This is a genomic window from Corynebacterium suicordis DSM 45110, from assembly GCF_015351405.1.
GTDB classification, from domain to species: Bacteria; Actinomycetota; Actinomycetes; order Mycobacteriales; family Mycobacteriaceae; genus Corynebacterium; species Corynebacterium suicordis.
Genome location: NZ_JADKMY010000001.1, coordinates 1 through 461,373, shown reverse-complemented (window position 1 = coordinate 461,373; position 461,373 = coordinate 1). Strand labels below are relative to the sequence as shown.

The window sequence follows — 461,373 nt, the reverse complement described above, 5'->3', positions numbered from 1 at the left end:
TCGTCATCGGCATGCTGCTCGCCGGCCCGCTGGTGGAAGCACTGGTGAAGAAACTGGGCCACGCCAAGGCCTCTGCGGTGGCTATCCTGGCCATCCTGCTCAGCCTGGGCTTGTGGGTCATCGCTCTGCACACGGGCTACTTGGCAGCCGCACTCGGAATGTTGCTCATGACCATGGGTAACCGCCTGATCATGACCACCGGCGCGGTGGCGCTGATCAGTGCACTGCCCGAGGATCAAACCTCCATTGGCTCCGCGCTCAATGACACGGTGCAGGAGCTGGGTAACGCGGTGGGCGTGGCGATTGTCGGAACCATCATCGCAGTGGTGGTCGGCTCCCAGCTCCCCCAAGGCGCATGGGACGCGCACACCATCAGTCAGTTCGTGGATTCCCAGACCATCGCGTTTTCCATCTTGGCCGCAGCCCTAGTGATGCTCGGAATCATGGGAGTGCGCACTCTGAGCAACTCCACTGAGGTGGATGAGCACTAGTCTTCCATCAGCTCCTGCGCGGGAGTCTTCTTGGACTTGCGCCAGTTAATCAGCGCAGAAATCACCACGGGAGCTACGGAAACAGCCACGATAATGATCGCGATCATATCGATCCGATCCGCAATACCCGGGATATCTCCCAGCAGCACGCCAATTCCCACCATGCTGATAATCCACAACACGGCACCGGCCACATTCCAACCCACGAAATTCTTATAAGGCATTGCCGCGGTGCCCGCGGCTACCGGAATATAGGTACGAACAATAGGAATGAAGCGTCCCAATACCAGCGCCAAGGGCCCGTATTTCAGGAAAAAGGCCTCGGCTCGCTCGAGGTGATCGGTTTTGAGGATTTTGGCGTCGGGCTTAAATAAACGCCGGCCAAAGCGGTGGCCGAGCCAGAAGCCCACCTGGTCGCCCAAGAACGCGGCGATGATGGCCACACCCACCAAGGTGGGGACGTTGATGCCCAGTTGATCACGCAGGATCGCTGCGGTGACCAGCATGGAATCGCCTGGCAGGAATGGGAAGAGCACGCCCGATTCGATGAAGATGATCAGCGCAATGCCGCCGAGTGCCCATCCGCCGAAGTTCTGCAGCAGGGTGGTGGCGTCCAGGAGGTCGCTTAAGTGCATCGTGGGGTGTCCCTTCTAGGAAATACAAAGCTCGTTTATTTCTACCCCACAAAGAGGCATTTTCTATAAGCGGGGCAGGGCATTGCTGGATATTCACATGCAACCGGCAGGAAATAGAAAAAACCCGCTTCCTCAGTGAAGAGAAAGCGGGCTATTCCCACCAACCAGGTGAATTACTACCTGGCGCTAAGCTGCCAATTACTTGGCGAGCTCAAGAATTACTTTTCAGAATTCTGCTTGGACTTGAAAGGGAAACCGAGCTCGCGGAGCAGGGCGCGTCCTTCTTCGTCGTTGGTAGCGGTGGTCACAACGGTGATGTTCATACCGCGTGGGCGGTCGATCTTGTCCACGTCGATTTCGTAGAACATGGACTGCTCGTTGAGACCGAAGGTGTAGTTACCGTGGCCATCGAACTGCTGATCGGAGAGGCCGCGGAAGTCGCGGATACGAGGCAGTGCAACGGTCAGGGTGCGGTCCAGGAACTCCCACATGCGGTCGCCGCGCAGGGTAACGCGAGCACCGATGGGCATTCCTTCACGCAGCTTGAAGTTAGCGATAGCCTTCTTCGCAACGCGGATCTGTGGCTTCTGACCGGTGATCAGGGTGAGATCCTCGATTGCGCCGTTGATCAGCTTGGAGTCACGTGCAGCATCGCCAACACCCATGTTGACGACAACCTTGGTGACGCCTGGGATCTGCATGATGTTGTCGAAGTTGAACTCTTTGCTCAGGGCTTCGCGGATCTCAGTGCGGTAACGCGTCTTGAGCCGTGGGGTGTAGTTTTCGCTCATCGTTAGATGTCCTTCCCGGTGCGCTTGGAGACGCGGATCTTCTTGCCGTTCTCATCGAAGCGGTAGCCGACACGGGTTGGGGTGCCATCAGCATCCACGACCATCACGTTGGAGACCTGAATCGGTGCTTCCTGGGTGACGATGCCACCGGACTCAGCACCGCGCTCTGGAGCGGAGTTGGCAACGTGCTTCTTGATGCGGTTAACGCCCTCGACGAGGACCTTATCCTGAGTTGGGTAAGCCTCGATGACCTTACCCTTTGCGCCCTTATCTGGGCCGGAGATCACGACGACAGTATCGCCCTTACGGATCTTCATTTACAGCACCTCCGGAGCGAGAGAAACGATCTTCATGAACTTCTTTTCGCGAAGCTCACGAGCCACTGGGCCGAAGATACGGGTACCGCGTGGATCATTGTCATTTGCCTTGATGATCACAGCAGCGTTCTCATCAAACTTGATGTAAGAGCCGTCTACGCGACGGGTTTCCTTCTTTGCGCGTACGACAACGGCCTTGACGACCTCGCCAGCCTTCACGGTGCCACCTGGGGTAGCTTCCTTGACGGTTGCGACGACGACATCACCGATGCCAGCGGAGCGTCGCTTGGAACCACCGAGAACGCGGATGACCAGGATTTCCCGGGCACCGGTGTTATCGGCAACTCGCAGACGCGATTCTTGCTGAAGCACTTGAGTCTCCTCATAGACCTAGATTGTTTGCTGTGCGTGGGATTACCGACCCTCGCGCACGTGGTCTGTGCCTTGTTCCTTATTTTTTTCGACGCCACCCTGGACACAACGAGGTTTCCCCCTGGTGTCCCGGGTACGTATCGGAACAGGCAACCCGCAAATTATTCCATGAATGCACGGGGAAACCAAAATCCCTCTATAGCACCTTGCGTATGGGTTGGCGCAGTGGCCGCTCCTGGGCGCGTCACCTGCGGGTGTCACCTATCAAGAGCGCATGCAGTACGCCTTGATGTGGGCACCCGGCTTGAGAGCAAGGGGTGCTCGGGCTGAAGATCTTAAATTATTTTTGGCAATGAAACATAAGCGCTACTTATGTATCCGCATCGCGATGGCGCGAGCGAGTCTCTATTAACCGGGCTCGAACGCTGGGTGTTACATGTTTTTTAGTGAGTTGCGTCACAAAAACGGAGCCTGGTCTAGCAAAGCTCCCCTAACTCGCCTAAATTTAGCCGTGCAGGATCAATGAACGCAGAAGCAAATCGCTGATGTGTTGCCGCGTTTTTATACGCGGAACCTATCAATCTTTTAAACTTTAGGAGATCACCATGAAGCTCAACAAGTCCCTCGTATCCCTTTCCGCCGCAACCGCAGTCGCTTTGGCTGGCGCTCCAGTAGCAATGGCTCAGGATGCACCTGCTGCTCCAGCCGGCTCCGTTGCCACCGAGGCTCCAGCTAACGGTTCTTCTTCCGAAGAGACCGATACCGAAGGCACCGAGACCGACCAGCCACTGGCTTCTGAGGACAACCCAGAGCTCAAGCAGTCCGTTGACGGCTCCTTCGGCTGGGACGCAGAGACCACCGGTATTGAGAAGTTCCTCGACGTCGTCAAGCTGATCGCCAAGGTTGTCGGCTTCATCCCCGGCGTTCCTTCCTCTTCCGCACTGAGCTCTTAATCAGCTCCGCGGGTCTTAACCGGCCCCAAGGAAAAGGCGCCTCCAGAATTTCCATTGGTGGAGGCGCCTTTTTTGCTGCGAATCTGCTTTTCACTTTACCCGCATTGTGATTCTCATCACTAATTAGCGGGCGCGAATTCTAATAATTGAATAATAATTGCAGTTCTCTGCGAAGTATTATTCATAAAACTAATAATATCTTGCCATTACCTGTGCTTTTACCCACTGCACGCTGTGAAATCGCATGATAAATTAATCCCGAACCGGAAGTCGCTAGCACCATTGTTTTGCCTAGCCTTTCACACAACACAACACTAGGAGAATTAACTCATGAAGCTCAAGAAGTCCCTTTTGGCCCTGACCACCGCTACCGCAGTCGCAATGTCCGGCACCGCCGTTGCTGGCGCTGACACCGACACCGACAACCCAGCTGCAGGATCCACTGCTTTCGGTAGCAGCAACAATGATGCCGATCTGCCTGCTGACGTGACCGCTGACGAAAAAGACGAAGCAACCGACGAGCCTTCCGGCTCCGACGACTTCTTCGGCTGGGATGAGGAAACCACCGATTTCGATAAGCTCAAGGAAGCTTTCGGCATCATCACCGTCATCGGTTCCGCAATCGGCGCAATCGTTGCTCTGGCTTCCAACATCGACAAGCTGATCAAGCTGTTCCCAGCTCAGTAATTTTGCTGAACGTTTGAACCGCTAGCCATCATCACCACCGGCTAGCTCGCGTTTTCCAGAACCTGCCCGCTTCACCCAACACCTTGGGTCGGAGCGGGCGGGTTCTTTTGTGCGTTTTACGGGTTAGGTTAGACTAAGTCACATAATGACCTCACCCGCGCATCCCCTTTTCACCCGCACCCCGGAAGAGTTCGCGGACCACCGCCTGCACTTCCCGCCGGTGGCCACCAACCACTCGCTCATCAGAGCCCATGTGCACAGCGCGCGCTACCTCACCCCGACGCTGCTGAGGATCGTGCTGCAAGCCCCTGAGTTCCATGAACTCTCGCTCACCGGCCCGGATGAGTTCTTCGGGTTGCTCATGCCGCAGGCCAATCAACCCTTCACCTCTCCTGAGGATTACACGGGCCAGAAGATCGAAGGCCTCAACATCCGCGCGGCGGTGGCGGACATGCCGGAGGACGTCCGCCCTGATCTGCGCTGGTACACGGTCCGCCACCTGGATCGCGCTCAAGGCCTGCTCACCTTTGATGTGGCCACCCACGGGGTCACCGCGGAAACCATCACCGCCACCACTGGCCCAGGGTTGGCTTGGTGCCTGCGCACTGCCCCGGGTGATCCCGCTGGCATCTGGACCTGTCAGGGTCTGTGGCACCGCGGGAAATCCCGCCAGGTGCTCATCGCCGATCCTTCAGCGCTGCCCTCGGTGCGGGCAATCCTGGAATTCACCGCGGCTTTCGCCCCGGAGCAGCTATCTCAGCTGCACGTGGTGTCCCTCACCAGCAGTCCAGAGGATTCCGAACCCGAGCTCATGCAACAGTGGAGCCAGCAGGTAGCGAGCATCACCGAGCTGAATGCCCCAGCAAATTCCTTCGCTGCAGCCGCCAAGGCTCACATGGAGACCCAGCGCTATGACGTTGACTATCTCTGGGTGGCCGGCGAAGGGGATCTCTGCAAAGTGGTCCGCTCCCATGCCATCAAACAATGGGGAATGCCCAAAGAAACCGTGCAGTGGTGCCCCTATTGGTTCATCGGCAAAGCCCGGCCTTAAGCCACCAGCAACTCCCCCGCGCTATCCAGCCTTAACCAGTGGTGCCACGCGGCACGATCACCGGTGAGTTACCCCGCGGGTCTTCCCACACCTCGGCGTCTAAACCGTAGGCCTCGCGCAACACCTCGGCGGTCAAAGCTTCGCTCGGCTCCCCCGCTACGATCTGCCGCCCGTCCTTGAGCACCACCAAGCGATCCGAATACTGCCCGGCCAGCATGAGGTCATGCAAGACCATGATCACGGTCTTGCCATCGGCCGCCAAACCCCGCGCGAGCTCCAGAACCTCGATGGCGTGAGCTGGATCCAGGAACGTGGTCGGCTCATCCAGCAATACCACCGGGGTATCTTGCGCCAGAACCATGGCCATCCACACCCGCTGCCGCTGTCCGCCGGAGAGCTCAGAGACGTCCCGCCCAGCTAATTCGGCAGTGTTGGTGCGGGAGAGGGCGTCGGAAATAATCTTTTTGTCTTCGGCAGCGCTCACGGACCACCAGTACTTGCGGTGTGGATGCCGACCCCGCTCCACCAACTCCCCCACCGTCAATCCCTCGGGGCACATGGGATGCTGCGGTAGAAGAGCCACCTTCTGCGCGGCTTTCCGGGCATTGAGCTGGTGCACGGGTGTGCCATCGATCTCCACTGTGCCCTCGCTGGGCGTGAGTAGACGCGAAAGGGCCTTGAGCAGCGTGGATTTACCGCAACCATTGGGCCCCAGCAGGGTGGTTACTTGGCCGGGTTCGGCATCGAGGGTGACGTTGTGCACCACCATCGGCCCATCGCCATACCTGATGCTCACGTTCTTGGCGTTCAGCTTCAACTGCTGGTTCCTTTCCAGTCACTCTGCTTTCGGGCAGTACTCCACACCAGCCAGACCAACACCGGCCCGCCGATCACCGCGGTGACCAGCCCCACCGGAGCATTAAACGGCAGCGCTCCGGCGATCACCGCGCAGGCGGTCAGAAGCGCAGCACCCGCGGCCGCTCCCCCAAGGGCAGATGGCACGGGAGTGCGCGCCACCAGCTTGGCCATTTGCGGGGCCACCAAAGCAATGAACGCTACCGGCCCCACCAGGGAGACCGTCACCGCCACCAACCCGGTGGCCGCGATGAGGATCACCGCGCGCACCCGGCGAACATCCACCCCGAGAGTCGCGATGGTGGCATCATCGTGAGCCAGCAGGGGAACATGCCGCGCGACGGTGAGGCCCAGCACGATGAACGGCAACAACCCGAGGACCAGCGGCAGCAAGGCCTCGGAGCGCACAAATCCCGTGGATCCCGCCAGCCACGTTTGCGCTTCGGCAGCCCGCTCAATCGAGGCTTTTTGCATGAGGAAGAGCACCAGCGCCTGGCAGAGGAAACTCAGCGCCAGCCCAACGATGACCACCTGCTGCGAGGTTCCAAACCCGCCCAGCATCAGCAACACCACCACGATGATCCCCGCGCCCACCAGCGCCAACAGCGCGCGCCACCAATAGGTGGGGATCACCTCGCTCCACTCCGGACGAACCAGCACCGTTCCTGCTACCACCAGCACCGCGGCTCCCCCGGAAACTCCGAGGAAATCTGGGCTGGCCAGCGGATTCCGCGCCATCGTTTGAGTCCATGCCCCGGCCATGCCCAGCACCGCGCCGATAATCACCGTGGCAATCGCCACCGGCAGCCGCAGATCCCACACCACATTGATGGCCTGGCGAGTACCACCGCCGGAGAGCACCTCCACCACCTGCAGCGGGCTGAGTTTATACGCGCCCTGCCCCAGCAGCACGCAATAACCCACCGCGGTGATGCCCAGGAAAAGCGCCACGCTCAGCAGCAGCCGAATCTTCCGCTGGCGTTTGTGGCTCTCCAGCACAGTCAATGGGTTCATGCCGCTACCTCATCGCTGTTCTTTTTTCGACGCCACACTCGTCCCCGCTTGCGCTCTCGCACCGTGGCAATCATGATCGGCGCACCCACGATTGCCACCAAAATGGACATTTCTACTTCATTGGGCTGCGCCAGGAACCTGCCCGCGATATCCGCGGCCAAGAGGGCGCACGCACCGATGAGCGCGCTGGCAGGAAGCAAGCGGGTGAGAGCCGGTCCGGTGAATCGGCGGATCACGTGCGGTACCGCGAAGCCGAGGAAGGTCACCAATCCAACGGTGGCCGTGGCCGTGCCGGCCAGGATGACGATCACCGCGCCCGCCGCCAGGCGCACCTTGCCTGGGGATACGCCCAGTGCAGAGGCCGCATCTTGTCCCATGGCCAAAAGATCCAAGGGCTTGGCCACTAGGAACGCCACCACAGCACCCACCACTAGCCCGATCAGCGCCACCGTGGCATCATCCATTCCCCTACCGGCAGTGGAGCCCACGCTCCATCGGCGCAACCCATCCAGGGTGTCCGAGGAGTACAAACTCATGAGGTTGGAGGCAGCCTGCAGGCCAAAGGTCACGCCCACTCCGACCAGCACCAATGTCAGTGGATCTTGGGACACCCGCGAGACGACAAGCACGATGGCCACAGCACACGCAGCCCCGATCATGCCGAATATTGCTCGCTCGCCGATGGTCTGTGCCCAGCCAAAGGTCAGGGCGATCGCCACCGCGAAACCTGCTCCGGCGTTCACACCGATCAATCCGGGATCAGCCAGTGGATTGCGGGTCCACGCCTGCGCGATCGCTCCTGCCATCGCCAGGGAAGCTCCCACCGTCAGCGCCAGCACTGTCCGGGGAAGGCGCAAATCCCAAATGATGCCGTACTCCTCAGAGGCAACCCCCGCGGGCAGAGATTCACGGTCAGCTCCCGGACCCACGGAGAGAATGTTCCAGGCGTCGGAAAGAGAAATACCGCGGGAGCCGAGGAGTACAGAGGCCACCGCGAGAACCAACACGGCCAGCGCCGCGATGACCAGGAAAGGTACCGAGGAACGACGAGACACCACAGCCTCCGCGTTAGATGCGCGGGTGGCTGTGGTGTGAGTGTCGGTGGGAGTCTGCACGCAGTCGGCGATTACTTGAGTGCTTCGCCGAACTTATTGATCGCCCAAGGAATGGTGACTGGGTTTGGCATGCTCATGGCATTTCCCACGTCTTCCTGCATGAAGACAACCTTCTTTTCCTTCATGATGGGCAGGTTCTTGAAAGTGACATCGTCCTTCAGCACATCGGCAGCGCCGTGGTAATCGAGGACGAAGAGGTAATCAACCTGGTTGAGGTCACCGAAGTTCTCTGGCGCGATATCGCGGTAGAACTCTCCGGAATCGCCCTCCAGGGCCTGTGGGATTTCAAAGCCCATGGACTCGATGAACTGACCGCGGCCGTCACCGGAGGTGTAGAGGCCAAGCTTGCCGTCGTATGGCATCACGATGGCAGCCTTCTTGCCCTTGAGCTCAGGGTGCTCGGACTTAAAATCTTCGAAGGCCTTCTCGGTCTCCTTGATCAGCTCTTCGCCCTTGTCCTTCTTGTCCACGGCATCGGCGATGGTGGTGACCTGATCGCGCCAAGGAACCAGCCAGTTCTCGGTACCTTCCGGCTTCAGCGTGGTGGGAGCGATGTCCTCCAGCGCGGTCTTCGCCTGCTGATCCACCGCCTGGTTCACGGCGATGATCTGGGATGGGTCGTTGGCGCTGATCTTCTCCAGCACCTCAGAGGTGAAGCCGGTTGCGGTGTCGTAGACCACGTCTGGCTTGGCATCGCCAATGAGTTCCTGTGACCATGGGCCCACGCCGTTCGCGGGGACATCGCCCTGCGCGCCCCATGGGCTCACCAGGCTTGGGGTGACACCGAGTGCCAGCAGGGTATCGGCATCGCCCAGGCCAACTGCGGCCACGCGGGCATCCTTGTTCTCAGCGCCGCCACTGGCTTCTTCGTTGGAATCGCCCCGGGAGCAACCCGCGAGAACCAGAGAAGAGGCAGTGACCACGGCGGCCATTTTCATGGCGCTGCGACGGGTGAAGTGGATAGACAATTCGGCTCCTTTAAATTCCAGCTGTGGACAATCCACGCGCTGCATCAAGTAGCACCACTCTAGCAAGGCTAGGCTAACCCAACAAAAACCCGTTCATTTCTCGACGCTGACCTCAGCGCGCGAGGCAAGTGTCAGGCACCCAGCGAGGGTGGCCAGGAAACCGATGGCCGCCACTAATCCCATGCCGGGGCGAATGCTATCGCCGAGGAACATCAACCCGATGGCAGAGGGCACAATTGTCTCCACCGAGAACGTGATCGCAGCTACTGACGTGGCACTGCCACTATCCAAGGCCATGCCGTAGGCCACCACGGCGATGATTCCCCCGAAAATCAGCGACCACGCCATGGGGTCCGCAATCATCCGCCACACCTCATGCTGGGGAATATCCACCAGCCGGGAAGCCAGCCCGACTACCGCAAAGGCCAGGCCGGAGACCAGCGAGAGCATGCGGGATGTGCGCCCCACGAGCAACAACAGACCAAACCCGAGGCAGGCCAACAGCAGCGCCCACCCAACCCATTCGGGAACCTTGAGGGCTGGTCCGGATTCTGCGGACAGGGAGAGCATGACCAGCCCGGCAACCACCACCCCCAGGGCAACAATCTCCCGGGGGCGAAGCCTCTGTTTGAGGATCACCACGGCCAATACCGCGGTCACCGCTACTGAAGAGGCAGTGGCAGATTCCACGAGGAACAGCGGGAGCTCGCGCAAGGCCGCGAAGGATGCCAGATAACCCAGCCCGTCAAAGACCAGACCAAGGCCGAAGAGCCATCCAGCCCGGGCTTTGCGGAGCACTCCCCCGCTCGCGGCGGACGCCCGCTGCACGCCAATCGCTTGGGCGATCGTGGCTACTCCATACGCAATGGCAGCTATGAAAGCGCCGATGAGACCCATGAGTGCTCATTCTAGCCAGGCGTGCAGGATCAACGGCACTTGCAGGACTGGACAGAGGTGGCGTCGGAAAAAAGAAAAACCCCGGCTCCATTGCTGGAACTGGGGGTTTAAGACGCTTGTCTGTGAAGAAGGACTAGCGTGCCTTCTCGACAACATCCAAGAGACGGAAGTGCTTGTCCTTGGACAGCGGGCGGGTCTCCTCGATGCGGACGCGGTCGCCGATGCCGGCGGTCTCGTTCTCATCGTGAGCCTTCACGCGGGAGTTACGGCGCATGATCTTGCCGTACAGCGCGTGCTGCTTGCGGTCTTCGAGCTCAACCACGATGGTCTTGCTCATCTTGTCGGATACTACTACTCCGGAGCGAACTTTACGTTGGCCCTTTTCAGTGTTAGTCACGTTTGCCTCACTCATGCGGCGTCACCACCAGGATTGGTAGACAGACCGAGCTCGCGCTCGCGCAGGACGGTGTAGATGCGGGCGATGTCGCGCTTGACAACACCCAGACGACGGTTGTTTGACAGCTGGCCAGTAGCCATCTGGAAACGAAGGTTGAACAGTTCTTCCTTCGCCTCGCGCAGACGGGTGCTCAGCTCTTCGTTATTGAGCTCGCGGAGCTCGTGGGCCGGGGTTCCGGTAGCCATTAGAACTGATCCTCCTTCTTGACGATGCGAACCTTACAAGGAAGCTTGTTGCCTGCACGACGAAGTGCTTCCAGAGCAACTTCCTCATTCGGGTAAGAAACCTCGAACAGGATGCGGCCTGGCTTGATGTTGGCAACCCACTTCTCAACAGGACCCTTACCGGAACCCATACGCACGCCGAGAGGCTTCTGCGTCAATGGACGGTCTGGGAAGATGTTGATCCATACCTTGCCGCCACGCTTGAGGTGACGGTTGATAGCGATACGGGAAGACTCGATCTGACGGTTGGTGATGTAGCAAGGCTCCAGTGCCTGGAGACCGTAATCACCGAAGTTGATCCGGTTACCACCCTTGGATACACCGGTGCGGTGTGGGCGGTGCTGGCGACGGAACTTAACGCGCTTCGGGATAAGCATGTGTCTTAGCCCTCCTGATTCTGCTCTGCGCGCTGACGACGTGCGCCACCGCGACGTGGACGCTCACGGCGAGCTCCGCCACGGGCTGCACGCTCGTCACGAGCGTTGATCAGGCTTTCGCGACGGCCGCCAACGACGTCACCCTTGTAGATCCACACCTTGACGCCAATGCGTCCGAAAGTGGTGTGAGCCTCGTAGGTGCCGTAGTCGATCTCGGCGCGGAGGGTGTGCAGAGGAACGCGACCTTCGTGGTAGCGCTCGGTGCGTCCCATTTCCGCGCCGCCGAGACGACCGGAACAAACAACCTTGATGCCCTTGACCTGTGGCTGGCGCATTGCGCCCTGGATCGCCTTGCGCATTGCACGACGGAAAGCCACACGGCTGGAAAGCTGCTCAGCGATGGACTGTGCCACCAGCTGTGCGTTTGCATCGATGTTCTTGACTTCGAGGATGTTCAGCTGAACCTGCTTGCCGGTGAGCTTCTCCAGCTGGCCGCGGATGCGGTCAGCCTCGGAACCACGACGACCAATCACGATGCCCGGACGGGCGGTGTGAATGTCCACGCGAACGCGGTCGTGGGTGCGCTCGATGACAACGTCGGCGATGCCGGCGCGGTCAAGACCCTTGGAGAGGAACTCACGGATCTTGATGTCTTCAGCGAGGTAATCGGAGTACTGCTTGTCGGCGTACCAGCGAGAGCGCCACTCGGAAGTGATACCCAGGCGGAGGCCGTGAGGATGGATCTTCTGGCCCACTACTGAGCACTTCCCTTCTGGCTCTCGACAACCACGGTGATGTGGCTGGAGCGCTTACGGACGTGGAATGCACGTCCCTGCGCACGAGGACGGAATCGACGCATGGTTGGTCCCTCATCGGCGAATGCCTCAGAGATGACCAGGGTGCGACGGTCCAGACCATGGTTGTTTTCTGCGTTTGCTGCTGCGGACGCAACGAGCTTTGCTACGGGCTCAGAAGCTGCCTGTGGGGCGTACTTCAGGAGAGCCAAGGCATCATCCACAGACTTGCCACGGATCGTATCGATCACGCGACGAGCCTTCATTGGGGTGATGCGCACGTAGCGCGCGGTTGCGCGTGCGGAGTTAATCGTCTCAGTCATGACTATCGACGACCCTTCTTGTCATCCTTGATGTGGCCCTTGAAAGTCTTCGTTGGAGCGAATTCTCCCAGCTTGTGACCGACCATCGAGTCATCGATGAACACTGGCACATGCTTGCGACCATCGTGGACAGCAAAGGTGTGTCCAATGAAGTCGGGCAGGATTGTGGAACGACGGGACCAGGTCTTGATGACCTGCTTGGAGCCCTTTCCGTTCTGAACGTCCACCTTCGCAAGGAGGTGTTCGTCGACGAATGGGCCCTTCTTTAGGCTGCGTGGCATTCTCTACTACCTCCTCTTAGCGCTTCTTGTTCTTGTTAGAGCGGCGACGGCGAACGATCATCTTGTCGCTCGGACGGTTTGGCTTACGAGTGCGTCCCTCAGCCTGGCCCCATGGGCTCACTGGGTGACGACCACCGGAAGTCTTACCTTCACCACCACCATGTGGGTGGTCCACTGGGTTCATGACCACACCACGCACGGTTGGGCGAACGCCCTTCCAGCGCATACGGCCGGCCTTGCCCCAGCGGATGTTGATCTGGTCGACGTTGCCGACCTGACCAACGGTTGCACGACAACGGATGTCCACGCGACGGATCTCGGAAGATGGCATACGCAGGATTGCGTACTTGCCTTCCTTACCCAGCAGCTGCACGGAAGAACCTGCGGAGCGGGCCATCTTGGCACCGCCGCCTGGCTTCAGTTCAACAGCGTGGATAGTGGTACCCGTTGGGATGTTGCGCAGAGGCAGATTGTTACCAATCTTGATGTCGGCGGTAGCGCCGGACTCCAGCAACGTGCCCTGCTTGAGGTTACGAGGGGCGAGGATGTAACGCTTTTCGCCGTCCCGGTAGTGCAGCAGTGCGATGTTGGCGGTGCGGTTCGGGTCGTACTCGATGTGAGCAACCTTTGCCAGCACGCCGTCCTTGTCGTTACGACGGAAGTCGATAACGCGGTAGCGGCGCTTGTGTCCGCCACCCTTGTGACGAGTGGTGATGTGGCCGTGAACGTTACGGCCGCCGGTCTTCGACAGCGGGCGCAGCAGGCTCTTCTCCGGAGTTGAACGAGTGATTTCCTCGAACTGGGAGACGGAGCTCTGACGGCGACCCGGCGTAGTCGGCTTGTACTTACGAATAGCCATACTTTTGCTTCCTCTTTACCTTTCGGTTGTGCCCGGCCTTAAGCCTGGCCACCAAAGATGTCGATCGGATCGCTGCCGGCGACCAGGGTCACCATGGCGCGCTTGGTTGCCTTGCGCTGGCCGTAACCGGTGCGGGTGCGCTTGCGCTTGCCCTCACGGTTAGCGGTGTTCACGCTGGACACCTTCACGCCGAAAATCTGCTCGACGGCAATCTTGATTTGGGTCTTGTTGGATTCTGGATTCACCAGGAACGTGTAAACGTTCTGCTCCATCAGTGCGTAAGACTTCTCAGATACGACTGGAGCGATGATGATATCGCGAGGATCGGCAATAGTGCTCATTACTTAGCCTCCTCCTTGGTCGTCTGAGCTGGCTGTGCAGCTGCGATGAATGCGTTAAGTGCCTCGACAGAGAACACCACGTCATCGGCGTTCAGTACGTCGTAGGTGTTCAGCTGGTCGTTGACCAGGATGTGAACGCCAGGCAGGTTACGTGCGGACTTCTGTGCAGTCACGTCTTCGCGGGTCAGTACCAGGAGTACGGACTTGCGGCCGGACAGGCGCTGCAAGAAGGACAGAGCGGACTTGGTAGACGGAGTCTGACCAGGAACCAGCTCTTCCACAACGTGGATGCGATCGTGACGCACGCGGTCGGTGAGGGCACCGCGCAGTGCGGCAGCCTTCATCTTCTTAGGAGTGCGCTGGGAGTAGTCGCGTGGCTGTGGGCCGTGAACCGTGCCACCACCGGTGAAGTGGGGAGCGCGGATGGAGCCCTGGCGTGCGCGGCCAGTTCCCTTCTGACGGAAAGGCTTACGACCACCACCGCGGACAACACCGCGGGTCTTGGTGGCGTGAGTGCCCTGGCGCCTAGCGGCTAGCTGAGCGGTAACGACCTGGTGCATCAGAGCGACGCTTGCCTCTGCATCAAAGATGGAGGCAGGCAGCTCTACGGTGCCGTTGGTCTTACCCTCAGCGGTGTGGACATCAAGCGTTAGATTGCTCATGCGTGTGCACCGCCCTTCACTGCGGTCTTAACAACGACAAATGCGCCGTTGATACCCGGTACTGCACCCTTGATGAGGAGCAGGTTGGACTCGGTATCGACCTTGGCAACCTTCAAGTTCTGCATGGTCACCTGATCGTTACCCATGCGGCCAGCCATACGCTTGCCCTTGAAGACGCGACCTGGGGTCGCAGCCTGGCCGATGGAACCAACGCGGCGGTGAGCCGCCTGGTTACCGTGGGAAGCACCCTGGCCCTTGAAACCGTGGCGCTTCATGCCGCCGGCAAAGCCCTTGCCCTTGCTGGTGCCGGTGACGTCGACGAACTTCACGTCGTTGAACAACTCAACGGTGATGTCCTGGCCGACCTCGTAGCTGGAGGAATCCGCAACGCGGATCTCAGCTACGTGGCGACGTGGCGTGACGCCAGCCTTCTTGAAATGGCCTGCTTCTGGCTGGTTGACCTTGCGTGGGTCAATCTCGCCATAAGCGATCTGGACGGCTTCGTAGCCGTCAATTTCCTTGGTGCGAACCTGGGTGACGACGCATGGCCCAGCTTCAACGACGGTGACCGGAACAACCCGGTTATCCTCGTCGAAGATCTGAGTCATGCCGAGCTTCTTGCCCAGGATGCCCTTGATCTCGTTTTCACTCATAATTTCTCTTCCGCTGCCTAAAGTTCAGTTGACTCTTGAGGAACTTGGTTCCGGACTACTGAATGTTGACGTCGACGCTTGCCGGAAGATCGATGCGCATGAGAGCGTCAACGGTCTTCGGGGTGGGGTCGAGAATGTCGATCAGACGCTTGTGAGTACGCATCTCGAAGTGCTCGCGCGAGTCCTTGTACTTGTGCGGCGAACGGATGACACAGTAAACGTTCTTCTCGGTTGGCAATGGCACAGGACCAACTACACGAGCACCAGTGCTGGTGACGCGCTCAACGATCTTCTTGGCAGAAGCGTCAATTGCCTCGTGATCGTAGGCCTTGAGCCTGATACGGATCTTTTGTCCCGCCACGCTTGTCCTCTTCCTCAGCTAATCCACTCCCAGGGAATATTCCCTGCAAAGCTTCACGCCTCTTATCTAGTCTTAACGCTGTCCGGCTTTGGGCCTGGTCCAGTCGCCAGTTAGCTTTATGTATTTACAAAAACTTTTCCGTGCCGCATTGGGGATACACCGCAAATGAACGGTTCACGGGCAAGTTGTAAAAACCGGAAGGGGACGAGCACCCCCACGATGATTCGTGGCGAGGTATCCGTGCCTTCGCTTACTGCCGCTGTTCATTTACCATGCCCCACTCCGGCACCCGCTGTCGGGCGTGTCGTCCACGCTGACAGCGTATACCGCACAGCAAAGTTTCCCTCACCATGATGATGACGGTCTTTTACTGACGATGGATCATGCTCACTTCACCATCGATGCCTTCTTGAATCTTCTCGCCAGGCAGTTCCTTGTGGGCTTACCTGAACCGTGTGGTTCTCATGCATCGTGTTAAAGCAACGTTGAGTAGTAAACCATAGATCTGCGCCGAGAGCAAAAATATTTTCTACCCCGCGCTCTCTACACCACTTCCCCGCTGGATTTTCCCGCGACTGGCGGCTTTTTCCAACCCACATTCCCACTAGTATGGAGCGGGTGAACGTACCGAGGAATGATCCGAACTACATCGCCGCACGTCGCCGCATCATCCGTGAGCACCACCCGGATGCCGGAGGCACCGATGCGCAACTTATCCGCGCCCTGAAAGAGCTCGATGAGCAATGGGACCGCAAGGCCAAGCTGCGCGCTGGATTCACCCGTAATCTCCCCAGCTTCATTCCCGAGCAGACCGCCGGGCAGGCCTTTGATTCGGCAGAGCGGATCGTGGAGCGGATTCGCGTTTCGGCTGAAGAGTTGCGTCGACAAACAAGCCACCTCCAGGAGGAAAACCCTGTTGCCCGACGCCTAGGCCGCACCGCCGGGGCCGTCCGCAAACGCATTGCGGAAGAAATAGACAAGCGGGGCAAATAGCGCTCGCTTCGGCTGCGCTCCCCCAACACTCGAACTGTCCCGCGCACTGCGGTGTCGCACACCGCGTGGACGAACCGTGCTGCGGACAGCAGAAGACCCCTGCTAGGTAAGCGAACTTACCCGGCAGGGGTCTTCTTGGGGCAGAACCCAAGTATTGCCCACTCCCCTCACGAGGAGTGGACAGCGAAATTACTTGGTGATCTTGGTAACGCGACCGGCGCCAACGGTACGGCCACCTTCGCGGATAGCGAAGCGCAGGCCTTCATCCATTGCGACAGGCTGGATCAGGGTGACAGACATGTCAACGTTGTCTCCTGGCATAACCATGTCGGTGCCTTCAGGCAACTTCACAACACCGGTAACGTCGGTGGTGCGGAAGTAGAACTGAGGACGGTAGTTGTCGAAGAATGGGGTGTGGCGGCCACCCTCGTCCTTGGACAGGATGTAGACAGAGCCCTCGAACTCGGTGTGAGGGGTGTAAGCGCCTGGCTTAGCGATAATCTGACCACGCTCAACATCTTCGCGCTTCAGGCCACGGAGCAGCAGTGCGGCGTTGTCGCCAGCCTCAGCGGAGTCCAGCAGCTTGTTGAACATCTCGATGGAGGTAACGGTGGTCTTGGAAGACTTCTCGCGGATACCCAGGATCTCAACTTCATCGTTGAGGTTCAGGGAGCCACGCTCCACACGACCGGTAACCACGGTGCCGCGGCCGGTAATGGTGAAGATGTCCTCGACAGGCATCAGGAATGGCTTGTCGGTTTCGCGCTCTGGGTCTGGAACGGAATCGTCACAAGCCTGCATGAGCTCGATGATCTTCTCGGTCCACTCAGCATCGCCCTCGAGAGCCTTCAGTGCGGAGATGTGAACAACAGGAGCCTCTTCGTCGTACTCCTGCTCGCCCAGCAACTCGCGAACTTCCATCTCGACGAGCTCGAGGAGCTCTTCGTCATCAACCATGTCGCACTTGTTCAGTGCAACGAGGATGTAAGGAACGCCAACCTGGCGAGCCAGAAGAACGTGCTCACGGGTCTGTGGCATTGGGCCGTCAGTAGCAGCCACAACCAAGATTGCGCCGTCCATCTGGGCAGCACCGGTGATCATGTTCTTGATGTAGTCGGCGTGACCTGGAGCATCCACGTGTGCGTAGTGGCGCTTCTCGGTCTCGTACTCCACGTGGGAGATGTTGATCGTGATGCCACGCTCCTTCTCCTCCGGCGCCTTGTCAATGGCGTCGAAAGCGAAAGACTTGTTGATCTCGGGGTACGCGTCCGCCAGCACCTTGGTGATTGCAGCAGTTGTGGTGGTCTTGCCGTGGTCGACGTGACCGATGGTGCCGATATTAACGTGCGGCTTCGTACGCTCGAACTTAGCCTTCGCCACTGTGTGTCCTCCTGGACTTCTCGGTGGCTACGAATTTCGCAGCCACATATTTTTCTTCGTTTCCGACACTCCGCCGGCCACCGGGTGGTGGCGTAATTCTGGAGCAATCGGGTTTGATCTTGCCATTGTCACGAACGCACATGCTGCCAACCCCGCCCGGTAGGCGGGAAAATAAGTGGCAGTAGCTGTGCCCGTTCATGGGGCAACGGCCAGCACACCGCATACTACGCGATATCACCCGATCTGGAAAACCTGGCCGATTTCCCAGCGCATTTCGGGGTGTTTCCTCGTACTATGCACCGTGCTGGCCCCTGCCCCGCGCCGCAGTTCTTCGAGGGGTACTCGGGTTACTGCAGCGCGGGATAGTGAGTAGTTATTCGCCGTGAGGCGGGAAACTACTTGGAACCACCGGTGCGCTCTTCGATGATCTCGGTAGACACGTTCGCAGGAACTTCTGCGTAGGAGTCGAAGATCATGGAGAAGTTTGCGCGGCCCGCGGTGCGGGAACGCAGGTCACCGATGTAACCGAACATCTGGGACAGTGGAACCTTTGCCTTGACGATCTTGGCTCCGGAGCGATCATCCATGGAGGAGATCTGTCCACGGCGGGAGTTGATGTCACCGATGACATCGCCCATGTACTCCTCAGGAGTGATGACCTCAACGGCCATCATTGGCTCCAGGAGAACTGGCTTTGCCTTGGCAACAGCTTCCTTCAGTGCCTGGGAACCAGCCATCTTGAAGGCCATTTCGGAGGAGTCAACGTCGTGGTAAGCGCCGTCCAGCAGGGTGGCCTTGATGTTGACCAGCGGGAAGCCAGCCAGGTAGCCGTACTGCATTGCGTCCTTGATGCCGGCATCCACGGAAGGAATGTACTCACGTGGGATGCGGCCACCGGTGACGGCGTTCTCGAAGACGTAGTTCTCCTCGGAGCCCTCTTCTGGCTCGTAAGGCTCGATAGCCACGATCACGCGAGCGAACTGGCCGGAACCACCGGTCTGCTTCTTGTGGGTGTACTCGAGCTTCTCCACTGGCTTGCGGATGGTCTCGCGGTAAGCAACCTGTGGCGCGCCCACGTTTGCTTCCACCTTGAACTCGCGACGCATACGGTCAACAAGCACGTCCAGGTGAAGCTCGCCCATTCCGCCGATGACGGTCTGGCCGGTTTCATCATCCAGCTTCACGGTGAAGGTTGGGTCCTCTTCCGCGAGCTTCTGGATAGCCGTTCCCAGCTTCTCCTGGTCAGACTTGGTCTTAGGCTCGATGGCCACCTCGATCACTGGATCCGGGAAGTCCATGGACTCCAGGATCACTGGGTTCTGCTGGTCACACAGGGTGTCACCAGTGGTGGTTTCCTTCAGGCCGATGAAGGCGTAGATGTGACCAGCGGAAGCCTTCTCCACTGGCTGCTCCTTGTTGGAGTGCATCTGGAAGAGCTTGCCGACGCGCTCCTTCTTGCCCTTGGTGGAGTTAAGCACCTGAGCGCCGGACTCCACGGTGCCGGAGTACACGCGAACGTAGGTCAGCTTGCCGAAGAATGGGTGCACGGCAACCTTGAAGGCGAGCGCGGAGAATGGCTCGTCCTTGGCTGGCTGACGGGTCAGTTCCTTCTCAGGATCGTTGACGTCAACGCCCTTGATGGAACCGACGTCCATTGGGTTAGGCAGGAAGTCGAGAACTGCGTCCAGCATTGGCTGGATGCCCTTGTTCTTGTAGGCGGAGCCACAGTAAACAGGGTAGATCTCGGAGTTCACGGTGAGCTTGCGGATCTGGGTCTTCAGCTCGTCCAGGGTGATCTCTTCACCGGAGAAGTAACGCTCCATGAGCTCTTCGTTGGACTCTGCAACGGTCTCGATGAGCTTCTCGCGGTACTCGTCAGCCTTTTCCTTGAGATCTTCTGGGATCTCTTCGATGGTGGCTTCGGTTCCGATCTCGGTCACGCCACGCCAGGTCAGAGCCTTCATGGTGAGGAGGTCGACGACGCCGTCGAAGTCATCCTCAGCGCCAATTGGCAGCTCCATGATCAATGGCTTTGCGCCCAGACGCTCGACGATGGTGTCTACGGTGAAGTAGAAGTCAGCGCCCAGCTTGTCCATCTTGTTGATGAAACAGATGCGTGGAACGTCGTACTTGTCAGCCTGGCGCCAAACCTGCTCAGACTGTGGTTCCACGCCTTCCTTGGCGTCGAACACTGCGACAGCGCCGTCCAGGACACGGAGGGAACGCTCCACCTCAACGGTGAAGTCCACGTGACCTGGGGTGTCGATGATGTTGATCTGGTTTTCTTTCCAGAAACAGGTGGTAGCTGCGGAAGTAATCGTGATTCCGCGCTCCTTTTCCTGCTCCATCCAGTCCATCGTGGACGCACCGTCGTGAGTCTCACCAACCTTGCGGTTGATGCCGGTGTAGAAAAGGATGCGCTCGGTGGTGGTGGTCTTACCGGCATCGATGTGAGCCATGATGCCGATGTTGCGGACCTTGTTCAGGTCAGTCAACGCTTCAAGTGCCACTGGGGAACCCCGCTCTTATCTTTGTTGATTGCGGCTCCGAGTCTCAATGGTTCCCACCGTAGAAACTACGTGGTGAACCTGGAGACCTCTCAAGCCGCGGGCTTTAATAGGTACTCGATCTATTGTGCCAGTTTGTTGCTTATCTTTCGACGCAACTGTCTGGGCTACTTACACCCAAGGGAAGTGATCGTGTCTTTACTTGGGTAAAGCCCCAACCGCCATGTGCGGTGGGGCTTTTAAGTTGTCACTACCAGCGGTAGTGGGCGAAGGCGCGGTTGGCCTCTGCCATCTTGTGGGTGTCTTCGCGACGCTTCACGGAAGCGCCCAGACCGTTGGATGCATCCAAGATCTCGTTAGCGAGACGATCAGTCATCGTGTTCTCACGACGCTGACGGGTGAACGTCACCAACCAACGCAGGGAAAGCGTGGTGGCGCGGCTCGGACGAACCTCGATGGGCACCTGGTAGGTAGCGCCACCGACACGGCGGGAGCGAACCTCGAGGGCTGGCTTGACGTTGTCAAGAGCCTTCTTCAGGGTCAGAACTGGGTCAGTTCCGGTCTTTTCGCGGCACTGCTCGAGTGCGCCGTAGACGATACGCTCAGCGGTGGACTTCTTGCCGTCGAGAAGAACCTTGTTTACGAGCTGGGAGACGATGACGTCGCCGTAAACTGGATCCTTGGGCAACGGACGTGCTGGTGCTGGACCTTTACGTGGCATTGTTTACTTCTCCTTCTTGGCGCCGTAGCGGGAACGAGCCTGCTTACGGTCCTTAACGCCCTGAGTATCCAGGGAGCCGCGGACGATCTTGTAACGAACACCTGGGAGGTCCTTCACACGACCACCGCGAACGAGCACCATGGAGTGCTCCTGCAGGTTGTGGCCCTCACCTGGGATGTAAGCAGAAACCTCAATGCCGGAGGTCAGGCGCACACGGGCGACCTTACGCAGTGCAGAGTTAGGCTTCTTTGGAGTGGTGGTGTACACGCGGGTGCACACGCCACGACGCTGAGGGGAGCCCTTCAGCGCGGCGGTAGCCACCTTCGTCTTCTTGTCATGACGGCCCTTACGGACCAGCTGCTGAATAGTTGGCATGAACCGACTTTCTGGCTTGATTATCGATGTGCAGTGCTTTTGTTACTGTGCGGAACTTATCCTTCACCGGCGCGTTTTTATGTGCGCATAGCAAAAATAAGGGGCTCTTTTCCGGGGCCGCTTCCGCATGTATCACCCCACCAATAGTGGGGATCCTTGTATGTTCTTTGCTTCGGTGATGTTCTTCTTCTCGACGCCAGCTCACCGGCCATCAAGACTGAGATATTCACGTTACGAAAAACTACAAGCTACGTTGGCACACACTATCGGAGTTTGGGCCCCAGACCAAATCTGTCTGCAGAGCCCAGGCGCCCTGGGTGTTTACTGAGCGCTTCACACGCTGAGGGAGCCTGTTACCACTGCTTACGGTGGCTGAGCCCCCGGATGCCCGTGCGCGTGGTGGTGACGATCTTCCCTGCTGCGTTGCGCGTCAACCGCACCGGACCAAGCTTGAGAGATGAGCTCACCCCGGTCTTGGAGACGGAGAAATTGAAGGGGCCAAATTTCTTAGAACGGCGGAATCCGAAAGGCATGGTTCACAGCCTACTGCTCGGGGGCTGGAGCAAAGCCAACTTGTACATAGACAGGAAAAACGGGCAACGCTAAACCAGGGAACGCTAGACCAAGGAACGCACGCTGAATCCGAGCGCGCCTGCGTGCGGTTCACAGCGGATTGCGGAATCCGGCACGGTAAGCGGATCCAAAGCGTTACGAACGTAATCGATTGCTCGTACCGAGTATGGCATCGAAACGTGGCTAGATTTATCCTGATCGCAGCCGTCTTGGAGGGTGACATTCTTCACGGTAGCGCCCGGCCCAGCAGTGAGGAAGGTTCGCTCATAGGGGGTGGCGAGATTATCAAACTCTGTTGCGATCATCGTGTAATCGACACCCGGCCGAGTCTCTCCTTCCTCATCAAGCTTGGCCATGAGGTCAGAACCCGTGACTTGTTGCGCAACCGCCCATCCGATAATCCATTTTTTGAGTTCTACTCGCTGAGTCTCCGTAATACCTGCGAGATCGTTGACCCAGTTAAGAGGGTCTTCCAGACTTCCGGAGGTGGATCCAATGGTCCCGCCGTTTTCATCCGCGAGAGACCCTTCAACATCCACGCCATCTGCTCCAAGATCACCCCATCCGGAAAGCGTAGTTCCACCGTTCGGCGCGCCGAGACCAATTATCTTTCCCACTCGGTTTCGCGAAGGATCTGCAGTGTCCGTTCCGCCAAGGAATTGCGCGTAATACCGCGCCATGATCCCGCCCTGGGAATGACCCACCAAATCAACCTGTGAAGCATCGGTGGCTTCCAACACTTCATCGACAAATTTGCTGATCTGCTCTGCGGATCGCTGTACTTGACCCAGCCCGTTCGTGTTCGGAACGAGGGGCGTTACTCCTCCTTGAGCCAGAAATCCCACACGTCCAACATTGGGCGCGAACACGCAATAGCCATCGCGCTTTAACGCTGGTGCCATCGCAGCCCAGTTGTCGTACGCATTTTCAAAAGTTCCGTGAATCAACACCACGGGGTTGGGATGCTCCGCCGATGGCTGACATTCCCAATCATTACTCCCGACTGGCGCCAAGCGCGGCTGCGCCAGTGTTTCGAAAAATGGCGCGATGAAGTTGTCATGCTCCTTGCCCGTGCCAATGGTGCTTTTGCGGGCATCGAACGGCACTTCAGAAGAGGAATACTGCCCCTCGTCACTAGTTTGGGCGCTGGTTGTCGAATTTTCAGAACCGGTGCGAGAAAGCGGCGCATCTTGTGCAAACGCTAGCGAGGCCGGAGAGGCCATTGCGAAAGAGGCGGAGATTGCCACGAGAAGAACGGTGAGCCGACGTTGCACGATAGACATGAAAATAAAGATACGTAGATTCACATAGTTTCTTGAGCAAACGGAAATAAAAACTCGCGAAGTGTTTATCTTCGTGACTATTTTCGTTGTGCTGACCCAATTGGCCCGAGCACACGCATCGCACGAGCCGCGATCAATGCTTTGCGTGGCTGGCTGACCCGCACTCTGCACTCTTGGATTTCCGCGACGCTGAACTGTTCTAGCTTGTCCGTGAGTTCACTGAAAATCCCCAGGGCCGTGAGCACTCCAGCCTGAGCATTCTTCGGTAGCAGCTCAATCGTTTGGGTGGCTACCTGCAGTTCGGAGCGGATTTCTCCAATGATCTGATCTTTGGACTCCGCATCCAAATGTGTGTTCCCACTGGGAAAATACACCCGGCCCAGCTCTTGGGAATCCTGGGCGAAATCGCGCAAGAAGTTGATCTTCTGGAACGCCGAACCCAATGCTCTGGCTCCCGTGTGGATGCGCTCTTCAATCTCTGGGCTCATCGGTTTTCCCGCATTGAAGACGGAAACGCACAACAACCCAATCACCTCTGCCGAGCCCTCAATGTACTGGGCGTAACTGCGGTGATCGTGTGTATCGCGCTGCAGGTCCATCCGCATGGAATGGAAGAATTTTTGGACGTGTTCTGCGGAAAATTCGCACTCCCGGGCAGTGCGCCCGTACGCATGCAGGATTGGATCGGTATGGAACCGCTGGTGTGGAGCCGCCAACACCGCGCTCTCATAGGCATCGAGTGTGCGCAGGATTTCCGCCTTCTGCTCCCCCGCTTGAGCAGCCGCACCATCCACCAACTCATCCACCACTCGAACCATCGCGTAGAGATTGCGGATGTGCCCGCGGTACTCCCGATCCAGCATCATCGTCGCTAAGGAAAAACTGGTGGAATACACCCCGATGACTTGCTGCGCGGCTTTGTCAGCCATGGTGTCAAAGCGCCTGAGTGCCGAAGAATCTTCCTGATCAGTGCACTTCCCGCGCCGAGCGGATCCAAACAACATGTGTCTAATGTACCGAGGACGCGGGAGGGTGGAGAGGTGGCGTCGGGAAAAAGAACCTCACCGCAGTGGAGCCTAGAAGAACTCTGTGTAAACGCCCTTCCCATCCTCGCGGTATTCCTTGGTGTTAGACATGATCCGACAGAAGGAAACGAGGATCCAGATTGCCAGCACCATCATGGTATATGTGCCCAAGCTGGATTCGGTCCTACTGAATGCCAAGACCAGCATTGCGATGTGAATGATGCCCTTGAAAGGCCGGCGGAAATAGAAATGGTGCATTCCCAGCATCGGCAGGGGTGTGAGAGGCACAGCCAGGAGCAATCCGACGAGGCGCTTACGCGGTTTCAGGTGCTCGGTGTTCGCCGCCCCTGAGCTCGTAGAAGAGCGGGAAGCCGGGGTGTTCACGGGAGACTGCTCCGGGGTCCAGTGCGCGGAGGTGCCTACCTCGCTGGAGATCTTGGCTGGATCAGGGAACATGTGGCCGATCCCGGTTGCCGGGCTGGCGTGAGGCGTGGACGTTGGAGGAAGGAAGGGATTGCGCGCGCTGGAGCTGCTGTTTTCGCGCTGCTTCTCCGCTTCCGGCTGAACGTAAGGATTGCTCTGCGGGGTGGACTTTTTGGGAGCAGACTTCTTGGGCGCTGCCTGCTTCGGAACTGGCTGTGCAGTGACGCGCTGAGCTCGTGGCTCTTCACGAGCGGTGTCTGCTTCGGAACTGGCTGTGCAGTGACGCGCTGAGCTCGTGGCTCTTCACGAGCGGTGTCTGCGCGAGCAGTGTCCTCGTGAGCCGCCTCTTCAGAAACCCGTGGCACGGGCGCTGGTTCAGCTGCCTTTTGCGCCTGAGCTGCGCGCTCCCGAGCCTTCGCGCGAATCTCCGCAGCTCGCTTTTCCGCGAGCTCCCTGGTGGCGCGATTGTGCTCGTTGGCTGCGGTCAAATCAGCATTATTCTGGCCACCTTCACCATTGCCAAGGTCACCATTGCTGGGATCGTGCGGGTTTCTGTGCGTCATGGCTGCTCTCAGTCCTTGTTCTATCAATTCCCGGCTCAGTGAAAATCAAGCCCGGTTGGCGTTCGGCTCCGCACGGCACTGACAATGCAGTGCCGATGCAGGCGTCTACGCGCCCTGCATGCCTTCGAAGGAAATACCGAACAGGTAAATCAGAATGAAGGTGGCGATAACAGCGCACAACAGTGCGATCGAAACGTACTTCACCATCCGTGAACGGCGAGACTTCCTCTCTGCCGTCCGCTCATGCATCTTATAGGAGCGATAATCCGCCTCATCGGTGCTCATATTCTGCTGAGCTTCCTGCTGTTCCCCCACGGAGAAAATGGAGGTATCGCGGAAAGCGCTGGCCGTATTCTGGCCGCCCTGGCCGAAGGAATCGTTCTGTCCGAATCCTCCTCCCTGGCCGAATGAATCATCGTGCCCGAAAGAGTTGCCTTGGCCGAACGAAGGGCCGTCGTTGCGCCCGTTGGGGTTGCCGTACGTCATCTGAATGTCCTTAACGTGTGAATTTAGATTGTCGAGTTCTTTGCAGAGCCGCCCCAACTGGCATCATCCCAGTTGGGGCTAGGCGAAGATGCCGGCGCGGTGTCTAAACGTCCAGCCCTGGCTATTTCTTGGTCCATCCAGTGGGTTGACGACGCCACCTTCTCTCCACTACCCATCGCCTGCAACCTGCGCATTTCCCAATCCAACCACTCACGGCTCATCTGTACTCGGCTATCGCTCATGATCAGTGGGTATTCGGGAAGATCTTGTAGGTGTGCAGCAGAATCCGTATGGGATCAAGACAGCGGAATGGCGCGATGCCGGAGCTGCTGACCTGGTCACTCGTCGGTGGCTCACCCAAGGCGGACACTGCGAAGCACTTGTAGATGTACGCGCGCCTGCCGAACATGGGCTGGTTGAGGGTGTTGATCATCTCCACGGCCTGCAAGCTGCGGAGCATGCTCAGCACTTCTTGGTGCAGGAGGGATCCATCATCCATGTCATAGACATCCTGGAACGCGGAACCCTCGCGGCAAAACGCAGCACCCTTATTTCGCATCACTCGCTGCCAGTTCACCCCGCCATCAATCGCGGAAACGCCACTGAGCTGATCCACCTTTTCGAGGTGCTGCATGGTGTCGAACTTGGATAGCGTGAGCGCAATAGCTGGGCGGTGGTCCTCACCCAAGACGCGCAGGACATTCTTCAGAATATCGGTGGGGTTATCTGCCGCGACCTCATTGGCCGATACCGTTCCCGCCAGCAGATCCCTGATCCTTGGTACGGCCATCGGGTCGTACAAGAAGATGATTGATTGTGCATGGCGGAAGAACTCCAGCTGCGGAACGCGTTGTCCAAAGCCCTCTTGCTTGAGATCCTCACCTGCCACGTCGCGGAAGACCACGAAGATCTTCTGCATCTGACCTTCCGCCCCGCGCGCGTAGTAACCGATATCGAAAATCAGTGGTTCGCGCTGGTGGGCATCCGGGTTGGCAGAAGGTGGGGTAGGTGGCAGAAGTCCCATGTTCTCGAACAGGGGTTCTTCGTACTTCTCCCGGTACGTCTGCTCGGTGTAATCGTTGGCCGCGCGGAACGTTCCGCCGTTGGCCACCACCAGCTCCCGGAGCTGCTTCACCACCACGGCGATGTACAAGCTCTTCCCCGAGGAACGGGCACCGGCCATTGCGAAAGTGATGGTTCCCGAATGCGCCCAGCCCTCCGGCAATTCTTGGGGCTGTCCTTGGGCATCCTTGGCAAATGGGCTGTAACCCATGCTCTGATCAGGGAGGATCTTGAATGAGTAAGGACAGCGGGTGGGCAGCCGCGGCGGCAGGGTTGGCTGTGGGGCGGAATTGAAATTGCCCTGCTGAGCGTTTGGAAAATTGTTGTGCATTAGCTTCTCACTCCTCGCAATGCCCGGTCCATCTTCTCGATTTCGGAAGCGAACCTCGCGGATTCATTTCTCTGCACGGCCCGCAGCATGGACTCATCAAACACCGTGACGCTCGCGCGGGTGGGAGAAATGGGTGCATGCGCGCAGATGACATGGATTGGTCCGGAATAGGATTCCACCCAGGCTGGCACGCTGTCGGAGATGATCAGCAGAGCTTGGTCATGCAGCATAGAGCGATAATCTCTGGTCCATCCCACCTCGTTGACCGCACCTGTGCGGGTCAGCAACGCGCTGAGCTCGGATCCAGAATTAATGGGATTGAAAGAATCAACGTGCGAGCTGGTGCCGAAATTCAGAGTCCAGTGCGAGCTGCCAAACAGTCCCGTGAGAAGCGTGCCGATGGCCTCCAGGGAGTCCTTCTCAAACGCTTGCTGGGAAGAAATGGAAACGTCCCGCAGGATCACCACTTCTGAATCCGAATGACTGCGCCCGTGACCGGATTCCGTTTGCCCCAGAATTCCACTGACTGCCTCAATCACGTCATTGCCGGACCGGTCAGCGCTCACGGCAGAAGCTGAATGGGCAGCGGTGATCATGGTTTGCTCACCACGAGTTTCCAAACCCAGGGCGTCGAAACGAGAACGCCCGCCGACGTTGAAGTCCGGCAATTCCACCCGGTATTGCACTCCGCTCACGGTGGTCAGCACGAGCGTGACGAAGATCTTGAAGCTTGGGCCGAAGACATCAGAAAGGTGTGCCCGCTCGGTTCGCGATGCGTCAGCCGAGTTTCCCCGCACCAACGGGGTGAAGATCAATTCTGCGCGCCCTTGGTAGCCACGGCACAGCAATTTATTTCCTCGACGCCGGGACTCGCTAAACCCATTGAATTCACATTGGTATTCGCTGGTCTCGGTCGCATCGATTTCCACTTGTGCTGTGTCAACGATGCCGGAGATGTTCAGTGATTCTCCGGAAGATAATCTCAATTCATGCATGTCAGAAGGTCCTTATACCGTTGAGTTGTGGGTTTGGCGGCGGGGTTTGGTTGGCATGCGCATCCACGATTCCGTTCAGCAGATCAATGGCGATCACCACGTGGCCATCTGTCGCAGCCGCATTGTTCTGCACTGCGGTTCGAGCTTCCTGCAAGGAGTTCATCCACGCATGCAGGTTGTGCACCGCGCGGTTAATCAAAGCTGGGTCAACCGAAGCGGGAGCGATGTGGAGGTTGTAGATCTCCCTTCCCAGTTCGCTAGGCGCGCCGATGACTTCTTCGCGCTTCTCTTCCTGCAGATCCAGGATCAGCCCCAGCACGTGGAGTGCGGCTGACCTGAACTCCAGGGATGCATAGGGATTCGCTGGGGTCATGCTCTGCGGTGCAGAAGCATTGCCCTGTGGTGCTCCCCCGAAAAAGCCCTCTAGGGTGATCAAAACCTTGAGCAGTCGTAGCAGGCTCTGCAGATCGAAATCCCGTGTTTTGGTGGAGCTCCAGAAACGCAGATCTTCAGGACCGTGCGGCCCACGACACCGGCGCAGGCTGAGAGTCATGAGCTCCGCAATATCCTCCGGGTCGCGCAAACTGGTGATGAATGCCCAGCGCTCGGCAACACCCTGCAGGTCCGGCTCGTTCACCTGGGCGGCGGGAACTGGAGACGGCGCGAGATTCATTGGCTGCCCGGAAACAGGCTGTTGCTGCTTAGCCCAATCCCGGAATTGATCTGCTGGGTTAGTCGCTGCTGGTGGCACCACAGCTAGTGCCTCAGTGAGGTAATCCAGCTTCCTTTCCTCATTGATGACGCGCAGCACATTGGCCAGTTCCCGGCCCAGATCTACCGGTTGCTGCACATAGTTTGGACGCGATTCCAGCGCACGATCGTATTCGTGCAAAGCATCCGCGGTGCTCTTGGCGTGCTCGATGGAGTCATACGCTTTGGCGGTGATTTGCGACCACAGACTGCCCGGCGCGTAGTCCGAAGGAACCGTCTTCGGATCAATGATGGAAATCCGCGGATCCTTGAGCAGGGCCTCATCTGCCTTCGGAACCATCACCACGGCGGCCGGCACGGAAAGCCATTTATCCACGCTGAGCGATTGGGCCCGTTCATAGGTGCTGAAGCTCAAGACTTCCCGGCACACCCGCGGAGGCAGCGTGGAGGACAAAGCCGTGAGCAACAGGTGGCCTGACTTCAACTTGTCTGTGACCAGCACAGTCAGCGTTTCTCTTTTCGCAATCGAATCCTGCAATGCGTACAGCACGTGCCGTTGGACTCGACCCACGATCATCCACGCGTTATCAACCATCCCAGAGGGGTTTGGCCGAGGCTCGTTCAACGCGGGATCCAGCTTCACCGCATTAACTTGGCTGCTGCGAAATGGAGTGGGGAAATCCGGGGAGTCATAACGCTCAATGGGATTGCCCACGCTCAAGGGCTGCGCGGTGTTTCGGTCAATCGTGCCGACGCTAAACACGTTTCCCGGCCTACCGGTTGAGTCCTTACCTGCTGGTACCGACTGCACGTAGATGGCTGAGCCATTGGCGGCTTCACCCGGGAGGTACGCGAAACGATGAGGGAGGGCTTCGATGCCCTTAGAACTCATGAACTCGTCAACCACCTCCAGAGTGTCCAACTGTGTGGGGGCAAGAGATACGAAGGCTTGCTCTTCTTCCGGCTTTAGCCCAAGCGATGCCCCTACTTTCCAACCGCCACTGCCCCGCTCATTGCTGAACGAGGCGTAGGTTGCCCACGCGAATCGCTGTTCCATCAGGGGTTCCCCCGCATCAACTGGGAAAGATCCAGCTTTCTCAGAGGCGGATCCAGCAGGACGTATTCGGGGCTGTCCGGCAACGACTCATTACGGAAGAACAGGCGGATGAACCCGCTTCCGCGGTGGAGAATGGCCGGGTCAATTTCCCAGAAGATTCCTTCAGAATTGCTCGGGTCAAGAGTTCCATAGGAACACACATCAGAGAAGCTACCCTGATAGTTGTCATTCCCAGGGCGACTCAACAGCACCTCAATACCATCGCCATGCTCAAGTGGGAGCCGGTCCGGCAGGTAACGCAGCGTGAACTGGAAGTCATCACGCATTGGCTTTTCCGCGATCACCGAAAACGCAGCGCGACCACCATCGGGATGCAGTTCGACGTTGTAGCGGAACTCCCGCAGACCTCGGTAAGGAACTACGGACTTCGGGCCCCAGATCAGCTGACCCCGGTAGGTGCGTACCGGAACCAGGACCAGATCAATGCTTTCCTGCATCGCCAGGCGCATTCCGCCATTGTCCTTGTATTCGCCAGAGGCAATGCTGGCAATCGGGGTGTGCCCTTGCGATGGCTGGAAGAATTCGCCTTCGCCAGCGGTGGTGGCGAAGGCATAGACATCCTGGGCCTCTTCTGGCCAACCGAAGCTCACCAGCTGAGAGGAAACGCGCTCCAAGAGCTCCACGTTTTCCAGCTCACCGACTCGCACGAATGCCTCGGATTCACCTACCTGACACTCATTGCCCACCACGTGCACGGGAGTGATGAACAGCGAATACCAACCTTCAGGCCATTCCACGGCGCAGCGCAATCCGCCACTGTCGTAGTTGTGCCAGTTGCTCTTCGGTAACCCCAGTGGATCCAGCTGCTCCAGCTCGACAGTCCGGTTCTGAATACCTTCGGTCGGCGCGGAGCGGGTGGTGTAGATGCGCACCTCTCCGGAGGATGGCTTGTCCCAGGTCACGTTGAAGACCTGACGCTCACTCTCGGGGCGCTGCACGTTGATACGAATGTTTTCCACTTCGGCCGGGACCATGATCTCAGCCACTGCGGACTCAGCCGAGCGCTCCCGATAAGGCCGGAGCTCTTTGCCATCTGGGTCGGAGTAAGAGATTTCCCGAACCGCACAGACCTTGTAGCGCTGTCCCTTTTCTAGAGGCACATAGCGGAAACCGCGCTCGTTTCGCTTGTCCGTTTCCTGCTGGTACTTCGAACGAACAAAGTTGCGTTCATCAATCTTGGCCACGTAGACCAACACCTTATCGGTGCCTTCTGCCAGTTCCCACTGGCCGCGGATTTCGTGACCGTCGTAGGTCAGCTCTATGGCATCGATGGGCCTGACGTGCACACCTTCACCCACCAGCCGAGGCTGATTTTTCAGGGCACTGGTTTCTGAGTCACCTTGGTGCACCCACACTTGGTAAAAGCGGCTGACGCCCACAATCTCGTCTTCATCCACCCATTGCGTACCCACGGTAACGATGCGCTGCTCGCCCTCACCCGGGTTTTTTGTGAACGCAGCTTCTTCGCTGATCACGCGGTAGAGGGACACTGGTGCGGATTCCTGCTCGGGAATATCCCACTTCAGACGGATCCCATCCCCGAGGTCAGTCACTCGGAATTCGGCGCCGGGAACCTTTTCCACATCAGGCCAGTCATCGAAGAAGAACTCCCGAGATGCGTAGTCCCGGTAATCCTCCTCAGATGAGCGCTGGCCAGTGAAATTTTGCCCAGCCGCTCCATGCCCAGCGCCCGGCTGTCCTGCACCCGGCTGCCCGGCATAAGCCTGCCCAGCATGCGCCCCGGAAGTCTCGGACTGACGCCCGTGCTGAGAACCATCATTGGAACGCTCGCCCCGGGTGAAAGCGCCAACCTTACCGAGCGCAGCTGCGGATTGCGCGGCCACATTCTCCCAACGGGATGGCTTTTCCTCGCGAGGGGCCCGCGCATCCTGTTGCGATGGTCCTGGCGCTGCTTGGTACACCGGCTGGGATGGGGCAGCACTCTCAGTAGGAGGCAGCACCAGCCCCAGCTCCATCGCGCGTTTCAGCACGTCCAGATCCGGCTGAAACAGCAGGTCCGGATCGGGATCATCCAGCACCTCAATATTGTCCGTGTCCTGCAGCAGCACCACGTACTGCAGCGCAGATTCCCACACCTGAATCAGCGCTGGCTGCTCGCCGAAATCTTTCCTCGGGTCCTCCGAAAACTGCAGGAGCTCTTCATCGGAAGGCAGCGGATACTTCACGCCGGCTTCTTCAGCCTTGAGCTTCCAGTGGAACAAGCTAGTGAGATAATCCATTAAATTTCATCCTCACCGGGGAAAATAGGAGTTGAGGAGTGCTGGTTCCGACGCTGCTGTTCTGCCACTCGAGACCAGTTGCTCTCGTAGTTCTCGCTCATTACGTCTTCATCGCCAGGGAGAACAATCTCGGGTGCTTCTGCGACCGCGGAAGTGTTCACTCCGGCGTCGCGCCAATCTCTCTGCCCACCGGACTTGCCCACCTGCACCAGGATTTCGCTGGATCCCACCGCATCCACCTCGGAGGTGGAGCGAACGAATGAACACAGCTCCGGTTCCAATCCCAGGAACCCGCTGATCCGGCCCTCGCTGGACGCGCTTTCACCGAGGAAGGAACCTTCGGTGGTCGAGCCCTCCAAGGAGTTCTGCAGCAACCCCACGGCTCGCGAGGAGCCATAGCGGGAGTCGTGTTGCACGTGGTCGTCTGTTTCTCGACGCAACCTCTCCGCCACCACGCCCCACTGATCCGTGGACCTGTCCTGCTTCTGGAAGTCCGGGCTGTTCATCCAGGCGGAGAGCGTAGTCAGTGCGTTGTTACCATCGCCGCGAAGTCCGAACAGACCCTCGCGGAGGATTCGCTCATTGTGCGCCTCATCCAGGGAATGCTGAGCCCGGGCGAATCCCAGTTCGACCTGGTCGTCCATCCAGCCCTGCCCGTACAGTTCACGGGATAGTCGACGCACGGTGCTATCCACCTGCGCGTTGTGCGGGTCGATCTCCTCAAACACCAAGTTTGAATTGAGCTTGTTTCCCGGCACAGCGGACTTGGCAGCACTGTGATTGACCTGCCCGAATGGGCGCTCGATCAGGGCGCCAATAATTCCCGAAATGGTGACGAACTGCTGGTAACCCACATCCAGACGGTCCAGCGAAAGCTGGCATTGGAACTCGTCTTCTTGCAGTGCCTCGAGCTTCCGGGTGATGGAACCGCGGTTATTCTCATCTCGGATTTCCGCATTTGTTTCCTGGAACTTCTGCACCAGCAGGAGTATCAGCCAGAGCAGGAGCCAAATCAGCAAGATGTAGATCTTGGTGGAACCTGCCATGCCATCCCAGTTATCGGCGAAAGCCTTCCACGTGCCAGTGCGTTCCTGAGGTTCGCTATTGGCCTGGGTTAGGTACTTGGCGCCGAAGAAGAAAATGAAGGTCAGGAACGTGATCCACCCCAACATACGAGCGAACAGCCCGGGGTTGTCATCGTTGCTCATCTCTGGCTGGTTTGGCAGGTTGCGCAGCTGTTGTTGAATCTGCTCCAGCCTTTGCGCGACATCTCGCCGCTGCTGCACCAACTGCTGACCAAAGCTCGCGGAGAAGCTGGTGTTATTGCGGTTTTTCCACGAAGAGAAATCTGACATGACCCGGCCGATATCCCGGCGTTGTCCAGCTTCAGAAAGACGACGCTGGTAATTGTCCACGCCGTGAATGTCATAAGGCGCCACTCGCAGGTCGCCCATCGCGCCCTGCAATTCCGGGGAGAGCTTATCGCCGAAATGGCTGGAAGGACCGGGGACAACATCCTCTGAGCGCTGCGCGACCCGCATCAAACCCGACGTGCCTCCGGATACCGAAGTTGGCAGCGCCTGGGTTGGTTGGTTCGCCACGATGGAGCGAGGGTTGGCGTCGATCAAAGAAAAAGCCGTGTTGGCGTAAGCCTCCCAAAAAGGCTCCAGCTGACGAGCCACCGTGGTGGGATCAGGACGCTGCCCGCGGCGCTGCCGCTCGGTCTTTTCACCCATCGCATAGGTTCCCACCTGCAGGCGGGAATCCTGGCCCAGGATGTTCTGCACGCGGTCTTCCGAGTACTCGCGAGCTGTGAGACTCAACTCTTTGAAGAATCGCTGCGGGGTGCGCAAAACGTTCATGCAGAACTTGCTGAACTGCACCTGGCGCACGGTCTTCACGTCCGCGTTCTTGAACTTGCGCTCCACCGTGGGGGTGGCCGAAGTGACGAAGATTCCCTCGTGGTTGGCCCAGAATTCCCGCGCCGCATTGTCCGCGAATCTCCGGGGATCATCCGTGTGCTCAGCCTCGGTGGACTGGCCATTGTTGGCATCGATGCGCGGACGGGGATTCACCGAAGTATCGAACAACGAGGTGCGGATGCGATCCTGAGCCTGCTGTCCATCAATGCGTCGGAAATAAGCCCGCACCAAACGGAAGGACGTGCCACCCGGGCTGGCCGCGATCTTGTCGATCGGCACGTCCGCAGCACCCTCCCACAGACCAAAAGCGCTGGCCATGGTGGTGGCGGCCAAGGACTCCAGCTCACCCTGGCGATGGCCGAAGATCACGGGAACAGAGGATGCCTGCGGCGAAGAACTATCTTCCGGAGCAACCATGAGGTTGAGGAAGCCATCCAGCATCGGCAACGCAGCCGATTCACCCTCGGCCGCGGGAACCATGAAGTTGACGTACTTGGTCTCCACATTCCGGTTAACGTTATCCAGCGTGGTCTGCAGCTGAGAGACGTGCCGCGAGTGCACGGTGCCGGCCTCTGAACCCGCCACGTTGACGATGCACAGGTTGTAGCGCCGCACGCTCACCCGAGACAGGGCATGGCTCAGGCTGGTGACCTCAGAATGGGCCTCGCTGCTCTTCGCACGCGTTGCCACGAACACGGGAGTGGAGCTTCCCTGGAAAGAATCCAGGTCTACCCAGAGGAAGTTATCCAGGAGGTTCAGCGCTGCGAGGTCCTCCAGCACCTCAAAGATGCCTCGGGAAATCGCGCCGCGACCGGCAAAAATACTAAAAGATTGGTGTGCGGCACTCATTAGAACTCTCCATCACCTGGAAGTTGGAAACTGGAATCAGAAGGCTTCACAGATTGCGGAATCTGCGCCTGGTCGAGAGACGGATCGCCTGATTGATACGCGCTCTCCAGCATGTCGATGAGCTTGCCGAGCATCACATAAACATCCGGTGCGATATCCGCGTACACGGGGACCTTCGCGGCCAAATCCCGGTCCCGAATGTCTGCGAACGGACGGGCATGGCTGGTTTGCAAGTGACCCTTCTGCAGCACATCGGTGGGCACGTAGTTCTCCGTGAAGTTGCGCTGCTTTTCCAGCCACGCGATTGCCGCATCCTTGCGCTGCTCCACATCCACACCCTTTTCCGTTCCCGGAATCTGGTTGATGTTGTCCGCAGGCCGCTCACCCGAGAACAGCCATTCGCGCAGTACCCGCTCGCCTTCCAGCTTGCGGGCTCCCTTTGAGGGGCTGTTTGCTGAGTCGTAGAGGCGTCGCAATTCCACATAAGGACGCACCGATTCAAACAGGTTCCCCTCTCCCACTGCGGTCCACGCCAGCGAGGAGGATTCCAGCAACGAAGGCAACCAATCCAGGCCGTGACGCAGCTGCGATGGCGGGGTCAGCATGGGAGCTTCGAACTCAGTCCACGACTTGCGCTCGCTATCGAAAATCTGCACCGAATGGTCATCATCCACGTCCAAAGTGGCGGGGAAGATCACGCGGCCGGTGAGACGACCCACGTACCAACCGGCGATCATGGCCTGGCGCTCTGCCTCAGACATCGGCAAGGCTGCGGGCAGTGGACGAGCACGACGAGACTTCCAGAATCCCACCCGGCTGCCGGCTGTCTTCTGCCACTGCTGGCGGATCGGAGGCAGCAGCGAGCTAAAGACGATCGGTGCGTAGTTGGGGTATGAGCCGAAGATATCGATGGCTCGTTCTTCACCCTGGTTGGACAGTGCAGCGCCCAAAGGCTTGCTGTCTTCAGCCGGGCGGAAGTTGGGGAAACGACGCACCGCGGCCTGCAGTTCTTCAGCCAGTGCATCGCCCTCAAACGGGATCTTGGAGAAGTTGAACTTGTAGTTCACCTCAGAGTTGTACAGCTTGCGCACCAGGTCGCGGTTCACCTGCGCCAGCGGCAGGGCGTTCTTCATCGCCAGTTCAAACTTGTTAATGAGGTTTCGACGCCGCATCGCCCGCTCATGATCCGTCAGCCCGGGGTTGATGACATAGTCCCGCAAAGACGCAGTGATGAAGTGGTGGAAGGAGAAACCGCGGCGAGCGATGTACGCGCGGGAACGGCTCAGCACATCTGCCGACTTGATGCGGAATTCCAACCGAGCTGGGCGGGGCTCGCGCAGCACGTTGTGGTTGTGTGGATCGCGCACCAGGTGCTTGGAAACCCAAGGCTCGGTGATGGTGAGCAGGTCGCGTGGTGCTGGCTCCACATCCGCCAGACTCTTCCAATCGCCATCAATGACGTTCTGGGAAGCAGTGCGCAGGGCGGTGGAGTAATCCACGATGTCATGCTCTCCGGAAACGGCCTGGATCATGTCCGACTGGAACTGCTCTGGGAAATCCTTCACCTCGGTGAGGAAGACCTCATTGGCCGCCTGGCTGAAGCGATCAGGGACGAAGGGGGATTCTTCCGGCCAGAGGTTTGGCACATCAGTCTTCAGCTGGGCAATGCCCAGGCCGGAGTCATGCTGCAACTCCGCAGACTTCACCAGGTTGGTGGTTTGCTTGCTCATCTCCAGCTGCAATGGCTCGAGGAAATGCGGCACGAAATCTTCCAGGACCAGTGCCATGTTGCGGGCGATCGCGCTGCCCGCCACGTGCTTCAGGGTGCCGTGCGCAGAGCTCACAATTTCCTGAGCCAGGCTGCTGGTCTCCGTGACCTTGTTCTTTCCCAGCTGATCAACCGTGGAAGGCACGGTGACCGGCGAAGGAGCAGAACCCAGTTCGCGCAGCTTATGGAGCAGGTCATCCTTGACGTAATGGCGAATCCGTTCCAGGACAGCAGCACCATAAGGAGCGCCGTAGCGAGCCACCTCTTCGCGGATGGTCTGCACCAATCCTTCTTGCAGTTCCGTCACGTTAGCCCAGTCAAACACTGCGCTGTCCAAGGCGGATCGGTCTGCGTTGCGCACCTGACCGTTGAATGCTCCGATTACCTGATGCACCTGAGCAGCCCACTCGCTGCCGCGGAGGTTGTTACCCGGTGGGAGCTGGCCCTGCAGGCTGGTGGCCATCCGGCTGGCCCAATCACTCACTGGTGAATTGAAGTAGGAGAGAATCCACATGCCCACGTGCTCTCCCGGGGCGGGCAGAACCTTGCTGAGGTTGCTGTAGAACAACGGCTGGTTGTTGTCCAGCAAACGCTTGATCTGCACGTCTCCGGAGCTGGGGTCGCTGGGGTCCAGGTGACCTTCCAGTAGTTTGCCCACAGCAAAGCGGGCCAGGCGCTGCGCTGCGTATTCCGCGTAGCGATCGCGGCCCATGGACAGCTGAGCATAGCCATAGGAACCCCACGGGACGTTCTTCGGGTCAGTGGCACCCCAGCCATAGTTGGTGGAATCCATTTCCAGGGATCCCTTGTTGCCCAGTGTGAAGGCCACGAAGTCCTGCATCGCGCCATCGTCGATCATCAACGCTGCCAGGCCGCGGCCCAGCGCACGGTAGACCGTGGATGCCTCGCCGTCGCCCAGCTGGGTGCCCTGCTCGCCGGAGCGCACGCCGACCGGGAAAACACGACCAACGGGAATGGTCTCCTTGGCGATCTGAATGCCCAAAGCCTCGAAGATGCGGCGATCAGATTCTGTAGCCGCGCCGAACTGCGCAGCAACCAGCTCACTGAACATGGCCAACGCATTCGGATTGGCGCCCGGGACCTGGTCTGCGGAGATCTTGTGGAAGATATCTGGGGTCACCATGAACAGGGAGTTCAGGGAAACGCTGTTGCCTTCAAGGCTGTTGAGCATGCGGCATACGTCGATGGCCATTGATGCGCCCGCACCACCTGCCATGGAGGACACCACGAAGACCAGTGGCACGTCCTTGGATGTATCAGCATTGTGCTGGGCATTACCGGAGAGCTCGGCAGCGAGGTCATTGAGCTCGCGATCAGTCTCCGCGTTGAAGAGCGTCTGCCAAGACTGCGCTAGCTCCTTTTGCACGTCGCGCAGCTTGCTCAGCAAAAGCATGCGACCGATACCGCGATACTGCCCCGCACCTGCGGAAATCGGGGTGGTTTCTTCTTCTGGATTGGCGAGCGCCCACGAAGCAATAGAACCGAGTTCACCGCGGGCACCCAGAGAGTTGGACACCGCGTTATCGATGGCAGCGTAGCGTCCCGAAGAACCACAAGAGATGTACCGACCGCCGGCCTCGGCAACGTTGGCGAGGTTCTTGCCCGCCTTCTCTGGGGCGGTAGGCACGTCAATGGAGACGAACTGCCATGCGGCAGGCAGCTTCACGTCCCGCGGAGAGGCGTACTTCTCCGGCAGGCGCTCTGCGAGCATGGTCTTGAGCTGGTCCATCATGAACGCCAGGGTCTTGGCTCCTGAGCCGCCACAGCCGATGATCAGTACTTTCTTCATTTTATTCTTGCCAATCCGTTGCCAGTAGTGAGGATGATTCTGTGTGTTGCATAGCGCTGTGTTGCGTAGCGCTGTGTTGCGTAGCGCTGCCCGCGCCAGGTGGTGAAGTTAGCCACGACCCCATGGGTCATTGTTGGGACCTTGGTTACCAAAGCCGCCGTTATTTCCTGGGTTTCCAAAGCCACCGGAGTTCCCGGGAGGATTCTGCTGACCCGCGTTCCCAAAGCCGCCAGAGTTTCCAAAGCCACCGAACGAGCCATTATCAGTGTCCTGGTTACCCCAAGGGTTTGCTGCGTTCTGCGCACCACCTGTTCCTTGAGCGCCACTAGCACCAGGCTCACCTCCACCCCACGCACTGTCCTGTGGGGTGTTTTCGTTGTCCTGAGTCTGTGGCAGCTGCTCCTGCAAAGTATCGAAGAGCTGCGGGAGCTTATCTTCAATGTCCTGCTCCATGCGCTGCTTATCCTCTTGCGTGAGAGGCAGACGTGGCAGCACCACGAGGTCAATGCCGTTGCCCCGCGGGTTGTGCGTCAAGAACCATTGACCCTGGACAGACAGTGGCAGTTGCGCGTGGTTCTTCGCCGCTTGCTTACCTGTGGAGGCAATGGATGGAGCTTCTTCCACCAGCACAGGAGTTTCGGAGAACGGGTTCCACGAGAAGGACTTGACCCGCAGGTGGGATCCCGCCGCGTGGAATTCTCGGCCGTTGTGGTTGATTCGGTTTTCGTTCACCCGATCGACATCGATGACCGGGGTATTGCGGCCGTCGAACGTATACAGGGTGCCATTGCTCTCCACGTTGAAGCGTTGCGCACCGAATTGCTGTTGCTTATCGATCCGCGAGGTGAACCAGCGGATTGCGTAGAGCAGCAGCAGCGGAATGAGGATCGCAGCCAGCAGTGCCGCAATCACAGCTCCGGTGAACTTGGCGGTATTCAGTGGAATGGTCGTGGTGCCGTTGACTGGCACATCCACTGCCGCCGCATCGGTGTTTTCCAAAGAAGAGATCTGCAGTGGGATGTTGCCGGAAATGGTTCCGTCCCTCAGCTGATCAGTGGAGACTGTAGCGTTCAGCACCGCACTCTCACCGTCCTGCAGTTCCAATGCATTGTCCTGAGAGTTCTTCTCGGAGGAGATCGTGGCAGAACTCACGCCATCAGGAAGCACGCTAGCTGCGATCTCACTGCCCTCAGCGATCCACACCTTGCCCGGACCCTTGACGGGAATCTCGATTTCGGTGTCCTGGGATTCAGACTTGAACGTGACTTCACCCGGCAACTGCGGCAGGTTATTCGGGGTGATGGACAGCGCCACACCATTAACGATCGGCGAAAGCTGCGTGCCCGGATTCCCCTCCGGACCACGGGTGGTAACGGCCGTTTGTACTTCGACCCTGCCCACTGCGGGAAGCTCTGGAAGCCCATTCATCGGGACCGACGCCGTGCCCGCCGCGAGATCTACGTCTCTAGCCAGCTCGATGGGTTCGCCTCCCTTGTTGGGAAGGAACACCACGTTAGCTTTGGCTTGGCCCTGAACTGGGTGCGTTTCGGAATCGCGATCCACGAGTCGGAGATTCAGCTGCTCGTTATCCCGCAGTTGGATCTGCCCGTTGCCTTCCTGAGTGTTCCCGTTCGGGCCCTCGATGGCCACAGAAAGATCGGGTTGCATCTGCACCACGTTGAAGATCTGCGCCTGCTTATCTTCCTCGGAAATGCCCTCGAGATACATGGACCATTCTCCGGCCCACGATGCATTCTCGCCCTTCTTTAGAGAGCCACTCGAACGCAGGATGGGCTCCCTGTGGGACTTCCATTCCACGTCGCTCCCGGCCAGCGAACCTTGTCCCTGCTCCTTGAGCTGAATGGTTTCTCCCTGTGGCGAGCGCAGGGTGACCACCGCGTTGTCAGAGAGTTCATCCTTGGCCACCAGGGCGAAGCGCACGTTCTCGATGGAATCATCGAGCCAGAACTTGAAAGGTTCAGCAGCGCGGTTTTGTGCTGAGAATTCTCCACCGGTGCTCAGCGCGCTCTGGAAGGCGGCAAACAGGTCGCCCACGTTTTGTGCTTCAAAGAATGCACCGTTGGGGGGAACTTCTCCACAATCCCCGCCGCCAGCGGTGATGTCTCGGAAGAGAGCGAAATCTTCACTGGATTCCCGGGCCTTCAGGCCAATGCCCACGTGAGTGATGCCAGCTGCGCGCAATCTATCGGTCACCCCGCCTGGGCGGCACAATGCCTGCGTGGCGGTGTCTTCTGATTCTTGCGCGGTCAGAGCCCCGTCAGTGAAGGTGACCAGCATCTTACAAGGGTCTTTGCCCTCGGCTGAGCGCAAGAGATCCTCACCAGCGCCCTGCATGCCGTTGGCATAGTTGGTGTATCCCTCTTGCGTGCGGTCCTTGAACTTCTCAATTTCCTGCTTGATGGAATCCGCAGAACCATCGTTGACCTCGAACCAATCGCTGTACTGGTCCGGCGCAGAGTTACTGGACTTGTAGTCCTGCCCAAATCCGGCCAAACGAACCCGGGTGTCCATGCCCAAGTCTGATTGCTTCGCCACGAGCTCATCGATCAATGCCTGAGCCGCGGGAATGCGATGCCCGGGCACATCTGATCCTGGCCGGCCGGTCTCCTCGCCATTTGGCCCGTATTCCTTGACCAAACTGCCGGTTTCATCCATCAACAGGATCACATCGAGCGCATGCTTTTCCGCAATACAGGTACCCAGCTTGTTCAAGCCAGAGTTTTGTGCTGGTGGTGGTTCCTGGGCCATCGCGAGCGGCGAGGCGAAAAGTCCGGCAAGGCCGATAGACACAATGGCAGCGCCGGTGCGCTGCAGGCTTTTAAGTAATTTCATTAGTGCTTACCTGCCCAAATGCCGATATGAATAGCGGACCAAATAATCCCCACAAATAATGCGATTATAGTGACCCAATAAAGGGTCTGTTTCCAGCTAATGATTTGGTACACACCCGTGGTGCGCTGGCGATTGTCCTGGGAAAAGTACTGACCCAACAGGACAATTCCGAAGATTCCGGCGAGCAGCCATGCCACTGCGGCCACGATGGGATACTGACTATCCGTGGAAGAAGCTCCGCTGAATTGCAGGTAGGCGCACAGCAGCACTGCCAGCACCCCGCAGATCAAGCTCGGAATGATCCGAGTATGGGGAGCTGAGGTGAATTTGATGGGAGTAGCCGCAGCGGGTGTCTCCACTGCAGAGGCGGACCGTGGTCCGCCAAACCCTCCGCCGGAGTTCATACCTGGCCCAAACCCATTCTGCGCTTCATTTTCGAAGCCACCTGTATTTCCCCATCCAGAACTGGGGTTGGTGGATCCCCAGCCCTGTGGCGAAGAGCCACCAAAGCCATCGTGGTTGGAATTCATTCTCGACCTTTCTACCGACACCGGGATTCACGCTGCTGTCACACGGATTTCCATCGGTGAACGTCGCCAAATCAAACTATGGATTTATGCTAGTTCATCGTGCAGGAACTTTCCGGCTTTATGAGGGACACCTACTACCCCTAACCTGCAATATTTCCAGAATCCACAGTGCTTTATTAGGTGCGGTTTATTGGGCGCCCGGGAAATGAAAAAGCGCGAGGGCTCACAATGAGTCCTCGCGCTTTACCCTCCACCATGAATCAAGGGAAGAAAATAATTCTCACTTACTAAACCAGCGAACGCACGCTGAATCCCAGTGCTCCCTTATGCGGTGCACAACGGATAGCGGATTCCGGCACGATCTCTGGATCTAGGGCGTTACGCACGTAATCGATGGCGCGCGGAGAATAAGACATGGAGATGTGGCTGGACTGATCCTGCACACATCCTTCCTGCAGGGTGATGTTCTTTACGGTGGCGTCTGGCCCCGCCGTGAGGAAAGTCTTGGTGTACGGGGTGGAGATATTGTCATACTCAGTGCCGATCACCGTATAAGCAATGCCCGGGCGAGTATCTCCGCCTTCGTTGAGCTTGGCCAGCAGGTCAGACCCCATGGCCTGCTGTGCGCCAGCCCAGCCGACCAGCCACTTCTTCAGCTCGATACGCTGAGCGTCGGTGAGACCGGTTGCCGTGTTCACCCAATTGAGCGGTTCCTCCACACTTCCGGAGGTAGAACCGATGGTGTCCCCATTCTCAGTGGCCAGCGAGCCTTCGATATCGGCGCGTTCCTGGCCGATATCAGCCCAGCCGGTCAGGGTGGTGCCGTGGTTGGTCGCACCCAGTGTCACGATCTTGCCCACGCGGTTTTCTCAGGGTTTTCCGCGTTGGTTCCTCCGAGGAACTGCGCGTAGTACCTAGCCACGATGCCACCCTGAGAGTGGCCAACCAGGTCAACTTGGGAGGCGCCGGTGGTCTTGAGGACTTCGTTGACAACCTTCCCCAGCTGCTCAGAGGTGATTTCCACTTGACCCAGGCCATAAGTGTTGTTGGCGATCGCCGCGAAGCCACCCGGGGCAAGCAGACCAGCCCGGCCCAGGTTTGGCGCGAACACGCAGTAGCCATCGCGCTTAAGAATTGGGGCCATGGCGGCCCAGTTGTTGTAAGCGTTCTCGATGGTGCCGTGAACCAGAATCACTGGGTTCGGGTGCTCGTCAGATGGCTTACAGTTCCAATCGTTTGCCCCGGCTGGTGCCAGACGTGGCTGGAGAATGGTCTGGAAGAACGGGCTGAGGAAGTTGTTCTGCTCAGTTCCGGTTCCCACTGTGCTGTTGCGCACGTCGAAAGGCATCTCGGAAGAGGCGTACTGACCGTCGCCGCTACCTTGCGCGCTGGTCGAAGAGTTGGCGGAGGAAGGATCTGACAAGGGAGCGTCTTGCGCGAAGGCCGGAGCAGCGTGCAAGGCAGAGACGAGGGAGGCGGACACACCAATGAGAAGAGCGCCCGTGCGACGCAACAAGTTTGACGTACAAAATAACATACGCATATTCGCATAATTTTCTGCAGAAACGCGAAACAAAAAAGCCACGAGAAGCGTAATGCCCTCGCGGCTGTTCTGATCAGGCCATTCACCCGCAGTGGGATGAAAAGCCTCTCCCCTCATTCAGAGGGGGTACTGCTGTTAGAGCTCCATGTCATCCAGTGGCACGGCTGCTCCGGTGAATTCACCGTAGCTGTCATCACCGTAGAAGCCATCACCGAAGGAAGACGGGATGGAGTAGGCGGCTGCGCGAGCAGCCTCCGTTGGCTCCACCGAGATATTGCGGTAACGAGCAATACCGGTACCGGCTGGGATCAACTTACCGATGATCACGTTTTCCTTCAGGCCGATGAGCTTATCGGAGCGCTTGTTGATGGCGGCATCCGTAAGCACACGGGTGGTCTCCTGGAAGGACGCGGCAGAGAGCCAGGATTCGGTAGCCAAGGAAGCCTTGGTGATACCCATGATCTCTGCGCGAACCTCCACCGGACGTCCACCAGTCTTGACAGCTTCCTTGGAAGCGGCCACGGCATCAGCGTGCTCCACCAGGGAACCTGGGAGGAACTCGGTGGAACCGGAATCGATGACGGTCACGCGACGCAGCATCTGGCGCACGATGATCTCGATGTGCTTGTCGTGGATAGCCACGCCCTGGTCACGGTAGACCTTCTGCACTTCGTTGATCAGGTGCTGCTGCACGCCACGACGGCCGAGCACGCGGAGAACCTCGTGAGGATCGGAAGCGCCCTTGAGCAGCTTCTGTCCCATCTTCACCTGGTCGCCATCGCGCAGTGGTCGTTCCACTCCACCGGTGCCCAAGGTCGCGAGGCCCTGACGCTTGGAGAGCTTCTCGTAGACCACGTCTTCGGAACCATCGTTCGGGATAACCGTGACGGTGTAGAACGTCTCGTCATCCTCGATCTTGATCTTGCCGTCGACGGAGGCAATTGGGGACTTCGCCTTGGGAACACGAGCCTCGAAGAGCTCCTGCACACGTGGCAAACCACCCGTAATGTCGCCGCCCACACCACCGAGGTGGAAGGTACGCATGGTCAGCTGTGTGCCTGGCTCACCAATGGACTGTGCAGCCACGATGCCCACGGCCTCACCGATCTCCACCTTCTTGCCGGTCGCCATAGAGCGGCCGTAACAAGTGGAGCAGAGTCCGGTTGCGGTGGCACAGGTCATCACGGAGCGAACCTTGATGCTCTCGATTCCAGCGTTGACCAGGCGGTCGACGTCGGATTCGTTCACAACTTCGCCGGTAGGAATGAGGACATTGCCCTCGGCATCCTTGGCGTCGGCTGCAAGGTAACGACCAACGATCGACGTCTCCAGGAAGTCGGCCCGGTCGAAGTTGCCGGTTGGCTTGCCTTCGCCGTCCAACATTGGAACCGCAACGTCCAGGTTGACGCCCTGGGAGGTGCCACAGTCGTCTTCACGAACGATGACATCCTGGGAAACGTCCACCAGACGACGAGTCAGGTAACCGGAGTCTGCGGTACGCAGAGCGGTATCGGCCAGACCCTTACGAGAACCGTGAGAGTTGTTGAAGTACTCCAGCACGGACAGGCCTTCGCGGAAGGACGTCTTCACTGGGCGAGTGATGTACTCACCACGGGAGTTCGTCACCATGCCCTTCATGCCAGCCAAGGTCCAAATCTGACGCATGTTACCGGCAGCACCGGACTTCACGATCATTGGAATTGGGTTGTCATCTGGGTAGAGAGCCTCGACGGATTCACCAACGAAGTCGGTAGCTTCCTTCCACAGGTCAACGAGGGACTGGTAACGCTCAGCCTCGTTGATCTTGCCGCGTGCCATCTTCTTCTCGATAACCTGGGCCTTGGCCTCGTAGTTATCCAGAACTTCCTGCTTGTTAGGCAGAACCAGCACGTCGTGCATGGTGATGGTCACGCCGGAGCGGGTAGCCCAGTGGAAGCCAGCATCCTTGAGCTTGTCCACCGTCTGCGCGACGGTGATCATTGGGTACTTCGCAGCGAGGTCGTTAATGACCACTGCCTGTGGCTTCTTTGCCATGACGCCTTCGACGTATGGGTAGTTCCACGGAAGCAGCTCATTGAACAGCACGCGACCCAGGGTGGTCTCAGCCAACCAGGTCTGGCCGCGCTGCCAGCCATCAGGGAAACGCTCAGCTTCGATTTCCGCCGTTGGGCGCAAGTGGCTGATGCGTACCTTGATGGGAGCCTGCAGGCCGAGTACACCCAGGTCGTAGGCCATGATGGCCTCCGCCAGAGAGGAGTACACGCCCTTTTCCGGGCTGTCCTTGGTGGCGGCCTGGTAAGCACCCTGGCCACCGAACTCATCCTCACCCTTGAGCAGGGTCAGGTAGTAGAGGCCGGTCACCATGTCCAGACGTGGCATAGCCAGTGGCTTACCGGAGGCTGGGGACAGGATGTTGTTGGAAGCCAGCATCAGGATGCGAGCTTCCGCCTGTGCCTCGGCGGACAGCGGCAGGTGAACTGCCATCTGGTCACCGTCGAAGTCGGCGTTGAACGCTTCACAGGCCAGTGGGTGCAGCTGGATAGCCTTACCCTCGACCAGGATTGGCTCGAACGCCTGGATGCCCAGGCGGTGCAGGGTTGGTGCACGGTTCAGCATCACTGGGTGCTCAGAGATGGCCTCTTCCAGCACGTCCCACACCTCGGGACGCTGACGCTCCACCATGCGCTTAGCGGACTTGATGTTCTGCGCGTAGCTCTTCTCCACCAGACGCTTCATCACGAATGGCTTGAACAGCTCCAGTGCCATCAGCTTGGGCAGACCACACTGGTGCAGCTTCAGCTGAGGACCCACGATAATCACGGAACGACCGGAGTAGTCCACGCGCTTACCCAGCAGGTTCTGACGGAAACGGCCCTGCTTGCCCTTGAGCAAGTCGGACAGAGACTTCAGTGGGCGGTTGCCCGGTCCGGTGACCGGACGTCCACGACGACCGTTGTCGAACAGCGCGTCAACGGACTCCTGCAGCATGCGCTTTTCGTTGTTCACGATGATCTCGGGTGCGCCGAGATCCAGCATGCGCTTGAGGCGGTTGTTGCGGTTGATCACACGACGGTAGAGGTCGTTGAGGTCGGAGGTCGCGAAGCGGCCGCCGTCCAGCTGCACCATTGGGCGCAGCTCAGGTGGGATCACTGGAACACAGTCCAGGATCATCGCTGCGGGATCATTGCCGGAACGCAGGAACGCGGCAACAACCTTGAGGCGCTTGAGCGCGCGCAGTTTCTTCTGACCCTTGCCGTCACGGATGACGTCGCGCAGAATTTCCGCTTCTGCTTCCAGGTCAAAGTTGCGGATCAGGGTCTGGATAGCTTCCGCGCCCATGCCGCCGGTGAAGTAATCCTCGTAGCGGTCCATCAACTCGTTGTAGATGTTCTCATCCACAATCATCTGCTGAGGAGCCAGCTTGACGAAGGTGTTCCAGATCTCGTCGAGACGATCAACTTCGCGCTCAGCACGCTCACGGATGTGGCGCATTTCGCGCTCCGCGGCAGTCTGAACCTTCTTCTTGGCATCGTTCTTGGCGCCAGCTGCTTCCAGCTCCGCCAGGTCATCCTCGAGCTTCTTGGCGCGGTCTGCCAACTCGCTGTCGCGGTCGACCTCCACTTCCTTCTTCTCGAGCATCATCTCAGCTTCCAGGGTGGACTGGTCGTTGTGACGACCCTCCTCATCCACGGAAGTGATGATGTTGGCGGCGAAGTAGATGATCTTTTCCAGATCCTTCGGAGCCAAGTCCAGCAGATAGCCCAAACGGGAAGGCACACCCTTGAAGTACCAAATGTGGGTGACGGGAGCAGCCAGCTCGATGTGGCCTAGACGCTCACGGCGCACCTTGGACTTGGTGACTTCCACACCACAGCGCTCACAGATGATGCCCTTGTAACGGACTCGCTTGTACTTGCCACAGGCACATTCCCAGTCACGGGTTGGGCCGAAAATACGCTCGCAGAACAGACCGTCCTTCTCAGGCTTGAGAGTTCGGTAGTTAATCGTTTCGGGCTTCTTGACCTCGCCACGTGACCAACGACGGATGTCGTCTGCAGTAGCGAGCCCAATGCGAAGCTCGTCGAAGAAGTTAACGTCCAGCACGTGAACTTCCTTTCCCCTCCTATTGCGGAGGGCCTTGGTGGTGATACTAAAGGTCAGTTTTTGAGTTCAGGCAGCGCGTTAGCTGACGTCGAGGTCAGCGTCCGGGCGCTCATCGCGAGACAAGTTGATGCCGAGAGATGCGTTAGCGTTCTCCAGCTCGTCGTCATCGTCGGATGTCAACTCCATTGGGGTGCCATCTGCCGCAAGTACTTCCACGTTGAGGCACAGGGACTGCAGCTCCTTGAGGAGCACCTTGAAGGACTCTGGGATACCCGGATCAGGGATATTCTCGCCCTTCACGATGGCCTCGTAGACCTTCACGCGGCCAACCACGTCATCGGACTTGATGGTCAGCAGCTCCTGCAGGGTGTAGGCAGCGCCATAAGCCTGCATTGCCCACACCTCCATCTCACCGAAGCGCTGGCCACCGAACTGGGCCTTACCACCCAGTGGCTGCTGGGTAATCATGGAGTAAGGACCGGTGGAACGAGCGTGAATCTTCTCGTCGACCAGGTGGTGCAGCTTAAGCATGTACATGTAGCCCACGGACACTGGGTATGGGTATGGCTCGCCGGAGCGGCCATCCATCAAAGCGGCCTTACCGAAGTCATCAACCAGGCGGATTCCATCTCGGTTGGAGTTGGAGGAACGCAGCAGGCCGGAGAGCTCAGCGTTAGACGCACCGTCGAATACCGGGGTGGCGGTCAGGGAGTCTGCCGGAACCTCGTAGAGGTCGGAAGGCAGGGTCTCCAGCATCTTCTGGATCTTTGGATCCTCAGAGTTGGTGTCCACGGTCCAGCCGGCCTTAGCCAACCAGCCCAGGTGAACTTCCAAAACCTGGCCGATGTTCATACGACGAGGCACACCGTGGGTGTTCAGGATGATGTCGATTGGCGTGCCATCCGGGAGGAATGGCATGTCTTCCTGAGGCAGGATCTTGCCCACGACGCCCTTGTTGCCGTGACGGCCGGCGAGCTTATCGCCGTCCTGGATCTTGCGCTTCTGAGCCACGTAGACGCGAACCATTTCGTTCACGCCTGGAGCCAGGTCATCATCATCTTCGCGGGAGAATACGCGCACGCCGATGACCTTGCCGGTCTCGCCGTGAGGAACCTTCATGGAGGTATCGCGCACTTCGCGAGCCTTTTCGCCGAAGATGGCGCGCAGCAGGCGCTCTTCAGGAGTCAGCTCAGTTTCACCCTTAGGGGTGACCTTGCCCACCAGGACATCACCGTCACGCACGTCGGCGCCGATGCGCACGATTCCGCGCTCATCCAGGTCAGCCAGAACGTCTTCACCCACGTTAGGAATATCGCGGGTGATTTCCTCTGGGCCCAGCTTGGTATCGCGGGCGTCGATCTCATGCTCTTCGATGTGGATAGAGGTCAGTACGTCCTCTTCCACCATGCGCTGGTTGAGGATGATCGCATCCTCGTAGTTGTGGCCTTCCCACGGCATGAAGGCGACCAGCAAGTTCTTGCCCAGTGCCATTTCGCCGTTGTCGGTGCCGGGGCCGTCAGCGATAACCTGACCGGCCTCAACGCGCTGACCTTCGTCAACCAAAGGCTTCTGGTTGTAAGAGGTGCCCTGGTTGGTGCGCTCGAACTTGCGCAGCATGAAGGTATCGCGGATGCCTTCATCGTCCATGATCGTGACGTAGTCAGCGGAGACGAACTCCACCACGCCGGACTTTGGAGCGATGATCATATCGCCGGCATCATAAGCTGCACGCAGCTCCATACCGGTGCCCACGAATGGAGCTTCGGCACGCAGCAGAGGCACAGCCTGACGCTGCATGTTGGCGCCCATCAGCGCACGGTTTGCATCGTCGTGCTCGAGGAATGGAATCATGGCGGTTGCCACGGAAACCATCTGTCGTGGCGAAACGTCCATGTAGTCCACCTCGGAGGCGGGAACCACTTCTACATCTCCGCCGCGCAGGCGCACCTCAATGCGCTCTTCCACGAAGCGGTTGTTCTCGTCGAATGGGGTGTTCGCCTGTGCAACCACGTGGCGATCTTCCTCATCGGCGGTGAAGTAGTGCACCTCGTCCGTGATCTGGCCATCGATCACGCGGCGGTAAGGGGTCTCGATGAAGCCGAATGGGTTCACGCGAGCGAAGGAGGACAAAGAGCCGATCAGGCCAATGTTTGGACCTTCGGGAGTCTCAATTGGGCACATGCGGCCGTAGTGAGAAGGGTGCACGTCGCGGACTTCCAGTCCAGCGCGGTCACGGGTCAGACCACCTGGGCCCAGTGCGGACAGACGACGCTTGTGCGTCAATCCGGACAGGGAGTTGTTCTGATCCAGGAACTGCGAGAGCTGGGAGGTTCCGAAGAACTCACGGATCGCAGCAGAAACTGGGCGCACGTTGATCAGGGAGGTAGGAGTGATGGACTCCGCATCCTGCGTGGTCATGCGCTCACGAACCACGCGCTCCATGCGGGACAGACCCACACGAACCTGGTTCTGGATGAGCTCGCCCACGGTACGCAGACGGCGGTTACCGAAGTGGTCGATGTCATCGGTACCGATGGGGATCTCGATGCCCTCTGGGGAAGTCATGGACTTCTCACCAGCGTGCAGACGCACCAGGTACTCAATGGTGGTCAAGATGTCTTCTTCGGTCAGCGTCATGGTGCCATCGGTGTCTCCACCGAGGCCCAGCTTGCGGTTGACCTTGTAGCGGCCCACCTTTGCCAGGTCATAGCGCTTCGCCTTGAAGAAGGAGTTCTCCATGAGAGCCTGTGCGGAGTCGCGGGTTGGCGACTCGCCTGGGCGCTGCTTGCGGTAGATCTCCAGCAGTGCTTCATCGGTGTTGGCCACGCCGTCTTTTTCCAGCGTGGACATCATGATCTCGGAGAAGCCGAAGCGAGCAGTAATTTCTTCGGTGGTCAGGCCCAGGGCCTTCAGCAGCACGGTAACCGGCTGACGACGCTTGCGGTCGATGCGGACACCAACGGTATCGCGCTTATCGACGTCGAACTCCAACCAAGCACCGCGAGAAGGAATAACCTTCACGGAGTGCAGGATGCGCTCGGTAGAGGCATCCATGGAAGCATCGAAGTACACACCTGGGGAGCGCACCAACTGGGAAACAACGACACGCTCGGTGCCGTTGATGATGAAGGTGCCCTTGTTGGTCATCATCGGGAAATCGCCGATGAAGACGGTCTGGGACTTGATTTCACCGGACATTGCGTTGGTGAATTCCGCGGTCACATAAAGTGGCGCGGCGTAGTTGATGTCCTTGTCCTTGGCCTCATCGATGGTGGACTTCACGTCTTCGAAACGTGGCTCGGAGAGAGTCAGGGACATGTTCTCCGAGTAGTCCTCAATGGGGGAAAGCTCATCGAGGATGTCCTCGAGTCCACTGGTAATGCGGACGCCTTCCCCGGCCTCAGCTTGGGCGTTAGCGCGCCATTCAGGCGTGCCAACGAGCCAATCAAAGGAATCTCGTTGGAGGTCAAGAAGGCCAGGAACCTCAATCGGAGCGTCGATCTTAGCGAAAGAGTATCGCTGCGAAGCTCCGGGGATTCCGGCCACTGAACTTGTCTGGCGGGAGACTGCCAAGATGGGTCCTTCCAGCACCTCATGCACCGTGTCCCGCTGGGCGGATCTGCGGGAAACTAAGTTGCATATATTTGAGCGTACGGTCGTGTGATGGTCGTTTATGTGGATTAACTATCCATTGTGTAACCGGCTCCAAGAAACAGCTAATAGACCTTGTCAAATCACACATTCTCGGGTTGTTACCCGCGCTGTGCATTTGGCAAAGCCTGTAGTCAATACGGATTTCTCCGTAATTCTGCCTGCTTGTGCAAGATACCCGGACAATAATCCAGCGCAAAGAAGTACCTTATATGCTGGCGCGCGTTCTGTCCAGCTCAGGTACGATCCTGCGCTATCCGCTCCCCCACAACTCCGGCTCCCCAGTCCGTGTTGCCCACCATCTTCCTCACAATAGCCCGAAGATGTCAATTTGTCGCCTGCACCTGGGCTGCACATTTGTTGTGGTTTTGCCCGCTCAGCCTAGAATAATCAGGGTGGATATCACCTATTTGGACAACCTGGATTTAACGGCTCCGGTGGAGGAATTCCCCGTCACGCCCGCGCCCCAGTTCGCGCCGGATCCGTCTACCGAGGTGACCCCTGGCTTCAATCACCGCAACCATCTCAGCAGCCTTTTTGCCCAGGGATCTTCGGCCTGGTTGGGCGTGGCGCTGCAGCATCCTGCGGTCCCAGAACTTGCGCCGGAGCGCGTCGCGGAGCTTTTCTCCCAGCTCCTTCACCGCCATGATGCCCTGCGGTGGGCCGTGTTCCTGCCCTCTTCGCAGCAGCCTCCTTTTTTCTCGACGCCAACCTATACCGTTCATGCCCTCCCCCCAGAGGCGGTGCATATCCAGCCGGGAGAGAACTGCCCGGTTGAGCAGCTGGAAAGCCTCATCTCCCAGCGTTGTAGCCCGCTGGGTTCCCCGGGCGCTTTTTGCGCCCGCAGTGGAGACTTCCTCCTGCTGTGCTTTGATCACCTGCACGTGGACATGATCAGCATGGACATCCTGGCACGCGAATTGTATTCGCTCCTGGAGGGTGACGATCTTTCCGCGCTTTCCACTACGCCGCCTGCCGCCTATTCCTACGCGGAGGCGCTGCAGAACCGGGATGCGGTGGAACAGGATTCCTGGGATGCCAAACTGGCGGAAAAGGTATGGGGAGAGTTTTTCCGCGAAACCTCCGGCACTATCCCTGGCTTTCCAGCTGATCTTGGCGTCGAAAAGAAGGAAACACTCCCCGCGGCCCACGAAACCTTCGTTCTGGTTCCGGAAAGCGATCTACGGGAGGAAATCGCGGGCAAGCCATTTCCGCACATTCTCACGGCGATGGCGCGGGTGCTGGGAAAGCGCGTACCGCTGTTGATCCCCATGCACACTCGGGGAAAGGCGGGTTCACCTGCGCAGAACACGGTGGGTTGGCTGGTGGGAAATGCGCCGATCGTGGCGGTGCCGGAACCCACCCCGGTGGCTACTCGCGCTGGTTTGCGGAACGCGGTGGCGGCTCAGGGGCTCAGTCTGGAGACGGTTCTGAGCCACTATGCGCCCGAATTCCCGCATGCCACGATCTTCTCTGCGTCTTTCATCGACTTCACCAAGCGCGGCGGATCCGTACCCGGCGCGCACTATGTGTCCTCCCGCAGCGCCGTGGATTCCGCCATCTTGTGGTTCTCGCGCACGGAGCGCGGAATTGCTGTGCGTGCTTGCTACCCGGACACTCCGCAGGCGCGCAGCTTCATGAAGGGTTTCTTCGCTCAACTATCCACGGAGTTGGGCGCGGAGTAGATCCGCTTGCCCTGCAGACCCCAGGCGGCGAGCTCTGCCTGGAAGGCCCCGGCGACGGTGAGCTCCTCGGTACTGTGCGGATCTTCCTGGGTTGTCAGCGGTTCAGGGGCGACCAGCGAGACCACCAGGGAATCCCCCACCACGCACGCCCACGCATTGGTGCTCGCGGGATCAGCGGCGGTCAAGGCGGGAGCGTTCTCCACCAAGGTGGTGCGAGCAGAGAGGAATGACTTGGGGGTTGGGCCCTCGGTGAGCTCATCCAAACCCAAGCACGCAATGTCCGCTGGCACCTTACCCAAGTTTGAGGCCAGTGCCCGCGGTGCGGAATCTGCCTTATTCAGGCGCTTGACCAGCCAATCGGGCAGTCCCTGCGCTACTTCGAACAGCAAGTCCGCCGCACCTGGCTTGCCTGCGGCCTTCGCATAAGCCTGCTTCATCTGCCCGCGCACCCCGGAAAGGTCCGCGTAGATGCTTGTCGAAAGATCCAGCTGCGCGGTGGCCCCTTGGGTGAGATTGGACTGCAGTTCCGCTGGGCTCTTCCGCTTGGACATCGGCACTGCGAGTGGCTGCACGCCAGTGGTAGACGGCAGTGTTCCCAGTCTTTGCGCCACCCGCCCAACCACGGCCGCGAACAGACTATTGGCGGTGCCAGCGGATTGGCGGGCACGCTGCTCAAACTGCGCATAGTCAACGGCGAACGTCACGGCAACGAGCTGCCTGGAGCCTTCCGAGCGTGGCACATCCGCCTGCGCAGCGGCCCCCGCCGTAGTGGCTTCCTCGGCTGCCTCGGCGCCTTCGGCAGCATCAGACTCGGCACCAGCCGCAGCGTCTGCACCAGCACCAGCCTTCCCCCCGCGCAGCAGCTCACGGGTAGCTCCCATCATCTGCTGGAGCAACGTTCCCTGATCCCGCTGGTTATCCAGCAGGCTCGCCGGCCGGGTCGCAGGCAGCGGCTTGGGTGTTCCCGCGCACGCCTCTTGCAGTGCCAGAATCATCGCTGATCCATCTCCCGCGGCATGCGAGCACACGAAGAGAACCACAGTGGTACCAGCTGCGGTGGGTGCGGCCGCGAAAATCCACGACTTCCCTCCGTGGACATTGACCGGGGTATCCCGCAAAATCTCCTGGGCCCATTGATCAGCGCCGCTCAGCACAAGCTCATCCAGGCGGGCAATGCTCACGTGTCCGGCATTCTCATCCTGCACCCAGTGATCCCGTCCCAGCCGCGTACGCACCAGCGAGCGAGAAATGCGCCCGTGCTTGAGAGATTCCCCGATTTTCTGGAAGTGCTTGGCGTCGAAAACACAATCAATTTCCCACAAGAATTGATTGCACACCGGGGTGCCCAGCACGCAATCCATGACCACAAAAATGTTGTCATTGTGGTTGAGCCTACAACTGGCGGGAAACACTATTTCCCCGCCTTCGCCAGGGAAAAGTCGCCCTGTTGGACAACGGTTTTCAGGATGCTCTCGTATTCCTTAACGAACTCTTCCAGAGAGCGCTTTGCTTCATCATTGGAGGGGAATCGCATGGAGATATTCACGCCATTATGATTGCGCAGGATCCAGAAATATACCTCGTCGGTGCTCACATTAGGGCTGCGCAATGCGCGTTCATGCTCGGTCCATTTATCCGCACCGGGGACAAAGCGGGTATCCACATAAGACACCACGAATTTCGGCACGCTATCCCCCTGCAAATGTGGCTGCAGAGAATTGAAAGGCGCGCTCACTGCACCCTTATGCCGCTTCACCGCCACCGCGGTATCCGCCACGGCATGGCTGAACATCTGCGCCTCACCCATGGGATCCTCCACCGGCATCAACCCCACAAACCAACCGGCGGCCAGCGCCAGTTCCGCCCGGGAGCGCGTGTGCATCGGCATCACATAACGCGTGGTCTCGTGCCCCGCGAGCTTGTTCACAGCCACCTTGATGGCGGCCAGGAAACCATTGGACTGCGATCCGCCCAGCTCCTTCTTGCAGCGCGAGCTGAATGTCTCTGCCTCATCCGCGTTCAGCAACCAATGAGACAAGGTGTGCTGCTCTTGCGGCTCCGCATCCCTGACAGCATGTGGCAACGGGAACCGCGGAGCAGCCTGCTCACCCTCGGGGTGGTCATCGGACGCGCGTGCGATGAACTCCTGCCATGCCCTCACGGAATCATCTTCGCTGTTGATGCGGCTGGCCAGCTCTGATTCTTCCTCGCTGAAATCCACATAGGATCCGCATTCAGGCAAGGCTGGCAGGCGTTGCTCCAAGTGCGCGTTGTAGATCTCGGCGAGCTCCTGGATGGCGAAGAGCTGGGTGTAGGCATCCATCACGCCGTGGTCTGCGGCGAAGATGACCGTGAACCAGTTCGCGGCATTGTTGTGCCCGCCTTCCGCGAGCACCTCCGCGGTGGGCTCGATGGTGGCGAACGTGAGGTGCGGCCAGGTCAGAGCAGACAGGGTGTTCGCAAAGTACTTGCTCAGGTGAGCGTTGACGATGTGTGCGCCCAGCTCACCCTCCACGGGGTTTTCGCGCATAGAGATGGTCTCCGGGCGGAGGGTCTTGCGCTCGATTTCCTTGTCATCCCGGAAAGTAACGGTGGTGTGCAGTGCCTCGTGCCTGCGCAGCCAATGAGTCACGGCCTGGGAAAAAGCCTCTTTGTTGTATTCCCCGTCAATGCGGAATACCGTACCGATCCAATTGTGCTCAGGGTCTTCCCCGCCATTAACCACTGATTCCAGGTGAGCCAGGTGATTGGGTGAAAGCCGGCGCTCATCGGATTGCCAACCACCCAGTTCCGCGGTGGGGATCCATTCGGTCAAACGGCCGGTGTGCAGGGGGTAATCGGAAAGCTCTGAATATTCCATCGTGGAGGCTCCTTTGTTTTCACTACGTAGTAATCACTGCTTTGTGTGCATTGTCGGTGGTGGATGTGGTGAGAAAATTGAAGGAACTGAGTGCTTATGCGGGAATTTCTGCGACGGTTTCGTGCACTATCTGAGCAGCAGTGGCGAAGTATTCGGCCACGGAACGCCCGGCGACGGGATTATCGGGAGCTTGGCTGCCGATAATCAGCCCTTCGGGATTTCGCGCCAGCCAGAAATTGGCATTCTTCGTCTGGGCGATTCCTCCGAAGAGTCGCAAGTCTGCACCCGCTGGCTCTTCGAACCAGCTGAGGTCGAGATACGTCACCATCTGCGGGCTTTGAAAAACCTCCTGCCCGATGAATCCCTCTTGAATCAGCTGCATCAGGCTGGCGTGTACGGGCTCGTTCAGCGTGGCCTTCATGCGCCGTTGCGCGTGGGCAACCGCGTCCAGAATCTCTGTCACCGTGTCCCCCTCCACGGGGAAGAACAGCGGGTTGAAGTTGCAGAACCAGCCCTGGGACAGGCCGTACGTGCTGCCGCGGGTACTGGAGACCGTCACGGTGGCGTACTTTTCCGATCCGCTCATCCGCTTGTGTGCCAGAGCCAGCACCGCGTAGATCACGGTGCTGAAGCTGTAACCGCGGGATTTCGCCAGCCCGCGCAGCGCGTTCACCTGAGCCGGGTCAGCGATGGGTCCTTCGCTTTCCATGACCTTGACGTCCTGGGATTGCCCTTCTTCGACGCCAATGTCGATCCCCAACTTGGGCATTCCCCCAACAAATTGGATGCACTCTTTCCAGAGTTGGGTTCCCGGGGACTCGGGTGTCACTTGAGCGGCCGCGGCGTGCTCGTTGTGCACATACTCCAGGAAGCTGGGGTGCTGCGGGGTGGTGAGCGGGGAATCCGCTTCGAAGTAACGTTGCGCGATCTCGAGAACGCTGAGGACCTGGGACAGGCCATCACCGACCGCGTGATCCAGCGCCAGGACTAGCTCCGCCTTTTCTGCGGCCTCATCCTCGATGAGTCCGACTGCGAGAGCCGGCATGTGGTCAGAAACAGCGGTGCGGGAAAAGTACCCGCTTAACCATTCCGCAGCATCCTGGGTGGCCTCTGCAGAATCACTCGCTGAGGCATCGACCGCTTGCGGCTGAAGATCCACCTCCTCGGGCGAAAGGAGGGTACGGGTGATGTTGGGGCTCGGCCCATCAGTGGGCGCGTCCACGTTGATGGAGCATCGCAGTCCCTCGTGGGCGCCGAGGAAAGCGTTCACGCTTCCCGTCAGCCGTGCTTTGTCCACGGGCCACGGCAGGTACATGGCTGAGGCCGTGTACGCCTGGTGTGCAGCTCCGGTGGCCCGGCGAGCCACCACGGAGCGCACATGGTCTGCTTGGAGGAATGACAGTGGTTGTTCGGTGTTCTGCTTGCTCTGCAGGGTGTCCAGCATCTCGGCCGTGGGTTCCCAGACGGTGATTTGCCCCGTGGGATGCCACTCAGAAGGATCCATTAATCGCATGCACATCTCCTTCACTACTCATCACAAGGGACAGCTCAATCTGTCATCGTTTTATGCCCGATGCAATTGAACCGAATTAACAAAGAGAACTCTACTACTCGTGTGTTAATCGCGCGATGGATGCAAAAATGCGCACGGCATGTAAATTAATTTCTAATTTGTTTAGTATTAATGAAAAATATGAAAAAGATAGCCAACGCAACTACCGGGCTAAGGAACAAATAGACAGGGAGCAAAGCATCGTTATATATCCCCTCTACCAGCACCTTCATGGGTTCTGACATTCCCTTCACGCTTTCCGGAGAAACGCTTTCAATATCAATCTCTGAGAAATCCTTAGCGGAAGAATTAACCAACCTGGCGGTGAACAATCCACCTGCTAAGGAAATTCCGATTGTCCCACCTAACTCACGGAATAGATTAGTGGCGGCCGTCACAGTACCCAAAAGAGAATCGGGGCTACTATTCTGCGCCAACAGCACAGACATTTGTACGCTAAACCCTAATCCGATGCCCATGAGCACCAGTACCAGCACCAAATACCAGAGCGGTTGCTCCACGGTTTTGAGGCCCAGGAGAACCATTGACGCTGTGACCAGAACCCCGCCCACCATGAGCACCGCGCGATAACTTTGGGTTCGGCTGATGATGAATCCCGCGCCCGTGGAGCAGAGGAAAACCGCAATCATCATGGGCAAGAGCACAAACCCGGCCATAGCAGCATCCACTCCCTCCACGATCTGAATGTAGGTGGGGAGATAGGTGGTCACCGCAAACATCGCCATGGAGAGCACTGCGCTGATGACAGAGGCCACCACAAAATTTCTCTGGGAAAATAACCCAAGTGGCAACACTGGGTCTTCGGCCCGAGCTTCCACCGCAATAAACAGCCCTAATGCAACCAAGCCAGCCGCAGAGATGCCGAGAATGGGGAGGCTGAGCCAAGGATAGGTTCTGCCTCCCCAGGACATCACGAGGACTGCTGCCGTGATGCTCACAGTCAGCAGGACCAGGCCTGCGATATCGATCTTCGGCGTCGCTTTCTCTCCCGCCAGGGTTGCGCGCGCTCCGTGTGGCTCGCTGGCGACCTCGCCGATGCCACTCAGTTGCCCATTGTCCGGGGCAGATTCCTCCGCTGGGGTGCGGAGGAACACCATGCACAGAGCCAAGGAGAGCAGACCCAATGGGATGTTCACCCCAAAGCACCAGCGCCATCCCCACGCGTGGGTTATCACGCCGCCAATAACCGGCCCGAGAACCGTGGAGAGCACAAACACTGCCCCCAGCAGTCCCATGTATTTGCCACGTTCCTTGGGCTGGATGTGCAGGGCCAGCAGGGTCTGAGACAGCACCACCAAACCGGCCCCACCCAGGCCCTGGATGAACCGCACCACGATGAGCCATTCCATGGAGGTGATGAGGAACCCGGCCACACACGCGCCGAGGAAAATCCCGCTGGCGACGTTGAATAACCGGTGCGCACCGAACCTATCTCCTAGCTTCCCGTACACCGGAAGCATGGAGGTGGCGGCCAGCATGTAGGACGTGGCAACCCAGTGGATCTGATCAGCTCCGCCCAGTTCACCAACAATCGTGGGCAATGCCACGCTCAGCATGGCCTGGTTCAGGGAGAAGACGAACATGGCCAAAGCCAGCCCGGTGAACAGCAACCACTTCTGGCGCGCACCCTGCGAATAATGTGAGGGCTCTTCGGTTTCTAGGGACGGTGCAGCATTCATGATCTTCCCTCTCTAGATTCCAAGCGGATAGGGCTTCGCCCTATTTCGGGATGCCTCTAATTCTCAGCCTCTCCCCGCCGGGCATTCTTTGCGCCCCGGGAATTGCTCCTGCGAAACACTAACACTAGTGAAATAACGATGACTAGCGCTCCTGCAGCCAAGAGAATAGTGCGCCAAGTGGAGATGTTCTTATCCGTACCAACCGACTGTGCCTGTTGCAGCATTTGCAGCTCGTCTTCTGCATAGGTTCGCCCATGGAAGGCCAGCAAGGTTTGAATTTCCTTGCCGTCTAGTTGATAGGTATCCCGGATGTCTTCTTCCACGCCCACGATCAGACCGCTTTTCGGCTCCACGGTGATTTCCCGCCATCCCCCATGCATGAGCTGCGCGGTTTCCCCGGATTCGGGATCCGTGATTTCATTGCGAATCCCCTGGTACTGCTCGCGAACGCTGCGGGGCTCGATCTCTTGGCGATAAACATAGACGGGCATATCGGTGCCATCAGATGCGGTGCGAGTCTCTTCGCGGTTAAATTCCGCAGGTAAAGCGGTGCGGAGCGTGACGTCGAAATAATCATAAGTAGTCCGCTCGGCAGTGGCGGGCAGCTTTGCCCAATAACCCTCCATAGCCACTTCGGAGGAAGGGACCACTGGAGTATCTGCCACCTTGCCCGCGCCATCCACGGCCTGGCCGCTGATTCGGTCTACCCGGAAGCTGAATACCTGCGCGTCCAGCAGCGATTTCAGATCATCCTCGGTGTCCTCGCGATAGGTGCTTACGCCTACCCGAGCGCTGGCCTGATCCTCGGTGGCCGGCTCGCCCAAGCTGATATTGAACTGCCGCGCAACTGGTGCGGTGATATCCCCTTCTTCCCCAGCGCGGTAGTTCGGACCCACCGTGGCCTGCGGATCCTGCAAGCGCAACGTAGTGGCTTTGAGCTCCAGGGGAACCACATGCTCAGAAGAGACCAGTTTCGGCAGAAGGATTCCTGCTATGACCAGCGCTACCCCGACCATGAGTGCGAGTAAGGCCAAGATACGGGTGCGTGACAACATGCGCTTAACTGTAGCGTTCCCGCTCGTGGTGCTGAAACTGGATAGAGACAAAGAAACACCCGCGCAGTGCCACCTGCATATTGCAGATGACCCTCGCGGGTGTCAGGCATTCAGGGCTACCGTGAGGTAACCCGAGTGCGATTTTCCTCTTACTTGAGGGAAACCTTAGCGCCAGCTTCTTCAAGCTTGGTCTTTGCAGCCTCAGCGTCATCCTTGGATGCAGCTTCGAGGATAGCCTTAGGAGCAGCCTCAACGAGCTCCTTAGCTTCCTTCAGGCCCAGGCCGGAAACGATCTCGCGAACAACCTTGATCACGCCGATCTTCTTAGCGCCAGCGTCTTCGAGAACGACGTCAAACTCGTCCTTCTCTTCTTCAGCTGGAGCAGCAGCGCCTGGAGCTGCAGCAGCAGCAACTGGAGCAGCAGCGGTGACGTCAAAGGTCTCCTCGAAGAGCTTCACGAACTCAGAGAGCTCGATCAGGGTCATCTCCTTGAAGCCTTCGATCAGTTCGTCATTGGTGAACTTAGCCATGGTGGCATCCTTTCGATCTTTGTGTGCCGGTCAGCTGTCATTAGTTTGTGTAGCTGACCCGCGGAAAAATTACGGTAAATCTTTGTGCTGGGCCTCCGCTTTGTCGCCCAGCGGTGAGGAACTAGTCCTTCTTCTCCTGCAAAGCGACTGCCAAACGGGCAACCTGAGATGCGGGAGCGTTGAAGAGACCAGCAGCCTTTGCCAAGGAACCCTGCATAGCTCCGGCCAGCTTGGCCAGAGTGGTTTCGCGGTTGTCCAGCTCAGCGATAGCTTCGACCTGAGCAGCAGACAGCGCGGCACCGTCCATGTAGCCACCCTTGATCACGAAGTTCTGGTGATCCTTGCCGAAGTCCTTCATTGCCTTTGCAACATCCACGGCTTCGCCCTGGATGAATGCAATTGCGGTAGGACCGGTCAGCAGGGAATCATCGAACTCCACGCCAGCTTCTTTTGCAGCCAGCTTGATCATGGTGTTCTTGGCGACGGAGTAAGTGACGTCCGCACCCAGTGCGCGGCGCAGCGTGGTGGTCTCAGCAACGGTGAGTCCGCGGTACTCGGTAAGTACTGCAGAATCAGCCTGCTCGAAACGTGCCTTCAGCTCTGCCAACGAAGCGGTGTTCTTCGGATTAGACATACTCTCGCCTCCTTCCAATGTCTTGCGGTGTACTAGTTGTACGTGCACCGGCAGTCATGTTCTACGGGATAAAAAGGCAACACTACAAAACAACAAACGCCCCGTGCCCGCAGGGGGCACAGGGCGATTGCGACTCAATCAACCAGTTTTACAACTGGGATCAGAGCACAAAACGTCTCGTGTTACCTGCGTGGGCCGTCATCTTTAAGTGATGAACCTTCAATCTCGCACCCTCTTCACAACTCGAAAGTTGTTTTGACGGTGTGGGATGACCGACGGTCTTCGGTGAAACTTTGAACGTATTCAAACTTCCTCGTAGAACTCTACCCTGCACTAGCGGAAATACCCAAACCGCTGGCCAGGTGCCCAAAATGCCGGCGCTGTGGGATATTGGAAGCCATTGCGTCTCGAGTATTTTCCACCCCGGATCAGGTGCGCAAAGCACAGCACCCACAGCGCGGCACTCCACGAAATGAACAAAGGAGCTCACGATGAATCCTCAACCGGATCTGCTCAGCACGGCGTTGCTTGGCACCCGCGTGCTTCTGCCCATCGACCGGAAATCCGAGGCAATGGCAGATTCGCTATCTCGCCACGGAGCCGAGGTGACAATTGCCCCGCCGTTACGCATCACCGCAGCAACCGATGACCCCTCCCTCCACGCTGCATGCCGCAAGCTAGCCACGGAAACCATCGATTTCACCGTTGTCACCACGGGAGTCGGTTTCCGTGCCCTCACTGAGCTCGCCCGCCAGGAGGAGCACCGCACCGCGTGGGGCGAAGCTTTGCTGGCTCAGCTCAGCGAATCGAAGCTGCTCAGCCGCGGACCCAAGCCCAAGGGCGCCATCGTGGAGGCCGGTTTCGCTCCCGCTTGGACCGCTGATTCCGAGACATCCGCGAAGATCCTGGAATACCTGTTGGCCAAGGATCTGCACGGCGCGCACATCGTGGTGCAGCATCACGGCGCGGGAGACTCTGAATTTGAGCAGTCCCTCCGCGCCGCTGGGGCCCGCGTCACAGGGCTGACAACGTATCGCTGGGAGGATCCACTCGATCCCGCCAAGGTCCAAGAATCTGTCCAGAACGCGGCACGTGGGCACTTCGACGTGATTGCGTTCACCTCCGCCCCGGCCGCAGAGCGCTGGCTAGAGATCGCCCGCGCGGAGAACTGCCTAGAAGAGATCCTCGCCCTGCACAATCCAGCCACCACAGAACCACCCACCGAACAATTATCCAGACTGATGATCGCCGCCGTGGGCCCCGTGACCGCCCAGCCACTGATCGATGCCGGCTTTGCCCCACAATCCCCCGAGCGCTTCCGCATGGGCGCACTCATCAAGTTGATCGTCCAACACGGAGGCCGGGAAGCCCCGAAGCCCTAAAGCGCACTCACTTCAGGAATACGAGCCGCAGCATTCCCCGACTGCACTAAGCTCGACAAGCATGAAAGTGAACGCCAACCCCACCACATTTCTCCCAGCTTTCTTCCGCTCACTACATCAGCCGGACGCGCTCCCCGTGGGTGTCAACAAGTGGGATGAGCCCCTTGACGGCCGTGTGCCGATCGTTCTAGTTCATGGCACGTGGCTCAACGTCTACAACACCTTCGGCATGATCGCCCCTGCCTTAAGCGAGGCAGGCCACGCCGTATTCACCCAAAACTATGGCCATGACTCCTCCAGTTTCACCGGCCGCCCTTCTGGAGTTTTCGGCACCGCCCCCATGTTGGAAGCGCAGAAGGAGGTCGCCTCTTTTATCGACGCCGTGCTCGAGCGCACCGGAGCCTCCCAAGTGGATCTCATTGGTCACTCCCAGGGGGTTGCGCAGACTCGTCTCTACCTCACGGAATCCGGCGGCGCGGATCCGGACAATCCCGCGAACAACAAGGTGCGGCAAGTCATTGGTATTGCCGGGAGTAACCACGGAACTACGCTTAGTGGCGTCGGGTCTCTAACCAAGTGGCTGGATAAGAACGGTCGCTTCGATAATTTCGGCAGGCGCGTGCTGGGCCAGGCCGCCTTGGATCAGCGGCTGGGTTCTGAGGCCGTGAAGCGGCTCAACGAGCATGGCGATACCGTTCCGGGCGTGAAATACACCATGATCTGCTCGCGGTTCGATCAGATCGTCACCCCGTGGCGCAGCCAGATCCTGCATTCAGAGGATGAGTCGCAGGTGAAGAACATTCTGGTGCAGACGGGCAACATCAAGGATTACTCTGATCACCTGGCGATTCTCTACTCGCCAAAGGTGATCGATCTGATCCTCGAAGCGGTGCACCCAGGTCCGGATGATTATCGCGATACCCATCCCGAGGTGACTGGGTGGGTGATCCCTGGCTTCGGACGCGCTCCACGGGTGGCCTCACGCCTGCCGTTCCGTTCCCACAAGTCTTCCGCCCGCAAGCGCGGATAAGTCGGCTCAGAAAAACAAAAAAAGAGGCGCTGCAGGGAATTCCCCGCGGCGCCTCATTCGTGCAACCACCCGCAGCTCTAGCTAACGGGTGATGAGGTGAAAATTACTCACCTGCGTAGTTCTTCTGCACGTTCTCATCAACCAGAACGGAAGGACCGTTGGTGGAGGAGAGGGAGATCTTCTTCAGGTACTTGCCCTTGGAAGATGCAGGCTTCAGACGCAGCAGTTCGTCCAGCAGAGCGCCGTAGTTCTCGGCCAGCTTCTGCTCGTCGAAGGATGCCTTGCCGATGATGGCGTGCAGGTTGGATGCCTTGTCAACGCGGAAGGAGATCTTTCCGCCCTTGATCTCGGACACGGCCTTGGCCACATCGGTGGTCACGGTGCCGGTCTTAGGGTTTGGCATCAGACCACGTGGGCCCAGGACGCGGGCCACGCGGCCAACCTTGGCCATCTGGTCTGGGGTAGCGATAGCTGCATCGAAGTCGGTCCAACCGCCCTGGATCTTCTCGATCAGTTCGGCGGTGCCCACTGCATCAGCGCCAGCTTCTTCAGCGGCGGTGGCGTTAGGGCCCTCAGCGAATACGATCACGCGCACGTTCTTGCCGGTGCCGTTAGGCAGGGAAACAGTGCCGCGAACCAGCTGGTCAGCCTTGCGTGGGTCGACACCCAGGCGCAGGGCCACGTCAACGGTGGCGTCGTAGTTAGAGGAGGAGGTTTCCTTGACCAGCTTCACTGCTTCCAGTGGGCTGTAGGACTTGGACTTGTCGATCTTCTCCGCAGCAGCGCGGTAAGCCTTTGAAGTCTTGCTCATGGTATCTACCAATCTTTCGAAATTGAGTTTGGAAGTTGTGGTCAGCGAGCCAGCAAGGGGCTCTGCCACATGCCTTTTCTTTTTCCCGACGCCATGCTGGTGCCGGGATCAGAGAAGGACTTGATTTAAGAACTTAAGCCTTAGCTGGCTCGTCCTTGACAACGATGCCCATGGAACGAGCGGTACCAGCGATGATGCGGGCGCCGTTCTCCAGGTCGTTGGCGTTCATGTCTGCCTTCTTGGTCTCAGCGATCTCGCGGCACTGCTCCCAAGTCACAGAACCGACCTTGTCGGTGTGAGGAACGCCAGAGCCCTTCTGCAGGCCAGCGGCCTTGAGCAGAAGACGAGCAGCTGGAGGGGTCTTCAGCTTGAAGTCGAACGTGCGGTCTTCGTAGACCGTGATTTCCACGGGCACGATGTTTCCACGCTGAGCTTCGGTAGCTGCGTTGTAGGCCTTGGTGAACTCCATGATGTTGACACCATGGGCACCCAGTGCAGGACCAACAGGAGGGGCAGGGGTTGCCTGGCCGGCCTGGATCTGCAGCTTGATGAGGCCAGTGACCTTCTTCTTCTTTGCCATCTTTTCCTACTTTCAGTTATCGGACATGCCCGTGCGATGGCTAGAAACAAAGGTTAATAACGCAGTGGGCATGCCCTACCGGATGCCGGGATTTCACCGGCCACCGGAAGTGTGTGCAATGCATAAAAAGTGCTCTGCAATTTTTTGCAGAACGGAACTACCCTAGTCCAGCTTCTCTACCTGATCAAATTCCAGCTCAACCGGGGTCTCGCGGCCAAAGATGGAAACCATGGCCTTGAGGCGGTTAGAAGTTGGGTCGATCTCAGAGATGGTGGCGGAGACGGAAGCGAAAGGTCCGGAAAGGATGGTCACGGACTCGCCAACCTCGTAGCCCACCACGATGGATTCGGAGGCAGGCTTTGGAGGAGTTGCCACACCGGTTGCGGAAACGTCCACACCGGTTGCCACATCGCCCTCTTCTCCACCTTCTGCGGAAGCAGTGGCGGTCTCTGGAGGCAGCAGGAACTTGGCGACTTCGCGCACCTGCACCGGGGTGGGCTTGCCCTCGTTGCCCACGAAGCTGGTGACACCCGGGGTATCGCGAACCACGGACCAGGAAGCATCTTCCAGGTTCATGCGCACCAGGACATAGCCTGGCAGCAGCTTGCGCTTGACGTTCTTGCGCTTGCCATCACGGAGCTCGGTGACTTCTTCGATGGGGACCACAACTTCGTGGATCTGGTCATCCACGCCCAGGGTCTGGGAACGCATCTCCAGGTTGGTCTTCACCTTGTTCTCGTAACCGGAGTAGCACTGGATGATGTACCACTGGCCGGGCAGCTTCTTCAGCTCGCGCATGAAGCTGCGCAGGCGCGCCTTGTAGGCAGCCATCGCGGCATCTTCTGGGGTCTGGTCTTCGCCCTCCCCTTCAGCCGCTTCGCCTTCAGCGGTGGCCTCAGCGTGAGCTTCGGCAGCGGCCTTCTGCACATCTTCCTGTGCGGTGGCAGCAAGGGACTCAGCGCTGATTTCCTGGCTTGCTTCCTGGCTGTCTGCCTGGCTTTCGTCCTGCGCCTGAGACTCTTCGGCGGCGGCCGTGTTTTCCAGGTTGTCTGGGTTCTCGGTCTGATCACTCATGGGATCTACCCTCCACTCGGTTCTAAGGAATTAAAAATCCGCCTGGCCGAAGAGGCGAGGCGGTTATTTTCTACACGCAAGTGTAGCACGCGGGAGGGCTAGACTCCGAAGACTGCGCGAACTCCCATGGAGGTGAGGTAATCCACGCCAGCGACCAGCCCGATCATGATGATCAGGAAGGCAAGCACGATCAGGGTGTAGGTGAAGAGTTCCCGACCAGTGGGCCAGATGACCTTGGAGATCTCGCTGATCACACCGCGGATGTAATCAACCACGGCCGCGAAAGGATTCTTGCGTGTCTTCACTACTTCAGGAGAACGAGCAGCAGAGGCCCCCTGTGCACGTGCGGAGGAAGCGGTGCCAGCTACCTGGCGCTTGCCCTCCGGGCGAGGAGCAGCCCCGCTTCCAGCTAGATCAGCTGCAGGCTTTGCGGGCTTCTTGAAGCTCTCATCGCTCACGTGGAAACTCCTAACAAAAAGTGGATGACACTATCTTCACGCTAACTTCATTCTTTCTCTCAGGCTTTGAAAGCCGGGAGGAAGTTATCCAGATAGACGTTAGCGTAAAAGTGTACTGCAGGGGCGACAGGACTTGAACCTGCAACCTGCGGTTTTGGAGACCGCTGCTCTACCAATTGAGCCACGCCCCTTTGTGCGCATGCTGCACCATCGCCATAGAGAAGCAATCTCTCTAGCCACAGTGTTGTGCAACATCGGTGAATCTTACCCGCAACCTTGAGCGGACACCAAACTTCGGCGCTGCCTGCTGTTTCTTAGGGCGCCAGGGGTGGCGTCGGGAAAAAGGAAGGGAACACAACAGAGGAGGGCGAGCATGAAAAAAGACCCCAACTCCTTGCGGAGGCTGGGGCCTTTCAACGTGGTAGCGGTGGGGGGACTCGATCCCCCGACCTCACGATTATGAGTCGTGCGCTCTAACCAGCTGAGCTACACCGCCACGGTCTTTGTCACTTCCGCCGACCGGCCAGCGGTCTGCGGTTCTCACCTGACATGGCGGCCAAGAAAATGACTGAGCCCCCTAACGGAATCGAACCGTTGACCTTTTCCTTACCATGGAAACGCTCTACCGACTGAGCTAAGGGGGCGTGGATACTGGTTACCCGCCACACATACGTGTGCCGTGTGCCTGAAGCCTGCGTTAGATTAACCAGTTGGGGTGGGTTTACACAAATCGGCATGTCAGGGGGGTCATTGCTGGCCTTTTAGTGGGCCTCGCGGGAGCACTCACTGGCGGGCGAGCGAGCGGGCGCACAATGGGCCGGGCTGTGAAGGGCAAAGCAAAACCCCCGAGGATTCACATGGAGTAAATCACTCGGGGGTTTTCGCTGTGGTGCCAGATGATGGATTCGAACCAACGTAGGCATAGCCGACGGATTTACAATCCGCTCCCTTTGGCCGCTCGGGCAATCTGGCGTGCGCCATCTCTGGTGCGCACGTTACTTTACTATGAGCACCGCACCTTTAGGCAAATCAGCAGGTCGCCTGCACATTCGGTGCTCACTGGGCAGGGCGGTTAACCCAGGCGCTGGAGCGCGAAATTCATCAATTCCCGCAGCGCAGAAGTGGTCTCACCCTCTGGGAGCTTGTTCAGCTCCTCCTCTGCCCGCTGGCGGTAGGATTCCACGTCTTCCAACGCGCGCTCGCGACCGGTGGACTGGTGAATCAAGCCCAGGGCTTCCTCCACCAAAGCGTCATCGGTGACGGGGCCGGTGAGGATCTCTCGCAAGCGAGCTCCCACTTCATCCTCCTGACCCATTGCGTAAAGCACAGGCAGGGTGAACACGCCCTCGCGCAGGTCGGTGCCGGGGGTCTTGCCGGACTCTTCCGGGTTGGACCAGATATCGATGATGTCATCCACGATCTGGAACACCTGGCCCATGTGCCGGCCAAACGCGCGCAAGGCATCAATGTGCTCGCGGGCAGCACCTGCGTGCAGCGCACCCAGGTAACCGGCGGAGGCAATCAGCACGCCCGTCTTTTCCTGGATCACGGTCATGTAGTGCTCGATGGGATCGGCCCCTTCCGGAACACCCACCGTCTCGCGCATCTGGCCGGTCACCAGCTCCTGGAAGGCCTCCGCGAAGTGCGCCACGGTCTCCATGCCCAGCTGAGCCATGATCTTCGAGGCAACTGCAAACAGGTAATCACCGGCCAAAATGGCGATGGAATTGTTCCAGCGCGCATTGGCGGATTCCGCACCGCGGCGGCGATCAGCTTCATCCATCACGTCATCGTGATAGAGCGTGGCCAAGTGGGTGAGCTCCACAACCACGGCAGCACGAATCACGTCATCAGACATCGGCCGTGGGCCATAGTGGCTGGCGAGCAAAGCGAACACCACGCGGAATCGCTTCCCGCCGGCCTCAGCGAGGTGGCTGACCTTATCGGTCAGGAAGGATTCTCCTTGCCGCAGTTCATCCAGCAGCATGTTTTCCGCGCGCTGCAAACCATCGGTGAGCGCTGCATTCAGCGCTGGACTATTCAAGTCAGGAGCCACTGGTGTGGACTTCGCCTCTGCACGTGGGGTGCTTGACATATCAGTGGTCAGCCTCGTCACAATCGTCTACCGTCACAACCATTTTCTATTGGGGTGCAGGTTTGCGTCGCCACAAAACACACCTCATCATCGGATACTTTAGCCGAGTCCTCGAGGGACGTGTGTATCCGGCTCAACTCGCCGGATTTGCGCGTGCGACAATGTTGACTGTGACTCCCACCCCCTCCTCCCCCAGCGTTGGCACCCATCGAGCCGAAAGCCTGCTCACGGCAGATGTGGTGATCGTGGGCGCGGGTCCGGCTGGAGCTGCGGCTGGTTATTGGGCGGCCAAGGCCGGCATGGATGCGCTGATCGTGGACATGGCCGAGCTGCCCGGCCTGCAGCCCGATTCGACCGCCCCCGCCCGCGGACGAGATAAGACCTGCGGTGATGGCCTGACTCCCCGCGCTATCAAGGCGCTGGCGGAAATGGACGCGCTGCACATTCTGGAGGGACGTCCGGAGATTGATGGCCTGAAGCTCCACGGCTTCGGCGGCTCGATCACCGCCCCCTGGCCGGAGGGTTCTTTCCCCACTCGTGGCTCGGCAATCCCCCGGTCTGAACTGGACGTGGCACTCCTCCACCACGCCGTGCGTGCGGGTGCCCGGGCCGTGGGTTCGGTGAAGTTGCTCGACGCCACCCTGGACACCCCCCACTCAATCTCCCAGCTCAGCGGAGTAAATGGCCAAGGTGAGCCGGTGGTGGTGCGGGGCAAGCACTATCTGCTGGCCGAGGGTGTGCGTGGCGGGATTAGCCGACAGGTTGGTGTGCGTTGGTTGCGCGAGATGGTGCATGGGGTGGCGGCCCGGAGCTATGTGGACACTCCGCGCGGCACGGAACCGTGGATCCATTCCCACTTGGAGCTGCGGGATGAGAATGGGGTGGCGCAGCCCGGTTATGGATGGGTGTTTCCGCTGGGTGAAGGCGCTGCGGGTGATGGGGTTGGCCCCCGAGCCAACCTGGGCTGTGGCGCGCTTACCACCAGTGCGCGACCAGCAAAGGTCAACACGAAAAAGCTGCTGCACCATTACGCCAACCAGATCCGCGATGAATGGCAGTGCGGACAACCGCAGGCGGTGACCAGCGCCTTGCTGCCCATGGGTGGTGCGGTAACCCGCGTGGCGGGCGTGAACTGGGCAACGCTGGGAGATACTGCTGCACTAATCAACCCCTTGAATGGTGAGGGGATTGATTACGCGCTGGAATCCGCGCAGCTGGTGGTTGGCTTACTGGTAGATGCTGCGCGGAATGCTGATGGCCTGCGCTTCGTGTGGCCGAATGTCCTGCGCGAGCACTACGGGGCCGCGTTTAGTTTGGCGCGACGCCTGGCCATCGGGCTGACCATGCCCGGGTTGATGAGCGCCATCGGGCCGCTGGGTATGCGCGGGCCACTCTCGCCTTACTTGATGGGCAGCGCCGCGCGCCTCATGGGGAACTTGGTCACGCCGGAAGATGCGGATCTCACCGCCCGCGTGTGGCGCAGCGTGGGTGGGCTCTCCCGCGGGGCAGATCGGCTGCTAGCAGCCGATTCTCGTCCGCTGTTTGGCACCGAGATGCGCTGAGCTGGCCCAATGCAGATTTGGCTCAACGCAGATCTGGCTCAGGGTTGAATTAGCCCGGCGTATTAATCCAGCGGCTTGGTGGCCGCGTGTAGCGCAACGATGCCGCCGGTGAGGTTCTGCCAGCCGGCATTCTCCCAGCCGTTGGCGTTGATCTCCGCGGCCAGTTCTTCCTGGTTTGGCCAGGCGCGGATGGATTCCGCGAGGTAGACATATGCTTCCGGGTTGGAGCTGACTACACGGGCCACGCTGGGCAGCGCGCGCATCAGGTATTCCTTGTAGACCGTGGAAAACAGTGGCACCACGGGAGTGGAGAATTCACCGATCACGATCGTTCCACCGGGCTTGGTCACTCGGGCCATTTCGCGCAATCCCGCGCGATAATCCACGATGTTTCGCAATCCATAGTTGATCGTGACGGCATCGAAAGTGTTATCCGCGAAGGGCAGCTGAGTGCCATCGCCGCAGATCATGGGCAGTCCACGGGAGAGACCAGCCTGCAGCATTCCTCGGGAAAAATCGCAGGCCACGCAATATGCACCGGACTTGGCGAATTCTTCGGTGGATACGCCAGTTCCAGCAGCGAGATCCAGCACCACGTCTCCAGGCTTGAGGTCAAGCCTGCGGCGGGTGCGCTTTCGCCAGTACCTGTCTTGGCCAAAGCTTAAGACGGTATTGGTGATGTCGTAGTTCTTCCCCACTTGGTCGAACATCTTCGCAACATCGTGCGGTTTCTTTTCCAGGCTGGCGCGTGACACGGTTACTCATTCTATCCCAGCGGGTGCCCAGCACTCATCCGCATCGCGACAAGCTCGCAACTCAGGCGAGCTCCGCGGTGCGGACCCCGCGTTTCTAGAGGCCGAAGGCCCCACCACTGACGAGGATCGCGATACCCAGCACGATCAAAACAACTGGGAACACCACACTTTCGCTTCTTTCCAATACTTCGGCGATCACTGGTCGCGTAGCAATAGATCCGGCGAGCGCCACCAAGGCAGCCACGAGAATCAAGAACACAATGCAGTAAAGGACAATCGTGCCCGTGCCAACGCTCAAGAACACCGGGACATAAACCCCGATATTGTCTCCGCCGTTCGCGAAAGTGACTGCAGCCACGGTAAACACCCCGACCTTCTTCCCATCAGGTTGGTCATCGTCATCATCTCCGCGCCAACTTTCCCACGCTGCCCACAGTCCTAATCCAAGAGGTATGAGACCAAAATAGGGAATCACACTGGCAGGCAGAAAAGCCCCTGCACCCAGCGCAAAGAGGATTGCTGTGGCGAGAATCGCGCCGAACCCTAAGTATTGACCAGCGAAGATCTTCGCTGTTGTTCCCCGCTGCCCTGCCCCTCGTGCAAAAAATAGTGACAACACGATGATGTCATCGATATTCGTCACAATGAAGAGACCGGCGGCGGCAAGTATGGAGCTAAGCATTCCGTGGCTCCGATACTTGTCCGCATCCTGGAATGGCGCACTCGTCATCAATGCAGCGAGCATCTTCATCAACGGCAAGCGTGGTGTCGAGCAAGGCTTGCAAACTGTGTGCCAAGTGGGCATCCGCGATCTCATAGCGGGTTTTGCGACCCTCGGGTTCGGCCACGATGATCCCGCAGTCTCGCAGACATGTGAGGTGGTTGGACACGTTTGACCGTGTTAGTCCCAGTTCTTCTGCGAGCGACGCCGGATAAATGGGGCCATCAAGAAGTTCTAGCAGGATCCGGGAACGGTTGGGATCCGCCATAGCCCGACCTAGTCGGTTCATGACATCAAGACGAGAAGAAGCAGTGAGCATTCATCGGACTATACAGCGCTCACTGAACAGTTGCAAACCCGCTTAGCCAGCAAGCATGCAGGTTAGGCAACGGCGGAGTTCGAACCAGCTCCGGACATGGAGCGGGTTGGAGACACGGACCCGGCCTGGTTGGGAGCCGTATTCGCTGCAGCTGGGGCAGCTGCTGGCTGGGAGGCCTCGCGAGGTGAGTTTGCGCGCTGGGAGCCCACACGCTGCGAGTGATCGCGCGGTGCTCGCTGGCTGTGCCCGATGGTGAGCTCTCGCTGAGCTGGCTTGGCCACGCGAATCACTGCGCCGAATCCGCGCGGGGCATTCTTTTCCATGGCAGCCAGGTAGTAACCCATGAGTTGCTCGCATAGCCCGTTCCAAGACTTTCCCTGCACCGTGTTGAACGCCTGCGCCTTCATGGTGGCCAGACCCACGGCGAGGATGTCATCAATTGCCCCTGGCAGGTCCTGCTCGAAAGTATTCACTTCCAACAGGTATCCGTTCACACCCGGGTTAATCAGATCCACGGGACCGCCTGCAGCTGGCGCGATGGCTGGCACTCCGGAGGCGTGGGCTTCCTGCACTGCCTGGCAGAAGGTCTCAAACTGCCCGGTGTGCACGAACACATCCAAGCTGGCGAAGGCGCGGGGAAGATCATCGCCGTACATGCCACCGGTGAATACGGCGGTGGGCATGATTTCCTTCAATGGTTCCAGCTCTGGGCCGTCTCCTACGATCACCAGCTGCACATCATCGCGGGAGTTCAGCGCCGCCATGCGCTCCACGGACTTCTCTGCTGCCAAGCGTCCCACGAAGCCCACTACGCGGCGCTCCATGATGGGCGTCTGCGAATCCTGGCCGATCTCGCGACGCAAGCGCTGGCCCTCTCGCAGCCAATCCTCACGCAGCTTCTCGCTGCGGCGGGATGGGTGGAAGCGCTGGGTATCCACACCACGGCCCCAATGGTGGATATTGCGCACTCCGTGCTCTTCCAGTTCGGAGATGCTCACGGAGCTGGGGGCCAGGGTCATCGCGCACTGGTTATGAAACGCGCGCGTCCACTGCCACACCGCAGCAGCCAGAGCCTTGAACTTGTAGTTGTTGGCGAAGCCCGCCACGTCTGTCTGGTAGATCGCCACGCAGGGGACGTTCAGAGTCTTGGCTGCGAAAGCACCGGCTGCACCGAGCACGAATGGGCTGGCGAGGTGCACCACATCTGGGCGGAAACGGCTCAGCTCGGTGAGCACGGTTGGCAGTGGCACTCCGATTGGCAGGGAGTTAATTCCCGGAACTTCCACGGTGGGCACGCGCACGATGCGGAAGCCTTCATAAGTGAAGATTTCCTCTTGGCGATCCCGCGCTCCCGGGGCGATAACCACTGCTTCGTGGCCCTCTCTCCGCAAATATTCCAGTACTCGGAGGACGGAATTCACCACTCCGTTGACATTCGGAAGAAAACTTTCAGCCACGATCGCAACACGCATAGGCGCTAGTCTCTCCTTTCAACAACACCGAGGGGTGGCCACAACATGAAAAAACGGGCAATTCATTCTTAATTTTAGGTGACTTTCCGCTTCTCCATCACCCTAATCAGCCCGAAGAGCAGCCCAGAAACGAGCAATCCCAGCAACATGGAGGACCCAGCCGGCATCAGGGACAACAGCCACGTGCGCCCCTCCACCTTCACCTTGGTGGGGTCCTTGGCGCTGTATTCCACCCGCACGTTGTCCCCCGCTTCCAACCCGGTGGGATACTTCAGCCCAGCGCTGGGTTGGTGGTACGTGCCATCTTCATCGCGGAATCGCACGGAAGTACGCATCATCCCGGTGTCCGTCACCTCAGCCACCGCGGTCCGCCGATCCTTCGAGATCGTGTAATCATCGATCACCGCAGTCACCACCATGCCCGCACACACCAGCAGGATGAACACGGTTAACCCCAGCACGACCTGCTTGGCCCTCCGGAATGGCCGTGGCTGGCCGCTCATGTGGGGGACACCGCCCGGTTGATTTCCTCTTCCATTTCTCGACGCCACCCTCGATCAACCCGGGCCTCCACCACCGTGATTCCCACGGGTGGCTCTTCCGCGTGATCCTGGATGGCCTCGAATAGCTCGGCTGCGGACTCTGCCTTGCGGTAATCCACGGAGTAGGCATCGCACAACGCGCTAATGTCCGGATCCACGGGTGTGGCGAAAACCCGCTCGAAAGCAGACGTGCCGTCCCCGAAGGAACGCAGGTTCTCCGCACCGGGTTCCAGCACCTCGAAGATGGCACCACCAGCATCGTTAACCACCACGATGAGGAGATTTTCTGGGCGTCGTTCCATCGGGCCGATGTTCAGCGCGCCCACGTCATGGAGGAAGGTGAGATCTCCCACCAGGGCCACGGTGCGAGGAGCACGGATGGCGGAGGGATCCTGCGCGGCATGCGCCATGGCCACGCCAATGGCGGTAGAGAGGGTGCCATCGATTCCCGCTGCTCCACGACTGCTCAAGGTGCGCACACCGGGGAAAGGCAGCCCGGCGCGGGAGACATCGCGGATGGCGGAGGATGCACCCACCACGAAGGCATCGCCATCTCGCAAGCAATCGGCAACCACTGCGGCGGCATGCAGGCCGGTGAAGTGCTCTTCGGTGGAGCTGGTGATGGCATCGCGCACGGCATCCGCACCCAAATCGCTGATGGCCTGGCATACCTTGGTCCACCCAGCGGGGTGTTCTCCCGTGACCTTCAGCGTACTGCCCACTTGCTTCACGTTGTTGGCCAGCCGGAGAACGCTGTTGGTCTCAGAGAGGACGGTGACCTCGATCTGCGGATCCTGGATCAGCGCGAGCACCGGTCGGTGCAGGGTTGGCCGTCCGATGACGATCACCTGCTCCGGGCGGATCTGTGCGGAGTATTCGCCGTGAGAGACGGACTCGGTGCTGAACATTCCCGCGGCAGCCGTGTGCACGGGGAATTCAGGCGCGGGTGCGGTGGGCTCGGCAATGGTGGGGACATGCGCCAACTGCTCCGTCAGCTCGCGAGCCCAGATTTCATCAGCCACGCTCCCTGCCACCACGAGGGTGCGGCGGCTGATGTCCACGTGAGCTTCACCGTGAGGCAGCTCGCGGGTGGGCTCTGACTGCTGGGTTGGCTGTTGCGGCTGGGATTCCTCAGCGATCTGCTGGGCGTACAGGCTGAGCAGGTCCGCGGATTCCGGAACCAGCGGTTCCTCCATGGGTACGTCTAGCTGGACTCCACCCCCAGCGGCTCGATCAGTGGCTGCTGTTACCGCCTGTGTCACCGTGGAACGAACGGATTGTTCATCTGCACTGCGAGCGTCTTCTCCCGTGCTGAACACTCCCACCGCGTGTGTACCGAAGATCCCCACTTGGTCAATGGTTTGGTTGGCACCCGTGCCAATCATGCGCAAAGGGCGATTGGCGGAGATCACCATCAATGGCACGTGGCTCAGCGTGGCTTCCACCATCGCTGGCAGGCAGTTGGCCACGGCAGAACCCGAGGTGGTGAAAATGGGCACTGCCCGGCGAGTGGCCTTCGCCAGTCCCAGGGCCAGAAATGCACCGGTGCGCTCATCGGTGCGCACATGCAGGCGGAGGCGACCCATGCGCTCTGCTTCCGCGCAGGCCAGAGCCAGCGCTGCGGAACGCGACCCGGGGCAGACCACGGCATCCTGCACACCGCTGCGTATCAGCTGATCCACCAGCACCACGGCGTTCGCCACCGAGGGAGACACAACCGGGGTCTCGGTTGGATGAGCGGAGTCAAAATCCTGGCCTGCTGGGTTCTGGCTGCTGGGGGTGTTCGCGTTCGGATCCATCACAGTATTCAATCTACTTCAGGGTCGGGACAATACTTTCAATTCTCGCACCTGCATTGCTCAGAGCAGTGCATATGAATCCCGCAGACGCTGTATCCACCATTGCTTACGCTCCCCGGTCAGCGCATACTTTTCCAACACCTCGGGATCCGGAACCACGTCCTCCACCTTCATGCATCCATCCACGATCCGCCTGCTGGCCACGTCCACCGCGAAGAGCCCGCCGGTAGCAAGCCCTGCGGCCTGTGGGGTGGCGATCATTCCGTCATCATCCACGTGTTCTGGCAGACAAGCTGCAGCATAGATTCCCGCGCCCATGCCCACGCCCGTGTCCAGCGCGGAACTGATGGTGATGGCCACACCCAACTGGGCCACATCCTTGGCGATGCTCAGCACGTTATCCACTCCCTGCAAGGGCGGGACTTTGAGCACTGCTACATCACACGCCCCGGCCTCTGCCACTTCCCGGACAGCAGCGTGGGGATCCGCGGATTTCCGGATGGCCTCGTCAGCCGCGATGCGCACAAACAACCCCCGGCTCTGCACGGTGTGGCGCACTTCCGCCAGTTCCGCGATGCTCGCGCACGGTTGTTCCACGTAATCCAGCGGACCATCCGCCGCAAGAGCGGTGATCGCCGTGATCGCTTCCTCCACGGACCAGCCACCATTGGCATCCACGCGGATAGTAGCGTGCTCCCCGCCGTTTCCGCCGTGCCCTACCCGGGCAAACCAGTCGCGCACTGCACGCACACGAGCCACATCATCTGCCAGCTCCTGGCCTTTTTGCGCCACCTTGATCTTCACCGTGGTGCACCCTGGGTAGCGACGCATCAGCGCATCAATCATCCCCGGCCCATCTTGGCGCACATCAACCGCCGGAATGGTGGCGTTCACCTCCACGGAATCTCGCACGGGCCGTGCCTGGACATCCCCGAAACCAAAATCCACCGCGTGGCGCAGCCACCGGGCTGCCTCCGCGGGTTCATATTCCAGGAAGGGAGACCACTCTGACCAGCGAGAGGTGGCGTCGAATAAAAGGGCCTCACGCACCTGCACCCCACGAAACGGCACCTGCAACGGCAGGCCGACGGGGCGGGCGCGGTCGATGAGATCAGCGAGAGGGATCATGCCCACTAAACTGCCACACATGACTGAGAATCCATTCAATCCCTCCCATTGGCGCGAGGTGCCCGGCTTTGATTTCACGGACATCACCTACCACCGGCACGTGGGCGAGACGCGTGCGGATGGGATCGTCCGTATTGCTTTTGACCGCCCCGAGGTGCGCAATGCCTTCCGCCCCCACAGCGTTGATGAGCTGTACCGGGCGCTGGATCATGCGCGTCGAAGCCCTGATGTGGGCACGATCCTGCTCACCGGCAACGGACCGAGCTCCAAGGATGGTGGATGGGCGTTCTGTTCCGGTGGCGATCAGCGTATCCGCGGGCGTTCCGGCTACCAGTACGCCACTGAGCACAACGATGACGTGACGGGCTCCGGTGCGGAGACCGTGGATGAGGCACGCGTGAAGGCCGAGGGTGGCCGCCTGCACATCCTGGAGGTGCAGCGTTTAATCCGCACCATGCCCAAGGTGGTTATTTGTTTGGTGAACGGTTGGGCTGCGGGTGGCGGGCACTCCCTGCATGCCGTGTGCGACCTCACCCTGGCCAGCCGGGAGCACGCCCGTTTCAAGCAGACGGATGCGGACGTGGGATCTTTCGACGCCGGCTATGGCTCCGCCTACCTGGCAAAACAGGTGGGGCAGAAGTTTGCCCGGGAGATCTTCTTCTTGGGTGAAAGCTACGACGCAGAGACGATGCACCGCATGGGTGCCGTGAACCGCGTGGTGGATCACGCGGAGCTGGAGGACGTGGCCATCGAGTGGGCGCGCAAGATCAACACCAAGTCCCCCACTGCGCAGCGCATGCTGAAGTTTGCGTTCAACCTGACGGATGACGGGATGATGGGCCAGCAGGTATTTGCCGGAGAGGTCACGCGTTTGGCGTACATGACTGATGAGGCCAACGAGGGCAAGAACGCGTTTCTAGAAAAGCGGGAGCCAAACTGGGATAGCTTCCCTTATTACTACTGATGTCTTGACGCGCTGCAGACGCGGCAGTAAAACACTGACGGACCCAGAAGGGCTCCACGGAAGGAAATTCCGAGGGGTCCTTTCGGCATTTTGGTGGGATGGAATCTACCATTGAATCAATAAATGCTTGACTTTTCCCACTATTTGCGTAGACTGACCATTATTAGTTGGCAGTCTTCGTTCTACTGTCGTTCACATTGCAGTTCCGCGCAAAAAGGTGCCGAGTTACTATCCTCATCATCCAGCGCCTGCACCAAAACCTTGAGAGAGGAGCACACCCCATGTTCACGTTGATGAATTACCTGGCAGATCGCGTTTTTCACCGCAAGGAGCCACAGGAGCACCTGCGGGTGCACGCCCCTCTCAACCGTCGCGTGATCAACCGTGAGCCCTCCCCAGTCGCTGCAACCTCGCGCATCGAACTGCCCGATGGCTCCTGGCTCCCCGCTTCCCAGCACGAGCTGGCTCGGTACATCCGTACGGAAGCTGATTTGGCCACGCCATCGCTCAATGCGCTGGATCGTCGCAGCCCTTCCTACCTGGATATCGTGAGCTTCCTCATCGACACCGGCCGCACACCCGCCAGCATGATGGATATCCAGGAGGCCTTCGTGGCCATCCATCAGCGCGTACCCGGCCCCATTGAGCTGGAAACCATGCGCGACCAAGTGGACGCATTCGGAATGCTGGCAGAGTAACCAGCATCGCTCCCCAGCGCTGAAGAAGCTCGGAATGCGAGCGGACTAGACTCTGCAACCATGAGCATTCCCTTGGAGGCAGTGACCGCCGATCCGCGCGATATCGCTGAATTCCTCGCCGCCCTTCAAGCCATGATGGACGGACAGCGCTCCCTCCTCCCCCTGCCGGTGGCGCACACTCCCGCGCAGGAACGCGCCAACGCGGAACTCGCCCAGAGCATGCGGGTGGGCCAAGACATCGATCCTGGCACCTTGATTGCCTGCACCTCCGGCTCCACCGGCACCCCCAAGGGAGCCATGCTCTCTGCGGAAAATCTTCGAGCTTCGGCCGCCGCGACTGCTCAGCATGTGCGCGATACCTTTGGCGAGGACTCCGTGCCCGGGCCGTGGCTGTTAGCACTTCCTCCCCATCACATCGCCGGGTTGCAGGTAATCCTGCGCAGCCTGGCCGCGGGATTTACTCCCACCGTGGCCACTCACCTGCAAAGAAATGTGCCCTTCACTGCCACCGATTTCGCTGCCGACACCCAGCGACTGCGCGCCGCCCACCTCAATGAGTGCCTCCACACCTCCCTAGTCCCCACGCAGTTAGAGCGCTTGATTGCCGATCCCGCTGGTCTGAATGCGCTCAACGAATACGCCGCGATCCTGGTGGGCGGTGCCGCCGCGAACCCCGAAACGCTGCGAAAAGTGCGGGAATCCGGTGCCCGCGTACTCACCACCTATGGCTCCAGTGAAACCTCCGGCGGCGTGGCCTATGACGGCATCCCTCTGCCCGGCGCGCGCATCATCATCAACTCCGACCACTCCCCCGGACCCGTGCACATCAGCGGGCCGATGGTGGCTCGCGGCTATCGCAATGTGGATTCCACGCAGGCATTCCCCGAACCCGGCACGTTCGCCACCACCGACCTCGGATCCGTGACCAATGGCATCCTCCGCATCCACGGCCGCGCAGATGGCGCCATCAATTCCGGCGGCTACAAGATCCTCCCCGAGGACGTGGAGAGAACCATCGCCCAGCACATCACCGAGGTGGAAACCGCTACTGGCCAACTCCTCACTCTCCAGGGATCGGCTTGTGCGGTGGGAGTAGATCACCCTGAATTCGGCCAGGCCATCGCCGTGGCTGTGGCCAGTGATAACGCGCCGGCCGCGATGGACGTCACCGAGAGCGTGCGGAAGCAACTGCGCCCGCACGTGGATCGTTTCCTTCTTCCGACGCACACCCTCGCCCTTCCGCACCTCCCTCTGACTCATTCGGGAAAGGTAGATCGGCAGGCCGTGGCTGAGCTACTGCGGGAGCAGCCCTGAGCGCAGACTAAAGTGAGTACCCTGAATTACTTGCCTTCGTACACCTCACCCAAACGCGGGAGACTTCACTTTTTATGACTGACCACCAACCCGAGTCCGCATCCGCTGTCCGGCCTTACCCCGGCGCGTCCGCTAGCCAGTGGCTCGAGGGCGCCCGCCCGCACACCTGGGCCAATGCCTTTGCTCCTGTCTTGGCAGGCACGGCGGCTGCTCAGCTGGATTCCGGGGCCTCTTTTCTCCGCGCACTCTTGGCGGCGATTGTGGCCTTGGCACTGATCATCGGTGTGAACTACGCCAATGATTATTCCGATGGAATCCGCGGCACTGATGACGAGCGTTCCGGCCCTCTGCGCCTCACAGGCAGCGGTTTGGTGCAGCCGAAAAAGGTGAAATACGCAGCGTTTATCTGCTTTGCGTTGGCGGGTATCGCTGGTATTGCGCTGAGCCTGTTGAGCGCGTGGTGGCTGATCATTGCGGGTGCTGTGTGCATCCTGGCCGCGTGGTTCTATACCGGGGGCAAGAACCCCTACGGCTATCGCGGGTTGGGCGAAGTGGCCGTATTCGTGTTCTTCGGCCTGGTCGCAGTGCTGGGAACCCAATTCACCCAGACGGACAGCATCTCTTGGGCAGGACTCGCGATGGCAGTGACCGTGGGCGCGCTCTCCAGCTCGGTGAACCTGGTGAACAACTTGCGAGACATCCCCACCGATAGCGCCACCGGTAAGATCACCCTGGCCGTGCGCCTGGGTGATGCCCGCACCCGTCAGCTGTGGATCGGTCTCATCATCACGGCCATCGTGCTCACCGCAGCACTTGCAGCCGTGCACGCCCCCTTCGCGCTGGCTCTGCTCGCGGCCATTTTTTGGTACAACGCCAGCAGGTTCATCAGGGCCGGAGTCAAAGGCCGCGGGCTCATCCCCGTACTTGGTATCACTGGTCGCGGAATGTTGATTTGGTCCATCATCATGCTGGGCGCATCATTCCTCGGCTAGGCATTACCTGCTAGATCGAGCTGCCGGATTTGGCCACTAACCCAAACGATCCTCAAGCTGGCGTCGCATCTGCATCTTGTGCGCGCGCCGACCCGCGTCCCACTCAGCCAACTGCTCGGTAGTGCGAATGCGCAGCTTCTTGAACAGGAACATGGACAGAGGGAAGGCGATGATCAGGGCGAGCATCGCGCTGATCAGCAGCGGGAAGAAGCTACCCATGCCCAGCAGAATCACGATCGAGTGGATAACGAACGTCAGCACTAGAAAGAGCAGCACGCGCAGGAAGCCGTAGAGGGCAATGTCCTTGATCGCCTTGGCTCCGAGCTTCGGCTTGGGGATCGGCTCGGCCGTGGATGCAGCTGCGGACTCCTGGATGGGCTCGGCATTCGGGGTACCCGCGGTGTCCTGGGGCTCCGCAGATTCCTTGAACTCGGCAGTTTCGCGCTGGTTTTCTTTACTCACGCTCCCCAGCGTAGTTTCGCGATCTGCGCATAGCGAATCTCCCCCAGCTGCAGATATCCCCTAACATGAAATGAAGCTCTCCTCATCGAAAGGAATCATCTGCCGTGGGTCGCTTGGTTATTCTGCTCCTCATCATCGTCACGATTGTCATGCTGTGGAAAGCGTTCGGCCCCGGATCTGGCACACGATTGCCAAAACCAAACGGCGCAGGTGGAGCCAAGATTTTCCGCAATCGGAACCCGCGGCAGGTGGAAGCGAAGCCGGCAGGCCCAGATGATGATTCTGATTTCCTGTGGAACATCGAGAAAGAGCGCTTCAAGAAGCGCCGCGAGGCAGAGCGCGCGGAAGAGCAAAGGATAGAGGCGGAGCGACTGCGACGGCAGAGGGAAGAAAAGCTCAAGCGGCCAGAGGACCCAGAAGATCCCTCTGCACCTCCTACCCCACCTGCTGGCTAGAACCCCAGGTCTCGACCCCGACCAGCAGGCTAAGAACTTTGTCCCGCTGAGCTAATTTCCTGCTTTACTTCCCCCTGCGCAGCAATCCGTGCAGGTATTCCCCATAACCACTCTTGGCCAGGCGATCAGCAGCACTACTCAGCTGCTCATCGGAGATATAACCCATCCGCCAAGCCACCTCTTCCGGGCAGCTCACCTTCAAACCCTGGCGCTTTTCAATGGCCCGCACAAAATCTCCCGCAGCAGCCAGATCATCCACCGTTCCGGTATCCAGCCAGGCAGTTCCGCGTGGCAGAACCTCCACGTGCAGGTCTCCGCGCTCTAGGTAGCGTCGATTCACGTCGGTGATTTCCAGCTCACCTCGCGCGCTGGGCTCCAAGCTTTTGGCAATATCCACCACGTCGTTTGAATAGAAATACAGCCCCGGCACTGCATAGTTGGAGCGCGGGTTTTCCGGCTTTTCTTCGATGCTCAGCGCGTGCCCGTCTTGGTCAAAGTCCACCACTCCGTACGCCTGCGGCTCGGCCACCCAGTAGGCGAAAATCGTGCCGCCCTCGGGCTCGGCGAACCGGCGCAACTGCGTGCCCAACCCGGCGCCGTAGAAGATGTTGTCTCCCAGCACCAGCGCCACGGAGTCATCGCCGATGAAATCCTCGCCCACCAAAAACGCTTCAGCCAGGCCATTCGGCGCATCCTGCACGGCGTATTCCAAGCTCACCCCAAACTGCGAGCCATCGCCCAGCAAGCGCTGGAACTGTTGCGCATCCTCACCGCGGGTGATCACCAGAATCTCCCGAATTCCCGCCAGCATCAGCGTGGTGAGCGGGTAATAGATCATCGGCTTGTCATACACCGGCACCAGCTGCTTGGAGAGCGTTTGGGTGATGGGCCAGAGTCGCGAGCCGGTACCGCCCGCCAGGATTATGCCTTTCACGGTATTTAGTCCTCGCCCTCCGCGATTTCCCACTCCTCAGCAGCGGTCATGGCCTCAGCCCATGAATCCCGCAGTTCCTTCTCCCAGCCGCGTACTTCATTCCAGCTGGCCAAACGCCCGTTGACTTCCTCGAGCGAAGGCGCCTGGCTGTCCTTCTCGGAGACAACGGCCTGCTCGCGGTCAATTCCCCAGTCGATGTCCAGGCTGGCGTCGAAAGGATTAATTTCAAATTCACGCTCGGGGTCATAGGCCTCGGTGACCAGGTAGTTCAGGGTGGCGCGCTCCGAGGTGGCGGTGAATCCATGACCGACGCCAAGGGGGATGAACACGCCCGCGTTATTCTCCTCGCTCAGCTCAATCACCACATGCTTTCCAAAGGTGGGAGAACCCTTGCGCAGATCAACGAGGACATCGCGCACGGAACCGGCCACGCAGGTCACGAACTTGGCCTGTCCCGGTGGCACCTCGGCCACGTGCACACCGCGGATGACTCCCTGGGTGGAGCGGGAGAGATTGGCCTGGGCTACGTCGAATGGGTAGCCCATGTGATCCGTGAACTGCTCCGTGCGGAACCACTCGTGGAAGCTGCCACGCTCATCCTCGAAGACACGCGGGGTGAACAGCCACGCGCCCTTCAGCGGCAACGGGGTGATGCTGCCGGGTTCGCTGTCGGCTGCGGAAAAGTCCAATGCGGTGCTGGATGTCATGCGCTCTACTCTAACGTCCTGCCACCCGAAAGCGATGCCCACGCGCTAGTGATAACACGCGAGCGGGCCGTTGGGGCCGTCCAAAACGGTCACTGGAGTATCGAAGATGTCGGTGAGGGTTTTATCGTTCATGATCTGCGCTACTTCACCGAATTCCACAATCTCCCCGTCCTTGACCGCGCAGATGTAATCCGCATAGCGGGCGGCGAAGTTGATGTCATGCAGAACCACCAGGATGGTGCGTCCGAACTCCTTGGCAGCACGGGCCAGGTGAGCCATCATCTGCACGGAATGGGCGATATCCAGGTTGTTGAGTGGCTCATCCAGCAGCACATAATCGGTTTCCTGACACAGCACCATGGCCACGTACGCGCGCTGGCGCTGCCCACCGGAAAGCTGGTCCAGGTAGCGGTTTTCCAGCTGCTCCAACCCCAGGAAATCGATGTAGCGGGAGATGATCTCCTCATCCTGCTTCTTCAACCGGCCCTGTGTGTAGGGGAAGCGGCCGAAGCTGACCAACTGCCGGACCGTGAGCTTGGTGATGAAGTGATTTTCTTGACGCAAGATCGAGACCACCTTGGCCAAATCCTTGGATTTGGTGGAGGAGACATCCAACCCGGCGACCTCGATTGCGCCCTCATCGATATCCAGCAGGCGCCCGATCATGGTGAGCAGGGTGGACTTGCCAGCGCCATTGGGACCGACGAAAGCCGTGATCCCGCCAGCGGGAATCTGCAGGTCTACCGGTCCGATTCCCACTTCATCGTTGTAGTTCTTGCGGACTTGACTCAGAGAAATCACAAGCGACCCTTTCGCAGCAGGACAAACAGGAAAACCGCGCCACCCACCAGCTCGATGATGATGGACACCGCGCCCTGCGCATCAAAGATGTGGTTCATACAGAAGTACGCTCCCGTGAGCACCACGATGCCCAGCAGGAATGACATGGGGAACAGGTAGCGGTGATCATGGGTATCCGCCAGCTGATAGGCCAGCGTGGCCACCAGAAATCCCAGGAAACTCATGGGCCCAACAAGTGCCGTGGACACCGCGATAAGCACCGTGACCAGCACCAAGATGTAGATGGAAAAGTATTTGTGGTTCAGGCCCACGTTCATCGACGCATCCCGCCCCAGCGCGAGAACATTGAGCTTGCGGGAGGCCAGAACCAGCAGCACGCCCGCGATAGCCACCAAAGGCAGTGCCACGGGATAGTATTCCGGATCCGCGTTATTCACGGAACCGAACAAGCGGGCGGTGAGCACATCGAATTCGCTGGGCGTGAGGATGCGCTGCATAAACGTGGATACCGAACCCAGCCCGCCACCGATCACCACTCCGATGAGCAACATGGCGTGCATATTGGAATTCTTGCCCGTGAGCAGCCACGAGTACAGCACCAGAGACAGCGCCACCATCAGCACCATCTGGAAACTGAAAGCTCCCAGCGAGCGCGCCGCCAACAACCCGGAAGTGCCACCAATGAACACGGTGGTGGTGTGGATGGCCACGTAAAGGGACTCAAAGCCCATGATGGACGGGGTGATGATGCGGTTATTCGTGACCGTCTGAAAAGCCACCGTGGCCAGGGAATGGCACAAAGCCACCACCACCATGGCAAACAATGCCTCAGTTCGCCGCTCCGCGAGCAGCCAGAACTGGGGCGTACCCACGGGCATGGGATTGCCATAGGCCAACAAACCGAAGGAGAACAGCAGCGCGAGGGCAAGCAGAATCCCCATCACCACCCAGTATTTGCGACGCGCCTTCGCAGAACTGAATGCACCCGACGAGCGTCGGCTTCTGGTGGATGGGTTGGAGGGGGCAGGGGTGGCGTCGAGAAGAAGAGGAGAAGAATCAGCCATGGTTAGCCTGCCTCACGATCAGCACCACAAACACCACCGCGCCCACAATGCCCAGCACCACCGAGACGGGAATCTCGAAAGGGGCAATGACCACGCGGGCGATAATATCGCAGGCCGTGACCACCGCGATGCCGGTCAGGCACACCCACGGGAGGTTGGAGCGGAGGTCATCGCCGCGAAGCATGGAGACGATGTTGGGGACGATGAGACCCAAGAACGGGAGGTTGCCCACCACCACGGTCACCACTCCCACGGCGATGGCCACCAAGCCGGTGCCGTAGAACACGATCTTTTGGTAGTTCAGGCCCACGTTGGTGGCGATGTCTTCACCGAGGCCAGCCACCGTCAGGCGATCCGCCATGATGAACACCGAAACCACCACGATGAGCACCAACCAGAGGAATTCGTACTGACCCTTGTATACCGAGGTGAAGCTGCCGGCGAACCAGATTGACAGTGCCTGGAGCATATCCGTCTGCAGGGCGAAAAATGTGGAAACGGCGCTGACCACCGCGCCCATCATGATGCCGACGATGGGAACTACCAGCGAAGAACGCAAAGAAATGCGGCGCAGGAAGAGGAAGAAGATCATCGCGCCGATGAAGGAGGCGAGGATAGCCCCGAGCATCTTGGCCAGGATCGGGGCGGTGGGGAAGACAACCATCACCGTGAGCAGACCCAACCCTGCCCACTCCGTGGTGCCCGTGGTGGTGGGCGAGACGAAGCGGTTCTGCGTGAGCATCTGCATCACCAAGCCGCACATGGCCATTGCCGCGCCGGAAAGCACCAGGGCGATGGTGCGCGGGATGCGCGTGATGCCGAACATTTCCCAGCCGAATTCGCCGCTGAAAATGTCGTACTCGCCGATCAGCAAGGATGCCCCCAGCAGGGCTAATACGCCCAGGATGCCGAGGGTCAGCTTCCAATCAAACAGCGAAGCACCGCGCGTTTGGCGAGGAATCTCGCGACGCGCGGTGCTGGTGGCAGAAACTGGTGTCATAGAGCTTTCGGAGAGTTACTTGCTGTGGGAGCTGCGGAAGCTGCGGAAGCTGCGGAAGCTGTGGAAGCTGCGGGAGCTACTTCTTGCCGGCTTCGAAGGAATCAGCGATCGAGTTCAGGATCTCCGTGTAGGTGATGATGTTCTCATTGACGTAGCTGTCCTCTGGAGCAAAGACTGTGTGCTTGTCCTTGATGGCGGGCACGTTCTTCAGCGCATCGTTCTTGTCGATGATGTTCTTGGCAGCCTCGTACTCTGGCTTATCTGCATCGCTGGTGGCGGCATCGCGATCCAGGACCAGCATCCACGCCGGGTTGGAATCGGCAATGGCCTCCACGGAAATGTCATCACCGGTGTGGCTGTTGCTGGACTCTGGCACCTCGAGGGCTGGCTTGAGGTTCAGCCAATCGAAGATTGGTCCCCAGAAACGGCCCTTAGATGGGGCCACGTAGCCGATGTTTCCTCCGGAAACGTTGACCGCCATGACCTTGGAATCGCCGTCATAAGCCTTCTTGGCGCGCTCCAGAGCCTTATCGAAATCTGCGATGAGCGCGTCTGCTTCGGCATCCTTACCGAAGATCTCCCCGAGGGCCTCGGTCTGGCGACGCAGCTCTTCATCCAATGGCTTGTCCTCGCGCGGGGTGAAGTCCACCACTGCGGCATCCGGGTTGAGCTTCTTGATGTCCTCATAGTGGGATTCGAAGCGCTGGCCGTTGATGATCAGATCCGGCTGCGCAGCAACCAATTCCTCCAAGTTGGGCTCGCGGTGCGTGCCCATATCCTTGATGTCTTTATTATCGCGGTACTCCGGGACGGAGCGAGGAACCAGTGGAAGCGGGGCAGCAACCAGGTCCACTCCCCAATCGCGCAGGATTTCAAAGCTGCGGTTGTCAGTAGAGGCCACTGCCTTTGGATCCTGCGGAACCTCTACGACGCCGTGGTTATCTTCCACCTCCACCGTGGTGCCGGAAGATGCGGTGGTGTTTTCTTCTTCAGCAGTGGAGCATCCAGCCAAAACCAAGCTGGAGGCAGCCAATGAGGCGAGAAGTGCGGAACGCAGAGTGATCTTGGTTGCCATGGGTGAGGTTCATCCTTAGGAATATTTGTTGAAACGTTGAAGCGGTTTTAGCGATAGAGCACTTGAGTACAGACCAAAAGTGGTTACCGCCACGATGCGCTGAACCCTAGCTAGGTAAAGCTAAGTTAGTCAATGCTCACCTTACATACTCCTTCTCAGTTGCCCACATTTGCCCGCCCTCTACCTGCAAAATCAGGGGAGACGCGCACGTGTGAAACTAAACATCTACTGAGAAGTTCCTAAATATAACGATTTTGTATCGGAACTGATAGATTCATTCACCATGTCTTCTCCCGCCTCCCCCTCCTCCGCTCAGCGAAACCCCTCCGTACAGGGTCAAAGCCGCGAAGAGCGCAAGATCCTGGGTGCCACTCTGGTGGGCACCACGATCGAATGGTACGACTTCTTCATCTACGCCCAAGCCGCTGGCTTGGTGTTCGCCACGCAATTTTTCGGCCCGGCTTCCTCTGACAATGCGACGCTGGCACAGATCATTTCCTGGGCCACCCTGGGCATCAGCTTCTTGTTCCGCCCCTTGGGTGCAATCGTCGCTGGACACGTGGGTGACCAGTATGGCCGCAAGGTGGTGCTCTCCGGCACGTTGATCCTCATGGGCCTATCCACCGCGCTCATCGGTCTATTGCCCACGCACCAGAGCATCGGTATCGCCGCACCCATCTTGCTCATCATCCTGCGCATCGTCCAGGGCTTTTCCGCCGGTGGCGAGTGGGGCGGCGCGGCGTTGCTGGCCGTGGAGCACGCTCCCAAGGGCAAGCGTGGCCTGTACGGTTCCTACCCTCAGATCGGCGTGCCAGCTGGCCTGACCGCCGCCACCGTGGTGCTTTTGCTGCTCACCACCATTTTCGGCAAGGAAGCCTACGTGGAATGGGCATGGCGCATTCCTTTCCTCATCTCCGTGGTGTTGGTGGTCATCGGCGCTATCATCCGCTTCCGAGTCTCCGAATCCCCTGTATATGAGGAGATCCGCGAGCGCGCAGATGAATCCTCCGCTCCCCTGGGTGAAATGATGCGCGATCACTTCGGCACCGTAGTCACCGCTGCGTTCATCTTCGCTGCAAACAACGCATGTGGCTACATGATCATCGCGTTCATGGGCGCCTATGCCACGAAGACCCTGGGCCTGCCCCAGACTCAGGTTTTCTCCGCGGTCATCGTGGCCGCGCTGCTCTGGGCAGTGCTGACCCTGTGGTCAGGATCGCTGTCCGACAAGATCGGCCGCGTCCGCACATTCTCCATCGGCTATGTGATCCTCTTCATCTGCGTGCTTCCCGTGTGGATGCTGATTGATCAAGCCAACATCTGGATGTTCGCCGCAGCTCTGATCATTTTCGTCCCCGGCCTGGCATTGAGCTACGGCCCGCAGTCTGCGCTCTACGCCGAGATGTTCCCCCGCTCCGTGCGCTTCTCCGGTGTATCCGTGGGTTACGCCCTGGGCGCGATCCTCGGTGGCGCGTTTGCTCCGATGATCGCCGAGCTGTTGATGGACACCTTCGGCGGTACCTGGGCAATCGGCGTGTACCTCATGATCCTGTGTGCCATCTCCCTGGTCGCCTTGGCAGTCACCCCTCGCGACCTGGAAAAGCAAGAGCTCTAGGCTTCGCGGGGAACTTCCCGCTCGTTGGCTCGGTATTTTTCTTCCGACGCCACCCGCGACTCTTCCCACCAGTCTCGATTGTTTTCATACCACGCAACCGTGTCCGCGAGTCCGGCAGAGAATTCGTTGAAGACAGGCCGCCAGCCCAGCGCGTGGATGCTGGCGGGATCAATGGCATAGCGGCGATCATGCCCAGGGCGGTCCGTGACGTGCACAAAGTCATCTTCCGGCTTACCGAAGATGCGCAGTAAATCCTGCACCACGTCCATGTTGGTGCGCTCGCCATTCGCACCGATCAAATAGGTCTGCCCGATTTCTCCACGCTCCAAGATCGCCCACACGGCATCGTTGTGATCATCCACGTGAATCCAGTCCCGTACGTTCTGGCCAGCACCATACAAACGGGGCGTGCCACCCGATAAGAGGGCGGTGATCTGCCGGGGAATGAACTTCTCCGGGTGCTGGCGCGGCCCGTAGTTGTTGGAACAGTTGGAGATGGTGGCTCGCAGGTTCAGCGAGCGCGAGAAGGCGCGGATGAAGTGATCCGCCGCAGCTTTCGAGGCCGAATAAGGTGAAGAAGGCGCATAAGCGGTCTCGGTGGTGAAGCGCTGTGAATCATCCAGTGCCAGATCCCCGAATACTTCATCGGTGGAGATGTGGTGCAGGTGCACCCCGTGCTTGGCTGCGGAGTTGGCCAGGATTACTGTCCCCTCCACATTGCTGCGCACAAAGATTCCCGGATCCCGCAGGGAATTATCGTTGTGGCTCTCCGCAGCAAAGTGAACGATGGCCGCGTGATCGGCACCGCCCGCTTCGCTCGCCAGATCCCCCACCAGCTGATCCACCAGATCAGCATCCGCAACATCGCCGTGTGTGAACGCGAATCGCCCCGGATACGCCTGCTCCAGCGGCGTGCCCTCTTCGGTGCACAGATTCCGCGGGTTGGCAGCGTACGTCATGGCGTCCAACACATGGACGCGCACCTCGGGCCGCCGCTCTAATGCCCGATGAACGAAGTTGGCACCAATGAACCCGGCTCCCCCGGTGACCAACAAGTGGGAGAAAGTGCGGGGGCGGGATTCACTACTCATGCTGGGATGCTCTCCATCTCTCGTTCACGGCTCTCGTACAGCCCGAATTACGGCTCTAGTTCAGGCCAGCGTAGGAGTGCAGACCGGAGATCACCATGTTGATGAAGAACAGGTTGAACACCATGGTGGCAAAGGCGATCACGTTGATCCATGCGGCCTTACGTCCTCGCCAGCCTGGGGTGGCACGCGCGTGGAGGTACACGGCGTACAGCAGCCACGTCATGAAAGACACGGTCTCCTTGGGGTCCCAACCCCAGAAGCGGCCCCATGCGGCGTCGGCCCAAATGGCACCAAACACCACACCCAAACCGAAGATAGGCAAAGCCCACACCGCAGTGCGGTAGGCCAAGGTATCCAGCTTGGTGGCATCCGGGAGAGGCCCGGCGATCTTGCCCAGGATTCCCTTTTCCTGACCCTTGGGTTGGTAAGAACGCAAGAGGTACATCAGGGAGGAAATGCCGGAGATCAGGCCAAAACCTGCGCCGATGGACACCGTGGAAACGTGGATGGGGAACCAGCCGGACTGCAGCGAAGGAACCACGGGTGCGGTCTCCGCGTACAGGTTGGTGCCCGCGTAGAACAGCAAAGCCACCACTGGGGTGAGCAGCCACGGCCACATCACGCGCACGGACTTCCGTTGAATAACCACAGCGGCGATCACCATGGAGAACAGAGTCACCACGGTGACGTATTCGAAGAGATTGCCCCAGGGGAAGCGACCGGCGGACAGACCGCGCAAGATTACCTGCGCTGCGTGCAGCACCAGACCCAGCCACACCAATGCCTGGGTGATTCCGCCGAGCTTATCCGCGCGCCGCACTCGGCTAACGATGTAATCCGCCTGCAAATGCTTGGGAAGGGTTGGATCCATCGAGGTAGCGGAATCCACGTCTGAAATATCAGAGCCTCCGGCACCAACCTTGACCGTGCTGCGTTCAGCGGCGCGATCAGAAGCCGCCAACTGCAGAGCTTCTGCGCGTTCCCGTCGGTTCTGGTTGGACATCTGAACCAAGGAGTAATAACCCAGCGAAACCGCCAGCGCCAACAGGTAGATGGTCACCGCGGCCCAGAACGTATTGTCCGAAAGGTTCGCTAGATTTTGGTCAATATCGTTGTGTCCCATAATCCTTAAATTCCCACGCAATCGCGGTGGCGATTCCTCGCCAAGGTTGCACGTGTAGTCCTTGTGTCTCCACTAAAGTTAGCCCCCATGGTGGGAGCAAACAAGCCTGCTGCCAGCGGGAAATGCTTGCCCGCCAGCCACCGCAGGCTCCGGGTGCTAATCGCGCTCGCCACGAGCCCGGTTGATGGCCTCATCCAGCCCATCGTCGTAACTGGATTCCCAATCCATGGAATCCTGGTCTAGCTCATCATCCAGGTCTTCATCTTCCAGACCCAGAATCTTCTCTGACCTGCGGTTGAACTCCTTGCCCCAGCCGGCCGTATCGGTGCGGGAAAGCCCGGCGATCTCCACGTGGGTTCCGCCGTTGGCTCCAGGGGTCAGGCGCACCCAGAAGCGGCGGCGCTTGATCAGCAGCGAGCCCACCAAGCTGACCAGCATCAGGATGGCAAAGCCCAGCACCCACAAAACAGTTGGGTCGCGGGATACCTGGAGGTTCACGAATTCCTGGGCACCATCGAAGGTGATCTTGGTGCCATCTTCCAGATCCACGGACTCACCTGCGCGCAGGTTCACCCGATCCAGCTTCTGCATCGCTCCACTGTGGAGCTGTTCGGAATCCAGCGAGAAGATGTTCTGGCTGCGTCCACCATCCAAACCGGTATCGCCGCGGTAAACATCGATTGCCACAGCCGGATCATTCATCGCGGGGAAGCTGGAACTCAACAACGCACCCTTTTCTCCGGTGAATTCCGCAGTGGGCGCAAACAAACCTTGGATAGAGATTTGGTTTTGGCGTCGTTCCAAAAGATCTTCATACATGCCCGCCGGAGGGTCCCAACGCACCGCTCCCGAGGAGAGGAAATTGGTGAGGTCATCCGGGCGGAACTGGATGGTCTCGGTGTACTTCTCACCGTTCGGCCAGGTCACGGTGAACGTGGGCGCATAGCCGTGGCCCTGGAGGTAAACTCGGTCGCCCTCGATGCGCAGAGGGTGGTTCACGCGCAGCTTCTGATGCTCCCATTCTTCCTTAGGCAGCATGGCGGTCTGGGCATCCGCGTAATCAATATTGGACTCAAAGTGCACGGCCTGGCCGGATTCCAGGTACTCGGCGGAAAAGTCCTTGACGTTCACGCAATACGGGGTCAGGCCGGTGCCATCGAAAATGGGGCCGTGGCGGAAGGAGTCAAAGTTGGAGACAGCCGAGTTACAGAACTCAGAACGCTCAGTGCCCGCCACCACGATGACCTGGCCTTCATAAAACATCAATCGACCAGTAGCCACCGCGATCAAAATGCCCACCAGGGACAGGTGGAAAACCAGGTTGGCGAACTCGCGCAGGTAACCCTTTTCCGCAGACATGGACCAGGCACCCGCGCGGTCATCCTTGGCGTCAGTTTCGCTGTGGTACCAGCCCTTGAACTGCACGCGCAGGGATTCCTGCACCGCGTCCATCGATTGCGGTACCTCCCCCTCCACGTGATTGGGCAGGCGGCTCAGAACCTTCGGCGCGCGCGGTGGCTTGGAGCGCAGGGCGCGGTAGTGATCCAAGGAACGCGGCAGAATACAACCCACCAGGGAGATGAACAGCAGGGCATAAATGGCCGCGAACCAGGTGGAGCTGAAGACATCAAAGAGCTGCAGCTTGTCGAAGATCTCCGCCGTCTTGCCGTTGGCCGCGATGTAATTTGCCACGTTGTCTTTGTTCAGCGAACGCTGCGGCAACAGGGCACCGGGAACCGCCGCGAGGGCGAGCAGCACCATCAGCACCAGGGCGGTGCGCATCTTGGTGAGCCATTGCCAGGCGGCTTTGGGGAGGGCCAGGAGTTTTTTCATGGGGTTTGGGTTCTTCGATTTCTTCTCAGCAATTTTCGTGGCCATCATGTTCCTTTTTCCCGACGCCAACCTAGATCGGCAGAGTCGTGTCAGTGATGAACGCGACGCGAATCCATTCCACGAGCATCGCCCATTGACCGGTGAGTAGCAAAATACCCACGATGATCAGCAGGGCTCCTCCCAGCATTTGGATGGTGCGAGAGTGGCGGCGCAGCCAATCCACTCCGCGCAGGGCCCGCGCGGATCCCAGCGCGACCAGTACGAACGGGATGCCCAGGCCCAGGCAGTACGCGATGATGAGCAGCACTCCGCGCAGGGCGGTGATGCCTTCGGTGCCGGCGGAGACAGAAATGATGGAGGCCAGTGTGGGGCCGAGGCACGGGGTCCATCCCAGTGCGAATACGCCACCCAAGAGCGGGGCTCCGGCCAGGGTAGTCCAGCGCTTCGGCGCCATCCGGGTGTCCCGTTGGAGGGGGCGGAAGAAGCCCATGAAGACGATGCCCATGAGGATGGTCACCACGCCACCGATGCGCATCAGCATTTCCTGATTGATCATCAGCGCGCTGATGACTCCGAACACCGTGACCGTGGCCAGCACAAACACCACGGTGAAACCGGCGACGAAGAGCAGCGCAGCACTGGCCACGCGGGCCTTCTTGTTGTTTACCACCGTGCCCTCGGCGGTGTACTCGGTCTCCGCGCCCACTACCCCGGCCAGGTAGGAGACGTAACCCGGTACCAAAGGGATCACGCATGGAGAGGCAAAAGAAACCAGACCAGCCACTGCCGCTGCCAACAGAGCCAGGACAATGGGCCCGGCGGAAACCGTCTCCGAGAAGGTTTGGCCGATGCTCTCGGCCAGTACTAGGGTGTCAATCTGGCTGGCCACTGCCCTACTTTCCTCCATTGTCAGTGGCTGGAGATTCCTCGTGGGTCAATGGTTCCACCACGTCCCACAGCTGCTCCTCGGTGACTTCCTGCAGGAAGATATGCGCCGGGCGGTGCTGCTTATCCAGCACGATAGTGGTGGGGATTACCGACGCGGGCACGCCACCCATGGCGAGGGCAGATTTGAACGGCGGATCATAGAGGGAGGGATACGTGATCCGGTTATCCTTCACGAAGTTCTGCGCCTTTTCCCGCACAGGATCCTTCACGTTGATGCCCAGCAAGGTGCCCTGCTTATCCTTCTGCAATTTCTCGTGCACGGCTTGCAGATCATCGGATTCGCTGCGGCACGGTCCACACCACTGACCCCATGCATTCAGCACCACGATCTGCCCTTCGAAATCCTCCAGGGACACCTTGGAATCATCCAGCAGATCCACGCCCTGGATGTTGCCGATTTCCTTGCGCTCATCCTCCGGGTAAGAGATCGATGTTTGCCCGCCTGGGGAGACGAACTCGAAAGACCCGCCGATGGCTACCGCATCGGTGCCGGCGGTGGAGTTTTCCCCACAAGCTGCGAGGGTTCCCATGGTGGCAAGCACTGCCATCACTGCGGCGAACTTCTTCACGTGCAACATACGTTCAGTCCTCTGCCCGGCCATGAGTGGCAGAAAGTGCAGCCGCCGAGCGTGGTTATGTCTAGCTGAGAGTGTTTTAGATTTCTTGCGCTGGTTCGCTGTAGTACACATCGGTGAGGTCTGCGCCGTCGAACACCAGAGAGGTGACGGAGGCCAGTTCACACTGTCGCGCAGCCGGGTTGTGTGCCAGGGAAAGACCCTGGACATCACGCTGGATCATCACGATGGGTAGCTGATGAGACACCAACACCGCCTCGTGTCCGCGGGCTTGGTTACGGGCATCTTCGATGACATCCCACATGCGCTCGCAGATCTCCGTGTATGGCTCACCCCAGCTGGGCAGGGAAGGATTTTTCAACATTGGCCAGTACTTGGGGTTCCACAGCGCACTGCGCACGCCCTTGATGTGCAGGCCTTCGAATTGATTTCCGGCCTCCAGCAAACGCTCGTCAGTGTGGATCTCCAACCCCAGCTTCTCCGCGAAGGGTTGCGCGGTTTCCTGCGCGCGCTGCATCGGGGAGACACCGAGGTAGGTGACGTCATGATCTGCCAAATCGCTGGCGGTAGCGTGCGCCATATTGCGGCCACGCTCGGAAAGCTGATAGCCCTCCAGGCGCCCGTAGAGGATTTTCGCTGGATTATGGACCTCGCCGTGGCGGACAAGGTGAACAATCGTTGTCATGGGTATTGACCCTACCCGTGCGCGCGTCCAGAGCCTAAGAACGCGGGAGCCTCAAGCCGATGATTGAGAGCCCCGGTTTTAGGCTTCAGCGCGCGCGGCTGCCTGAGCTGCCACCTTGGCTGCCTTCTCGATGGTCTCGAAGTCCGCATCCGTCAACGCGGTGGAGACAAACCAGGTTTCGTACACGCTTGGTGGAGCGAAGACTCCGTGGTCCAGCAACGCATGGAAGAAAGCCGGGAAGCGGAAGGTATCCGCTGCCTGCATATCCTCGAAGTTCTTGCCCTCGCCCTCGGCGAAGCGGAAGGAGAACATGTTCCCGGCGCACTGTACGTGGTGGGCTACGGATTCCGCGCTGAGCGCATCAGAGATCAAGCTGCTGACCCGCTCGGCATTCTTATCCAGCGTCTTATAAGTCTGCTCGGTGGCCAGGCGCAGGGAGGTCAGGCCAGAGGCCACAGCCACTGGGTTTCCGGAGAGCGTTCCAGCCTGGTAAACGGATCCCGCCGGAGCCAGGTGATCCATGATGTCTGCCCGTCCGCCGAAAGCAGCAGCGGGCAATCCCCCGGAAACCACCTTGCCAAACGTCGTCAAATCTCCTGCCACCTGATCTTTGCCGAACCAACCCTGGTAGCCCACGCGGAATCCGGTCATTACTTCATCCACGATCAGCAGAGCCCCATTGGCGTGCGCGATCTCCTTGAGCTGCGCGTTGAAGGAAACCCCCGCAGAATCCACCGCGGACACGGTACCCATGTTGCCGGGTGTGCCCTCCACGATGATGGCCGCGATCTCACCTGGGTTTTCCGCGAATGCCTGCTTCACGGCCTCCACATCCCAGTAAGGCACCACCAGCGTGTCTGCCGCGGCACCCCGGGTAATGCCGGGTGAATCCGGCAGACCGAAGGTGGCCACCCCGGAACCTGCCGCGACCAGCAACGAGTCCACGTGACCGTGGTAGCAACCCGCGAATTTGAGGATTTTATCCCGCCCGGTGAATCCGCGAGCCAAACGCGTGGCGGACATGGTTGCCTCAGTACCGGAGTTCACCAAACGCACCTTCTCCACGGAGGTGCGGGCCACGATTTCCTCGGCCAGGTCAACCTCTGCGCTGGTGGGGGCGCCGAAGCTCAATCCCTTAGCCGCTGCCTGCTGCACTGCCTCCACGATCTCCGGGTGGGCGTGCCCATGGATCATCGGCCCCCAGGAGCAGAAGAGATCCACATACGTGTTCCCATCTTCATCATGCAGCTGGGATCCCTTCGCGCTGGTGATGAAAGGCGCGGTGCCTCCCACGGATCCAAAGGCGCGCACCGGCGAGTTCACACCACCGGGGATGAGCGTTTGAGCTCGCTGCATGGATTGCGCACTGGTGCTGTGGTTGAACTGGCCAGATTGAGGCTCTGTGGATTGAGACACGGGAAAATTCCCTCCTAAATATTTAAAGCTTGGGGTCTTTTCCCAGTGTAACTATTTACTTTTTTTCGACGCCCTGCGCCGTCATCGACGCCGCCACCTACGCCCCGACTGGGGAATCTGCGTAGTCCGAGCTTCCGCTGGTGGATTCCTCGCGCGTGTATTCCTGCGCGGCCTCACGCTGCTCGCGGCGCTTCTTCAACTTGCGCAGGGCGCGGGCTCTGTCCGCCCTTCCCTGCCAGGTGTGGGTGTGGCGCATCAGGGAAGCATCGAAGTTCCGGCGCACCACTCCGGCACAGCGCCACTCGATCAGCGCGGAACTGGCCAGCATGGCCACGGGAGCCAGCAACGGGTTGAGCAATCCGGTGACCCCCAGGATGATGGCCAGGCCGTTGTAACCCCATGTCAGCCAGATGTTCCAGTCCACGGTGTTGCGCACGTGGCGGGTCAGGTTGATGACTTCCGGCAGTGCCATCACGTCATCACGCATGATCACCACATCCGCGATGCTCACGGATACCGGATCCATGTGGTCTTTGCCCGCCATGAGCACGCCCACGTCTGCGGCGCGCAGGGCCATGGAGCTATCCCGGTCGCCGACCATCGCCACGTTATTTCCCCGGGCGTGCAATCCACGGACGGTGGCTTCCTTACGGTTGGGCACGATGCCTGCCAATACGGTGGAAATGCCCAGGTTGTTGGCGGTTTTGCGTGCTACTGGGTAGGTGTCCCGAGAGAGCATGAACGTTTCAATGTCCATTTCCTCCAGCTTGTCCACGGCATCGGGAGCATCGTCCTTGATGGAGTCCGAGATGAGGATTACTCCCCTGTCCTTGCCCTTCCAACGCACGAAGATGGGGCTACCACCGGACACGGCTGCACTGGTCAAGCGGTTATCTTTCACCTCACCCAAATCCCGGGGCCGCCACAGGCGTGCCTGGACGTGGCGCATCTGCCCGTCCATGGGGATATCCACCATGCCGCGGAAGGATCCGTCTTCACTCACGGCCACTTCTCCGGCTTCGAGCCAGTGCGGAATGGCATCTCCACCGGCATTCGCATCGCGGGCCTCGCGGTCCGCGCGCACGATGGCCTGGGAGACCACGTGCTCGGATTCCATGGTCAGCGCTGCTGCCACGCGCAGCACCAGATCCGCGTTTTCCCCCTTGGCGGGGACAACCCCGATCACCTGCATGGGTCCGGTTGTCAGCGTTCCCACGCGGTTGAACACCACGGAGTTCACCAAGGCCAGTTGGTGAATGGTGCCGGTGGCACGCAACAGCACCCCGTGGGAGGCAGCGCGAGCCAGACCCAAACGCAGGGCCAGGGGTGCAGAAAGAGCCAAAGTAACCGGGGCTACGGCCACCAAGATGGACAAGCTGCTGGACATCGCGGCTTCCACCGAACCGGCAAAAACCAGCCACGCCAGGAAGTTCACCGCAGCAATAGCCAGCGCCCACGGCACCAGCAGGCTGGCCGAACGGTTGGCGATCTGCGTGAAGCGGTTCTCATCGTGGACAGCGTGGCGCAACCAGCGCTCCATCGCAGCCAAGCGCGTCTTGGAACCGGTCTGCTGCACGCGCAGTTTCAGCGTGGGCCCCTGGTTACGCGCACCGGCATACACGCGGTCGCCCACGGACACCTCCGCCTTGCGGTGCGCTCCTCCCACTGGCCCCATGTCCACGGGGGATTTACCGGAGACCACTTCACAGTCACTCGGCACCCATGCCCCGCGAGGAATGATGATGTCATCTCCCCTGCGCAGTTCCGTGGGCGCCACCTGTGTCTTGGTGATCTGACCCTTCTTGGACTTGCGAACCACCAGAACATTCGTCTCGAAGACCTTGGTGGGCACATGCAGGATGGCCCGGGAACGCAGATGGTTGCGTCGGGAAAGAAGACGGCCGAACAACAAGAAGATGGTGACTCCGCAGGCCACGTCCAGGAACAACGAGCTATGCCGGTTTGCATCCGTCCACTGCTGGGAAATGAACACCAGGTGGGAGGTCCAACCGATCTCCCCGACCTCCGTGAACACCAGCGCCCAAATGGAATACAGGTAGGCGATGACGATAGCCGAGGAACTGGCACCATCCAGGGCGGAGAGGCTGCGGCGGAATCCGCCCAGCACGGCGCGGTGGAAAGGCCACGCGCACCACGTCACCACCGGGGTGGTGAGCGCCAGGGATACCCACTGCCAGCCATCGAATTGCCACTGTTGGAACAGATCCATGCCCACCACTGGCACGCCCAGCACCACTGCCACGAACAGGCGCAGCTTGGTGATGAGCTCGCGGGCAGTGTGTAGAACTTCAGTGCCATCGAAAGGGCTGCGGTGTCGCTTGCTGGCCAGAGATGGTTCGGCGCCACGGGTGCGGGAGCTGGCCAACAGGCGGGAAGGATCCTTGGCATGGGAGTGCCTGCGCATCCGGCGCTGTGACTCGTTGATATCCAAGCGATCCGAACGTCGGCGCAGGGTGGAGGCTGTCATCCACGCCTCAACACCCATGTTCCGCATGTGTTCCAGCAGCTCAGAGGGGTTAACGTACTCCTCAGCGGAGATCCACGCCATCCGGGAGGCGTAAACCACCACGGCCTCCACGCCGCGCATCGCATTGAGATCCACCTCCAAAGCGGTGGCATCCACGGCGGATTCCAGACCCTCCAAGCGGAACGCGAAACTGGAGAGCCCGCGGGCGCGGCGGAAACCTTCGCGCTCCTGGGAAGACAGATCCGCGGCTTTATCCATATCGAACCCGGCAGCCTTCGCGGCCGCACGTGCCTCATGGATGGCGCGCTCCACGGAATCGACAGTTCCCGTCTTCTGCGGGGTATCCGCAGAACCATCGACAACCCGCGGTGCACCGGGAACTCCCTGCGCACGCGCATGCCCGGTACTGTATTCAGCCACTGGCTCATGCCTTTCTACAACACGATCTTGCCCATCATTGGACGATCAGGATGATTCTAGGTGCAGGGAACCGAGATGACTATTTTTCCAGTTTTTCCGCGCCAGAAACCACGTCAGAAATCTGGCATTTGGAAAAACTAGGGGCGCAGCTCATCCCCGTGCAGAGTGCCGTCTCCCTCGACGGGTGCTTCGAGGCGATGTCCGGCGTCGAAGAAAGGATCCGCCGCTGGCCTAAACGCCATCAGGCACGCGATGGCCAGACCCAAAGCCAGCACGGCTTGGCCAAGCCCGGTGAAACCGAACACCCAGCCGAGCAGCATGAACAGGATGGCCAGGCAGGAAACCCACAGCAGCACGCGGCGGCGATTGCGGTGTCCCAGGCGCAAGGTCAAGCTCAACCCGGTGATGATGAGCCCCAGGACCACGTTGATTCCGCCGAGGATCCGCACGTTGTCGCGCAGGAATTCCAGCCGCTCGGCCTCATCTGCGTTCATGGCCTGCCCGTCCACATCCACGGTGAACATCACAACTCCGGAGAGCACCATGAGCACGCCGAGGATCACGAACAACACGGAGGCAATGAGCACGACGCGCGGGGTGGGGTCACCTGGTTGCCAGGCTTTGGTCCTGCGGTTGCGGTCATCCGCGTTAGGGGCCATTGAGGGGAACATGGAAGGCATGGGAATCTTCTCCGTGGTGAGTGTGGTTAACGGCGGTAAGGGTTGCTGGGCGAGTGAGGTGGCTCGCCGTTCTGGCCATGATTATGACCATGATTTTGGCCATTGGGATTTCGGCCATTGGGCGCAGCAGGCGAATCCTGATCCCGTGCTTCCTGTTCTTTCTTTTCCCGCTCCTGAGCCTGCTTCTTGGCTTGTTTCGCGTCTTTTTCTTCTTTTCGACGCCGCTGCACAGCCGCCGCGTACTTCTCCACCTCGGCTACGTCTGGAATACCCAGCCACGTGTGGTTTTCCGGGCGGGACATGAACCACATTCCCAACACGGCTGTCACGCCGGAGAGGATGCTCAGGATGCCCAGAATCAGCACGAAAGCCACCGGCATGGTGGAGTTGGTGGTTCCGAACAGCAGCAAAGCCGCCTGCAGCGCGAGGTAGAGAGAACCCACGTTGAGGAACATGCGCGAATGCGGGCCGCCTCGCCCGGCGCGCCAGGTGAGGTAAGCGCAGACGGCAATGATGACCAGCATCCACACCAGCATGGACACGTTGAAGGTGGACGCGGACGTGGCTGAATCCTGCTCCGCAACGGATTCTCCGAAACCACCAAAGCCGCCGAGGGTCTCGGACTGAGCCTTCACCTGGGCGCGCAGGACGCTGGGGTCCACGATGTTCGCCACAAACTGGACGATGGCGTACAGAGCCTGCATGCTGCAGACGCTCCACCACATCAACACACCCATGCGCACATCTTCGGGCGCACCCTTAAGGTTCTTTGCCAATCCGTCCGGGCGCCCAACCTTGGGCGGTTTCAGATCTTCCTGATTTATTTCGCTGCTCATACGGCTTTCCACCTTACTGGTTGCGCAGACAACCTGCCCTATTTCCCCTAGACAACCCACGAGTTCCCTGCGGCGATTATTCTTATTTCTCGTGAGTGCCCAACCGCCACCGCCACCGCGGTTTCCCCGCTATCCCTACGCGAGCAGCCCGCCGCCAGAGGCGCGCAATCTTCATGCTCCTTATGTTCCGTACGTTCCTAACGCTCCCTATGCGCCATATCCGCATGGGGCGTACCCATATGCGGTCAAGCGGAAAAGGTATTCCAACTCTTTCCTGCTCGTGGTGGGAATCGTGGCCATCGCGCTCTTCTTCCTCCTGGGAATCAGCAACTGGAACCAGTCCAACAACCGCCCGGATGTCGCAGATGGGGAATACGTCTCCCCTGATAATGCGGCCATTCAAGTCTCTCTCAATGACCTGGCTCAGCGGGATCTCCACACCCCGCCGCCGGCGTACACCAAACCCAACCAGGGAACCAGTGCTTTCCTGCTTTCCTATTCCGATAGCGGTTACCAGCGCCAGGAAACAACCGCCGCGAAAAGTTTTGGCCCTTTTCTCTCCAGCCCGTGGGTCAAACACATTTCTGATTGGGAGTCCTATCCAGTGCCTGGGCCCGGGATGACTCTGGATATTGATGAGGAATCCGTATGCACCATGGCTTTTGTGGGCCATTACGCGGATGAATCGGACCCGGCAGCGTTGACAGCTGGGCACTGCATGGCCGGCGATACCGATAGCGAAATGGGGTGGCCCGACCCCACTCATGACTATGCGAGCGAACCCCTCGGCACGTGGGACGTGATGCAATCCTTCGATGAGGAAGAAGTGAGAGCGGACGAGGAAAGCCAGCGGTTTTCTTCCAGCTCTCCCCGTCCCCATGAACTGCCCCAACTCATCGGCGAGCCGGGAGATAGCGATTACTCCATCATCGCCCTAGACAAGCACACCGCTATCAATCCCCTGATCGATGAGCGTTTTACAGTCACCACGGTCGCCGGAGCTGCTGACCTGCACCAGGGAATGATCGTGTGCAAGTTCGGTTTTCGCTCGGGCGAAACCTGCGGCCCCATCGTGGCGTGGAACGAGTACATGGTGCGGGCCAACATCTACAGCCAGAATGGTGATTCTGGCTCGCCCCTCTACATCAGGCTCGGAGGAAATCGCGTGGCCGCGCTGGGCATCCTCTCCTCTTCCCCGGTCAACGAGAACGAAGAGCCCAATGATTATGTGACGGACTTCGCGCTGGTCCAGCCGGTGCTGGACGCCACGGACATGGAGCTGGGGCTACCCAACTAACCGGGACGTCAACCAGCGCCAGCGCGGGTTAACCCTGGCGAAGCCCTAGCCTTGGCGGAGGAGCTTGGCCGCGGTGGTTGCCCAATACGTGAGCACGATATCCGCACCCGCGCGGTGGAAACCAGTGAGGGATTCCATGATCGCGGGCTCCAGGTCAATCCAGCCCTTCTCTGCCGCTGCGCTGATCATCGCGTATTCACCGGACACTTGGTAGGCAGCCACGGGCACGGGAGACATCTCCGCCACCTGTCGCAATACATCCAGGTAAGGCATTCCGGGCTTGACCATCACGATGTCCGCGCCTTCATCAATATCCAGCTGCGTCTCCAAGAGAGACTCGCGGACATTGCGCGCATCCTGCTGGTACTGGCGCCGATCACCCTGCAGGGAAGATCCCACGGCCTCGCGGAATGGGCCATAAAAGGCAGAGGCGTACTTGGCGGAATAGGCCATGATGGACACATTCTGATGTCCGGCCGCATCCAGGGTTTCGCGGATCCGACGAACCTGGCCATCCATCATTCCGGAAGGGCTGACCATGTGCGCCCCGGCATCTGCCTGGGCCAGGGCCATGGCGGCGTAGGCCTCCAGTGTGGCGTCGTTATCAATGATGGCCTCACCCAACGGATCGGTTCCCAACACACCACAGTGACCATGGTCGGTGAACTCATCCAGGCAGGTATCGGCCATCACCAGGATCTCGTTGCCAAACTCGCGGCGCACGGTGGCGATTGCCCGATTAAGCACTCCACCTGCATCGATACCCGCGCTACCGGTGGCATCCTTGTCCTCTTCCTTGGGCACGCCGAACAGGTCGATAGCGCCCACCCCGGCCTCCATCGCCTCTTCGACGGCGCGGAGCATGGTGGATTCCGTGTGCTGCACCACCCCGGGCAGACTGGAAATCGGCTGCGCCCCGGCTGCATCCGGCCGGTCAGCGATGAACATCGGCAGCACGAAACGGTTGGGGTTGAGATCCGTCTCCGCGGTGAAATTGCGCATTACGGGGTTGGTCCGCAAGCGACGCGGACGGCGGAAAGGGATAAAAGCATCAGAACTAGGCATAATGCCCTCCGATGTTAGTCCTCTTCGTTCGCCGCGTCGGTGGCAGGTTGATCCTCGAGCTCCATGGGGTTGGTGCTCGGGTTCTTTCGCCGACGCCGCCTCTTCCGAGGTGGTGGCAACTGCCCTGCTGCACGCAGTTCCGCAACATGTTCTGCCAGCGCGTCCACGATGTCTTCCACCCCAGCGTGCTCGGGCATCACATCGACGCGAAGTCCGTGATCCTTGGCGGTCTGGGCGGCCATCGGGCCGATGCAGGCGATGATGGTGCGCGCGTGTGGCTTGCCCGCGATGCCCACCAGGTTCTTCACGGTTGAAGAGGAGGTGAAGCACACGGCATCGAAGCCACCGGTTTTGATCATGTCGCGGATCTCCGGGCTTGGCGGAGCGGCGCGGACGGTGCGGTAGGCCACCACGTCATCCACTTCCCAACCCAGCTCGATCAAGCCTTCTACCAGCACTTCCGTGGCGATATCAGCGCGCGGCAAGAGAACGCGATCCACGGGATCCAGGTCCTCATCATGGGCTGGGAAGAACTCGAGGATGCCAGAGGCGTTCCGGGCGTTTGCGCGGGGCAGCAGCTCTGGGGTGATGCCGAGGTCACGCACGGCTTGGGCAGTCTTTGGACCCACGGCAGCCACGCGCACGCCGGCTAGGGCGCGCGCATCCAGGCCGAACTCCGCCAGCTTCTCCCACGTTGCCTTCACGGCATTCACGCTGGTGAAGACGATCCAGTGATAGCGACCGTCCACCAATCCCTTGATGGCGCGTTCCATCTGCGCTGGGCTTCGAGGTGGCTCCACCGCAATGGTGGGAACCTCCACGGGAATCGCGCCGTGGCGTGCCAAGCGGGTGCTCATGGGGCCCGCCTGGTTCTTGGCGCGGGGAACCAGCACGGTCCATCCGTACAGAGCGCGGTTCTCCCACCAGGAGTACTTGGAGCGCAGCGCGGGATCAGCCTGCGCACCGATGGTCACCAGCAGTTCTTCCGGGATTTCCCCGTCCTTGGCGGCAGGGCCAGAGGCTGCGGTCACGGACTTGAGGGTGTCCAGGGTGACGTCATAGCTGCGCTGGCGACGGGTGGTGGCGTGCGCCGTCACGGTGGCTGGAGTGTTGCCCGGGATGTCCCGCTGCTTCAGCTCTTGGGCGATCCCCACCAAGTTCTCTGGGCTGGCGGTGAGGATCAGGGGCAGACCCGCGTGGGCCAGCTGATCCCAGTCCGCGCTCTCCCGCACATCAGCGGTGGTCACATCTGGACCCACGCCGATTCCGGTGAAGGCGGGAACAGCCGAAGCGCCCGTCATGCCGGGGATCACCTGGAACTCCACATTCAGGGGCTCTGCCAAAGTGGCAACTTCCTGCAGCTCCGCCATAACCGATTCATTGCTCAGCGGGTTTCCGGTAACCAAGCGCACCACGTCATCACCCTCTTGGGCGCGCTGCACCATTTGGGCAGCGGTGATCTTGTGCTGATCGGCGAGCATGGAAGGCTCAGCATCCACTACCTCTGCTGCGGTGGGTGGCTCAGGCCGTGGTGGCTTGCGTCGAGCTCCTGCCTCCTTGGCAGCCTTGAGCTTGCTCTCCCACTCAGCCTCCGCGGCTTCCAACTTCTCTTCTGGAACCGCCACGTGGGCGGCGATCAGCCTGCGGATGCCAGCGGTCACGGCTGGGTCTACCCAGGCATACGCGGTATTTTCCAGCACTTCGCGGGCCCGGACAGTCAAGAGATCCGGGTTACCCGGCCCCGCACCCACAAAGAGGATGCGACCGGTGCTCAACGTGGCATTTCCGGAATCAGTCATTAGTTGGCTTTCCATGTACTTGGGTTTTCCCCTGGCGGCCTGGGCCGCTTGGCATGCGCATCGCTGCGCGCTGTGCAAGTGGCATTCTCGAACGAATGGCACCTCGGGAAGAAGTGAATGTTGTGGATCTCAGCAAAATTTTTCTCTGCAGCCGGGGTGTGCTCCGGCCGCGTTCATACAGGGGGCTTGTCAACGATGAATAGCCATGAGTCTTTCCGCGCCATCTGCCAGAAGTGCCTCGCCCACCTGCGTGCCTAAGCGTTTAGCCTGCGCAGCGGTCTCCGACCATGTGGCATCAAGCAGCGTGCGGGTGGAGCCGAAAGGGATCTCCGCGGAGGCATCGCGCACCAGAGTGTCCGAACCATCGAGAGCAAATGCTCCGCCGTATACGCGCAGCGTGGCGGTGGTTTCTCCACTTGCGCCAGCAGGATGCATCTCCAGGGTGGAATACGCTCCCACGGGTGCGGAGCATCCCGCCTCAAGTGTGGAGAGCACTGCTCGTTCCGCAATGGCCTGGGCATGGCTCAAGGAATCATCCAGTGCCGCCACGGCGGCAAACGCCTCTTCATCATCCGCGCGCACTTCCACGCTCAGCGCACCCTGGGCTGGGGCGGGCATAACCAGCTGTGGGTCGATGGATTCTGCCGCGTTGTCCAGCATGTCCACGCGCTCTAATCCTGCGCGCGCCAGCACCACGGCATCCAGGTCTTGGCCAACCCGGCTCATGCGGGTGGTGATGTTTCCGCGCAGCGGAACCAGTTCCAGGTCCGGGCGCACCGCGAGGATCTGCGACACCCGGCGGGGCGCGCCGGTGCCCACCTTGGCACCGGGCGCGAGCTCCATGAGGGGCTTGTTATCCACACTGATCAGCACCTCACGGGGATCAACCCTGGTGGGCACCACGGTGCGGAAACGCGGATCTGCCGCGGTGGGCAGATCCTTGAAGGAGTGCACGGCAATATCGCATTCGTGCGAATCCAGCGCGTTGCGCAGGGTCTCGGTGAAGACACCGATGCCGATCTGCGCCACCGGAGTCTGCGCAGCCTGCGATGCATCGCCCGGGGTGTGCACCAGGTGCAGTTCAGCCTGCAGTCCCTGGGACGTGATTGCCTCGCGCACGTGCCCGGACTGGGTGGTGGCGAGCAAAGAGCCACGGGTGCCAATGAGGAACGTTCGTTTGCTGGTCATGACTGTTTCCTCTCGGTGGATCGGGCTGGATTGTTTTCGGAGACCGGTTTGGTTTCAGAGACTGAGCGTGCGGCCCCGATGGGCAGTTGGAACAGGGCTGCGAGCGCATCTGGGTAGCTCACTGGTGTACCGGCGCCGGAAAGCTTTTTGGCCTGCACGGTGGGCGTGTGCAGGAGTTTGTCCAGAAACCTGCGCATGGCCTTTTCCACTGCTTGGCGATCCGCGGCGGACATCTCCGGGGTTTGCCGTTCCAACAGCAGCATCTCATCGGCCATGAGATCCACGCCCTTCTTGCGCAGCGCCTTGACCGTGGGGATCACCGTCTGGAGGCGTTGTTCCTCGAGGAACAACTCCAGCTCTTCACCCACGATGCGACGCGCCGGATCCTCGTCTTCCACACCTTCACCTGCGAGCTCCGTGAGCTCCTCGATGTTGAGCAGGTGCACGTGGGGAATCTCCGCCGTGGTCTGTTCGATATCCCGGGGCATGGAGAGATCCACCAGCGCCAGCGGCCGCTCCCCCGCGCCGTGCTCATCGCGGGAGGCGCGCACATGCTCCGCCAGCACCACATGCCCGGCAGCACCCGTAGCGGACACGATGATGTCCACCGAACCGATCAGCTGCGGCATCTCAGTCAGCGATACAGCGTCCGCATTCACGCCTGCCTCGCGGGCGTGCGTGGCAAGGTTTTCCGCGCGAGTAAGCGTGCGGTTTGCCACGGTGACGTGCTCAATCCCCAGTTTCCCGAGGTACGTGGAAGCCAGCGAGGCCATCGCTCCCGCGCCCACAATCAGTGCCCGGCGGCCACTCATCGGGTTTTCTGTTTTCTTATCGACGCCCAATCGATCCAAAGCTTTATCCACGGAGAAAGACACCATGGATGCTCCAGCGGTATCGATGTTCGTCTCCGAGTGCACCCGCTTTCCCGTGTGCAGAGCGCGCTGCGTGAGGTCGTGCAGAGTCCTGCCCACCGAGCCGATGTCATTGGACTGCTGGTAGGCACTGCGCAATTGCCCGATGATCTGCTGTTCGCCCACCACCATGGAATCCAGGCCGGAAGCCACGTTCAGCATGTGCTCGGCTGCGGAATCGGAATAGTGCACGTAGAGGTGGGGTTCCAGATCCTCCGCGGGCAACTCGGCGAAGCGCGCGATGGTCTCCACCACGTGATCCAACCCGGAGTGGAACGCATTGGCCACGGTGTAGAACTCCATGCGGTTGCACGTGGAGAGCACCAGGGCCTCAGAAATTGCGTCGCTTTCCAGCAAAGCCATCTGCAGCTTGGGGAGTTCGGAATCTGCCAGCGAGACCTTTTCCAGAACCGGAACGGGTGCGGAGCGGAAGGACAAACCCACCAGCAACACTGCTGCGGTGCCTGTCGCTGCGCTAACGTTCATACCTGTTCCAGGCCTCCTGCATGCGTGTTTCCCCGTGGAAGGCCACACGATCGCGGGCGCTTAAGCCACCTTTTTCTGCAAGGCGACCCTCGGGCATTTATGAACCCCTACGCTATCGTTAACCCACCCCAATGACAAAACGGTGCATCCAAGTGTTATAGAGCGACTCGGGTGACAGAAGGCCGGCAGCAGACCTACAGAGCGGCTGCAAGTTCCTCATTGTCCACTTCCCAGCAGGCGAACTCTTCCCCGTTCACCAACACCACGGGCACGCGATCGCCGAATTCCTGCTCCAGCTCCAGAATCTCCGCATTGCCCGCAGCCTGCGGCCCATCCAACTGCACCACCGTGAGTTGCGCGCCCGCATCCTGGATCACGGGCTGAATCTGCTGCTCGACCCGCGCACACGAGCCACACGTAGAGCGCACCAGGAGGGTGACATCGGCGGGAGTTCTCTTCATCCCCACGATGCTAGCTGACCGCTATCCCCTCAGCGAGCGAGCTAGTAACTTAGAAACAGTGAGTACGCAATCCACTATCCGCAGCCGGGTGAGGGCCTTTCTTTCCCGGCGAGTGTTTCCCACCCGCGGTGAATCCGCACAGGTACAGGCAGGCGAGGCCGCCGTGCAGCACGCGTTGCAATCCCTCGGCGGGTCGAATTACTCGGCGGGGGTCGCCGAGGTGGCGTCGGAAACACAATCAACCCAGTGGCAAGCACTGAACCCGGACGCTCCCAACGACCCGAACCGGGAGGCGATCAACCAGCTGGCGCGGAAACTCGATGTGCCCGATGCGGCCCTGCGCGATGGATTGAGGAATCTGCACGGTGCCAGCCAGGCCGCCGGTGGGGTGAATAAGCTCAATGACCCGGATCCCTCGATACCGCAGGACGTGGGTGCGGCGGCGTTTTTCGACGTCGACAACACGCTGATCAAAGGTGCCTCCATCCTGCTTTTCGCTCGCGGGCTGGTGAAGCGGAAATTCTTCGGCGTGGGTGAAGTGCTCGGATTTGTGTGGAAGCAGCTGCGCTTCCGGCTCTCCGGGGAGAACCAGGGAGACATCGATCAGGGGCGCGAGCAGGCTTTGGCGCTGGTGAAGGGGCACAAGGTCTCGGAACTGGTGTCCATGGCGGAGGAAATTTGGGCGGCGAGCATCTCCGAACGCATCTTCCCCGGCACCAAGGAATTGGCGGATATGCACCTGCAAGCGGGGCATCAGGTGTGGTTGGTGACTGCGGCGCCTGTGCAGTTGGCGCAGATCATCGCCCGGGAACTGGGATTCACCGGCGCGCTGGGAACCGTTGCCGAGGTGGAGGATGGCACGTTCACCGGCCGGATGGTGGGCGATATGCTGCACGGCCCGGGCAAACAGCACGCGGTAGTGGCCCTGAGCGCCTACGAGGGGCTGGATCTGGCGCGATGCACGGCCTACTCCGATTCCATCAATGACATCCCCATGCTCTCCAAGGTGGGCACTGCCGTGGCCGTGAATCCGGACACTCAGCTGCGCAAGGCGGCACAGCGTAATGGATGGGAGATCCGGGATTACCGGAGGAGCCGGAAAGTGGTGCGCGCTGGTGGCACGGCGGCTGCTGCGGGGGCTGCGGCTGCTGGCGGGTACTGGATCCTGCGCAAGTAGGCGCAGACATAAAAAATCCGCCTCTCAGTGTGTTGCACACCAAGGGCGGATTTTTTCGGCCCAAGCCGCAAGGAATCTGCGGAAAGCTTGTGGCCAGAAGGCTTACTTGCCCAATTTCCGTCGCTGAACGCGAGTACGGCGAAGCATCTTGCGGTGCTTCTTCTTGGACATACGCTTGCGGCGCTTCTTGATCACTGAACCCATGGTGGGAACCTCGCTTCATCAGTTGGTCGATCAAAACAGTTATCAACCCGCCTAACCGTGGGGAGCGGCGAGCACTTTCGCGTTGTGAGCGCGGGTGCGCCAACCATAATCTCGGCTGGTAAATCGCTGCTCCGCCTTAGCGGGCGGAAACTGTGCCGGGGACGGCCGACACGAATGGTGGTTAGTCTACCGCTCTACCGGCACCTAAAACAAAAAACCCCTTGCCTCCCCCGGCTTTCGCCGAGGGTGACAAGCAGTGAGTACCTGAAAAGATGCTTTAACCGGCTTGGTCGGTTGCCTTGTACACGCTGGAGCCGAGGTACTTCTCGACTGCCTGCTCGTGAACTCGGAAAGAGCGACCAACCTGCACAGCTGGCAGGTCTCCAGAGTGAACCAAGCGATACACCGTCATCTTCGAGACGCGCATCAGCTCCGCCACCTCAGCGACAGTGAGGTAGATTCCGTTCTCATTGTTAGCCATTAATCATCACTTTCTAGGATTTCTCGCGTGCTGCAGGCTTCCCCTCCTGCAAGACGTCACACAAGAATCGCTTTAGCCATCATAACGTGAAGCGTGTGGCAGATGTATAACACGGGGGAGAAAGCAACGATTGTTACTAGTTGTTGCGTAGCGGGACGCAGTGAATCTGCAGAGCCAGAACTATTCTGGCGTGGCAAAAGTTATGAATAAAGCCCAAAGATGCCCCGTGGGAACCCAGGAGTCACAAGACCCCCACCGGTTACCCCCGGGGCATTTCTGTAACGCTCTCGAGCGCCACGCAACTGCACCGCGCCACTGGCCGCGAAGCCTTAGTCGCTCTTACCCAATTCCACCGAGCGGTCCTTACAAGCTTGCATGGCCTTGTAGAACGCGCGGCGCAAGCCCTCTTCATCCAAGGTGCGGGTAGCAGCAGCAGTGGTGCCGCCTGGGGAAGAAACCTTGGCGCGCAGTGCGGCGGGATCATCGCCGTCCTCTTCCGCCTGGTTCTTCGCCATCATCGTGGCCGCGCCCTCAACCGTGGCAACTGCCAACTCTTGCGCCAAGGGGCGGGGCAGGCCGAGGTTCACTCCTGCATCGATCATCGCCTCAGCGACCATGAAGATGTATGCGGGGCCAGAACCGGAGACGGCAGTCACCGCGTCCAGATCCTTCTCCTTGACGATCACCGCAGTGCCCGTGGCGGACAGGAGCTCTTGGACTGCCTCCACGTGGCTCTGCTCGGCATAGCGTCCGCCTGCCAGCCCGGACGCTCCCTTGCCCACCAGCATCGGGGTGTTGGGCATCACGCGCACCACAGGGGTGCCCGCGGAGAGTGCTCCTTCAATCGTGGAGATGGTGACACCCGCTGCCACGGAGACCACCACGGTGTCTCCATTGGAATTCAGCGCTTCGGAGATGTCATCCAGCACGGTGGGAACCACGTCTGGCTTCACGCAGATAAAGAGGTAGTCCGCGCCATCTGCGGCCTCGGAGCTGTCCTCGGTGGTGACCACTCCGTATTGCTCTTGAAGTTGCTCCAAACGCTTCGGTGTGGGGTCTGCCACGATGATGCTCTTGGGGTCGGTGCCGTCTCCGATGATTCCGGAGAACAGCGCCTCGCCAATGTTTCCTCCGCCAATAATTCCAATTCGAGTCATACGTTCAACTGTGCCAGCGTTCCTGCACTCCTGCCATGATCCCACCCCTATGCCTGGGGGATAAAACTGCCCCGAGCAGCACAAAACCCTCCAGGAAGATTCCTGAAGGGCTGCACGCATTCACTCTTTGCAGATCAAATTCCGATGACCAACCGCGGGCCGAAAGTGAGGATCAGACCCACCACGAACGCTAGGAGCATCAGCAACTTATCGTTGTGACGCAGCAGCGCGTGCACCAGTCCGACCAGCAGGAGGGTGACAGCCAGGGCCAGCACCAGCACCACGATCGAAGGCAGGTTGGACCACAGCAGGCTGAATCCGAAGAAGATGCCTACGCCGGCAGCAATCGCGAGCAGCGCCTGCCCGATCATTGCTGGCCAGGAGATGGTGTTGTCCTCGTAATCGATGACCTCATCTTCATCCAAAGCCGCCTCTAGCGCGGCGAACTCATCATCCTTCTTCGCCGGCACTGGGGTGCGCTCGGTGCGGGTGGCAGCCGGGTCCTTTTTAAGATTCGACGCCACCTCCTTCTCCTTCACGGGAGTCGGCGCGCCCTTTGCGGAGGTTGCAGCTGCAGCGGATGCAGGCACGGCAGCAGCAGCCTTGGCGAAAGGCTTATTGGCTGCTGGCTTCTCGTCGGCAGGCTTGAACGCAGAAGGCTTCTCAACGTTTGGCTTTGCCGCGGTGTTGCTGGTGGCAGTGGTAGCGGCGGTGTTGTCTCCACCGATCAGCTGAGCTTCGGCCTTGCGCGCATCCTCGTGGGATACGGGCTGGGCAGGAGTGCGGGACTTATCCGCCGCAGGCTTATTCTCAACTGGCTTGTTAGCAACAGGCTTGGTCTCTGCTGGCTTAGCATCCACAGGCTTGGTGCCTGAAGAAGCAGTCGTCGCACGCTTGAAGCCGGTGCTCTTAGTCTCAGCATTTCGAGTCTCAGCAGCCACCGGTGGCTTCTGCGCCGCAGCGGGGGCATCCTTCACCGGGGTCATCTGGGTGGTGACTTCGCCTGGCTTTTCCGCAGCGCGCCTGGAGACTCGCGGGGCAGGCTTACGCTCGGCAGGTGCTTGAGCAGCGGCATCAGCGGCCTTCTGCTCATCCACGTCCTTTTGGGTAACGACAGGAATGGAGCCTGTCAGCTCCGCAACAGATACGCCACCTGATTCCAGGTTGCGACGCCTACGCCGCCGCGAACTTTCATCCGCACCGTCGGCAGACTTCCGGCCATTGCGGGCCATCAGTTCCGCGACTGTCAGCTTCTCACTCATCAATCGTTCCCATCAAGATCGAACGCGCTCTGATCCAATTACATACATTAAGCCTTCACCATACAGTCAGAAATGCCGTTTAACGCATCTCAACAAGGCGAAGGAAAGAATTACTTCAGCAAAACCTGATCGGTCTGCCTGAAAATTACGCCCTCGCGAAGTGCCCATGGGCAAATATGGAGAGTATCGATGCCCAATTTACGCATCGATGCCTCTGCCACCAAAGCTCCGGCCACCACCTGGTGGGAGCGATCCGCGCTCACGCCTTCCAGTTCCGCCCGGTCTGCCGCGGTCATTCGTGAAATGAACGAGATGAGCTGGCGCAAACCAGCTTGGGTCAGCACGCGCTTCACGCGCGGTCCGGCTGAGCTCGGGGCAGCACCGGTGAGGCGGGCCAGCATGCGGAACGTCTTGGAGGTACCCACTGCCAAGTCCAATGGTCCGGATTCCAACAATTGGGTGACGGGATCTTCCAGAGTGGAATCGATGTATTCCCGCAGCTCGGCGATGGTCTTCTTCTCCGGAGGGTCGGTCACGAACCACTCCTTGGTCAACCGCGCCGCACCCAGGTTCACCGAACACGCTACATCGGGGTTCTCGTTGGTGCCCAGGGACATCTCCAATGAACCACCGCCGATGTCCAGGTCGCAGATGCGACCAGCGGACCAGCCATACCAGCGTCGAACAGCCAAGAAGGTCAGCCGAGCTTCTTCCTCACCGGAGAGAATCCGCAGGCGAACGCCCGTTTCCTTCTCCAGGCTTTCCAGCACCTGCTCGGAGTTTGTGGCAGAGCGAATCGCCGAGGTAGCAAAGGGGAGCATCTCATCGCAACGGAATTGCTCTGACATCTCCTTGGCCAGCGCTACGCCGTTGAACAGACGCTCTTGACCCTTCTTGTTGATGGCACCCTTGTCATCCAGGTACTCCACCAACCGCATCGGGGTCTTCCAATTGCTCATCGGAGTAGGCGGCCCGCCCTGCTGGGCATCGACCACCACTAAATGAACCGTGTTACTTCCTACATCTAGGACACCTAATCGCACGGCACCTAGCCTAACCCGTCTACGGTGAATGCTGTGAACCAATCGCCTCAACACCTCTCCGCAGCCTCCGGTTATCCGGAGGGAACGGCGGCGGATCTTTCCGTCCGCGAGGGTCGCGAATTGCCCGCGGATTACCCCAGAGAATGGCTGGAGTTCTTAGACCCTGCGGATTCCGAGCACATCATCCAAGTGGATCTCACGTGGCTTTTGTCCACGTACCGTTGCCGTTTTGGCACCGAGGCGTGTTTGGGGATCGACGCCAGCAATCCCGACGTCGGCTGCTGCTCCCACGGGGCTTTTCTCACCGATGCTGATGACCGGGCGCGAGTGGCCAAAGTAGCCGCGACATTAACCGAGGATGAGTGGCAGTTCCGCCCCGCAGAACAAATGGAGGCGTGGGAGAAGTCGCTGGCGGCGTCGGGAAAAAAGGGGAATGAGGGCGGGGAAGAAGAAACCCAAGGGACTCAAGAAAACAATGGCTACGGTGCCACGATGGGGGAATTGGAGCCGTGGTTGGAGTGGGATGAGCTGGAGAACGACGAGGGCGGGATGGAGCCCGCGCTGAAAACCATCACCACGTCCGGGGCGTGTATTTTCGCCAATCGCGCGGGGTTTGTGGGCGGTCAGGGGTGCGCGCTGCATGCGTGGGCGCTGCGCAACGGGGAGAATGTCCTGGAGTCCAAGCCTGAGGTGTGCTGGCAGCTGCCGTTGCGCCGGCTGGAGGAATGGGAGACTCGGCCCGATGGGGCTGAGCAGCTGCGCACCACCATCACGGAGTACACCCGGCGGGGTTGGGGAAATGGTGGCGAGGACTTCGATTGGTACTGCACCACGGATCCGAATTGCCACGCCGGAACCGAGGCGCTGTGGCGCACACATGAGGAAGAGCTGACCGAGCTCATCGGCAGCGAGGCCTACGCGGTGGTGGCCGAGCATTGCGAGGCGCGGGAACAACTAGCTGCCGTGGCACCCAGCGGATTCCCGCTGCTCTCGATTCACCCAGCTACTGCGCAGGCGCGCGAGATGGGGATCTAGGCCTCGAACTTGTAACCCAGCCCGCGCACGGTGACCAGGATCTCCGGGCGGGAAGGATTGCGCTCGATCTTGGAGCGCAGGCGCTTGATGTGCACGTCGAGGGTCTTGGTATCGCCCACGTAATCGGCACCCCACACGCGATCGATCAACTGGCCGCGGGTGAGCACGCGACCGGAGTTGCGCATCAGGTATTCCAGCAGGTCAAACTCTTTGAGAGGCATGGGCACCTTGCTGCCATCCACGGTGACGATGTGACGCTCCACGTCCATCATCACGCGGTTGTCGCGCAGGACCATGCCGTCATCAGCGATGTCCTCACCCTGGGGAACGTTCTCCCCTCCCCTGCGCAGCACGGCGCGGATGCGGGCAATGAGCTCGCGGGCAAAGTAAGGCTTGGTCACGTAATCATCCGCGCCGAGCTCCAGGCCCACTACCTTGTCGATCTCACTATCGCGCGCAGTCACCATGATCACGGGAACGGCGGAAGTCTGGCGCAGCTGACGGCACACCTCGGTGCCGGACATTCCGGGGAGCATCAGATCCAGCAGGACAATATCCACCTTTTCGGCGGCGAAGACCTCGAGAGCAGTGGGGCCATCACCAGCCAAGAAGACTTCAAAGCCCTCTTTCTTGAGCAGGAACGCCAATGGCTCTGCCAAGGATTCCTCGTCTTCGACAATGAGAACGCTGGTCACGTTTACTCGCGCCCCTCTCTGTTGCTGGTTGGTACTTGGTGCTGCTGGTCGTGCTCTGTGCTCTCAGGGTTTCTTCGAGTGCCACTGTAGCCCGGATCACTCTGGGCACGGCCATCTATCTCCTCTTCGGGGAAGTCGGCCAGTTGATCGTTCGGGAAAATCTCTTCCAGCACATCCATATTAGTGCCGGTCAAGGAATTCTCGCTGGGCACCACGGGGGTTTCGCCCGCAGGCAGCCCGGTTTCGCTCGGGGTGAATCGCGGCAACTCCAGCGTGAAGGTGGAGCCGGTGCCCGGACGGGACCACACGGACACTCGCCCACCGTGGTTCATCATCACGTGCTTGACGATGGCCAGCCCCAAGCCCGTACCTCCCGTGTTGCGGGAGCGAGCCTTATCCACGCGGAAAAAGCGCTCAAACAGGCGCTTTTGATCCTCCGGCGCAATGCCGATCCCGCGGTCCGTCACCTTGACCCGCACGAGGTCGTCATGGATTTCCCGGGACACGGACACGGGCGTGCCTGCTGGTGAGTAGTTGATGGCGTTAGTCATCAGGTTGGACACCGAGGTAACCAGCAGCGACTTGTCACCCATCACCAGCGCCCCGCTACGCCCATCCTTCACCAGCTCAATATTGGCGGTTTCCGCGGCCAGCTTGCAACGATCAAACGCTTCCTCCACCACGGAGTCAATGCTGATCATCTGCGGATCCGGCAGAGATTCGGCACCCTGCAGCTTGGACAGGGAGATCAGTTCGGTGATCATCTGCCCCATCCGGCGGGTCTCCCCCACCAGTTTGCCGCCGAAGTACTCCACGGATTCGGGATCCTCGCGGACCTCCATGAGGGTTTCCACCAGCAGGGAAATTGCCCCCACCGGGGTTTTCAACTCGTGAGAAACGTTGGCCACGAAGTCTCGCCTAGCGGATTCCATGCGCAGGTGCTCGGAATCATCCGTGGCATAAATAACCGCGTAACGATCATCCTGCAGCGTGAGCAGCTGCACCTGCCCAGCCACCGCGATCACGGGTCGGCTGCCCTTGCGCCGCGGCGGGGTGAAGGTGATCTCGCGGCTCTCGTGATCCATGAACACGCGCTGCACTGTCTTCCACACTGTTTCGTTCACAGCGCGCTCGTGCACCAGGGAGAGCTCATGCGCACGTGGGTTGGACATCACCACGTTGCGGCGCTTATCCACCACCACTACGGCACTGGGCGCGGATTGAATGGCGAAATGCAGCACCTGAGCCACCGTGGAAACGCGGTTTCCCTGCAGCTCAGAGGCGGTGCGGTTGTTGCGCTGACGCTTCACGCGCACGCGGTAGAACTGCAGCGCGAGCACGCCGAGAAGCACACCGATGAGGAGGCCTATCAGCAGTCCGAGAAGCAGGCTGTTCACAAGGAGACACGCTAGCAGCTATTGGCCAGCGTGACTGCGTTTAGTTTTATCTGGCTTACTTTGCTTCACCCTGGGCTGCCACTGCTGCGGCTCCCGCGGCGGCTGCCTCTGGGTCGAGGTACTCGCCACCTGGGTTGAGAACGGTGCCGTCGGTACCCACGCGATAGACCAGTGGAATGCCGGTGGGGATGTTGAGTCCGGCGATATCGGCGTCGGAAATATTGTCCAAGTACTTCACCAGGGCGCGCAAGGAGTTGCCGTGAGCTGCCACCAGGACAGTCTCACCGCGGGCAATGCGGGGGGCGATTTCCTCTTCGTAATAAGGGATGAAGCGCTTGACCACGTCCAGCAGGCACTCGGTGCGGGGAACTTCGGGCAGGTCAGCGTAGCGCGCCTCGTTGGTCTGGGCGTACTGGTTGTCCACCTCGATCTCTGGTGGTGGGGTGTCATAAGAACGACGCCAGGACATGAACTGATCCTCGCCGTACTTCTCCTTGGTCTCCGCCTTGTTCAGACCCTGTAGTGCGCCATAGTGACGCTCGTTGAGGCGCCAATCGCGAATCACTGGGATCCAGTGCAGATCAGCCTCATCCAGCGCGATATTCGCGGTGGTAATCGCGCGACGCAGCAGCGAGGTGTACAAAATGCTCGGCTGCAGACCCGCATCCTTGATCATCTTGCCGCCGCGCTTGGCCTCTTCGCGGCCCTGCTCCGTGAGGTGCACATCCACCCAGCCGGTGAACTGGTTGGAGGCGTTCCATTCGCTCTGGCCGTGGCGCAGAAGGATCAGGGTTCCGTGGTTCTGTTCTTTATCGCTCATGCTTTCCATAGTGCCATGTTTGGGGGTATTCCCTGTGCACGCTCGGGGTGCTGGGCCTTCATTTCCCCCGGTTTGTGGTGGATTTTGTGTACTTTTCCTTTTTCGACGCCACCCCTGCATCCCCTCACCCCAGCAATTGTGGAACTTTAGACTCTGTGCACTCAGCCTCAGCTCCGCTTCTTTCTGGACAGTCCGCCCCCACTGGGGTGATCTCTAGCTTCCGCTTCGCATTCTCCTCTCTGCCCCGGCTGCGGACAGAAATTCTGGGCGGGTTGGTGGTGGCGCTGGCATTGATCCCAGAGGCCATTAGTTTCTCCGTGCTGGCTGGCGTGGACCCGCGGGTGGGCTTGTTCGCCTCTGTCACCATGGCCATCACGATTGCTTTTACGGGTGGTCGCCCCGCGATGATTTCCGCGGCCACCGGTGCCGTGGCTGTGGTGATCGCGCCGCTGGTAGCCAGTCATGGCCTGGATTATCTGTTGGCGTGCGTGATCCTGGCTGGGGTTTTTCAGATTGTGTTGGCAGTGCTTGGGGTGGCGAAGCTGATGCGCTTCATCCCCCGTTCGGTGATGGTGGGGTTCATTAATTCTCTGGCGATCATCGTGTTCAGCGGGCAGATTCCGCACCTGGTCGGGGTGCCGTGGCTGGTGTATCCGCTGGTGGCTGTGAGTATCGCGATCGTAGTGTTCTTCCCGCGGTTGACCAGTGCTATTCCTGCACCGCTGATTGCGATTCTGGTGCTGACCCCGTTGGTGATCGCTACCGGATGGAATGTGCCGAATGTCTCAGATCAAGGTGAGCTGCCCTCCAGCCTGCCTTCGCTGATTTTCCCCAACGTGCCTTTCACGCTGGAAACGTTGGAGATCATCGCTCCGTACGCACTGGGCATGGCCTTGGTGGGGTTGCTGGAATCCCTGCTGACCGCAAAGTTGGTGGATGACATCACCGATGTCCACTCCGATAAGACCCGCGAAAGCTGGGGCCAGGGAATCGCGAACATCGTCACCGGAGTGTTCGGGGGCATGGGCGGATGCGCGATGATCGGCCAGACGCTGATTAACACCCGTGCTTCCGGTGCACGCACTCGCTTGTCCACGCTGCTGGCGGGAGTGTTTTTGCTAGTGCTGGTAGTTAGTTTGGGTGACATCGTGGGGCTGATCCCCATGGCCGCGCTGACCGGCATCATGATCATGGTGGCGGTTGGCTCTTTCAACTGGCATTCCGTGAAACCCTCCACGCTGCGGAATATGCCGCTGAGCGAAACCACGGTCATGCTGGTCACAGTGTTTTCCACCCTGCTCAGCCACAACCTGGCCATCGGCGTGGCGATGGGTGTGCTCACCGCCATGGTGTTGTTCTCCCGGCGCGTGGCGCACATGGTGGGGATCACCGCGCACTCGGTTGATGAACTCCCCGCAGAGCAAGGGTTGAAAGTGCGAGCGGCGATGGGTGGCGTCGAAAAAGAAGGTGACGAAGAGGTCGCTGACGCGCGCATTTACACCGTGACCGGGCAGCTATTCTTCGCGTCTTCCAACGATCTCGTCTATCAATTCGAATACGCCACAGACCCAGCGCGGGTGATCGTGGACATGAGCCAGGCGGTGATCTGGGATGCGTCCACGGTGGCCACGCTTGATGCCGTGATTCAGAAGTACGCGGACAAGGGGAAAACCGTGGAGATTATCGGGTTGGATGCGGCCAGCGAGAACCGGTTGCGGAGGCTATCCGGAAAGCTGGGCTAGCGCTCTTCGCCGAAGTATCACTTTTCCCAGGGGGACAGGAAATCATTCCCAGGCAATCCTTCAACCGCGAGCATCAGCTCACCGGCTTTCGCCCCATCGATCTGCTCCCGAATGATGTCCGCGTGGCCTGCATGTCGAGCGAACTCTTCCACGTGATGAACGTAGAGATAGCGCAGTTTGGCTTCTCGCGGCTCATTCATGTTGAACCATGGCATCGGCCCGACGGGAAGAGTTGATTCCAGATCGCCTTGACGGCACATCGTCATATATTCAGCGCGGACGGAATCAAACGTGGCCAAGAGCTTCTCCAAGGTTTCCTCATCGGAGGGCGTGAAGCTCTTGTTAAACGCGTCCTCCGGTTGATCGTGCTCGTGGTGCCCGGCACCGGAGAGAGAACCCTTCATGCAAAAGATGATGTGCTTGATGATTCCGCTGATACTGAGCGCGCTTCGCAGTGGTGTTTGCCGAGCTTGAGTATCTTCGAGGCCATATGCACTGGCACGAATCCCGTCCAATTGTGCTTCCAGGTAGTTGCAGAGAGTGTCTCGTGCATTATCAATCTGCGGGAGGTACATTGCGCTTCCTAACTCTGGGTTCTGACGCTGGGTCTTTGACGGCTTTTTGCCGCTAAACGCACACTAGAACGGCTTGCGGACAGATCCGGTCCGCAAGTTCAGAAATAATGAACTCATGGCCGAAACAACGCAACGTGTCTTAAAGCTTCTCGGGCTCCTTGAGGCCAGGACAACATGGCGAGCCATCGAGCTGTCCGAAAAACTCGGTGTTACACACCGCACCGTGCGCCGAGATATCTCCAGGCTGCGTGACCTCGGTTATCCCATTGACTCCGAACCTGGGATTGACGGTGGATATCGACTCGGATCTGGGCGCCAACTTCCACCGCTCTTGTTGGACGATGACGAAGCGGTCGCTCTGGTCGCTTGCCTGCGCATGGCCGCGCTATCGGGCGCGGACGATGTAGGAGAAGCCGGCCTGCGAGCACTCAATAAGATCGACCGCGTCCTTCCACCCAAGCTCCGTAGCATTGCAGCGGCGATCAACACAGCCACTTATGCGATCCCTCGGAATCGCTCTGCAATCAATCTAGACACTTTGCAACAACTTGCGACCGCTCAACGTGACCACGTCATAGTCCGTTTTAACTACTGCAAACCGGATGGGGAAACGAGTTCACGGGAAGTGGAACCCGCGCGATTGATGACCCAAGGTGAACATTGGTACTTACAGGCATTCGATCTGATTCGTGAAGACTGGCGGGTCTTCCGACTTGATCGCATGAGCGATGTGAAGACATCAACGTGGACATTTTCACCACGAGATGCGCCATCCCCTGGGTTTCAGCGCGATCTGGCCAGTCGCTACCCCTGTGTCTTGCCCATTGAAATTGAAGCCACTGTCGAGCAAGTTGTGGCGAGAGTTCCCTCTGCACATCGTGACCAGCTAGAACCGACGGCAACCGGATCTCGGCTACTAGTGGGAGGCCCAAATTGGGATGAACTCGCTTGGCACATGCTCTGGGTCAGTCGTGATCTGGATGCGGCGCTGACTCTTCCGAACGGGCCTGAAGCAACTCAATTCCGAGAGGCACTCGCTCGCATCTCAAAACACGCGCACATGATCAGCGCTCTTTGAAAACCAGTGAGCGTGCAAGGCGCTTGTGGAATTATGAGTTGTCGGACTCAGCGTCTGTCTCATTCTCAGGCTTGGCCTCTGGCTCGTCCTGAGAAACCACGGAATCCGGGGTGTGGACTTCTTCAGCCAAGTGGGAATCAGGCGGTGGAGCCAAGGTGGCCACTTCCTCATCAGAAGGGCGCAGGCGAGCGAAGGCCTTGAGGTTCATCGTTGGCTCACCGCGAGAGAGTCGCCAAGCCCATTCGTGGCGGATGGAGGAGGCGAAGCCGCGCTCCAGAATGCGATTGAAATCGCGGTCGGCGCGCTCCAGGATCTGGCCCAGCACGCGCTGGATATCCTCGGGCGTGGTGGTGTCTGAGAACTGACCCACCAGGTAGATGTCATCGTTGCTGTCCAGTGTGTAGTGCACACCGAAGTTCCGTCGGTTTTCGTGAAGCAGCAGCTTGTAGACCTCCTCCTGGGCTTCCTCCACATGACGGCACACGAATGCCTCGATGCGGAACATGCCATCCTGTGGAATAAACAGGCAGTTGGTCTTCAATTTCTTTTCGCCGGGGAGTACTACTACGACGTTGTCGCCAGCTTCGACGTACTCAACCTCGGCGCTGTCCAAGAGGGTGCAAATTGCCGCGCGATCCATGAAAATCAGCCTACACGCGGGAGGGGTGAACGAAACTGGCTTAGCCAAACCCCTTAGCCGAAGGGATTGCGCTCGATCGGCCTGCCCGCTGGTGGTAGTTCCGAGTAGATCTCGCGCAAGCATTGCCCTGCTTTCTCCCAGGAAAATTCACGCGCATGGATGGGGGCATATTCGGACATTTCGATGCGCTTGGCGTCGTTTAACAACAGCTCGCCCAAAGCATCCGCCCACGCCTCGGGGTCATGCCCATCCACCAGCAATCCAGACTTGCCATCCTCCACCGCGATGGGCAGGCCACCCACGTTCGCCGCCACCACCGGGGTGCCGCACGCCTGCGCCTCCACGGCTACCAAGCCAAAGCTCTCGTTATGGCTGGGCACGCAGATCAGGTCCGCGGCCTGGTACACGCTCACCAGTTCCTCGGATGGGCGTGGCGCCAGGAAACGAACAATCCGGGAGATACCCAGCTCCTCCGCCAGCTTTTGCATCTCCTCCAAAGCATTACGCCCAGAGCCGGAAGAACCACCGCAAATCACCACCGAAAGCATCAATTCCGGGTGCCGCTCCACCAAGATCGCCGCGGCTCGCAGCAGCACATCGGGAGCCTTGAGCCGCTGCAAACGACCCACAAAACCAACCACCTTGGCCAGGAAAGGAATGCCCAGCTCACGGCGCGTACGTTCCGTGGCACGGCCGGAACCAGGGGTGAACTTATCCACGTCCGCACCTGGGTGAACTACGCGGATGAGGCAATCGTTGGCGTCGTACCCCTCAACCAGATCCCGCACTTCGGCTTCCGTGTTCACGATCAACAGATCAGCGTTATCCACGATCTGCTGCTCGCAGATCCGGCGGCTCACGGGCTCCGGGGAATCGCCACTGGCCAGGAGAGAATTCTTCACCGCGGCCAAGGTATGCGCGGTATGCACCCACGGGATGTGCCACAGATCTCGCAACAGCCACGCCACCTGGCCGGATTGCCAGTAGTGGGAATGGATGATGTCATACGGTTCCTGCTCGGCCTTGCGCACATACGCCAGCACGCTGCCGGTGAAGGCCGCGATCTGGGTGGGCAGCTCTTCCTTGGGCAGACCCTCGAACGGGCCGGCCACGCAGTTGATCACGCGCATGTTCGGAGCCACGTGCACCACTTCGCCCTGCAGCGGACGGGTGGCTCGGGTGAAGATATCCACCTCCACGCCCTGCTTGGAGAGCTGCAGCGCGGTGTTCTTGATGTAGACGTTCATCCCGCCGGCATCTCCGGAACCGGGTTGCTCCATCGGAGAGGTGTGGAAGGAGATGATCGCGACTCGCATAACCCCAAACTCTAACCCGCCCGCGCTAATTTATCTTTTTTAGTTATTTTCCCTTATAGATATGTTTCCCTAGCTAAAGTAGAGCGTTATACCCAGCTACTGCCCCGCGCCCGCTTTCTATTCCAGTTTTCGGGTCTTGCTGCACGTAGCGAACACGCACCAAAAGAGAGAGAGTGCTCACGATGACGAACGTCAACAATCCCGAAGCGTCCGCCACCGAAACCGGCTCTGCGCCCCGCAGCGACGCGCCGGAAGGTACCGCATGGAAAGAAAAGCCCTACCTGAAGTACTACGCGGAATGGACGCCTCACTCTCTGGACTATCCCGCGGATTCCAACATGGTCTCCATGCTGGAAAAGTCCGTGCGGGAAAACTCCAAGCGGGACATCCTCGACTTCTTCGGCCAGACCACCAGCTACCCAGACTTCGCTGAGCAGGTGAACTCGGTGGCCGCCAGCCTGCAGCACATGGGAGTCAAGCGTGGCGAGCGCGTTGCACTGATCATGCCGAACTGCCCGCAGCACCTTATTTCCTTCTTCGCTGTGCTCAAGCTCGGTGCTGTCGTGGTGGAGCACAACCCGCTGTACACCGCACGCGAGCTCGAAGGTCCATTCAAGGACCACGAGGCGAAAATCGTTATCGCTTGGGACAACGTCTACGACGTGTGCGAGAAACTGCTGCACACCACGCAGCTGGAAACCATCGTTTCCGTCAACATGATCGAAGCGATGCCGTTGGTCAAGCGTCTCGCGCTGAAGCTGCCCGTCCCTTCACTGAAGGAAAAGCGCAACCAGCTGCACGGCGATGCGCCAGGAAGCGTACCGTTCTCCAAGCTGCTCACCAAGAAGTTCGGTGGCGACGGCAAGAACATCAAAACCCCGTCCGACCTCAGCGGAGATGACCCAGCGGTAATCCTGTTCACCTCCGGAACCACCGGCAAGCCCAAGGGCGCAGAGCTGACCCACGGCAACATCATGGCCAACGTTGTTCAGGGCTTGGCATGGGTGAAGAACCTGGGCGAAGGCGCGCAGGAAAAGTACCTCGCCGCACTGCCACTGTTCCACGTGTACGGCCTGACCTTGACTGCAGCCCTCGGCGTGGCCACCGGCGGCAAGCTCGCTCTGCTGCCTAAGCCGGAAATCCCGTTGATCGTTGATCAGCTCAAGAAGGAACTGCCCACCTACATGCCAGGTGTGCCAACTCTGTACACCAAGATTCTCGAGGCAGCAGAGAAAAACAACCTCGATCTTTCCGGCATCAACAATGCTCTGTCCGGCGCTGCACCTCTTCCCACCAAGACCACCGAAGAGTGGGAGAAGAAGACCGGCGGCAAGATCGTGGAGGGCTACGGCCTGACCGAGACCGCCCCAATCATCGTGGCCAACCCCATCACCCCGGATCGTCGCGCTGGCTACATCGGCATCCCATTCCCAGACACCGAGCTACGCGTGGCTGATCCCGATGACCTCTCCCGCACCATGCCGGACGGCGAAGCCGGCGAGCTGCTGGTTCGTGGCCCGCAGGTGTTCAAGGGATACATCAACGTCGCGGACGATGAGCAGCCATTCCACGAGGATTGGTTCGACACCGGAGACATGGCCGTCATGGAAACGGACGGCTTCATCAAGATCGTCTCCCGCACCAAGGAAATGATCATCACCGGCGGATTCAATGTTTACCCCGCTGAGGTGGAAGAAGTCCTCGCCGATCACCCACAGATCTCCAAGGCCGGCGTGGTTGGCCTGGAGCAGGAGGACGGCTCCGAAGAGGTCGTTGCTGCGGTGGTCTTGGAGGAAGGCGTTTCTGAATCTGATTTCGACGCCGAGAAGGCTCGCGAATGGGCCCGCGAAAGCCTGACCCGCTACAAGGTTCCACGCAAGTTCTTCGTGGTCGATGAGCTGCCTGCGGACATGATCGGCAAGATCCGCCGCCGCGAGGTCAAGGATCTTGTTGAGTCCATGATCGAGGACAAGAAGTAGCTATCTGGGCTGCAGCTTTCTGAGCTGTTGCTCTCTGGGCTGCGGCTCTAAAAGATGGCGGGTGAACTTCGGTTCTCCCGCCGTTTTTCTGCTTTCGTGCGGTTTTTTACAGGCCAGAGTCCTGTTCGACGCCAGCAATGTCGCATTCACCCCGTTTTTTGCATTCTAAATTTCTCCAACCTGGGGTTTCTCCGAGGGCTATGACAAAAAACGGGGTGAATGCGACATTACCGAGGTGTAACTGCTTGGACTGCAGCTCCGCACGATGCTCAGTGCTACTGACGTCACGCCGTGACCACACGATCACCACACCAGTTATGTACAAACGTCCCGCTTACTGGCATCTCACTTTTCCCGACCTGGGGTTTTGCGAGGCAGTGCGCCAGCAATTCGGACGATTGTTTTTTCTTGGCGGAATCTTGGGCAGCGCGCGCTGACCCCAGCATGACGAGGCTAACGATTAAGTCGCTAGTCCAGCCGGGCGCCGATCCACACGGGTTCCGGTTCGAGGGTGACACCGAAGGCGTCGTGCACGCCATTGCGCACTGAACGGGCCAGCGCGATGATATCCGCGCTGGTCGCACTCCCCCGGTTTGTCAGCGCCAAGGTGTGCTTGGAGGAAAGCGCGGCTGATTCATGGCCTGGCACTGCATAGCCCTTGGAGAAGCCAGCGTTATCGATGAGCCACGCAGCGGAAAACTTGAAACGCTCCACGCCCGCGTTGGCGGGCTCACTATCCACATTCGCGCTCTTCACGGCTGGGTTCTCCGCTGCGCGGTTCTTCACGGCATCGTCTTCTGCAGCACCGCCACGGCCCGCGGAGAACACCGGAATGCTGTTGGCCTTTTCTTCGCCGCATTTCTCGCGCACAGCTGCGATAACAGCATTGCGGACCTCCTCGCCTTCCACGATGGGGTTGGTGAAGAAGGAGCCAGCGGACCAGGTGTCGTGATCATCTGGGTTCAACACCATGCCCTTGCCAGCGCGCAGTTCCAGCACCGCTTCGCGTACTTGGGCTACGGGTCGGCGGGCATCAGCGTTCCCGGCGCGCGCGTCCTCTTCAGCCACGCCCAATTTCCTGGCCAGCTCGCCGAAGCGCAAGGGCACGGAGAGCCCGTCCGTGCCCAGCTGGAATTCCACAGCAGTCACCACGGCACGCTGCGTGAACTTCAGGTTGGAATAGCGGTAGGAAAGATCCAGGGATTCGGGGCTGACCCACTGCAGATCCGCAGCAGCACCCGAGCCAGCATCACCAGCTCCAGCACCCACAGCACCCCGCTCAAACAACTGCACGCGCCGCAGCACCTGCGAAACCTCCGCGCCATACGCCCCCACGTTTTGCACCGGCGTAGCCCCAACGGAACCAGGGATGCCGCTCAGGCACTCCAAGCCGCTCAGCCCAGCCTCCACGGTGGCAGCCACCAGCTGATCAAAATTCACACCAGCAAAGGCCCGCACCACCCCGGTCTCTGCATCGATAGAGATCTCCGAGGCAGAATCCACAGCCCAGACAACCACCAGCTCCGATACTTCATCACCTTCGCCAATCACCAAGTTGGAGCCTCCGCCGAGAACGAGGAGGGGAATGGAGTTGGCGTCGAGAAGAGAAACAACGCTAGCCAAAGAAGAAGGCTCAGAACACGCCACCACGGCAGCCGGTGCGCCACCGATCCTCAGGGTGGTGAGTTCCGCAAACGTCCGCTCCACAACGCGGGCGCCGGGAATGAAGGCGGGATCGCGCAGCTTTTCGAGTAACTCGGGCAGGTTTTGTGCATTGGTTTCTGAATCGCTCACCCTACTAAAGGTAGTCTGTTGACATGACTACACATACTGAGAACACGGCAACCATCAACTACCCAATCGAAAAGGTTTACGAGGCGCTGTCTTCCCAGGAGTACTGGGAGTACGAAGCACAGACCATCAACGATGAGCCTGGCACGGTGGAGTCCTTCACCAAGGAGCCAGTCAACGTAGTGCTTTTCGAGCTGCTGCCAAAGTCCGCTCTCCCCGAGGCTGTGCGTGGCATGGTTTCCCAGGATCTGAAGCTCAAGCGCGTGGTTGAGTTCGGCCCAGTGGCAGACAACATCTCCACCGGTAACGTCAACGCCGAGGTTAAGGGTGCTCCAGTGAAGTTCGCTGCGGATGCCAAGCTGACCGGCAAGGGTGACACCACCGATCTGTTCGCTGACATCTCCGTTGAGGTGGCCATCCCCATGATGGGCGCTGTGTTGGAGCCTAAGGTTGCATCTTTCGTGGAGGATTTCCTCACTCGCGAGGCAACTCTGATTGAGAAGTTCATCTCTGACAACCTGCAGTAAGCGTGGCTGATCACGCTCATAATCTCCGGGCTCGTTCGTGGAATGCGGACGGGCCCGTTGGTGTACCTACCCGCGGTACCACTGGTTTTAATCGCCTGCGGAAATCGGATCGCTGGCTGGTGGCGCAGCCACAGGTGCAGCATCTGTTGCGCTCGGCCGCGCGTGCAGGCAGGCCTCCGGTGGCGGTTGATGTGGGTTATGGGGCTTCGCACACCACCACGGTGGAGTGGGCGCGACATTTGCGTTCGGTGGAGCCTTCTGTGCAGGTCACTGGGTTGGAGATTGAGCCCAGCCGGGTGTTGCTACCGCGCGATGGGGTGAACTTCGCGCTCGGTGGTTTTGAGTTGGCGGACATGCGGGCGGATGTGGTCCGGGCGTTTAATGTGTTGCGTCAATACGACGCCGACCAAGTCCGCGATGCCTGGGCCACCATGCAGGAACGCCTGCACCCGGGAGGCGTGCTGATCGAGGGCACCTGTTGCGAGCTGGGCCGGCGCTCCACGTGGGTGCTGTTGGATCACTCTGGCCCGCAGACCCTCACCATGGCGTGGACTCCCGGGTGCGTGGACAAGCCCTCCGATATCGCCGAGCGGCTCCCCAAGGCGCTCATCCACCAGAACACGCCCGGTCACGCGATCCATGAGGTCCTCTGCGAGATGGACGCCGCCTGGAACCTGGCCGCTCCCCTGGCCGTTTTTGGCCCGCGCGTGCGGTGGCGGGCCGCCCTGGATCACTTTCATGTGGCCACGGGGTTGCCTCGCCTTTCTTCTCGACGCCGCCTCTCCGACAGCTCACTGACCGTCCCGTGGTCTGCGGTGGACGATTCCGCTCCCACTGGGAGTTTCCTTCCAAGGCGCTGACCGCACTAGCGCTGAGTGTCTTGTTCAGGAACACTGGGTGCGTGAGCAATTCCTATAACCAAACGTCTGAATACAATTTCCCTCCGCAGAATGCGCAGCAGCAAGCGCCGCAGCAAGCCTGGGGAAGCGCACCGCAGCAGCCGAAGAAAAAGGGTGGCTGGTGGAAGGTTCTCCTGGCAGTTCTGCTGGTGTTTGTGCTGCTCATTGCGCTGGCGGAGTTCGGAATGCGCGCTTATATGAAGAACCAGATTGTCTCTGGTTTGGAGGAGAACGCGGCATCCCAGAACGTGGAGATGGCCGGCGACCCGCAGGTGTCCTTCGGGGCTTCACCTGTGCTGGCCGCTTTGTTCACCAAGACCTTGGGCGAGCTGGATATGACCATCCCCTCCTCACTCGATATTTCCTATGAGGACAACGATGAATCCCGCCCGGTAGTCAAGGGCAACCCGGAGATCCACTTCTTGGGTAAGGACACCGAGATCCAGGAACAGGGCAAGCAGATGATCGTGGGAGATCTGACCGCGACCACCAGTATCCCTGCGGAGTTCATGCTGGCTCAGGTGAAGAAGTCCATGAACGAAAAGCAGGCGCAGGATTCCGGAAATTTCCTGCAGAACCTGATCACCATCACGGATATCAAGCCTTCTCCTGATAATCAGACGCTCGATGTGGAGATCACCCAGGGTCTGGCCACCATGTCCATGAAGCCCACCATTGAAAACGGGCAGTTGAAGCTGGATGTGGATGGCGCGAAGATCGCCGGGATGGACATGCCGGAATCTATCGTCAACACGCTCCGCGAGTCCCTCGCTGATCAATCCATGGCTGGGGATCTTTCCGGCCTTGAATTCGAGAGCGTTGAAGTGACGGATAGCGGAATGAATGTGAAGCTCAAGGGCCAGAACGTGGACATGAGCCAGATGGCCCAGAGCATTGAAGATTCCCCCGGTGATAGCAGCTCGAACGGAAACGGCACGGGCTCCGGCTCCAGCTCCGAAAGTGGCAACGGTTCGGGCAGCTCAGATTCCCTGCAGGAATCCGGCGAAGCCCCTGCCGGAGGTCCCGTTGGCTCCTCCGGTGATGGCTACGCGGCCTAGTTAGTGCGCTGGTCGCTAAGCGGGACTAGCCAAGCCGGGCTAGCTCAACCGAGCTATGTCGAGCTAGCTAAACGTCAAAACTAGGCCGGGGTCAACTAGGCGGGAGCGCCGTCCAGGATGGCCTGCGGGGAAGAAACTCCCAAACGGGTTGTACCCGCAGCGATCATCTGCAGCGCTGCTTCCCAAGTGCGGATCCCGCCCGAGGCCTTGATACCCAAGGCTCCCACGTTGCGACGCAGATCCTCGCTCATCCCAAAAGTGGCCAGCTTGTCCTGCTTGCGCAGCTCATCGGCCATGATCTCTACCGCCTCCACTGAGGCTCCACCCGCGGGGTGGAACCCGGTGGAGGTTTTCACGTAGTCAGCGCCGATTGCCGCACACGCACGCACACACGCGCGGATGGCGGGCTCATCAAGCAACGCGGTTTCTAGGATCACTTTGAGGATCACTGGTTGAGGCACGGCCTCGCGAATGGTCATCAACTCGCTGATCAGGGAGTTGGCATCACCGACGATGGCCTTGGCGATATCCACCACCACGTCCACTTCCACCGCACCGTGTTCCACTGCGAAGCGCGCTTCAGTGGCCTTCACCAAGGTGGCGTGCTTTCCGCTGGGAAAACCCACCACGGTTGCTACGGCTGGGGTGGAAGTGGAATTGGTGGCGTCGGAAAAATCAACGCGAGTTACGGGCAACATGGAGGGCGAAACACACACCGCACCGCACCCCAGCTGGGCGGCCTCCGCAACCAGTTTGTCCACGTCAGCGTGGGTTGCTTCGGGCTTCAACAAGGTGGCGTCCATCACGGCTGCCACCTGCGCGCGAGTCAGATTTTGTGTATCAGTCATTGGTAGATCACCAGCTTCCGCTGGAGTTATCCAGCACGTCGCGAATGGCGGGGCGAACATCCTGCCAGTAAATGCCGACGATGACCGCCGCGATGATCCACAGCATCATCACAGTGGGAACAAAGAGGCTCAACAGCGCGGCAGCCGTGGCACCGCCGGTGAGCATCAACCAATTCTGCTTTTGCCGATCGATCACAGTGAAGGCATCGTCGCGGGTGCCGGCCACGGTAATTAGGCCGAAAATTCCCAGACCCAGCACGATTATGGATGCCAAGAGGTTCATCCAGAAAAATGCCAGTGGTAGTGCGCTCAGAATGATGTGCATGGGCTTTATGCTACCGCGAAGATCAATTCGGCCAGGGAATAGATGGCCAGCCCGGCGAGCGCACCGACAATCGTTCCATTCATGCGGATGAACTGCAGATCCTTACCCACCATGAGTTCAATGTTGTCCGACGCCTCCTGCGCATCCCATCGCTCCACCGTCTCACCGATGATGCTGGTGATCTCTCCGGCGTAGTTCTCAGCGAGGTAGCTGGCTGCGCTGACCACTCGATTTTCCAGCTTCTCGCGCAGCTCGGGCTCGTCCTGCACGCGGCGGCCAAAGCCTCGCACCCAGTCCGTGATCCGGCGGCGGAGCAGAGATTCTGGGTCTCGGGCCATGGTGCTCAAGGTGCTGCGCGCGGATTCCCAGAGCGCGCCGGGCACTGCGCGCACTGGGGTGGAGGTCATGATGTCTTCCTTGAACTTCTCCACGCGCTCGATCATCTTCTCATCGTGCTGCAGGTCATGCGCCAGCTGATCGAGGAACTTGCGGAGCTCCCGGCGCGCGTCATGATCCGGGTTGTAGCGCACGTCGGCGGTGAATTTCACCAGTTCTGAATACACCTTTGAGCCCACGAGGTTGCGGATGAAACTCGGCGCCCAAGTGGGAGTACGTTCGTCGATGAGGCGGGTGACAAACTCCTCGCTGCTCTGGGCTTTGTCATCCATCCACACCACGATTGCCTCGATGGCGGGTTCCGTGCGGCCTTCCTCAATGAGCTGTTCCAACCCGCGGCCCAGTGGCGGGCCCCAGGTAGGCTCCTGGAGTTTGTCCAAGACCAGGACTTCCAGGACCTGCTCGGCTTCCTCCGCGTTCACGCCGTTGACCACCAGATCCACGAGCCGCCCGGTTTCCTGGGATACACGCTCGGCACCTCCCTCGGCCACGGCCCAATCGGCGGCGCGCTGCGGAATGTGCGCGCTACGCAGCTTCTCTGCGATCAACGGAGCGTTGAGGAAGTTCTCCCCCACGAACTCGGAGAGCTGGTGCCCCACCTGGTCCTTCTTGCGCTTGATGATGGCGGTGTGCGGGATGGGGATGCCCAGCGGGTGGCGGAACAGTGCGGTCACGGCGAACCAGTCCGCCAGCGCACCCACCATTCCGGCTTCAGAAGCGGCGCGTACATAACCGATCCACCCGCCGGGATTGCCCTGGTATTCCAACCAGCGCATTGCCACGTAGACCACGGCAGCCACGATGAGCATGCCCGTGGCGATGTTCTTGTGCTTGCGCAGGTCTGCGCGCCGCTGAGCTTCCGTCATCGGGTCTGGGCCCGGCGCGGTGAGACCCTGCGCGGTGAGGTTTGCTGGGGTCGCACTGGATGCGTTCGCAGTAGTGGTGCCCGCCTGAATATCGCGGGATGGTGTTGCTGGTGAGTTCACCTTGTCATTATGGCACTGTCCCCCGCTTCTCCTAGAAAATTCTGCTGGGAGGTGGCTGTGCGCAGGTTCGCCCGCTCCGTCATTTTAACGATCGTTAGAATGTCTCTAGGATGGATGCGTGACTTCAGTCCGCGCCTCGCAGCCGCAGCATTCTTCTCGTGCGCATTCCCACGCGCCCTCACGAGCGCGATTTCTGGTGTGGTTTTCTGTGTTGCTACTGGTGGCTTTCGCCAGCTTCATCGCGGGTATTTGCCTGGGCCCCACCAGCGTGAACGCCCCGGACACATTGAGCATCCTCGGCCACCACCTCGCCCAGATTCTCCCCGGCACAGATCCCGCAGCCACCACACCATGGCCGCAGGATCCGCAGAAAGATGCCATTGTCTGGCAACTCCGCACCCCCCGAGTGATTCTCGCCGCCATCGTCGGTTCTGCACTGGCCCTGACCGGAATGGTGCTGCAAGCCGTGGTGAGAAACCTGCTGGCAGACCCCTATATCCTCGGCATCCACTCAGGTGCCAGCTGTGGAGCCGCCGCCGCGATCGTGTTGGGCATCGGCGCGCAATTCGGCGATTACGCCCTCCAAGGCTCGGCTTTCCTCGGCGCGCTGGCCGCCACCGCGGTGGTCTTTGGCGTGGCGCTCTCCTCCGGAAAGCTCACCTCCCTGCGCGTGCTGCTCACCGGAGTGGCCATCGGTTACGCGCTCTCCGCGGCCACCAGCTTCCTCATCTTCGCCTCCGACTCCCCCGAAGCCAGCCGCTCCATCATGTTCTGGCTCCTCGGCTCCCTGGGCCTGGCCAATTTCAACGGCGTGCTCCTGGTCACCCTCATCACCACCGCAGTGGTGGCGGTGGCCTTCATCCTCTTGGCTCCGCGCATCGATGCTCTTTCTTCTGGCGACGCCACCTCTCTCGCCGTAGGCATCAACCCCACCACCTTGCGGGCTGTCTTGCTGGGGCTGAGCAGTCTATTGATTGGCGTGGTGGTGGCCATGTCCGGGGCCATTGGCTTCATCGGGCTGATCATCCCGCACATCGCGCGGCGGCTGGTGGGTTCCAAACATCGATGGGCATTGCCCATTTCCGCTGTTCTTGGGGCAATTTTGCTGATCTGGGCGGACATTCTTTCCCGCGTGGTGTTGGCTCCGCAGGAAATCCCGGTGGGTATCGTCACGGCACTGCTCGGTGCCCCTTTCATCATTCCTCTCATCAAGCGGGCGTATCCCGCGTCCTCGAATTAAGGAGGCCACGCTATGTCACACGTGTCTAATCATCTGCACATTACTTCCCACCGGATTGGCCGCGGGACTCTCGCGGCGGTAACAGCCGCTGGGTTGGTGCTGCTTGCTGGTTGTTCGGGGGCGGCGTCGGATAAAGAAGAAGGGCAACAGACCACGGTGAGCAATTGTGGTCATCAGGTCACCGTGGATTCGCCGCCGGAGCGGGTGATGACGATGGGCGCGGAGTCGATGAACACGCTGGCGCACCTGGGGCAGCTGGACAGGGTGGTGAGCCGGGCGGGTGTGTATCCGGGCGAGTATTTCGATGCGCAGACGAGGGGGCAGATCGACCAGATTCCTTCGCTCACCGATCGCCTTGATGCCAGCGGGCACCTGCAGATCTCCGCCGAGGAAGTGCTGGCGCAGAACCCGGATCTGGTGATTGGAGCCTCGGAGACGGTGAATTATCAGACGTTGAATCCGCGCGGAGTGCCGGTGATTGATGAACCTGCCTATTGCGGTGGTATCGATGGGCCCACGACCTGGCAGAACGCGTGGGATCAGGTGGATCTGTACGGGCAGGTTTTTGCGGCTGAGGATAAGGCGCACGAGTACATCAGCCAGTTGCAGCAGCGCGTTGAGCAGGTAAAAAAGCAGGCCGAGGGGCAGGGCAAGACAGTGGCGGTGGTGTATCCGGAGCTCGGCGGCGGGGTGCTGTACGCGTATGGTTCGCGGTCCATGTCCAACCCGATGGTGGAGGACGCGGGGTTGAAGAATGTGTTTGGTTCCACGGATGATCGGGTGTTTGAGGTGAACCCGGAGGAGGTGGTTGCTCGGAATCCGGATGTGATTGTCGCACTGCACACCACTGGTTCGGCGGAGGATGTGGTGCGGGACGTGAGCAAACGCCCGGGCTTGGGCAATGTGGCTGCCATCAAGGACAAGCAGGTGATGCCGATGCTGCTGAACTTTGCCGAACCAGCTACCCCGCTGGCCGTGGATGGGGTGGAGAAAATTGATGCCTACCTGCGGGATCATCGATGAGTTCTGCACCGGATGGCATCGCCGTTAAGGATCTGAGCGTGCGCCGCGGGAAGAAGCTGGCCCTGCAATCCGTGAGCGCGCAGCTCACGCGCGGTGAGGGCATGACCGGGATCGTGGGACCCAACGGTTCCGGTAAATCCACACTGATTTCTGCTGCTTATGGCGCGTTGAAGCCGCAGTCCGGGAACGTGACGGTGGACGGCTCTGACTTGCGGAACATCTCCACCAAACACATCGCCCGCACGATTGGTGTGGTGGCACAGATGGCCCCTGCCGAGATCCCCGTGAGCGTGTGGGATTACGTGAGCCTGGGCCGCCTGCCGCACCAAAACTGGGCAGGGATGAGCAGCTCGGAGGATGCGGAGTGGATCGAGAAATCCCTGGCTAACGTGGGCATGCTGGACCACGCGCGCTCCTCCCTCATGGAGCTCTCCGGTGGCGAGACGCAGCGCGTGAACATCGCCCGCGCCCTGGCCCAGAACCCTCGCTACCTGCTGCTGGATGAGCCCACCAACCACCTCGACGTCCATTATCAGCACTCGATCCTGCAGTTGGTGCGAGATCACGGCATCCCCAGCGTGGTGGTCCTGCATGACCTGAACTTGGCCGCGCGTTATTGCGAAAACATTCTTTTATTCGACGCCGGCACCCTCGCCCATGCCGGAACCGCAGCGGAGGTGCTGACTCCGGAGAAGATTGAGCCGATCTACCGGATGAAGGTGCGCCGGATTGAAGATTCTGGGCGGCCACACCTGGTGTTTTCTCCTGGGGATGCGGATGCTTCTCCGGGAAATGGCCCGGCTGACTACACTCTTCGGTCATGAGTCATTCTCACTCCGCGCCGCTGTCCTTGGACGGGGCTTTAAACCTCGCCGATTCCTGGCATCTGCTGTTCAAACTGCTAGGTGATCGAACCCGGTTGCGCTTGTTAGTGGCGCTACATCACGGTGGCCCCTCCCAGCGCACGGTGCAAGAACTGGCCGATGTGACGGAGACTCGCGTGGTCACAGCTAGCGCAGCGCTGAACTTGATGGCGAACGCAGGACTGATTCAGGCGGAGCGGCACGGCCGAGAGATGCGCTACTCGCTGGTAGATCCGCAGGTTCACCAGGTTCTGCACGATATTGGCGCGCTGCACGGGCACTAGCTTCGACGCCCGCAATGTCCCTTACTGGTTTAGCTACTAAACCAGTAAGAAACGGTCATAGGTTACCGGGATAAGCCTTAAACCAGTAAGCTAAGCCCATAGTTGACCGGTTTAAGGAGTATCCATGCATCGCTGGGAGGAACGCCACTGGGTTCCCGAGGGTGGCAGCGGGATTTCTCGTGCAGACAAGCAGGGCGGAAAGTATCGCGCCTATGTTCCCGGAAAACTCGCGGACCAGACCATCGCTATCCCCTCTGAATTATCCCAGCGGGCAGCTCAGATCGAACGGCGGATAATCGAGCTCGCCAACTTTGAAGGCGCGGGCCAGCTAGAAAGCATCGCCCGCTTATTGATGCGTTCCGAGGCGATCTCTTCTTCTCGAATCGAAGGCATTGCCCCGAACGTTGACAAGGTTGTGCTGGCAGAATTAGCCGCCGAAGAAGATATCCGTGGTTTCAAGGAAAGCGCAGAAGCCGTGGCCCGAAACCTTCAGGTCCTTCGCTCGGTTGAACAGGACTTTGCTGAAACACCCACTCTCACGCCGGAAATGCTTGAGGAATTCCAACGCGAACTCATCGGTTCACGTGGACGTATCCCGCTGGGTCTGCGCGAAATCCAGAACTGGATCGGCGGGGCGTCTCGGACCCCCATCGGCGCAGAATTCATTCCGCCACCTCCTGAATTGGTCCGCAAATTAGTGGAGGATCTGTGCGACTACTTGAACGGCGCCACGCATGGCGCGCTCATTCAAGCTGCTATTGGCCATGCCCAATTTGAGACTATTCACCCGTTCACCGATGGCAATGGGCGCGTTGGGCGCGCGTTGATTCATGGTGTTCTGCTGCGCCGTGGACTTACCCGCCAGACGCTGCTGCCCATCAGCTTGGTGCTCGGCACATGGTCTCACCGATACATCGCGGGGCTCACTGCCTTTCGCGCTGATGAACCCGAGAAGTGGATAGAGATTTTTCTCGACGCCACCGATCAAGCCATCACTCAAGCTCAAATCATCACGGGAGATTTGCTAGCTATCCAGGCCGATTGGGAAGAGCGATTCGAGTCTTTCCGCAAAAGCCAAGGCATGGTCAGAGCCCTACGCCGGAATTCTCTGGAGGCAACTCTGCTTAGCGAGTTACCAGGGCATCCCATTGTCACGATCGCCAGCTTGCAACGGCTTTATGGTGTGGGTCGAACTGTCGCACAAAACGCAGTGGATAATCTCACCAGTGCGGGCATCCTGCGCACCAAAACAATCGGCGCTCACGGACAAAAGGGCTACTACGCGGATGATGCGCTCGAACTCATCACCTTTGCAGATCGTAAGCTCGCGAGCAGCCAGTTCGACACAACGATAGCCCCTCCCAATAAAGGGAGAGGCGTGCCCGGCCTCAAAAATTAGCCAGGCAATTTCCAAGACTGCAGCCTAGTTCGGCGGCAACACGTGCTCACCGGACTTATCCAAAGTTAGCGCCAGCGAAGAGACATACTGCTTCTCACCATTCGGCCCCGGCACAGCAGAAGCGATCATGTCTGGGCGTTCCACCATCTCCCCGGTCAGGGCACATTCGAGGAGATCATCGGAAGGGTTGCCGTGCTCATCAAACATGGGCAGGTCAATGCCATCATCTTGGCGTCGAAGATAATAGGCACCCTGGGTCATGATGGCCATCAGAGGCGTGACCACCACGGCGATGAGAGCGGCGAACAAGGGGCTGAATGGGGCGATCGTCTCGCCAAAGGCGCCGAAGAACATGGCCACGGAAATGCCACCGGAGAGCAACAGCGAGGTGAGACCCACCGGGTTGGCGTTCCACAGCATGCCGCGGCGGAACTCCGGGTTCTTCGGGGAGAGCTTGAGCAGGTACTTGTTGAACACAATGTCCGCGGCCACGGTGAAGATCCACGCGATGGCCAGGTTGGAGTAGAAGGACAGCACAAAGCCGAGCACCTGGAACATGTTGAATTCCATCAGGGCCAGGGAAATACCCACGTTGAACAGCACGAACACAATGCGACCGGGGTAGCGGTTGAAGCTGCGGGAGTAGATGTTTGTCCAAGCCAAGGAACCACAATAAGCGTTGGTGGTGTTGATCTTGATCTGGCTGACAACCACCAGGAACACGGCGAGGACCAGGGCAATCCAGTCCGGCATCATCTCTTCGTAAAGGCTGAGGAACTGGTTGACGGGTTCGATGGCCAAATCCGTGCCCTGCCCCAGCTTGGCGATGATGTACACTGCCAGGAATGCGCCCACGATCTGCTTGGCAGCTCCGAGGAACACCCAGCCTGGGCCACCCATGATCACGGCGGTCCACCAGCTGCGGGAGTTTTCTGGGGTCTTGGGAGGCATGAAGCGCAGGTAATCAATGTTTTCCGCGATCTGCGCAGTCAGAGACAAGCACACTCCAGCGGCCAACATCATGGAGGCGAAGTTCACGCCCTCGCCGTGATCACCGGCGTAGTTCAGAAAGGTGCTCACGGATTCAGGCTCAGTGACCAGCAGGTATGCCATGGGCAGGATCATCATCACTAACCACAGCGGGTTGGTCCACGATTGCAGCTTGGCCAGGATCTTCATGCCGTAGATCACCAGCGGGATGATCATCAGGGAGCTCACCGCGTAACCGGCCCACAGGGGAAGGCCGAAGCCCACCTTCAGACCCTGCGCCATGATCGCGCCCTCCGTGGCGAAGAGGATGAACGTGAAGGAGACGAAAATCAGGTTGGTGAGGATGGAACCCAGGTAACCAAAGCCCGCGCCGCGGGTGATCAGGTCCAAATCCAGGTTGTACCGAGCCGCGTAATACGCCAGCGGGAAGGAGCTGATAAAGATCAACAGCGCGGCAATCAAAATGCCGCCGATGGCATTGCCCGTTCCGTGAGTCACGCCGATGGTGGCGCCGATGGAGAAGTCCGCGAGATACGCGATGCCACCCAGCGCAGAGGAAGCCACCACCAACGGGGTCCACTTGCGATAGTGCCGCGGGGCGAAGCGAAGGCTGAAATCCTCGCCGCCGTTGTTGGTTTCGGCGGTCTCGTGTGTTTCGACGCCACGACGTGTAGAAGCAATCGGGCGGGCAACCACCCGCGGTTCATCTAGTTTGGTTTCTGGGCTCATGCTGATTGAGCTTAGAAAGCGCAAGTTTCAACCGATGAGCAGTTACGTCAACGGTTTGTTTCTAGAAGTATGCGTTTGTTTCCGGACCGTTTCACATCGTCCGCAGATCAAACGCTGGGGACCCCATGACCGCCCGGCGCGCTGCATCATGAGCGGCATTCATCGTTGCACGCACGGTGATGGAAGAGTTCCCGGCGATGCGCACCATCGCTCCAGATCTATTCATCAACGTGCTCACTCCAGTAGTCACCTTGCCTTCCTGAACTGCAGGTACTGCCAATAGAGCTTCGTGACACATGTCGCTGAGTGCAAAGCCTTGCGTCGGGGAAAAATCCTCCGGGACCACAATCACCAACGTGCCCCACACCGGTGCGTCCCCCCATAACATCAGATCCGTGCCGTTGCCCGCACCCACCATGACCACGTGATCTTTGAGTAGCGGCATGCCATTGCGGGTCACGCGCATGCCCAAACAGACAGCGTCAAAGGTGTGGTTCTCACCACGGGCCAGACGGCCCGCCAGGGTGATCTCGCCGGCAATCAACGCAGCTTGTGGAGCTACCTCGAACTCTGTGAACTGCACCAGTCGCGAACCCGCATACAGCGTGGTGTGGCCGGGCAAATACTCCAGACGCGCACGGTCTGCCACGGAGAAGGTAGACCATTGCGTAGCCAATCCCGTATTCATTCGATGAACGTTTGTAGCAGCCTGAGTGGTGACCGTGGCTTGAGCGCGTTCTCCCACCAGTATTTTTTGTCGGATGCGGTCGTTTTCTGCCAATCCGCCCCCCGTCGTTCGCACGTACAACACGGCATGTGAAGGGTCAGAAGGATCCACATATAGCGGTCTCGTGAGACTCATCGGCGCTTTCACAAAACGCTTCGCAAGCCCCGTCCTTCCCGAAGCCTGATCTACCTTGAACGTAGCTTCCAGTACTCCGACCTTTCCGGGCTTGCCCACACCTAGCACTCCGGACCTTTGGCTAACCGCCCCATCTGTACGCGCCAAGAACTCGCGTACTTCACGGGGAATCCACGGTGTGATCAGAGATGCATCGAGCCGGTCACCCATCAATGGGCTCACGATAGCTCTCCAACGCAGCCACTAGCTCGTCGATTCCTTGCCCTTCAAGCGAATTCGTCAGGATCACCGTCTTGTTGTCGCGTACGTCATTTGCGTCAGAATGCATCCGGTCAATGTCACACCGCACGTATTTTGCGATGTCTACCTTGTTGATCACCAAAATGTCGGATTCAGTGATGCCAGGTCCGCGCTTACGTGGCATTTTGTCGCCCTCAGCCGTATCAAGCACAAAAACAAACACGTCCACTAGTGCCGGCGAGAACGTCAGCGTCAAATTGTCTCCACCTGATTCAAAAAAGATTGTGTCCAGCTCCGGGTGTTCGTCCAGCATGTCGGCCGCAGCCATGAGGTTCATAGTCGGGTCATCGCGCACTGCCGTGTGCGGGCAGCTACCCGTTTCAACTCCCACAATCTTGGATCCGTCAATCACACCGTCCAGCACGCGCCGAATGTGCTGCGCATCTTCCTGTGTGTAAATGTCGTTGGTGATCACACCTACTTCATGTCCTGCCTGCGCAAACTTAGGTACCAGTGCTTCGATCAGCGCTGTCTTGCCAGACCCCACAGGCCCACCAATTCCAATACGCAGTGGTGATCCATTACCGATTACTGGGTTGTTCATTTCTCGTGTCCTTTGTTGTTTATGATCTTTTTTCGACGCCAGCCCCGCTCACACCAGCATCATCGCCCGTTCAACTCATGAATAGGCGGGCCGGTGCACGCTCGTGCGCTGCACTTGCCATATCCAGCCCAGGGCTCGCGCGGCCAAGGTGCTGCACCTCCTCGGACTCGCACAATTCATCAGCTTCAGCCACTGCCCATTCGGCTAATTCTGTGATTAACGGGATGGCGCGATTAATCATCACTTGGCCACTAATGTGATCGCACTGTCGCAAGCGCAGCGCTGCCGAGGACCACCCGATAACCAATCCAATCAGTTCGACTCCTACGGCTTCCAGAGCATCCAGTCCGCGCGACTGATGGATTAGACCCAATGCAATGGCTTGATTTCCCGGCGTAAGGCGCTGTGTAGTGGCGTTAGAAAAAGATTCCAACAACCCCGAAACTGGGGTGACCTCGCCGTGAACCTGAAGCGTCTGTCGCCCCACCCGAGTGGAGGATTTGCGCAATTCCTCAGTGATTTTCGTGGCGGTCAGTTCATGATCCACACGCACTAGGAAATCTTGCGCATTCTTCAGCGACCGCACATTCTCTGCCACGGCGTCAGCCTGCAGCACGGCAATAGCCGTGGCCACCCCGTCACCCGGCACTGCCGTATGACGAAGGTGTCCCTCCAGCGCAGCCCCGGCCTCGTCCGCACCGTGAACTTTGCCCGATTGCACCAATCCCTCCAGCCCATGCGACAGTGTGTAGCGGCCGGAAGGGTAGGCCGAATCACCGTAGGTTACGGCGTGAAGTAACGCAGAAAGTTGATTCATCAGTTCAGCACTCAGAACAGATAAAATAATTGCGCCAATGGCAAGCGCTCCGCCGGATCAATCGTGACGATTTCCCCATCCACCCGTACTTCATAGGTGTCCGGATCCACCTGAATATCTGCCAGCCGGTTGTTGCGAACCATGTCCCGCTTACGCAAATGCCGCGCTCCCCTCACGGGCAGAACCAATGAATCCAGGCCCAACTGCACCGGAACGCCTGCGTCGATGCCCGCCTGAGACATGAAGGTCACGCGTGTAGCCGGCAGGGCCTTGCCGTAGTTGGCGAACTGCGAGCGGTAGTAAATCGGCTGCGGGGTAGAAATGGACGCGTTGGGATCTCCCATTGCGGCCCAGGCAATGCGTCCGTGGCGGATCACCAGGTGGGGCTTGGCAGCGAAAGAATCCACCGGCCACAGAACCAGGTCCGCGATCTTGCCTTTCTCAATTGAGCCGACGTGCTCAGAAATGCCCTGAGCAATGGCCGGATTGGTGGTCAACTTGGCTAGGAATCGCAACACGCGATTGTTGTCCGCCCCATCGTCTCCCTCCAACTCCCCCAATTGCTCGCGGCAGTGGTGGGCGGTCTGGAATGCCCTGGTCCACGATTCACCCACGCGACCCATCGCCTGGGAATCCGAGCTGAAAATGCTGATCAAGCCCATATCGTGCATGACCGTTTCCGCGGCGATGGTCTCGGCACGCACGCGGGAATCAGCGAAGGAGACATCCTCCGGGATGTCGTGGGAGAGGTGGTGGCACACCATCACCATGTCCAGCAGTTCCTCCGAGGAGTTCACCGTGTACGGCAAGGTGGGGTTGGTGGAGGAAGGCAGCACGTTCTCCATCCCCGTCACCCGCAGGATATCCGGGGCGTGCCCGCCACCGGCTCCTTCGGAGTGGAAAGTATGGATGGTCCGGTTACCCATGGCTCGCGCAGTGGACTGGAAGAAACCGGACTCGTTCAGCGTGTCCGTGTGGATGGCCAGCTGCACATCCATTTCCTCGCACACGTCCAAGGCATTGGAGATCACAGCCGGGGTGGCACCCCAGTCCTCGTGCACCTTCAAACCGGCAGCACCGCCAGCTACCTGAGTACGCAGCGCATCCGGCAAGCTACCCGAGCCCTTCCCCAAGAACCCGGTATTCACTGGCAGCCCCTCGGCCGCGCGCAGCATGAACTTCAAGGCATCGGGGCCCGGGGTACAGGTGGTGCCCAAAGTGCCCTCGGCAGGCCCCGTTCCACCACCAAAGAAAGTGGTGATTCCGTTGGATAACCCTTCCTCAGCCTGCTGTGGGGTGATGAAGTGAATGTGCGTATCAATTCCACCCGCGGTGAGAATACGGTGCGCACCGGCAATCACCTCCGTGCCGGGTCCAATCACCAGGTCATCATCCACGCCATCCTGCGTGTTCGGGTTACCCGCCTTGCCGATGCCCACGATGCGACCATCTTTAATTCCGACGTCACCCTTGACCACCCCGAGTATGGCGTCGAGAACAATGGCACCCAAAATGACAGTATCCAACGCGTCAACCGCGCCTGGGTCCATACCCATGCCATCACGGACGGCCTTGCCACCGCCGTAGACGGATTCATCGCCATACGCGACCGCCGAATAGTCCTTCTCAATCCGCACGGTGAGGTTGGTATCTGCCAACTTCACGCGGTCGCCTTCAGTGGGACCATAAATTTCTACATAACGAGAACGATCAATGCTGCTCATGGCTCTATTCCGCCTTATTTTCTTCTGCTACCGGCTGGTCGTCTTCTGACACTTCTGAATTGGATTCCAAGAATTCTGGCAACAGTGCCATCGATGCGGCCCTCACTTCGGGATCATCCAAGCTCCCGTTGACCAACCCGGCGAAGCCGTACAAAATCCGGCGGCCGCGGAACGCAGTGAGTTCTACGTCTTTTTCGTCACCGGGTTCAAAACGAATGGCCAGGCCGGCCGGGATGGAAAGGTGCATTCCCCAGGCTTCTTCACGCGGAAACTCCAAGTCTGGGTTGACCTCAAAGAAGTGATAGTGGCTACCCACCTGGATGGCTCTATCTCCCTTGTTTCGCACCTTGATCTGGGCACGAGTGCTACCCACATTGAGCTCTATTTTTCCTGGCTGCACGATATACGGGCCGGGTCCGCTAGACATGGTGAACCTGTTTTTCTAGTGAGTGTGGGAGTGGGTATGCGGGTGAGAATGAGCGTGGCCGTGCACATGCGTGTGACCGTGAGAATGCGAATGCTCGTCTTCATCCCCATGGGAGTGAGCAAATCCAGCCGCGTGATCGGCCAGCAAACCCGCAGCTAGTCCATCATCGCCGTGGGACGCTGCGTGTTGCGCATTATGAGCGGAGAGTTGGATGGCAGTGCGCATTCCGCGCGAGCCGCAAAGATCAAACTTCTGCACGTCATCCACCCACAGTCCCAAGTCCGCGCGTACCAGCGCGATGCTCTCGGCACCGAGCTTCTTCAGCCTGCCCAAAGCTGTCTCCGCAGTGGGAAAAACATCAGCCTTGGTGGGGAGGGTGGCGTCGAAACACAAAGAGACCTGGATCTTTTCGGAGTACTGTTCGGCCAACCGAACGCGCCGGAACAATTCCGCATTAGCAAAGGGATCCACGGCTTGAGCCACAAAGAGAATCGCGTCATTACCGCGATCTGCGGCCTGGCGAATCTGCTTACGCAAATACGCAATGGTGTAGGTGTCATTGAACATCGGCGCGCTCAACACCAGCTCAGGCACCACTTTCTTTGACTTCAACCATGTCAAAGTCTGCGCCAATTGAGTGACTGCGGTGAGATCCCGGCCGGTGCTCGCGGGCACGAAGACAATTTGCTCCGCCTCCGAGCTTTCAATCAGCTCCGCGGTTTCGCGGGCGCCACTGACAACTTTGTATCCGCACAGTTCAGCGAGTTTCCGCCGCTGCGGTGCCTCTGCCGTGGCGTACACAATGACTTGATTACCCGCTGCTGCGTTCTCCACCATGGTTCTCACACACCGATCGGATCGTGCACGCTGATCAGCTTGGTCCCATCCGGGAAGGTTGCTTCCACCTGAAGCAGGCTCAGGCGTTCCCGTACTCCGTCCATCACGTCATCGGGACCCAGCACCTGGGAGCCAAGCTCCATAACATCTGCCACGGATTTTCCATCGCGAGCTGCCTCGATGCATGCCTCGGAGATTAGCGCTGTGGATTCCGGAACGTTGAGCTTGAGGCCACGGTCTTTCCGCCGTCGGCTCACCTCTGCCATCGTGAATATGTATAGCTTGTCCAGCTCACGAGGGGTTAGAGACATGGGAACCTCCAAGGTTCAACAAAGAACTATTAGACATTCAGTGTATGCCTGCCCGCCGCCAACCCGTGTTACCGGCATGTGAACTTTCTCTTTAGAAAGTACTAACCCCTTCCTCCGGGGTTGGACCAGCCACCTCTGCACCTTCGGGAGCAACCAGGCTTCCATCCCCGAACGCAGGCAGCGCTGGGGGAACCACCTTCACCGGGCGCCCATCACCCTTGGCTGCCAGCACCTTGCGCGTCAGGTCAGGGAGGCGGATCTGCTCCGACCCCGCGATGACCCGGTGACCTGGAGTAACTGCTACCTCGGCCAACACCCGGGCCACTTCTTCGGCGGCCACTGGCTGGATCAACCAGTCCTGAACGCGCACTTCATCATCGGTTTCTTCCACCGCGGCTGGGTTCAGGGCAAATTCCATCCACTGCGCGGAGTGCACCACAGAGGTGGGCACGGAGCTCTCCCGCAGCGTCTCTTCCTGGGAAACCTTGGCTTGGTAGTACTCGAATTCCGCCACCCGCGGGTTGTCCAAGTTGGTGATGGAGAGGAATACCACGCGCTCCACACCCTCGGCTTCCACCGCAGCCAGCAGACGCTCACTAGCGGCCACGGAGGCCTTGACCAGGTCTTCACCCTCGGCTGGCATCGGCATAGATACATCCACGCACACATCCGCCCCGGCCAGCCCATCGCGCAGCCCTTCGCCGGTGGTGAGGTCCACCCCGGTGGATCGGGAGAGCTCGGCCACGTCATGCCCAGCTTCCCGCAGCTGCTTGACCAGTGGTTTTCCTACCGTGCCCGTGGCGCCGATGACAGCAATCTTCATGGTTTCCCGCAACTTTCTCATCGTGATGGATAACCTGCGGTCGCCGAGTTTACTCTCCGCTACATCCAGCGGTTGTACTTGAACAACAGACGCAATCCCACCCCACACATCGCCATCAGGCACAGTGCCATGGGGTAACCCAGCACCCAATGCAGCTCCGGCATCACGTCAAAGTTCATGCCGTAAATGGCCGCCACCAGCGTAGGCGCGAAGAGGATCGCCGCCCACCCGGAGATTTTCTTCATGTCCTCGTTCTGCCGCTCGGTCACCAGCGTGGCGTTCACGTCCAGGATCTGCGACATCGCTGCCCGAAACTCCAGCACCTGATTATTCGCGAATGTGAGGTGGTCAGTCGCATCGTCCAGGTATGCCTTGAGCTGGGAGGACATCCCCCGCCGCTCCATTTCCCGACGCAACGCCTCCATCACCTCCATGGCAGGCGTGGTGGCGTGCTGCATGTCGATGATCTCCTGGCTCAACCGGTAGATCCTTCGCGCCACGGCCTGATCACCGGAAAAGACTTGCCGCTCAATCTGTTCCTTATCCACCGCGATGCCCCGCAACACCGGCAGGTAAGAGTCAACGATGGCGTCGAGAAAACGATAAACAATCACCCCGGGCCGCAGGTCGAGGGCATCGTTGTGGCCCAGGAGCACCGCCTCCCATTCCTCTTCGTTGGAAAGCCGGCCATTCTTATCGACGCCACCCCGGCCGTCAATCCACCTGTCATCCTGGCAGAAGATATCCACCGACTGCGGAGTGAGCACCACGTGAAACTCGGAGAACTCCACCTCCTCGGAGGCATCCAAATAGCGCGTTGAGCGCAGAACCAGGAAGACCACGTCATCATAGATTTCCAGCTTCGGGCGCTGCTCACCCTGTAAGAGATCCTCCACCAGCAGCGGGTGGAGCCCACGGGCCTGTCCCAGCTGCTCAATATCGGAGGCGGTGGGGGTCGGGTACACGTTCAACAGCGTGTGCTGGGGGTTCTCGCGCATGAACTGTGCATCCTCTGCCAAGGAGGGTGCGGAGTTAGCATCCGGGGATTTCACCGGGTGGCCGCAATCGAGGTAGCGAGTGAAACGAACCGTGGGTTGAGACGCTGCGTTCATGGAATCCTTCACGAGGGGGTGTTCTAGGAATGGAAAAACCACCGCCCCCGCGGCAATGCGGAAGGCGGTGGAAATCTCAGTGATGCTTAGATGTAGCGGCCGGTGCGCGCTTTGTAATCACGGTAGTTCTTGCGTCCCACGTGAACCAAGATGAAACCGGTGAAGAGCAGACCGAATCCGAGGATGGCACCACCAATGGCGAATGCAGCTGCATCCGCACGGGCATCATGAACATAGGAGGACAATCCCCAGGTCATGGTGCCAAACCCGGCCATGGAGGCCAGAATGCAGCCCATGGCGATCCAGGTGAGGCTGCGCTGCAGAGAAGAGTGCGGCGCATCGTAGCTGGACGGGATGTATCCCTCGCGGTAGAGGTGGTCTACCTGGAGTTCCTTGGGGATAGGCATGAAGTTCTCCTACTTTCTTTCAGCGTCTACTTCAACACTTTAGTCATCCTTGCCGCGGAAAGCGGCACGGGTGCGTTCCTTTGTGATTGCAGCCACAGCGGTCAGCGGGATTCCAGCAGGACACACATCAGCACACTCACCAAACAGGGAACATGGGCCGAAGTTTTCCTCGAGCTCATCCACCATCTTGGTAGCACGACGGCTGCGTTCTTCCCGGCCCAGTGGGGACAGGGTCAGGTGAACCAGCTTCGCGCCGGTGAACAGGTGTGCAGCGCCGTTAGGGCACGCTGCCACACATGCGCCACAGCCGATGCAGGCTGCGTGATCCAGTGCCTTCTCGGCATCAGCGTGGTTCACCAACAGGGAGTCCGCATCAGGTGCGGTGCCTGCTGCAACGGTGATGAAGCCACCCTTTTCCATCACGCGGTCCAGAGCGGAACGGTCCACGACCATGTCCCGGATCACTGGGTAGGCAGCGGAACGCATTGGCTCCAGCTTCAGGGTGTCGCCATCCTTGAAGGAGAGCAGACGCTGCTGACACGCAGGCTTGTTCTTGTCTGGGCCGTGGGGACGGTCGTTGACCATCAGGCCACAGGTGCCACAGATGCCTTCGCGGCAGTCAGAAGCGAAAGCGAACGCTTCCTTGCCAGCCTCGATGTTGCGGTTGTTGACGTGATCCAGCAGTTCCAGGATGGACATCTGTGGTTCTGCGTCGTCAACGTCAATGGACTCAAAGTGGCCTTCGGCGTGTGGTCCCGCCTGACGCCAGATTTCAAGATGCAGTTTCATTACTTGTAATTCCTTGTCATGAGCGGGATCTTGTCGAAGTACAGGGGCTCAGCGTGGCGGATGAACTTGTTCTCGCCGGCTGGCTCCCATGCGGAGACGAAGCACCAGTTGTCATCATCGCGCTCAGCTTCGCCATCTTCAGAGAGGTGGTCATCGCGGTAGTGGGCACCACAGGACTCATCGCGGTCCAGTGCATCCACGCACATCAGCTCGCCCAGGTCCAGGTAGTCAGCCACGCGGGTGGCGTACTCCAGGGTCTGGTTCATGTAGTCGGCATCACCTGGGATCTGGACGTTGTTCCAGAAGTCCTCGCGCAGGGCGCGGATCTTATCGATGCCCTCCTGCATGTCCTTGACATTGCGGGACACACCACAGGAGAAGTACAGGATCTCGCCGAGCTGGCGGTGGTAGTACTCGGGACCGTGTGGGTCGGTTCCCTTGATGTTCATGATGCGATCGAAACGGGACTTCGCACGAGCCAGGGCTTCCTGAGCTGCTGGGGAATCCACATCCGCGATCTTGTCACCCAGCATTGGAGCCAGGTAGTTCGGGATGGTGAAGGGCAGGGTGAACCAGCCTTCCACGGAGGAGGACAGCAGGGAGTTAGCACCCAGGCGGTTTGCACCGTGGTACATCCAGGAGGACTCGCCGGAGCAGAACAGACCCTGAATAGAGGTCATCTCGTTGAAGTCGGTCCACAGGCCGCCCATGGTGTAGTGGCACGTTGGTGCAATACGCATGGGGGTTTCGTACGCAGACTCACCAATTGCCTCTTCGTACATCTGAATGAGGTTGGAGTAGCGCTCGCGGATGGTGTCCTTGCCCAGGCGGTTGATTGCATCGCCCAAGTCCAGGTACACGGAGTTCTTCATTGGGCCCACGCCGTAGCCAGCGTTGATCTGCTGAGCGTTGGCACGGGAAGCGATATCGCGAGGCACCAAGTTACCGAAGGCTGGGTAGCGACGCTCCAAGAAGTAGTCGCGCTCCTCTTCCGGAATGGTGTTGGGATCGCGCTGATCGTCCTTCTGCTTCGGAGTCCAGATACGTCCATCGTTACGCAGAGACTCAGACATCAGAATGGTCTTGGACTGCCAGGTGGAGTTCACCGGAAGACCGGTGGGGTGGAACTGCACGAAAGAAGGAGATGCCATGAAGGCGCCCAGCTCGTATGCACGCATGATGGCGGATGCATTGGAGTTCTTGGCCAGCGTGGACATGTGGTACACGTTGCCGTAACCGCCGGTGGCCAGCACGGTGGCGTGGCCGGTGTGAACGGTGAGTTCACCGGTGATCAGGTTGCGGGTGACGATGCCCTCACAGCGACCCTCGGTTACCACCAGATCCACGAGATCAGAGTGGGTGAAGATCTCCACATTGCCTGCACCGATCTGACGGTACAGAGCAGAGGTCGTGGCCAGCTGCAGCTGCTGACCGGTTTGTCCACGGGTGTAGTAGGTACGGGATACCTGCACACCACCGAAGGAACGGGTTGCCAGGGTTCCGCCGTACTCACGGGAGAATGGTGCGCCCACAGCGTTCATGTGGTCGATCACCTTGGCGGACTCCATGGCCAGACGCCAGCAGTCGTTCTCGCGGCAGCGGTAGTCGCCACCCTTGACGGTGTCCTTCGCGTGCAGGTAAGTGGAGTCGTTATCCAGCTTCTTGCCACGGGAAGAGTTCACGCCACCCTGAGCAGCGATTGAGTGCGCGCGACGAGGGGAATCATGGTAGGTGAAGACCTTGACGTCGTAACCCAACTCACCCAAAGCCGCAGCTGCAGCGCCGCCGGCCAAGCCGGTGCCCACGATGAGGATGGTGAACTTGGAACGGTTCAGCGGGGACACCATGCCAAAGTGCTCTTTGGCATACTGCCACTGCTTGTCCTGGGAAACCTCGTGTGGGGCGTTGTCCTTGAGGACGGTGCCCACGGATACTCCGGAGACGCTGGACTGTGGTGCGGAAAACGCAGCCACGGCATCGTCGTAGTTGAAGTCCGCGGTCTGATTGTGCGGATGGTTATTAATAACGCTCATATTTATTCTCCTTCAGACTCGCGGATTAGTGGCCTGCGCCAGGGTTGAACGGCACTTGATCAATCCAGCCGAGCATGACGGCCAATGGGATAGAGATGTTGCCGATCATGATGATGGCTGGCAGGAGGTACGAGATCCAGAGAACGACCTGACGGGTCCGGTGACCGGTGATACCGAGGTCAGAGGAAGCCAGCCAGATGCCGTGGGACAGGTGCATGAACAGAATGACCATGGCCAGGATGTAGAAGATTGCTACAACTGGGCGGGAGAAGGACTCCACCAGGTTCTGGTATGCAGCGTGATTGCCATCCACTACGCCTTGGAAGTTTTCCGACGCCGCTGGGCTCACACCGAGGGTGAGATCCAGGATGTGGAAGATAATGAACAGCAGCAGCACAACGCCGGTGACGATCATCGTGCGAGCAGTAAAGGTGTTCCAGCTGCTCACCATATTCTTGCGCTTGAAGCGTCCGCGGGACTGGTGAGAGCGGCCCACCAGGGAGATTCCGCACGACACGTGCAGAACCAGGCAGATCAGCAGCACGATGCGCGCGATCCACAGGAAGCTCTCGTGTGGCAGCAGTGGGTAGCCGAATTCGCGGAGGAAATCGGCGTAAGTATTAAAGGATTCTGCGCCGGCATAGATCTTCAAGTTGCCGAGCATATGTACGAGAACGTAGAGGCCGAAGATGATGCCAGTCACAGCCATCGTCAGCTTCATTGCCCAAGTTGGGAAGCCGGGCTTCTTGCGCAGCGGCTTAGTACGAATCATTCCGTGAGAAATTGCCTCACGGTCGTCAAATTTAACAGTCATGGCACCTCCAGTGTCTCCGTTACTTTAAGTGCTGGACACCGTGCCCCACTAGTTCACCCGGGTGAACTTTGCGCGTGCACACCCCGATAAGGGGGAGTTTTGGCGCAATGGCTGCAATTTGTACGTTTTCACACTTGACATGGCCTATTTCCGCAATATGCACGTTGCGTAATAGAGGCGCTTTCGCGCGGGCCGGCTGGTGGGTGTTTGTGAGACGGCCGCGGGGTGCGAACTAGTCGGGCGACTAATCAAACAACGCAGAATAAGAGCGGGTGTCTTCCGCGATTGCCCGATCATGCGCCCGGGTGGAATCCGCAGAGTCGTCGGTGAGCAATGTATCGCCCTCCACGAAGACCGGCTCTCGACCCACGGTGACGCTGTGGCCCATCACCCAGATCGGGCCAACTTCACCCTCGCCATCGGTCACCTTTAATTCGACGCCGTCCGGCCGCACCTTCACATTCAACCGAGCGCCACGAATAGTCAGGTTGTATTCCAGACCTTCCCACTCCTCCGGCAAACGAGGGCTGATGGAGAAATGGCCGTTGTAATCGCGGAAACCGCCGAAGCCACACGTCAATGCGGACCACACGCCACCGCAGGACGCGATGTGCACGCCATCCTTGGCGTTACCGTGCAAGTTAGCCAGGTCCACGAACAGCCCGCGGTAGAAGAAGCTCTCCGCCTTCTCGCGATAACCCAGCTCAGCTGCCATGATGGCCTGCACTACTGCGGACAACGTGGAGTCTCCCGTGGTGAGGCGGTCATAGTAGTCATAATCGGCACGCTTGTGCTCTGTGCTGAACGCTTGACCCTGCAGGAAGAGCGCCAAGACCACATCGGCCTGCTTCACCACCTGGTACCGGTAGATGGTCAGCGGGTGGTAGTGCAGGAGCAGGGGGCGCTTCGGATCGGAATCCGGATCATCCAAGTTCCATACCTCGCGCTGCAGGAACTGATCATCCTGCGGGTTCATCCCCAGCTCTTCGTTGAGCGGAATGTACATGCACTTGGCTGCGGTCAACCACAGTTCCAGCTCGCGCTCGGTGATCTCTGATTCACGGAGAAGTTCCTCATATACCTCCGGGCGGTCTACCTGCATCTGCTGGACGACCCGCGCGGCCACGCGCAGGTTGTACTGCGCCATGACATTGGTAAACAGGTTGTTGTTCACCACCGTGGTGTACTCATCTGGCCCGGTGACGGAGTGGATTTCGAACCGATCCCCGGCCTTGTTGAAGAACCCGAGGGACATCCAGAACCGGGCCGTACCCACCAGAATGTGGATGCCCTGGTCCAGGAGGAAATCGGTGTCACCCGTCGCGTGGACGTACTTCATCAGGGCAAAGGCGATGTCTGCATCGATGTGATACTGGGCAGTACCCGCCGCATAGTAGGCGCTGGATTCCTGCCCATTGATGGTGCGCCACGGGAACAGCACACCATCGTGGGAAAGCTCCAGAGCTCGCTGCTTGGCAGCCGGCAGCATGTCGTAACGGAAACGCAGCGCGTTACGCGCAAACACGGGATTGGTGTAACTCAGGAACGGCAGTACGTAGACTTCCGTGTCCCAGAAGTAATGCCCGCCATAACCCGCTCCGGTCATGCCCTTGGCGGGAATGCCGCTGGTCTCCGCGCGGGCGGAGGCCTGAATCAGCTGGAAGAGATTCCAGCGCACGGCTTGTTGGACTTGTGGCTGGCCGGTGATTTTGACGTCGGACCGCTCCCAAAAGCGCGCCAGCCATTCCGCCTGGTTAACCAACAAATTGTGGAAGCCCACCGACTTGGCGCGGTTGAGGGTGCGGGCACAGCGGAACGCCAATTCCTGCGGGGCCACGTGGCGGGAAGAGTGGTAGCTCACGAACTTCTCTAGTCGCAGCTTGAGGCCCTTTTTTCCGTTGACATGGTAGGTCACGCTGGCCACGTCTTCTTCCACATGAGTGGAGACTTCCAGGCCCACGTCCTCGGCCGATTGCGCGTTGGAGATATCCAGCACGTGATCCATGGAGGCTGCCACGGTGATCCCGGAGTGGTTGATCTGGAAGCCCAGGGTGGCACGCTCTGGCTCGGGCTGGGATTGGTACTTCGGGATGAATACCCGCTCCACGAACTCCTCGCCGCGGCGGGGATCAAAGGCCTCTTCGTTGGCTTCCCGCGCATTGTTGTCCGGGAATTCTCCCTCGCCATCTTCGCGGTTGAGCAGCTGGGAGCTGATGACCACGGCGGCATCATCATCTAGCAGTTCCACCTCCAGGCTCATGATGGCCAGGTGGCGTTCCTGGAAGCTGACCATGCGCTCGGAGGTGACACGCACGCGCTTGCCCGCCGGGGTGCGCCAGATCATTGAACGGCGCAGCACTCCCTCGCGGAAATCGAGGCTGCGCCTGTAATCCTCAACCTCGGCATTACCCAGACGCAAAGGCTCGTCATCGATGTACAGGCGCATGGCCTTGGCATCAGGAACGCTGACGATCCCCTGCCCGGCGCGGGCCAGGCCATAGGCGTCCTCGGCGTGCTCGATATCCCAGGTTTCATGCACCCCGTTGATGAACGTGCCATGAGCTGAGGAATCCCGGCCTTCCTCCGGGTTGCCACGCAGGCCCATGTAGCCATTGGACAGGGCGAACAGAGTCTCCGAAACACCCAGGTGCATGCGGTTGGGGCGGGTTTCCACCAGCGCCCACTCATCCACCGGGTTGTTCTGCCGGTCAATCATGGCGAAAGGATCCACATGGTGGTGCTTGCGGTCAGCGCGGAAATCTTCATCCGCCAGGTTGCCGCCGTTGATGGGGCGGTACGGCCCATGAATTTTGCCTTCGCGACGCTTCTTGAGAAACGCCTCCAGCTGGGACCGTGAACCATCTGTCAATGACATTGCCGTGTTCCTTCAACGAGGTAGAAAATGGGAAAAGCAGTACAGCTTGAACAACAGCACTGGCGGTTAAGTTAGGTCCTCAATGAGCTCGTCCAATTCGGACACCACTATATCCGCACCCGCTTCTTCCAAAGCCTTCACACCGGTGCCACGATCCACACCCACCACCAGCCCGAAGTTTCCGGCGCGTCCGCTGGCCACTCCGCTGGTGGCATCTTCCAGCACCACGGCATCTGCAGCGCTCACGCCCAACTGTTCTGCGGCGTAAAGGTAGGTATCCGGCGCGGGCTTTCCGGGCAGGTCCAGCTCATGGGCCACCAGCCCATCCACCACCAGCTCAAAGCGATCCAGCAACCCGGCAGCCTCAAGGACTGGCTTGGCGTTCTTTGAGGAACTCACGATAGCCATCCGTGGCACCTCTTCCCCCGCAGCCTGCAATTCCTGCCACTTATCCAGCAACTTCACGGAAGCGGGATAGGCCACCACGCCTTCTTCCACGAGCTGCAGGAAATCCTGGTTCTTGCGCGCACCCAGACCGTGCACGGTATCCAGCTCCGCGGTGTCCTCCGTGGTACCTGGCTCCAAGGTGATGTTGCGGCTGGCGAGGAGTGCTGCCACGCCCTCATCCCGGCGGCGTCCATCGAGGTAATCGAAATAATCCTGCTCCGTGTAGGGCGCAGCCTGGTGCGCTTCCAAGAACGCGGTGAACATCCTACTCCAGGCCTCGCGGTGGAGTTTGGCGGTGGGGGTGATCACCCCATCGAGATCGAACAAGAGCGCGCGGTAGCTAAACAATGCCTTCTCAAGCTGAGCCATGATCCTTGGATTCCTTCCCACGGAGGGGTTCGTTTCATATTCGCCTGTACTACCCATAAATCAACCGGGTTCTATGTTAACGGCGCGCGCGTTTTCCGGCCGGGCAGCACTACTTGGGGTGCGCGCGGGCTACTTGGAATGTCTGATGGGAAAAGCCACCAGGAATGACAAAAGGCACGTCCCCCACCACTGCGGGGAACGTGCCTTTATCTCTAGAAACGGCCTCTAGAAACTGTCTCCAGAAACTAGAACCTCAAGAAGTCAGCAGCGCTTAGGCGATGCCGTTCTTTTCCTTGAACTCGCGACGACGCGCGTGCAGGATCGGCTCGGTGTAACCGGATGGCTGCTCCTGGCCCTTCAGGATCAAGTCCTTGGCAGCCTGGAAAGCCACGGACTCATCGAAGTTTGGCGCCATGTTGCGGTACGCAGCATCGCCTTCGTTCTGTCCGTCAACCTTGGCGGCCATGCGCTGCAGGGACTCGAGGATCTGCTCCTCGGTCACCACACCGTGCTTGAGCCAGTTGGTGAGCAGCTGGGAGGAAATGCGCAGCGTAGCGCGGTCTTCCATGAGGTCGATATCGTGGATATCCGGCACCTTGGAACAACCCACGCCCTGCTCAACCCAGCGGACCACGTAACCCAAGATGGACTGGCAGTTGTTGTCCACTTCTTCCTTGATCTCTTCAGCAGACCAGGTGGCGTTGCCCTCGCCGTTAGCGGGGCCGGCCACTGGCACGGTGAGGATCTTGCCGAGGGTATCGCGGCGGCCTTCGGTGCGCAGCTTCTCCTGCTCCGCGAACACATCTACTTCGTGGTAGTGCGTGGCGTGCAGGGAAGCACCGGTTGGGGAAGGAACCCATGCAGTGGATGCGCCCTGCTTAGGCTGACCGATCTTCTCTTCCAGCATTTCCGCCATGAGCTCGGTCTTTGCCCACATTCCCTTACCGATCTGCGCCTTACCGGGCAGACCGTGAGCCAGTCCGGCATCCACGTTCTGATCTTCGTAACCCAGCATCCAAGGAGCGGTCTTCATCTCGCCCTTGCGGATCATTGGGCCGGCAACCATGGAGGTGTGGATCTCGTCGCCGGTGCGGTCGAGGAAGCCGGTGTTGATGAACGCCAGGCGGTCCTTCACGGCAGCGATGCAGGCATCCAGGTTGGCGGAGGTGCGGCGCTCTTCGTCCATCACACCCACCTTCAGGGTGAAGCGTGGCAGCTCCAGCAGGTCTTCGATAGCGGCGAAGAGGTCGTTGGTGAACGCCACTTCTTCCGGTCCGTGCTGCTTTGGCTTCACGATGTAGATGGAGCCCTTGCGAGAGTTGCGCAGGGAGTTGTTCTCATCCAGGCCAGGGATAGCGGCAGCAGCGGTGATCACACCGTCCAGGATGCCCTCGAAGATTTCCTCACCCTGCTGATCCAGGATCGCTGGGTTCTGCATGAGGTGACCCACGTTGCGCACGAACAACAGGGAGCGGCCGTGCAGGCGGATCTCGGAGCCATCACGACCGGTGAAGGTGCGGTCCGCGTTCAGGGTACGGGTGAAGGTCTTGTCACCCTTCTGCACCTCTTCGGACAGCTCGCCGGTGTTCAGGCCCAGCCAGTTGGTGTAGCCCAGGGTCTTGTCGGTGGCGTCCACTGCGGCCACGGAGTCTTCGAAGTCCATGATGGTGGAGATGGCGGACTCCAGCTCGATGTCCTTCACGCCAGCCATGTCGGTGCTGCCCACTGGAGATTCAGGATCAATCTGAATGTTCAGGTGCATGCCGTTCTTGCGCAGCAGGATGCCCTCTGGCTTGTCCTTGTTACCGGAGAAGCCAACGTATGCCTCTGGCTCCTGCAGGCGAACTTCGTTGCCATCGATCGTGGCGGTGAACTGGCCGGAAGCGATGGAGTACTCGGTCACGTCCTTGTGGGAGCCGGATTCCAGTGGCACGGAGCGGTCGAGGAACTCGCGTCCCCATTCGATGACCTTGTCGCCACGGACCTTGTTGTATCCCTTGCCCTTTTCCGCTCCGTTTTCTTCGGAGATGGCGTTGGTGCCGTAGAGGGCGTCGTACAAAGAACCCCAGCGAGCGTTGGCCGCGTTGAGGGCAAAGCGGGCGTTAAGGATGGGAACCACCAGCTGCGGGCCGGCGGTGGTGGAGATCTCGGAGTCAATGTTCTCCGTGTTGATCTCGAAGTCACCTGGGTTTTCCACCAGGTAACCGATCTCCTTCAGGAACGCGGTGTACTCCTCGGGGTTCTGCTCACCCTTGTGGGTGGAGTACCACTCGTCCAGCTTGGACTGCAGCTCATCGCGCTTGGCCAGCAGTTCGCGGTTGCGGGGAGTAAATTCCTCAACAATTTTGCCGAAGCCGTCCCAGAAAGCCTTCTGCTTGTCTTCGCTTTCGCGACCGATGCGGGTCAGCACTTCGTTATTCACGAAGTTATATAGGGTCTCGGAGACCTGCAGGCCACCAGCATCGATGCGCTTCTGTGCTTGATTTTCAGTCATGACTACACCTCTATCTCTTGGAAGAGTACTTATATCCCCACATTAGGTGACGAGGGTCACGCTGTGCACCATTCTTTGCAGCCCCAAAATTTCTCACCCCCGACTTGGGGACATAACCCAACCTTCTCCCCACACCCGGCAATCTTTTCTTATTTTTCGACGCCAACCTTAGGCTGTGCAACTTTCACAAAATGCCCTGCAAGATCACTGAAAGAGCGGGCTTATGCACATGAACAGCAACGATGCTGCCACCAGCGAACTTTGCAAACTTTGCAAAATAATGGGTCACCCCCGCACAGAATTTGAATATTTAACAGGATTGACGAGGGAAATTAGGCAGGTATCTTGGTAGATAGCGACATAGAGCACACTTATCATCGGCACATTGTCTCGCTCACGTCTTAAGCACGAAGCAGTTGGGCATCCGATGATCACGGTGGCTGCTGGTCGTGCACGTACAGTGCATCACGCACTGAACTGATAGGCACAAATTCTTCTTTAAGGAAGTGAATTTCCAGATGAGTAACACTGGCAAGGTACGTACAGCTGCAGAAATCCAAAAGGATTGGGACGAAAACCCACGTTGGGCAAACGTCACCCGCGATTACACCGCAGCACAGGTTGAGGAGCTGCAGGGCACCGTTCTCGAAGAGAACACCCTGGCTCGTCGTGGCGCTGAAATCCTCTGGGAAGGTGTCACCAAGGGCGATGATTCTTACATCAACGCACTGGGCGCACTGACCGGTAACCAGGCTGTGCAGCAGGTCCGCGCTGGCCTGAAGGCTGTCTACCTGTCCGGTTGGCAGGTTGCTGGTGATGCAAACCTCTCCGGTCACACCTACCCAGACCAGTCCCTGTACCCAGCAAACTCCGTTCCTAACGTTGTGCAGCGCATCAACAACGCTCTGATGCGTGCTGATGAGATCGCTCGCGTTGAGGGCGACACCTCCGTGGACAACTGGGTTGTTCCAATCGTGGCCGACGGCGAAGCCGGCTTCGGTGGCGCACTGAACGTCTACGAACTGCAGAAGGCCATGATCAAGGCCGGCGCCGCTGGCTCCCACTGGGAAGATCAGCTCGCTTCCGAGAAGAAGTGTGGACACCTTGGTGGCAAGGTTCTGATCCCAACCCAGCAGCACGTTCGTACCCTGAACTCTGCTCGCCTGGCTGCTGACGTTGCCAACACCCCAACCCTGGTTATCGCTCGTACCGATGCCGAGGCTGCAACCCTGCTGACCTCCGACGTTGACGATCGCGACAAGCCATTCCTGACCGGCGGCCGTACCGCTGAGGGCTTCTACAACGTGCAGAACGGCATCGAGCCTTGTATTGCACGTGCGAAGGCTTACGCTCCTTACGCCGACCTCATCTGGATGGAGACCGGAACCCCTGACCTCGAGCTCGCCAAGAAGTTCGCTGAGTCCGTTCGCTCCGAGTTCCCAGACCAGCTGCTGGCCTACAACTGCTCCCCTTCCTTCAACTGGTCTGCACACCTGGACGATGACACCATCGCCAAGTTCCAGAACGAGTTGGGCGCAATGGGCTTCAAGTTCCAGTTCATCACCCTGGCTGGCTTCCACTCCCTCAACTACGGCATGTTCGACCTGGCTTACGGCTACGCCCGCAACCAGATGTCTGCATTCGTGGACCTGCAGAACCGCGAGTTCAAGGCTGCCGACGAGCGCGGCTTCACCGCTGTGAAGCACCAGCGCGAGGTTGGCGCCGGTTACTTCGACCGCGTTGCTACCACCGTGGATCCAAACTCCTCCACCACCGCTCTGCGCGGCTCCACCGAGGAGGGCCAGTTCCACTAAGCCGCTGCTTATCTCGGCTCACTCTTCACCGCTCTTCGCAGCATGAAGACAACAGCCGGATAACAGCAGGTTCCTAGCGGATACTGCCCAAACAGTAGGACGGGCTTTCGGGCTCGTCCTACTTTTTTGTGTTTATAGGTGATATGCCACCTAGTTAGCCGGTCGGTAGTGGATGAGTGGCTAGAATGAGCTGATGAGCAATACCGATACCGACCCGGCGGAAATGTTGTGCCAGAGCGCAGGCTGCGCCGATGCGGAAAGCGCTGGCCAAGACTACGTTCCCGTGGAGATCATCACCGCCCGCGAGGTGCCCCTGGGCGGACCGCGCGCCATGAATGTGCGCCGCACCCTTCCACAGCGCAAGCGCTCGCTCATCGGTGCGTGGTGCTTCGCGGATCACTACGGCCCCGACGATGTCTCCCGCACCGGTGGCATGGACGTGGCCCCGCACCCGCACACCGGATTGCAGACCGTGAGCTGGCTTTTCTCCGGTCAGATCCAACACATCGATTCCGGTGGAAACCGCGGGATTGTCCGCCCGGGTGAGGTCAACCTCATGACCGCCGGCACCGGCATCTGCCATTCGGAAACCTCCACCGCGGAGACCACCGAGCTCCACGGCCTGCAGCTCTGGGCTGCCCTCCCGGATTCCACCCGCTCCTCGGCCCCACGAAACTTCGAGCACTACGTTCCTCCCGTCACGGAATTGGAGGGCGGCTCTGCGTTGGTCTTCCTCGGGACGCTCGCGGGCGCGACCAGCGAAGTCACCACATTCACCCCGCTGTTGGGTGCGGAAATTCGCCTGGATCCCGGGGCGGAGATCGAACTTCCCGTCGATCCCTCCTTTGAGCATGGCTTGCTGCTCGACACCGGCTCCATTCACCTCGAAGGCGTGCCCCTTCCCCGCGCGGGAATCGGCTACACGGGGGTGGGCGCAGAGGTTCTCCACCTGCGCAATGATTCGGACCAGCCTGCCCGAGCCGTGCTCCTCGGTGGTGAGCCCTTCGGCGAGGAGATCGTGATCTGGTGGAATTTCGTGGGTCGAACCAGCGAGGAGATCGCCGAGTTCCGCGAGCAGTGGCAGGAACGCACGGAGCAGTTCGGCACCGTCGAGGGTTATGTGGGCCATGGTGGCCCGGATAAGAATGCGGATGGCATGAGTTGGCTGCCCGCGCCCACGCTCCCCAACGGGATCATTAAGGCCCGCAAGAACCCTGATCCCCAAGCGCGCCCCGAATAGTAGATAGTCTGTAACCCATGAATTCCGAGCCAGCCACCAACGAGCGCACTTTCGTGGGTTCTCGCTTGCGCCAATTGCGCAAGGAGCGGGATATTTCGCAGGCTCAGCTGGCCCAGACCTTGCAGCTTTCCGCGAGCTATGTCAATCAGATCGAGCACGATGTTCGCCCCCTGACCGTCAAGGTTTTGGAGCGGATCACCGAGGCTTTCGGAGTGGACGCCACCTTCTTTGCCGCCGGAGATTCCACCCGCTTGCTGGCCGAACTGCAGGATGTGGTGATGGACCGGGAGATTTGCCCCTCTCCACTGGACGTGGTGGAATTGGCCTCCCTGGTGCGCAATCACCCCGCGGTGGCCCGCGCGATGGTGGACATGCACTCGCGCTACCGCAACGTCTCGGACAAACTCACCCTGGCCACCGAGGAGCGCATCCAGGGCTCGGCGGTGCTCTCGATCACGCCCCGCGGTGAGCTCTTCGGCCGAGCTTCTGGCCCGGAAGTCTTCAGCATGCCGCATGAAGAGGTGCGCGATTACTTCTACTCCCGCCAGAATTACGTTGACGTGCTGGATAAGCAGGCCGAGCAGCTGGCACACGCCCTGCAGCTGGGCAACCAGCAGATCCGCCACACCGAGGAAATCATCGCGGAACGCTTGCGCAGCCAACACGGCATCGCCGTAAACTATTCACCGGAAATGGGTGACACCCAACATAAGTTCGACGCCGCCACCCAGCAGATATTCGTCTCCTCCAAAATGCGCCCGGGCCAGATTGCCTTCCGCCTGGCCACGGAGCTGGCCTATCTGGAGGCCGGAGATACCATCTCCTCCTTGGTAGAACTGGGGCATTTCACCTCGGAGAGCTCCCAGGCGCTGGCATCCCGCGGACTGGCCACGTACTGGGCCGCAGCCCTCCTGCTCCCCTACGCGTTGTTCCACGCCTCGGCCGAAGAATCACGCTATGACCTTGAGTTTCTCATGCGCGATTACGGGGTGGGCTATGAAACCGTCTGTCACCGCCTCTCCACCCTCCAGCGGCCGAGCCTGCGCGGAATCCCGTTCACCTTCGTGCGCGTGGATCGCGCGGGCAACATGTCCAAGCGGCAATCCGCCTCCGGCCTGCACCTCTCCAATTCCGGCGGCACCTGCCCGCTGTGGAACGTGTATGAGACCTTCTCCTACCCGGGCAAGATCATGCGCCAGATGGCACAGATGCCCGATGGCCGCACCTACCTGTGGATCGCCCGCACCGTCAATCACCATCGCTCCCAGTGGGGTCAGCCCGGCAAGATGTTCGCCATTGGCCTGGGCTGCGAACTGCGCCATGCTTCCCGCACCGTGTACTCGGACGGCTTGGATCTCTCCGATCCTCGCGCCGCCACCCCAATCGGCTCGGGCTGCCGGATGTGCCCCAGGGATAGCTGTCCGCAGCGCGCATTCCCACCGATCCACCGCCCGCTCACCGTGGATGCCCACAGCTCCACCATTTCGCCATACTGAGGAGGCTGGAGAGGTGGGCGTCGAAAAATAAAAAAGGCCGCCCTGCACGAAGCAGGACGACCCGGGAAAAGTGAAGGCTACAGGTTGATCATGTGGCCTTCGATGCCTTCGGCGGCTTCCTTCATCGCCTCGGACAACGTTGGGTGGGTGTGCACGTTGCGACCGATCTCACCAGCGGTGAGGTCGAAGCGCTGCGCCAAAGTCAGCTCTGGCAGCAGCTCAGAAACATCTGGACCAACCAGGTGTCCGCCGATGAGCTCGCCGTACTCCGCATCAGCAATGAGCTTCACGAAGCCCACTGCGTGACCCAGGCCGGCAGCCTTGCCGTTGGCGCTGAATGGGAAGGTGGAGACCTTGATCTCGCGACTCTGCTCCTCAGCGCGCTTCTTGGCCTGCTCCTCGGTGTAACCGAAGGAAGCAACCTGTGGGGAGCAGAAAGTGGCGCGCGGCATGTTGTTGTAATCGCCGAGCAGCTGGGTCTCTTCGCCAGCCATGACCTCAGCGGCAACCACGCCCTGCGCCTCAGCCACGTGAGCCAGCTGGAGCTTCGCGGTCACATCGCCGATGGCGTAGATGCCATCAACGTTGGTGCGCATGTGGTCATCGATATCGATGGCACCGCGCTCGGTGAGCTTCACGCCGGTGTTCTCCAGGCCAAAGCCCTCCACGCGAGGGGCGAAGCCGATGGAGACCATCACGCGATCAGCCTTGATGGTTTCGGTCTTGGAGCCATCGGAGGACTCGATGTCCACCTCAACGCCCTTGCCCTCGCCATTGTCACGGACCTCGGTGGTCTTGTAACCGGTCTTGAGCTTCACACCAAGCTTCTTGTAGTGCTTGGTGATCTCCTTGGACACGTCCTTGTCCTCATTGGGAAGAACGCGGTCCATGAACTCGACGATGGTGATGTCCACGCCGAAGTTCGCCAGAACGTAGGCGAACTCCATGCCGATGGCACCAGCACCGATGATGACCATGGAGTTTGGCTTGTCCACGTTGAGGATCTGCTCCTCGTAGGAGACGATGTTGCCGCCCAGCTCCACGCCAGGAATGGAACGAACCACGGAACCGGTAGCGATGATGCAGTTATCGAAGGTGATGGTCTTGCCTTCATCATCACCCTCGGAAACCTCAATGGTCTTGGCATCCTTGAAGGATCCCTTGCCGTTGATCTCCGTGATCTTGTTCTTCTTCATCAAGTAATGGACACCCTTGACGATGCCCTCAGAGACCTTGCGGGAGCGCTGGTGAGCCACCCCGAAGTCCATGGAAATGTTGTCACCCGTGATGCCGAATGTCTTGGCCTCGCGAGTGATGGTGTGCGAAAGTTCCGCATTTCGGATCAGTGCCTTAGAGGGGATACAACCAACGTTGAGGCACACACCACCCCAGTACTGCTTCTCGATAACGGCGGTCTTGAGGCCCAGCTGGGATGCGCGGATTGCTGCCACGTATCCACCGGGACCTGCACCGAGTACTACTAGATCATAATGTTCAGCCACGGTGTCCAAGGATACGCCTTAGACCCGTGGCTGTCTTGCCTCCGGTGTACCCATCCGCACATTTACGCGTCTCTCCCCTAGAGAACGCGCAGCTGCGCAGTTCGCAGTGTGGGGCGCGACCTGCCGGAAAACCGTGCGAAGAGCGGAGGGCTAGCTAGCTAAAGATTTTTAGCTGGTGAAGGCACTGGCAAGGACGATTGCATCCATAACCACGTCGCCGACCACCAGGTAGGCATCGCGAAAGATGTCCTGTGGGGACAGGGTAGAAATGGTGAAGTTGTCCTGGAGGAAGGAATTGTAGGTTTCTTGCACTGCAGCGTTCATGGGGAGTGTCTCACTATCTAAGAAAAAGCACGGATTGCTTGGTCAAGCGGATTAATAATCCCAGAACCCCGGGTGTTTCGCACCCCCAGGAGCGTATAATTTTATGAACTTGCTCACAGTCAGCTGAACCCCGGCTGAGTGGCGAATGAGCGATGCGCCTGCAGCGAAGGTGAAGCCCCTGAGGGTGGGACGGTGCGAAACCGTGGAGTTGGCTGCCAAGAGGTTGATAATTGGCACTACTTTTTCTGCGTTGAGCCTGTAGTGTTCCAGAGGTAACTAAAGCATTGGTTCAAAGAAGAATCGTGCCGGAACCGAATTTCTTGAAGGTCAGCCACACATGAAGCGCACCGTATTCCGCGTCACCGCTGCAGCACTTGCAGTTGTCGCCCCTCTTGCCATCACCACCGTGGCAAACCCCGTCGCATTCGCCCAGCCTGCTGCCACCGCAGCACCGGCCGTTGCCCCGGCTGAGGTGCAGCTCAACACGGCGACCCCTCACCAGGATCTGGAAAAGACCAAGTGGCGCACCATCGTCGCGAACTACCAGAAGGCTGGATACGCGGTAGAAGAGGTTTCCACCTACTCCCCTTCCATGAACCGCCTGATCCCAGTGGTGCTCATCCGCCCAGTGGATCCAGCAAAGCGCGATAACGCGCCTACCCTCTACCTGCTCAACGGTGCAGATGGTGGAGAAGGCCGCGCAAACTGGCTGGCTCAGACCGACGTGATTGAGTACTACGGCGGCAATGAAGGCAAGCGCGATGACCAGAAGAAGGCTCGCGGCCAGATGACCTCCCCAGGCATTGGCGCCAACATCGTCATCCCTATGGCTGGCGCTTACTCCTACTACACCGATTGGGAGCAGAACGTTCCACAGCTGGAAGGCGTGGATAAGGAAGGCAACCCAGCAGGTCAGAAGCAGAAATGGGAAACCTACCTCACCCAGGAACTGCCTCAGGGCCTCGAGCCAGCCATCAAGGCTAATGGCAACCGCGCACTGGCCGGCATGTCCATGACCGGCACCACCTCCCTGCTCTACGCTCAGCACAACCCAGGCTTCTACTCCGCCATCGGTTCTTTCTCCGGTTGTGCCTCCACCACCAACCCCATCACCTCCAGCTTCATCAACCTGACTCTGGGCCGCGGTGGCGCGAACTTCGGTCAGATGTGGGGAGCGCTGAACTCTCCAACTGCGCTGCACAATGATGCGCTCCTCAATGCAGAGAAGCTGCGCGGCCAGTCCAACATCTACGTATCCAACGGCTCCGGAATCGTGGGTCGCCACGACCTGCTGAACTCCCCTCGCGTCAACGGCGACGTTGTCGGTTCCGCCAAGGTGACCGTGGAGGGTGGCGCAATTGAGGCCGCCACTAACCTCTGCACCCTGGATCTGGCTGGCCGGACCAACGCTGCGGGCATCCCAGTGAACTACAACTTCCGCCCACAGGGCACCCACCAGTGGGGCTATTGGCAGGATGACACCCGCGATTTCTGGGCCACTTTGGTCAAGGGCCTGAACACCGGTGCTCAGCAGCCAGGCCCAGCGCAGGATCTGCACCACGCAGCCAACGGTGGCACCGGTTCTGCCGCAGACATCGCCGACTTCTTCCCCCTGAGCAACTGAACGGAGCAATTAATCAGGGCAACTAGCCAACACCCCGCCTCACCCGGCGGGAAAACCAGGGAATAACCGCCAAATGGCTGGTTATTCTCTTTTTTTATACCCAACGAGTAGGGTGCTTGTGTGACTACCTCTAGGCCTTTACGCGTTAGCCCAATCGATGGAGCCCGCGACCCGTACACGGGCGTGGATTACAACTTGGGATTCCACATCCATTCTTATTTCCTGGATATGGATTACAACGCGGGGCCTAATTTTCTGAACGCCACGGCCACGCTGACGGTGGAGAACTACCGGGAGCTCAAGACCCTCACCCTGGATCTGGCCCACACCCTGCGCGTGGCTTCCGTGAAACTCACCGGCCACGGCTTGTCCGCCGCGCAGCCAGAACTCCTCGAGTTGCGCCGCTATGCCCAGAGCAACAACAAGCTGCGCCTCACCTTCGCCAATGAGCTGCCCGCGGATCTTTCCTTCGAGATCGCCATCCGCTATTCCGGCAAGCCTCATCCTCTGCGCTCCCCGTGGGGATCCGTGGGTTGGGAGGAGACCAACGAAGGTGCTCTCGTGGCTGGTCAGCCCAATGGCGCTCCCAGCTGGTTCCCCTGCGACGACACCCCTGATGAGAAAGCCACCTATCGCATCCGCGTGTCCACGCACCGGGATATTGTCGCGGTGGCAACCGGTGACCTCGTTGAGGAGACCTCTGCCCGGGCCAAGACCACTCGCGAGTATGTGGTGGATTACCCCATGTCCACCTACCTGGCCGCGATGTACGTGGGCCCGTTCCGCCATGAGGTTCTGCGCCCGGCGAAGGTGGGCAAAAAGAAAGTCCCCGTGGGCGCGTGGCTGCCCAATGGCACGCCTCAGGCCCGCCAGGTGCGGGAGCGCTTCCATCAGGATTTCCACAATCAGACTGAGATGGTGGAGATCTACAGCCAGATGTTCGGGCCTTATCCCTTCCCCAGCTACGAGGTGGTGATCGCCCCCGAGAGGCTGGAGATCCCCCTTGAAGCCCAGGCCAAGAGCATGTTTGGCTGCAACCATTGCGATGGCAAGGGCACGTGGGAGCGGTTGATCGCCCATGAGCTTTCCCATCAGTGGTTCGGCAATTCGGTCGGCCTGGTGGAGTGGCGCGATATCTGGCTCAACGAGGGCTTTGCCTGTTACGCGGAGTGGCTCTGGTTCGAGCATTCCCGCGAAATCCCGGCCGCCCACCACGCGTGGGTGCACTACCGCAAGTTGCTGCAAAAGCCGCAGGACATGCTGCTTGCAGAGCCAGGAGCTGCGAAGATGTTCGATGATCGCGTGTACAAGCGCGGCGCCCTGACGGTCCATGCCCTGCGCATGTGGCTGGGTGATGTGGCCTTCTTCCCCATGCTGGAAAAGTGGACCACCTCCCACAAGATGGGCCTGGTGGAAACCAGCGACCTGGAAAACTTGGTGGCCGCGACCCTCGTGGAGCACCGTTTCTGCCTTGATTCAACGGAAGCTGCGCGCGAGGTTTCTTCCTTTTTCGACGCCTGGCTCCGTTCACCCGAGCTCCCCGAATTTCCTCTGCCCTTCCCGGGCCGGGAAACCAACGGTTCTGCCGATTCGGCACCCGTCTACCTCACCGATGCGGACTGCGCGGCTTTGCCTGCGGGTACTAGCGTCGAGGATGAATAGGTAGTTCTCTGATCCATGCGCGCGCTTTCCTTGGCCACCATTGCGGTGGCGATCGCTGGATACGCAGTGATCCTCGTGGCAGCGCGGGGGCTCAGCGCCTCGGCCTACGAAGACTTCATGGTCTATTGGGGCCTGTTCTTCGCTCTGGCCGGATTGCTGGATGGCCTCTTGCAGGAGACTGCCCGGGCGGTCACAGCGCGCCGCTCTGGCGCGGGGTTCCTCGAATCTGCTCCTGACGCCCCCGTTAAGCCAGCTGCCCCTTTCCGCCTCACCTCGGGTTTTGCCGTGGTCTCCGGGCTCTTGGCTGCGGCGACCGCCCCGTGGTGGGCGCCGGTGGTCAGCCCGGATCTGCAGATCTGGGGCTCGGTGCTCATGGTGGTGGGATTGGTGGCCTATGCCTTTCAGGCCACGGTGTGCGGGCTCATCTCTGCTGCCAGCCAGTGGACCATCTTCGCCTGGCTCATCGCGTTCGATTCGCTGATCCGCCTGGCCTTGGCGGTGTGGGCCTGGCTGATGGGATGGCAGCTGCTGGCGTTCCTGCTGGTCACGGTCATTGGCGCGGCCACCTGGTTGCTCTTCCTGCTGATTTCTCCCGGCACCCGCGCGCTGCTCTCCGAGAAGGCTGATGTGGGTTCTGCAGCGTTCGTGAATCGCTGCCTGAAGGCGATGGTGGCCAGCGGTGCGAACGCGATGATCATCACCGGTTTCCCCGTGTTGCTGCGCTTCACCTCGGATGCAGACGTGGCCGCCGGCGCCCTGGCGGCCACCATCACCGCAGTGACCTTGACCCGCGCGCCCATCCTGGTACCCATGCAGCGCTTTCAGCCTGCGCTGATCGTTCACTTCACGAAGCACCGCGACAACGTATTGCGCGCCTGCCTGGTGCCGATGCTCGCGGTCATCGCGGTGGCCGCATTCGGTGGCGCTGCCGCCTACTTCCTCGGACAGACGCTCATGGGATTGTTCTTCGCAGAAGAGCTGGTGGTTTCTGCTTCTGCGCTGGCGGTACTCACCGTGGCCTCTGGCTCCACCGCGCTGCTCATGATCACGGGATCTGCAGCACTGGCTGCGGATAGGCACACGCTCTACGTGGCCGGATGGATCGTGGCCACCATCGCCTGCATTGCGCTGCTGCTGGTGGATACCTCAGCAGAGATGCGCTCCGCGCTGAGCCTGGGGATTGGCCCGCTGGTGGGCGTAGCCCTGCAGGTCGCGGTGCTGGCCCGAGGTGGGCGTCGAGAAAAAATCTAGACTTCGGCGGGCAGGAAACGGCGGGAGAAAATGGTCACCACAATCAGCGCCAACACGGCCATGACCGCGCCGAAGCCCAGCATCATTGGGTAAGTGAACCACTCGTGGAGGCGGGTGAGGATCATGGGGAAGAAGAAGCCCACGTAGGTGAGCACGTAGTACGCGGCGGTGAGTCCACCCAGGTCAGAAGGTGGGGCCATGCGCTGGACCTCGCTGAGGCAGGACACCATGAGCATGCCGTAGCCCACGCCCAAAACGAAGGACGCGAGGACGACTTCCCAGAGGCCCACATCGATCGCGGACCAGGCTGCCAGGGCCATGCCCACGGCGGTGATGCTCAAACCCACCTGCTGACCCTTGGCGCTAAATGGGCTGTCCAACTTATCGCTGAACTGCTGGATGGCGAATCCCAGCATCAGGGCGATGGCCGTGATCACTGCGGAAAAGGCAATGGGGTGATCCACCTCGTGCTGGATCAAGCTGGGCATCACGGCGTAGGAGACACCCGCGGCGCCGAAGACCCATGGAGCGGCCGGGACCACGGCCAACAGGAAGCGGGGATGCTTGATGGTGGGGGTGCGCAAGTCGGCCCAGAACGAGGCGCGGTCATTGGGATGGGCAGGAAAGCGGGTCTCCGGAGCTCGGGAAAGACCCCAGATCACGGTGAGGGAGACCAGCACGTGAATGAGGTACGGCAGCTTGCCGGGCATCGGACCCCATTCCGCCAGCAAACCTGCCACCAGGGAACCCAGCGCAAAACCGCCGGTCAGGGACATGGCAGCACGTCGCGCACCTGAACCTTCGTTAGCGTTAGGGTCATACTCAGGCGTGGAAAGCTCCTTGATCCAGGAACCGCCCGCGGTCATGGCCATGCCGATGGAGATGCCGGAGAGCACGCGACCGGCGAAGATCAGCGGCTCGTTGGACTCGCCCAGGGCGATGAGCAAGCTACCCACCAGCGCCACAATCGGCGCGGGCAGCATCACCACCTTGCGCCCCAGGCGGTCAGACAATGGACCGGCAATCAGCAAGGACAGCGAGATGCCCGTGGCATAAGAAGCCAGGAGCGAATCCACGAAGACAGGACTAAAGGTTTCCTGACCGCGATAAAAGACCATCATGGGAGTGAATTCGTTGCCACCCCAGGCCACCGTCACCACTGCGAGGGCAACCATAATCCATGCATTTTTTACTCTTGGCATGCAGGTCATAGTAGCGCCCACGCACCTCAGACCGATGGGCAAGGTGCGCTTTCTGCGCAAATCCCGTGCTTAAGGTATCCCCAATCATTACGATGGGAACCATGTCACAAGAAAACTCCGAAGTAACCAAGAACACTCAAGCTGCGGCCGGTCGCGGTGAAGCTCCAGCAACTCTGCAGGCTCAGGTCGATGAGTTCCTGGCAAAATCCGTTGCCGACGATTTGCAGTCCGTCCTCGACGGCGAATTCCCGGAAACCCGCCAAGCAGTCCGCGAACTGCTCAACGAGGTTGACATGCTGCCTTCCATCGGTCTGCCACTGGAGGAGAGCCGCGAGGCAATCACCGGCAAGCTGCAGCAGGTGCTGGAGCTGGGCCTGCCCCGCGGTGTGTTCAAGGAAGCCCAGGGCGGAACCGGTGACACCGGCCAATCCCTGACCGCTATCGAGATGCTCGGCCACGTTGACCTCTCCCTCATGGTGAAGGTGGGCGTGCAGTGGGGTCTGTTCGGCGGTGCTGTGGGCAACCTCGGTACCGAGCGCCACCACCAGATGGTGACCGACCTGATGAACCTCAAGGCTCTCGGTTGCTTCGCGATGACCGAGCGCGGCCACGGTTCCGACGTGCAGTCTTTGGAGACCACCGCGCACTTCGACCCAGAGACCAAGGAGTTCATCCTGAACTCCCCCACCGCCTCCTCCGAGAAGTTCTACATCGGTAACGCTGCCCGCGATGGCCGCTGGGCTGCAGTGTTCTGCCAGCTCTACACCCCTGATTCCGAGGAATCCAAGGGCGTGCACTGCATCCTGGCTCGCATCCGCGAGGATGATGGTTCCGCCATCGAGGGCGTGCGCATCGGCGATCACGGCTACAAGGGTGGCCTGGCCGGTGTGGACAACGGCACCATGATGTTCGATAACTACCGCGTTCCTTACGAGGCCCTGCTCAACCGCTTCGCCGATGTGGATGAGAACGGCAACTACACCTCCCCCATTAAGAGCTCCAACGCGCGATTCTTCACCATGCTCGGCGCTCTGGTTCGCGGTCGCGTGACGGTGGGTGCCGCCTCCGGTGCTGCCACCCGGACCGCGCTGGATATCGCCACCACGTACGCCAATTTGCGACGCCAATTCGCCTCCGATGATTCTCTGCCAGAGAAGAAGCTGATTGAGCACCGCAAGCACCGCCTGCGCCTGATCCCAGCGATCGCGCGTTCTTATGGCCTGCAGTTTGCGACCAACAAGCTGACCTCCCGCGTGCACGAGTTGGATCACCGCGGAATTGATCCGACCAACATGAATGACAAGGAGCAGGCTGACCAGCGCGAGCTCGAGGCTCACGCTGCAGCCCTGAAGGCTGCGAACACCCGCCACGCCACCGACACCATTCAGGACATGCGCGAAGCCTGTGGCGGTGCCGGCTACATGGCGGAGAACTACCTGACCACGCTGAAGGCAGACTCTGACATCTTCACCACTTTCGAGGGTGACAACGTGGTGATGAAGCAGCTGGCCGGCAAGGAGCTCATGACCGGCTTCGCTCGCGAGCTCGGTGGTCTCAAGCCCATGGAAATGGTGCGCTTCGGCCTGGATAGCTTCAGCTCCCTGTTGCGTCGCCGCACCGCTGCGGACCGCATCATCCAGAACCTGCAGGACACCTTCACCAACTCCGAAGAGACCTCCCTCTTCGATCCTGCGTTCCAGGTCAAGCTGCTCTCCGAGCGTGAGGATCGCCTGATGATGTCCCTGGCACGTCGCCTGCGCCCAGCCCGCGAACTCTCCGTGTCGGAAGCTGCGACTGTGGTGGATAAGGCCCAGGATCATCTGCTGGCTGTCACCGATGCTCACGTGGATCGCATTGTCTTCGAGGCCTTCCTCGAGGCAGAGTCCGAGCTCAACACCGAGCAGGGCAAGAAGGTCTTCGAGCAGGTGCGCCACGTCTACTTCCTCTCCACGCTGCTGGACAACGCTGCGTGGTACTTGGAGCAGAACATGCTCTCCGGCACCCGTACCAAGGCTGCCCGCGCTGCTCTGAATGACCTGGTGGACTCCCTGGGTCCTTGGTCTCAGACTCTGGTGGATGCCTTCGGCGTTCCATCCCAGATGCGCGACACCATGCTGCTGGAAAACTACGATGAGATGATCCCGCTGTGCGAGCGCACTCCTGCCGCTGGCCAGAAGGCGGCTCAGGAAAAGGAAGCTCAGCAGTAGGAAAACCAGCAGTAAGCAGCGTTAACCTGCAGAAAAGCACCCTGGAGTAAGCCTCAGAGCTGGCCCCCAGGGTAAACCCTGAAAAAGCCCCTGAGATTGGCTTTTCAGGGTTTTTTCTCTGCGGAGTTTCTCTAGGCTGGGAAGTAGAACATCACCCCCACCCCCAGCTAGGAGCCCCGTAATGTCCTACCAACAGCAGCCTTCAGTCCCCCAACCTCGCCACAAGCTGCGCCGTAATATGAGCCGGCGATGGATCGCCGGAGTGTGCGCGGGCCTGGCCGATTTCACCGGCTTGTCCGCCACCGTGGTCCGGATCCTTTTCCTGGTGTCGCTCCTGCTCCCCGGCCCACAGCTGATCTTCTACTTCATTGCGTGGATCGCGGTGCCCAAGGAGCAGTACGGCAGCTTTTAGCGCTACTTCTAGCCCATCACCTTTTCCGTGAGCTGCTTCTGCAGCTTCAGGTGCCATGGCAATTCCTCGGGCTGTGGAGCCCCATCCTGTGGCTCCAGCGCGGCCACTGCCTCGGTGGCCTGGCGGATAGCGCGCTTGGCGTCCAGCTCGGCTGCGACATCCGCGCCGCCCACGATGTGCGCCTTGATCCCGGCGGCCTGCACGGCATCGAACAAGGTGCGCACGGACTCTTGACCGGTGCACAGCACCACTGAATCCACATCTACTACCTTGGTTTCGCCCTGGTGGGTGATGTGGATTCCGGCGTCGTCGATCTTGTCGTACGTCACACCAGTCCACATGTTCACGCCTTTGGCGGTGATGGACGCACGGTGCACCCATCCGGTGGTCTTATTCAAACCGCGGCCAATCTTGGAGGTTTTGCGCTGCATGAGGTGGATTTCCCGGCGTGATGGCTCCACCTCCGGCTTGGTCACACCGCCGCGGTTATTGCCATCCACGCCCCACTCGCGCTGCCATTCTTCCAGGTCCAGCGTGGGGGATTTCTCGTAGGCCAGGAACTCGGACACATCCACGCCGATTCCTCCCGCGCCCACCACAGCCACCTTCTGGCCAGCGGTTTTCTCACCTGCCAGCAGCTGGGCATACGTCATGACCTTGGGGTGATCCACGCCCTCGATCTCCGGCACGCGCGGTGAGACACCCGTGGAGATGATGACCTCCTCGAACCCACGCAGCGAATCCACATCCGCGCGCGTGTTCAGCTGCAACTTGATCCCCAGCTCAGCGATGCGCGTGGTGAAGTAGCGGATGGTCTCCCGGAACTCTTCCTTGCCCGGAACCTCCATGGCCAGCGCGAACTGGCCACCAATGTGGTCCTGAGACTCAAACAGGGTCACATCAAAGTTGCGCTCGGCGGCGGAGACAGCCGCAGCCAGTCCTGCGGGACCAGCTCCGACCACCGCGACGCGGCGTCGGGTAGGAGAAGGAAGCAGAACCAAAGAACGCTCATGGCAGGCGCGTGGGTTGACCAGGCACGACGCACGCTTGTTCTCAAAAGTGTGGTCAAGGCAGGCCTGGTTGCAGGCGATACACGTGTTGATGGCGGCAGCGCGACCCTCGGCGGCCTTGGTCACGAAATCAGGGTCCGCGAGGAAGGGCCGGGCCATGGAGATCAGGTCGGCCTTCTCGTTGGCCAGGAGGTTTTCCGCGGTCTCCGGGTCGTTGATCCTATTCGACGCCACCACGGGAATATCCACGCTCTTACGCACCTCAGCGGTGAATTCGGAGAACGCTGCGCGGGGCACGGAGGTGACGATGGTGGGGATGCGAGCCTCGTGCCAGCCGATACCGGAGTTGATGATGGTGGCGCCTGCATCCTGGATCTCGCGGGCCAGAGCCAGGATTTCCTCGGGGGTCTGGCCCTCTGGCACGAGGTCGATCATGGAGAGGCGGAAAACAATGATGAAGTTCTCGCCGACCGCTGCGCGCACGGCCTTGACCACCTCGCGGGCGAAGCGGCGGCGGTTGTCCGGGGTGCCGCCCCACTTGTCCGAACGCTTGTTGGTGCGGGGAGCCAGGAACTGGTTGATGAGGTAGCCCTCGGAGCCCATGATCTCCACGCCGTCATAACCAGCCTCTTCGGCGAGCTTGGCGGACTTGGCGTAATTCTGGATCTCCTTCTCCACTGCCTTTTCCGACATCTCCCGTGGGCTAAAAGGCGTGATGGGAGACTTGATTGCAGAAGGAGCAACACTCCACGGAGCGTACGCATAACGGCCCGTGTGGAGGAGCTGCAGGGCAATCTTGCCGCCCTTTTCGTGCACTGCATCCGTGATGCGACGGTGCGCGCGAGCCTGGCGCTTGGAGGTCATGGTGGAGCCGAACGGCTTGACCACTCCGGACTGAGAAGGGGCATAACCACCGGTGATCATCAGGCCGGCGGAGGCGCGGGCAGCGAAGAACGCTGCCTGATCCTCAACATAATGGAGGCTGTCTTCCAGGCCGGTGTGCATGGAACCCATGATCACGCGGTTCTTCAGAGTGGTGAAGCCGAGGTCAAGCGGCTCGAGCAGATGTGGGTAGTCAACCATTCACCCAGAATATCGCACCCGAGTGAATCCATGGTTTGAATGCGGGGAATGCGGAGCGCGGCTGCCTGCTCCTATAAACCTGCTCATATATAAGGGTGGACAGCGAAGAAGCCCCTCACCAACAATCTGGTGAGGGGCTTTTTCTAGCCTAACTTCCGGTTACCCGGAAGCGAGCGGATAAATCTTAGAGACTAGCGACGATCGCGATCGATGTCAGCGTCGGTCTCGATGCGCTCCTTGGCGAGGGTCTCGGTAACGCGCTCGGTCTCGGTGACCTGCTCCTTAGCGAGGTTGACCTTCTCCACAGGAACGGTCTTCTTGGTGACGTCAACGCGCTCTTCGTTCAGCACGACAGAAGCTTCGTCTTCGCCGATTTCGCCGCGGAAGTTCGCAGCGTCAGCCTCGGAGATTGGGGTGCGCTCAACGCGAACCTCTTCGCGAGTGACTGGAACCTCAACGGTCTCGGTGTCTTCGACGACGTACTTGCGCAGACGTGCCTTGCCGGACTGCACCTGCTCCTTGTGAACATCGAGCTGCTCTTCGGAACGGATGATGGAGTTGTCGCCTGCAACGTTGTCGCGATCAGCAACGCGGTCACGGTCAGCAACGTCGCGGTCTGCAACGCGGTCGCGGTCTGCAACGTCGGTGCGGTTCTCGTCGCGGTGGGTAGCAGCGCCACCCACAACACCAGCGCGGTCATCGCGACGGTTGTCTGCAACGTAGTCGGTCTGATCCTGAGCGGATCCAACACCGTAGTGCTCGAAGATGCGGTTCTGCTCTTCAGGGGTCAGGCCCTGGTCAGCGTCAACATTAGGAGCATCCTTGATGCGATCCTTGTCGAATGCCAGCTGAAGGTCGTCGCCCTGCAGGCGGTGACCCTTCAGTGGAACCAGGCTGGAGGACATTCCGAACAGACCGTGCTTAACCTCTACGAAGGTTGGCTTGCCGGAGTGATCGTCAACGAACACTTCCTGAACTTCGCCGAGCTTGTCACCATTGTTGTCGAAAGCAGTGGTGTTGAAGAGGTCGCGAATGTTGTTCTGAGCAGTCATGCTAATCCCCTTTCTACGGGAGTATCAGTTTGTTGGCCATCGCCATCATGTTCTGGACTCCCTCAAGGAATCCATCTCGACGACGGCGCTGTGTTCCCGAGACTAAAAGCACATTCACGGGATTGCATTAAATATGTATTTCTTTTTCATCTTTGTTATCCTCCCGTTAGGATTCTTCTTCTCGACGCCAACTTCTCCCGTTTCGGCCTTTCATCTGCAATTTTTCACAGAGTGCAGCCGTGAAGCTTTACAAATTCGCGTCCCACCCGTGACCGTTTCTGTATGGATTGTTAACTTTAATTAAACTTTTAGTTCACCTAAAGTTCATTTCAAACTTGCGTGGATTTCTGTCAAGAACGCGAAAAGGCGTCACTTTTCCTGCCCGTCCTGTCGGATCGTTGTAGTGCCTTCGCTCAGGTTTCCGTGCTCCTTTTCAGGCACTACTTCCCGCGTCTCTTCCCCCGCGCTTCCTCTCCCACACGCAAGTAGGCCCCCTCCTGCGCGGAGGGGGCCTTCTCTTCTTACTTCTTGATGCTGCGGTGTTGGGCCTGGTGTGGCTAACCCTGCTGTGGAGCCGCTTGCGAGAATCGAACTCGCGACCTTTTCATTACGAGTGAATATCGCTCTTGTGTTCGACCAGCGCATGAAACAGCTATCGCCTGTCAGAACTTCACTTGTTGACTGTTTCGTTATTACTTGTTCACGGTTACCTTAGGTCGCTGGTGTCCTGTTTGTGCACTTTCACCCCAGGCTAGCGGCATCCACGTTGGTCAATATTCCTCGCACTTAAAAAATAGGCCAAACGTTCGAGAATAGGCGCGCTGTAAGCCTGTCTAAGGCGTTGGGCGTGCCCGTGTGGTGTCCTAGTCCGCCGTAATGGCTCTATCGCTGTGTAGCCTGTCCATCATTTCCGGTGTCAGCTCCATGAACTTGGTGGGGATCGCCCTGGCTGCGACGAGTACTGCGACGGCTTGATCCTCGTCAATATCGCTGTGCGCTGCACGCGCTTGCCTACGGCGATCCGCTTCATGGGCTTTGCTCCACTGTTCGCTGCTCATCCCACGGGCTATCCGCCGTGCCTGGTCGAGCTGGCTTACTGCCATTGCGTAGTTGATGCCCTCTCGCTTTAGCGCTTGCCCTAACGCGCCCTTACGCGCCCGTGTGGACTTCGCAGTGGTTGCATGGTGGGGATAACCCTTGTCGAGGTTTTCTGACCACAGGGTGATGAGGTGGGCGAATTGCAGCGGGTCGGTGTGGCCGTTGGTTTCAGCCCACAACGTGAGCCGTTGCCACGCTGGTGACATGAGTGTGTAGGGGCGGGTGATGCGGCGGATCACTTCGTCCTGTACCCACTGTGGGTGCTGATGGATCTTCTGCAGCTGTGTTGCTAGGCGTTCCTCGCGGCGTTCTGTGGTCTCGGATAGGACGGTGGGGCTGAATAGGGCGTTGCGGGCTTTGATGGCCTTAGCGTGGGCGTGGGATGCAGCGCGTTCGAAGTTGGGTATCGCGGCCTTGGCGATGTTGGCGCGGTGTGGGGTGGGGAGTGCTTCGAGTTTGGCGATGGTGTCGAAGTAGTCGATGGTTACGCGGGGCATGGTTGGGGTGTCCTGTCACGAGGAAAACCCCCAGCGTGTGGCGATGCCGGGGGTTGGTGTTGCTGGTGGTGGCGAGTCTAGTTGCGGATGCCGAACTGGCTGGTGGGCATGTCCCAATAGGTGGTGGGGGTCTCCACGTCGTAGGCGGTGCTGGCACCGGGGATCTTGTTCATGTCGATGTCATGCCAGACTGTGCTGCCTGGTTCTTCGTGTCCGTTGGCGATAGCCGAGTTAAGGGCGTTGAGCTGGTTGGTGAATGTGGCGTGCGCTGTCTGTGACGTTTCCGCCGTGCTCTTGGCTTCGCGGTATTCCTCGCAGGTATTGAGGAGGTTGGCTTCTATGGTGTCTGCGGAAATCACACCACGGGCTTGGAGTTCTTCGATGAGTAGCGTGCGAGTTGGTGATGGCTCCATGTCGAAGAACTGTTGTGCGTGTTCGCTGCTGATCTTTCCGCGTCCGAGGATGCGTGCCATCTGCATTTCTGCGTGGAGTGCGGCGGTGGTGCCGGGTTCTGCAGTGGGAAATTGGTTACCGCGGATGGTGCGGGTCTTTTGGGTGGCGGCGTCCTTCCACTGGGTGGCGGTGGTGGAGAGTTCCTGGATGCGTTCACGGAGTGGGGCGGTGCGCTGTTCGCGGAGCTTTTCTAGCCCGGCTGGGGTGTAGTCACCCTTGGTTTCGTTGAGGCGGTTGTTGTGATGGGTGATGTCCGTGCGGAGTTTCTGTGCTTGGTCTGCGAGCAAGGGCATATTCCATGCTGTGGTCTTGGTGGTGTTTGCGGGCTTGTTCATGCCGGGTGTCCTTTCGGGACTGTTGGTTAGGTTGTCGTGCAAGTTGGTTAGGCCTGTTTGGGGAAAAGGGTGGTTGGTGGTGGGTGGGTGAACAGGTCGGCTTGTTCTAGGGCTTCGGTGAAATCGACTCGTTCGGACAGGGAGGCTTCCTTGTCGATGGCTATGGCGGCCATAATCACGCCCTGCTTGCGTTCTGACGGGGGGAAGTGGTCATTCAGCGCTATGTGTAGCCCGGCGTGGGCTACGTCCCTTAGGCGGGCTGTGAGCGCTGCTCGTTCGGTGTTGGCTTGTTCCCGCCGGGCTTTGATGGCCGCTTCGGTCATGGTGCCGTCGAAGATCACCCCGGCTTCCCGTGCGGCTTTGTCGACGCGGTAGGTGGTGGTGTGCAGGGCGCGGGCGATTTCGTTGCGGCCTTTGCCTTGGGCGTGGAGGTCTGCCACCACTTCGGGTGCCACTGGTTTTTGTGGGTCTGTTGGCATAGCTGCTAGTCCTCCGTGGGGTTGAATTCGTCACGGACGAAAGTGGCGAGGTGGTCGAAGTCTTGGATGAGATACCAGAGCATGGCGTGTGCTTGGGGTGTGGTGGTGTTGAGGATGGCGTGGAGGTAGTGCTCGGGGTTGGTGTGGTGTAGTCCGATGAGTTGGGTGCGGGCTTGTTCGTAGTCGTCGTAGGTGAGGTGCTGCTGGGTCATACTGATTGCTCTTTTCCGTTGAATTCTTAGGGAGCTGGTTGCGGTGTCGATGTGTGCGAGTGTGGAGGGCGGTGGAGGTTCAAGACGGGTAATGGAGGTTCCTTACGGTTTGTTCCACACCTGTGTCACAGTGCTGGACACCTGTGTCACAGTGGTGCGACACCCATGTCACAGTGCTGGACACCTGTGTCACAGTGGTCATGCCGCTTTGATAGGTGTGACACCTGTGTCACAGTCGGGTGGTTTGTCCACTACTTGGACTGGCTCCGGGCGGTATTCGCCTTGTTTGAAGCCAGGCACCTGGGCGAAGTTCCAATCGATACCTTTGGACGTCGTAAAGATGAATGGGATGTCCACCGTGGGCAAGAGCGGGCGCTTACGGCACATCTGATAGTTCAGGTGCCAGATCACCGTTGAGCCTTGCCGTCCCTTTTTCCAGCCGGAACGATGGATCCAGCCGCCATCTTCGAGATAGTCCAATGCTCGCTGAACCAGTCGGAGAGCTGCACGATATTTTCTTTCCTGTGCTTTGTCTCCGCTGTCGAAAGTAACCCGCTCATCACCACGCAATCGTTCTGCAATGGTTTGAGCGGACGGATACGCCCTGTCCCCGAACTTGTCCGCGAACCCCGCGAGGATTGAGAGCACGGCGAACTCGGTCGTTCCGTCCGGGCTGGGCGCAATGCACTCAACCCATTCGCGGGCTTCAATGCTCATTCAGTGCTTCTCCTGCTGTTGTGGGGGGTCGGGGATGGTTAGCGGGCTGGTTGTGGTTCGTTGACCGCGTCGAGTTCATCGGTGCGGTACAACATGCGCCGGTGGTCGTGGGCGCTGCGATGTCCTTGGAGGATTCCGCGCCGGATGAGCTTGGAGAACACCACGTCGCTGATTCCGAGGTATTCCATTGCTTCGTGCCGGTAGAGATACCGGGGTTTATCTGCGGCTGAACCGCTGTTGTAAGTCATGCCCCTATCGTGAGGGCAGGCGGTAGTTGTTCAGGTGGGGTTACTACACGCCTCGTGTTGAGGTGAGTTGATACCGGCCATTCTTGCGGTGGTAGAAACCTATGGTGAACTGCGGTTTCCGCTCGGATATGGGGACGAGGTTTGCCCACCTGTCCCACAAGTCAGCGGCCTGGTCTGCGGTGAGCCACGGCTGGACGATCCATAGGAAGTCGTTAACGAGGAAGTAGGCATCACACTGGTCTTGAAGGTGGACGTGGAAGTCTGGTGTCTGGCTCATGCTGCTACCTCCATGACTGGGAGGGTGAGCACCATTGCGGGTGCTGGTGGGGTGGGGTTGTCCTGCGGGTTTGTGCGGTGTGCGCGGTATTCCGCGAGGTCGATAACCGGCGCGAGTTTGTCGAACGTGTGTGCTATCATGGGTGGTGCTTCTTCCTTTTGTGAATTGGGAATTGGATGGTTAGGCGCTCTCACTGTTGCTCGCAGTGAGGGCGCTTTTTTAGCTGTGGTCAGCCATACGCTCGAAGTGGTTGAGCGTGGCTGCGGGGTCGCTGGTGAGCGTCGACTGCGGCTGTTCACCGATGGCTTCGTCGTAGGTATCCAGCAGCGTTTCCAGGGCGCAGACGGCACCGGCGCGGGTGGCGATGGCCACATCGTTGTCCTGGGCTTTGATGGCGTCGCTTAGGCCACGGCGTGCGCGCTGTAGCTGTGCGTGGGCTTCGTGGCGGAAGATCCGTAGGTCGAGGGGTGCGGGGTTGCGGTCGAGTGCGATGGTGCTCATTGTGGTGCTCCTAGGTGCAGGGTGGGGTCATTCGGAGTTTTACGGGAATCCGCGTAAAAGGTTGCTCGGTCGCGGGGTGAGACTTAGGCGGCGCCGGTCATGGTCTGAATATTCGAGTTGATCCACTCTTCAATGTCTTCGCGGCGATAAAAGACGCGCTTACCCAACTTCACGAACTTCGCCCCTTTTCCGCTGTAACGGAGTTGAGCTAACGAAGCTGGGGTGAATCCGGGCGCAATCTCGCAGACCATCTCGGGGGTCAGCAGTTCTGGGAATGTGTCGGGCTTGTGTGTGGCGGTCGCCATCGTTGGACTCCTCTCGTAGTTCCAAATTGAATATAACTCATCATAATGATGAAAGCAAGATCAAAATGATGTATTCTGATTCTGCGGTTACTTAACCACCATCAATCGCGTCTAACATCGTTAAACATGAGCGAAAGGAAGCGTGTGGGTTTCTACGGCCAGGTGGTGGCCACGAACATCAAACGTCTGCGAGAAGAAAAGAACCTGACCAAACCTGACCTAGCGCGGCTTGTAGCCGGGCTTGAACAGGTGAAAGAAGTCGGCGAATGGGAACTATCCCCGTCGAAGATCAACGCACTGGCTATTACCCGGATCGAAGACGGTAGCCGGCGCGTGGATGCGGATGATCTAGTCCTATTTGCCGTTGCCTTGGGTGTCACACCTGCCACGCTCTTACAGCCCTATGTAGCGAAAGTAGCCAAGGTTCCATCACCGATTGGAAAGGTAATGAACCTCTACTTTTGGAGCTGGCTCACCAACCGTCGTCCTCTAACTCCCCTCTCCAAGATGGAAGTTTCTTACCCCCCAGACGACGTGAAAAAGGCTAGGCAGTTCTTTCTAGATTCGATTCCCCCTGCACACCACGACATGGATAGGTTGCCAGAGGTGAATAGCGGACAGATCGAACTAAAGGATCTTTACTCCATTGAGACCCCACACGAATAGCGACAATGGCTTCTATCGAGAAGTACAGGACAACTAAAGGACAGATACGTTACGCAGTGCGGTTTCGCGGCCTAGACAGACGGCAACATAAGAAGTCTGGGTTCCCTACGAAGAAGCGAGCAGAGCAGTGGCTAGTTGGTGTCGAGCATGACAAGCTCACCAACAACTTCGTTGCTCCGTCTCGTGGGCGAATCACAGTTACAGAGGTGTACGAAGAATGGCTAACCACACTCACCATTGCCCCTAACACTTTGAAGACACGTAAAAGCATCTGGAAGAACCACGTAGAACCGCGCTGGGGTAGCCACCACATCGGGGATATACGAAGAGACGCTGTGCGGGCATGGCCGAGCCAGATGGAATCCGCTGGCGTGGGTTCCGCAACGATCCACCAAGCAACCACAATTCTGCGCATGATCTGTGAATACGCCCTAGACAGCCGGCGTATCGCGAGCAACCCGGTTCACAAGTTGAAGCTGCGTAAGCCGCAAGCAAACAGGCACAAGTATCTCACTGCTCAACAGGTGGCCGCACTTGTTTCCGAGGTGGAGACAGGGAGCACGATGGTGAGATTCCTAGCGTTCACTGGCCTTAGGTTCGGGGAAATGGCCGCGCTGCGGCTTTGTGATGTTGACCTGTTTAGGCGGGAGGTGCATGTTACGAAGTCGAAGACTCGGACAACGCGGGATGTTCCTATCCCCCGGTTCTTGGTTGAAGATCTGTCAGTGTTGATGATCGGGAAGTCTCACGAGGATCTTGTGTTCACGAACGCTGCAGGCGGGGCGGTGGACAACGATAACTATCGCAAGCGTGTGTTCTCCCCCGCTGTGCGCCGGCTGGCAGCGTGTGATCCGTCTTTCCCTAGCGGGCTTACGCTCCATGACCTACGGCACACTGCGGCGTCGCTGGCTATCAGCACGGGCGCTAACGTTCTAGCCGTTCAACGGATGCTGGGGCATGAAAGCGCTTCAATGACCTTGGATGTTTACGCAGCTTTGTTCGATAAGGATGTGCACGCGGTGGCGGATGCTTTCGATGCGCTGGTTCAGAAAGACGGTTCGTGATGAGTGTGTACTTTCTGTGCCCTTGCGCCATTTTGGGCACACAATGAAAAATAGGTCACCATCCGTTTCGCGCAGGTGGTGACCTATTCTCTGTTTGAGCCGCTTAGGGGAATCGAACCCCTGACCTTTTCATTACGAGTGAAACGCTCTACCGACTGAGCTAAAGCGGCGCGCACCTCAGCCTGAGGCACAAGCCGATACATTACTCGACCTGCCCGCCCACTCACAAAACAGATCCCTACCCCATTCTGCGGTCTTCTCCGCATGGTCCGGGCCGGTCTACTGACCGGCTGTCGCACTCACGCCATTTTTTGTCATGGTCGCCTGCGTTTCCGCAGGTCAGGATATCCCGGAATGCAAAAAGTGGCGTGAATGCGACAATCCGCACACAAACGCAGGTCCAGGACTCGCAACCATTCGCGATCCACTAACCCGGAAACCCCGCCGGCTCACACCACGGCGCAGCATTCCCGCAGCCGCCCGGCCATGGCATCGAGCGCCACCTCCGGGCGCACGTTCAGCTTCAGAGTCTCCCTGCATTCCGCCACCGCATCGATGCAGCGCACCATCGCCTCGGGGGAATTTCGCCGGGCCAGCTCTTTCGATGTCGCAGCCATGTCCGGGTGCTGGAAACCTCCCACCGGCGCACCTTCCTCATCAACCGCACCAGCAGCCAGCATCATCGCGTCGCGGTACAACCCAGCCACGTCGATCAGCGCCAGATCCAGGCTGTCCCGCATCATGCGCTTGCGCCGCGCACCCTGCTCTTTCTCCAAAGCATTGATCTGACCTGCCGAGCCGCGCTGCGCCTTGGCCACGCCTTTGCCCTTCGAGCCCATGCCCAGGGAAGCCTCCAGCTCTGCCATCTCGCGCTCGTCACGGGCCTCCAATGAGGAGGCCGCTTCAGCCGTGGCCTGTGTCACCAGCTCAGCGGTGAACCGGTAGACCGCGCCCGGTTCATAGACCAGCTGCGGCAGCTTCAGGGCGGTGGCGCGCTTCTTCCGGGAGGTCTCATCCTGGGCTAACCTGCGCGCGCGCCCAATATGCCCACCGGAAACGCCAGCAGCCCAGGAGGCTTGTTCGGCGGAAAGGTTGAGGCTGGCGTCGGAAAGAAGAACCTGTTCAACCTCCTGCCGGGAGGGCGTGGGGACGTAAATGTGGCGGCAACGGGAGCGCAGGGTGATGGCGATATCCGTGGGGTCCGTGGATGGGGTACACAGGAGGAAAACGGTGTGGCTGGGCGGCTCCTCAACGGACTTGAGCAGGGCGTTTGCGCCGGATTCGTTGAGCCGGTCCGCGTCCTCCACGACCACCACACGCCAATCGGACACTCCTGGCAACTTGGCGGCCTCCAGGACCACCTCGCGCACTTCCTGCACGGGAATCACAGAACCCGTGGTGGAGACCCACAAAATATCCGGGTGGGATCCGGCCGCTGCACTCCTACAGCTATCGCACGCGCCACAACCACCATTCGGGCACACCAGAGCTGTGGCAAAAATCTTTGCGGCCACCGAACGCCCGGACCCGGGAGGGCCGGTGAACAGCCACGAGTGAGTCATCGCCGTGGGATCTTGTACGGCAGCCAGCAGCGCCGCCCGCACGGATTCCGCGGTGATCTCGGCGAAAATCGGCGGGGCAGCAGGCGCTTGTTCACTCACAGGTTCGCTCACAACGCTCTAGTCTATATACCTGCCGCGCAGCCCTCAGTTAGGCTGTTCTTCATGACACAGTTCCTTCGCTATATTGCCTGGGCCAGCAAGACAGCTTGGCCTTTGTATGCGGCGTCGGTTCTGGTGACCAACGTGGTGGGCGCCTTGGGCGTGGCCACGTTCCTGAGGTTCCTCATCCCACTCGATGAAGCCCAGGCTCTCACCAATCCCAACACCACCACCGCGGCGCTGTACCTGGGTTATTTCTTGTTCGCGATCATCGCGGGTGTCACCATGACCCTGATTTTTTTCGCGCCGGTACTGCGCTGGCAGCGCTCGCCGGATGCCTATGACCCGAACATGGTGCGCGATCTGGTGATGCGCATTCCCACCCTGCAGACGGTGACGGGTGCCGTGCTGTGGATCATCGGCGTGCTGGTGTTTACGCTGGTGGCGCTGCAATATTCCACCCGTTGGGGAGTCACGGTGGGAGTGACTGCCCTGCTGGGTGGCCTGATGGTGTGCCTGATGACGTACATGGAGGCCGAGCGGCTGGTCCGCCCCGTGGCCGCCCGCGCGCTGCACCGTGGCGCGCCCGAGCACTCGCACCTCACCCCCATGTCCCGCCGCTTGATGGTCACGTGGGGCCTGACCTCTGCCGTTCCCGTGGTGGGCATCCTGTTGTTGCTGCTTGCGGAATCGGCCGACCTTTTTCCTGGCGACGCCAACTCTCTCACCCCAGCGCTAGCCGCCCTAGCCGTCACGATGTTGCTGACCGGGTATGCAGGAACGCGCCTGTTCTCGATGGCAGTGGTGGATCCCATCCGGGAGCTGCAATATGCCATCAACCGGGTGCGGCGCGGGGAAACAGACACCACGGTGCGCATCTACGATTCCTCCGAGATCGGTGTGCTGCAGGCTGGATTCAACGAAATGATGCGTGGCCTGCGGGAACGCCAGCGGGTTTCGGAACTGTTCGGGCGTTTCGTGGGCGCGGATGTGGCCCGACGAGCGCTGGAGGAAAAGCCCGAGCTGGGCGGGGAATCCCGCTACGTGGCGGTGTTGTTCGTGGACGTGATCGGCTCCACCGGGTTTGCCACCGAGCGCGATCCGGAATACGTGGTCAAGGCCTTGAACGAATTCTTCAACCGCGTGGTGGAGGGCGTACACCGCAACAAGGGCATCATCAACAAGTTCGAAGGCGATGCCGCCCTGGCCGTATTCGGCGCGCCCCTGCCCCTGGAGGACGTGGCCGGGCACGCGCTTGCCGCTGCCCGCGAGCTGCGCGAAGAGCTTTCTGATCTGGAGTTCGAGGCGGGCATTGGCGTGGCCGCTGGCTCCGTGGTCGCCGGTCACATCGGCGCCAAGGATCGTTTTGAGTACACCGTGATTGGCGACGCCGTGAACCAAGCCGCTCGTCTCACGGACCTGGCGAAGAACACCCCGGGCCGCGTGTTGACCAGTGCTGCGACCGTCAAGGAAGCCAACGAAGCTGAGCAGGCTCGATGGGCTCTGCTGAAGTCCGTGGAGCTGCGCGGTCGCCGCCAGATGACGCAGATTGCCCGCCCCGTCCGCAAGACCCTGGCCGAGGCAGAGGGCTCCTAAGCCCTTTTACGTGTTGCTAGATTAATGCCCATGCCCCCATCCCGCCGCCGATCCTGGTCCCGCACGCGGACCGAAGCCTGGGATCACCTACGCAATATCGCCGGCCCGGAGCGCACGCCAGAAAACAACCGTGATCTCGCAGTCGGGCTGGCCTTCACCGCGGGCATCCTCAACTCGGTGGGTTTCCTCGCGGTGGCCATGTATTCCTCGCACATGACCGGCCTGACCGCCACCCTCGCGGATCAGCTGGTGCTGGGGAATTTCCGCATCGCCCTGCTGGCCGCGATGGGCATTGCCTCCTTCATGATCGGTGCCGCGATGTGCGCGATCATCTTCAACTGGGGGCGCCGCCGCGATCTGCCCAGCCGCTTCGCCATCATCCTGGTGATCGAGGCGCTGGCCATACTGCTGGTGGGATTGATGGCGCAGAAGATAACCGATTGGGGCCTGGGATGGTCCGTGCTGGCGGTGCTCTGCTGGACCATGGGCTTGCAGAATGCCGTGATCACCAAGATCACCGGATCGCAGATCCGCACCACGCACGTCACCGGAATGGTCACTGACCTGGGCATTGAGATGGGCAAATGGCTCTACCGCAACAAACCCGGCGACGCGGATCCGGTGCTCCCCGATAAACCCCAGATGCGACTACACAGTGTGATCGTGCTGGGCTTTTTCCTCGGCGGAGTCTGCGGAATGGCCACAGCTTTGGTGATCGGTTACTACACCGTGATCCCCGCTGCGGCCATCCTGCTGGTGCTCGCGTCCTTCCCCATCATCGAGGACGTTCGCGAGCACCTGCACCGCAAACGTTAGGAGCGCTTGGTTGCCTTCACCGTGCGCTTGGTGAGGTTGCGGCTGCTGGCCTTCTTTGAGGCTTTCTTCGTAGCCTTCTTGGTGGCCTTCTTCGCAGTCGTCTTCTTGGCAGTTGCCTTCTTTGCCGGTGCCTTGGTGGCCTTCCGGTTCGACTTCGCCGGCGCATCCCCATCTGCAGCTTCCTTCGCCCGGCGCTCAGAGAGCAGCTCGTTGGCACGGGAATCAGTCAGCGTCTCCGGAGTATCACCCTTGCGCAGAGAAGCATTGGTGGTGCCATCGGTGACGTACGCGCCGAAGCGACCATCCTTCACGCTCATGGGCTTGCCGGAAACGTCATTATCGCCCAGCTGCTTCAACGGTGGCTTGGCAGCAGCCCGGCCACGGCGCTTTGGCTCCGCGTAGATGCGTCGGGCTTCATCCAAAGTGATATCGAAGATCTGATCCTCGCTGTTCAGCGAGCGGGAATCATTGCCCTTCTTCAGGTACGGACCATAACGGCCGTTTTGTGCGGTGATCAACTCACCATCAGCGGGATCGGTGCCCACCTCACGAGGCAGGCTCATGAGCTTCAGCGCTTCCTCGAGGGTCACGCTGGCGGGCTCCATGGTGGAGAACAGGCTGGCGGTGTTTGGCTTGAGCGTTTCCTCCACGATCTCCTTGACGCGCTTTGCCTTCTGGCTCTGCGCGGTCTTGGTCTCGCGGGACAGCGGCTTCTTGCCTTCCTTGGCGCGCTCAGCATCCTCCGCATCGCGCTCGGATTCCCACATGGCCTCGGCCTTGGTGGCCACGGTGGCTTCTTCGTCCTCACCCAAGCGCTCGGTGACATACGGGCCGAAGCGGCCTTCACGGGCCACAATCTTGCGCCCGGTCTCCGGGTTCACTCCCAGCTCACGGCCAGATTGAGGGGTGGCGAAGAGCTTCTCCGCTGCCTCGAGGGTCAGCTCATCCGGCGTGAGGGATTCCGGCAGGTTTGCCCGCTGGATCTCTGGTTCGGCGTCTGGCTTGGCGTCGGAAGGAAGGGGAAGGATGCGCTCCAAATAAGGACCATAACGACCCACGCGGACCACGATGGGCACGCCGTTTTCATCGTCGAAGAGGTGGAGGGAGTTCACGCGGCGGGCGTCGATCTGCTCCAGGTTCTGTCCCACCAGGTTCTTCAAACCGCCGAGACGGTGCAGCGCCTTGCCGGCACCTTCGGCAGAACCGGCTTCCGCATCACCGAAGTAGAAGCCCTTCAACCAATCGATGCGGCTTTCGCGACCTGCGGCGATGGCATCCAGTTCGTCTTCCATGGCGGAGGTGAAGTCATAATCCACCAGCGAACCGAAGTTGCTCTCCAGCAGGCCAACCACGGCGAACGCGACCCAGGAAGGCACCAGCGCATTGCCGCGGGCGTAGACATAACCGCGGTCCTGAATGGTGCGGATAATCGCGGCATAAGTGGACGGGCGACCGATGCCCAACTCTTCCATGCGCTTGACCAGGCTGGCCTCGTTGTAGCGGGCAGGAGGGTTGGTGGAGTGGCCATCGGCATCCACGCTGATGGCGGAAAGTTCATCGCCCTCGGTGAGGACGGGCAGGCGGGTTTCCTTATTGTCTGCCTCGGACTTGCCCTCAGCGTTGTTGGACACCTCCACATAAGCCTTGAGGAAGCCCTGGAACGTGACCGTGCGACCGGTAGCCGTGAAATCACAGGACTCCCCGGAGGAGGCCTTTCCGGTGACCGTGAGCTTCATGGATGTTCCGCGCGCATCCGCCATCTGGGAGGCCACGGTGCGCTGCCAGATCAGTTCGTAGAGCTTGAACTCCTCGGCATCCAGCTGGTTGGACAGCTGGCCCGGGGTGGAGAATTCCTCACCCGCGGGACGGATGGCCTCGTGAGCCTCCTGCGAGTTCTTCACCTTGCGGGTGTACTGTCGCGGGCCATCAGCCACGAACTGTGCGCCGTAAAGCTCCTTTGCCTGGGCACGAGCCGCCTTGATGCCGGAATCCGACAACGTGGTGGAATCCGTACGCATATAAGTAATGTGTCCGTTTTCATACAGACGCTGTGCGATGCGCATGGTGCGCTCAGAGGTGAAGCGCAGCTTGCGGCCGGCCTCCTGCTGCAGGGTGGACGTCATAAACGGTGGGTACGGGCGGCGGGTGTAAGGCTTTTCTTCGACGCCAGTAACCCGCATTGAGGTTCCCACCAGGCCATCTGCCAAGTGTTCTGCCCGGGCTTTGTCCAACACGATCGCGCTGCCCTTGAGCTGGCCCGCATCATCGAAATCGCGGCCCTGGGCCACCTTTTTCCCATCGATGGCGGAGAGCTTGGTGCCGAAACGATCCGGCTGGCCATCCGGCGCGTACATTTCCGCTGCCAGATCCCAGTACTCGGCGGAGACGAACGCCATGCGCTCGCGCTCGCGCTCCACAATCACGCGGGTGGCCACAGACTGCACGCGTCCAGCGGACAGGCGCGGCATGACCTTCTTCCACAGCACGGGAGAAACCTCATAGCCATAGAGACGATCCAGCACGCGGCGGGCTTCCTGAGCATCCACGAGGTCATAGTCCAGCTCGCGGGTATCTTCCGCAGCAGCCAGGATGGCGGGCTTGGTGATCTCGTGGAACACCATGCGGCGCACCGGCACCTTGGGCTTGAGCACTTCCAGCAAGTGCCAGGCGATGGCCTCACCCTCGCGGTCGGGGTCTGTTGCGAGGTAGAGCTCATCTACTTCTTTGAGCTTGGCCTTGAGATCCGCGACCTTCTTCTTCTTGTCCGGGCTGACCACGTACAGCGGTGCGAAACTTTCATCCACGTTCACGCCAAGACGAGCCCATGGCTCCTTCTTGTACTTGGCCGGCACGTCCGCAGCCCCCCGCGGCAGGTCCCGAATATGGCCCACAGAAGCTTCAACGATGTAATCAGAACCCAAATAAGGAGCGATCTTTCGCGCTTTTGTCGCAGACTCTACGATCACTAAACGCTTGACGCCACTTTTTGCCATTTGAGCAGATCACTCTTTCTTCTTCGTGTCTTCCATACTTGCTCGCGCCTTCCACCTTGGGGAAGTCTTGCGAGCAACATTCGACAATCTGGTTTATATCACCAGTTTGTGCAGACTCTACATAAATCCATGTAATCCGCACTCTCGTACTGGCTTCTCCGGTGCCCCCGTGCACAGATGGGGTTGCCTGCACGCATGCAAAAATCGCCATGAATAGCGCCAAATCAGGCGCCGTTCACGGCGATTAATGAAACGTGGTGGGTAGCGGTTAAACCGCCACCCTCACATCAACGACTCTTTACAGAGCGTGGACGTTCTGAGCCTGCAAGCCCTTATCGGACTCGCCGATTTCGAACTCAACCTTCTGGTTCTCCTCGAGGGAACGGAAACCGTTGCCCTTGATCTCGGAGTAGTGAACGAAAACATCGTTGGATCCATCATCTGGAGCAATGAAACCAAAGCCCTTTTCAGCGTTGAACCACTTCACAGTTCCCTGTGCCATATCTTTACTTCCTTAAATCTTGGTTCGTGTAGCGACTTGTTCACCACACTACTGGTGTATTTCAAAAGAGGTCCCCGTAATGGCGAAGCCTCCACCAGCTAAACGAAATAAAGCAAGTGGGCCCGACTGGAAACGCACGTTGGAAATTGCGACCAAGTCCCATTGTGCCATGAATGACCACCATTAGTCGATACCAGTGGCAAATTTTTTTGCACTTTCTTTGCACTCGGCAATATTTCGCCCTCCGAGTATGCTCCAATAATTGCGATGGAAAACCCCTCTGAACACCCCGATGATCCCGCTGCTGACGTGGGCGGTTTGGCCGGCGCTGGGGGTTTGGATAATCCAGGGGGTGCTGCCGGTTCAGAGGGCTTGTCTGGTTCAGGGGGTGCCGCGGCGAGGCCAAGTTTCGGCGAGGAGTTGGTAGCCGACCTCGCTGCCACCATGCCCCGAAGCCAACTCACCCACCTGCGCAATGAGCCACCCCGGCAATCCCAACGCGCACCGTGGCCCGAGTGGATCCACCCCGATCTGGTGGCGTTCTTCGCAGGTCAAGGCATCGATTCCCTGTGGTCACACCAGGTGGAAACCGCCGAGCATGCCCACGCGGGAAGGGATGTGATCGTTTCCACCGGCACCGCGTCCGGAAAGAGTCTGGGATACCAGCTGCCCATCCTCTCGGACATGGCTAATGGCAGCACCACCTCCACCGCCCTGTACCTCTCTCCCACCAAAGCATTGGCTCAAGACCAGCGCACTTCACTGGCACGGATGTGCGCAGGCACCCCGGCCCTCAACAACGTCATGGTGGCAACCTACGACGGCGATACCCCCGCCGAAGCCCGGCGCGTGATTCGCGAGCAAGCGCGGATCATCGTGACCAACCCAGATATGTTGCATGCCTCGATTTTGGGCAACCAGAAATCCTGGACGCGTCTGCTGCGCACCCTGAAATACGTGGTTATCGACGAATGCCACGTATATCGCGGAGTCTTCGGCGCGCATGTGGCACTGGTGCTCCGCCGACTCCTCCGCCTGGTGGAAAACCCGCCCGTGGTGATCCTCGCTTCCGCCACCAGCGTGGATCCCTCTGCCCATGCGCACAGATTGACCGGGCGTTCCGAGGTGGCCGCGGTCACCGAGGATGGCTCCCCCATGGGCCAGCGAACCATTGCTCTCTGGGAACCCGGTTTTCTGGACGACATGACAGGTGAGCACGGCGCACCCGTTCGCCGCGCGGCCACCACGGAAGCCGCGGAAGTCATGGGGCGCATCATCTCCACCGGCGCGCGTACCCTCACGTTCGCCAGATCCCGGCGCGGTGCGGAAACCGTGGCGATGGGTGCTGCCGAGCAGCTCAGCGCCATGGGCCGACCTTTGGATGCGCAGCGCATCGCCGCTTATCGTGCGGGCTATACCCCGGAGGATCGCCGCGCTTTGGAACGACAGCTCGACGAAGGCGAATTGTTGGGCATGGCCAGCACCAACGCCCTGGAACTGGGCATCGACGTAGGCGGCCTGGACGCGGTGGTGGTCAGCGGCTTCCCCGGTACCATCGCCAGCTTCCGCCAACAAGCGGGGCGGGCTGGCCGCCGAGGCCAGGGCGCCCTGGTGGTGCTGGTCGGCGCAGATGATCCTATGGACACCTACCTGATCCGTCACCCCGAAGCTTTGCTGGATCAACCAGTGGAAAACACAGTGTTCGACCCAGCCAACCCCTACATCCTCGCCGATCATCTGGTCTGCGCAGCTTCGGAAAAACCTTTATCCGACGCCACCCTGGACTCCTGGGGCGCACGTCACGTGGCCGAGTATCTGCTGCGGCAGGGAGCCCTGAAACGGCGACCCCGCGGAATATTTGCGGATCTGACAATCGCTGCAGAGGTTCATGCGCGGGTCAGTATCCGGGGCGGGGCAGCAGCGCAGGTGGCGATCACGGACCGGAGCGATGGACGCCTACTCGGGACCGTGGACTCCTCCCGGGCAATCAGCGACGTGCACACCGGAGCCGTCTACGTTCACCAAGGCGAAACGTATGTTGTGGATGAGTTGGATCTCAGCGAATCCGTGGCATGGGTGCACGCAGAAACTCCTGTGTATACGACACGGGTGCGTCGAGATACTGACATCACCGTGAGACGAACTCGATCTACCCACAAAGTGGCGGACGGGGTGTGGCTAGCGGATGTGGACGTGGAAGTTTCCCACACCGTGGAGTCCTATACGAAGCGGCTTCCCGGCGGTGAAATCCTGGAGACAGTACCGCTGGATTACCCTCCTGAGCAGCTGCGCACCCGCGCCGTGGCCTACACCATGGAGCCGGATGTGCTGCTGGATTTGGGATTGCCGGAGCCCACCTGGCCGGGTGCCCTGCATGCGGCTGAACACGCGGCCATTGGTCTCTTGCCACTGATTGCGACGTGTGACCGCTGGGATATCGGCGGGGTATCCACGGTGCTGCACCAGGACACCGGCCTGCCCACCGTCTTTGTCTATGACGGATACACGGGTGGCGCGGGTTTCGCAGAGCAGGGTTTCCATAAGTTCGGACGCTGGATGCAGGCCACCGCCGAGACGGTGGAGCAATGCGAATGCGAAGCCGGATGTCCCTCCTGCATCCAATCGCCAAAGTGCGGAAACGGCAACGATCCGCTCTTCAAGACGGGTGCGATCCTCATTCTGCGAGCCCTGGCCGAGGCCGCCGGGGCGACAAGCAACGACTGAGTATCGAAGACTGGGTATCGAGAGAATATTCCCATTCGCCCACAGCATTCGGCACCGAGTCCATAAACTTTCCCCTAGGAAACTTTATGGAGGCACCCATGCACTCATCCGAACTCACCGCCAACCACTCACCATCCCCGGCTCCTCGTCGCTCACTCCGTCGCAGTGTCTTTGCCTCACTCTGCGCTTCTTCGCTCTTCCGCACCGGCATCACCGTGGGTGGCGTACCCGCGGCATCCGCGCAGTCTTCGCAAGCACTCGGTTCCCTCGCAGATATCACTCCACCCGCAGCCATGCAGTTGGGCAAAGCTCCCCAGCCGCTGCCTCCTCATGCCAACCCGGTCATCGATAGTGGCCTTGTCGTCAATGAGCCCACTCCCGAACAGTTGGCCCCCGGAACTGTGCATTCAACTGTGCCGTTGGATCCCTCCCTTGGCCTGACCTCAGCAGCTCAACAGCAGCGTTTCGCCTATACGACAATCAACCAACACGGTCAGCCCGCCACCTCCACCGCGGCCATTTTCCTGCCCAAAGGGCCCGCTCCGGAGGGCGGATTTCCGGTTTTGGCATGGGCACATGGAACCACCGGTCTAGGCACTCAATGTGCGCCGAGCATTAATCCCCGATCAGACCGCGATTCCCAGTACGTCAATCATTGGCTGGATCAGGGATACGCTATCGTCGCTTCGGACTACGTCGGATTGGGTTCCCCTGGCCTGCACAGTTACCTCAACGGCAAGGTCACGGGTGCCAACGTCATCGATTCGGTCATTGCTGCACAGAACCTGAAGGAGGGCGCTCAGCTCTCCAAGCAATGGTCGGTGATTGGACAGTCTCAGGGAGGCGGCGCAGCACTGCATGTTGCTCTGCAAGCCACCCAAAGAAGCCAGTCCGCTGGCCTGGATTTCCGCGGCACCGTAGCTACGGGAGCGCCCGCTTATATTGAAGAAATCGTGCTGGCAGGCGGCCCCACGTTCCCTCCCGTGCCTCTGCCCGAGGGCCTCACCGTGTACGCCCTCTACATCCTGGGAGCATTTAGAGAGGCCCGCCCGGATATTGAAATAAATTCCGCGTTGACCGACGAGGGCAAGCAGATGATCGCCGCTGCCGAAAAGTCCTGCTACGGACAGCTCGCAGAGGCCATGGACGGCGTGAACTTGGCGCGCGCCTTCAAGAAACCTCTGCGCAGCCTTCCCGGCATCGACCAGGCATTGCGCGACTACATGCAAACCCCAACCCGTGGATACGACCGTCCAGTTTTCCTCGGCCACGGCTTACGGGATATCGACGTCCCCAGCCCCATTGGCGTGATCCTCAACTCGGAAATGTGGCTCAACCAGTTTGTCGGCGATAACCGCAACAACCGCGTCGAAGTCCACTGGTACCCCACTGATCACAGCGGCACAGTCATGCTTTCGACCGCAGATTCCACGCCGTTCATGCACTCCTTGTTCGCTTAACCCCCTGTCACATAACCTCTTGTCGCATCCAGGTTGATATCGATTTTCTATCCTGGTGCGGCATCGGTCGGACCGGCGGTTGCCGTGGCTGACCTCCCAAATTTTTCGACGACCACCATCAGAGTCTCCGCGTCATTCGCGCAGCTAGAGACAACAGCTCCATTGGCCTGGGCGAAGGTTTCTGCCACTGCACAGGGCTCTCCATTACCGCTGACTCCTGCGAGCGCTCCGGAGAGCGCCGCGAGATCCGCTGCATTCTGAACTTCCTGCTTGGTCAGCAGCGCTTCCGTACCTAATAAGACGATTCCTGCAGTCGCGATCACCGACAAGATGCACGACACTCCCAGCACAGTGCTCATCTCTTACTCCTTATCGCTCTCTTTCCGAACGGTGATCAGTAATCAGTGGGTTCAACGGCAATGCTTGCGTGGCCCGTGACGTCGAAAAGCGCCGCGGGCACCTCAACGGACACGATGACCGCCTCCTGCCCACCAATCGATGTACGTTGCACATCCACCTGCGCCCCGGAATGCCTTGCCTGCGCGAAGGCCGGGCCGTCACCTCCCATCGCTTCGACGCGGGCGGCATCTCTAGCCAAAGATTCAGCCACCGTGCGGGAAGCCACGGTGCTGAAACCGGCCACCAGCAGCCCAACTGTGATTGCCAATGACGTGAACACCATGGCTCCCTCGACGGTGTTCATGAGTTAACGCTCGTTCAAAGCACGCTCGAAGATGCTGGTGAGCGCTTGTTCCACGGTGTCAGAGGTGACGATCGTGTAGAGCAGCGCACCGAATGCTGCGGCGGCAACCGTGCCGAGCGCGTACTCCACGGTGCTCATGCCGCGCTCATCGCGGTAGTGCTCCTGCAGTGCGTGAACGATCCGATTCACAAATCGCTGCACCGCGTTTTGCGAGGTGTGGATCATCACCGTGGCATGACTGATCGGACTGATAGTGGTGGTGTGGTGTTCTGTGGACATGGTTAATCCCCCTCCTAGTTGGGAAAACTGACATTCTTAGATCCCCGCTAGCCCGATGACCAGCGGAATGAGACCGACCAGAATGAAGGCCGGAAGGAAGCACAACGTCAGTGGCGCAGCAATGATCACCAGAATTCGCTCCGCATTCGCCACAGCCTGATCCTTGGCAATGCGCCGCAGTCTGCGAGCGTGTTTGAGCGATCCTTGAGATAACGCTGTTCCAGCTCTGGATTGTTGTGCCGCCTGGCGTGCGACAGGACCGTACATTGAGTGTTTTTCCAAGGTTTTCCACGCGCGCTCCCCCGCCCCCAGTGCAAGCAACGCGGTCACCAACGTGGTTTCGGGCGACCCTTCCCTACTGGCCACAGCCCACGCTTGATTCGTGGGCAAACCAGAGTTCAGAGCTGCGGCAAACACATCGAGTAGACAAGCGACATCCAGCGGATCTTCCGCCGGACCGGCCCTGCCGCCCACTCCTCCCAATGCAGTCACTGACAAGGATTCCGTCCACCACACTCCAGCGCAGGCCAGGAAAACCCCGATCAACAACAGCACCGAGCCAAACGGATCAAAGAGGAGAAAGCGCGCACTATTCATTCCCATGGACTGCCCAATAGCCACGGCCCCAGCGGGAAGAACCAGCAACACCAGCGCCGTGAATCGAGCTCCGGCCATCGCGCTATGGGCGGTTGCTCGATGAGAAACTCGCGATTCCAAATCCTCCACGAGGAAGGCACTCAACTCCCCGAAACTGAGCCCATAATGCTGCGCCAAGTGCCAGGAGTTAAACAGCCGAGCCATCATCGAATGTTGTGGCGCGGCTTGCTTAACGGGGATGCCTAGTTCCACCTGCGCGATCGAAAAGCGAAGTTGCTCCCGCAGGGTATTGTGCTCCACCGTCTGCATGGCGTGTTTCGCGGCGGTGATTTCTCTTGCCCCAGCCATCACCTCGCTGGACATGGCATCGGCAAAATCTTTGCTCTGCATCAGCACGCGCAGGTCTTGCTCCGAAGAGAGAATCCTCCGGATCACGAGCTGCACCGTGAAACCCACCAGCAACGTCACCGCAATCCATACCGCCACCGTGATCATGCCGCTGTCATCCGTCCAGGAGCTGGCCCGCGCTCCCATAGAAACCGCACTTCAAGCCCCTTGGCACACGGATGAAAATAACCGATCTGCGCGAGTTCCCGCTTGCCGTTCTTCCGCTCGAGGTGCAGTAAGAGATCAATCCCATCCAGCACTTGGCGGATTGTCGCCTCCGCAGGAATCCCCGCCATAGCCCCCAAGGCCAGGAGCCTGCCCGGCACTGCTTGAGCGCTATTCGCGTGAATCGTCCCGGCACTCCCCGCATGGCCAGTGTTGAAGGCCACCAATAGATCGGCGATCTCCGCCCCTCGCACTTCTCCCACCACGATGCGATCCGGACGCATTCGCAAACACTGCTTGACCAGCATCTGCATGCCAATCCCACCGCACCCGTCGGCGTTTTCCTTCCGCGTGACCAACTTGACCAGATTGCGATGAGTGGGCATCAACTCCGGGGTATCTTCCACCATCACGATGCGCTGATCAGGGGCCACCACGCTGATGAGACAAGCCAGGAGCGTGGTCTTGCCAGTTCCCGTGCCTCCACTTACTAGAAAATTCTTCCGCTGCGCAATGGCTTCCTCCACCATTTCCCCCACCTCGGCAGACATGAGCCCGCTCTCCACGAGGGAATGGAGTGTCCACTGGCTCTGTTTGAGCACGCGGAGGCTGATGCTGGCTCCATCGGCGGCAGGTGGAGAAAGCACGGCATGCACGCGGATCGCATCGCACTGCACACCGCAAGGCAGATCCGTGAGGACACCATCCGCAAAGGGGTAAGCATCATCCAGGCGAACCCCGCAGCGAGAGGCCAAGTTCACCGCGATATCCCTGATTTCCTGCGGATTGACCCGCACATCCGCGTGCAGCTCCATGCCTTGACCTCGATCTCGCCACACGTCACCGTTGGGATTGAGCACCACATCTGTCACCTGGGGATCCGCCAAGGCCTGCGCCAGTGGCCCCAAACCGGACAAGTCGTGCTCCACCCGGCGCGCGGCCTCCACGATGTGGGAGCAGTCATAATCGGGCATCTCGCTGAGCACATCCACGATCGCGTCCATGCTGGGCGCGGTGATGCCGCGCTTGGCCAGCTCCCATTGCACGCGATGGGTGGGATCAGTTCCGTGCAGTGCCAGCGAATCTTCCGCCAATTCCCCCACCGAATCCCCCGAGGATCGTTTCCTGCGCCACTGCGCTAACCGGGAATTCATCGCCGTACCTGCACACTCAACTGCGCTGTCCCATTCAGCTGCGCCGCATCACCAAGCTGCGCTGCGCCATCCATCCGGCAGGCAATGATCTCCACGGCGATCTTCCGCGCTGCTTTAGCTAGGGGTGAGGACGTTACGTTGAGCGCGCCGCGATCGAGGTCGTAAACCAAATTCGGATCATGTGTCCAGCTCGCATCAGGTTCGCGACCCAGCAAAGCCAACACCATTCCGTAGCTGCACCCACCGTCGCGAAGCTTCCTCATTACAGACAACCCAGGAAAAACGCCCTGATCAGCACAGAGATCCAGCACATCCTTTGCTGCCACAATTCCGGATACGTTTTGCGCACTCACCACGATCACCGCATCCGGCGCACAGTCCTCCCACTGTTGTTCCCATTCCTCGCCATGTGGCAGAGTCCTCCCGCAATCCACCACCAGATGGGTGCGCGGGAGCATTCGGGAAAGCCCGGCGATGGAAAGCTCATCGTTCGGATCCCATGGGCCATACAACCGGGCTCTCGCAGTACGGCTCAACACGCTGACATTGCCCAGCACCGCGCAGTTCTGCAGTAATCGCTCTTCGCTCGTCTCCGCATTGGGATCCGTGCTCACCCAGCTCGGCTGGTTTTCCACGCCCAGCACAGTGGCCAAGCCTTGGGAATGCGGATCTCTGTCCACCACCAGCACGTCTTCTTCCAAGATGCTCTCGATAGCAGCGGCCAAGCCGGCTGAGAATACGGAACTTCCCGCCCCTCCATGAGCTCCCACCACCGCGATGCGCAGTGGATCCTGGCTGCCCACCCGCTCCACTAATTCCAAGGTGGCATCGCTGGGGCAATCCCGCATGATTTCATCCACCCGCACCACTGTCAGCCGCGGGATGGATTCCGCGTGCGGCAAGGCCTTATCAGTCAGCAGGATCACCCCATTGCTGCCCCACCTGGGGTTATCCACCAAATCTGTGAGATCATCCTCCACCGGCGCATGTGAGCGCCCAGTGGCCACCGCCACCAGTTTGGCTTCCTCCATCCACTGCGGCTCATCCACGTTGATAGCGATGGGTCGCAGACTCAAATCTCTGACCCTCGGCTCCGAATTCCGAACCTTCACTTCTCATCCCCCTTGCACAATCCAATAACCGCACAACCCAACATTCGCTGAACCCATGCACTCACTCTGGCAAACCTGAATGGGCACCAGTAGAGGTCAGGAAGGATCTGTGGATAAGTGCGAAGTTGGCGTCGAGAAAAAGAGAAGATTTGTGGATAACCCCTAAAAGTTGTGACAAATGTGACGGATGGGGCGTAAATTGGAGGCGTGACCACAGGCAATGGGCAAGGTCGGATCCTCGCGATATTCGATCTCGACAAGACGATCATCGATACCAGCGCATCAATGGCCTACGGTCGGCCACTGGCAGAGCGAGGGCTCATCGGTACCCCAGACGTGCTGCGCATGATGGCGCTCCTGGGCAATTACATGCTCACCACGCACACCGAGCAAAACATGAATGCCACCAAAGATGCCCTGCTGGGAATGATTCGGGATCGCGAGGAATCCGCTCTGCGCGACGTAGCCCAAGACGCGCTGCAGGATGTCATCACGCCTTATATTTACGCCGAGGCTCGCGCGCTCATCGAGGAGCATCAGCAACAGGGTCACCACGTGGCGATCGTGACCGCCTCCCCCTCGGTGATCGTGGAGCCTATCGCCAGGGAATTGGGGGCTGACCTGCTGGTTGCCACCGAACTGGAAGTGGCGGATGGCCTGTTCACCGGCGGGGTGGCGCATTTCAACAAGGGCCAGGCCAAGGTGGACAAGCTCAAGGTTCTGGCGCTGGAAAACGGCTACGACCTGGATAAATCCTATGCCTATTCGGATTCCTTCACGGATCTCCCGATGCTCCACCTGGTGGGAAATCCGCATGCCGTGAATCCCGACCGCCCGCTGCGCAAATACGCCACGGAGCAGGGATGGCCGATCCAAAGATTCGTTAAGCCAGAACCGCTTTTCGCCCAAGGTGCAGTGCTGGCCGGCGCGGGCGCGACGTTGGCCCTGTTGAGTGCGGTAGCCGCCGGCCTGGCCATGTGGTTCCGTTTTCGGGAAGACGACGCCTAAAAGACCGCGCCACACCAGCCCTACTTGGAATCGGCGATGGACTTGGCCTCCAACGAGCCTTCCGAAAGCCCCTCCGCGTGGAAGATGATCCACTGCGCCACCCCTTCCGGGGTACCCGAAGCGAAACCCTCGGCACGCTGGCGATACAGCTCCCGCTTACGATTCCACCACACTTCCGGGACCCCCAAGCCACGCGGATCCAGCCCCCCAGAGATCGTGGCCAGCCGGGAACATGCCCGCGCAGTCACGCCATTGGCATCGGCGAAGGGCTCCAGCGTGAGCAGCTCTCCGTGAATAATCGCGGACAGCACCACAGAGTTGACCTTGGTGCCACCACTGATCAGCTTCCCCAGCAGCTGCAAACGCCCATCAGTAGCCCGCTTTGGCCTGCCCGGCACCAAGAATTCCGCTGAGCGCGCAGCCTTCGCCCGGAAGGCTTCATCGGACATCTGCGGGCTGGCCACTGAGTTGATCCTCGCGATGACCTGCAGCGGAGCTCGGCGCCAGGTGACCTGGGTGTCGGTAATTCCATCCGGGGCCAAAAGCTCGGCTGCCCGCAAGGAACCGGCCAGCACGGGATCCTCCACCTGGCCGTCTTCGGGTAACCACGGTGATCCCCCATCCAGTTGTGCAGATGCCCGCGCGCCTCGCAGGACGGACTCGGCACCGGTGATGTCCCAGCCGCGAAGGTTAGCGGGGTGGCGGTGGACTCGCGCCACATAGTCGTTTGCCTGGGCCACCGCGTCCGCCACACCGGGGAGATGGGTCAGCGGTTCCAGCGGGTCAGTGCTCATGTGCGGGTCAGACATGCCACAACGATAATTCACCCTTTCGCGCATTCTCTCGAACGGTCTGGCAAACTAGGGAGAGTCAATCTGCTAAGCAACTCAAAAATTACTGGAGTTTTTCCGTGAGCAAGAATCAAGGTGAAGGTCTCTACACCGACCGCGATAGCTTTAACCCTGAGGTCACTGCTATCCCTCTGTCTGATGTAGACGCCCACGCACAAGGTCAGGGCAGCATCGGCGATCTGGTTAAGGATGCTTCCGCACAGATCTCTTCACTGGTGCGCTCTGAGGTCGAACTCGCTAAGACCGAGGTTGCTGCCTCCGCCAAGAAGGCCGGCATCGCTGGTGGACTGTTCGCTGCAGCTGCAGTTATCTTGGCGTACAGCTCTTTCTTCCTCTTCTTCACCATTGCTGAGGCGCTGGACACCTTCCTGCCTCGCTGGCTCGCTTTCTTGATCGTCTTCATCATCATGCTGCTGCTGGTCGCTGGCCTCGCGCTGGTTGGTCTGAAGCAGGTCAAGGGCGTGAAGAAGCCTGAGAAGACCATCAAGTCTGTCAATGAGCTGAAGCAGGTGCTGCCAAGCAACTCCAACTCCAGCCGTTCCCTCACCCAGGATCCAGGCCTTTACACCTAGGAAACCTTTCCGGCTGTGACAGCAGATATTCCTTCGCACGCCCCTGAGTCGACTTATGTCCACTCCCGGGGCGTGCGAATTCATGTCCAGGTCCAAGGTCCCCGCAATGCGCCTTTGGTGCTCCTGATCCACGGCTTTGGCGGTGGCTGTTTCGATTTTTCGGACGTGATGACGCAGCTCTCCTCCACCCAGCTCTACCCGGAGCAACTGCGCGTGGCTGCGGTGGATCTGCGCGGATATGGGCGTTCGGATAAGACCCCACGTGGCTACGATCTCACCACCGCCGCCTCCGATATGGCCGGGGTGATCCGCGGCCTGGGATACGTCAATGCGCTGGTGGTGGGCCATGGCTACGGCGGGTTGGTCGCATGGACCCTGGCAGCTCATGAGCCAGAGCGGGTCCGCGGGATCATCACCTTGTCTTCGGCTCATCCCATCGTGCAGACCAATGGCATCGTGGGGAGCCCGTTGAATAACTGGAACCGGGCCAGCCGCATCTTGGGAGCTCAGCTCCCCCGCGTCACCGAGACACGCCTAGTCAAAGATGATGCCGCCCATACGGAAAGGCTCTTCCGCAGTGCCGTGGGCCCGGGATTCCGGGATACGGACGCATATCGGAAGCACGCGCGGTGGCGTCGAGATGCGATGCAAGCCAGCAAGGTTGCTCACCTCTCGCGGGAATATCAGCGCTGGCTGTTCCGCGTGCGTTTGCGCCCCGAGGGCATCATTTTCAACCGTTCCTTCCCCGATGCCATCGCCGCGCCTGTGCTGGCGGTGGAGGGAAGTATGGATCCGGGCTACAACCCGCGCATCACGGAGAAATCACTGGCGCGCTCTTCTCACGAATCCACGGATTCTGTGCTGCTCTACGGGGTGGGGCATTACCCGCACATCGAGGATCCGCAGGCAGTGGCCGAGCTCATCTCCCAGCGGGCCTAGCCCAAGTAGCCCCCCCAAGCTGGCACAAAAATACACCTAATGCAGCACGCACGCGCCTGTCTCCACCTGGTCATCCCAGGCAGCGGCATCGCCCACCTGGTTCATCACTTCGCTGCGGCTGAGTGCATAACCGGTCTCGGTCTGGTTCACATCCGCGCCAAAGATCAAACCTAGGACTTCCCCGCGCTCATTGATCAGCGGGCCACCGGAGTTGCCCTGCACCACGCTGCCGCGCACGGCATAGGCCTGGCGATCCACGCGGGCATCGGCATAGATATCCGGCCCGCTCACGGTGAAGAGCTCGCGGATGCGCGCGGGGGACGCCTGGAACGGACCACCGTGGGGGAAGCCCAGCACGATGGCGTTATCGCCAGGTGCTCCCAGCTGATTCGCCCACTTCAGGGGCGTGAAGGTGGCTCCATCTTCCGCCTTCAGCAGGGCCACGTCCTGTTTCGGGTTGTAGTAGGTCACGGTGGCGTTGATCATTCCATCCACGGTGTCCAGCTTGACCCTGTCCGTGCCTGCCACCACGTGGGCGTTCGTCATGATCGTGTCCGGAGTGACCGCAAAGCCGGTGCCCTGCAGCAAACGGCTACATTGCTCGGCCTCTCCCACCACGCGCACGATTGATCCCCGCGCGGCCTGCACCACGGGTGAACCCTGGAGCTCAGGATTCGGCGGATCCACTTCCTTTTGTGGGAGGCTTTCCAGCGGATCCGTGATGATGGGGAAGCCACTTTCGCTGAAGTATCCCGCCACGCGGGCCGGCAGGTTCTTGAAGTATCCCGGCACCACGGATTCCACACCGGAGAGCACCGTGGAACCCTTCACGGAGCGCGCGAATTCGCTATCCCGGGTTCCCACCAGTGGGACCAGAATCAACCACACCACCACCAACGTGGTGAATACCTGCACCACAGCACCCACGGCGGACTCCGCCTGGAGCATCCCGCGGGTCTTGATCCGGTCTCTCAAGCGCAGGCCGAGGCCAGAGCCCACGGCATATCCCAGCACTACCCCGACCGTGATCATCGCCAGTGAGATCACGAAACGCGAACCCTGGCTTTCCATCCCCTGATCCGTGGCAAAGTTCAGCAACGCCGGGAGCGAGATGATGGCCAAATAGCCGCCCAGCAGCACTCCCACCAGGCTCAGCAGCGCGGAGTACCCGCCTTGGCGCCAGCCGTAGATCATCGCTCCGAAAGCCAGCGCCACCAGCGCAATGTCAACGATCAACGACCCGCTCATGGGGCTCCTCCAGTGTCTCCTGCGCGGCGAAAGCTCTCGCTCAAGCTGCTCAGAGCCTCGTTATTCTCAGATCGCTGCAGCGCTTCCATCAACCCCATGGGCTCGGTGTCCTCTCCCCAGGGTTTGGCCCATCCGGCGATCTCCAGCATGGCGGTCACCACGGATCCGGTAAAGCCCCACAGAACCATTCCGCGCAGGTCAAAGGCCGGCCCGCGCCACTTCTGAAAGCCCAGCCAGAAACGCTTATCCGGATCCACCAGCTCGGCGATGGGCACCATCTTCACCCAATCATTTTCCCCGCTGGCGGGGTACAGCTCGCTGGGTTCGGCCAGATACGCCAGCACGGGGATCACCGCAAAGTTGGAGCGGTCAATATAGATGGGCTCCATGACCGCCAGGGGAAGCGCACTCGCGCGATCCAGCCCAGTCTCTTCCCATGCTTCGCGCAGCGCGGTATCGATGGGCCCCGCGTCCTGCGCCTCTCTGCTGCCACCCGGAAAGGCAACCTGCCCGGAGTGCTCGCGCATGCTCGGGGCCCGGTGGGTCAGCAAGAGGGCGGCATCAGAAGGAAAAGGTTCATCGCCCGGCGCGAAATCAGCATCGCCCTCCACCAGCACCAACACCGCGGAATACCGGGGCGGGTTTCCCTGGGCATCGGCCTGCGGAACCTTCCGGGCCGCATCGCCGATGGTCTCCTGCAGGTTTCCGCTAAGTGCCGCCTCCGCAAAGCGACGCAACCACTCAGGCACGTTTGTAGGCAACTCAGGTTGCTGGCGCGCGGCCTCTAACCATTGCTCTTGTGTGTAATCGGTCATTTCGCCAGCGCCTCGCTCACCAATTGCTGCATTTGTGCAGAGTCATCAAAAGTTCGCACGAAGGTCTCCGCGCGCGAACCATCCGGCCGATAAACCAGGGTCACCGGAACTACCTTGGGGATGTTCGTGGCGGCGTCGAAAACATGATTCCCATCCTGGTAGCTGGGGAAGTTATCCACTCCGAGCTCCTCCAGGAAATCCACGCCTGCCTGCCCCTTCGCATCCAGGTGCACGCCCACCACGTTCCACTCGGGATTGTTTTCTGCCACGTCTTGCAGGATAGGCAGCTCTTGCCGGCACGGACCGCACCACCACGCCCACACGTTGACCACGGTGGGCTTACCCGCAAATTGCTCGGCCAAGCTCTGCGAGCTCTCCTTCCCTCCGTCCGTCAGGCAGGGAAGGCGCACCTCGGCCAGCTCCGCATCGGCCTTAATGTCCGACGCCAACCCCTCACCCTCCTGCTGCACGCACGGCACCACGTTGTTCACCCGCAGCGCTTCGTTCGGGGCGGGTTGATCCGCTTGCGCGCCTTGGCTTTCACTCGTGGGGCTGGCTGCGGGAGGGGTTTCCGGCTGCGCGAAGATCGACGCAACCAGCGGCACGGATGCCACCGCCAATCCAATGACCACAGCAAATACCACTGCGAGCAGGCGGGTGCGATCCGAGATTTCAGGCATGGAGCTCATTGTTACCTTGTCTTTTCCGTGGGCACAAAGTCTTGGCTGGTGATCCCGGCCAGCTCCAGGAGATGTTCCTTATCAGCGGACTTGATCAGCGCCGCTGCCTCCTCGGGTTCCTTCGGTCCGGCGATGCCATAGCTGGGGCAATGCGCGGCCAGTAGGCAGGCCCCGCACGCGGCCTTGCGCGAATGGCAGACCCGGCGACCGTGGAAGATGGCCCGGTGGGAGAACATGGTCCACTCCTTCTGCTCAATGAGCTCCATGAGATCCTTCTCAACTTTCACCGCGTCCTCATGCTCGGTGATTTTCCACCGGCGGGCCATGCGGCCCAGGTGCGTATCCACCGTGATCCCCGGCACGTCAAAGGCGTTTCCCAGCACCACATTGGCGGTTTTCCTACCCACTCCGGGCAGGGCAGTCAGGGAATCCAGGTCACCGGGGACCTCCCCGCCGTGCTTTTCCTCCAGCGCGGTGGCCAAACCAACGATGGACTTCGCCTTCGCGCGGAAGAATCCCGTGGGTTTGATCATCGCCTCCAGCTCTTCCATATCCGCCTGCGCATAATCCGCCGCGGTGGGATAGCGCTGGAACAGAGCGGGAGTGACCATGTTGACCCGCACGTCGGTGCACTGCGCGGAAAGCACAGTGGCAACCAACAGCTCCAGAGGATTGGTGAAATCCAACTCCGCGTGGGCATCCGGATAGGCTTCGGCCAGCATGCGGTTGATTTTCCGCGCCCGGCGCTTGGTCGCCAACGGGGTTTCGCGATCCCATTGCTTACTGGTCTTCGGCATGCCACTCACTTTAACCAGCGCGCAGGACAAGTCCTCCACCATCGGCGGTTTTAATTCGCATAAGTCGCTGGGAATTCCTCGCTAGTATGGACAAGTTGTACCCAGAGCCCTCACGGAGTTGTACGGTATGGGAAAGACAAAACCGCGCTTTAACCTTGAACACCCACGTGAAGCGGAAAGTGAAGAGAACTCGATGTCTGAAGTTACTGAGATTTTGTCCCGGGCTGGAATTTTCCAGGGCGTGGACCCCAGTGCCGTGCGCTCGCTGATCGAGCAGCTAGACACCGTGACGTTCCCCCGCGGCACCACCATCTTTGATGAAGGTGAGCCCGGCGACCGGCTCTACATCATCATTTCCGGCAAGGTGAAGCTGGCTCGGCACTCCGTGGATGGGCGGGAAAACCTGCTCACCGTGATGGGTCCCTCCGACATGTTCGGCGAGCTCTCCATCTTCGATCCTGGTCCGCGCACCTCGTCCGCAGTGTGTGTCACTGAACTCAAGGCAGCCACCATGGACTCCACCACGCTGCAGCAGTGGATCACCGATCATCCGGGGGTCACCCAGCAGCTTCTCCGTGTTTTGGCCCGACGCCTCCGCCGCACCAATAACTCACTCGCCGACCTTATCTTCACGGATGTCCCCGGTCGCGTGGCCAAGGCTCTGCTGCAGTTGGCGAACCGTTTCGGCACCCAAGAGGGCGGCGCGCTGCGCGTGCATCACGATCTCACGCAGGAGGAGATCGCTCAGCTAGTGGGCGCTTCCCGCGAAACGGTGAATAAAGCCTTGGCGGAGTTCGCCCACCGCGGTTGGATCCGCTTGGAGGGCAAGTCCGTGCTCATCTCGGATACCGAGCGCCTGGCCAAGCGCGCCCGCTAATTTTCTAGCAGCGCGACTTAACCGTGCTGGCCCTGCAGGTAACGCAGGGTCACGCGGGTGGATTGCTTCGCGGCATCGCGGAGCACCGGATCCACATCGGTGTAGATGAAGTTCACGATGTCCCCCACCGCGGCGTCATCCCCCAGTTCCTGCAACGCTTCGCGGACCTGCTTGAGGCGCAGTTCGCGTCGCTCAATGTACTTATCCGCCATCTCGGCAGTATTTGGCTGGTCAGGGCCATGACCGGGAAGCAGCGGCACGTTATCCCCGCGCTTGCGCAGCAGCGCCAGCGTATCGAGGTAAGCACCGAGATCGCCATCGGTCTCAGAGATCATCGTGGTGTGGCGGCCAGCGATGGTATCGCCGGTGATGATGGCTTCCACATCGGAATCATCGGTGCCACCATTTGAATGGATGAAAAAACTCACGGAATCCGCGGTGTGTCCTGGGGTGGCCACTACCTCGATGGTTGGAGTGAGACCCTCGATGCTGATGAACTCCCCCGGCTGCAGCTCATCGGCGCCACTGCAGTAGTGAGAATCCAGCGCCCGCACTGGGGAACCGGTGATCTGCCGGAAACGGCGAGCTCCGCCAGCGTGATCGGCGTGGCGGTGGGTGAGCAGCACCAGCGCAATCTCCACTGGCTCTTCACCTGAACCCGACGCCTTGGAATTCAGCACATTGAGGTGTCCCTCATCCTCTGGGCCGGGATCAACGATCACGCACACGCGATCATTCTCTCCCCGGATTACCCAGGAGTTGGTGCCCTCCAAGGCGGAATAACTGGGGTTCGGCGCGAGAACCACACCGGCATTTTTCGTAACGGGACGCAGTTGACTGTAAGCGGGATGCTCCATAGTCAACAGTGTACGTCGGGGAATTCGGATTATCGCGATGTATCGCGAACGCGGAGCACCATGTCCACCTCAACTGGGGAGTTCAGTGGCAGTTCTGCCACTCCCACCGCAGCGCGCGCATGCACTCCGGCTTCCCCGAAGATCTCCTGCAATACGGTGGATGCCCCGTTGATAACCCCGGGTTGGCCGTTAAAACCTGCAGCTGAGGCCACGAATCCGTTGACCTTCACGATCTGCTCGATATTGTCCAAACCCACCAAGTCAGCGGCGGCAGCCACGGCATTCAGCGCGGCGATGCGTGCCAGTTCTGCTGCTCGTTCCGGATCAACCTCAGCGCCAACCTTGCCCGCTTCGGGCAATTCCCCATTGACAAACGGCAGCTGGCCGGAGGTGTAGACGTGCTCACCGGAGCGAACCGCTGGCACATAAGCGGCCACGGGAGCCGCTACCTCGGGAAGTTCAATTCCCAGTTCCTGGAGACGCTGGCTATGCATTAAACCTCCCGCTTGAGGTAAGCCACGTGCTGTTCACCGGTGGGGCCGGGCAGGACAGAGACCAGCTCCCATCCATCCTGACCCCAGTTATCCAGGATTTGCTTGGTGGCGTGAGTGAGCAGTGGCACGGTGACATATTCCCATTTGGTCATGCGTCACAGTATAGGGGTCTTGGGAGACCAGGGGTGTTAGGAGACCACGCGCCCCAATGATGCCTCCAGCTGGGCAGCGAAGTAATCAGCCCACTTGTCCACCTCTGGGTGCTCGCGCACCAGTGCGCGACGCTGACGCTCGGTCATTCCACCCCAGACGCCGAATTCCACGTTGTTATCCAGTGCGTCAGCGCGGCATTGCAATACCACTGGGCAGTGGCGGCAAATGGCCACAGCCTTGCGCTGAGCAGCACCTTTAACGAAAAGCTCATCGGGATCGATATCACGACAGTCAGCCTGCATGATCCACTCCCCGCGATTATTGAAAGATTCGCGACTCGTCAATTGCTCGGAGGGAAGACGCAGTGGCCGAGTGAGAGCCTCTGGGCGAGTAAGCGATGCAGTCATCGAGGAAACCTTTCGGGATGTGTTCTAGTCCAACTTCATGTGCACAATGTAGTCCGCGTCACATTTTCGATAATTTTATTCACAGTGTTTTGCCAGTGTCGAATGCATCTGAACGTGGGGGTAAATACTGTGCAAGCCCTCAAAACGCCTCGAAAAACCTGAGGATTTTCTGAGGGATTGACTCACTCACCAAAGCACAGCGGGATCCACCTGCATGTTTGCCCACCCTCACCCGGACATACCGCAGGTCACGCGCAAAATGAGAGAAATGGAAACATTGCTCGCCGAAAATTTTCCGCGGAGAATCCAGCCGAGTCCTGAGAAATATTTAGTTTTACAAAGCAGATAATTTCCCTAGGAAACTAAAATAATCTACCCCCGTGCAATGTTTTTACCCCAAACCCAACCACTGTCCCTAGCCCCACCCGTCGGCTACGCTGTGGTGGGTGAAGACACAGAGCGATTCCACTTTTTCCACTTTCGGCCGCCTGCTCGCCATGCTCACGGTGGCCGGAATCCTCTGCGCATTGGCCCTCTCCCCCATTGCTTTGGCGGGTGGCTGGCTAGTTAATTCCAGTGCTCAGACCATGAACTCCAATTTGGAGGACATGTCTGCCAACCACAAACTCCCCCTCGCCACCACCATCACGGACCGCACGGGTAACCCGCTCGCGTTCGTCTATGACCAGCGTCGTTTTGAGGTGGACTCCGCACAGATCTCCCAAGAGATGAAGGATTCCATTGTCGCCATCGAAGATCGGCGCTTCTATGAGCACAACGGCGTGGATTTCCGCGGCACGGCCCGCGCGGCGCTGGCCAACCTGAGCAGTGGTGGCGTGGCCGAAGGCGCCTCCACCATCAATCAGCAGTATGTGAAGAACTACCTCTACCTCATTGAGGCGAAGACCGATTCTGAGCGCGCTGCTGCCGTGGAAACCTCAGTTCCCCGCAAGCTCCGGGAAATGCGCATGGCCAGTGACCTGGACGCGAAGCTCTCCAAGGACGAGATCCTCACCCGCTACCTCAACCTCGTCTCATTCGGCCAGGGCGCCTACGGAATTGAGGCCGCTGCGCGCACCTACTTTGGTACTCACGCAGCAGATCTCACCACTGCCCAATCAGCATTCTTGGCCGGAGTGGTGCAGTCCACGTCCACGCTGGATCCCTACGCCAACCCTGAGGGCGCGAAAGAACGTCGTGATGCCGTGCTCCAATCCCGCGTCACCGCGGGCACGCTCACCCAGGCCGAAGCCGATTCCGCCAAACTGGAGGACCTCGGCGTGACGGAGACTCCGCAGGGCGAATCGAACGGCTGCATCGGTGCTGATAACTCCGGATTCTTCTGCGATTATGTGCTGGAGTACCTCGATGAAAAGGGGATCTCCAAGGAAGATATCGCCAGTGGCGGCTACACCATCCGCACCACGTTGGATCCGGACGCGCAGGAATCCGCGCAGAATGCAGCTGCGGCGAACGTAGATCCGCAGGCCGAGGGCGTATCCGAAACCGCTAACTTCATTGCCCCAAAGAAGGACGCGCACGAAGTGGTGGCCATGGCCTCCTCTCGCGATTACGGCCTGGATCAAAGCAAGCAGGAAACCCTTAACCCGGTCACCCATTCCTTACAGGGCCACGGCGCCGGCTCCATCTTCAAGATTTTCCCCGCCGCACTGGCCATCCAGGACGGCATGGGATTGGATACGGTCTTGAGCGTTCCCAACCGCGTTGAGGTTGATGGCCTGGGCGCCGGCGGTGCTGAGGGTTGTCCTCCGGGCAAGTACTGCGTGGAGAACGCTTCCAACTACAAGCCCACCATGACACTCCGGGAAGCGCTCGCCACCTCCCCCAACACCCCATTTATCTCCATGCTCGAGGACGTGGGAGTGGAACGCACGGTGGATCTGGCGGTCAAGCTGGGTCTGCGCAGCTATGCGGACAAGGGAACCCACGATGAGGACACCTCCATCGCCGAATACACCAAGGAGGCCAACCTGGGCTCTTTCGTCCTCGGCCCCACTCCTGTTGATCCCCTAGAGTTGTCTAACGTCGCCGCGTCCCTGGCGGACAACGGCCGCTGGTGCGAGCCCAAGCCGGTTCTCGAGGTGAAGGACCGCGAGGGCAAAGACGTGAAGGTTGAGTCCGCCCCGTGCGAGCAGGTTCTCAATTCGGGTGTCGCCCGCGCCTTGGCCAACGGCATGGGCGGGGACACCTCCACCGGTACCGCGGCCGAGGCAGCAGCCGCCACCGGCTGGAGCGGCCAGATTTCCGCCAAGACCGGAACCACCGAGACCAGCTTTTCCGCTGCTTTCCTCGGCTTCACCCCAGGATGGGCCGGAGCCACCTATATCTTCAACGACTCCGGCGCCGCCGCCAACATCTGTACTGGCCCAGTTCGTCAGTGCGCGAAGGGCGATCTCTACGGCGGCAAGGAACCCGCCCGCACCTTCTTCGCGGCCACCAACCCAGTGATCGGAAACTATGGCGGATCAGGCTTGCCGCCCATGGATTCGAAGTTCAATCGTGGCACCAATCCTCCGGAAAACGCCTCTGCTCCCAACTCCGGCTCCCCTTGGCAGCAGCCCAGCGGTGGCGGTGGTGGCGGAGGCGGCCAGCCGGGCCTTCCTTCCCCACCTCCGCTGCCACCTTTGCCACCGGGGTTGAACGATCTTCAGCGCCAGGCCGAAGATTTCCTCAATGATCTCGACGCCGCCATCCAGGGCCGCCGCTAACCCACCAAAGGATTGGGATTGCTCTTTCTTCCGGGGGCTGTCTTACCCGTCAGTAGACTGTGGGACGTGAGCAATACTTATGTGAAAACCCTCGTCAACACAGCCGCGATCGCTCTCGGTGCGGGCCTTACTGCGTTAGTGGCGGCCAACCGGGAAATCCGCGCTTTCGAGCTCAAGCAGGTCACCGCTCCGGTTCTGGAGCCCGGCACTTTCGCGGATCCGGAGGAGTCCTTCCACATCCTGCACGTCTCTGATCTGCACATGCTGGCTGGTCAAAAGCGCAAGCAGGAGTGGGTGGCCGGCCTGAATAGCCTGGACTTCGATCTGGTGGTCAACACCGGAGACAACCTGGGTGAGGCCTCCGGCGTACCCGGAGTCCTCCGCGCCCTCGACCCCCTGCTCAATCACCCAGGGGTCTTTGTCTTCGGTTCCAATGACTACTTCGGTCCAAAACCGGTGAATCCCTTCATCTATCTTCTGGGCAAGAAGCGCAAGCCCAGCGAGGAGGAGCTGCCGTGGAAGGGAATGCGCGCCGCGTTCATCGAGCGCGGGTGGAATGATGCCACTCACCGGCATGTGGATTTCTCCATCGATCCCCGTCCGCAAAGCGTGTGGGGGCGCAGTGGGAAGTTCAATGTCTCCATCGCAGGCGTGGATGACCCTCATCATGAACTGGATGATTTCAGTGCCATTGCAGGCGGACCGCACCCGGATGCGGACCTAGCCATCGGTTTGACCCACTCGCCGGAGCCGGAAGTGCTGGATAAATTCGCGGCGGAGGGTTACCAGTTGGTGCTGGCTGGGCACACGCACGGTGGCCAGCTGTGCCTGCCCGGAGGAAAGTCGATCGTGACAAACTGCGGGATTGATCGCACGCGCGCCAGCGGGTTGTCGCGGTGGACCGAGCGGATGTGGTTGCACGTCAGCAATGGTCTGGGGAATTCCAAGTACGTTCCGTTCCGCACTTTTTGCAGGCCGTCTGCCACTCTCATCCACGTGGTAGAACGCGAATCACCCCCCGAAAAGGTGTGAAACTCGAGCTGATAGACTGGCTAGCGTCGCAAAACTTTCGTCCATGTTCCGAGTGGACGCGTGCATAGGTCACGGTAAAACACTACTTCTGGCTTGCTCTACACCACACGGGACCGTGCCCTGGCAATGCTGATGCCGAAGCTGAGGCACTCGGATAACCACCCGAATCGATAATCGACCACCAAGCTGAGGTGTTTTTCACAACGTGGCAATTTTAGCCGTCCCTCTCATCGTGGCCGTGGCTCTGCTCTTCACGCCGGTGCTAGTCAAGATCTTTGACCGAGCTGCCGGCTGGCCACTCGCCATCACTTTCGCGGTTCTCGCGGGTTATGTCATTTCGCATGCGGAAAAGATCATCCACGGGGAGACGCTCTCGTGGTCTGCCACGTGGATCCCCGGCTTATTCACGGACCCCGATGGGCACACGCGCGATGTGGAATTTGCCCTCCGGTTAGATTCGCTCTCGTTATTCTTCACCCTCCTGGCGCTCACCATCGGCGCGGTGGTGTTCATCTACTCCACCCGGTATCTCCACCACGGCTCCAAGATCTTGAGCTTTTACCTGCTCATGACCACTTTCATGCTGGCCGTGATCCTGTTGGTGCTGGCAGATGATGTGATGCTGCTGTTCGTGGGTTGGGAGCTGGTGTCTCTGGCTTCCTTCTTCCTCATCGCTCGCAGCGGTTCCAGTGGTGAGGCGGGCTCCATCCGCACGCTGACCATGACGTTCATCGGCGGCCTGTTCTTGCTGGCAGCGCTGGCCGTGATGGTGTCCACCACCGGCACCACCCGCCTGTCTGAGATCATCACTTCCCCAGCGTGGGAGGGCGATAACATGCGCCTGGCCATCGTCGCCGTACTGCTGGCGCTGGCTGGATTCTCCAAGGCCGCGCAGTTCCCCTTCCACTTCTGGCTCCCCGAAGCCATGGCAGCGGACACTCCTGTGTCTGCATTCTTGCACGCGGCCGCAGTGGTCAAGGCAGGCATTTACCTGCTGATGCGCTTCTCCGGGCTCTTCCAGGACGTAATGACATGGCACATCCTGCTCATCGTGGTGGGCATGCTCACAGCAGTAATGGGCGCTGTATTTGCCCTGCAGAAGACAGATCTGAAGAAGCTCACCGCGTATTCCACGGTCTCCCAGCTGGGCTGGATCGTGGCCGCGATTGGCGTGGGTACTCCCTTCGCGCTGGGTGCAGCGCTGGTGCACACTGCTTCGCACGCGTTGTTCAAGTCTTCGCTGTTCATGGTCGCCGGAGTGGTGGATCACCAAGCGGGCAGCCGCGATATCAAGCGCTTGGGCTCCCTGTGGCGACAGATGCCATTTACCTTCACCGGTGCGGCTATCGCCGCGGCTTCCATGGCCGCTATCCCTCCCACCTTCGGCTTTGTGTCCAAGGAAGGCATGCTGGATTCCTTCACGGAGGCGCCCTTCCCACAATGGGGCATCATCGCGCTGCTCATCGTCGCGGGCCTCGGCGCGCTGGCCACCTTCCTGTATTCCGCGCGCTACATCACCGGTGCCTTCATTGATGGCCCCAGGGACTGCTCGCAGGTCAAGGAAGCAGAGCCCGGCCTGTGGATCCCCGCTGTACTGCCTGGCGTGCTTTCCCTACCCGTGGTGCTCTTCCTCAGTGCGTTTGATCACCCGCTGGATGCCATGGTCGCTGCCACAGGAGTGGGTGAAACCCATTCCCACCTGGCTCTCTGGCACGGTCTGAAACCTGCACTGTTTATCTCCATCGCGGTGCTCATCGTGGGTGCCATTGGTGTGGTGTTCCGCAAGCAGATTGCCCGCGTGATGGAAGGGCGCAAGCTCGCCCCGTTCACCGGCGCACGGTTCCTCGAAGCAACCACCCACCAAGCACAGGTCAATGGCCGGCGAGCTGGCATCATGGCCAACTCTCTCTCCCCCAACCGCCATGTGCTGTGGATTCTCGGGCTCATCGGCCTGCTGGCGTTCGCCGCCTTTGCGGCTCCCGGCGCGATCTCCGCGATCAGCACGGTGCCACCGCGCATGCTCAATATCGATCGCCCCACGGACCTCATTTCTCTGGCGCTGATCCTGCTGCCAGTGCTGGGCATCATCACCACCCGCTCCCGCTTGGCATCGGTGATTCTGCTGGGCATCGTTGGCGTGGGTGTGTCGTGGATGATGCTCACCTTGGGTGCTCCAGACGTGGCCACCACCAACCTCCTGGTGGAATTCCTGGTGGTCATCCTCATGATGCTGGTGCTGCGTCACCAGCCACGCCTCTACCTCCGCGAGGGCGATAACCGCTCCAAGCTGGCCACCGCAGCTGGTGTCTTCTCCGGACTCATCGCCTTCTTCGGCGTGTTCCTGCTGCTGGGAAGGCATGATAAGCCAGAGATCGCCCGCTGGTACCTGGAGAACACCCCGGATCTCTCCGGGGGAAACAACGTGGTGGCTGTCATCCTCGTTGAATTCCGTGCTTTCGATACCTTGGGTGAGCTCATCGTGCTGGGTATGGCGGGAATCGTCATCGCGGCGATCGTGCAGTCCATCCCGCGTTCTCCACTGCCTGGTTATGGTCCGGGTTCCACCTCGGAGCTCTTCCGTGCAGAGGGAACCACGCGTTTCCCAGACGTGCACAAGGTCCCGGAGCTGGCCCCGTTCTACTCCAAGTACCTGCGCTCCACGTATTTGAACTCCATCCTTCCCCGCCAGGCCCTGCCTTATGTGCTGCCCCTCATCGGCATCCTCTCGGCAGTCACCTTCTGGCGCGGACACCAGGCTCCGGGTGGCGCGTTCCTCGCGGCTCTCATCGCCGCCGGTGGCTTGCTGCTCTGGTACGTCAGCCAGAGCACCGCGCGGAGGATCGGCGGAAACGAGCTCGGTCACCGCTTGATCGCTGCCGGTGCTGCCGTGGCACTGCTCACCGGCCTGGTCGGTCTGCTGCTCAAGGGCAGCTTCCTCGAACCGATCCACGGCTATGTTCTGGGCGTGCACCTCACCACCTCACTGCTGTTCGATCTCGGCGTCTACTTCGCCGTGCTGGGGCTCATCGTGGTGGTCATCAACCAGCTCGGCGGAAGGGATCGCCCTGGTGCGGAACCTCCAACTCGTGTCAAGAAGGACAAGGTCCTGGGCACGCCGATGATGGCGTCGGAAGAAAAGAAACAACCACGCACCAAGGGCGGCAGGAAGCTGCAGGAAGCCCTCGCCCAGCCCAACCACCGGCCCGCGCCCGTGGAATCTCAGTCCAGGAAGAAGCGCCCGGACTCCGAGGTGGCTATTCATGCAGGTGGATCCGATATTGTGCTGAACCCCTCGGAAGTCAATGAGGAACGCAAGCGCAAGGCCGAACTGCACCGCCAGGAGCGCGAGGCCGCGAGAAAACGTAAAGCCAAGAACCAGGACGAGGAGGACAGGACATGATCATCGCCGCGATCATCGCCGTACTCATTGGCGGAGGTGTCTACATGGTCTTGCAGCGCGGAATGATGCGCCTGATCGTGGGCATCACGCTGCTGAGCCATGGAGTCAACCTCCTCATCTTGGCAGCAGGCATCGGTGCCTGGCGCGCCGAGCCTTTGCTGGACCGGTCCACCCCGGAGCTCGCGGCGGATCCCCTGCCGCAGGCGTTTGTGTTGACGGCCATCGTGATCTCCATGGCGTCCACCGCCGTGATGCTCACCCTGGCCGCACTGGGACGGGATGATGACACCTTCACCGCGGATTCCCCAGAGCGCAGCGCCAAGAAGAACCGTTCTCTCGAAACGCTGGGCAAGCGCACCGAGCGCATGGAAACCGCAGAGCGGGAGCAGGCCGAGCTCAAGGCGAGCAAGGCCGAGAAGAAGGGACACCAAGAATAATGACCATCGGCGCTTCCCTGTCTCTCTTCCTCATCGTCCCGCTGCTGGCCTCGGCCCTGGCCGCGGTGGTGCCCTCGCTGATTGTCCGCCGCCTCCTCAACCTGGCCGTGCCTTTCGCGGGCATCATCGGTGCGGGTTACCTGCTGTATTACCTCTCCTGGTCCCACGCGGGCACTGGGGAGACGGTGTTGGCGGATAACATCGGCGGTTTTGTGGGCGGCATTTCGATCCCGCTGGTCGCCGACACCCTCACCGCAGTCATGCTGTTGAGCACCGCCGTGGTGGTTTTCGCGGCCTGCTGGTTCGCCGACTCCATCGGCGAGACCTCCACCCGCTTCTTCCCCGCGCTCACCCTCATGCTGCTGGCCGGCGCATGGGGTGCGTTGCTGACCGCGGATCTGTTCAACCTCTTCGTTTTCATCGAGGTCATGCTCATGCCGTCCTTTGGCCTGTTGGCCATGACCGGCACCTGGGCTCGCCTGGCTGCCGCGCGCATGTTCATCGTGGTCAACCTGGTCACTTCCCTGATTCTCCTGTCTGGCGTATCCCTGACCTATGGCGTGATCGGCACCACCAACATCGCTGCGCTCGCAGGTGCGGCTGGCCCACGAGGCACCGAATTTTCCCCGGGTATCGAGGCCAGCCAGTGGCAGCTCATCGTGGCCCTCGGCGTGGTGCTGCTGGCGCTGAGCATCAAGGCCGGTGTGGCTCCCGTGCACACCTGGCTGCCCCGGGCGTACCCGTCCACCTCCTCCGCCGTGATGGCCCTGTTCTCCGGCCTGCACACCAAAGTGGCGGTTTATGCCATCTTCCGCGTCTTCATGACCATCTTTGAGGGCGATCCCGCCTATGCCTGGGCCATTCTCGCCTTCATGGTGGCAGGAATGCTCATCGGCGCCTTCGCCGGTCTCGCTGAATCCACCGTGCGCGGTGTTCTGGCCTACCAGATGGTCAACGGCATCCCGTTCATCCTGATCGCGTTGGTTTTCCTGAGTCACGACGCCCGACTCATGCTGGCCGCCGCCCTGTATTACATGCTGCATCACATGGTCGTGGCATCCTCCCTGATCATGGCCTCCGGTGCCATCGAGGAAACCTACCGCACGGGTCGCATCCGCCCGCTGTCCGGATTGATGCGACGAGACCCATTCGTGGCGGTTGTCTTCGCCATGGGTGCCCTGGCCATCATCGGTTTCCCACCGTTTTCCGGTGTGCTCGGCAAGCTGGGCCTGGTCATGGGTATCGCCCAGGATGGAACCTGGCTGGCCTGGGTGGGCATCGGGGCGATCATCGTGGCCGGTGTGGGCACCCTGTTCAGCATGATTTACGTGTGGCGCGAGGTGTTCTGGGGTCGCGACATGAACGCGCACGAATATGATCCCCAGCTGCGCATTCGCTCCCGCTTCGTGATGCCCTCCGCGGCCATGATTGGCGTGTCCGTGGGCATGTTCATCTTCGCCGGGCCCGTTTTCCACGTCACCGGAGACGCGGCGGATAACCTCACGGACACCACCAAGTACGTCCACGCGGTGCTGGGCGATCCGGATGAGGCCATCGGCCAGGTGCTGCCTCCCGGGCCCAGTGGCTTGGACAATGTGCCGGAGGGGGCGTTGAATTCCATCCAAGAGGAATCTCGCCAGCAGAGCAGCCACCGAGATGCCGAGGATAACTCCGCCACCGAAGAGGAGAAGCCACAATGAAATTCTTGAGAGTTTTCCTCCACTGCATCAAGTACGGGGTGTGGCTGACTGGGCAGATCATCAAGGAGTCCACGGTCATGGCCGTGGATACTTTGGGCACTGGTCGCAACATCGCCCCGGTGGTGCTCTACTACCCGCTGCGGGTCACTAAGGAGCGCGATATCGCAGCTCTGATCGCCTCCATCACCATGACGCCCGGCACCTTGGCACTGGGTGTGACCGGCCCCAAGGAAGTGGATCGCGACGTGGCCGCGGGCCACCAGATCTCCGGCGATACCTCCTCCGTGGGTGAGCACGAGTTCAAGACCCACGGGCTGGACAACGTGCAGCGTTTCCTGGCCGTGCACGCAATGTACGGTAGCGATCCCCAAGAGCTCCTGGATTCCCTCAAGCACATGGAAGAAATGCTGGCACCGAGCATCCGCGATCAGGACATCGACGTGGATGTGAAGCTGCTGGTGGAGCGCGGTCGTCCTGGACCACGTGGATTCCGCGGCAGCAGGGGTGGCCGGCAAAAGGACGAAACCGTGGTGGATGTAGAGAAGCTGGATTCCACTCCGCATGCCGCGGCGTTCGTGGCGGCTATCCTCGCCCAGGATGACGAAGAGCGCAACCCTGAAGATCTGCCCAACATGGATCGGCAGGAGCGTTACGAGGTGGCGCGGCGTAATGCTGAGCGAGCCCGCCACAATCGGCACTCCTCACCCAAGCAGGGCCACATGCAACACAGGAATAAGCCCCAGGAGACAGATTATGATCCTCTGTATCCCTCGGAACAGCCTGATTCAGGCAAAAAGAACGCCAAACAAGACAATGCGCAGAAAGAGGAGGATGCACAGTGACTCCCCAGAGTTTTCTCTTCGTGGTGATGAGCATCGCCACGGTCATCGTGGTGGCGGCCCTGATCATGGTGCTGTGGCGCGCGGTCACCACGCATAACGACGCCCGCCGCGCCGTGCTCTCCGATGCGATCTTCCTCTGCATGGCCGCACTTTTCATGTGCTACAGCATCTACGACCGCACCGCAGTCACGTTCGAGGTGGCCATGTTCGCCGGCTTCTTCGGCGCGCTGAGCACCGCGGCCTATGCCCGCATTATTTCCCGAGGAAGGCGCTAGACACCCATGCACGTTTCTCTTCTTGCCGCTGAAGCCGGGGAGCTCATCGCCTTCCGGGAACCCTCCTGGCTGGTAGCCATCGTGGCCAGCGTGCTGGCTCTCGCCGGAGCTGTCTATGTCTTCGTATCCGCGCGCGCCATGTACCTGGCACCCGATGCACTCTCCCAGATCAACATGATTGGCCCCGCAGCAGGCGTGGGCCTGCCACTGCTGATCCTGTCCAACCTGGTCTATTCCTGGGGCGAAGTTGGCTTTGAACTGGAAACATTCCTGCGTGCCATCGTGGCCATCTTCATGCTGCTGATTGTGCAAGCGGTGGGTTCCTACATCATGGGACGCGCCCTGCACGCCACCCACTGGGATCACACTGCGCCACTGTCCGGTGGCGAAAGGGCCAAAGAGCCAAAATAAAGCGCCCATGAGAATCAATCTCATGAGCGCTTAATGCGGAGGGATTTAGCCCACTGAAGCAGTTACTTCGGTGGGCACATTGCCGCGCATAGCCTTGGAGTAAGGGCAGAATTCGTGCGCCTTGTTCACCAGCTCTGTGGCCTTGTCCTGATCCACGTCAAAGATGGTGGCGTGCACGGTGGCGGTGAGGAACATGCCCTCGTCACCCTTGTTGAGGGTCATGGTGACCTCAACCTCAGGCTTTTGCTCGGCCTTCACGTCATCATTCTTCATCATCAGCTGCAGGGCGCCGTTGAAGCAGGCTGCCCAGCCGGATGCCACCAGCTGCTCTGGGTTGGTTCCGTTGCCGTCACCACCCAGCTCCTTTGGTGGGCGGACATCCAGATCGATGGAGCGGTCGTGCGTGGCCACATGGCCATCGCGACCTCCACCGGTGGACAGGGTCTTTGCTGTGTACAGTGCTTCGCTCATGTTCTAGCTCTCCTTCAAAGTGAGTTTGTGCTCGTGAGGGACGTGCTGAGGCGGCGTTTGCCTTAAGAAGCGTTGAAGATTTCCTTGACGCGATCGCGCAGGTTCTCGTCCACGCGACCCCAGTAAACCCAGCACTGCTCGGCAACCTGGTCGGAGACACCATCCATTGCATCGGCGATGTTATTGGCCAGACGCTCGCGGGCGGCGTCGTCCAAAACCTCCCGCACCAGGATTCCTGGCTGGATGAAGTCATCATCCTCTGGGTGACGAACGTATGCACCGCGTGTGAGGTCACGACCGTGGGTCTCATCGAAGAGTCCCAAGTCGCGGGCGAGACCGGTGCCGGATTCCTGGCCACGGCCGAAGCCGTACTGGGACTGTCCTAGCTCCACGCCCTTTTCCACAGCGCCGGAGCCGTCCTTGACATCATCGACGCCCTCGGCGCGCTCGAAGCGGTTCGGGGAGTACACAGGGGTGCCAGCTGGTGGGAACTCCTGGGTGCCGGCGCCATCCTTGGCGGTGTAGTAGTTGACCTCCGGAACCACAGAGCGGTTGGAAGGCAGCTGATGGTGGTTCACACCGAGGCGGTAGCGCTGGGTATCCGCGTAAGCGAACGCGCGAGCCAGCAGCATCTTGTCTGGGGAGAAACCGATTCCGGGCACAATGTTGGAAGGTGCGAATGCAGCCTGCTCGATCTGTGCGAAGAAGTTCTGGGGGTTCGCATTCAGGGTGAAGTGACCCACTGGGATGAGTGGGTAATCCTTCTGCGACCAGGTCTTGGTCAGATCGAATGGGTTCCAGCGGTAGCCTTCAGCCTCGTCGATCGGCATGATCTGCACCTTGACGTCCCAGGTTGGGAACTCGCCGCGCTCGATGGCCTCGTAGAGGTCACGACGGTTGGAGTCGAATTCACCGGTGGCGACCAGCTGAGATGCTTCGTCGTTGGTCAGCGTCTCCCAGCCCTGGCGGGTCTTGAAGTGGTACTTGACCCAGAAACGCTCGTCGTTCTCGTTGATCCACTGGTACGTGTGGGAGCTGAATCCGTCCATGTTGCGGAAGCTCTTTGGAATACCGCGGTCACCCATGAGGTAAGTCACCTGGTGGGCGGACTCTGGGGAGCGGGTCCAGAAATCCCACTGCATGTCAGCAGAGTGCAGGCCACTATCGCCCAAGCGCTTCTGAGAGCGGATGAAGTCAGGGAACTTGATGCCATCGCGGAGGAAGAACACAGGGGTGTTGTTGCCCACGATGTCGTAGTTGCCCTCTTGGGTGTAGAACTTCAGCGAGAATCCGCGCACGTCACGCACGGCATCGGGGAAGCCCAGCTCACCGGCAACGGTGGAGAAACGAGCCAGCATTGGGGTCACGCGACCCGGCTGGAACAGGTGTGCCTTGGTGTAGCGGGAAACGTCCTCGGTGATCGTCAGCTCACCGAACGCACCGGAGCCCTTGGCGTGCACGTTGCGCTCTGGGATGCGCTCACGGTTGAAGTGAGCATGCTTTTCTACCAGGTGCACGTCGCTGAGCAGCAGTGGTCCCTGCTCGCCAGCGGTGACAGAGTGCTCCTCGGTGGGCACGGGGGAACCGTTAACGTTCGTCGAGTGCCCGGAGTAAGGGCACACGCCACGGTCGGCGATTTCTTGAGAAGTGTGTTGCTGATCCGGATTAGTCATTGTTGTACCTCCTTGGGGTTCTCTTCCGACTTTGCCAGCAAGAATTTTGGATTTTTAGAAGTAGCGCTTTTACTACCCCGTTTGGGGGTGGTGTTAAGATGTTTCCCATGCAATCCGAGTTTCACGATGCCGCGGTGACAGACCTCGCGCTGCGTGCTGCCCGTGGCGACCGTCGCGCTTTGACCAAGTTCATCGCCGAAACTCACGATGATGTGTGGCGTCTGCTGGCCCATCTCGCGGATGCCGACCGCGCCGATGACCTCACGCAGGAGACCTACCTCCGCGTCCTGGGCGCTCTTCCCCGCTTCGCTGCTCGCTCCACCGCGCGCACATGGATTCTCTCCCTGGCTCGTCGCGTGTGGGTGGATTCCGTCCGCCACGATATGGCTCGTCCTCGGAAAACCGCCGGCGACTGGGAGGACCAGGCCAGCGAAACTCCCGCCTCGGAGACCACCGGCGGGCAGACCTGGGCCGAGTGGGTGGATACCCGCGCCCTCATCGACAAGCTGGAGCCCGAGCGCCGCGAGGCCCTGATCCTCACCCAGATGTTGGGCTACACCTACGCGGAAGCCGCCGGGATTGCCGGGGTGCGCGTGGGAACCATTCGTTCCCGAGTGGCCCGCGCCCGTGCGGATCTGGTGGACATGCAAGGTCGACGCCAACGCTCCCCCGATCAGGATTTTCGGCAGGCCGGGACATAGAGACTAGATTGGGTAGTTATGAGCGCTTCATCAACTGCCCTGCTTGTCCTGTCCTTCGGTGGCCCGAATAAGGCCGAGGACGTGGTTCCTTTTCTCGAGAATGTCACTCGAGGGCGAGGGATCCCCCGCGCGCGCTTGGAGCAGGTGGGCGAGCACTATTTCACCCTGGGCGGCAAGTCCCCCATCAATGAGCAAAACCTGCAGCTGATCGCCAACATTGAGGCCGAGCTCAGTGCCCGCGGCATGGATGTCCCCGTGTATTTCGGCAACCGCAACTGGGAGCCGTTCGTGGAGGACACCACCATCCAGATGGCCAAGGACGGCATCACGCACGCCTATGTCTTCGTGACCAGCGCTTGGGGTGGCTACTCCGGTTGTTCGCAGTACCAGGAGGACATCCAGCGCGCTATTGCGGCCTGCGAGAAGGCCGGGGTTTCCGCCCCGACGATGGAACGCCTTCCCCACTTCCATGACAATCCGGCTTTCATCGCCGAATTCGCCGCGGGTGTGGATGTTGCGCGCGCGCAGCTCTCTGAGACGGACCGGGAGAACGCCGAGCTGGTCTTCACCGCCCACTCCGTGCCCAATGTGGCCGATGATCAAGCTGGACCCCATAGCTTCGGCGGCAACCTCTATTCCCAGCAGGTGTTGGATGCCGCCCGGCTGGTGCAGCAGGCCAGCTCCTTCGCCAACCAACCCGGCAGTGGCGCCAGCTACTCCTGGACGGGCCGCTTGGCCCAGCATGAGCCGGTGGGCGGCCGTGGAGACGGTCCTGCCAACACCGGGGAGACCGTGGGAGTGGATCTCGGTGCGGGCACCGAGTACGACGTGGAACTGGTGTGGCAGTCCCGGTCCGGCTCTCCACACACCCCGTGGCTGGAGCCCGATGTCTGCGACCACATCGAAGAGCGTGCGCAGCGGGGCAACACCCGGCCAATCGTCCTGTGCCCCATCGGATTCATCACCGATCACATCGAGGTGAAGTGGGATCTGGATACCGAGGCCAAGGATGCCGCAGCCGAGGCGGGGATCGCCTTCGTGCGCTCAGCCACCCCTGGCTTGAGCAGCAGCTTCGCCGCGATGGTGGTGGACATGTTCGCGGACCAGCCACAGCCGCTCACCGAGGCGCAGCAGGCCGCCAAGCAGGTGGCAGAGAAGTTCGGCACCGTGCCAAACTTCGGGCACACCAAGAATGGGAACTTCTGTGCTCCCGGTTGCTGCGGTTCCTAAGGACTGCGGTTCCTAAGAGCCGCTAAACCAGCAGCTCCGCGATCTGGATGGTGTTCAGCGCCGCGCCCTTGCGGAGGTTATCTCCGCTGACCACCAGCACCAGGCCACGGCCGCCATCCACCGACTGATCCTGGCGGATGCGACCAACCAGGGAATTATCCTTACCGGCTGCGGCTAGTGGCGTCGGCACATCAACCACCTCAACCCCGGGCGCGTCGGCGAGGATTTCCCGCGCCCGCTCCGGAGTGATGGAGTTGGCGAACTCGGCGTGCACGGTCATGGTGTGGCCGGTGAAGACCGGAACGCGCACACAGGTGCCGGCAACCAGGAGCTTCGGGATGCCCAGGATCTTGCGGGACTCGTTGCGCAGCTTCTGCTCTTCGTCGGTCTCCTCGGAGCCGTCATCCATCAGGTTGCCGGCCAGAGGCAGCGCGTTGAACGCGATGGGTGCCACGTAAGGATCGGTGCCCGCCGCCTGCAGCGCGGAGCCGTCCTCCACCAGCTGCTCAAGGTTGTCCAGGTTCTCGCGAACCTGCTCAGCCAGCGCGGACACACCAGCCAGACCGGATCCGGAGACCGCCTGGTAGGAGCTCACGCGCAGGCGCTGCAAACCTGCTTCGGCGTGCAGTGGGCCAAGCACGGGCATGGCAGCCATGGTGGTGCAGTTCGGGTTGGCGATGATGCCCTTGGGCGTGTCCTTCGCGTCTCCCGGGTTCACCTCAGAGACCACCAGCGGCACGGCATCGTCCTTGCGCCATGCTGATGAGTTGTCCACCACGATGGCGCCGGCTTCCGCGAAGCGCGGGGCATGCTCGCGGGAGGTTCCGCCACCTGCGGAGAACAGAGCGATATCAATACCCTTGAGGTCCTCGGTGGAGGTGGCAGCGACATCTTCCACCGTGATGGTCTGCTCGCCGAACTCCAGCTGCTTTCCGGCTGAGCGGGAGGAAGCGAAGAAGCGAACATTATCGGCGGGGAAGTTGCGTTCCTGCAGGAGGGTGCGCATCACGCGACCCACCTGTCCGGTGGCGCCAACGACAGCAATGGTGGTCATAATCTTTTTCCTATCCTTGTGGCCGCGAAAAGCGGCCGGTTCTAACGTCCGGAGCCCGCGTACACGGTGACTTCGTCTTCGCCGCCAAGCTGGAAGCGGTCGTGCAGAGCAACCACGGCCTTGTCCAGCTCGGAGGCGCGGATGAGCACGGAAATGCGGATTTCCGAGGTGGAGATCAGTTCAATGTTCACACCCGCATCGCGCAGCGCTTCGCAGAAGTCAGCGGTGACTCCCGGGTGGGTCTTCATGCCTGCGCCCACCAGGGACACCTTGCCGATTTGATCGTCGTAGAGCACGTCCTGCCACTGCGCGGATTCCTTCATCCCCTTGAGCATCTGTACTGCTCGGGGGCCATCTTCGCGTGGGCAGGTGAACGTGATGTCCGTGCGGTTGCTGTCCAGCTTGGAGATGTTCTGCAGCACCATGTCCAGGTTGATTTCCGCATCGGCCACGGCGCGGAAGATCTTGGCTGCTTCCCCGGGGTTGTCCGGGATGCCCAGGACGGTGATCTTTGCCTCGGAGCGGTCGTGTGCCACTCCGGTGAGTACTGCCTCTTCCATGGGGATATCCTCCATTGATCCGGAAACTAGGGTGCCTGTGTCATTGCTGAATGAGGAGCGGACGCGCAGCGGAACATCGAATGCGCGGGCGTATTCCACGCTGCGGAGCATGAGCACCTTGGCACCCACCGCCGCCATCTCCAGCATTTCCTCGAAACTGATGTGATCCAGCTTCTTTGCGTTCTTCACGATGCGCGGATCCGCCGTGTACACGCCGTCCACGTCGGAATAGATCTCGCACACGTCTGCCTTCAGTGCTGCTGCCAGCGCCACCGCGGTGGCATCGGAACCGCCGCGGCCCAGGGTGGTCACTGCCCGGGTTTCCCGGTTGACTCCCTGGAAACCGGCGACCAGGCAGATCTTGTTGCAGTCCAGCGCTTCCTGCACGCGACCTGGGGTCACGCCCACGATGCGCGCGTTGCCGTGGCGCTCGGTGGTGAGCACGCCTGCCTGGGAGCCGGTGAAGGATTGCGCTTCTGCACCCAGCGATTCGATGGCCATGGCCACCAGCGCGTTCGAGATGCGCTCGCCCGCGGTGAGCAGCATATCCATTTCGCGGGCTGGTGGCACGGGGTTGACCTGCTCGGCGAGGTCTAGCAATTCATCGGTGGTGTCTCCCATTGCGGAGCAGACAACGACTACGTCGTGCCCCTGCTTCTTGGTCTCCACGATGCGCTCAGCCACGCGCCGGATGCGTTCGGCGCTCTCCAACGACGATCCGCCGTATTTCTGGACGATGAGTGCCACGTGGCGTTCACCCCTTTAGGTTTGTGAGCTTTAACGTCCAGATTCTACCCCAGTGAGCTTCACTACTGAACCGCTCGGTGCGTTTTTCCCGCTCTAGTGCGTTATGTTGGTCTGCGATGATGGAAAACAATCTGCTGGCGATTCTCTTCGCCCTGCTCTCTGCGCTGTCTATCGCGTGGGGCACCGTTATTCGCCACCGGGTGGGCACTTCTGTGTCTGCGGGCTCTGCGCCCATGCTGGGCACCTTGCGTTCCCTGTGGTGGTGGGTTGGTTTGGGTGCCGCGCTGCTCGGTTATTTGCTGCAGATCGTGGCCTTGAGCTTTGGCACCTTGCTCATCGTGCAGCCCATTTTGGTCTTGAGCCTGATGTTCACCCTCCCCTTGAGCGCCAGGATGGCTGGCCGGCGGATTTCCAAGGCGGAGACCACCTGGGCGGCTCTCCTCACCGTCGCGGTGGCCGTGTTGGTGATTCTTGGGCGTCCGACGTCAGGAGACCCGCATCCGCCACTGCACACCTGGCTGCTGTCTCTTGGCATCGGTGTGGTGGTTATTGGCGGGATCCTGCTGTTCGCCATGACCCGCACGGGTGGCACCCGGGCTTTGCTGCTGGGTTCCATGACCGGCGCGATCATGGGTTATTTGGCGCTGATGTCCAAGGCAGTGGTGGATACGTGGTCCGCATCCGGCCTGGATGGCGTGCTGCTGAGCTGGGAAATTTATGCCCTCCTGGCTCTGGCCGGCATCGGCACGGCAGTGCAGCAGATGAGCTTTAATGCCGCCGCGTTGAAGAACTCCCTGCCGGCCATGACCATCGTAGAGCCACTGGTTGCTTTCTCGCTGGGCTATGCCGTGCTGGGCGAGCGCTTCCAGGTGAACACCAGCGGTGGCTGGTTTGCCATGGGCGTGGCGCTTGCCGTGATGATCGGCACCACCATCGCGCTGAGCCGAATGAGCGTCACTGAGGAAGTGCGTTAACCCCACCCGGCAGGCTCTGCGCCTGAATTCCCCGGCGAGAGAGCTGCTCGCCGTAGGTCTCCACGAAGCGCGCGCTGCGCACCCCAGCGGCGCACGCCACCACCACGTCTTTATCGAACTCCGGCAGGTCCGCGATGCTGCTGACCTCGCTTCCCGGCAACAGCACGGGTTCCGCATCCGGCCAGGGCTTGAGCAGCACCTCGTGCGGCTCCCGGATATCCACCGCCACGGCACGCCCTTCGCGCACCAGGCCCAGCAAGCGCTCGCGCTCGGCTTCTTCTGCGGCGGCCTCCCCGGGCATCGCACATCCCACGTCATACGTCGGCTCCAGCGCAGTCACCAATTCTCGCCCGGGATCAGCCTCCACCTGCAGCGTGCGGGTGCGCGCGCTCAGGGCCTCGTAGCTGGTCAAACGCCCCGGTGCTGCGCGTCCCGGCAGTTGCGCCAGGTGCGCCACGGTCTGCGTGACCATGAGGCCAGCCACCACCGAGGTGGTCACGCCCAGCACACCGGCGGTGGCGCAATCGGGCACGAAATCCCCACCGGGCTGAACGGGGAAGATATCTCGCAGACCTACCCCGCGGCCACCTTCGACATCCCTACCCGAATGCCACAGCGCCACATCGCCCCGGTATTGCAGCACCGTTCCCCACACCAGCGGAGTTGAGGTGATCTCGGCGGCGTCGGCAACCAGGTATTTGGTCCCGAAGGAATCCGATCCATCCAGCACCACGTCCACCCCGCCCACGATCTCCACGGCGTTCTCGGAGGTCAGGCGCTCCCGCAGCTCGCGGACCTCAATGCCCGGCTGCAGCCCGCGGATCCGCGCGGCGGCCACTTCCACTTTGGGCTTGCCCACGTCATCCGCGCGAAACAGTATCTGCCTGTGAATGTTGGTGAGGTCAACTGTGTCATCGTCAATGATTGTTATTTTGCCGACGCCAACCGCCGCCAACTGCTGCAGCGCCGGGCATCCGAGACCACCGGCCCCCACCACCAGTACGTGCGCAGTATGGAGCCGTTCCTGCTGCTCAATCCCGAATCCGGGGAGGTTCAGGTGCCGGGCAGTGCGGCGCAATTCTTCGCGGGTGAGTTGTGGAAGTTCCAGCATCACAGCACCTCGTCTGCCCAGTTGACCAGGCCTTCGAAGGTGGATGATGCCTGCGCGTGCGTGCGAGTCGGGATGCGACCAGCTCCGCGAGCCAGACGCCCAGCTTCCACGGCATAGCGCATGGCTTCGGCCATCGCGACGGGATCCTGACAGCGGTTCACGGCACTGGCCAGCAGCACACCGGAGCAACCCAGCTCCATGGCCAGCGCTGCGTCGGAGGCGGTGCCCACGCCGGCATCGATGAGAATGGGGATGTCGGTGGCGGCACAGATCAGCTCAATATTGTGCGGGTTCAGGATGCCCAACCCGGTGCCAATCGGCGAGCCCAGCGGCATCACGGCCGAGGCACCGGCATCCTCCAAACGCTTCGCGGCGATGGGGTCATCGGAGGTGTAGGCCATGACGGTGAAACCTTCGTTGACCAGCTGCTCGGTGGCGTCGATGGTCTCCACCACATCGGGCAGCAGCGTGCGGTCATCGTGGATGACCTCCACCTTCACCCAGTTGGTGCCCAGCGCTTCCTGCGCCAAGCGAGCGGTGATCACTGCATCGCGCGCGGTGCGACACCCAGCGGTGTTCGGTAGCGGGGCGATATCCAGGCGTTTGAGCAGGTCAAACACGCTTTCGCCCTCGCCCTTGGCAGAGGCGGCAAAGCGGCGCATCGCCACGGTGGTCAGCTGCGTGCCGGAGGCCACCAGCGCCTTTTCCAACATGGCCTGCGAGGTTGCCCCGCCCGTGCCCATGATGAGGTGGGAATCGAACTGCTTATCGGCGATCTTGAGCAACGGTTTAGCCCCCTTGGACTGCGGTGAGGACGTCCACGCGCGCGCCGTCCTCCAAAATTGTGTCCTGCCATTGGGAGCGGGAGATCACGTGGCCTTCCACGGCCACGGCTACCCCGGCTTCCGCTACTTCACCCGTGAGGTGTTCCACGAGGTCTGCGACAGTGGCTCCCTCGGCAAGTTCGGTCTTTTCTTCGTTAACGATGACGTTCATGATTTATTCCCTTTTTTATGACGCAACGGCGAGCACGCTTCTATATCAATGCTGGGCTGCTCACCCTCGATGATCTCCCCGGTGACCTTGGCGGCCAGCGAGGTCAGCAGGATGCCGTGGCGGAAGTAGCCCGTGGACACCACAATACGATCGTTGATCCTTCCCAGGTAGGGAAGATCATCCGGGGTGCCGGGGCGCGCTCCCGCAGTGGCCTCCAGCAGATCGCATTCCTCCACCCCAGGGACCACGCGGATGGCATCACGCAGCAGGTCATACACCCCGCTGACCCGCGGTTCTGCGCGGCCGTCCTCGCGGGAAGTCGCGCCGATCGCCACCGTGTCATCCGCGCGCGGAATCACGTAGATCGGCCGATCCTCCACGAACCCGCGGATCACCTTGGTGACCAGCGGCCGCAGGTGCTTGGGCACGCTCAGGCGAAGGATATCGCCGTATACCGGGCGCAGCTGCAGCGGCATTTCGCCTTCATACCAACCGCGCACTGCAGCCGCGCCCAAACCGTTGGCCAGCACAATCTGCTCTGCTTCCAAGGTGTCCCCGGACTCCAAGACCACGCTGGTTCCGGAGATCTCCACCGCGGTGTCCTCCACAAAGCGCACACCCAGATTCCGCGCTGCGTCCTGCATAGCGGCAGAAAACTGCCGCGGAAAGACCTGGTGATCCCCGGGGATGCTCACGGCACCGGCCAGGCGCGGGCTCAGCGCCGGTTCTTCCTTGCGCGCTTCGCGGGTGGTGATCCGTTCCACACTCATGCCGTGCGCGACCTGGTAATCCATCAGTTCGCTCAGGTGTTGCGCATCCGCCCGATCCGCTGCCACCACCAGTGTTCCCTGCAGCTGATGCCCCGTGGGCACATCCGTGTGCTGCTCCACCAGCTGCACCAACTCCGGGTACCACTGTCCTGCGGCCTGCATCAGTGGGAAGAGCGGATCCTGTTGGTAAACCACTTCAGCTGCAGGTGCCAGCATTCCGCCTGCGTGATACGTCGCTCCGCTGACGGGCTGCGGATCGATCACCGTGACCTGGTGACCAGCCGCGGCCAAGGTCACCGCGGTGGATAGGCCGATGGTGCCGGCACCGATGATCGCCACCCGCATTAGATTCGGCCTGCCTCGAAGCCCTCGATCACGCCGCGCACGTAGGCCTCTGGATCTTCGGCGTGCATGATGCCGCGCACAATCGCTACGCCATCTACTCCGGTGCCTGCGAGATCCGCGGCATCCTCACGGGTGACGTCGCCAATGGCAACCACCGGGACATGAGATTCCGCAACGATGGGGCCGAACCCCTCAAGACCCAGCGGTGCGCGTCCGGAATCCTTGGTGGGGGTGTCACGGAATGGGCCGCATCCCACGTAATCAAGCGCATCCGCCACCTCGTTGGCTGCTCGCACTAGCTCTAGCGTGCCCGTGGTCAGGCCGATGATGGCCTCAGGGCCCAGTAATTCCCGCGCGGTGCGCACCGGCAGATCATCCTGCCCGATGTGCACGCCGTGCACCGGGTGCCCCTCGTGCATGAGGGCTAAAGCCACGTCCACGCGGTCATCTATCAGCACTTTTGTCTCTGGTGATACGGCGTGAACTTCCGCGGCCACCCGAGCTGTGAGCTCATAGAGGGCGCGCGCGGAGATCGGCTTGGAACGCACTTGGATCATCCCGGCGCCACCACTCGCGGCGGCGCGGGCGATCTCCACTACCTGCTGTGGATCGCCACTGCCGGTGACGAAATAGCAGCGCAGATCAAGCGCGGTTCCGGCTGACTCAGTTGATCGAGGCATGTTCTCCTTCTGCCTGCTTTACCTCTTTTTCTACCTCGGACTCGGCGAGGTAAAGCTGCCCGCCGTGCTCGCGGAACTTCTCAGACATCTCCTGCATACCCTCTTGCACCGCAGCTGCCACGTCGGCATCCACGGAACGGTTTGGACTGCCAGGCATGCCCAGCTGCGCGGGGTAAGTATCGCGGATGTCCTGGGAGATGCGCATGGAGCAGAACTTCGGGCCACACATGGAGCAGAAGTGTGCGGTCTTCGCGGGCTCTGCGGGCAGGGTTTCATCGTGGTATTCCAGCGCGGTGTCCGGATCCAGCGCCAGCGCGAACTGGTCATGCCAGCGGAACTCGAAGCGAGCCTTGGACAGCTCATCATCGCGCTCCTGCGCGCGTGGGTGGCCCTTGCCCAGGTCAGCGGCGTGCGCAGCGATCTTGTAGGTGATCACGCCCACCTTCACGTCATCGCGGTTGGGCAGACCCAGGTGCTCCTTGGGCGTGACATAACAGAGCATCGCAGTGCCGGCCTGGCCAATGATGGCCGCGCCGATCGCGGAGGTGATGTGGTCATAGCCCGGCGCGATATCCGTGGTCAACGGGCCGAGCGTGTAGAACGGCGCACCGTCACACCAGTTCTCTTCCCATTCCACGTTGATGGGGATCTTGTGCATCGGGATGTGGCCCGGGCCTTCGATCATCACCTGCGCGCCACGGGACTTGGCGATGCGGGTCAGCTCACCCAGCGTCTTCAATTCGGAGAGCTGAGCCTCATCGTTGGCGTCGGCAATAGAGCCGGGACGCAGGCCATCGCCGAGGGAGAAGGTGACGTCATAGCTGGCCAGGATGTCACACAGTTCCTCGAAGTGGGTGTAGAGGAAGGACTCGCGGTGACCATTCAGGCACCACGCGGCCATGATGGAACCGCCGCGGGAGACGATGCCCGTGACGCGCTCGGTGGTCAGTGGCACGTAGCGCAGCAGCACGCCAGCGTGGATGGTCATGTAATCCACGCCCTGCTCGCACTGCTCGATGATGGTGTCCCGGTAGATCTCCCACGTCAGCTTGGTGGGGTCGCCGTTGACCTTTTCCAGCGCCTGGTAGATGGGCACGGTGCCCACGGGCACTGGGGAGTTACGCAGGATCCACTCGCGGGTTTCGTGGATGTCGTTGCCGGTGGAGAGGTCCATGATGGTGTCCGCGCCCCAACGGGCAGCCCACACCATCTTCTCCACCTCTTCAGCAATAGAGCTGGTCACGGCGGAATTACCCATGTTTGCGTTGATCTTCACCGCGAAGTTGCGGCCGATGATCATGGGCTCGATCTCCGGGTGCTTGTGGTTGGCGGTGATCACCGCGTGGCCAGCGGCCACCTCGCGGCGCACAAACTCCGGCTCAAAGCCTTCGCGGTGGGCAATGAAGGTCATTTCCGGGGTGATGATTCCCGCGCGAGCCCATGCCAGCTGGGTCTGCACCTTGAGCTCCGGGTGCTCCTCGCTGGCCGGGGCTGCGGCTGGCTTCTCCCACGCATCGCGGGTCTTCTCCAGGCCGTTCTTCAGATCCAGCTGAGGGTTTTCCTCGGTGTAGATGCCGGAGGTGTCATAGACCTCGAATTCCTCACCGGTAGTCAGCTCCACGGCGCGCGCAGGGATGCGCAGTTCCGTGGTGGATCCGTCCGTGTTGGTGTGGGTAACGGTGTTGTAGACCTTGTGGCTGCGGTAGATCGGGCCGGTCGTGACCTGGCCTTCTTCTGGGGGAGTGGAGGCACGCTTCGCCATTACTATTCCTTCCTTCGCCGGCATTATCCGGTCAGGTTCAAGCGGTCGGCCTCTTACCTGAGACCCTCTCAGCGCACCGGATATATGTGCGCTCCCGCGGATTGGGTTGTGCAGGCCACCCTAGCGGAATGTGCTTTCTTTCGCTTCATATTCCTGGCTGATAACCGCCTTGATGTGCTGACGGAGTGCCACAAATTCGGGATAACCCGTGATCTCGCTGACTTCCCCATCCCAGGGCGGAACCTCAATTTCCTCCAAGATCCGGCCTGGCTCGGCGCCCATCACCACCACGCGCTCGCCCAGCAGCAGGGCCTCTTCCACGGAGTGGGTGATGAACACGATGGTGGGTTCATACAGCCTCCACACCCGCAGCAGCTCAGCCTGCAACTTCTCCCGCGTGAAGGGATCCAACGCGCCAAAAGGCTCATCCATCAGCACTGTTTCCGGCCGGGGCGCCAACACGCGAGCGATCTGCGCGCGTTGCTGCATGCCGCCGGACAGCTCGTGTGGGAAGCGCTCCGCGGCCTTGTCCAAGCCCACCACCTGCAGCAATTCATCTGCCGCACGAAGGTGCTCCTTGTCCCCGGAGAATGTCCCGGCCAAGCGCACGTTGTCCCGCAGGTTCAGCCACGGGTACAAATTGGGTTCCTGGAATACCATCCCGCGGGATTCCGCGCCCGAGATCTGCCCGGTGGTGGGTTGGGTAAACCCTGCCATCAAGCGCAGCAACGTAGATTTGCCACACCCGGATGGCCCGACGATGCATACTCGCTGCCCAGTGGGGATCTCCAAGTTGATATCCCGCAGCGCCTCTACTTCCCCGCCACGCCCGGCGAAGGTGTGGCCAACTCCAGTGAGTGTCAGCATGTCTATCCCACTTTCTTTTCTGCATCTGCCGCGCTCAGCGGTACATCCACTTCGCCCTGTTCCTTCAGGAACTCTGCTGTCTTGACCAGGGCTTGCCTGCTCTCCCGCAGGTATTTCTCCTGCTCTGCACCCTGCACCATGATCACGCCATCCAGCATCGCCTCAGTATCTGTCTCGCTCAGCCCCACCTGCGCGGAGTTCGCCCGGACAAACTCCTCGGGGTTATCCACGCTCTGTTTGGAACCCCACGCGTAGAGCTCCTTCCATGTCTTCAGCAGCTCTGGATTCTGCGCCGCCCACGCGGAGCTCGTCAGCGTGAGGTTGTACGTCGGCGCGCCATCCTTGGCCACCTGCGCAGAATCGATGAGCACGTGACCATCCTGTTTGATTTCAGACAGTGCCGGGTCCCAGATATAGGCGGCGTCGATCTCATGGGAACGCCACGCGGCCGGCAACTTGTCCGGAGAAATGTTGACGATCTCCACATCCCGTTTGGGGTCCAACCCCGCACCGATCAGCGCGTTGAGCAGGCTGTAGTGCGAAGTGCTGGAAAACGCCGTGGCAATCTTCTTGCCCTTGAGCTCCTGCAGGCTATTGGCATCCTTGGCCACCAGGGCTTCAGAGCTGCCCAGCACCATGTTCACGTTGCTGACCTGCACATCAAGATCCAGCGGCTTCGAGAGCGACTTGGCCGAAGGAGTAGAGCCCAAAAAGCCCATGTCCACGGAATCCCCGGCGAATCCCTGCACGATATCCTGCCCAGTCGGGTACCTGGTCCACTGCACATCCGCGTTCGGCATGCAGGCCTCCACCAGCGCTTGATCCAGCAGGTAAAGCTCGGAACTCGCGATCACCTGATAACCCAGGCGTAGGCTTCCGGCCGCGTCCGTGGTTGCCACCGGGCAGTCCTGGGTGGGCCGTGCCTCGTATTCCGACGCCGGCTTTCCCACGCACGCCGTGAGCAGCGGAACCATGAGTCCCAGAACTGTGAACACTCGCTTTTTCATACTGAAGCCTTCCGCTGAAATATCTGGATGAACAGGTCAAATGCCAGGGCTGTCAGACCGATGACGATGATGCTGCCGATGGTCAATGCGGTATTGAGCTGCGTGCCGGAGATGTATGCCAGCCCACCGATGCCGGGGATGCCGTTGTTCATTTCCGCGGCCACGATGGCAGACCAGGCAAGCCCAGAAGCAATGCGAATGCCGGTGAGGATTTCCGGCAGCGCGCCGGGCACCTGCACGCGCCGAAAGATCTGCGCGCGAGTTGCTCCCCAGGTCTCCGCGGCTCTGACCCAATCGGCCTTCACGCGGGCAAAACCGGTCATGGTTCCTACGGTGACCGCCGGGAAGGTCGCCAGGAACAGCAACACCACCTTGGATACATCGCCGATGCCGAACCAGACGATCAGCAGGCCGATGTAACCCAGTGGTGGCAGTGCGCGGAGGAAGCCCAAGTACGGATCCACAACCGCGCGAACCACGGAATTCATGCTGAGCAGCCAACCCAACAGCACACCCAGGATCACGCCCGCACCCAAACCAACAGCAATGCGCTGCACGGTAGCCAGCAGATGTTGCCAGAGGAAATACCCCTGCACGCCACACTGCATGCGCGCGGAACCTTTGCCGGCTGGGCGGCAGATATTGGAATCCACCAGTTGCCGGAGCACAGCTCCCGGGCCGGGCAGGATAACGGGGTCGATCTTGGCGAAGGTGGTGACCACCCACCAGAGCAGCAACACCCCGAATAATGTTCCTACCTGCAATAAACGGATGAATCTCATGCGTTCATGCTCCGGAAGATGGATTGCTGGAACACGATGGGCTGGTTGCCCGGCTCATCGTCTTCCAGAGTGTTGAGCTCCGTGATTTGGAGCATCACGAGGAGGTGATCCCCGGCGTCGATTTCCGAAATCACTTCCGTAACCATCGCCATCGGTGAATCATCAAGAATCACGCCGCTGCCCTGCGCGCTCCACTCCACGGCGGTGAATCGCTCGTGGGAGGGACGGTAGAACTCAGGGATGATAGTGCGTAGTTTTTCGGAGATCAGACTGATGCCGATCTGCCCGGCATCCCGGAGTTTGGGCCACGAGCTGGAATTGCGCTGCACGCTGATGCTCACCAGGCCGGGCGTCAGACTGTGGGTGACAAATGAGCCGATCATCATGCCGGCGGGTTGCCCATCCACTAACGCGGCGGCCACCACCAATGGGGTGGGTACCACGGAAAATGCGCGGCGGTTTTCGATTCCTGCTTGGAGGGAAGTCATGGTTGTCCTTCGCTTGGCTTGGGTTTATTCGGGGGGCTCGCGCTAGTGGTTCGTGACCGTCAAGCCGCGGGATTTCAGGGCAGGGATGACTCCCTCGCCCACGGTGAACGTCTCCTCCAGGTGCGGGTATCCGGAGAGCACGAAATGCTTGAACCCCTGCTCCTTGTACTCAGCGATGAGTGCCGCCACCTCCTCATATGAGCCCACCAGAGCGGTACCTGCCCCACCTCGCACCAAGCCCACACCAGCCCACAGGCCCGGGTAGACCTCGAAATCGCGCGCGTCCGCGCCTGTCTCGAAATCCCCGCCGTGCAGATCGTTCATGCGCTTTTGCCCCTCGGACTGGGAACGCGCCAATCCCTGCTGCGCCTTGGCAACTTCCTCGGTGCTGAAGGAATTCAGCAGGCGCTGCGCTTCCGCCCATGCCTCTTCGCTGGTCTGGCGAGCGATGACGTGCAGGCGGATGCCGTATTCCAGCGTCCTGCCTTCCGCGATGTTTTCCGCGATTGCCTCTACCCGCCGGATTTTCTCGCCTGCCTGCTCGGGTGGCTCACCCCAGGTCAGGTACACGGATGCCCGGCGCGCGGCCGCTTCCAAGCCCTTCTGGGAGGAGCCGCCGAAGAAGATCTCTGGCTTGACCTCCAATGGCTCAGGTAGCTGCGCCTGCTCCGCCTGCACATACTCGCCCTGGTAATCCAGCGGTTCGGTGGCATCCCACAGTTGGTCGAGAAAATCGAGAACCTCATCAGCGCGGTCATAGCGCTGGTTCTTATCTGCGGAATCTCCATAAGAGCGCTGCTCGGCATCCTCGCCGCCCACCACGGTGTTGAGGTAGAGCCGGTTTCCCGAGAGCTTCTGAAACGCCTGCGCCTGTTGAGCCAGCAAGGTGGAGCTGAGTAGCCCGGGGCGGAAGGCCAGCAGGAACTTCAGCTTGGAGGTAGCCCCGATCAGCGCGGCGGTGGTGACCAGCGGGTCAGCGCACCACTGCCCGATGGGAGTGAGGATTGAGTCAAAGCCGTTGTATTCCGCGGCGCGCACCAGCTGGGTGAGGTAGTCCAAGGTGGGCTCGCGCATGGTCTGGTGGAAGCCGGCTCCGTGGCCGCCTCCGGAGACGTTGCGGGAATCGCCGTAGCTGGGGAGGTACCAGTGGAAAGTGAGATCGTCTGTAGTCATGCGGAATAGTAGACCACTCTGTCTGTATTCGGTGCTAGTATTTCCCCCACCGTGAAATTAACCCTGTGATTCACCTAGCGGCGCAAAGGAATTCATGCCCGATCATTTTCAGCTCCCCCGCACACCGGAGGCGGCATGCCTGCATCAAATAGCGCTGCAACCAGGCATTTCTCGAATCGATCTCCAGGGCACGCTGCAACTCTCGGCCTCTACCACTTCCCGCGCCATTCAGTCACTCACCGAGCGCAAACTGGTCACGCACACCTCCACTAATTCCTCCGGGTCCACTCGCGGCCGCCCTCCGCAGGGGTTGCGCGTGGACGCATCTCACTTGCTTGTCGCCGGTGCGCACATCGGCCTGCGCCACACCTATCTGGCTCTCTACGACGGTGCCGGGCGAGTCCTCAAGGACCGCACCCTGGACATCAATGCCGCCGATCATTCCCCCGAAGAGTTCCTGGAGCACATCGGCCGGGTGTTGGAACACCTCTACCGCGCGCTGCCCGATTCTCCACCGCTACACTCCGCCGGATTTTCCTTTTCCGCGCACGTGGACGCCCATTCCCACGTGGATTCCGCCGCCTTCGGCTGGGATTACGTGGATGCTCGCGCCCTGCTCACCCCGGGCCTGCAATGGGCGGGCACCTTGGACCCCGAGCACATTTTCATCTCTCATGGCGTGGAAGCGATGGCCGGTTATCAGCTGATGGCCACTCCCCTACCTGCGCATTCCTCCGCCTCCTCCACGCTCTATTTTTATGCCCGCGAGCTGCTCAATCACACATGGATCTTCAACGGCCGCGTCCACCGTCCGTTCACCGGCAGGCAGCCTTCCTTCTTCACCGCAATCTTCGGTTCTTCTTCTTTTCCTGCCGACGCCACCCCTCACCCCTTGAGCATTTCCACCACCTTGCGCGTGGCCCAGTCTCGGGGGCTGCAATGCTCTTCGATTCAGCAGCTTGATCAGCTGAGCGCCACTGATCCCATCGCGCGGGAGCTCCTGGAGGAGCGCGCCGAGTTGCTGGCTCAGCTCATCAGCATGACTGCCGATGTGGTGGATCCCCAGTCCGTGGTGCTGGCCGGCGAGGGTTTCACGGGCGTGCCCCGCCTACTGCCCAGCATTGCCGCAGGGGTGAAGGGCCGTGACCTGCGCTTACAGCCCGGGCACATTCAATCCACCCACTCTGCGGCGCGAGCCACAGCACTGGCTGCAATTCGGGCTGACCCAATGTCCCTCCCAATATCCCTCGAGAAAATGTGAGGCACGCTATAGTGGAACGCATGTTTTCATTCCGCGTCAGCGCTCTTCTTCTGCGCCGCGGCGAGGCTCAGGTCTAATTAGTCCGACCGGCACCTCGTCGCGGAGTTAGTGCTGCCGGCCGGACGTTTCCACAGACTGCTCGAGGAGCCCCGTTTCATCATGAATGATTCCTTTATTTCTGCACCGGCCGCTATTGATACCCCGGCTGGAGAAATTCCCGCTGGTCAACCTGCTTGGAACAAGCAGCGCAATTCCCAAATGGCGGATTCCCGCTACCTGCCCTTCTTCGAAGAGGTGGAGCACATCTCCCTGCCGGATCGCACGTGGCCAGATAAGGTCATCGATTCCGCTCCACAGTGGTGTGCCGTGGATCTGCGTGATGGCAACCAGGCGCTGATCGATCCCATGAGCCCGGAGCGCAAGCGTCGGATGTTCGACCTGCTGGTCCAGATGGGCTACAAGGAGATCGAGGTCGGTTTCCCCTCCGCCTCCCAAACAGACTTCAACTTCGTCCGCGAGATCATCGAGGGCGACCGCATCCCCGAGGACGTCACCATCCAGGTGCTGGTGCAGGCGCGTGAGCACCTGATCCGCCGCACCTTTGAGGCATGCGAAGGCGCCAAGAACGTCATCGTCCACTTCTACAATTCCACCTCTGAGCTGCAGCGTCGCGTGGTGTTCCGCAAGGACCGCGAGGCCATCAAGCAGCTGGCCACCGATGCAGCAGAGCTGATCAAGTCCATCGCCGTGGATTACCCGGACACCAACTGGCGCTGGGAGTACTCCCCTGAGTCCTACACCGGCACCGAGGTGGAGTACGCCAAGGAAGTCTGCGACGCCGTGGTGGAGATCATGCAGCCCACCCCAGAAAACCCGATGATCCTGAACCTGCCGTCCACCGTGGAGATGATCACTCCCAACGTGTACGCGGATTCCATCGAGTGGATGCACCGCAACCTGAACAACCGCGAATCCATCATCCTGTCGCTGCACCCACACAATGACCGCGGTGAGGGCGTGGCCGCTGCTGAGCTGGGTTACATGGCTGGCGCGGATCGCATCGAGGGCTGCCTGTTCGGCAACGGTGAGCGCACCGGCAACGTCTGCCTGGTCACCTTGGGCCTGAACATGCTGACCCAGGGCGTGGATCCGCAGATCGATTTCTCCGATATCGAGCAGATCCGCCGCACGGTGGAATACTGCAACCAGCTGCGCGTTCCCGAGCGCCACCCCTACGGCGGCGACCTGGTCTTCACCGCGTTCTCCGGCTCGCACCAAGATGCCATCAACAAGGGCCTCAACGCACTGCAGGAGTCCAATAAGAGCACCTGGGAGGTTCCTTACCTGCCCATCGATCCGAAGGACATCGGCCGCTCTTACGAGGCCGTCATCCGCGTGAATTCCCAGTCGGGCAAGGGCGGCGTGGCCTACATCATGAAGACGGATCACAACCTGGATCTGCCTCGCCCCATGCAGGTGGAGTTCTCCTCCGTGGTGCAGGCCGTCACCGATGCCGAGGGTGGCGAGGTCAACCCCAAGGCCATGTGGGACATCTTCGCCGGTGAGTACCTGGATCGTGTCAGCCCATTGGAGGCCATCTCCCTGACCGTCGACGGCGGCCAGTCCGAGGGCGAAGAAGCCAAGGTCACGGCGTTGATCGAGTACCGCGGCAAGACGCAATCCATCAAGGGTCAGGGCAATGGTCCGGTCGCGGCGTACTGCAACGCTTTGGACACCCTGGGCATGGACGTGGAAGTTCAGGAGTACTCCCAGCACGCTCGTACTTCTGGTGACGACGCCGAAGCCGCCGCCTACGTCCTGGTTTCCGTAGATGGTGTGAAGGTGTGGGGCGTGGGCATCGCCTCCTCCATCACCTACGCTTCCCTGAAGGCAATCACCTCTGCCGTGAACCGCGTGCAAAAAGCCGGAATTCCCCAGGGCGCATGATCTCCACCTTTTCCCTCGGCGGCCGGGAAATTCCTCGCGTCGGTTACGGCATGAGCCCGCTGGCCCGCAAAACTGCGGAGAACGGCGAGCGCTCCGCAGCCATCGAGCTGCTGCGCTACGCCTTTGACCTGGGCGTTCGCCACTTCGATACTGCCCAGTTCTACGCAAACGGCACCGCTAATGAGCTCCTCAACGAAGCCCTGGGGGATGTCCGCGAGCAGCTGCACATCGCCTCCAAGGCCGGCGCTGAGGCCACGCCGAATGGTCCCGCCCCCATGGCTGCTGCACAGCACCCCGCAGATATTAGGCGTGCCGTCGAGGATAATTTGCAATCCCTGGGTTCGGATTACCTGGATCTGCTTTATTTACGACGCATGGACATGGCCCCCGGATTGCTCGCCCCAGAAGATCAGCGCGTGCCTCTCGAGGTTCAGCTGGAGGTGGCCGCGGAGCTTCGCTCTGAAGGGCTCATCAAGGGCATCGGCCTGAGCCATGTGTCCTACGAGCAGGTGGAGAGCTCACTGGACGTCGGGATCGACGCCGTGCAGAACATCTACAACTTCGCCCACCGGGATGATCAGCCGTTGCTGGAGCTCACCCAGGAGCACGGCATTGCATGGATTCCCTACTTCCCGCTGGGCGGCAGCGTCTACGCCAAGCTGCCCCGGGTCACCGAGCAGCCGGAAATCCTGGCCAAGGCCGAAGAGCTCAGCGTCACTCCCACCCAGGTGGGTCTGGCGTGGTTGCTGAAGAATTCCCCGAATACTTTCGTGATCTCCGGCACCACCAGCCGGGATCACCTCGAGGAGAACGTGGAATCGGACTCTCAGGTTCGCAGTCGCCTCTAGTAACATCATCTTTCATGACTGACACCCGAAGGCAGCCTCGTCGCACCGCTCACCGTCGCGCGGCGCCGCCTAGCTCTGTCACCCAGCAACAAGCCCCGCAGCAACCTAAGCAGCAACAACCACAGAACCAGCCCGCCCCACCTCGGGAGGCCACATTCCCCTCCCCTGAGCAGGCTCCTTTCGCTGCCGTGAGCATCTCCACCTCGGGCATTCACCCCACCACCTCCCGCCTGGTGGCGCTCTCCGTGGTCTTCTTCTCCCCGGGGATGGAAGCGCTGGAATCGTGGACCCGCCATCTCAACCCTGGCGAGGACGCCGGCCCCTGGCACCTCCACGGTTATCAGCCGGGCGATCTCGCCCAATCCCTCGGTTTTGCCAGTTCCGCCGAGCTCATCCACGAAGCCCTCGATGGCCGCACCCTGGTGATGCATCAGGTGGGTTACACCTGGGGTTTCCTGGCCAATGAGTTCAAGCGCACCAAGCGCGCGGCAAACCGTGGGCGTCGTGGCCGCGGTAGGGGTCGGGGTGCGCGCCGCGTCTCCACCCCGAATCCCGTGGAGATCATCGATACCCTCGGCACCGCTCGCCGCCAGTCCCTCGAGTGTTACGACTCTCGCCTGCGCGCCATCGTGGAGGCGTACAACCGCGGACCTTTCGTGGTTGACGCGCCGCCGGGAGCCATGCCGGAGGTGGGAGCCGTGGCGTCGATAAATAGAGGAAATCTTGATCCCGATGCCCTTTTGGAGGCCGACGCCACCCTGACCATGCACCTGCACCTCGCTCAGCTGCGCGCGGCGGGTGCTGAGGCGGGTGCGATCGAGAAGTTGGATCCGGAGAATCTGACCGCCGATCAGTTTGGCATTCAGCGCTCTAACCTGCGCGTTGATGCCGCTAATGCGCCTCGCCCGCATGAGAATCCCGGCCAGTGGCGCACGGGAGAACCGCTGGTCGAGGGCATGGAATTCGTGGTCAGCCCGGATGTGCGCAGCGATCCAGATGAGATCATCGGCAAGGCCGTGTCGGCGGGTCTGGTGTATTCGGAGAAGCTCAACCGGCGCAGTTCGCTGGTGGTGTGCAATACAAATCATGAGCTGCGCGGCAAGGCCATGCATGCGGATCGGAAGAACATTCCGCTGGTCGATGACGCTTTGTTCCTCGATGCTTTGGAGAATGTGGCCGCGGGAACCAAGTCTGCTGCGCCCACGAGCCCGCAAGATGGTGTGCGCCCGGCGACCCAGGGGATGAGCGGAAATCGGCGACCACGGAAACGTCGCTAGGGCGCGGTCAACTAGTCTGGGACGGGTGAAACCTCAGAACATCCTGCAACGTGCCCGGAGTGCTGTCGCGATCAGCGCGGCGGATCTCGCGACTTGGGCCAGCCGGAAGACCGGACGTGGTTCCGGCGGAATGATCGGCGGCCTGATCGCGGGTGGGATCGACCCGAATTTGATGGCCTCGCTGGGCAAGAAGCGCCCGGTGGTGCTGATCACCGGCACCAACGGCAAGTCCACCACCACCCGCATGCTGGCCGGAGCGCTGCGCACCGCGCACACCGTGTCCACCAACGAGGGCGGGGACAACATGGATGCCGGCGTGATTTCCGCGCTCCTGGCCGGCCGCGATGCCGAGCTGGTGGTGCTGGAAGTCGATGAACTGCACGTTCCCAACATCGCCGAGCAGCTCGACGCTTCCGTGCTGGTACTGCTAAACCTCAGCCGCGACCAGCTGGATCGCGTGGGTGAGATCAACAAGATCGAGCGCGTGCTGCGGGCCTGTGTGAATGCGCGGCCGGATATGACCGTGATCGCCAACTGTGATGACGTGGGCGTGACCTCCGTGGCCTGGGATTCCCCCAACGTGGTGTGGGTGTCCGCGGGCTTCGGCTGGGTGGGCGATTCCACCAGCTGCCCGCGCACCGGAGGTGCCATCATCCACGAAACCCGCGCGGATGGCGTGCTGGATTGGCGCGCGGCCAAGCCTCTGCCGGATGGCAGTGAATTCCGCCGCCCCGAGCCACAGTGGCGCATCACCGACGAGGGTATCCACTCCCCCGACGGCACCATTTACCCCCTCAACCTGCGCCTTCCCGGCAATGCCAACCGCGGCAATGCCACCCAAGCTGTAGCTGCGGCTGCGGCGATGTCCGTGGATGTGCAGCAGGCCATCCGGGCCACGGAGCAGGTGGATAACGTGGCCGGTCGCTATTCCGTGGTGTCCTTCGAGGGCCGCGATGTGCGCCTGATGCTGGCCAAGAATCCCGCAGGCTGGCAGGAAGCGCTGTCCATGGTGGATCGCGACGCTGATTCGCTGGTCATCGCCGTGAATGGCCAGGTCGCCGATGGCCAGGATCTCTCCTGGCTGTGGGACGTCCGCTTCGAGAACTTCGAGGATTTGCAGGTGGTGTCCGCTGGCGAGCGCGGCACCGATCTTGCCGTGCGCCTGGGCTACGCGGGCGTGGATCACACGCTGGTCAAGGACACAATCCAGGCCATCCGCTCCTGCCCCGCGGGTCGCGTGGAAGTGCTGGCCAATTACACCGCTTTCCGCGATCTCAAGCGCGTTTTGGACCGCGAGGGCACCCCACAGGAGGCGCAAGCATGAGCACACTAAACATTGGCCTGGTTCTCCCGGATATCCTCGGCACTTACGGCGACGATGGCAATGCTCTCGTCCTGCGTCAGCGCGCCCGGCTGCGCGGCTTCGACGCCGAAATCCACCGCATCACCCTGGGCCAACCAGTCCCGGAGTCGCTGGATATCTACACCGTCGGCGGCGGCGAGGACGTTGCCCAGCGACTCGCCACCGAGCACCTCGCTGCCGATGGTGGGCTGACCCGCGCAGCAAACGCTGGCCGCCCGATTCTTTCCATTTGTGCAGGTCTGCAGGTGCTTGGCCAGTCCTTTTCGGCCTCCGGTGAGGAAGTTGCTGGCCTCGGCCTAATCGACGCCACCACCGATCTCCTTTCCAAGCGCATGATCGGGGAGATTGTTTCCAATCCCCAGCTGGATGGGCTGACCGAACCGCTCACGGGGTTCGCGAATCACATGGGCTCCACTGTTTTGGGCGCGGATGCCCGTCCCCTCGGCACCCTGACTAAGGGCACCGGCAATACCGATAAGGGCGAGCAGGTGTCCTACGAGGGCGCAGTGCAGGGTTCTGTGATCGCTACCTACATGCACGGCCCCGCTCTGGCCAGAAATCCACAGCTGGCGGATCTTCTTCTAGCCCGGGCCATGGGTGTGGACGTGAGCGAGCTGCCTCCTTTGACTGGTCAGCTTTCTGATGAGGTGGCGCAGTTGCGCCGGGAGCGTCTCTAGAACGGGAAGTCCGTGTCTGTGTCTAGTCGGTCAATGTTGTACTGAGCGAGGAGTTTGCTTCTCCGGATGGCGCGGTGCTCGAAAGTTTCCCGCCCCAGCACTCCGCCCGGTTCAGTGACCACCACGTGCCCGTCACCGTGGGAGGTCCACACTTCGGTTCCGTCCCGATGGAGAGCAACATCCCACTGACCAGCGGTTTTCAGCCGGTGATGCTTGCGGCACAGGCAATGCAAGTTATCGGTTGAGGTTTCTGATTCCCCTCCGCCGTCATCCCAGCGCCGCACGTGGTCGAGATCGCACCTCTCCGCAGGCACGTCGCAACCGGGAAAGCGGCAGTGCCCGTCCCTGCCCATCACGCTGGCGCGGATGAGTGGGGTGGGCTGATAGCCCTCGCACCGAGCCCAGCCGGGAGTCACAGTGTGGGTGACGCGCGCGAACCACTCCGCGCTGCGCTCCGCATCCAGCCACTGGCCGGCTGCCCATATCCGCTTCCCGTTGATAGGGCTGTAGAGATTCAGGCTGATCTCCGCGGTGCTCTGACCTCGCAGGAGACGCATGAGCGCATCTGCGCGCGAGCAGTTTTCTTTCGCGGCTACAGACTTGACCAGTTGGATGATCTCCTCCGAGGAAGCTTTGTCCAGGGTGAGGAAGAAGTCCGTGGTCTCCTCACCCCGCTCATCCCAGCTCAGCTGACGATCATGTGGCTGCGGCTTCGGCTTGTCATCGGGGTCACGTGGGCGCGCTGGCGGGTGGTGATCCTCGATGATGTCCCGCACCAGCCGGCCTACCCGGCGCACGGAGGGCGTGGCTTGGTTCGGCCGGCGTGGAGATGAGACCTTGAGCAGGTCCGTTTCCACCGCTTCGTGGAACTCGAGGGGTAGACATTCGAGTGAATCGGCGAGGCGTCGAACATGATCGAAAGAGAAATGACCCTGACCGAGGTTCGTGGCCAACCGCGGGAAATTGTGCAGCATGAACCCGATAGCGACGTATGCCAAGGCCCGGTGTTCGGCGATGCCGAGACGGACGCCCAAGCGAGAAGCAACATCGCTCACGCAGGCCTGCGAGTCCGGCATCACCATCCGCGCAATGGCGAGGTGCTGCTGGTTGAGGGCCACGGCGGCGCGGCTGAGATTATCGCTGGATTCGAGGATGCGCCACGAAGGCGCAGTGGTGAGTAGTGGCTGATTTAGTGGTGTGGACGTGTGAGCGGTCTTCATGCTTCCCCCGTGGTCTATCTCTTGCATTTCCCCGCAAGAAATAGAACGATTGTTTGAAGTTATGCCCTCACTCTACTAGCCACCCAAGACAACACAATTCAATAATCGAACACTCGTTCGAATCCGTAACGGCAGAAAGCCAGGAACCCCGCCCCACCAGCAAGAACTACTCCTGCAGCTTCCACGTGGAATACATCATGGGCAGTTGCATCGGCACGCGTGCGAACGCGATGGCCCGAGGGACTGCGCTCTGTGTGCGCCAATCCCACGCCATCTTGATGTTGCCGGGCCACACGCCCGCCAAAAAGGCGGTGGCGGCGGTGGCCACGGCGGCATCGTAGCGTCGGGAATCAGCGAAGGCAGTGCCCACGATCCCCGCGCTCAAAGCCAGCTCCGCGACTCCGGAACCATGCGTCCACACCCGACGGCCACCGGGCAATTCGCGGGGCACCAAGGCGTCAAAAAACTTCGGCTGAGCGAAGTGCAGCACGCCCGCAACGCCAAAGACGCTGGCCCAAATGGTTTTCCGTGTGTTCCACTTCTCAGCGTTCATCTTCCGTGTGTTCAACTTCCGTGCATTCATAGTTTCGTCCTTCCAGCAAAAGCGCGAGACAAGGTGAGTTCATCCACGAATTCCAGATCCCCGCCCATGGGAATACCCGAGGCCAGCCGGCTCACGGACAAACCCGGGAAATCGCGCAGCAGACGCGCCAGATATGCGGCGGTCGCCTCGCCTTCCGTGTTCGGATCCGTGGCGATAATGACCTCGTTGATGTCAGGTGCGGGCTCGAGGATTGGCTCGTTGTTGGCGTCGAATTCCAAGGTGGCCACGTCAGGCAAGGCACCGCCCACACGCTGCACCAACGCGGTGATGTTCAGCTCTTTCGGGCCGATGCCACCGAGAGGATCCAGCGCCCCGCCGAGCACGTGATAGCGGCCGCGATACTCGCCCGTGCGCTCGATGACCTGGATGTCCTTGGACTCCTCCACCACGCACACCAGGGATTTATCGCGCGAGGAATCCGCGCACACGCGGCACACCTCTTCCTGCGAGATGTTCTTACAAATGCGGCAGAAAGCTACCCCGGCCTGCAAACTTCCCAGAACATTCTGAAAGCGCTGCACGTTCTCGGGATCTTCGTCGAGGAGGTGCAACGCGATTCTCTGGGCACTTTTCGGCCCGATGCCTGGAAGCTTGGAGAACTCGTCGATAACGTCCTGCAATGGACCTTCGAACAAGTCTTAGAAGCCCATTCCGTTCAGACCCTGCGACAGCGGCCCCATCTTCTCCTGGGCCAGGTCCTGGAGCTTCTTGTTGGCGTCGGTGAAAGCGCCGAGCACCAGGTCCTGCAGGGTTTCGATGTCTTCTGGATCCACGATCTTCGGATCAATGCTGAGGGACTGAACCTCACCGGAACCCAACATCTCCATGGTCACGAGGCCATTTCCCGCCTCACCGGTCACCACAGAAGCGACAATTTCCTTCTGTGCCTCCTGCAGTTGCGCTTGCATCTGCTGTGCCTGCTGCATGAGCTGGTTCATATCTGGCTGAGTCATGGGGCTTCCTTTCCTTGGGTGACAGTGTCACTGTACTCGTGCCACTGTACCTGTCCGTTTAGCGTAATCGCTGGCCACCGAGGTGTTTCTCCACAAGTTCCCCGGCAATATCCAGGGGCTTGCGATGATCAGCCTCGCCTGGGCCTTCGTCGATCTGCTCCAGCAGTTCATCTTCTTCTTTTTTCGACGCCACACTCGCCTCATCCGCGGGCATCTCCTGCGGTTCTGCGGGTGTCTCGTCCCACTCATCCGCAGGCGGTTCTGGGGGCAGCGGGACGCCATCGAAACCGTTGTCTAGGGCATGCTGCTGCTCAGAACGGTATTTCTGGGCGCGGGCTTTCCAGCGGGAGGTGGGTTTTTCTGCTTGTGCGGGAGCCTGCGGCTGCGGCGCTGTGGACGGGGCAGCGTTCGGCTTTGGCTGGGCATACGCCTCCGTCATGGCTCGGGCACGAGCCAACGCACTGTTCGAACTATTGCGTAGCTCCTGGGGTGCTAGTCCTGTCTCCTGCGGGATGATGCCGCTTGGAGCGGCCTCAGCTTTTCCCGTGGATGCCACCACCTTGAGAGCCTTGCCCACTGCCTTTTCGGCAGCGGCTGCGTAGATCTTCTGGTTGGCCTCAGAATTCACGAACTTCGCCAATGCACCCGTGTGGTGCAGGACATGCAGCTCATCATCATTGGGCTGCTCTTCAGCGGGCTTCGCATCCCGGGCGGCGATCCACGCGCTGAGGTTGGATTCCTTGGTCAGCGCGAGGAGCTGGGTCCACTCTTCAGCGGGGTCGCGCTGTGCGTTGGGCGTGGGCTCCGGCTGTCGGTTGCGGTCCATGATTTCGCGGGCACGGCGAGCCTCCGCGATGACCGGATCTTCTTGAGGTTCTGGGGTTGGGGCGGGTTCGGGTTTAGACGGAGCCTCAGTCTTGACGGGTTCGGGTTTCGCGGATTCTGGGGTCGGCGCAGCTTCTGTCTTTGGCTCGGCGGGAGCAGCAGCCTTGGCCTTGGAGGGGCGCTCGTACTTGCGGCCCGAGGAGATCGGGGTTAGCTGTTGTTCAGCAGATGGGCTGCCCTGTCGCTTCTCCAGGGCTTCCACCCGCTGCGCCAGCGATTCCACGGTCATGCCAGCGGCGGGCAGAGCCATGCGAGCGCAGAGAATCTCCAGCAACAAGCGCGGAGCGGTGGCCCCACGCATCTGCGAAAGTCCCTCATTCACCAGTGCTGCACACCGGGTGATGGTGGCCTGACCCAAGGCCTGCGCCTCGGAGGCCAGCACTTCCTGTGCCCCCGCGGGAGCATCCACCAGGCCGCGCTCGAAAGCATCCGGGACAGCCTTGATAATTAGCAGGTCGCGGAATCTATCCAGAAGGTCGGTGGCAAAGCGGCGGGGCTCGTAGCCGGCGTCGATAACATCATCTACCACCCCAAACAACGATGCCTGGTCCTGCTCCGCCAGTGCCTCCACGGCCTTGTCGATCAGCGCCGCGTCAGTCACGCCCAGCAACGCCAGCGCGCGCTGGTACGTCACACCCTCCGGGCCAGCGCCGGCCAGCAGCTGATCCATCAACGAGAGCGAATCGCGGGGCGAGCCGCCACCCGCGCGCACCACGAGCGGGTAGACGACATCCTCAATCTTCTTGCCCTCACCAGCCACAACGCGCTCCAACAGACCGCGCATCGCGGGTGGGGCGAGCAGGCGGAATGGGTAGTTATGCGTGCGCGAACGAATGGTCGCGAGCATTTTTTCCGGCTCTGTAGTGGCGAAGATGAAAATGAGGTGCTCAGGCGGCTCCTCCACGATCTTCAACAGCGCATTGAATCCCTCTTTGGAGATCATGTGCGCCTCGTCCACGATGAACACGCGGTAGCGGGATTCCGCCGGAGCGTAGAACGCGCGATCGCGCAGTTCGCGCATGTCATCCACGCCGTTGTGAGTGGCGGCGTCGAGCTCAGTCACATCCAATGTTCCGGAACCACCGGGTGCCAGCGCCACGCAAGAATCGCACTTCCCACACGGGGTAGAAGTGGGGCCTTCCACGCAGTTCAGCGAACGCGCGAGGATGCGAGCCGAGGAAGTTTTACCGCAACCACGCGGCCCGGAAAAGAGATAGGCGTGGTTGATCTGCCCGCTATCCAATGCCCTGGACAGCGGCTCAGTCACATGTTCCTGGCCCACCACTTCCGCGAAACTGGCGGGACGATACTTCCGGTAAAGAGCCACGAAGCTACCTTACAGTTCCACCGGGACACGCCATATATCGTTCAGATCCACGCCCTGTTCAGCCACCATATGCTGCACGGCGGACAAGCCTTCACGCAGCGCCAGGTCATATTCCGCATCGGTGAGCATGACCAGCTGTGCAGGCACGGTGAGCCGTCCGGGGTGGGTGAACTCGAGATTCGCGGTGGCAGCGTCCTTGCTTCGCTTTCCTTCCGACGCCACCTCGTGCACGTGCGGCACTCCCTCTTCCCACACGAATGGCACCACGAGCAGACCATGCTTGGCGGTGATGGCTTCATCCACTGATCCCGCGAGCTCTGGGAGGAAAGTGCCTGGCTGAGGGGAGCGCGCTGCGGGGTTCTCCCCCACCATGGTGGCTGCTGCGGCCAAGAGCTGGCCTGCGGTGGAGGAATGTCCCTTGACGATGGTGAGGAACTCCACGCGCAGGTCAGAACCATCCTCGGTTTCCAGACCGGATTCAATCTGGCTGGCATCCAGAGTCATGGCGATGGTCTCTGGGCGATCCGGCGTGGCGCTATCCACGTAGAAAATTTCCGCCACGTTGAAGGCAGGGAAGGACTCCCCCACCTGCCTGCTCGCGATGTCCGGTTCACCCGGGAGTAGGTCTTGCACCCACACCAGCGTTTCCTGCTGGTTCATTAGGCCTCAGCGCCCTGCTGCTCGGCTTCCAGCTTCTCGATTGCAGCTACCAGCACGCAGGTGGCGAAACCGTTCATGGCCACCTCGAGCTGCTCAAGCGTTGGCATGGAAGGCGCGAGGCGAAGGTTGCTGTTGTGCGGATCATGCATGTGAGGCCAGGTGGAACCGGCGGCGGTGAGGCTCACTCCGGCCTCCTTGGCCAGTTCGACCACTCGGGAAGCCGTGCCCTCTGGCAGATCCACACTGATGAAGTAGCCGCCCTTGGGCTCGGTCCATTGCGCCACGTTGTACTCGCCGAGGCGGGTGCGCAGGATGTCGATGACGCGCTCGAACTTCGGAGCCAAAGAGCCCGCGTGCAGGCGCATGAGGTTGCGCACGCCTTCTTCATCGTTGAAGAACTGCAGGTGGGCCAGCTGGTTGACCTTGTTGGGGCCAATTCCGCGCACGTTGGCCACGCTGCCGTACCAATCTAGGTTCTCCTTGGAGGAGGCGAAGAATGCCACTCCGGCGCCTGCCAGGGTGATCTTGGAGGTGGAGGTCATGAACCAGAAACGGTTGGGGTTTCCGGCCTTTTCTGCCAGGTCCAACACGTTGATGACATCCGGGAATTCCTCGGTGAGGGTGTGCAGCGCGTAGGCGTTATCCCACACGATGCGGAAGTCTGGAGCACCAGTTTCCATCTCCGCCAGCTCCTGAGCCACCTCTGGGGTGATGCTCACGCCCGAGGGGTTAGCGAAGATTGGCACAGTCCACATGCCCTTGACTGCGGGATCCTTGACCAGTTCCCGCACCGCGTCCATGTCTGGGCCGGTTTCGGTCATCGGCACGGTCAGCATCTCGAATCCGAACAGACCCGTGATGGAGTGGTGACGGTCATAGCCTGGGACTGGGCAGATCCACTTGACGTCCTCTTCCACAGCCCATGGCTTTGGAGAGTCGTTGTTACCGAACGTGTAGGACCAGCTGATCAGGTCAAACATGATGTTCAGCGAGGAAGAATCACAGGCCAGAACCAGATCAGCCGGGAGGTTGAGGAGGTTAGCCCAGAGCACGCGAAGCTCGGTAATGCCGATCAGCCCGCCGTAATTGCGCACGTCGAGCCCGCTGGGAGAAAGGAAATTCTCCCCGGGGAGGCAAAGGAGATCGGTAGAGAAGTCCAGCTGTTCAGCGCTGGGCTTTCCGCGGGTCAGGTCCAAATTCAGGCCGGCGCCGCGGAGTTCTTCATACGCGGCAGAGATCTCTGCTTTATCAGCAAAAAGCTTTTCTGAGTTGATGTTTTCACGCTGCATGGGCTTTCAGCCTCCCTATGGGTTTTGGTAGCTGTACCCAGCATAGTGACGGCCAAGACAAGGCGCAGAAACTAAAAAGGGGACCCCGCGCACCCGGCAGAGCTCACTGACCCTTGCTGCATTCCTGCCCTGGGGGAGTTCATGAGATAACCGCCGCACGGAATCCTGTCATCATGCTAACGCACCTACGCAACGGACACAAAGACCCCTTGCTCGAACAATCCGCCGCCCCAACCCGAACAGGGATTTTGCTCCCAGGTTGCTCATTGTGTAACCTTTCCGGAGTACATGAGAGCCACGGCTCGAGTGTTCGGCTTGGAGGATTCGACTAGCGGCCTATGTCACACGCCTGGAACGCGTGCGGGAGTCACATCCCTCAGGGGTTCAAATCCCCTATCCTCCGCCATTTCATCCCCTTGAACCTTCGGGTTCAGGGGGATTTTTGTTTGGCTCGCGGCAGTTTCACCAATTTTCGTAGGCTGTCGGGCTCACCTTGAAACCGTGCTCACCGGCCACGCAGACCATCGTGCTGTCATCGAGAACACCGCATGTCACACTGGAGATTGGCCCCTCGAAAGATACCGTCACCTCGATTTTATTCCCCGCTTCCATGGGCAAGCTCGCCCCGGTGTTGGGCCACGTTCCCTGCTGAACCCACGTTTTCGGCTTCTCCCCAAACGGCGCCTGGGCCGCTTCGTGCCAGCCGATCACGCTTGGTTCGCCCGAAACGGAACCATCATTGGCACGGTCTTCCTCTGGCCATGGTCCATGCGGATTAACCACGCACGCCGCGCTCACGGTGATGTGGCACTTCACGGATCCATCCGGAGTGGAGAAGCGAGTGCCCGCGAGGGTTCCGGAACCATTTCCCGTGAACATCATGGAATTCACCTCTGACATGCCCACCAACGCCACGGCATCCGCACCCGGTGCGTCGGACTCTGCGGACTCCGATTCTTCGGGAACGGCAGCAGCAGATGAAGTTGCGGTGGTTGGTTGCGGAGCCTCGCTATTTGACGACGCCGAACTGACCGTTTCCGACGTCCCCTCCGACTGCTCATCCGCCGTGCAGGCGGTGGCGAAGAGCGCGAGTACTGGGATGGTCATGAGTGCGCAGGCACGGGTTTTCTGAGACATTTTTCTCCCTGTTACAGCAGCTCTGCGGTGGTGGCCACTAGTTATCTCTCAAGGATATCTCCTGCCCCGTTCTGAAGGCCCCATGTGTGCGGACCCAGCTTTCCGCTCCATGCAAAATCTGCGAGTTCGGCCTACTCTCGGATGACGTAAGCAATCATCTCTTAAACAGGAGGCTCAACCATGGCACAGCTAGAAAACAAGAACATTGCAGTCTTAGCCACCAATGGTTTCGAGGACAGCGAGCTCAGCTCTCCAGTAGAGGCCGCCAAGAACGAAGGCGCTCAGGTGAGCATCGTGTCCACCTCGACCGAGGACATCGAGGGCAAGAACGGCTCCAAGGTCTCTGTGGATACCACCACCGAGGCTGCCAAGGGCACCGATTTCGATGGCATCATCCTGCCCGGCGGCACCGGCAACGCTGACCAGCTGCGCTTGGATGAGGCAGCAGTGGAGATCGTGAAGAAGCACGTTGAGGCCGGTAAGCCTCTGGCTGTTATCTGCCACGGCGCATGGATCCTCACCGATGCAAACGTGCTGCAGGGTCGCACCCTGACCTCTTACCCTTCCCTGAAGACCGACCTGACCAATGCAGGCGCCACCTGGGTGGACGAAGAGGTGCACGTGGACAACGGCCTAGTTTCCTCCCGCACCCCAGATGATCTCGACGCATTCAACGCCAAGCTGGTGGAAGAATTCGCCGAGGGTCAGCACTAAGAAACCAGCACTAAAGTTACTGGTCCTGAACCAGACGATTCCCGATCTTGGAGTGAGTGTTAGAAATATTCACTCCCACTGTGGAATCGTCTGGTTTTTTGCAACTAATGGTTCCCCAGTCTGAACCAACCGTGCAGGTCAGCGTGTAAACATCTCCGGTAGCCGGGCTTGCAGCGGTGACCTCCGCTCGCAGGATCGATGTGACCGTGGGGTCGGGGCTCCACTTGCTGTAAGTCACACCCAGTGCACGCTCATAAATCACCTTCGCGAAGGCGCATGAGGTAGCTCCAGCCGCCTTCACCACATCTCCCTCATTGGTGGTTCCGCAGGTTCCGCCCACTTGGCTCGGGTTGACCGCCAAATCCCCAGGTCCGCCCTGCCCCCCTCCCCCGGGAGCCACCGTTTCCTTGCTTGAGGTGGTTGCCGGTGCGTTCCCGCCCTTCGTCGGCTGTGGTTTAGCGCCTTGTGTTTCCGACGCCGAGCTCGGCGCAGATCCGCTCGTCTCCGAAACGGTGGCGGTGCTGGTCTGCTCACCGGCCTGCTCGGATTCCGAATCCGAAGAGCATCCGGCCAGAGTCAAAGTAATCGCCGCAGCTGCAGCGACGCACTTAAGGTTGGACAGTCTCGCTTGGTGTTGCACCTGTGGTTTCATCCGCTTGTTCATCCTCAGTGTGGCTTGGCTCAGCCTTCACCGTCTCGTTGAACACCTTCGTGTCCAGCTGCCACGGCTCGTGACGTTCCGGTTTGCGGAAGGTCAGAGGAGTGTCTGCCTTCAACCACCCAGCGTATTCGGCCTTTGGCTGCTTCGGTGGGTTTTCTGCAGATGCTGGTGCATCGGCGGAATCAGTGGATTCAGTGGATTCAGTCGAGAACGCCTCAGGTTTGGAGGATTCGAACGTGCCACACAGATCAGTGTCATCGCGCTTCACGGACTTCACTTCCAGCGCGTTATCACTGCCCCGCAGGTAGACGTACTGGTACTTCGGATCTTCCTCGGAATTTTCCTCGATATCATCGGATTCCATGTCCATCGCGGTGGAGGCTTCCGCACCAGTCACACCCGGGCATTGGACATAGAAATCCTTGAAATCCCCGCCAAACACCTGCTCCATGGAGGATTCCGCGTACTGCTCGCGCCTATCGTCCAAGTTGCGTGAAATGTCATTCCCACAGGCAGTGAGTGCCAACGTGGTGGGCAGAATGAGCGTCAGAGCTAACAATCGTGATCGCTTCATTATGTGCGCTGTCCTTTGGTTCGAGGCATGAAGATAATCCTAGAGCACCATCGCGGCGATCCAGCCGGATACCAAAAGCGGAATGTTGTAGTGCAAAAACGTCGGGATGACGGAGTCGCGGATGTGGTCATGCTGGCCGTCTGCATTGAGGCCGGAGGTAGGACCAAGCGTGGAGTCCGACGCCGGGGATCCCGCGTCACCGAGAGCGCCAGCAGCGCCAATGATGGCAACCGTGGCTGCGGGACTAAAGCCCATCGTCATGCAGAGTGGCACATAAATGGTGGCGATGATCGGCAGCGTGGAGAAGGATGAGCCGATACCCATGGTGACGATCAAACCAACCATGAGCATGGCAAACGCAGCTGCTGCCTGGTTCTGCCCGAAGATCGCGGCGGAAGAATCCACCAGGGTTTCCACGTGGCCGGTGGCAGACATCACGGCGGCGAAACCCTGCGCGGTGATCATGATGAAGCCGATCAGCGCCATCATCTTCATGCCGGAGGTGAAGACATCATCTGCCTCGCGCCAGTTCACGGCACCCGTGAGCATGAAGATTGCCAGGCCGGTGAGCGCACCGATCAGCAGAGAATCTGCTTCCGTCCCGATGGACTGCATGATCACCTGCACCACGAAGGTGGCCACCACGGCAACCAGGGCGACGATGATCTTGTAGCGGGAAATAGTTTCCGGCTCGGTGGCATCGGCGATCGGCAAGTTCTCGTAGTCACGCGGCTTGCGATAAGTAATGAACACCGCGATCAGCAGACCCACCACCATGCCCAGCGCGGGGATGGTCATGACGTGCACGATATCCACGCCGGACGTGTCCATCCCGGCCTTCTCGATGTTGCCCAGCAGGATCTCGTTGAGGAAGATATTGCCGAATCCCACGGGGATCCACATGTAGGTGGTGACCAGGCCGAACGTCATCACGGAAGCTACCGCGCGGCGGTCCAGGTGCAGGCGATTCATCACGCCCAGCAGCGGCGGGATGATCAGCGGAATAAACGCGATGTGCACGGGCACCAAGTTCTGGCTCATCACGGACATCGCCAGGATGCCGGCGATCATCAACCACTTCGTCAGTGATTCCGCCCGTCCCACAGTCGCGGCATCTTCCGCACCCAGCTTGCCCATCACCCAGCGCGCCAGCAGAGTAGGCAAACCAGAACTGGCCACGGCCATGGCGAAGGCACCCAACAGCGCGTAACTCAGGGCGATCTTCGCGCCTCCGGAGAGTCCATCCTGGAAGGCGACCATGGTGGCGTCGAGCCCGATTCCACTAAGCAACCCACCCACGAGGGCGCCGATAAATAGGGCCAGCACCACGTGAACTCGCAAAACGGCGAGTACCAACATGACCAGCACAGCAATGAGCACAGCATTCATGAATGGAAAATATACGGTAGCCCCAGGACAATCAGTTAGTTTCGCGGGGTCACCCTCGGGAAGGCTGGGGATCTTCTAGGGTTGGGGGCATGAACAATAAAGCGGGAAATCTGACCTTCACGCGCGGTACCGGCGACCTGGCGAATGTGGTCTACCTCAAGCTGGATCGGCCAGACAAGCTCAACGGACTGACGTTGGACATGCTGCGCGCGCTGGTGAGCCAGAGCAAGCAGATCTCCGGGGATCGCAGCATCCGGGCGGTAATCATCCACGGTGAGGGGCAAAATTTCAGCGCCGGGTTGGATTTCGGCACGGTGATGAAGAACCCGATGGACATCGCGAAGGCTTTCGCACCGCGTCCGTGGCGGGGGACCAACCTGTTCCAAGAGGGACCTTGGTGCCTTCGACGCCTACCTGTGCCCGTTATCGCTGCTGTTGAGGGTTACTGCTTCGGCGGTGGCGTGCAGATCGCGATGGCGGCGGATTATCGCTTTGCTACTCCCGATTCCCAGTGGTCGGTTCTGGAGGCAAAGTGGGGGTTGATTCCGGATATGTCCGGCATTCAGTCCCTGTCTCAGGTGCTGCCGATTGACGTGGCGAAGCGGCTGGCCATGACCGGTGAGCAGCTCGATGGCACGCGTGCTGCGGAGCTGGGGCTGGTCAGCGAGGTCAGCGCGGATCCGCTGGCTGCGGCGGAAGATCTGGCCCGGTTGATTGTCTCCCGCTCGCCGGATTCCGTGTCCTATGCCAAGCGCTTGTTCGATGAAACGTGGAACAAGGGTCCGCGGGCCACATTCTTCAAAGAGCGCCTGCGCCAGGCACGTTTGCTGGGTGCGAAGAACACGAAGATCGCGCAGAAGGCAGCGGCGAAAGCCAAGGGAGTTGGCGAAGCCGTGAAGTACAACAAGCGCGGGGTTTAGGGAGTCCAGGTCACTGGGGTTCGGGGAAGTTTCTGCGGGTCGAAGTCCGCGAAATTTTTTAGGCTCACGGAATCCTTGATCCACTCCAGCGCGCGTTCTGCTCCGATTTCCCGCAGCGTCACGGCGCCATCGCGCTTGGCCAGGCGCTTGCCGTCTGGGCCAAGAACCAGCGGGACATGCACGTATTCCACGGGTGCGTAACCCAGCAGCTCGGCCAGGTAGGCCTGCCGAGGAGCTGAGCTGAGCAGGTCATCCCCGCGCACCACTTGGTCGACTCCCGCGAGGTGGTCATCCACCACCACGGCCAGGTTGTATGCGTAATCCGCGTGGCTGACCTGGTTCGCGTTGCCTCCGCGGCGCAGCACGAAATCATCCACCTCGCCTGTGTATTGGCCGTTGTCCGCTTCCGAGGAGAAGGATTCGCGGACGGTGAAAGAGGTGGCGTCGGCACGAAGACGAAAGGCGGGGACGCGATCCTGCGCAGCCAATTCGGCCTGCCGTTTTGCACGTTGAGCAGGGGAAAGATCGCGGCACGTACCCGGATAGCGGCCGGGGATGGCGTGCGGGGCGCGGGAGGCCTCTTGGATATCCTTGCGGGAGCAGTAGCACTCGTAAACTAGGCCGCGTTGTTGCAGGTCAGCGAGGGCTTCGGCGTAGTACCGCAGGGTCTGCTGCTGGCTGGCAACCGGCTCATCCCACGCGATGCCCAGCGCGGCGAGATCCTCGAACTGACGGGTGGCGGACTCGGGAGAGGACCGTTGAGCATCGATGTCATCGATGCGCATGCGAAACCCGCGCCCGGAATGCTGCGCGAACAGCCATGCGAGAATGGCGGTACGCAGGTTGCCCAAGTGCAGGTCGCCCGAGGGGCTGGGCGCGTACCGGCCGAATCCTTGTGTGCTCATCCCCACCAGTGTAGAACTCGCGGTTTCGCGCGGTAAGGTCTACTCCCATGGATAATCAGCGCCAGGACATCACCTTCGACCTGCACACTCGACTCGCGGACACCCTTGATGGGCCGATGGATCGGGAGCCGCAGGGTCGCACGGGCGTGATTCACACCCCGCACGGTGATATCCAGACCCCCGCCTTCATCCCTGTGGGCACCAAGGCCACGGTGAAGACGCTGACCCCGGAGCAGCTCCACACCACCGGCGCGCAGGCGGTGCTTTCCAACGCGTACCACCTGTACCTGCAGCCGGGTTCGGACATCGTGGATGAGGCCGGCGGCGTGGCTACGTTTGAGAACTGGCACGGCCCCACCTATACGGATTCCGGCGGGTTCCAGGTGATGAGCCTCGGTCAGGGCTTTAAGAAGGTGCTGGCCATGGACATGAGTGGCAAGGAAAAGTCGGACATCATCGCGCAGCAGAAAAAGCGCATGGCCGTGGTGGATGAGGAGGGCGTGGACTTCCGCAGCGTGATCGACGGTTCCAAGCACCGCTTCACCCCGGAGATCAGCATGCAGATCCAGCACCAGCTGGGCGCGGACATCATGTTCGCCTTCGATGAGCTCACCACCCTGGCCAATACCCGCTCCTACCAGGAACAATCCGTGGAGCGAACCCTCCGCTGGGCGGAACGGTGCCTGCAGGAACATGAGCGGCAGACCCAGGCCCGTTCGCATCGCCCGTTGCAGTCTTTGTGGGGCGTGGTGCAGGGCGCGCAGTATGAAGATCTTCGACGCCACGCTGCCCGCGGACTAGTGGAACTCTCTGATGCTGCGGAAGCACGTGGCGAGCGCGGGTTCGGTGGGTTTGGCATCGGTGGTGCGCTGGAGAAACACAACCTGGGCACCATCACTAACTGGGTGTCCGAGGAGCTACCGGATAACAAACCACGTCACATGCTGGGCATTTCCGAACCCGATGACATCTTCGTGGCCGTGGCCTCCGGCGCGGATACCTTCGACTGCGTGGCGCCAACCCGTCTGGGCCGCCGCGGTGGCGTGTACACCCTGGATGGCCGGATGAACTTGATGGGCGCGAAGTTCAAACGGGACTTCACACCTATCGACGCCGAGGTTGGCGGCTACACCAGCGAGAACTACACGCGCGCCTACATCCATCACCTGCTCAAGGCGAAGGAATTTCTGGCGGGCACGCTGTGCACGCTGCACAACCTGCACTTCATGATCCAGCTGGTGGATAACGTACGCGCCTCCATCAACGAGGGACGCTTCGTGGAATACCGCAAGGAATTCATGTCCCGCTACTACGGGCCAGAGTGGGAGCAGCGGCTCAGCTAGCGCTTCTTGGAACCCAGCTCACCAGACTCGAAAGCCTTTTCCAGCGCGGCGCCCTCCACGTCCACGGTGGGTAGCAGCTTATCCAACCACTTCGGCATGTACCAGGTGAAGCGCCCGAAGATCATCATCAGCGCAGGTACCACTGTCATGCGGATGAAGAAGGCGTCGAACAAAACGCCCGCGCCCAGCGCGAAACCGAAGATCTGAATGAACGGCAGCGGCTGGAAAACGAAGCTGGCGAACACACCAATCATGATCAGCGCGGCCACGGTCACCACGCGGGCGCCCAGGCCAAAGCCGCCAACCACCGAGTCATCCACCAGCGAGTTCTCGTTGTCCCACTCGCCGCCATCGCGCAGTCGGTTCCGCTGCTGCACGTACCGCTCGCGCATGCGCGAGACGATAAACACCTGGTAATCCATCGCCAAGCCGAACGTCACACCGATCAGGAAGATCGGCATGAAGCTGATCAACGGGCCGGGCGAATCCCACAGACCCCACAGGCCATCCTGCCAGAACAGCACGGTCACACCGAACGCCGCACCCACGGACAGCAGGAATCCGGAAGCCGCGATCAGCGGCACCGCCAGGCTGCGGAACACCATCATCAGCAGCACCAGCGCCAAGCCCACCACCAACGCCAGATAGATAGGCATGGCCTTGGACAGGGAATCCGTCACGTCCTGCTGGATCGGAGTGAGCCCGGTGATGCCCATCTCCACGCCAGTTTCCGCCTCAATCTCCGCCTGCTGCGAGCGCAACGCATGGATGAGCTGCACGGTCCGCTGATCCGTTGGACCCCATTCGGGAGTCACCAGAATCTGTGCCGCGCTGCCATCCTCGGATTGCCCCGCCAGCTGTGCATGGCGCACATCCACGTTGGCCCCCATGCGTTCCACTGTGTAGAGGAACGACGCCCTCTGCGCCGCCTTCTTCCGGTCTCCCTCATCTTGGGCGGAAACCAAAGTCTCCAGAGCCGGGGAATTCTCATCCGCCTCATCGGCATTGACCACCACGAGGATTGGCGCGTTGCGACCCGCGCCGAAGCCCTCTTCGATCATCTCCGCGGACTTGCGCTGGGTGGACTCCACCACTGAAGTCTTATCCGAAGGCAAAGACAGCTGCAGGTTCATCACGGGAAGAGTCAGGGAAACGAGGATGGCCACCACGATGGCGAAGGAAATGCCCGGCGCGCGCTGCACCATCTTCACCCATTTGGTGCCCCAGGACTCGCGCTCAGGTGTGACCGGCACGGCCTTTTCGACATGGCGGGAGTGGCCGAGGTTGGCGTCGGATTTAAAAACGCGCTTGCCCGCCAGGCCCAAGATGGCCGGCAGGAAGGTGAGCGCCACCAGCACGGAAATCAGGACCGTGGCGGCAGCCGCGTAACCCATGTAGGAGAGGAAGGGGATGTTGGCCAGGCGCATGCCGACCAGCGCGATGATCACGGTCAGACCTGCGAAAACCACTGCGGAACCGGCGGTGCCTACGGCCAAACCGATGGCGTCGAGGCGGTCGCGGCCTTCGCGGAGCTCGTCGCGGAAGCGGGCCATGATGAACAGGGCGTAATCGATGCCCACCGCCAGGCCCAGCATGATGCCCAGGGTGGGGGTCATGGAATTCAGCGGGATGAATGCCGTGGCACCCACCGTGATCAGGGCGCCCAGGCCCACGCCCACCACCGCGGTGACCAGCGGGAAGCTGGCGGTGAGGAAGGAGCGGAACATGACGAACAGGATGATCAGGGCAACTACCAGGCCCATGACCTCGGAGATTGGCTCCACGGCGATTGGATCGCCGAATCCTGGGCCGCCCACCTCAACCTCTAGTCCGGCATCGCGGGAGATCTGGATGGCATCATAAACAGCTTGCCGGTCCTCATCGGTGACGTCGGCGGGGAGGTCTACGTCGTAATCAAAACTTGCGGTGCCATAGCGACCGTCTTCGGAGAAGGTGCGTAGGTTTTCGGCATCGGCCTGGGCAGCTACTTCCGGTAGACCTTGGTCGGTCAGTTGCTTGGTGAGCTGCTTCTGCAACTCGCCGTTCATGGTCACGGGGTTGTTCAGCTGCAGGTCAGCGCCCAAGTCCGGAACATTGTCCCGGATGGACTCCACGGTCTTGTCCATGGCCTGCATGTACTCCGGCTGATCCAGCCGCTGGCCTTCAGGGGCTTCGAAGACCAGGTTCACGGTGGCAGCGGCAGCGGGGTTTTCCGTGCCGGGGAACTTCTCAATCAGCAGCTCGGTGGCCTTGGTGGAGGGCATGTCCGAGATCTCGAAGATATCGTTAAAACCCTTTTGGAACGACAGCGCCGCAGCGCCCACGCCCACCAGGAGCAACAGCCAGACTGCGATGATCCGCTTGCCGTGGGTGTAGCAAAAGCGAGCCAACTTGAAGAGAAACTTAGCCACGAAAAAATCCTTCCAGCCCCCAGGCGGATCCCCCAGATAAGTTTTGGCGGTGGCGGCGGGATTTGAACCCGCGGTTGGGGGTTACCCAACATTCGCTTTCGAGGCGAACACCTTCGGCCGCTCGGACACGCCACCAGCGTCTTTGATAACCATTGAGGCTAAGAAAAGACTTGCTCAGCCTAGCAGCAGTGGAAACGGGCGGCCAAAATCCGGCGGGTGATTTTGGGTTCATCTCGCCAATTAGGCAAAAGACCAATTAGGCAAAAGAAAAGAGCCCGGCAGGTAGCCGAGCCCTTTCCAGCACTTGCGGGACGCTTAGTTTCCGAGGGAATCCAAGCCCTTGTCGCGAGCGTCGCGTGCCTTATCGGCCTTGTCGCCGTCCAGCTTGTTGTCGATAACCTTGTCGGACTGATCCTTGATCTTGTCCTGGTTGTCTCCAGCGAACTGCTTTGCCTTGTCGCCCAAGTCTCCGAGGCCCATGTTTGTCTCCTTCTCAACCCGCTAGGGGTCGATTATTCGTTTCAATTTCTCGTACTTACTTAAGGCGATCCCGATCAAGCCATAACCCGTTGGGGTCGCACGTTGCCGAGAATACGTGAAAATTATTCCACTGACCGCAAGCCAGCAAAAAAATTGCTAATCAGCAGCTGACACTCAGTTTCCAATACGCCACCGCGCACCTGCGCTTTGTGCAGCGGGGCTTCCCTGGGCACGTCCCATACGCTGCCGCACGCCCCGGTTTTGGGCTCGTGCGCTCCATAAATAATGCTGCTGATCCGCGCGCCCATTGCAGCTCCCGCGCACATCGCGCACGGCTCTAACGTGGCCACCAGCGTGCACTGCTCGAGGCGCCACGCATCCCCCAATTCACTCACGGCAGCGCGGATAGCAGCGATTTCCGCGTGCCCCGTGGGATCCGCATCTGCTTCTCGCCGATTAGTTCCCGTGGCCAGCTCGCGCCCATCGGGGCCATAGATCACCGCGCCAACCGGGATATCTCCCTCCGGGGTCAGTGCAGCTACCTCAAGTGCTCGGCGCATCCAGGCTTCAGCGCGCACGTGCGCTGCTTCCGCCGGCAGGCCCGCGCCAATGATGGGCTCAGAAATCCCCATCGGCCAGCAGGTATTCATCCAGGTCCAACCCCGTGGCATCCGCCAATTCTTCAGCGAAGCCCACCTCATCGGCCACGCGGAACAACTGGGCAGCGCCGTAGAGGTCATCATCATCGAAAATCACGGAGAGCACCTGCTCACCAGCGCCGAGATCCTCCAGCAAACCGAAATCACCTTCCGGCCAGGGCTCATCGGAATCAGCATCCGCCTCTTCCGGAGCATCCACATCCAGCTCATCCAGCAGGTCAGAGGCCAAATCGAAATCGAGGGCAGCGGTGGCGTCGGATAAAAGAACCCGCATCCCAGAAGGGACCGGACGGACGATGGCCACCCAATCATCCTCCACGCACACCAAGCCCAACACAGCGCCCTCCTCGCGGGATTCGCGCAGGTTAGACAGCAAATCATCCAAACTCAGCAGGGTGCGCTCGGGGAGCACACGGACGTTCCAGCCATCTGGCCCGTTGTGTGCTGCGGCCGCAAAGGTGGGCTGCTCCCAATTTTCGCTCATGCTCATGGGGACTAGGCTAGCCGTCCTGTGCCAAACTAGGTAGCGTGAACCTGAATATTTCCGAAGACACACGTCCGGTCTGCATCCTGGGTTTGGGGCTGATCGGGGGATCTCTCATGCGCGATCTCGCAGCGGCCGGGCGAGGCGTGTACGGATGGAACCGCAGCGAGAAGACTGTTACCGCAGCTCAGCGCGATGGTTTCGACGTTTCAGGTGACCTAGCCGCCACGTTGCAGCGAGCCGAAAAGGACGATGCGCTGGTGGTGCTGGGCGTGCCCATGCATGCGTTATCGGGGCTGTTGGAGGCGCTGGCCGAGCACGCGCCGAGCGTGGGCTTTACCGACGTGACCAGCGTGAAGGAAGAGGTACACGCGCTGGTGACCGAGCATGGCCTCTCGGATCGCTTCGTGGGCGGCCACCCCATGGCCGGCACTGCGAATTCCGGGTGGAACGTGACGCTCGAGGGCCTGTTCCAGGGTGCCGTGTGGGTGGTCACCTATGACAACGCCGTGGATCTTGCCGAGGAAAATGACCGCTGGGTGGAGACCTGGGCCCGCGTGGTGACCATGGCTGAGCTGGTCGGTTCTGATGTGGTTCCTTCTCTTTCCCGACGCCACGACCGAGCTGTCGCGCGCGTCTCCCACCTGCCACACGTGATGGCTGAGGCGCTGGCGGTGGCGGGAGATTTCGGCGGGCCATTGGCCTTGACCCTGGCTTCCAGCAGCTTCCGCGATGGCACGCGCGTGGCGGGAACCGCGCCGGAATTGGTGCGCGCGATGTGCGAGAACAACCGATCCTCGCTGGTCGCGGCACTGGATCAAACCTTGGAATTACTGCAGGAAGCGCGTGATTGCCTGGCGGACGAATCCCGGAACCTGCGCGAGCTGGCCGGAGACGGGCATGCTGCGCGCGGCCGCTTCGAGGCCAGGGCTGGGCGAAACAAGGGCGATCAGACCAATCGGCCGATCATCCGCGTGCGCCCGGGAACCGCTGGCTGGGTGAGCCAGTTGGAATCTGCGGAATCCATGGGCGCGCAGATCGCTATCTTCTAGCTGGGGTCGGTCTGGCTGGGCCTACTTCAGCTGGCCGAGGGTTTCGTTGAGAGCCTCGGTGGATGAAGGGTGAGTCCAGATTCCGTTCTTCAGCTCGGTGGCGGTGATGCCCGCGCGCATTGCCAAGCTCACCAGGTTGATGACCTCCTGAGAATCCACGTGGAACAAGCGCGCGCCCAGGATCTCATCGCTTTGCGCATCAACCACGAACTTGATGAGCCCGCGTGGGTCATTGACCGCCTTGGGGCGAGGCATTGCCTTGATCTTTGCCACTTCTTGGGTGGCCACCTTGATCTGTTTGCCCTGCTCGCGGGCATCCTTTTCCGTGAGCCCCACGGAAGAGAACGGCGGGGTGAGGAAGATGGTGGCAGGCACGGCCTTGCGGTCATCGGTGCTGCGGGATGGGTTGTCTGAGGTCAACTGATCCAGCACCACGCGGAAATCATCCAGCGAGAGATAGGTTTGCTGCTGGCCGCCGGCCACGTCACCGATTGCGAATACACCATCGACGCTGGTGCGCAGGTACTCATCCACCTGGACAGCACCGCGGTCAGTGGTCTCAATACCGGCCTTGTCCAAGCCCAGATCATCGGTAGCTGGGCGGCGACCGATGGCAACGAGAATCGCATCGAACTGGCGCTTTTCTGCGCTGCCGTTGATTTCCAGTTCCACCGTGCCGTCTTCCTCGATGGACTTCAGGCCGGAGGAGTGCAGGAAGGTGATACCGAAATCCTGCAGCACCTGATCCACGGCCTCGGCAACTTCTTCGTCTTCGCGAGGGAGGATCTTCTCTCCGCGGTCCAGCACCGTGACCTCGGTACCGAAGCCATTAAACATGGAGGCGAATTCCAAACCGATTGGTCCCGCGCCCACGATCAGCAGGGAATTAGGACGAGGCTGCACGTGCTGGATAGATGTGCTGGTGTGCACCTTCGGGGAATCGATGCCAGGGATCTCCGGCATCACGGGCACGGCACCCGTGTTGATGATGATGGTTTCCGCCTGCACCCGCAGGGTGTTGCCCTGGTGCGTGACTTCAATTTCCTTAGGCGCCACGAAACGACCGCGCCCGGAAACCAGCGTGACGGAAGGAACGTCCGCGAGCATGCCGTGGTTTACTCCGCGGAGCTTCTCGATCAGCTGGTCGCGGCGCTCAACAGCCTGTGACCAAGCTTCGGCAGCGGTCTCTGCACCTGTTGAATCGGACTGCTGCGCGCGCGCCATTTCAGAGTCGTGGATCAGCGTCTTGGTGGGTACACAACCGATGTTGATGCAGGTACCGCCGTGCATTTCCTCGAACTCTTCGATCATGGCAACCTTCTTGCCCTGTCCGCCAAGGGTCGCGGCGAGAGTCTTGCCACCTTTACCCCAGCCGATGACAGCAATATCGACGTTGAGAATGTCTGAACTATTGGATGTTGAATCGCTCATCTTTTCGATGGTAGCTATCCGTGCAAATCGCGGAGATCCCCCCAGGCAGAAACCACGCAATGTCTGAAATGTCGCATTCAACCCGTTTTTTGCACAGCCGCCTTGCAAAAGCCCAGGTCGCGAAAACCGGGATGACAAAAAGTGGGGTGAATGCGACAACCATCCCCCTGGCCGCCCCAATCCTCGAAAAGAGGGCTAAGCAAGAAGAGATGTGGCTGTGATTAGCTCACAACTCCCCTCACAGATCTGGGCGGAATGACGTAGAACTAATTCCATGTTTCTTTCCGAGATTATTCAGAGGTTCATCCACGGCGTGGAGCCCGGCACTTACCTGAATACGTTTGCCATATCGGTGATCATGCTGCCCTTCATGGTGGCTTTCTACCGTAAGACATCTACGATGTATGACCCTCATGAACCAAACAATCTGTACGGGTTACTTGCTTTCGCTTTTGAGTGGATTGGGCACGTTCTGGTCGTGGTCATTTTCGCCGCGATTGTTGGTTTTTCATATGGGCACATCCCAGAGGCATTCGTTGTTACAGCACCTCTGGCCATTCTGATCCAGCGGAGAGCCCTCGATTAGTCATTGCTTACGTATTCGATCAACTTTTTGGTCATTTTTTAGCCACTCCCACCCCACAAGCACAAAAGAACCCCAGGCAGAAACTATGTTCTACCTGGGGTGATTGTGCGCCCGAAGGGATTCGAACCCCTAACCTTCTGATCCGTAGTCAGATGCTCTATCCGTTGAGCTACGGGCGCATTGTTGGTGCATATCACGTGTTCACGTGACGTGCTGTGCAACGAGGAATTACTTTACACACACCCTCACGCTTCTACAAAATTCTCAGCTTTTCTCGCCCTGACCAGGGTTTTTACTAACCGCTGAAGCTCAAGGCTGGCGTCGAAAAAACAGAAGAAATAAAAAAGGACTCCGACAGAACGCATCCGCGGGCACAATCCCTGCGAACCACCACAGGCGCACCACACGCCCCACAACACTGTTCGCAGCTGTTACTCCCAGACCTCACCACAAGTTACTGGGCAGCTTCGGGCAGCTCACACGGTTGCGTTCTGTCGAAGTTGCGGAGGCGACAGGATTTGAACCTGCGGTCCCTTGCGAGACAACTCCTTAGCAGGGAGTCCCATTCGGCCGCTCTGGCACGCCTCCAGGTCCAAAGATTCCTACAAGGAAATCTCCGATTGACCGTTTCTTAGAGTACACGGGGCCATCGCACCTCACCAAAACACCTCCCACCTTCCGCGCACGGCTAAAGTAAGACCATGATTCGACCAGACCTCACCTCACTTCCCGCCTATATTCCCGGCGCGACTATCCCCGGCGCGCTGAAGTTGGCGTCCAATGAATCTTCCTTGGCGCCGCTGCCTTCCGTGGCGTCTTTTATTTCCGACGCCACCGCCTCCCTCAACCGCTATCCAGACATGGCGGCCATGGATATTCGTGGTGAGCTCGCGAGCTTCGTAGCCCAGCGGGATGGCGTGAAGATGCCACTGACCTGGAAGAACGTCTCCGTGGGCAATGGCTCTTCCGCGCTGTGCCTGCAGTCCATCCAGGCCACCTGCGCTGCTGGTGATGAAGTGCTTTACGCATGGCGCAGCTTCGAGGCCTACCCAATCCTGGCCAAGATTGCCGCGGCCACTCCCGTGCCGGTTCCGCTCGATGAGCAGGGCAAGCATGACCTCGAGGCGATGCTGGAGGCCATCACGGAACACACTCGTCTGATCTTCGTGTGCAACCCGAATAACCCAACCGGCACCACCATCACCAAGGATGAATTCACCGCCTTCATGGATCGCGTTCCGGCGGATGTGCAGGTGGTGCTGGACGAGGCTTACACCGAGTACGACCGCTCCGGCACCAGCCCCAGTGCTGCACTGCTTGATGAGTACGAAAACCTAGCTGTTTGCCGCACCTTCTCCAAGGCGTATGGCCTGGCTGGGTTGCGCCTGGGTTACATCGTGGGTGCGGAGGAATTCATCGGCGCAGTCAACAAAGTCGGAATTCCGTTCGGGGTTAATGCGGTGGCACAGGCGGCGGGTTTGGCGTCACTTAAGGCACAAGAGGAACTGACCGAGCGCGTGGAGGCGACGGTCCAACAACGGGAACGGATCAAGGCCTACTTCGGTGACCGCGCCCTGCCCAGCCAGGCGAATTTCGTGTGGCTACCGCTTGGCGAGAAGGCCCAGGAGATGGATGTGGCGCTGAAGGAGCGCGGGATCATCGCGCGTTGTTTCGCGGGCGAGGGTGTGCGCATCACCATCACCACCGAGGAAGAAATGGACCAGCTCATCGAGGCGCTGGATAGCCTATGACCCCGGCGTATCGGACCACCCCGCAGTACAAGTCGCTGGTCAGCATGCTGAAGACCGTGCGCGCAGGCATCCGTGATTCCGGCTTGGATCGAGGCACTGCAGAGCTGATGAATCTGCTCTCCAGCAGCATCAATGGCTGCGAGGAGTGCTGGGCCACTCACGCCCGCGAGGCGCGCAAGCTCGGCGTGGATGAGCAGAAGATGCAGATTCTGCAGTACATGGAGCCGAAGGCAGCGATCCGCCATGAGAGCTTCTCCGCCGATGAACAGGCCGCTTTGCTCTTGGCTTACGCCTTCACAGTGCCTGCCGAGGGGTTACTCCCGGAGGCTTTCCAGGAAGCCGCGCAGCACTTCTCCGCGGAGCAGCTGACCGCGATGGAGTGGCTGGCCATCTCCATTAACAGCTTCAACCGCATCACCATTGCCCACGAAGATGATGCGGATGCGTGACCCGCAACGCATCCCCTCCGTCCTTGACGAGCTTTCCCGCACGTGGGAGGCACAACCGGATGTGACCCTGGCCCACATCTGGGCGCAGTTGCAGGCCCGCGGGGTGGCCTTGAATTCCTCGGATGCGGAGGTGGTGGATGCGCTCCGTGAGGTGCGGCGGGATTTTCCTCTTTCCCTTTCTTTTCCCGACGCCACCTCTGAACAACCCGCCTGTGTCTTCATTGAGACGGAGGGGCCGGACAGGAAGATCAGTCTGAACTTTCGCGGGGAAGAGGCGTGGATCGTGGTTCGCACCACGGCCAATCCTGGTGCAAAGCGAGCGCGGAGAATTTCTGAAAATGAGCCCCAGCCCGGTGTGTGGCAGGTTTCTGAGTTGGGGAAATGCGTGGCGGGTCAGCCTTTGCAGGTCAAGGACATGGATGGGATCAGTCATCGCTTGGGAGTCATCCGGCAAATGCGGGCGCTGGATCCCGAGTTGGACGGCGGTGAAGCAGACGAGCTCGAGGGGTTGAACCTCAGCGGCACTCGACACAGTCAGTGGAGTGGGGACACGTATTTGGTTCAGTTGGAGGATAACTCGACAATCCTCGTGGATCAGACTCTGCGCCTATGGGAGCAGGAACGACGCGAGGTTCACTCCCGAGTGCTGCAGTGGCAGCGACTCGACGAGTGCGAAACCGGGGCAGCACTGAAGTTCACCGATAAATCCGGTGCTCAACACGAATTGACCAAGGTTGCACGAATCTTGCGCGTGGGCTGAGGGCTCCCTGCCCGCGCTATACTCGGCAATTCATTACGCAACAGTCACGCAAAAATGCGGCATTCGAGCTCGCTGAAGGGACTTCATCATGGCGCAATCAGATCGCGCTCAACCAGATAGCACCCAGGTAACAATCGGCAGTCAGGAAGGCCGCCAAGCCTTTGAGATCCGCGTTAACGGCGAAGACAACGTGGCCGGATTCACGCAGTTCGTGGACGTGCCAGACACCGAACCTGCCGAGCGAATCTTCCCGCACACGCTGGTCAAGGACGAATACGCCGGCCAAGGCCTGGCCTCGGTCTTGGTTCGCGAGGCGCTGGATCAGACCATCGCCGATGGAAAGCGCATCATCGCCGTGTGCCCCTTCGTGAAAGGCTGGGTGGAAAAGCACCCTGAATACGCGGAGCACGTGAACAAGACCACGAAGGCTCACCTCGACGCACTGCAGGATTAATAAGCCAAGCAGCAAAAGACCCTGGTTCGAATACTGAACCGGGGTCTTTTCTATGGCGGAAGTAGAGGGATTTGAACCCCCGGATGGTCTCCCATCGCTTGTTTTCAAGACAAGTGCATTCGGCCACTCTGCCATACTTCCAAGAGTGTTTGCTCGCCTCAGGCGATGCCATCACACCATACCCCACGGCATTGTCTCGTCGTTAGTTAGTGTGGGGCGTATGGACAACAACACCATGCAAGCCATCATCCAGAACAATCCTGAAGATCCCAGCTCTCTTTCTTGGCAGGAAGCCCCCCTGCCTGAGCTCAAAGAAGGCGAGGCGCTGGTGGAGCTGCACTTTGCCGGCTTGAACCGCGCGGATACCCTCCAGGCAGCCGGTCACTACCCGCCACCGGCGGGGGTCACGGAGATCATGGGGCTGGAGGGAAGTGGCGTCGTCAAAAAGGCCAACGGAACCACCCGGCCAGATGGCACGCCATGGAAGGACGGCGATGAAGTGGGCGTGCTGCTCTCCGGTGGCGGATACGCGCAGTTCGCGGCTGTTCCCCAGGGGCAGCTGCTGCCTTTGCCGGAGGGTTTTGACCTCCAGCACACCGCCAGCATCGTGGAGGTGGCCTGCACGGTGTGGTCGAACATCATGCTCACTGCTCGGGTGAATGAGGGTAATATCGTGCTGTTCCACGGCGGTGCGGGCGGCATCGGCATTTTCGGAATCCAGCTGGCCAAGGCGCTGGGCGCGAAGGTGGCCGTGACTGCTGGATCTGCAGAAAAGCTGGAGACGTGCAAGAAGTACGGCGCGGATATCCTCATCAACTACAAGGAAGAGGATTTCGCGGAGGTGCTCAAGGAGCACGGCGGTGCGAATGTGATCCTGGACATCATCGGTGCGAAGTACCTGGATAAGAACCTCAGCGCGCTGGCCAAGGACGGACACATCGTGATCATCGGTATGCAGGGCGGTGTGAAGGGCGAGCTGAACATCGGCAAGCTGCTGAACAAGCGCGGCAACCTCAGCGCCACCGGTCTGCGCTACCGCGATAAGGAAGATAAGGCGCGGATCGTCAAGGACACGGCGGATAACGTGTGGCCGATGCTGGCCGATGGTCGCATCACGCACCACATCGACCGCGTGATGCCTATCCAGGATGTGGCCAAGGCGCACAAGGCACTGCTGGATGGTGAAGTCACCGGCAAGGTCGTGCTGGAGATCGCGCGCTAGGAATTGCGAGCTAGCCTGCTGCTCATCAGGAATTCTGTAGCGTGGAAAGCATGACCACGAACACAGAAAATACCATCACTCGATTCGCAGTTGTTGGCACGGGACAGATCGCTCAACAGGCATTCATCCCGGGCTTGGCACAACTTCCAGAGGCAGAACTCGCCGCAGTTGTCAGCTCCGATCCCTCCAAGGGTGAGCACTTCGGTGTGCCCGGATATTCCTACGAGCAGTACGCAGAACTGCTGGCTTCCGGCGATATCGATGCCGTATACGTTGCCACCCCAGTTCACCAGCACGCGGAATACACCATTCCCGCACTTGAGGCGGGCATTCCCGTGCTGTGTGAAAAGCCCATGGCTCCCTCCGTAGAGGATTGCCAGCGGATGATCGATGCCGCCAACAAGACCAACACCACCCTCATGCTGGCCTACCGCATGCACAACGATCCTTTCTTCCTGGATCTGGTGGAACTCGTGCAATCCGGTGGACTGGGCGAGCTGCGCACCTTCACCTCCTCCTTCGGCCACATGATCAACCCGGACAACCACCGCGGAAAGCAGGGCTTCTGGGCCGGCCCCGTGCCTGACCTGGGCGTATACCCGCTGAACACTGTGCGCAACCTCTACCGCGAGGAACCAACCACCGTGCACGCCATTGGTGCGGAACAGCGCGGCTCCGAACAGCATGGCTCCGAGCTGCAGGTCACGCCCACCGTGGCCGTCACTTTGGGATTTGCCAGCGGCCGCACCGCTCAGTTCACCGCGTCCTATGCCACTGTCGGCCAGCAGGGTTTCACCCTGTCCGGATCCGAAGGTTATGTGCAGTCCAACGCTGCTTTCCAGTGGGGCGACGATGCTCCGCTGAGCTACCTCATCGATACCGGCAATGGCCCCGAGACCAAGGAGTACAGCGCCAAGGATCAGTTCGCCGGCGAAACCCGCTACTTCCTGCAGTGCGTGGCCAATGGTGAGCGTCCGGAAGCCGATGGCGAAGAAGGCCTCATGGATATCCGCGTGTGCGAGGCCGTGCTGCGCAGCCTGGAAACAGGTGAGACGCAGACCCTCGAGCCAGCCGAGCGTTCCCAGCACATCACTGCAGATCAGGCAGTATCCATCCCCGCTCCTAGGAAGCCTGAGGATGAAGAGCTGGTGGGCATCGAGCCCGAAGAGGTCTAACTAGCGCAGGGAGGCCACCACGCGGATGATCTGCTCCATGTCCCCCACCGTGTTGTGGGGGCTCAGGCCGATCACCACCGCGCCGGGGCCAGCGTTTGTCGCCGCAGCCGGAGTCTTTGCCCGGCGCGCATGTGCCCCGCTGGCAGCTTCCTCGAAGACACCCATCCGCTCCAGGAGCATGGATTCCCCGCGATCTGCCACCGAAGGCACCAAACCGTTGCCCAGGAGTCGATCCTGAACCGTGGCGGCGGAGACTCCTTCCACCATGAAGCTCACCCGCGGGATGCGAGGGACAGCATCGAAGGAGGCAGGGGTGTCGTCGAAATCTCCATCCACACCGATCACGTGCACCACACCAAGGTCCTGCAGCCCCTCGACCAGGTGCTTGGCCAGGCCGTTCATGTAGGCGGTTGCTTGGGGCACGGCCTTTTCTAGCCGACGCCGCCTCGTCCCCCGCGCCTCATCATCCAAACTTGCCAAATGATCTACGGCTGCGGGCACTCCTCCCAACAGTCCTTCCGGCAATCCACCGAGTTCTAGTACCGCTCGTGCCCGTGCTACGACAGGAGGCACGGTCACTGACTCGCGATACGCCCGGCTTTGAGCTGCGGAATTCATCACTGAGCGGGGCAGCACGGTCTCAAAGATTGATTCATCGCGGAAGATCAGCGCTCCCACCGATGGCCCACCCAGGGATCCCAGGTCAACGGCCATCACATCCGCGCCCATCATGTCGATATCCAGCACGTGGTACGGCGCCGCGGCGTTCACATCCACCACCACGAGCCCGCGAGACTTGGCATGCACCGTGTCCGCGATGGCGCGAACATTGGTGGCTGTTCCCACGAACTCGTTGGCAGCGGCTACGGCCACCACGGCGGTATCGGGATTCACGAGTTCCGCGAACTGCCAGGTGGGAAGCACTCCGGTGGCCAGTTCGGGCTCTGCCCAGCGCACGCGTGCGCCGTACAGATCAGCTGCGCGCTGCCAGGGCTCAATGTTTGCCGGGGAGTCCACGCGGGTGAGCACGATCTCTCTGCCCAGGCTGAGCTGGCGGCTCATCGCGGTGGAGAGATGCCCCATTAGGGCTGCCCGGGAGGCACCCAGGATCACGCATTCCGGGCGACCACCCACCAGATCCGCGATGGCGATGCGGGCGGATTGGACGAAACCATCGCCAATCCTCCGGCCCACCATGTGTGCCCGCGAGTGGGTGCCACTGACGGTCTCTGCCTGCTCAAGGAGAGGTGCCGTGCGGAAGCTGCGGGAGACTGCGGAGGAGACGCGCTCGGGTACCTGCGGGCGGGATTGGGCGTTCACGTACGTCCACCCATCCGACAAGGATGAGTAAAGACCGCGCACTCGAGGGTTATCGAACACCGAACTTCACCTTCCGCTTTCTCCGCAAGCTGGAAAACTCCACAGCGCGCTGGGATCAACAACATGGACTAGACTCCGACGATACTAGCCTGCCATATTCCGAAAATCCCAGATGAGTTCTCTCGCGATGGTTATAAAAGCATTAGTGCTGTTCAGCGCCGTGGCGTACTCCACGTTCCTCTTGGAAGCGGCTTTCGGCTATCCGCTGTCCCCGGTAGACAGCTACCTCTCCGAGTACGCCGCCGCGGACAATCCGCAGCGTTGGTGGTTTGCGGGCGCAGACCTTGTGTCCAGTGCCTTGTTGCTGATGGCGCTGGCGCTGATTTTCCGGCGACGTTCGGGTGGCTGGGGACGAGCACAGTGGAATCGAGCCCAGTGGATGATTGCCGGCGGATTATTGGCCATGGCTTTCTTCACGGTCGTGGATAGCTTCTTCCCCATGCCGTGCGCGGAGTCTCTCCCCTCGTGCCCGCCTTCGGGCATCGATGTGCACCTGGTGGCCTCCACGCTGGTCTCGCTGAGCGTACTGGTGGTGGCCGCGGGATTACTGAAGTCTCTGTGGAGCGCACCTTGGTCGCAGAAACTTCCTCCCGTCCTATTTCTGCTCACGTGCGTGCTCATCGTTGGCGCGGTGATCTTCGGCTGGCCGGTAGGAATAATCCAGCGGGTGCAGGTGCTGAGTATCAGCATGATGTTGCTGTGCGTCCCCCACGCGCTCGATCCCCGTACGCCCAGCAAAACCCCCGATAAAGGAACACGATGACTTGGATTATTCTCCCCGGCTTGGGCTGCCCTCCACAGGATTACTGTGAGCTGCAGCAATCGCTCAATGCGTGGGTCATGGATGCTTGGGAAGTCGGTTTGGATGCGCCCATCGAGGAAGTGCGCGCCTATGCCCGGCGCGAGGGCGTGCAGCTACCGGTGAAAATCCTGGGGCATTCCATGGGAGGACTTCTGGCCCTGGAGTGGGCGGCTCGCTACCCGGGGGAAGTCACGGAGATTGTGCTGGCCGATGCCACCACTCCCGAGCACGCCCACCTCACCTCAACCTGGCCACTACCCAAGCCACTGGCGAAACGCGTGGAAAAGTTGTGGGCCCGGTTGGGCACGGACTTCGGAGCGCGCCTGCCCAGCTGGGTGCTGGCGCCATTCTTGCCGCTATTGCGCAGCGCGATGAACCGTTGGGGCACGCAGCACCCTGAACCGCTCAGCAAGCAGGAGCGCGCGCAGTATTTCGGAAGCCGCGCGGCCGCACAGTCGCTGATCAGGCAAAACTGCGCGTGCGAGAAGGTGCAGCGCCGCGTGTTCGCCGCCTTCGGAGGAGCGGATTCGGGACGCGCAGATACCCAGTGGCTACGCGGCCCGCACCGCCCGCGGATCACTCAACTGGTGGCAGCCGAAGAACAATCCGCAAACACCGCGAGCACCCTGGTGCGAGAGCAACTCCAGCTGGCGCAGCGCCTGGGAACCCGCCCCGTGTTCCTGCCCCAGCACAATCACCTCTTCCCCATCTCCGTACCGGGAAGCGTGACGCGCCACCTCCCGGAAGGCAACCCCAGTTAATTACTCCGGCTTCACGAACGGGAAGGCCAGCACTTCGCGAATGTTCTGCTCCAGCAGGAACATCACTAGGCGGTCCACCCCGATGCCCAGCCCGCCCGTGGGCGGCATGCCGAATTCCAGCGCGGTGAGGAAGTTCTCGTCGATCTCCATGGCCTCCGGGTCTCCCCCGGCAGCCTTCAGTGATTGCTCGGTGAGACGTTTGCGCTGTTCCAGCGGGTCGGCCAGCTCGGTGTAGGCCGTACCCAGCTCCATTCCGCAGGCCACCAGATCCCATCGCTGCGCGGTCAATGGCTGCTCCGGGTCTGCCATGGTCAGTGGCGAGGTCTCCACCGGGAACCACGAGTAGAAGGTCGGCGCGATGGTGTTGGGCTCCACCAGTTCGTCGTACAGCTCATTCACCAGCTCACCCACGCTGCCCACCTTGAGGCCGTACCGATCCAACAGATCCTTGTGCGAAGCCACGTCATCTTCCGGGCGGATAACCTTGCCCACCGCGTCAGATACCGCCTGGTACACCGGCACCACAGCCCAAGGTTCGGAAAGGTCAATGGCCACGGGCTCACCGTTGCCCGCGTGCAGATGCAGTGTGGTGCTGCCGTGCACGGCCATCGCCGCATTGCGGATCAGACGCTCGGTCAGCAACCGCATGCTGTTCCAATCGCCATACGCCTGGTAGGCCTCCAGCGCGGTGAACTCCGGGTTGTGCGTGTTATCCACGCCCTCGTTGCGGAAGTTCCGGCCCAGCTCAAACACCTTGGGAATACCGCCCACCACCAGGCGTTTCAGGTAGAGCTCCGGCGCGATGCGCAGAGTGAGGTGCTGGTCATAAGCGCGGATATGCGTGCGGAATGGGCGGGCATTCGCCCCGCCGTGAACCGTCTGCAGAATCGGGGTTTCCGCCTCCAGGAACTCCTCAGCGCGCAGCGTCTGCCGCACCGCATCCACCACCTTGGCCCGGGCGATCACCAGATCTCGCGCGGCCAGGTTGGTGCCCAGATCCATGTGGCGCAGCTTCGCCCGCTGGTAGGGATTACTCAGCGGTTGGGTCGGGAACTCCACCAGGGACTTCGCGGCCATGTGCCACTGGCTCACCAACAGCGAAGGAGTGCCATTACGCGAGGCCCCCAGCACACCGGTTGCAGAGATCACGTCACCCTTACTCACGAACCTCCGAAAAGTCCGAGCCGCCTCCCCCGCGGTGGCCTCCACCAGCAGTTGGAACTGCACCCCGGATTCTTCGATCTGCGCGAACTGCACGCCGCCATGATCGCGGATCCTCTGCACACGCCCGGTGACGGAGATTTCGGCGTCGCCAACTGGCAAGTCCCCCAAAACCGCCAGGTCGTGGGTGCGGGGCACGCTGGAGGGGTAACCCACCTGACCGTTTTCTTGCAGCTCACCCAATTTTTCTCGACGCCACCTCTGCTGCAGCGTGAGCTTATTTTCCCACTTCTTACTGCGCAGAAGCTCTGCCTCGAGCGCCTGGATCTCCGCGGAGTTGCCGAGCTGTGGCAGGGGAGGCTGATAGCGCGGGAGGAAGCCCTCGCCAAAGGCGAAGGAGAGCAGAACGCGGGCGGTGTGCAGCGTGCTATCCACCGCCAAATAGCGTGACTGCCAATCCGGGTTGTACTTCACATTGGACTGATACAGGGTCTGGATCTGCCACCAGCGGGAAGAGAAGATGAGCAGCTTCAGCAACAAGCGGTGGAAGAAGGACGCAGAGACTGATCCGCCCTTTTCCATCACTTCGCGCAAGACCACGAAGTTGAGGGAGAACTTGTCCACGTTGAGCGCGGTGCCCTCCTTGGCCAGCTCTGCCACCATCAATTCCGTGACCCCGTTGGGCGCCTCCGGGGAGCGGCGCATCACATCGAGGGACAATCCCCGGCGACCCCACGGCACGAGGGTGAGCATCGCCTGCATTTCCCCATCGGGAGCATGGGCGGTCACCATGAACGTGCGTTGATCGCGCTCATCACCCACGCGGCCGGAAGCCATGGTGAAGCCGCGCTCGTCGCCGTGGCGCCAGGTTTCGGCGCGTTGCTTCAATTCGGCGCGCTCCTCAGCGGTGAGCGAAGCCTGGGTTTGGATCCGCACCACATAACCCTTGCGCTTCAGGCGATTGACCACCTTGCGCACCCCATGGAGCTCCTTGATATCGAAGCGGCGAGTATCGATGATTGCCTCATCACCCATGGGGATGATGCGCAGTCCAGCATCGGCATACGCCCGCGCGCCGGGCTCGGAGATGGAGGCCGCGGCCAGAATCCAGCCATTGCGGTGGCCGAAAGCCAGGAACTCGCGAACTGCATCGTTCCAATACTGCGGATCGCCCAGCGGGTTGCCCGCGGCGATACACACGCCATCGATCACCCGATAGGAAACGGCCGCCTTGCCGTTCTCGCTGATCAGAAGGGCGCGGTCATCGTTGGTGGCGAAGTAGCCCAGGGAATCCTCCGAAGGCGGGCTGAGCAGCATCCGGCGGGCATCCATCGCGGCTTTTTCCGAACCCTGGGGCGCGTTCACGGAACGAAGCAACAGCAGGAAGGCCGCGAACACGCTCAGCGAGGCAGCCACCTCGCCCAGAATCCGCACCCAGTCGGGGACATGCAGGCCGGGATCAATGAGCACATCGATGGGCGAAAGCCCCAGCACCACGTACCCAATCCAGTGCAGGAAAAGGTTCAACGGGGTGTGGAAACCGAAGTAGAGAATGGCCAGGACCAGCAGGAAACTGGCCCCCACTCCCAGCACCAGCACTGCCAGCGCGGGCTTCCAGTTTCCCCGCACCTTGGCCGGGAAATCCGGCAGCGCGCGGAACCCCAGGATCAGATACGCCAGCGAGGCCAGCAGCGGCACCACTGTCCACACCAGCATTTCGCGGGTGGTTTCCTCCTCGTTGAATCCCAAGAAGAAGACCAGCAACAGCGCGTTGACCACCACGTAATAGAGCTGGAAGACGATCAGATAAATCAGCAGTGCCACGCGCTGCCTGCGCAACATGCCGGAGAGCAGGATGACCAGGAAGATGGCCATGAACAGCGTGGGGTAATTGGGCAACCCCGCGAAGTAGAATCCCACCGCGATGTCTTCGACTACATCGCGGGAGAACGATCGCAGAAGCAGGCCGACGATGAACCACGCTGTCGCCAGGGTCACCGATAGGAGGAGAATTTTCGATTCCCACCTTTTTTTCATAAGGTCACCCTACTACTGAAAATCTGAGGGGCCAGGGTGGCGTCGGAAAAAAGAATTGACCTGCCGGGCGGGTAACATGCCAACAATGAACGAGCCCCGGAAACAGCCCGATCTGGCACGTATTACCGCCCGTACCAGCAACGGTGCACCCCCTAGCCAGTCCGTCACATTCGGCGCGGCATGGAAGGATCTCCGCCAAGGTTTCCAGCAGAGAGAGCTCTGGCTGGTGCTGGGTTGGCAGGACATCAAGCAGCGTTATCGCAGGTCAACGCTAGGACCGCTGTGGATCACGGTGGCCACGGGCGTGATGGCCATTGCGCTGGGCCTGCTGTATTCCATGCTCTTCCAGCAGGATCTGGCTACCTTCCTGCCGCACGTGGCGGTTGGTCTGATCATTTGGGGCTTCATCAGTGGCTGCATCAAGGAGGGCGCGGAGGTCTTTATTGATAACGAGGGCCTAATCAAGCAGCTTCCCAGCGCACTGAGCGTGCACGTGTACCGGCTGGTGTGGAAGCAGTTCCTCTTCCTGCTGCACAACCTGGTGATTTGGCTGGCGCTGCTGGTGATCTTCCGCCCAGCGCTGGGCTGGGAGGTGCTGTTGGTGATCCCCGCCATGCTGCTGATCCTGCTCAACGGCATCTGGGTGACCATGCTGTTCGGCATCATCGCCACGCGCTTCCGCGATGTGGCACCGCTGCTGGAATCTCTGGTGCAGCTGGCGTTCTACATGACCCCCATCGTGTGGACCACCCGGACCCTGGAGGCGCAGGGCGGTGACGTGGCCGATCGGGCCAAGTTGGCTCAGATCAACCCGCTGTATCACTACCTGGAGATCATCCGCGCGCCGATGATCGGCGAGAGCGTGGCCGGTTATCACTGGATCGTGGTGGGTGTGTGCACCGTGGTGGGTCTGGTGCTCACATTGCTGGCCATGCGTACGTGGCGCTTCCGCGTGAGTTACTGGGTTTAGGTCAAGAAAGGTACTGGTCATGGTAAGCATTGACACCTACGATGCGTGCGTAGATTTTCCTATCTTCGACGCCAAATCTCGCTCCCTCAAGAAGAGTTTTCTGGGCGCTGCGGGTGGACAGATCGGCAGAAACGAGCAGAACACCGTCACGGTGGAGGCGCTGCGCGACATCAACCTGCACCTGCAGGAAGGTGACCGCGTGGGGCTGGTTGGCCACAACGGCGCTGGTAAGTCCACGCTGTTGCGTCTGCTCTCCGGCATCTACGAACCCACCCGTGGATCCACGGTGGTGCGCGGACGAGTGGCACCGGTCTTCGACCTCGGCGTGGGCATGGACCCGGAGATCAGCGGATACGAAAACATCGTGATCCGCGGCTTGTTCCTGGGGCAGACGCGCGCGTCCATGCGCAGGAAAATGGATGATATCGCGGAGTTCAGCGAGCTGGGAGAGTACCTCTCCATGCCACTGCGCACCTATTCCACGGGCATGCGGATCCGCCTGGCGCTGGGCGTGGTGACGTCCATTGAGCCGGAGATCCTGCTGCTGGATGAGGGCATCGGTGCCGTGGATGCGGCCTTCATGGCCAAGGCCCGCGAGCGGCTGGTGAAGATGGTGGAACGCTCCGGCATTCTGGTGTTCGCCTCCCACAGCAATGAGTTCCTGGCGCAGTTGTGCGATAGCGCACTGTGGATTGACCACGGTGAGGTGCGCCAAGCCGGAGCGGTGGATGAAGTGGTGGGTGCCTACGAGGGCCCCGAAGCAAAACAGCACGTCCAGAACGTTTTGCGCGATCTCGGTCGCTGGTAACTAGCGGCCATAGTGTTGCGCGTTACACTTGGAAAAAAGCTTTCATCTAACCGCCCCAAACCCCACAGGACTTACAGTGAGCACTGAGAATCAACCAACGGCTGCCCAATCCGGCCCTCATGCATCCGAGGCAGTAAATGAAAAGGCGTGGCTCAAGCATTATTCAGAGTGGACCAGCCCAGAGATCGATGTAGATACTCTCTTTGGCCCTGGAGCCAGCGGGGATACCACTTCCACCTCCCGCACCTTGGTGGATATTTTCGATAACGCGGTAAAGGAATTCGCGGACGTTCCCGCCTTTACCTTCTTCGGCAAGTCCACCACGTACAAGGAATACGGAACCTTGGTGGATCGCGCGATTGCCGCGCTGCGTGCAGCTGGCGTGTCCAAGGGTGATTTCGTAGCCATCGTGGCTCCCAACTCCCCACAAACTTTGATCGCCTTTTATGCCACCTTGTGCGTGGGCGCGGTACCTGCCCTGCACAACCCTCTGTACACCTCCAGCGAGCTCAAGGTTCCTTTCAATAACCACAAGGCTCGCGTGGGATTCTTCTGGGAGAAGGCCAATAAGATTGCCTGCGAGCTGAAGAAGGACACCCCGCTGGAGACGGTGATCGATATCAACCTGATCGATAGCATGCCCCGCCTGCAGCGTTTCGCGCTTTCCCTCCCCCTGCCTATCCCCGCTCTGAAGGCCGCCAAGGCAAAGCTTTCCGCTCCGACCAAGTCCAGCATGAGCTTCGAGGATTTCCTCCGCCAAGGCAAGGGCAAGAGCACGGAGAAGGAAAAGGTCAATCCCCGCGATCCCGCGCTGATTCTCTATACCTCCGGCACCACCGGCACTCCCAAGGGTGCGCTGCTCAACCACATGAACCTAGTTAGCAACCTCGAACAGGGTCGCGAGTGGGTGCAGGATCTGGGCGTGGGACGCACGGAAAAGATGATGGCTGCACTGCCTATTTTCCACGCTTACGGACTGACCATGAATATCACCATGGCACCGGCTATCGGCGGCACCATCCAGCTGCTGCCCGCGCCGGAGATGGATCTGATCCTCAAGCTCATGAAGACGGACTGCCCCACCTGGCTGCCTGGTGTTCCCACCTTGTACGAAAAGATCATGGACACTGCTGAGGAAAAGAACGTATCTCTCAAGGGCATCCGCAACTCCTTCTCCGGAGCCTCCAGCCTGCCAGTGGCCACCGTGAAGCGCTGGGAAGAAATGACCGGCGGCAACATCGTGGAGGGATACGGCCTCACCGAAACCTCCCCGATCATCTGTGGCAACCCCATGGGCAATGGGCGCGAGGGTTACATCGGCGTGCCCTTCCCCTCCACCGAGGTGCGCATCGGCGACCCAGAAGACCCCACCCTCACTATGCCCGATGGCGAGCCGGGCGAGCTGATGGTCCGCGGACCACAGGTGTTCAGCGGTTACCTGGACATGACCAAGGCCACCCAGGAAGCATTCTGCGATGACTGGTTCCTGACCGGTGACATGGCCGTGATGGAATCCGATGGTTTCATCAAGATCGTCTCCCGCATCAAGGAAATGATCATCACCGGAGGCTTCAATATCTACCCGGCAGAGGTAGAAGCAGTCCTTCGGGAGCACGACGCCGTGGCTCACGCTTCCGTGGTGGGCTTGGACCGCGAAGATGGCTCCGAAACCGTGTGCGCCGCATTGGTGCTGGCGGAGGGCAAGAAACTGGATGATTCCCTCAAGGCTGAGCTGAAGGAATTCTGCCGCGAGAAGCTGACCCGCTACAAGGTGCCACGCATCTACGAGCAGTTCGATGAGCTGCCTTCCGATCAGCTGGGCAAGGTACGCCGCGGCGAAGTGAAGGAAATGGTGGCCGAGCGTCTCAAGTAGGCGCGTCAGGCGGGGTGATCCATCCCGTCTAATGGCACACTAGATACATGCCAATTCAGCACTCAGATAGCATCGCGGCCGTCATCGTCACCCACAACCGCGTGGAGCTTTTGAGTGCCAGCCTGCAGCAAGTTGCCAACCAAGAGTGCGCGGCAGTCGACCACATCATCGTGGTGGATAACGGCGCTGACCCCGCGGTGGAAGAACTGGTGCAGCAGGTAGCGGGATCGCGCGGAGTGTATCTGCGCAGCCAGACCAATCTGGGTGGTGCCGGTGGTTTTGCCTATGGTTTCCTCACCGCATTGGCTCTGGGTGCAGATGCCATCTGGTGCGCAGACGATGACGGTCGCCCCGCTGATCAGCACGTGCTCTCCACGCTGCTGGACGTGGCCGAACGCGAAGGGCTAGAGGAAGTCAGCCCTGTGGTCTGCAATATCGCGGATCCCGAGCGCCTGGCCTTCCCGCTGCGGCAGGGCCTGGTGTGGCGCCGGCGGTTGGATGAGCTGGAAGGGGACTTCATCCCCGGCATCGCTTCCCTCTTCAACGGCGCATTGATCAGCGCCAAGGCCATGGAAATTATCGGCGTGCCAGATTACCGGCTGTTTATTCGCGGGGATGAAGTGGAATACCACCGGCGCTTGGTGCGCAGCGGACTGCCCTTCGGCACATCGCTGCGTGCTGCTTACCTGCACCCGGATGGCTCCGATGAGTTCAAGCCAATCCTCGGCGGGAAGATGCACACGCAATTCCCCGATAACGAGTTCAAGCGCTATTTCACCTACCGCAACCGCGGTTACATCATGAATCAGCCCGGCATGCGCAAGCTCCTGCCACAGGAATACGCGCGCTTCGCGTGGTTCTTCCTGGTGCAGAAGCGGGACGTGGCTGGCTTCCGCGAGTGGCTGAAGTTGCACGCTAAGGGGCGGGCGGAGAAGTTCGAGCGGCCCTAGGAGTAGCGCTAGGGGAAAATGCTAGGAATAGCCGCCAAGCAGCACGTCCAACTGAGCGGGATCCGCGTGGTTTTCCTCATGCCCATCCCGGGGTGAGACGTGCATCCGGCCGCTTCCCAGCTCCACCACATCGATGGGCCAGCCATAGATCTCGCTCAAGTTCTCCGAGGTATAGACCTCATGCACCGTGCCATCGGAGACCACCTTTCCCTGGGACAGGCAGACCACGTGATCCGCGTAGGCAGCAGCGGCATTGAGATCATGCAGCACCACAATCACCGTTGCCCCACCTTGGGCCAAGCGGCGGGCCAACCCCAGGGTTTGCTCCTGGTGGCGGATATCCATGGCGGCCGTGGGCTCATCCAGGAACACCACGGGAGTGCGCTGTGCCAGCACTCGGGACATGGCCATGCGAGCTCTTTCGCCACCGGAGAGCGTGAGCGAATCCCGCGCCTGCAGGTGGGTCATGTTGGTGGCGTGGAGGGCGGCGTCGACAATCAAGGAATCCTGCTCCGCAGAAACGCTGCCGGCCCAGGGACGCCGGCCCATCTCCACCACGTCGCGCACCAGGAAGCTGAAGGCCACGCTGGTGTCCTGCAGCATCACGGAACGCAGGCGGGAAAGATCCTTGGCGGAGGCTGCAGAGACATCTGTGGAACCCAGGTGGGCGGCTCCACTGGAGAGCTTCAGATCCCCGGAAAGGGCAGAGAGAAGCGTGGATTTACCCGCGCCATTGGGGCCGATCAGCGCGGTGATTTCGCCTGGTCGGGCGGTGATGCTGACGTTTGCAAGGATGGGCTTATCGGCGATTGTGACACTGATGTTTTCGGCGCGTACCTCGATCATTTCAAGCCTCCTCGCTTCATCATTCGGCGCAGCAAGATGAAGAATGTGGGGCCACCCACCAGCGCGGTGAAAATGCCGATGGGAAGATCGGCAAATTCCACGGCGGTGCGGGCCACGATATCGGCACCCGCGATGAGCAACGCGCCACCCAGGGCGGAAGCGGGGATGAGGATGCGGTTGGCGGGGCCGGAAACGGTGCGGATGATGTGGGGGACGATGAGCCCCACGAAGCCGATGAGGCCCGCGTAGGACACCGCGCCCGCAGTGAGCAGGGTGGCCAGCGCGATGGCGGCCAGGCGCAACTTCTGCACGTCCACGCCCACGTGGCCGGCGGCTCGATCACCCAGCGCCAGCACGTCCAGCTTGTTCACCATGAACAGCGAGGCAGCGATGCCCAGGCCGACCACGATGGCCACGGTGCTGACCTGTTCCCACTTGGCGGCGTTCAAACTGCCCATCTGCCAGAAGATGATTTGCTCGCGGGAGGAGGTGGGGGCGATGAACACCATGAAGGAAATGATGGCTCCGGCCACGGCATTCACGGCGATGCCCACCAGAATCAGGTTGACGATCCGCACCTGGCCGTTCATCCGGGACAAGCTGTAGACCAGCACGGCGGTGAGCATGGCAGCGATAAAGGCCGCCACCGGCACAGTAGAGCTGCCGAGTACGGTCCATCCGGTGACCATGACGAACGCCGCACCCACACCCGCGCCGCTGGTCACGCCGATGACGGAAGGTTCTGCCAGGGGGTTGGCGAAGACCGCTTGCATGAGTGCCCCGGCCACACCCAGGGCAGCGCCCACGAGCAAGCCGAGAAGCACGCGAGGAATACGGATTCTCCACACCACGGTTTCATCCAGCGTGGAGGCACCCATCGGCCCCTTGGCGAGGATGCCAGTGAGCTGCGAAAGAGGGATGGTGAACTGCCCCAGGGAGATGGACAGCATCGTGACCAGCACGAGCAGGACGATCAGCGCAACGAAGAGCAGTCCGCGCTTCTTCTTACGATCCAGGAAAGTTGCGGAGATGTGCGACTGAACAGCCGTCACTGCGACTGCCCGTCCTTGAGGTACAACGCCTGGGCTGCCCGCAGGAGCATCTCCCCGGTCTGCGGACCGAAGGCGAGGGAATCGCCATCCGGCAGAGCGAGGATGCGCTGGTTTTTGCCCGCGGTGGTGTTGGCCACTCCCGGGCGGGCCAGCAGGCCCTGCAGATTACCGGTGGATTCGAGGCCTTCGGACATCATCACGAAGACTTCCGGGTTTAGTTTGGCCAGGGCCTCAGCGTTGGCGGGCGAGGGTGCGCCAATGCCCTGCTCAGTGGCCACATCCGTGCCACCGAGGCCGCTGATGAGGTCATCGGTGGAATCCTCCTTGCCCAGCACGTAGAACACGCCGCCATCACCGCGGGCGTACAGGAAGGCCATCTTCAGTGGCTTTTCCGGGGCGATCTCGCGGATGGCTTGCACGGCTTCCTCGTACTCATCCAGAGAACGCTGGGCGAGCTTGTCGCCTTCCTCCTGCAGACCCACCACTCCGGCGAGGTTTTTGATGCCCTCTTCCATCTTTTCCAGTGAGCGGTCCGGGGACATCACCACGGTGGGGATACCGGATTCGCGCAGCTGATCAATTGCCCCGCGAGGGCCGATGGAGTGGTCCACGATGATGAGGCTTGGACGCAGCGAAAGCACAGCTTCCACGTTGATATCGTGGCCGCCCTGGGTCACCACGGGCAGGTCCTTCAGCGATTCCTCGTTGGAGGAATTGGTGCGGCCAACGATGTTTTCGCTTAAGCCCAGCCCGCGCAGCGTCTTGGTGTACGTGCCGTACATGTCCAGGGCGACGATGCGGGAAACATCCTCCACCTTGACGGCGTTGCCGTCGTTATCCGTCAGCTCCACGGGGAGCGCGGGTTCCGGGTTCTCCGCGACGGGCTCTACTTCGTCGAAAGCGCTGACGGTAGACACGCCCTTGAGCTGGCGCGGATCCGGCTTGTCGGAGGAGTTCTCCAGCTCCGAAATGATCTCAGAGTTCGAGGACTCCTGTTCCGCGTTGCCGGTATCCCACGAGGAGCAACCAGATAGGGCCAGGGACGTTACCGCCAGCGCGGCCACCACAGCGCGTCGAAGATTGTGCTGGGATGTTGAGAACATGGGGTACCTCGAAGAAAGACAGTGCCGGAAAGACAGCGGGCTGCGGATGTTAGGAAGCGTTTAGGAAGCAGTAGGGTTTCGACGCGTGAAGCTGGATAGCGCCACGCCTCCCACAACAAACAAGGCAGCCAGCAGGATGTAGCTTGCAACGCGGCTGTCGTTGAAGTTGCCCTGGGAATCTGCTCCGGTGGGCTTGATGCTGAACTGATCCCCGCCCTCGGCTGCCTGTGGGTTGTTGGTGGTGTCTGTTTCCACCTCATCCATCACGCTGGCTCCGGATTCCTCGTTGAGTAGCGCTTCAGCATCAGCCGCGCTGCCGGTGCCGGTGGCTGCAGCATTGGCTGCCCCACCTTGGCCGGCGGCGCAGTTCGCGGATCCGCCCAGCTGGGCAGAGAAGTTCAGCTGATCCAGTGCTTCACCTGCGGAGTAGAAGGAACCGAAGGCCTCGGAACCCACTGCGGTGAGGGTTGGGGTGGCGGTGCCGGAGGCGGAAGTTGCAGAGGTCTCCAGCGAGCTGAAGCTCAGGTTCGCCAAGGCGATGCGTCCGAAGTCCCGCGCCTGACCCTCCGTGGTGTTGGAACGCGCATTGACCAGCAGCTGGCCGGAGTTGCCATTGAACTGGATCTCCATGTTGGAGAACTTGATGTCCAGGGTTCCGCCGTGGCCGGTGAAGTGGATGGTGCCGGGGTAGAGCACGGATCCGGACTTCTGCGATGGGTTCACTGCGCCGGAATTGCCACTGAACTGGAAGATTCCGTTGTTTTCACCCACGCCACCGGTCTGCCAGCTTCCCTTAGCCGTGGAGCTGGTGAGGTAGTTACGGAAGGATTCCCGCACACCCCACTGCGCCTTGGAGGAGGTCACGCCGACAGCTCCGGTGCCAGAGCACACTGCCGCGTCATCTCCGCCTGCTCCCTGCGCGGGTACTTGGGCTGGAGCCTGGGTTTGCGCCTGGGCTTGCGACTGGCTCTGACCGGACACGGAGTGAGAAGCCTGGCCGCCACCATTTCCGGTGTTCGCCGGGGCTGGAGCAGCTGCAGCATTGCCGGCTGCGGGAACATTAGCCGCAGCAATCGGGGTGGTGGGAAGCACGCCAGTCTTGCATCCCACGCCCATGGAAAGCGTGCCCGCGGTCGGGGCGAATTCCATGCCTGCCTCGTAAGAGCCGAAGAGCTTTGCTCCCTCTGGGGTCAGGATGGTCTTGCCCGCGAGATCCACGGAATCGCTATTAAAATCCGCGGCCTTGTTGAGGGTCACATCCACGATTGGCACATCCTCGCGAGAGACCTTCTGCCCGAGCAAGCCTGCCACGCGGTTTTCTGGATCGGTAGTTACGTAGTCGACGAAAATCTGCGCCATATTGCCGTTGATCTTCATGGTGACATCGGTGAGGTTCATGTCCAGCGCGCCAGCGTGTCCGTTGAAGTGCATGTCTCCGGCGAATTTAACGGTCCCCTGGCCGCCCATCCCCGTGGTTCCTTCCGCCTTGGGGGCGAAGACGAACTGGTTGCCGTTCCACGCGCTACCGCTGATCTTGCCGATCACGAATGGCTTGGCCATGTATTCCATCCACTTTTCGGAGACCCGCCATCCCAGGGAGCCCGCCTGAACGGTCTTTTGTCCCAGCAGACAACTCTGCGCGTCAGCCACTGCCCCGGTGGATTCCATGGCGACGGGCAGCAGACCCATTCCGAGAGTCACAGTTGCCGCCGTGGTGACTGCTGCAATGTGTCGTCGAGTGGAGAAAGCGAAGGACATCAAAACACTCATTTCTTGGGGAAATTTTGCGCAAGCTCACCGAACGTCGTGAACGTCGGTGGTGGTGGAGCGAGCCTCTTCATCCCTGCCGGACAAACAGAGGATTAGGAAAGTCCGCTTATTCTTTATTAAGGTTAGCCTAAACACATGTGCCCGAACTACCTAATCGGGCGCCCTATCCACCCGCTGAATCCACCCGCTGAGGAACGTGCAATGAACGAGCTTTCCAACTTTGATCGTCTGTATCCCGACGTTCAGCCAGAACTGCCTCTGCACCTCACCAGCATCGAGCGACTCGCAATCGCGGTGACTGCAGGAATGCTGGCGTTTGGTGGCGCATCAGGCCAGCTGCTGATCGCTGGCGCGGGAATCGGGTTGCTGCTCTTCGTCATCTTTTCCATCTCCACGCGCCCGTTGCGTCGAATTCGCAATGAAGCCCGCAGCCGGTTCCCAGACATGGATTGGTATGAAGACCGCGCTAATTCACAATTGAAGCTGGCGTGGAGCGTTCCCCTGTTGTGGATCGTCATCACCGCGCTCTCTGCAGCGTGCCTCTTCCTGGTTCCCAGCACGTACACCCTGACCGCCGCGGCGATCTGCGCTGTTCTCACCGCACTTCTGGTGTGGTTCGCGCCGGGTCTCTCCACCGCATGGAAGGTTCGGGAAGAGTCGGGGTACGAGGAATACCCCGTTGATGGCTACGAGGATGAGCATGCGGGCGACACCCGAAATGACGCGGCCACCGAAACCTTCGCCACCGCGCACCCCGTGGGACGCGCCCAGCACTAAGTTACTGAGCTAGCGCCGCCCGACTAGTGGCGGGCGGCAAGCCCCTCGAAAACTGCCTGGTTATAGCTGAAAGCACGCACGGCCTCGGACAGCATCTGCTCTTGTTCTTCCTCGTTGAGAGGAAGAGAATCCAATGTGTCGCGGTACTGATCGCGGAAGGGCTTAACCTTGCCCAGCTCAGCGAAGTCATAGAAGGTCAGCGCCTCCGGTGCCACGTTGTAGTGCTCCGCCACGCGACGAGCAATCACCTGGCCACCGGCCAGATCGCCCAGGTAGCGCACGTAGTGATGAGCTACCAGCTCGGGGCCATTGCCGGCCTTTTCCAGCTCCTGGATGCGCGCCACGTATTCCGCGGTGCTTTCCAGCTTGGAGATCTTCTCTTTCCAATCCTCGCCGAAGAGAGAAGTGAGATCTTTCTCCAGCTTTTCTTTGCGCTCGAGCCGCTGGTCATACACGGCAGCAACGGCCGCATGCTCCCGACCGTTGCGCATCGCGCTCTCCAACGCGGAGTAGATGAACCACAGCTGTCCGGTGAAGTCCGCGAACGCGTCCGCGCTCAGTTCTCCGCCCATGAGCCGGGAGATGAAGTCAGTTCCCTCGGCGCTTTCGTGGGCTGCTGCGGTGCGTTGGCGCAGCAGCACCGAGTTCGGGGCGGTGGAATCTACTGGCAGTGGAGCGGTCTGAGATACGGAAGTCACGGCTACCGCTTTCATTGTCTAATTGGGGATTTTCTTAGGTTGCTTAGAAAGCATACCCTAACCTAACCCCCGCTTAGGCACGGCAAACCTCACGTGCGGAAAATCAGGAATTTCTGAATCAGGAAGTTCAGCACAGTTGCGGTTCCTTGCGCCACCACGAAGCTCAGCAGGCGCACCCAGAATTCGTTTAACCCCATCCCCTCGAGCCACGGGATGCTCACCAGATACAGGCCGATCTGCACCAGGAAGGTCAACCCGTAGGTCACCATGGTCACGGCAAACCGAGACCAAGAAGGATCTGCCTGGAAGGTCCACCGTCGGTTCAGCAGGTATGCCGTCAGCGTTCCGAGGATAAAGCCCAGGGTCTTCGAAGTGGCGTCGGGAAGCCCAAACACCCAGGTGAACAGGGATGTGGAACCGAAATCCACCACTGCACTCAGGCCACCCACCAAGATGAAGCGCAGCAATTGGGTGTTAGTGGAGTTTTTGGAATCCGCAGGGTCGGGCGCAACTACATCGGCAGGGACCGTGCCGGGAGCCTGGAATCCGTCTTCAACGTGGTTCATTATTTGCCGGTCACCACTGCTTCTACGGCGTCCACGGCGTCGCTGTTGCCGGTGTTCGCGTGCTTTTCGCGGACTACTCGGAACGTCCACAGCTTGTTGAAGAGGAAGTTTGCTGGCACGGCGAAAAGCACGCCGATGAAGTTGCCCCAATAAGCCTTGGTGCGCATGCCCGTGGAGTCATCGAAGATATCCTGCGGCAGCGCGATCGGGGATTCGGGATTCACCAGCGCGGTGGATACCGCGAGGGTGATGAGCAGGCCAAACACGCCCACGGCCATGAACTGCGGCAGCTGCTTCCACCACTTTTGTTTCTCCGCGCCGCCGAATGTCCAGTAACGGTTGAGCACGAAGTTCCACACGTTGGCCACCAAGAACGCCAAGATGGAGAACACATGGTGCCAGCGCATATTGAACTGCGTGCCCATGAGGTTCAGGAAAACGTCATACGGGGAGAGCTCAAAACCGGTGCTGGAGAGCTTCTTCGCCACCACGAACACGGCTTGGTTCACGATGAATCCGGAGGCGCCAACGATCCCGAAGCGCAGGAATTGCCGCGCAACGCGACGGCCGCGCTGCATGGTGCTGCTGCGAGGGGTGGCTGCAGCGGAGGCGCGCGAGGGATTTGTCTGATTGGTGGTGTGTTCAGTCATAGGAGATCGGAAATTACACTACGCCCCGCTGCCCCTCCGCCAGTCACGGCACGCCCGCAAAATTGAGAACAATTGCGGGCCAACCCACCACGCAATTAACGCTGCAGCAGGAAACGGTACATTTCTAGGCGCTCCACCATCGAGCAACGTGGCACCAGCGGAACGGGTTCGCCGGGCCTCGCACCCCAGCCACCTGCACCGGCCAGCGCCAGCAAACGCCCGGTTTCCCGGGAAAGTTCGCGGATCTCCTCCGCGGTGAGCGGATCTTCGGGATCCAGGTCACTCGGCATGAGCGTCTGCAGCTGCGGCACATCCCCGCGGCGATACCCCACGGCCTGCATGAATGACTCACTCATCTCATCCACGTTATCCGCGCCGACCAGCGTGGATAACGCCACGATGCGCGCCCATGCCGCTGCCCTGCCCACGGAATCTTCTTCCACCGGCGCATCAGTCAACAACTCTGCGGAGCGCTCCGAAACATTCGCGGGCCGCTCCAAGTCCAGGGCCTGCAGCAGTGGCACGAATTCATAGAGCTCGCCATCGTGCACCAGCGCTTTGAGCTCGCGGTCCACGTGGGACATCACCTGCTCCACGGTGTCCTCCCCTGCCAGCTCGATGTTGACCTGGCTGAGCAGCACGGCCGCGGGGATTCCCTCTGGGTGCAGCGCTTCCGCGTCCGTTACCGTGTTCCCCTGGCTGTCCACCGCAGGCAGGAATTCCGCACCCAGCAGCACCGCGTTGAGCTCGGCATCTTCGTGCTTGACCATGTCCGTGGCGTGGATGAGGAAGCTGTACTCTCCCACCTGCAGTTGGGCCACACATCCCTTGCTCAGCGATTCCCCCACGGAATGCCCTGCGCTGCGCACACCCAGCATCCGTTCGGTGGCTCCCAGCGCGCCCGGCGCGTAGGTGTGGAGCAGCCCGTGGTTCTTCACCCGCAATGACCAGTGCAGCACTTCTTCCGGCCAAGCGAAGGAGATCATGATGGCCTCCACCAGCTCCGCAACGGACATCGCGGTGCTCACGGAAAGCAGCCGTGTGTAGTGCCCCACGCGGGTGATGCTGTGCTCAATACTCAAGGTCAGCAGCCCAAGCGCTGCCCGCTGCTCCCCGGTATTTTCCTCGTTACCCCCCGGGTTGGCGAACCTCCCCTTGAGATCCACCACGTTGTGCGATTTTCCCCCAGGCTCCGGACGTGCTGAAGACACCGCGTCCTGGGTGCGCACGTGAGAGCCGATCATGCCTCACACGATAGTTGCGTGAACCGAAGTTCGCTGTGTGAGCCTTCTCTCCTCGCGGTCTATTCTGCCTCGTAAAGCGGGTCGAGCCTGCGTGCCTTGAGCTTATCGAATGCCTGCTTCTCATCCAGCCAACTGCGCAGGCCACGGGCTGTTTCCAACGCAGCATCCGCAGCCCGCGCCGCATCCCCCTCCAACCCCTGCGACGAGGTGCCCTCCACCGGTTCGATCTCCCCAACTTCACCCCACGCCGGCTGCTTCTTCCCCGGCGCCAAGCGCGCAAATTCCTTCCGCGCCTCCTCCACCTCGGCTCGCGCGGCATTCACCAATTCCTCCACCGTGGTGGGTTTACCCATGTCCCATTTCTTTTCGACGCCACCCTCACCAATCAACTTCTCTATTTCGTTCTGGGTGGTCCCGACTGCCGGGAGGTACGAGTAGCGCAACAAGTGCTGCAGCATGATTGCCTGATTATCGGTATCCGGGATCCACTCCGCATCAGCAGCGAATCCCTGCACACCCTCTTCGGTGACCAGCCACGCGCCGGAGAAATCCCCGCGGGCCACGGTGGGATCAGTTTCTACCTGCCAAATAGCCACGGTGGATCCGCGCACGGCCACCACGAGGAGTGGGTCATACTGCGGATCTGCGGTGGTGGGCTCTTCTGCTGGACTCATGGGTTCGTTTATAGCAGCCGGTCAGGACAAACCCGGGGAGTAGTCTGAGCCCATGGCAGTTTTCGATTTTCTCACGCGCAAGAAGCGCAGCCCAGAAGAGCTCGAGCAGCGCGCGGCTCCCGTGCGCGTGGGCGGTGTGGGGCAGAACTCTACGTATGAAGCAGCGGAAAGAACCAACCTCCCGCTCTCCCCGTTTATGACACGTCTCATGGCTCAGGAACTTCCCATCATGGATTCCACGAGTAGGCGTCGGGTAATGGAGATCCTGACCCAATGGGACGGGGAAGAAATCACGGACGTGGAGGGGTTGCCCACGGAGATCCGGGAAATGATGGGTCTTTACTAGACCGGCCCATCTGCCAACTCGCTGTCAACCGGCTGCACGACGCGCGTTGTAGTGGAAGCCCTGCGCGCGGAACGTCTAGTCTGGAACGCATGACAATGCAGACCAGCATTCACACTGAGACCAAGACGCTGACCGGTTGGGGCCGTACCCAACCCTCTACTTCTGAGGTGCTGTCCACCTCCGATGTGGAGGAGATTTCGCGCGCTGTTGCGCAGGTCGCGGACGATAATTCGGATAAGCCCCAGCACCTCCAGCGTGGCGTGATTGCCCGCGGAATGGGCCGCAGCTACGGCGATCCTGCGTCCAACGGCGGTGGCTTGGTCATCGACATGCAGCAGCTCAACCACATTCACTCCATTGATCCGGATTCTGCGGTCGTGGACGTGGATGCCGGTGTGACGCTGGATCAGCTGATGAAGGCCGCGCTCCCCTACGGCCTGTGGGTTCCGGTCCTGCCTGGCACTCGTCAGGTGACCATCGGTGGTGCGATCGGCCCGGATATTCACGGCAAGAACCACCACTCTGCCGGTTCCTTCGGTAACCACGTGGCCAGCATGGAACTGCTGGTCGCGGACGGTCGCGTTCTGCACCTCGAGCCAGAAGGCTCTGTGGATGATCCAAACGGCGAGCTCTTCTGGGCAACCGTCGGCGGCATGGGCCTGACCGGCATCATCCTGCGCGCGCGCATCAAGATGACCCGCACGGAGACCGCGTACTTCATCGCGGATGGCGACCTCACCCAGAACCTGGATGAGACCGTGGCCTTCCACTCCGATGGCTCCGAACACAAGTACACCTATTCCTCCGCCTGGTTTGATGCCATCTCTCCAGAGCCAAAGCTGGGACGCGCTGCCATCTCCCGCGGCTCCCTGGCCACCCTCGATCAGCTGAAGGAACTGGCACCCAAGCTGGCGAAGAACCCGCTGAAGTTCAACGCTCCGCAGCTGCTCACCGTGCCGGATATCTTCCCTAACTTCACCATGAACAAGCTCTCCATGATTGCCGTGGGTGAGCTGTGGTGGCTGAAGTCTGGCAAGTACGAGAACCAGGTGCAAAACCTCACGCAGTTCTACCAACCACTGGATCTCATCGGCGAGTGGAACCGCGGCTACGGCTCCAAGGGCTTCCTGCAGTACCAGTTCGTGGTGCCGATGGATGCGGTGGAGCCTTTCAAGCAGATCATCCGCGACATCCAGAAGTCCGGCCACTACTCCGCGCTGAACGTGTTCAAACTGTTCGGCGAAGGTAACCGCGCCCCCCTGAGCTACCCAATGCCCGGCTGGAACGTCTGCGTGGACTTCCCCATCAAGCCAGGCCTGGGCGAGTTCCTCAATGACTTGGATAAGCGCGTGATGGAGTTCGGCGGCCGTCTGTACCTGGCCAAGGAGTCCCGCACCTCCGCGGAGAACTTCCACCAGATGTACCCAGGCTTGGATGGCTGGCTGAAAACCCGCCAGGAGATCGACCCCACCGGAGTCTTCGCCTCCGATATGTCCCGCCGCCTCGAGCTCTAAATCGCACCCTCATTCAAGGAGATTTTTCATGATCAACGCTGTTGGTAAACCCCAGTCCATCCTCTTGCTTGGCGGTGCCTCCGATATGGGCCTGGCCGTGGTGGAGGAATTCCTCTCCCGTGGCCCAGCGCGCGTCATCTTGGCTGCTCGCGATGGCGAGTCCCTCGAGCCTGCTGAGGAGCGTTTGGAGAAGGCCGGCGCCTCCGAAGTAAGCAATTTTATTTTCGACGCCACCGATTTCGATTCCCACCCTGCCCTCTTTGAAGAGATGTGGGCTGAAGGGGATATCGACCTGGCCATCGTGGCCTTCGGCATTCTCGGTGACAACGAGGAGCAGTGGCAGAACCAGAAGAGCGCAGTTTTGGCTGCTCAGGTGAATTACACCGGCGCGGTTTCCGTGGGCGTTCTGCTGGCTGAGCGGATGAAGAAGCAGGGCCACGGTCAGATCGTGGTGTTCTCCTCCGTGGCTGGCGAGATGGTGCGCCGTTCCAACTTCGTCTACGGCTCCTCGAAGGCTGGCACTGACGGCTTCTACCGCATGCTCGGTGAGGCGTTGCGCGGCACCGGTGTGAACGTTCTCACGGTTCGCCCTGGTCAGGCGCGTACCAACATGACCCAGGGTCTGGACGATGCCCCGCTGACCGTTGACAAGGAAGATGTGGCGAAGGCTATTGCCAAGGCCGTAGACAACAAGAAGTCCCTGATCTGGGTTCACCCGCTGTTCCAGCCGATCATGTTCGTGCTGAAGCACCTGCCGCTGCCAGTACTGCGCAAGCTGCCTATTTAAGGGCTAGGGCTGCTAGTACCCCGTCATCGTGCAGCCCAGCTTTCGATTAATTTTTGATTCCGCGACGCATCGTTTATTTCGACAAAAATGAAATCGTAAGCATTCCCTAAACGGCTACATATAATAACCAAAAAGTTAAATAAATATTCGAAAAAGTTATTTCCTTCAGTGGATGGTTATGAAACTATAATTTCGTTCCATTTCCTCACCACCACCGGAGACTCATCGTGTCTAAGACCTCGCGTTCAATAGCTGCATTCGCTCTTGCCCTAACTCTTCCTTTTCCTTTAATGGGAGTGGCCGCTGCGTCCCCTACACCGGCCACTCACGTCCTTCAAGCATCCGCTTCTCAACAGCTCTCCCCCGAAAAACAAGCATTTCTTGACCATGTAGCTGGGGCCTCCAAAACCTTTGTCGACCACAATGGAAAAATTGCTACAACAGCGTCAGATCAAAAACTTGCTTCTGAATATGGATTCACCCAGCAGGAAATTTTACTGCTTCACCGCTCCGTGCTTGGCAAACCATCCCACACAGGGGCTAGCCAACACGCTACGTTCGCCTCGCGAGAGGGATCCGCTGTGTGCTTCAGTCATGATGATCTTCTCGTCGGAGCAGGCGCTGCTATAGTCGCAGCATCTGAGGCCGGGCCCGTAGCTATCGCGGCTGCCCTCGAAGCGGCCGCAACTGCATTCGGAGGCCCTGTCGGTACTGCAATCGGCGCGGTGTTGGCCGTGGCCAGTGCGCCTAGCCTGATAGAAATCGGCGGCCGAGCTGTTACTGCAGTAGCCACTAATCGCGGGCTGAAAATCGGTATCCATGCCGATTACCCTCCCGTGTACGCTGACTACTGCTAGTTCGAGGTGAGCATGAACCGTCAAACTGTTTTCTTACAACTTTTCTTCTATGTTCTGGTCTTTTCCGGTTGCACTTTGCTGTCCGTGCAGAAGGACCCGGCCATGACGGAAGGTTCGACTTCAACTGCCCTATGGCTTGCTCCGCTTACGATTGGTATTGCTGGCTCGATCTATCTTGCAGTAGCTAAGCGAGTGAAGTTTTCTTGGCTATACGGAGCACCGACAATTATTTTCGGTCTCATCGTGTCCAGCCTCTTTCCGTCCACATTCACTCGAATCGCGGTTCTCATAGTTTTTGTCTCGCTTGCGTTGCTAACAGTTTTCTCACTCAATAGAGGACAACGCAATCGCGAGGTTAACTGGGTCTTCACGATTTAGAGTGCGTTGATCCTGGTTTGCAGCTGTCCGGAGTGGATCAGTGACCGCAATATGTAGTGGTTGAGGTTCCTGAAGCCCAGGGCGATGCCGCGCAGGTGCTCAAGCCGACCGTTGATCGCTTCCACAGGGCCGTTGGATGCACCGATGTCGAAGTAGGCGAGCACGTCCTCACGCCGGCGCCACAGCGTCCGACCCAGCTGGGCGAGCTCCTCCAGCCCTGCGGGCAGCCCCTTGCGCAGGGTGTTAATGATCCGTTCCATCAACTTCTTCCCCTCCGATTTCTTCGGATGCCCGTAAGCCGCAATCATGTCCTGGTAAAACATCCAGGTGACCTCCAAGGCGACGTACTCGTCGTCGGTGGCCCACAACAGGTCCAGCCGCCTGTTCTGCCGCTCGGTGAGGTAGTTCCTCCTGGTCAACAAGGTGCGTCGGTACTTGTACAACGGATCATCCTTACGCCCACGCCGCCCCGAGGTTTCACGTTGCAGGCGTTGCCGACACCCGGTGAGCTTGTCCGCGGCCAGGTGCACGACATGGAAGGGATCCATGACCTTGGTGGCATCCGGGAGAATCTGGTCCACGGCCGAGGCGTAACCGGTGAAGCCGTCCATGGTCACCACCTGCACATTTTCCAGGAAAGCAGGATCGCGTTCCTGCAGCCAGGTGCGCAGCACCTGTGCGCTGCGTCCCGGGCGCATGTCCAGCAACCGGGCAGGACCTGCCCCGGTGACCAGGGGTGTCAGGTCCACCAGGACCGTCACAAACGACGATGGCTGGCCCGGGCGGCGGGTGTGCTTCCACACATGCTCGTCGACCCCGAGGATGCGTACGCCGTCCAGGTGGGAGGGGTTGTCGTAGACAAGCTTGCGGCAAGCATCGACAGCGACCTGGTTGACCAGCTCCCAGCCCACCCCGAGTGCTTTCGCCGTGGCGGACACACTCATGCGGTCGACTGCCAGGCGCTGGAGGACCCAGCGGGTGACCCGGTGGGTCAGCTTCGCACCATCATCGGCGCAGGTCAGGGAGGTCTGGAAGATCTTCCTGTCGCAGGTGGTGTCCGTGCAGGTGAAACGGGGGACGCGCACGTGCAGACGGGTGGGGAACCCCACGACGGGCAGATCGACGAGACGGCGAAGGACGTGGTCGCGAAGCTTCCCGGACTGTGCGCAGTCAGGGCAGGTGTTGCTCGCGGACACGGGTGTGGCGTCGATGATGGTGATGTTTCCGGCGTCGGCGGCACCGGTGATCGTCAGGCCGATCTCGGCGGTCCGGCAGATGGTGTCGGCCACGAGGTTGCCAGTAGTAGGCTGCACAGTAGGGTCCTGGTTCGGTTGGATGGAAGCTTCGCAACTCTCATCTTGTACCGGCCAGGACCCCTATATGTTGTGCCACCCCGAACTCCACCCTGGGCTCACCTACGCACTCCGAAACGCGAAGAGCCGGTTAACTCCCCATCCTCATAACCCTCGCCCTACCTGCGTGAAGTTCACGGGGATAGTCTCAAGAACGAGGTGAAATATGAAAAAGAGCACCGGCCTCTTTACATCCGTGGTTCTTTTAATCGTCGGCTTGACCCTCATCGGTCTTTTCATCGCTGACAGAGCCGACGCCATCATTGGGATCTGTGGAATGATCCTCTGCACCCTTGCGGCTGGAATTCGACGACGCGATATACGCAAGTGAGAATCTTCCCAATCACCCGGCCCAACCACCACACAGCGAAAACGGACCCACTCCCCATCGCAGGGAGCAGGTCCGTTTTTAATATCCGCCAGCTTGAACAGTTAAACCGGCAAATCCCAGCTACTTCGCAGCAGCAGCCTTTTCCGGCTTCTTGTCACGCAACACGTCGAACTTGACGAAGATGGAGAACACGATCGGGATGATCGAGATGATCAGGCCGAACATGAAGGCCACATGGATGCCGTGATCCAGAATCGTGACGGGATCCGTGTACCCGCGCTTCGCGTAGTTCGTGGAAGCGTAGGTCATGATCGCGATGAAGATCGCGGTACCCGCACCGCCAGCGATCTGCTGGAACGTGTTCAGGATCGCCTGGCCGTGAGAAGCCAAGTGGTTCGGCACGGCAGCCAGAGCGTTGGACATCAGTGGAGTCATCATGAACGCGATGCCCAGGTTCAGCAGAACCGCGTAGGCGGTCAGGTGCCATGCCGTGGAATCAGGGGTCAGCGTGGCAAATCCGGCCATGGACAAGGCCAGCAGGATTGAACCGGGGATGATCAGGATGCGCACGCCCTTGGCGTCGTAAATCCGACCAACAATCGGACCCAGCACGCCCATCAGCAAACCACCTGGCAACGAGACCAGGCCGGTTTCAAACTCGGACATTCCCAGCACGTTTTGGCCGTACAGCGGCATCAGGATGATGAAACCGAAGAGCATGGAGAAGCTCAGCAGCATCAGGGCGAGGGAGAGGATGTACTCGCGGGAGCGCAGTGGCTCCAGGTTGAGCAGTGGGGCGGGGATCTTTTCGTCGGCGCCAGCGTCTCGCGCTACACCGGACGCATCCTGCTGGGCCAGGGTCGCCTGCTGAGACTTCGCGAGTTTGTTCTGGCGGGTAAAGAAGACGGTCAGCACCGCGATGGCCACGACCAGGATTGCTACGCGATCCCAAGGAATGCCCTCGGCCAGGGAAGCCAGGCCAACCACACCGTAGATGAGGCCAGCGAATCCCACGGCGGAGAGGATCACGGAGAGGATATCCAGGGAAGGGCGGCTAGGAACTTCGAAGTTCTTGACCTGCCACACGCCGATGAGCAGCGCGATGACCACCAGCGGGATCATCAGGATGAAGGTCCAGTGCCAGGTCAGGTGCTCAAGCACGAAGCCGGAGAATGTGGGGCCGATGGCAGGTGCCACGGCGATAACCACGGAAACCAGGCCCATCACGCCGCCGCGGCGTTCCACGGGGATCAGACGCATGATGGTGGTCATGAGCAGTGGAATCACCAACGCGGTGCCAGTGGCCTGGATGATGCGAGCCACCAGCAGAACAGCGAAGGTTGGTGATGCGGCGGCCAGAATCGTGCCAGCGAGGAACGTGAGCAGCGCGAAGATATAGATGGAGCGGAGGCTAAACCGCTGCATGATCCAACCCGTGGTGGGGATGACCACAGCCATGGTGACCATGAAGGACGTGGTGAGCCACTGCGCCGCTTCAGGAGAAATCTTGAAGTCCTCCATGAGGACTGGCAGAGCCACGGTCAGGGTGGTCTCGTTGAGGATCACGACGAAAGCCGCGACCACCAAGATGCCGATCAGCAGACCGTGATTGCCACCCTGGGCTGCTGGAGGCTGGGTAGTTGTGGAGGCTGGAGTGGCGTTTGCCTGCGACTCGCCATGCCCATGGGGCTGGGACTGAGCCGCATTTGGCTGCGGAGTGTGAGGATCGTTACTAGTCAACTGCGAAGGCATCTTTCTTGAGCGGGGAACTGTATAAAACTTTCAGTTCATGGGCCGGCACTTTTCCAAATACCCATTCTGACCAGTGCTTTTAGCAGCAAAACGACACAGAATCGGGAAGTGCGAACAACTAAAAGTACGCCCGGTTTAACCCTCGCGCAAACTGGAAAATCCAGTGAGACTACGCAGTAGATCTAAGCAGCGGATCTACTTGTTCTCGCCCATGTATGGGTTCGAGTCAGCAGAACCCGCGGCATCCTCTTGACCTTCAGCATCAACAACGGCACCGGAAGCAGCCTCCGAGCCCTTCCCGGACTCCAGCTCACCCTTCATCTCCGCGCGGATCTGATCCAGGCGGGAGGTGGCGCGCATGTCGTTTCCGGCAGCGGCAATCTCGTCCATTCGCCCCTGCACGGAACCCTCCACCAGCTCTTGGGCGCCCAAGGCCTGGGCGTAGCGCTGCTCGATCTTGTCCCTCACGCTATCCAAGGTGGGCACGGAATCATCATTCTGCAGGCTCTGCATGCCATTCATCTGCTGCACGGACTGCGCGGTGGCTTCCTGCATCTTCGTTTGATCCACCTGCTGCTGCAGCTGCTGGATCTGCTGTTGCTGCTCCTGGAAGCGCATATCTGCCTGCTGCTTCTGCGCTTCTGCCTGCTTGGCGCTCTCAACCGCGCCGGCGTGCATCTGCTTGGTATCTTCCAGCTCTTTTTCCACCGTGACCAGCTGAGAGGCGAACACTTCAGCGGTCTGGTTGAGCTCCTGAGCCTTGGCCGCATCCCCCGCTGCGTTGGCCTGATCCGCCTGCTGAATAGCCATCCGAGCGTTATTGGAAAGCTTCTGCACGTCCTCCTGCAGGCGATGCATCTTCATCTCCAGCTGATTGCGGTTGCCAATCACGGCAGCCGCCTGCTTGGTGAGTTCCGCGTGCTGGCGGCGAGAAGCCTCAGCAGCCTGTTGGATCTGCACCTTCGGGTCAGCGTTGTCCTCGATCTTGGTATCGAGGGACTGCATCAGGTACTTCCAGCCTTTGGACAAGGGATTAGCCACGATTACTCCGAACGTTGAGTGCCGATTTTGCCATCCAGCGTAGACTTCTGACATGGACGTTGCATGCTACACAGCCGAATCCCCTGACTCTCAGCTCACCAAATCCACGCTGACCCGGCGCGAACTCCGCGCCGATGATTGCCTCCTAGAAATCCGCTGGGCGGGCATCTGCCACTCGGATATTCACACGGTGAATGGCGATTGGCCCCACGAGAATTTCCCCATGACCCCTGGCCACGAAATCATCGGCACCATCGTTGAGACCGGCCCCGAGGTGCAGAAGTTCCGCACCGGCGATGTGGTCGGTATCGGTTGCCTGGTGGATAGCTGCGGAGAATGCAGTGCTTGCGTCGGGAATGAAGAAAACTACTGCGAGCAGGGCGCGACCGGCACGTACAACGGAGTAGACCGCCACGATGGCAGCATCACCCAGGGCGGTTACAGCACACACATCGTGTGCCGCGAAGACTTCCTCATCCGCATTCCAGAAGCCTTCAGCGACCTGGAAAAGCCAGAAGCCGCGGCAGCCACTCCCCTGCTGTGCGCGGGCATCACCACGTTCTCCCCACTGCAGAACGCGGGCGTGGGCAAGGGCTCACGCGTCGGTGTGGTGGGCATGGGTGGCCTCGGCCACGTCGCGGTGCAGATCGCCGGAGCCATGGGTGCGGAAGTCACGGTATTCAGCCACGGCCTGTCCAAGAAGGAAGACGGCCTGCGCCTGGGCGCCAGCAACTACGTGGCCACCGCAGAGGAGGACTACTACAAGCCCTACCGCGAGTCGCTCGACGTGATCATCGATACCGTCAGTGCCCCACATGACGTGATCCCGCTGATCAAGATGCTTTCCACCAAGGGAAGCCTGGTGCTGCTGGGCCTGCCAACTGATGCGATGCAGATCCCCGCTGGCCTGCTCATCGGCAAGGGTCGCAACGTGACCGGCAGCCAGATCGGCGGCATCCAGCAGACTCAGGAAATGATCGACTTCTGCGCGGAAAACAACATCACCGCTGAGGTGGAAGTGATTCCCGCGGAACAGATCAATGAAGCCTACGAGCGCGTGGTCAACTCCGACGTGCGTTACCGCTTCGTCATCGACGCAACCACGTTCTAGGCTCCGGCTCGTTCTGAGCCGGCGGCTTTACTCTTGGCCAGCCTGCTCAGCCTCAGCGGCGATGATCTGCTTACGCACATCGTCCATGTCCAGCTCTTCAGCCTTGGCCACGAGCTCCTCGAGAGCAGCTGCGGGCAGCAATCCGGCTTCGCGAGCCAGCAGCACGCCATCGCGGAACACCATCAGGGTGGGGATGGACTGAATCTGCAACGCAGCGGAGAGCTCCTGGTTGGCCTCTGTATCGACCTTGCCGAAGGTGTGCTCGGTGTACTTATCGCTGACATCTTCAAAGATTGGGCCGAAACGCTTACAAGGACCGCACCACTCTGCCCAGAAATCCAGCAGCACGATGCCATCCTGAGAAATGGTGTCTTGGAAGTTATCTCCAGTGATTTCAACGGTAGCCATTGTGTTGATCCCTTTCGTTTGAGGTTTGTTAACTCTTTCAACGCTACGCGACGCTTTCCTTATTCCCTCGGCTAAGCTGTGCTTCATGTCTTCTGATTTCGACGCCAATGCCAATCCCTCCTCAACCTTCGCCATGTGGAAGAAGTTTTCGTCAAAGCCAGGAGGCACGCGCCTGTTCTCTGCTGCGGTCTGCGCGAAGGCGCCTTACTTTGGCACGGTTTTCCCGCATGTCGTCGAGATGCGCCCCGGATACTCCGAGGTCAAGGCCCCAAAGTGGATCGGTGTGAACAACCACATCAAGACTTTCCATGCCATTGCTGCCTGCAACGTAGCGGAGATGGCGATGGGAATGCTGGCAGAAGCTTCCCTCCCTGCCACGCACCGCTGGCTGCCCCAGGGAATGCGCACCAAGTACCTCACCAAGTCCACCGGTGGGCTGACCGCCAAGGCCACCGCTGAGCTGCCTGATTTCTCCCAGATCACTAAGGCTTCCGGTGGACAGACCGTCACCGTGACCATCCACTACACCGATGCCGCGGGCAATGAGCCCGTCTACGCAGAAATCGATATCTGGGTGACCGCTAAAAAGTAGCTGCTCAACTGGGCAATGTGGGGGCCGGGAAGAACACGGTCGCGCCCAGAAAGCCCAGCACCAGCATCACGGCAAACGCGATGACGCACCCAACGAGCATCACCGCGAGTGTGGTTCCGGCATTCTTCATTCCGCGGGGTTCCTGGGCTGCCTCCACCATGGCCGTGGAAAACGTGGTAAATCCCCCGCACAGAGCGGTTGCAGCCACCGCTGCGGGGAGCAACCATCCCCCACCATGTGCCTCACTCAGGGCTAGAATTATCCCGCTGAGCAGGCCCAATAGCACGCAACCCAGCAGGTTGATGGCAGAAACTGCACGCATGGGAGTCCATCCCCTCGTGCCCTTGAAGTGCCGTTCCAGCAGGTAGCGCCCCACCGCGCCCAGCCCGCCACACGCGGCGATGATGATCCACATCAAACTAAACACGTGCGCCACCAACTCCCCCGCCTCGGCTGATTAACTGCCGCGCGATCCACATCCCCAGCATCGCTGCCAGCACCCCGAGCACCAGGGACAGCGGAGCTAGAAGCAATGCCTCTAAACCCGAGTGATCCATAACCGGGTCCGGACCTGGCATTTCATCGCTATACACAGCCGGCTCTCCCGTGTTCCCGAACAGCTCCACGCTTTCGCGCAGCGGTGGGAAGAGGCTCGCGGGGATGGCCGAAAAACTAGTGAAACCGCCCAGCAAGCCCGTGCCTAAAAACAGTCTCCAGCGGCTTGTGGCGTCGGGAATTAAACCCACCAACAGCCCCAGCAGCAATGCCCCCACCACGTTGACCAGCAGCAACGGCAGCGCTGCCGAGCCGAACGCACCCATCCCCAGCTGGCGAACCATGGTGGAGAGCAGCACCCCGAACGCCCCGCCCAGAAAAACCAGAAACACCGCTCCCCAACCAGGCGATGTGGCCGGGTCGGAAGAGCGGTGCGGGCTGGTCATAAGCGCAGCTTACTACTGCGTTTAATCCCCAGTGTTGAAGCCAGCTTTGCGGGGAATTACTGCTTGATGGCGGAGATGTCGAAGTTCAGGGTGATCTTCTCGGACACCAGCACTCCGCCGGTATCCAGTGCAGCCTGGAAGTTCAGGCCGAAGTCCTTGCGGTTAATGGTGGTCTGGCCTTCGAAACCCACGCGGGTGTTGCCGAATGGGTCTACAGCCTCGCCGTTGAATTCGAAATCGATGGTCACTGGCTTGGTGACATCCTTGATGGTCAGATCGCCGGTGACCTCGAGGGTCTCATCGTCCTTGGCCTTGATATCGGTGGACTTGAAGGTGATCTTTGGGTACTTCTCGGTCTCGAAGAAGTCACCGGTCTTCAGGTGGCCGTCGCGGTCAGAGTTGCGGGTATCCACGGAGTTCACGTCGATCTCCACGTTAATCTGCGCGTTGTTCAGGTTCTCCTCGGAAGAGGCGGTGCCGCTGAACTCGGTGAAGGAGCCGCGGACCTTGGTAACCATCGCGTGGCGAGCGGTAAAGCCGATCTCAGAGTGGGTGGGATCGATGGTGAAATTACCTGCGTAATTGTTAACGGTAGACATGATGTCTCCTGACTTTCTTTGGGTTGATGTTCATTGTGTTCGACGCCAAGCTTCGTTCTTAAGAGCTCGACTCTGAAAACCAGCCTAGTTCATGTTAGGTGATGCGTCAACTATATTTTTTATATGGTTTAATCGTTTATATGAATGAAAGCAATAATCGGCCTGAAGATGGGCAACACCCCTGGCTGACCAGCGAAGAGCAGCGCACGTGGCGGGATTGGATCCTCGTCTCTGGGCGGATGGATACCGTGCTCGCTCGCCAGCTGCAGGCGGATTCCTCCATTTCCTTAGCGGATTATGTGGTTCTGGTGCAGCTCTCCGAGCACCCGGAAAAGCGGGAGCGAATCGCGGTTCTGGCGGAGGCCCTCCAGTGGGATCGCTCCCGCCTGTCCCACCAGATCACCCGCATGGCCAAACGAGAACTGGTCCGCAGGGAGACCTGCAGTAATGACGGCCGCGGGGCGTTCGTGGCCATCGAAGACCACGGCCTGGAGGTAATCAAGGCCGCAGCGCCTGGGCACGCCGGCGCTGTGCGAGAGCACTTCTTCGACCAGCTAGACCCCAAAGATGTGGATGACCTCGGCCGAATCCTGAGCAAGCTAGCCACCCACCTGCGCTAAACCTCTACATCGACTACATCGGCGAGCGATAATCGCGCGCCACATCGCTGAACTTGGAGTACTGCAACTGGTGCGCCACGGTAATCGTACCGATGGGGCCACCGCGGTGCTTAGCCAGGATAATGTCCGCCTCACCAGCACGTTCGTGATCACGGTTGGTGGCATCCGGGCGGTTGATCAGCATCACCATATCCGCATCCTGCTCCAGCGAGCCAGACTCACGCAGGTCTGAGACGCGCGGCAATGCATCATCACCACGAGATTCCACACCACGGTTCAGCTGAGAGATGGCGATCACGGGAACATCCACCTCCTTGGCCAGCAGCTTGAGCTGACGGGAGAAGTCCGAGACCTCCTGCTGGCGGGATTCCACGCGCTGACCCGAGCTCATCAGCTGCAGGTAGTCCACCACCACGAGCGATAGATCATGCTGCTGCTTGAGACGGCGCGCTTTAGCGCGAATCTCCATCATGGTGAGGTTGGGGGAATCATCAATGAAGATGGGCGCCTGGTCAATCTCTCCCAGGCGCAGGGTGAGCCGCTTCCAGTCATCCTCATCCATCTTGCCGCCGCGCATCGCGGAGAGATGCACCTCCGCCTCGGCGGAGAAGATGCGCATCATCACCTCCCTCTTACTCATTTCCAGGCTGAACAGAGCCGAGGGCTTGTTGTGCTTGATAGACGCGCTGCGCATGAAGTCCAAGGCCAACGTGGACTTACCCACACCTGGGCGAGCTGCGACAATGATCATCTGCCCACCATGCAGGCCGTTGGTCATGTCATCGAGATCCACAAAACCAGTCGGCACGCCCTGAGCCAGGCCACCTTCGGCTTCTTTTTCCTCGATTTCCTGCATGGTTTCATCCAGCAGCTCTGCAAAGACCTGATAATCCTCCGCGGCAGCGGAGTTGGTCATCTTGAACATCTCTTGCTGCGCGTTATCCACCACCGTGGCCACTTCCGCACCCTCGATGCCGGAGTAACCCAGCTGCACGATCTTGGTACCCGCCTGAACCAAGCGGCGCAGCGTAGCCTTTTCCGCCACCAGGCCCGCGTAGAAACCAACGTTTGCCGAGGTGGGCGTGCGGGAAATGATGCTGTGCAGGTACGTGGCTCCACCCACGGCCTCCAGCTGCGCATCCCTATCCAGACGCCCGGCCACGATCACCGGGTCGATTTCTTTGCCCTCGCCATAGAGCCGCAGGATGGTCTCGAAAATGGTGGCGTGCGCTGGGCGATAGAAATCATCCATCGTCAGTTTTTCCACCACATCCGCGATGGCTTCCTTGTTCAACATCATGCCGCCGAGCACGCCCTGCTCCGCTTCCACGTTCTGTGGCATCTGCCGGCCCAGATCCTGCGCGGCCTTCCGGTACTGCCCGCCTCCCCCGGAGTTGCGTGGCTGTTCTTCCCACGGCTCTACGGCTGGTGGCTCCCCAAACTGCATGCCCTGTCCCTGTGCGCTCATGTCCAGTACCTTAGCGCGCCTCAAGACAGCCCGGGAAAACCTCAATTCCACAGCCTCTTGGGGATATTCTGTGGACAGCTTGTGGAAAACTTTCTTATCCCCAGTTCAGCTTGTGGATAAACTGTGGAAACTCAGGCCCATGACCTGCAGTTATTCCTAAACCCGCAGGTCACGTGTGCAGATTTGCTACTTTATGCACATTGCACACCGGTGGATAACTTGGGGATAAGCATTTCCCCAGCTCGCGGAATCCCCACGGTTCTATACCCGCAGGTCACACTAAGTTCGCTCATTTCACCTTATATTCACTTAATTATCAGTGCCCCCGCTCCGGGGAATCCCCCTCTCCCACCGCGAACAAAATTATAAATTCTTTTCCGATACCAAACTTATTCTGCGTTGAGGTTCTAATGTGGAGAACTATGCACACCACCACTTATGGATCCCAGCTCAAGCTGGAAGATAACTCCTCAGATAAACCTTTTGACCTGATCATCGTCGGAGCCGGAATCTCCGGAGTGGATCTGGCTCACCACGTCCACGAGCGCCTCCCCGAATGGGAATGGATGGCAGTGGATTCCAACACCGACGTGGGCGGAACCTGGAACACCTTCACCTACCCCGGCATCCGCTCAGATTCCGATATGGCCACCTTCGCCTTCCCGTTCAAGCCGTGGCCACACAGCGGCTCCTTGGGTAGTGCTGCGGACATCCGCAACTACGTTCGTGAGGTCGCTCAGGATGCTGGCTTCCTGGATCGCCTGCTGCTCTCCACGTGGGTTCAGGAAGCCGAGTTCCACACCGAATCTGGCCTCTGGTCTGTGCGGATGCAGAGCGGCCCTGCAGGTGAGGCGATGGCTGAGGGCGGAGAAGATGGCGTCGAAAAGAAGGAACGGGTGATCTGGACGAAGAGGATCCACTTCGCCGCCGGTTACTTCCGCCACTCCCATGGGTTCACCGCCAGCATTCCTGGCATCGAAAACTTCCAGGGCACCGTGATTCACCCTCAGCGCTGGCCCAAGGATCTCGACGTGCGCTCCAAGAAGGTCGTGGTGATCGGTTCCGGCGCTACCTCCATCACGCTGCTGCCCGCGCTGCACAACATGGGTGCAGAGGCGACCATGCTCCAGCGCACACCCACCTACATCGCTCCCCTGCTGGAAACCGACTGGATCTCCGCGTGCTCCCGCGCGGTGCTGCCCGACAAGTACTCGGATAAGGTGGCTCGGGCAATCCACGTGCGCCGGGATATGGCCCAGTACTACCTGTGTCAGAAATACCCCACCCTGGCCAAGGGCGTGTTCCACTACTGGGCACGCAAGTACCTGCCTGCAGAGCAGGTCAAGCAGCACTTCAAGCCTCCCTACAACCCGTGGGACCAGCGCGTATGTAAGGCACCGGACGGGGATATCTACCAGTCCATCGCTAATGGCGCCCAGGTGGTCACGGGCAACATCGAGGAAGTCCAGGAGCGCGGTATCAAGCTCCAAGATGGGCGCTTTATCGAGGCAGACGTGATCGTCACCGCAACCGGCCTGGTCCTGCAGGGCTTCGGCAATGCGCAGGTAGCTGTGGATGGCCAGCACCTGCCGATGCCGGACATGGTGAGCTACCGCGGATTGATGCTGGATTCCCTACCGAACTTCAGCTACACCATCGGCTACCTCAACCAATCATGGACGCTGCGCGCGGATATGACCTCCGACTACATGGTCACGCTGTGGAAGCAGCTGGGTGAAGATCACTACTGCCCCGTGCTCCCCGATGAGGTGGACGGCACGAAACCGCTGCTGGACATGGATGCGGGCTACATCAAGCGCAGCGTGCACCTGCTGCCTCGACAGGGCGACCGCGATCCTTGGCGGCTCACCCAGGACTTCCTCTACGAGTCCAAGCGGATCAAGCCTTCCGATAATAAGCGGGACATGGTCTTTGGCCGTGACGCGATTGCTGCAGCTCAGGAACTGAAGGAACAGGCCGCGGCGGACGCTGCACGGTCTACGGATTCTGCTGAGCCTGCAGGGTCTGAGAAGACCAGCCCCGCCGCAGTGTAAGAGCTCGAACTAGCTACCGGGCACCCCCCGGCTAGCACCCGAGAAACACCAAGACCCCGCATCGCCAACCCGCTCAATGATTGAGCGAGGGCGTTGCGGGGTCTTTTATTGAGGCGTGCTGTTGTCTTGATGTGTCTCAATATCAGTGAGCAGGATTGGGGCCGCCGAAACCTCTTCTGCTCCCCTGCTATTTCGGGTGTCTAAGCCGAAAACGGAAGGGTTCCAAGCCCAGGAAAGTTGTCTAGACTTTTCTGCGCCGAAGAGACTCCATGCACCGACAGTTACGTGAGTTTCTGCAGGTGGCAGTGGCGAGCTATCGCTGCTGCTTGTCTTGCTGCTGCATCCCCTCGAAGGGGGACGTAGTTCCCTCAATAAGGGAATTACTGTGCAACAACCTCGAAGTTCAGGGAAGCCACGATGTCATCCTGCAGCTTCACGTCCACGGCGTACAGGCCGGTGGTCTTCACTTCGTTCTTCTTCAAAGCAATAGCGTGCTTGTCCAGGGAGCGGCCGTTGGCCTTCTTCACTGCTGCGACAACATCGTCAGCGGTGACAGATCCGAACAGCTTGCCAGCCTCAGAGGTGCGGACCGGAATGGTCACACCGGAGAGGGTGTCCAGCTCTTGCTTAACTTCGCGTGCGTGATCCAGATCGCGGATCTCGCGAGCTTCTTGAGCGCGCTTGATGCCTTCGATCTGCTTTTCAGCGCCGCGGGTCGCCAGGATGGCGTAGCCGCGAGGCAAAAGGTAGTTACGTCCGTAGCCAGCCTTGACTTCAACGATGTCGCCGGGAACACCGAGTTTGTCAACGGCGGCGGTGAGGATCAGCTTCATGATCCAGCCTTTCGTTGTGCAATGTGTGCAATGGAGGGTGACTTAATGCGTGGATTAAGTGTTCTAGTCTCAACTAGTCAGTGGGCGAATCAGAACGGTGGGTCTTCGTCGCCGCCACCAAAACCGGACTGTGGAGCGGAGTTCCATGGATCATCGTCACGAGACGCGTTGCGTCCGCCGAAGCCCTGGTTGCCGCCGTTTCCACTGTTTCCAGAGTTGCCCTGGCCACCGAATCCCTGTCCGGAATTCTGGTTGCTCTGCTGGCCACCCTGGTTAAAGTCACTCTGGCCACCGCCGTTACCACCGAAGTTGCCACCCTGTCCGCCACTGCGGTTAGAGGGAGCAGTCTTCTGCACCTGCGCCGTAGCGTACTTCAGAGCTGGGCCGACTTCGTCGACTTCCAACTCGATGACGCTTCGGCGCTCACCTTCACGATTTTCGAAAGAACGCTGGCGCAAACGGCCGGTCACGATAACGCGATCACCCTTGGTCAGGGAGTTCGCTACGTTCTCGGCAGCTTGACGCCACACGTTACAAGCCATGAACAGGGCATCGCCATCGACCCACTGATTGGTCTGTGAATCAAAGCGGCGAGGCGTGGAAGCCACGCGGAAGTTCGCCACTGCTGCACCGCTTGGGGTGTAGCGCAATTCAGGGTCAGCAACGAGGTTGCCAACCACAGTGATCGGGGTTTCTCCCTGTGCCATAACTCGAGCCTTTTCGTGTTGTTCGTGAAGTGGTGTGGTGGTGTGAGTGACCGTTTATGTCCGGTCTGTGTTCACAAGAATCAGTTGTTACTGATCCTTGCGCAGCAGCTTGGTGCGCAGAATGGTGTCATTGATGTTGAGCACGCGGTCAAGCTCCTGCACGGTAGCGGATTCGCAGTTCAGGTCGAGAACAACGTAGATGCCCTCTTCCTTCTTCTGGATCGGGTACTCGAGGCGGCGCTTGCCCCAGACGTCTACCTTTTCCACTTTGCCGTTATCCTTGCGGACAATTTCCAAGAATTTGTCCAGCGACGGGGTAACGGTGCGCTCATCCTGGGAAGGGTCGATGATAATCATCATTTCGTATTGACGCACGGACCTCATCACCTCCTATGGTCTAGTTATTTGTGGCCATACCCCTTTAGGTATGGCAGGAGGGTCGTTGCGTCAGCAACTCTTCCATAATACTGGCTGCCACCTCGGAAACCTAATGTCTGTATTTCCCCGCCTGCATTTCTTCGCGGAAAGGTCACTGCCCTGCCGTCGCAAAGAAAACGGCCACCGTGACCGGAACCACCGTGAGGAAGAGGATGGCCACCGCGAACAGACCCCACACCAGCGCCCGCGGTTTCTTGTAGCTGAAGGCCGCATACGAGGATCCGAAGAGCACGAATCCGATGAATACGCTGCCCATCGTGACGATCATTGCTGTTTCGCTCATTAATTTGTACTTCCCATTGTTTCTTTGTGCGCGTTTTCTACGTGCTCTTTTGCTTGCTTTTCGACGCCAACCCCCAGCGCCCCAGCCAGGGGATCCCTGCCAGCATGGGCGGCCCGCACGGGGTCAGGTGCGCTGCCGTACATTTGCCGCAACACAATCACGGCCATTGCCACCAGCAAACCAAGCCGCAGCACGGTGAAAGAATCCACCAGCCAGTCAGGCGCCGCCAGCTCCTGCGGGAGGAACGTCCACATCCGCAGGTACCAGTAGAACGCTTCCACGGCCGCCCACGTGAACACGAGCCGCCAGCGGGGGAGAGCCAGCACCAGCAGGGGCAGCAGCCAGATGGAATACTGCGGGCTCCACACCTTATTGGTCAGCATGAAGGCCAGCACGGCCAGGAACATCACCTGGGCCAAGCGCGGGCGTTGCTTCACGGTGAGCACCACGTAGGTGAGCAACATGAGGGCGATGACCAGCAGCACCAGGGTGATGGTGTTGAACTGCTGGACGTTATTCACGGCTTGGCTCGGGGTAGTGCCATTCCACTGCTCCCAGCCGGTGAGGTGGGCCAGCACCGCGTAGATGGTGGAACCTTCCCAGCCACGGGAGGAGTTGAGACGGAAGAACTCGCCCCAGGCCTCGGGATACGCCAGGTAGATCGGCACATTGACCGCTAGCCAGGCGAGTACCGTGCCCGCTGCGAGGCGGAACATCACCGACCAGTTCCGGGCGCGCAGAGCCAGCAGGCCCATGGCACCGACGATGAATAGTGGCCACAGCTTGGCAGCGATGCCCAACCCGGCCAGCACACCAGCCCAGCCGGGTCGACCCTTGGCCCACAGCCAGATGGCCAGCACGGCAAAGAGGATGGAGAGCAGGTCGTAGTTTGTGAACGCGTGGACGATGACCAGGGGAGAGGCGGCCATGAGCAGCGTGTCCCACGGGCGATTTCCCGCCAGCTTGGTGACCACCACGCAGGCAGCGATCCAGCATGCGGCCAGAAAAAACGCAGTGACTCCCATGTTGATCGCGGCATTGGCTGCAGGGGGAAGGCCAGCCGCCTCCCAGAGGGCTGCCACGGGCTTGGTGAGCAGCGCCATCGCGTACTGGAACAGGCCCGTGATCACCGGGTATTCCAGGTAACGAGTGATGCCGTCTGCCTGCCAGGAGAAAGCGTAGGGGAATTGGGCGGACTCGAATCCGCGGCCACCGTAGAGCACGATGATATCCGAGTAGCAGGCTGAGGTGTACTGCACCTTTCCCGCCCAATCCACGTATGGGCCCGCATCGGAGACTGCGGTGCGCACGCAGTTGGCTTTTTGCAGCCAACCCAGGGTGAGGAATCCCGCGCTGATCGCCATGATCATCCGCAGTGCGGTCCACCAGACTTCGCGGCCCACGTATGCATGCTTACCGAGTGGCCCGCCAAGGAAATCAACAAACCCCCGAGCCATGGGTTCCGTGTCCGCGGGTTGCACTCGCGTCTCGGCGGTGCGGTCTTGCGGAACCTGTAGCTGGGGGGCGGGCTGATCCATTATCTGTGCTTTCGCGAAATCCAGTGATGGCGGTGAGGCAGCGGGAGAACCGCTATGGGTTTATCAAACCATCAATCAACGCGCCCAGGTCTTGCCCGGGAGCAGGCTGGGGCGCGGGAGCTGGGGCGGGCGCAGGAGCAGGCGCGGGTGCCGGAGCAGGGGCTGGGCTCTCGGCAGCCGGTGCCGGTGAGGAGTCATCCTGCTGCGAGGAATTGCCCTGCGGGATCTGCTCGGTCTGCTGCTCCGGAACATATCCCGTTCCAGCGGCAGCAGCTGAGCCTGCGGAGCCGAAGCTCTCAAACTCATCATCTGCCAGGGCTGCGTCCATCACGTTCTTCCAGATGGTCGCCGGCACGCCGGAGCCGTACATGATTCCGCCCCACTCGTTGACCAGTGGCTTGTTGTCCACGGTGCCCAGCCACACGGCGGTGGAGAGCTGCGGGGTGGAGCCCAGCATCCAGGCATCCTTGTTCATTCCGGTATCGCCCAGCTGAGCGGTACCGGTCTTGGCGGCGGAAGCGCGTCCGCCGGCCAGGCTGTTGCCGTTGGAGTACGCGGCGATGGGTCCCATCGCTTCGATCACTCCATTGGCAACCTCTGGTTCCACCACTTGGTCGCCCTCAATGTTGGAGTTATCCAGCAGCACGTCGCCATCGACGGTCTCCACCTTCTCCACGAAGTGTGGGCGGTGGTAGACACCCTCGTTGCTCAGGGTCGCCAGGATGGAGGCCATGTCCAGTGGGGAGGACTGGTACTGGCCCAAGGTGATGCCCTCGAAAGGCGTGCCGCCGTTTTCCTTCAGCGTTTCACCCACTCCGGGGAGAGTTTCCGCAGCTCCCAGGCGATGAGCCATGTCAGCCACGGCTTCCGCGCCGCCATTGAGCTCGCGGGTGATGCGGATGAAGGAGGTGTTCAGGGACATCTTCAGTGCCTGAGCTGCAGAACATGAGCCACAGCTCTGGTTATCCACGTTGGTCACTTCGGTCTGCCCGGTGGTGACTGGCGAGGAATCGAAGTAGTCGTAGATGCTTCCGCCCTGATCCAGGTATGCGGCCAGGGTGACGATCTTGAACGTGGAACCGGACTGCAGGCCAGCACCGGCGTAGTCATAGCCCACTGGATCCTCGCCGCCGTACCACGCACGGATGCCACCGGTCTTCGGATCCACGGAGACCAGCGCACCGCGCACGTCTTCTGCCAGACCCTCGGTCTGCGCCCGCACCTGGTCGACCGCGGCCTTCTGCGCCTCATTGTCGATGGTGGTGGTGATCTTCAGGCCACCGGTATTCACCTGCTCCTCGGTGATTCCGGCTTCTTCCAGCTCCGCGATCACGCGAGACTTGATCAGTCCGTTGGGGCCATCCACTGGCGAAGTGTTTGCTGCCGCCGCTGGATCCTGCACAGCTGGGTAGACAGCGTTAATGCGATCGGTACGGTTGATGGCGTTTGTTTCCACCATTCCGTCCATCACGTAGTTCCAGCGAGACTCCGCCTTTTCCCGGTTAGTCCAAGGATCCAGGGAGGAAGGCGCCTGGATGGTCGCGGCCAACACCGCGCCCTCTTCCGGCGTGAGCTGAGAGATGTCCTTGTTGAAGTACGCCTTGGCAGCTGCAGAGATGCCATAAGAGTTACGACCAAAGTAAATGGTGTTCAGGTAAGCCTCAAGGATTTCGTCCTTGGACCACTCACGCGCCATCTTGGCGGAAATGACCAGCTCTTTCGCCTTACGGGTCAGAGAGAATTCATCGCCCACCAGCGCGTTCTTCACGTACTGCTGAGTAATCGTGGAGCCGCCACCAGCACCCGAACGACCCAGCAACTGACCCACCGCAGCACGGCCAAAGCCGGTGATGGAGAAGCCAGGGTTGGAGTAGAAATCGCGATCCTCCGCAGCCAGTACCGCGTTGCGGACAGGCTCCGGGATCTCGTTGAGCGTCACGTTCTGCCGGTTGCCTTCCGGCGGCACGATGCGCGCCAACTCCGTGTTTTGGTCCGACGCCATGATGTAGGAAATCTGGTTGTTCACCAATTCTTCTGGTTCCGGCACCTTAGTAACGGAGTACGCGGTGAAGAAAGCAATGAGCGGGACGATGATGGCCACTGCCATCAGCGCCGCAAAGCCCGCGAGGAGAGAACGGCGGAATTCCTTAGACTTCCAGCTGTTCTTCTTGCGGGCGCGGGCGGTGATATTGCCCTTGGAAGCGACCTTTGCCTGAGCTGCCTTGCCCTGGGCTGATTTGCCTTGTGCTGACCGGCTCTGTGGACCCTTCTTCTGGGTCACCTTGCCTTGAGCTGGGCGGCCTGACGCGGGCTTGCCCTGCGCGGACTTATTCTGTGCGGCCTGACCTTGTGGGCGCTTGCCCTGGACAGGGCGCTTACGCTGAGCAGATGGACGCTGGGCAGCATTGCTTGGGCGACCCGCACGGTCATTGGGGCGGCCCGAGTTCGCAGATGGCTTGCGATTCGGGTTCTTCCTCGGTGGCAAGTTGTCAGAAGACAATGGGGTAGATCTCCATTACTCGAGTAATTCGGGCATTCAATACAGCGTTAACTCTTCGCGCTGTATCAAGAAATTCCACTTGCAGTGCAAGCACACTTCCACAGTGTGGATGGACAGTTCAGCATCTGCGGGAGCCACTTTTGAAGAAGCCTGCAGGTGGGAAAAACTATCAATCAGAATCTTTATCTCGTTTACACTACGCGCAGTACCTGACTTTTCACCTAACCATCTGCCATGAACCCAGCGTGTCTCAAGAAGATTTCCCCGGTGGCAAATCGGGCACACCCGGTCAGTCGGCTCGCCCAGAACCTGGGCAGAGGCGAGTAGGGGAGAGGCGGCGTCGAGAAGAGAAGAAGGACTAACTTCCCCGCGCCGCCACTGGGCGAGCACGCGGGTGCGGTCTAACTGCCGGTCAAAGACGCGCCGCGAGAGGTGAGCCGAAGACATGGCCACATCCTACGACGAGTTCAACTTGATCGGTACACCTCTCTTTCTTGACCGATACACCGAGGTGAGATCCCGCACCTGGCCACATCATCGGCCTAACTTCGGATTACATGAGTGAAAACAAGAATGTGAATATCGCCATCGTGGGCTTGGGCAACTGTGCCACCTCGCTGGTGCAGGGCCTGACGTACTACGCGGACGCGCAAGCTGGGGAAGACATCCCAGGCTTGATGCACGCCAAGTTCGGCCCGTACGGCATCTCGGACGTGAAGGTCGTGGCGGCCTTCGACGTGGATGCGGACAAGGTGGGTAAGGACGTCTCCGCCGCCCTGGAATCCTCCCGTAACTGCACCATCAAGATCGCGGACGTGCCAGAGCTCGGAGTCACCGTGCAGCGCGGACCAACCCTGGACGGTCTGGGCACCCACTACTTGGAATCCATCGAAGAATCCTCCGCTGAGCCAGTCGACGTACCCGCCGCGCTGCGCGAAGCCGGGGCAGACGTGCTGGTCAGCTACCTGCCCGTCGGTTCTGAAGAAGCGGACAAGTTCTACGCGCAGTGCGCCATCGATGCAGGCTGTGCCTTCGTCAACGCGCTGCCAGTCTTCATCGCCTCGGACCCAGAATGGGCAAAGAAGTTCGAAGATGCAGGTCTGCCAATCGTGGGCGATGACATCAAGAGCCAGGTGGGCGCAACCATCACCCACCGCGTGCTGGCCAAGCTGTTCGAAGACCGCGGCGTGCGCCTCGAGCGGACCATGCAGCTCAACGTGGGCGGCAACATGGACTTCAAAAACATGCTGGACCGGGAGCGCTTGGAATCTAAGAAGATTTCTAAGACTCAGGCCGTGACCTCCAACCTGAAGACCAGCCCGCTGGCCGGAAAGCGTTCCGACCGCAACGTCCACATCGGCCCTTCCGACTACGTGGAATGGCTGGATGACCGCAAGTGGGCCTACGTGCGCCTGGAAGGTTCCGCGTTCGGCGAAGTTCCCCTGAACCTGGAGTACAAGCTGGAAGTATGGGACTCTCCAAACTCCGCGGGCATCATCATCGATGCCGTGCGAGCTGCGAAGATCGCCTTGGATCGCGGTCTGGCCGGACCAGTCAACCCAGCCTCCAGCTACCTGATGAAATCCCCACCTGTGCAGCTTCCAGACGACGTGGCTCGCGCGCAGCTCGAAGAATTCATCAACGGCGCGTCTTAATCCGCCACGATTTCTCCGTACGAACGGCGCCCGATTGCGTGATTGGGCGCCTGTTTGCCCTGCACACCGGGGCGGGTCGATTGCGCGTTGAAGTCTAAGACAGATTAAGGTTTAGTCTGCAAACTACTGTTAACTGTTGAGGTACTTTAGAAACATGTCCAAGACTCCGCTCGAGATCGCTCAACAGCTGCGCCCCGCGCTGTCACGTCTTTACCTGCTGTACTTCCGCCAGGCCGAGGCCTTCTCTATTAGCCAGGCGCAGATGTCCATCATGACGATCCTCGAAGAACATGGCCCGATGCGCATCAGCCAGATCGCCCATGCTGAGGCTATCCGCATGCCCACCGCGTCCAATGCGGTGAATCAGCTGGAATCCATGGGCTTGGTATCTCGCGTACGCGATGTTTCGGACCGCCGCGGAGTCAGCGTGCAGCTCACAGACAAAGGCGCAGATGAGCTGCAGAGCATCGGCGACAACCGAAATAGGGCTTTAGCCCGAATGATTGCTAACCTCTCACCCGAAGAAGTTCAAAAGGTGGAAGAGGCAGCTCCCATTATCGAAATGATCCTCAACCGCTACACCGAAGCCCAAACTAAGGACTAGGCGCCAGCGTTCGTGAGCAGCGAAACCAAGAATATAAGCAACAAATCTCCTTTTCCCCGCAGCAAGGCGAGGGATTCCGAGGCAGAATTGGACATCCCCGCGAAGCCTCGTCCATTGCGGGTTCTCATGACATGGCGGCCGGAATCCGCAGGTGAGGAAGCTGCCCAGTACGTGGCGTGGCTTTCCCGGACCCAGCCTTTGATCGTCCGCACGGCGACTGTGATCTCCCGCGTATGGACTCAACAGCCCGGCTCTCGCGAAAATGAGGAATTTTCCCAGTGGATTGAGGCCGAATCCGCCGCGTGTGCGGCATCCGCTCAGCAGGCACTTTTGGATGCGGGCGTTCCCAGCAGCATGTTGGATTCCGAGATCCCTTCCGTGGTCTCTACCGACCACTCTGAAACCTCCGTTCTTATCGACGCCGCCAAAGACTTTTCCGCCGATCTCATGCTCCTGGGCTCTCACCCAGCCGCGCCGCGCGGACGCTTCCGTATCGGTTCCACGGCAGACGCGCTGCTGCACTGTTCTCCCGTGCCACTGGGGCTGGCACCGCGGGATGCCAAGCTTTCCAAGCGTGGAGTCACGCGCGTGAACTGCAGTTATGTGGATACTGAGCAGTCTCACCAGGCGCTGCGGCACGCCGCTGACCTGGCTGCACGATGGAATGTCCCACTGCGGTTGGTGGCCTTCAGCCCGCGCGGAGCCACCATGTACCCCACGGCAGTTCCGTTCTCCGGGAACTACGACATGATGGTGGAGTGGCGCGAGCAGGCCCTGGCTTTGCTGGACCGCGGTAAGGACCGCGCGCTGGCCCGCCACCCGGAACTGCACGTGCAGACTGAAGCCGGCGCCGGCTACGGCTGGTCCGGAGCAATCAACGACATGAAGTGGAAAAAGGGCGATCTACTGATCATGGGTTCTTCCGTGCTGGGAGATTTCAACCGAGTGTTCATCGGCCCTTCCACCAACCAGATTCTGCGGCACAGCCCGGTACCGGTGTTGATTAGCCCGGTGTAGGTTCGGAAGTATCATGTCTAATCCATTTACTTCTGAGCCACACGATCCACAGGAACCCATTCCCGTGGATACTGAGCCTGCTCTTGACTCCGAGCCTGCTCGCCCCAGCCAGCTGGATTATGAGGCGGATCCGTTGTTGCGCCTGGAGCGGAACAATAAGTCCACCCGCCAAGCGATCATGTTCTTCATCGGCATCATCCTGGCCTCCACGCTCTCCGCGCTGCTCATCTACCTGGTTTCCCAGCTCATGGGCGGCCCGCTGTGCGATGCCGATGATTCGGCCATGCTCTGCAATGACACTTTCCGCTGGCTCTTCGCCATCGTCCCCACAGGCATTGCCATTTTCGGGCTTTTCGGCAGCGTATGGATCACCTACGCCAAGTGGCGCGACCGCCTGCGGTGGCGGCCGTGGATCGCCGTGGTGTGGTTCATCATGCCGTACACCCTGGCCTGGGTGATCTCCGTGGGATCATCGCTGATGATCCGCTAGGAGCGGCACCTACTTGGCCACGATGTTGACCATCTTGCCTGGTACCACGATGATCTTGGCCACCGTCTTGCCCTCGATATGTCCGGCCACGTTGGGCTCTTCCAGTGCAGCCTTTTCGATATCCTCGCGGGACGCATCCGCGGGCACGGTGATGCGCGCACGGAGCTTGCCCATCACCTGAACTGGCAATTCGATGCTGTCATCCTTCAGCCAGCGCTCCTCCCACATGGGGAAGCTCTGGTAGGTCACACCGTTATCGTTGCCCAGGATTGCCCACATCTCCTCGGCGATGTGTGGCGCAACCGGTGCGAGCATGAGAACCAGCGGCTCCACTGCGGCGCGGGGGACAGCCGCCTGACCGTTGGCTCCACTGCCTCCGTAGTTCTTCGTGAGGTAGTTGACGTACTCGATGAGCTTGGCCACCGCGGTGTTATCGCGCAGCTCCGCGTAATCCTCGTGCACACCGGCGATGGTGCGGTGCAGCATGCGGTTATCGTCATCCGTGAGCTGAGCGCGAGTAACCGTGGTGTGACCAGTGGTTTCATCAACAACCAGGCGCCAAGAACGCTGCAGGAAGCGCTGCGCACCCACCACGTCCTTGGTGGCCCAAGGCCGCGACGTATCCAGCGGACCCATGGCCATCTCGTAGACGCGCAGGGTATCCGCGCCGAAGTTCTCGCAGATATCATCCGGGCTCACGGCGTTCTTCAGGGACTTGCCCATCTTGCCGTACTCCTGGAATACCTCCTGCTCAGAGCCATCTCCAGCGGGGTTAACCCAGAAGAACTTGCCGTCCCGCTCAGTGACTTCTTCAGCGGGAACGTACACGCCACGGGAATCGGTGTAAGCGTACGCTTGGATATAACCTTGGTTGAACAAGCGGTGGTAAGGCTCAAAGCTGGATACATGGCCGAGGTCAAAGAGCACCTTGTGCCAGAAGCGGCTGTAGAGCAGGTGCAGCACTGCGTGCTCCACACCACCCACGTATAGATCCACGCCACCGGATGGACGGCCTTCGCGAGGGCCCACCCAGTATCGCTCATTTTCGATATCCACCAGCGCATCATCGTTCGTGGGATCGATGTAGCGCAGCTGGTACCAGGAAGAACCGGCCCACTGCGGCATCACGTTGGTATCGCGGCGGTACATCTGCGGACCATCACCCAGATCCAGCTCCACGTTGACCCATTCTTCGGCCTTGGCCAGTGGGGGCTGAGGCGCGGAGTTGGCATCTTCCGGATCAAAGCTGACCGGCTTGTAGTCTTCGACCTCGGGCAGCTCGATGGGCAGCATGTCCTCGGGAAGGGCATGTGCCACGCCGTCCTGGCTGTAGACGATAGGGAAGGGCTCGCCCCAGTAGCGCTGACGGGCGAAGAGCCAATCGCGCAGCTTGTACTGGATCTTCCCGTGGCCGGTTTCCTGTTGCTCCAGCCACTCGATGGTCGCGGCCTTGGCATCCTCCAAGCTCAGGCCGTTGATATCCAGACCGCGGTCATTCGCGCTGTTCACGGCCACGCCGCCATCCACAAACGCTTCCTCCAACTGCCCATCCGTGGCATCCTGACCGGCAGGAGCCACGACCTGCTTGATCGGCAGGCCAAAGGCTGAAGCGAAATCGAAGTCGCGCTCATCGTGCGCGGGAACGGCCATGATGGCTCCGGTGCCATAACCCATCAGCACGTAGTCAGCGATGAACACCGGAACGCTTTCCCCGTTCACGGGGTTGGTGGCGGTCGCGCCCAAGTACACGCCGGTCTTTTCCTTGTTTTCCTGGCGCTCCAGGTCGCTCTTCGCCGCGATGGACGCGCGATAAGCAGCCACGGCCTCAGCAGGGTTGGCGGCACCGTTGGTCCATCGCTCATCCACGCCCTCATAGGCGTTCTCCGCAGCCGCGGCCACCAGCGAATCAACCAGCTCGTGCTCGGGGGCCAGAACCATGTAGCTGGCGCCGAAGAGGGTATCCGGACGCGTGGTGAATACCGTGATTGCGTCATCCGTGGCGTCGGAAGAAAAATCAACCTCAGCACCGCGCGAACGACCAATCCAATGGCGCTGCATGGACTTAACCTTCTCTGGCCAGTCCAGGTAATCCAGGTCATCGATGAGGCGATCCGAGTACGCGGTGATGCGCATCATCCACTGCTGAAGGTTCTTGCGGAACACGGGGAAGTTGCCGCGCTCGGAGCGTCCATCGGCGGTGACTTCCTCGTTAGCCAGCACGGTTCCCAAGCCAGGGCACCAATTCACCATGGAATTGGAGCGGTACACCAGGCGGTGCTCGTCCAGGATCGCCTGCTTCTCGGGCTCGCTGAGGGAAGACCAGTCCTCGCGCTCAGCAGCCAACTTGGTTTCCAGTTCCGCGATGGGGCGGGCCTTGCCCTTGCCATCATTTGCCTCTGGATCAAACCAGGAGTTGTAGATCTGCAGGAAAATCCACTGGGTCCACCGGTAGAAATCTTTATCGGTGGTGGCCACATTGCGGCGCTTATCGTGGCCCAAGCCCAGGCGACCCAGCTGGCGCTCCATGTTCTCGATGTTCGCCATGGTGGTGGTGCGCGGGTGGGTACCCGTCTGCACGGCGTACTGCTCTGCGGGCAAACCGAAGGAGTCATAACCCAGCGTATGCAGGACGTTTGCGCCCTTCATGCGGTGGAAACGCGCGAAAACATCCGTGGCGATATAACCCAGCGGGTGTCCCACGTGCAGGCCGACGCCGGAAGGGTAGGGGAACATATCCTGCACGAACATGCGATCCGCAGGCAGCTGCAAACCTGGCTCCGAGAGATCACCCGTGGGGTTCGGAGCGTTGAACGTGCCTTGCTTGTTCCACTGCTCCTGCCAGCGCTTCTCAATATCGGCTGCCAGTTGAGGCGTGTAGCGATAGGAAGGAGTGGTGCTTTCGGTGCTGTTCGCGTTGCTGGATCCAGGGTTGGTCATGGTTGAAAATTGTAGTTGGTGGCCAGGACAACGTGGCAACCGCGGGTCGGGCGCAGGGGTCGCGGCACCCGGGCAGTCGCGCGATGCACACCCACTTGGTGATTACCCCACGCAGTTCTAGACTGAGAAGCATGATTTTCCTGGGCATCATTCTGGCAATATTCGGTGTGGCTATTCTGGCCGTGGGTGTGCTCAGCTTGGCGGGTAAATTGCCGGGGAACTCGCTGGTGGGGTTGCGAATCCCCGAGGTGCGCAAGTCCGCCGAATACTGGGTGATGGGCCATAAGATTGCCGGTCCTGCATGGACGGGTTCAGGCTTGGCGATGCTCGGTGCGGCCGCGGTGGCGTGGCAGGCCCGCGGGTGGGCATGGTTGATCGTTGCCGGCCTGGTGGTGGCTGCACTCTTCCTGCTGGGCTTGGGTGCCGCGCTGGCTGCACACACATTGGCGCAAATTGATGCCCGCGCACAGAAGGCTGCAGAAGCCGAAAGCGGATGCTGTTCAGCAGGTGGATCCGCCGAAACCACCCCTACTGGCGAGGTCAGCGCCGATGAGTGTGCCTCCGGCCAAGCCTGCGGTTCCTGCTCCTTGAACGGTGCCTGCGAAGGTGGTGCGGAAAGCGCTCCAGCTCTGGATCTGGATGCTGCCCGGCGCGCGGTCGCAGCTCAAGACATCCGCTAAACGGAACCTAGCTCCAAAGAAATTTAGCTCTCCTGCTCCGGCGCTGCGTGCCGGGGCTTTTTGCTGGCCGGAGTGGCAATTCCTGAACTAGGGGCAGCGTGCCTCGCAGCTGGGCTGTAGCTTTCCGCTACCTCATCTGCCCCGCGATGCCTACCGGAGCGCCGCACCACTGGTTCAGGCTCGGCAGCGTACTGGAAATCGTGATTGTGCTCGCCGTATTCATTGTCCCCGCGCTCGCCGCGCTCGCCGTACACATAGGCCCGCTCGATGGGCTCAGAGTCGCTGGGCTCCTCGAGGTCAGCGTCCTCTTCATGATCTTCATGTGCTTCGACGCCAAACTCTTCCCGCTCCCGGTACTCAGCCTTGCGGTTGCGCTGATTAAGCCTGCGCAACGTAAAGGTGGTGAGCCAGGCGATGGCGAAAAACAAGAGTGCCAGCAAACCCCACGTGACAGCGACAATCAACATACCCATGTTGATGGCGAAACACTCTCTTCTTCGTCGAACTTTCTCCACCCAGTGTGTCACAGTGGCACCTGCGGATCTGCCTACTAATGCAAATAGCCGTGGAAAACTGCTCTCGCTTTAGCATCACGGTGCTGGAGCGCTATCCCTGTCTTGACTCTGAGTAACCTGATTCTCATGAGTAATTCTCCAATCAATGATGCACGTGGCACCAATGATCAGCAGCCCATCGTCGCAGTATGCGGCACCACCAACATTGATACGTTCGTGGGTCTGGATGTCTTTCCCGCGCCGGGGGAGACTGTCATCGGCACCAGGGGAGTGCAGGGTCTGGGTGGCAAGGGAGCAAACCAGGCCGCGGCAGCAGCGCACATGGGTGTGAAAACCTTGCTGCTCTCCGCGGTTGGTCCCAAGGAATCAGCGGATAACCTGCCGGATCCCCTCGCGGATTTGGCACTCAAGGAACTGCAGCAGCATGGCGTAGACACCACCCACGTGGTCCGCGTTGATCAACCCACCGGGCAGGCCTTCATCATGAATGATGCTGCAGGGGAGAACATCATCATCGTCACCTCGGGTGCCAATGAATCCATTAGCCCCATTGCTTGTGGGAAAGCCTTGCAGGGGGAGGGCGGCGTCGAAAACATCAAGGTTCTGCTGGCACAAGGGGAACTCACGCCGGCCCACTCGGCGGAACTGCCCCAGCTCGCGGCCGAACTGCCCGGTGCGCGCTTCGTGCTCAATCTGGCTCCGGTGACCACCAAGGATAAGGCGCTGTTGAAGGCTGCGGACCCGCTGATCGTCAATGAACTCGAGGCAGCCGATGTAACGGAGATGCCTCGCGATACCCCGTTTGAGCAGCTGGTTGAGGAGCTGCGCAGGGTTGCGCAATCAGCGGTGGTCACGCTGGGGCCTAAAGGTGCAGCCATCATCACGCAGGATGACGTGGAATTCGTGGCCTCCCCACCTTCACCCCACGTGGTGGATACCACCGGGGCAGGGGATGCCTTCTCCGGAACCCTTGCGGCTGCATTGGCTCAGGGAGCGGACCTGGTTGAGGCAGCCCGGTTGGGGGCAGTAGCGGGCTCTTTGGCCACGCGGTCGGCGGGGGCTGCAGGTTCCTATGCTTCCGAATCCGCCATTCGCGCTCTCCACAAAGAGTTTTTGCAAGCAAAATAATTGGTGCGCGTCTACCGTAAATGACCAGTGTGGGGCTAGTCTGACTGGGACGTAGAACGTGAAGACTTGAGAGAAAGGCCAAGAAAGATTACTAAAATCATTCTGGACTGCGACCCAGGTCACGATGATGCTATTGCGATGCTCCTGGCCTGGGGAAACCCAGACATTGAGCTGCTTGGCGTAACCACCGTGGCCGGTAATCAGACGCTGGAAAAGGTCACCACCAATGCCCGAGCTCTAGCGAAAGTGGGAGCCATCACGGGCGTGCCCTTCGCCGCTGGTGCAGACCGCCCGTTGGTTGGCCCGCAGCTGATCCCAGAGGAGATCCACGGTGATTCCGGCCTGGACGGCCCACAGTTGCCCGCCCCTGGTGTCGAACTGGATGAGCGCCACGCCATCCAGCTCATCGCAGACATCGTCCGCGAACAGCCCGAGAAGTCCGTGCATCTGGTGCCCACGGGCTCCCTGACGAACATCGCTCTGTTCGCCCGCACCTACCCTGAGCTGGTGGAACGCGTGGCTGGAATCACTCTGATGGGTGGCGGCCACCACACCGGCAACATGACTCCCGCCGCGGAATTCAACATCTTGGCAGACCCAGAAGCAGCGCAGATCGTCTTCGAGGCCAACTGGCCCGTGACGATGGTCGGACTCGACGTGACCCACAAGGTCCTGGCCACCCCAGAGCGCATGAACCAGCTGAAGTCCGTGAACACGGACGTCTCCCAATTCATCGCCGAGCTGGTGGAATTCTTCGGGGAGTCCTACATGCGCGAGCGCCGCTACCCCGGCCCACCGATGCACGATCCCCTGGCCGTGGCCGCCGTGGCCGACCCGCAGGTTCTGCGCACCATCGTCGCGCCCATTCAAGTGGAGACCAAGGGCGAGTTCACCCGCGGACAAACCGTGGTTGACCTGCGCCGTACCTGGAACCCAGACCAGTCTGCAGACCCCAGTGCCCTGGGCTTGGCAGACGATTACGAAGCCGCAGAAAACGGCACGCAACACCGCGTGGCCGTGGATGTGGACGCGGATCGCTTCTTCGATCTGCTCACCTCGGCACTGACCCGCCTCGGCAATACCAACTTCCGCGATTAAACCCGCCCTAGCTTCCCCAAGGGATTTATCTTGACCACGAATGATTCTCCAAACGGCTCTTCCCGGCCCAACGGTGCCACACAAAAGGGTGCCACGGCCGTGAGCTCCTCCCACGGTGCGCCCACCGCTGACCCCGTGGATTCACGCAAGGGCGGCATCGCCCTGCTCATGGGCGTGCTGATCACAGCTGCAGTCGCTTTCCAGCTCAATGCGTCCATGCTCTCCCCAGTCCTGACCACCATGGCCAAGGAACTGAACACCGATGAAGCCACGGTGGGTCTGACCCAGACCGCCTTCTTCACCGGCGGTGCGCTGTGTGGCCTCTTCCTTCCTCGTCTGTCTGACATTGTTGGTCGACGCAAGATCCTCCTCCTCATGCTCGCCGTCATGGCCTTGGGCGGTGTGATCGCGGCACTTGCACCCAACATCGAGATTCTGCTGCTGGCTCGCGCACTGCAGGGCATCGCTGGCCCCACTATCCCCATGACGCTGATCATCCTGCGTAGTCAGGTGAAAAACGAAGTTCGTCTGGGTACGCTCCTGGGCCTGATCGCTGCCATCAACGGTGGCGTGGCTGGCGTGGACGTCCTGGTTTCCGGCTGGCTGGCCGAAAACTTTGGCTACCGTTCCGTGTTCTGGCTCATCGCCATCATCGGCGCGATCGCCGTGGCAGCTGTGGCCCTCTGGGCTCCGGAGTCCAAGCCTTCCAGCAATGTGAAGATGGACTGGCTGGGTGCCGTGTTCCTCATCATCAGCGTGTGCGCCATCACCTTGGCTGTGAACGAAGCGGGCAAGGCCGGCCAGGCCAACTGGCTATACGTTGGCGTGGGCTTCCTCATCGCCCTGCTCATGTTCGCCGTGTTCTGGACCTATGAGAAGAAGCACGACCAGCCTTTGGTGGCACCGAAGTACCTCAAGCGCCGCCAGACCTGGGCATTGCTGCTCACCACCGTCCTCACCATGACCGGTGTCTTCGCCGCGGTGAACGGAGTGGCAATGTCCCTGGCACAGAACACCACGGCCGGTTTCTCCATGCCTGCCGATCACACCGCGTTCTTCATCCTGGCCCCATACGCGCTGCTCGGCTTGGCAGTGGGACCATTCGCTGGCCGTTACGCGCCAGTGATTGGCTACCGAAACCTGCTGCTCATCGGCAACCTCGCCTCAGCTGCACTGCTGCTGACCCTCGCGTTCGTCGGCGTGAACTCCAAGTGGGTTCTGATCATCGCCGTGATCCTACTGGGTGTCACGTACGCGGGCATCGGCAACATCGTGCTGAACAACCTGGGCGTGGTGAACTCGCCAAAGGATTACGAGGGCTTCCTGCCCGGCATGAACTCCGCCGCCTTCAACCTGGGCGCCGGCATTTCCTTCGCGGTTCTGCCCGTCTTCATGGTCGCTGGCTCCCCCGAAGGCTCGGAGAGCACCGCCGGTTACACCACCGCGTTCATCGTGGGTGCGGTGATCCTGGGCGTATCCGTGCTCGCCGCGATGCTCATCCCCAAGACCACCACCGCTGAGCTCGATAACGCGTTGGAAACCGTCTAGCCCACCCGCACAAGGAAACGACCACCCATGCTGCAGCGAATCCTCAGTTACCGCCCCGACCTTCTCATCTGGCTGATCCTCCTCGGAGTAATCGCCGGTATTGTGCTCCCGGTTCGGGGAGAGGCCGCAGAAATTGCAGACTGGGTGGTCAAGATCGCCATCGGATTCCTGTTCTTCCTCTACGGTGCTCGCTTGGCCCCGAAGGAAGCCCTCAAGGGCCTCATGCACTGGCGTTTGCACCTGCTGATCGTGATTTTCACGTTCGTGGTCTTCCCTCTGCTCGGTTTGGCCATGAAGCCGCTCTCGGTTCTGGTGGGCGAGGAGATGTACATGGGCATTCTCTTCACCACCCTCGTGCCCTCCACGGTGCAGTCATCCGTGGCGTTCACCTCGATTGCACGCGGTAACGTTGCCGCCTCAATCGTTGCGGCCAGCACGTCCTCGCTGCTGGGCGTGTTCCTCACCCCATTGTTGGTGTTCCTCTTGATGGCGACGCCAGGCGGGATTCACATCGACTCCAGCACCTTCTTCAGCATCGGCGCGCAATTGCTCCTGCCGTTCTTCATCGGCCAGATTCTGCGTCCCTGGGTCAAGGATTTCGCCGCATCTCCCATGACCAAGAAGGTAGATCAGATTTCCATCGGGCTGGTGGTCTACGTGAGCTTCTCCGAAGGCATGGTGCAGGGGATTTGGAGCACCGTTTCCTGGATGTCCATCCTGGGGCTGGTGCTGGGCTCCGTGGTCTTCGTGTACTTGATGCTGTGGATGACCAGCGTGGTGTCCCGCAAGCTGCACTTCAACTACGAGGACCAGGTGGCCATCCAATTCGCAGGTACCAAGAAATCCCTGGCTGCGGGCCTGCCGATGGCCGCTGTGATGTTCGGTTCCGGGGGGCTGGGACTGCTCATTCTGCCGTTGATGATCTTCCACCAGGTGCAGTTGATCATTTGCTCCGTCAGGGCTTCTACCTACGCGCAGCGCTTCCCTGAGCAGTCAGAAGAGTCAACGACCGCTCACACGTGGTGATCTCTTCTCGTAACCCATCCGCGGGCGGAAGCCGCCGGGGTGTTTCATTTGGGCTGCGGCATCGGCGATGACCAGCCGGAATCGCGGCTGCATAGCGGGGAGCTGAGAAATAGGGAACCAGCCGACATGGGTGGATTCGGCGTCGGCAACAAAAGGCTCGGTAGGGGAGTCCGCGGTGAGCCTGCAGCGAATGGCGGTGTCCACGTAGCTGGTCACGTCGCCATTGGGGTACTCCACGGGCCCCACGTGGCCCACGCCCAAGAGCGCCTCATTGGTTACCTCCAACCCGGTTTCCTCCTTGACCTCGCGGATGGCTGCCACGTGGGGCTCCTCGCCGGGATCGATGATTCCGGTGACTGGGGTCCACTGACCATCGTCAGCCCGCTTGACCAGCAGTACCTCCGGCACCTCCCAGATGGGTGCGTCAGCTGGGACTTCCTTGAGCACGATCGCGGTCACGCCCGGGAGCCAGAGAGGGGCGTGGCCCACGTGTTTGCGCAGTTCGAGGATGAAATCTGGGGTAGGCATGCCCTCATCGTAGCGGGCAGTGCCGAGTGGACCGGTCAGCGCACTCTCACGCCGGCGCTATACGAACCCAGTACTTAGAAAACCCAGTTCACCAAAACCAGATAAAACAGCGTGCCCAGTAAGATCGAGAGGCTGGCGGAGCGTTTCCACAGGTGGAGCGCCACGGTGAACGCCAATCCCAGGCCCAGTGCCCAGGCACCACCCGGGGCACCCATACCTCCGGCGAGCGCGTAAACCACCAGGATGGTCATCACCCCAGCGGGCATGGCGAGCCCGAGCCATGCCACCAAATTGGATTCCCGCATGAAGCGCAGCGCGGCGAATGGCAGTGCGCGCAGTGCCACGGTGACCAGGAAGATCACCGCCAGGATCCAGATGGTCGCACCCAGATCCACGCCTTCGGGAAGCCCCGCTGAAGCTAGAATCATTGCTGCTCACCGCCCACTTTCCAGCGCAGTGCGCTATCCACCCGGGGTACAAAGAAGCGCACCAGCAGAACCACAAAGTAGACGCTCATGGCGATCATCAACATGTTGTCTGGTGATACCGCAAAACCAACAACCGCAGCAACCAGGGCGGTCAGCGGCAGGGAGAGATCCTTGTAACCCACGAAGGCCTCGATAGCCAGCACCGTGAACAGCGCGGTCAGGGCAAACTCCATGCCTTCCAGCTGCATTGGCAACCGAGAGCCACCAATTCCACCGATGATTCCTCCGCTGATCCATCCCGTTTGCAGCAGCAATTGGACCGTGATGACCCGCGGCCCGGTCCACTTCACGTTCCGGTTGGCCGAAACCACCGCGTAGGTTTCATCGGTGAGCGCATACACTCCATATGCCCGCCCAGCCAGACTTTTTACAGCGGCCAGGGGATAGTTCAGCGCATAGAAGACGTGCCGGAAATTCACCACCAGCGTGTACAGCGCTGTACTCAGCGGTCCCACGCCACCCGTGATCAGGGATAGCGCGAGAAATTCCATGGATCCGGCGTAGATCGCGATGGAAAGTATTGGTGCCCACCACCAGCTGAAACCCAGTTGGGTGATCAAGAGCCCGAAGGCCAAGCCCAGCGGGAAGAGACCCAGAGCGACGGCCCAGACATCGCCGATACCCGCCCGTATCTCTTGGCTCAGGGAGCCACCCGAATTCTCTATCGGGTCTGCCTCTCCCATTTAGTTACGCTCGGGATTCTGGGCCCACGTGGAGAAGAGATTCTCCGGGAAGGGCCGGCGGGCCATGATCTGTCGCCAAGTCTCCACGGGCTTTTCCGTGAACACATCAGCGAATTCCGCCTGCTCCACCTCCACGAACCCGGCCTGCTTCCACTGCTTCACATGCGCCACTGGTCCGGTAACGAAGCTATGGAAAAGCCGCATCCCAGCCAGTTCATTACCGGCCGCTGCGATCTGCTGCTCAACGGATTGCAGGGGATCACCCGTGCGGATGTGCAGGAATTGGTGGCCCTTGCCGAACAGCGGCACACCGTTGTTGATCTTCTGCTTGGCCTCATCGGCCTCGATTGGATTGCTCAGATAACCCACGCCGAGCACCACGGGCTGGTTTTCCCCACCAATAAAGAAGACCTTTGGTTTGGTGAGCTTGTCCGCGAGCTCCGGCAGGTGATTAGCCACCGGGTCAGTGGACATCACGCCCAGGCGAACCCCGATGAACGTCAGATCCTGCTCCACGGAGAGCACCAGAATGCTATCTGCCGTGGGGAAACCTGGGGCTGCCAGCTCTCCAGGCTCCGTACCAAAGCAGTCCTCGAAGGTCTGCATGGCGTCGTCCTCAAAAGAAGAGTCAGAAGCGGGAGCCACAAATCCGGGGTTGGCCACACTATGGGCAGACATGAAGATGATGTCGCCAGGGGATAATTGCAGGTCGGGGCCTTGTTCGCTCATGAGTCATCCTCTTGGTTCTTGGCTTGTTCTTCCGCCCACCACTGCTGCAGAGCGGCGATGGCGGCCTCGCGATCCAGCGGTCCCTCATCCAGGCGCAGCTCCTTGAGGTACGCCCACGCGCGCCCCACCTCTGGGCCGGGCTGAAGATCCAGAATCTGCATGATCTCGTTGCCGTCCAGGTCTGGCCGCACCGCGTCCAAGTTCTCCTGCTCCTGCAGTTCCGCGATGCGCGCTTCCAGACCGTCATACTTGCGTTGCAGGCGGTTGGCCTTGTTCTTGTTGCGGGTTGTGCAATCCGCGCGAACCAGCAGGTGGAGCAGGGGCAGGAGTGGGCCGGCATCGTTGACGTAGCGCCGCACTGCGGAATCGGACCAGATCCCATCATCCTCAGGCGTGCCGTTTCCCTGGCCATAGCCATGAAAACGCATGTGCAAGCGCACCAGCTCGGAGATGTCCTTGATGTGTTGCTTGCTGTACTTCAGCGCGCGCAGGCGGTGACGCGTGATGCGGGCTCCCACTACCTCATGCTGGTAGAAGGTGACGTTGCCGTTGTCATTAAAAGCCCTGGTCTCGGGCTTGCCGATGTCATGCATCAGTGCAGCCCAGCGCAATTCCAGGCTCGGTTCCATGCCGCGCTCGCGCTCCAGCTCCACCGCGTTGCCCAGCACCTTGAGGGAATGCCAGTACACGTCCTTGTGCTGGTGATGCTCATCTTGGGTGAGCTGCAGCGCGGGCAATTCCGGCAGCACGTATTCGGCCAGACCAGTGCTCACCATGAGGTCCAGGCCCTCCCATGGCTTTTCACCCAGCATCAGCTTGTTGAGCTCCACGGCCACCCGCTCCACCGTGATGCGCTCGATCTGCTGGGCCATGTCTTGCATCGCGGTCTGCACCCGGGGTGCCACCGAAAGTCCCAGTTGGGAGACAAAACGGCACGCGCGCAGCATCCGCAGGGGATCATCGTTGAAGCTGATCTGCGGGGAATCCGGGGTGTCCAGCACGCCGGCGCTCAAGTCTTGCAGGCCACCGAGCGGATCCCGGAACTCATGCTCGCCCTCGGCGGAGAGCTGCAGAGCCATCGCGTTCACGCGGAAATCGCGCCGCGAGAGATCGCCCTCCAGGGTGTCACCGAACGTCACTTCGGGGTTGCGGGATTCCCCGTCATACTGATCAGCGCGGAACGTGGTGATCTCCAGCGTCATGCCCTTGACCAGCGCGGATACCGTGCCGAACTCGATGCCGATATCCCACACCGTGCTGGACAGCGGGGTGATAATCCGGATGATCTCCTCCGGGCGAGCCGGGGTAGTGAAATCCAAGTCATGGCTCAAACGGCCCAGCAGCGCATCGCGCACGGATCCACCGACCAGATAGATGGGATGCCCCGCAGCCGCGAAAGCCTCCGCCAAGGGTCGCAACCAGCCATCGAGCTCCTGCAGACCCCGCCACGCATTCGCCATCAGGGCAGAATCCGGTACGTGCTGGGCGGGGGAGGAGGATCGGTCGTTCACAGCGCAGATTCTACCTTGTGGCCATGACGCTCTTTCAGCCCTCCCACTCCCGCAGCTCGTTCTTGCGCACCTTGCCGGTGGATGTGCGCGGCAGTTCTTCGATGATCCGGTAATCCCGCGGCACCTTGAACCCGGCGATGAGCCCGCGGCAGTGATCGATCACCGAGGCTTCCACGGAATCTTCCTGCTGCACGTTTGCGGCGAGCACCACATAGGCGCGCAGTGCCTCACCCCACTTTTCATCTGGCACGCCCACCACAGCCACGTCCGCGATGGCCGGGTGACTGATAATCGCCTGCTCCACCTCGATGGTGGAGATGTTCTCACCACCGGAAATGACCACATCCTTTTCCCTATCCAGGATCTGGATGTACCCATCCGGGTGCTGCACCGCGAGGTCGCCGGAGTGGAACCACCCGCCCGCAAAGGCTTTCTCGGTGGCATCCGGGTTGTTGAAGTATTCCTTCATCACCACGTTGCCGCGCATCACCACTTCACCCATGGTTTTCCCGTCTGCAGGGACGTCATGCAGCTCCACATCCCGGGGCGCATTCTTGGCGATCTGCTCCACCACTCGCACTTCTTCGCTGGTCACCATGCCAATTCCCTGGCGCGATTTCAGTTGGGCGCGCTCGGCAGTCGGGAGATCCTTCCACGCGACTTGAGGTACGCAGGCAACGGTGGGCCCATATGTCTCCGTGAGTCCGTAGACGTGGACGATGTCGATTCCTAAGTCCTCACACGCGGCGATGATGGTGGGGCTGGGTGGAGCTCCAGCGGTGGCGATCATCAGGTTGTCCACCTCGTGCGCTTCCGGCGCGTTGACAATAATCGCCAGCACAGCCGGCGCTCCGCAGAGGTTTGTCACGCCTTCTTCGTCGATATAGCGCCAAATGTCCGGGCCACGCACCGCTCGCAATGCGACCTGCGTGGAGCTCGCCGCCATTGCCGCCCACCCCGTGCACCAACCGGAGCAGTGGAACATGGGGAGCGTCCACAGGTAGACCGAATCGCGGTTGTACTGATGCGTCATCACCATGCCCAGCGCGGCCAGGTAGGCACCGCGGTGGGTGTACACCACGCCCTTTGGCCTGCCCGTGGTGCCCGAGGTGTAGTTGATGGCGATGGCGGAATCTTCATCCTCCACGCCATAAATCAGTTCCGGTTCTTCTTGGTTTTCGACGCCAGCAAGAAAATCATCAAACGTAATAACCGCACCCTGATCTGGATGTTCCGGCTGCGGTTGCGAACCATCGGCATCGTGGATGAGCACGAAAGTCTCCACCAGCCCGGCGCTGCCAAGGGTCCGCCGGCAGGCCAGGATGAGTTCCTGCTCTCCGAAGAGAATGTTGATGCTGGCGTGATCGCAGATGTAGCGGACTTCCGCGGGTGCGAGCCGGGTGTTGATCGGCACCAGCACTCCGCCAGCCAACGGCACCGCGAATTGAGCCAGCAGCGCCTCATAGCTGTTGGCAGCCAGCATCCCCACCCGCTCGCCGCGCTGCAGTCCCCGGCTGAGCAAAGCCCGGGCCATCTTCTCTGCGTCCCGTTTCATGTCCGCAAAGGTGATTCGGCGTGGCCCATCGATGCACGCGGTTCTCTCTGGGTACGCGGTGGCGCTGCGTTGAAGGAAGCGCAGAGGTGTGAGCGGGGCATTGAGTCCGGCAAGCATGGTGGATTCCTAAAGTCGGGGTCATGACAATTCCCACCTTAGTGATTCACATCACTTTGCACGCAAAAGTACGTAACCAGGATTGGGGTCACCCCAGGCCCACTACGCGGTTCCCTATTATTTGCCGAGACGACTAGTCTTATACAAATGAATGAGAACGAGACTTCCGGTGGCGCTCCACGGCGTCGTCGGCGTCGGCGTTCCAATAAGAACAACAAGAACCGGCCGGGCAACCAGCAAGGCAACAGCGCCCAGGCGAAGAGTTCTGAAGACGCTTCTTCTGAAGGTTCCGGCGCTGCTCGCGGTGGCGCAAAGAAGCAGGGTGGCGAGCACAAGGGTCAGCAGCGCCCAGCCGCCAAGAACGCCAACCGCTCAGGCTCCCGCAATTCGCGCGGAAATCGTTCACGCAGGGGTGGTAATTCCGGCAATAATCCCGGGGGAAACCGTACGGAAAATAGCCGTTCGGAAAGCAGCCAGGGAAACCGTAGCAACCGGCGCCCCGCAGCCAATCAGTACCGTCGCAATCAACCACGCACGGCCTCTCACTACAACGATGCGCACTCTGAGCTGCCCGTTTCCATGGAGACATCCGCTGGCGGCCTAGTGATCTCCGGCCTGGCAGAGGCAGTGAGCAATGAGGGCAACGTGGATCTTTCCCGCATCTACGTGGCACTCATCGGGCGATTGGATCGTCGGGGTCGCCTGCTGTGGTCCATGCCCAAGGGCCATGTGGAGCCGGATGAATCCCAGCACGCCACCGCCGAGCGCGAGGTGTGGGAGGAAACGGGTGTGGCTGGGGAAGTGATCGCGGACCTCGGCACCATCGATTATTGGTTCGTCTCCGATGGCGTGCGCATCCACAAGACCGTGCATCATCACCTCTTGCGCTACGTGGACGGCAACCTCAATGATGAAGATCCGGAAGTCACGGAAGTGGCCTGGCTGCCCGTAAACCAGCTGGTGGAGCGCTTGGCGTACGCCGATGAGCGCCGCTTGGCACGCCAAGCTTTTGAGCGCCTCCCGGAATATGCGCGCGCCGAAGCCAAGGCCGGCCGGTTCACCCCGCGTTAGGCTGTCTCCATGTCTCATTCGCCCAGCCGTGCACAGCGCCAGCCCGCGCTGCGCCGAAAGCTGCGCGGAAATCTGCGACGACCATCCCTGACTATTGCCGCCACCTTGAGCGTCGCCACGCTCAGTGCAGCCAGCGCGCTGCCCACCCTTTCCCCGCTGGCGGAGGCGCAAACCTACTCGCCACCGCAAGACCCTTCCGTTGAAGAAAACATCCCTGCCTGGGAAAACCCGCTGGCACGGAGCACGGATCCGGAGCTGGGAGTCAAGAATGAACTCTCAGCCCTGAAGGTGGAAGCGAATTCCGTGACCGCGGAGCTCAACATCCGCAACAACACCTCCGCGCCGCTCACGGACCTCTCCCTGCGGGTGCTTTCCCAGCCAGCCGTGGAGAACGGCGCTGCGGTTCGCTCCGCACAATTGGCCAATTACGGTGAATATCCCGAGTCTTCAAACGCCCTGAGCATTCCCCAGGACATCTCCCCGGGGCAATCGCAGACCTACACACTGCACATTCTCAAGGAGCCGGGAGGCGCGGAAGAATCCAGCAATAGCGTGTTGATCCCCGAGCTCTTCAGCCCGGGCAGCCACCCAGTGATGTTCGCTCTCAGCGGCAGCGCGCAATCCGCTGAGCAGCAGGAATCCTCCCAACAGTTGGTGGGCGTAGCCCGCACCACCATCAGCCAGACAGAACCTCGCCCCGCGGAAACAAACGAACCTCCCGCCCCGGCTACTCCGGTGACTTTTGTGTGGCCTTTGGCGTCGGAAACACATGTTCTTGGCGGCGGAACGGGGGAGGCCCCGCAACGCTCCCCGCTGTACCTGACCGATGAACACCTCGCGGAAGAGCTCGCGGAAGGCGGCCGATTGCGGGAGCTCCTGGACACCTACCGGACCGCCATCGAGGGCCCGCAGGGCGAGCAGCTCCGTCAGGCCAGTTGCGTGGCCGTGGATCCCGAGCTCCTGGACACGGTGGATCGAATGACCCGCGGTTATCGAGTGGGCCATGAGCGCCCCAGCCCCGTCACCGAACCCAAGCAGCTGCGCGATTCCTGGGGCGATATCTTCGGCGGCGATGACCTCGAGTTCTCCGAGGGCACCGGTGTGGAGGCTGCCAAGGAGTGGCTGGCGGACCTGAAAACCACCGTTGACCACGGGTGTAGCGTGGCTCTGCCCTATGCCGGTGCGGATCTGAACACCATCGCGGAAACCCAGCAGGATTGGCTGGGCATGCACGCTCTGGCGCAGGGTCCGCAGATCATCCACCGCATCCTGGGCGTGTGGCCCACGCAGAATGTCGTTATTCCCGACGCCGGATATCTCTCTCCCGCTTCAACCCCCCTGCTGCGGCATGCGGCCACGCAAGGCGCGCAGGTTGATCTGTCTGAGGCTTTCGAGCGGCGGGTGAAAAATGGCGGATCAGTCTCCACCCCAGCGGAAAACCCGGTCATTCCAGGGCAGGAACCGCAGACGGTGAGCGCACTGGTGGCGGGCAACACCGTCAACGTGCAGTCCGGCCCTGCTGAAGAACCGGTGGAGAACGCTGAGCCGGAATCTCCGATCACCCCGTTGAGCTCCACGGATATCTCCAGTTCCGTCCCGCCCACTGTGCTCGGAGCGGCGAAACTGCACGCCGTGGGTTATTCCGCGGATCTCGGATCAGCCCTGCAGGCCACGGGTGAGCAGCCATCCATCGCCGCGTATTCCGACCCGCGCAAGCGCTATGACGTGGAGGAGGATAGCCCTACAGCTCGGATGGCTGAGGCCACCGCGATCTTCAACGAGGAAGTGCGCGCGGGCAATACCGTTTTGGCTGTTCCGCCCTCCCTGTGGAGCGTGAATGGCGCGGGTGCCAGCCAATTCTTGTCAGCCATCTCGCAATCCTTCACTCAGGGGCGCGCAGTTCCTGCCCCGCTGACTTCCGTGTTGCAGCAGAAAACCGGGCAGGGCTCGTTGGTGGAGCCCTACCTGGATCCGGGCGCGCTGGGGGAGGGGCAGGCGCAGCGAATCTCCGAGCAGGCCACCGCGCTGCAGGAACTCACCACCACCATGCACAATGACCCAACTATCGCGCTGACCCGCGAGAGCTTCACCCGTCCTCTCTACGGTGATCTCACCCGCGCCACTAGCAGTTACCGCCTGCGGGTGCGCAGTGCCTGGGCTGAGACCCGCGGGAATGTGAACCGGCGGCTCGATGAGGTCAACCAGATCTTCTCGGCGTTGCGCAGATCAGTCACGCTGGTTCCGCCCGGCAATGTGTTCACCCGCACCTCGGATTCCTCGCCTCTGTTGGTTTTGGCACGCAATGGGCTGCCGCTGCCCGTGCCCATCACGGTGGATTACTCCACCGAGAGTGATCAGCCGCTGGATCTGAAACTTCAGGAAGAAAACGCGTCGATCCCCGCCAAGGGTTCCATCACGGTCTCGTTGAACACGGCGAACAATGCCGCTGATGCCAGCACTAATCTGAAGTTGTGGCTGGCCTCTCCCGATGGCACGCCGATCACCGACCCCGTGGACTTGCGCGTGCAATCCGTGCCGGGCATCTCCGCGGGTACAGCGATTTCCGTGGCGATCCTGCTGGTGGGCATCGGAATTGCCGGCAAGATTTTCTGGAATCGCCGGCCAGCGCGCCTGCGTCGTCGGCCTATTGAAGCCCGCTAAAAACCTGACACGCCCAGTGTCCGTTAGGCACAGCGCCACTGGTGAACAATGATGGTGGAGTGACTACCCCTCACTCTAAACCTGATGTTTCACGTTCCGAACCCGCCTCAGCGAGCTCGCCCACTGGGCAAAACTCCGCGGCGGGTGAGCCTTCCGTGGGCCACCGGAGCCGCTTTCGTAGCTCTCGGCCCCCGGCTCTCGCGCCGGAACCCAAGCCAACTCTCGCCCCGGGAGCCATCCCGGAGGTCGCGGATACCACCGCTGTGGATCACTCCACTCTCGCGGAGGCTCCCAGCGCCCGAGTGCTGACTCAGGCCGAGGACGCGGATGGGGCGTCGGGAAAAAATACCGAGACCGAAGACAACGAGGAGCAGACCTCCGATGCCCAGGTGGTGCGCGCCGGTGGTTCCATGGCCATCGCCACGCTGATTTCTCGCATCACGGGCTTCATGCGCATGGTGCTCATCGGTTCCGTGCTGGGCCCGGCGGTGGCTTCCGCGTTCAATACGGCCAACACGCTGCCCAACCTCATCACCGAGCTGGTGCTGGGTGCGGTGCTGACGGCCCTGGTGGTGCCCGTGCTGGTGCGGGCGGAGAAGGAAGACTCGGATAAGGGCGAGGCCTTCATCCGCAGACTCCTCACCCTCACCTTCAGCCTGACAGTGATCATCACGCTGTTATCGATCCTGCTCACGCCAGTGCTCACCCGCGTGATGCTGGATACCGAGGGCAAGGTTGACGTGCAGATGGCCACGGCTTTTGGCTATCTGGTGCTGCCGCAGATCTTCTTCTATGCCATGTTCGCGGTGTTCATGGCCATCTTGAACACCAAGCAGATATTCAAGCCCGGCGCGTGGGCGCCTGTGGCCAACAACGTGGTGACTCTGGCTGTCCTGGCCTTCTACCTGCTGCTGCCGGATAGCTCCAAGCTGCAGCCGTTTGAGCACGTCACCATCACCAATCCACACGTCATGCTCCTGGGCCTGGGTACCACCCTGGGCGTGGTGGTGCAGGCGCTGATCATGGTGCCTTACCTGCGCAAAGCCGGGATTAACCTGCGCCCGCTGTGGGGCATTGATGACCGTCTGAAGAGCTTCGGTGGCATGGCCGTGGCCATCATCGTTTACGTGGCCATTTCCCAGGTCGGCTTCGCGCTGAATAACCGCATCGCCGCCAACTCCAGCGACGCCGCCGCGCTGATCTACCAGCAGGCATGGCAGCTGCTGCAGGTGCCTTATGGCGTGATTGGCGTGACCCTGCTGACCGCAGTGATGCCGCGCCTTTCCCGCAATGCCGCCGATGGCGATGACAAGGCCGTGGTGGGTGATCTCACCATGGCCTCCAAGCTCACCATGATGGCGCTGATCCCGGTCATTGTGTTCTTCACCTGCTTCGGCACGCTTATTGCCTCGGCGCTCTTCGCGTACGGAAACTACAGTCTGGACACCGCCAACGTGCTGGGCTGGACCATTAGTTTCTCTGCCTTCACCTTGATCCCCTACGCACTGGTGCTGCTGCACCTGCGCGTGTTCTACGCCCGCGAGGAAGTCTGGACCCCCACCTTCATCATCGCCGGCATCACCATCACCAAGCTGGCCTTGGCCTTTTCTGCGCCGCTCATCGCCACCGAGACTCGCCTGGTGGTGGTGCTGCTGGGTGCGGCAAACGGCATGGGCTTTATCGCGGGCGCCATCATCGGCCATCAATTGCTGCGCCGATCCTTGGGCGACCTGCAATTCCGCTCCGTGCTGAAGGCAGCCGGATGGGCTATGGGCTCCTCCCTGGTAGGCGCGTTCATCTCCTGGCGCCTCGATGCCCTCCTCTGCGCCTTCGTCTTCCCCCACAACGGAGCCGCGCACCCCTGGTTCCTCATCCGCATGGCCATCGCCGGCATTGTCTTCCTCCTGATCACCGGCCTGGTGCTGTCCCGTTCGCGACTTCCTGAGGTGGCCACGGTGGGTGCCGCGCTGTCCCGCTTACCTGGTGTTTCCCGTTTCGTTTCGACGCCAGCCTCCGGCACCTCCGACTCTCTCCCTGGCCGTCCACTGCAGAATCTCGAGGCCGCTGTGCTGGCCTCCGCTGCGGACACCATGATGCCTGTGCTGCCACCGCTGTCCGCCGGACGAGTGCGCGGGCCTCGCTTGGTGGCAGGCGCCCCGATTCTCGGCGGCGCTTACCGCCTGCTGGCGGATCACGGTGGCTCTGCCGCTGCGCGTCTGTGGCAGGCACGAGAGATGAGCACGGGCAACGTGGTGGCGCTGACCATCATGGATCCCACGGTTGTCGGCGGCCACAAGGGTCGCGATGAGGCCACGTCCCGTACCCGCAATGGTGCTGCCCGGGCACAGGCCAAGGCGCAGATACTGCGACGGGCCAAGATCCTGCAATCGGTAGACACCCCGGGCATGGCCACCATCCACCAGGTGGTGGACGGCGGCTCTCTGGTGCTGGTGATTTCCGAATGGGTGCACGGTAGCTCGCTGAACGACGTAGCTGAGTCCACCCCGGATCCATTGGCCGCGGGCTTTGCCGTGGCAAACCTGGCTGATGCGGCGGCCGATGCAGCTGATGCTGGCTCGCCCCTCGGCCTGGATCACCGCGACCGCGTGCGCATCTCCACGGCGGGTACCGCGGTGTTGGCATTCCCCGGCGCGCTGCCGGAGAACAGCATCCGTCAGGATGCTCACGGAGTAGCCACCACCCTGGGACTGCTGCTGCGCAATGTGCCCATCGATGAAGTCCCTGAAGGCCTGACCAGGGAATATCAGGATCTCCGCGAGATCGCCCGCGATAAGGACACCCAGCCGGACCTGCGCGATACCGCCCAGACCCTGCGCAGGTTGACCAGCGGCGAGCTCTCGATTTCCGAGGACACCACCCCGAACCCCAGCCAGCAGGCTGGTTTCGGCGTGGGGAAGGTCCGCCCGCGCACGCTGGCCACGGCCGGAGCTACGGGCCTGCTTTCTGCCATTGTGATCGCCGGGCTGGTGATTGCCGCGGTGACCTTCTTCGGCGGCAATCGCGATAACTCTCCGGTGTCCAATGATTCCCTGCGGGAGAGCGCCGGTTCGCTGTCCCAGCAAGAGCCCGCCAACGTTCCTTTGGACAATGTCAAGGAATGGCTGCCAACGAATGGCCGGGGCACGGAGGATAACCCGGAGTCCGTGGAGCTCACCATCGATGGCAACCCTGCCACCACCTGGGAGACCGATATGTACCAGGCTCAGCTGGGCCCAGGACCGGGTTCCGTGAAGGAGGGAATCGGCGTGCTCATCGATCTTCCCCAGGACACCTCCCTCACGGAAATCACCGTGGAAGGGCTCCGTCCCGGCACGGTCATGGAACTGCGCTCCAGCACTGGCGACCCAGCCACGCTAACCGATACCACCGTGCTCTCTACGCTCCGGGCGGACAGCAGTGCCGAGACCGTGACCCTGGATAAGCCCGCGGCCGCGAACACCGATGATCAGCCCGCAAAGTCGAATCGTCTGTTGCTGTGGATCACGGAACTGCCGCAGCCCGATGCCGCCACGATTGGGGAAGTCAAGGTGAAGGGCACGTGGAAGGGCCAGCAGAGTTCGAGCACTCCCGCCACCGCCACTCAATCCCCCTAGTTCTCCACAGGCCACTAGTTATCCACAATGAGGTGGGCTGAAGGATCGCATAACCTGCGCCTTCGCCCACCTCATTGTTATTGTTGAGCCAACAGCTTCACGCACGTCGGGGGACGTGTTTGCACAGCTCACACACGGGGGAACACTCATGACCACTACTCTGGCCACCAATTATCAATCTTGCTCAGATGCGGAACTGCTACGCCACCACATCGCCGGGCATCGCGGGGCGTTCGGTGAACTGGCCCATCGCCACCACAAACTGATGTGGCGCGCGATCCGCCAAGTCGGCATCACCTGCGAGGATGAGGGGAATGACATCCTGCAGGATGCCCTGCTGAAGATTCATCGCCACGCCCAGCACTGGGAGGGTAGCGCGAAGGTGGGCACGTGGATCTTCGCTCTGGTCCGCAACACCGCATTGACTCACCTGCGCGCCAAGTCGCGGAGGATCGAACCTGGCCGCGTGGATTTCGACGTGCGGATGAAGAGCATGCCTGCGGTCTGTCCGCGCGAGGAATCCACCGTCATGCGTCTGGATTTGCAGAGGTATTTGAACGCCATGGCGTCGGAACTCAAGGAAGTTCTGGTGCTGACAACGCTGTACGGGCTCAGCGAGGTCGAGGTGGCAGAGAAGCTGCGCATTCCCGTGGGCACGGTGAAATCGCGGAAGTCACGCGCGAGGCGGACACTGCGCGCGCTCATCTGCGAGCATGGGCTGCAGGATCACGCCCCGATGGTGATGGCCGCCTGAGACAGCCCTCACCGGGGGAATACTCGGGTCTGGCCGACAGTTAGACTGGGTGAGAACTCGGTCACAAACTTCCAAAGGACTACCCATGACTAAGCCCTTCCTGCAGGCAACTTCGCTGCTCGGATCCGGAAAAGATTCTTCTTCTTCCGACGCCACCCCTGCCGCCACCGACGGTCACATCCATGACGTGATCATCATCGGCTCCGGCCCGGCTGGTTACACCGCTGCTGTGTACGCTGCACGTGCGGATCTCAAGCCTCTGGTTTTCGAGGGCATTGAATACGGTGGCTTGTTGATGCAAACCACCGAGGTGGAGAACTTCCCCGGTTTCCAGGACGGCATCATGGGCCCAGCGCTGATGGAAGAAATGCGGGCGCAGGCCGAGCGCTTCGGCGCTGATCTCCGTGGCGAAGATGTGGAGAAGGTGGAGCTGGAAGGCCCCATCAAGAAGGTGTGGGTGTACGGCGAGGAATACCGTGCGCGCACCGTGATCCTGGCTACGGGAGCGGTACCTCGCTACCTGGGAGTACCCGGTGAGCAGGAGCTGCTGGGTAGGGGAGTGTCCGCATGTGCCACCTGTGATGGTTTCTTCTTCAAGGAGAAGCAGATTGCGGTTGTGGGCGGCGGCGATTCCGCGATGGAGGAGGCGGACTTCCTCACCAAGTTCGGCCAGTCCGTCACCATCATCCACCGCCGCGATGAGTTCCGTGCCTCGCAAATCATGCAGGACCGGGCGCGGAACAACCCGAAGATTAAGTTCATCATGAACGCACAGGTGGTGGAGGTTCTCGGAGAAACTTCCGTTACTGCTCTGAAGCTGCAGGATTCGCTCACCGGCGAGATCACCGAAATCCCCATGGATGCGATGTTCGTGGCGATTGGCCATGATCCCCGCACGGAGATCTTCACGGGCCAGGTGGCTCTGCAGGAAAGCGGTTACGTGGAAGTGGCCGAGCCGTCCACCCGCACTTCCGTAGATGGTGTGTTTGCCGCGGGAGATTTGGTGGATGCGCACTACCAGCAGGCCATCACTGCGGCCGGTTCCGGTTGCCGCGCTGCGCTCGATGCTGAAGAATTCTTGGCTGCTATTACTACCTAGTTCCCTCCCGCTGCCTATCCGCATGCGGGTTTGGGCGCGCGGTGATCTCGGGACGTCATTCTGGCTGGTTCTGCTTGGAGCCGAGTAGGATGTGTCCTTGTAAGCGTTGCTTGATTAATTCAGGTCAACGATGCTCAGCAGATTTTTGCCCATGCGGCTCAGGAGGTTTCGGCCAATGGCAGGTATTCAGAAGGTAACTCAGGCCACGTTCAAGGAAACGGTGAAGGATTCGTCCGTTCCCGTGTTGGTGGACTTCTGGGCAGAATGGTGCCAGCCGTGCCTCCGCATGAATCCCACCTTGGAAGAGCTCGCTCAGGAAATGGGGGAGCAGGCTACCGTCGCCAAGGTGAATGTCGATGAAGAGCGGGGGCTAGGCGCCATGTTCCAGGTGATGTCTATTCCTGCACTCATGGTGTTTAAAGATGGGGAAAAGGTTGCTGAGTTTACGGGAGTGCAGTCGAAAGAGACGCTGAAGTCTGCTCTTGACCAGCTCATTTAGCGCCGGCCGATTATTAGAATTTTAAAGTAGGGTTTACTCAGCAGTGAATAAGTTTTTGCTTCGTGTAGGAGACAGCGGACCTCGGGTTGCCGAGGCCCGCGGTACTCTCGCACGCCTCGGGCTCCTCGAAGATTTCCGAGGCGATGCCACCGGAAGCAATACGCAGCAGTGGACCTCAGAAGACGAATACTTCGACGAAGAACTCGCTAACGCTCTCAAGGCTTTCCAGCAGGACAGGGGAATCGTGGCCGATGGCGCGATCACCGCTGGCACGCTACGGGCGCTGCGCGAAGCATCCTACAAGCTGGGCGCCCGCGTGCTTTCCCTGCAAAGCAACCCTCTGGTCGGTGATGATGTCAGTGAACTCCAGTCGCAGCTACACGATCTAGGCTTTTACACCTCGCGGGTAGACGGCCACTTCGGACCACACACCCACAAGGCCGTGGTCAGTTACCAAACTGATTACGCCCTCCAGGCCGATGGGGTAGTGGGTCCTAGCACCCTCCGCGCTTTGTCCTACCTCGGTCGCCGTATCACTGGCGGCTCTCCGCAGTTCATCCGCGAGCAAGAGCAGATTCGCGCGGCCGGGCCACAACTTTCGGGGAAGCGCGTTGTCATCGATCCCGGCCTCGGTGGCCCGGAGAAGGGCGTGTCCGTCCAGGGCAAGCACGGGCAAATCTTCGAGGAGGACATCCTCTGGGATCTTGCCGGACGCATCGAAGGTCGAATGATTGCAGCCGGCATGGAAACGATCCTTTCCCGCCCCCGCTCTGCAAATCCATCGCAGATGGACCGTGCAGCAATGGCCAATGCCTTTGGTGCTGACGTGATGATCTCCCTCAAGTGCGACATCTACCCGAACGACAAGGCCAACGGGGCGGCTAGCTTCTACTACGGTTCGATTCACGCTTACTCCTCCATGATCGGCGAGAAGCTCTCCGGATTCATCCAGCGCGAGATCACGGCTAGAACGCCTCTGCAGAATTGCTACAACCATCGGCAGACGTGGGATATCCTCCGCCTCACCACTATGCCCACTGTCCAGGTGGTTCCGGGTTACCTGACCAATGAGCACGACGTTGCCATGCTCACCGATCCGGCAGTGCGCGACAGCATCGCAGAATCTATCGTGGTGGCCGTTAAGCGCTTGTACCTGTTGGACAATGACATCCACGCCACCGGTCAATTCAGCTTCGACGAGCTCCTTGCGCGGGAGCTCCGTAACTAGCTTCTCGGTTGAGCTTTCATCGGTTTCTGGTGCCTGGCGGATCTCCAACCCTCACGCACGCCCCCTCATTCCCCGAAACGGGAGAGGGGGTTTTCTAATGCATAACGATGTTTCACGTGAAACATCTCCCGTGGTTGGGGAGGTGGGCGGCTTGGGACTCCGCAGATACACCAGTCGCGCTTCGGCGAGGGGGAGGGGTTAACCACGCTCCAGACCTTCGACCCTTAGCGCGCCCGATCCGCAATTGCTGTTCGATCCACATTCTGCACCTATCTACGAATGCTCTCGGCCACCCACCCCTGCACACCCCATGCCGGCCGGTTCAACTCCGTTGAGACCACCCGGACTGCAATGTAATCCATCCTTCACTCAGCGTTGAGCAAATTCACTCCCCACCACCACCCCTAGCTCATAGTTCAGCCGACAGCCCCAAGCCGCTGAACAGATATTGGCAGAGCAAAAGCGGGATGTTTCACGTGAAACATCCCGCCTAGTAGAGCGATTCATGGACCCGCGACAGGGTCAAGAGAACTCGTTAACCTTATGATTCCACCTTGAGAATCTCCGAGATACGTTCGAAATCATCAGGATCACCGAATTCTACGACGATCTTGCCCTTCTTCTTGCCCATTTGCACGGTCACTTTGGTGTCCAGAGCATTGGAGATGTCATCTGCCCAATGCGAAACATGGCTAGGAAGCGCTGGCTTTGCCCCCTGACGCTTCTTACTGGCTTGATCAGCTCCCTCTTCAAACTCTCGGTTTAAGAGCGTCACAGCCTCTTCAGTGGCACGGACGGACAACCCTTCAGCCACAACCCGCGTAGCCAGGCTCTCCATCAGTTCAGCCCCGCCTTTGATCCCGAGGAGAGCTCGGGCATGACCGCTGCTCAACACCCCGGCAGCGACCCGCCGTTGAACGGGCACGGGCAGTTGCAGCAAGCGGAGCATGTTGGTCACCCGAGGGCGGGAGCGACCAATGCGAGCAGCCAACTCTGACTGGGTTACCGCGAACTCTTCCAACAACTGCTGGTAGGCTGCCGCCTCTTCCAAAGGATTCAGCTGGACGCGGTGAATGTTCTCCAGCAGTGCATCCCGGAGCATTTCCTGATCTTCGGTCTGCCGGATGATGGCAGGGATCTCAGTGAGCCCGGCTCGCTTGGATGCACGAAGACGCCGCTCACCCATGATGAGTTCATAACGTGTGGAACCGTCCGGCAGTTCTCGAACCACGATGGGCTGCATGAGACCGAACTCACGGATCGAGTGTTCAAGTTCTGCGAGCGCTTGCTCATCGAAAACCGTACGAGGCTGTTTAGCATTCGTGCGAACTTCGGAAAGCGGGATTTCCCGGTATGTCGCGCCGAAGTCATCTCCGGCAGGGGACTCAGTCGCCTTGCTCCCATTTTTTGGCTCGGAAACCGACTTTCGCGTTTCACCGACCGCAACATCTCGCACACCTGCACCCGGTAGCGTTACGTCACGTTGACGATTCGACGAAGACGCATCTACATCAGAGTCAGACAGAGTAGCGGGGGACGCGGGCTTCTTCTGGGCGTTCCGACCCGAAGCGGTGTTGCCACCCAAGATCACATCCGCGGCCCCGTTGCCCAGAGACGGACGAGCATTCCCCGAAGGGATAAGCGCACCCAAGCCACGACCCAAACCACCCTTTCGAGCGTTGGAAACTGCGCTGGCTGCCGGCATACCAGGCTTAGAGGCCACGGATTTAGCTGCAGAAGGCGATTGTGGGGAATTCCTATTATTAGACGTAGCCATAGTTAAGTGATCCTTTAATGGAGTTCCGGGGCAATCCCGATAGGAGCAGTTTCAGCAGTGGGGGAATAATCACCACGGGTGGCGAGCTCAACAGCAGCGTCGAAATAAGCTCGAGCTCCCGGAGATCCGCCATCGTACTGCAGAACCGTTTGGCTATAGCCAGGCGCTTCAGACACCTTAACACTACGCGGAATGTGGTTGTCGAGTACAACCGCGCCGAAGTGATTACGTACCTCGTCCGCGACTTGCTGAGACAGCTTCGTCCTGGCGTCGAACATGGTCAAGAGAACCGCGGAAATATGAAGATTGGGGTTGAGGCTCTCGCGGATCATTGAGATGTTGTTGAGCAGCTGACCCACACCCTCCAGGGCGTAGTACTCACACTGAATCGGGATCAACACTTCATTAACCGCGTTCATCGCGTTAATGGTCAGCAATCCCAAGCTAGGAGGGCAATCGATAAACACGAAATCGAAGCCCTCGTCAGCAATGAACTGAGCACTCAAAGCATCGGCCAGGCGGTACTCACGCCTCACCATGGAAACCAGTTCGATCTCTGCGCCGGCCAAATCGATGGTGGCGGGAATGCAATAGAGGTTTTGGTTATCAGCATTCTGCTGCATGACCTCGCCCGGGGTGGCCTCGCCAATCAAGACCTCGTAGGAGGAAGGCGTTCCCATGCGGTGCTCAGCATTGAGAGCAGTGGAAGCGTTGCCCTGAGGATCCAGATCCACCACCAGAACCTTTAGACCATGCATCGCTAGGGCCCAGGCGATGTTCACCGTTGAGGTGGTCTTTCCCACGCCACCCTTTTGGTTAGAGATGGTGAAGGAACGGCAGGATTCAGGCCGATCAAGATGCAAATTGGCGGAGTTGCTCAACCGGGCAGCTTGTCTAGCCGCCTCGTCGATCGGGGTGGAGCCCCAGTCCTCAGATGACATGAACTTCCTTCAGTTGAACCGGAAAACGATTGGGAGCCAAAGGCTCGAAAACTCTAAGACCCAAGTGTTCAGAGTTGATGTTTCACGTGAAACATTGGCTCAGAGAGAAGCACAAAAGATTGCGCTTGGAGTCTCAACGTCTATGCCCAACACTAGTAGGGGAGCGGGACAGCAACAACGCGGATGTTCGAAAACCCAGCGAGCGACCGGGAAACGCGACCAGCTACCTGGTGGCGTCGAAAAAATTACTTGATGCGCTCGATGATTACCACCTGCGTGGGCTCTGCCAACACACTCTGACCAACGACCTCGACGCGACCAGAATCGCCACCAAACTTCTTGATCTCGCGAGCGTCGCGAACCAGCTCCTCAGAAACCGAAGCGCCCTTCAAGGCACGCATACTGCCACCCTTACGAACCAGCGGCAGAGACCAGCCCGTGAGCTTACCCAGGGGAGCCACCGCACGGGAGGTCACCACATCAGCATTGCCAGCAGCGCGAATGGACTCCCGCTCTTCCGCACGGCCGCGGATAACCTCCACATTGATCAACCCCAGATCCTCCACGACCTCCTTGAGGAACGTGGTGCGGCGCAGCAACGGCTCCAGCAACTGCACATGCAGGTCTGGACGCGCAATGGCCAGGGGGATTCCGGGCAAACCAGCACCGGACCCCACATCGACAACGCGGGCGTCATCATCAATCACATCCCCCAGGACCGCGGAGTTCAGGATGTGGCGCTCCCACAGACGATCCACCTCTCGTGGTCCAATGAGACCCCGCTCAATACCTGCCCCGGCAAGCCACACTGCATAGGCCTCGGCCAGTTTCACACGAGAGCCGAAGACCTCGTTGGCGCTGGACGGAGCTGCTGGCACTGAAATTTCATCTGGATGTTCCACGTGAAACATTCTATCGCGCCACAAGGAAAGCAAAAAGGCCACCGTCCCCGTCGGGATAGTGGCCTTCGAAAGAAGAACAAGTTACAGAGAAAGTTACTTCTTCTTGCTCTTCTTAGTGTTAACGGGGCGCGCTCCCGGCTTCGGAGCATTCGTGCGCTTAAGAGCAGCCTTGGCTTCCAGCTCGGCGGCCTCTTCGCGATCCATCTTCTCGAACAGGAACTTCTGCTGAACTAGGGTCCACAGGTTGTTCGTGAACATGTACAGCGCCAAGCCAACCTGCCACATGAAGCCACCCATCAGGTACATGACTGGCATGACCCACAGCATCATCTTCTGCATCAGATCCATTTGCATCTGCATCTGTGCGGACCTCTCATCGCCGGCTGGCTTCTTTGGAGCGGCCGCCTGACGCTTCTTCTGACGATCCATAGACATCCGGGCACTGAAGTGCATCATCACTGCAGAGGCCAGCATCATCGGAATAACAACCCACATGATGTTCGGACGGCCGAAATCGGCAGCCATTCCCAGTGGGGAGAATGCATCATAATTGTCGGGGCTCATGGAGATGTGCGCAGACAGGGGAGCACCGAACAGACGAGCATCTAGGAAGCTCTGCACCTGCTCCACGCCAAACACGTAGTTAGGCGTGTTACGGGTTTCCTCCACGGTCATGCCCAGTTCGCCAACGTTCCCACCCGTGCGGTTGAAGGAACGCAACACATGGAACAAACCGATGAAGATTGGCACCTGAACCAGCGCGGGGAGACAGGAAGCCAGGGGATTAAAGCCCATGTCCTTCTGCAGCTTGCGCATTTCCAGAGACATCGCCTGCTGGTCGTTTTTGTACTTGGTCCTGATTTCCTGCATCTTGGGCTGGAATTCAGCCATCTTGCGAGAGGAACGCAGCTGGTTGGCCATCGGCTTAACCAGCAAAATGCGGATGGTGAACACCAGGAAAATGATTGCCAGTGCCCAGGTCACGCCCGATGCTGGATCCAGCACCATGCTAAACGCCTTATGCCAGAACCAAAGAATGGCCGAGATTGGGTAATAAATAAAGTTCAGCACGTCTGTAGGGTTCTCCTAGTTCAGAGGTACGCGGGAAGATGAGAATGAAGGGTCGATCAGAGCGCAGTGCTCACTGCTATGAGCCGCGTCTCTTGGGGCGAGGAGGAACAGGATCCCAGCCGCCCGGGTGCCACGGACCACATCGAGCCAAGCGTCCCAGCGTGAGCACAAAGCCCTTCAGCGTTCCATGCCTGGAAAATGCGATTAAGGCGTAATTACTACACGTCGGGTCGAAACGACACGTGGATCCCATTTTAAGTGGTGAAAGGTATTCTTGGTAACCCAGAATCGCACGGCGCGCCATCGGGCTGCGAGATGCGCTCTGAAATTCACCGAGGGGTTCACTGGGAGATTCACTTGGTGGAGGAGAGTTTGGCGATTCTCCGGAGGCAGCTGCGCACATCCTTTTCCACCTCCTCCGTGGTTGCGTCCGCGATGTGCGGGAGGGCCCGGATCACAATTTCTTGCTCTTCTTTTATTTCGACGCCACCAGGAGCGGCGAATACCGAGTTCATTGCTGCACGGATCTTTCGTGCCGTGTTGTGACGCACCACGGAATTGCCGACTCCCTTGGACACCACCACGCCCATCTTCGGGCCACCCCAAGAATCGACCCGGGGATTCTTCACCCGCCGGAGGTCTTGGGGAAGAGAGGGATCTGAGACGTAAACCACGACTGTCCGGCTACCCTTCTTTCGCCCGTACTTAATGGTTCGCGCGAAGGCATCCGAGGACCGCAGGCGATGTGAAGCAGCGAGCACGGGGGAAGGCCTTTCTCATTAAGAAAGCCCGGCACTCATAATGAATGCCGAGCTCAATGGTGCTTGTGTGCGCGAGATTACGCGGTGAGAGACTTACGTCCCTTACGACGACGTGCAGAAACAATTGCACGGCCAGCACGAGTGTTCATGCGGGTGCGGAAGCCGTGCACGCGTGCACGACGGCGGTTGTTTGGCTGGAAAGTACGCTTGCCCTTTGCCACGGTACTTCACTCCTTCAAATTCATTTCACCCATGAACACCACGGTGAAAACTCACTGCAGCTGGTTTCAGCTGTAGCGAAGTGTGGTTCTCGGCTTCTGGAAGAAATCCGAGCTTCACCGTACTGCCCATGAAATATGGACGGTTACTGTCGCGATGCACTAAGTGATGCGACCTAAATGGCATCCGATGGTGCAACGGGGGTGTTGCTCACAAGTCTTAATTTCTGAGCCTTCACACCTGTTACGCCACGATTGATGCCGCAGACACTGCATAGATTACTCGCAATACACAATAGAGACAAAATGAAGCAGTTCTGCACCGAAGCTATTCGCTGTGGACATCTCCACCTGCAGCGGAGAGCGCATACCGTTATTCACACAGATTCCAAATCTTCTCCTGTGGACAAAGTGGACACCCCCGAAGTTTAAAGTGAGGGTTTAGGGTATGAATATGCAGGTCAGAGAGTTTTCCCACGACAAGTAGAGTTATCCACACCTTTCGACTAGATTGGGGATAACTCAGCAAGAAAGTTATCCACAGCTGTTCATAACTCTGTGGAATACCAGCTAAACGAATATCTTTGGCTGTGGAACTAGTAGTGAAAAACTTGAGGATAATGAGCTAAACATCCCCGAGTTTTTCTATCTGGTGGTGCTCTCCGAGTATGTAACAATTACCCACCCCCTCCAGATTTCTCGCCCGTACCCTTAGTTGTATTTCGATAACCTGCCCTGACTCCGCCCACTCAAAGATCGCGACATTCCTGGCCGATGAACTCTCCTTCCGCTTCCTCCCACGAGTCCTTTCCACACTTGTGGAGCTCAGTGATTTCTCGGTGGTTGGCAGATGATCCCGCGAACCAGGAATTCCCTGCTCTCACCCAAAAACAGCGCGCACTTCTGGCGCAGATTCAGCCTGAGGTTTTAGCAGGTAACTACATGATTCTGCAGACTGCTTCGCGCCTGGTCCGGGAAGAAGTGGAATCCAAGCTCAACAGCGCCATCTGTGAGGTTTTCAGCCGAGAATTGGGGCGGAATATTCAGCTCTCAATCAACATCGTGTCCCCCTCAGCAATGAACACCCCGGCTGAGGAATCTCCTGAAGAAATTTCTACTGCCCCTGCGCACACTCCGCCTGCTCCCGCGCCTGAACCACAGCGCACACGAGAGGAGCTAGCCGAGGAGCACGCTCGCAGTTACCAGGCTTCTACTGATCACATTGATGTGGAACCTTCCCCGGTCCCACAAAACTGGGGACGCATGGTCAGCCCAAGCTTGGCCGACTCTCCTCGGCAATCCCCGCCAGCCACGCCTACCGCTCCTCACCAGGCTGAAAGCTACCCATCCGGAAATCGGAAATCCGATGATGATGTCTTCCGCTCACTCCAGAATGATCCGGATGAGCAAGATGATCAGCCGCACATGAACAATCGATATACGTTCGATACGTTCGTGACCGGCGATTCCAACAGTTTGGCGTACGCGGCCTGCCGCGCCGTGGCGGAATATCCCGGTAAGTCGTACAACCCGCTGATGATCTGGGGAGAATCCGGGCTGGGCAAAACTCACCTCTTGCACGCGACCGCTCATTACGCGCAAGAGCTGCGGCCCAACATGCGCATCAAGTATGTCTCCAGTGAAGAGCTCACCAATGAGTTCATTAACTCTATTTCCACTGGTGGGCGCAAGGATTTCAAGGATCGCTACCGAAACCTCGATCTGCTGATTGTGGATGACACCCAGTTCTTGCAGGGCAAAGAGTCCACTCAGGAAGAGTTCTTCCACACTTTCAATGCGCTGCACCAGGCCGGCAAGCAGATCGTCCTCAGTTCTGACCGCCCACCCCGGCAGCTCACCACCCTGGAAGATCGTCTCCGCACCCGCTTTGAATCAGGGCTTACTGCTGACGTGCACTCTCCGGATTTGGAGACCCGCATGGCAATCCTCACCATGAAGGCTCGTTCGCAAAACGTCGAACTTCCACAAGATGTCAAAGAGATGATCGCTTCCCGCTACGAGAAGTCCATCCGCCCATTGGAGGGCGCCTTAATCAAGGTGTTGGCGTATTGCTCTTTGGGTCATCAGCCGATTTCCCTGCAGGCCGCGGAGGTGGCATTGCAGGACATCATGCCTGATGACGCCGACGTGGAGATCACCCCGCAACTGATCATTGAGGTGATCAGTGAGTTCTTCTCACTGACTCCCGATGAGATCGTAGGTAAGGGAAGAGCCCGACAAGTGGCGAACGCGCGACAGATCGGCATGTACCTGGGCCGTGAACTCACCGATCTTTCCTTGCCAAAGCTGGGACAGGCTTTTGGCGGTCGTGACCACACCACCGTGATGTACGCAGAGCGACGGATTAACGACAAGATCCAAGAGGATCACAAGACCTTCAACCAGGTTCAGGAACTGACCCAGAGAATCAAGGCTCGGTCTCGGGATTAGCAAATTTCTTCTCTCGAGGGGGGAGTAGAAGATGAGCTATCCACAGTTATCCACAGGAACTTGGGGAGAAGTGGACACATCTGTGGATAACCTCCGCCCCTCTCACCTTTGATATCTATAGTTATCCACAAGTTAACAGGTGTTTCCACAGGTGTAATTACAAAAATGTGATTACGGGTGATGCCAACTTCACCCAAACTCATCTTGGCGCTCCAGTGAACTTGGGGATAACCGGCACTAAACTGCGGAGAACTACATGAACAAGTTGTGCATAACCCCCACGCTCAGTAACTTCTCCACAGATGCCCCGAGTTATCCCCAGCCAGTTGCACTTTCTATACACAGGGCAAAACCGGCTTTACACTGGCAAAACGGGCTGAACCCACAGATCCCACAGCCCCTATAACTACTACTAAATAACTAATTAAAGGGAGAAGAGAAGCAACTTGGGGATGTGAGTTAATCTGGAGCACGGACACAAGCGTCATGCGCTCAACACAAATACGCAGACGCTGATAGACACGGACACAGGAAGACGGAAAAAGACACCATGGAACAACACACCGTGAGTTTCACAGTGCCGAAGGACGATTTCTCCGCGGCTCTCGCCTGGGTCGCCCGCTCCTTGCCTTCCAAGCCCACCCAGCCGATTCTGCGTGGCGTGATGATCGAAGCCGATGACGAGGGATTACATCTTTCTGGCTTTGACCGCGAGGTATCCACTCGCGTGCACATCAATGCCGAGGTCGATGAACCAGGTCGCATCCTGGTGGCCGGCCGATTGTTGGCAGATATCGTGGGATCTTTGCCTAACAAGCCCATCTCCATGCGCCTGGAAGAAACCACGGTCACACTATCCAGCGGATCTTCTCGGTTTGAGCTGCGCCCCATGACCATCGAGGATTACCCAGTTCTGCCGAAGCTTCCTGAAGCCACCGGAACCATTGATCCCCACTTGTTCTCCGAAGCTATTTCGCAGGTAGCAGTGGCCGCGGGCCGCGATGACACCCTCCCCATGCTCACCGGCGTGCACGTGGAAATCGATGGATCCAACGTGGTCATGGCTGCAACGGACCGTTTCCGTCTGGCCGTGCGTCACCTCACGTGGAATCCTTCGGAATCCTCAGCCCAGGCCACGTTGTTGGTTCCCGCTCGTACCTTGGCAGATGCGGCCCGCTCGCTGGATCCGCACGATAACGACGACATTTCCATCGCCGTGGGTGCCGGAGAATCCATCGGTAAGGAGGGGATCCTGGGCCTGGAGATGCATCAGCGTCACATGACCACCCGCCTGCTGGATGCAGAATTCCCCAAGTTCCGTCCTTTGCTCCCACAGCACCACAAGGCCCTGGCCAGCGTGGAAATCGATCCGCTGCAGGATGCAATTCGCCGCGTTTCGCTGGTCGCGGACCGCAATGCGCAGATTCAGATGGAATTCACCGAGGGCAATGTGACCCTCTCCGCCGGTGGCAGCGATGTAGGTCGGGCAACCGAGCAGCTGCAGTGTGCGTTCACGGGTGATCCCATGACCATCGCGTTCAACCCGGGTTATCTCAAGGAAGGTCTCTCCGCTATCGGCACTCAGCGGGTGATCTTCGGTTTCACTTTGCCTTCGCGCCCAGCGATTCTCATCCCTGAGTCTGCTGAGATGACCGAAGCCGATGAAGATGGCAATTTCCCCACCCCTAAGACCGATTTCATCTACCTGCTCATGCCGGTGCGTTTGCCGGGCTAAGCCAGCGGTAACCACAGAATTCGCAGCTCACACCCACATCAGCAATTGAATCGGCAGCTAGGTCAGCATGTACGTTCGCGCTCTGCACTTGGAGGACTTCCGTTCCTGGAAGTCCCTTGAGCTGGAGCTCGAACCCGGGGTAACCGTATTCACCGGCCCCAACGGCCACGGGAAAACCAATATCGTCGAGGCCCTCGGGTACTTGGCACATCTGGGTTCTCACCGTGTGAACAGTGATGCCGCCCTGGTCAGGGAACATGCAAATACCGCCATGCTCAGCGCCACTGCCGTCAACGGCACCCGCGAGCTCACCGCTCGCCTCACCCTGCGGGGCCATGGCGCGAATAAGGCGCATATCAACCGCACCACGTTGGCCACCACTCGCGAACTTCTGGGCATCGTCCGCACCACCCTGTTTTCCCCGGAGGATCTGGCTCTCGTCCGCGGGGAGCCCGAGCAGCGCAGGCAGTTCCTCGATTCCATCATGATCGCCCGCTATCCTCGCCTCGGCGCCGTCAAGGCGGATTATGAAAAGGCTCTCAAGCAGCGCAATGCCCTGCTGCGCTCGCACGCCATGCGCTCCACCCTGGGCGGCAAGCGCACGGAGGAAGAGGAAGCTGCCCTGACCACCTTGGATGTCTGGGATAGTCAGCTGGCATCCCTGGGTGCGCAGATCATGTCCGCGCGGATCCAGATTGTCCACGACCTCGCCCCGCACCTCGCGGAAACGTATCAGCGCCTGGCCCCGGAATCTCGCCCCGCACACGTTAGTTACACCTCCACCATCGATGCAGCACTGGCAGATCTCGGAATCCAGCTGGGTACGTCCACCCCGGGCGAGCCCACGGCGCTGCTCAGCCCGGATGTCGCCGAAGCTGCTCTCCTCCAGGCCTTCGCGGAGAAGCGGAACCAGGAGATCGACCGCGGCACCACCCTGTTTGGCCCTCACCGGGATGACCTGATCCTCATGCTCGGGACCCAGCCGGCGAAGGGCTTCGCATCTCACGGTGAGTCCTGGTCAGTGGCACTTTCCCTGCGTCTCGGAGCGTTTTTCATGCAGCGTGGGGACGGCACCGAGCCCGTCGTCATCCTGGATGATGTGTTTGCGGAATTGGATTCTTCTCGACGCCAAGCCCTTGTCTCCCTCATCTCCGATGCCGAGCAGGTACTCATCACGGCCGCGGTTGACCAAGACATCCCGGATGAGCTCAGGCAAAAAGCCCAGATATTCTCTATCTGTGCTCGCGATACCGAAGACGGGCGAATCTCAGAGGTTGTCCAGAAACCGGGAGGTGCCGCGGAATGAGTGAAGACCAGAATTTAGATCCCGTGGCTCAGGCTCTGGAGGGCTTGAGAAAAGCCGGGGGAAAAAGTGGAGCTGAACTGCCCAGGGTGGCGTCGACGAAAAGGATGCGCGACACCCGAGGGCGTGGTTCCCGGGCGATGAAGCGGCCGACTGGCCTGGATGGGCGCGCGGATAAGAGCTACCGGGATCCGAAGAGTTTGCATGAGCTGATTCAGCCCACCATCAAGCGTTTTGGGTGGGCTGAGGACTTTGCGATCGGCACGGTGATGAACAACTGGGAAGAGATCGTGGGGCCCACAGTGGCGGAGCGGACCCGGCCGGTGGAGTTCAACAAAAACGGCCGTGAGCTGGTCATTGAATGCGATTCCACGCCATGGGCCACGCAGTTGCGCTACATGAAGACGCAGATCCTGGAGGCGATCTCGCATCTGGCGGGGGAGGATCTGGTGCGTGATCTCAAAGTGAAGGGTCCGAACCTCGGCCCAAAACCGAAGGGGAAACTCCGGGTAAAGGGCCGCGGACCCCGGGATGACTATGGGTGAGATGACACATATTGCCTCGTGGGGCATGCCGGTACATGAATTTGTCCGGGTCACACGCTAGAATAGTGGGGTTAATGTCCACTGTTAAAGGAGCTTGACCCAACGTGGCACAGTCAGAAGCAGCCGATTCCACCGCAAAGAGCAATTACGGTGCGGAATCCATCACCATCCTTGAAGGATTGGAAGCCGTTCGTAAGCGACCCGGCATGTACATCGGTTCCACCGGTGAACGCGGCCTGCACCACCTGGTGTGGGAAGTCGTGGATAACTCCGTGGATGAGGCCATGGCGGGTTATGCCACCAAGGTTGAAGTAAAACTGCTAGAAGATGGCGGCGTTGAGGTCATCGATGATGGCCGCGGTATCCCCGTGGAGATGCACCCCACCGGCATGCCCACCGTCCAGGTGGTCATGACCCAGCTGCACGCCGGCGGCAAGTTCGACTCGGATTCCTATGCGGTTTCCGGCGGTCTGCACGGCGTGGGTATTTCCGTGGTGAACGCACTGTCCACCCGCATGGAAACTGAAATCAAGCGCGATGGTTACCTGTGGCGCCAGAACTTCAACTACGCGGTTCCCGAGGAACTCGAGCAGGTGAAGAAGGCCCGCGGCACCGGCACCAAGCAGCGCTTCTGGCCAGATGCTGAGATCTTCGAAGTCACTGAGTTTAACTTTGACACCGTGGCCAAGCGCCTGCAGGAAATGGCTTTCCTGAACAAGGGACTGACCATCGTTCTCACTGATGAGCGCGCCCAGGCAGAGCCAGAGAAGGACGAACTGGCCCTGGCCGCTGAGGATGCGGAAGCTCCAAAGTCTGCCGAGGAAATCAAGGCCGAGCAGAAGAAGAACAAGGGTCCACGCACCAAGACCTTCCACTACCCGGAAGGGCTGAAGGATTATGTGGATCACATGAACCGGAAGCGCAATCCGATTCACCCCACCGTGATTTCCTTTGAGGCCAAGGCCAAGGAGCACGAAGTGGAAGTGGCCATGCAGTGGAACAACGGTTACACGCAATCCGTGCACACCTTTGCGAACACCATCAACACCTTCGAAGGTGGCACGCATGAAGAAGGTTTCCGCGCGGCACTGACCTCGCTGATGAACCGCTATGCCCGCGATCACAAGCTGCTCAAGGAGAAGGAACCGAACCTCACCGGAGATGACGTGCGCGAAGGCCTCGCTGCCGTGATTTCCGTACGCGTTGGTGATCCCCAGTTCGAGGGCCAGACCAAGACCAAGCTGGGCAATACGGAGATCAAGGGCTTCGTACAGAAGTCCATCAATGAGCACCTCACGGATTGGCTGGATGCCAACCCCGCCGAGGCGAAGAACATCATCAACAAGGCAGTGTCTTCTGCCCAGGCTCGCGATGCTGCTCGTAAGGCACGCGATCTGGTGCGACGGAAGTCGGCGTCGGATATGGGCGGACTGCCCGGCAAGCTGGCCGATTGCCGCTCCAAGGACCCCAAGCTTTCCGAGCTCTACATCGTGGAGGGTGACTCCGCAGGCGGTTCCGCGAAGTCCGGCCGCGATTCCATGTACCAGGCCATTCTTCCACTGCGCGGCAAGATCCTGAACGTGGAAAAAGCCCGCATGGACAAGGTGTTGAAGAACGCCGAGGTGCAGGCCATCATCACCGCGCTGGGCACGGGCATCCATGATGAGTTTGATATCGAGAAGCTGCGCTACCACAAGGTGGTGCTGATGGCCGATGCTGACGTGGACGGCCAGCACATCGCAACTCTGCTGCTCACGCTGCTTTTCCGCTTCATGCGTCCGCTGGTGGAGCAGGGCTACGTGTATCTGGCTCAGCCACCGCTGTACAAGTTGAAGTGGGGCAAGGGTGAGCCCGGATTCGCCTTCTCCGACCGCGAGCGCGATGCGCAGATGGCCGAAGGTCTGGCCGCCGGCCGCAAGATCAATAAGGACGATGGAATCCAGCGCTACAAGGGCCTCGGTGAGATGAACGCCAAGGAGCTGTGGGAAACCACCATGGATCCCAGCACCCGTACTCTCCGCCGCGTGACCCTGGAAGATGCCGCTGCCGCCGATGAGCTGTTCAGCATCCTCATGGGCGATGACGTGGTGGCACGCCGCAGCTTCATCACTCAGAACGCGCGCGACGTGCGCTTCCTAGACGTCTAAGGGCAAGCATGGCTGACTCCACAACCTACGAACCGCGTCTGGTGGACGCGTTCATCCCGGATGGTTCCACCAGCTCGCTGCGTGTTTTTCCTCCTTTTTTGAACGACGCCACCCCTGCCTCTTCAGCTGATGCAGAAAAGCCACTGATTGTGATCTGGCCTGGCTTTGGCATGGGTGCCCGTTACTACGATCCGATCGCCCGCGAGTTGGCGGAACGCGGATATCCCGTGGCCACTGCCGAGTTGCGCGGTCAGGGTAGTTCTACTGCGGTCGCGTCCAAAGACAAGTCCTGGGGTTACCACCATTTGGCTTCCGAGGATTACCCGGCCAGCATCCGGGCCGCGAAGAAGGGGCTCGGACTATCCGAGCAGCACCCCACGGTCTTGCTCTGCCACTCCATGGGCGGGCAGATCGCGGCATTGTTCATGGCGCGGCCAGAAGCTGAACTGCTCAACGTGCGCGGCGTGATGGGCGTGGGTGCAGGAACCCCGTTCTACAAGGGCTTTAGCGGGCGCACCCAACTGCGCTTGCGCTATGGAACGTGGCTCTTGCGCCCGTCTCTGAAGCTGCGCGGTTACCAGGCCGATGGCAAGTTGGACATGCTGGGCTATGGGCGCCAAGCCAAGGATCATATCGAGGAATGGCATCGCTATGGCCAGACCAACCGGCTGGATAATCTGGCTGGTCAGGACATGGATTATGAAGAGCGACGCAAGAAGATTACTGCGCCAATCCTGTTAACGCGATGCATCAATGACGAGGATTGCCCCATGGCTTCCGCCGCTAACCTCGCGGTGAGCTTGCCGGCTGCCGATGTGGCCGTGGAAGAATTTTCCGCGCCACTGGGGCATAACCGATGGGCACGCGAGCCACAGGTGGTTTCGGATCGGCTCGAGGAATTCATCGCTGCGCTGTGATGCTCGGTTGTGATGCTGCACACTAAAAATCTGCTTCTATGCGATGATGAGTGAATGCACGCCGCAATGATTGATCACTCTGGGGAATTCTTTCGCACCAACGGGCCATTTCTGCGTCGAATAATGGCCGGCGCCTGCGCCGTGGGGTTGTTGGGCGCGGCAGGATGCACCACGGCATCGGAAGATGGAAACAACTCTGCACAGTCTTCCTCTTCGGCGACCAATGGGGGAGCAACCGAGGGGAATGGCGAAGAGAGCGGCCAGGGCTCTGCGTCCAGCACGGTTAAGTCGACCGAAGCGCAAACCGAGAGCGTCTTCAACGTGAATGAGGGCGATTGTCTGAAGATCGAGGATTCACTCACGGGGGTTGTGGAAGACCTCGAGAAGATCGATTGCGAACGTCCGCATAACGCAGAGATCTTTGCGCAGAAAGAGGTGGCAGACGGCAACTTCCCGGGGGATGAAGCCATCGCCGAGCAAGCCAAGAATTATTGCGTGGAGGAATTCAGCCATTTTGTGGGAATTTCCGGCTCTGAATCCGAGCTCAAAGTCAACTTTCTCCACCCCTCTGAGACCAGCTGGGATGAGGAACAAGACAGGCGCATTCAGTGCGTGGTCATCGATTCTGCGAGCGAAGTAACCGGCACGTTGAAGGATGCTCGCCGCTAACTTGCGGACGTGTGGAAAAAGTAGTCTGACATGCGGGATTAAAGCGAGATCCTGACGCAGGAATAGCACCTCGACGTGCTAGAATTGGACGATCTGTCCCCTGTAGAAAGGAACGCTCTCACGTGAGCGACGATACAAACGGTGGAGATTCCCTCTTCGACCGGATCGAGCCAATCGATCTGCAAGAAGAGATGCAGTCCAGCTACATCGATTACGCCATGAGCGTGATTGTTGGCCGCGCCCTTCCGGAGGTCCGCGATGGACTCAAGCCCGTGCACCGCCGCGTGCTGTACGCGATGTACGACAACGGCTACCGTCCAGAGCGAAGCTATGTGAAATCAGCTAAGCCAGTGGCGGACACCATGGGTAACTTCCACCCGCATGGTGACACCGCAATTTACGACACCTTGGTGCGCATGGCGCAGCCGTGGTCCATGCGATACCCGCTGGTAGACGGCCAGGGTAACTTCGGTTCCCGTGGTAGTGACGGCGCTGCCGCCATGCGTTATACCGAGTGCCGGATGACCCCGCTGGCCATGGAGATGGTGCGGGATATTCGAGAAAACACGGTTGAGTTCCAGCCGAATTACGATGGCAAGACCCAGGAACCGACCGTGCTTCCTTCGCGCGTTCCGAACCTTTTGATGAACGGTTCCGGTGGCATCGCGGTGGGCATGGCCACCAATATTCCTCCGCACAACCTGAATGAGTTGGCGGATGCGATTTTCTGGCTGCTGAGCAACCCGAAGGCCGAAGAGGCCGAGGCGCTGGAGAAGTGCATGGGCTTTGTGAAGGGCCCGGACTTCCCAACCGCTGGTTTGATCGTCGGCGATAAGGGCATCGAGGATGCTTATCGCACCGGTCGTGGTTCCATCCGCATGCGTGGCGTGACCACTATTGAGGAAGAGGGCAACCGCCAAACCATCGTCATTACGGAGCTTCCGTACCAGGTCAACCCGGATAACCTGGTGCTCTCCATTGCGGAGCAGGTGCGCGATGGCAAGCTCGCGGGCATCTCGAAGATTGATGATGAGTCCTCTGACCGCGTGGGCATGCGCATCGTGGTCACGCTCAAGCGCGATGCGATTCCTCGCGTGGTGCTGAACAACCTGTACAAGCACTCCCAGCTGCAGACCAGCTTTGGTGTGAACATGCTTTCCATCGTGGATGGCGTGCCGCGCACCCTACGCTTGGACCAGATGCTGCGCCACTACGTTGATCACCAGATCGACGTGATCGTGCGCCGCACCCAGTTCCGTCTGGATGAGGCTGAGAAGCGCGCCCACATCTTGCGCGGTTTGGTCAAGGCCCTGGATGCTCTGGACGAGGTCATCGCGCTGATCCGCCGGTCTTCCACGGTGGATGTGGCCCGCGACGGCCTGAAGGACCTGCTGGATATCGACGATATTCAGGCAGATGCCATCCTGGCCATGCAGCTGCGCCGCCTGGCTGCGCTGGAGCGTCAGAAGATCATCGATGAGTTGGCCGAGATTGAAAAGACCATCGCTGAGCTGAAGGCCATCCTGGCCTCCGAAGAGCGCCAGCGCGAGATCGTTCGCGAAGAGCTGCAAGAGATCGTGGATAAGTACGGCGATGAGCGTCGTACCCAAATCATCGCCGCTGCCGGTGAAGTGTCCGAAGAGGACTTGATCGCCCGCGAGAACGTGGTCATCACCATCACCTCTACGGGTTACGCCAAGCGCACGAAGGTGGACAGCTACCGTAGTCAGCGCCGCGGTGGCAAGGGCGTACGTGGTGCGGAGCTCAAGCAGGACGACGTGGTGCGCCACTTCTTCATCTGTTCGACGCATGACACCGTGTTGTTCTTCACCAACTTCGGACGCGTGTACCGCCTGCGCGCATTCGAGCTCCCCGAGGCATCACGTACTGCCCGTGGCCAGCACGTTGCCAACCTGCTGGAATTCCAGCCGGGTGAGCAGATCGCTCAGGTTATCCAGATCCAGAGCTACGAGGATGCGCCATACCTGGTGCTCGCGACCGCTCACGGACGCGTGAAGAAGTCTCGTCTCACCGATTATGATTCCCCACGCTCCGGCGGGTTGATCGCGATCAACCTCAACGAGGATGACCGCCTGGTTGGTGCGCAGCTGTGTACCGACACGGATGACCTGCTGCTGGTCTCTGAAGAGGGACAGGCAATGCGCTTCACCGCCAACGATGAGACGCTGCGCCCCATGGGCCGCGCCACCGCTGGTGTGAAGGGCATGCGCTTCCGCGGCGAGGATCAGCTCCTCGCCCTGACCGTAGTCAACGAAGGATCCCAGCTGTTCGTGGCTACCTCCGGTGGCTATGGAAAGCGCACCCCAATGGAGGACTACCCAGCCAAGGGACGCGGCGGCATGGGTGTGGTGACCTTCAAGTACGACCCGAAGCGCGGCAAGCTCATCGGCGCCTTGACCGTGGCCGACGATGATGAGATCTTGGCCATTACCTCCGCTGGTGGAGTGATCCGCACCGAGGTCAAGCAAATCCGCAGTACAGCGCGTGCCACCATGGGCGTGCGACTTGTCGATCTGGGCAAGGATGTGGAGCTGCTGGCCGTGGATCGCAACATCGAGGTTGAAGTTGAGGAACACGCCGAAGCGAAAGCGCTGGAAGAGGAAAAGTAACCCATGAATGCCGGCAAGCCCAAGAAGCAGAACAAGTCCAAGCCGCAGGGCAGCTCTGCTGCAAACAAGGCCGGTGTGAATAAGGCTGGTACTCCGCAGGCGGGTCAGTCTGCAGGTGCTGGGGCTCCGGCTAAGTCGGGGAAGGTGGCGTCGGCAAAAAATGCGGCGACCACCACTAAGACCGGAGGAAATGCGGGTTCAGCTGGGAATTCCTCGCCGAACTCCACGACCGCCCCGGCGCACAAGGTGGGGTTCATGGACGCGTTGCGCTCTTCGGCAACCGCGGTCAATCCGGAAGAGCGCGCGGTGACGCACATCAATCCGATGAGCGCGCTGAAGCTGGGTTTCATGGTGAACTTGTGCTTCTTGGTGGTGCTGCTGGTGGCGTCGTTGTTGCTGTACATCGTGCTGGGTATTGCCGGCGTGTGGGGCAACCTGAACTCTTTGCTGGGCGACCTTACCGGTACGGGATCCTTCGGCATCCTGGAGTACATGGGCGTGGTTCTGGTGTTCGGTCTGGTGGAGCTGGTGGTGTTCACGCTGCTGGCTCCAGTGCTGGCGATGATCTACAACCTCTCCGCGCAGATCATTGGCGGCCTTCGGGTGACCGTAGACCACTGATCTAAAAGGCCCTTTGAACAGGTGATTTGGATATAATCAGGGGGCTGGGTAGAGTACATTCTTGTTCGAGGGCCTATAGCTCAGGCGGTTAGAGCGCTTCGCTGATAACGAAGAGGTCACAGGTTCAAGTCCTGTTAGGCCCACCATCGAACAACTCGAATGAGAATTCGGGGCATTAGCTCAATTGGTAGAGCACCTGCTTTGCAAGCAGGAGGTCAGGAGTTCGATTCTCCTATGCTCCACAGGTAGATAGATGACAGAGTGGCGAGGAACTTCGGTTCTTCGCCACTTTTTCGTTGTGGGTGGGTGTTTTTTGGTGCGTGCGGTGGGGTGGCGGGTGGCCGTGGGGGTTGGTTGTCGCACTCACGCCACTTTTTGCATATCTGCTCTGCGAAAGCCCAGGTCGAGAAAACCGGGATGACAAAAACTGGCGTGCGTGCGACATCCCCGAGCTCAGCTGCGGATCGGTGTCGCATTCCGCCCGTTTTTTGCATAATGCGCGGGGAAACCCGCAGGTCGCAGAAATTGGGATGACAAAAAACGGGTTCAATGCGACATTTTCGGGCTCAGTAGGGGATAGATGGTACTTTCGTCGGGTTTATCAGCAAACGCGCGGGGAAAACCACAGGTCGGAGAAAACGAGATGCCAATAAACCCGACGAATGTACAACTCCCGCCCCCGCGAGGACATCGACATCGGGCAATAGCTTCCTTCGTGAAATGCGCGCCCATGACAAACGTCATGCCCAGGTCATGACGCATCACGCCCAGAACAAACCGCTGGCCAGGCAACACTAGGAAGCATGAGCACAACAGCATGCACCATAGAAACAGTCAGCAAGGAATTTGCTTCAGCCCAAGCCCCGGGTGGGAAGTTCAAGGCGGTGAAGGCGGCGTCGTTCCAAATAAGACAGGGTGAGATTATTGCCCTGCTGGGGCCGAACGGCGCGGGTAAGTCCACTCTCATCGACATGATCCTGGGGCTTACCACGCCCACGTCTGGCTCCATCCGCGTGTTCGGGGACAAGCCCCGCGACGCGGTGGCGAAAAGCCAGGTCAGCGCGGTGTTACAAACCGGTGGGTTGCTGCCGGATGTGTCCGTGAAGGATACGATCCGCATGATCGCTGCCACGTTCCCGAACCCCCGCGATGTGGACGAGGTGATGGACGAGACCAACCTCACCCACCTGTCCAAGCGCGCGGTGAAGCGATGCTCGGGTGGTGAGCAGCAGCGCATTCGGCACGCGTTGGCGATCCTCGGCTCCCCGGAGCTGTTGATTCTCGATGAGCCCACTGCGGGCATGGATCCGAATGCGAGGCGGGAGTTTTGGGCGTCGATGCGCAGGCAGGCCGAGCGCGGCACCACCATCGTCTTTGCCACCCACTACCTGGAGGAAGCCGAGCAGTTCGCCGAGCGGATCATCCTGATGCGCAAGGGTGAAGTTGTGGCCGATGGCACCGTCGACGAGATCCAGCGGACCGCCTCAACCACGCACGTGAGTGCCACGATCCCGGAACCGCAGCGGAGTTCATTGGCGCGCGGGGAGGGCCTCCCGTTCGAGGTGGCTGAGGTGCGGGGAGAAGGGGACCGTCTTAGGTTCACCACCTCGGAGTCCGACGCCCTTGCGAAGTTCCTTCTCACCGAGACCGAAGCCAACAACCTGACCATCACCAGAGCGTCCCTGGAAGATGCCTTCGAGGCGCTGACCAGTGATTCTTCCATCGATCCCGCTTCCACGAGCGCACACTAAGGAGTCCGTCATGGCCTTGACTACATTTACTGCGATCAACCTCAAACGACATCTCTTGAACGGCCCGAATCTGGTGTTCTCCATGTTCCTGCCAATCCTGCTGTTCCTGCTCTTCGGCGCGCTGCAGGATTACGGCGCCGTGATGCTGAAGAACGGCAACGTGACCGCCTATGTGATGGTGGGCATGGCGGTGTACGGAGGAATTACCGCGGCGGTATCCACGGTGGGCACCACGGTGGTGGAGCAGAGCACTGGATGGGGCAGGCAGCTGGCGCTTACTCCGCTGACGGGAACCCAGTTGCTGCTCTCGCAATGCGTGGTCATTCTGTTCCGTGCAGCGTTCCCGGTGGCCGCGGTGTTCATTACTGGTGCGCTGACTTCTGCAGAGATGGACGCGCGGAGCTGGGCGCTGACGTTTGTGCTATCTGTGCTGGTTACGCTGCCTTTTGGTTTCTACGGCATGATCTTTGGGCAGATCTTCAAGTCCGATTCAGCGGTGAATATTTCTTCCTCTGCACTGGTGCTGCTGGCCTTTGCTGGTAATGCATTCATGCCTCTACCGGAGTTCTTGATGCCCTTCGCGCGGTTTACCCCGATGTATGGCGCGGTCTCGTTGGCGCGCTATCCATTGAGCGATGGCGTGCAGGCGATCTCCGAAGCACCGGGCTTCGTGGAGGATCCGCTGTGGTACGCATTAGCAAACGTGGTGGGCTGGACCGTTATCTTCGCTAGCATTTGTATGATGCTGAACAAGCGACAGAAAGGTCGTCAGTGACACCCACAGACGCGTCCTCCGCGATGGGACAGATGGAACGCCAGCCCCGCTTGAAGTTCCATATGTCCAACGCGGTTTTCGCCGGAGTGTGGCTGTTGATGCTGGCCTATCCCATCCTGAACACGCTTTCGCGGGAAGAATCCCTGGCGAAGAAGATTATCTTCCTGCTGCTCAACGTGGTTTTCGCTGTGGTTTACACCGGTGGGTTCGGGTTGTTGGCCTCATGGAGGCAGCGACGCGAGGATCATCTGGTCTGGGCGTGGGTCATCCTGGTGCTACTGTGCCTGGCGGGTATCGCGGTGCTGATCGGCTTTCACATCGTCAACTACACCCCGTGGCTCATGGCCATGCTCTGTTATGGATTGCCCCGACGCTGGGGGATCCCTGCTGGGCTGGTGACGGCTGTGGTTGCCCTCGGGGTCACGTTCCTGGCTTTTCGCGGTCAGTACATCTTTGCCACGTACATGCTGCTCGTGGCGAGCTGTTCGGCCGTGATCATCCCCTTAGCGCTGGCAGTGGATTTCACGGAGACACGCAAACGTGACGAGCAAAAGGTGATGGTGTTGCGCGAGCGGGAGCGACTAGCCAGGGATGTCCACGACCTACTGGGGCATTCCCTCACCGTGATCAACCTCAAGGCAGAGTTGGCGCGCACGCTGGTGGATTCAGACACGATTGCAGTACGCGCCGAGCTGGAGGAGATCGCGCACCTCTCCCGTACCGCTCTAGCGGAAGTGCGCTCTACAGTCACGCGCATCGAGCGCCCCGATTTCGCCGGTGAGGTATCCGCTGCCAAGCGCGCACTCAGTACTACGGGGATTCAGGCAGACCTGCCGGACCCAGATTCCGCGCAGCGCGTCTCCGGGGTGAACGCGCAGCTCTACTCCTGGGTATTGCGCGAGGCGGTCACGAACATCATCCGGCACTCGAGCGCCACATCGTGCCAAGTGCTGGTCACTCCAGAACAACTGGAAATCGCAGATAACGGCCGCGGAATTGGCGAACTCGAGCCCGGGAATCACCCCGGCGGCGGGTTGCGCGGGCTCACGCGCCGGGCAGAGGAAGCCGGGGGCCAACTGATCATCTCTCCGGCTCAACCCTCGGGAACTCGCGTGTTGTTAACCATGTCCGGGGATAAGGAGGCGCCGAGTCGGAAGATGGCGGCGTCGATAAACAAGGAAGATAGCGCACATGAATGAGCAGATTCGGGTTCTGATCGCCGATGACCAGCAACTAGTGCGCGGGGCGCTGGCGGCGCTGCTCAACACTGAGCGGGATATCAGCGTGGTGGCGGAAGTGGGTTCGGGGGATCTGGTGGTGGCCGCGGCACTCGAGCATCGTGTGGACGTGGCGGTGTTGGACATTGAGATGCCGGGGCTCACGGGCATCGAGGCGGCGGGGTTGTTGAAGATGCAGGCTCCGCACGTGCGTTCGCTGATCGTGACTACTTTCGGCCGGCCGGGTTATGTTCGCCGGGCGCTGCAGGAGGGTGCGAGTGGGTTCATCGTCAAGGACACGCCGCCCGCGCAGCTGGCAGAGGCGATTCGACGCGTGGCTGCTGGCCTGCGCGTGGTGGATCCGACGCTCGCGGAGGATTCTCTATTTACGCCAAATAGTCCGCTGACCGAGAGGGAGGTGGAGGTGTGTCACGTGGCGCTCAAGGGCGGGAGCGTGCGGGAGATCGCCAAAGAGATGCACCTGTCTGCGGGCACGGTGCGGAATCACATGTCCTCGTTGATAGCCAAGACCGGGGCGGGCAATCGGCATGCTGCAGTGCGGGCCGCAGAGGAGAACGGCTGGCTGTGAGGGTGAGCGAGCACACGCAAGTAAGGTCGCAAAACCCCACGTAGACCCATATTTTTGCAGTACGGTAGCAAAACGGCTACTCGGCTCATTCCGGATACGCAGCGGGGTTGAGCGTGCTGTAGATTGCATGACATGTCCCTTATCGAACTTCGCGATGTGCGAAAGATCTATCCAAGTAAGAAAGGTGAGGTTAAGGCCCTGGACGGGCTGAACCTCACCGTCGAAGAAGGCACGGTGAGGGGACTTCTCGGACCCAACGGCGCCGGCAAAACTACCACCGTTAAAGTCCTGACAACCCTGAGCAAGCCCACTTCCGGGCAGGCGACAGTGGCCGGGATTGATGTCACGCAAAGGCCCGATGACGTGCGCAGGATCATCGGTGCCTCGGGCCAGTACGCCACCATCGATGAAGAACTCACCGCTCGGGAGAACCTGGTTCTCGTGGGTCGCTTGTTCCACCTCGGGGAGAAGCAGGCGAAGGCTCGCGCAGATGAGCTCCTGGAAATCTTCACCTTGCAGAAGGCCGCGAACCGGCCCATCAAGGGATTCTCCGGCGGCATGCGTAGGCGTGCGGACTTGGCGGCCTCGCTGGTCAATGATCCGCAGATCCTCTTCCTCGATGAGCCCACTACCGGGCTGGATCCCGCGGCGCGTTTGGCGCTGTGGGATGTCATTCGGGATCGCGTGAGCCGCGGCACCACGCTGCTGCTCACCACCCAGTACCTCGAAGAGGCCGATGCATTGGCCAACGAGATCAGCGTGGTGGATCACGGCCGAGTGATCGCCGAAGGCACCGCGGATGAGCTGAAAACCCGCGTGGGCGGACAGCGCGTGCAGATCACGGCCGTGGAGGCCGAGGATGTGGACACCGTCCGCCGCCTCATCGCCGAGGTCGCGCAGAACGAGCAAGCCATCTCCGTGCAGGACCGCACCGTGGCCGCACAGGTTCACGATGGCACCTCCGCTCTTCAGCACGTGCTGGGCGGATTGCGGGACAACAACATTGCGGTACACGACGCAGGCCTGGCCCGACCCAGCCTCGACGATGTGTTCCTGCAGCTCACAGGTGGAAAGGCCGGTGACGGACAATGAGTCGATGGATAAATGACGTACGCGCGGTCACGCTGCGCAACCTGATTCGCGCCAAGCGCACCCCTGACGTGATCGTCTTCGCGGTGGCACAGCCGATCATGTTCGTGGTGCTGTTCAGCCAGGTATTCGGCGGTGCGATCAATGTGCCGGGCACGGATTACACCAACTTCCTCATGGCGGGCATCTTCGCGCAAACCGCCATCTTCGGCTCCACGTTCAGTGGCATGTTCATGGCGCAGGACAAGAAGGATGGTCTCATCGACCGCTTCAAAACCCTGCCCATGAGCCAGTCCGCCGTGGTCTTCGCCCGCACCGTGACGGACCTAATGCTCAACACGGTGTCTTTGATCGTCATGGTGCTCACCGGCTTGGCCGTGGGTTGGCGCCCGGAAGGCGGATTGTTGGGATTCCTCGGTGGCTTTGGCCTGCTTTTGCTGTTCAGCTGGGCTTTTTCCTGGGTGATGGTGTGGCTGGGCCTGATGGTCAAGTCCGTGGAGGCCATGAACTCCGCCACTTTCATGGTGCTGTTCCCGCTGACGTTCCTCTCCAACGCGTTTGTGCCCAGCGATTCCATGCCCACCGTCCTGCGGGTATTCGCGGAGTGGAACCCGGTATCTTCCCTGGTTCAGGCGACGCGCAAACTCTTCGGCAACCTGGGTGATGCACCCGTGCCGGATTCCTGGCCCATGCAGTATCCATTGCTCGCGGTGCTGGGTGGCATCGTGGTCATCCTGGTGATTTTCTGCCCGCTGGCCATCAGCCGTTACCGTCGCTCCGCTTAGTTTTTTTCGACGCCACGGCTGGCCAGTTAATGCTGGTCAGCCAACGTGATGCGCAGTGCTAAACCGCTATTGAACGGGCGCGGTCATGCCGGGCTGAGGTGAGGTACCAGAGCGCTGCGAAAGCGGCCAAGGACCACCACAGGTAGGTGTTGCCGAGCACATGCCAGAAGAAATTCCAGTCCTTCTCCATGTGCTCACCAGATGGTGCCAAATAGCGCGGGGAGGATGCGAAGCACAGGATGCCCGCCACCATCAGGGCAGCAATGGTTTTCCACTGGGCGGGGGTCCAACCAGCAGCCGGGGGATTGAGCAGACAAGCCAGCAAGGCCAGCAGCAGAACCACGATCCATACGTAGTGGTGATCCCAGGAAACGGGGCTGGCCAGCAACCCAAACAGCGCATTTACGCCGAGTGCCAGCACGGGCAAATCTCGCTTGAACAGGCGCAGCATCAAGGCCACTGTGGCTACGAACACCACAACCACGAGGATCACCCACCATAGCGAACCCGTGTCTGCCGTGCGCAAGCCCAACCGCCACAATTCACCGTTGATGGACTGGTTTGAGGCATATTCCAACCCGCCAATTCGGTCAGTTTTCTGCAGAGTGCCAAACCAGTAGTCCATCGAGGCTTGGGGAAGAATCAAGAATCCCAGACCAGTGAAAAACAATGTGCTGGCGCCCATGCGAACGATCGACCACCAATCTTTGCGCAGCAGCAGCCAGAGGCCGAACACGGCCGGGGTGAGCTTGAACGCGGTGGCCAGGCCGGTGAGAATGCCCCGATATTTCCGCGGCACCACCGTGAAATCCAGCAGAATCAGCAGTAGCAGGACCAGGTTGACCTGGCCGTATGTGGTGGTGGAAATCACCGGGCCGAAGCCCAGCAGTAATGCCGTGAAGAGCAGCGAGAACCATCCTGCGGATTGCGCAGGCAGCTTGGCCACTTTCTGCAGCATGATCCAACAAATGCTCAGCAATACTCCGGTGGTGACGATGCCGAACACCAGCCCAGCCCCATGAGCCGTGAAGAGGGTCAAAGGCGTAAAAGCCAGCGCCGCGATGGGCGGGTAAGTGAAGGGCAGGAAGATTTCCCACTTGATATGGAAACTGCCGGAGTACAGATCCAGCCCGTCAAGTAACCGCTGCGCCCCGATGCGGTAGACATCCGTGTCCAAGCGGTAGCGGATCCCGTTCGTATCGAATAGCGACCACAACACTGCGGCCAGAAACGCGATAGCAGTAACCCACCGAAAGGCACGAGATTCAGCTGGAAGACGGAGGAAAAGCTGGTTCATGGAAGTAGTCGGGATCTTTTCTTCGTGTTCGGATCTGCACGAATAAATCTGCGACCAAGCGCAGAGGGGAAAACAGTTTGTTCTAGTGTATTCCATGATGACTTGCGCTTAACCCCGCTGCCTAGCGGACCGGCAGCTAGAGAATGAGATTAGAACCCATGAAAAAACTAGCTCGGTTTGTGGCCGTCGGTTGTGTGGGCGCGATATGCGATTACGCCACGCGCGAGTTGCTGTTGCATCTTGGGGTGATTGGATGGGTGGCGCGAGCGTGTAGTTACATCGTCGGCAGCATCGTGGCGTACTATCTGAACAGCCATTTTACGTTCGGCGGGGATCGTTCCAGCCAGGAAAAGCTGCGCGCAGCAGCTGTGTATCTTTTCTGTTTCTTGGCCGCGGTTCTCACGGATTTTCTTTTTCGACGCCACCTCTCAGACATTCCGCATTATCTCTTCTGGGCCTGGTTTGTCTCTCAAGGAGTGGCCACCACGTTGAATTTTCTCCTGCAGAATTTCTGGGTCTTTCAGAAACCCCCGCGCATGCGGGACAGCAATTAATGAAGAGCGTTAAGCGCGTGAGCGAACACCGAAAAGATGAGGACTGAAAAGTGGGAGTTGAGCTAAGCACCCTGGCTTTCGCTTTTGGGCTGACCCTGTTTGCCGGGTTAGCTACCGGCATCGGCGGGCTCATCGCTGTGATGAAACGCAACCCCGGGCCGCAGTTCATCGCCGGTGCCCTGGGGTTGTCCGCCGGTGTGATGCTCTACGTCTCCATGATGGAACTCCTCCCGGCTGGCGTGGAATCGCTGGGCGAAGAGATGGGGGAGCGCCCCGCGAATTGGCTGGCAGTGGGTGCTTTTTTCGCGGGAATCCTGCTCATCGCCGTGATTGATCGATTAGTCCCGGAGGACGTGAACCCGCACGGGACAGAGGGGGCGTCGGGAAAAGGGGGGAGAGGGCCAGAACCCGCAATGATGAAGACCGGGGTGATGACCGCGGTGGCCATCGGTATTCATAATTTCCCGGAGGGTTTTGCCACCTTCATTTCCGGGCTGGAGGATCTAACGATCGCGCTGCCGGTGGCTCTGGCGATCGCGATTCACAACATCCCCGAGGGAATTGCCGTGGCCGTGCCCATTCGGGAGGCGACGGAGGATAGGCGCAAGGCCGTGAGGTGGGCGACCTTATCCGGTTTGGCCGAGCCAGCCGGGGCCCTCGTGGGATTCCTTCTGTTCTTGCCGCTGATGGGGCCGCTGACGCTGGGTCTCGTGTTCCCGCTGGTGGCCGGAATCATGGTGTTTATCAGCCTGGATGAGCTGCTGCCGGCGGCAATCGCCACGGGGAAGAACCATGCGGCGATCTACGGATTAGTGCTGGGAATGGCGATCATGGCGCTCTCGTTGTTGCTGTTCATCTGACTCTTTTTCTCGACGCCGCTGATTAGATTGCTTGGGTTTTCTGAAATTTGTGCGGGGGAGTCGTAGAGTCGGGTTGTTTATAAAAACAGTCTGGATTGAGGAGTTGGTCTCTGATGGGTAACAGCGTGAGCAAGCGATTGGACAAGGCAAAGAAGCGGTACCTGGGTTCGGCAGGAAAGCCAACCACCTCCGAAAACGTGGCGCGCTACGCCCTGGGCGCATTCATGACGTACGCGGGCGTTTCGCACCTGACCACGAACCGCAAGGAGTTCCAGGCGCAGGTGCCTGATTGGATGCCTGTGGATGAAGACGCGGTGGTGCTGGGATCCGGCGTGGCGGAGATTGCCTTGGGTGTGGCGCTGGCTGCGTTGCCTGCGCAGCGTCGCCAAGTGGGCGTGGCTCTCGCGGCTTTTTATGCGGCGATTTTCCCCGGAAACATCGGCCAGTATGCCGAGCGCAAGGATGGTTTTGGGCTGGACACCGATGGCAAGCGTCTGGCTCGTCTGTTCGGACAGCCCGCGCTCATCGCCGCAGCTCTGAAGGCCGCGGGGTTGCCAAAGTAACTGCGTGAGAGGCTGTGGCCAAGTGCTCTGTGATGGTGCGCGGTGCGCCACAGCCCCATACGCTGAGGCGACGAGAAAGGAAATCATGTCGCACGCACTCTTCCAACCCCTGACGCTGCCCAATGGGCAAGAACTACCTAATCGAATTGCCAAGGCAGCCATGGAAGAGCGCATGGCAGCCTCCGGGCAGCTCCCCGGAGAGCAACTCTTGACACTGTATCGCGCGTGGTCAATGGGAGGTTCGGGCCTCCTTCTCACAGGCAACGTCATGGTGCACGACGCCGCCCTCACCGGCCCCGGCGGAGTAGTGCTGGACAAGAACTCTCCTATCGAGCTCTTCCGGAAATGGGTGGAAGCCGCGCACAGCGGCGGTGCAAAGATCTGGATGCAGATCAATCACCCCGGCCGCCAAGTACAAGCAAACATGCCGGGCGTGGCATGGGGGCCTTCAGCCAGCCGAGTGAATACGGGACGCACCAGCTCCATGTTCGCTGAGGCCGAAGAGATGACCGAAGCGCAGATCGAGCAGACCATCCAGCGCTTCGTGGATACGGCCAACCGTGCAGAAGAGGCTGGCTTCGATGGAGTGGAAGTTCACGCGGCGCACGGATATCTGCTCTCGCAGTTTCTCTCGCCGTTGGTGAACAAGCGCACCGATCAGTGGGGCGGCAGCCTGGAGAACCGTGCGCGAATGCTGATGGAGGTTATTCGCCGCATTCGCGCTGAGGTAAAGCCAGATTTTACCGTCGCTGTGAAGCTGAATTCCGCAGACTTCCAGCGTGGTGGATTCGATGAGCAGGATGCTGCCCGCGTCATCGAGATGCTTGCACCATTGGGTGTGGATCTGGTGGAACTCTCCGGCGGAAGTTACGAAAGTCCAGCCATGACTGGAAACTCGCAGTCCAGCGACTCCGAGGATCAATCGAAGCAGGACGAGCGAACCGCCGCGCGCGAGGCGTACTTCCTCGAGCTCGCGGAGCAGTTGGTTGACGATAGCCCCATTCCACTGATGGTCACAGGCGGAGTCACACGCCGGGAAACCGCTGAAGCCGTCATCTCCAGTGGCGTGGCCGTGGTGGGAATGGGCACGGCGCTTGCCGTGGATCCGAACCTTCCGGAGAAATGGAAGGTCGACGCCTCCGCTCGCGTCACACTCGCTCCCGTCCGTATCAAGGACAAGGCAATTGCCTCGGCGATATCCATGGCGCGCGTGCGCTACCAGATGCGTCGCGTGGGCAGAGGACGATCCCCGTTGCCGAAGTTCCCAGCATTATTGGCATTCGGATGGGATTTCGTCCGTGATGAAGTGAACCGTCGTCGCTATGCGAAATGGCTCAGCGAGCGGGGCTAAGCAACTACTTCTGGTACAGCGTCTTGCGCGCAAACTTCGGGTCGCACGTGACCTGGGCACCGAGGCTGCGGAAGACCTGCTCATCCACGGATCCCAGGATCGTGGTGACGTGAACATCGCAGCCACGCAGGGATTTCAGCTGCGTGAGAGCCTGTTCGGCCTCCGGGCTGGTCTCTGCAGAAACGCTCAGCGCGATGAGCACTTCATCGGTGTGCAGGCGCGGGTTTTGACTCCCCAGGTGCTTGGTCTTGAGGCGCTGAATAGGCGCGATGGAGCCGGGGGAGAGCAGGTGCTGCTCATCGGGGATGCCCGCCAGGTGCTTGAGCGCGTTGAGCAGCATGGATGAGGAGCAACCCAGCAGTTCGCTGGTGCGGCCGGTGACGATGGTGCCGTCGGGAAGTTCGATGGCCGCGCCGGGCTGTTCGGTGCGCTGCTCAACGTCACGCGCTGGAGCCACCACCGCGCGGTTATCTGCGGTGATGCCGGCCTTGGTCATCACCACAGCTGCGCGATCAGACTGGGTGCTATCCAAACCGCCGCGCGCCTCATCCACCAGTGCCTTGAAGTAGCGGCGGATGATCTCCTGACGTGAAGCTTCGCGGCAGGCCTCATCATCGGTGATGCAGGCTCCGGCCATGTTCACGCCCATGTCCGTGGGGGATTCATAAGGCGTGGTGTCCGTCAATCGCTGCAGAAGGGTCTTGAGCAGCGGGAAGGCTTCCACATCGCGGTTGTAGTTCACCGTGGATTCGCCGTAAGCGGTGAGGTGGAAGTGATCAATCACGTTGGCGTCGTTGAGGTCCACCGTGGCGGCTTCATATGCCAGGTTCACGGGGTGCTCCAGCGGGAGGTTCCAGATGGGGAACGTCTCAAACTTGGCGTAGCCCGCGTTCACACCACGCTTGTGCTCGTGGAACACCTGGGAGAGACAGGTGGCCAGCTTGCCCGATCCAGGCCCAGGTGCGGTGACAACCACCAGGTCGCGAGTAGTTTCCGCGTACTCATTGCGGCCCAAGCCTTCATCGGAAACGATGAGATCCATGTTCGTGGGATAACCCGGGATCACCCGGTGGCGGGCAACTTTCAGACCCAAGCGCTCCAGCCGCTCCACGAAGGCAGCGGCCAGGCGGTTGTCTTCTTCCATCTGGGTGAGCACCACGTTTTCCGCGAGGAACCCCCGGTCGCGGAACACATCGATGAGCCGCAGCACATCATCTTCGTAGGTGATGCCCAGGTCAGCGCGAATCTTGTGACGCTCCAGATCCTTCGCGTTGATGCAGATGAGGATCTCCACATCGTCTTTGATGTTATCCAGCATCGCGATCTTGTTATCGGGCGTGAAACCCGGCAGAACGCGGGAGGCGTGGTGATCATCGAAGAGCTTGCCACCCATCTCCAGGTAGAGCTTTCCCCCGAGCTCCTGCCTGCGCTTTTGGATGTGCGCGGATTGGAGTTCAATGTACTTTTCGCGGTCGAAACCGATGCGATTCACCATGGATTTCAAGCATAGCAATGTGCCCGGAAAATCCCTTATTGCACGGGCACCGCAGCCTCAGTGTTGCTGCCAGCGACCGCGAAGCGCCTGCAACAGGGCCCGCGACTTCACCTGCACTTCTTCCCATTCGCCCTCTGGCGTGGAATCCACCACGATCGCCCCACCCACGCCGAACGTGCTCCGCTCAGAATCCGACACCACCGTGCGGATGGTGATCGATTGATCCGCCGCCCCTCCGAACGCGAACCAGCCGATCGATCCCGAATACAAACCCCTGGCCCGATGCTCGAGCTGTTCAATCAGTTCCATCGTCCGGATCTTCGGCGCACCCGTCATCGAACCTCCCGGGAACGCCACCCGCAGCACATCAACCGCGGTGTGCCCGGGCGCCAGCGTGGCCTCCACTGTGCTCACCAACTGGTGCACGTGGGAGTAGCTTTCCACCGCAAAAAGCTTGGGCACCCGCACGCTGCCAGGCACGGCAACGGCGGAGAGATCATTGCGCAATAGATCCACGATCATGAGGTTTTCTGCGCGGTCCTTGGAGCTTTCTCCTAATTCCCGACGCCACCTCTCATCCTCCCCAGCATCCTCCGAGCGGGCACGAGTCCCCTTGATCGGTTTCGCACTCACGCGCCCCTGTTCATCCACTTGGAAGAAGCGTTCCGGGGAGGCAGACAACACGTGGATCCCCGCCAGATGAATATATGCGCCGTAGGGAACCGGGCTGGTTTGCCTCATCCGCTGATATACCGTGAAAGGATCCGGCAGGGCCGGCCCTTCCACGGTGGTGGTCAGGCACACCTCGTAGGAATCCCCATCCGCGATGTGCGCCTGGGCCTGCAGCACTGCATCCACATAGTCTGCGTGAGAATGATCCGCGTGGAACGTCAGCTCTGGCTCGGGTTCGGTGCCGGGCTCTCGCTGTACGGGTTCAGTGGGCGCGGCAGCAGATTCTGGCTGCGCGGCCAATTCCTGCACCACGTCCTCCGCCCAATCCAGCCACGCAGATTGGGCCGCGGCGATGGCGGAATGCGCAGGATCATCGCTGGTCAGCACCAGTAGGTAAGTCTTGCGCTCAGCGTGATCGGTGATCAGCGCGCGATCCGCCAACATCAGTAGGGCATCGGGGTGCACGCTGCGGTGCGGGGTGCACACCGCAGTGGGGGATTGCCGAACTCCATCAACGTGATGCTTGAGTTCATAACCAAAAGCACCCACCCAGCCCAGGTTGAAACCGGAAGGGTTAGCCCCCTGCTCGGCGGAGACATCCACGAGGTCCAGCCCCAACTGGAGAAGATCAAAGACCGTGGGAGAAGCCGAAGAAGCGGAATCCGCGGCACTCAGTGCTGTTTCCAGCTGCTCCGAAAGGGGGTTAGAAGAGTGGAAGTGGAAGGGGTTGGCGTCGGGAGAAAGAGAAGAACCACCTGCCACCTGTACTGAAAGCACCGTGCTGAGGGGGCCACCGGCGGGGCACAAAATGGAGAACGTGCGCGCGTAGTGGGTGGAGCTTTGCAGGGAGGAGTCCAGCCACACGGCTTCCGATTCGCCCGCGACACGGCGAAACGCCGCCACACCCGGTGCAGCGGCGTTTAACTCGCGCAACTCAATGCGCCATGAATTTCCAGTGGACAACGTGGAAGAACTGGTGAACTAGAGGCGGTGCTTGCCGCCGTCGTCCAGATCCTGATCGTTGCCTTCACCGGCTGGGAACTCGGAGTTGTGCTCGGTGGCAGCTTCCGCATCCTTGGTCTCTGCATCCTTGCCCTCAGCGTGGTGCACGGCTGGCGCGCCGGGAGCATCTGGGGAGTTAGGAACGCCTGGAGCGGTGAAGCTTCCTGGAGCGCCTGGGGCAGCTGGAGCCTGGGACTCGGACTGGATCGGGGTCTCAGACTCGGTCTTGACAGGTGCCTCTGGGGTGGCAGGTGCCTTGGTCTCGGTCTTTGCCTCGGACTTGGTCTCAGTCTTAGGCGCAGCTGGTGCCTTGGTTTCGATCTTTGGCTCAGGCTTGGTCTCGGTCTTCGCAGCTGGGGTCTTTGCGGCCTCTTCTGCCTTGGACTTTGCGGCTGCACCGGTGGTGGAGCTCTTATCGAAGTCTTGCACCTTTGGGGTGCTGGAAGGAGCTGGCTTCTTGTTGTTACCCAAGAGCTTAAGCGCAGCAGCAACAGCAGCTGCCAAAGCGATGACGGTGACGAAAACGCTGAGCTTCTTGCCCTTCTTCTGCTTCTTCAGACCCTTCTGAGCCAGGATCTTATCCGCCTGCTTGCCGGCCTTTGCCTTGCGACGATCCACGTCCTTGGCAAACTTCTTGCTGTTCTTGCGCAGGTTCTTCTGGTTCTTCTTCGCATCCTTCTTGGCCTGCTTCTGCGCAGCCTTGGTGCGCTTGCGAGCTACAGCAGCGCGCTCCTGAACCTTCTTGTCCAGCTCAGCGCTGCGATCCTTGGCGGTCTCCAGGGCATCTGCACCGCGCACCTTGGCGGTGGCCAGCAGCTGGTTGCGGCGGGAAGAAGCGGTATCGGCGATGTTCTCGCTGCGCTGGCGAGCCTCATCGGCGAAGTCAGAGCTGTAATCCTTGGCGTTATCCAATGCCTTGGCTGCGCTGGCGGCGAAAGCGCTGCTGCCTGCGAGAACGGTATCGCGACCGGCCTTGTAGTTCTTCTTCAGTGCCTTGCGCTCGCTCTTGGTGTTCTTCAGCGCGCGCTTACGCAGCTTGTCTGCCTTCTTCTTGGCATCCTTCTTAGCGGCCTTAGTGTTCATGCGGTTGTCCTTCGCCTCAGCTGCGGCTTCGCGAGCAGCAGCAATTCCTACGAGTGGGTGGTTTTCGTGAACGGTGGCATCAGAGCGGGAAACGCCGTGCTCACCGGGTGCGTCATACGCCAGAGCCAGCGCGCGAGCCTTATCCAGAGCCTTGGCAGCTCCGTCTTCCTTACGCATGTGCTCGGCTACAGCGCGGATATGCGCGGGGGAGTTCTCAATGAGCTCATCGCGTTCAGCGTCGGTGAGCTGGCTACGACGCAGAGCATCGAGGGCATCGAAATCCTTCAACTCCTTCTCCTGCTTGCGCTTCTTCAGCAAGGCGCTAGTTTGCTTCGCGCCATTTAAAACGAGCTTCATGCTGGCTGTGTTCATGGGGTGCCGGCTCCTTAGCGTGACCTAGTACGTGAACTAGTGCCTAGCCTAGTTCTCAAACAATTACATAAGTTTTTTCGCGCGCGGACGTATCGTGCCCGCAACTACTTCCCATACTAGGCAAAACCCAGAACCGAAGGTGGTGGGATTGGCAAAGTGACTGCTCACGGCCATTACACCTGGGAAAACAACCCCCAAGCACTTAACGGGGAGGAGCCAAAAGGCTCAGGTCCATGACAGCGCCGCCTGAGGGCACGTACAATCGAACACGTGACTAACAAGACTGCTACCGCAATTATCAAGACCAATCAGGGCGATATCTCCGTTGATCTCTTCGGTAACCACGCGCCAGAGACCGTTGCTAACTTCATCGGCCTGGCACAGGGAACCAAGGAATACTCCGAGCCAAACGCCGCTGGAACCAACGAGGGTCCTTTCTACGATGGTGCTATCTTCCACCGCATCATCGATGGATTCATGATCCAGGGTGGCGACCCCACCGGCACCGGCCGTGGCGGCCCGGGCTACCAGTTCGGTGACGAGTTCCACCCAGAGCTGCAGTTTGACCGTCCATTCCTGCTGGCTATGGCAAATGCCGGCCCAGGTACCAACGGTTCTCAGTTCTTCATCACGGTGACCGCTACCCCTCACCTGAACAATCGCCACACCATCTTCGGTGAGGTCACGGATCCGGATTCCCAGAAGGTCGTGACCAAGATTGGTCGCTCCGCTACCGATCGCATGGATCGCCCGAACGATGACATCATCATCGCTTCCATCGAGATCCAAGAAGAAAACTAGTTAGACAAGCCAAAACCCGCTCTCCTCAAGAAATTCTTGGTGGGAGCGGGTTTTCGTTATTCCGGCGGCAGTGCGCGGCAGCGCCCTGAAGCGCCCAGCTACTTCCGGCTACTGCCAGTCACTACGAGCTAGTTACTTCCAGCCCATGGTCATCAGCAGACCGATGATGAACAGACCGAAACCAATCAGGTAGTTCCATGCACCCAGCTCGCGGAACAGGGCGATATCCGGACCCGCGATGTAGTTCACAACCAGCCAAGCCAGGCCCAGCAGCATCAGTCCAAGCATGATTACGATGTACCACCGCGGGGTGCCGGTCGAATTCAGCTTGACCGGGGAACGCCGTTCGCCGCTGCTCGCGGGAGTGGCGAAGTTATCTTCGGTGGAATTGACCTTGGACTTTGGCATTGCTGAAAGCACCTCGGGGTGTGGTTGATGGGGATACGCGAGTGCCGGGAGCTGCCAGCGCAGCCCGACACGAGTTCTACGGGGATCTTAGCAGCCCACGGGGGAGGGCGGTCTAATCCTTGCCGGGTAGACTCACATGCTATGCGCATTCTCGTCATCGATAACTTCGACAGTTTCGTCTACAACCTGGTCCAGTACATCGGCCAGCTCGGCTTCCAGGGCGAGGAATGCACGGTGTGGCGCAATAACGCCCCCGAACTGGGAACTTCCCGTTCAGAACTGGTTGATGTTCTTTCTTCTTTCGACGCCATACTTGTCTCCCCCGGCCCCGGAGACCCAACCCAGGCGGGTCGCACCCTCGAGGTGATCGAGGTGGCTGCCGAGCTGAAGAAGCCCCTGTTCGGAGTATGTCTGGGCCACCAGGCCATCGGGCAGTTCTTCGGGGCAAAGGTGGTGCGCGCCGAGGAGCTTTTCCACGGCAAGACCTCTCCCGTGACCCACGATGGAACCGGTGTATTGGTGGGTGTGCCCAACCCATTCCGGGTGACGCGCTATCACTCTTTGACGGTGGATCCAGAGAGCATTCCAGAAGAGCTCATCATCACCGCGCGCAGTGATTCCGGGATGATCATGGCCATGCGCCACCGAGATCTGCCGATCCACTCGGTGCAGTTCCACCCGGAGTCCGTGATGACTCAATACGGGCACCGCATGCTGGCCAACTGGTTGGCAGAGACCAGCTATGTGATTGATGAACCGCTGGTGGAGGCCCTAGAGAAGGAACACCTGGCGGTTACCGGAGCAATCTCCGCAACCGCGGCCATGCTCTAAGGCAGCAGGCTGAAGCGGTACACATCCACGGTGATGCGAGTATCGCGTGGGATCTTCTGGCCCGCGTGCACTGACTGCTGGGCGATCTCATCCACCCGAGCCAGGTCAGGGGTGTTCACATCCTTGCGGGTCAGGTCAGCTGGAGTTCCGCGCCAGCCAGCTTCCTGCAGCAGGCGCAGAGCGGATCCGTAGTCCTTGCCCTGCAGGGTTGGCATCTGGAACAGATTTCCCTGGGACACCTGCAAGGTGATTTCAGAACCCTTAGGCAGCTGCTCACCCTCATTGCTGGAGGAGATAACCAGACCCTCGGGCTCGGTGGAATCCACGCGCTGGACGATCACCGTGAACCCGGAGGATTCCAGGTTGGCTCGTGCATCGGCTTCCTGCTGGCCGGTGACGATCGGCACGCGAATGTTCTCCGGGCCAGTAGACACCGTGATCGAGACCTTGGTGCCCTTGGAAACCTGAGAACCCTGCGCTGGAGATTGGGTGATCACGGATCCGCTGGGGGCGTTGTCGCTCGGCTCCTCCTTGACGGAAGAGTTCAGCGACAGACCTGCCTGCTCGAGCGCACCGCGAGCCTCGGCGGTGGTCATGCCGGTGAGATCCGGCACATCCGTGATCTCCTTGCCGGAGGACAGCACCAAGGACACGCGGGTGCCAGAAGGCACGGAAGATCCCGGCGCTGGCTCGGTGGTGATGGCAGAGCCGCGCGGGATGGATTCATGGGTGCGCTCGGTGACATCAAACGGGAGACCCACCTTTTGCAGGGCGTTTTCCGCATCTTCGCGGGAAAGGTTGGCCACATCGGGTACCGAAACGCGGGTCTCCTGCTGAACCTGGGGCTGTTCCTCATCAGCAGGGGTGAGGAAGTTGTAGGCTAGCCAGCCACCGCCACCCAGCAGGGCGAGGATGAGGACGGTCCAGAGGATGGGAACCCAGCGGCTGCGCTGCTGGTCCTCGTAGTAATCATCGTCGTCTTCGAAGTAGTCCTCGTCGTATTCTTCTGGGTAATTCTGCTGGTTGGCCGGAAGAGCTCCGGCTCCAGCAGCCATTCCGGCACCCATTCCTGCGCCCGCGGCGGCACCGGCTGGAGCAAACCCAGCGCGGTGGCGAGAACCGCCAGCGAAATCATCATCGGCGTACTCTTCCGGCAAGCGCTGCGGAGCTGCGGGAATCACGCTGGTGGCAGGGTCTTCAGTATCGGAAGAATAGGCCTGCGCCACCAGGGGGAGCTGATCTTCGCTCAAGCGGCGGAGATCGATTGCCAGCTGCTGGGAATCGTCGTATCGATCCTCTGGCTTCTTTGCCATTGCGGTGAGGATGATCGAATCCAGCGAGAGCGCCTCGCGGTGAGACAAGTGCATGCCCTGCACGGTGCTGGGTGGCTTGGGATCATCCTTGACGTGCTGGAAAGCCACGGAAAAAGGAGATTCGCCCTCGAACGGTGGGCGGCCCGTGGCCAATTCGTAGAACACACAGCCCAAGGCATAAATATCAGAACGGGAATCGGCAGACTTACCGCGTGCTTGCTCAGGGGAAAGGTATTGCGCGGTACCAATCACCGCGGCGGTTTGGGTGATGGCTGCGGAGGAATCCGAGAGCGCACGAGCGATGCCAAAGTCCATCACCTTCACGGCACCGGTATTGGTGATCATGATGTTCGCAGGCTTGATATCGCGGTGGATGATGCCTGCTTCATGGCTGAAGTGCAGGGCTTCTGCCACCTGCGACATGATCTTGGCGGCGTCGTTCAAACTCATCTTGCCGTGCTCCTGCAAGATGTCCCGCAACGTCTCGCCGTGCACGCGTTCCATGACGATGTAGGGCACGGAACCATCGTTAGGAGGAGTCTCGCCGGTATCGTACACAGCCACGATGTTGGGCTGGTTGAGCTTCGCGGCGTTTTGGGCCTCGCGACGGAAGCGTTCCAAGAAGGTGGTATCGCGCGCCAGATCAGGGCGCATCATCTTCACCGCGACATCGCGGGTGAGGAGTTCATCAGTCGCGGCGTACACGTCGGACATACCGCCGGTGCCGATTTTGGCGTCTAGGCGGTAGCGTCCGCCCAAGAGTGTGCCTCGTCGGTCCACGGCTGATGTCTCCTTATTTCTGGTGTGTGTGCTGCGATAACTGGTCTTGATGAACAGTCCCAATGAACAGTAATGATAGGACTATACCCGCGGAAACCGCGGGAACTAAGTTTCCGTTTGCGTAATTGGCGAATCCACGCCATTGCCTTGCGGCGTTTCTCCCGTCCCTTGAGCAGTGGTGGCACCGGTGTTCCCGCCATTGCCGGCCCCACCGCTTTCGGCTTGTCCGGAGTTACCCTGATTGCCCGAATTTCCGGAGTTTCCAGAGTTTCCGTTTGGCCCGGAGTTTCCGGAGTTCCCATTGGGTGCTGGGTTCTCGGAGCTGGAAGGAGCACTCGAATCGGAGGAGGTGGCCTCCGGCTCGGTGGTCTCGGGCGAGGTTCTGGTCTCCGAGGTGGGAGAAGGCTCGGAATCAGAAGTAGAAGGCTGGGTGTACGTGGTGGTGTTTGGAGGCGGGGTGGATTCGGTGGTCACCTCATTGGTCACGGTCAGCGTCTCCGGGTCGGGAGTGGATTGATCATTTCCAGTGAAGAAGAGGTAGCCCAAAGCACCTAAGGCCAGCACGGCCACTGCGCCCAAGGCCACCAACGGACCAGTCCCGTTGCCCTTTTTCTGCGCATTCTGTGCCGAGGCGGCCGGGGTGGCCGCATGCGTGCGAGTGCCAGAAGCACCACGCGCTCCGGCGCCTGCCCCCGCGGGAACAGGCGCTGCCGCACCGCTGCGCTCAGGCTGCTCGGCAGGGCCTTGACGTGGGGGAACGCTGGTACCGGAACCAGTGGCCACCTGACCCAATTGTTCGGTGAACGGCTGGGAATCCACATCGGTGGGAGGCACCGCGTGTGGCTGCGGCGGGCGCTCGCCCTCCACCACGCGCTGGATAGCAGAGGCCAACTCCGCGCCATCTGCGTAGCGGGCGCGCGGGTTCTTGCGCAGGCAAATCCCCACGAGCTCCCGGAGCGCGCCGGGAATCTCGGCGGGCAATGGAGGCGGGGCATTGGAAATATGCTTGATGGCGACGCTCACCGTTGACTCCCCGGAAAATGGCCGCCGACCAGCCAGCATCTCGTAGGCCACCACGCCCAGCGAGTAGATATCCGAGGCGGGGCCGACGTTCTGCCCCTGCGCCTGTTCCGGCGACACATATTGCGCGGTGCCCACCACCATGCCCGTTTGCGTGAGAGGGACAGCAGCCGCGGCCTTGGCGATGCCGAAATCGGTGACTTTGACCAACCCATCCGGGGTAATGAGCAGATTGCCGGGCTTGATATCCCGGTGTACCAGGTGATGGGAGTGGATGGTCTGCAGGCCCAGGGCCACCTGAGCCATGACATCCACCGCCAGCTTCGGCGGTAGGTTGCGCTCGCGGGAGAGCACGTCCGCCAGGGATTCGCCGCGGATGTATTCCATCACCATGAAGCACAGGGTGGTGCCGGTAATGGGGTCGGAGACCTCTGAATAATCGTAGGTCCGGACCACGTTTTCGGACTGGAAGATCTCGGATGTCTCGGCTTCATTGCGGAAGCGAGAGCGGAATTCAGCGTTATCGGTGTACTCGGGCTTGAGCACCTTGATGGCTACATCGTGCTCAGTCTGGGTATCCAGTGCGAGCCATACGGTGGACATGCCACCGCGGCCGATGATCCAGCTGAGTTGGTAGCGCTGGCCGATCAGCCCTTGGATGCGCTCGATATCTGTCCGGTCTGGCTGTTTCATCGCTGCTCCTGCTCGGCTGCATGGATCACCGCGCGGCCGATGGGTGCGGCTACGGAACCGCCGGTGGCATCTTGGCCAGAGTTACCGCCGTTTTCCACCAGCACTGCCACGGCCACATCGGCTTCCAGAGAAAATGCGATGTACCACGCGTGCGGGTTGGAATTGCGGGAATCTTCGCCGTGCTCAGCAGTACCGGTTTTGGAGGCGATGCTGGCTTCTCCACCGGCGTGCTGCTCGGCGGACTTCATGAGATCCGTGAGCTGATTGGCCACATCTTCATCCACTGCGCGACCGGCCTGCTTTGGCTTGGTGGTGCGCAGCGTCTCCAGGTTGGCACCGGTGATCTTGCTGATCAGGTGTGGTTCCATGCGCACACCGCCGTTGGCGATGCTCGCAGCGATCACGGCATTTTGCAGTGGGGTGATGGCCACGTCGCGCTGTCCGATGGCAGATTGCGCCAGAGCTGCGTCATCGGGGATTTCTCCCAGGCGGGAGGGTTCAACGGGGATTCCCAGATCATCGATGCCCTCGCCCACACCAAAGCCCTCGGCTGCCTTGCGGAAAGCATCCGTGCCGTGGCGGGTGGAGAGATCCACGAACGCGGTGTTGCAGGAGCGGCGGAATGCCTCTTCCAAGGTGACCTGGCCGCCACCGCCACAGGTGGCTCCGTTGTAGTTCTCCAACGTGGTTTCGGTATTGGGCAGCGTGATCTCGTTGGCACCCGTGACCATGGTCTGGGCGTTATCGCCAGCTTCCAGCGCCGCCGCGGTGGTGATCACCTTGAAGGTGGATCCGGGAGGCTGGGTCTGCTGGGTAGCGCGGTTGATCAACGGAGCGTTTTCGCTGTTGGCGTAACCCTCAAATGCTGCCTGAGCTGCATCGGGATCCGATTGCACAATCTGGCCTGGATCAAAGCTTGGCGTGGAAGCCATGGCCAGCACCTCACCGGTGGAAGGCTTGAGCGCCACGACAGAACCGGAGTAGCCGTTGCTGGAAAGCTGATCGAACGCGACCTGCTGCACATTGGGCTGCAGCGTCAGTTCCACATTCGCCCCGCGCTGCTTCTTGCCGGTGATCTGATCCCAGATGCGTTGCGCGAACAGCGAGTCATCATCACCGGTCAGAATGCCGTTTTGGCTCGACTCGATTCCCGTGGCGCCATAGCGATCAGACAGGTAGCCCGTCACCGCGCCGTAGGCGTTAGTGGTGGTGGGGTAGCTGCGGGAGTAGAAGCCATTGTCACCTTCATGAGACTCCGCGAGCACCTGGCCACCCGTGGTGATCTGCCCGCGTTCGACAGTCTTGGCCTCCAGGAACTGGCGTGCGTTCAGCGGATTGTGGGCCAGCGAGTTGGTCTGGAACACCTGAATGAAGGAGAGGTTGGCAATCAGGATGACCACCAGGATGAAAGAGAAGATGGTTACCGCACGGATGGATTTATTCATGCCCGGCCTCCCTTCTGCTCAGTGAATTGCCCGGTGTTCGCTGGCTCCATTTCCTCCGACGCCGCCCGCACACCCTTTGCGCTTTTCGCGCTGGAATCGGCGCTGATCTCCATGGTGGCGCGCGCTGAGTGCGAGATGCGCAGCAGCAGAGCCAACAAGATGTAATTGGCCAGCAGTGAGGATCCGCCGTGTGCCAAGAACGGGGTGGTCAGACCAGTCATGGGCAGCAGGCGGGAAATACCACCGGTGACCACGAACACCTGGATGACCAAGGTGAGGGAGAGACCCGCGGCCACGAGCTTTCCATAGGAATCACGGGTGGATAGCGCAGCTCGGAAACCGCGGGATGCCAGCAGGCAGTACAAGATCAATACGGCTGCCAAGCCGATGAGTCCCAGCTCCTCACCAATGGCGGCGAGGATGAAGTCCGAGTGAGCCACGGGGACCAGCTGCGGGTAGCCTTCGCCCAGGCCAGTGCCGGTCACGCCACCGAAAGACATGCCGAACAGCGCCTGGGAGAGCTGGAAACCGTTGGTATCGTAATTGCCCACTGGGTCAACAAAGTTAGCCACGCGGTCTTGGATCTTCGCGGAGATTTGGTAGACACCAACCGCGCCGATCACTGCCAAGCCCAGGCCGATGACCAGCCAGGATGCCCTGCCAGTGGCGATGTACAACATGCCCAGCACGGTGCCGAAAAGCAGGAGAGCGGGGCCGAAGTCATTCTGGAAGGCCATGATGAGCAGCGCGATACCCCAGACCAGGAAAATGGGGCCGAGATCGCGCAAACGCGGGAACTGCAGACCCAGCACGCTCTTGCCGGCCACGGTGAACAGCTTGCGCTTATTCACCAGCAGCGCGGCGAAGAAGAGCAGGAGCATGATCTTGGCGAACTCGCCGGGCTGGATGGAAAATGGGCCGATGGTGATCCACACTGCAGCATCCGCGTTCACCGCGGAGCGGGGCCACACGATGGGCAGTGCAGAGAGGATGAGACCCAGCAGACCGAGGATGTACGAGTAGTTCTCCAGGCTGCGGTGATCCCGCAGGAAGAACAGCGTGGCCACCAAAAGACCCACGCCGATGACCGTCCACATCACCTGGGAATTGGCCAGCGTGTAGCCGGTTTCCAGATCCAGGCGGTAGATCATTACCAGGCCGATGCCGTTGAGGAGTGCTGCCAGCGGGAGCATGATCTGATCCGCATCCGGAGCCACCCAACAGATCACCAGGTGAGCCAGCAGGAAGATGCCGATGAACCCGCCGATGAGCACGAACACGGAGCTGGTCAGCTGATTACCCTGCGAGAGTTCCAGAGTGAGCAGAGCCAGCATCACCACCAGTGCGGCGAGGATCAGCAGTAGTGCTTCGGTCTTACGTTTGAAAAGCGTCATGGATTAACCCACCTCCCGGCAGGACACTCCCGGGGTGGTCAGGTCCTCTGGTGCGGCTGAAGAAGTCGTGGCAGGAGTGGAGTCATTCCTCTTCGCGTCATCTGCCTTGTTGGAATCCTTGTTATCCGTGTTCGCCGGGCTGCGGGTCACGCACACCGGCAGAGTCTGCTCGGAAAGGCGCTGCACCTGGCGAACCACGGCCTCGTAGTCATCTTCCGGCAGGCTGGCCAAGGCACCTCGCGCTGCGGGAGTGAGGTCAGAGGTGGAGAAGCGATGGCAATCCTCCGCTGAATCCTGCTCCAGCAAACGCGGAGTGGAATCATCAGTCAGGCAAATATCCTGATAGTGGCTGGAAACGTCCACACCCAGGATGGGTTCAGACAAGCCCTTGTTGATGATGATCTGCGAATTGTCCTCGGAGACAAAATAGGTGTTATTGACCTTCTGGTAGCCGAAAAAACCAGCTATTCCCACCAGCGCAATCAACAGCAGGAGAGCAGCCAAAGCTGCCCACCAGCGCTTCCGCCGAGGCTTCTTCTCCGGCTTGGCGGCGGGCTCAGCAATCGCAGCTGAATCCGCCTCTTTATCTTTTGGGTCGGCAGCCTTGGCCTTGCCGTTGGTGGTGCGCAGATTGGACAACGCGGCGGCGCGGGAAGCGGGAGAATCGGGACGATCCTCATCCGCAGTATCGCCAGCAACCGCTCCCACCAGCACGGGAGAGACGGGCAGGGTGAGTTCGGCATCAGCGGGGGCGCCCGTGGTGGCGTCGTACTCCACCACATCTGCGACGACCACGGTGACATTGTCCGGCCCACCGCCACGCAGTGCCATCTCCACCAACTTGCGCGCAGCCTGAGCGGGCGGGAAGGCGCGCAGGATCTCCACCATGGTGTCAAAGCTCACGGGGTCCGAAAGGCCATCGGAGCAGAGCATGTAGCGATCGCCCACCTGCGCCTGGAACACCTCGATGGTGGGTTCCACCGGGCGACCCGTCAGGGCCTTGAGGATCAGGGAGCGCTGCGGGTGGCTGGATACGTCAGCTGGATCCAGCTTTCCTTGCTCCACCAGGGATTGGACGAAAGTATCGTCCGTGGTGAACTGCTCCAGCTCACCATTCCGCAGGCGGTAGCCACGGGAATCGCCCACGTGGCACAAGCCCACTTCAGAACCGCGGAACAGCAGTGAGGTCAGGGTGCAGCCCATGCCCGCGAGCGTGGGGTTTTCCTGCACGTGCATCGCGATGTGCTGGTTGCCCTCGTCCATGGCCGTGGCCAGCAGAGTCTCTAGGCGCTCGAAGTGCTCGGGGTCCTCGATGAGCGGGGTATCGAGTGGCTTGAGGGCGTCGATAACAAAACCACTTGCCACCTCACCGGCGGCGTGCCCACCCATGCCATCTGCCAAGGCCAGGAGGCGAGGGCCGGCATAACCGGAATCCTCGTTGTTATTGCGCACCAAACCCCGATCCGAGCAGGCCGCATAATTGAGAGTCAGGTTGGAGCTCATGCGGTAATCCTTCGCTCGGCGGACCGGATAAGTGAGGTGTGGGGCGCGTGGACCATGGGGTTAGCCTTCCATCCGGACGAGAGTCTGGCCAACGCGGACTTCCTGGCCAGCCGAGAGTTTCTCCGGCTGATCGATGCGCTGCGGACCGATAAACGTGCCATTGCGGGAATCCAGGTCTTCCAGGAACCAATCTGGCCCGCGCTTGATCAAGCGAGCATGGCGACCGGAGGCGAAATCATCCTCCAACACCAGGGTGGCGCTCTGCGAACGGCCGATGGTGACTTCCTGATAGCCCTGCAATTCCAGATGCGTACCCATCAGAGGACCGGACACGAGAGTCAAGGCCGTGGGCGCCTGCGAGCGCTTGAACGGTGCAAAACCGCGGGCAGGCTGGGGGCCATCGCCACCGTGAACGAAAGGCGCGGCAGCCACCACCGGAGCACCGAGCTGCAATCCCGCAGCCCGATCCGCGTCCGCCCGCAACGCGCGCAGGGTCATCCAGATGAAGAACCACAGCAGCACCAACAGGCCAATCTTGGCCGCTAAAAGCAGTGTGCTCTGCACGGTTCTCAACTCCTCATGATGGAACTATCGGTAGTTACCGTGAACAGCCTAGTAGACGGGCGGGACAAGGGGGAGAGCCCTTAGCGGAATTGGACCTCAATTTCGGAATGCCCCAGTGAGATTAGATCGCCATCAGCCAGCAACCAGTTCTCGATCGGGGTCTCATTCACCGAGGTGCCGTTGGTGGATTGCAGGTCGGTGAGCACGGCATCGTAGCCATCCCACGTGATCTCCGCGTGCTGGCGCGAAACACCAGTATCCGGGATGCGCAGATCCACACCGTTTCCACGGCCGATCACATTTGAGCCCTCGTGCAGCACGTATCGGCGATCCGATCCATCCCGCAGAATCAGCGTGACCTCAGCCTGGGATTCGTGGCGGTCCGCCGACGCTCCCGATCGGGGATCTTCCTTGTGCAGGTTCTGCGTGAGCACTTCCGTACCGGGGTAGCTGAAAGGCCCTGATGGGGTGCCGTTGTTGGAATTAGCAGCGTAAGCGCTTTCCCCTGGGTGGCTTTTTTCCGACGCCACCTCGGGCCCATCCCACTCCTGATCCTGCTCAACCTGGTTATTCCACTGCTGTTGCGAGCCTGGCGCCGGCTGGACGATGTCCGAAAGCCCGGGGGAAGCTGCGGCTGGGGTGGCCGCCTGGGGAGTAGCTGACGCGGAAGGGCGGTCCTCTGCGTAACCCTGGTTTGCGTAACCCTGCTGGGATTCGAACTCGCTGTTATAGCTGTTGTCGTATCCGCTCTCGTCCTCGTGATCTGCGGAATCGGCCAGGGCTGCGTCGTCCTCCTGGCTAACGTGGCCGACCTGGTTGCCGGGAGTTACCTGCCTGCGGGAACCGGCTGCGGGGGCGTTGAACATCGAGTCGGCCTTGAGCTGACCGGAGTGCATGCCCTCCTGAGGTTCAATGATCACCTGAACAGGGGAATTGGTGCGCCAACCGGAATTGCGGATGAAGCGCTGGAGGCGATCTGAGAGGTCTTCTTCGACGTCCTGGTAATTCGCATGCAGGGAGTCGTAATCACGCTGTGAGATATTCACCACAAAGTAGCAAGGAGCCCAGTGATTTCCATCTGGATCCATCATCACGGAGGTTTCGGTTTGCTGCTTGAGAGACTCGTCGATTTCGACAGGTACAACTTCACCGCCGAATACGCGAGCGAACCCGTTGTCTAGCCCGCGCTGAAGGGAGCTATCCAGCTTTCTAAATTTTCCAAAGAGATCCATGGGGACTTCCTTTCCGATCTCGGTGCAGCCATTCCGCAGGGACTCAGCTGCTCTCAGCTGGAAAAACTTTGCATGTTTGCTGCACGATTACTGCAAGGATACCTAGAAAGCAGCAAAAACCTTGCAACGGGGTTGTGCTCTCCATGTAACGATAGGCGTGGAAGGAACGATAATCCGAGGTTTCCAGAAGTAAAAATGGTGACAAGCTGCTGGGGAGCTGTGGTGTTTGGGTTCCCGCGGCGGTGGTGGGGACGCGAAAGCGGCAGGGTCTGGCCGGTCTTGTGCGCTAATAGATAAGGAACAGGTGAGGTAAGTAGAGACAATACCGCAGTTCAACCGGGATTTTTGGTAGTTGTCTCACCCGGTGCTATAGTTTTGGCTTGTCGCTTAAACAGCGAGCATTAATTTGTTCGTCTGGGCGAGAGACACCATGCGAATGCATATTTAGTGGTGAGAATCACTGGATATTATCCACTCGGGCGAGTGGCGGAATGGCAGACGCGCTGGCTTCAGGTGCCAGTGTCCTTCGGGACGTGGGGGTTCAAGTCCCCCTTCGCCCACAGTAGAGTTTTTAAGCTCACAGAGACCGGCGGTTCACACGATGTGTGGCCGCCGGTTTTCTCTTTGCCAAATAGTTTGTGTCCCCGTTCCCAACCCTCATTCAACAGCTGATTCCCAGCGCGGCGGTAATAATCAATTATCTGTGAAGCCCGGGTCACGGGCCTTAGTACCAATTGTGATCCGTACGGGGTGGGTTCCCATTGTTAAGGGTTGCCGGTCCACCATCGGCTTACATGGTGCCAAATCTTGAGGCGTTTGGCAGCCTTCGCGCTCGGCCGAATCTTACTGTTGAACTACCGACACTCTTTAGTTTTATTCTTTCACTGCGCCGGCTTGCCTAATCAGCTAGTTCAGTCAACCAATTAAATTGCTGGATCCTAGTGTCCAGCAAGCGGAATTCCTTGGCTGCTTTGTCTGCCTCGGCGCGCAATTCCTTTACGTTCACGGTGGCCACGTATTTAATCTCTGAACGACCGTAGCGATCCTGCCGCTGTGAGGCCGCATCTGCCAGCTGGGTGTACAGCTGTCGCTGCTTGTTCAACGTGTCGCGGTGAATAAGGGCATCTGCCAGCGTGGTCTGCTCGTCGAAGTTGGTTAAGACGTTGGTTCTATTGATGCGTCGAACCAAAATTTCGATGTGTTTCAGCAGCTCCGTGGCCTCCTTGAGGAGTGCCTGCGGGTCCTCCTCGGGGGAATCCCCCTCCTGAACCCGGGCGAAGTTGGTTACGCGCTGCGCGATCTGGGTGTATCGACGCTGAGCTTCGGCGCGCTCGGCGAGGGCTTCTGCAAGGTACATAACCCACAGCCTAGCGAGGTTAGAAGATTTCAACTCTTAGCGAAAGTATTTGTGAAAGGCTGGAGATCATGAATTCAGGCATTGCTGGTGTCATTCTCGGTGCACTTATTGTGATGGCGATGGTTTTTGGAATCCCTGCTTTCCTAACAGAGCGCAAAGTCAAGGCGGCGCAGGATAGGCAGCCATTTCGCAATGGGTTGAAACTGCGGATCACTGCATTTGCCGTCACAGCAGCGGTTTCTCTGTTGTGGATGGGCTATGTGATGGGGATTCAAGGGCGAGGTGATTTCACGCATGCTCAAGTGGCGGGGGCTGCCGTAACCGGCGTGGTAGTGATTGCCGGGTTGGTGTTTATGGCTACGAAATGGAGGGTTCCTGCATCCGCAGCAGTCCCGTTGGTGACGTTCTATTCCAGCTTGGGAGTGGGCGCATTATTTGCGGGGTATGGGGCGCAATATGACAGCACAGGCCTGTACGGAGCGGGCCTAATTTTCTTGGCAATTTTCTCATTTCTAGGATTTGGATTGGTTTCCATCATTACTGCATTCTTCTGCTATCGGAGGTCACGAGCTTCCACATAGCCCGCCTGACTACAGTGGAGCACCGTGTGTGACTTACTGTTTCCCGCCCAAGCCGAGGCAGCTTGAGCTGAAGCGACTCCAATTGAAGCGACCGAAGCCCAAGCAGCCGGAACTTCGCAGCTCCCGCAGCCGGAGCACATCCTCGGTTCCGAGCTCTGGATGCGCGCGGTGCCCATGCCGGGGGAGGGCGCCATGACTTTCGTTTATTCGCTGGTGCACTTCGGCGAGCGCCGGATCACCTCGGCGCTAGTGAGTGCGTAAAATGAGAAAGTCCTCAATAGCGTTCTACTCCGTGCCTATGCTGAACCCATGACTTCGGGATTCCATATGACTGCAGACACGCTGTTGAGCTGCGTTGAGCTAGTGATGATTTTCTACGGGGTTCCATGGGTCGTGACCGAGCTATTCATTTGGAAATCCACTGCTCCAGGTAACCGCAAAGGCGCAATTTGGTTCCGTTTGCTGTGTTTCATCGCTTCGGTTTTGGTCGCTGGTGCCTGGATCGGATATGTGTTTCACGTGGCACACGTCGGTATGTTTAGCGTGGTGCACACCATTGGGGCGGGTCTCAGCGGTGTAATTGGTGTGGCGCTACTGACCTACCTCGGTGCCCGGAAAATTAAGTCTCGGGTGGCCGTAACTTCAATTGCGGCCTTCTATTCCGCCCTGGGAATTGGCGCGGCATTTGGAATTTATGGATCGTCCACGGATATCACCGGACTGTGGGGCGTGGGCCTCTTGATGGTTGCCGTGTGCTCTCTTGCGGCCTGTTTTTTGGTCGCCACTCTTACCGCGGCATTGACCTATAGAACTTAGGCTCAAACCCGCCTGACTACAGTGGAGCATCGTGTGTACGCCACTGTTTCCCTCCCAAGCCGAGGCCGCTCTCGCCGAGCAGCTCCCGCAGCCGATCCTTATCCCCGGCGCTGAGCTCTGGATGCGCGCCGTGCCCATGCCGGGGGAGGGCGCCATGTCCTTCGTCTATTCGCTGGTGCACTTCGGCGAGCGCGGGATCACCGTGGTGGACCCAGGTTGGCCGGATCGCGATGACGCGCACGGCAGCATCGTCGAACCTCTTGAGGAATTCCTCCACCAGCGCGACGCCTCACTGCAGGACATTTCCCAGGTCATCGCCACCCACGCACACCCCGATCACCTGGGTGCCGCGGAGGCCGTGGCCCAGGCTGCAGGCGCCCGCCTCTTGATGAGCGCCCTGGAATGGCAGAGCATCCAAGCCGCCGAACCTCGCTGGTTCTTTCCGAAAAATGAGCCTGACCAGCTACTTCACGAGGGCGACCCCATCGACGATTTCCCCTTCGAGGTCATCCACACCCCAGGCCACACCGACGGCCACATTTGTCTGGCCGATCGCGAGCAGCAGATCCTCATCTGCGCTGATCAAATCCTCCCCACCATCTTCCCCGGCATCGGCCTGAGCGTGAGCCCGCCGACCTCGAACCCCATCGCCGATTACTTGAACTCGCTGGTCAAGCTGGCCGAATTCGATGATTATCGCGTGCTCCCCGGTCACGGCTTTGCGTTTACAAACCTTCATTCCCGACGCCAGCAGACCGCCCAACACGTCCTCCAGAGAGCCCATGAGGTGCGGAATATCCTCGCGCTGGATGGGGAGATGAGTGACCGAGAGGTGGCGTCGAAAATAACATGGTCAATGGGATGGGAGAGGATGAAGACGTCCAGCATGCTGGAGTCTGCGCTGAAGCAAACGGCGATGTATCGCGAGCTGGCTGAGCGCCATGACCTGCAGAAATGGGAGCTGCAGTTCCCTGCATGACGTTCGCCGGTATTGTGGCGGGCATGACTTTTCTTAGGGGTATCTCCTTACTGATCGCGCGCGTCATCCTTGGCGTGGTGCTGATCGCTCATGGATGGCAGAAGTACAACGACTGGAAAATCGAAGGCACGGGCAAGAGCTTCGACGGCATGGGAGTTCCTTACCCAGAGCTCTCCGCACAGATCGCGACATATTTTGAGCTGATCGGTGGCGTGCTGCTGATCATCGGCCTGCTGGTGCGCCTGGTGGGACCGATCATGTTTGTGCAGATGTTGGGCGCTTTCTGGTTCGCACACCGCGATGGTGGCGTGTTCGTATCCGATGGCGGCTGGGAGCTGGTCGCGGTGATCGGCGCTGCTGGCTTGGCATTGGCGGGTGCAGGCGCTGGCCGTATCTCTTTGGATTACTTGCTGATGACGCCATTGCGTCGTCGTCGCCAGGCCAAGGAATCCAAGATGATGGTGGCTGCCCCAGCTACCGGCGCGGCTCCCGCGGGCGATTACTCTCCCGTCACTGATTCCCCTGCCAAGCTGGATTCCCACACTCCTTCTGCTTCTACCTCTCCTTCCGCGCGCAATGCTGCGGATGCTGACTTCGCAGGTACTGATCGCACGAGTGGCCTGAACTCCGGGCGGGGCATCGATCCAGATGCGCCGACCACTCAGTGGCCAGGTAATTCTCGCAAGATCTAGGTTCAACGCGCTGAGCGCTGGTTGCTGAGCGCGGGCCGTCTTACGGCCATTAAAAACGGGGTGATGTCGCATTCACCCCGTTTTTTGCATTTCGGCCTCGGAAAACCGCAGGTCGCGAGAACTGGGAATGCAGAAAACGGGTTCAATGCGACATTTTCGACGTCCCGGGGTGGCTTTGGGATGCGGCAAGTGCCGTGGGTCGTGCGTCCCAACGGGTGCAGGAAACCTAACCCTCCACACCGCTGAGCTCGTTCGGGGTTTCCAGCAGCTCAGCCGACTGCACAATCGTGCCCGTCGCGATGTCCACCTTGTGGATCATCTTCGTTGCTGGCTCAGTCACAAAAGCGTAGCCATCCTGCACAAATAGCGTGGGTCGCGGATCCTGCCATGTCTTGGATTCCTGCCATGCCTTCACCACCGGATACTCACCGGTGATCGCGCCGGTCGCGGGATCGAGCTTGCGCAGCATGCCGTCGGTACCCAGCACCAGCGCCTCCCCAGCCGGACCGCGCCCCAGCGAGCGGAAACTATAGGACGCCTTCACATCCACCACCTTCATCTGACCAGTAGAAGTATCGGTGAGCGTCACATGGGTTGGCCGTTCCAGCTCCTCGCGATCCGCCGCAGCCTTATCCGCCTTGTAGTCACCCAGCACCACCGCGGATTCCTCGCTACCCGCCTGGTTGCCGATCCGCCCGTAACCCGCGGGCGAATCAACCTTCTGGAACTTCCCATCCCGATAGATCAGAATCCCGTCCTGGCAACCCACAGTCACCGCTCCACCTGCGGCAATAGCCTCGCCGTGCACACCCGGGCACTTCTCACTCTTGGCGATCTCCCTGCCGTCCTTATTCAGCGCCAGCACGGTGTGCCGCTCATCTTCGGTGCCGTCGGTGCGCAGCATTCCACCATCGGGAAGCGGCACAGCAACTCCGTGATGTGGCGTGACGTTGTGCTTCGCCGCAGTTCGGGGCGACGTGCCCAACTTGTACCCGCTGGCAAAACCAGCAGTCTTCAGCTCCTGGATCGAACCATCGTCATCGCCGAAAATCAGCGTGCGTCCACCGGAATGCACCACGTGACCAGGCTTCGTGGCTGGATAGAGGATGTCCGTCAGCAGCGGCTTGGTCTTGTAGCTGTGGGTGTGGTCGCCATGCGGTTCGGTCCAGGAGCCGGCGTCGAAGACACGAAAACCCTCCTTCGTGGAGACCAGGAGGCTGTGGCCATCGCCGAGAGGATTGAGGCGGTTGAAGCCTTCGAGTTCGGTGCGGTCGAGCACTTTGAGGGTGTTGGCATCGAGGGCGAGGAGGCCGCCGTCATAGGTGGTGACCAGGCGCGGGGTGGGTCCAGCGGTTTCTTCGGGTGGCGTTTGCTCCTTCTTTTCTTTCGACGCCACACTCGCGCTTCCGGTTTCGTTATTGCCTGGGTTGGCGGTTTCGGTGGAGCACGCGGTGAGGGCGAGGCCGGTGGTAGCGAGCGCGGCGATGAGCCGGATTGGGGTGTGCGGATGGCGGGTGCGCTGGGTGTTCACGAGATTCAACTCCCTTAATGAAATCAATGTTCAACTAAAAGGGAGGATAGAACGAGAAACCCCCGTATTGAAAATAGATTCCAATACGGGGGTGGGGATTGAGAGATTAAAGCGTTATTGGCCCAGCTCGCGCTTGCGTTCGATTGCCTGCTCGATGCGCTTCCGTCGTTCGTCTTTGTGCTGCTTCTCGAGCTTTTCGTAGATCTCCTCATCGGTGTCATCCAAGCCAATGATTGCCCGGGATGCCCAGGAACCGATGCCGGCTACCGGAAAGACGATCCACCAATTATCAGTGAAATTCGTGAAGATGCCGATGAGCATGATGATGATTGCCCCGGTCCAGAGGACGAAATCGATGGCGTAGACCAGCTTGCCTTTGCGTCGTACCTCCTGGAGTTCGCGTTCCGCGTCAATTGGGGAGATCTGGTGAGTGGATCTAGCACCGGAAGTGGCGTTTGATGAGGTGCCTGTAGGGGTGCTCGCGGGAAGATCAGTGAAGAGGGCATCCAGCTCAGACTTGAAGGTGGCCTGAGAAGCCTTGCCGGTGCGATCCTCGAACTCGTTCATGTCGAGGTAGCCGTCCGCGAAGCGTTCTGAGAGCAGGTCGATAGCGCGGGAGCGCTCTGGATTTCCAATGCGCATTTCGGATGAGTTATCCATGGCTGTGAGCTACCTCTCAAAAATTTTCTGAATTATAACGATTCTATCAAGAAATAACTGCCGTGCGCTGGGCAAACTGTTGGCGTCGAAAAAAGAAAAAGCCTGCTCGCGGCGGGCAAAATACCGCGATGTCGCTTGACAGCAGGAGGGGCAGCTCCCGTAACTTGGCTCGCCATGGGTGGCCGAGGAACTTCCCGGCCGAATCCCGCACGCTTAATGCGAAATTATTCAAAGGAGTGCACAACACTCATGCAGAACAAGACCGCAAAGACCGTACGTAACTTTTTCGTAGGCACCGGAATCGCCGCTGGCCTCACGTTGGCAGCAGCTCCCCAGGCAGGCGCGGCCAGCGTCGAACAGTGGGATCAGGTAGCCGCATGTGAGTCCGGTGGAAACTGGGCCATCAATACCGGGAACGGCTACCAGGGTGGACTGCAGTTCTCCCAGCAGACCTGGAGCGGATTTGGTGGAGACCAGTACGCCCCAACCGCTGACCAGGCAACCAAGGAACAGCAGATTGAGATCGCTGAGAACGTCCTGGCTACCCAGGGTGCCGGAGCATGGCCAAACTGTGGCGGCCCCGTCGCCTAAAGCAGGTGAGCCTGTGACTTGAGCACCTTCGTGCTTGAGGATGCGCCCAAACCATGAGCGATGAACCCCATGGTTTGGGCGCTTTTGCATGGTGTTTGCAGTGCGTGTGGGGTGCGTTTGCGGGAAATCGGTCCGTTCCTGCAGGGAAAATGGCGCGGAACTCGTACATATTGTCTGTAGCATCAGAACTGGTACGTGGTGTCCAACACCGTGCGGGAAGTCGATCGCCGTGCGGCATCGCGAAATGAAAGGGATAAATCATGAGCAATCCACATGACTACAACGATGACCAGACTCGTCAGTTCCGGCCTACCCAGCCGGGCTACACCGAGCCGGGTTATGGCCAGAGCTCCGGATATGGGCAGCAGCCGGGCTATGCGCAGAGCCCGCAGGGTTACCAGGGCAACCCCGGGCATCCCGGGCAGCGGAACCCGCAGCATATCCAGGGTGAACAGAACTGGGGCGGCAAGGAAAAGTCCGGTTTGATCGCTGGCCGCTTTGAGGCACAGAAGGTCATCGTGAACCTGGTGGTGCTCGGCGTGCTCTCCGCAGCCGTGACCTTCGCTGCGGTGTTCGTGGTGGATCTGCTGCTCAGCCAATTCGCGGGCACCAGCGCCGGTGGCGTAGGCACCGCAGTGGTGATTGGCCTGATCGCGGGCATCGTGGGCGTGCTTGCCGGCCTGCTCTATATCCCAGTTGTGGGCACCGGAAATGAGCACCTCTTTGGCCTCGCGGTGATCGCCCTTGCCGTGGTGGCAGCCATCGTCTGGGTGTTGCTCGGTGGATTGCTGGATGGCGATTGGCGCACGCTGATCACCCTGACCGGTATCGTGGCCACCGCCATGACCGCCTATGCGTCCCGCCCGCGCATTGAGGCTGCGGACGTGCGTTACCAGCGCTAAAACCGTTCGAACTCTTGATGAAGCGCGCTCCAGTTGGGGCGCACTTTTTGTATTGTGGGGACTCTTGGGAACCAACTAACGGCGGGATGAAGGTAGAAACGATGAGCGTTCGAGAAATTCAAATTGCCGTGATTGGTGGCGGACCTGCAGGTTTGCAGGCCGGCCTCACGCTGGGCCGCATGCACCGCGAGGCGATCGTGTTCGATTCCAGCGAGTACCGCAACGCCCCCGTGGAGCACATGCACAACATGGCTGGCTTCGATGGCGCTGCACCCGCTGACTTTCGCCGCCAAGTGCGCGCGCAGGTTGAAGATTATGAGACCGTGTCTTTTGCATCCGCTGCGGTGGTTGAAATTGCGCAGGTTGGTGGGTCTTCTTTGGATTCGACGCCACACTCATCAGCTCCCACCGAGTTGCCTCGATTCGAACTGACCTTGGACAACGGTGATTCGGTACTGGCCAATGCCGTGGTGCTGGCCACTGGTCTGCGCGATGAAGTCCCAGATGTTCCGGGTCTTGCCGAGGTGTGGGGCACATTAGCTGCGCAATGCCCGCTGTGCCACGCGCATGAGTTCGCGGGCCAGCCCATCGCCCTGCTGGGCGGAATGGTTGCCCCGCATGTTGGCCCAATGGTGAAACCGATCGCGTCTGAGCTGGTGGTGATTCAGGACAACACACCTCTGGCGGACGCTGACCGAGAGGCTTTGGGTGCTCTGGGGGCGAGGATCACCGAGGGAGAACTGAAGCGCGTGGAGCGTTTGCCCAGTGGAAACGGGCTGCGTTTGACCATCGGGGGAGCGTCCGCCGAGGAATCCACTAAAGAATCCGCTGAAGAATCTATAGAGGTCGGCGGCATTTTTATCATGCCAATGATGAGCCAAAGAGCCCCGTTTGCGGAGCAACTGGGCTTGGAGCTCAACGGCTCCGGTTGTGTGCGCGTGGATCCGTTCGGCCACACCTCTGTGCCCGGGGTGTACGCCGCGGGCGATATGGCTCACCTGCCTGAGCTGCCCATGCCGATGGCATCAGTGGCACAGTCAGTGGCGCAAGGCCAGACGGCTGCTGCCACGGCGATCAAGGAGCGCGGCTAGGGTTTCGCTGGTTTCGCGCGCACCTTAATCCACCTCAAAAACTAGCTAAGGTATTCCTCCGGAATATCCAGCGCCAGCAGGTCTTCCCGCGTCTTATCGGACTTCTCCAGCACCTGCTGGCACACGAAGCGCATCTGATCGCGAGGATCAGGGATGCGACGCTGCGCAGACATCAGCACCGTCAGCACATCTGGGCGATCCTTGAACACGTGCCAGATCAGCGTGGTGGCCAATGATTCCAGCACCAGGCCATTAGCGTGTTTTGCCTGCTGCGGGGCGTCGGCACGCTTACCGCCACCACGAGGGCGAGCGTGCAGGCTCTGCTGGCCGATGCCCACCACTGATCCATCGCGGTTCTTGATCACGCAGGTGTAAGGGACGTTGCAGTAACCGTCCTGGGCAACGGTCTCCCGCACCCATTTCTCCATCTCTCGGTCAAATTCCACTTCCATATACGCACCGTTGCGGCCGGGCGCCAGGTACTGGAAGGTGCCCGTGCGGGTCCACACTTCGAATTCCTTGCCCAGCACTCGGGCGATGATGGTGCCGAACAGGAAATCCGTCATGGCGTAGAGCGTGCCACCGAATACCGCGCCGTGCATGTTGGCATTCCACGGTGCTAGCTTGATCTCAATTCGAGCTTGACGCCAGTCCTCGCTGATGTCCGTGATCCGGATGCCGCCACCGGCCAGTGGCGGCCACAGGTTCATGGTGCGACGAAGGCGCTCTGGGGATTGCATTGCCCACGAGGTCGCAGTCAGGGGCAAACGGGCAATCGACTTCTGCACATCGCGCAGTACGGTGCCGGGATTCTGAAGCAGTTTCATTTGCACCAGTCTACCTATTTGAGCGTGGCGTCGGATATAAAAATGTAACCTTGGGCGCTATGGATAAGCTCACCATCACCACGGACGACGGCCATCAACTCACAGGCCAGCTCATTCTCCCTGAAGCTGAGGTTGAAGATACTCGCGCGGCCGTAGTCCTCCACCCGGCAACCGGGGTCAATCAGCACCTCTACGCCAAGTTCGCGGAGCACCTTGCCAGTCGCGGCTGGCCCACGCTGATCTATGACCTGCGCGGTTCCGGACTCAGCGAGCAGCCCGGGGACGCCAAAGATAAGGACATGTTGATGTCCCAGTGGATTCTCAACGATGTCCCCGCCGCCACCGAATGGATGAAGCAGCGCTACCCGGACCGGAAGATCCTCGCGGTGGGGCACTCAGTGGGCGCGCACGGGATGATCGCTACCCAGCGCGAGCAGCAGGTGCATGCGATGGTGATGGTGGCCGCGCACGCGGGAATCACTCGCTTGATCAGCACGCTGCCGGAACGCTTGCGCATCGGAATTGTCTTCAACGTGGTAACCCCGCTGACCTCCCGATTCCTGGGATATGTGCCCGTGGAGAAGATGGGCATTGGCAAATCCATCCCCGTGGGCGTGATGAACCAGTGGGGGAGTTGGACGCGCAAGCGCAACTATTTCTTTGACGACGCCACCCTGGACCTCAAGCAAAGATTCAACCAGGCTACGGGCCCGTTGCTGTCGCTGGTCTTCACCGATGACCTTTGGGCAAACCGCAAAGCAGTGGACGTGCTGACGGACCAGGCCACGTCCGCTGATGTGGAAAAGCGGGATATCGAATGTGGCAAGGGCACGGAGAACGGCCCGGTGGGTCACATGGGGTTCTACCGTTCGAAGAACGCGCAGCTCTGGCCGATTGTGTCCGATTGGTTGGCAGCGCAGTTGGATAAGTAGCATGCGCGCTCACTAGAGTTTGAACGCATGGCTGACAATGCACAGCGCTCGGACTTTGCCAGTGCCCTGAGCCGAAAGATGGCTCTCCCCACGCGTAATCCCTCTCAATCGCGCAATCTGCTTACTCCACAGATGCTCCCGCAGCTGCCGCGGTTGGTGCAGCTGTGCGCACCTTTGATCTGGATCGCTGGACTGTACTCCTTGGTGTACCACGCTAATGAGGGAATCGAGCACGCGCTGAACGCATTCCTGCTGGATGTGGGCGTATTCCAGGATGCGGGCAAGGCGCTGATGGACGGCAATGCCCTGTACTCCGATGATTTCCCCACGCGTAGTGGATTCCGGTTCATCTATCCACCGTTTGCGGCGGGATTGTTCGTGCCGCTGGGGTTCATGCAGGAAGACCGCATGGAGGTGTGGTGGACGCTGGCCAGCTACGCGGCGGTGTTCGGAGTGATCGCCATGGCGGCGTATCGCGCCGGGTTGGGACGAGCCGCCGGGCCGGAGGGCAGCAAGCTCAATCAGGCTTTCGGTGGGAAGCTGCGCTGGCTCTCCCACGGAACGTGGTGGCTGTGGGCCCTGGCACTCACCGGCTTTGCCATCAGCTTGGAACCCATTGAATCTCACGTGATGTACGGGCAGATCAACATCTTCCTGATTCTTCTGGTGACCGCTGATGTGCTGGGGTTCACCCCGCGGAAGTTACGCGGCTTGGGAATTGGCCTGGCAGCGGGCATCAAGATCACCCCGGCTGCGTACGCGGTGATTTTCTTGGCGCGGAAGGATTGGTGGTCACTGGCTCGATCCGCTGGGTTCTTCGTGCTCACCGCGTTGATCGGCTGGGTGTTGCGACCCTCGGATTCGTTGTACTTCTGGACCACGGAGTTCTTCGCATCCGACCGCGGTGGCCCGCCGCTGTACCCGCCAAATCAGGCTCTGACCGGTCTGCTTTCCCGTGCCGGAATGGACCAGGAACTAGCCCAGATGATCATGGGACCGGGCTTCATCGTGATCGCCCTGCTGTGCATTTGGGGCGCGATGCGGCTGGAGCGCGCCGGGCGGCCCGTGGATTCCCTGTTGCTGGTGGTGCTGGGCATCGTGGTGGCTTCCCCCTTGGCCGTGACTCACCACTGGGCCGGTGTGGTGTTGCTGTTGGTGGTGCTTTTCCGCCCGCTGAACTGGGCGATTCTGGGAACCGCCGCCTTGTCCATCTACGCGCATTACGAGGGACTCCACGTGATGTACGGGAACAAGTACGAATTGCACCCTGAGCTGCATGGAATGGTCTTCCCAGAGTACTTCCAAGCCAATGCGCAGGGCCTGACCGGCGTGCTCATGCTGGTGGTGCTGCTGGTCACCGCGTTGCGGGCGCCGAAGGTGACTGATTCTGGCGCTGCGGGCTCCGTGGAGGATGCGGATGCGCGTTCGATTAATTCGACGCCAGCAGCAAAGCTGTCTCAGCCGTGAGTAGACATTGAGCATGAAGTTTTTCTGTGGTGACTCCCCGAGGATGAACGCGATCGTGAAGGCAGCAGCGTCGCTGAGCGCGGCCGCGCTGTTGCTCACGGGTTGTTCCAGTATTTCGGAACTAGCGCAACAGGTACCCGCGAGCACCACGACCACCACCGTGACGGAAGAGGCGATCCCTCCAGCTCCCGCTGAGGTGGATCCCTCAGCACCCGCGGATTCACCCGTTGCTCCTGCGCCTGCTCCAGATACCACTGATGCCCCGGAATCCAACCAGGCCGCTGCCATGCGCGCGCTTCTTTCCGGATTAGAGGTAAAGGGCAGGGCACCGAAGACGGGCTATGCGCGGGAGCAGTTCGGGGAGAACTGGAAGGATATCGACCGAAACGGTTGTGACCAGCGCAATGATGTGCTGGCGCGGGATTTGCACAACGCGGAGGCGCCGAAGGGATGCAAGGTACTCAGCGGGGTTTTGGATGACCCGTACACCGGCACCACCATCAACTTTGTGCGCGGCCAGGACACTTCCGTGCTGGTGCAGATTGATCATGTGGTGGCCTTGGCCGACGCCTGGCAAAAGGGAGCGCAGCAGCTCTCTCCGGAACGCCGCGAGCAGTTCGCCAACGATCCCTTGAATTTGCTGGCGGTGGATGGCCCAGCCAATCAGCAGAAGAGTGCTGGCGATGCCGCCACCTGGCTTCCCGCCAACAAGGCATTTCGTTGCCAGTACGTGAGCCTGCAGATTCAGGTGAAGGCCGAATATCAGCTATGGGTTACCCCGGCTGAGCGCGATGCAATGGACCGGGAACTTAACCGCTGCTAGAGGATTTGAATTAGCAGTCCTGCGCGTCCGATTCCCACGCGTGCTGAACGAGCTCTGCGAGGACATCCATGTCAATATCCTCCAGCTTGTTCACGTATACACAACCCGCACCCCGCTTGTGCTTACCCAGCTTGGCCAGCAATTCTTCGCTCCGCGGAGCGCCCTGTAAACCGTAGAGCGAGAGCGATGCCTTGCGTGGGCTGAAGCCGAGCTGGAACCAATCGCCTTCGCGACCAGCCGGGGAGACGTAATGAACCTCGCCGTAGCCGATCATCGTTGGCCCCCACATCACCGGTTCCGCTCCCGTGACCTGGTTGAACAGAGCCAGGAGTTCACGACCGTGCTCAACGCGCCGGGGCCATTCCAACTCCTCGATGAACTGCTCGGGGCTGCGATCGGTGGGCCTAGTTTTCACATCCGATGCCGTCACGCCCGTGTGTCCCTTGGTGATAGTCGGGGTCCGATCCGTGGGCTCAGGGACATCGCCGGAAAGCGAAAGGTCTTCTTTCTCCAGGGCCGCTTGTAGCCGCTCCAACACCCGGGGTCCCACCCCGTGCAACTCTCCAAGTTCTTGGGCGGATGTACCCGCGAGATCCTGCAGCGTCGAGTAACCCTTGTCCGCAAGCGCGCGCTTGGCAGGTGCCGCGATGCCCGGAATGTCCGCGATGTTCATGACGGCCAGTGTATTCCGTGACAAGCTCGCGGGTGAGGACTACGGAGTATCTTGGATCCCGCGCAGCATTCCAGCTGTATCGCATGTTGAGCTGATCACGCGGTTTCGCAGTTGAAGTGATGATTCACAGAATGCAAAGTTAGGACAACCCGATATGCTCACGTCATTGGTGCTTTTTGGTGCAACGGGAGACCTCGCCAGCCGATTACTTCTCCCCGCGCTTGTTGAGTTGGAACACGAAGGCGCGCTTGATGAATTGCGCATTATTTGCAGTTCTGTCGAAGACGGCGATGATGAATGGTTCCGTGAGCACGCATCCCAGCAGCTTGAAGAGTTCGCCTCGGAATTAGCCCCCGACGCCCGCGAGCGCCTCGTGCAGCGGATCAGCTACGTGCCTGCTGATGTCACTGCAAGCGACAGCGTGAACGAGGTCATCTCCGCGGTTCAGGAAAATTCAGATGAACCCATCGCGTGCTACCTGGCCTTGCCCCCCTCTGTGATGACGGAGGCACTTCAGGCTCTGGCCTCTGCAGACCTCCCAGAAGGGAGCCGAATAGCCATGGAGAAACCATTCGGTGAGGATCTCAATGGAGCCAAGGAATTGGGTGGCCTGTTGAAAAAACTCTTTGCTGATCCAGATCGCACGGTCTTTAACGTGGATCACGCCCTCGGTATGGAGCCACTGCAAGCCATGTTTGATCTCCGCGCGAACAATCCCTTCCCAGAGGCGGTGTGGAGTTCGGGACACATCGAGGAAATTGCCGTTCTGTGGGAAGAAACGATGGCGCTTGAGGGGCGGGCAGAGTTCTATGACAACACTGGCGCGCTCAAGGACGTCATGCAGAACCACATGATGCAGGTCCTCATCACGTCCATCATTGATCTACCCAGCTTTGCTAGCGATGGTGGCGTCGATACCAAGGAACTCCACCAATTGAAGGTTGACCTGCTCAAATCGGCCCATGTTCTCCGCACGGATGATCCCACGCATCGGAGTAATCGCGGCCGCTATACCGCCGGGACCCTCACCGATGATGCAGATGGCCAGGGGCGGAGCGTCCCGGATTTTGTCGATGAGGATGGGGTGTCGGAGGAACGGGGCACCGAAACCTACGCGGAGGTATTGCTGGAGGTGGACTCGCCTCGCTGGAAGGGAACCACGTTCAGGCTTCGCGCAGGCAAAGCACTTTCGGCCCGGAGGAAGGGCCTGGAGGTCACCTTCCGAAAGACTGGGCGGGCGGATGCAGGCTCCCAACTGTGGCTGGGGATCGATGGGCCATTTGACGCCAGCTTTAGTCTCGATGCTGGCCTCAATGCCGGTGGCAGCAAGGGTGGTCCCCGCTCATTGGATCTCGCGGGGGAGCAGCCAGAATCGCACCTTAGCCCGTACGCGAATGTGCTCGCGGATTTCCTCTCCGATGGTCAAAAGCTGGCCGCCGGTGCGGCGGAATCCGAGCTGGCATGGCGGGTGCTCACTCCGGTTCTCGAAGATTGGGCGCAGGGCAAAGTGCCGATGCAGGATTACGCAGCCGGTAGTGACGGACCAGCAAGAATTGATATTGCGTCGGAGGAAAAATAACCATGCAGGTTGAGCAAATTACAGATTCCATCACCTATCACGGGGAAGGACCGGTGTGGTTTCCTCGAGAAGGGGTTCTCCACTGGGTGGACATGCTTGCGGGGGATGTATTAACGCTAACGAGCAGCGGAAACGTCACGCGGAAGCACGTTGGGGCTATTGCTGCGGCAGTTCGCCCACGACGTGACGGGGGAGCGGTGATTGGGGTGGAGCGCGGCTTTGCTCTCATGGACTCCGCAGGGGAGATCACCACGCTGCCGGAGGTTTGGTCCAGCAAGAAGATCCGCATGAACGAGGGCGGATGCGATCCCGATGGCCGGTTCTATTGCGGTTCCATGGCATATGACCAAACCCCGGGTGCAGCCAAGGTGTTTCGATTGAGCCCGGATGGATCGGTCGACATCGTGTTGGAGGGCGTGACGGTCTCCAACGGGTTGGAATGGGGACCCGATGGAACCCTCGCGTATTACAACGACACCGCGACATTCTCGGTCAGTGTCTTCGATTACTCACTGGAAAACGGCCTGCATAACCGGCGCACCCTGACCACCATCGCAGATTCCGGCAGGCCAGATGGCCTCACGGTGGATGCAGAGGGAGGCATTTGGACCGCGATTGCTAATCAGGGCGCGATGCATCGTTATTCGCCGGAGGGGAAACTGGACCAGGTCATCAACCTGCCAGCTACCAAGGTGACCGCGTGCACTTTCGGCGGGGCCAATTTGGATGAGCTGTACATCACCACTTCACGCGAGGACTTGCCCGAAGGCGAGGAGCCTCGCGCTGGGGCGTTGTTCCATGTGGAGCCAGGGGTAAAGGGCATGCCAACGCGGGAATTCGCAGGTTAGACACCGCGAGGGGCTAGTGCCGCGAAGGGACTAGCGCCGTGGGTACGTGACGGTTTTGTCCCCGGGGATCCAAAAGCGCAGCGGTGCATCCGCATTCTTGGTGATGCCGATGCGCGGTCCCACACGAAACTCGGACACATTCTCACCTTCGTGGATATAGAGAGCGTCGTCCGGAACGGGCACGTTGAGGTCAAATGGTTCGTCCACCTGCACCAGCTTGAGGCCATTGAGGTGCAGATCCAATCCCAGCGTGCTGCCCAGGTTTCCGGGTCCGCGTGCCAGTCCTTCATCGACAGGTTTAATTCCGCGCCGTTCACGCACGACATCCATCCCGCCGAGCACCCGCGCGCTGCGCATGAGCACTCCGCCTGCGGTGCCATCTGGGCTGCACACCAGGTTGCCGGCGCGGTGGATGCCGTAGCTGGCATAGACGTAGAGGTGGCTCGGTGGGCCGAACATGGTGGCGCAACGTGGGGTGGGGCCGTTGTATGCGTGCGACGCCGGGTCTGCCTCCCCGAGGTATGCCTCAACCTCGGTGAGTTGTACGGTCACTGGTCCGTGACGGAGCACTGCCCCGAGCAATTGTGGTGCGACGATATTTGCGGGCTGAGTGAAATCAATCATTGTTTCTCCAGCTTAGGGCATAGCCAGCTGAGCAGTTAGCCCACCAGTCGGACCATCGCCACGCCCACCAGCATCACGAGGAGGCCAGCGAGCTTCGCCTTGGTCACCGGCACGCGTGGAGCCCCCATCAGTCCGAATCGGTCCACCAGCAAAGAGCCCACCATCATGCCCATCAGTGCAGAAATGACTGTCATACCGGTGCCGATTTCACCCACCAGGATTGCTTGCGTAGTCACGAATCCAGCACCGATGAAACCGCCGATCCACATCCATGGGGGATTCTTTTTACCTTTCGACGCCAACTCAGACCCCGGCTTAGGTTGGGTCACCTTCAGCGGTTGCCTGCCGAAGATAACCAATAAGGCCAGCACTGTCACGCCCACTGCGAAGCTGACCGTCGCGGCACGCACGGGAGAGCTCAGCAGCACGCCGAGCTGGGAATTGATCGAAGCCTGAACGGCAGTAAACCCGCCGATGAACACTCCGAGGAGCCGCCACAGCCAGATCTGTGGGCCGGGGGCGGATACTGGTTCGGTGGGAAGTGGCGTCGAATGAGAAGAGAAGAACCTGCCACTGCGAGGCGGACGCACCACGCCCACGGTGATGAGCACGCCTAGGATCACCAACAATGCGCCCAGCACGGGGGGGATGGTCAGCGGGGTGTGTGGGGCGTGGAAGAGGCCGAATTGGTCGATGAGCAGGCCGGATATGATCTGCCCGGCGATCGGCAGCACTACCGTTTGCAGTGCGCCGAGGCGGGGGAACAGGAGGATGTTGCCCAGGAGCATGCCCACGCCAGCTACGCCGCCCAGCCAGATCCACCACGGCGCCCCGGCGTAATCCGGCGAAGCAGAAGCTCCGAAATCGATGATGCCGGGGAGGATGGCTCCGGTTGTCACCAGGGAGGTGATCACCAGCAGGCTGAAGCCGATGAGGAAGGAGTAGAAAGTGGCCGAAATTGGCGTGCCGACGCTCATCTTCAAGCGGGTGTTCGCCGCAGTTTGGATAGGGAGAAGACAACCAACGAGGATTCCGCACGCGACCAACAACATAGGGGGAACTATAGTTCCCGCACTACCCGGGCGGGCGACCCGACCGCCACCACCCCGGCGGGGATGTCCCGCGTGACCACGCTGCCAGCACCGATGACGGAATTCTCCCCGATTGTCACATTCGGGCAGACCGTCACCCCGCCAGCCAGCCAGGCGTTGGCGCCGATGGTGATGGGCCCGCCGTACTCGAATCCAGCTCGGCGCAGCTGCAGATTCTCCAGTGGATGCAGCGGCGCGAGGAGCTGACAGCGCGGGCCGATCAGCGCGCCTTCGCCGATAACGATGGGGCAAATGTCCAGGAAGAGGCCTTGGAAATTCACGAAGGCATCGCTACCAATGTGGATGTTGTGGCCATAATCCACCAGGAATTCGGGGACGATGGTGACACTGCGGTCATAGGTGCCCAGGAGCTCTTCGAGGATCTGGTGCCTGCCTTCCATGTCCGCGAAGTCCAGGCGGTTGAACCGTTGGGCCAGCGATTTTCCATGCCAGTGGTGCTCGCGGATGAGGGGGTCATCAGCGTGATACAGCTGCCCGGCGTTCATGCGCTCGAAGTGGGCGCGGGGGTTGGCCTCGGTTTCTTTTTGGAGGATTTGCTGCAGCTCTGCTGGGGTCATCTGTAGTTCGCGCTTGAGCTGCGCGGCGGAGAAGGAGTCTGGATCAGGTGAGGTCATGGCCTCCACCGTAGCTGTGGGGATGGGGAGTGGGAGCGTGGTGTTTTGGGGACGTGGCGCGCGGTGAGAATTCCCCGGTTCTCCGGAAATGTTCGCAAAATGGACAGCTTGGTCTATTCTGGGTCTCAACACGTTGCATTCGATGCGCAGCAACACCCTGCATCAACCGAAATGTAACTTTCCAACACGCATCACGCGCACCAACTACCCACCGAAGGAGCCGACATGGCAACGGAAAACTCCCAGCATGCAGGCGGTTTTGATACCGCAGCCATCCACGCTGGCTACGAACCCGATCAAGCCATGGGATCCATCAACATCCCCATCTACGCCTCCACCACATTCGCGCAAAACGCCCCCAACGACCTGCGCGGAGGCTTTGAATATGGACGCGTGGCCAACCCCACCGTTGCGAGCCTGGCCAAGACCATCGCAGCACTCGAGGGCGGACAGTTCGGCAAAGTCTTCGCCTCCGGAATGGCCGCCACGGACATCATTCTGCGCGCCATCCTCCGCCCCGGCGATCACCTCATCATGGGCCATGACGCCTACGGCGGAACCTACCGCCTCATCGATTCCGTGTTCACCCAGTGGGGAATTGAGTTCAGCGTGGTGGACACCACTAAGCCCCAGCAGGTAGCCGACGCCCTGCAGGACAACACCAAGGTTGTCTGGGTGGAGACCCCCACCAACCCGCTGTTGGCGATTACTGATGTGGCCGAGGTGGCGTCGAAAATCAAGGGATCCGGTGCCACACTCATCGTGGACAACACGTTCTGCAGCCCCTACCTGCAACGACCGCTGGATCTGGGCGCGGACGTGGTGGTTCACTCGACCACCAAGTACATCGGCGGGCACTCGGACGTGGTGGGCGGGGCGATCGTGCACAACAGCGCCGAGCTGGACGAGGCCGTAGATTTCCTCCTCGGTGGCGCCGGCCCAATCGCCTCTCCTTTCGACGCCTACCTCAACGCGCGTGGCGTAAAAACCCTGGGCGTGCGGATGGATCGACACTGCCAGAATGCGCAGGCCATCGCGGAGTTCCTAGAGTCCCGCGAGGAAGTTGTCCAGGTGCTGTATCCGGGTCTTCCTTCGCACCCGGATCACGAGATTGCGGCGCGGCAGGGCACGGGTAAGGGCTTTGGCGGCATGATCTCCGTGCGGATGCGCAGTGAGGAAGAAGCCCTGGCTCTGTGCATGTCCACCGAGTTGTTCTGCCTGGCGGAATCCCTGGGCGGTGTGGAGTCTCTGCTGGAGCACCCGGCGACGATGACTCACCAGTCCGTAGCGGGCTCTCAGCTGGAGGTCCCGCGGGATTTGGTGCGGCTCTCCGTGGGCATCGAGAACATTGAAGACCTGCTGGCAGACCTGGAATCGGCGCTGGCGAAGATCGCGCGCTAGCAGGGCTGGCGCTGGCCTAACGTGAGGGTTGGCGCGAGGACTGCTACAAAACCGCGCGAAAATCGTGGGAGCGAGAGGGCGGATCGCGGGGTAATCTCGAAGACATGACTGATAACTCTGAAAACAACCAGTCCTATGATCCGAACCGAGTCACGCACATTCGCCCGGAGCGGCCGGCGGAAGTGGGAGTTATTAACGCGCTCGTGCTGCAGGCGTTCGCGGACAACCCAGGTGGCGATGGCCACCAGGGATACGTGGTGGAAAAGCTCCGCGATGCAGGTCAGCTGACTTTCAGCTTCGTGTCCATCAACGAAGGCCGCCCAGTGGGTCACATCTCCGTGCTTCCCGTGGAAGTCACCGCCGAGGACGGCAAGACCAAGATCCCCGATGTGTACGCCATCGGCCCAGTTGCCGTGCTGCCTGACCTGCAGGATGGCGGCATCGGCTCCGGCCTGGTCAACCACGCGATTGGCGCGCTGCATGGCTTGGGTGCCGCCGCCGTGGTTGTCTACGACGACGTAGAATTCTTCTCCCGCTTCGGATTCACCCCGGCCAAGGGCTTGGAATACCCGGATCACGATCAGTCCAAGCTGCTGGTCCAAGCACTGGCCGGAGATGAAGTGCCTGCCGGAACTGTGAAGTTCCCAGAGGCTTTCGAAGCTTAGGGCACCTGGAACATAAGGCACCTAGAGCCTAAGGCGTTTGCTGCCTTAGGCGCTGAAGCCTAAGGCACTTGGTAGCCCAAGTCGGTGAGAGCCTTACGCATCTTGTCTTCCGTGGCGTACTGAACTTCCATGACCTTGCCTTCTTCAGGGTTCACGATAACTAGGTTGTTCAGGCTGTCGTACTTACCGGAGATAGCAGCGAAATCGTTGGATTCATCGGAAGCGATCAGCTGTTTCTTCGCTGCATGGGTGCGATCCACCACGTTGTCCGCGTATTCCTTGTCATCAATGAAATCAATGGTGGAGTACGTGAATGGTGAATCCGCGGAGCCCTTGCAGCTGGATCCGTTCATCGGGCGATCTGGTTTGTCGAGTTCCTCGTAATCGAGGGTGAACTCCACCTCTTCACACTTGTAGACCCAATCGGTCAGATCGTGGGGCAGGCTCGTCTTGAACGCCGCTGGCATGGAGCCATCCGGGGAGGCGATGCCCGTGCTGCTGGATGAAGTGGACGAGGAGCTGGAGGAATCCGACGTGGTCGTTGGATCGCTAGTCGCCGCCGAGGAGCTCGTGGTGGACGTGGTGGGATCGGCATCGTCCTTCTTATCGTCATTGACGAAGAGGAAGTAGGCACCGGCGATCAACGCGATGATCAGAACCAGCGCGCCGATGATGAGGCCCGCTGCCTTGCCGCTTCCATTCTGGCCGCCACCGGTAGGCTGCGCGCCACCAAACTGAGAGCCGTAAGGCTGGCTCTGGTTCGGTTGACCTGGCTGCCCTGGTTGGCTGCTGAACGACGCCTGACCTGGCTGCCCGGGCTGAGCGCCATAAGGATTACCTTGGCCCTGCTGGCCGGGCTGTCCTGGCTGTGCGCCATACGGCGGGTTGAACTGCGACTGACCCTGTCCTGGCTGGGCTTGGCCTAGCTGACCTGACTGACCGGGTTGCCCTGGTTGTGCACCATAAGGCTGGTTCGGCTGTCCGGATTGACCTGGCTGGCCCGGCTGAGCGCCGTACTGCTGGTTGTCTGGTGCTTGTCCGCCATAAGGATTACTCGATCCCGGCTGCGGGCTCTGGCCTGGCTGTGGCTGGCCTTGGTTACCTGACTGACCCGACTGTCCGGTCTGATCGTTGGAACCCGGGTTGGGTGAACCCTGCCCATCGAATCCGCGGCCGTTGGAATTTTCGCCATAAGGATTGTTGTTTGTCACGAGCCTTCTCCTCAAATTCTCTTCGTCACGGAACGCATTGCATGTGGTGCAAAAAACTAGCTGTTTTCACGATATAGGTTCAACACCCTGAGCGCGCGCGATACGACCAATCTGCGCATGTGAACCTGCAAATTCATCCGCAGAAAATGGGCGTAAGTTTGTTAGGCATGAGCATCGTCGATAAATACAAAATTTTGCACCCGAAGGGACGTTTCGCCGTAATTACTGGCGCAAGTGCAGGTATCGGTGCAGCCACCGCGGAATTCCTAGCTGCCGATGGCTGGCATGTGGTCCTCGCCGCGCGACGGGAAGAGAAATTGCGGGAGGTAGAGGCGCGCATTGTTGCTGAGGGTGGGAACGCAAGTGTGTTGGTTCTCGACGTCACCAATCAACAATCCATTGATGCCTTCACCCAGGACTTGGAGGAGGTCACCGCGGGGCGGGGGATCGATCTCCTGGTGAACAATGCAGGCGGTGCGCGTGGCCTGGATCCGGTGCTGGACGCAGATCCCGAGGACTGGCGATGGATGTTTGAGGCCAATGTCATGGGAACGCTGCAGGTCACCCGTGCACTATTCGACCAGCTCAAGGCGACGGATGCCCCGCAGGTGATCAACATGGTCTCCATGGCTGGACGAGCGGCTTACCGAGGTGGAGCCGGTTACAACGCCGCGAAATTCGGTGAGACCGCGCTGACGGATGTGATGCGCATGGAGTTCGCAGAACACGGCGTGCGTGTGTGCCAGCTGGATCCGGGCCGAGTGGCCACGGACTTCTCCACCAACCGATTCAAGGGAGACGAGGCCAAGGCTGCCGAGGTCTACGCGGACAAGCTCAACCTGGCGGCAGAGGACATCGCCGAGACGGTTCGCTGGCTGGCGTCTCGACCACGGCACATGGACGTGGAGACGATCCTGATCAAGCCGCTTGACCAGGTGTGATCTGTCCTAAGAGAGAGTGACAGCGGTGCCGGAGGCGGTGACCATGATCATGCCGCCCTGGCCGAGGGATTCGTAATCGATATCCACGCCAACCACGCCGTTTGCACCGAGCTCGATGGCGCGCTGCACCATCTCACCCAGGGCCATCTCGCGAGCCTGCTTGATCTCGCCTTCGTAGTCGCCGGAACGGCCGCCAACGATGTTGCGGAAACCAGCGGTAATGTCCTTGAGCATATTGATGCCCACAACGGTTTCACCTGCGACAACGCGGATGTATTGGCTGATGGTCTGGCCTTCGACGGTGTTGGTGGTGGTGACGATCATGGTGGTGGCCTTTCTGTGGTGGTTGTGTGCTTGGCGAGGGGTGGTCTGTGGATCATGGTACTCGTTGTGCTTTGGTCATTGGGGGCAGAGAACACCCGTTGCGCTGTGAAAATACAAACCCGAATGTGGAGGCTAGAGGCGCAACTGATGAGTCCTCTCGGTATGATTGACCGGATATTAGATGGAGGAACCTCTTGAACGCCCAACCTGATTACACGGTGACACAGATTCGGGGCCCGTTTTTGGATCTTGAACCGCATCCTGATCATTGCAGGGATTTGAATGAATTCAAGAGTTACTGCAAAGGTCTGAAAAAGCAAGGGTTTACTCTTGCAGCGGATCTTTTCTCGGGGGCGGGAGGCATTTCTCTTGGGCTAGAAGAAGCGGGGTTCAAAGTAGTTCTCGGAGTGGACCATTACCTTGAAGCCGTGAAAACGCACCGCCACCATTTTGGAGGTTTATCCGCAGATTGGGATCTATCCACTGAAGAATCGATCGTTCGAATCTCGGAATTGATGGATGAATGTGAAATTGAGATTCTAGCAGGGGGCCCGCCTTGCCAGCCATTCTCAAAAGCCGGAAGAAATGGCATTCGAAAACTGGTTGAAAAAGGCCAGAGAGAACCCCATGATCAGAGAAGAGATTTATGGCGTTCTTATTTAGAGATTGTAAGCCGAGCTAAGCCAGCAGCTATCATCATGGAAAATGTTCCAGACATGGCTTTAGATGAAGAAATGTTCATTCTCCGATCCATGATCGAAGAACTAGAGCAACTCGGTTACTCTGTATATGAAAAAGTCATAGAAATGTGGAAATATGGCGTCCCGCAAACTCGTCAACGACTAATATTGGTGGCATTTCGTGATGGATATGAATTCACTTGGCCCGCTGAGTTCCAAGAAAAAGTAACACTGTGGAATGCAATTGGCGAGATGCCGCAGGTTGAAGGGGGATGGCGACCACAAGGTGGCGCGCAAGGATGGACTGAGTACGATCATCCTAAAACCGGATTCCAGAAGTACATCAGACGACGTGTGTCGAAAGCTGACCAGCACAAACTATATGATCACATTACTCGGCCAGTACGCGAGGATGACCGAGAAGCATTCGAACTGATGGACGACTCAACTAAATATTCAGATCTTCCAGATCATCTCCGTCGGTATCGAACTGATATCTATAACGACAAATACAATAAACTTTCAGAAGACGACCTCTCTCGGACTATCACCGCGCACATTTCGAAAGATGGCTATTCATATATCCACCCTCGGCAGCCTCGGACTATCACGGTTCGTGAGGCTGCCCGGATACAGACCTTCCCAGATGATTTTCGTTTTAACGGCCCACCTAGCGCAGCATTTAAGCAAATCGGGAACGCAGTTCCGCCTCGAGCTGCTGCTGCAATCTCCGTAGCTGTAAAGCAGTCTTTGGACAGGAAAAAACCCAAAGTTCAAGGGGCTAGGGACATATCGTCTTCAATCGCAAAATGGTTCCGGGATAAACCTGCGAACGCTCGGTTGAATCCGTGGTTGTGGACAGACTCTCGATGGAAGGCTGCTCTCGGCGTCATGCTGTTGAGTCGTTCTAGGAAACCGATTATTGATCAAATCTGGCCGGTGATCGATTCTATGGAAGAACCAACTCAAGACCAGCCCAGTGTTCCTGAAGACACAGTAGAAGTTCTCGCTGACATGCTCACGGGCATTGGGGAGGTTAAGAAGGTTGATCGGTTGATGGATTTTGCATCTCAATTAAGAGACTCCCCGGCTGCACTTTGGGAAAGTAAGATCGACCGATCTAAATTGCCAGTTCTGCGCGCAAGCGAAGCTTCCATGGTGGAGTTAATTGCTCCCATTAGTCTGGGGCAAGGAGCTAAGTCTGAGGAGCCCGTATTGGCGACTACTGGTGTCGTTAGACTAACGTCTCGGTTCCAGTCTTTGCCTTCAGAACGCAGGAATCGCCAAACGGATGGCCGGCTATCCGTAGCAAGGATGCTCGGGCTTAACGAAAATTCTCGTGCTGCTCACCTTGGCCTAGTGGAACTGACCATCAGTCATTGCCGAATCGAAAGACCTCATTGCCATGACTGCCCTATCGCAAGCATGTGCGATCGATTCGGCGTGCCTGAAAATGAGGTTGCTCTACCATTTGCTTAGAGACCCAGCAGTTTTGCCAAATCTGGGTCCTCTTGTTTCAGTAGCTCAGCGATCTTTTTGAATGCGGAAAAATTACCTGACCTAGCAGCAGCTGACTTGAGAGCTAAGCCAACTTCCGCTCCGGGTGCGTAACCTGTGGGCGCCGACGTTACTTCTTCTGACTCCTGTTGTTCGGCAACTCGCGAATTCTTATCTTTCCGGTACCGGGAATCCGCACGGGCGCAGACGTCGCTAATTGAACGAGACATTAGCTTCTTCAGTGAAGCAGGGACGGTGACGCGCATTTTTGCGACATTGATATTGAATTCGTCATCCAACTCAGTCCCGAAATCAAGAGACACTCGTGCCAGTTTGGTGTGTTCATCAAGCGTTCGGATTGAATCCCAACCACCCCATTGAACCAAGCGATTTGCACGGTAAATATAGAGTCCTTGTTGGCGGTTCCATTTCCGGATTCCTCCGGCGGCTTCGAAGGCTTCCTGGGTGGAAAATTGTGACCTAGACGGTAGGCAATACGACTTGACGACGACTTGCCCAGACGAGAATCGGGAGTCTATTTCAAACTTATCGGTGGTGACAAGTTCTGTTTTCGATTCGGAACGCGCAAACGGATCCCAAGGTTGTAGATTGACGCCGTTGATTGAGATAGTGATTGGAGGGACGCCTTCACCTGATAGAAAGCGGTGGAATACAGCAGACAGATGCGTTTTCAATCGAGAACTAAGGGTTTCAAATTTCTTCCGAGCCCACGTGCTGGACGGATTATTCGACGGAAGAAGTCGGTCTAGATTGTCCCACAAAACGACAGTCCCATTGGGGGATAGATGCTTGAGGATATCTTCCGTTCTATGGTCTGGTTCAGGTTCAGTAATGAGCCAATTATCAGTTTCATTGATGAAATCTAGATCCAAACAATTCGCACTCTTCGTTCCACTGCGTTTTTCGCGGGTAAAGACTGTTAGTCGCCGGCATTGAGATAACGAAGCGGTTTTTAAGCCGAGGCCGTACCTACCAAGTTGACCTGACTGATAGGTTCGTTGACTGCCGAATCGAAATGCTTCATTGAGTTCTTCGGGGCTCATTCCATCGCCATCATCGATGATGACAACATGGGATTTTTCTCCCGAGAAAACTATCTCAATCTCGATTTGCTTGCTGCCGGCGGCAATGCTGTTGTCGACGAGATCGGCAATGGCTGATTCAAAGCTGTATCCGATGTCCCGTAGTGAATTTGTCAGACGTCTTGCAGAGGGGGTCACGGATACGGTCTTACGCATTGAATTCAGAGCCTCGTTCTATAGCGATGGGTCTAGGGCACGGCAGGGCTTGTTCAGGGTACCAGGCCGCAGTGGTAACGATTGGGTTACTCGGTGGTAGCGCCCTCTCGGCGGAGCAAGTTGCTGTAGGCCGAAGTGGCTTCTTCGAAGATATCGACTACGCATTGCTCCAATTGGGAAGTGTCCAGCACCTCAAAGGCCAAGAAGGGCACACGGCGCCTAACGTTCATTGCACCGATACGCATGATCTTTTCGCGGGGAATAGATTCATAGCTTGCGGCCATCTGGAGGTATGCCTTAGCAATAGCCCTAGCCAAGTCTCCATTTCCGCCGAGCCGGGGCCGTTCCATGATCGCTACAACTTGATCTTCACCCAGCTGATTGCTGAGCTCTCGACCCAATGTCGCCTCCCGCCACCAAAGTTTCCTAAACACGTTTCGGTCAGACCCTAACCAGCGTTCATAAGTAGGGTTCTTGTCCTTGTTGGGGTACCGCCATTTAGCGACGTCGGGGAGGAGTACAAGCGTGATGAAGTTCCAGACGTCTTCGGAGGCAGCTTCAGCAGGAAGAATCGACAAACCGTCGTCTAGAATTCCAGCGGCTGCCCGGTCAAAAACTGACTTGTGAGCGCCAGCAATTGGCAAATCTGGGAATCCTAGGGTCGTGGCCATGGCAACGATTTGTTGACGGACGGGACCTAGACCCTTGTGGTCAATTGCCTTCGTAGGATCGTAGAAATACTGCATTTCATGAGTAGTTCCGCAGTGGCTAGTTGTTTCACGAACAGTCAAGGGCAGAATTTTGCGAATGATTGCTAAGCTGTGTGCTCTGCTTAACCGTGGGTAGTAAATCGCTATGTGTGTCATTGTGCATTCCTAAATACAAGAGCTTGAGCAGCAGCCGTTAAGGCGTTTGGCCGTTCGTTGAAACTTTCAGGGTCTTGACCTGGGAAGAGGCTGTCAAAAAGTGATTTGATTGACTCGCCTAGTGAACCTTCATCTTCGGCAGTAAGATCCTTAAGATCGGAGGCATGCTTGGATCCGTGTAGCAGCAGTTGGCTAATTACATCTGCTTCTAAGAATTGGTGCCACATTATCGACTCGCGGCTATCTGGTTTAGTAAGCATCAATTTGGATATGGAGTTTCCAGAGTTGATGTATACCAATATCGCTGCTTGCGCAGGAGCGAATAGACTCCCTGTGAATTCTACTCTCCACATTGCATCCGGAGAGTGGATCCCCGCTTTCTTGAAGTCCAAGGGGGCAATAGCGAAACGGGCGCCCTCACCTTCGAGTGCTATCGATTGCCGGTTGCTTTGCCAAAGGATCGAACCTGGGAGAGTGGCAGTGATTGCATCTTTCGTGTCCCGTGCTCCAGATTTGAGAAAGACGACCACGTGAACTTCCAGCTCACCACCCAGGATAGTTCCTGGGAGTTCTAGGTGAAGCTCGTTGAACCCGTCCTTCAAAGACTTGATCATCTGACTTCCACGCTGTTTGGTCCCGCTTGAAAACCAAACGAGTGCAACTCCTAGTTCTACGCCTGTGTGTTCGACGTCTGAGAATCCGCATTGTTTTCGAATCTCTTCAAGCTCTACTTCGAGACCCAACGTGCAGGCGACTGTACTGTAGTAACTGAATGGCTCGTCGGTATTTCTCTTTTCGAGGTGCTCGCCATCGATTGAAAAATCCCAGTTAGAAATGTGGAAGCAGCTATCTGAAGGTAATGGATATCCGAGACTAAGCGGGTTAGACATCTTGGTTCTCCATCTCCTGCGGGGCAATTTCAAAGTCGAACGTGACGCCGAGAGCCGAGTTGGCTGGCTGTAAGAAACAGGCTGAAACTTCGTGTTTTCCCGGAGCAAAAGTTAAATCCATCAAGCGATGAGCAGTTTGTGAATCTTCCCATCCCAAGAATTCCGGTGCCTGCAGCCCAGCTTCAATCAATTCTTTTGCACTAATCTTTCCGCGGTCAGAGTCGAGATATGGGCGAGGGAAGACCCGATAATTTGAACCACCCGTGGGAACAGAGATCTCGCAGTTGAACGTTGCTTCAATATTGTCACCTGCCCGTTTAAGTGCAATTAAGCGTGCTTGCACATTAGGTTTTGAGCCGGAGAGTGCTGGAGGTTTGGCGCCTGAAAGAGCTGGTTTGGTTCGAGGGGTGCGGAGGTCAGTGCCACCTCGGGCGTTAGCAATTGAAGAGCCGAGGCGAGAGGACAGTCTGGTTAAAGATGCGAAATTTTCTGCATCGCTCGTTGAATTTCCATTTCTGCCTTCGTCTGAAAGGAGTGATTTCAAACGAGTAAAAAATACCCGAACAGGATTTGATCTAGTCTTTGCGTTAGCACCCCAGAAGCGTTCTAAGACGTTGGGGTCATGGGATGAAGTTTGGTGATTCCACTCGTGGTGGGCGGCAGGTTCACTTCGCGCGAAGACTTCGTCTGCATCGGGATCCGCGATGAACACTCCACAATAGTTCGCGCCACTCAGCGGTCGAGGGCCCTTATAATATTCAACGACCATTCGAGGGTTTCGCATCGTCGCAATATGGTTGGAAATCTCTTTGCCGATTACTGTTTTATCTTCTGGGATAGCCTTCGCTAGGTTAATGACTGCGAGGTTCCCAAGCTTCTTCTTCTTGGGCCTCTCAGTAAACACTTCGGCAACCCGGTGTCGAAACGTTGAGGTCCATACATTTTGAGAAGAGCCCAGCTCTATCTCGAGTGCTTCCTCGTACATGTCTACGAAGTGCTTGAGCGCTGGGTCTTCAAGAGGATTTGGAATCTCTATATCCTCCCCGTTGCAAGTGACGCTAAAATCAATAGGGTCCATTCCAGTTTCAACAGGAATCATATGCGGCCAAGCCCATCGCGTCAGTGAGCGAGCAATCGACGTTAAACCTTGCTCAGGCGTCTCATTAAAATTCGGATTCAACACAGCGATGCAGGTGCCGGTGGGGCGTTCTTCTGAAAAATGGTCGGACATTCCCAGTATCGAAGCGAGAGAGTCGGCTGCATCCCCTGTAAGTGGATCTGCGTATTCAGTAATGTTTGCTTGAGATCGCTCGATCTTGCGCAAACCCCACCAATGCCGTCCGGTATAGGGGACGTTGTCGATATCAAAGCTATCCCCGTTGGCCATGGCAATGAATCTATTCACTGGCTGGCCAATTTCATCTGTGGTGCGAGTATAAACGAGCACCGTACTTACTTCGCTAATGATGAAGAAAACGCCTTTGCCGAACCCATATGTTCCGCCGGCTAGTTCCTTGGAGTTGCTCCGTCCAATATTTCGAACAAAAGATACAAAGTCTGCCGCGCCATCAGACGATGACGCGGCAGTCGACGGCCCGCGAAGACCGTTCGTACCTGAGTCTGAAACAAGTAGTAGGCTCATTGAATCGCGCTTGAGCGCAGTCCCAAGTCTTTCTAGGCCAAGAGTCGAAGAACCAAAAATTTCGTTCCGGAGGACGGCTATTTCGTTCGGATTGAGCTCAGTGAAGTTGATCTGAAAAGAAACGCCGTCTTCGTCGGACGTTCTGTCTCTTGCGTCCCAGCTATTTTGTAGAGACTCGCGAGTGAACATATCCCAAATATCGAGGGATTGACCCTTCATTGTCTGGGTGAACGAGTTGGCGTACGTTGCCCCCTGCGCGGAGATTGGCTGCTTGTGATGGAAAAGACTCATCGGTTCAGATCGCTTTCTGAAATGTGATCAACATGCTTCTTATAACCTGGGATGCTTTCGGGTGAAGAGAGTTCTAGAACATAGCTCAACTGCTTAATACGACTGTCTATGTTGGCACCTTTCACACGCGGGAAATCTTCAACTACTTCAAATTCGAAAGCTTCTAAGGGGGTGAAATTTAAAAACTCGGAAGAGAACCCGTCGGGAATGGGGTATTCCAAATCTTGAAATTTCTCAATGAGTCTATCGATGTGCGAAGGTAGTCGTTGCTGCAATAAGTCGAATGCGATCGGCAATGAAAACGTGCCTGACGGGTCAAGCCGATATCGTCGAACTACTAGCAATAAGGCTTTCTCGCTGAGGCGCTCCAGCTGTTTCGCGCCGTGTATTTTGATGCGCAGCTCGTTCGAGCTGCCGGTGGCTTTACACTCTAGCGATTTGGAATCGAGTTCAAAATCATGAGGCGAGCGGTTCGGACCAACCCAATACTCTAGTGCGGCTGGGCCATTAAGTTCGACTAGTTTGAGTAAGACTTCTAGTTCGCAGAGCAAACCCATTTGTTCTTCTGGACTCAAGCGACGCTCGGTGGGAAAATTCTTTTCGAAAAGCTGTCTCCATTTGTGCAGCATTAAGAAGACATGGTCTGCTTCAATGGAGCCTGAACTGACTACGTCATGCATGTACTCGTCTACAAATATGTAGAAAATGCTTGAAAATTTCAAACTGTGCAGTGCGAGTCTTATTGTTGGTTTTCCATCGGAGCGTAGCCGAATAATTTGTATAGCTTTACTCCGTGTATCGTTGCGCAGATTTGAGTAGACGCGCTCATCGACAGGGATCACTAAACCAATACTGTTTTTTTCAGAATCGAAAAATGCCCTTAGCTCGCCGTTCGGAAAATACAAACCTAATCGGAGCTGGGTTTCACCCTGGTAATTTCCGTGTAGCGTTTGCTCACGGATCTCACTGAAAAACTGTGAACTTTTCGGGATTCTATTCACTAGCGTTTTCCTCTTGGAGAAAGAGTTCATGCTGCTCTTCCTCTTGCTCGGCGTAGATATCCATTAGCTCTTCATCTGGTTGGAGAGCGCTCACATAGTCAAAGGTATGCTCAACCTTTGCAGCGCGAGGGAAGAAGATACCAACTCCAATCATATGATCAACGGCTTCTAGATCCTTGCGGTTGGAGGAGGTCGTGGAGGAATCCTTGTCAATGGCGTAAATCGCAATGTGGCCGACGTCTTGGCCGACATGATTTTCGTGGTAGTCAATCAGGATGCTTTCCCGGCTTGCCGAGCTGTTGGCAATGTCTTCCTTCAGCTGGTTTTCAATCTCAGGGGTCTTGTTGAAATCGTTCAATCTGTCGAGAGAACCGACCAAGCTTTTGATGTTGGCTGTCTGCCCAGAATCACGTGTTTGCGTGCGCCGAATCAATCCAAGTGCGTTAGATAGCCCAATGTCTATAGTATTGAGTCCTTCGGTATCAGTTCGGCCAAAGAACGATACGCTCCATTCTCGAATCGACCCCTCCTTTTCACCTTGAATATAGCCTGCCATCTTCTTCCCGGCATCACGCCCAATCACGGAATCTTCGTGGAACTGGTAAGTGTCTAGAAAGTCGAGAATGATGTCGGTACTGACGCTGCGGAAAACTTGAGTGCCATTCTTCTTCGACAAAGTTGGTGCGCCGGACTGGAGAATTTGTGCTGAAAGTCCACGAGCAGCCTCGAGGTTCTGCGCTAGCCATTCCTCATTCTTATGGTGGAAAAGAATGGTTTGGACGCGCTGTCCGCTAAACGAGAGGCTAACTTCTCGGACTTCCTGGGCCTTTGCTCGACTGGTGATTTCCAAGTAGGGGCTAGTCCTAATCTTTGCTTGGTAATCCATGGGGGTGATGTTTCCACTTGCATACTGGGCAAGTTCTTGGCGCAGGTCTGCTTCGACTCCAGCCAAATCCCGGAACCAAGAAAGCAATTCGTCGGTCATCCAAATCCGAGTGAGGTCCGCATATCCAAATCGGAAACCAAACCAGCGTCCCATCTGCAACAACGTATCGTACGCGCTTGAATTTCGGACAAAGTAACTGACTGACAACCCCTCCAGAGTGAGTCCGCGGGCCAAGGTATTTCCACCGACTGCAATGACCGTGTTTGGCGCATCATCACGGTACGCGAGCCGCTCGGTCGACTTTTGATTGTCCGTGACAACCTGGATGGCGTTGAGTACAGAGCTGATGTGGGATTTTACATCGTCAAAGACCGCGGGTTGCAGCCCAAATAGATCCGGATCGACAGCATTTGACTCGTTTTCCCAAATTTCTTGGAATTTCGAATGGTTTGCACCGCTTTCGAAATCTTTTGTGGTGCGATCTAAAACTTCACGAATAAGTTTAGCGGTATTTTCATGAACAACAGTTCGGACGGAAGTGTGTACGAGCATTGAACTGTGCTTGTTACCTTGACCACGCGAAAGCCGAGCGGCCGAAGCAAGAATGAACCAGTTGATTGCGTCACAGAGGCTTTCCGGAACATAAAGGTCCCATTCATCCTGAGGTGATCGTGCGCTCGGTTGTAGAGCTTTTGACTCTTCAGCTGGGATAGTTCGCGTGATAGGCAGACCGTCATCCACCTCTTCATCAGATTCTCCGGAGAGTAATTCACGCCCGAAAATAGATTCGGTTCCAAAGTATCCGTCTGGTTTCGGTAATACATGGATGAAATCTCTGGGATAAAGATCCTCAAGGTCATTCGGATTAATCAGAATATTTGCAAACGGCGTTGCGGTGTATGCGACATAAGCAACTTTTGGAAGACTCACAAGCCTCCGGATTTGCGCATTGATTGTAGATTGTTCGTTCTTCGCGCGGTTACTGATATTAATTGATGCTTGGTCAGCTTCGTCATCAATAATGAGGATGGGGCAATTCTTAGCTGCCATTTCCCCGCTGATCAAGAAATGATTGAGTTTTTTGAGAACCGTTCCGTTCTTTTTGACCACCGCGATCACTCGGTTTTCGGTGGTAGACAATAGGGTGCTGGCATTGCGAGCATGAACGTTACTGAAATCTTGATCAGCACTAGTGAGATTGTGCCATTGAGGAGTGACATTTATGAGATCTTGCTCGATGCGAACTTGGGTTTGTTTTCGCAGATTGTTCGTAATTCCGGTGAGAATAATGAAAAATTTGTACCCGACGTCCGCGGCTTTGGCGATAAGAGAAAGAAAGTTAGTGGTTTTTCCACTCTGCACATAGCCAAGGACTAGCCCGCGCCTATTAATGTTCGATTCGCCTGGCGGGCGCAAAGATCCGAGTATTTCAGTTGAAGCTATGTCGATGGAGTCGAGGGCGGTTGGCCCCAATTTCGCTCTGATCGATTCGCTTACAACCGGCCAGTACTTATCGGATTCTTTCGGTCCCAAGTACCAACGACCGGTTTGCTTCTCTGTGTTCACCATCGAAACCAGATTATTTCGCTGATAAAGCAAGTCGTTTTCTGCGCTATACCTTTTGACTGCTGCCTCAATGTATTCAGCTGGTATAGGCTGCGCCCATGGTGATGCTGGGTGGGCTAGTGCATGCTCAGCATCATTTAGGCTCAGGCCAAGTCGAAGTTTTTCTTCGAGCTCCTGATATACATAATCAAGATCTTTGGGATCTAATTCAGTGTTCATCATAGTTCCTACTGCCGTTTCCAATGTTTAGAATTCTATTATGAGCGTTCTCTGATCTTAAGGTAGAAGCTACGCAAATATCGGATGAAATACCCGCTACCCTCGGGGGCATGAGCGAAGTTATCGAGTTCAGCCCAGACGGCCATCCCGTGGATTCTCGCGGGCAGGAAATCGATTTGCCCACAGATCTCCTCCAGACAGCGCGGGACGCCCGCAAGGTGGAGGTGTTCACCGGCGCGGGGATGAGCAAGGACTCCGGGTTAGATACGTTCCGCGATGCGCAGACAGGCATCTGGTCCAGGGTGGATCCCCTAGCCATGGCCAGCGTGGATTCTTGGGCAAAGGATCCTGAACCCATGCTTGCTTGGTACCTGTGGCGGGGGACGCTGTGTCAGAGAGCGCAGCCAAATGATGGGCACCGGGCGGTGGCACGCTGGGGGGACAAGGGTGGCGTCGAATTGCATGTGACCACGCAAAACATCGATGACCTGCACGAAAGGGCCTTCGATGACCTCGGGCTGACCCGGCCGGATATCGCACATCTACATGGCAGCCTGTTTGCGTACCGTTGCTCCATCTGCGAGAAGCCGGCTCGCAGCCCGGAATTGCCGGAGGAGCAGGTGGAGCGGGTGACGCCGAAGGAGTGCTCGTTGTGCGGGAATCCAGTGCGCCCGGGTGTGGTGTGGTTTGGGGAGCCGCTGCCGTACGATGAATGGGAGCAAGCGGAAGACGCGATGAGCTCGGCCGACCTGGTGGTGATTGTGGGCACGTCTGGGGTGGTGTGGCCTGCGGCTGGGTTGCCGAATATCGCTGCGGAGAATGGCAAGCTGATCGTGGAAATCAGCCCGGAGAGAACAGATCTGACGGATATATGCACGTGGTCCTTGCGAACGACGGCAGCAATCGGCCTTCCCCCGATTGTTGACGCGCTCGGGGAGGAACAATCCGCCCAACTAGCGGAGTAGGCGCTCCAACTGCTCTTGGTACATCGCTGGCAAACAGCCTGCGTCGACTGCCTTGCGAGCCAGTTCTTTGTCGCCCATCTTGGCGCGGAACGCCTCGCCCATCGTCACGCCGTGGTCAGGAGCCGGACCGAAACTGATCGCATCACCGGGAGAGATCTCGCCGGGGCGTACCACCCGGAAATAGCACCCGGGCTGGGCGCGCTGAGTAAAAGTTTTCATCCAGCCCTTTTGCTCCAACCACGCGCCGAACGTGCGGCATGGCTGACGGGCAACGGATACCTCCAACACAGCGGAACCCACGAACACCTGCTGGTTGATAATCACGGAAGCCCAATCCACACCGACAGTGGTGAGATTGTCACCGAACGCACCATCGGGCAACGTTTTGCCTAGCTCGGACTCCCAGAAATCCAGCTCTTCGCGAGCCATCGCGTACACGGCCTTCTGCGCGCCACCGTGATGCTTGGAATCACCCACCACATCTCCGCGCACCCCGGAACCATCGCCGTAATTGGGGCCGGGAGTGAAAACGGAGATACCAGCGCATGGCTTCTTATCTATGCCACTGACGCGGTCGGCTCCGGCCGGATCTGGCTGGGGAGCAGCCACGTTGGTGCTCAGCACGCGCGGTGCGCCTGCCTTGCTGGGGTTGGTTGGTGCGGGCTCAGTAGCCATAGCCGCCACCATACGTGGGGTTCGGCGACTGGTAACCCGGGGTGACTACCGCGCCAGTGTTCGGATCATAGGCCAAGCCGGTGGAGGGCTCGATGGGGTAGCCAGTGATCGGGTCGTACTTCTGCCCGCCGCCATTGGCGCCACCTGCACCTGCACTTGTTCCGGAGCCACCGCCAGCCGAGCCCGCACCTGCGCCTGAACCTGCCGGTGCAGCAGCTTCGCCAGCGCCCTCGAAGGCCTCGAACTCATCCTTATCCACCCGGCCCATCACGCGAGGACCGAAGTGCTCAGGCTCAGGATCGGGCTCGGGAGTCACCTCGAGCGCACCATCCGCCGGTGGGAAGGCCACGAACGGCTTCAGCGGTGGGAGTGGCGGAAGTGCTGGCTGCGCGAACATCTGACGCTCCAACTCCGGAGCCATGGACTCCGCAAAGGTATTGGTGAAGTGGTGAGCATCGCGGTAGACGTTCATGTTGCCGATGATGGACGGGCACCAGCCATCGCGGCAGAAAGCGTTGGTGAGGTCGATGGTGCGCACATCAAGACCCGCGTAGGCCTCTTCCTGCGGGCTCACCGGCAAGAGGGATTCCTCCACCGCGGAGCCACATACGCTGTTGATTGTGGTGATTTCCTCCAGCGTGGGGGCGTCCTCGTTCTCTACTCCGGGGAAATCGGAACCGTCGTAAGACTCATCCCCGTTGCCCTCGAACGTCCCCTCCATCATCTCCATCACACAGGAGCGCTGGTTGAACTGGCCAACCATGGGGAAACGGTAGGTCTGCCACGGGCTATCTCGCACCAAGTAGGAGAAGATTCCGGCGTCGGAGAAGCGCTTCACGATGTCCACATACTCTGCGGGCACCATCTCCGGGCCGTTGCCGATGTGATCGGAAGGTCGCGTGCCGGTCATGAAAATGCCCTCGGTGGGAGGGTTTTCCAGGATGTAATCCATCACTTCAGCGGACCACTCGCGGCACGATGGGTAATCCTCACCCGTCCACAGCGGAACGGTGGAACCCACCGGGCAACCCATCTTCAGCAAAGGCTGAACCTTGATGCCCTGGTGCTTACCGATCCGGTCCATTGCCGGCATGTACTGCTCGGAGTGAGATCCGCCGATCACGTACAACGTGCGGTCAGAGTTCACATCGCCATATGCGCACTCTTCGTCAGAGTTGTTGTAATCCTTGTGCGTCACCACCACGGCTGGTTCAAACCCGATCTGGCAGCCATCCGGTTGGGTGGCAGGAAGCAGGGCCTCGAAATCCTCCAAAGGCGGAATCAGCGGCTGGCCCTCCGGTGTGGGGGCATCCGCCAAGAATGACTCCGCACCGGGGTAGATGGACCGATCCTCGGACTGCGCCATCAGCGCATCCGTATTCGCCCGCGCCTGGCGGTCCAAAATAGGAGGGCTGGCCAGCACAAACGCCGCCAAGCCCACGATGAGCAGCGCGCCCACGGTCTTGGGCCACACCTGGAAAGAATTCTTGACGTACTGCGGATCGGAGACAACCCAGCTGCGAGCAGGCTTGCCATCCTGACGCAGCGGCTTTTCCACCAACTTGGTGGTTAGCCACGCCAGCAGCAGGCTGAAGGCAATCACCGCGATGCCGACCAGCGGATTCACCATGGTTCCGCTCACGCCACTTTCGGCGCCAGCAGTGCGATTGGCATGGGTTCGCTGCCCCATCCAAGCCACCGCCAGCACCAGGATTGGCCAATGCCACAGGTACAGCGCATAGGAGATCCGCCCCAAGAACTGGAAAGGCTTGGACTCCAGCAAGCGGGTGACTCCCTTGGGCTCACCACCCGTTCCGGCGATCACCACCAGGGCCGCGCCCAACAGCGGGATCAGCGTCCATGGACCGGGGAATTGCGACGCGCCATCCAAGAACAAGCCAGTACAAATAATGGCAGCCAGACCCACGATGCCCATCACCCAGCGCGCAGCAGTGGGAATAGCGGGGATCGCAGCGGTGCCGTCCTCCCGCTTGCGCAGCAGCCACAAACCCACCAGGCCGCCCAATCCCACTTCCCAGAAGCGGGTGAAAGTGGAGTAGTAATTCAGAGCTTGATCATGCTGATTCAACCACGCGGCATAGCCGAAGGAGCCAGCCGTAGCAGCCGCCAGGACAACCGCCATCGCGGGTTGAGCGTGGCGTCGAAAAATATGGGCAATCAGCACCACGACCAGCAAGGATGCCAAGTAAATCTGCATCTGCGCGGACATCGACCACAGGTGCTGGAAAGGGCTCACCGAGTTGCGAACATTGGTGTACTCGCGGCCGGAATACGCCAGTTCCCAGTTGATGAAATACCCGAGTGCTGCCGCCGCATCCTTGGCCGTGTTCACGTGATGGAGCTTGCTGAGCACAAAGAAACTGGCAGCCAGGCTCACCGCAATCACCGTGGCCAGCAGCGGGAAAAGCCGCCGAACGATGCGCAAGAAGGACTGCACCAGCGTGAGGCCCTCGGGGTTGCGGGCGTTCTTCAGCTGCGTGGAGAAAAAGAATATGCCACCGAGCAGCAAGAACACGTCCACACCTGCGGAAACCTTGCCCACAAAGACGTGGAACACAACCACCAGGGCAATCGCTAAACCGCGAAGCCCCTCAATATCTGTTCGGAAACCTGTCCGAGCTGCGTTCGCCATAACGTCCTACATCGTAGGCTGTTAACGCACGCAAAACGAACAGACACCCAGCCCGCAGGAAAAAGCCCGCCCTGCACGTACCGGAGCAAAACATGGCAAAGATCCTCGTGATTCATCATTCCCCCACGCCCGCCACCCGTGCGCTCAGTGATTTTGTTCTCGACGCCGCCCGCGCCGCAGCAGACATGGTCAACGAACTACTGCCAGCGGACCAGCGCGCGCAGCAGGGGATTGAGATTGAAGAAGTTAATGCCTTGGAGCCGGATGTGGAACAACTGCGGGAAGCGGCCGGGGTGATCTTTGGAACGACCGCGAACTTCGGGTACATCTCCGGAGCGCTCAAACACTACTTCGATTCCACTTTTTACGCGGTAGGTGAGGATTTGCACGGCATTCCCATGAGCTGGTGGATCCGCGGGGGATACGACACCACCGGCGCGGCCAAGGCCATGCGCAGCATAACCACTGGCTACGGCTTCTCACCGTGCGCCGAACCGGTGGAGTTCACGGGCGAAATTGAGCCCCACCACGGGGAACTTGAGGAGATGGCTCAAGCGGTGGTGGGGCGGGTGGCGTCTTAAATTAACGCCTGATGCGGAAGCAACCGGGGGGGCTACGTGGAATTTGGGTTACTTGGAATCAGAAACGGCGTACGCAGCGCCGGCAGTTGCGGCCGTGACGGCCAGAACTGCAGGCCAAGAGCCCAGCTTCTTGGCCAGCGGATGGGAGAGGCCGAAAGCCCCCACGTAACCAGCGGTCAGGCCAGCAGCAGCGGCGGGGCCGACCTTCGCGTTCCATGAACGAGCGGCGTAACCACCAGCAGCGGCGAGGATGACTCCGCCGAGTGGGCGGATGCCGGTTTCGCGGGCGGTGAGCCACCCACCGAGGAGACCGGTGGCGACCACGGCAGCGGTATTGACTTCTTTGGCGGACTTGAGTGAGATGCTGGAATTGCTCATGGAATCCACCTTAGCCGTCCCTGAGGGATCTGGGCTGGGAGTTTGCTGCTTGGTTGCTGGCGGTTGCTGCGGGTTTAGGGGCGGTCGGGGGCACTGGTCGCGTCGCAGGTAACGGACGCGAAGGGCGCAGGTAGGGGTGATCCTAAAATAAGAATAAGATGAGATGTTTGAATGGAGCTAGTAACCTATTCACCAGCAAATAATCAATCGATGGGAGACGGGCGCGGTGGTTGAAGCAATCTCGACAGATAATCACACCGTCACTACTCGATTGACACAACTGTGGGACATTGAAGTTCCGATCATCGGCGCGCCGATGGCTGGACGTTCGGGTGGCGAACTTGCTGCCGCAGTGTCCCGAGCAGGCGGCTTGGGAATGTTCGGGGTGGGGTCTAACGCCACTCCGGAATGGATCGCCGAAAACGCGCGCATCGCCCGCGAGGGTATCCAGCGTGGCCAGCGGAAATCTGGCGAGAGCGTGGCGCGCAAGATGCTCGGCCGCGGGGATTCCAGTGGCGTTACGCTGGGCAGTGGCTCCCAGGCTGGGGATCTGGAACTGGGAAACTTTGGCATCGGCGTGATGGTCTGGGACCTGGAAGATAAGCCCGAAGTCTGGCAAGCCGTGCTGGACGCGCGCCCAAAGGTGATCAGCCTGGGATTCGGCGACGCTGCCAATTATGTAGAGCAGGCACATGACCTGGGAATTTCCGTGGTCGCGCCCGTGAACGATGTCTCGCAGGTGAAGCAGGCGCTGGCCGCAGAAGTAGACGTGATCTGCATTCAGGGAACTGACGCAGGCGGACATACCGGCCGGATGGGCACCATGCCGCTGATGCAGATCATTCTGGATTACCTGATGCGCGCTGCTCCTGGTGTGCCAGCTGCGGTGGCTGGTGGCATTGGGGCTGGGCGCGGAGTGGCCGCAGCCCTGGCAGCAGGTGCGGATGCCGCGTGGATCGGCACCGCTTTGCTGGGGAGCCCGGAGGCATTGGGTTCTGAGGAGCTGCGGTCAGCAGCTATCCAGGCTAGTGGCCGGGCGACCATCCTGACTGATATTTACGACCGCGCCGAACAGGTCGGCTGGGATTCTGTGAAATGGCCCACACGTACAGTTTCCAATGGATTTACTGACGTGTACGCGGAGCTTTCTGAGCGCGGCGATGTCACGGATCAGGAGCTCATCGCGGCTCGCGGCCCGGGCGGGGAATTCGAGAGCGATTTGAAGCTTCACGCAGGTGAGGGCATTGAATTGCTGGTTTCTGAGCAGCCCGCCGAAGAGGTAATCCGGCAAATGAATGAAGAGGCGTGGATCCTGCTGAACCGCACTCGGCAGAAGGTTTAAACTGGGCAAAATTTTGCACACAGGGAGCTGCTTAGAGACTCCCAGGAAACTCAAAGGTGCATTCTTTTGTTGGAAGTGTATGTATTTTCGGTATACTTACTTCCATGGATACTCTAATTCTTGCAGCTGGCGATAACGCCACTCCCGCACTCGGTTTCATTGGTTGGATCATCATCGGCGGTCTCGCCGGATGGATCGGTTCTAAGATCATGGGCACCGACGCCCAGATGGGCCTCCTGGCCAACATCATCGTCGGTATCATCGGTGGCTTCCTCGGTGGCTTCCTGTTCACCCTCATCGGCCTGTCCAGCGGTGGCTGGATCTTCAGCTTCATCACCTGCTTGATCGGTGCATGTCTCTTGCTGTGGATCTTCAAGCTGGTTACCGGTCGTCGTTAATCACTTTCCCCTCACCACGAGCTAAAGACCCAGCAGAAATGCTGGGTCTTTTCTTATGCCGAGACGCGCGGTTAGAGCCGGTTATCGGTGACCCAGCGGCTCAAACTATGACGATTGGTGTGCTGGGTCTTGCGCAAGATGTTGGAGACGTGAGTTTCCACCGTCTTCACGCTGATGAACAGCTTTCCGGCCATCTCCTTGTAGGTGTATCCGCGGGCGAGCAGGCGCAGCACTTCGCGTTCCCTGCGGGTGAGCTCGTCAAGCAGATTCTCGCCTTCCTGCACCTCGGCCACCTCATCCGCTGGGACGCCACGTTTGCGCAGGTCATCGGCTGTCGCGACGGAATTGTCTTGAGCCGTTGCGCCGGGGTCAGCGCCGGTGGAACCTGGGTGCGGTTGAGGGGTGTTCGTAGGTGTGGATGCGGCGGGCTGGGAACTGAAGGCGTCGAGAACATAGCCGGCCAGGCGGGGAGAAAAGACAGCGTCGCCGGCATGAATGCGTCGGATCGCGTCCACCAATTCCTCGCTGCGGATGGATTTGGTGACATACCCGCGCGCGCCGCCCCGGATGAGCGCGATCACGTCCTCCGCAGAATCGGAGACGCTCAAGCACAGATACTGAGCGGTGGACGAGGAATCCATGCCCGCGCGCAGCACTGCCAAACCCCCACCATCGGGCATGTGGACATCCAAGAGAACTACATCTGGTTGGCTTGCCTCAATGCCGGCGGTAGCCTCCTGCACAGATCCCGCGTCGCCCACCACATCCACGACGCCTGCACCGACCGTCATGAGCTCGGACCGGACCCCTGCGCGAAACATGGAATGATCGTCCACCAAGAAGACGCGGATGGGGCCATCGGGAAGAGCAGTCATGGCGAGGCAGAACTCCTAAAAACTATTGAGCTGTAAAACGCTGAGCGGGAAGGGTCAGGATGACTTCCGTTCCGCTGGAATCGGAGTCAATTTCCACGCTACCGCCAGCGCGTTCCATCCGCCCCATAATTGACTGTCGCACGCCCTGTCTATCCGCAGGGATTGAATCGAGGGAAAAACCGGGGCCGCGATCTCGCACAAAGAGCTGGATATCGCCGGATTCATCTTCTGCGTCCAGGAACACGTTGATCTCATCGCAATGGGAATGTTTCGCGGCGTTCACCATTGCCTCGCGACCAGCCAGAACCAGCGCCAGGGAGGCATCATCTGTGGGCCGATCCGCACCAATCAATACAGGTCGGACACGAATCCCGTAGTGATCCTCCACCTCACCGCAGGCAACGCGCACCGCGCCGAGCAGGGTTTCCGGAGCCACAGATTCTTCAGTCCCAAACAGCCATTGCCGCAGCTGACGCTCCTGGCTGCGCGCCAGGGTCACAGTCTGCGGCTCCTGAGAGTTCTTTTGAATCATGGTCAGGGTCTGCAGAACGGAATCGTGAATGCGGCTGGCAATCTCCGCCCGCTCTGCCTCCGCGGCGCGTTCCATCGCGGACTTATTGGCCATGGTCCACAGCCGCAGCCACAACGGAACCAGAACCACCACAAACCCCACGATGAGCAGCAAGGATGCCAGCAGAGCCCAGCCCATGATCGAGGTATTGGACAGCTGGGAATCCTGAAAACTCAACACAGCGATGGTGCCACCCAGCCCCAAGATCAGCAGCACCACACCGCCGACGAGACTGGCCAAGTGCAACCATCGATTCTTGTGGGTGCCTTGGGAGTCCCGGAAACCGAAGGTCTGCCACACCAAGAGCACACCGAGAGTGGCCACGATGAGACCCACCATGACAGGCGCGGTACCAGCAGTAATGGTGGTTCCCAAGACGAGCAACAACAGACCCAGTGCGAGGAAGACCCAATCCTCGGACTTCCGGGGCCGATTAATCGAGTCCAAGCCTTGGACTCCCGGCGCGCCCTCGACTGCTCTCCTGTGAGCAACGGAGGAAAGGGCTTGGGAGGTGACGGGTTTGGCGTCGGTAAAAATCCATAGGCCAATATAGAGAGGCACCGCGAGGCCGGGGGAGATGAGCATGATGGCGAACGCGAGGCGAACCCAGCGCAGATCCACCCCGAGGTGAGCCGCCAAACCCGTGCAGACGCCGCCGATCATGCGGTTTTCCCGGACTCGGAAGAACTCCGGATACGCGGTCGGAGGCACGGTGGCAGCTGCGCGACGCGCCCATGGCCAAGAGCCACGAGAGGAGGAAGTGGGGGAGCCGGTCATATTAATAGTGTGCCAGCTGGGGGCATCGGGGAGAATCGGGGTTTACCCTGAAAAAGCGGGATCAGGGGAATTCCCCGATGTGCGGGCGGGCGAGGAAAGCGAGACTGAGAAGCATGATGAACAACAGGTATCCAGATGGCTCGCTCGGCAATGACAACAATCAATACGGCAGTGCGTTCCCCGTTAACAATGTGGACGTGGCTCGGAAGAGTAATTTCAGTCTCTCCGAGATGTGGCGCACCCGGCCGGTGCGAATCCCCTCCTCGCAAAAGTCCGGGGCGTGGCTTGGAGGTGTGGCTGAGGGAATCGGCGTGCGCTACCAGGTCTCGCCGCTGTTGATCCGCTTTGTGTTCCTGGCCCTGTGCTTCTTCTCCGGGCTGGGAATTCTGCTGTACTTCGGTTTGCTGCTGGTGCTGCCGCGCTACACCGTGCCGCTGAGCCCGATCGAGGCCATGGTCAAGGGCATCAAGGACAAGCGCTATTCCCAGGATGTGAACTTGGGTTGGGTCATTGTGATCTTGGTGGGGCTGAGTGTTTTCCCCATTGGGTCGGCCTATAGTTCGCTGGATTGGACCGGGGTTGTGGTGGCAGCGCTGGTGGCCTTCTTGCTGCACCAGCGAGAGCCAGTGCCTTATAAGGACTTCTATGCCGGGGCGTATGCTGCGGATTTTGCTGGGCAAGATTCCGGGCAATTCGCAGGTCAGCCCTACACGGACAACGCGGCGGGCGCCCCTCTGCAAGCGGCCAGCACCCCACACACGGTGAACCCGCCGCTCAACGGGGACAACGAACAGACCTACGTTGCAGCGCCCGGTTTTGAGCAGCATCACGCCAGGCAAGTTCCGCCCAGCTGGGACCCCTTGGGCACGGCGCCCTTCGCCTGGCACTTGCCGGATCCTGATGAAGGCGACGCCATGTATGGCGCCTCCGCGTACTCCGGGGAGGGCAAGCGGAAGCGTGGCTGGGGCACGGCGGTGCGCATTTTCGTAGCCACCGCGGTGGCGGCCGTAGCGCTGAGTGTGTTCGCAGCCTTCGGTTTCCTTGTCTTCATTGAACCCAGCGACAGCGACGATCCGACGAAGAATACGCTCACCCAGACCGATAGGGTTCTCAATCCGCAGGTCAGCTATGCAGAACTGGACTACGCATTGTCTACAGGTGTGATCAACTTCAACCGCTTAGATGGCGCATCGGGTGTGTTGAAGGACGATGGGCAGCAGAAGGTGGAGATCAATGCACAGCTCTCTGACGTGGAGCTGGTCATTCCAGAGGACACCTCGGGTGGTTCCTACCGGGTGGTCGTGGAATGTCGAACCTCGGTGATGTCCGATACTCCCTGCACTGGTGCCGACGAGTACATCGTCCGAGGCGAGAAGGACAGCAGCGCGAACCTGCCTACGGTGAATGTGGGACTGGATTCCACGTTGAGCTCCATCATGGTGACCCGCGGGGAGCATGCCGAGCCGGTTGACGCGAGCTAACCGAACTCCGCCGCCGGATCCTCCGGCCACTTGTGCTTCGGGTAGCGCCCCCGCATATCTTTACGCACTCCCTGATACGGCCCGGCCCAGAAACTCTGCAGGTCATCGGTCACCGCCAGCGGCCTGCCCGCGGGTGAGAGCAAGTGAAACTGCACGGGCACACTAGCGATCTCCGGCGAGCTGAACAGCCCGAACGCATCCTGCAGCTTCGTTGCCACCACTGGCGGGCCCGCCTCATCAACCGGAGGATAGGTGATCTTCGCCCGCCGCCCGCTGGGTAGCTCTACGTGCTCGGGCGCCAACTCATCAATGGGCTGATTCCACGGCAGTACTCCCCGCAGCAAGCCAGCGATATCCGGCGTGCGCCCAGCCACCAGGTCCTCGGCGGCGAAACTGCTCACCTCCTCCGGCAGCTCGCCCGAGACATCCGGATAGCCCTCCACTCCCTGCCGATGCAGGAACTGCACCCTCTTGAGCAGCGATGATGCCCCCTGACTCATCGGAATCGCGGACGCCCCATGCTCTGCCAACGCCTCCCGTACGGCAAGGTGCGCCTCTTCCTTGGTGGCCTGCGCCGGGGCTTGGGACATCAGAATCGCGCCCAGCTGCCGCACCTCCCGGGCCTTGATCTTGCGTGTGTCGGGATCGTACGTGGCCGTTCTTTTCTTTTCGACGCCACCTCCTGCCCACACCGCAATCTCCTCCGGAATCCACACCGCGCTGCGCACGCGAGCCCCGGTGCCATCCCGGGTATGGGCACGGGCAATATCTGCCACGGCACACCACTGGGATTCTCCTCCATTGCCGGAGGGCTGGCCTGTTGCCAGCAGCTCTCTGCTCAGTTGTGCACCCGTGCCACCGACGGTGAGTACGCGATCCGTCAATTCCCCAGTGGCAGCCACCACGCGCCGGGCAATGAGCTGCGGAAAACAGCAGGCCACGGTCAATCCAATGGCGGTGTCCGTGCTCATGGCGGCAGTGAAATCCCGGGCAGCATCCGGAGAGATCTCCGGGAGCAGATTCTCCAAAGCGCGGCGTGAACGATGTTGCTCCACGATCCTGCGCATGCGGCGTACACCCTGGTCTTGCGAGCGGAGGGATTTCACCTGCCTGATGAGGGGAGTGGATGGGTCCGGGGTGGCGTCGAGAAGAAAGAGAACCTTGGCAACCAAATCCACATCCACCAAGCGCGAGGCCAGCAACCCACCACGGGCCAAATGAGGATCCACGGGCATGCCGGCCAGAACAGTTCCTAACTGCGTGACCTGCCCAAAAGGGTGCGAATCGGTGGGGGCAGTGAGCGCGCCGAGGCGAACGAGTGCCTCGGTGGCCGCGCGGGCGGGCAGTTCGGGGAAACTATCGGGGAGGGGAAGATCCACGCCGCCTGGCGCTCCCCATACGGCGCAATCCAACAGGGCGCTGGTGAGGTCGGAGGTGAGAATGGCCGGGGGAGAAAACGCGGAAAGGTGCGACCACTGCTCCGCGGTGAGGCAGCGGAACACCTGGCCTGGGCCTTCGCGGCCCGCACGACCGGCGCGTTGGATGGTGGATGCGCGGCTGGCGGACTCCGTGACCAGCTGAGACATCCCGCGGGAGGAATCCTGGCGGGAGACGCGCGAGAGGCAGGAATCCACCACTACTCGCACCCCGGGGACGGTGAGGGAGGACTCGGCCACATCGGTGGCGATGATGACTCGGCGGGTGGGGGCGTCAAACTCGCGCACGGGTGCAATTACGCGTGACTGTGCAGCGGGCGAGAGGCTGCCATGCAGCGGCAGCGCAGAAATGTGGAAATTTCCAATTATGTGCCCGTTTAGCCTCTCTGCCAGCAGTTCCGTGCCGCGGATGGTGGGTACGAAGGCCAGGAGATCGCCGGGGGATGGCGAGTCCGAATCCGTGGCCTCGAGGGCCTCGACGATCCGCCGGAACACGAAGTCCTCCACCGAGCCAGTCGCGCCGGGGCGAGCGAGGGGATCGCGCTGTGCAATGGAATGCTCGCTGGTGGAATGATGAATTTCCAGCGGATGGATGGGGTTTGGGACATCCACAATGGGCGCGTTCAGCGCGGTGGCGAAGCGTTGGGCGTCCACGGTGGCGGACATGGCCACCACAACCAGGTCTTCGCGAAGTTCGCGGAGTTGAGCCAGCATGCCAAAAATGAGGTCTGATTCCACGTGACGCTCGTGGATTTCATCGATGATGATTGCGCCCACTCCGGGGAGGTCTGGGTCGCGCAAAAGTCGGCGTAACAGCACGCCAGAGGTCATAAACTCAATTTCTGTTTCTGCATTTGTCTGCAATTCCCCGCGTATCGTGTAGCCAACCGTGCTCCCTAAATTCCAGCCGTAAAGTTCCGCTAAACGGGTGGCTGCAGCGCGTGCGGCGATGCGTCGAGGCTGAGTGACGAGGACCCGGGGAGTGAGCTGGGCAGCGGTATCCTGCTGGTTTTCGGTAGAAGAAAACTGGGAAAATTGCTGGTCACGGAGGAATTCGCGGGTGTAGATAGGTGCCAGGGTGGTCTTGCCGGTTCCTGGAGGGGCCTGAACCACCGCGGTGCGATGCTGTGAAAGCGCCGAAAGAAATGCCTCTTTACCTGCAAAAAAGGGGAGATCAGCCATCAATTCTGAGGGGCGTAATACGCTGCGGGCTGTCCGACATCCCCGGTAGCTGGCGGGGTGCTGTGAGCAATGAGCCAGTAGATGGACAGGGCCACGACAGTCATCATGATCGCGAAAATGAACAGGATTCGCAGGAAGAACGCGGAATTGTGGGGAGTGCTCTCATCAGTATCAATGGGCAGGTCAACCGCGTTTTCGGGAGTAGCATCGGCGCGCTCTGCCAGGGAAATCGGGGAGCCATCAGGATAGAGGAAGCCACCGCGCTCAGGGATGGTAGCGCGGAACGTGCCAAGGTCTTGGTCTTCTAGCATCGGGTCCTCTTTCCATGATGCATGCTTTGGATTTTCAAGATTAGCAGCTGATGTCCGAAATCCAGACACTAATAATGCACAGCCATGAAAAACATGCACTTGTGGGGGTGATGACTTATCCACAGGCGAGGGTGCTGTGGATAACTTGCCCAGCGTGAGTGCGTGAATGCGCTGGTGCGTCCTGGAGGTTGGCTAAGTTGGCGGAGTCAGTCAGGAAACCCCGAGAAAAATTCACCGCATTTCAACCGCATTACAGAGGCTGCACGGCCAGAACGGGTAAAAAATAAGTATGACTTCGGACAACGCAGATTCCGCAGCGCGCGAGCCTGCCATTCAGCCCACAGAACAATTGACTCCCGGTGGCCAGGTGGTGGGCACCGATGGTGTGGGCCGCCCAGCGTGGGCGTACCGCAGCGAGATGAACTTCGATTACTACGAGGGCGAGTGGGGCCGCAAGATCATCAATGAGCACGGCCTGCTGGAACGGATCTGCCTCGAAGGCTTCCAATCCGGCCTCTCCTGGTCCGCCATCTTGGCTAAGCGTTCGGCGTTTAGACGCGTCTTCTTTCTTTTCGACGCCACCCGCATCAGCGCCATGAGCGAAGAGCAGCGTGAAGATGCCCTGGCTGATCCGCGCCTTATCCGTAATAAGCAAAAGCACGCAGCGGTCTACGCCAACGCGGAAGCCACCATCGCCCTGCGAGATGACCCCGACCTGCAGAAGCTCCCCGAGGACTCCCCTGCGCGGGAGGTCTTGGGCGGGGTAGCGAACATGTTGGCCCCGGGTTTGCCTGTGCTGATCTGGTCTTTTGCACCGCGGCACCACGAGCAGCCACAGCATGTGGAGGAGATCCCCACGTATAACGAGGAAGCAGTGGCGATGGCCAAGGAGCTCAAGCGACGCGGATTCAAGTTTGTGGGCCCTGTGACGTGTTACGCGCTCATGCAAGCCATTGGAATGGTGAATGACCGCGTGGCGGAGACAGCGGAATAGACCGAGCGGCTCGCTGGGGGGGCGATGCGTGCGGATACGTGAGCGGGCTCACTGTGTTTCCGCGGGGTTGAAAGACGTACGAAGTTCTCTCGTTGTCCGGTGAGGGTTATGAGAATATGTTTAGAATAATTCGTCTCCCCAGTTGAGCGACTTAACGCGTGGGATTGAATGCCAAAGTTGACAACTTAGGCAACCCTAATTTTGAGTACGCGGTGGGATTGCGGAACTGTAGGAAAAAAACCACCTTGAGACATGTGATAGTGGCTGTTCCAAGTACCCCGGGAAAGAGCCCTCACGCCTCACTCAAGGAGTTGCTCACCCCGCGACTGCGCTTGCTAGAAATTTTTTGACGTGACGAACAGTAAGGCCACTAGACATGACGAATTACCCTCCACGCCAGGGTCTCTACGATCCGCAGTTTGAACACGATGCGTGTGGTGTCGCATTCGTAGCCGATGCACATGGCCGAGCCTCCCGCGACATCGTGGAAAAAGGCATTACAGCACTAGTAAACCTGGATCACCGCGGCGCTGCCGGTGCGGAGAAGAACACCGGTGATGGTGCCGGCATTCTGATCCAGGTGCCAGATCGCTTCTACCGGGAAGAGATGAGCAAGCAGGGCGTAGAGCTGCCGGAAGCTGGCGATTATGCCACCGGCATCGCATTCCTCCCTAACTCTCGCATGGCAGCACTCGAGGCCATGCGCGATGTGGAAACCATCGTCCGCGAAGAGGGTCTGACGTTCCTCGGCTGGCGCGACCTGCCCGTGGATGATTCCTCCCTCGGTGCAATGGCCCGCGACGTGGAGCCGATCTTCTCCCAGCTGTTCATCGCTGGCGAAGATGCCGAGGGCAACCCCCTGTCCGGCCTAGAGCTAGACCGCGCTGCCTGGTTCGTCCGCAAGCGCGCCGAGCGAGAGCTTGGACATAAGGGAGCTGGCGAAGGCGCCGGCGGCGAAACCGTCTACTTCCCTTCCCTTTCTGCACGCACCGTTGTGTACAAGGGGATGCTCACCACCCCGCAGCTGCGCGATTTCTACTTGGACCTGCAGGATGAGCGCGTGGAATCCGCGCTGGCCATCGTGCACTCCCGCTTCTCCACCAACACTTTCCCATCCTGGCCATTGGCTCACCCGTACCGCATGCTCGCGCACAACGGTGAGATCAATACCGTCCGCGGAAACGAAAACTGGATGCGCGCCCGCGAATCCCAGATCAACTCCGAGGTGCTGGGAGATATCTCCCGCGTCCTGCCTATCTGTAACCCAGATAGCTCGGACACCGGCCGCTTCGATGAGACCCTGGAGCTGCTGCACCTCGGTGGACGTTCACTGCCACACGCTGTGTTGATGATGGTTCCACAGGCGTGGGAGCGCAACGAGAACCTGGATCCGGAGATCCGTGGCTTCTACGAGTACCACTCCTCCCTCATGGAGCCGTGGGATGGACCAGCTGCGCTAGCCTTTACCGACGGCACCGTAATCGGCTCTGTGCTGGACCGCAATGGTCTGCGCCCCGGCCGTATCTGCATCACCAAGGATGGCCTCGTGGTGATGGGATCCGAGGCGGGCGTGCTGGAAATCCCCGATGCGGATATCGTGCAGCGCACCCGCGTGGAGCCCGGTCGCATGTTCCTGGTGGACACTTCCCAAGGCAAGATCTACACCGATGAAGAAGTGAAGGCCACGCTCCTTGAGCAGCCTTACCAGCAGTGGGTTGAAGAGAATCTGGTTCGCACCGAAGAGCTGCCCGCCGGTGAAGGCGTACCGATGAACCACGAGCGCATCGTGTTGCGCCAACGCGTGTTCGGCTACACCGAGGAAGAGGTGGATACCCTCATCCGTCCGATGGCCATCACCGCAGCTGAAGCCACCGGTTCCATGGGTACGGATACGCCGATCGCCGCGCTGTCCAACCGCGCGCGGGTGCTGTACGACTACTTCGCTCAGCGCTTCGCGCAGGTGACCAACCCTCCACTGGACTCCCTGCGCGAGAAGATGGTTACCTCGCTGTTCACGCAGTTGGGAGCACAGGGCGATGTCCTGAGCCCCACTCCAGAGGCTGCGCACCGCATCCACCTGGACAGCCCAGTGCTCTCCAATGAGGATCTGGCCAAGCTGGCCAACGCTGGCGAGCAGGAGAAGTACAGCGCATTCCAGGCTGCGCGCATCTCCGGCCTCTACCCAGTGGCCCACGGTGGACGCGGCATGGCGGATGCCATCGCCCGCATTCGTCGCGAAGTCTCCGCCGCCATCGAGGACGGCAAGACCCTCATCTTCCTCACCGACCGCGATTCCGACGAGCGCAACGCTCCGATCCCATCGCTGCTGCTCACCTCCGCTGTGCACCAGCACTTGGTGAAGGAAAAGACACGCACGCGCGCCTCTTTGATCATCGAGTCCGGCGACGCCCGCGAGGTTCACCACTTCGCCATGTTGCTGACCTTCGGTGCCGACGCCATCAACCCCTACATGGCTCTCATGTCCATCGACTCTCTCCATGAGCAGGGTCGCCTGGGCGATGTCTCCGCCGAGCAGGCTCGCAAGAACTTCCTGCACGCCGCTGGCTACTCCATCCTGAAGATCATGTCCAAGATGGGCATCTCCACGGTGAGCAGCTACCGCGGTTCCCAGCTGGTCGATATCACCGGCCTGCACCAGAACCTGCTGGACGAGTACTTCACCGGCGCATTCTCCCCAATCTCCGGCGTGGGCCTGGATGAGATCGCCGCCGATGTGGCTGAGCGTCACCGCTTCGCATTCCTGCCTCGCCCAGAAGAGGCCGCGCACCGCGACCTGCTGGTCGGTGGCGAGTACAAGTGGCGCCGTGAAGGCGAGTACCACCTGTTCAACCCAGAGACCGTCTTCAAGCTGCAGCACGCTACCCGCACCGGGCAGTACCGCATCTTCAAGGAGTACACCCGCAAGGTGGACGATCAGTCTCGTCGCCTGGCTACGCTGCGCGGACTCTTCGAGCTCAAGAGTGATCGCAAGCCCATCTCCATTGATGAGGTGGAACCAGTCAGCGAGATCGTGAAGCGTTTCGCCACCGGCGCAATGTCCTACGGTTCCATCTCCGCTGAGGCTCATGAGACCCTGGCTATCGCGATGAACCGTCTCAAGGGCATGTCCAACTCCGGTGAAGGCGGCGAGGATCCAGCCCGCTTTGATCGCGATGAGAATGGCGATTGGCGCCGTTCCGCCATCAAGCAGGTGGCCTCCGGCCGCTTCGGTGTGACCAGCCACTACCTGAATAACTGCACGGATATTCAGATCAAGATGGCCCAGGGTGCAAAGCCCGGTGAAGGTGGCCAGCTGCCTCCGCACAAGGTGTACCCATGGATCGCAGAAGTGCGCGTCACCACCCCAGGTGTGGGACTCATTTCCCCTCCACCGCACCACGATATTTACTCCATCGAGGACCTGGCACAGCTGATCCACGATCTGAAGAACGCCAACCCGGATGCACGTATTCACGTGAAGCTAGTGTCCGAGCAGGGCGTCGGCACCGTGGCAACGGGCGTGTCCAAGGCACACGCGGATGTGGTGCTGATCTCCGGCCACGATGGTGGCACCGGTGCATCCCCACTGACCTCCCTCAAGCATGCGGGTGGGCCATGGGAGCTCGGACTGGCGGAGACCCAGCAGACCCTGCTGATGAACGGTCTGCGCGACCGCATCACCGTGCAGTGTGATGGTCAGCTCAAGACTGGTCGCGACGTGGTTATCGCGGCGCTGCTTGGTGCTGAAGAGTTCGGTTTCGCTACCGCACCGCTGGTGGTTTCCGGCTGCATCATGATGCGCGTCTGCCACCTGGATACCTGTCCAGTAGGCGTGGCGACGCAGAACCCAGAGCTGCGCAAGAAGTACACCGGTCAGGCTGACCACGTGGTCAACTTCTTCCAGTTCATCGCTGAAGAGGTTCGCGAATACCTCGCTGAGCTGGGCTTCCGCACCATCGAAGAGGCCGTGGGCCACTCCGAGGTGCTGCGCCAGGCCACGATGGAAGGCGAGCACAAGTCCGCTAACAAGCTGGACCTGAGCCCCATCTTCGCGCAGCCAGAGAGCCCCTTCATGCACCAGGATCTCTACTGCACCAAGACCCAGGATCACGCCCTGGACAAGGCGCTGGACAACCAGATCCGCAAGGACGCGGAAGAGACCATCCGCCGGGCAGCAGACGGCGAAGATGTCTCCATCACGCTGGATTACCCAATCACCAACGTGAACCGCACCGTGGGCACCATGACCGGTTCCATGATCTCCCGCGTGGCCGGCCGCGATGGCCTGCCAACGGACACCGTGAACCTGAACTTCAAGGGATCCGCAGGTAACTCCTTCGGCGCCTTCGTGCCAGCCGGCATGACCCTGACCCTGACGGGTGACGCCAACGACTACGTGGGCAAGGGCCTCTCCGGTGGACGCATCGTCATCCGCCCACCAATGGATGATGGAGCAGCCGATGTGCAGGCAGACATCATCGCTGGCAACGTGCTGGGCTTCGGTGGAGTTTCGGGTGAGCTTTACATCCACGGCTCCGTGGGCGAGCGCTTCTGCGTGCGTAACTCGGGTGTCACCGCAGTGGTGGAAGGCATCGGCAACCATGGTTGTGAGTACATGACGGGTGGCCGCGTGCTGGTCCTCGGCAAGGTGGGCCTGAACTTCGCAGCCGGCATGTCCGGTGGCATCGCTTACCTGCTCAACGACGGTTCCGGTGTGGAAAACCGCATCAACACCGAACTGGTGGACATCCAAGAAGTCACCGACCAAGAAGAGCTGGCGTGGCTGGAAGAGACCATCGCTACGCACAAGCGACTGACCGGATCCGATGTGGAAGTTGATCCTTCCAAGCTGATCAAGGTCATGCCGCGCGATTACGCCCGAGTTCTCACCGCCATCACGCGCGCTGAAGAGCAGGGTCTGGATAAAGATGGCATCTCTGCCGCAATCATGGAGGAAGTGAAGTAATGGCTGATCCGCACGGCTTTCAGAAGTACGCTCGCGCTGCAGCTGAGCACCGCCCAGTCCCACTGCGTCTGCTGGACTGGAAGGAAGTCTACGAAGACTTCTCCGATGAACAGGTCCAGATCCAGGCCACGCGCTGCATGGATTGTGGCATCCCCTTCTGCCATGACGGTTGTCCACTGGGCAACCTGATCCCGGAGTGGAATGACCTGGTTCGCCAGGATCGGTGGAAGGAAGCGTATGACCGCTTGCACGCCACCAACAACTTCCCGGAATTCACCGGTCGTCTGTGCCCTGCACCTTGTGAAGGTGCATGTGTGCTGGGCATCGGCAGCGATCCGGTGAATATCAAGACCGTCGAGCTCACCATCGTGGAGCGCGCCTACAAAGAGGGCTGGGTTGTCCCCATCAAGCCCACCTTCAAGACTGGCCAGTCCGTGGCTGTGGTCGGTTCCGGCCCCGCCGGCATGGCAGCTGCTCAGCAGCTCACCCGCGCTGGGCACGATGTCACCCTTTTTGAGCGCGAGGATCGCGTTGGCGGTCTGATGCGCTATGGCGTGCCAGAGTTCAAGATGCAGAAGCAATGGATCGACCGTCGCATCGAACAGATGCAGGCCGAGGGCACCAAGTTCCAGCTGAACACCTCTCCAACCGGCGAGGATCTGCAGAACTTCGACGCCATCGTGCTGGCCATCGGCTCCACCGTGGGCCGCGACCTGCCCGTTCCCGGCCGAGAGCTGGAGGGCGTGTACCAGGCCATGGAATACCTGCCCTACGCCAACCGCGTGGGCTACGGCGATACCGATACCGCACCGATCGATGCCAAGGGCAAGAACGTGGTCATCATCGGCGGCGGCGATACGGGTACGGACTGCTTCGGCACCGCCCTGCGCCAGGGTGCGAAGTCTGTGCATCAGTTCGACATCATGCCGAAGCCTCCAGAGGAGCGGGCCGAGACTACCCCTTGGCCTACCTACCCACTGAAGATGCGTCTGGCTTCTGCTCACGAGGAAGGCGATTACGCCATCACCGGTGAAGAGTCAGAGGAGCTCGTGGCGAAACTGGGCCTGGAGGCTCGCGAAGAGGGTGCCGTGCTGGGCAAGCGTGGCTGGTCCACCAACACCGTGGAACTCGTTGGTGAAGATGGCAAGGTCACCGGCCTGAATGGTGCGCAGTGCCGCTTCGGTGAAAAGGGTCTGGAGAACGTCGAGGGCACCGAATTCTCGATGGAGGCAGACCTGGTGCTGCTGGCCATGGGCTTTGTCTCCGTGGAGCGCACTCCCGTGGTGGAGGACCTGGATCTGGAGATTGATCAGCGCGGCCGCTTGGTCCGCGATGATGCCTTCCGCGCCACCGCCCAGTCCGAGGCTTTCCGCGACACCCCAGTGTTCGTGGCAGGCGACGCCGGCCGTGGTCAGTCTCTGATCGTGTGGGGAATCTCCGAAGGCCGCTCCGTGGCCGCAGAGGTTGACCGCGCGCTCATGGGTGAATCCGCACTGCCTCGCCCCATCAACCCCACCGATGTGGCGCTGCGTGCGTAACCTGCGCCGACCTTCCAGGTGCCGCAGTAATTTCTCGGTCTAAACGCGCATGACTCTTGCCGCTTACCTGGGATTATTGGGCACCTGGATCGCCGCCATCGCCTCGCCGGGGCCGGACACGGTGCAGCTCATCCGTGTGGGCTCGCGTTCCCGCCGAGCCGCCCTGTGGGTGGCAGTGGGAATCTGCACGGGCAATATCCTGTGGCCCGTCGTCACCATGGCAGGCCTATCGGCGCTCATCGCCGCCTTCCCCTGGATCCTCGCCGTTCTGTACCTGGCCGGTGGGCTATTCCTCCTGCGCATGGGCATCGGCTCGCTCCTCGGCGGGTGGCGCGAGCAGCGCTTAAAGCAAAAATCTTCTCTTTCCGACGCCACCCCTGACCCACAAGCACATCCAGCAAGCGCTGCGGTTTCCGCCACCGAGCTCACCCCATCACAGGCTTGGCGGTTGGGACTGGCCACCAACCTGTCCAACCCCAAGGCCCTGCTGTTCTTCGGCGCTGTCTTTGCCCAGTTCCTGCCGGTAGACATCAGTGTCCCCGAACGCCTGCTGGTGCTGCTGATGATGACAGCCGTGGGGCTGCTCTGGTTCTGCGGATTCGCCTGGATGGTGAGCCTGCCCGCGTGGGCGGAGAAGCTGCGGCAGATCAACCCGCTGATTGAAATGATCGCGGGAGCAATCTTCCTGCTCCTTGCACTCTTCTTGCTGCATGGCGGGATAGAGAAGATCCTCGCGGTGCTGTGAGGTTTTCGTGCGTGGCTCATGCCTGAACGCTCCGCGAGTGAAGGCCGAAAGACTCAGGGCATAGACTAGTGGGCATGCAGATTCAGGACATCCCCATCCGAGACGCGGAAATCCGCCTCGGGCAGTTCATCAAACTGGCCAACCTCGTGGAGACCGGAGGGCTGGCCAAGGAAGTCATTGCCTCAGGAGTAATCACCGTGAACGGTGAAGTAGACACTCGCCGGGGCAAGGTACTGCGCCACGGCGATGAAGTGGCGATGCTGGATCCCGAAACCAATGACGTGTTGGCGGTGACGCGCGTGGTGGGCGCCGGAGGTGGCGTCGAACAAGAAGACGATGATGACCTCGGCGAATACTTCGATGAAGCTACCGCCGACGATGATTTTGATCCCGAAAAGTGGAGGAACATGTAATGCCAGCACTGGTAGCTGAACCTGGAATGCCCATCTGGCTGGACCTGGCCACCACGGATCTGCAGACCGCGCAGGACTTCTACGGCCCGCTTTTCGGGTGGGAATTCGTAGAGGAATCCGAGGGGTACCTCACCGCGAAGCGCTCGGGCATGCCCGTGGCGGGGATCGGCAAGATCCCGGAAACGTCTTCGCCGATCTGGGGGCTGATGTTGTACGCACCGCAGCTGGAAACAGTGCACAAGAACGCCGTGAAGGCAGGAGCGGAAAGCGCTTTGGAACCACGCGATCTTGGCCCACGCGGCAAGATGAGCGTGCTGGTGGATCCCAGTGGAGCCACCATCGGCTTGAAGCGTCCCTCGGATGAGCAGGCATTCTTTGCTGCTGGTGAGCCGGGCACCCCGGTGTGGCACGAGCTCATGGTTGGCAAGAACTGGGATGCCACGCTGGAGTTCTACCACCAGCTCTCCGGGTGGGATATCAAGCTGATGAACGATACCGATGAGTTCCGTTATGCCACGGGTGAGTGGGAGGCCAACCCCCTGGCAGGCATGTGGGACACCGCAGGCCTGGAGGGGCAGCCCTCCATGTGGACGCTCTACATGGGCGTGCTCAACGTGGATGAAGCAGTGGCGCAGGTGGAATCCCTGGGCGGCACCGTCGTGCGCACCCCATGGGTTTCTGAATTTGGCCGGATGGCCACCATTCAGGATCCCACCGGCGCTCTGCTCAACCTGGCCGAGGTGGAGGAATACACCCCGGAGATGGATGAAGCCCATGAGCCGGATCTCTTCGCGCCGGAGGATTTCCAGCCGAAATAGGGGCGGGGGTTAGCGGGCAGCCCGCGCCCTCACCCCACCCGCGCACCTACCAAATGGTGACGCGGGAATCTTCGTCCAGCCACATCTCATCGGTGGGGGCGATATCGAAGGCCTGGTAGAACTCCGCGATATTGCTGCTCACCACGTTGCAGCGGAACTCGGCAGGGGAGTGCGGGTCGATAGACACGTACTGCACCGCCATCTGCGGGCGAATGGCGGTCTGCCAGATGCGCGCCCAGCGCAGGAATACGCGCTGCAAAGCTGAGTTTTCGGTGGTGTCCGGGTTACCCTCCACGTCCACCAGGCCTTCCACCGGCAGCTTCGGAGCGGTTTCGAAATCCTGCCCCTGATCAGCCAGATAGCGGCGCAAAGCCACCACGGCGATGCCCAATCCGCCGAGGTCACCGATGTTCTCACCGAGTGTGAACGCGCCGTTGACGTGGTGTTCCTCAATGCCGCGCTGCTTAAGCCCGGTGGGCACCAGCCCTTCAAACTGCACCACCAGCTGATCAGTCAGCTTGGTGAACGCTTGGCGATCCTCATCGGTCCACCAGGAGTTGAGGTTGCCATCGCCATCGTATTTGGAGCCCTGGTCATCGAAACCGTGGCCGATCTCATGCCCAATCACGGCACCGATTGCGCCGAAGTTGCCGGCCATATCCGCTTCTGGATCGAAGAACGGTGGGCGGAGGATGGCAGCGGGGAAGGTGATGTCATTCTTCACCGGGTTATAGAAGGCGTTCACGGTCTGCGGGGTGGCGAACCAGGTTTCCTTATCGCTGGGCTTACCCAGCTTGTTCACTTCATAATCGTGGTTGAATTCGCTGGCCGCGCGCACGTTGTCCATCACGTCTGCTCCGGCAGTACCGAACTCCAACCCCTCGAAGCTGCGCCACTTATCCGGGTAGCCGATCTTCGCCTGGAACTTACCCAGCTTCACCAGCGCCTTTTCGCGGGTTTCGGGCGTCATCCACTCCAGCTTCTCGATCCGCTCGCGGTACGCGGCGATCAAGTAATCCACCAGCGTGAGCATGGTGTCCTTGTATGCGGCAGGGAAGTGCTCGGCCACGAATTTCTTGCCCACTTCTTCACCAACCTGGCCTTCCACCAGGCTCACGCCACGCTTCCAACGTGCCCGCTGTTCAGTGGATCCGCTCAGCGTGCGGCCATAGAAATCGAAATTGCGCGTGCCGATCTCCCGCGGCAACAGCCCGGCGCGCTGACGCAGCACACTCCAATACGCCCACAGTTTCCACGTATCCAGCTCAGCTGCGTCTTCGCCCGCAGCCAGTTCCGCCACGTGCTCCAAGTAGCTGGGTTGGCACACCACGATGGTGGATCCGCCCGCAGATTCCACATCCACATGCGTGGCCTGCAGCCATTCCCGGAAGGGGAAACCGCTGGGCAAATCCTCCACGGACGTGGGGTTATACGTCTTATCGGCATCACGGCTGGCCACCTGATCCCAATGACCCGCAGCCAAACGGGTCTCAAAATCCATCAAGGCCTTCGCGGATTCCGCAGCGCTCGCCTCAGCAAACCGCCCCGGACGCGCCTGCGACTTCGCCAGCTCCAGCATGTCCTGCACGAATTCCACATAAGCCTCGCGCGTCTGCGCGTGCTGCTCCTCGCGGTAGTACGCCTCATCCGGCAAACCCAAACCGGTCTGCACCAGGTAAGCACGCTCTACATCGGAACCGGAATCCTTCTCCACCCAATAACCCACGGCACCACCCACACCGGTGACATCCAGCTGGCCCAGCGCGCGAGCCAAATCCTCCATGCTGTTCGCATCGCGGATTGGGTTGAGGTCGGCGTCGAGAACCGAAAGACCTGCCTGCTCAATCCCGGTTTCATCCATGAAGCTGCCGTATAACGCGCCCACCCGGCCGTGGGGCTCTTCCTGCGCTGCGGCCTCGATGATGGCGCGCACGTCCTCCTCGGCCTGGTCACGGAGCTGGTGGAAGGTGCCGTCCACAGCGCGATCCGCCGGAATGTGATGGCTGCTCAGCCACGCGCCGTTGACATGACGATACAAATCCTGCGCCACGCTCACCCGCCCACTGGGGGCTTCAGAAATATCATCTGGGAGGTTGTCCGCTGGGGAAGTATTGTTCAATTCAGTCATGCCCACCACCATAGACGGCACCCAAGACAGGTGTTCGGCCTCTCCCTAGCCTGAAGGCGTCATGCATCCACAACAATTTCCGCCGCGGCACAATCCCCAGCACCGAGTGCGGTTTCCCGTGCCTCCCGCCTTGCCGCCGCAGATGCTCCAGCCCGTCCCGCAACCGATGCGACAGCCGATGCAACCCACTTGGCCACCGCACGGTGACCCCAACCAGCAGTTTCGTCCCGTTCCGCTGGCCAAGAACCGCGTGTGGGCGTACTCGCTCATCGTGATTGCGGGTCTGGTGGGAACTCTGGGCTTTCCTTTTCTTATCGACGCCACCCTGAACCAACCAGCGGATCTCCCTCCGATGGAACTAAAGGATGCCCTGGCTGAGTCCGTGCTCACGGATCCCGAATGGCCCGTGACTTTCCACGCACTGGGGGAGTGCGAGGTGCGCAGCACGCTGGAAATGGGTGTGGCTACGTTTTCCTGCCAGGACGCGGTGGTGCGAATGTATGGGGTTGGGGGAGTGAGCAACGTGCCGCTGGCGGTGGCCCGCAGTGCTCGCGCGATGGGGTTGGAGGACGTGCAGGAATCCGCGGTGCAGCCGTTCACCAGCCAGGCTAAGCGGGAGAACCCGTTGGTGTTGCGGGATTCAGGCGCGGAGGAAGTGTATTCCGTGCAGGGTTTGCAGTCTGAGGATTCTACGGGTGATGCCACGCAACCCACCGAGATTGTGAGTTTTTTCCGCCCGGGGGAAGACGAGCAGATGGGAGGCACGCTGGTGACACTGGAAATCGCCGCAGCCACTGCCGATCAGGTGGAGCAGACGAGGGCAGAACTGGTGGATTCGGTGGATCAGCATGAATAAACCGAAGAAGCGCTGGGTGGCCACACATGTGCCGCGCGCATTCCATGAGAGCGTTCCCGCAGAGGTGCGGCCGAAGCTCACGCTGTTCAAGGACGCGTGGTTCGTGGTGTATCTGGTGCTGCTCATCCCGCTATCCGTAGCTCTGGGGATGGAATTGCTGTTTGCCCTTCCCCGTTCGGACGAGTGGGTGGGCACGATGATTCTGGCTCTCTGCATTTGTTTCGCCGAACTGGGGTTGGTTTCGCTGGCGATCAAGCTGCTTCCCATCAGCCGGGGCACACCTCTGCGATTGGTGCTGATGGCTCTGGCCTGGGGAGGAGTGGTAGCGGCCACGCTTGCCGGAGCAGTGTTTTCCTTCCCGTGGCTGAGCGTTTCGGAAAAGCTGGGGTTGCATGCGCTGTCCATGTCCCTGGCGGCTGCGGTGCCGGAAGAGGTGCTCAAAGGGCTGGGAGTGTGGATCCTGCTGTGGATTGGCCGAGCCTGGTGGAACCGTCCGTGGCATGGATTAGTAGCGGGAATGCTGGTGGGCCTGGGCTTTGGCGCAGTGGAGCACATGACGTACGCGCTGAATCTGGCCGTGCTGCATCCCGAATCTGATGTGTACGGGGTGATCGTTTTCTATGGAATGCGCCTGATCCTGGTTCCTTTGCTGCACATGCTGATGACGGGCATCGTGGGTTATGGAATCGGGAAAGCCATGTATGAGGGTCCGCGCTTAGGCCACCCAGCGCGATTTCTGCAGTTGGCCGGATGGGGTGCGCTGGCCATGAGCGCGCACTTCGCGTGGAATGCGCAGTTCCCCCTGGAGTGGTCCGGGGCCACGAATCTGGTGTTCAGGGTGGTGCTGTGGCTGATGCTGGCCGGCACGGTGGTGTGGTTGATCGTGGCCAACCAGCGGAGGTTAAAGCCGCTGCAACGCGCCGGGCTGGAGCCAGCCGTCACGGTGTATAGCAAGGTGTATTAAACCTAAAGATCCCAATTGGGACACTTTTCCCGGAAAAATTTTCTGTTTTCTTTCGGGGAAGCGCGTGCGTTTAACCTGCGGTTTCGCTGCTATTTAAGTGAATATTGTGATTTATGTTGCGAATGTGACAGCTGTAACGGGTGTTAATCTTGTGACCATTGGGTATGGTGTTGCTTATGCTTTCTATGCCTTGGCGCCGTTCTGCGCGCACTACCGTCCCCGCACGCTTAACCACAGCGGCTCTGCTCGGTTCTGCGGTAACAGTCGCGGCCCTGGTCGCCACTGATATCGTCCCCGTACCTTCTTGGGCTCTGCCAGGCGTGGATATCGCCTCTCACCAGCACCCCAACGGAGCAGCAATTGACTGGAAGGCCGTCAAGGCATCCGGTCAGAGCTACGCCTTCATCAAAGCCACCGAAGGCGTGGGCTACCTCAACCCATACTTCAGCTCAGACTCCTTCAAGGCCCAAGAGGCCGGAGTGGTCCCCGGTAGCTACCACTACGCAAAGCCCAGCTACGGTTCCGCCCGCGCCCAGGCGCGCTACTACGCCACCGCACTGGCCACCGGCCCACAGCCATCCTTGCCACCCGTGCTGGACCTCGAGGAGAACGGTGGGTTGGATCCCGTCTCCCTGCAGAACTGGGTGCGCGATTGGATCGACGAGATCAAGAAGCAGACCGGGCGCGATCCGATCATGTACACCTACTACAGCTTCTGGATCGACAAGATGGCCAACACCACCGAGTTCTCCCAGTACCCGTTGTGGTTGGCGTACTACAACCAGAACCTCCCTTCCACCATCCCCGGTGGCTGGAAGAGCGTGACGTTCTGGCAGTACAGCGATAGCGGAAACGTCAATGGCATCCGCGGCAACGTGGATCTCAACGAGTACTACGGCTCCGATGCCCAGCTCAAGCAGCTGGCTTCCGGCTCCCCGAGTGGCACGTTGGTGGGCAACGTTTCGGAGGTCGTGGAACCTATTCGCGACGCCACCGGTGCCGAAGCAGACGTGATCAACGAGATCGAACACGCCACTGGCGTGGACATCCCTTTGACCACCGACTTCCTGATGCTCCTGTTGGGAGTTGCCGGTGGTCGCCTCGGCCCAGAAGTCCTGGTTACCCAGGGCTTGGGCATGCTTCAGGGCAGCGGCGCTTTGAGTTCATCGGGTGCAGACAGCGAAACCACCGCTGGTACCGCCGATGCAGCCAAGACCGCCCTTCCAGCATTGCTCGCGCTGGCTAGCGCTCTGCAGGAAGTCAACGCTTCCGGCAAGCCAATCCCCGTGGATGCGCTGATGGGCTTGGCTTCCAACGGAAACTCTGTACAGGTTTCCCAGCTGCTGGGCATCCTGAAGGCATTCGGCGGAACCCAGGACTGGAACGCGAAGCTGAACAACGGTGAAGTTCCCGCTGATCCAGAGGCACTGGAGCGTCTCTCCGAGGCTGCCGATGCCGTGCAGCCCGCCCCAGCAGGAACCCCGCTTCCTCCAGAGGCAGTGGACACCGCGTTGGCCAACCTGAACCAGTAATCTAGCTCGGCTTAGCTGAGAGGGATACGCTCACAAGCCCCGAGGAACTCTGCGGAGTCCCCGGGGTTTTTGCATGTCTCAAGCTCTTGGTTTGTTCGTGAGGGTTATCGCACAAGAAATGCCCCGCACGGTTGCTCTCGTGCGGGGCATTGCTTGTGGACCAGCTCAAAGATTAGCTCTTCAGGAAACTAGTCCTTGGTGGTGATCTTCATCGGTCCGGGGTAGTAGGTACCCAATTCCGTGGTCTCAGAATGGGTGATCTCCGCGGGCTTTGGAGCGGTGCCGTCGCCCGAAGACGCAACGAGGAGACGATCCAGCACGCCCCAATCTCGCTGCCAATCATCCCGGAGATACGTGGGCAGCTCTGTAGCGCTGGTGGTCATATCACTGAGACCCAAGGCGCCACCACCCATGTAATCCATGACCGGGCTGTGCGCACGGCGTGCCGTGTGGTCCGGAGAAATACGGAACTCAGGCACTTCCGCTACACCAGCATTGTGGTCATACGGGCGCTGGCAAGGGAACTGCAGGGCAGCGGACCAGTCGATCAGCCCGGGAGCCTCGCTACCGATCACCTCATTGAGCGACTTCATCTCAGGTGCGCGCGGTGGGGTGAAGGCCAACCACTGATCCGGGGTGAGGTTGGTATCCACGGCACGGATGCGAATCACCTCTGCGCCCTCGGGGATTGCCTCCTGCGGCACGCGCATGTTGCGCCACTCCGGAGCGGTGCCGATATCGAGTGGCTGGTAATCGCCGATCCACTCGTAAGCCTCGGAATTATCTTCCGAATCCACCGACTTTCCGGACTTCTTTTTGCCGAACTCAACCTTGAGTTCTTGGCCGTACTGGAACACGCCGTTCATATCAATGTGGGCCACTTCTCCGGCAGCGGAGAACGTGATGATGGGGCGAGACTCATTGAGCTCAGGCAGCTCGAACCACTGGCTCGAGATGTGCGCAGGAAGCTGCAGCCCTTCAGTGAAGGATCCCAGCACGGGAACCTTCTTGCTGTCCAGGAAGAACGGGAGCTGTGCATGAGAACCATTCACGCCCTGCTCCGAGCTCACGCCACCGGTCGTGCCGGAATCATCCGCCTTCGTGGACTTTGACTCTTCCTCGGAAGAGGAAGAGGAATCCGCAGAGTCATTGGACGAAGCCGGGCTGCCCGCGCCGTCGGTTGCGGAAGCTCCCGTGCTGGAAGAATCCGCACCGCTGTTCTGATAAGCATCCTGGGAGGTCACTGAAGTTTGGGGTGTGGACGAGGAGTCAGAGTTGCTCTTGCCAGGCTCAATCCGGGTGGGCACATTGTTGGGTTCGAACCCACGCGCTCCATCAGAGGTGAGGGAATCCTTGAGCTTGCCCCCACCCGCAACGGTGAGGAAGGACTCGTTGGTATCCGTTTCCACCATCACATCAGAAGCCATCTGGCAGGAGTTTCCAGCTAGTGTCATCACGTTGCCCTTGCCCACGGAGTACGCGGGCCACTGGCTCACAAAGCCCTTGGCCAGAGAAGCCATGGAGAAGACAACCACGATGGCAGTGAGAACAGCCATCGGCGCAGCCGCCAAGCCGGTGAAGCGCAAGGTACGGCGCTTTTCAATAGCGCGGATCTCTTCCTTTTCGGAATCTGTCTGCGCGCGGGCGGTGCGGATATCGGAAAGATAACCGACCAGCACACCCCACACCAGAACCAACAGCGAGATGAAGAGCATCACGGAAGAGGCTTCAATGCCGCCGAGCTGCAGAGTCTTATCCCACCATGGCACGCCGTAGCTGGAGATGTACCACCAGCCATTCGTGCCCGCGAGGGCAAGAGCGAAGAGCATGAGGCTCGCGCCGATGAAGAGAACGCGGTTGCGTCGAGAAGAAAGGGAGAAATGCGAAGCAGCCACCGCGGCCAAGGCCAACAACGCGGCACCCACGCCCGCGTACACGCCAAAGTGGTGCGTCCACTTGGTGGGAGTGAAGACCATGAAGAACATGGTGCCCACGATGACCAGCATCAGGCGGGTGCTTGGGCCCTTAGCGGCACCCGGCACCTTACCGTTGCGCAGGGTGGAGGCAATCACCACACCGAAGGCAAAGAGCAGCATGAGGATGGTGAAGCGACGCGGGAAGGAGCCATCCACCGTGGTCTCCAGGAGAGCGGTGTAGCGCAAGTACTCCTGGTACCACGGGATGGAAGGGCCAACTGCGCTGCGCACGGAGGTGGCCTCGAGCACGGAGCGGAGCGTCTGATCGCCGAACACGCCTACCAAAATGGCAGTACCAGCGGCCAAGAATGGGGCGATCTGCGCCAGCATGCCCACGGTGATGGAGCCCTTGGAGGAGCCCTTCTCTGCACCCAAAGCCGGCAAGCGACGGATGGCGATGCGGATGATCGCGCCCAGGGATGCCAGCAAAGCAGCCACGGCCATCAGGCCCGTAGGTCCGGCGCCCAGGGCCAGGGTGGCGAAAATGGTGCCGATGGCAGCGGGGAGCAGGCGGTGCGAGGCAATGGCGCGCTCGAAAGAAACCCAAGCCAGCAGCGAGAACAGAGCGATGATGGGCTCTGGGCGGGTGCCGTTGTTGTAGGTCATCCAGAAGATGAGGAACATCGCGGCCATGGTCCAGTGCGCCACCTGACGCTGGTCGATCTTCGCACCCAAGCGTGGAAGCACCTCGCGGGAGAGGATCATCCACACGATCAGACCCGCCGCCAAGGCGGGCAGGCGCATCCAGATGGACGCCGTGGAGACCTTCGCCATCAGCGCTAGGAGGTCATAGAAAGGAAAACCGATCGGAGATTCCGGCACGCCATACCAACGGTAGTAATTGGCCATGTAACCGGATTCTTCAGAAACCCGCGCCATGGTGAGGATGTAACCATCATCCGCGGTATTGGCTCCGATGAAGAACCACGCGACTAGGAAACCGCCCACCACAACATCGAGCAATCGAGGCTTCCACCACTGACGGGGAAGGAACCGCCCACCACGACGACCATCCAGCTGATCAATGCGGTGCAGACCCACGAGGGAAAGCACCATCATGACCAGACCCAGACCCATTGCGAGGAGCTTGATGACCGTGGGTTTGGAAGTGAAGCGGGAATCCACCGAAATGGTGGCGTTGATGCCCGCTTCCTTGGCATCTTCGGCGGTCTTTGGCGTATTGACTAGCTCAGAGTAAATGCCCGTGACCATGGGGCGGACATCATCCTGGATGACACCGTCATAAGGCGTTCCATCGGAATCGGACTCATCCGGAATCCACGCGCGAAAATGCTCATGATCAGCATTGATGCGCAGTACGGCATCAGACCCGAGGTCTTCCACCTGCTCAGTTGTCAGGCTGAGCGGCACCACGTTGCGCACCACCACGTCCATGCCATCGCTCGTGGAACGGACGAACATTCCGCGCAGGGAAGCATCATCGCTGTTCTCTGGGACGGTGGACAGCGCCGTGGTCTCACCCGGGGTGAGGTTGCGGATCTCTTGGATCGGCAACGTCAGGTCGATCTTCTCCGGGGTGTAGGAGATCAACGGGGCAGTCACGCTGGTGAGGTCATTGCCCTGTGGCCATGTGAACTCTGCATGCTCTTGCTTCACCGGGAGGATCGGGGTGAGACAAAACAGAACAAAACCAAGCAGGCCAGTGATGATGGCGAAGGTTTTGAGCTGGGCAACAGACTTCCGCGAAGGCGCGGGTTTCCGCGTGATCTTCGTGGCAGTGGTTCTGTCAGTTTTTTCTAGATTCGGTTTTGTCACAAGAGAGGATTCTACGGCACCGGTTGGCTAACCCAAGAACCCTGTGAGCTGTGTTGGTTCTGGGGCAGAGAGCCAGCGTGGGGAATCTCTCTGTCCCTTCCGGCGTGCGCTGGGAGAACGCGACAACTACTAATCTGCTACTTATCTGTGCGCAATGCCACCACAAACGGGCCAACCTGGTGCAGTTCCCAGCCCTCGGCAAACGCGCTCGCAGGGAACTCAACTTGGCGGAAGCGCACATTGGGAGTGCTGGGGAAGAGGTCATCCGCAACCAGGTAGTTGAAGGTGCTGTCCCCGGTCCCGGTGACCTTGGGGAGCTCGCTCGCAGGCGCTTCCGTGCCCTCCCCGGGTTCGGTCTGCGCCTGATTCTTGTTCTCGGCTTCGGCGGATTTGTTGTCTGCGGAGGCCGGAGATTCCACTTCTAGCTGACCGCGGAGAACGAGCGCGTCCGGAGCCTTCCATCCGTTGGCCTTCTCCGCAGCATCCATGGCCGCGCGGAGCTCCTCCGGATCTTCGATTTTCGTCCAGGTTTCGATCTCTGAATTTCGACGCATGAATTCACCCAAAGGGTTGGAATAGTGCGCCGTAATGGCCTGGTAGCCGTGGTACGGGTAGAACGCCATGAAGTTTTGTTCATCAGTGAGCACCACGGAGCCGGCCCGCTGGCCCGTGTGGTTGAAGATGAGTTCATCGATTGCCGCGTAGTACTGCGTGGCGTCTGCGGGGCCGATATCTCCGCGGTAGGCATCACCATCAGTATCTGTGTATGCCCGATCCGTGAGCTCGCGAACACCGTGGGTAGTGGTGCTGGCAAAGTGCACACCCGTGGCGGCGAAGAACACCAGGAAAATCGCTGTAACCGTGCGGGCGTGTTCCGTGATCCAACCCTGAGGGTAGAAGCGGGCGATCCCTGCGTTACGCACATCCGCCAGGGCCAAGATTCCGCCCACGCCCAGAATCATCAGGATGGGCACTGCCACGCGGAAGGAAAGCAGCGTGGTGCCAAGCACAGGAGCAACCAGGGAGAGGAGAACCCACAGGTAGCTCACCACCAGTCCCACGAACAGCGCATTCGCACCGGGCGAGCGGAAGCGAACAATCATCCACAGCACGGCCAGGAAAGCGAGGATGAACAACGTGAGGTTGCTGAAGAAAGGCATGGGGATGCTGGCGCCTTCCAGCGGCAGATAATGCTGCGCCAGGCTTGGCCCGTGTGCCCGGGTGAGCATTCCCCATAGGTAAGGTCCCCATCCCAGAAGCGCAATGGCGATGGATGCCGCGCCAATGATCACCAGGCGCATTACCGGTTTCCAGGACTTGCGCTCCAGCGTTACGGCCAAGGCCATCACCACCACCGTCAGCGCAGAAATCGCGGTGAAGAGCGTGTAGAGGTTAGCTGATAGACCCAGGTAGATGATGGTTCCCGCGAGTGCAGCAGCACCACCTTCCAGCGCACGCCGGGACAAAATGAACGCTGCAGGCATGCCCATGGCAACGATGGCAGCGTAGGGCTCCGCAGGTGCTTCACGCACCACAATCATCGTGGTGATCAGCGCCAGCCCGGCGCCCAGCGCCAGGGATCCCGTGATGCGTTGCCACACTGGGACCAGCATGCACCCGGCCACCGCCAAGGTGATCAGTGCCCAAGGCTGGAACGCGGCCCAGCCTTCCAACCCGGTAATCCGGGCGAATGCTCCGCCTGAAAAGAACCACAGGCCGGGGTAGAAGCTCGGCATGTCCTGGTACGCCATGTCTTCCCAACCCAGCTGGTCGGTCATCCGCGTGAGGAATTGGGTGCGGAATACCTGGTCTTCAGTGACACCATCCAGGTACAGACGCGTGGCCGCCAGGGGAATCGTCAAGGTAGAAGTGACCAGCGCCGCCGGCGCCAGATAAGCGATTGCCTGTGAACCCCAGCGCAGCCAAGCGGCCAGGGGACGGTTATGTGGCGGGTGCAGCCAGAGCCAGATGACACCCGCTACCGCAATCACCACGAGTGCTGAACCGGCAGTGGATAGCGAGCGCAGCACGTTGCTGCTGTTGTAGGCCGGCCATTGCACGCGACCCAGAACAAACCACGCCGCCAGCGTGCATACTGCTGCGGCGATCCCCACGCCCACCATGCGGAGCAGCGTCTGGCGCAGAGACAGTGGATCCTGAGGAGCTCTGCGCGCGGACTGACTGGCAGCCACAGCAGTGGAGGCAGAAGTGCTGGGCTGATCCTGGGTTTCCGGTGTTTTCTCCTGCGGGGAGAGGGGGCTCGCGCTCATGGATTACATATTGGCATATCGCCGGGACAATTCCTTTTCCCAATCCGCGCGATCCACAGACTCCCCCAGTAGAGGCGCAGCTTTAACCCCTATGTTTAGCGACGAAGCATGATCCCGCGGATCCCCGCGTGAAATCCATCGCGCAACCCCACGCGTTGCCCCTCGGTGAGCGTGTATTCGTGCAGAGTCTCGCAGGCAAACTGCAGCAAAGGGCGATCGATCTCCGGGGGCAGCCCGCCACCGGTGAGCAGGTGGGCATTATCTTGCTGGGTTTCAGTGGCGCCGTTGTCGTACCACCACACCGCGTATTGCTGCCCGATATCAAACGGGCTCTGCTCGCCCGAGCTGGCCCACACTTCGTTGGGCAGCGGCACATAACGACTGCGCAATTTGCGGTGCCGCGCCATCATTCCTGGGTTCGGCCGCGGCATGCTGCCCGGCGTGGGCACGGAGTGACGTTCGTTATTTGCCGACGCCACCCTTTCCGCTTCCGCCTTCTCTTCCTGCTGAACGCGGTTCTTTTCCACGGCATCCGCGGTCGCTGCCGGCGAGGCAGCGGGCTCAGCTGCAGGTGCCTGAGCTGCGGGTTTCTTGGGCGCGGCGCCGGAATTTTCTGCGGCTGCAGCGCTATCCGCGGAGCTGTTTACGGGATGCTCAAACGGGGCATTCGCTGCGGCTTGGGCTGCCTGGGTGAGGGAAGGCCGCGGCCGGGGCTTCTTCTCCGTCTCCGCAGATCCGGTTTCCGCAGGTGCAGGGCTGTTAGCGGGAGTGTCAGAGGTAGCGTCGGAAGAAGAGGAGGAAGAAGAAGGAGAAGGTTCCTCCCCGGCGGTGGGCTCGAGGCCGTGGACGGGAATGGGGGAGGGGCCGGGAGCTTCGGGTTGTTCGGCATCGGCCAGTGGGCGCTCGATTTCCGCGGAGGGGCTCACGTGCGGCTGCATCGGGCCTTCGAGGACCTGGAGGCGCATGGTGTCGCGGAAGTCATCGCGGGGATCCAGGATGGTGGTGGTGTCGCAGGCGAATCGCAGCTGGCTGGACATGGAATCCCAGCCGAATCCATAGAGGTGAACGCGCACGCCAGCGTTAACGGCTTCTTCCACGCCGGGCAGCATGTCTGCATCTCCGGAGACCAGGATGATGTCGCTGACGTTGCCCTTGAGGGCGGTGATGACCATATCGGCTACCAGGCGCGTGTCCACTGCCTTTTGGGTACGCCGGTCGCCCCATTCGATGAGCTGGCCAGCGCGCAATTGCACACCGGGTTCGCTGCGCAGGGATCGTTGGTAACGGTGGGGGCCGGAATCGGGGATTCCGTCATACCAATATTGTCGGTGGATGGGTTGTTTTAACTGTTCAGAGGCCATTCGCCCGAGTACGGCGACTACCTCTGGGAGGTCGATTTCTAGCTGCGCTCGGGCGCCGGTGTCCCAAGAATTGTAGAAGCTAGCCAGTAAGTAAGAGGTGTCTACGAAAACAAGTGTTCTTTCGAGCATCAGGGGTCATTGTCCATTTCGCTTTGTTTGCAGTTTCTATGTCCCCCAGCATGCCTGAAAAAGATGCTGTACGGTTAGTTACACAGGTAACCAACCGATAAACCACATGGTTTCCTCAGAATGAAAAGCACCTCACCTGCGCATTTAGAGCTCGGCGAGTGCTCAAGCCACAGAAAGGAGCACGACGTTGGAAGAAGCCACTGTGCCCCTGTTTCAACAAGTCGCGGATCTCATCGCAGATGCCATCGTCGATGGCTCCCTTCCCGAGGGCGAACGAGCTCCCTCCACCAATGAACTCGCCACCTTTCATCACATCAACCCAGCCACCGCCCGCAAGGGATTGGCGCTGCTGGTGGAGCAGGGTGTGCTGAGCAAAAGGCGAGGGGTGGGCATGTTCGTGGAAACCGGTGCCAAGAAAGTGATCGTGTCTATCCGCAAACAGAATTTCGCCCACAACTTCGTGGTCCCGTTGATCGATGAGGCCGCCAAGTTGGGAATGAACCGCGAGGATCTCACCACCCTTATCACCCAAGTTTCCGAAAGCAGAGGACTCTACGAATGACTCACAGAGAACTTAAAGAACACACCGGAACCTATGAACTCAATCGCGTCACCCGCCGTTTCGGTGGCCCCGTGAAACGAGCTCTTTCCGGCGGGACACTGGCCTTGGATGAGGCTTCCGCGTCGCTCCCGGGAGGCCGCGTATACGGGCTTATCGGCAGGAATGGCGCAGGTAAGACCACTCTTTTACGCGCGATGGCCGGGCAGCTCCGGGTGCAGGGCGAGGTGTTGGTGGACGGGCAGCCGGTCTGGGACAACGAGGCCGCGCTGGATCGCCTCATCCTCTCTGGGCCGGACGTGCCCTGGCCGGAGGGCATCAAGGTGCGCAGGCTCTTCGCCATTGCCGCCGCGCGGTGGGAGGCGTGGGATCAGCATTACGCAGAAGCGCTGATCGAAGACTTTGATCTGGACACCTCCAAGCGCCTCAGCGAGCTCTCCCGCGGGCAGAAATCCCTGGTCAGCATAGTCATGGGCCTGGCCGCGCAATGCCCGATCACCCTCCTCGACGAGCCCTACCTGGGCCTGGACGTGCAAAACCGCGAACAGTTCTACCGCCACCTCATGGCCGATGTGGAGCGCAATCCGCGCACCATCATCCTCTCCACCCACCACATCGACGACGCCTCCCGCATCCTCGATTCAGTCATCCTCCTGGACAAAGGCCGCATCACTGGTCTCGGCGAACTGGAAGATTTCACCGAGCGCATCGCCATCCTTTCCGGCTCTTCCTCCGCCGTGGACGCGCTTCGTCTGGATCCTTCCTCCATCATTTCCGACGCCACCTCTGCCGGCCTACGCAGAGTCACCCTTGATCTGCACGCCGATAGTTCCGGGGGTCGCGTGAGCGCTGGTCGCTTGAGCCGGGCCTTGGAAGGCACGGGAGTACGGATGCAATTGGCGGATCTTGAGCAATCAGTTCTTGCGTTGACTGGCCGAGAGATCACTATTGGGGCTGAGGTGGACTCAGGAGTGACGCGCGAAGCGTTAGTCAATGGGCCACCACGCGGAGGTGACTTGGCATGATGCCCGCGAAGTTGTGGAAGATCGGCAGAATCCAGCTCACGCACATGAGCTTTGTTTTCCTCCTGCTGTGGCCGGTTGCTGTCGGGTTGCAGACTGGGTTTACGCCACTGGAGGAGGCGAATTGGGGAGGGGCGTTCGGGTTAGTCTTCACCGCGATCGCGGCAGCGGTGCTGGGGTGGATCCCGGCATGGGAAACCGCACCGCTGCGCGCCTTGTCCCTATCTACTCGGCAGATCCGGAAGCTCAAGGTGAGCGTGACCCTGGTGGGAATGCTGTTTACTCAAGCCATGCTGTGGGTGATCATCGCGGCTTTTGTGCCACTGAGCACGGTGAATGGTCAACTGATGGTGGCAGTAGTCACCTTGCTGCAGCTTGGCTTTCTCCTTTCTGAGTTCAGGGACTCCCGCGAAGAGCGCAGTGAAGTCAAGAAGAAGGAGGTTAAAGAGAAGGGTGACAAGAGGGAGTCGGATGCCAAACCGTGGTTAAGGAGGATGGTTAAGGATCCGGCCGTCGTGACCGACGCTTTGCAGGAACTGGCCGGGAGGAAGATGGATCTCCAGCTCATCCGCACGAGCCTGTTCTCTCTTGGCATAGTGGCAATCTTTTATGTGCTGACCCTGATTGGTTGGCCGGAAGACTTCTCCAGCTTCTTCTTTCCCGTGACGATGGGTGTTATCGGCGTGCAAGGAGTGATCCTGGGTTCAGTCATGGGAGATACCCTCAACGCGTGGCTGGCCTTTGGGGGAACTCGCCGTGCCTGGGTGCGGGAACTCATCGGAAAATTGCGATGGGTATTTGCTGGGGCGTTCGTCTTGTTCGCACTGGTCGTGGGGCTGCAGGGCCTAGTTGGCGAGTCTCATTCGCCGGAGAATGGTTACCCAGCGATCCTTGACAGCCAAGTTTTGGGCAGCGGAGCGCTGTTCTTGAGCACAGGAATTGCAGTGGGAGCGATCCTCACGTTCGCCGTGGCCATGGCAGTTGTGCTGAACAATTGGCTGAAGGGTTGGGGAATGCTGCTGATCGTTCCCGCCCTGTTTGGATTCTCCAGTGCAGCGTTGGCGGTGTTGACAACGTGGATGATGCTCGAGTTCGGATTGATGGCTCCAGAGGAAAGCATGGAGTTCATGCAGAGAGTCGATTGGTGGGTTGTCGTACTAGCGGAGCTAGGAGTGTCCGTTGTGATCCTGGCGTTGGGATTAGCGATTCTGCGCAAGACAATGATGAGCATCGATATGCGCGACAAGGAAGCCGTGGACTACTTCGGGCTGCGCGCCTAGGAAATAATGTTTGACCTGCGGGGTTGTGTTCGTTCAGGGTGGTGTGTAGATTAATTCAAGTCAGCGCGACCGACACCGCCACTGCAGGTCAGTGGTTGGCAGGACAACAGGCCCTGACAAGCAGAGAATCTTCTCACTTTCCCACTAAATTCCTTTGTTGAGTTTGGTGTGGGCGCTTCCTCCGAGTGGCGTGTGTGAATCAAAGATTCGAAGTTCACAAAGAATTTGCTTTAGCTTAACTTTGTGGCTACACTCGGAAATCCGTCACAATGACAAGCACTTCGGTGTGATGATTGTTGTGTGCATATGATGTTTGAGAACTCAATAGCGTGATGAATCAAGTTTTTATTTTTTAGATTCCACAGTGCCCTGCGCCTGACACCGTTCTGGTGTCTTGCAGGGTGGTACGGATGACCGATCAC

General features: G+C 59.8%; 422 protein-coding genes, 13 tRNA genes, 1 other RNA gene and 1 riboswitch (1 of these 437 only partly in view). Of the genes, 165 read left to right on the top strand and 271 right to left on the bottom strand.

All coding sequences use genetic code 11. The features are described from left to right. Positions 1 to 491, top strand: partial view of an MFS transporter gene (locus IRY30_RS02185; protein ID WP_194555759.1) — the 3' end only. Its footprint begins 985 nt before the window's first position; only the last 491 of its 1,476 coding nucleotides appear in the window; its start codon lies off the left edge, out of view; its stop codon occupies positions 489 to 491. Here the strand turns inward: IRY30_RS02185 and IRY30_RS02180 are convergent. The 4 genes from IRY30_RS02180 to rplN form a co-directional block, all read right to left on the bottom strand. Further along, a complete protein-coding gene (locus IRY30_RS02180; RefSeq protein WP_194555758.1) occupies positions 488 to 1,126 on the bottom strand; it encodes a DedA family protein in 639 nt (212 codons plus the stop codon). The two genes, IRY30_RS02185 and IRY30_RS02180, sit on opposite strands and share 4 nt — an antisense overlap. A gap of 218 nt (positions 1,127 to 1,344) precedes the next feature. Beyond that, positions 1,345 to 1,917: a 50S ribosomal protein L5 gene (gene rplE / locus IRY30_RS02175; protein WP_194555757.1), complete on the bottom strand. Its 573-nt coding sequence runs from the start codon at positions 1,915 to 1,917 to the stop codon at positions 1,345 to 1,347. Positions 1,918 to 1,919: 2 nt separating this feature from the next. After that, the gene (gene rplX, locus IRY30_RS02170; protein WP_194555756.1) at positions 1,920 to 2,234 is read right to left on the bottom strand and encodes a 50S ribosomal protein L24; all 315 of its coding nucleotides are present in this window, start codon (positions 2,232 to 2,234) and stop codon (positions 1,920 to 1,922) included. Then, complete coding sequence (gene rplN, locus IRY30_RS02165) at positions 2,235 to 2,606, bottom strand: 50S ribosomal protein L14 (protein ID WP_194555755.1); 372 nt, start codon at positions 2,604 to 2,606, stop codon at positions 2,235 to 2,237. 605 nt (positions 2,607 to 3,211) lie between these two features. Here rplN and IRY30_RS02160 point away from each other — a divergent pair. The 3 genes from IRY30_RS02160 to IRY30_RS02150 all read left to right on the top strand — a co-directional run bounded on the left by IRY30_RS02160 (position 3,212) and on the right by IRY30_RS02150 (position 5,297). Beyond that, positions 3,212 to 3,559, top strand: a complete 348-nt coding sequence (locus IRY30_RS02160; protein ID WP_194555754.1) for a hypothetical protein — start codon at positions 3,212 to 3,214, stop codon at positions 3,557 to 3,559. A 330-nt stretch (positions 3,560 to 3,889) separates the two neighbouring features. After that, the gene (locus IRY30_RS02155) at positions 3,890 to 4,246 is read left to right on the top strand and encodes a hypothetical protein (RefSeq protein WP_194555753.1); all 357 of its coding nucleotides are present in this window, start codon (positions 3,890 to 3,892) and stop codon (positions 4,244 to 4,246) included. Positions 4,247 to 4,391: 145 nt separating this feature from the next. Continuing rightward, positions 4,392 to 5,297, top strand: coding sequence for a siderophore-interacting protein (locus tag IRY30_RS02150; RefSeq protein ID WP_194555752.1), 906 nt, complete (start codon positions 4,392 to 4,394; stop codon positions 5,295 to 5,297). Positions 5,298 to 5,328: 31 nt separating this feature from the next. Here the strand turns inward: IRY30_RS02150 and IRY30_RS02145 are convergent, their stop codons facing one another. From IRY30_RS02145 to rpsJ, 16 genes are all read right to left on the bottom strand, one after another. Continuing rightward, positions 5,329 to 6,114: an ABC transporter ATP-binding protein gene (locus tag IRY30_RS02145; protein ID WP_374708556.1), complete on the bottom strand. Its 786-nt coding sequence runs from the start codon at positions 6,112 to 6,114 to the stop codon at positions 5,329 to 5,331. Beyond that, entirely contained in the window at positions 6,111 to 7,166 is a 1,056-nt protein-coding gene (locus IRY30_RS02140) for a FecCD family ABC transporter permease (protein ID WP_194555751.1), read from the bottom strand. The genes IRY30_RS02145 and IRY30_RS02140 overlap by 4 nt, the downstream gene beginning before the upstream one ends. After that, positions 7,163 to 8,221: a FecCD family ABC transporter permease gene (locus IRY30_RS02135; RefSeq protein WP_194556514.1), complete on the bottom strand. Its 1,059-nt coding sequence runs from the start codon at positions 8,219 to 8,221 to the stop codon at positions 7,163 to 7,165. Before IRY30_RS02135 ends, IRY30_RS02140 begins: the two co-directional genes overlap by 4 nt. A 71-nt stretch (positions 8,222 to 8,292) precedes the next feature. Beyond that, positions 8,293 to 9,219 (bottom strand): ABC transporter substrate-binding protein, encoded by a 927-nt coding sequence (locus tag IRY30_RS02130; protein WP_228502781.1) that lies wholly within the window; start codon positions 9,217 to 9,219, stop codon positions 8,293 to 8,295. Between the two features lie 123 nt (positions 9,220 to 9,342). Beyond that, entirely contained in the window at positions 9,343 to 10,146 is an 804-nt protein-coding gene (locus IRY30_RS02125) for an EamA family transporter (protein ID WP_194555750.1), read from the bottom strand. Positions 10,147 to 10,279: 133 nt separating this feature from the next. Then, positions 10,280 to 10,558, bottom strand: a complete 279-nt coding sequence (gene rpsQ / locus IRY30_RS02120) for a 30S ribosomal protein S17 (protein WP_194555749.1) — start codon at positions 10,556 to 10,558, stop codon at positions 10,280 to 10,282. Beyond that, positions 10,555 to 10,788 (bottom strand): 50S ribosomal protein L29, encoded by a 234-nt coding sequence (gene rpmC, locus IRY30_RS02115; RefSeq protein ID WP_194555748.1) that lies wholly within the window; start codon positions 10,786 to 10,788, stop codon positions 10,555 to 10,557. Before rpmC ends, rpsQ begins: the two co-directional genes overlap by 4 nt. Beyond that, positions 10,788 to 11,204: a 50S ribosomal protein L16 gene (gene rplP / locus IRY30_RS02110; protein WP_194555747.1), complete on the bottom strand. Its 417-nt coding sequence runs from the start codon at positions 11,202 to 11,204 to the stop codon at positions 10,788 to 10,790. The genes rpmC and rplP overlap by 1 nt, the downstream gene beginning before the upstream one ends. A gap of 5 nt (positions 11,205 to 11,209) precedes the next feature. Further along, positions 11,210 to 11,959, bottom strand: a complete 750-nt coding sequence (gene rpsC / locus IRY30_RS02105) for a 30S ribosomal protein S3 (RefSeq protein WP_194555746.1) — start codon at positions 11,957 to 11,959, stop codon at positions 11,210 to 11,212. Continuing rightward, positions 11,959 to 12,321, bottom strand: coding sequence for a 50S ribosomal protein L22 (gene rplV / locus IRY30_RS02100; RefSeq protein ID WP_194555745.1), 363 nt, complete (start codon positions 12,319 to 12,321; stop codon positions 11,959 to 11,961). The genes rpsC and rplV overlap by 1 nt, the downstream gene beginning before the upstream one ends. Before the next feature lie 2 nt (positions 12,322 to 12,323). Beyond that, a complete protein-coding gene (gene rpsS / locus IRY30_RS02095) occupies positions 12,324 to 12,602 on the bottom strand; it encodes a 30S ribosomal protein S19 (RefSeq protein WP_194555744.1) in 279 nt (92 codons plus the stop codon). 16 nt (positions 12,603 to 12,618) lie between these two features. After that, positions 12,619 to 13,461 carry a 50S ribosomal protein L2 gene (gene rplB / locus IRY30_RS02090; protein ID WP_194555743.1) on the bottom strand — a complete coding sequence of 281 codons (843 nt, stop codon included), beginning with the start codon at positions 13,459 to 13,461 and terminating at the stop codon, positions 12,619 to 12,621. Positions 13,462 to 13,499: 38 nt separating this feature from the next. Continuing rightward, positions 13,500 to 13,802 carry a 50S ribosomal protein L23 gene (gene rplW / locus IRY30_RS02085; protein ID WP_194555742.1) on the bottom strand — a complete coding sequence of 101 codons (303 nt, stop codon included), beginning with the start codon at positions 13,800 to 13,802 and terminating at the stop codon, positions 13,500 to 13,502. Continuing rightward, positions 13,802 to 14,464, bottom strand: a complete 663-nt coding sequence (rplD, locus tag IRY30_RS02080; RefSeq protein WP_194555741.1) for a 50S ribosomal protein L4 — start codon at positions 14,462 to 14,464, stop codon at positions 13,802 to 13,804. The genes rplW and rplD overlap by 1 nt, the downstream gene beginning before the upstream one ends. Continuing rightward, on the bottom strand, positions 14,461 to 15,117 hold the full coding sequence (gene rplC, locus IRY30_RS02075; protein WP_194555740.1) for a 50S ribosomal protein L3: 657 nt from the start codon (positions 15,115 to 15,117) through the stop codon (positions 14,461 to 14,463). The genes rplD and rplC overlap by 4 nt, the downstream gene beginning before the upstream one ends. Positions 15,118 to 15,172: 55 nt before the next feature. Beyond that, the gene (rpsJ, locus tag IRY30_RS02070) at positions 15,173 to 15,478 is read right to left on the bottom strand and encodes a 30S ribosomal protein S10 (protein ID WP_099297985.1); all 306 of its coding nucleotides are present in this window, start codon (positions 15,476 to 15,478) and stop codon (positions 15,173 to 15,175) included. Positions 15,479 to 16,096: 618 nt separating this feature from the next. Between rpsJ and IRY30_RS02065 the strand changes: the two genes are divergently transcribed. Then, the gene (locus IRY30_RS02065; protein ID WP_194555739.1) at positions 16,097 to 16,471 is read left to right on the top strand and encodes a hypothetical protein; all 375 of its coding nucleotides are present in this window, start codon (positions 16,097 to 16,099) and stop codon (positions 16,469 to 16,471) included. 189 nt (positions 16,472 to 16,660) lie between these two features. On the opposite strand, the gene tuf is transcribed toward IRY30_RS02065, so the two are convergent. The 22 genes from tuf to rpoB all read right to left on the bottom strand — a co-directional run bounded on the left by tuf (position 16,661) and on the right by rpoB (position 51,233). Next, complete coding sequence (gene tuf / locus IRY30_RS02060; protein WP_194555738.1) at positions 16,661 to 17,851, bottom strand: elongation factor Tu; 1,191 nt, start codon at positions 17,849 to 17,851, stop codon at positions 16,661 to 16,663. Between the two features lie 395 nt (positions 17,852 to 18,246). Beyond that, the gene (gene fusA / locus IRY30_RS02055; RefSeq protein ID WP_194555737.1) at positions 18,247 to 20,361 is read right to left on the bottom strand and encodes an elongation factor G; all 2,115 of its coding nucleotides are present in this window, start codon (positions 20,359 to 20,361) and stop codon (positions 18,247 to 18,249) included. A 247-nt stretch (positions 20,362 to 20,608) separates the two neighbouring features. Beyond that, a complete protein-coding gene (rpsG, locus tag IRY30_RS02050; RefSeq protein ID WP_194555736.1) occupies positions 20,609 to 21,079 on the bottom strand; it encodes a 30S ribosomal protein S7 in 471 nt (156 codons plus the stop codon). A gap of 3 nt (positions 21,080 to 21,082) precedes the next feature. Next, entirely contained in the window at positions 21,083 to 21,454 is a 372-nt protein-coding gene (gene rpsL, locus IRY30_RS02045; RefSeq protein ID WP_194555735.1) for a 30S ribosomal protein S12, read from the bottom strand. A gap of 353 nt (positions 21,455 to 21,807) precedes the next feature. Beyond that, the gene (locus IRY30_RS02040) at positions 21,808 to 21,987 is read right to left on the bottom strand and encodes a DUF4236 domain-containing protein (protein ID WP_194555734.1); all 180 of its coding nucleotides are present in this window, start codon (positions 21,985 to 21,987) and stop codon (positions 21,808 to 21,810) included. A gap of 84 nt (positions 21,988 to 22,071) precedes the next feature. Then, entirely contained in the window at positions 22,072 to 23,334 is a 1,263-nt protein-coding gene (locus tag IRY30_RS02035) for an esterase/lipase family protein (protein ID WP_194555733.1), read from the bottom strand. Between the two features lie 53 nt (positions 23,335 to 23,387). Then, on the bottom strand, positions 23,388 to 24,239 hold the full coding sequence (locus IRY30_RS02030; RefSeq protein WP_228502496.1) for a phytoene/squalene synthase family protein: 852 nt from the start codon (positions 24,237 to 24,239) through the stop codon (positions 23,388 to 23,390). A 147-nt stretch (positions 24,240 to 24,386) separates the two neighbouring features. After that, complete coding sequence (locus tag IRY30_RS02025; RefSeq protein WP_194555731.1) at positions 24,387 to 24,791, bottom strand: TM2 domain-containing protein; 405 nt, start codon at positions 24,789 to 24,791, stop codon at positions 24,387 to 24,389. A 635-nt stretch (positions 24,792 to 25,426) separates the two neighbouring features. Further along, on the bottom strand, positions 25,427 to 25,807 hold the full coding sequence (locus IRY30_RS02020; RefSeq protein ID WP_194555730.1) for a hypothetical protein: 381 nt from the start codon (positions 25,805 to 25,807) through the stop codon (positions 25,427 to 25,429). Positions 25,808 to 25,830: 23 nt separating this feature from the next. Continuing rightward, a complete protein-coding gene (locus IRY30_RS02015) occupies positions 25,831 to 26,049 on the bottom strand; it encodes a hypothetical protein (protein WP_194555729.1) in 219 nt (72 codons plus the stop codon). Between the two features lie 2 nt (positions 26,050 to 26,051). Next, entirely contained in the window at positions 26,052 to 27,200 is a 1,149-nt protein-coding gene (locus IRY30_RS02010) for a TRAFAC clade GTPase domain-containing protein (RefSeq protein ID WP_194555728.1), read from the bottom strand. Next, on the bottom strand, positions 27,200 to 28,195 hold the full coding sequence (locus IRY30_RS02005; RefSeq protein ID WP_194555727.1) for a hypothetical protein: 996 nt from the start codon (positions 28,193 to 28,195) through the stop codon (positions 27,200 to 27,202). Before IRY30_RS02005 ends, IRY30_RS02010 begins: the two co-directional genes overlap by 1 nt. A gap of 1 nt (position 28,196) precedes the next feature. Further along, a complete protein-coding gene (locus tag IRY30_RS02000) occupies positions 28,197 to 29,963 on the bottom strand; it encodes a GAP1-N2 domain-containing protein (RefSeq protein ID WP_228502495.1) in 1,767 nt (588 codons plus the stop codon). Next, a complete protein-coding gene (locus tag IRY30_RS01995; RefSeq protein WP_194555725.1) occupies positions 29,963 to 32,263 on the bottom strand; it encodes a hypothetical protein in 2,301 nt (766 codons plus the stop codon). Before IRY30_RS01995 ends, IRY30_RS02000 begins: the two co-directional genes overlap by 1 nt. Beyond that, positions 32,263 to 35,034: a hypothetical protein gene (locus tag IRY30_RS01990; protein WP_194555724.1), complete on the bottom strand. Its 2,772-nt coding sequence runs from the start codon at positions 35,032 to 35,034 to the stop codon at positions 32,263 to 32,265. Before IRY30_RS01990 ends, IRY30_RS01995 begins: the two co-directional genes overlap by 1 nt. After that, positions 35,034 to 38,612, bottom strand: coding sequence for a tubulin-like doman-containing protein (locus IRY30_RS01985; RefSeq protein ID WP_194555723.1), 3,579 nt, complete (start codon positions 38,610 to 38,612; stop codon positions 35,034 to 35,036). The genes IRY30_RS01990 and IRY30_RS01985 overlap by 1 nt, the downstream gene beginning before the upstream one ends. A 108-nt stretch (positions 38,613 to 38,720) precedes the next feature. Next, the gene (locus IRY30_RS01980) at positions 38,721 to 41,465 is read right to left on the bottom strand and encodes a vWA domain-containing protein (RefSeq protein ID WP_228502493.1); all 2,745 of its coding nucleotides are present in this window, start codon (positions 41,463 to 41,465) and stop codon (positions 38,721 to 38,723) included. Next, on the bottom strand, positions 41,465 to 41,995 hold the full coding sequence (locus IRY30_RS01970) for a hypothetical protein (protein WP_194555720.1): 531 nt from the start codon (positions 41,993 to 41,995) through the stop codon (positions 41,465 to 41,467). The genes IRY30_RS01980 and IRY30_RS01970 overlap by 1 nt, the downstream gene beginning before the upstream one ends. Before the next feature lie 287 nt (positions 41,996 to 42,282). Next, positions 42,283 to 42,855, bottom strand: a complete 573-nt coding sequence (locus IRY30_RS01965; protein ID WP_194555719.1) for a hypothetical protein — start codon at positions 42,853 to 42,855, stop codon at positions 42,283 to 42,285. Beyond that, the gene (locus tag IRY30_RS01960; RefSeq protein WP_194555718.1) at positions 42,840 to 43,538 is read right to left on the bottom strand and encodes an esterase/lipase family protein; all 699 of its coding nucleotides are present in this window, start codon (positions 43,536 to 43,538) and stop codon (positions 42,840 to 42,842) included. The genes IRY30_RS01965 and IRY30_RS01960 overlap by 16 nt, the downstream gene beginning before the upstream one ends. Before the next feature lie 135 nt (positions 43,539 to 43,673). After that, entirely contained in the window at positions 43,674 to 47,642 is a 3,969-nt protein-coding gene (locus IRY30_RS01955; RefSeq protein WP_194555717.1) for a DNA-directed RNA polymerase subunit beta', read from the bottom strand. Between the two features lie 78 nt (positions 47,643 to 47,720). Next, complete coding sequence (gene rpoB / locus IRY30_RS01950; protein ID WP_194555716.1) at positions 47,721 to 51,233, bottom strand: DNA-directed RNA polymerase subunit beta; 3,513 nt, start codon at positions 51,231 to 51,233, stop codon at positions 47,721 to 47,723. Between the two features lie 455 nt (positions 51,234 to 51,688). Here rpoB and IRY30_RS01945 point away from each other — a divergent pair, with 455 nt between their 5' ends. Further along, a complete protein-coding gene (locus IRY30_RS01945) occupies positions 51,689 to 52,978 on the top strand; it encodes a condensation domain-containing protein (RefSeq protein ID WP_194555715.1) in 1,290 nt (429 codons plus the stop codon). On the opposite strand, the gene IRY30_RS01940 is transcribed toward IRY30_RS01945, so the two are convergent. The 7 genes from IRY30_RS01940 to rplJ form a co-directional block, all read right to left on the bottom strand. Beyond that, on the bottom strand, positions 52,948 to 54,390 hold the full coding sequence (locus IRY30_RS01940) for a hypothetical protein (RefSeq protein WP_194555714.1): 1,443 nt from the start codon (positions 54,388 to 54,390) through the stop codon (positions 52,948 to 52,950). The two genes, IRY30_RS01945 and IRY30_RS01940, sit on opposite strands and share 31 nt — an antisense overlap. Further along, positions 54,390 to 55,838: a condensation domain-containing protein gene (locus tag IRY30_RS01935; protein WP_194555713.1), complete on the bottom strand. Its 1,449-nt coding sequence runs from the start codon at positions 55,836 to 55,838 to the stop codon at positions 54,390 to 54,392. The genes IRY30_RS01940 and IRY30_RS01935 overlap by 1 nt, the downstream gene beginning before the upstream one ends. Positions 55,839 to 55,932: 94 nt before the next feature. Continuing rightward, the gene (locus IRY30_RS01930; protein ID WP_194555712.1) at positions 55,933 to 57,351 is read right to left on the bottom strand and encodes a condensation domain-containing protein; all 1,419 of its coding nucleotides are present in this window, start codon (positions 57,349 to 57,351) and stop codon (positions 55,933 to 55,935) included. Between the two features lie 146 nt (positions 57,352 to 57,497). Further along, positions 57,498 to 59,090, bottom strand: coding sequence for an MFS transporter (locus tag IRY30_RS01925; RefSeq protein ID WP_194555711.1), 1,593 nt, complete (start codon positions 59,088 to 59,090; stop codon positions 57,498 to 57,500). 56 nt (positions 59,091 to 59,146) lie between these two features. Beyond that, complete coding sequence (locus IRY30_RS01920; RefSeq protein WP_194555710.1) at positions 59,147 to 60,145, bottom strand: DUF3068 domain-containing protein; 999 nt, start codon at positions 60,143 to 60,145, stop codon at positions 59,147 to 59,149. Positions 60,146 to 60,294: 149 nt separating this feature from the next. Next, the gene (gene rplL, locus IRY30_RS01915) at positions 60,295 to 60,675 is read right to left on the bottom strand and encodes a 50S ribosomal protein L7/L12 (protein WP_194555709.1); all 381 of its coding nucleotides are present in this window, start codon (positions 60,673 to 60,675) and stop codon (positions 60,295 to 60,297) included. 121 nt (positions 60,676 to 60,796) lie between these two features. Continuing rightward, a complete protein-coding gene (gene rplJ, locus IRY30_RS01910; protein WP_194555708.1) occupies positions 60,797 to 61,309 on the bottom strand; it encodes a 50S ribosomal protein L10 in 513 nt (170 codons plus the stop codon). A gap of 491 nt (positions 61,310 to 61,800) precedes the next feature. Between rplJ and IRY30_RS01905 the strand changes: the two genes are divergently transcribed. Then, complete coding sequence (locus IRY30_RS01905; protein ID WP_194555707.1) at positions 61,801 to 62,691, top strand: uroporphyrinogen-III synthase; 891 nt, start codon at positions 61,801 to 61,803, stop codon at positions 62,689 to 62,691. A 61-nt stretch (positions 62,692 to 62,752) separates the two neighbouring features. Then, positions 62,753 to 63,721 (top strand): esterase/lipase family protein, encoded by a 969-nt coding sequence (locus IRY30_RS01900; protein ID WP_194555706.1) that lies wholly within the window; start codon positions 62,753 to 62,755, stop codon positions 63,719 to 63,721. 103 nt (positions 63,722 to 63,824) lie between these two features. Here IRY30_RS01900 and rplA read toward each other — a convergent pair whose 3' ends face one another. The 9 genes from rplA to IRY30_RS01855 all read right to left on the bottom strand — a co-directional run bounded on the left by rplA (position 63,825) and on the right by IRY30_RS01855 (position 68,739). Continuing rightward, positions 63,825 to 64,532: a 50S ribosomal protein L1 gene (rplA, locus tag IRY30_RS01895; protein ID WP_194555705.1), complete on the bottom strand. Its 708-nt coding sequence runs from the start codon at positions 64,530 to 64,532 to the stop codon at positions 63,825 to 63,827. A 133-nt stretch (positions 64,533 to 64,665) separates the two neighbouring features. Next, a complete protein-coding gene (rplK, locus tag IRY30_RS01890) occupies positions 64,666 to 65,112 on the bottom strand; it encodes a 50S ribosomal protein L11 (protein ID WP_194555704.1) in 447 nt (148 codons plus the stop codon). Between the two features lie 162 nt (positions 65,113 to 65,274). Continuing rightward, positions 65,275 to 66,186 (bottom strand): transcription termination/antitermination protein NusG, encoded by a 912-nt coding sequence (nusG, locus tag IRY30_RS01885; protein ID WP_194555703.1) that lies wholly within the window; start codon positions 66,184 to 66,186, stop codon positions 65,275 to 65,277. A 98-nt stretch (positions 66,187 to 66,284) separates the two neighbouring features. After that, complete coding sequence (gene secE, locus IRY30_RS01880) at positions 66,285 to 66,644, bottom strand: preprotein translocase subunit SecE (RefSeq protein WP_194555702.1); 360 nt, start codon at positions 66,642 to 66,644, stop codon at positions 66,285 to 66,287. A 118-nt stretch (positions 66,645 to 66,762) separates the two neighbouring features. Then, positions 66,763 to 66,835 (bottom strand) — tRNA-Trp (locus tag IRY30_RS01875). Positions 66,836 to 67,063: 228 nt separating this feature from the next. Beyond that, positions 67,064 to 67,140, bottom strand: a tRNA-Met gene (locus tag IRY30_RS01870). Positions 67,141 to 67,215: 75 nt separating this feature from the next. Continuing rightward, positions 67,216 to 67,288, bottom strand: a tRNA-Thr gene (locus tag IRY30_RS01865). Positions 67,289 to 67,531: 243 nt separating this feature from the next. Next, a tRNA-Tyr gene (locus IRY30_RS01860) sits at positions 67,532 to 67,616 on the bottom strand. A 100-nt stretch (positions 67,617 to 67,716) separates the two neighbouring features. Continuing rightward, positions 67,717 to 68,739, bottom strand: a complete 1,023-nt coding sequence (locus tag IRY30_RS01855) for a polyprenyl synthetase family protein (protein WP_194555701.1) — start codon at positions 68,737 to 68,739, stop codon at positions 67,717 to 67,719. Positions 68,740 to 68,900: 161 nt separating this feature from the next. On the opposite strand from IRY30_RS01855, the gene IRY30_RS01850 reads away from it, so the two are divergent. Next, positions 68,901 to 70,301 (top strand): geranylgeranyl reductase family protein, encoded by a 1,401-nt coding sequence (locus tag IRY30_RS01850; RefSeq protein ID WP_194555700.1) that lies wholly within the window; start codon positions 68,901 to 68,903, stop codon positions 70,299 to 70,301. A gap of 62 nt (positions 70,302 to 70,363) precedes the next feature. Here IRY30_RS01850 and IRY30_RS01845 read toward each other — a convergent pair whose 3' ends face one another. The 7 genes from IRY30_RS01845 to IRY30_RS01815 form a co-directional block, all read right to left on the bottom strand. Then, positions 70,364 to 71,056: a demethylmenaquinone methyltransferase gene (locus tag IRY30_RS01845; protein WP_194555699.1), complete on the bottom strand. Its 693-nt coding sequence runs from the start codon at positions 71,054 to 71,056 to the stop codon at positions 70,364 to 70,366. A gap of 94 nt (positions 71,057 to 71,150) precedes the next feature. Further along, positions 71,151 to 71,738, bottom strand: a complete 588-nt coding sequence (locus IRY30_RS01840; RefSeq protein WP_194556512.1) for a cadmium resistance transporter — start codon at positions 71,736 to 71,738, stop codon at positions 71,151 to 71,153. After that, the gene (cmtR, locus tag IRY30_RS01835) at positions 71,731 to 72,096 is read right to left on the bottom strand and encodes a Cd(II)/Pb(II)-sensing metalloregulatory transcriptional regulator CmtR (RefSeq protein WP_194555698.1); all 366 of its coding nucleotides are present in this window, start codon (positions 72,094 to 72,096) and stop codon (positions 71,731 to 71,733) included. Before cmtR ends, IRY30_RS01840 begins: the two co-directional genes overlap by 8 nt. Before the next feature lie 62 nt (positions 72,097 to 72,158). Then, the gene (locus tag IRY30_RS01830; protein ID WP_194555697.1) at positions 72,159 to 73,568 is read right to left on the bottom strand and encodes a glycosyltransferase family 4 protein; all 1,410 of its coding nucleotides are present in this window, start codon (positions 73,566 to 73,568) and stop codon (positions 72,159 to 72,161) included. Positions 73,569 to 73,642: 74 nt separating this feature from the next. Further along, a complete protein-coding gene (locus IRY30_RS01825; protein WP_194555696.1) occupies positions 73,643 to 74,071 on the bottom strand; it encodes a DUF3592 domain-containing protein in 429 nt (142 codons plus the stop codon). After that, a complete protein-coding gene (gene menD / locus IRY30_RS01820) occupies positions 74,068 to 75,909 on the bottom strand; it encodes a 2-succinyl-5-enolpyruvyl-6-hydroxy-3-cyclohexene-1-carboxylic-acid synthase (protein WP_194556511.1) in 1,842 nt (613 codons plus the stop codon). The genes IRY30_RS01825 and menD overlap by 4 nt, the downstream gene beginning before the upstream one ends. Positions 75,910 to 75,969: 60 nt before the next feature. Next, entirely contained in the window at positions 75,970 to 77,037 is a 1,068-nt protein-coding gene (locus IRY30_RS01815) for an o-succinylbenzoate synthase (RefSeq protein ID WP_228502491.1), read from the bottom strand. 19 nt (positions 77,038 to 77,056) lie between these two features. Here IRY30_RS01815 and IRY30_RS01810 point away from each other — a divergent pair, with 19 nt between their 5' ends. The 4 genes from IRY30_RS01810 (at position 77,057) to IRY30_RS01795 (ending at position 81,005) form a co-directional block, all read left to right on the top strand. Beyond that, the gene (locus IRY30_RS01810) at positions 77,057 to 78,001 is read left to right on the top strand and encodes a 1,4-dihydroxy-2-naphthoyl-CoA synthase (protein WP_194555694.1); all 945 of its coding nucleotides are present in this window, start codon (positions 77,057 to 77,059) and stop codon (positions 77,999 to 78,001) included. 281 nt (positions 78,002 to 78,282) lie between these two features. Next, on the top strand, positions 78,283 to 78,699 hold the full coding sequence (locus IRY30_RS01805) for a hypothetical protein (protein ID WP_194555693.1): 417 nt from the start codon (positions 78,283 to 78,285) through the stop codon (positions 78,697 to 78,699). A 60-nt stretch (positions 78,700 to 78,759) separates the two neighbouring features. Further along, positions 78,760 to 80,013, top strand: coding sequence for an AMP-binding protein (locus tag IRY30_RS01800; protein WP_194555692.1), 1,254 nt, complete (start codon positions 78,760 to 78,762; stop codon positions 80,011 to 80,013). Between the two features lie 74 nt (positions 80,014 to 80,087). Beyond that, entirely contained in the window at positions 80,088 to 81,005 is a 918-nt protein-coding gene (locus IRY30_RS01795) for a 1,4-dihydroxy-2-naphthoate polyprenyltransferase (protein ID WP_194555691.1), read from the top strand. Between the two features lie 36 nt (positions 81,006 to 81,041). Here IRY30_RS01795 and IRY30_RS01790 read toward each other — a convergent pair whose 3' ends face one another. Next, positions 81,042 to 81,467 (bottom strand): DUF4229 domain-containing protein, encoded by a 426-nt coding sequence (locus IRY30_RS01790; protein ID WP_374708557.1) that lies wholly within the window; start codon positions 81,465 to 81,467, stop codon positions 81,042 to 81,044. Between the two features lie 104 nt (positions 81,468 to 81,571). Here IRY30_RS01790 and IRY30_RS01785 point away from each other — a divergent pair, with 104 nt between their 5' ends. Next, positions 81,572 to 81,922, top strand: coding sequence for a hypothetical protein (locus IRY30_RS01785; RefSeq protein WP_194555690.1), 351 nt, complete (start codon positions 81,572 to 81,574; stop codon positions 81,920 to 81,922). Positions 81,923 to 81,986: 64 nt separating this feature from the next. On the opposite strand, the gene rfbA is transcribed toward IRY30_RS01785, so the two are convergent. The 6 genes from rfbA to IRY30_RS01755 all read right to left on the bottom strand — a co-directional run bounded on the left by rfbA (position 81,987) and on the right by IRY30_RS01755 (position 87,503). Further along, entirely contained in the window at positions 81,987 to 82,856 is an 870-nt protein-coding gene (gene rfbA, locus IRY30_RS01780; protein ID WP_194555689.1) for a glucose-1-phosphate thymidylyltransferase RfbA, read from the bottom strand. Between the two features lie 5 nt (positions 82,857 to 82,861). Continuing rightward, positions 82,862 to 83,563, bottom strand: coding sequence for a dTDP-4-dehydrorhamnose 3,5-epimerase (gene rfbC / locus IRY30_RS01775; protein ID WP_194555688.1), 702 nt, complete (start codon positions 83,561 to 83,563; stop codon positions 82,862 to 82,864). A gap of 45 nt (positions 83,564 to 83,608) precedes the next feature. Next, a complete protein-coding gene (locus tag IRY30_RS01770; protein ID WP_194555687.1) occupies positions 83,609 to 84,364 on the bottom strand; it encodes an iron ABC transporter ATP-binding protein in 756 nt (251 codons plus the stop codon). After that, positions 84,361 to 85,428 (bottom strand): iron chelate uptake ABC transporter family permease subunit, encoded by a 1,068-nt coding sequence (locus IRY30_RS01765; RefSeq protein WP_194555686.1) that lies wholly within the window; start codon positions 85,426 to 85,428, stop codon positions 84,361 to 84,363. Before IRY30_RS01765 ends, IRY30_RS01770 begins: the two co-directional genes overlap by 4 nt. Continuing rightward, complete coding sequence (locus IRY30_RS01760) at positions 85,421 to 86,428, bottom strand: ABC transporter permease (protein ID WP_194555685.1); 1,008 nt, start codon at positions 86,426 to 86,428, stop codon at positions 85,421 to 85,423. The genes IRY30_RS01765 and IRY30_RS01760 overlap by 8 nt, the downstream gene beginning before the upstream one ends. Before the next feature lie 76 nt (positions 86,429 to 86,504). Then, positions 86,505 to 87,503, bottom strand: coding sequence for a siderophore ABC transporter substrate-binding protein (locus tag IRY30_RS01755; RefSeq protein WP_194555684.1), 999 nt, complete (start codon positions 87,501 to 87,503; stop codon positions 86,505 to 86,507). Positions 87,504 to 87,786: 283 nt separating this feature from the next. Here IRY30_RS01755 and IRY30_RS01750 point away from each other — a divergent pair, with 283 nt between their 5' ends. Then, entirely contained in the window at positions 87,787 to 89,118 is a 1,332-nt protein-coding gene (locus IRY30_RS01750) for an MFS transporter (protein ID WP_194555683.1), read from the top strand. Here the strand turns inward: IRY30_RS01750 and rfbB are convergent. The 10 genes from rfbB to IRY30_RS01700 form a co-directional block, all read right to left on the bottom strand. After that, complete coding sequence (gene rfbB, locus IRY30_RS01745; RefSeq protein WP_194555682.1) at positions 89,115 to 90,209, bottom strand: dTDP-glucose 4,6-dehydratase; 1,095 nt, start codon at positions 90,207 to 90,209, stop codon at positions 89,115 to 89,117. The two genes, IRY30_RS01750 and rfbB, sit on opposite strands and share 4 nt — an antisense overlap. Positions 90,210 to 90,264: 55 nt before the next feature. Beyond that, positions 90,265 to 91,332, bottom strand: coding sequence for a c-type cytochrome biogenesis protein CcsB (gene ccsB / locus IRY30_RS01740; RefSeq protein ID WP_194555681.1), 1,068 nt, complete (start codon positions 91,330 to 91,332; stop codon positions 90,265 to 90,267). 156 nt (positions 91,333 to 91,488) lie between these two features. Next, positions 91,489 to 93,213, bottom strand: coding sequence for a cytochrome c biogenesis protein ResB (locus IRY30_RS01735; RefSeq protein WP_228502489.1), 1,725 nt, complete (start codon positions 93,211 to 93,213; stop codon positions 91,489 to 91,491). 22 nt (positions 93,214 to 93,235) lie between these two features. After that, complete coding sequence (locus tag IRY30_RS01730) at positions 93,236 to 94,072, bottom strand: cytochrome c biogenesis CcdA family protein (RefSeq protein WP_194555680.1); 837 nt, start codon at positions 94,070 to 94,072, stop codon at positions 93,236 to 93,238. Next, entirely contained in the window at positions 94,059 to 94,691 is a 633-nt protein-coding gene (locus tag IRY30_RS01725) for a TlpA disulfide reductase family protein (RefSeq protein WP_194555679.1), read from the bottom strand. Before IRY30_RS01725 ends, IRY30_RS01730 begins: the two co-directional genes overlap by 14 nt. 76 nt (positions 94,692 to 94,767) lie before the next feature. Next, positions 94,768 to 95,373: a histidine phosphatase family protein gene (locus IRY30_RS01720; RefSeq protein WP_194555678.1), complete on the bottom strand. Its 606-nt coding sequence runs from the start codon at positions 95,371 to 95,373 to the stop codon at positions 94,768 to 94,770. Between the two features lie 78 nt (positions 95,374 to 95,451). Then, on the bottom strand, positions 95,452 to 96,789 hold the full coding sequence (hemL, locus tag IRY30_RS01715) for a glutamate-1-semialdehyde 2,1-aminomutase (RefSeq protein WP_194555677.1): 1,338 nt from the start codon (positions 96,787 to 96,789) through the stop codon (positions 95,452 to 95,454). Between the two features lie 97 nt (positions 96,790 to 96,886). After that, a complete protein-coding gene (locus IRY30_RS01710; protein ID WP_309825626.1) occupies positions 96,887 to 99,697 on the bottom strand; it encodes a heavy metal translocating P-type ATPase in 2,811 nt (936 codons plus the stop codon). A 137-nt stretch (positions 99,698 to 99,834) separates the two neighbouring features. Then, a complete protein-coding gene (locus IRY30_RS01705) occupies positions 99,835 to 100,377 on the bottom strand; it encodes a hypothetical protein (protein WP_194555676.1) in 543 nt (180 codons plus the stop codon). 26 nt (positions 100,378 to 100,403) lie between these two features. Then, positions 100,404 to 101,213 carry a hypothetical protein gene (locus tag IRY30_RS01700; RefSeq protein ID WP_194555675.1) on the bottom strand — a complete coding sequence of 270 codons (810 nt, stop codon included), beginning with the start codon at positions 101,211 to 101,213 and terminating at the stop codon, positions 100,404 to 100,406. 91 nt (positions 101,214 to 101,304) lie between these two features. Between IRY30_RS01700 and IRY30_RS01695 the strand changes: the two genes are divergently transcribed. Then, positions 101,305 to 102,510 (top strand): S1 family peptidase, encoded by a 1,206-nt coding sequence (locus IRY30_RS01695; RefSeq protein WP_194555674.1) that lies wholly within the window; start codon positions 101,305 to 101,307, stop codon positions 102,508 to 102,510. A gap of 45 nt (positions 102,511 to 102,555) precedes the next feature. Here IRY30_RS01695 and hemB read toward each other — a convergent pair whose 3' ends face one another. The 5 genes from hemB to IRY30_RS01670 all read right to left on the bottom strand — a co-directional run bounded on the left by hemB (position 102,556) and on the right by IRY30_RS01670 (position 108,420). Next, on the bottom strand, positions 102,556 to 103,575 hold the full coding sequence (gene hemB / locus IRY30_RS01690; protein WP_194555673.1) for a porphobilinogen synthase: 1,020 nt from the start codon (positions 103,573 to 103,575) through the stop codon (positions 102,556 to 102,558). 14 nt (positions 103,576 to 103,589) lie between these two features. Next, the gene (locus tag IRY30_RS01685; protein WP_194555672.1) at positions 103,590 to 105,374 is read right to left on the bottom strand and encodes a bifunctional uroporphyrinogen-III C-methyltransferase/uroporphyrinogen-III synthase; all 1,785 of its coding nucleotides are present in this window, start codon (positions 105,372 to 105,374) and stop codon (positions 103,590 to 103,592) included. Between the two features lie 189 nt (positions 105,375 to 105,563). Then, positions 105,564 to 106,562 (bottom strand): hydroxymethylbilane synthase, encoded by a 999-nt coding sequence (hemC, locus tag IRY30_RS01680; protein WP_194555671.1) that lies wholly within the window; start codon positions 106,560 to 106,562, stop codon positions 105,564 to 105,566. Then, positions 106,559 to 107,959 (bottom strand): glutamyl-tRNA reductase, encoded by a 1,401-nt coding sequence (locus IRY30_RS01675; protein WP_194555670.1) that lies wholly within the window; start codon positions 107,957 to 107,959, stop codon positions 106,559 to 106,561. The genes hemC and IRY30_RS01675 overlap by 4 nt, the downstream gene beginning before the upstream one ends. A gap of 194 nt (positions 107,960 to 108,153) precedes the next feature. Next, entirely contained in the window at positions 108,154 to 108,420 is a 267-nt protein-coding gene (locus IRY30_RS01670; protein ID WP_194555669.1) for a glutaredoxin family protein, read from the bottom strand. A 58-nt stretch (positions 108,421 to 108,478) separates the two neighbouring features. Between IRY30_RS01670 and IRY30_RS01665 the strand changes: the two genes are divergently transcribed. Further along, positions 108,479 to 109,597, top strand: coding sequence for an HAD family hydrolase (locus IRY30_RS01665; protein WP_309825632.1), 1,119 nt, complete (start codon positions 108,479 to 108,481; stop codon positions 109,595 to 109,597). A gap of 102 nt (positions 109,598 to 109,699) precedes the next feature. On the opposite strand, the gene IRY30_RS01660 is transcribed toward IRY30_RS01665, so the two are convergent. The 5 genes from IRY30_RS01660 to IRY30_RS01640 form a co-directional block, all read right to left on the bottom strand. After that, a complete protein-coding gene (locus tag IRY30_RS01660) occupies positions 109,700 to 109,801 on the bottom strand; it encodes a 30S ribosomal protein bS22 (protein WP_003855542.1) in 102 nt (33 codons plus the stop codon). A gap of 277 nt (positions 109,802 to 110,078) precedes the next feature. Continuing rightward, the gene (locus tag IRY30_RS01655) at positions 110,079 to 110,282 is read right to left on the bottom strand and encodes a helix-turn-helix domain-containing protein (RefSeq protein WP_194555667.1); all 204 of its coding nucleotides are present in this window, start codon (positions 110,280 to 110,282) and stop codon (positions 110,079 to 110,081) included. 329 nt (positions 110,283 to 110,611) lie between these two features. Beyond that, positions 110,612 to 111,439 carry a pyrroline-5-carboxylate reductase gene (gene proC / locus IRY30_RS01650; RefSeq protein ID WP_194555666.1) on the bottom strand — a complete coding sequence of 276 codons (828 nt, stop codon included), beginning with the start codon at positions 111,437 to 111,439 and terminating at the stop codon, positions 110,612 to 110,614. 134 nt (positions 111,440 to 111,573) lie between these two features. Beyond that, positions 111,574 to 112,701, bottom strand: coding sequence for a hypothetical protein (locus IRY30_RS10390; RefSeq protein ID WP_194555665.1), 1,128 nt, complete (start codon positions 112,699 to 112,701; stop codon positions 111,574 to 111,576). A gap of 110 nt (positions 112,702 to 112,811) precedes the next feature. Further along, a complete protein-coding gene (locus IRY30_RS01640; protein WP_194555664.1) occupies positions 112,812 to 113,744 on the bottom strand; it encodes a Ppx/GppA family phosphatase in 933 nt (310 codons plus the stop codon). Positions 113,745 to 113,777: 33 nt separating this feature from the next. Here IRY30_RS01640 and IRY30_RS01635 point away from each other — a divergent pair, with 33 nt between their 5' ends. Next, positions 113,778 to 114,779: a hypothetical protein gene (locus tag IRY30_RS01635; RefSeq protein WP_194555663.1), complete on the top strand. Its 1,002-nt coding sequence runs from the start codon at positions 113,778 to 113,780 to the stop codon at positions 114,777 to 114,779. Here IRY30_RS01635 and IRY30_RS01630 read toward each other — a convergent pair. From IRY30_RS01630 to IRY30_RS01620, 3 genes are read right to left on the bottom strand one after another with little or no spacing between them, the layout of a single operon-like run. After that, positions 114,776 to 115,474, bottom strand: coding sequence for a response regulator transcription factor (locus IRY30_RS01630; protein ID WP_194555662.1), 699 nt, complete (start codon positions 115,472 to 115,474; stop codon positions 114,776 to 114,778). The genes IRY30_RS01635 and IRY30_RS01630 overlap by 4 nt on opposite strands. A gap of 2 nt (positions 115,475 to 115,476) precedes the next feature. Further along, positions 115,477 to 116,871 (bottom strand): sensor histidine kinase, encoded by a 1,395-nt coding sequence (locus IRY30_RS01625; RefSeq protein WP_309825931.1) that lies wholly within the window; start codon positions 116,869 to 116,871, stop codon positions 115,477 to 115,479. 55 nt (positions 116,872 to 116,926) lie between these two features. After that, on the bottom strand, positions 116,927 to 117,691 hold the full coding sequence (locus IRY30_RS01620) for a phosphoglyceromutase (RefSeq protein WP_194555661.1): 765 nt from the start codon (positions 117,689 to 117,691) through the stop codon (positions 116,927 to 116,929). Between the two features lie 155 nt (positions 117,692 to 117,846). Here IRY30_RS01620 and IRY30_RS01615 point away from each other — a divergent pair, with 155 nt between their 5' ends. After that, complete coding sequence (locus tag IRY30_RS01615) at positions 117,847 to 119,433, top strand: SulP family inorganic anion transporter (RefSeq protein ID WP_194555660.1); 1,587 nt, start codon at positions 117,847 to 117,849, stop codon at positions 119,431 to 119,433. Between the two features lie 17 nt (positions 119,434 to 119,450). Here IRY30_RS01615 and IRY30_RS01610 read toward each other — a convergent pair whose 3' ends face one another. Beyond that, complete coding sequence (locus tag IRY30_RS01610) at positions 119,451 to 120,008, bottom strand: mycothiol transferase (protein WP_194555659.1); 558 nt, start codon at positions 120,006 to 120,008, stop codon at positions 119,451 to 119,453. A gap of 115 nt (positions 120,009 to 120,123) precedes the next feature. Between IRY30_RS01610 and IRY30_RS01605 the strand changes: the two genes are divergently transcribed. Further along, positions 120,124 to 121,086, top strand: a complete 963-nt coding sequence (locus tag IRY30_RS01605; RefSeq protein WP_194555658.1) for a helix-turn-helix transcriptional regulator — start codon at positions 120,124 to 120,126, stop codon at positions 121,084 to 121,086. A gap of 31 nt (positions 121,087 to 121,117) precedes the next feature. On the opposite strand, the gene IRY30_RS01600 is transcribed toward IRY30_RS01605, so the two are convergent. After that, entirely contained in the window at positions 121,118 to 121,726 is a 609-nt protein-coding gene (locus tag IRY30_RS01600) for a type III secretion system chaperone family protein (RefSeq protein WP_194555657.1), read from the bottom strand. Between the two features lie 53 nt (positions 121,727 to 121,779). Continuing rightward, a complete protein-coding gene (gene mshA, locus IRY30_RS01595) occupies positions 121,780 to 123,042 on the bottom strand; it encodes a D-inositol-3-phosphate glycosyltransferase (protein ID WP_194555656.1) in 1,263 nt (420 codons plus the stop codon). Positions 123,043 to 123,224: 182 nt separating this feature from the next. Between mshA and IRY30_RS01590 the strand changes: the two genes are divergently transcribed. Beyond that, the gene (locus IRY30_RS01590; protein WP_194555655.1) at positions 123,225 to 125,021 is read left to right on the top strand and encodes a long-chain-fatty-acid--CoA ligase; all 1,797 of its coding nucleotides are present in this window, start codon (positions 123,225 to 123,227) and stop codon (positions 125,019 to 125,021) included. Between the two features lie 468 nt (positions 125,022 to 125,489). Here IRY30_RS01590 and IRY30_RS01585 read toward each other — a convergent pair whose 3' ends face one another. Further along, positions 125,490 to 126,815, bottom strand: coding sequence for a UDP-N-acetylmuramate dehydrogenase (locus IRY30_RS01585; RefSeq protein ID WP_194555654.1), 1,326 nt, complete (start codon positions 126,813 to 126,815; stop codon positions 125,490 to 125,492). 23 nt (positions 126,816 to 126,838) lie between these two features. On the opposite strand from IRY30_RS01585, the gene IRY30_RS01580 reads away from it, so the two are divergent. From IRY30_RS01580 to IRY30_RS01570, 3 genes are read left to right on the top strand one after another with little or no spacing between them, the layout of a single operon-like run. After that, complete coding sequence (locus IRY30_RS01580; protein ID WP_194555653.1) at positions 126,839 to 127,339, top strand: DUF2505 domain-containing protein; 501 nt, start codon at positions 126,839 to 126,841, stop codon at positions 127,337 to 127,339. 2 nt (positions 127,340 to 127,341) lie between these two features. Beyond that, positions 127,342 to 128,199, top strand: coding sequence for a class I SAM-dependent methyltransferase (locus tag IRY30_RS01575; RefSeq protein ID WP_194555652.1), 858 nt, complete (start codon positions 127,342 to 127,344; stop codon positions 128,197 to 128,199). A 41-nt stretch (positions 128,200 to 128,240) separates the two neighbouring features. Further along, on the top strand, positions 128,241 to 129,296 hold the full coding sequence (locus tag IRY30_RS01570; protein ID WP_194555651.1) for an LmeA family phospholipid-binding protein: 1,056 nt from the start codon (positions 128,241 to 128,243) through the stop codon (positions 129,294 to 129,296). A 95-nt stretch (positions 129,297 to 129,391) separates the two neighbouring features. Here the strand turns inward: IRY30_RS01570 and deoC are convergent, their stop codons facing one another. The 3 genes from deoC to IRY30_RS01555 are packed head-to-tail and all read right to left on the bottom strand — an operon-like array spanning position 129,392 to position 131,731. Beyond that, entirely contained in the window at positions 129,392 to 130,144 is a 753-nt protein-coding gene (gene deoC / locus IRY30_RS01565; protein ID WP_194555650.1) for a deoxyribose-phosphate aldolase, read from the bottom strand. Between the two features lie 7 nt (positions 130,145 to 130,151). Next, positions 130,152 to 130,469 (bottom strand): DUF2516 family protein, encoded by a 318-nt coding sequence (locus IRY30_RS01560; protein ID WP_194555649.1) that lies wholly within the window; start codon positions 130,467 to 130,469, stop codon positions 130,152 to 130,154. Between the two features lie 5 nt (positions 130,470 to 130,474). Then, complete coding sequence (locus IRY30_RS01555; RefSeq protein ID WP_194556506.1) at positions 130,475 to 131,731, bottom strand: DUF445 domain-containing protein; 1,257 nt, start codon at positions 131,729 to 131,731, stop codon at positions 130,475 to 130,477. Between the two features lie 238 nt (positions 131,732 to 131,969). On the opposite strand from IRY30_RS01555, the gene IRY30_RS01550 reads away from it, so the two are divergent. The 5 genes from IRY30_RS01550 (at position 131,970) to IRY30_RS01530 (ending at position 136,660) form a co-directional block, all read left to right on the top strand. After that, positions 131,970 to 133,091 carry a FecCD family ABC transporter permease gene (locus IRY30_RS01550; protein ID WP_309825945.1) on the top strand — a complete coding sequence of 374 codons (1,122 nt, stop codon included), beginning with the start codon at positions 131,970 to 131,972 and terminating at the stop codon, positions 133,089 to 133,091. 12 nt (positions 133,092 to 133,103) lie between these two features. Next, the gene (locus IRY30_RS01545; protein WP_194555648.1) at positions 133,104 to 134,114 is read left to right on the top strand and encodes an ABC transporter substrate-binding protein; all 1,011 of its coding nucleotides are present in this window, start codon (positions 133,104 to 133,106) and stop codon (positions 134,112 to 134,114) included. Next, positions 134,111 to 134,938: an ABC transporter ATP-binding protein gene (locus IRY30_RS01540; RefSeq protein ID WP_194555647.1), complete on the top strand. Its 828-nt coding sequence runs from the start codon at positions 134,111 to 134,113 to the stop codon at positions 134,936 to 134,938. The genes IRY30_RS01545 and IRY30_RS01540 overlap by 4 nt, the downstream gene beginning before the upstream one ends. Continuing rightward, positions 134,935 to 135,261 carry an ArsR/SmtB family transcription factor gene (locus IRY30_RS01535; protein ID WP_194555646.1) on the top strand — a complete coding sequence of 109 codons (327 nt, stop codon included), beginning with the start codon at positions 134,935 to 134,937 and terminating at the stop codon, positions 135,259 to 135,261. Before IRY30_RS01540 ends, IRY30_RS01535 begins: the two co-directional genes overlap by 4 nt. 124 nt (positions 135,262 to 135,385) lie before the next feature. Beyond that, positions 135,386 to 136,660: a Fic family protein gene (locus tag IRY30_RS01530; RefSeq protein ID WP_194555645.1), complete on the top strand. Its 1,275-nt coding sequence runs from the start codon at positions 135,386 to 135,388 to the stop codon at positions 136,658 to 136,660. Between the two features lie 24 nt (positions 136,661 to 136,684). On the opposite strand, the gene IRY30_RS01525 is transcribed toward IRY30_RS01530, so the two are convergent. From IRY30_RS01525 to IRY30_RS01445, 17 genes are all read right to left on the bottom strand, one after another. After that, positions 136,685 to 138,379: a purine-cytosine permease family protein gene (locus IRY30_RS01525; protein WP_228502485.1), complete on the bottom strand. Its 1,695-nt coding sequence runs from the start codon at positions 138,377 to 138,379 to the stop codon at positions 136,685 to 136,687. Between the two features lie 91 nt (positions 138,380 to 138,470). After that, the gene (locus IRY30_RS01520) at positions 138,471 to 139,241 is read right to left on the bottom strand and encodes an urease accessory protein UreD (RefSeq protein ID WP_228502483.1); all 771 of its coding nucleotides are present in this window, start codon (positions 139,239 to 139,241) and stop codon (positions 138,471 to 138,473) included. 202 nt (positions 139,242 to 139,443) lie between these two features. Beyond that, entirely contained in the window at positions 139,444 to 140,127 is a 684-nt protein-coding gene (gene ureG / locus IRY30_RS01515; protein ID WP_323741513.1) for an urease accessory protein UreG, read from the bottom strand. A 28-nt stretch (positions 140,128 to 140,155) separates the two neighbouring features. After that, on the bottom strand, positions 140,156 to 140,902 hold the full coding sequence (locus tag IRY30_RS01510) for an urease accessory protein UreF (RefSeq protein WP_194555643.1): 747 nt from the start codon (positions 140,900 to 140,902) through the stop codon (positions 140,156 to 140,158). Between the two features lie 11 nt (positions 140,903 to 140,913). Then, complete coding sequence (ureC, locus tag IRY30_RS01505; protein WP_194555642.1) at positions 140,914 to 142,626, bottom strand: urease subunit alpha; 1,713 nt, start codon at positions 142,624 to 142,626, stop codon at positions 140,914 to 140,916. A 4-nt stretch (positions 142,627 to 142,630) separates the two neighbouring features. Beyond that, on the bottom strand, positions 142,631 to 143,053 hold the full coding sequence (locus IRY30_RS01500) for an urease subunit beta (protein ID WP_194555641.1): 423 nt from the start codon (positions 143,051 to 143,053) through the stop codon (positions 142,631 to 142,633). 15 nt (positions 143,054 to 143,068) lie between these two features. Then, positions 143,069 to 143,890, bottom strand: coding sequence for an urease accessory protein UreE (locus tag IRY30_RS01495; protein WP_194555640.1), 822 nt, complete (start codon positions 143,888 to 143,890; stop codon positions 143,069 to 143,071). A gap of 5 nt (positions 143,891 to 143,895) precedes the next feature. Continuing rightward, a complete protein-coding gene (locus tag IRY30_RS01490; RefSeq protein ID WP_194555639.1) occupies positions 143,896 to 144,201 on the bottom strand; it encodes an urease subunit gamma in 306 nt (101 codons plus the stop codon). Positions 144,202 to 144,292: 91 nt separating this feature from the next. Then, on the bottom strand, positions 144,293 to 145,024 hold the full coding sequence (locus IRY30_RS01485) for an SDR family oxidoreductase (RefSeq protein ID WP_194555638.1): 732 nt from the start codon (positions 145,022 to 145,024) through the stop codon (positions 144,293 to 144,295). Positions 145,025 to 145,083: 59 nt separating this feature from the next. Further along, positions 145,084 to 146,136: a magnesium and cobalt transport protein CorA gene (locus IRY30_RS01480; RefSeq protein ID WP_194555637.1), complete on the bottom strand. Its 1,053-nt coding sequence runs from the start codon at positions 146,134 to 146,136 to the stop codon at positions 145,084 to 145,086. Between the two features lie 86 nt (positions 146,137 to 146,222). After that, positions 146,223 to 146,543, bottom strand: coding sequence for a hypothetical protein (locus IRY30_RS01475; RefSeq protein WP_194555636.1), 321 nt, complete (start codon positions 146,541 to 146,543; stop codon positions 146,223 to 146,225). Between the two features lie 39 nt (positions 146,544 to 146,582). Next, positions 146,583 to 147,332: a succinate dehydrogenase/fumarate reductase iron-sulfur subunit gene (locus IRY30_RS01470; protein ID WP_194555635.1), complete on the bottom strand. Its 750-nt coding sequence runs from the start codon at positions 147,330 to 147,332 to the stop codon at positions 146,583 to 146,585. After that, positions 147,332 to 149,365, bottom strand: coding sequence for a fumarate reductase/succinate dehydrogenase flavoprotein subunit (locus IRY30_RS01465; RefSeq protein WP_194555634.1), 2,034 nt, complete (start codon positions 149,363 to 149,365; stop codon positions 147,332 to 147,334). The genes IRY30_RS01470 and IRY30_RS01465 overlap by 1 nt, the downstream gene beginning before the upstream one ends. Positions 149,366 to 149,390: 25 nt before the next feature. Continuing rightward, positions 149,391 to 150,179: a succinate dehydrogenase cytochrome b subunit gene (locus IRY30_RS01460; protein ID WP_194555633.1), complete on the bottom strand. Its 789-nt coding sequence runs from the start codon at positions 150,177 to 150,179 to the stop codon at positions 149,391 to 149,393. 244 nt (positions 150,180 to 150,423) lie between these two features. Then, complete coding sequence (locus IRY30_RS01455; RefSeq protein WP_194555632.1) at positions 150,424 to 153,054, bottom strand: glycoside hydrolase family 65 protein; 2,631 nt, start codon at positions 153,052 to 153,054, stop codon at positions 150,424 to 150,426. A 66-nt stretch (positions 153,055 to 153,120) separates the two neighbouring features. Next, entirely contained in the window at positions 153,121 to 153,870 is a 750-nt protein-coding gene (locus IRY30_RS01450; RefSeq protein ID WP_194555631.1) for an HAD family hydrolase, read from the bottom strand. Between the two features lie 271 nt (positions 153,871 to 154,141). Further along, a complete protein-coding gene (locus tag IRY30_RS01445) occupies positions 154,142 to 156,364 on the bottom strand; it encodes a malate synthase G (RefSeq protein WP_194555630.1) in 2,223 nt (740 codons plus the stop codon). Between the two features lie 518 nt (positions 156,365 to 156,882). Here IRY30_RS01445 and aceA point away from each other — a divergent pair. The 3 genes from aceA to ramB all read left to right on the top strand — a co-directional run bounded on the left by aceA (position 156,883) and on the right by ramB (position 160,914). Further along, complete coding sequence (gene aceA, locus IRY30_RS01440; protein ID WP_194555629.1) at positions 156,883 to 158,178, top strand: isocitrate lyase; 1,296 nt, start codon at positions 156,883 to 156,885, stop codon at positions 158,176 to 158,178. 193 nt (positions 158,179 to 158,371) lie between these two features. After that, positions 158,372 to 159,418, top strand: a complete 1,047-nt coding sequence (locus IRY30_RS01435; protein WP_194555628.1) for a pirin family protein — start codon at positions 158,372 to 158,374, stop codon at positions 159,416 to 159,418. Positions 159,419 to 159,435: 17 nt separating this feature from the next. Next, on the top strand, positions 159,436 to 160,914 hold the full coding sequence (gene ramB / locus IRY30_RS01430) for an acetate metabolism transcriptional regulator RamB (protein WP_194555627.1): 1,479 nt from the start codon (positions 159,436 to 159,438) through the stop codon (positions 160,912 to 160,914). Between the two features lie 77 nt (positions 160,915 to 160,991). Here ramB and lpdA read toward each other — a convergent pair whose 3' ends face one another. Both lpdA and IRY30_RS01420 read right to left on the bottom strand, forming a co-directional pair. After that, the gene (gene lpdA / locus IRY30_RS01425) at positions 160,992 to 162,416 is read right to left on the bottom strand and encodes a dihydrolipoyl dehydrogenase (protein ID WP_194555626.1); all 1,425 of its coding nucleotides are present in this window, start codon (positions 162,414 to 162,416) and stop codon (positions 160,992 to 160,994) included. Positions 162,417 to 162,584: 168 nt separating this feature from the next. Beyond that, entirely contained in the window at positions 162,585 to 162,740 is a 156-nt protein-coding gene (locus tag IRY30_RS01420) for a hypothetical protein (RefSeq protein WP_194555625.1), read from the bottom strand. Positions 162,741 to 163,077: 337 nt separating this feature from the next. Between IRY30_RS01420 and IRY30_RS01415 the strand changes: the two genes are divergently transcribed. The 3 genes from IRY30_RS01415 to IRY30_RS01405 all read left to right on the top strand — a co-directional run bounded on the left by IRY30_RS01415 (position 163,078) and on the right by IRY30_RS01405 (position 167,277). After that, positions 163,078 to 164,364, top strand: a complete 1,287-nt coding sequence (locus IRY30_RS01415) for an alpha/beta hydrolase (RefSeq protein ID WP_194555624.1) — start codon at positions 163,078 to 163,080, stop codon at positions 164,362 to 164,364. A 120-nt stretch (positions 164,365 to 164,484) separates the two neighbouring features. Then, entirely contained in the window at positions 164,485 to 166,026 is a 1,542-nt protein-coding gene (locus IRY30_RS01410) for a M1 family metallopeptidase (RefSeq protein ID WP_194555623.1), read from the top strand. 15 nt (positions 166,027 to 166,041) lie between these two features. Next, positions 166,042 to 167,277, top strand: a complete 1,236-nt coding sequence (locus IRY30_RS01405; RefSeq protein ID WP_194555622.1) for a hypothetical protein — start codon at positions 166,042 to 166,044, stop codon at positions 167,275 to 167,277. On the opposite strand, the gene IRY30_RS01400 is transcribed toward IRY30_RS01405, so the two are convergent. Then, positions 167,274 to 168,479: an MFS transporter gene (locus IRY30_RS01400; protein ID WP_228502479.1), complete on the bottom strand. Its 1,206-nt coding sequence runs from the start codon at positions 168,477 to 168,479 to the stop codon at positions 167,274 to 167,276. The two genes, IRY30_RS01405 and IRY30_RS01400, sit on opposite strands and share 4 nt — an antisense overlap. A gap of 101 nt (positions 168,480 to 168,580) precedes the next feature. On the opposite strand from IRY30_RS01400, the gene IRY30_RS01395 reads away from it, so the two are divergent. Together IRY30_RS01395 and IRY30_RS01390 are read left to right on the top strand one after the other, a co-directional pair. After that, positions 168,581 to 170,686: an acyl-CoA dehydrogenase family protein gene (locus IRY30_RS01395; RefSeq protein WP_194555620.1), complete on the top strand. Its 2,106-nt coding sequence runs from the start codon at positions 168,581 to 168,583 to the stop codon at positions 170,684 to 170,686. A gap of 181 nt (positions 170,687 to 170,867) precedes the next feature. Continuing rightward, on the top strand, positions 170,868 to 171,098 hold the full coding sequence (locus tag IRY30_RS01390) for a PspC domain-containing protein (RefSeq protein ID WP_194555619.1): 231 nt from the start codon (positions 170,868 to 170,870) through the stop codon (positions 171,096 to 171,098). 8 nt (positions 171,099 to 171,106) lie between these two features. On the opposite strand, the gene IRY30_RS01385 is transcribed toward IRY30_RS01390, so the two are convergent. The 12 genes from IRY30_RS01385 to IRY30_RS01330 all read right to left on the bottom strand — a co-directional run bounded on the left by IRY30_RS01385 (position 171,107) and on the right by IRY30_RS01330 (position 179,365). Continuing rightward, positions 171,107 to 173,191, bottom strand: coding sequence for an NADPH-dependent 2,4-dienoyl-CoA reductase (locus tag IRY30_RS01385; RefSeq protein ID WP_194555618.1), 2,085 nt, complete (start codon positions 173,189 to 173,191; stop codon positions 171,107 to 171,109). A 191-nt stretch (positions 173,192 to 173,382) separates the two neighbouring features. Then, a complete protein-coding gene (locus IRY30_RS01380; RefSeq protein WP_194555617.1) occupies positions 173,383 to 174,243 on the bottom strand; it encodes a PRC and DUF2382 domain-containing protein in 861 nt (286 codons plus the stop codon). Positions 174,244 to 175,106: 863 nt separating this feature from the next. Next, complete coding sequence (locus IRY30_RS01375; protein ID WP_194555616.1) at positions 175,107 to 175,838, bottom strand: hypothetical protein; 732 nt, start codon at positions 175,836 to 175,838, stop codon at positions 175,107 to 175,109. Positions 175,839 to 175,915: 77 nt separating this feature from the next. Then, a complete protein-coding gene (locus IRY30_RS01370; RefSeq protein WP_194555615.1) occupies positions 175,916 to 176,626 on the bottom strand; it encodes an ASCH domain-containing protein in 711 nt (236 codons plus the stop codon). A 47-nt stretch (positions 176,627 to 176,673) separates the two neighbouring features. Further along, the gene (locus tag IRY30_RS01365; RefSeq protein WP_194555614.1) at positions 176,674 to 177,105 is read right to left on the bottom strand and encodes a hypothetical protein; all 432 of its coding nucleotides are present in this window, start codon (positions 177,103 to 177,105) and stop codon (positions 176,674 to 176,676) included. Between the two features lie 5 nt (positions 177,106 to 177,110). Next, positions 177,111 to 177,317: a hypothetical protein gene (locus IRY30_RS01360; RefSeq protein WP_194555613.1), complete on the bottom strand. Its 207-nt coding sequence runs from the start codon at positions 177,315 to 177,317 to the stop codon at positions 177,111 to 177,113. 198 nt (positions 177,318 to 177,515) lie between these two features. After that, positions 177,516 to 178,034 (bottom strand): helix-turn-helix domain-containing protein, encoded by a 519-nt coding sequence (locus IRY30_RS01355; RefSeq protein ID WP_194555612.1) that lies wholly within the window; start codon positions 178,032 to 178,034, stop codon positions 177,516 to 177,518. 38 nt (positions 178,035 to 178,072) lie between these two features. Next, complete coding sequence (locus tag IRY30_RS01350) at positions 178,073 to 178,282, bottom strand: MerR family transcriptional regulator (protein ID WP_194555611.1); 210 nt, start codon at positions 178,280 to 178,282, stop codon at positions 178,073 to 178,075. Between the two features lie 43 nt (positions 178,283 to 178,325). Beyond that, a complete protein-coding gene (locus IRY30_RS01345; protein ID WP_194555610.1) occupies positions 178,326 to 178,559 on the bottom strand; it encodes a hypothetical protein in 234 nt (77 codons plus the stop codon). Beyond that, positions 178,556 to 178,699 (bottom strand): hypothetical protein, encoded by a 144-nt coding sequence (locus tag IRY30_RS01340; protein WP_194555609.1) that lies wholly within the window; start codon positions 178,697 to 178,699, stop codon positions 178,556 to 178,558. The genes IRY30_RS01345 and IRY30_RS01340 overlap by 4 nt, the downstream gene beginning before the upstream one ends. Positions 178,700 to 178,778: 79 nt before the next feature. Continuing rightward, positions 178,779 to 179,060 carry a hypothetical protein gene (locus IRY30_RS01335; protein ID WP_194555608.1) on the bottom strand — a complete coding sequence of 94 codons (282 nt, stop codon included), beginning with the start codon at positions 179,058 to 179,060 and terminating at the stop codon, positions 178,779 to 178,781. A gap of 83 nt (positions 179,061 to 179,143) precedes the next feature. Continuing rightward, complete coding sequence (locus IRY30_RS01330) at positions 179,144 to 179,365, bottom strand: helix-turn-helix transcriptional regulator (protein ID WP_228502477.1); 222 nt, start codon at positions 179,363 to 179,365, stop codon at positions 179,144 to 179,146. Between the two features lie 126 nt (positions 179,366 to 179,491). Between IRY30_RS01330 and IRY30_RS01325 the strand changes: the two genes are divergently transcribed. Together IRY30_RS01325 and IRY30_RS10415 are read left to right on the top strand one after the other, a co-directional pair. Further along, positions 179,492 to 180,031, top strand: coding sequence for a helix-turn-helix domain-containing protein (locus IRY30_RS01325; RefSeq protein ID WP_194555607.1), 540 nt, complete (start codon positions 179,492 to 179,494; stop codon positions 180,029 to 180,031). 5 nt (positions 180,032 to 180,036) lie between these two features. Continuing rightward, on the top strand, positions 180,037 to 181,095 hold the full coding sequence (locus tag IRY30_RS10415) for a tyrosine-type recombinase/integrase (protein ID WP_323741453.1): 1,059 nt from the start codon (positions 180,037 to 180,039) through the stop codon (positions 181,093 to 181,095). Positions 181,096 to 181,192: 97 nt separating this feature from the next. Here IRY30_RS10415 and IRY30_RS01315 read toward each other — a convergent pair. After that, positions 181,193 to 181,265 (bottom strand) — tRNA-Thr (locus tag IRY30_RS01315). Between the two features lie 279 nt (positions 181,266 to 181,544). Then, positions 181,545 to 182,768 (bottom strand): DNA polymerase III subunit delta', encoded by a 1,224-nt coding sequence (locus IRY30_RS01310; protein ID WP_309825979.1) that lies wholly within the window; start codon positions 182,766 to 182,768, stop codon positions 181,545 to 181,547. A gap of 51 nt (positions 182,769 to 182,819) precedes the next feature. Between IRY30_RS01310 and IRY30_RS01305 the strand changes: the two genes are divergently transcribed. Further along, a complete protein-coding gene (locus IRY30_RS01305; RefSeq protein ID WP_194555605.1) occupies positions 182,820 to 184,352 on the top strand; it encodes an adenylate/guanylate cyclase domain-containing protein in 1,533 nt (510 codons plus the stop codon). A 30-nt stretch (positions 184,353 to 184,382) separates the two neighbouring features. Next, positions 184,383 to 185,168, top strand: a complete 786-nt coding sequence (locus IRY30_RS01300; protein WP_194555604.1) for a YoaK family protein — start codon at positions 184,383 to 184,385, stop codon at positions 185,166 to 185,168. Here the strand turns inward: IRY30_RS01300 and topA are convergent. Continuing rightward, the gene (topA, locus tag IRY30_RS01295) at positions 185,165 to 188,161 is read right to left on the bottom strand and encodes a type I DNA topoisomerase (protein WP_194555603.1); all 2,997 of its coding nucleotides are present in this window, start codon (positions 188,159 to 188,161) and stop codon (positions 185,165 to 185,167) included. The two genes, IRY30_RS01300 and topA, sit on opposite strands and share 4 nt — an antisense overlap. A gap of 298 nt (positions 188,162 to 188,459) precedes the next feature. Then, complete coding sequence (locus IRY30_RS01290) at positions 188,460 to 188,663, bottom strand: cold-shock protein (RefSeq protein WP_194555602.1); 204 nt, start codon at positions 188,661 to 188,663, stop codon at positions 188,460 to 188,462. 444 nt (positions 188,664 to 189,107) lie between these two features. On the opposite strand from IRY30_RS01290, the gene IRY30_RS01285 reads away from it, so the two are divergent. Both IRY30_RS01285 and IRY30_RS01280 read left to right on the top strand, forming a co-directional pair. Continuing rightward, positions 189,108 to 191,387 (top strand): DEAD/DEAH box helicase, encoded by a 2,280-nt coding sequence (locus IRY30_RS01285; protein ID WP_228502718.1) that lies wholly within the window; start codon positions 189,108 to 189,110, stop codon positions 191,385 to 191,387. Positions 191,388 to 191,485: 98 nt separating this feature from the next. Then, a complete protein-coding gene (locus tag IRY30_RS01280; RefSeq protein ID WP_194555600.1) occupies positions 191,486 to 192,847 on the top strand; it encodes a lipase family protein in 1,362 nt (453 codons plus the stop codon). Positions 192,848 to 192,894: 47 nt separating this feature from the next. Here the strand turns inward: IRY30_RS01280 and IRY30_RS01275 are convergent, their stop codons facing one another. The 6 genes from IRY30_RS01275 to IRY30_RS01250 all read right to left on the bottom strand — a co-directional run bounded on the left by IRY30_RS01275 (position 192,895) and on the right by IRY30_RS01250 (position 197,208). Continuing rightward, positions 192,895 to 193,206: an Rv3654c family TadE-like protein gene (locus IRY30_RS01275; protein WP_194555599.1), complete on the bottom strand. Its 312-nt coding sequence runs from the start codon at positions 193,204 to 193,206 to the stop codon at positions 192,895 to 192,897. Positions 193,207 to 193,241: 35 nt separating this feature from the next. Beyond that, on the bottom strand, positions 193,242 to 193,550 hold the full coding sequence (locus tag IRY30_RS01270; RefSeq protein WP_194555598.1) for a hypothetical protein: 309 nt from the start codon (positions 193,548 to 193,550) through the stop codon (positions 193,242 to 193,244). A gap of 3 nt (positions 193,551 to 193,553) precedes the next feature. Continuing rightward, positions 193,554 to 193,775 carry a DUF4244 domain-containing protein gene (locus tag IRY30_RS01265; protein WP_194556500.1) on the bottom strand — a complete coding sequence of 74 codons (222 nt, stop codon included), beginning with the start codon at positions 193,773 to 193,775 and terminating at the stop codon, positions 193,554 to 193,556. A 90-nt stretch (positions 193,776 to 193,865) separates the two neighbouring features. Beyond that, positions 193,866 to 194,960: a type II secretion system F family protein gene (locus tag IRY30_RS01260; RefSeq protein ID WP_228502475.1), complete on the bottom strand. Its 1,095-nt coding sequence runs from the start codon at positions 194,958 to 194,960 to the stop codon at positions 193,866 to 193,868. Continuing rightward, entirely contained in the window at positions 194,918 to 196,132 is a 1,215-nt protein-coding gene (locus tag IRY30_RS01255) for a TadA family conjugal transfer-associated ATPase (RefSeq protein ID WP_194555596.1), read from the bottom strand. Before IRY30_RS01255 ends, IRY30_RS01260 begins: the two co-directional genes overlap by 43 nt. Then, entirely contained in the window at positions 196,129 to 197,208 is a 1,080-nt protein-coding gene (locus IRY30_RS01250) for a hypothetical protein (protein WP_194555595.1), read from the bottom strand. The genes IRY30_RS01255 and IRY30_RS01250 overlap by 4 nt, the downstream gene beginning before the upstream one ends. Before the next feature lie 243 nt (positions 197,209 to 197,451). Here IRY30_RS01250 and IRY30_RS01245 point away from each other — a divergent pair, with 243 nt between their 5' ends. Beyond that, on the top strand, positions 197,452 to 198,252 hold the full coding sequence (locus tag IRY30_RS01245) for an HAD family hydrolase (RefSeq protein WP_309825989.1): 801 nt from the start codon (positions 197,452 to 197,454) through the stop codon (positions 198,250 to 198,252). Between the two features lie 20 nt (positions 198,253 to 198,272). Here IRY30_RS01245 and IRY30_RS01240 read toward each other — a convergent pair whose 3' ends face one another. Further along, complete coding sequence (locus IRY30_RS01240; protein ID WP_194555594.1) at positions 198,273 to 199,061, bottom strand: Fic family protein; 789 nt, start codon at positions 199,059 to 199,061, stop codon at positions 198,273 to 198,275. Positions 199,062 to 199,162: 101 nt separating this feature from the next. On the opposite strand from IRY30_RS01240, the gene IRY30_RS01235 reads away from it, so the two are divergent. Together IRY30_RS01235 and IRY30_RS01230 are read left to right on the top strand one after the other, a co-directional pair. Then, the gene (locus IRY30_RS01235) at positions 199,163 to 199,675 is read left to right on the top strand and encodes a phage holin family protein (RefSeq protein WP_194555593.1); all 513 of its coding nucleotides are present in this window, start codon (positions 199,163 to 199,165) and stop codon (positions 199,673 to 199,675) included. Between the two features lie 15 nt (positions 199,676 to 199,690). Continuing rightward, positions 199,691 to 200,614 carry an alpha/beta fold hydrolase gene (locus IRY30_RS01230; protein ID WP_309825995.1) on the top strand — a complete coding sequence of 308 codons (924 nt, stop codon included), beginning with the start codon at positions 199,691 to 199,693 and terminating at the stop codon, positions 200,612 to 200,614. A gap of 36 nt (positions 200,615 to 200,650) precedes the next feature. On the opposite strand, the gene IRY30_RS01225 is transcribed toward IRY30_RS01230, so the two are convergent. The 4 genes from IRY30_RS01225 to nth are packed head-to-tail and all read right to left on the bottom strand — an operon-like array spanning position 200,651 to position 204,154. After that, positions 200,651 to 201,862 carry a MarP family serine protease gene (locus IRY30_RS01225; protein ID WP_194555592.1) on the bottom strand — a complete coding sequence of 404 codons (1,212 nt, stop codon included), beginning with the start codon at positions 201,860 to 201,862 and terminating at the stop codon, positions 200,651 to 200,653. Continuing rightward, a complete protein-coding gene (locus IRY30_RS01220; protein WP_194555591.1) occupies positions 201,859 to 202,677 on the bottom strand; it encodes an NUDIX hydrolase in 819 nt (272 codons plus the stop codon). Before IRY30_RS01220 ends, IRY30_RS01225 begins: the two co-directional genes overlap by 4 nt. After that, the gene (locus IRY30_RS01215) at positions 202,674 to 203,357 is read right to left on the bottom strand and encodes a TlpA family protein disulfide reductase (protein ID WP_228502473.1); all 684 of its coding nucleotides are present in this window, start codon (positions 203,355 to 203,357) and stop codon (positions 202,674 to 202,676) included. The genes IRY30_RS01220 and IRY30_RS01215 overlap by 4 nt, the downstream gene beginning before the upstream one ends. Before the next feature lie 11 nt (positions 203,358 to 203,368). Continuing rightward, positions 203,369 to 204,154 carry an endonuclease III gene (gene nth / locus IRY30_RS01210; RefSeq protein ID WP_194555589.1) on the bottom strand — a complete coding sequence of 262 codons (786 nt, stop codon included), beginning with the start codon at positions 204,152 to 204,154 and terminating at the stop codon, positions 203,369 to 203,371. A 193-nt stretch (positions 204,155 to 204,347) separates the two neighbouring features. On the opposite strand from nth, the gene glxR reads away from it, so the two are divergent. Continuing rightward, positions 204,348 to 205,031: a CRP-like cAMP-activated global transcriptional regulator GlxR gene (glxR, locus tag IRY30_RS01205; RefSeq protein ID WP_194555588.1), complete on the top strand. Its 684-nt coding sequence runs from the start codon at positions 204,348 to 204,350 to the stop codon at positions 205,029 to 205,031. A gap of 17 nt (positions 205,032 to 205,048) precedes the next feature. Here glxR and IRY30_RS01200 read toward each other — a convergent pair whose 3' ends face one another. Genes IRY30_RS01200 through IRY30_RS01185 form a run of 4 tightly spaced genes read right to left on the bottom strand, consistent with a single transcriptional unit; the run spans position 205,049 to position 206,942 of the window. Continuing rightward, complete coding sequence (locus IRY30_RS01200; RefSeq protein WP_194555587.1) at positions 205,049 to 205,888, bottom strand: MBL fold metallo-hydrolase; 840 nt, start codon at positions 205,886 to 205,888, stop codon at positions 205,049 to 205,051. A 29-nt stretch (positions 205,889 to 205,917) separates the two neighbouring features. Next, positions 205,918 to 206,382, bottom strand: coding sequence for a RidA family protein (locus IRY30_RS01195; RefSeq protein ID WP_194555586.1), 465 nt, complete (start codon positions 206,380 to 206,382; stop codon positions 205,918 to 205,920). Next, positions 206,382 to 206,534 (bottom strand): DUF4177 domain-containing protein, encoded by a 153-nt coding sequence (locus IRY30_RS01190; RefSeq protein ID WP_194555585.1) that lies wholly within the window; start codon positions 206,532 to 206,534, stop codon positions 206,382 to 206,384. Before IRY30_RS01190 ends, IRY30_RS01195 begins: the two co-directional genes overlap by 1 nt. Before the next feature lie 36 nt (positions 206,535 to 206,570). Then, positions 206,571 to 206,942 (bottom strand): WhiB family transcriptional regulator, encoded by a 372-nt coding sequence (locus tag IRY30_RS01185; protein WP_194555584.1) that lies wholly within the window; start codon positions 206,940 to 206,942, stop codon positions 206,571 to 206,573. Between the two features lie 497 nt (positions 206,943 to 207,439). Between IRY30_RS01185 and IRY30_RS01180 the strand changes: the two genes are divergently transcribed. The 8 genes from IRY30_RS01180 to IRY30_RS01145 all read left to right on the top strand — a co-directional run bounded on the left by IRY30_RS01180 (position 207,440) and on the right by IRY30_RS01145 (position 217,768). After that, a complete protein-coding gene (locus tag IRY30_RS01180; RefSeq protein WP_194556497.1) occupies positions 207,440 to 209,671 on the top strand; it encodes a transglycosylase domain-containing protein in 2,232 nt (743 codons plus the stop codon). A 66-nt stretch (positions 209,672 to 209,737) separates the two neighbouring features. Continuing rightward, on the top strand, positions 209,738 to 210,703 hold the full coding sequence (locus tag IRY30_RS01175; protein ID WP_194555583.1) for a metallophosphoesterase: 966 nt from the start codon (positions 209,738 to 209,740) through the stop codon (positions 210,701 to 210,703). Positions 210,704 to 210,908: 205 nt separating this feature from the next. Continuing rightward, positions 210,909 to 214,103 carry a DUF4040 family protein gene (locus tag IRY30_RS01170; RefSeq protein WP_194555582.1) on the top strand — a complete coding sequence of 1,065 codons (3,195 nt, stop codon included), beginning with the start codon at positions 210,909 to 210,911 and terminating at the stop codon, positions 214,101 to 214,103. Beyond that, positions 214,100 to 214,540: a cation:proton antiporter subunit C gene (locus IRY30_RS01165; RefSeq protein ID WP_194555581.1), complete on the top strand. Its 441-nt coding sequence runs from the start codon at positions 214,100 to 214,102 to the stop codon at positions 214,538 to 214,540. Before IRY30_RS01170 ends, IRY30_RS01165 begins: the two co-directional genes overlap by 4 nt. Further along, a complete protein-coding gene (locus IRY30_RS01160; RefSeq protein WP_194555580.1) occupies positions 214,540 to 216,240 on the top strand; it encodes a monovalent cation/H+ antiporter subunit D family protein in 1,701 nt (566 codons plus the stop codon). The genes IRY30_RS01165 and IRY30_RS01160 overlap by 1 nt, the downstream gene beginning before the upstream one ends. Next, positions 216,237 to 217,082, top strand: coding sequence for a Na+/H+ antiporter subunit E (locus IRY30_RS01155; protein WP_194555579.1), 846 nt, complete (start codon positions 216,237 to 216,239; stop codon positions 217,080 to 217,082). The genes IRY30_RS01160 and IRY30_RS01155 overlap by 4 nt, the downstream gene beginning before the upstream one ends. Beyond that, a complete protein-coding gene (locus IRY30_RS01150; protein ID WP_194555578.1) occupies positions 217,079 to 217,357 on the top strand; it encodes a monovalent cation/H+ antiporter complex subunit F in 279 nt (92 codons plus the stop codon). The genes IRY30_RS01155 and IRY30_RS01150 overlap by 4 nt, the downstream gene beginning before the upstream one ends. Before the next feature lie 6 nt (positions 217,358 to 217,363). Continuing rightward, positions 217,364 to 217,768 (top strand): Na+/H+ antiporter subunit G, encoded by a 405-nt coding sequence (locus IRY30_RS01145; RefSeq protein WP_194555577.1) that lies wholly within the window; start codon positions 217,364 to 217,366, stop codon positions 217,766 to 217,768. Between the two features lie 45 nt (positions 217,769 to 217,813). On the opposite strand, the gene IRY30_RS01140 is transcribed toward IRY30_RS01145, so the two are convergent. Beyond that, positions 217,814 to 218,239, bottom strand: a complete 426-nt coding sequence (locus tag IRY30_RS01140) for an organic hydroperoxide resistance protein (protein ID WP_194555576.1) — start codon at positions 218,237 to 218,239, stop codon at positions 217,814 to 217,816. Between the two features lie 62 nt (positions 218,240 to 218,301). Beyond that, complete coding sequence (locus IRY30_RS01135; protein WP_194555575.1) at positions 218,302 to 219,912, bottom strand: catalase; 1,611 nt, start codon at positions 219,910 to 219,912, stop codon at positions 218,302 to 218,304. Positions 219,913 to 220,019: 107 nt separating this feature from the next. Here IRY30_RS01135 and IRY30_RS01130 point away from each other — a divergent pair, with 107 nt between their 5' ends. After that, positions 220,020 to 220,613: an RNA polymerase sigma factor gene (locus IRY30_RS01130; RefSeq protein WP_228502471.1), complete on the top strand. Its 594-nt coding sequence runs from the start codon at positions 220,020 to 220,022 to the stop codon at positions 220,611 to 220,613. An 18-nt stretch (positions 220,614 to 220,631) separates the two neighbouring features. Then, positions 220,632 to 221,843, top strand: coding sequence for a ferrochelatase (locus IRY30_RS01125; protein WP_194555573.1), 1,212 nt, complete (start codon positions 220,632 to 220,634; stop codon positions 221,841 to 221,843). Positions 221,844 to 221,865: 22 nt separating this feature from the next. Here IRY30_RS01125 and IRY30_RS01120 read toward each other — a convergent pair whose 3' ends face one another. After that, entirely contained in the window at positions 221,866 to 222,897 is a 1,032-nt protein-coding gene (locus IRY30_RS01120; RefSeq protein ID WP_194555572.1) for an aspartate-semialdehyde dehydrogenase, read from the bottom strand. A gap of 41 nt (positions 222,898 to 222,938) precedes the next feature. Beyond that, the gene (locus IRY30_RS01115; protein WP_194555571.1) at positions 222,939 to 224,204 is read right to left on the bottom strand and encodes an aspartate kinase; all 1,266 of its coding nucleotides are present in this window, start codon (positions 224,202 to 224,204) and stop codon (positions 222,939 to 222,941) included. Between the two features lie 119 nt (positions 224,205 to 224,323). Here IRY30_RS01115 and IRY30_RS01110 point away from each other — a divergent pair, with 119 nt between their 5' ends. Further along, positions 224,324 to 225,178: a DMT family transporter gene (locus IRY30_RS01110; RefSeq protein WP_194556496.1), complete on the top strand. Its 855-nt coding sequence runs from the start codon at positions 224,324 to 224,326 to the stop codon at positions 225,176 to 225,178. Here IRY30_RS01110 and IRY30_RS01105 read toward each other — a convergent pair. The 11 genes from IRY30_RS01105 to IRY30_RS01055 all read right to left on the bottom strand — a co-directional run bounded on the left by IRY30_RS01105 (position 225,159) and on the right by IRY30_RS01055 (position 235,159). After that, positions 225,159 to 226,289 (bottom strand): ThiF family adenylyltransferase, encoded by a 1,131-nt coding sequence (locus tag IRY30_RS01105; protein ID WP_194555570.1) that lies wholly within the window; start codon positions 226,287 to 226,289, stop codon positions 225,159 to 225,161. The genes IRY30_RS01110 and IRY30_RS01105 overlap by 20 nt on opposite strands. Then, positions 226,289 to 227,074 (bottom strand): thiazole synthase, encoded by a 786-nt coding sequence (locus IRY30_RS01100; RefSeq protein ID WP_194555569.1) that lies wholly within the window; start codon positions 227,072 to 227,074, stop codon positions 226,289 to 226,291. The genes IRY30_RS01105 and IRY30_RS01100 overlap by 1 nt, the downstream gene beginning before the upstream one ends. Before the next feature lie 4 nt (positions 227,075 to 227,078). Beyond that, positions 227,079 to 227,285 (bottom strand): sulfur carrier protein ThiS, encoded by a 207-nt coding sequence (gene thiS / locus IRY30_RS01095; RefSeq protein ID WP_194555568.1) that lies wholly within the window; start codon positions 227,283 to 227,285, stop codon positions 227,079 to 227,081. Continuing rightward, the gene (thiO, locus tag IRY30_RS01090) at positions 227,282 to 228,400 is read right to left on the bottom strand and encodes a glycine oxidase ThiO (protein ID WP_194555567.1); all 1,119 of its coding nucleotides are present in this window, start codon (positions 228,398 to 228,400) and stop codon (positions 227,282 to 227,284) included. Before thiO ends, thiS begins: the two co-directional genes overlap by 4 nt. Next, a complete protein-coding gene (locus IRY30_RS01085; protein ID WP_194555566.1) occupies positions 228,400 to 229,080 on the bottom strand; it encodes a thiamine phosphate synthase in 681 nt (226 codons plus the stop codon). Before IRY30_RS01085 ends, thiO begins: the two co-directional genes overlap by 1 nt. Then, complete coding sequence (gene thiC / locus IRY30_RS01080) at positions 229,064 to 230,842, bottom strand: phosphomethylpyrimidine synthase ThiC (protein WP_194555565.1); 1,779 nt, start codon at positions 230,840 to 230,842, stop codon at positions 229,064 to 229,066. The genes IRY30_RS01085 and thiC overlap by 17 nt, the downstream gene beginning before the upstream one ends. Next, a riboswitch (TPP riboswitch) is annotated at positions 230,835 to 230,950 on the bottom strand. (Overlaps the previous gene by 8 nt.) A gap of 12 nt (positions 230,951 to 230,962) precedes the next feature. Continuing rightward, the gene (locus tag IRY30_RS01075) at positions 230,963 to 231,709 is read right to left on the bottom strand and encodes an ABC transporter ATP-binding protein (protein ID WP_194555564.1); all 747 of its coding nucleotides are present in this window, start codon (positions 231,707 to 231,709) and stop codon (positions 230,963 to 230,965) included. Positions 231,710 to 231,711: 2 nt separating this feature from the next. Further along, complete coding sequence (locus IRY30_RS01070; RefSeq protein WP_194555563.1) at positions 231,712 to 232,716, bottom strand: taurine ABC transporter substrate-binding protein; 1,005 nt, start codon at positions 232,714 to 232,716, stop codon at positions 231,712 to 231,714. Further along, positions 232,713 to 233,498 carry an ABC transporter permease gene (locus tag IRY30_RS01065; RefSeq protein WP_194555562.1) on the bottom strand — a complete coding sequence of 262 codons (786 nt, stop codon included), beginning with the start codon at positions 233,496 to 233,498 and terminating at the stop codon, positions 232,713 to 232,715. The genes IRY30_RS01070 and IRY30_RS01065 overlap by 4 nt, the downstream gene beginning before the upstream one ends. Next, a complete protein-coding gene (locus IRY30_RS01060; RefSeq protein ID WP_194555561.1) occupies positions 233,495 to 233,986 on the bottom strand; it encodes a flavin reductase family protein in 492 nt (163 codons plus the stop codon). The genes IRY30_RS01065 and IRY30_RS01060 overlap by 4 nt, the downstream gene beginning before the upstream one ends. A gap of 42 nt (positions 233,987 to 234,028) precedes the next feature. Continuing rightward, a complete protein-coding gene (locus IRY30_RS01055; RefSeq protein ID WP_194555560.1) occupies positions 234,029 to 235,159 on the bottom strand; it encodes an LLM class flavin-dependent oxidoreductase in 1,131 nt (376 codons plus the stop codon). Positions 235,160 to 235,253: 94 nt separating this feature from the next. On the opposite strand from IRY30_RS01055, the gene IRY30_RS01050 reads away from it, so the two are divergent. The 6 genes from IRY30_RS01050 (at position 235,254) to IRY30_RS01025 (ending at position 242,532) form a co-directional block, all read left to right on the top strand. Beyond that, positions 235,254 to 236,420: an ROK family transcriptional regulator gene (locus IRY30_RS01050; RefSeq protein WP_194555559.1), complete on the top strand. Its 1,167-nt coding sequence runs from the start codon at positions 235,254 to 235,256 to the stop codon at positions 236,418 to 236,420. Positions 236,421 to 236,579: 159 nt separating this feature from the next. Further along, entirely contained in the window at positions 236,580 to 238,367 is a 1,788-nt protein-coding gene (leuA, locus tag IRY30_RS01045; protein WP_194555558.1) for a 2-isopropylmalate synthase, read from the top strand. Further along, on the top strand, positions 238,364 to 239,215 hold the full coding sequence (locus IRY30_RS01040) for an aldo/keto reductase (protein ID WP_194555557.1): 852 nt from the start codon (positions 238,364 to 238,366) through the stop codon (positions 239,213 to 239,215). The genes leuA and IRY30_RS01040 overlap by 4 nt, the downstream gene beginning before the upstream one ends. Positions 239,216 to 239,229: 14 nt before the next feature. Continuing rightward, positions 239,230 to 240,492 carry a BRCT domain-containing protein gene (locus IRY30_RS01035; protein WP_194555556.1) on the top strand — a complete coding sequence of 421 codons (1,263 nt, stop codon included), beginning with the start codon at positions 239,230 to 239,232 and terminating at the stop codon, positions 240,490 to 240,492. Positions 240,493 to 240,517: 25 nt separating this feature from the next. Then, complete coding sequence (locus IRY30_RS01030) at positions 240,518 to 241,816, top strand: MurT ligase domain-containing protein (RefSeq protein WP_194555555.1); 1,299 nt, start codon at positions 240,518 to 240,520, stop codon at positions 241,814 to 241,816. Further along, positions 241,813 to 242,532: a type 1 glutamine amidotransferase gene (locus IRY30_RS01025; RefSeq protein ID WP_194555554.1), complete on the top strand. Its 720-nt coding sequence runs from the start codon at positions 241,813 to 241,815 to the stop codon at positions 242,530 to 242,532. The genes IRY30_RS01030 and IRY30_RS01025 overlap by 4 nt, the downstream gene beginning before the upstream one ends. Here IRY30_RS01025 and IRY30_RS01020 read toward each other — a convergent pair. The 8 genes from IRY30_RS01020 to ffs form a co-directional block, all read right to left on the bottom strand. Continuing rightward, positions 242,529 to 243,752, bottom strand: coding sequence for an HNH endonuclease signature motif containing protein (locus IRY30_RS01020; RefSeq protein WP_194555553.1), 1,224 nt, complete (start codon positions 243,750 to 243,752; stop codon positions 242,529 to 242,531). The genes IRY30_RS01025 and IRY30_RS01020 overlap by 4 nt on opposite strands. A 166-nt stretch (positions 243,753 to 243,918) precedes the next feature. Further along, complete coding sequence (locus IRY30_RS01015) at positions 243,919 to 244,335, bottom strand: DoxX family protein (RefSeq protein WP_228502468.1); 417 nt, start codon at positions 244,333 to 244,335, stop codon at positions 243,919 to 243,921. Continuing rightward, positions 244,332 to 244,991: a recombination mediator RecR gene (gene recR / locus IRY30_RS01010; protein WP_194555552.1), complete on the bottom strand. Its 660-nt coding sequence runs from the start codon at positions 244,989 to 244,991 to the stop codon at positions 244,332 to 244,334. Before recR ends, IRY30_RS01015 begins: the two co-directional genes overlap by 4 nt. 3 nt (positions 244,992 to 244,994) lie before the next feature. Continuing rightward, positions 244,995 to 245,309: a YbaB/EbfC family nucleoid-associated protein gene (locus IRY30_RS01005; protein WP_194555551.1), complete on the bottom strand. Its 315-nt coding sequence runs from the start codon at positions 245,307 to 245,309 to the stop codon at positions 244,995 to 244,997. A gap of 58 nt (positions 245,310 to 245,367) precedes the next feature. Further along, the gene (locus IRY30_RS01000) at positions 245,368 to 247,521 is read right to left on the bottom strand and encodes a DNA polymerase III subunit gamma and tau (RefSeq protein ID WP_194555550.1); all 2,154 of its coding nucleotides are present in this window, start codon (positions 247,519 to 247,521) and stop codon (positions 245,368 to 245,370) included. A 9-nt stretch (positions 247,522 to 247,530) separates the two neighbouring features. After that, positions 247,531 to 248,181, bottom strand: a complete 651-nt coding sequence (locus tag IRY30_RS00995) for a suppressor of fused domain protein (protein WP_194555549.1) — start codon at positions 248,179 to 248,181, stop codon at positions 247,531 to 247,533. Beyond that, positions 248,181 to 249,470, bottom strand: a complete 1,290-nt coding sequence (locus IRY30_RS00990; protein WP_194555548.1) for a PLP-dependent aminotransferase family protein — start codon at positions 249,468 to 249,470, stop codon at positions 248,181 to 248,183. Before IRY30_RS00990 ends, IRY30_RS00995 begins: the two co-directional genes overlap by 1 nt. 71 nt (positions 249,471 to 249,541) lie before the next feature. Continuing rightward, an RNA gene (gene ffs, locus IRY30_RS00985) (signal recognition particle sRNA small type) lies at positions 249,542 to 249,640 on the bottom strand. A gap of 147 nt (positions 249,641 to 249,787) precedes the next feature. Here ffs and IRY30_RS00980 point away from each other — a divergent pair. Then, positions 249,788 to 249,876: transfer RNA gene (locus tag IRY30_RS00980), tRNA-Ser, on the top strand. A gap of 56 nt (positions 249,877 to 249,932) precedes the next feature. On the opposite strand, the gene IRY30_RS00975 is transcribed toward IRY30_RS00980, so the two are convergent. Continuing rightward, positions 249,933 to 250,607, bottom strand: coding sequence for a hypothetical protein (locus IRY30_RS00975; RefSeq protein ID WP_194555547.1), 675 nt, complete (start codon positions 250,605 to 250,607; stop codon positions 249,933 to 249,935). A 180-nt stretch (positions 250,608 to 250,787) separates the two neighbouring features. Here IRY30_RS00975 and IRY30_RS00970 point away from each other — a divergent pair, with 180 nt between their 5' ends. Continuing rightward, positions 250,788 to 251,321, top strand: a complete 534-nt coding sequence (locus IRY30_RS00970) for a type 1 glutamine amidotransferase domain-containing protein (protein ID WP_194555546.1) — start codon at positions 250,788 to 250,790, stop codon at positions 251,319 to 251,321. 16 nt (positions 251,322 to 251,337) lie between these two features. On the opposite strand, the gene IRY30_RS00965 is transcribed toward IRY30_RS00970, so the two are convergent. Genes IRY30_RS00965 through IRY30_RS00955 form a run of 3 tightly spaced genes read right to left on the bottom strand, consistent with a single transcriptional unit; the run spans position 251,338 to position 253,945 of the window. Beyond that, positions 251,338 to 251,973, bottom strand: a complete 636-nt coding sequence (locus IRY30_RS00965; RefSeq protein WP_194555545.1) for a hypothetical protein — start codon at positions 251,971 to 251,973, stop codon at positions 251,338 to 251,340. Then, positions 251,930 to 252,556, bottom strand: a complete 627-nt coding sequence (locus IRY30_RS00960) for a hypothetical protein (RefSeq protein WP_194555544.1) — start codon at positions 252,554 to 252,556, stop codon at positions 251,930 to 251,932. Before IRY30_RS00960 ends, IRY30_RS00965 begins: the two co-directional genes overlap by 44 nt. A 39-nt stretch (positions 252,557 to 252,595) precedes the next feature. Continuing rightward, positions 252,596 to 253,945 (bottom strand): Na+/H+ antiporter family protein, encoded by a 1,350-nt coding sequence (locus IRY30_RS00955; protein ID WP_194555543.1) that lies wholly within the window; start codon positions 253,943 to 253,945, stop codon positions 252,596 to 252,598. 89 nt (positions 253,946 to 254,034) lie between these two features. Here IRY30_RS00955 and IRY30_RS00950 point away from each other — a divergent pair, with 89 nt between their 5' ends. Then, on the top strand, positions 254,035 to 254,865 hold the full coding sequence (locus IRY30_RS00950) for a crotonase/enoyl-CoA hydratase family protein (protein WP_194555542.1): 831 nt from the start codon (positions 254,035 to 254,037) through the stop codon (positions 254,863 to 254,865). Here the strand turns inward: IRY30_RS00950 and gluQRS are convergent. Next, positions 254,862 to 255,770, bottom strand: a complete 909-nt coding sequence (gene gluQRS / locus IRY30_RS00945) for a tRNA glutamyl-Q(34) synthetase GluQRS (RefSeq protein WP_194555541.1) — start codon at positions 255,768 to 255,770, stop codon at positions 254,862 to 254,864. The two genes, IRY30_RS00950 and gluQRS, sit on opposite strands and share 4 nt — an antisense overlap. Positions 255,771 to 255,817: 47 nt before the next feature. On the opposite strand from gluQRS, the gene tgt reads away from it, so the two are divergent. Further along, a complete protein-coding gene (gene tgt, locus IRY30_RS00940; RefSeq protein WP_194555540.1) occupies positions 255,818 to 257,113 on the top strand; it encodes a tRNA guanosine(34) transglycosylase Tgt in 1,296 nt (431 codons plus the stop codon). On the opposite strand, the gene IRY30_RS00935 is transcribed toward tgt, so the two are convergent. From IRY30_RS00935 to IRY30_RS00915, 5 genes are all read right to left on the bottom strand, one after another. Continuing rightward, positions 257,110 to 259,524 (bottom strand): MMPL family transporter, encoded by a 2,415-nt coding sequence (locus tag IRY30_RS00935; RefSeq protein WP_194555539.1) that lies wholly within the window; start codon positions 259,522 to 259,524, stop codon positions 257,110 to 257,112. The genes tgt and IRY30_RS00935 overlap by 4 nt on opposite strands. Before the next feature lie 44 nt (positions 259,525 to 259,568). Then, a tRNA-Ser gene (locus IRY30_RS00930) sits at positions 259,569 to 259,659 on the bottom strand. Positions 259,660 to 259,839: 180 nt separating this feature from the next. Further along, on the bottom strand, positions 259,840 to 260,004 hold the full coding sequence (locus IRY30_RS00925) for a hypothetical protein (RefSeq protein ID WP_194555538.1): 165 nt from the start codon (positions 260,002 to 260,004) through the stop codon (positions 259,840 to 259,842). Between the two features lie 122 nt (positions 260,005 to 260,126). Further along, positions 260,127 to 260,675: a nucleoside deaminase gene (locus tag IRY30_RS00920; RefSeq protein WP_410374637.1), complete on the bottom strand. Its 549-nt coding sequence runs from the start codon at positions 260,673 to 260,675 to the stop codon at positions 260,127 to 260,129. Continuing rightward, positions 260,623 to 261,153, bottom strand: coding sequence for a tRNA adenosine deaminase-associated protein (locus IRY30_RS00915; RefSeq protein WP_228502467.1), 531 nt, complete (start codon positions 261,151 to 261,153; stop codon positions 260,623 to 260,625). The genes IRY30_RS00920 and IRY30_RS00915 overlap by 53 nt, the downstream gene beginning before the upstream one ends. 44 nt (positions 261,154 to 261,197) lie before the next feature. Between IRY30_RS00915 and IRY30_RS00910 the strand changes: the two genes are divergently transcribed. Further along, positions 261,198 to 262,199, top strand: a complete 1,002-nt coding sequence (locus IRY30_RS00910; RefSeq protein ID WP_194556492.1) for a prephenate dehydrogenase — start codon at positions 261,198 to 261,200, stop codon at positions 262,197 to 262,199. A gap of 21 nt (positions 262,200 to 262,220) precedes the next feature. On the opposite strand, the gene IRY30_RS00905 is transcribed toward IRY30_RS00910, so the two are convergent. Beyond that, positions 262,221 to 263,630 (bottom strand): dihydrolipoyl dehydrogenase family protein, encoded by a 1,410-nt coding sequence (locus tag IRY30_RS00905; protein WP_194555537.1) that lies wholly within the window; start codon positions 263,628 to 263,630, stop codon positions 262,221 to 262,223. A gap of 59 nt (positions 263,631 to 263,689) precedes the next feature. On the opposite strand from IRY30_RS00905, the gene IRY30_RS00900 reads away from it, so the two are divergent. Then, positions 263,690 to 263,851, top strand: coding sequence for a hypothetical protein (locus tag IRY30_RS00900; protein ID WP_194555536.1), 162 nt, complete (start codon positions 263,690 to 263,692; stop codon positions 263,849 to 263,851). A gap of 53 nt (positions 263,852 to 263,904) precedes the next feature. After that, on the top strand, positions 263,905 to 264,216 hold the full coding sequence (locus IRY30_RS00895; protein WP_194555535.1) for a hypothetical protein: 312 nt from the start codon (positions 263,905 to 263,907) through the stop codon (positions 264,214 to 264,216). A 106-nt stretch (positions 264,217 to 264,322) separates the two neighbouring features. Here the strand turns inward: IRY30_RS00895 and IRY30_RS00890 are convergent. Together IRY30_RS00890 and IRY30_RS00885 are read right to left on the bottom strand one after the other, a co-directional pair. After that, a tRNA-Arg gene (locus tag IRY30_RS00890) sits at positions 264,323 to 264,395 on the bottom strand. 324 nt (positions 264,396 to 264,719) lie between these two features. Next, positions 264,720 to 264,804, bottom strand: a tRNA-Ser gene (locus IRY30_RS00885). Between the two features lie 113 nt (positions 264,805 to 264,917). Here IRY30_RS00885 and IRY30_RS00880 point away from each other — a divergent pair. From IRY30_RS00880 to IRY30_RS00865, 4 genes are all read left to right on the top strand, one after another. Then, on the top strand, positions 264,918 to 265,967 hold the full coding sequence (locus tag IRY30_RS00880) for a pyridoxal phosphate-dependent aminotransferase (protein WP_194555534.1): 1,050 nt from the start codon (positions 264,918 to 264,920) through the stop codon (positions 265,965 to 265,967). Next, positions 265,964 to 266,416, top strand: coding sequence for a carboxymuconolactone decarboxylase family protein (locus IRY30_RS00875; RefSeq protein WP_194555533.1), 453 nt, complete (start codon positions 265,964 to 265,966; stop codon positions 266,414 to 266,416). The genes IRY30_RS00880 and IRY30_RS00875 overlap by 4 nt, the downstream gene beginning before the upstream one ends. Continuing rightward, the gene (locus IRY30_RS00870; protein WP_194555532.1) at positions 266,409 to 267,176 is read left to right on the top strand and encodes a hypothetical protein; all 768 of its coding nucleotides are present in this window, start codon (positions 266,409 to 266,411) and stop codon (positions 267,174 to 267,176) included. The genes IRY30_RS00875 and IRY30_RS00870 overlap by 8 nt, the downstream gene beginning before the upstream one ends. A gap of 88 nt (positions 267,177 to 267,264) precedes the next feature. After that, positions 267,265 to 267,630 (top strand): GNAT family N-acetyltransferase, encoded by a 366-nt coding sequence (locus tag IRY30_RS00865; RefSeq protein WP_194555531.1) that lies wholly within the window; start codon positions 267,265 to 267,267, stop codon positions 267,628 to 267,630. Positions 267,631 to 267,683: 53 nt separating this feature from the next. On the opposite strand, the gene IRY30_RS00860 is transcribed toward IRY30_RS00865, so the two are convergent. Beyond that, positions 267,684 to 267,771: transfer RNA gene (locus IRY30_RS00860), tRNA-Ser, on the bottom strand. Positions 267,772 to 267,865: 94 nt separating this feature from the next. Here IRY30_RS00860 and IRY30_RS00855 point away from each other — a divergent pair. Together IRY30_RS00855 and IRY30_RS00850 are read left to right on the top strand one after the other, a co-directional pair. After that, entirely contained in the window at positions 267,866 to 268,852 is a 987-nt protein-coding gene (locus IRY30_RS00855) for an NAD(P)H-quinone oxidoreductase (RefSeq protein ID WP_194556491.1), read from the top strand. A 50-nt stretch (positions 268,853 to 268,902) separates the two neighbouring features. Next, positions 268,903 to 270,027: a Gfo/Idh/MocA family protein gene (locus IRY30_RS00850; RefSeq protein WP_194555530.1), complete on the top strand. Its 1,125-nt coding sequence runs from the start codon at positions 268,903 to 268,905 to the stop codon at positions 270,025 to 270,027. Here IRY30_RS00850 and IRY30_RS00845 read toward each other — a convergent pair whose 3' ends face one another. After that, complete coding sequence (locus tag IRY30_RS00845; protein WP_309826050.1) at positions 270,028 to 271,347, bottom strand: aminotransferase class V-fold PLP-dependent enzyme; 1,320 nt, start codon at positions 271,345 to 271,347, stop codon at positions 270,028 to 270,030. Between the two features lie 172 nt (positions 271,348 to 271,519). On the opposite strand from IRY30_RS00845, the gene IRY30_RS00840 reads away from it, so the two are divergent. After that, positions 271,520 to 272,170, top strand: a complete 651-nt coding sequence (locus tag IRY30_RS00840; RefSeq protein WP_228502464.1) for a DUF998 domain-containing protein — start codon at positions 271,520 to 271,522, stop codon at positions 272,168 to 272,170. Beyond that, positions 272,167 to 272,970, top strand: a complete 804-nt coding sequence (locus IRY30_RS00835) for an alpha/beta fold hydrolase (RefSeq protein WP_194555527.1) — start codon at positions 272,167 to 272,169, stop codon at positions 272,968 to 272,970. Before IRY30_RS00840 ends, IRY30_RS00835 begins: the two co-directional genes overlap by 4 nt. Here IRY30_RS00835 and lysX read toward each other — a convergent pair whose 3' ends face one another. Continuing rightward, positions 272,971 to 276,168, bottom strand: a complete 3,198-nt coding sequence (gene lysX, locus IRY30_RS00830; protein ID WP_194555526.1) for a bifunctional lysylphosphatidylglycerol synthetase/lysine--tRNA ligase LysX — start codon at positions 276,166 to 276,168, stop codon at positions 272,971 to 272,973. An 85-nt stretch (positions 276,169 to 276,253) separates the two neighbouring features. Here lysX and wzm point away from each other — a divergent pair, with 85 nt between their 5' ends. The 4 genes from wzm (at position 276,254) to glfT1 (ending at position 280,769) form a co-directional block, all read left to right on the top strand. After that, a complete protein-coding gene (gene wzm / locus IRY30_RS00825) occupies positions 276,254 to 277,138 on the top strand; it encodes a galactan export ABC transporter permease subunit Wzm/RfbD (protein WP_194555525.1) in 885 nt (294 codons plus the stop codon). 19 nt (positions 277,139 to 277,157) lie between these two features. Next, positions 277,158 to 277,946 carry a galactan export ABC transporter ATP-binding subunit Wzt/RfbE gene (wzt, locus tag IRY30_RS00820; protein ID WP_194555524.1) on the top strand — a complete coding sequence of 263 codons (789 nt, stop codon included), beginning with the start codon at positions 277,158 to 277,160 and terminating at the stop codon, positions 277,944 to 277,946. Positions 277,947 to 278,022: 76 nt separating this feature from the next. After that, on the top strand, positions 278,023 to 279,819 hold the full coding sequence (locus IRY30_RS00815; RefSeq protein WP_194555523.1) for a long-chain-fatty-acid--CoA ligase: 1,797 nt from the start codon (positions 278,023 to 278,025) through the stop codon (positions 279,817 to 279,819). Positions 279,820 to 279,866: 47 nt separating this feature from the next. After that, on the top strand, positions 279,867 to 280,769 hold the full coding sequence (gene glfT1, locus IRY30_RS00810) for a galactofuranosyltransferase GlfT1 (RefSeq protein ID WP_194555522.1): 903 nt from the start codon (positions 279,867 to 279,869) through the stop codon (positions 280,767 to 280,769). Positions 280,770 to 280,790: 21 nt separating this feature from the next. Here the strand turns inward: glfT1 and IRY30_RS00805 are convergent, their stop codons facing one another. From IRY30_RS00805 to IRY30_RS00790, 4 genes are read right to left on the bottom strand one after another with little or no spacing between them, the layout of a single operon-like run. Beyond that, the gene (locus IRY30_RS00805; RefSeq protein WP_194555521.1) at positions 280,791 to 281,615 is read right to left on the bottom strand and encodes a heme ABC transporter ATP-binding protein; all 825 of its coding nucleotides are present in this window, start codon (positions 281,613 to 281,615) and stop codon (positions 280,791 to 280,793) included. Then, positions 281,612 to 282,667: a FecCD family ABC transporter permease gene (locus IRY30_RS00800; protein WP_309826060.1), complete on the bottom strand. Its 1,056-nt coding sequence runs from the start codon at positions 282,665 to 282,667 to the stop codon at positions 281,612 to 281,614. Before IRY30_RS00800 ends, IRY30_RS00805 begins: the two co-directional genes overlap by 4 nt. Continuing rightward, the gene (locus tag IRY30_RS00795; protein WP_194555520.1) at positions 282,664 to 283,770 is read right to left on the bottom strand and encodes a heme/hemin ABC transporter substrate-binding protein; all 1,107 of its coding nucleotides are present in this window, start codon (positions 283,768 to 283,770) and stop codon (positions 282,664 to 282,666) included. The genes IRY30_RS00800 and IRY30_RS00795 overlap by 4 nt, the downstream gene beginning before the upstream one ends. A 60-nt stretch (positions 283,771 to 283,830) precedes the next feature. Further along, complete coding sequence (locus tag IRY30_RS00790) at positions 283,831 to 285,528, bottom strand: HtaA domain-containing protein (protein ID WP_194555519.1); 1,698 nt, start codon at positions 285,526 to 285,528, stop codon at positions 283,831 to 283,833. 213 nt (positions 285,529 to 285,741) lie between these two features. Here IRY30_RS00790 and IRY30_RS00785 point away from each other — a divergent pair, with 213 nt between their 5' ends. Next, positions 285,742 to 286,317, top strand: coding sequence for a hypothetical protein (locus IRY30_RS00785; RefSeq protein ID WP_194555518.1), 576 nt, complete (start codon positions 285,742 to 285,744; stop codon positions 286,315 to 286,317). A 23-nt stretch (positions 286,318 to 286,340) separates the two neighbouring features. Here IRY30_RS00785 and IRY30_RS00780 read toward each other — a convergent pair whose 3' ends face one another. From IRY30_RS00780 to IRY30_RS00760, 5 genes are all read right to left on the bottom strand, one after another. Next, positions 286,341 to 287,015: a biliverdin-producing heme oxygenase gene (locus tag IRY30_RS00780; protein WP_309826066.1), complete on the bottom strand. Its 675-nt coding sequence runs from the start codon at positions 287,013 to 287,015 to the stop codon at positions 286,341 to 286,343. 89 nt (positions 287,016 to 287,104) lie between these two features. After that, the gene (locus tag IRY30_RS00775; RefSeq protein WP_228502460.1) at positions 287,105 to 287,581 is read right to left on the bottom strand and encodes a GtrA family protein; all 477 of its coding nucleotides are present in this window, start codon (positions 287,579 to 287,581) and stop codon (positions 287,105 to 287,107) included. Further along, positions 287,581 to 288,231 (bottom strand): GtrA family protein, encoded by a 651-nt coding sequence (locus IRY30_RS00770; RefSeq protein ID WP_194555516.1) that lies wholly within the window; start codon positions 288,229 to 288,231, stop codon positions 287,581 to 287,583. The genes IRY30_RS00775 and IRY30_RS00770 overlap by 1 nt, the downstream gene beginning before the upstream one ends. Positions 288,232 to 288,326: 95 nt before the next feature. Continuing rightward, positions 288,327 to 289,475 (bottom strand): hypothetical protein, encoded by a 1,149-nt coding sequence (locus IRY30_RS00765; protein WP_194555515.1) that lies wholly within the window; start codon positions 289,473 to 289,475, stop codon positions 288,327 to 288,329. A 59-nt stretch (positions 289,476 to 289,534) separates the two neighbouring features. Beyond that, positions 289,535 to 290,149, bottom strand: a complete 615-nt coding sequence (locus IRY30_RS00760; protein ID WP_194555514.1) for a hypothetical protein — start codon at positions 290,147 to 290,149, stop codon at positions 289,535 to 289,537. Between the two features lie 52 nt (positions 290,150 to 290,201). On the opposite strand from IRY30_RS00760, the gene IRY30_RS00755 reads away from it, so the two are divergent. The 4 genes from IRY30_RS00755 to IRY30_RS00740 all read left to right on the top strand — a co-directional run bounded on the left by IRY30_RS00755 (position 290,202) and on the right by IRY30_RS00740 (position 294,031). Further along, positions 290,202 to 290,495: a hypothetical protein gene (locus IRY30_RS00755; protein WP_194555513.1), complete on the top strand. Its 294-nt coding sequence runs from the start codon at positions 290,202 to 290,204 to the stop codon at positions 290,493 to 290,495. A gap of 89 nt (positions 290,496 to 290,584) precedes the next feature. Next, entirely contained in the window at positions 290,585 to 292,009 is a 1,425-nt protein-coding gene (locus tag IRY30_RS00750; protein WP_194555512.1) for an FAD-binding oxidoreductase, read from the top strand. 28 nt (positions 292,010 to 292,037) lie between these two features. Beyond that, positions 292,038 to 292,796: a decaprenylphospho-beta-D-erythro-pentofuranosid-2-ulose 2-reductase gene (locus tag IRY30_RS00745; RefSeq protein WP_194555511.1), complete on the top strand. Its 759-nt coding sequence runs from the start codon at positions 292,038 to 292,040 to the stop codon at positions 292,794 to 292,796. 869 nt (positions 292,797 to 293,665) lie between these two features. Further along, positions 293,666 to 294,031 (top strand): hypothetical protein, encoded by a 366-nt coding sequence (locus IRY30_RS00740; protein WP_194555510.1) that lies wholly within the window; start codon positions 293,666 to 293,668, stop codon positions 294,029 to 294,031. Here the strand turns inward: IRY30_RS00740 and IRY30_RS00735 are convergent. The 4 genes from IRY30_RS00735 to IRY30_RS00720 all read right to left on the bottom strand — a co-directional run bounded on the left by IRY30_RS00735 (position 294,028) and on the right by IRY30_RS00720 (position 298,507). Further along, positions 294,028 to 295,344, bottom strand: coding sequence for an ISL3 family transposase (locus IRY30_RS00735; protein WP_194555509.1), 1,317 nt, complete (start codon positions 295,342 to 295,344; stop codon positions 294,028 to 294,030). The genes IRY30_RS00740 and IRY30_RS00735 overlap by 4 nt on opposite strands. A 244-nt stretch (positions 295,345 to 295,588) precedes the next feature. Further along, positions 295,589 to 295,726, bottom strand: coding sequence for a hypothetical protein (locus IRY30_RS00730; protein ID WP_194555508.1), 138 nt, complete (start codon positions 295,724 to 295,726; stop codon positions 295,589 to 295,591). 108 nt (positions 295,727 to 295,834) lie between these two features. Beyond that, a complete protein-coding gene (locus IRY30_RS00725; protein WP_228502458.1) occupies positions 295,835 to 297,454 on the bottom strand; it encodes an MDR family MFS transporter in 1,620 nt (539 codons plus the stop codon). A 207-nt stretch (positions 297,455 to 297,661) separates the two neighbouring features. Beyond that, entirely contained in the window at positions 297,662 to 298,507 is an 846-nt protein-coding gene (locus IRY30_RS00720; protein WP_194556488.1) for a PspA/IM30 family protein, read from the bottom strand. A 52-nt stretch (positions 298,508 to 298,559) separates the two neighbouring features. Between IRY30_RS00720 and IRY30_RS00715 the strand changes: the two genes are divergently transcribed. Beyond that, entirely contained in the window at positions 298,560 to 299,618 is a 1,059-nt protein-coding gene (locus tag IRY30_RS00715) for an NAD(P)-dependent alcohol dehydrogenase (RefSeq protein ID WP_194555506.1), read from the top strand. A gap of 27 nt (positions 299,619 to 299,645) precedes the next feature. Here IRY30_RS00715 and trxA (IRY30_RS00710) read toward each other — a convergent pair whose 3' ends face one another. Further along, positions 299,646 to 300,026: a thioredoxin gene (gene trxA / locus IRY30_RS00710; RefSeq protein ID WP_194555505.1), complete on the bottom strand. Its 381-nt coding sequence runs from the start codon at positions 300,024 to 300,026 to the stop codon at positions 299,646 to 299,648. Positions 300,027 to 300,111: 85 nt separating this feature from the next. On the opposite strand from trxA (IRY30_RS00710), the gene IRY30_RS00705 reads away from it, so the two are divergent. Continuing rightward, a complete protein-coding gene (locus IRY30_RS00705) occupies positions 300,112 to 300,618 on the top strand; it encodes a hotdog fold domain-containing protein (protein WP_194555504.1) in 507 nt (168 codons plus the stop codon). A gap of 4 nt (positions 300,619 to 300,622) precedes the next feature. On the opposite strand, the gene IRY30_RS00700 is transcribed toward IRY30_RS00705, so the two are convergent. The 3 genes from IRY30_RS00700 to IRY30_RS00690 are packed head-to-tail and all read right to left on the bottom strand — an operon-like array spanning position 300,623 to position 302,158. Next, a complete protein-coding gene (locus IRY30_RS00700) occupies positions 300,623 to 301,045 on the bottom strand; it encodes a CrcB family protein (RefSeq protein WP_194555503.1) in 423 nt (140 codons plus the stop codon). Continuing rightward, positions 301,038 to 301,559 carry a CrcB family protein gene (locus IRY30_RS10410; protein ID WP_194555502.1) on the bottom strand — a complete coding sequence of 174 codons (522 nt, stop codon included), beginning with the start codon at positions 301,557 to 301,559 and terminating at the stop codon, positions 301,038 to 301,040. The genes IRY30_RS00700 and IRY30_RS10410 overlap by 8 nt, the downstream gene beginning before the upstream one ends. Positions 301,560 to 301,615: 56 nt before the next feature. Then, positions 301,616 to 302,158, bottom strand: coding sequence for a YceI family protein (locus IRY30_RS00690; RefSeq protein WP_194555501.1), 543 nt, complete (start codon positions 302,156 to 302,158; stop codon positions 301,616 to 301,618). A gap of 140 nt (positions 302,159 to 302,298) precedes the next feature. On the opposite strand from IRY30_RS00690, the gene IRY30_RS00685 reads away from it, so the two are divergent. After that, entirely contained in the window at positions 302,299 to 302,778 is a 480-nt protein-coding gene (locus tag IRY30_RS00685; protein WP_228502454.1) for a MarR family winged helix-turn-helix transcriptional regulator, read from the top strand. A gap of 13 nt (positions 302,779 to 302,791) precedes the next feature. On the opposite strand, the gene dnaB is transcribed toward IRY30_RS00685, so the two are convergent. After that, complete coding sequence (gene dnaB / locus IRY30_RS00680) at positions 302,792 to 304,246, bottom strand: replicative DNA helicase (protein WP_194555499.1); 1,455 nt, start codon at positions 304,244 to 304,246, stop codon at positions 302,792 to 302,794. A 422-nt stretch (positions 304,247 to 304,668) separates the two neighbouring features. On the opposite strand from dnaB, the gene IRY30_RS00675 reads away from it, so the two are divergent. Continuing rightward, complete coding sequence (locus IRY30_RS00675) at positions 304,669 to 306,300, top strand: flavin-containing monooxygenase (RefSeq protein ID WP_228502451.1); 1,632 nt, start codon at positions 304,669 to 304,671, stop codon at positions 306,298 to 306,300. Positions 306,301 to 306,680: 380 nt separating this feature from the next. Here the strand turns inward: IRY30_RS00675 and rplI are convergent, their stop codons facing one another. The 7 genes from rplI to IRY30_RS00640 all read right to left on the bottom strand — a co-directional run bounded on the left by rplI (position 306,681) and on the right by IRY30_RS00640 (position 313,046). Next, a complete protein-coding gene (gene rplI, locus IRY30_RS00670; protein WP_194555497.1) occupies positions 306,681 to 307,133 on the bottom strand; it encodes a 50S ribosomal protein L9 in 453 nt (150 codons plus the stop codon). 89 nt (positions 307,134 to 307,222) lie between these two features. Further along, entirely contained in the window at positions 307,223 to 307,840 is a 618-nt protein-coding gene (locus IRY30_RS00665; RefSeq protein WP_194555496.1) for a single-stranded DNA-binding protein, read from the bottom strand. An 87-nt stretch (positions 307,841 to 307,927) separates the two neighbouring features. Further along, entirely contained in the window at positions 307,928 to 308,224 is a 297-nt protein-coding gene (gene rpsF / locus IRY30_RS00660) for a 30S ribosomal protein S6 (RefSeq protein WP_194555495.1), read from the bottom strand. 145 nt (positions 308,225 to 308,369) lie between these two features. Beyond that, positions 308,370 to 308,561, bottom strand: a complete 192-nt coding sequence (locus IRY30_RS00655; RefSeq protein ID WP_194555494.1) for a hypothetical protein — start codon at positions 308,559 to 308,561, stop codon at positions 308,370 to 308,372. Beyond that, positions 308,561 to 310,099, bottom strand: a complete 1,539-nt coding sequence (locus tag IRY30_RS00650; RefSeq protein WP_194555493.1) for a glycosyltransferase family 87 protein — start codon at positions 310,097 to 310,099, stop codon at positions 308,561 to 308,563. Before IRY30_RS00650 ends, IRY30_RS00655 begins: the two co-directional genes overlap by 1 nt. 52 nt (positions 310,100 to 310,151) lie before the next feature. After that, positions 310,152 to 312,206, bottom strand: a complete 2,055-nt coding sequence (locus tag IRY30_RS00645; protein WP_228502659.1) for a transglycosylase domain-containing protein — start codon at positions 312,204 to 312,206, stop codon at positions 310,152 to 310,154. Between the two features lie 429 nt (positions 312,207 to 312,635). Next, positions 312,636 to 313,046: a DUF5318 family protein gene (locus IRY30_RS00640; RefSeq protein WP_194555492.1), complete on the bottom strand. Its 411-nt coding sequence runs from the start codon at positions 313,044 to 313,046 to the stop codon at positions 312,636 to 312,638. A gap of 110 nt (positions 313,047 to 313,156) precedes the next feature. Between IRY30_RS00640 and IRY30_RS00635 the strand changes: the two genes are divergently transcribed. From IRY30_RS00635 to IRY30_RS00620, 4 genes are all read left to right on the top strand, one after another. After that, positions 313,157 to 314,254: an inositol-3-phosphate synthase gene (locus IRY30_RS00635; RefSeq protein WP_194555491.1), complete on the top strand. Its 1,098-nt coding sequence runs from the start codon at positions 313,157 to 313,159 to the stop codon at positions 314,252 to 314,254. A 154-nt stretch (positions 314,255 to 314,408) separates the two neighbouring features. Next, positions 314,409 to 314,858: a MarR family winged helix-turn-helix transcriptional regulator gene (locus tag IRY30_RS00630; RefSeq protein WP_194555490.1), complete on the top strand. Its 450-nt coding sequence runs from the start codon at positions 314,409 to 314,411 to the stop codon at positions 314,856 to 314,858. A 126-nt stretch (positions 314,859 to 314,984) separates the two neighbouring features. Beyond that, complete coding sequence (locus IRY30_RS00625) at positions 314,985 to 315,875, top strand: universal stress protein (protein ID WP_194556486.1); 891 nt, start codon at positions 314,985 to 314,987, stop codon at positions 315,873 to 315,875. Positions 315,876 to 315,888: 13 nt separating this feature from the next. After that, positions 315,889 to 316,365, top strand: a complete 477-nt coding sequence (locus IRY30_RS00620; RefSeq protein WP_228502449.1) for a hypothetical protein — start codon at positions 315,889 to 315,891, stop codon at positions 316,363 to 316,365. A 9-nt stretch (positions 316,366 to 316,374) separates the two neighbouring features. Here the strand turns inward: IRY30_RS00620 and leuS are convergent, their stop codons facing one another. Beyond that, positions 316,375 to 319,302: a leucine--tRNA ligase gene (gene leuS, locus IRY30_RS00615; RefSeq protein WP_194555489.1), complete on the bottom strand. Its 2,928-nt coding sequence runs from the start codon at positions 319,300 to 319,302 to the stop codon at positions 316,375 to 316,377. A gap of 131 nt (positions 319,303 to 319,433) precedes the next feature. On the opposite strand from leuS, the gene IRY30_RS00610 reads away from it, so the two are divergent. Further along, the gene (locus IRY30_RS00610; RefSeq protein ID WP_194555488.1) at positions 319,434 to 319,982 is read left to right on the top strand and encodes an SdpI family protein; all 549 of its coding nucleotides are present in this window, start codon (positions 319,434 to 319,436) and stop codon (positions 319,980 to 319,982) included. A gap of 23 nt (positions 319,983 to 320,005) precedes the next feature. Here IRY30_RS00610 and IRY30_RS00605 read toward each other — a convergent pair whose 3' ends face one another. Further along, entirely contained in the window at positions 320,006 to 320,449 is a 444-nt protein-coding gene (locus tag IRY30_RS00605; protein WP_194555487.1) for a hypothetical protein, read from the bottom strand. Positions 320,450 to 320,623: 174 nt separating this feature from the next. On the opposite strand from IRY30_RS00605, the gene IRY30_RS00600 reads away from it, so the two are divergent. The 4 genes from IRY30_RS00600 (at position 320,624) to IRY30_RS00585 (ending at position 325,297) form a co-directional block, all read left to right on the top strand. Beyond that, entirely contained in the window at positions 320,624 to 321,625 is a 1,002-nt protein-coding gene (locus tag IRY30_RS00600) for a ribokinase (protein ID WP_194555486.1), read from the top strand. 87 nt (positions 321,626 to 321,712) lie between these two features. Next, positions 321,713 to 322,723, top strand: coding sequence for a nucleoside hydrolase (locus IRY30_RS00595; RefSeq protein ID WP_194556484.1), 1,011 nt, complete (start codon positions 321,713 to 321,715; stop codon positions 322,721 to 322,723). Between the two features lie 168 nt (positions 322,724 to 322,891). Continuing rightward, positions 322,892 to 324,271 carry an MFS transporter gene (locus IRY30_RS00590; protein ID WP_194556483.1) on the top strand — a complete coding sequence of 460 codons (1,380 nt, stop codon included), beginning with the start codon at positions 322,892 to 322,894 and terminating at the stop codon, positions 324,269 to 324,271. Positions 324,272 to 324,298: 27 nt separating this feature from the next. Beyond that, positions 324,299 to 325,297 (top strand): bile acid:sodium symporter family protein, encoded by a 999-nt coding sequence (locus IRY30_RS00585; protein WP_194555485.1) that lies wholly within the window; start codon positions 324,299 to 324,301, stop codon positions 325,295 to 325,297. On the opposite strand, the gene IRY30_RS00580 is transcribed toward IRY30_RS00585, so the two are convergent. The 6 genes from IRY30_RS00580 to IRY30_RS00555 all read right to left on the bottom strand — a co-directional run bounded on the left by IRY30_RS00580 (position 325,274) and on the right by IRY30_RS00555 (position 330,908). Next, positions 325,274 to 325,825 carry an NUDIX hydrolase gene (locus IRY30_RS00580; protein WP_194555484.1) on the bottom strand — a complete coding sequence of 184 codons (552 nt, stop codon included), beginning with the start codon at positions 325,823 to 325,825 and terminating at the stop codon, positions 325,274 to 325,276. The two genes, IRY30_RS00585 and IRY30_RS00580, sit on opposite strands and share 24 nt — an antisense overlap. Before the next feature lie 74 nt (positions 325,826 to 325,899). After that, entirely contained in the window at positions 325,900 to 326,253 is a 354-nt protein-coding gene (locus tag IRY30_RS00575) for a branched-chain amino acid transporter permease (protein ID WP_194555483.1), read from the bottom strand. Then, entirely contained in the window at positions 326,250 to 326,996 is a 747-nt protein-coding gene (locus tag IRY30_RS00570) for an AzlC family ABC transporter permease (RefSeq protein WP_194555482.1), read from the bottom strand. Before IRY30_RS00570 ends, IRY30_RS00575 begins: the two co-directional genes overlap by 4 nt. Then, positions 326,997 to 327,725: a hypothetical protein gene (locus tag IRY30_RS00565; protein WP_194555481.1), complete on the bottom strand. Its 729-nt coding sequence runs from the start codon at positions 327,723 to 327,725 to the stop codon at positions 326,997 to 326,999. Beyond that, a complete protein-coding gene (locus tag IRY30_RS00560; protein ID WP_194556482.1) occupies positions 327,722 to 329,185 on the bottom strand; it encodes a CCA tRNA nucleotidyltransferase in 1,464 nt (487 codons plus the stop codon). Before IRY30_RS00560 ends, IRY30_RS00565 begins: the two co-directional genes overlap by 4 nt. A gap of 85 nt (positions 329,186 to 329,270) precedes the next feature. Further along, a complete protein-coding gene (locus IRY30_RS00555; RefSeq protein WP_194555480.1) occupies positions 329,271 to 330,908 on the bottom strand; it encodes an AMP-binding protein in 1,638 nt (545 codons plus the stop codon). A gap of 147 nt (positions 330,909 to 331,055) precedes the next feature. On the opposite strand from IRY30_RS00555, the gene IRY30_RS00550 reads away from it, so the two are divergent. The 7 genes from IRY30_RS00550 to IRY30_RS00520 all read left to right on the top strand — a co-directional run bounded on the left by IRY30_RS00550 (position 331,056) and on the right by IRY30_RS00520 (position 341,834). Further along, positions 331,056 to 331,979, top strand: a complete 924-nt coding sequence (locus tag IRY30_RS00550; protein WP_194555479.1) for an NUDIX hydrolase — start codon at positions 331,056 to 331,058, stop codon at positions 331,977 to 331,979. 9 nt (positions 331,980 to 331,988) lie between these two features. Next, positions 331,989 to 334,640, top strand: a complete 2,652-nt coding sequence (locus tag IRY30_RS00545; protein WP_194555478.1) for a hypothetical protein — start codon at positions 331,989 to 331,991, stop codon at positions 334,638 to 334,640. Positions 334,641 to 334,699: 59 nt separating this feature from the next. Next, positions 334,700 to 338,254 (top strand): murein biosynthesis integral membrane protein MurJ, encoded by a 3,555-nt coding sequence (locus tag IRY30_RS00540; RefSeq protein ID WP_288812687.1) that lies wholly within the window; start codon positions 334,700 to 334,702, stop codon positions 338,252 to 338,254. A gap of 148 nt (positions 338,255 to 338,402) precedes the next feature. After that, positions 338,403 to 339,008 (top strand): RNA polymerase sigma factor, encoded by a 606-nt coding sequence (locus tag IRY30_RS00535; RefSeq protein WP_194555477.1) that lies wholly within the window; start codon positions 338,403 to 338,405, stop codon positions 339,006 to 339,008. Positions 339,009 to 339,093: 85 nt separating this feature from the next. Next, a complete protein-coding gene (gene trxB, locus IRY30_RS00530; RefSeq protein WP_194555476.1) occupies positions 339,094 to 340,107 on the top strand; it encodes a thioredoxin-disulfide reductase in 1,014 nt (337 codons plus the stop codon). Between the two features lie 175 nt (positions 340,108 to 340,282). After that, entirely contained in the window at positions 340,283 to 340,606 is a 324-nt protein-coding gene (gene trxA / locus IRY30_RS00525; RefSeq protein ID WP_194555475.1) for a thioredoxin, read from the top strand. Positions 340,607 to 340,649: 43 nt separating this feature from the next. Then, on the top strand, positions 340,650 to 341,834 hold the full coding sequence (locus tag IRY30_RS00520; protein WP_194555474.1) for an N-acetylmuramoyl-L-alanine amidase: 1,185 nt from the start codon (positions 340,650 to 340,652) through the stop codon (positions 341,832 to 341,834). Positions 341,835 to 342,375: 541 nt separating this feature from the next. On the opposite strand, the gene IRY30_RS00515 is transcribed toward IRY30_RS00520, so the two are convergent. The 7 genes from IRY30_RS00515 to rpmH all read right to left on the bottom strand — a co-directional run bounded on the left by IRY30_RS00515 (position 342,376) and on the right by rpmH (position 347,507). Next, positions 342,376 to 343,611 (bottom strand): ParB/RepB/Spo0J family partition protein, encoded by a 1,236-nt coding sequence (locus tag IRY30_RS00515; protein ID WP_374708558.1) that lies wholly within the window; start codon positions 343,609 to 343,611, stop codon positions 342,376 to 342,378. A gap of 14 nt (positions 343,612 to 343,625) precedes the next feature. Then, entirely contained in the window at positions 343,626 to 344,552 is a 927-nt protein-coding gene (locus IRY30_RS00510; protein ID WP_194555473.1) for a ParA family protein, read from the bottom strand. A 245-nt stretch (positions 344,553 to 344,797) separates the two neighbouring features. Further along, positions 344,798 to 345,463: a 16S rRNA (guanine(527)-N(7))-methyltransferase RsmG gene (rsmG, locus tag IRY30_RS00505; RefSeq protein WP_194555472.1), complete on the bottom strand. Its 666-nt coding sequence runs from the start codon at positions 345,461 to 345,463 to the stop codon at positions 344,798 to 344,800. A gap of 84 nt (positions 345,464 to 345,547) precedes the next feature. Further along, positions 345,548 to 346,525 carry a membrane protein insertase YidC gene (gene yidC / locus IRY30_RS00500; protein WP_194555471.1) on the bottom strand — a complete coding sequence of 326 codons (978 nt, stop codon included), beginning with the start codon at positions 346,523 to 346,525 and terminating at the stop codon, positions 345,548 to 345,550. Positions 346,526 to 346,601: 76 nt separating this feature from the next. Next, positions 346,602 to 346,829 (bottom strand): membrane protein insertion efficiency factor YidD, encoded by a 228-nt coding sequence (gene yidD, locus IRY30_RS00495; RefSeq protein ID WP_194555470.1) that lies wholly within the window; start codon positions 346,827 to 346,829, stop codon positions 346,602 to 346,604. A gap of 49 nt (positions 346,830 to 346,878) precedes the next feature. Further along, positions 346,879 to 347,286, bottom strand: a complete 408-nt coding sequence (gene rnpA, locus IRY30_RS00490; RefSeq protein ID WP_194555469.1) for a ribonuclease P protein component — start codon at positions 347,284 to 347,286, stop codon at positions 346,879 to 346,881. A gap of 77 nt (positions 347,287 to 347,363) precedes the next feature. Then, positions 347,364 to 347,507 (bottom strand): 50S ribosomal protein L34, encoded by a 144-nt coding sequence (gene rpmH / locus IRY30_RS00485; protein ID WP_099298543.1) that lies wholly within the window; start codon positions 347,505 to 347,507, stop codon positions 347,364 to 347,366. 825 nt (positions 347,508 to 348,332) lie between these two features. On the opposite strand from rpmH, the gene dnaA reads away from it, so the two are divergent. The 17 genes from dnaA to IRY30_RS00400 all read left to right on the top strand — a co-directional run bounded on the left by dnaA (position 348,333) and on the right by IRY30_RS00400 (position 366,728). Further along, positions 348,333 to 349,955: a chromosomal replication initiator protein DnaA gene (gene dnaA, locus IRY30_RS00480; RefSeq protein WP_374708559.1), complete on the top strand. Its 1,623-nt coding sequence runs from the start codon at positions 348,333 to 348,335 to the stop codon at positions 349,953 to 349,955. 550 nt (positions 349,956 to 350,505) lie between these two features. Continuing rightward, complete coding sequence (gene dnaN, locus IRY30_RS00475; RefSeq protein ID WP_194555467.1) at positions 350,506 to 351,690, top strand: DNA polymerase III subunit beta; 1,185 nt, start codon at positions 350,506 to 350,508, stop codon at positions 351,688 to 351,690. A gap of 67 nt (positions 351,691 to 351,757) precedes the next feature. Continuing rightward, on the top strand, positions 351,758 to 352,996 hold the full coding sequence (recF, locus tag IRY30_RS00470; RefSeq protein WP_194555466.1) for a DNA replication/repair protein RecF: 1,239 nt from the start codon (positions 351,758 to 351,760) through the stop codon (positions 352,994 to 352,996). Then, positions 352,993 to 353,538, top strand: coding sequence for a DUF721 domain-containing protein (locus IRY30_RS00465; protein WP_194555465.1), 546 nt, complete (start codon positions 352,993 to 352,995; stop codon positions 353,536 to 353,538). The genes recF and IRY30_RS00465 overlap by 4 nt, the downstream gene beginning before the upstream one ends. Positions 353,539 to 353,642: 104 nt before the next feature. Beyond that, positions 353,643 to 355,685 (top strand): DNA topoisomerase (ATP-hydrolyzing) subunit B, encoded by a 2,043-nt coding sequence (gene gyrB, locus IRY30_RS00460; protein ID WP_194555464.1) that lies wholly within the window; start codon positions 353,643 to 353,645, stop codon positions 355,683 to 355,685. An 8-nt stretch (positions 355,686 to 355,693) separates the two neighbouring features. Continuing rightward, complete coding sequence (locus IRY30_RS00455) at positions 355,694 to 356,602, top strand: alpha/beta fold hydrolase (protein ID WP_194555463.1); 909 nt, start codon at positions 355,694 to 355,696, stop codon at positions 356,600 to 356,602. Positions 356,603 to 356,668: 66 nt separating this feature from the next. Then, a complete protein-coding gene (locus IRY30_RS00450) occupies positions 356,669 to 357,271 on the top strand; it encodes a septum formation family protein (protein ID WP_194555462.1) in 603 nt (200 codons plus the stop codon). A gap of 122 nt (positions 357,272 to 357,393) precedes the next feature. Then, on the top strand, positions 357,394 to 359,901 hold the full coding sequence (gyrA, locus tag IRY30_RS00445; RefSeq protein ID WP_194555461.1) for a DNA gyrase subunit A: 2,508 nt from the start codon (positions 357,394 to 357,396) through the stop codon (positions 359,899 to 359,901). A gap of 3 nt (positions 359,902 to 359,904) precedes the next feature. Next, positions 359,905 to 360,522, top strand: a complete 618-nt coding sequence (locus IRY30_RS00440) for a DUF3566 domain-containing protein (RefSeq protein ID WP_194555460.1) — start codon at positions 359,905 to 359,907, stop codon at positions 360,520 to 360,522. A gap of 69 nt (positions 360,523 to 360,591) precedes the next feature. Further along, positions 360,592 to 360,668: transfer RNA gene (locus tag IRY30_RS00435), tRNA-Ile, on the top strand. Between the two features lie 23 nt (positions 360,669 to 360,691). Further along, a tRNA-Ala gene (locus IRY30_RS00430) sits at positions 360,692 to 360,764 on the top strand. Between the two features lie 561 nt (positions 360,765 to 361,325). Beyond that, on the top strand, positions 361,326 to 362,273 hold the full coding sequence (locus IRY30_RS00425) for an ABC transporter ATP-binding protein (RefSeq protein WP_194555459.1): 948 nt from the start codon (positions 361,326 to 361,328) through the stop codon (positions 362,271 to 362,273). Positions 362,274 to 362,289: 16 nt separating this feature from the next. Next, on the top strand, positions 362,290 to 363,048 hold the full coding sequence (locus tag IRY30_RS00420) for an ABC transporter permease (protein WP_228502445.1): 759 nt from the start codon (positions 362,290 to 362,292) through the stop codon (positions 363,046 to 363,048). Then, positions 363,045 to 364,247: a sensor histidine kinase gene (locus IRY30_RS10405; RefSeq protein WP_194555457.1), complete on the top strand. Its 1,203-nt coding sequence runs from the start codon at positions 363,045 to 363,047 to the stop codon at positions 364,245 to 364,247. Before IRY30_RS00420 ends, IRY30_RS10405 begins: the two co-directional genes overlap by 4 nt. Further along, positions 364,240 to 364,854 (top strand): response regulator transcription factor, encoded by a 615-nt coding sequence (locus tag IRY30_RS00410; protein WP_194555456.1) that lies wholly within the window; start codon positions 364,240 to 364,242, stop codon positions 364,852 to 364,854. Before IRY30_RS10405 ends, IRY30_RS00410 begins: the two co-directional genes overlap by 8 nt. A gap of 132 nt (positions 364,855 to 364,986) precedes the next feature. Continuing rightward, positions 364,987 to 365,946, top strand: a complete 960-nt coding sequence (locus IRY30_RS00405) for an ATP-binding cassette domain-containing protein (RefSeq protein WP_194555455.1) — start codon at positions 364,987 to 364,989, stop codon at positions 365,944 to 365,946. Continuing rightward, positions 365,943 to 366,728 carry an ABC transporter permease gene (locus tag IRY30_RS00400; protein WP_194555454.1) on the top strand — a complete coding sequence of 262 codons (786 nt, stop codon included), beginning with the start codon at positions 365,943 to 365,945 and terminating at the stop codon, positions 366,726 to 366,728. The genes IRY30_RS00405 and IRY30_RS00400 overlap by 4 nt, the downstream gene beginning before the upstream one ends. A gap of 58 nt (positions 366,729 to 366,786) precedes the next feature. Here the strand turns inward: IRY30_RS00400 and IRY30_RS00395 are convergent, their stop codons facing one another. Beyond that, complete coding sequence (locus IRY30_RS00395; RefSeq protein ID WP_194555453.1) at positions 366,787 to 368,025, bottom strand: glycosyltransferase 87 family protein; 1,239 nt, start codon at positions 368,023 to 368,025, stop codon at positions 366,787 to 366,789. A gap of 158 nt (positions 368,026 to 368,183) precedes the next feature. Between IRY30_RS00395 and IRY30_RS00390 the strand changes: the two genes are divergently transcribed. The 4 genes from IRY30_RS00390 (at position 368,184) to IRY30_RS00375 (ending at position 371,353) form a co-directional block, all read left to right on the top strand. Further along, a complete protein-coding gene (locus IRY30_RS00390) occupies positions 368,184 to 368,579 on the top strand; it encodes a GtrA family protein (protein WP_228502443.1) in 396 nt (131 codons plus the stop codon). 50 nt (positions 368,580 to 368,629) lie between these two features. Then, positions 368,630 to 369,439 carry a zinc transporter ZupT gene (gene zupT, locus IRY30_RS00385; protein WP_194555451.1) on the top strand — a complete coding sequence of 270 codons (810 nt, stop codon included), beginning with the start codon at positions 368,630 to 368,632 and terminating at the stop codon, positions 369,437 to 369,439. Positions 369,440 to 369,663: 224 nt separating this feature from the next. After that, the gene (locus IRY30_RS00380) at positions 369,664 to 370,002 is read left to right on the top strand and encodes a DoxX family protein (protein ID WP_228502633.1); all 339 of its coding nucleotides are present in this window, start codon (positions 369,664 to 369,666) and stop codon (positions 370,000 to 370,002) included. Positions 370,003 to 370,087: 85 nt separating this feature from the next. Then, positions 370,088 to 371,353, top strand: a complete 1,266-nt coding sequence (locus IRY30_RS00375; RefSeq protein ID WP_194555450.1) for an NADH:flavin oxidoreductase/NADH oxidase family protein — start codon at positions 370,088 to 370,090, stop codon at positions 371,351 to 371,353. Between the two features lie 4 nt (positions 371,354 to 371,357). Here the strand turns inward: IRY30_RS00375 and IRY30_RS00370 are convergent, their stop codons facing one another. The 3 genes from IRY30_RS00370 to IRY30_RS00360 are packed head-to-tail and all read right to left on the bottom strand — an operon-like array spanning position 371,358 to position 375,977. Then, entirely contained in the window at positions 371,358 to 372,848 is a 1,491-nt protein-coding gene (locus IRY30_RS00370; RefSeq protein WP_194555449.1) for a DUF1846 domain-containing protein, read from the bottom strand. A 57-nt stretch (positions 372,849 to 372,905) separates the two neighbouring features. Beyond that, the gene (gene pabB / locus IRY30_RS00365; protein WP_194555448.1) at positions 372,906 to 374,453 is read right to left on the bottom strand and encodes an aminodeoxychorismate synthase component I; all 1,548 of its coding nucleotides are present in this window, start codon (positions 374,451 to 374,453) and stop codon (positions 372,906 to 372,908) included. A gap of 48 nt (positions 374,454 to 374,501) precedes the next feature. Beyond that, the gene (locus IRY30_RS00360) at positions 374,502 to 375,977 is read right to left on the bottom strand and encodes a hypothetical protein (protein WP_194555447.1); all 1,476 of its coding nucleotides are present in this window, start codon (positions 375,975 to 375,977) and stop codon (positions 374,502 to 374,504) included. A gap of 270 nt (positions 375,978 to 376,247) precedes the next feature. Between IRY30_RS00360 and IRY30_RS00355 the strand changes: the two genes are divergently transcribed. Then, positions 376,248 to 376,778, top strand: a complete 531-nt coding sequence (locus IRY30_RS00355; protein ID WP_194555446.1) for a peptidylprolyl isomerase — start codon at positions 376,248 to 376,250, stop codon at positions 376,776 to 376,778. Between the two features lie 132 nt (positions 376,779 to 376,910). Here the strand turns inward: IRY30_RS00355 and crgA are convergent, their stop codons facing one another. Next, positions 376,911 to 377,186 carry a cell division protein CrgA gene (gene crgA / locus IRY30_RS00350; RefSeq protein ID WP_194555445.1) on the bottom strand — a complete coding sequence of 92 codons (276 nt, stop codon included), beginning with the start codon at positions 377,184 to 377,186 and terminating at the stop codon, positions 376,911 to 376,913. Between the two features lie 141 nt (positions 377,187 to 377,327). On the opposite strand from crgA, the gene IRY30_RS00345 reads away from it, so the two are divergent. After that, the gene (locus IRY30_RS00345) at positions 377,328 to 378,017 is read left to right on the top strand and encodes an anthranilate synthase component II (RefSeq protein WP_194555444.1); all 690 of its coding nucleotides are present in this window, start codon (positions 377,328 to 377,330) and stop codon (positions 378,015 to 378,017) included. Here IRY30_RS00345 and pknB read toward each other — a convergent pair. The 7 genes from pknB to IRY30_RS00310 all read right to left on the bottom strand — a co-directional run bounded on the left by pknB (position 378,014) and on the right by IRY30_RS00310 (position 387,961). Then, the gene (gene pknB, locus IRY30_RS00340; RefSeq protein ID WP_194555443.1) at positions 378,014 to 380,110 is read right to left on the bottom strand and encodes a Stk1 family PASTA domain-containing Ser/Thr kinase; all 2,097 of its coding nucleotides are present in this window, start codon (positions 380,108 to 380,110) and stop codon (positions 378,014 to 378,016) included. The genes IRY30_RS00345 and pknB overlap by 4 nt on opposite strands. Before the next feature lie 105 nt (positions 380,111 to 380,215). Further along, positions 380,216 to 381,823: a serine/threonine-protein kinase gene (locus IRY30_RS00335; protein WP_194555442.1), complete on the bottom strand. Its 1,608-nt coding sequence runs from the start codon at positions 381,821 to 381,823 to the stop codon at positions 380,216 to 380,218. After that, entirely contained in the window at positions 381,820 to 383,268 is a 1,449-nt protein-coding gene (locus tag IRY30_RS00330) for a peptidoglycan D,D-transpeptidase FtsI family protein (protein WP_194555441.1), read from the bottom strand. Before IRY30_RS00330 ends, IRY30_RS00335 begins: the two co-directional genes overlap by 4 nt. After that, positions 383,265 to 384,662 carry an FtsW/RodA/SpoVE family cell cycle protein gene (locus tag IRY30_RS00325; protein WP_194555440.1) on the bottom strand — a complete coding sequence of 466 codons (1,398 nt, stop codon included), beginning with the start codon at positions 384,660 to 384,662 and terminating at the stop codon, positions 383,265 to 383,267. The genes IRY30_RS00330 and IRY30_RS00325 overlap by 4 nt, the downstream gene beginning before the upstream one ends. A gap of 3 nt (positions 384,663 to 384,665) precedes the next feature. Next, positions 384,666 to 386,165 carry a PP2C family protein-serine/threonine phosphatase gene (locus IRY30_RS00320; RefSeq protein ID WP_194555439.1) on the bottom strand — a complete coding sequence of 500 codons (1,500 nt, stop codon included), beginning with the start codon at positions 386,163 to 386,165 and terminating at the stop codon, positions 384,666 to 384,668. Between the two features lie 60 nt (positions 386,166 to 386,225). Further along, a complete protein-coding gene (locus IRY30_RS00315; RefSeq protein ID WP_194555438.1) occupies positions 386,226 to 386,729 on the bottom strand; it encodes an FHA domain-containing protein FhaB/FipA in 504 nt (167 codons plus the stop codon). 80 nt (positions 386,730 to 386,809) lie between these two features. Beyond that, on the bottom strand, positions 386,810 to 387,961 hold the full coding sequence (locus IRY30_RS00310; RefSeq protein ID WP_194555437.1) for a DUF3662 and FHA domain-containing protein: 1,152 nt from the start codon (positions 387,959 to 387,961) through the stop codon (positions 386,810 to 386,812). Between the two features lie 477 nt (positions 387,962 to 388,438). On the opposite strand from IRY30_RS00310, the gene IRY30_RS00305 reads away from it, so the two are divergent. Then, a tRNA-Leu gene (locus IRY30_RS00305) sits at positions 388,439 to 388,521 on the top strand. 338 nt (positions 388,522 to 388,859) lie between these two features. Here IRY30_RS00305 and IRY30_RS00300 read toward each other — a convergent pair. Further along, the gene (locus tag IRY30_RS00300; protein ID WP_194555436.1) at positions 388,860 to 389,318 is read right to left on the bottom strand and encodes a DIP1984 family protein; all 459 of its coding nucleotides are present in this window, start codon (positions 389,316 to 389,318) and stop codon (positions 388,860 to 388,862) included. 68 nt (positions 389,319 to 389,386) lie between these two features. On the opposite strand from IRY30_RS00300, the gene IRY30_RS00295 reads away from it, so the two are divergent. The 4 genes from IRY30_RS00295 to IRY30_RS10380 all read left to right on the top strand — a co-directional run bounded on the left by IRY30_RS00295 (position 389,387) and on the right by IRY30_RS10380 (position 392,386). Beyond that, positions 389,387 to 389,899 carry a hypothetical protein gene (locus IRY30_RS00295; RefSeq protein ID WP_194555435.1) on the top strand — a complete coding sequence of 171 codons (513 nt, stop codon included), beginning with the start codon at positions 389,387 to 389,389 and terminating at the stop codon, positions 389,897 to 389,899. A gap of 309 nt (positions 389,900 to 390,208) precedes the next feature. Further along, positions 390,209 to 390,715 (top strand): hypothetical protein, encoded by a 507-nt coding sequence (locus tag IRY30_RS00290; RefSeq protein WP_194555434.1) that lies wholly within the window; start codon positions 390,209 to 390,211, stop codon positions 390,713 to 390,715. Positions 390,716 to 390,746: 31 nt separating this feature from the next. Continuing rightward, positions 390,747 to 391,694 carry an MBL fold metallo-hydrolase gene (locus tag IRY30_RS00285; RefSeq protein ID WP_194555433.1) on the top strand — a complete coding sequence of 316 codons (948 nt, stop codon included), beginning with the start codon at positions 390,747 to 390,749 and terminating at the stop codon, positions 391,692 to 391,694. A gap of 23 nt (positions 391,695 to 391,717) precedes the next feature. After that, complete coding sequence (locus IRY30_RS10380) at positions 391,718 to 392,386, top strand: DoxX family protein (protein WP_194555432.1); 669 nt, start codon at positions 391,718 to 391,720, stop codon at positions 392,384 to 392,386. 226 nt (positions 392,387 to 392,612) lie between these two features. On the opposite strand, the gene IRY30_RS00275 is transcribed toward IRY30_RS10380, so the two are convergent. Together IRY30_RS00275 and IRY30_RS00270 are read right to left on the bottom strand one after the other, a co-directional pair. Beyond that, complete coding sequence (locus IRY30_RS00275; RefSeq protein ID WP_194555431.1) at positions 392,613 to 393,917, bottom strand: hypothetical protein; 1,305 nt, start codon at positions 393,915 to 393,917, stop codon at positions 392,613 to 392,615. Between the two features lie 114 nt (positions 393,918 to 394,031). Further along, the gene (locus IRY30_RS00270; protein WP_194555430.1) at positions 394,032 to 394,577 is read right to left on the bottom strand and encodes a DUF1707 SHOCT-like domain-containing protein; all 546 of its coding nucleotides are present in this window, start codon (positions 394,575 to 394,577) and stop codon (positions 394,032 to 394,034) included. A gap of 249 nt (positions 394,578 to 394,826) precedes the next feature. Between IRY30_RS00270 and IRY30_RS00265 the strand changes: the two genes are divergently transcribed. The 3 genes from IRY30_RS00265 (at position 394,827) to IRY30_RS00255 (ending at position 397,161) form a co-directional block, all read left to right on the top strand. Beyond that, positions 394,827 to 395,168: a transglycosylase family protein gene (locus IRY30_RS00265; RefSeq protein WP_194555429.1), complete on the top strand. Its 342-nt coding sequence runs from the start codon at positions 394,827 to 394,829 to the stop codon at positions 395,166 to 395,168. A gap of 260 nt (positions 395,169 to 395,428) precedes the next feature. Continuing rightward, positions 395,429 to 396,070 carry a hypothetical protein gene (locus tag IRY30_RS00260; protein WP_194555428.1) on the top strand — a complete coding sequence of 214 codons (642 nt, stop codon included), beginning with the start codon at positions 395,429 to 395,431 and terminating at the stop codon, positions 396,068 to 396,070. Between the two features lie 101 nt (positions 396,071 to 396,171). Continuing rightward, entirely contained in the window at positions 396,172 to 397,161 is a 990-nt protein-coding gene (locus tag IRY30_RS00255) for an NAD(P)/FAD-dependent oxidoreductase (RefSeq protein ID WP_194555427.1), read from the top strand. Positions 397,162 to 397,202: 41 nt separating this feature from the next. Here the strand turns inward: IRY30_RS00255 and IRY30_RS00250 are convergent, their stop codons facing one another. Then, positions 397,203 to 397,988, bottom strand: a complete 786-nt coding sequence (locus IRY30_RS00250) for a PaaI family thioesterase (RefSeq protein ID WP_228502439.1) — start codon at positions 397,986 to 397,988, stop codon at positions 397,203 to 397,205. Positions 397,989 to 398,047: 59 nt separating this feature from the next. Here IRY30_RS00250 and IRY30_RS00245 point away from each other — a divergent pair, with 59 nt between their 5' ends. From IRY30_RS00245 to IRY30_RS00235, 3 genes are read left to right on the top strand one after another with little or no spacing between them, the layout of a single operon-like run. Further along, the gene (locus IRY30_RS00245; RefSeq protein WP_194555426.1) at positions 398,048 to 398,920 is read left to right on the top strand and encodes an alpha/beta hydrolase family protein; all 873 of its coding nucleotides are present in this window, start codon (positions 398,048 to 398,050) and stop codon (positions 398,918 to 398,920) included. A gap of 27 nt (positions 398,921 to 398,947) precedes the next feature. Beyond that, entirely contained in the window at positions 398,948 to 400,387 is a 1,440-nt protein-coding gene (locus tag IRY30_RS00240; RefSeq protein ID WP_228502437.1) for a glycosyltransferase 87 family protein, read from the top strand. A gap of 43 nt (positions 400,388 to 400,430) precedes the next feature. Then, positions 400,431 to 401,210 (top strand): HNH endonuclease family protein, encoded by a 780-nt coding sequence (locus tag IRY30_RS00235; protein WP_194555425.1) that lies wholly within the window; start codon positions 400,431 to 400,433, stop codon positions 401,208 to 401,210. Between the two features lie 10 nt (positions 401,211 to 401,220). Here IRY30_RS00235 and IRY30_RS00230 read toward each other — a convergent pair whose 3' ends face one another. Then, complete coding sequence (locus IRY30_RS00230) at positions 401,221 to 401,883, bottom strand: DUF1801 domain-containing protein (protein WP_194555424.1); 663 nt, start codon at positions 401,881 to 401,883, stop codon at positions 401,221 to 401,223. 154 nt (positions 401,884 to 402,037) lie between these two features. On the opposite strand from IRY30_RS00230, the gene IRY30_RS00225 reads away from it, so the two are divergent. After that, on the top strand, positions 402,038 to 403,462 hold the full coding sequence (locus tag IRY30_RS00225; RefSeq protein WP_194555423.1) for a glucose-6-phosphate dehydrogenase: 1,425 nt from the start codon (positions 402,038 to 402,040) through the stop codon (positions 403,460 to 403,462). 2 nt (positions 403,463 to 403,464) lie between these two features. Continuing rightward, positions 403,465 to 404,310, top strand: a complete 846-nt coding sequence (locus IRY30_RS00220) for an SMP-30/gluconolactonase/LRE family protein (protein WP_194555422.1) — start codon at positions 403,465 to 403,467, stop codon at positions 404,308 to 404,310. A 30-nt stretch (positions 404,311 to 404,340) separates the two neighbouring features. Here the strand turns inward: IRY30_RS00220 and IRY30_RS00215 are convergent, their stop codons facing one another. Genes IRY30_RS00215 through IRY30_RS00205 form a run of 3 tightly spaced genes read right to left on the bottom strand, consistent with a single transcriptional unit; the run spans position 404,341 to position 406,660 of the window. Beyond that, the gene (locus IRY30_RS00215) at positions 404,341 to 404,934 is read right to left on the bottom strand and encodes a DNA-3-methyladenine glycosylase (protein WP_194555421.1); all 594 of its coding nucleotides are present in this window, start codon (positions 404,932 to 404,934) and stop codon (positions 404,341 to 404,343) included. 35 nt (positions 404,935 to 404,969) lie between these two features. Beyond that, on the bottom strand, positions 404,970 to 405,986 hold the full coding sequence (locus IRY30_RS00210; RefSeq protein ID WP_194555420.1) for a DMT family transporter: 1,017 nt from the start codon (positions 405,984 to 405,986) through the stop codon (positions 404,970 to 404,972). 8 nt (positions 405,987 to 405,994) lie between these two features. Then, entirely contained in the window at positions 405,995 to 406,660 is a 666-nt protein-coding gene (locus IRY30_RS00205) for a sugar O-acetyltransferase (protein ID WP_309826194.1), read from the bottom strand. Positions 406,661 to 406,885: 225 nt separating this feature from the next. Here IRY30_RS00205 and IRY30_RS00200 point away from each other — a divergent pair, with 225 nt between their 5' ends. Both IRY30_RS00200 and IRY30_RS00195 read left to right on the top strand, forming a co-directional pair. Continuing rightward, positions 406,886 to 408,061, top strand: a complete 1,176-nt coding sequence (locus IRY30_RS00200) for a cystathionine gamma-synthase (RefSeq protein WP_194555419.1) — start codon at positions 406,886 to 406,888, stop codon at positions 408,059 to 408,061. Between the two features lie 104 nt (positions 408,062 to 408,165). Beyond that, entirely contained in the window at positions 408,166 to 408,726 is a 561-nt protein-coding gene (locus IRY30_RS00195) for a GNAT family N-acetyltransferase (protein ID WP_194555418.1), read from the top strand. Positions 408,727 to 408,785: 59 nt separating this feature from the next. On the opposite strand, the gene IRY30_RS00190 is transcribed toward IRY30_RS00195, so the two are convergent. After that, positions 408,786 to 409,937, bottom strand: coding sequence for a hypothetical protein (locus IRY30_RS00190; RefSeq protein WP_194555417.1), 1,152 nt, complete (start codon positions 409,935 to 409,937; stop codon positions 408,786 to 408,788). Positions 409,938 to 410,104: 167 nt separating this feature from the next. Here IRY30_RS00190 and IRY30_RS00185 point away from each other — a divergent pair, with 167 nt between their 5' ends. After that, a complete protein-coding gene (locus IRY30_RS00185) occupies positions 410,105 to 410,878 on the top strand; it encodes an SDR family oxidoreductase (RefSeq protein WP_194555416.1) in 774 nt (257 codons plus the stop codon). A 6-nt stretch (positions 410,879 to 410,884) separates the two neighbouring features. Here the strand turns inward: IRY30_RS00185 and IRY30_RS00180 are convergent, their stop codons facing one another. Continuing rightward, positions 410,885 to 411,202: a YbjQ family protein gene (locus IRY30_RS00180; RefSeq protein WP_194555415.1), complete on the bottom strand. Its 318-nt coding sequence runs from the start codon at positions 411,200 to 411,202 to the stop codon at positions 410,885 to 410,887. Positions 411,203 to 411,396: 194 nt separating this feature from the next. Between IRY30_RS00180 and IRY30_RS00175 the strand changes: the two genes are divergently transcribed. After that, entirely contained in the window at positions 411,397 to 413,361 is a 1,965-nt protein-coding gene (locus IRY30_RS00175) for a DNA cytosine methyltransferase (RefSeq protein WP_228502433.1), read from the top strand. Here the strand turns inward: IRY30_RS00175 and IRY30_RS00170 are convergent. The 6 genes from IRY30_RS00170 to IRY30_RS00145 form a co-directional block, all read right to left on the bottom strand. Continuing rightward, positions 413,358 to 414,638, bottom strand: a complete 1,281-nt coding sequence (locus IRY30_RS00170) for an ATP-binding protein (RefSeq protein WP_194555414.1) — start codon at positions 414,636 to 414,638, stop codon at positions 413,358 to 413,360. The genes IRY30_RS00175 and IRY30_RS00170 overlap by 4 nt on opposite strands. 86 nt (positions 414,639 to 414,724) lie before the next feature. After that, positions 414,725 to 415,309 (bottom strand): hypothetical protein, encoded by a 585-nt coding sequence (locus IRY30_RS00165; protein WP_194555413.1) that lies wholly within the window; start codon positions 415,307 to 415,309, stop codon positions 414,725 to 414,727. Between the two features lie 191 nt (positions 415,310 to 415,500). Beyond that, on the bottom strand, positions 415,501 to 416,394 hold the full coding sequence (locus tag IRY30_RS00160; protein WP_194555412.1) for a hypothetical protein: 894 nt from the start codon (positions 416,392 to 416,394) through the stop codon (positions 415,501 to 415,503). Further along, positions 416,387 to 418,327, bottom strand: coding sequence for a hypothetical protein (locus tag IRY30_RS00155; RefSeq protein WP_194555411.1), 1,941 nt, complete (start codon positions 418,325 to 418,327; stop codon positions 416,387 to 416,389). The genes IRY30_RS00160 and IRY30_RS00155 overlap by 8 nt, the downstream gene beginning before the upstream one ends. Further along, positions 418,324 to 419,328, bottom strand: a complete 1,005-nt coding sequence (locus IRY30_RS00150) for a PD-(D/E)XK motif protein (RefSeq protein ID WP_194555410.1) — start codon at positions 419,326 to 419,328, stop codon at positions 418,324 to 418,326. The genes IRY30_RS00155 and IRY30_RS00150 overlap by 4 nt, the downstream gene beginning before the upstream one ends. After that, positions 419,321 to 422,002, bottom strand: coding sequence for a Z1 domain-containing protein (locus IRY30_RS00145; RefSeq protein ID WP_194555409.1), 2,682 nt, complete (start codon positions 422,000 to 422,002; stop codon positions 419,321 to 419,323). Before IRY30_RS00145 ends, IRY30_RS00150 begins: the two co-directional genes overlap by 8 nt. A gap of 107 nt (positions 422,003 to 422,109) precedes the next feature. On the opposite strand from IRY30_RS00145, the gene IRY30_RS00140 reads away from it, so the two are divergent. After that, positions 422,110 to 422,964, top strand: a complete 855-nt coding sequence (locus IRY30_RS00140; RefSeq protein ID WP_194555408.1) for an NAD-dependent deacylase — start codon at positions 422,110 to 422,112, stop codon at positions 422,962 to 422,964. Here the strand turns inward: IRY30_RS00140 and IRY30_RS00135 are convergent. Further along, positions 422,953 to 423,639 carry an MOSC domain-containing protein gene (locus IRY30_RS00135; protein ID WP_194555407.1) on the bottom strand — a complete coding sequence of 229 codons (687 nt, stop codon included), beginning with the start codon at positions 423,637 to 423,639 and terminating at the stop codon, positions 422,953 to 422,955. The two genes, IRY30_RS00140 and IRY30_RS00135, sit on opposite strands and share 12 nt — an antisense overlap. Beyond that, positions 423,629 to 426,292, bottom strand: coding sequence for an acyltransferase family protein (locus IRY30_RS00130; RefSeq protein ID WP_194555406.1), 2,664 nt, complete (start codon positions 426,290 to 426,292; stop codon positions 423,629 to 423,631). Before IRY30_RS00130 ends, IRY30_RS00135 begins: the two co-directional genes overlap by 11 nt. A 92-nt stretch (positions 426,293 to 426,384) precedes the next feature. Here IRY30_RS00130 and IRY30_RS00125 point away from each other — a divergent pair, with 92 nt between their 5' ends. After that, positions 426,385 to 426,873, top strand: coding sequence for an NAD(P)H-dependent oxidoreductase (locus IRY30_RS00125; RefSeq protein WP_194555405.1), 489 nt, complete (start codon positions 426,385 to 426,387; stop codon positions 426,871 to 426,873). 48 nt (positions 426,874 to 426,921) lie between these two features. Here the strand turns inward: IRY30_RS00125 and IRY30_RS00120 are convergent, their stop codons facing one another. Continuing rightward, positions 426,922 to 427,251, bottom strand: coding sequence for a hypothetical protein (locus IRY30_RS00120; protein ID WP_194555404.1), 330 nt, complete (start codon positions 427,249 to 427,251; stop codon positions 426,922 to 426,924). A gap of 226 nt (positions 427,252 to 427,477) precedes the next feature. Here IRY30_RS00120 and IRY30_RS00115 point away from each other — a divergent pair, with 226 nt between their 5' ends. Further along, a complete protein-coding gene (locus IRY30_RS00115; protein WP_309826235.1) occupies positions 427,478 to 428,593 on the top strand; it encodes an NAD(P)H-dependent flavin oxidoreductase in 1,116 nt (371 codons plus the stop codon). A 104-nt stretch (positions 428,594 to 428,697) separates the two neighbouring features. Next, positions 428,698 to 428,991 carry a GlsB/YeaQ/YmgE family stress response membrane protein gene (locus tag IRY30_RS00110; RefSeq protein WP_194555403.1) on the top strand — a complete coding sequence of 98 codons (294 nt, stop codon included), beginning with the start codon at positions 428,698 to 428,700 and terminating at the stop codon, positions 428,989 to 428,991. 71 nt (positions 428,992 to 429,062) lie between these two features. Here IRY30_RS00110 and IRY30_RS00105 read toward each other — a convergent pair whose 3' ends face one another. Next, the gene (locus tag IRY30_RS00105) at positions 429,063 to 429,842 is read right to left on the bottom strand and encodes a response regulator (RefSeq protein WP_194556473.1); all 780 of its coding nucleotides are present in this window, start codon (positions 429,840 to 429,842) and stop codon (positions 429,063 to 429,065) included. A 46-nt stretch (positions 429,843 to 429,888) separates the two neighbouring features. Further along, positions 429,889 to 431,214, bottom strand: a complete 1,326-nt coding sequence (locus IRY30_RS00100; RefSeq protein WP_194555402.1) for an ATP-binding protein — start codon at positions 431,212 to 431,214, stop codon at positions 429,889 to 429,891. Between the two features lie 113 nt (positions 431,215 to 431,327). Between IRY30_RS00100 and IRY30_RS00095 the strand changes: the two genes are divergently transcribed. Beyond that, positions 431,328 to 432,695 carry a PspC domain-containing protein gene (locus IRY30_RS00095; RefSeq protein WP_194555401.1) on the top strand — a complete coding sequence of 456 codons (1,368 nt, stop codon included), beginning with the start codon at positions 431,328 to 431,330 and terminating at the stop codon, positions 432,693 to 432,695. Here IRY30_RS00095 and IRY30_RS00090 read toward each other — a convergent pair. Both IRY30_RS00090 and IRY30_RS00085 read right to left on the bottom strand, forming a co-directional pair. After that, positions 432,692 to 435,313, bottom strand: a complete 2,622-nt coding sequence (locus IRY30_RS00090) for an ATP-dependent helicase C-terminal domain-containing protein (protein WP_194555400.1) — start codon at positions 435,311 to 435,313, stop codon at positions 432,692 to 432,694. The genes IRY30_RS00095 and IRY30_RS00090 overlap by 4 nt on opposite strands. Beyond that, positions 435,313 to 435,624 (bottom strand): hypothetical protein, encoded by a 312-nt coding sequence (locus IRY30_RS00085; protein ID WP_194555399.1) that lies wholly within the window; start codon positions 435,622 to 435,624, stop codon positions 435,313 to 435,315. The genes IRY30_RS00090 and IRY30_RS00085 overlap by 1 nt, the downstream gene beginning before the upstream one ends. A gap of 289 nt (positions 435,625 to 435,913) precedes the next feature. Between IRY30_RS00085 and IRY30_RS00080 the strand changes: the two genes are divergently transcribed. From IRY30_RS00080 to IRY30_RS00055, 6 genes are all read left to right on the top strand, one after another. Next, positions 435,914 to 436,618 carry a DNA-3-methyladenine glycosylase I gene (locus tag IRY30_RS00080; RefSeq protein ID WP_194555398.1) on the top strand — a complete coding sequence of 235 codons (705 nt, stop codon included), beginning with the start codon at positions 435,914 to 435,916 and terminating at the stop codon, positions 436,616 to 436,618. 376 nt (positions 436,619 to 436,994) lie between these two features. Continuing rightward, positions 436,995 to 441,584 (top strand): glutamate synthase large subunit, encoded by a 4,590-nt coding sequence (gltB, locus tag IRY30_RS00075; protein WP_194555397.1) that lies wholly within the window; start codon positions 436,995 to 436,997, stop codon positions 441,582 to 441,584. Then, the gene (locus IRY30_RS00070) at positions 441,584 to 443,122 is read left to right on the top strand and encodes a glutamate synthase subunit beta (RefSeq protein WP_194555396.1); all 1,539 of its coding nucleotides are present in this window, start codon (positions 441,584 to 441,586) and stop codon (positions 443,120 to 443,122) included. The genes gltB and IRY30_RS00070 overlap by 1 nt, the downstream gene beginning before the upstream one ends. Before the next feature lie 49 nt (positions 443,123 to 443,171). After that, complete coding sequence (locus tag IRY30_RS00065) at positions 443,172 to 443,867, top strand: LysE family translocator (RefSeq protein ID WP_194555395.1); 696 nt, start codon at positions 443,172 to 443,174, stop codon at positions 443,865 to 443,867. Between the two features lie 74 nt (positions 443,868 to 443,941). Continuing rightward, positions 443,942 to 444,280: an RNA-binding S4 domain-containing protein gene (locus tag IRY30_RS00060; RefSeq protein WP_194555394.1), complete on the top strand. Its 339-nt coding sequence runs from the start codon at positions 443,942 to 443,944 to the stop codon at positions 444,278 to 444,280. Next, positions 444,280 to 445,098, top strand: coding sequence for a VOC family protein (locus tag IRY30_RS00055; protein ID WP_194555393.1), 819 nt, complete (start codon positions 444,280 to 444,282; stop codon positions 445,096 to 445,098). The genes IRY30_RS00060 and IRY30_RS00055 overlap by 1 nt, the downstream gene beginning before the upstream one ends. 46 nt (positions 445,099 to 445,144) lie before the next feature. On the opposite strand, the gene IRY30_RS00050 is transcribed toward IRY30_RS00055, so the two are convergent. Beyond that, positions 445,145 to 447,226 carry a M13 family metallopeptidase gene (locus IRY30_RS00050; protein ID WP_194555392.1) on the bottom strand — a complete coding sequence of 694 codons (2,082 nt, stop codon included), beginning with the start codon at positions 447,224 to 447,226 and terminating at the stop codon, positions 445,145 to 445,147. A 178-nt stretch (positions 447,227 to 447,404) separates the two neighbouring features. Here IRY30_RS00050 and IRY30_RS00045 point away from each other — a divergent pair, with 178 nt between their 5' ends. The 3 genes from IRY30_RS00045 (at position 447,405) to IRY30_RS00035 (ending at position 450,578) form a co-directional block, all read left to right on the top strand. Continuing rightward, positions 447,405 to 448,082: a hypothetical protein gene (locus IRY30_RS00045; RefSeq protein WP_194555391.1), complete on the top strand. Its 678-nt coding sequence runs from the start codon at positions 447,405 to 447,407 to the stop codon at positions 448,080 to 448,082. Then, the gene (locus IRY30_RS00040; RefSeq protein ID WP_194555390.1) at positions 448,075 to 449,046 is read left to right on the top strand and encodes a PrsW family intramembrane metalloprotease; all 972 of its coding nucleotides are present in this window, start codon (positions 448,075 to 448,077) and stop codon (positions 449,044 to 449,046) included. Before IRY30_RS00045 ends, IRY30_RS00040 begins: the two co-directional genes overlap by 8 nt. 176 nt (positions 449,047 to 449,222) lie before the next feature. Beyond that, a complete protein-coding gene (locus IRY30_RS00035) occupies positions 449,223 to 450,578 on the top strand; it encodes a glycoside hydrolase family 25 protein (RefSeq protein WP_194555389.1) in 1,356 nt (451 codons plus the stop codon). Between the two features lie 188 nt (positions 450,579 to 450,766). Here the strand turns inward: IRY30_RS00035 and IRY30_RS00030 are convergent, their stop codons facing one another. The 3 genes from IRY30_RS00030 to IRY30_RS00020 form a co-directional block, all read right to left on the bottom strand. Beyond that, positions 450,767 to 454,330: an arabinosyltransferase domain-containing protein gene (locus IRY30_RS00030; protein ID WP_309826255.1), complete on the bottom strand. Its 3,564-nt coding sequence runs from the start codon at positions 454,328 to 454,330 to the stop codon at positions 450,767 to 450,769. A 137-nt stretch (positions 454,331 to 454,467) separates the two neighbouring features. Then, positions 454,468 to 456,600 carry an arabinofuranosyltransferase gene (locus IRY30_RS00025; RefSeq protein WP_194555388.1) on the bottom strand — a complete coding sequence of 711 codons (2,133 nt, stop codon included), beginning with the start codon at positions 456,598 to 456,600 and terminating at the stop codon, positions 454,468 to 454,470. A 95-nt stretch (positions 456,601 to 456,695) separates the two neighbouring features. After that, positions 456,696 to 458,090, bottom strand: a complete 1,395-nt coding sequence (locus IRY30_RS00020; protein WP_194555387.1) for an NYN domain-containing protein — start codon at positions 458,088 to 458,090, stop codon at positions 456,696 to 456,698. Positions 458,091 to 458,277: 187 nt separating this feature from the next. Between IRY30_RS00020 and IRY30_RS00015 the strand changes: the two genes are divergently transcribed. The 3 genes from IRY30_RS00015 to IRY30_RS00005 are packed head-to-tail and all read left to right on the top strand — an operon-like array spanning position 458,278 to position 460,951. After that, the gene (locus IRY30_RS00015) at positions 458,278 to 458,652 is read left to right on the top strand and encodes a GntR family transcriptional regulator (protein ID WP_194555386.1); all 375 of its coding nucleotides are present in this window, start codon (positions 458,278 to 458,280) and stop codon (positions 458,650 to 458,652) included. Continuing rightward, positions 458,649 to 459,674, top strand: coding sequence for an ATP-binding cassette domain-containing protein (locus IRY30_RS00010; RefSeq protein WP_194555385.1), 1,026 nt, complete (start codon positions 458,649 to 458,651; stop codon positions 459,672 to 459,674). Before IRY30_RS00015 ends, IRY30_RS00010 begins: the two co-directional genes overlap by 4 nt. Then, the gene (locus IRY30_RS00005; RefSeq protein ID WP_194555384.1) at positions 459,671 to 460,951 is read left to right on the top strand and encodes a hypothetical protein; all 1,281 of its coding nucleotides are present in this window, start codon (positions 459,671 to 459,673) and stop codon (positions 460,949 to 460,951) included. Before IRY30_RS00010 ends, IRY30_RS00005 begins: the two co-directional genes overlap by 4 nt. Positions 460,952 to 461,373 lie beyond the last annotated feature (422 nt).

Bases quoted from the DNA above. Each gene is read 5' to 3' on its own strand.
- IRY30_RS00215 (WP_194555421.1), bottom strand. From the start codon at position 404,934: ATGATTGATTTCACTCAGCCCGCAAATATCGTCGCACCACAATTGCTC.
- IRY30_RS01540 (WP_194555647.1), top strand. From the start codon at position 134,111: ATGAGTTCTGCACCGGATGGCATCGCCGTTAAGGATCTGAGCGTGCGC.
- IRY30_RS01985 (WP_194555723.1), bottom strand. From the start codon at position 38,612: ATGAAGAAAGTACTGATCATCGGCTGTGGCGGCTCAGGAGCCAAGACC.
- IRY30_RS02040 (WP_194555734.1), bottom strand. From the start codon at position 21,987: ATGCCTTTCGGATTCCGCCGTTCTAAGAAATTTGGCCCCTTCAATTTC.
- IRY30_RS00895 (WP_194555535.1), top strand. From the start codon at position 263,905: ATGTTTCTTTCCGAGATTATTCAGAGGTTCATCCACGGCGTGGAGCCC.
- IRY30_RS01305 (WP_194555605.1), top strand. From the start codon at position 182,820: ATGACACAGTTCCTTCGCTATATTGCCTGGGCCAGCAAGACAGCTTGG.
- IRY30_RS00790 (WP_194555519.1), bottom strand. From the start codon at position 285,528: ATGTCCTTCGCTTTCTCCACTCGACGACACATTGCAGCAGTCACCACG.
- IRY30_RS01520 (WP_228502483.1), bottom strand. From the start codon at position 139,241: ATGAGTCTCACGAGACCGCTATATGTGGATCCTTCTGACCCTTCACAT.
- IRY30_RS01060 (WP_194555561.1), bottom strand. From the start codon at position 233,986: ATGACTTCCCTCCAAGCAGGAATCGAAAACCGCCGCGCATTTTCCGTG.
- IRY30_RS01085 (WP_194555566.1), bottom strand. From the start codon at position 229,080: ATGCCTCGATCAACTGAGTCAGCCGGAACCGCGCTTGATCTGCGCTGC.
- IRY30_RS01720 (WP_194555678.1), bottom strand. From the start codon at position 95,373: ATGACAACGATTGTTCACCTTGTCCGCCACGGCGAGGTCCATAATCCA.
- IRY30_RS00060 (WP_194555394.1), top strand. From the start codon at position 443,942: ATGCAGATTCAGGACATCCCCATCCGAGACGCGGAAATCCGCCTCGGG.
- IRY30_RS01390 (WP_194555619.1), top strand. From the start codon at position 170,868: ATGTCCTACCAACAGCAGCCTTCAGTCCCCCAACCTCGCCACAAGCTG.
- rplI (WP_194555497.1), bottom strand. From the start codon at position 307,133: ATGAAGCTGATCCTCACCGCCGCCGTTGACAAACTCGGTGTTCCCGGC.
- IRY30_RS01675 (WP_194555670.1), bottom strand. From the start codon at position 107,959: ATGAACGTTAGCGCAGCGACAGGCACCGCAGCAGTGTTGCTGGTGGGT.
- IRY30_RS01180 (WP_194556497.1), top strand. From the start codon at position 207,440: ATGCTCACGGTGGCCGGAATCCTCTGCGCATTGGCCCTCTCCCCCATT.
- IRY30_RS01600 (WP_194555657.1), bottom strand. From the start codon at position 121,726: ATGGATCGCGCGGCAATTTGCACCCTCTTGGACAGCGCCGAGGTTGAG.
- IRY30_RS01930 (WP_194555712.1), bottom strand. From the start codon at position 57,351: ATGCGATTAATGGATCCTTCTGAGTGGCATCCCACGGGGCAAATCACC.
- IRY30_RS01805 (WP_194555693.1), top strand. From the start codon at position 78,283: ATGTTCACGTTGATGAATTACCTGGCAGATCGCGTTTTTCACCGCAAG.
- IRY30_RS01325 (WP_194555607.1), top strand. From the start codon at position 179,492: ATGAGCGAAAGGAAGCGTGTGGGTTTCTACGGCCAGGTGGTGGCCACG.
- IRY30_RS00235 (WP_194555425.1), top strand. From the start codon at position 400,431: ATGAACGCGATCGTGAAGGCAGCAGCGTCGCTGAGCGCGGCCGCGCTG.
- IRY30_RS00425 (WP_194555459.1), top strand. From the start codon at position 361,326: ATGAGCACAACAGCATGCACCATAGAAACAGTCAGCAAGGAATTTGCT.
- IRY30_RS00705 (WP_194555504.1), top strand. From the start codon at position 300,112: ATGTCTTCTGATTTCGACGCCAATGCCAATCCCTCCTCAACCTTCGCC.
- IRY30_RS00330 (WP_194555441.1), bottom strand. From the start codon at position 383,268: ATGAATAAATCCATCCGTGCGGTAACCATCTTCTCTTTCATCCTGGTG.
- IRY30_RS00170 (WP_194555414.1), bottom strand. From the start codon at position 414,638: ATGCGTAAGACCGTATCCGTGACCCCCTCTGCAAGACGTCTGACAAAT.
- IRY30_RS01215 (WP_228502473.1), bottom strand. From the start codon at position 203,357: ATGCCTGAAATCTCGGATCGCACCCGCCTGCTCGCAGTGGTATTTGCT.
- IRY30_RS02155 (WP_194555753.1), top strand. From the start codon at position 3,890: ATGAAGCTCAAGAAGTCCCTTTTGGCCCTGACCACCGCTACCGCAGTC.
- IRY30_RS00970 (WP_194555546.1), top strand. From the start codon at position 250,788: ATGGCACAGCTAGAAAACAAGAACATTGCAGTCTTAGCCACCAATGGT.
- IRY30_RS01370 (WP_194555615.1), bottom strand. From the start codon at position 176,626: ATGAACAAGCCCGCAAACACCACCAAGACCACAGCATGGAATATGCCC.
- IRY30_RS00400 (WP_194555454.1), top strand. From the start codon at position 365,943: ATGAGTCGATGGATAAATGACGTACGCGCGGTCACGCTGCGCAACCTG.
- IRY30_RS01755 (WP_194555684.1), bottom strand. From the start codon at position 87,503: ATGGCAACCAAGATCACTCTGCGTTCCGCACTTCTCGCCTCATTGGCT.
- IRY30_RS00345 (WP_194555444.1), top strand. From the start codon at position 377,328: ATGCGCATTCTCGTCATCGATAACTTCGACAGTTTCGTCTACAACCTG.
- IRY30_RS01330 (WP_228502477.1), bottom strand. From the start codon at position 179,365: ATGGCGACCGCCACACACAAGCCCGACACATTCCCAGAACTGCTGACC.
- IRY30_RS01735 (WP_228502489.1), bottom strand. From the start codon at position 93,213: ATGATGGCCACGAAAATTGCTGAGAAGAAATCGAAGAACCCAAACCCC.
- IRY30_RS00990 (WP_194555548.1), bottom strand. From the start codon at position 249,470: ATGCAGCGTGAAAACATCAACTCAGAAAAGCTTTTTGCTGATAAAGCA.
- IRY30_RS00600 (WP_194555486.1), top strand. From the start codon at position 320,624: ATGAGTAATTCTCCAATCAATGATGCACGTGGCACCAATGATCAGCAG.
- IRY30_RS00255 (WP_194555427.1), top strand. From the start codon at position 396,172: ATGAGCGTTCGAGAAATTCAAATTGCCGTGATTGGTGGCGGACCTGCA.
- tgt (WP_194555540.1), top strand. From the start codon at position 255,818: ATGGATAATCAGCGCCAGGACATCACCTTCGACCTGCACACTCGACTC.
- thiO (WP_194555567.1), bottom strand. From the start codon at position 228,400: ATGCGGGTGGCGATCATCGGTGCCGGCACCATCGGCCTATCCACCGCG.
- IRY30_RS01670 (WP_194555669.1), bottom strand. From the start codon at position 108,420: ATGAAGAGAACTCCCGCCGATGTCACCCTCCTGGTGCGCTCTACGTGT.
- IRY30_RS00240 (WP_228502437.1), top strand. From the start codon at position 398,948: ATGGCTGACAATGCACAGCGCTCGGACTTTGCCAGTGCCCTGAGCCGA.
- IRY30_RS00655 (WP_194555494.1), bottom strand. From the start codon at position 308,561: ATGAGCGAAACAGCAATGATCGTCACGATGGGCAGCGTATTCATCGGA.
- glfT1 (WP_194555522.1), top strand. From the start codon at position 279,867: ATGCCAATTCAGCACTCAGATAGCATCGCGGCCGTCATCGTCACCCAC.
- yidD (WP_194555470.1), bottom strand. From the start codon at position 346,829: ATGGCGCGCCGTGCGATTCTGGGTTACCAAGAATACCTTTCACCACTT.
- IRY30_RS00245 (WP_194555426.1), top strand. From the start codon at position 398,048: ATGGATAAGCTCACCATCACCACGGACGACGGCCATCAACTCACAGGC.
- IRY30_RS01365 (WP_194555614.1), bottom strand. From the start codon at position 177,105: ATGCCAACAGACCCACAAAAACCAGTGGCACCCGAAGTGGTGGCAGAC.
- IRY30_RS00775 (WP_228502460.1), bottom strand. From the start codon at position 287,581: ATGAACCACGTTGAAGACGGATTCCAGGCTCCCGGCACGGTCCCTGCC.
- IRY30_RS00455 (WP_194555463.1), top strand. From the start codon at position 355,694: ATGGCTGACTCCACAACCTACGAACCGCGTCTGGTGGACGCGTTCATC.
- ureC (WP_194555642.1), bottom strand. From the start codon at position 142,626: ATGAGCAGCATTGATCGTTCTCGTTATGTAGAAATTTATGGTCCCACT.
- IRY30_RS00160 (WP_194555412.1), bottom strand. From the start codon at position 416,394: ATGTCTAACCCGCTTAGTCTCGGATATCCATTACCTTCAGATAGCTGC.
- IRY30_RS01815 (WP_228502491.1), bottom strand. From the start codon at position 77,037: ATGATCCCTCTCGCTGATCTCATCGACCGCGCCCGCCCCGTCGGCCTG.
- IRY30_RS01380 (WP_194555617.1), bottom strand. From the start codon at position 174,243: ATGACTGCTCAGAACAACATTCGCGACCTCTTCAACACCACTGCTTTC.
- rplD (WP_194555741.1), bottom strand. From the start codon at position 14,464: ATGAGCAATCTAACGCTTGATGTCCACACCGCTGAGGGTAAGACCAAC.
- IRY30_RS00880 (WP_194555534.1), top strand. From the start codon at position 264,918: ATGATTCGACCAGACCTCACCTCACTTCCCGCCTATATTCCCGGCGCG.
- IRY30_RS00260 (WP_194555428.1), top strand. From the start codon at position 395,429: ATGAGCAATCCACATGACTACAACGATGACCAGACTCGTCAGTTCCGG.
- IRY30_RS00205 (WP_309826194.1), bottom strand. From the start codon at position 406,660: ATGACCTCACCTGATCCAGACTCCTTCTCCGCCGCGCAGCTCAAGCGC.
- IRY30_RS01490 (WP_194555639.1), bottom strand. From the start codon at position 144,201: ATGTCTCTAACCCCTCGTGAGCTGGACAAGCTATACATATTCACGATG.
- leuA (WP_194555558.1), top strand. From the start codon at position 236,580: ATGAATGATTCCTTTATTTCTGCACCGGCCGCTATTGATACCCCGGCT.
- IRY30_RS00510 (WP_194555473.1), bottom strand. From the start codon at position 344,552: ATGTCATCTGAGGACTGGGGCTCCACCCCGATCGACGAGGCGGCTAGA.
- rpsS (WP_194555744.1), bottom strand. From the start codon at position 12,602: ATGCCACGCAGCCTAAAGAAGGGCCCATTCGTCGACGAACACCTCCTT.
- IRY30_RS01280 (WP_194555600.1), top strand. From the start codon at position 191,486: ATGCACTCATCCGAACTCACCGCCAACCACTCACCATCCCCGGCTCCT.
- IRY30_RS00850 (WP_194555530.1), top strand. From the start codon at position 268,903: ATGACCACGAACACAGAAAATACCATCACTCGATTCGCAGTTGTTGGC.
- nusG (WP_194555703.1), bottom strand. From the start codon at position 66,186: ATGAGTGATCAGACCGAGAACCCAGACAACCTGGAAAACACGGCCGCC.
- IRY30_RS00565 (WP_194555481.1), bottom strand. From the start codon at position 327,725: ATGAGCGAACAAGGCCCCGACCTGCAATTATCCCCTGGCGACATCATC.
- IRY30_RS00390 (WP_228502443.1), top strand. From the start codon at position 368,184: ATGAAAAAACTAGCTCGGTTTGTGGCCGTCGGTTGTGTGGGCGCGATA.
- IRY30_RS01340 (WP_194555609.1), bottom strand. From the start codon at position 178,699: ATGATAGCACACACGTTCGACAAACTCGCGCCGGTTATCGACCTCGCG.
- IRY30_RS10390 (WP_194555665.1), bottom strand. From the start codon at position 112,701: ATGAGTGAGAAGCTGACAGTCGCGGAACTGATGGCCCGCAATGGCCGG.
- IRY30_RS02125 (WP_194555750.1), bottom strand. From the start codon at position 10,146: ATGGGTCTCATCGGCGCTTTCATAGCTGCCATTGCGTATGGAGTAGCC.
- IRY30_RS01445 (WP_194555630.1), bottom strand. From the start codon at position 156,364: ATGACTGAAAATCAAGCACAGAAGCGCATCGATGCTGGTGGCCTGCAG.
- IRY30_RS01970 (WP_194555720.1), bottom strand. From the start codon at position 41,995: ATGAATTCCAACCACGATGGCTTTGGTGGCTCTTCGCCACAGGGCTGG.
- IRY30_RS00915 (WP_228502467.1), bottom strand. From the start codon at position 261,153: ATGAGCATGAGCGAAAATTGGGAGCAGCCCACCTTTGCGGCCGCAGCA.
- IRY30_RS01495 (WP_194555640.1), bottom strand. From the start codon at position 143,890: ATGGTGGAGAACGCAGCAGCGGGTAATCAAGTCATTGTGTACGCCACG.
- IRY30_RS00100 (WP_194555402.1), bottom strand. From the start codon at position 431,214: ATGACCGGCTCCCCCACTTCCTCCTCTCGTGGCTCTTGGCCATGGGCG.
- IRY30_RS00080 (WP_194555398.1), top strand. From the start codon at position 435,914: ATGACTTCGGACAACGCAGATTCCGCAGCGCGCGAGCCTGCCATTCAG.
- IRY30_RS00335 (WP_194555442.1), bottom strand. From the start codon at position 381,823: ATGAAACAGCCAGACCGGACAGATATCGAGCGCATCCAAGGGCTGATC.
- IRY30_RS00155 (WP_194555411.1), bottom strand. From the start codon at position 418,327: ATGAGTCTTTTCCATCACAAGCAGCCAATCTCCGCGCAGGGGGCAACG.
- IRY30_RS00020 (WP_194555387.1), bottom strand. From the start codon at position 458,090: ATGCTCGAAAGAACACTTGTTTTCGTAGACACCTCTTACTTACTGGCT.
- IRY30_RS02130 (WP_228502781.1), bottom strand. From the start codon at position 9,219: ATGAAAATGGCCGCCGTGGTCACTGCCTCTTCTCTGGTTCTCGCGGGT.
- IRY30_RS01375 (WP_194555616.1), bottom strand. From the start codon at position 175,838: ATGCCCCGCGTAACCATCGACTACTTCGACACCATCGCCAAACTCGAA.
- rplX (WP_194555756.1), bottom strand. From the start codon at position 2,234: ATGAAGATCCGTAAGGGCGATACTGTCGTCGTGATCTCCGGCCCAGAT.
- IRY30_RS00095 (WP_194555401.1), top strand. From the start codon at position 431,328: ATGATGAACAACAGGTATCCAGATGGCTCGCTCGGCAATGACAACAAT.
- IRY30_RS00865 (WP_194555531.1), top strand. From the start codon at position 267,265: ATGGCGCAATCAGATCGCGCTCAACCAGATAGCACCCAGGTAACAATC.
- IRY30_RS01685 (WP_194555672.1), bottom strand. From the start codon at position 105,374: ATGACTGATTCCGGAAATGCCACGTTGAGCACCGGTCGCATCCTCTTT.
- IRY30_RS02025 (WP_194555731.1), bottom strand. From the start codon at position 24,791: ATGTTCCCTGATCCAGCCAAGATCTCCAGCGAGGTAGGCACCTCCGCG.
- IRY30_RS01110 (WP_194556496.1), top strand. From the start codon at position 224,324: ATGGAAAACAATCTGCTGGCGATTCTCTTCGCCCTGCTCTCTGCGCTG.
- IRY30_RS01165 (WP_194555581.1), top strand. From the start codon at position 214,100: ATGATCATCGCCGCGATCATCGCCGTACTCATTGGCGGAGGTGTCTAC.
- IRY30_RS00590 (WP_194556483.1), top strand. From the start codon at position 322,892: ATGGGCGTGCTGATCACAGCTGCAGTCGCTTTCCAGCTCAATGCGTCC.
- IRY30_RS01360 (WP_194555613.1), bottom strand. From the start codon at position 177,317: ATGACCCAGCAGCACCTCACCTACGACGACTACGAACAAGCCCGCACC.
- ramB (WP_194555627.1), top strand. From the start codon at position 159,436: ATGAATTCCGAGCCAGCCACCAACGAGCGCACTTTCGTGGGTTCTCGC.
- rplA (WP_194555705.1), bottom strand. From the start codon at position 64,532: ATGAGCAAGACTTCAAAGGCTTACCGCGCTGCTGCGGAGAAGATCGAC.
- IRY30_RS01455 (WP_194555632.1), bottom strand. From the start codon at position 153,054: ATGTCATTGACAGATGGTTCACGGTCCCAGCTGGAGGCGTTTCTCAAG.
- IRY30_RS02030 (WP_228502496.1), bottom strand. From the start codon at position 24,239: ATGGCTGACAAAGCCGCGCAGCAAGTCATCGGGGTGTATTCCACCAGT.
- IRY30_RS00065 (WP_194555395.1), top strand. From the start codon at position 443,172: ATGACTCTTGCCGCTTACCTGGGATTATTGGGCACCTGGATCGCCGCC.
- IRY30_RS01990 (WP_194555724.1), bottom strand. From the start codon at position 35,034: ATGAGTGCCGCACACCAATCTTTTAGTATTTTTGCCGGTCGCGGCGCG.
- trxA (WP_194555505.1), bottom strand. From the start codon at position 300,026: ATGGCTACCGTTGAAATCACTGGAGATAACTTCCAAGACACCATTTCT.
- IRY30_RS00180 (WP_194555415.1), bottom strand. From the start codon at position 411,202: ATGATCGTCACCACCACCAACACCGTCGAAGGCCAGACCATCAGCCAA.
- IRY30_RS00665 (WP_194555496.1), bottom strand. From the start codon at position 307,840: ATGGCACAGGGAGAAACCCCGATCACTGTGGTTGGCAACCTCGTTGCT.
- IRY30_RS00085 (WP_194555399.1), bottom strand. From the start codon at position 435,624: ATGCTAGAAGACCAAGACCTTGGCACGTTCCGCGCTACCATCCCTGAG.
- IRY30_RS01935 (WP_194555713.1), bottom strand. From the start codon at position 55,838: ATGGAATATTCAGAGCTTTCCGATTACCCCCTGCACACCGGCCGTTTG.
- dnaN (WP_194555467.1), top strand. From the start codon at position 350,506: ATGGAACAACACACCGTGAGTTTCACAGTGCCGAAGGACGATTTCTCC.
- IRY30_RS00740 (WP_194555510.1), top strand. From the start codon at position 293,666: ATGAACCGTCAAACTGTTTTCTTACAACTTTTCTTCTATGTTCTGGTC.
- IRY30_RS00545 (WP_194555478.1), top strand. From the start codon at position 331,989: ATGTCTCATTCGCCCAGCCGTGCACAGCGCCAGCCCGCGCTGCGCCGA.
- IRY30_RS00310 (WP_194555437.1), bottom strand. From the start codon at position 387,961: ATGGATCTCTTTGGAAAATTTAGAAAGCTGGATAGCTCCCTTCAGCGC.
- IRY30_RS00440 (WP_194555460.1), top strand. From the start codon at position 359,905: ATGAATGCCGGCAAGCCCAAGAAGCAGAACAAGTCCAAGCCGCAGGGC.
- IRY30_RS01485 (WP_194555638.1), bottom strand. From the start codon at position 145,024: ATGAAGATTGCTGTCATCGGCGCCACGGGCACGGTAGGAAAACCACTG.
- IRY30_RS00870 (WP_194555532.1), top strand. From the start codon at position 266,409: ATGCGTGACCCGCAACGCATCCCCTCCGTCCTTGACGAGCTTTCCCGC.
- IRY30_RS02010 (WP_194555728.1), bottom strand. From the start codon at position 27,200: ATGCACAACAATTTTCCAAACGCTCAGCAGGGCAATTTCAATTCCGCC.
- IRY30_RS00195 (WP_194555418.1), top strand. From the start codon at position 408,166: ATGACTGATAACTCTGAAAACAACCAGTCCTATGATCCGAACCGAGTC.
- IRY30_RS01185 (WP_194555584.1), bottom strand. From the start codon at position 206,942: ATGACTGCATCGCTTACTCGCCCAGAGGCTCTCACTCGGCCACTGCGT.
- thiS (WP_194555568.1), bottom strand. From the start codon at position 227,285: ATGAACGTCATCGTTAACGAAGAAAAGACCGAACTTGCCGAGGGAGCC.
- IRY30_RS00325 (WP_194555440.1), bottom strand. From the start codon at position 384,662: ATGACGCTTTTCAAACGTAAGACCGAAGCACTACTGCTGATCCTCGCC.
- gluQRS (WP_194555541.1), bottom strand. From the start codon at position 255,770: ATGAGCACACAAGGATTCGGCCGGTACGCGCCCAGCCCCTCGGGCGAC.
- IRY30_RS00835 (WP_194555527.1), top strand. From the start codon at position 272,167: ATGACTTGGATTATTCTCCCCGGCTTGGGCTGCCCTCCACAGGATTAC.
- IRY30_RS02160 (WP_194555754.1), top strand. From the start codon at position 3,212: ATGAAGCTCAACAAGTCCCTCGTATCCCTTTCCGCCGCAACCGCAGTC.
- IRY30_RS00755 (WP_194555513.1), top strand. From the start codon at position 290,202: ATGGCAGTTTTCGATTTTCTCACGCGCAAGAAGCGCAGCCCAGAAGAG.
- IRY30_RS01825 (WP_194555696.1), bottom strand. From the start codon at position 74,071: ATGAGCGGCCAGCCACGGCCATTCCGGAGGGCCAAGCAGGTCGTGCTG.
- IRY30_RS01035 (WP_194555556.1), top strand. From the start codon at position 239,230: ATGACTGACACCCGAAGGCAGCCTCGTCGCACCGCTCACCGTCGCGCG.
- IRY30_RS00300 (WP_194555436.1), bottom strand. From the start codon at position 389,318: ATGTACCTTGCAGAAGCCCTCGCCGAGCGCGCCGAAGCTCAGCGTCGA.
- IRY30_RS01135 (WP_194555575.1), bottom strand. From the start codon at position 219,912: ATGACTAATCCGGATCAGCAACACACTTCTCAAGAAATCGCCGACCGT.
- IRY30_RS00320 (WP_194555439.1), bottom strand. From the start codon at position 386,165: ATGAGCTCCAACCTGACTCTCAATTATGCGGCCTGCTCGGATCGGGGT.
- IRY30_RS01285 (WP_228502718.1), top strand. From the start codon at position 189,108: ATGCCCCGAAGCCAACTCACCCACCTGCGCAATGAGCCACCCCGGCAA.
- crgA (WP_194555445.1), bottom strand. From the start codon at position 377,186: ATGCCAAAGTCCAAGGTCAATTCCACCGAAGATAACTTCGCCACTCCC.
- IRY30_RS01700 (WP_194555675.1), bottom strand. From the start codon at position 101,213: ATGAGCAGCGAAATAAATCAGGAAGATCTGAAACCGCCCAAGGTTGGG.
- aceA (WP_194555629.1), top strand. From the start codon at position 156,883: ATGAGTAACACTGGCAAGGTACGTACAGCTGCAGAAATCCAAAAGGAT.
- IRY30_RS01040 (WP_194555557.1), top strand. From the start codon at position 238,364: ATGATCTCCACCTTTTCCCTCGGCGGCCGGGAAATTCCTCGCGTCGGT.
- wzm (WP_194555525.1), top strand. From the start codon at position 276,254: ATGAACGAGCCCCGGAAACAGCCCGATCTGGCACGTATTACCGCCCGT.
- IRY30_RS00220 (WP_194555422.1), top strand. From the start codon at position 403,465: ATGCAGGTTGAGCAAATTACAGATTCCATCACCTATCACGGGGAAGGA.
- IRY30_RS00125 (WP_194555405.1), top strand. From the start codon at position 426,385: ATGGCAAAGATCCTCGTGATTCATCATTCCCCCACGCCCGCCACCCGT.
- IRY30_RS00840 (WP_228502464.1), top strand. From the start codon at position 271,520: ATGAGTTCTCTCGCGATGGTTATAAAAGCATTAGTGCTGTTCAGCGCC.
- rplK (WP_194555704.1), bottom strand. From the start codon at position 65,112: ATGGCAAAGAAGAAGAAGGTCACTGGCCTCATCAAGCTGCAGATCCAG.
- IRY30_RS00375 (WP_194555450.1), top strand. From the start codon at position 370,088: ATGTCGCACGCACTCTTCCAACCCCTGACGCTGCCCAATGGGCAAGAA.
- IRY30_RS00630 (WP_194555490.1), top strand. From the start codon at position 314,409: ATGTCCAAGACTCCGCTCGAGATCGCTCAACAGCTGCGCCCCGCGCTG.
- IRY30_RS00535 (WP_194555477.1), top strand. From the start codon at position 338,403: ATGACCACTACTCTGGCCACCAATTATCAATCTTGCTCAGATGCGGAA.
- IRY30_RS01120 (WP_194555572.1), bottom strand. From the start codon at position 222,897: ATGACCACCATTGCTGTCGTTGGCGCCACCGGACAGGTGGGTCGCGTG.
- IRY30_RS01105 (WP_194555570.1), bottom strand. From the start codon at position 226,289: ATGCTGGAACTTCCACAACTCACCCGCGAAGAATTGCGCCGCACTGCC.
- IRY30_RS00395 (WP_194555453.1), bottom strand. From the start codon at position 368,025: ATGAACCAGCTTTTCCTCCGTCTTCCAGCTGAATCTCGTGCCTTTCGG.
- trxA (WP_194555475.1), top strand. From the start codon at position 340,283: ATGGCAGGTATTCAGAAGGTAACTCAGGCCACGTTCAAGGAAACGGTG.
- IRY30_RS00040 (WP_194555390.1), top strand. From the start codon at position 448,075: ATGAATAAACCGAAGAAGCGCTGGGTGGCCACACATGTGCCGCGCGCA.
- IRY30_RS00635 (WP_194555491.1), top strand. From the start codon at position 313,157: ATGAGTGAAAACAAGAATGTGAATATCGCCATCGTGGGCTTGGGCAAC.
- IRY30_RS01730 (WP_194555680.1), bottom strand. From the start codon at position 94,072: ATGGAGGAAAGTAGGGCAGTGGCCAGCCAGATTGACACCCTAGTACTG.
- IRY30_RS01925 (WP_194555711.1), bottom strand. From the start codon at position 59,090: ATGAATGCTGCACCGTCCCTAGAAACCGAAGAGCCCTCACATTATTCG.
- IRY30_RS00765 (WP_194555515.1), bottom strand. From the start codon at position 289,475: ATGATCGGCTCTCACGTGCGCACCCAGGACGCGGTGTCTTCAGCACGT.
- IRY30_RS01705 (WP_194555676.1), bottom strand. From the start codon at position 100,377: ATGCCTTCCATGTTCCCCTCAATGGCCCCTAACGCGGATGACCGCAAC.
- IRY30_RS01020 (WP_194555553.1), bottom strand. From the start codon at position 243,752: ATGAAGACCGCTCACACGTCCACACCACTAAATCAGCCACTACTCACC.
- IRY30_RS01300 (WP_194555604.1), top strand. From the start codon at position 184,383: ATGCCCCCATCCCGCCGCCGATCCTGGTCCCGCACGCGGACCGAAGCC.
- IRY30_RS00005 (WP_194555384.1), top strand. From the start codon at position 459,671: ATGATGCCCGCGAAGTTGTGGAAGATCGGCAGAATCCAGCTCACGCAC.
- IRY30_RS00290 (WP_194555434.1), top strand. From the start codon at position 390,209: ATGACTTCGGGATTCCATATGACTGCAGACACGCTGTTGAGCTGCGTT.
- IRY30_RS01535 (WP_194555646.1), top strand. From the start codon at position 134,935: ATGAGTCATTCTCACTCCGCGCCGCTGTCCTTGGACGGGGCTTTAAAC.
- IRY30_RS00920 (WP_410374637.1), bottom strand. From the start codon at position 260,675: ATGCCACGGGGTTGGACCTGGATGAATACCTGCTGGCCGATGGGGATT.
- IRY30_RS01905 (WP_194555707.1), top strand. From the start codon at position 61,801: ATGAATCCTCAACCGGATCTGCTCAGCACGGCGTTGCTTGGCACCCGC.
- IRY30_RS01620 (WP_194555661.1), bottom strand. From the start codon at position 117,691: ATGAGCGATAAAGAACAGAACCACGGAACCCTGATCCTTCTGCGCCAC.
- IRY30_RS01200 (WP_194555587.1), bottom strand. From the start codon at position 205,888: ATGGAGCATCCCGCTTACAGTCAACTGCGTCCCGTTACGAAAAATGCC.
- rplB (WP_194555743.1), bottom strand. From the start codon at position 13,461: ATGGCTATTCGTAAGTACAAGCCGACTACGCCGGGTCGCCGTCAGAGC.
- topA (WP_194555603.1), bottom strand. From the start codon at position 188,161: ATGGCAAAAAGTGGCGTCAAGCGTTTAGTGATCGTAGAGTCTGCGACA.
- IRY30_RS01125 (WP_194555573.1), top strand. From the start codon at position 220,632: ATGAGCGCTTCATCAACTGCCCTGCTTGTCCTGTCCTTCGGTGGCCCG.
- IRY30_RS00405 (WP_194555455.1), top strand. From the start codon at position 364,987: ATGTCCCTTATCGAACTTCGCGATGTGCGAAAGATCTATCCAAGTAAG.
- IRY30_RS01130 (WP_228502471.1), top strand. From the start codon at position 220,020: ATGCAATCCGAGTTTCACGATGCCGCGGTGACAGACCTCGCGCTGCGT.
- IRY30_RS00250 (WP_228502439.1), bottom strand. From the start codon at position 397,988: ATGAAACTGCTTCAGAATCCCGGCACCGTACTGCGCGATGTGCAGAAG.
- IRY30_RS01240 (WP_194555594.1), bottom strand. From the start codon at position 199,061: ATGTCTGACCCGCACATGAGCACTGACCCGCTGGAACCGCTGACCCAT.
- IRY30_RS00650 (WP_194555493.1), bottom strand. From the start codon at position 310,099: ATGGATCAGCCCGCCCCCCAGCTACAGGTTCCGCAAGACCGCACCGCC.
- mshA (WP_194555656.1), bottom strand. From the start codon at position 123,042: ATGCGAGTCGCGATCATCTCCTTCCACACCTCTCCGATGGAGCAACCC.
- rplP (WP_194555747.1), bottom strand. From the start codon at position 11,204: ATGCTTATCCCGAAGCGCGTTAAGTTCCGTCGCCAGCACCGCCCACAC.
- IRY30_RS00295 (WP_194555435.1), top strand. From the start codon at position 389,387: ATGAATTCAGGCATTGCTGGTGTCATTCTCGGTGCACTTATTGTGATG.
- IRY30_RS01065 (WP_194555562.1), bottom strand. From the start codon at position 233,498: ATGAGATTCATCCGTTTATTGCAGGTAGGAACATTATTCGGGGTGTTG.
- IRY30_RS00715 (WP_194555506.1), top strand. From the start codon at position 298,560: ATGGACGTTGCATGCTACACAGCCGAATCCCCTGACTCTCAGCTCACC.
- IRY30_RS01420 (WP_194555625.1), bottom strand. From the start codon at position 162,740: ATGAACGCTGCAGTGCAAGAAACCTACAATTCCTTCCTCCAGGACAAC.
- IRY30_RS00165 (WP_194555413.1), bottom strand. From the start codon at position 415,309: ATGGCCACGACCCTAGGATTCCCAGATTTGCCAATTGCTGGCGCTCAC.
- IRY30_RS00750 (WP_194555512.1), top strand. From the start codon at position 290,585: ATGACAATGCAGACCAGCATTCACACTGAGACCAAGACGCTGACCGGT.
- IRY30_RS01500 (WP_194555641.1), bottom strand. From the start codon at position 143,053: ATGTCTAGCGGACCCGGCCCGTATATCGTGCAGCCAGGAAAAATAGAG.
- IRY30_RS01385 (WP_194555618.1), bottom strand. From the start codon at position 173,191: ATGGTTGACTACCCACATCTGCTCGAGCCGCTTGACCTCGGCTTCACC.
- IRY30_RS00225 (WP_194555423.1), top strand. From the start codon at position 402,038: ATGCTCACGTCATTGGTGCTTTTTGGTGCAACGGGAGACCTCGCCAGC.
- hemC (WP_194555671.1), bottom strand. From the start codon at position 106,562: ATGACCAGCAAACGAACGTTCCTCATTGGCACCCGTGGCTCTTTGCTC.
- IRY30_RS02180 (WP_194555758.1), bottom strand. From the start codon at position 1,126: ATGCACTTAAGCGACCTCCTGGACGCCACCACCCTGCTGCAGAACTTC.
- rpmC (WP_194555748.1), bottom strand. From the start codon at position 10,788: ATGGCTACCGGAACCCCGGCCCACGAGCTCCGCGAGCTCAATAACGAA.
- IRY30_RS01590 (WP_194555655.1), top strand. From the start codon at position 123,225: ATGACGAACGTCAACAATCCCGAAGCGTCCGCCACCGAAACCGGCTCT.
- IRY30_RS00145 (WP_194555409.1), bottom strand. From the start codon at position 422,002: ATGATGAACACTGAATTAGATCCCAAAGATCTTGATTATGTATATCAG.
- IRY30_RS01055 (WP_194555560.1), bottom strand. From the start codon at position 235,159: ATGACTACAGACGATCTCACTTTCCACTGGTACCTCCCCAGCTACGGC.
- IRY30_RS01395 (WP_194555620.1), top strand. From the start codon at position 168,581: ATGTCACAAGAAAACTCCGAAGTAACCAAGAACACTCAAGCTGCGGCC.
- IRY30_RS00465 (WP_194555465.1), top strand. From the start codon at position 352,993: ATGAGTGAAGACCAGAATTTAGATCCCGTGGCTCAGGCTCTGGAGGGC.
- IRY30_RS02000 (WP_228502495.1), bottom strand. From the start codon at position 29,963: ATGGAACAGCGATTCGCGTGGGCAACCTACGCCTCGTTCAGCAATGAG.
- leuS (WP_194555489.1), bottom strand. From the start codon at position 319,302: ATGACCAACCCTGGATCCAGCAACGCGAACAGCACCGAAAGCACCACT.
- rplW (WP_194555742.1), bottom strand. From the start codon at position 13,802: ATGAGCACTATTGCCGATCCTCGCGATATCATCATCGCTCCAGTCGTA.
- IRY30_RS01480 (WP_194555637.1), bottom strand. From the start codon at position 146,136: ATGAACGCAGCGTCTCAACCCACGGTTCGTTTCACTCGCTACCTCGAT.
- IRY30_RS00410 (WP_194555456.1), top strand. From the start codon at position 364,240: ATGAATGAGCAGATTCGGGTTCTGATCGCCGATGACCAGCAACTAGTG.
- IRY30_RS01220 (WP_194555591.1), bottom strand. From the start codon at position 202,677: ATGACCGATTACACACAAGAGCAATGGTTAGAGGCCGCGCGCCAGCAA.
- IRY30_RS01335 (WP_194555608.1), bottom strand. From the start codon at position 179,060: ATGAGCACCATCGCACTCGACCGCAACCCCGCACCCCTCGACCTACGG.
- IRY30_RS01145 (WP_194555577.1), top strand. From the start codon at position 217,364: ATGCACGTTTCTCTTCTTGCCGCTGAAGCCGGGGAGCTCATCGCCTTC.
- IRY30_RS01070 (WP_194555563.1), bottom strand. From the start codon at position 232,716: ATGAAAAAGCGAGTGTTCACAGTTCTGGGACTCATGGTTCCGCTGCTC.
- IRY30_RS01995 (WP_194555725.1), bottom strand. From the start codon at position 32,263: ATGGATTATCTCACTAGCTTGTTCCACTGGAAGCTCAAGGCTGAAGAA.
- rfbB (WP_194555682.1), bottom strand. From the start codon at position 90,209: ATGAGTAGTGAATCCCGCCCCCGCACTTTCTCCCACTTGTTGGTCACC.
- IRY30_RS01025 (WP_194555554.1), top strand. From the start codon at position 241,813: ATGAGCACACTAAACATTGGCCTGGTTCTCCCGGATATCCTCGGCACT.
- deoC (WP_194555650.1), bottom strand. From the start codon at position 130,144: ATGACTGATACACAAAATCTGACTCGCGCGCAGGTGGCAGCCGTGATG.
- wzt (WP_194555524.1), top strand. From the start codon at position 277,158: ATGGTAAGCATTGACACCTACGATGCGTGCGTAGATTTTCCTATCTTC.
- IRY30_RS01255 (WP_194555596.1), bottom strand. From the start codon at position 196,132: ATGAATTCCCGGTTAGCGCAGTGGCGCAGGAAACGATCCTCGGGGGAT.
- IRY30_RS00795 (WP_194555520.1), bottom strand. From the start codon at position 283,770: ATGTTCTCAACATCCCAGCACAATCTTCGACGCGCTGTGGTGGCCGCG.
- IRY30_RS01350 (WP_194555611.1), bottom strand. From the start codon at position 178,282: ATGACTTACAACAGCGGTTCAGCCGCAGATAAACCCCGGTATCTCTAC.
- IRY30_RS01260 (WP_228502475.1), bottom strand. From the start codon at position 194,960: ATGGGAGCGCGGGCCAGCTCCTGGACGGATGACAGCGGCATGATCACG.
- IRY30_RS01830 (WP_194555697.1), bottom strand. From the start codon at position 73,568: ATGCGTGTTGCGATCGTGGCTGAAAGTTTTCTTCCGAATGTCAACGGA.
- IRY30_RS10380 (WP_194555432.1), top strand. From the start codon at position 391,718: ATGACTTTTCTTAGGGGTATCTCCTTACTGATCGCGCGCGTCATCCTT.
- IRY30_RS01270 (WP_194555598.1), bottom strand. From the start codon at position 193,550: ATGAACACCGTCGAGGGAGCCATGGTGTTCACGTCATTGGCAATCACA.
- IRY30_RS00925 (WP_194555538.1), bottom strand. From the start codon at position 260,004: ATGGGCCTCGGAGACTTGGGCGACAAGGCAAAGCAGTTCGCTGGAGAC.
- IRY30_RS00685 (WP_228502454.1), top strand. From the start codon at position 302,299: ATGAATGAAAGCAATAATCGGCCTGAAGATGGGCAACACCCCTGGCTG.
- IRY30_RS00200 (WP_194555419.1), top strand. From the start codon at position 406,886: ATGGCAACGGAAAACTCCCAGCATGCAGGCGGTTTTGATACCGCAGCC.
- IRY30_RS01810 (WP_194555694.1), top strand. From the start codon at position 77,057: ATGACTGAGAATCCATTCAATCCCTCCCATTGGCGCGAGGTGCCCGGC.
- IRY30_RS00035 (WP_194555389.1), top strand. From the start codon at position 449,223: ATGCTTTCTATGCCTTGGCGCCGTTCTGCGCGCACTACCGTCCCCGCA.
- IRY30_RS00585 (WP_194555485.1), top strand. From the start codon at position 324,299: ATGCTGCAGCGAATCCTCAGTTACCGCCCCGACCTTCTCATCTGGCTG.
- IRY30_RS01655 (WP_194555667.1), bottom strand. From the start codon at position 110,282: ATGGCTAACAATGAGAACGGAATCTACCTCACTGTCGCTGAGGTGGCG.
- IRY30_RS01760 (WP_194555685.1), bottom strand. From the start codon at position 86,428: ATGACACCAGTTTCTGCCACCAGCACCGCGCGTCGCGAGATTCCTCGC.
- IRY30_RS00610 (WP_194555488.1), top strand. From the start codon at position 319,434: ATGATTTTCCTGGGCATCATTCTGGCAATATTCGGTGTGGCTATTCTG.
- IRY30_RS01355 (WP_194555612.1), bottom strand. From the start codon at position 178,034: ATGAGCATTGAAGCCCGCGAATGGGTTGAGTGCATTGCGCCCAGCCCG.
- IRY30_RS01190 (WP_194555585.1), bottom strand. From the start codon at position 206,534: ATGACCAAATGGGAATATGTCACCGTGCCACTGCTCACTCACGCCACC.
- IRY30_RS01750 (WP_194555683.1), top strand. From the start codon at position 87,787: ATGTCTTCTCCCGCCTCCCCCTCCTCCGCTCAGCGAAACCCCTCCGTA.
- rpsF (WP_194555495.1), bottom strand. From the start codon at position 308,224: ATGAGGTCCGTGCGTCAATACGAAATGATGATTATCATCGACCCTTCC.
- IRY30_RS00140 (WP_194555408.1), top strand. From the start codon at position 422,110: ATGAGCGAAGTTATCGAGTTCAGCCCAGACGGCCATCCCGTGGATTCT.
- IRY30_RS00010 (WP_194555385.1), top strand. From the start codon at position 458,649: ATGACTCACAGAGAACTTAAAGAACACACCGGAACCTATGAACTCAAT.
- IRY30_RS00110 (WP_194555403.1), top strand. From the start codon at position 428,698: ATGGATACTCTAATTCTTGCAGCTGGCGATAACGCCACTCCCGCACTC.
- IRY30_RS01005 (WP_194555551.1), bottom strand. From the start codon at position 245,309: ATGACTCAGCCAGATATGAACCAGCTCATGCAGCAGGCACAGCAGATG.
- IRY30_RS01840 (WP_194556512.1), bottom strand. From the start codon at position 71,738: ATGCTTAGCTCCATACTTGCCGCCGCCGGTCTCTTCATTGTGACGAAT.
- IRY30_RS01920 (WP_194555710.1), bottom strand. From the start codon at position 60,145: ATGTTGTCACGCACCCGTATCTTGGCCTTACTCGCACTCATGGTCGGG.
- lysX (WP_194555526.1), bottom strand. From the start codon at position 276,168: ATGAAAAAAAGGTGGGAATCGAAAATTCTCCTCCTATCGGTGACCCTG.
- menD (WP_194556511.1), bottom strand. From the start codon at position 75,909: ATGGATCCGAACGCGAACACCCCCAGCAGCCAGAACCCAGCAGGCCAG.
- IRY30_RS00605 (WP_194555487.1), bottom strand. From the start codon at position 320,449: ATGTTGATTGTCGCTGTCACGTGGGGTTTGCTGGCACTCTTGTTTTTC.
- rfbC (WP_194555688.1), bottom strand. From the start codon at position 83,563: ATGACATCCAGCACCGCATTGGACTTTTCCGCAGCCGACAGCGAACCC.
- IRY30_RS01765 (WP_194555686.1), bottom strand. From the start codon at position 85,428: ATGGCTGATTCTTCTCCTCTTCTTCTCGACGCCACCCCTGCCCCCTCC.
- IRY30_RS00805 (WP_194555521.1), bottom strand. From the start codon at position 281,615: ATGATCGAGGTACGCGCCGAAAACATCAGTGTCACAATCGCCGATAAG.
- IRY30_RS01960 (WP_194555718.1), bottom strand. From the start codon at position 43,538: ATGCGTATGTTATTTTGTACGTCAAACTTGTTGCGTCGCACGGGCGCT.
- IRY30_RS00995 (WP_194555549.1), bottom strand. From the start codon at position 248,181: ATGAACCAGCAGGAAACGCTGGTGTGGGTGCAAGACCTACTCCCGGGT.
- IRY30_RS01725 (WP_194555679.1), bottom strand. From the start codon at position 94,691: ATGTTGCACGTGAAGAAGTTCGCCGCAGTGATGGCAGTGCTTGCCACC.
- IRY30_RS01560 (WP_194555649.1), bottom strand. From the start codon at position 130,469: ATGCACATCATTCTGAGCGCACTACCACTGGCATTTTTCTGGATGAAC.
- IRY30_RS00950 (WP_194555542.1), top strand. From the start codon at position 254,035: ATGAACAATAAAGCGGGAAATCTGACCTTCACGCGCGGTACCGGCGAC.
- IRY30_RS02150 (WP_194555752.1), top strand. From the start codon at position 4,392: ATGACCTCACCCGCGCATCCCCTTTTCACCCGCACCCCGGAAGAGTTC.
- IRY30_RS01555 (WP_194556506.1), bottom strand. From the start codon at position 131,731: ATGACGGAAGCTCAGCGGCGCGCAGACCTGCGCAAGCACAAGAACATC.
- IRY30_RS02140 (WP_194555751.1), bottom strand. From the start codon at position 7,166: ATGAACCCATTGACTGTGCTGGAGAGCCACAAACGCCAGCGGAAGATT.
- IRY30_RS01900 (WP_194555706.1), top strand. From the start codon at position 62,753: ATGAAAGTGAACGCCAACCCCACCACATTTCTCCCAGCTTTCTTCCGC.
- IRY30_RS10410 (WP_194555502.1), bottom strand. From the start codon at position 301,559: ATGACCAGCCCGCACCGCTCTTCCGACCCGGCCACATCGCCTGGTTGG.
- IRY30_RS01265 (WP_194556500.1), bottom strand. From the start codon at position 193,775: ATGATCCACACCTCGCAAAACGCGGTGCAGCGATTTGTGAATCGGATC.
- rpsL (WP_194555735.1), bottom strand. From the start codon at position 21,454: ATGCCAACTATTCAGCAGCTGGTCCGTAAGGGCCGTCATGACAAGAAG.
- IRY30_RS00955 (WP_194555543.1), bottom strand. From the start codon at position 253,945: ATGAATGCTGTGCTCATTGCTGTGCTGGTCATGTTGGTACTCGCCGTT.
- IRY30_RS01610 (WP_194555659.1), bottom strand. From the start codon at position 120,008: ATGTACCTCCCGCAGATTGATAATGCACGAGACACTCTCTGCAACTAC.
- IRY30_RS01545 (WP_194555648.1), top strand. From the start codon at position 133,104: ATGTCACACGTGTCTAATCATCTGCACATTACTTCCCACCGGATTGGC.
- trxB (WP_194555476.1), top strand. From the start codon at position 339,094: ATGACTAAGCCCTTCCTGCAGGCAACTTCGCTGCTCGGATCCGGAAAA.
- IRY30_RS00905 (WP_194555537.1), bottom strand. From the start codon at position 263,630: ATGAGCGATTCAACATCCAATAGTTCAGACATTCTCAACGTCGATATT.
- IRY30_RS00380 (WP_228502633.1), top strand. From the start codon at position 369,664: ATGACGTACGCGGGCGTTTCGCACCTGACCACGAACCGCAAGGAGTTC.
- cmtR (WP_194555698.1), bottom strand. From the start codon at position 72,096: ATGCTCACTGCTTCTTCTCGTCTTGATGTCATGAACCGACTAGGTCGG.
- IRY30_RS00620 (WP_228502449.1), top strand. From the start codon at position 315,889: ATGTCTAATCCATTTACTTCTGAGCCACACGATCCACAGGAACCCATT.
- thiC (WP_194555565.1), bottom strand. From the start codon at position 230,842: ATGGCGAAGCGTGCCTCCACTCCCCCAGAAGAAGGCCAGGTCACGACC.
- IRY30_RS01155 (WP_194555579.1), top strand. From the start codon at position 216,237: ATGAAATTCTTGAGAGTTTTCCTCCACTGCATCAAGTACGGGGTGTGG.
- IRY30_RS00185 (WP_194555416.1), top strand. From the start codon at position 410,105: ATGAGCATCGTCGATAAATACAAAATTTTGCACCCGAAGGGACGTTTC.
- IRY30_RS01400 (WP_228502479.1), bottom strand. From the start codon at position 168,479: ATGCCAAGAGTAAAAAATGCATGGATTATGGTTGCCCTCGCAGTGGTG.
- IRY30_RS00265 (WP_194555429.1), top strand. From the start codon at position 394,827: ATGCAGAACAAGACCGCAAAGACCGTACGTAACTTTTTCGTAGGCACC.
- IRY30_RS02005 (WP_194555727.1), bottom strand. From the start codon at position 28,195: ATGCATGAATTGAGATTATCTTCCGGAGAATCACTGAACATCTCCGGC.
- recF (WP_194555466.1), top strand. From the start codon at position 351,758: ATGTACGTTCGCGCTCTGCACTTGGAGGACTTCCGTTCCTGGAAGTCC.
- IRY30_RS00960 (WP_194555544.1), bottom strand. From the start codon at position 252,556: ATGAAGCGATCACGATTGTTAGCTCTGACGCTCATTCTGCCCACCACG.
- IRY30_RS00575 (WP_194555483.1), bottom strand. From the start codon at position 326,253: ATGATTCTAGCTTCAGCGGGGCTTCCCGAAGGCGTGGATCTGGGTGCG.
- IRY30_RS00900 (WP_194555536.1), top strand. From the start codon at position 263,690: ATGTCTGAAATGTCGCATTCAACCCGTTTTTTGCACAGCCGCCTTGCA.
- IRY30_RS00370 (WP_194555449.1), bottom strand. From the start codon at position 372,848: ATGGTGAATCGCATCGGTTTCGACCGCGAAAAGTACATTGAACTCCAA.
- IRY30_RS00555 (WP_194555480.1), bottom strand. From the start codon at position 330,908: ATGCTTGCCGGACTCAATGCCCCGCTCACACCTCTGCGCTTCCTTCAA.
- IRY30_RS00550 (WP_194555479.1), top strand. From the start codon at position 331,056: ATGAATGAGAACGAGACTTCCGGTGGCGCTCCACGGCGTCGTCGGCGT.
- IRY30_RS00580 (WP_194555484.1), bottom strand. From the start codon at position 325,825: ATGCCTACCCCAGATTTCATCCTCGAACTGCGCAAACACGTGGGCCAC.
- IRY30_RS01605 (WP_194555658.1), top strand. From the start codon at position 120,124: ATGGCCGAAACAACGCAACGTGTCTTAAAGCTTCTCGGGCTCCTTGAG.
- proC (WP_194555666.1), bottom strand. From the start codon at position 111,439: ATGACTCGAATTGGAATTATTGGCGGAGGAAACATTGGCGAGGCGCTG.
- IRY30_RS00625 (WP_194556486.1), top strand. From the start codon at position 314,985: ATGACATGGCGGCCGGAATCCGCAGGTGAGGAAGCTGCCCAGTACGTG.
- IRY30_RS00965 (WP_194555545.1), bottom strand. From the start codon at position 251,973: ATGAAACCACAGGTGCAACACCAAGCGAGACTGTCCAACCTTAAGTGC.
- IRY30_RS00690 (WP_194555501.1), bottom strand. From the start codon at position 302,158: ATGTCTACCGTTAACAATTACGCAGGTAATTTCACCATCGATCCCACC.
- IRY30_RS00360 (WP_194555447.1), bottom strand. From the start codon at position 375,977: ATGAACACAGCCAGCATGAAGCTCGTTTTAAATGGCGCGAAGCAAACT.
- IRY30_RS00745 (WP_194555511.1), top strand. From the start codon at position 292,038: ATGATCAACGCTGTTGGTAAACCCCAGTCCATCCTCTTGCTTGGCGGT.
- IRY30_RS01530 (WP_194555645.1), top strand. From the start codon at position 135,386: ATGCATCGCTGGGAGGAACGCCACTGGGTTCCCGAGGGTGGCAGCGGG.
- IRY30_RS00675 (WP_228502451.1), top strand. From the start codon at position 304,669: ATGCACACCACCACTTATGGATCCCAGCTCAAGCTGGAAGATAACTCC.
- IRY30_RS01580 (WP_194555653.1), top strand. From the start codon at position 126,839: ATGACTACACATACTGAGAACACGGCAACCATCAACTACCCAATCGAA.
- IRY30_RS00050 (WP_194555392.1), bottom strand. From the start codon at position 447,226: ATGACTGAATTGAACAATACTTCCCCAGCGGACAACCTCCCAGATGAT.
- IRY30_RS00560 (WP_194556482.1), bottom strand. From the start codon at position 329,185: ATGGCGAATGCGTGGCGGGGTCTGCAGGAGCTCGATGGCTGGTTGCGA.
- IRY30_RS01795 (WP_194555691.1), top strand. From the start codon at position 80,088: ATGACTGACCACCAACCCGAGTCCGCATCCGCTGTCCGGCCTTACCCC.
- rsmG (WP_194555472.1), bottom strand. From the start codon at position 345,463: ATGTTTCACGTGGAACATCCAGATGAAATTTCAGTGCCAGCAGCTCCG.
- IRY30_RS00070 (WP_194555396.1), top strand. From the start codon at position 441,584: ATGGCTGATCCGCACGGCTTTCAGAAGTACGCTCGCGCTGCAGCTGAG.
- IRY30_RS01980 (WP_228502493.1), bottom strand. From the start codon at position 41,465: ATGAAATTACTTAAAAGCCTGCAGCGCACCGGCGCTGCCATTGTGTCT.
- IRY30_RS01345 (WP_194555610.1), bottom strand. From the start codon at position 178,559: ATGAGCCAGACACCAGACTTCCACGTCCACCTTCAAGACCAGTGTGAT.
- IRY30_RS01290 (WP_194555602.1), bottom strand. From the start codon at position 188,663: ATGGCACAGGGAACTGTGAAGTGGTTCAACGCTGAAAAGGGCTTTGGT.
- IRY30_RS00135 (WP_194555407.1), bottom strand. From the start codon at position 423,639: ATGGCTACTGAGCCCGCACCAACCAACCCCAGCAAGGCAGGCGCACCG.
- IRY30_RS01435 (WP_194555628.1), top strand. From the start codon at position 158,372: ATGAGCAATACCGATACCGACCCGGCGGAAATGTTGTGCCAGAGCGCA.
- IRY30_RS01015 (WP_228502468.1), bottom strand. From the start codon at position 244,335: ATGAATGCACGGAAGTTGAACACACGGAAGATGAACGCTGAGAAGTGG.
- IRY30_RS01465 (WP_194555634.1), bottom strand. From the start codon at position 149,365: ATGAGCGTTATTAATAACCATCCGCACAATCAGACCGCGGACTTCAAC.
- IRY30_RS00270 (WP_194555430.1), bottom strand. From the start codon at position 394,577: ATGGATAACTCATCCGAAATGCGCATTGGAAATCCAGAGCGCTCCCGC.
- IRY30_RS01275 (WP_194555599.1), bottom strand. From the start codon at position 193,206: ATGAGCACTGTGCTGGGAGTGTCGTGCATCTTGTCGGTGATCGCGACT.
- rplE (WP_194555757.1), bottom strand. From the start codon at position 1,917: ATGAGCGAAAACTACACCCCACGGCTCAAGACGCGTTACCGCACTGAG.
- glxR (WP_194555588.1), top strand. From the start codon at position 204,348: ATGTCTGAAGTTACTGAGATTTTGTCCCGGGCTGGAATTTTCCAGGGC.
- IRY30_RS01855 (WP_194555701.1), bottom strand. From the start codon at position 68,739: ATGTCAAGCACCCCACGTGCAGAGGCGAAGTCCACACCAGTGGCTCCT.
- dnaB (WP_194555499.1), bottom strand. From the start codon at position 304,246: ATGAGCGCACAGGGACAGGGCATGCAGTTTGGGGAGCCACCAGCCGTA.
- IRY30_RS01195 (WP_194555586.1), bottom strand. From the start codon at position 206,382: ATGCATAGCCAGCGTCTCCAGGAACTGGGAATTGAACTTCCCGAGGTA.
- IRY30_RS01225 (WP_194555592.1), bottom strand. From the start codon at position 201,862: ATGAGCGGGTCGTTGATCGTTGACATTGCGCTGGTGGCGCTGGCTTTC.
- IRY30_RS00855 (WP_194556491.1), top strand. From the start codon at position 267,866: ATGCAAGCCATCATCCAGAACAATCCTGAAGATCCCAGCTCTCTTTCT.
- IRY30_RS01160 (WP_194555580.1), top strand. From the start codon at position 214,540: ATGACCATCGGCGCTTCCCTGTCTCTCTTCCTCATCGTCCCGCTGCTG.
- IRY30_RS01800 (WP_194555692.1), top strand. From the start codon at position 78,760: ATGAGCATTCCCTTGGAGGCAGTGACCGCCGATCCGCGCGATATCGCT.
- IRY30_RS00645 (WP_228502659.1), bottom strand. From the start codon at position 312,206: ATGGCAGTGGCCATCATCGTCCCGCTCATTGCTTTCTTCACCGCGTAC.
- IRY30_RS00130 (WP_194555406.1), bottom strand. From the start codon at position 426,292: ATGGCGAACGCAGCTCGGACAGGTTTCCGAACAGATATTGAGGGGCTT.
- IRY30_RS00515 (WP_374708558.1), bottom strand. From the start codon at position 343,611: ATGGCTACGTCTAATAATAGGAATTCCCCACAATCGCCTTCTGCAGCT.
- IRY30_RS01050 (WP_194555559.1), top strand. From the start codon at position 235,254: ATGCCCGATCATTTTCAGCTCCCCCGCACACCGGAGGCGGCATGCCTG.
- IRY30_RS00785 (WP_194555518.1), top strand. From the start codon at position 285,742: ATGAACGAGCTTTCCAACTTTGATCGTCTGTATCCCGACGTTCAGCCA.
- hemB (WP_194555673.1), bottom strand. From the start codon at position 103,575: ATGCCTAGTTCTGATGCTTTTATCCCTTTCCGCCGTCCGCGTCGCTTG.
- IRY30_RS02020 (WP_194555730.1), bottom strand. From the start codon at position 25,807: ATGACGTACGGCAACCCCAACGGGCGCAACGACGGCCCTTCGTTCGGC.
- IRY30_RS01510 (WP_194555643.1), bottom strand. From the start codon at position 140,902: ATGAATCAACTTTCTGCGTTACTTCACGCCGTAACCTACGGTGATTCG.
- IRY30_RS00025 (WP_194555388.1), bottom strand. From the start codon at position 456,600: ATGAGCGCGAGCCCCCTCTCCCCGCAGGAGAAAACACCGGAAACCCAG.
- IRY30_RS01475 (WP_194555636.1), bottom strand. From the start codon at position 146,543: ATGCCTATCCCCAAGGAACTCCAGGTAGACCACCTCTACCGCGAGGGA.
- IRY30_RS01450 (WP_194555631.1), bottom strand. From the start codon at position 153,870: ATGGCTCAGCTTGAGAAGGCATTGTTTAGCTACCGCGCGCTCTTGTTC.
- IRY30_RS01525 (WP_228502485.1), bottom strand. From the start codon at position 138,379: ATGAGCCCAGAAACCAAACTAGATGAACCGCGGGTGGTTGCCCGCCCG.
- IRY30_RS00770 (WP_194555516.1), bottom strand. From the start codon at position 288,231: ATGACTGAACACACCACCAATCAGACAAATCCCTCGCGCGCCTCCGCT.
- IRY30_RS00090 (WP_194555400.1), bottom strand. From the start codon at position 435,313: ATGGCTGATCTCCCCTTTTTTGCAGGTAAAGAGGCATTTCTTTCGGCG.
- IRY30_RS00640 (WP_194555492.1), bottom strand. From the start codon at position 313,046: ATGTCTTCGGCTCACCTCTCGCGGCGCGTCTTTGACCGGCAGTTAGAC.
- IRY30_RS01460 (WP_194555633.1), bottom strand. From the start codon at position 150,179: ATGACTGTTAAATTTGACGACCGTGAGGCAATTTCTCACGGAATGATT.
- rplV (WP_194555745.1), bottom strand. From the start codon at position 12,321: ATGACTGAGACGATTAACTCCGCACGCGCAACCGCGCGCTACGTGCGC.
- IRY30_RS00450 (WP_194555462.1), top strand. From the start codon at position 356,669: ATGATTGATCACTCTGGGGAATTCTTTCGCACCAACGGGCCATTTCTG.
- IRY30_RS01405 (WP_194555622.1), top strand. From the start codon at position 166,042: ATGCGCGCGCTTTCCTTGGCCACCATTGCGGTGGCGATCGCTGGATAC.
- rpsQ (WP_194555749.1), bottom strand. From the start codon at position 10,558: ATGAGTGAGGCAAACGTGACTAACACTGAAAAGGGCCAACGTAAAGTT.
- nth (WP_194555589.1), bottom strand. From the start codon at position 204,154: ATGCCGAAGACCAGTAAGCAATGGGATCGCGAAACCCCGTTGGCGACC.
- gltB (WP_194555397.1), top strand. From the start codon at position 436,995: ATGACGAATTACCCTCCACGCCAGGGTCTCTACGATCCGCAGTTTGAA.
- IRY30_RS00975 (WP_194555547.1), bottom strand. From the start codon at position 250,607: ATGTCTCAGAAAACCCGTGCCTGCGCACTCATGACCATCCCAGTACTC.
- rpsG (WP_194555736.1), bottom strand. From the start codon at position 21,079: ATGCCACGTAAAGGTCCAGCACCAGCACGTCCGTTGCCCAAGGATCCA.
- IRY30_RS02015 (WP_194555729.1), bottom strand. From the start codon at position 26,049: ATGAGCGATAGCCGAGTACAGATGAGCCGTGAGTGGTTGGATTGGGAA.
- IRY30_RS01140 (WP_194555576.1), bottom strand. From the start codon at position 218,239: ATGAGCGAAGCACTGTACACAGCAAAGACCCTGTCCACCGGTGGAGGT.
- rplJ (WP_194555708.1), bottom strand. From the start codon at position 61,309: ATGTCTAATCCGAAGAACACCGCTTCGTTGGCAGAGCTGAAGGCACGT.
- IRY30_RS00875 (WP_194555533.1), top strand. From the start codon at position 265,964: ATGACCCCGGCGTATCGGACCACCCCGCAGTACAAGTCGCTGGTCAGC.
- IRY30_RS00570 (WP_194555482.1), bottom strand. From the start codon at position 326,996: ATGGGAGAGGCAGACCCGATAGAGAATTCGGGTGGCTCCCTGAGCCAA.
- IRY30_RS01470 (WP_194555635.1), bottom strand. From the start codon at position 147,332: ATGAAACTGCATCTTGAAATCTGGCGTCAGGCGGGACCACACGCCGAA.
- IRY30_RS00230 (WP_194555424.1), bottom strand. From the start codon at position 401,883: ATGAACATCGCGGACATTCCGGGCATCGCGGCACCTGCCAAGCGCGCG.
- IRY30_RS01660 (WP_003855542.1), bottom strand. From the start codon at position 109,801: ATGGGTTCAGTGATCAAGAAGCGCCGCAAGCGTATGTCCAAGAAGAAG.
- rplL (WP_194555709.1), bottom strand. From the start codon at position 60,675: ATGGCTAAGTTCACCAATGACGAACTGATCGAAGGCTTCAAGGAGATG.
- IRY30_RS01075 (WP_194555564.1), bottom strand. From the start codon at position 231,709: ATGCTGACACTCACTGGAGTTGGCCACACCTTCGCCGGGCGTGGCGGG.
- IRY30_RS00120 (WP_194555404.1), bottom strand. From the start codon at position 427,251: ATGAGCAATTCCAGCATCTCACTCAAGTCCGCCAAAGAAGTCAATACC.
- rplC (WP_194555740.1), bottom strand. From the start codon at position 15,117: ATGAGTGAAAACGAGATCAAGGGCATCCTGGGCAAGAAGCTCGGCATG.
- ccsB (WP_194555681.1), bottom strand. From the start codon at position 91,332: ATGGGACACAACGATATTGACCAAAATCTAGCGAACCTTTCGGACAAT.
- IRY30_RS00045 (WP_194555391.1), top strand. From the start codon at position 447,405: ATGCAACCCACTTGGCCACCGCACGGTGACCCCAACCAGCAGTTTCGT.
- IRY30_RS00760 (WP_194555514.1), bottom strand. From the start codon at position 290,149: ATGAGTCCAGCAGAAGAGCCCACCACCGCAGATCCGCAGTATGACCCA.
- IRY30_RS00055 (WP_194555393.1), top strand. From the start codon at position 444,280: ATGCCAGCACTGGTAGCTGAACCTGGAATGCCCATCTGGCTGGACCTG.
- IRY30_RS01850 (WP_194555700.1), top strand. From the start codon at position 68,901: ATGTTGACTGTGACTCCCACCCCCTCCTCCCCCAGCGTTGGCACCCAT.
- IRY30_RS10415 (WP_323741453.1), top strand. From the start codon at position 180,037: ATGGCTTCTATCGAGAAGTACAGGACAACTAAAGGACAGATACGTTAC.
- IRY30_RS00210 (WP_194555420.1), bottom strand. From the start codon at position 405,986: ATGTTGTTGGTCGCGTGCGGAATCCTCGTTGGTTGTCTTCTCCCTATC.
- IRY30_RS01415 (WP_194555624.1), top strand. From the start codon at position 163,078: ATGAAGCGCACCGTATTCCGCGTCACCGCTGCAGCACTTGCAGTTGTC.